Raw genomic sequence first — 347,224 nt, 5'->3', positions numbered from 1 at the left:
CTCCGGTGTCGCCCACTTCGCCTACGACGACGAGGAGACCTGCCTCGAAGAGGTCCGCTACCTCCTCTCGCTCCTCCCGCAGAACAACCGCGAGATGCCACCCCGCGCGGCCACCGACGATCCGGCCGACCGCGCCTGCGAGACGCTGCGCGACATGGTCCCCGCGGACGGGACCCGGCCCTACGACATGCACGAGGTCATCACCGAGATCGTCGACGACGGAGAGCACATGGAGGTGCACGAACGCTGGGCCACCAGTGTCATCTGCACCCTCGCCCGGATCGGCGGCGAGGTGGTGGGCATCGTCGCCAACCAGCCCCAGTCGCTGGCCGGCGTCCTCGACATCCACTCCTCGGAGAAGGCGGCGCGCTTCGTCCAGCTCTGCGACGCCTTCAACATCCCCATCGTGACCCTGGTCGACGTGCCGGGCTTCCTGCCCGGCGTGGACCAGGAGCACGGCGGCATCATCCGGCACGGCGCGAAGCTGCTGTACGCGTACTGCAACGCCACCGTCCCCCGCATCTCCCTGATCCTGCGCAAGGCCTACGGCGGCGCCTACATCGTCATGGACTCCCGCTCCATCGGCGCGGACCTCTCCTTCGCCTGGCCCGCCAACGAGATCGCGGTCATGGGCGCCGAGGGCGCCGCGAACGTCGTCTTCCGACGGCAGATCGCGGCGGCCGACGACCCCGACGCGATGCGCGCCCAGATGGTCAAGGAGTACAAGGCGGAGCTGATGCACCCGTACTACGCGGCCGAACGGGGCCTCGTCGACGACGTCATCGACCCCGCCGACACCCGCTCCCTGCTGATCGGCTCGCTGGCGATGCTGCGCGCGAAGCACGCCTCGCTGCCCGACCGCAAACACGGCAACCCCCCGATGTGAGCCCCCCCATGTGAGCCACCCCCCGATGCCGGACCCGGCTGCCGGCCCCCGCTGTGAGTGCTGTGAGTACGGCCCCCCGACGCGAGAAGCGAGAAGGAGCACCCCTGTGACACAGGAGAAGGCACCGACCGCACTGCGAGGCCCCTTGGGGCCCTCTCTGCTGAAGGTCATCGGCGGAAACCCCACCCAGGAGGAGCTCGCGGCGGTCACCGCCGTCCTCGTCGCGCTGTCCGCGCGCCAGGAGCGTCAGCCGGTCGCGGCGGGCGCACCCGCCGCCGCCCGGTGGCAGCGCGCCGGGGCCCGCGGCCGCCCGCCCGGGGCCCGGGCCGCCCGGAGCTGAGTCCGGCAGCTTCCTGCCACCTTCGTCCCGGGTGGCGGGAGGTTCCCGCCACCCACGAACAGAACAGCACAAGCCCGGCCGCCCGCAGACGCGGCCGCGGCCGACGTCAGGAGGCAGCGTGCTTCAGGTAGTGTTCCGAATCCTGGGGCCGTTGGACATCAGCGTGGACGGCCGCCCCGTCTCCCTTCAGGGCGCCCGCCAGCGCACGATCATGTCGCTGCTGTTGCTCACCCCGAACCACGTGGTGTCCGTCGACACGCTCGCCGACGCCGTCTGGGACGGCCGTCCCCCGGCCACCGCCCGCAACCAGATCGCCATCTGCGTCTCCGCGCTGCGCAAGACCTTCAAGGCGGCCGGCGCCGAGGACCTGCTCGTCACCAGCCACCCGGGATACCTGCTGGCCTCCGGTGAACACCGCATCGACGCCGTCGAGTTCGAGGAACAGGTCGCCAAGGGCCGCGAGGCCGCCCGCAGCGGCCGGCTGGAGGAAGCCAGCGCCCGCTTCGAGGAAGCCCTGGCCATGTGGCGCGGCCCGGCCCTGGAAGGCATCTCGGCCGAGCGCGTCGAGATGGACGCCGCCCGGCTCACGGAGACGCGCCTCGACGTGTACGAGGAGTTCGTGGGACTGCGGCTGGAGCTGGGCCGCCACCAGGACCTGATCGGCGAACTCAGCGCGTTCATCCGGGAGAACCCGCTGCGCGAGCAGTCCATCGCCCACCTCATGCTGGCCCACTACCGCTCGGGCCGGCGCGCCGAGGCCCTGGAGACCTACCGCGAGGGACACCGCATCCTCGCCGACGAACTCGGCATCGCCCCCGGCCCGGTGCTGCGGGAGCTCCACAAGGCCGTGCTCAACGACCTCCCCGAGCTCAACCCGCACCAGGGCGGCGAAGCCCCCGCCACATCGACGGCCGTACCGGAACAGTTCCCGCCGGACGTCGCCTCCTTCACCGGCCGCGAGAAGGAACTCGCCGTCCTCGACCGGCTGCTGGAGCACGGGGACGGCGACGTGCTGCCCGTGGGCTCCATCACCGGCATCGGAGGGGTCGGCAAGACCGCCCTCGCCGTCCACTGGGCCCGCCAGGTCGCGGGCCGCTTCCCGGACGGCCTGTTCTTCGCCGACATGCGCGGATACGACGAGGAGGCACCCCGCCGCCCCGGCGCCGTCCTCGACCATTTGCTGCGGGCCCTCGGCATCAAGGGCCCCCAGATCCCCGCCGACCTGCACGAGCGCACGGCCCTCTTCCGCGGCGTCCTGCAGGGCCGCCGGGCCCTCATCGTGCTGGACAACGCCCGGTCCTTCCAGCAGATCCGGCCGCTGCTGCCCGGCGACGGCCGCTGCTGCGTCCTCGTCACCAGCCGCGATCCCATGGGCGGAGCCCTCGCCGGAGACTACGTCTACGTACCGCTGGTGCTCGGCGCGCTCCCGCAGGACGAGGCCACCGCGCTGCTGTCCAGGGTCGCCGGCGACGACCGGATCGCCGCCGACCCCGTCGGCGCCGCCCGGCTCGGCGAACTGTGCGACCGGCTGCCGCTCGCCCTGCGCATCGCCGCCGCCCGGCTCGCCGCCAAACCCCACTGGTCGGTACGGACCCTGGTGGCCCGGCTCGAGGACCAGCACCGCAGGCTCGACGAACTGAGCCTCGACGAACGCGGAGTACGGGCCGGACTGCGGCTCAGCTACCGCGACCTGTCACCCGCCGCCGCCCGGATGTTCCGGCTGCTCGCCATGGTCGACGCACCGGACTTCGCCGCCTGGGCCGGCGCCGCCCTCCTCGACATCGACCCGCTCGACGCCGAGGACCTGATCGAGCAACTCGTCGACGCCCAGCTGCTGGAGCCGCTCAGCGCCACCCTCGGCCCGGTCCGCTACCGCTTCCAGAACCTCCTGCGGCTCTTCGCCCACGAATGCGCCCTGGCCGAGGAGGACGCACAGGACCGCCGCGAGGCCACCCGCCGGGCCTACGGCGCCTGGCTGGCACTGGCCGTCGAGGCCCACCACCGGCTCTACGGCGGCGACTACACCCTCGTCCACAGCCAGGCGCCGCCGCACCGGCTCCCGGCCCACCTGGTGGGCCATCTGCTGGAGAACCCCATGGAATGGTTCGAGAGCGAACGCGTCCCGATCACCAGGATCGTCGACCAGGCCGCCCAGGACGGCGAAGCCGCGTACGCCTGGGACCTCACGATGACCAGCGTCACCCTCTTCCAGAACCGCAACTACCTGGAGGACTGGCGGCACTGCGGTGAGCGGGCCCTCGCCGCCGTCCGCCGCGCCGGCGACAGGCTGGGGGAGGCGGCGATGCTGCACTCGCTCGGCACCCTGGAGATCATCCAGTGGAAGTACGACGAGGCCTTCACCCGTCTCGGCCTGGCGCTGCGCCTGTTCGAGGAGCAGCACCAGGTCGAGGGGTGCGCCCTGGTGCTCCGGAACCTGGCGCTGTGCGAACGGCACCGAGGTGATCTGGAGCGGGCCAGGGAGCTCGGCCACCAGTCGCTGGCGGGATTCCGCAGCGCCGGTGACCCCTACGCGGAGGCCCACATGCTGGGCCTGATGGCGCAGATCGAGCTGGAGCGGGGCGACGCCCGCACGTGTATCGAGCTCTCGCACGAGGCGATCGCCAGGACCCGCGAACTGGGAAGCGTCAGAGGAGAGGCACAAGGCATGGTCCGGCTCGCCGGGGCCCTCGTCCACCAAGGGGACGGGGCGGGCGCCGAGGAGGTGTGTCGGCGCGCCCTCGAACTCGTGCGGACCAGTGGTGACCGCCGCGGTGAGGCCCACGCGCTGCGCGCGCTGGGCGAGGCACTGTGGTGCCGGGAGCAGTGGGAGGACGCCGAGGCGGTCCTGCGCGACGCCCGGGCGACCGCCGGCAAGATCCAGGACCGGTTCCTCGAAGGCAGGGCGGGTCTCGCCCTCGGATGCCTGCTCGCCCTCCGGTCCGACCGGGCCGGGGCGTCCGGCCTGATCGCCGACGCGGCCCGGCAGTTCACCGAGGTGGGAGCGGTGCCCTGGCAGGAGCGGACCAGCCGCCTGCTGACGGTGCTCGACAGTGGCGAGGAGCTGCTCCCGCGGAAGCTGTTCGCGCTCTTCCAGCACTGACGCCCGGCCGCGCCCCGTGCCCGGCCGCCGTCACACCCACGGGTCGTCCATCGTGACCGCACCCGACGCCGCGACCGTCCGGGCGCCGGCCGTGGGCGCCGCGTCCGCCTTGACCCACGGGTCGTCGCCCTGGGCGGCCACGGCGTCGATCTTGACCCACGGGTCGTCGCCCTGGGCCTGCGCCGCCGCCCCGAAGACACCGAGCGCCGCGAGGGCCATCGTCCCGCCGACCGCCAGCCGGCTGAGCGGAGCGAGGGCGACGGCGGTGTAGGCGGTGCGCTTGGCACGGTTCATGGTGTCCTCCCGGACTTCTCGGGGCCGGGTCGGCGGACATCGTGCCCGGCGCCGGTGCGGCCCGCTTCCTGCGGTATGCCGAGAACATTAGGGACGCCTGCTTTTCGCGCCCTTTCGAATCTGTTTCGCGGCCACGAAATCGACCCGACATCGACCCGATGGAGCCCGGGAAACCGGCCCGCCGGACCGATGCCGGACGACGTCCTGCTACGGTGCCGACCCGGCGCTTTCCGGGCCGCGCGCAACCTGTCCCGTCAAGCGGTCCACGTAGGCGACCAGCAAATCCGACCAAGGGATTCCGGACTGCCGCAGCATCAGTTCCTGATCGGCCGCCGACATGTCCGCGACCCGGTCCAATAAGTCCAGTGGGTCTTCCACCTGGCTGGTTTCCTGCGGATGATTTTTGATGTCTTCCTCCTGCCTTCGGTCCGGGTGTCGTCCAGTTCCGCACAAACAGGCCGAAGAGCGCGGCCATAGGAAAACTTGAACTGCCTTCCACCGCGCCCGTGACCGCGCCGTGGGGCGCTTCCCCGCAGCACGCCGCCCACGCTAGGCGAAGCTCTTTTCAAGGCTCTTTCGTATCGCTTTCCCGGCCGCGAAACCGAGCCGATGCCGGGGGAGAACGCCGGCTCCGTAGCCTTCGCGGCAGACGGCCCGGGGACCGGAGCGGGCCCGCCAACGGGGGAGGACCTCATGGACTTCAAGATCCTCGGCCCGGTGTCGGCCGAGCGGGACGGCCAGCCGGTCGCACTCGACGGCGGCAAGCAGCGCACCGCGCTCGCGACCCTGCTGCTCGCCCACGGCCAGGTCGTCACCGACGAACGGCTGACCACCCTGCTGTGGGGCTGGGACCCGCCGGCCACCAGCACCAACCAGCTCTACACCTACGTATCCAGGCTGCGCACCCGCCTCGGCCCCCGGCACGGCCTTCAGCGCCGCGGCGCCGGCTACCGCATGGACATCGGCGACGCGGGTTTCGACTGGGACGCCTTCCGCTCCCTCGCCGACGAGGGCCGCACCCACCTCCTCGCGGCCCGCTACGCCGACGCCGAGCACCGGCTCGGCCGGGCCCTCGCGCTGTGGTGGGGTCCGGCCCTCACCGACGTCACCGAGCACCTCGCCCGGGCCGAGGGCCCCCGCATGGAAGAGGCCCGGCTGTCCGCACTGGAGAACCACACCGAGGCCGCACTCGCCCTCGGCCGCCACAACGACATGGTCTCCGCCCTGACCCGGCAGGTGACACTGCATCCGGTACGCGAGCGGCTGCGCGGCCAGCTCATGACCGCGCTGTTCCGCTGCGGCCGCCAGGCCGACGCGCTCGCCGTGTACGAGGCCGGGCGCCGGGTCCTCGCCGACGACCTCGGCATAGACCCGGGGCCGGAGCTGCGCGCCCTCCACCAGGACGTCCTGACCGGGACACTGGCCCCGCCACCGGCAGCGGAACGCGAGCGCGTCACACCGGCCGCACCCGCCCGGCCCCCGGCGGCGACGGTCGCCCCCACCCCGCACCCGGAGCCCGCGGCCGGCGGCGGCTGGCAGGGGCTCGTTCCCGCGATGCTGCCCGCCGCCCCCGGCGACTTCACCGGCCGGAGGGCCGAGACCGAGGAGGTGCTGACCGCCCTGCGCGAGCACCAGGACGTCGTGATCACCGGCGCCCCCGGCACCGGGAAGTCCGCACTCGCCCTGTGGGCGGCCGAAGACTGCCGGGCCGACTTCCCCCACGGCGGGCTCTACGCCGATCTGCGGACGGCCGACAACGGGAGGCCGCGCGACCCGGCGGAAGTGCTCGGCTGGTTCCTGCGCGCCCTCGGCACCGCACCGGACCAACTGCCCGCCACCCTCGACGAGCGCGTCCAGCTCTACCGGACGCTGCTGGCCGGGCGTCGCGCGCTCGTCGTCCTCGACAACGCCCACGACGACAGCCAGGTACGGCCCCTGCTGCCGGGCGGCGGCGAGAGCCGGACCGTCGTCACCGGGGTCCGTTCCCCCCTGGCCTCGCTGGAAGGCACCCGGCTGGTGCGGCTCGGCCCCCTGCCACCGGCGGAGGCCGTCGGCCTGCTCACCGCGATCGCGGGACCCGGGGGGTCAGACCGGCCGGCGCCCGCAGCGTATGCGCGCATCGCGGAGCTCTGCGACCGGCTGCCCCTCGCCCTGCGGATCGCGGCGGCCCGGCTGTCGGCGCGCCCGCACTGGTCGGCGGCCCGGTTCGCGGACCGGCTGGCACCCGCCGGACGCCGGCTCGACGAACTGCGCTTCGGCAGCCTCGACATACGGACCGGGCTGAGCGCGGCACTCGCCCAACTGGACCCTGCCGCGCGGGACGGCTTCACGACCCTGGCGGCGGCCGGCATGCGCGGGCTGACCGCGGCCGACGCGGCCGCGCTGCTCGACACCGGCCCCGACGACGCCGAGGAGCTCCTGGAACGGCTGGCCGACGCACGGCTCCTGGAGGTGTGCGGGGCGGACGGCGACGCGTGGCTGCGGTACCGCTTCATGCCGCTGGTCCAGCTGTTCGCCCAGGAGCAACGCGCACCCGCGCTCGTCTCCTGAGCCCTCCTCTTCTTCGTACTTCTTCCCGGGCCTGGTGGGCCGGCCGTCCCGCGGCCGGCCCACCAGGCCGTTCCCGGTCCGTCAGCCGCAGCCGCCCGCGTGCCCCTCGTCCAGGCCGAAGGCGGCCATTCCCGCCCAGGAACTCTCGGGCTCCGACAGCGGCGCCACTTCCTGATTCACCGTTCCCGCCCATTCGATCTCCGCGAGAACCTCCAGAGGGTGCTGGACCTGGGACGGGGAAGTCTGATCGTTCAACACGTCTGCTCCTGTCAGTGAGTCGGGTCCCGCTCAGGCCCCGCACCAACAGATTCGGCCGCACTCGTATGGGAATTCTCCGCGCCGTCCCCGGCCGGCGATCCAGAGGAATACAGACCGGCTACAGGTCGCGTACAGAAAACCCGGTCACGCTGGCCCGTATGGATAGTCACGTCAGGCGCGTCGTTGTCGTGGGCGGAACGGCCTCCGGCTGGATCGCCGCTGCCCGGCTCGCGTCCGCCTTCCACGGCACGGTTTCCGTCGCCGTACTCGAAACGCCGCAGCGAGCCGCCGCGGTATCGGCGACCGGGCAGGTGGGCGCCCTCGCGCCCGAATTGCAGCGCGGCCTGTTCGACCGCATCGGCGTTTCGGAGGAAGAATGGATGCGGGCCTGCTGCGCATCCTTCAGAACAGCTGTCCGCTATGTGAATTGGCGTACCGAAGGCGCGGCCGAAAGCGCGGTGCGGATCACCGGGAACGGCGGCGTGGACCACTTCTACCGCCCCTGCGCGGACATGCCGAGGTGCGCGGAACTCCCCCTGTCGGACTTCTGGCGGCACCGCAGGCACGGCGGCGAGACCGCCGAGGCCTACGACTACGCGTGCTTCCGCGAGCCGCCGCTGATGGACGCGAGGAAGTCACCGCGCTGGCTGGACGGCCGGACGGCCGTCCCGTACGGCTGGCACGCGGACGTCCGCATGTTCACGCAGTACTTGCGGAAGACCGCGATGCGCCGGTTCGGCGTACGGTCCGTCCACGGTGAACTCCTCCACGCCGAACGGGACGAGCGCGGAATGCTGACCGTCCTGCACACCGTGGAGGGCGCCTCCGTCGCCGGTGACCTCTTCCTCGACTGCACCGGGGCCGAGAGCCTCCTGCTGGCCGGTGTCCTCCGGGAGCCCTTCCTCGACGCCCGGGACCGGCTGCTGTGCGACAGCGCGGTCACCGTCACCGTCCCGCACGACGACGCCGCGCACGGCATCGACCCCTTCACCACGGCCACGGCCATGCCCGACGGCTGGGCCTGGCGGATGCCGCTCCCCGACCGGTTCGGGGCGGGGCTCGTCCACGCGCGCGACCGTACGGATCCCCAGGAGGCCGCCGACCGGCTCTGCGCGCTCTGGGGCCTGCGCCCGGGCCACGCGACCGTGCGTCACATCGCCTACCGCACCGGGCGCAGACGCCGTGCCTGGGTGAAGAACTGCGTCGCGCTGGGGTCTGCCGCGTCGTTCGTGGAACCCCTCGCCGACGAGGGCCTCGCGGACGTCCTGCACATGATGGACCGGCTGGTGCGCGACTTCCCGACGCGGGACGACGCGGAGGCACCGGCAACCCGCTTCAACCGCGCCGCACGGACCCGTCACGAACGGTCCCGTGACTTCGCGCAGTTGCTGTACTTCGCGGCGCCCCGCGCGGACACGCCGTTCTGGCGCGCCCAGCGCGAACTGCCGCTGTCGGACACGCTGGCGGAATACCTCGTCGGCCACCGCGCGGGCCTGTCCCCGGACACCGCAGAGGCCCCGTACGACGCCCTGCTGGCTGCGCTCGCCCCCGGCCGGGCCGCCCCGCCCGCCGCCCTCGCCCACCGGCCGGCCGCCCGCCGCGCGGCGGACGCCGAGTTCTCCCGGATCGCACGGCAGCAGCGGATCCTGCTGGAAACCCTGCCGGGAGCCCACGAGTACCTGCACCGGCTGCACACCCGGCCGGTGCCGGCGGTGGCGGTCACGGTCTGAGGCGGCTGAACGGGTCACCCATGCGGTTCGACCGCGACCCGGCGTGATCCACCCGTCACCGAACGCCGTTTCGGTAAATCTCCACATCGCGTGGAGACCGCCGGTAACTCCCGTGTGGCGCCCCTCGATATGCCGGTTATGCCCATGGCGCTTGATGGGCGTGTGTCCATTTATGTTCCGCGAGGACGCCGGGGTGCCCGTATCTGTTACTCGATCCTGTGAAGGACTTGTAATTATTCGGCGAAGGAATCTGAAAGCCTGACGCCTGACGGGGCGTTCCCTGCGCTTGAAGTCGCCAACCGGGTTGGCCGCGTCACCCGTTCACGTGCTTTTATCTGCGCACCGCAGCGGTTCTCAGAACGGCGGTCGATTTCGACCGGGCCGTCGCGGTAGTGGTCGGACCGTTTTGTCGCGGCCCGTCCATGTCATCGATAAACAGCCGGACAAATGAAGGAAGGGTGCGCACATCATGCGTAACAACATCGAGACCCGTGAGATCGCCGACGCCGAGCTGGACGCCGTTTCCGGCGGTGTGGCCATCTCCGGCGGCCTCCTCGGCGCCGTGACCGGCGACGTCACCAACGTGCTCGGCACCGTCACCTCCCTGCAGACGGTCCAGGGCGCCCTTGCCGTGCCCGGCCAGGTCGAGGGCATCGCCGGCGTGCGCGTCGGTGTCGCCGGTCTCTGAGTGCGATAGCTGGCGCCACGAACCCCGGAATTCCGTCATTCCGGGGTTCAGGCCTGTCCGCCGCCCGGGCGGCGGGCTCGGCCGTTGTAATTCAGCACCCGTGTCACGAATGCAGCCGAAGGAATAGTCCGTGCAGTTCCGCCAAAAGGCGCTTTCCAAGCTGCAATCGCCCGAAGAGCTCGATCTGCCCGTACGCTTCGCGCGCCCGCAGGGCCGACTCGTCCTGGCCGTCACGGTCGTCGTCATGGCCGCGGCGAGCTTCTGGGCATTCACCGGATCCGTGTCCTCCAAGCAGAGCGCACCCGGCGTCCTCACCCATGCCGAGGGCAGTTACCTGCTGCAGAGCCCCTACGCGGGACAGGTCACCGCGGTCTTCGCGGAAGAGGGCCGAACGCTGCCCCCGGGCGCCCCTCTGCTCAAGGTCAGTACGGACCGGGGAGACCGCACCGTGCGCGCGGTGGCCGGGGGACGGGTGACGACCCTCGTCGCCAAGACGGGTGCGGTCCTCACGACCGGCGCGGACGTCGCGACCGTGGAACGCGTGAAGGATCCGGACGACCCACTGGTGGCCATGCTGTACGTCTCCGACGGGAGCGCCGGGACGATTCCCGTGGGCGCCCCGGTCGATCTGACCGTCCCCTCCGCCCCCCAGCGGCAGTTCGGTGTGCTGCGCGGCCACGTCAAGGCGGTCGGCCGCGCGCCCCAGACCCAGGCGCAGATCGGCGGCTTCCTCGGCGACAGCCGGCTCGCCGCCGAACTCTCCCGGCAGGGAAAGCCCGTCGCGGTCCTCGTGGAATTGGAGCGCTCCTCCACCACCAGGTCCGGCTACCGCTGGTCCTCCACGGACGGACCCCCGTACGCCGTCGACTCCGCGACACCGGTCACCGGCGCCGTCCACCTCTCCGCACGCCGCCCCGTCGACTGGCTGCTCCCGTGACCGTCTCCCACGGCGCGCGACGCCGCCGCCTCGAACCGGCTCGCGGGAACACCAGGCGCCGCAGGCCCACGCCCGTCCCCCGGGGCAGAACCGCCAAGGCCGTACGCACCCCCACCGTGCTCCAGATGGAGGCGGTGGAGTGCGGCGCCGCCGCGCTGGCCATGGTGCTCGGCCACTACGGCCGTTTCGTCCCCCTCGAAGAGCTGCGCATCGCCTGCGGCGTCTCCCGCGACGGCTCCCGTGCCGGCAACCTCCTCAAGGCCGCCCGCGGTTACGGGCTGAAGGCCAAGGGCATGCAGATGGACCTGGCCGCGCTCGCCGAGGTGAGCCCCCCGGCCATCCTCTTCTGGGAGTTCAACCACTACGTCGTCCACGACGGCATGGGCCGCCACCTCGGGCGCCGGGGCGTGTACGTCAACGACCCGGGCAAGGGCCGCCGGTTCGTCCCCATGGACGAGTTCGACACCAGCTTCACCGGCGTCGTGCTCACCTTCGAGCCCGACGAGGGCTTCCGCCGCGCCGGCCGCAAGCCCGGCGTGATGGGCGCCATGCCCGCCCGGCTGCGCGGCACGTCGGGCACCATGCTCGCCGCCGTGCTCGCCAGCCTCCTGCTGGTGGTCGTCGGCGCGGCGGTGCCCGCACTGAGCCGTACCTACATCGACATGTTCCTGATCGGTGAGCAGACGTCCCTGCTGGGCGTGCTCTTCGCGTCGATGGCGGCCACCCTGGTGCTCACCGCGACGCTCACCGCCCTGCAGCAGGCCAATCTGCTGCGCGGGCGCATCATCTCCTCCACCCTCGGCAGCGCCCGCTTCCTGCGGCATCTGCTCAGGCTTCCGGTCACCTTCTTCTCCCAACGCAACCCGGCCGACCTGGTCCAACGCCTGCAGTCCAACGACGCGGTCGCCGAGACCCTCGCCCGGGACCTGGCCGCCGCGGGCGTGGACGCCGTGGTCGTGGTGCTCTACGCGCTGCTGCTGTGGACGTACGACCCGCAGCTCACCGTCGTCGGCATCGGCATCGCGCTGCTCAACGTCGCGGCCATGCGGATCGTGATCCGGCTGAGGGCCACCGGCACCCAGAAACTGCGCGCCGAGAGCGCCCGGCTCACCAACACCTCCTACAGCGGCCTGACGCTCATCGAGACGATGAAGGCCACCGGCGGCGAGGACGGCTTCTTCCGCCGCTGGGCCGGACAACACGCGATCACCCTCGACGTACAGCAGCGCCTCGGCGTGCCCAGCGCATGGCTGGCCGTCGTCGCACCCACCCTGGCCGCCCTCAACAGCGCGCTGATCCTGATGATCGGCGGCCTGCGGGCGGTGGAGGGGCACCTCTCGGTCGGACTGCTCGTCGCCTTCCAGGCCCTGGTGACCAGCTTCACCGCGCCCATCACCCGCCTCAACGGCGTGGCCGGACGGATCCAGGACTTCGCGGCCGACGTCGCCCGCCTCAAGGACGTCGAGAACTTCCCCGTCGACCCGCTCTACTCACGGCGCGAGCCCGCCGCCGCCACCCGGCGCCTGAAGGGCCATGTGGAGCTGGACCACATCACCTTCGGCTACAGCCCCCTGGACGCCCCGCTGCTGAAGGACTTCTCGCTCACGGTCGGCCCCGGGCAGCAGGTCGCCCTCGTCGGCGGCTCCGGCAGCGGCAAGTCCACCGTCTCCCGGCTGATATCCGGCCTCTACGCCCCCTGGGAGGGCGCCATCCGCATCGACGGGATGCGCCTTGCGGACATCCCGCGCGGCGCGCTGGCCGCCTCCGTCTCCTTCGTCGACCAGGACGTCTTCCTCTTCGAGGGCACCGTCCGCGACAACATCGCGCTGTGGGACCCCTCCATCACCGACGAGGCCGTCGTCGCCGCCCTCGAGGACGCCGCCGTCCACGACGTGGTGGCCCGGCGCCCCGGCGGCATCCACAGCCGCGTCGAGCAGGACGGCCGCAACTTCTCCGGAGGCCAGCGCCAACGCCTGGAGATCGCCCGCGCCTTGGTGCGCCGACCCAGCGTCATGGTCCTCGACGAAGTGACCAGCGCCCTGGACGCGGCGACCGAACGGATCGTCATCGACAACCTGCGCCGCCGCGGCTGCGCCTGCGTCGTCATCGCCCACCGGCTGAGCACGGTGCGCGACAGCGACGAGATCGTCGTCCTCGACCGCGGCACGGTCGTGGAACGCGGACGGCACGAGCACCTGGCGGCCGCGCAGGGCGCGTACGCCGAACTGATCAAGGAGACGTGAGGTGACGACCCCGCACCACGCCACGGTCCCTCATCCCGCCGGCACCCCCGACCCGGTCGTGGCGGCCCTCGGCGGACTCGGCTCGGCGGTGGACTGCACCGGCGTCCGCAGCCTGTCCCTGGAGGGCCCGCTCGTGCTGTGGCTCGTCGTGGACGGCGCGCTGGACCTGTTCGCGGTCGACGCCGCGCAGGCCGGGCACTGGCACTTCCTGGGCCGGCTGGAGGCGGGCACCCTGCTGCTGGGCCCGGCCGAGGGCCCCGAACACACCCTGGTCGGCCGGCCCCTGCAAGGCTGCCTGCTCCGCCGCATCGAGCTGCGCGAGCTGTACCGGCCTGAGTACGCCGACCAGTGGTACGGATACGCCGACGCGCCGCCGAGCCCCCTGGAGGACGCCTTCGCACGCGGCATCGGCCGCGGCCTGCGGGTGCTCTACCAGGCACCGCTGGACGGCCGCGCCACCACCGGACACGGCGGGGCCGACGACGACATCCTGTGGATGCGGATCACCCCGGGCAGCGTGCAGTACGGCGCCGCGTACGCGGCGGAGGCGATCGGTACCCTCCTGGTCGACCCGGCGATGTGGCAGGGCATGGTCGACCAGCAGTACCGGCTGCTGTACGCCCTGGACGACTGGATCGAGCAGCTCGAGCGCGCCCACGAGGACCGCACGGCCGCCGGCATCGAGGCGGGCGAGGCCGCCCGCACCCAGGCGGACCAGGCGCTGCTGGCCTCGATCGACCGCTCCGGCAGGACGACCCGCCGCGGCGGGAGCGACGACGCGACCTTCGCCGTGTGCCGCCTGGTCGCCGACGACGCGGGCATCACCCTGTCCGAACCGGCCGGGACGTCCCTCCCGGCCCAGCGGCTGGACCCCGTCGAACGCATCGCCCTCGCCTCACGTATCCGCACCCGCGCCGTCAAGCTCGACGGGCGCTGGTGGCGGGAGGACAGCGGCCCCCTGGTGGGGCAGCGGGCCGACACCGGGGATCCGGTCGCGCTCCTGTGGCGCCGAGGCGCGTACGAGGCGGTGGACCCCGCCCTCGGCGAGCCGACGAGGATCGGCAAGGCCAACGCGGAGGACTTCGCCCCCCGCGCCGTCATGCTCTACCGCCCGTTGCCCGACGGGAAACCGACCATGCTGAGGCTGCTGCGCTTCAGCGTGCGCGGCACCCGCGGTGAGCTGCGCGGCCTCGTTCTGGGCGGGCTGGTCGCCGTCGGCCTGGGCGCGCTCGTCCCCGTCGCCACCGGCAGGGTGCTCGGCGAGTACGTGCCCAACGCCGAGAACGACCTCATCGTGGCGACCACCCTGGCGCTCATCGCGACCAGCGTCGTCTCCGCCGCGTTCATGCTGCTGCAGAACATGTCCATCCTCCGCATGGAGGGCCGTATCGAGGCCACCCTGCAGCCGGCCGTATGGGACCGGCTGCTGCGGCTGCCGACGAAGTTCTTCGCCGAACGCTCCACGGGCGAACTGGCCGGCGCGGCCATGGGCATCAGCGCCATCCGCCGCGTGCTGTCCGGCATCGGCTCCGTGTCCGTACAAGCGGGCACCGTCGGCACGATGAACCTCGTGCTGCTGCTCGTCTACAGCGTGCCGCTGGCGATGGCAGCGGTCGCCATGCTGCTCGTCATCGCCGCGGTCTTCCTCGGCCTCGGACTGTGGCAGCTGCGCTACCAACGACAGCTGATCAGACTCGGCAACAAGCTCAACAACCAGGCGTTCCAGACCCTGCGCGGACTGCCCAAGCTGCGCGTCGCCGCGGCCGAGAGCTTCGCCTACGCCGCCTGGGCCCGGGAGTTCGCCCGCACCCGCGAACTGCAACAGCGCATCGGCCGGATCAAGAACGTCATCACGGTGCTCAACGCGGTCTATCTGCCGCTGTGCACGCTCGTGATGTTCATGCTGCTGGCCGGCCCGGCCCGGGGCACCATGACCGCCGGCGAGTTCCTCACCTTCAGCACCGCCGTGACGATGATGCTCTCCTCCGTCACCCAGCTCACCGGCGCGCTCCTCTCGGCCGCCGCCGTACAGCCGATGTTCGAGCAGATCAAACCACTCCTCGCGGAAACCCCGGAAGTACGCGCCTCCAGCACCCCACCGGGCGAACTGAGCGGCGCCGTCGAGACCAAGAACGTCTCCTACCGGTACACCGACGACGGCCCGCTGGTCCTCGACGACGTGTCGTTCCAGGTGCGGCCGGGAGAGTTCGTCGCGATCGTCGGCGCCAGCGGCTGCGGCAAGTCGACCCTGCTGCGCCTGCTCATCGGCTTCGACAAGCCCCTCTCCGGCAGCGTGCTCTACGACGGCCAGGACCTGGCGGCCCTCGACCGGTCGGCCGTCCGCCGCCAGTGCGGCGTCGTCCTGCAGAACGCCCAGCCCTTCTCCGGCTCGATCCTCGACTGCATCTGCGGCGCCGAGACGTACCCGCTCGACGAGGCGTGGGAGGCGGCCGCGATGGCGGGCCTGGCCGAGGACATCAAGGCCATGCCCATGGGCATGCACACCATGCTCTCCGACGGCGGCGGCACCGTCTCGGGCGGCCAGCGCCAACGCCTGATGATCGCCCAGGCCCTCATCCGCAAGCCGCGCGTCCTCTTCTTCGACGAGGCCACCAGCGCGCTGGACAACGAAGCCCAGCGCGTCGTCATCGAATCCACCCGCACCCTGCGCGCCACCCGCGTCGTGATAGCCCACCGGCTGTCCACGGTCATGGGCGCGGACCGGGTGATCGCGATGTCGGAAGGCCGAGTCGTCCAACAGGGCCCGCCGGCGGAACTGCTCGCCGATACGGGCGGCCTGTTCCACGAACTGGTGCGGCGCCAGCTGAGCTGACCCCGCCCGGCAGGCAGGCCCGGGGGCGAAGGGGCTGGGTACGATGCGCCGGCACCGCCGTACGAACCGAAGGCCACCGCCATGCCCGCCCCGCACCCGTTTGACCCACCCCGCACCCCGGACGGCGCGTCCCCGCGACGCTGGTGGCGGACGAACCGAGCGCGGGTCGGTTTCGTCGCCGCCGTGCCGGTGCTCGGCCTGGTGGAGCCCCGGCTGGGCGGCGCCGTGCTGATCGTCGCGCTGGTCGTGCTGTGGTGGGGCAACCCCTGGCCGAAGGCCGGGAGGATCGCGGCGACGGTCGCCGCCATGGGCCTGCTGGGCGCGGTCCTGCCCGACCCGCCCAAGGAACCCGCGCGCAACACCGTGGCGGACGCGAAGGCAGCCGACCCGAGACGGTCCCCCGGCGTGAGACCCGACGCGACGGCCACCCCGGCCGCGATGAGACCACCGGCCGCCGACTACCGCAGTCAGAACCTGGACGTGGCGTACGGAAAGGCCAGGAAGGCCGGGTTCCTCGTCACGTCCCACGACGCGTCCGAGAAGGACAAGTTCGTCCGGGGCCGCTCGCTGTGGACGATCTGCTTCCAGGAGACGGGCCGGACTGGCACACGGCCGACGCTCGACTTCGGCGTCGTACCCAAGGGCGCCCCGTGCCCGAAGAAGGACGGCGAGCCCATCCCGTGGCCCACGATGCCCGAGTTGGTGTGGAAGACATGGCGGACGGCTCGCGCGGAGGTCGTCGCCCTGGGCGTGCCCGCCGACCACATCGAGGCGCGGAAGGCGTACCGCAACGACACGCTGCCCGACGAGGGGGAGTACGACGACTGGCGGGTGTGCGCGCACGACCCGGCCAAGGACGAGAAGGTCACGAGCGGCACGAGGGTGACCCTCTACGTGTCGTCCCGCGACAACGGCTGCCCGGAACCGCACCGGGGCACCGGCACCACCGCGGACCTCCCGGACCGGGACGACGACAACGACCCCGACTACCGCGACCCCTTCCCCGACGACCGCGACCGCAACACCACGTTCCCGAACGGGGTTCCGCACTTGGGCGATTCGGGTGCCTCGAGCGGTTCGTCGGGAGGTTCGGGAGGCTCCCACGGCGGCGGCCGGAGCATCTGCCGCCACACCCGCTGGTGCTGAGGGGGGTGGACGGGGTGCCGGTTCGCGCTGAAGAGGGGGGATAAGGCACCTCAGGTGAAGCGTGCCGCCAGCTGACGTCGTGCGGTGGCCCAGACCCTCTCGAACTGCTCGGCTGCCAACGGTTCCGGCACATGGCCCTCCCACTCGGACACGGGCGACTCGGCGGTGATCCCGTACCGCGCATCGGAGTCCGTGTCCCGAGCAGCGGCGACCGGCCGCAGTCCGGCCCCGTGGAGTTCGGCTTGCCGGCTGACCCAGCCGTCGTCGCCGACCTCGAAGTAGAACCAGATGTCCTCCTCGTCCCAGTAGCTGCGGAACCACGATGTCATGCGGTCATGATGACGCGCAGCGCTCCGCTCGCGCCGCTGGCCTGCGGAAAACGGCTGGGGATCCCCCGTGAGCTGCGGCGATCCGTCTTTCCGCACCTTTCGCCGTGCTGCCTGTTCATACGGTCGATCCTCCCCGGGCGCACCTCGACGGCGCTACGACGGCCCCCGATCGCCCGGAGTGCCGATGGGAGCCCGCCGTGCCAGGCTGAAACGGGGTACTCCGCCGGTTTCGGGAGGCCGGAACCGGCTCCGCAACCCATGGAGGCCGACATGGCCAGTGACGCCACCGGACCCCGCGCAAGCCACGAGCACCCGAGCCCCTGGCATGCGTCCACGTCCGGTACCACCAACCTGGCGGCAGCCCTGATGATCTTCGGGGGTGTGATGGCGATCTTCGAAGGGATCTCGGCCGTCGCCAAGGACAACCTGTTCGTCGTGACGCGCCACTACGTGTTCGAGTTCAGCCTGGCGGGCTGGGGCTGGGTGCACCTCATCCTTGGCGTCGTGCTCCTCGTCGCCGGCGGCGCCGTGATCCGCGGAGCCCTGTGGGCGCGCTTCTTGGGGGTCACCGTCGCCGGGCTGGGAGCGGTCGCCAACTTCCTGTGGCTGCCGTACTACCCCTTGTGGGCCCTGGTGCTGATCGCCGTCAACATTCTCGTCATCTGGGCGCTGTGTGCGGGCATGCAACGAGAGGCGGATGCGGGCCGGACCACCTAGGCAAGGATTTCGCCCCGCAGCCTCGGCGGTCGTGCCGTGATCGTGGCCGAGGCCGAGGGAGACGTGTGCCGCGAGGCGGGAACGGCCCCCCGGCGACGACGTACAGGTGCCGCTCTCGGAGGCCCCGGCCTGCCCCAGGGGCTCCGACGACCACTGGAACCGCGGCGGCGGCAGTGGCTCGATATATGCCCCAAATCCTCACACCGGCTATATCCGGCCAAGGCAATGCAACAAGTTCCAGCCAAGAGTTCTAGTGGGTACAGCCCTTCCCCCCTTCCTGATCCTCATCGAGGATCGTGTGGCATCCGGAAGCGCCCCGTCCGCTCATCGTCTCCGCACTCCAATGAGGACTCATGTTGGCTCCATGCGACTCCCATGCCGCTCCCTTGAGGCGAGGATCCGGTGAAGGTCCCGCCCGCTGTGCGCATCGAGGGCGGGGTGCCCGGCGGAAACCGTGTCCAACGGTGGACGGGGGAGTGCTGATCCCTTGAGGTTCCGGTTCGGTCGTCCAAGCAGCACATCCGTGCGCCCGTCTCCGGAGGCCCCGGCGCATGTCCGGGCCGCCGCCCACGCCGGACAGCCTGAGGCCGCCGAAGCGCCTTTGTCGGACCACGAGATAGGCCTCATAAGGACTTCGCTGTCGGTGGTCGAGCCCCTCGCGGGGGAGGTAACGGTCTATTTCTACGCCATCCTCTTCGCCCGGTATCCCGAGGTCCGTCCGATGTTCCCGCAAGGGATGGACGCCCAGCGCGATCGCCTCCTGCGCGCGCTGTTGCGCATCGTGGACCTCGTCGACGACCCGGAAAACCTCGTCCGCTTCTGCGGACACCTCGGCCGCGATCACCGTAAGTTCGGCACCGTCGCCGCGCACTTCCCGGCGGTGGGCGAGTGCCTCCTCGCTTCCCTGGCCCGGTTCGCGGGCCCCGCGTGGACCCCGGAGATCGCCGCCGCCTGGACGAAGGCGTACGGCACCGTCGCCCAGGTCATGATCAGCGCGGCCGAGGAGGACGAGGTGGTACGGCCCGCCGTATGGCCCGCCACCGTGGTGCACCGCGTCCCGCGCGGCAACGGCATCGCCGAGATCACCGTACGTCCCCATATGTCCTACGAGTACGCCGCAGGTCAGTACGTGAGCGTCGAGACTCCTTGGTGGCCGAAGCGGTGGCGCTACTACTCCGTCGCCAACGCACCCCGCCAGGACGGCACGCTCACCTTTCACGTGCGCGCGGTACCCGGCGGCTCCGTCAGCCACGCACTCGTGCACCGAGCAGCGGTGGGCGACGTCATCCAGTTGGGGCCCCCGATGGGCGACATGGTCCTGGACGCGGCCGACCACAGCGAACTGCTCCTCGTGGCCGGCGGCACCGGCCTCGCCCCGGTCCGCGCTCTCATCGAAGAAGTCGCCCGCCGAGGGGGATGTGATCAAGTGGATCTGTTCCTCGGCGCCCGAACGGGAGCCGAACTGTACGGGGTCGACGACATGCTCCGGATGGCTCAACGGCACCACTGGCTGTCCATCAAGGGCGCGGTCTCCCACGAGGACCTCCCCGGAATCCGTGGATCCCTGCCGGAAGTACTCGCCGCGTACGGGCCGTGGCACCAGCACGACGTCTTTCTCAGCGGCCCGGCTCAGATGATCGTCTCCGCCAGGGAAACCCTCACCCTCACGGGCACCCCGCCGAACCGCATCCATCACGACCCGTTCGAGACTCCCGTCCTGTTCACCCCCTGAGCCGCGCCCCTACCCGTTCTGCCAGGAGAACCCCCTCGTGACCTTGCCCCAGCCGCCATTCGGGTCGGCGGGTGAACACCAGCTGCAGCAGCAACTGGGCACCGCCGACCGCGCCGCGCGGTTCTACGACCAACAGGTGCGTCCCCATCTCACGGCTGAGATGCAGGAGTTCATCGGCCGCCAGGCAATGGTCTTCCTGGCCACCGCGGACTCCCATGGAGAATGCGACGCCAGCTTCCGGGCCGGACCGCCGGGGTTCGTCCACGTGATCGACGACCGCACGCTCGCCTACCCCGAGTTCCGCGGGAACGGTGTGCTCGCCAGCGCCGGCAACATGATCGAGAACCCTCATCTCGGCATGCTTTTCGTGGACTTCACCCACCATCACGTGGGACTTCACGTCAACGGCGTGGCCCATCTCTACCGCGACCAGGACCTACGCAGCATCCATCCCGGCCTGCCCACTGACACGGTGCCCGGGCGCAGCCCGGAACTATGGGTCCATCTCACCGTGGAGGAGGCCTACATCCACTGCTCCAAGTACATCCCCCACCTGGTACCGGCCCCCCGCCCCACCGGCCGCGACGCGGCCCGCCCCCAGGACTCGGACTACTTCACCAAGCCCCGTACCGCCCACTGGTAGAGCACCCCGTGAACAGTGGGCAGGGGAAGCGGCTGCCGCGGGCTGCGACCTAAAGCCAGTCCCGCCGCTTGAAGACATGATCGCCATGCCATGCCATCCTCGCTGCGTTGACCTTGCGGAAACTGCCTGGAGGGGGACTCTGACCTGTAGTGATCCGCCTTTCCGGCCTTTTCGCCGTGCTCCCCGTGGCTGCGGACGATCAATGAGACGGCGTCAGGACGTGACCTGGGTGTCGTTGCTCACCGTTGAGGCCAGCATCAGCGGCACGTCGTGTGGCGCGTCGCTTGAACAGTTCAATGCCGCTGAAGTTGGGGGAGGCTGACGATATGCTCGCCTGCACAGGTAGCTCTCTGGAGGTGTAGTGGCCAACGCAGACTTGATGACCGTCACGCTTGAGGGCGCACCTGACAGCGACCTGGTGGAGCTCGACGAACTCACTGTCCAGTTGCGGGAGGAACTGCTCGAACTCGATGTTGACCGTGTAGAGCCGGTGCGCATCGAGGAGACCCCAGTAGGGTCCAAGCCCGGCGACGCGATCGCCCTTGGGGTGCTCGCCGTAACGCTATCGCCCATCGCCTTGCGAGGGGTATTCCGGTTGCTCGAAACGTGGATGACCAACCGTCCCGTTCGCAAGGTACGGGTTGTGTTCGGCGACGACAGTATCGAACTTGAACAGGCATCCGCGGAAGACCAGCGGCGACTTGTCGACGCCTTCATCGGGACTCACGAGCCCGTTTCACCCGTGGAGCGGGAAGGCGAAACGGGTACCTCCGGTGCCTGATGCGGCCTGCTCTGTCCAGGAGAGACACATGGCTGGCGGCTGTGTCTGGTAGCCGCAACGCGCTGCTTATCGCCACAGGCGAATATGAGAACCCCGAGCTGAACCGGCTCCGTTCACCGGCCCGGGATGCCGAAGGGCTTGCGGAAGTGCTTCATGATCCACACATCGGTGCATTCGGCGTCACTCATGTGATCGATCGGCCCCAGCACGAAGTCAATCGCTGCTTGGAGACCTTCTTCCTGGACCGAAGCCGGAACGATGTGCTGCTCCTTCACCTGTCTTGCCACGGCATCAAGGACGACAACGGGCTGCTCTACTTCGCCGCGAAAGACACCGACCGGAGGCTCCTCGCTTCCACGGCGGTATCCGCGGCATTCGTGCATGATCAGATGCGCCGCTGCCGGGCAAAGTCGATTGTCGTGCTCCTCGACTGCTGCTACAGCGGAGCCTTTCTGCCCGGTGTCAAGGGCGACACGGCCGTGCACGTGACGGAAGAACTGGCAGGCCACGGCCGGGCCATTCTCACGGCGACCAACCGCACCGAGTATGCGTGGGAAGGTGATCACCTCACGGAGATGGTGCCCGAATCCTCGCGCTTCACCGGAGCCATCATTGACGGCCTTCGGACCGGCGAGGCGGACCGGGATCAGGATGGAATCGTCAGCGTCCATGATCTTTACGAGTACGTCTACGAACGCATCCTTGCTGCCGGCGTGAAGCAGAGACCGCAGATGTGGACTGCGCTCGAGTATCGGGTAACCATCGCCCGAGCCGCCAACGGCAGATCGCAGCGGGCAGGCGAGCCCACACCCCCTGCCGCTGCGCTGGAGCCTGTGCCCCTCGCTGGTAATCGCGGCAGTACCGACCGGAAGACGAGGACCGCGCAGCCGACGGCCGGTGATGAACAGATAGTCAAAGTCTCACCGCCCCTTCACGTACGGCAACCTGCTGCGGGGCTGGGAACAGGCGTAATGGGGATCGCTGTAGCCGCCGATACGGCCTCCGACTGCACCGCACTGCCCCGCGCGTCCTCCTCGCTGGTCATCACCGGCCCCGTCGAGGCCCCGCTCGGCGAGGCCCGCGACCTGCGGTCGCACACCGAGCAGACAGATCCCTCTGATGCCATCACGTATTCACTGCCTTCGCTGGGCCTCCTCGCGCGAGGAGGCCCAGCGAAGGCACGCAGCGCGGCCAACAACGCAGCGATTGCGGCGCTCACAAAAGTCTTCGCCGACTTCAAGGTCGACGCCGCAGTCACCGGCTTCAGGCTCGGGCCGACGATCACGCGGTACGAGGTCGAACTCGGCCGCTCCGTTCAGGCAGAGCAGATCACTGCGTTGACGAAGAACATCGCGTACGCGGTCGCCAGCCCCGACGTACGGATCACCTTCCCGATACCCGGCAGTATGGTGGTCGGTATCGAAGTCCCGAATACTGAGCGGGAATTGGTCCCCCTCGGGGACGTGCTCCGTCTGGCCGCGGCCGCCGGGGAGGGCAACCCCATGGTGGTCGCGCTGGGCAAAGATGTTGAAGGCGGCTATGCGATGGCCAACCTCGCGAAGTTGCCGCACCTGCTCGTTGCCGGTGCGATGGGGTCGGGTATGACGTCATTGATCGACTGCTTGATCACATCGATCATGATGCGTGCGACACCTGAGGACGTCCGTATGGTGCTTGTCGACCCCCGGCGCGTGGAGTTGATGGCGTACAAAGACATCCCGCACCTGATCACGCCGATCATCACCGATACGAACAGGGCAGTCGAGGCACTCCAGTGGATCGTCCGCGAGATGGATCTTCGCTACGAAGACCTGGCGGCCTATGGCTACCGGCACATCGACGCCTTCAACCGGGCCGTGCGCGATGGGACTGTGACTACGCCTGTGGGCAATCAGCGGCAGATGGAGCCGCACCCGTACCTACTGGTGGTAGTCAACGAGCTCGCCGACCTGATGATGGCCGCACCGAGGGACATCGAGGATGTGATCGTGCCCATCGCACGGCTTGCGCACACGGTGGGTATCCATTTGGTGCTCGCCACGCAGCGGCCGTCGGCCGATGTCGTCACCGGCCTGATCAAGGCGAGCGTTCCCTCGCGACTTGCCTTCGTCACCCCCTCGCTCGCCGACTCGCGGGTCATCCTCGACCAGCCTGGTGCGGAGAAGCTGATCGGCAAGGGGGATGGGCTTTTCCTACCGAAAGGGGCGGACAAGCCGATCCGTCTGCAGGGCGCCTTCGTGACCCAAGGGGAAATTGCCGCTGTAGTTGCTCATTGCACCGCACAGGTCATCCTCGCACGGAGAGCGGCCAGTGCGGCCTCCAGCTGTCCGGAGGGAATCAGCGGCGAGACAGAGCCTTTAGACGGAGCGGTAGGACGAGACGGCGGATCGCAAGGTCGTCCTGCGCATCGGCCCGGGCCAATCACCTTCAAGGGTTACACCTCAACTGTGACGGTCTATGCAGATCGGGTCGATATCAAGCGCAGTTTCATGGGGAAGGTCGGCGGCGCCCGAGACTGCGTGATCCCCTTCGCTGATGTTGTCAGGGTTGACTCCAAAGAGCCCACTCTCCTCACGAACGGGTATGTACAGGTCGCCACCGCGCAGGACCGGGGACCGCTCCGGATCGCGAGCGGTGAGGCGCAGAAGGCCAGGGCGAACAACTCTCGTACCGTTCTTTTTACGCGGAGCCAGCGCGATACATTCGCTGCTTACCTGGCGGAGGTAACCGCCGGAGTCCAAGCGCAGAGTGGCAATTGCTTCGGGTGAGACGCAAGGAAGCTGGTGCCTGAGGGATGCCTTGGCGCCTCCCTGACGCTGCTGACGCTGGCCCATCTCCGCCACTCCCGGGGCGGAGACAGCTTGGGACACCCCACCGGGGGGAGTGTCCCAAGCTTCAGCTTGCTCGGCCCTGGCCGGATACGGGAGCAATACTCACGCGACAATTCGCCCGCCTGGGGCTGGAGGTGAAGGTGTGTACTCGTGGAGGATGGGGTTGCCGTGCGGAGGGTTGCGTAGGCGTGCCCTTGAGGGGCAGAGGCTGGGCATATGAAGGCCGGTGGGTGTGGTCGACGCGGGTGGGGATCACTCGCTTGTGACGCGCGATGCCGGTGCTGTTCGGGGATCTAGCAAGGGCGGTCCATGTTCCGGAGGTGCCCGTTCCCCGGAGGCGTTGGTGTGGGGTCCGGTCCCGCTACGGTCCCCACAGTCAGTGGCTGGGGACGCCCTCCGACGCGGCGAACTGACGGTCCCGGCCCGGTCTGAGGACGTCGGACATGGGGACGGTCCGCGGAGCCCTCACGGAGGAGGTGAGGTGCCAGCGGAAGTCCTCGATGCCGAAGGCCGCCGGGCTTCAATACGAGAAACAGCTGCGGCCTCAAGCGCGGTGAGCTCCTTCTGCTTGGCGCGCACTCGCCGAAGGGAACGTGTCGCCTCCGTCGTTGCCGTTCCTACGGGAAGGAGGGTGATGAAACTGAGTCCAGCTGCAAGTGCCAATAGGCAAAACTCTGCCGTTCTCGGATCCGTCCCGCTGACCTTTCCCGGTCCACCTGCCTCAGACAACCAATTCAGAGCATTGATCGTACATAGAGCCATAGCCATGCCTAGACAAACCCACACCACGTAGAGAGAGATCGCGGGCAGTGCACGCCAACTCTGCTTGTCAACGGCTGCCAAGTCATTGCGAACCCGAGCCAGGCCTGCTGCATCGTCAACGGCAGCCATGGCTATTTGAGCCTCTGCAAGACGTCGGTCCCGTTCATCGCGTATGGCCCATACGCGCTTCAACACCTGATGAACCTCCACGGTTCCGATCGCCCAGATCACGGGCGCTACGGCCGCGACCGTCGTTGCGTAAGACTCGGACATCTCCATCTCGCCATTCTGGAGCACCCGTTGACGTTCCGCTCTGTGATCACCAAGTCGGCCGTTGTCGCCCCTGGCGTGACGGGGCCGCCAAGCCGATTGGGTGCCACGCACTCGGTGCGCCGATCAGCGGCTGTCCTGCACGGCTACATCGCCACGCTCGAAGGCGAGTGTGCACCGCGGTATGCCCGTAAGATCCTCGCCTCCGTCTCGAACATCTTCGAGACGGCCATCGGCGACAAGCGCCTAGTGCGCCACCCGATGGCGCCAAGTCCGCGCGATGGCCCAAGGTGCCGGAGGGCCAGCGGGAGGCGTGGCCGCTGAAGATCGCGCAGCGTGTGCGGGACGAGATCAATACGCGCTACCGCATCGCGGTCGTGGTAGCACTTGGTTGCGGGCTGCGGCAGGGGGAGGTCTTTGGCCTCTCTCCGGAGGACGTCGACAGCCGGAGCGCGAGAAGCACACCTACACCTTGATCATCCTCGAAGCGGGCGAGTCCGTCGTCACCCTGGCCCGATGACTGGGCCACTCCAGCCGGACCATCACCCTCGACCACTACGCCCACTTCATGCCGGGGGCCGGCGTAAGGGGCGTCCGCGGTCGATGCACTGCTCGGCCCGATCCCCGAGTACGTCCCAGAGAACCTGGCCGCGGCCTGAGCGACGGGTGGCACAGCACATGCTGTGCCACCCGTTCGTGCCGTGCGGCTCCGTGGTCGCACGAGTCAGTCGGCGAGGCTCTTGCGGCGTACCCGCAATGAGTACCTCGTTCCTCCTGGGCCGCTGCTGCTGCCCCAGCCGCCGCTCGTCGCTACGGTCCACCCGCGCTGTTCCTGCATGTGGGCGGCGAACGCGCGCAAGTCTTGGATCGAGCAGCCGCAGTTCAGCGTGATGCTGACGCCGATGTACGGGCTCCGGGGGCTGTCCTTGGCGTAGGGGTTCGGCTCCCACCGCACGTCGTGGATGTGCTCCTTGAGGCCGGTTCGCTCCTCGTCGTGCTTGATGCCGTGCGCCTTCGCGTACTCGTCCAGGTCGTCGATCACGAACAAGTGGCTCGACCACTCTCCGGGCCAGACCGCGAAGAGACGGGATTTGCCGGCCACGGCCCGCTCGTAGGCGGCGGGGTCGTTCCCGTGCGTCACCGTGCCGTCCTTGTGGACCTCGATGTAGCACGTCGTACGGGCGGTGTAGGGGAAGTCCTTCCCTGTTGCCGCGGCACTCCTCGGTTCCAACCGGCCCTCCTGGTGTGAGTCTCCTCGCGGCTGCCCAGTCAACACTCTTAGTGATGCCCTGCGGAGGGAAAAGGGCGGAACTGGGGGAGCGAGGCGCGTGGAACGGCTGGTGGCGCGGATCATGCTTCGCTCCCCAACGGTGCGCATTCTCCCACGGGGGTTGGGAGTCGCCCTCGGGTGTCATTCGCGTACGCGAAGTCAATCAAGATGCTCAGCCTTCGTCGCTACAGCCAGTCCCGCCGCTTGAAGACGAAGTACAGGCTCACGCAGACGATCGCCATCAGCGCGATCGCGAACGGATACCCGAACACCCACGTCAGCTCCGGCATGTGCGTGAAGTTCATGCCGTAGATCGTCCCCACCAGCGTCGGTGCGAACAGGATCGCCGCCCACGACGAGATCTTCTTGATCTCCTCGTTCTGCTCGAAGCCCGCCTCCGCCAGCGCCCGCATTTCGGCGTTCTGCTGCTGGGTGACGAGGGTGGCGTTCACCGCGAGGATGTCCGCCAGGGCCGAGCGGAAGCCGTCGACGCGCTCGCTGGTGTGGGTGACGTGGTCGGCGACGTCGCGGAGGTAGCGCTGGAGTTCGTCGTCGGTGCCGTACTTGGCGAAGCCGGCCATCAGGCCGTGGAGCATGCCGACCAGGGGGCGGGTCGCGCGCTGGAACTCCACCATTTCGCGTGCGAGTTCGTAGATGCGGCGGGACACCGCGGGGTCGCCGCCGAAGACCTCGGTCTCGATCTCGTCGATATCGTTCTGCACGCCGGCCACGACCGGGGCGTAGCCGTCGACGACCGCGTCGAGGATCGCGTAGAGCACCGCCTCCGGGCCCAGGGCCAGCAGCTCCGGGGTGGCTTCCATGCGGCGGCGGACCGCCGACAGGTCCGGGGCCGCGCCGTGCCGGACGGTGATCACGAAGTCGGGGCCGACGAAGATGTGCAGCTCGCCGAAGTCGACCTCTTCCGGGGCGTCGAGATAGCGGGCGGCGCGCAGGACGACGAAGAGGGTGTCGCCGTAACGTTCCAGCTTGGGGCGCTGGTGGGCTTCGAGGGCGTCCTCCACCGCGAGCTGGTGCAGATCGAATTCCTCGGCCAGCGAGACCAGCTCGCTCTCCGTCGGCCGGTGCAGCCCGATCCAGGCCATGGCGTCGGGCTGCTCGCGCAGCCGGCGGTAGGTGTCGGCCAGGGACGTCGGGGTGCTGACGCGGTGGCCGTCGCGGTAGACGGCGGCGTGGACGACGCTGCCCTCGCCGGCCGTCGGGCCCGGGGCGTCCGGCGACGGGCGGTTCGCCGGGGGCGTGCCCCCCGGGCGGGCGGTCGTCGGCCGCAGCCAGGAGTGTTTCTTCGGGGTGGGTCGCTGGCGGCGCGGAGGGTTCTCGGGCATGGGGGCTCCCTCTTGCTCAGCACTGGACCGCGAACAGGATATACGGATCAAAATAAACGTCTGGGGCAGGTGTGACCCTTGAGCCGATCCCTGACACCTACAGGCATGCGGACCGTATCTGTCCGCAGTCGCGTCTAGCGTGAACGCATGACGAACGCCGCACCGCCCGTGCTCTCCACCCGCGCCCTCAACCGTGCCTTCCTGGAGCGCCAGCTGCTGCTGCGCCGTGCCCCGATGCCCGTGCTCGACGCCGTGGAGCGCCTCGTCGGCCTCCAGGCCCAGTCTCCGATGGACCCCTATTACACGCTCGCGGCCCGCGTCGAGGGCTTCCGGCCCGAAGCGCTCTCCGACCTGCTCGCCTCCCGCGAGGCCGTCCGGATCTCGCTGATGCGCTCCACGATCCACCTGGTCAGCGCCCGGGACTGCCGCGCGCTGCGGCCGGTGGTCCAGCCCATGCAGGACCGTGCCCTCCAGGGTTCCTTCGCCAAGCGGCTCGTCGGTGTGGACCTGGACCGGCTGGCCGGCCGCGCCCGCGAGCTCGTCGCCGACCGGCCGTACACCTTCCACGACCTCGGCCGGGCGCTGGCCGAGGAGTGGCCCGAGCACGAGCCGCAGGCCCTGGCCATGGCGGCGCGGACGGTGCTGCCGCTCGTCCAGGTCACCCCCCGTGCCCTGTGGGGGCGCAGCGGGCAGGCCGCGCACACGACCGTGGAGACCTGGCTCGGCCGGGGGCTCGACGCCGAGCCCGACCTCGACGGCCTGCTGGAGCGCTACCTCGCGGCGTTCGGGCCCGCCTCGGTCAAGGACATGCAGACGTGGAGCGGGCTGACCCGGCTGCGCGAGGTCGTCGAGCGGCTGCGGCCCCGGCTGCGGACGTTCCGCGACGAGCAGGGCGTGGAGCTGTTCGACCTGCCGGACGCCCCGCTGCCCGACGCGGACACCCCCGCGCCCGTGCGCTTCCTGCCGGAGTTCGACAACCTCCTCCTCTCCCACGCGGACCGCTCGCGCGTCATCGACCCCGCCGACATCCGCCGCCTGTGGCGCACCAACCGCGCCTACCGCTCATTCCTGCTGGACGGATTCGTCGGCGGTCTGTGGCGCCTGGACCGGGCACGCCAGGACGCGACGCTGGTCATCGAGCCGTTCGGGCGGCTGTCGAAGGCGGACCGGGCCGCCCTGGAGACCGAGGCCGCGGGCGTCCTCGCGCTGGCGGCACCCGAAGCGCACCACGAGGTGCGCTTCGGGGACGTCGCCTGAGACACGCACCGGCCCGCGACAGGGGCACTCATTCGCCCACGTCGCGGCTGCGCAGGTCCTCCAGCGTCTCGCGGCGTACGAGCAGCCGCGCCCGCCCGCCGGAGACCGCCGCCACGGGCGGCCGGCCGACGAGGTTGTACGCGGACGCCATCGACAGGTGGTACGCACCGGACGCCGGAACGGCCAGGACGTCGCCGGGGCGGATGTCGCCGGGCAGCTGCACCCCCTCGGCGAGGACGTCTCCCGCCTCGCAGTGCCGTCCCACCACGGTCATCGCGCGGGCCGGCGCGGGCGAGGCGCGGCCCACGAGCCGGACCGTGTAGCGCACGCCGTACAGCGCGGGGCGCGGGTTGTCGCTCATACCGCCGTCCACCGCCACGAACGTCGTGTCGCCCGTGGACTTCACGGCGAGCACCCGGTAGAGCGCCACGCCCGCGGGCCCCGCGATCCAGCGGCCCGGCTCCACGGTCAGCCGGGGTACCGGGAGGTCGAACCGGGCGCACTGCAGCGCGAGTTCCCCGCCGACCCGGTTGGCGTACGCGCGCGGGTCCAGAGCCGGGTCGCCGTCGCGGTAGGCGATGGCGAAGCCGCCGCCGAGGTCGAGCTCCGGGAACGTCACCCCGTGCCGGTCCCGGATCCGGGCGAGCAGCGGGACGAGCCGCTGAACCGCCGTGACGTACGGGCCGAGTTCGGCGATCTGTGACCCGAGGTGGCAGTGCAGCCCCGTCAGTTCGAGCCGGGGCTGGCCGAGGATCCGCGCCACCGCGTCCTCGGCCTCGCCGCCCGCGACCGGCAGTCCGAACTTCTGGCCCTCCACCCCGGTCCGGACGGCCGAGTGCGCCCCGGCCGCCACTCCCGGTACGACCCGCACCAGCACTTTCTGCCGGGTGCCCGGCGGGATGAGGGCGGCGAGCCTCGCGATCTCGCCCGTGCTGTCGATGACGAGGCGGCCCACGCCCAGGCGCAGCGCGGCCCGCAGGTCGTCGGGGCTCTTGGCGTTGCCGTGCAGCACGATGCGCTCGGCGGGGAAGCCGGTGTGCGCGGCCAGCTCCAGCTCACCGGCGGAGCAGACGTCCAGGCACAGGCCCTCCTCCCGGATCCAGCGGATCATGGCGCGGGTGAGGAACGCCTTGCCGGCGTAGGCGACGTCGGCGTGCGGGAGCGCGGTGCGCCAGGCGCGGGCCCGGGTGCGCACCTCGTCCTCGTCGATGACGTAGGAGGGGGTGCCGAAGCGGTCGGCGAGTTCGGCGAGGGCGACCCCGCCGACGGCGAGGTCGCCCGACGGCAGGGTCTGCGTCGACGCGGGCCACACGGGCGCGGGCGTCGGCCCCTCGGGGAGCGGCGGCAGGGATATCGGGGCGAGCGGAAGGGACACGGACGGCCTCCTTCGAGGGAAGAGCGAGAACCGGTGGGCCTGCGGGACCGGCGTCGTCGCCGGTCGCGGCCGTCAGCCGGGGAAGGTCGGGAGAAGGGCGCCGGCGTCCGGGGGAGCGGGCCGTACGGCGGGGGCCGTCAGCAGCGGGTCGACGGAGACCAGCTCGACGCCGAGGGGTGCCGCCAGGGCGCGTACGGCCGGCAGCGCGAGACGGATGGACGGGTGATCCGCGCCCAGAATGTCGGACAGCCGTCGCCGGGTGGTGAAGGCGACGGCTGTGCGGGTGCCCAGGGGGGTGCGGAAGACCCGCAGGGCGTAGCCGCTGGGGCAGAGCCGTACGGGCACGTACAGGGGCGCTGCCTGGCTGCTATGGACTGGTTCGGAAGGCTCTCCGTCGTCGGCCTGCGGGCTGTCGACGGCGGCGACGGCGGCGGCTTCGGCGGGGGTTCGGCTCAGGTGCATGACGATCCTCGTGAGGTGTCGGGAAGTGCGTCGCTCACGCTATGCCCGGCCCACGCCTCACCGAGCGTCTCCTTGACATGCTGTTGACCCCAGGGCGCCGTCCCTTGACGGGTTATTGACGCCGGGTGGCCGACAAGGATCCCCCGCGTCCCCGTATGCCGCGTCTTCCCGTCGGTCACCCCGCCCGTCGGCCTTTCAACTTCATGTTCAACCGCCGATGACGCCTTCGAATCGCGTGCCGATCCCCGGGTGGGCGCCCAGCAGCGAGCGGCCTCGCCCCTCCCGGGTCCCGCGCACCACGAAACCGCCGAGAACCCCGCTTTTCGTAAAGCCCCGTCCCCGAAACGTGTCCGCCCCCGTCCGGGGGTAGTGAGACTCAGGACACCGTCGCACGATGCTCTTGAGGGCACCTCCCAGCGGCAGCTGAGGGAGGGCAGGCGACGCCCGGCGAACTGGAGGACATGTGACGGCGACCAGACCCACCGACGCGACCGCGGAATTCCGGGCCGCCCGCGATTTCCTGCTCGCGCACCGCGAGGACTACCGGGCGGCCTACGACGGCTTCCGCTGGCCCCGCCCGGCGGAGTTCAACTGGGCCTACGACTGGTTCGACCGGATCGCCGAGGGCAACGACCGGACCGCCCTCTGGATCGTCGAGGAGGACGGCGGTGAGACGCGGCTGACCTTCGACGCCCTGCGGCGGCGCTCCCACCAGGTCGCCAACTGGCTGCGCGAGCAGGGCGTACGGGCCGGGGACCGGATCGTCGTCATGCTCGGCAACCAGACCGAGCTGTGGGAGACCGCGCTCGCCGCGATGCGGCTGCGGGCCGTCGTCATCCCCGCCACCCCGCTGCTGGGCCCCGCGGACCTCGCCGACCGCATCGAGCGCGGCCGGGCCCGGCACGTGATCGTCCGTGCCGAGGACACCGGGAAGTTCGACGCCGTACCCGGCGACTACACCCGGATCGCGGTCGGCGCCCCGCCCGGCACCGCCGACGCCCCGCCGTCCCCGCCGTCCCCGGCGGCGCCGCGCACGCGCGAAGGCACCGGCTGGCTCGCCTACGAGGACGCCACCCGCGCCGCCGACAGCTGCGCACCGGACGGCCCCACCCGTGCCGACGAACCCCTGTTGCTCTATTTCACCTCCGGCACCACCGCTCGCCCCAAGCTCGTCGAACACACCCATGTGTCGTATCCCATCGGCCATTTGACGACCATGTACTGGATCGGGCTGCGGCCCGGCGACGTCCACCTCAATATCTCCTCGCCCGGCTGGGCCAAGCACGCCTGGTCCAATCTCTTCGCCCCCTGGAACGCCGAAGCCACCGTCTTCGTCTTCAACTACACCCGCTTCGACGCCGCCCGTCTCATGGCCGAGATGGACCGCTGCGGCGTCACGAGCTTCTGTGCCCCGCCCACCGTGTGGCGGATGCTCATCCAGGCCGACCTGGGCGCGCTGCGCACCCCGCCGCGCGAGGTCGTCGCCGCGGGGGAGCCCCTCAACCCCGAGGTCATCGAGACCGTCCGGCGTGCCTGGGGGGTCGACATCCGCGACGGGTTCGGCCAGACCGAGACCTCCGTGCAGATCGCCAACCCGCCCGGGCAGACCCTCAAGACCGGTTCCATGGGCCGGCCCAGCCCCGGCTTCACCGTCCTCCTCCTCGACCCCGTCACCGGCGAGCCCGCCGACGAGGGCGAGATCGCCCTCGACCTGAGGGACACCGGCCGGCTGCCCGTCGGCCTGATGACGGGCTACGCGGGCGATCCGGAGCGCACGGCCGAGGCCATGGCGGGCGGCTACTACCGCACCGGGGACATCGGTGCGCGCGACGCCGACGGCTACGTGACCTACGTCGGCCGGCAGGACGACGTTTTCAAATCCAGTGACTACAAGGTGTCGCCCTTCGAGCTGGAGAGCGCGCTCCTCGAGCACGAGGCCGTGGCCGAGGCGGCCGTCGTCCCCGCCCCCGACCCGCTGCGGCTGGCCGTGCCCAAGGCGTACGTCGTCCTCGCCGAGGGGTGGGAGCCGGGACCGGAGACGGCGAAGGCCCTCTTCGCCCACTCCCGGGCCACGCTCGCGCCCTACAAGCGCGTCCGCCGGCTGGAGTTCGCCGCACTGCCCAAGACCGTGTCCGGCAAGATCCGCCGCATCGTCCTGCGCGAGCACACCGCGCAGGGCGGCGGCACCGAGTACCGAGAGGAAGACCACCGGTGAGCACACCCTCCTACGCGGCGGGCCCGACGGGGAGCCCGCTGCTCGACGACACCATCGGCGCCGACCTGGCCCGCACGGTCCAGCGCTTCGGCGACCGCGAGGCGCTCGTCGACGTCCCCGGCGGACGCCGCTGGACCTACACCGAGTTCGGGCGGGCCGTCGAGGAGGTGGCCCTCGGGCTGCTCGCCAAGGGCGTGGCGAAGGGCGACCGGGTCGGGATCTGGGCGATCAACTGCCCCGAATGGGTGATGATCCAGTACGCCACCGCCCGCATCGGCGCGATCATGGTCAACATCAACCCGTCCTACCGCGTGCACGAACTGGCCTACGTCCTGCGGCAGGCGGAGATCAGCGTGCTCGTCTCCTCCGTCGAGCACAAGACCAGCGACTACCGGCGCATGGTCGAGCAGGTGCGGGCCACCTGCCCGGCGCTGCGCGACGTCGTCTACATCGCCGACGCGACCTGGACCGGGCTGATCCGGCTGGGGCAGGGCGTCGCGCGCGAGCGGCTCACCGAGCGCGAGTCCCGGCTCGGCTGCGACGACCCGGTCAACATCCAGTACACCTCGGGCACCACGGGCTTCGCGAAGGGCGCCACCCTCTCCCACCGCAACATCCTCAACAACGGCTACTTCGTGGGGGAGACGCTCGGCTACACCGAGAACGACCGGGTCGCGCTGCCCGTGCCCTTCTACCACTGCTTCGGCATGGTGATGGGCAATCTCGCCGCCACCAGCCACGGCGCCTGCGTCGTCATCCCGGCCCCCACCTTCGACCCCGTCGCCACCCTGCACGCCGTCGAGCGCGAGCGCTGTACGTCGCTCTACGGCGTCCCCACCATGTTCATCGCCGAGCTGAACCTCCCCGACTTCGCCACCTACGACCTCTCCTCGCTGCGCACCGGCATCATGGCCGGCTCGCCGTGCCCCGCCGAGGTGATGAAGCGGGTCGTCTCCGAGATGCACATGGCCGAGGTCGCCATCTGCTACGGCATGACCGAGACCTCCCCGGTCTCCACCCAGACCCGGCGCGACGACGACCTCGGCCGCCGCACCGGGACGGTCGGCAGGGTGCTGCCGCACATCGAGGTGAAGGTCACGGACCCGGACACCGGGGCCACCGTCGCCCGTGGTGAGCCGGGCGAGCTGTGCACCCGCGGCTATTCGGTGATGCTCGGCTACTGGAACGATCCGGAGCGCACCGCCGAGGTCGTCGACGACGACCGCTGGATGCACACCGGCGACCTCGCGGTGATGGACGAGGACGGCTACGTACGGATCGTCGGCCGCATCAAGGACATGATCATCAGGGGCGGGGAGAACGTCTACCCGCGCGAGATCGAGGAGTTCCTCTATTCCCACCCCAAGATCGCCGATGTCCAGGTCATCGGGGTGCCCGACGAGAAGTACGGCGAGGAGATCATGGCCTGCGTCATCCTGCGCGACCCCGCCGACACCCTCGGCCGCGACGAGCTGGCCCGCTTCTGCCGGGGGCGGCTCGCCCACTTCAAGGTCCCGCGGCACCTGCGGATCCTCGAATCGTTCCCCATGACGGTCAGCGGCAAGATCCGCAAGGTGGAGCTGCGCGAGCAGGCCGCCGCGGAGCCGGTACCGGGGGGCGCGGCGCAGGCGCGGGCCTGAGGCCGGGCCCGGCCGGGGCGCACGAGTAAGCGGGGAGGGCCGTTTCCCGGCCCGCCCCGCAACCCCCGTGGACGGGCCCGCGATCCCCCGTGTGTCTCTCGCGGGCCCAGAAGAAGTCTCCGCCCGGTGTGACCAACTCGCCATGGTCCGGCGCGAGTTCAGAGGAAGACTTGAGCTTCGGGCGGTGGCCCGTGAGTTACCGGACTCAGCCGGCACCGCGCCGGACCAGCTCGTCCGCGGCGTCGTTGAGTGCCTGCGGGGCGCCCGTGAGATCCACGACGAACAGCGGAAGCCGCAGGTCGTCGGCGCGGGCGCGGGCGCCCTGGGCGTAACCCGCGAGGGAGAAGCAGACACCGGTCGCGGAGTCGAGGAGGCCGTGCAGCCACAGGCACTCGATGTCGCGCAGCGTCGTGGGCAGCGTGGTCGGATCGACCCGCGCGACGGCGCCGGTGGCCCGCAGGTCGACGCCGGTGGCGCTGGGGGCCGCTCCGCACCCGGTGCGGCGCACGTCCGTGAAGCCGAGCCAGCGCAGATACCGCTCGGCCGCCGCGACCGCGTCGCGCTCGGTACGGATCGCCAGCGGGCGGAAGTCGGGCCGCCGCGGCGCCACCGGTTCGGACGCGTCGTCGGCCGCCGGGGCCGGGCCGCGCACCGGCTGCACGGGCAGCCGGACGACCGTGCCGCAGGAGCAGCCGAACTCGGGCCGGGGCCATTGGTCCTGGCGGTCACAGGCCGGGCAGCGCACCGCGACCCAGGAGTCGCGCCAGGTGCGCTGCGCCAATAACTCGGGGGTCGCGCCCGGCAGTACGGGCAGGGTCAGCGGCGCTCCGCACGCGCAGGGAAAGGTCGGCGGGGTGAAGGAGTGCTCCCGGCGGCACGTCGGGCAGTGCACCGGCACGCTCTTGGCCATCATCGGCTCCAGCAACGGGGTCCGTAGGGGTGTGGGTACGGGCCCATCGTCCACGATGCGGGCGCGGCCGGGGAGCGATTCGTGAAGGGTGCGTCCGCCCGGCGCCCACCGGAGGACTCCACGCGCCGGAGCGCGCGCGGCCCGCGACCCGCGCGGCGGTGCGAAGACGGCCCGCTGCGGACCGGGCGAGGACAAGCGGAGGGGGATCCGGACGGCGGCGGCGCCTGGGCGCGACAGGACAGTTGTCGGCGCCACCGCCGCCCGGGGACTGAAGGGTCGCGGGCTCACCCCTGAGGCGCGGGCTCGAACTCCTTGACGGCGTCGATGTCCGGGCCGTGCGGGGTGTTCGCCTCCCGCTCGATCAGGATCTCGACCAGCACCGGCCGTGACGTCGACACGGCCTCCTTGCGGGCCCATTCGATGGCCGGACGGATGTCGGCGGGGTCCACCACCCGGCGGCCGGAACAGCCGTACGCCTCCATGAGCTTGACGTTGTCCGTGCCGGTCTCGTCGTAGTGGATGTCGACCTGGTAGTTCATGTCGTAGCCGATCGAGGCCTGCCGGATGAGGCCCAGGTACTCGTTGTTCAGCATGATCAGCACATACGGCACGTCGTACTGCGCCGCGACCGCCAGTTCCTCGACCATGTACTGGAAGCCGTAGTCGCCGACGATGCCGACGACTTCGGTGTCGCCCCGGCCCATCCCCTCCAGTGCCTTCTTCACCCCGATCGCGGCCGGGACCTCCCAGCCGAGTGGACCGGCCTGGCCGCACACCTGATAGTGACGAGGCTGGTGGGCCTTCTGGTGCTGGCCGCCCCAGATCTGGTAGAGGCCGATGGCGGTGACGAAGTAGGTGTCCTCACCGAAGGCGGCGTTGATCTCCTTGTAGACCCGGGGGGCCTTGACCGGGACCGTGTCGAAGTCCTCGCGCCGGACCAGGGTGCGCTTGAGCTCCCGGCAGCGCTCGACCCACGCGCCGACGTCGGCGCGGACACCTCGGGCCCTGGCGGCCTCCAGCAGGGCCGCGAGGAAGAGCCTCGCGTCCGAGACGATGCCGAGATCCGGCTCGATGACCCGGCCGAGCTGGGTGGGCTCGATGTCGACGTGCACGAACGTCCGGTCGCCCTTGTACGTCGCGAGGTTCGCCCCCGTGTGGCGGTCGCCGAAGCGGGCGCCGACGGCGAGCACGAAGTCCGACTCCAGGAAGGAGGCGTTGGCGTAGCGCTGCGAGGTCTGGATGCCGGTGGTGCCGAGGTTCAGCTCGTGGTCGTCCTCGATGACGCCCTTGCCCATGAGGGTGACCTGGAAGGGCACCCGCAGATGCTCCACCAGCGCGCGCAGCTCGGCCGACGCCTCGGCGAGGATCACCCCGCCGCCGGCGAGGACCAGCGGCCGCTGCGCGGCGAGCAGCAGATCGAGGGCGGCCTCGACGCGGGGCGCGTGCGGCACGACGGCCGGCACCGGCAGCCGGGTGTCGAGGGCGGGGTCGTAGCGGATCTCGCGGCGGGCGATGTCGACGGGGACGTCGATCAGGACCGGCCCCGGGCGGCCCTCCCGGGCGATCCGGAACGCCTCCCGGAAGGCCCACGGGATCTGCGCGGCCTCCTTGATCTGCACGGCCCACTTGGTGACGGGCCGTGCGATCTCCACGATGTCGACCGCCTGGAACGCCTCCTGGTGCAGCTTGGTGGAGACCGCCTGGCCGGTGACGCAGAGCATCGGGACGGAGTCGGCGAGCGCGGTGTACAGGCCGGTGACGAGATTGGTGCCGCCGGGGCCGGAGGTGGCGAGGGCCACGCCGACCCGGCCGTTGGTGCGGGCCCAGCCGTCGGCCATGTGCGTCGCGCCCTCCTCGTGCCGGACGGTGAGGTGCTCGATCCCGCCGACCACCTCCATCGCCTTGTACAGCGGCAGGATCGCGGCGCCGGGACAGCCGAAGGCGATGTCGACGCCCTCGTCCTTCATGATGTGCACCGCCGCCTCCATGGCGGGCATCCGCACGGCGCTCACGACGCGGTCCCCGACAGCCGCTCGACACCGCGCAGCAGCGCCGAGTGGTCGAGGCCGCCGTCGCCCTGCGCGCGTGCCGCGCCGACCAGCCCGGCGACCACCCCGCCGACCGGCAGGGCCGCGCCGACGGCACGGGCCGCGTCGGTGACGATGCCCATGTCCTTGTGGTGCAGCTCGATCCGGAAGCCCGGCACGAAGTCGCGGCCCAGGAAGTTGTGCTTCTTGCGGGTCAGCACGGCCGATCCGGCGAGTCCGCCGTTCAGCACGTCCAGCGCGGCGGCGAGGTCGACCCCGGACTTCTCCAGGAAGACCACGGCCTCGGCGCAGGCCTGGATGTTGACCGCGACGATCAGTTGATTGGCGGCCTTGACGGTCTGTCCGGCGCCGTGCGGCCCGCAGTGCACGACGGTGGTGCCGAGGGCGTCGAGGACGGGCCGGGCGGCGTCGAAGTCGGCCCGGTCGCCACCGACCATGATCGACAGGACGGCCTCGACGGCCCCCGCCTCGCCGCCGGAGACCGGGGCGTCCAGGACCCGCAGGCCCCGGCCGGCCGCGGCGGCCGCCGCGGCCAGCTCCACGGAGGTCCGCGGCGTGATGGACGACATGTCGATCAGCAGCGCCCCGTCCCGGGCGTGGGCGAGGATGCCGTCCTCGCCGTAGGCGACGGCCTCGACCTGGGGGGAGGCGGGAACCATGGTGATGACGACGTCGGCGCCCCGGACGGCCTCGGCGACGGAGGCGGCGGCGGTGCCGCCCGCCGCGGCGAGGCGGTCGAGCTTGTCCTGTTCGAGGGTGAAGCCCGTGACGCGGTAACCGGCCTTGATCAGGTTCTCGGACATGGGCGAGCCCATGATGCCGAGGCCTATCCAGGCGACGGCGGGCAGCGGGGTGTTGCTCATGGCGTCCTCTCGGTGACGTGCGGTGAGGTGCGGCGGGGCCGTGCGCCTTCGGGGTGCGCGCCGCGGCGAGGTCAGCCCGTGCGGGGCAGCCAGCCGAACGCGTCCGCGCTCGGCCCGTCCGGCTTGTACTCGAGGCCGATCCACCCGTCGTAGCCGGCCTTCCCCAGCCGGTCGAGCAGCTCGGTGAAGTCGAGCCCGCCGGTGCCGGGCGCGCCGCGGCCCGGGTCGTCCGCGATCTGTACGTGGCCGGTCCGGTCGGCGTAGCGGTCGATGGCCTCGCGCAGGTCCTCGCCGTTCCTCGACAGGTGGTACAGGTCCATCAGGAACCGGGCGTTGCCGAGCCCGGTGGCCGCGTTGACCCGGTCCACGACCTCGACCGCCGAGGCGGCGGTGACGAGCGGGTACCGCGGGGACTCGGGTGCGTTCAGCGCCTCGATCAGCAGGGTCGCCCCCACCCGGTCGGCGGCGTGGGCCGCGAGCGTCAGGTTCTCCAGCGCGAGGGCGTCCTGCTCCCACGGGTCCGCGCCGTCGACGCGGTTGCCGTACAGGGCGTTGAGCGCCGTGCACCCCACCGACCGGGCGAAGTCGGCCGCGACGTCGACGTTGGCGCGGAAGCGGTCGGATTCCGCGCCCGGTACGGACAGCGCGCCCCGGTCCGGCCCGGGCAGCTCGCCGGCGTAGAGGTTCAGCCCCACCAACTGGGTGCCCGCCCCGCTCAACGCGGCGCGCAGGGCGTCGAGTTCGGCAGGGTCGGGGGTGGGGGTCGTGGGCCAGGGCCACCACAGCTCGACCGCCGTGAAGCCGGCCGCGGCGGCGGCCGCCGGGCGCTCCAGGAGCGGGAGTTCGGTGAAGAGGATCGAGAGGTTCACATCGAAGCGCTGATCGCGGAGGCTCATCGGCCAGGAAATCCTTCCGTATTGCGGAAGTTCACTTCTGCTTGACGGAAGCCTGCCCGCGCTGCGGGAAGGCTGTCAAGAGGGGCCGCGCCGACGACGGACGCGCGCAGTAGGTTGGGCCGCGTGCGATTGAGAGTGGAATTCACGACCGAGCCGTTCGATCTCGACGAGGCCCCGCCCCACGCGGTGGTGGCCCGTGAGGTGGTCCAGGGCGCCCCGCTGGACGCCGTCGACGTCGGCCCGTTCGGCAACACCGCCGAGGGCGGGGCCGAAGCCGTGCTGGCGGCGGTGGACGAGCTGGTGCGCGAGTCGCTCCGGGCGGGCGCCACCCGGGTGTCGCTGCAGATCAACGTGGTTCCGGAGGACGGGTCGTGACGGAGTCGGCGGCGGGTCCCTTCCGCGACGCGGTCAGACCGCTCGTCGAGGCCATGGGCGGGGAGATGGTCGACCCGGACCGGGCCGAGGGCGACGACGTGGTGCTGTCCTGGGAGGGCCGCCCGGTCGTGGCCGTGCGACTGCCCCATCTGTCCGACTCGCTGGACCACATCCTCGCCGAGCTGGAACGCCGCCACGGCATGCCGCTCGCGGAGCTGGACCGCCGGACCAAGCAGTCGGTCGTACGGGTCCTCGAGCAGCGCGGCGCCTTCTCGGTACGGCACGGCGTGGAGACGGTGGCCGGCGCGCTCGGCGTCAGCCGCTTCACCGTCTACAACTACCTGAACAGGGAGAACGCCGCCCGGGGTGGCTCGGGAGGGGACGCGGGATAAGGGCGCGGCGGAGCCGGTCAGATGGAGAACGGCCGCTGCTCGACGAACTCCGGGTCGGGCCGGCCGGCCAGGAAGAGATTGGGGCTCTGGAGGTACTCGCCGCGCAGCTCCTGCTTGATCCCGCGGTGCAGTGCCTGGTAGTCGCCGGAGAATCCCGTCCCGCCGTCCCAGACGCTCAGCAGCGCACCGGTGAACGCGCCGTTGACGGGGCCGTCCATGGAGGTCTGGTCGTCCTGGCAGCCGGAGATCAGCAGGATGCTGGCCCCGATCTCCCGGACGTCCTTGGCGGGCAGCTCCTGCTGGATTCGGTCGTAGAGCGTCTTGTCGCGCTTGTACAGCTTGTTGTTCAGGTAGAGCGGCAGAGCCTTGATCTTCTTCTCCGCCTCCTTCGGCTCCCGGGTGCCGAAGACGCTCTCCAGCGCCTCGGGCGCGAGCATCCCGGTCACCTGCTCGGCGACGCTTCCGCTGTGGCAGCTGTCCGACAGCACGACGATGCGCACACCGTCCTCGAAGGCCCCGTACAGCTCGTACAGTTCGTCGTCGACGAACTGCCGGTCGAAGAGGACCCAGGTCTCGTCCTGCCGGTCCTCCTCGTCGCCGTTGAGGTCGGGGACCTGGCCGCCGTGTCCGGAGTAGGTGAGGAAGAGGATGTCGCCGCTCTTGAGCTCCTTCGCGGCCTTCTTCAGCACCGCGGTGACGTTCTCGACGGTCGCGTCCGCCGTCAGCAGCATCGTCCGGTTCCGGTAGTCCAAGCCCTTGGCGAGCTCGGCCATGTCCCGGGCGTCGTTCTCGCAGGCGTTGAGTTCGCCGTCCCAGCCGTCGTACTTGTCGGGGTCGACTTTGTTCAGACCGATGTGGATCGACAGGCCAGTGGGCATGGTGTTCCCTCCGTGCGGACGGCGCTCGTCCGCGGCATCTCCGTGGTTCGCGGTATGGGTGCCGTGGCCTTCGTCGGCGTAATCATCAATCGGACAAGACGCCTCGATCGGACCATCACCCCCCCTCGGGCATCCGGTATCCGGACGTCGGTTCCCGCGTTCACCCGCCACTCCACGGGAATTTCAACAAAGTGTTGACGCGGTGTTGCCGAGGGCGTTAGCTATGCGCAGCCCGTCCGAGCACAGCACGCAAGCGCCGCGGAGGCTGCCGTGACTTCGAGTCCGACGCCGGGGCTCACCCGGTTCAACGCCGCCGAGGACCGCGCCGCCCGGGCCGCCCTGCGCGAAGTCTGCGCCAGCGCGGCCTGGGGCGACGAGATCCTCGCCCGGCGCCCGTATCCCGACACCGCGTCCCTGCTCGCCGCGGGCGACACCGCCACGGCCCATCTCACGGCGGCGGACCTGGCCGAGGCGATGGCCGGACATCCGCCGATCGGACGCCCGGAGCCGGGCGATCCGGCGTCCGCCCGCGAACAGCGGGGGATGACGGACGCCCCCGACGCGCTCCGGGCCGAGATGCTCGAACTCGGCCTGGCCTACCAGGAGAAGTTCGGGCACGTCTTCCTGATCTGCGCCACCGGACTCACCGGCGAACAGATGCGCGACGCCGTACGTCATCGGATCGACAACGCGCCGGAACACGAACGCGAGATCGTGCGAGGGGAACTGGGCAAGATCAACCGCATCCGGCTGGCCCGGCTCGCGGCAGCACCCGACGGCGAAGGAGCCCCACCATGAGCAGCGAGGAGACCGCCTCGGTGTCCACCCACATCCTGGACACCAGCACCGGCAGCCCCGCCGGGAGCGTCGCCGTCGAGCTGTCCGCCCGCGGCGACAGCGATCAGTACCGCGTGGTCGGCCACGCGAAGACGGACGCGGACGGGCGCTGCAAGGACCTCCCGGCACTGCCGGAGGGCACGACCCACGCACGGCTCACCTTCTCCGTCGAGCCGTATCTCGCACGCAGCCAAGCCGCGGGCGCAGCCTTCTTCCCCGAGGTGACGGTCGCCTTCGCCGTCACACCGGGCGAGCACTACCACCTACCGCTGCTGCTCAACCCGTTCGGCTACTCCGTATACCGAGGGAGCTAGCACGCCCATGCCCATCCTTGGCCAGAACCAGTACGGCAAAGCCGAGAACCGCGTCCTCAAGGTCACCCGCGACGGGGCCGTCCACCACGTCAAGGACCTCAACGTCTCGGTGGCGCTCTCCGGAGACATGGACGAGGTCCACCTCTCCGGATCCAACACCAACGTCCTGACGACCGACGCCACCAAGAACACCGTGTTCGCCTTCGCCAAGGAACACGGCATCGAAACGGCCGAGCAGTTCGGCATCCACCTGGCCCGCCACTTCGTCACCAGCCAGGAGCCGGTCACCGGCGCGCGCATCCGCATCGAGGAGTACGCCTGGGAGCGGATCGCGACCCCCGGCCCGGGCGAGCACTCCTTCGTCCGCGCGAACCAGGAGACGCGCACCGCGCAGATCACCTTCGACGGCTCGGCCTGGCAGATCGTCTCGGGGCTCAAGGACCTCGTGGTGATGAACACCACCGACTCCGAGTTCCGCGGTTACGTCAAGGACCGCTACACCACGCTCCAGGAGACCGGCGACCGGATCCTCGCCACCGAGGTGCACGCCCGCTGGCGACACGCCTGGAGCGACGACGCGCGGCCCGAGCCGGACTGGGACCGCTCCTACGGACAGGCGCGCCGGGACCTGCTGGGCGCCTTCGCGGAGACCTACTCCCTTTCCCTCCAGCAGACCCTCTACGCGATGGGCTCACGGGTCGTCGAGCGGGGCCCGGAGATCGAGGAGATCCGGCTCTCGCTCCCCAACAAGCACCACTTCCTCGCGGACCTCTCGCCGTTCGGCATCAAGAACGACACCGCCGACGGCGCCGTGTACTTCGCCGCCGACCGGCCCTACGGCCTCATCGAGGCGACCGTCCTGCGCGACGGCGCCGAACAGCGCATCCCGGTCGATCTGACGAACCTCTGAGCGCACCCCCGACAGAACGAGGACCACCATGGCAGCATCCCCGGCCCCCGGCGGCGCGCCGACGCGCGTCGTCATCGAGAACTGCGCCGTCGCCACCGTGGACGCGCACGACACCGAGTACGCCTCGGGCCATGTCGTCGTCGCCGGCAACAGAATCGAATCGGTGGGCCCGGGGGCCGCCCCCGAGGGCCTCACCAACGTCGTCCGACGCGTCGACGGCACCGGCCATCTGCTCACCCCCGGACTCGTCAACACCCACCACCACTTCTACCAGTGGCTCACCCGCGGCCTCGCCCAGGACGCCAACCTCTTCGACTGGCTCGTCGCCCTCTACCCCACCTGGTCGCGCATCGACGAGGACATGGTCTACGCGGCGGCCCGGGGCTCCCTCGCCATGATGGTCCGCGGTGGCGTCACCACCGCCATGGACCACCACTACGTCTTCCCCCGCGGTGCGGGCGACCTCCTCGGCGCCGAGATCCGCGCCGCCCGGGAGATGGGCGTACGGTTCAGCCCCACCCGCGGCTCGATGGACCGCGGGAAGTCGGCCGGCGGGCTGCCGCCGGACTTCGCGGTGGAGACCACCGAGGCGGCGCTCCTGGCGACCGAGGAGGCCATCGACACCCACCACGACGCGGGCTTCGACTCGATGCTGCGCGTCGGGGTCGCGCCCTGCTCGCCGTTCTCCGTCTCCACCGAACTCCTGCGGGAGGCCGCCGCGCTGGCCCGGCGCAAGGGCGTGCGGCTGCACACGCACGGCTCGGAGACGGTCGAGGAGGAGCAGTTCTGCAAGGAGCTGTTCGGCATGGGCCCGACCGACTACTTCGAGTCCACCGGCTGGCTCGGCGAGGACGTGTGGATGGCCCACTGCGTCCATATGAACGACACCGACATCGAGGCCTTCGCCCGCACCGGCACCGGCGTGGCCCACTGTCCCTCCTCCAACGCCCGGCTCGCGGCCGGCACCGCCCGCGTCCCCGACATGCTGAAGGCGGGCGTCCCCGTCGGCCTCGGCGTCGACGGCACCGCCTCCAACGAGTCCGGCGAACTGCACACCGAGCTGCGCAACGCCCTCCTCGTCCACCGACTGGCGGGCGGCGAAGGCGCGTTGAACGTCCGGCAGGCCCTGAGGCTGGGCACCCACGGCGGTGCGCGGGTGCTCGGGCGGGCGGACGAAACGGGCTCGCTGGAGCCCGGCAAGCTCGCCGACCTCGTGCTGTGGAAGCTCGACGGCCTCGGCCACTCCACCATCGCCGACCCGGTCGCCGCCCTCGTCCTCGGCGCCGCCGCACCGGTCACCCTCTCCCTGATCAACGGCAAGCCGGTCGTCGAGGCCGGCCGGCTCGTCACCGCCGACGAGGACACCATCGCGCGGGACGCCCGGCGGGAGGCCCGGCGCCTCGCCCGGATCGCCCGAAGACTCGGCTGAGGGGGACGGCCCTCAGCCGGGGCCCGTGGGTCCCGCCGGGACCCACGGGCAGCGGTCAATTCAGCCCGTCCGGCGTTTGAGGACGCGCCCGCAGGGCGCTTGCCGCCGCAGGCGGCACAGACGGCCCGCAGCCGAAGATTCGCCGGCCAGGCGAGAGGCGCCCGGCGCCGCAGGCGGCAGAGCCGGCCCGCAGCCCGAAGATCCGCCGCTGTCGGCAGGACAAACCGCAGCCCGAGGATCCGCCGCCGTCGGCAGGACAAACCGCAGCCCGAAGATCCGCCGGCCAGGCAACCGGTGACACGAAACCCCGACAGGAGGCACCCGTGGCCGCAGCGCCCAGGTTCACCGAGCCAAGCCCCGAACCGGCAGCCGACACCGGCGACGTCCACCCCGTGGACCGGCTGCCCCGCCCGGGCCGGCTGATCGCCACCGGCTTTCAGCACGTCGCCGCCAGCTACGCGGGCGTGGTCGCGCCCCCTCTCGTGCTCGGCGCCTACATCGGGCTCTCCCCGCTGGAGATCACCTTCCTGGTGGGCGCCTCCCTCTTCACGGCGGGCATCGCGACGCTCCTCCAGACGATCGGGTTCTGGAAGGTCGGGGCCAGGATGCCGTTCGTCAACGGCGTCTCCTTCGCGGGCGTCGCCCCGATGCTCGCCATCGCCGACACCCAGACCGACAAGAAGGACGCCCTCCCGATCATCTTCGGGGCCGTCATCGTGGCCGGTGCGCTCGGCTTCCTCCTCGCCCCCTACTTCTGCAAACTCGTCCGTTTCTTCCCGCCCATCGTCAGCGGGACCGTCATCACCCTGATCGGCGTCACCCTGCTGCCGGTCTCCTTCGGCTGGATCCAGGGCGGCCACCCGGAGAAACCCACCTCCCTGACCAACCTCGGCCTGGCCGGGGTCACTTTGCTGATCGTGCTGGTCCTGCGGCGGCTGCTGCGGGGCTTCCTGCAACAGATCGCGATCCTGCTCGGTCTGATCGCCGGCACCCTCGTCGCGATCCCGGCCGGGGTGGTCGACTTCACCGCCACCCGGCACGCCGCCGTCGTCGGCTTCCCCACGCCGTTCCACTTCGGGAGCCCCGTCTTCGAGGCCGCCGCCATCGTCTCCATGTGCATCCTCATGCTGGTCTGCATGACCGAGAGCACCGCCGACATGCTCGCGCTCGGTGAGATCGTCGGCCGTGAGGCGGACGAGAAGGTCATCGCGGGCGGGCTGCGCGCGGACACGCTCGGCACCGCGCTCAGCCCCCTCTTCAACGGCTTCGCCAACAGCGCCTTCGCCCAGAACGTCGGCCTGGTCGCCATCACCAAGGTGCGCAGCCGCTACACCGTCGCCGCCTGCGGCCTGATGTTCGTCCTGCTGGGACTGAGCCCCGTCTTCGCCTCGCTCATCGCCGTCGTGCCGCAGCCGGTCCTCGGCGGCGCGGGCATCGTGCTCTTCGGCACGGTCGCGGCCAGCGGCGTCAACGTCCTGCGCAAGGCGGGCCTGGAGCAGGGCGACAATCTGCTGATCGCCGCCACCTCGCTGGGTATGGGGCTGATCCCGGTGGTCTCCAAGACCTTCTACGACAACACGGCCATCCCCGAGACCCTGAAGATCATCCTGGATTCGGGGGTCAGCGCCGGCTGTCTCACGGCGGTCGTCCTCAACCTCGCCTTCAACCACCTCGGCCGCCGGCGGGCGAGCCCCGCCCCAGTGGCGGGGGTGCCGGAGCAGCCGGTGCCGGTCGTGCGCTGATCCCCCGCCGGGGACGGGCCGGTCCGTGCGTGGCGGCTAGGGAGAGCCGCCGCGTTACGCCACAATCGGGGCAAAGTGACCACCCGTCAGTGCGGAGAGGGGTTCCCGGCGTGGACCACGATGCCGAGGGGGAGCCGGAGGAGAAACGCGGCTTCGTCTTCCCCAGCGCCCTGACCGTCCTCGCGGTCGTGACGGTCGCCGTCTGGATCCTCGCCTTCGTCGTCCCCTCCGGCGTGTACAGGCGCAACGCCGACGGCAACCCGATCCAGGGCACCTACCACCGGGAGTCGGCGCCCGGCGACTTCACCCACCGGCTCGGGGAGCTGTTCCTGTCCCCGGTCAACGGCCTCTACGGCGTGCGCGACGCCGCCACCGGCCAGGTCACCCCGGACGCCTCCGGCGCGCTGTACGGCAGCGCCGGTGTCTTCCTCTTCGTCCTGGCCATCGGCGCGTTCATCACCGTCGTCTTCGCCGCCGGCGCCCTGGACCGGGGCATCGAACGGCTCGCCCACCGGCTGCGCGCCCGCGGCGCCCTGCTCATCGCGGCCGTCATGACCGTCTTCTCGCTGCTGGGCACGGTGGAGGGCTTCGCCGAGGAGACCCTCGGCTTCTACGGGCTGATCGTCCCGCTGATGCTGGCCCTCGGCTACGACCGCATGGTCGCCACCGGCACGATCATCCTCGGCGCGGGCGTCGGCGTGCTCGCCTCCACCGTCAACCCCTTCGCCACCGGGGTGGCCTCCTCCGCCGCCGACGTCTCGCTGGGTGACGGGATCGCGCTGCGCTTCGCGATGTGGGTGGTCCTCACCGCGGTGACCATCGGCTACGTCGTGCGGTACGCGCACCGGGTGCGCGCCGACCCGGGCCGCTCACTGGTCGGCTTCCGCCCGGGCGACCGCGAACTGGCGGCCGCGGCCGTGGAGCCACCCGAGCTCACGGGTCTGCACAAGGCGGTGCTCGCCGTCGTCGTGCTGGTCTTCGCGTTCATGATCTTCTCGGTGATCCCCTGGGCGAGCGCGCTCACGGGCGACGCCGACGCGACGCCGTACGCGTGGGAACTGGGCTGGTCCTTCGCGCAGTTGGCGGCGCTCTTCATCGCGGCGGCGGTGCTGGTCGGGCTCGTCGCCCGGCTGGGCGAGCAGCGGCTCAGTGCGACGATCGTGCAGGGCGCGGCGGACTTCATCGCGCCCGCGCTCGTGATCGTCCTTGCGCGGGGCATCACCGTGATCATGAACAACTCGAAGATCATCGACACGGTTCTGCACTCCATCGAGGGTGCGGTGTCCGGCACCCCGGCGGCACTGTTCGGGGTCATGGTCTACGTCGTGAACCTGCCGCTGGCCTTCCTGATCCCCTCGACATCCGGCCACGCCACCCTCGCGATGCCCATCCTCGCGCCGCTCGCGGACTTCGCCGGCGTCTCACGGGCCGTGGTCGTCACGGCCTGGCAGGCGGCGAGCGGCTGGATGAACCTGTGGGTGCCGACGACCGCCGTCGTCATGGGCGGGGTGGCGCTGGCGAAGGTCGGCTACGACAAGTACCTACGGTTCGTGTGGCCGCTGTTGGCGATCCTGGCCGTCCTCATCTGCGGCTTCGTGGCGCTGGGCGCGGCCGTGACGTGACGGCCGCTCCCAGCGAGGTGCTACCCCAGCAGTTCGTAGGCCGGCAGGGTGAGGAAGTCCGCGTAGTCCTCGTCGAGGGCGACCTTCAGCAGCAGGTCGTGGGCCTCCTCCCAGCGCCCGGCGGCGAAGCCGTCCGGGCCGGTCTCGGCGCGGACGGCGGCGAGTTCCTCGGCCGCGACCTCGCGGACCAGCTCGGCGGTGGCCTTGCGGCCGTTGTCGAAGACGACACCCGCGTTGATCCACTGCCAGATCTGGGAGCGGGAGATCTCGGCGGTGGCCGCGTCCTCCATGAGGTTGAAGATGGCGACGGCGCCCAGGCCGCGCAGCCACGCCTCGATGTAACGGGTGCCCACCTGGACGGCGTTGCGCAGGCCCTCGTAGGTCGGCTTCGCCTCCAGCGAGTCGACGGCGATGAGCTCCTCGGCCCTCACGTGCACGTCCTCGCGCAGTCGGTCCTTCTGGTGCGGCCGGTCGCCGAGGACCGCGTCGAAGGAGGCGCGGGCGACGGGCACGAGGTCGGGGTGGGCGACCCAGGAGCCGTCGAAGCCGTCGTTCGCCTCACGGTCCTTGTCGGCCTTGACCTTCTGGAAGGCGACCTCGTTGACCTCCGGGTCCTTGCGGGAGGGGATGAAGGCCGCCATGCCGCCGATGGCGTGCGCGCCGCGCTTGTGGCACGTGCGCACCAGCAGTTCGGTGTACGCGCGCATGAACGGCGCGGTCATCGTCACGGCGTTGCGGTCGGGGAGGACGAACTTCGCCCCGCCGTCACGGAAGTTCTTGACGATGGAGAAGAGATAGTCCCAGCGCCCGGCGTTCAGCCCCGAGGCGTGCTCGCGCAGCTCGTAGAGGATCTCCTCCATCTCGTACGCCGCCGTGATCGTCTCGATCAGGACGGTCGCACGCACGGACCCCTGGGGGATGCCGAGGTGGTCCTGGGCGAAGACGAAGACGTCGTTCCAGAGGCGGGCCTCCAGGTGCGACTCGGTCTTGGGCAGATAGAAGTACGGGCCCTTGCCGAGGTCGATCAACCGTCGGGCGTTGTGGAAGAAGTAGAGGCCGAAGTCGACCAGGGCGCCGGGGACGGGGCGGCCGTCGACGGTGAGGTGGCGCTCGTCGAGGTGCCAGCCGCGCGGGCGCATGACGACGGTCGCGAGCTCGTCGGCGGGCTTCAGGGCGTACGACTTGCCCTGCTCGCTGGTGAAGTCGATGCGGCGCTCGTAGGCGTCGATCAGATTGAGCTGGCCGCCGACGACGTTCTCCCAGGTGGGGGAGGAGGCGTCCTCGAAGTCGGCGAGCCAGACGCGTGCCCCCGAGTTGAGGGCGTTGATGGTCATCTTCCGGTCCGTCGGCCCGGTGATCTCCACCCGGCGGTCGTTCAGCGCGGCCGGGGCGGGCGCGACGCGCCAGTCGGGGTCCTCGCGGACGGCCGCGGTTCGGGGGAGGAAGTCGAGCGTGCCGGTGCGGGCGATCTCGGCACGGCGTTCGGCGCGGCGGGCGAGCAGCTCGTCCCGGCGGGGGGTGAACCGGCGGTGCAGGGCGGCGATGAACGCCAGCGCCGCGTCGGTCAGGACCTCGTCCTGGCGGGCCGGGGCGTGGGCGGGGTCGGCGACGACGGTGGCCAGCGGGGACGGCGCTGGTGCGGACATGGGCTGTCACTCCTTCAGCGGGCGGACGTCCGGCGGCCGCCGGGGCGCTCGGTCATACGGATCTGCGGTGACGGCACGCGGTGCCAGTGGAGAATAGTTTCCTCATGGTGGAAGTTCAATGGTCTGTCGGCGTCGAGAGATTTTCCGCCACGTCGGTATCCGGAACCCGAGTTGCCCAGGTGGCGCTGGGTGCCACCTCACCCCCTCGCTCGGCCCTCAGTCGAGCAGGGAGAGGTCGTCCGGCGTGTCGATGTCGTCCGGGGCCGCGACGTCCCCGCACTCGACGAGCGTGACCGCCCCGGCGTGTTCCCGTAGATACGCGCGCGCCCCCCGGTCGCCGGCGGCCGAGCGCGCGACGCCCTCCCAGTGCCGCCGCGCGAACAGCACCGGGTGGCCCCGTTCGCCGTCGTACGAGGCGGCCACCAGCCCCGCGCCCGCCCGGTGCGCGGCCAGCACGCGGGCCACCGCGGCCGGTCCGATCCTGGGCTGGTCCACCAGCGTCACCAGCGCCGCCGACGCCCCCGTGCCCGCGAGGGCCGCGAGCCCGGTCCGCAGCGACGAGCCCATGCCCGACGCCCAGTCGGGGTTGTCCACCACGGCCACGTCCGCCCCGGGCGGCCACGTCAGCCCCTCGCGCGCCCGGACCTCCGCCGCCCCCGCCCCCAGCACCACGCACAGCGGTCCGCAGCCTCCCTCGCGCAGCACCCGCGCCGCGTGCTCCACCAACGGACGGCCCCGGTGGGCGAGCAGCGCCTTGGGCCGCCCGCCGAGCCGCCGGCCACCGCCCGCCGCCAGCAGCAATCCGGCGACGAGGACCGGGCCGTCCGTCGCGTCTGTCGCATCTGTCGTCTGTGCCATGGCCCTTGCTTACCGGATGCGTGCCGGAGTCCACACGACCGCGGTCCGATGTGCGGTGGACAGCCGTTTGTCACCCGTACGTGAGCGCGCGGCCTGAATTTCGCTGTGAGTGTGGCGCTCCGCACGGAAAGTGGCGTTAACTGATCCGCGCGAGCGGGTGGGAGGGGGAGAATTGTGGCGGAAGGCGCCGTTGTGGTGGAAGAGGAGCGAGCGGGCCGTACCGGCGACGACCCGAGGGTGAGCGAGCTGCGTGCCGCGGTGTCCCGGCTGCGCCGGGCGCTCGCCGCGCACCCCGCGCAGTTACCCGACCGGGACGCCGCCGAGGACGAGCTGGCCGCCCTGGACGCCATGGCGCGCGCCGGTGAACCGGAAGTGCCCCGGCTGCGCCGCTCGCTGCTGCTGGTGGCGGGCGCGGTGGGCTCGGTCAGCGCCCTCGCCCAGGCCCTCGGCGAGGTCCGCGCGGCGGTCGACAGCTTCGGCGAGCAGCCGGGCACGGTGCCCCGGCAGGCGCGCGCGATGCCGGAGCCGGTGCCGGCGCCGACGACACCGGAACAGCCGCGCGCCACGGCGGAAGTCCCGCGCCCGCGTGAGGCCCCTGACGGGGTGTGACCGAACCGTCTGCGCCGCCTGTGCCGCCAGTGCCGCCTGCGGCGGCGAGCGCCCTGCGGGCGCGTCCTCAATCGCCGGACGGGCTGCACATCCGGCCCGTCCGGCGATTGAGGACACCGCCGCGCAGCGGAGGTGTACACGTCATGGCCTCAGCCGGAGCCCGTCGTGTTGGCGAGGGCCACCGACAGTTCGGCCGCCACCTCCTGGAGGACGGGCACGATCTTCTCCACGGCGGCCTCCGTGACCCGGCCCGCCGGGCCCGAGATGGAGATGGCCGCGGCCGTGGGGGAGTCGGGCACCGGGACCGCGAGACAGCGCACCCCGATCTCCTGCTCGTTGTCGTCGACCGCGTAGCCCGTCTCGCGCACCCGGAACAGGGCCTCCAGGAAGCCCTCGGGCGTCGTGATGGTCTTCTCGGTCGCCGCCGGCATGCCCGTACGGGCGAGCAGCGCGCGGACCTCCTCGTCGGTGGCCTGGGCGAGCAGCGCCTTGCCGACACCCGTGGAGTGAGGCAGCACTCGACGGCCGACCTCGGTGAACATCCGCATCGAGTGCCGCGAGGGCACCTGCGCGACGTAGACGACCTCGTCGCCGTCGAGCAGCGCCATGTTCGCGGTCTCGCCGGTCTCCTCGACCAGCCGGGCGAGGTAGGGGCGCGCCCAGGTGCCGAGCAGCCGGGAGGCGCTCTCGCCGAGCCGGATCAGCCGGGGGCCGAGCGCGTAGCGGCGGTTGGGCTGCTGGCGGACGTATCCGCAGGCGACCAGCGTGCGCATCAGCCGGTGGATCGTGGGCAGCGGCAGTCCGCTGCTCGCGGACAGCTCGCTCAGTCCGACCTCGCCCCCGGCGTCGGCCATCCGCTCGAGCAGGTCGAAGGCGCGCTCCAGCGACTGGACGCCTCCGGTGGGCGAGGCTTTGGGCTCGGCGGACGAGGGCACGGCGCGGTCCTTCCGGAAGTGGGTGGGAGCAGCCTACCGGCAGGCCCCCGGCCGCACTACGCGTCGTTCTGCGTGACGGAAGGATTCTTCCGCGCAACGGAAGGTGTTGCCGGGGTGACTGTCCTCAGGCGAACGCCGGACGGGTCTTGACGGGGGTGTGCGGTGAATGAAGACTGCGTCCACCGAGTTCAACAGAACGTTGAAAGTTCGTGCTCGTCTGAGGCCGGGAATCGAGGAGATGCCGTGTCCGAGGTGGAGTTGGTACTGCGCTCGACACGCGTCGTCACGCCGGAGGGCACCCGCGCCGCCTCCGTCGCCGTCGCCGACGGCCGGATCACGGCCGTCCTGCCGTACCCGGGCGAACCCCCGGCGGGAGCCGTCGCCCTGGACCTCGGCGACGACGCCCTGCTCCCCGGGCTCGTCGACACCCATGTGCATGTGAACGACCCCGGCCGCACCGCGTGGGAGGGGTTCGCCACCGCCACCCGGGCGGCCGCCGCCGGAGGCGTCACCACCCTCGTGGACATGCCGCTCAACAGCGTCCCGCCCACCACCACCGTCGCGAACCTGCGGATCAAACAGGACGTGGCGCGCCCCGCGGCCCATGTCGACGTCGGCTTCTGGGGCGGCGCGCTGCCCGCCAACCTCACCGATCTGCGGCCCCTGCACGACGCCGGCGTCCTCGGCTTCAAGGCCTTCCTCTCGCCCTCCGGGGTCGAGGAGTTCCCCCATCTGAGCCGCGCCGACCTGGCCGCCGTGGCCGAAGAGATCGCCTCCTTCGACGGCCTGCTGATCGTGCACGCCGAGGACCCCGCCCATCTGGAGCGCGCCCCACAGCACGGCGGACCGCGCTACGCCGACTTCCTCGCCTCCCGCCCGCGCGCCGCCGAGAACGACGCGATCGCCGCGCTCGTCGACGTCGCCCGGAGGCTCGACGCACGGGTGCACATCCTGCACCTGTCGTCCGCCGACGCGCTGCCGGTGATCGCCGCCGCCAAGGCGGCGGGCGTACGGATCACCGTCGAGACCTGCCCGCACTTCCTGACCCTCACCGCCGAGGAAGTGCCCGACGGGGCCACCGAGTTCAAGTGCTGCCCGCCCATCCGCGAGGCGGCCAACCAGGACGCCCTGTGGCAGGGCCTCGCCGACGGAACCATCGACTGCGTCGTCTCCGACCACTCGCCCTGCACCACCGACCTCAAGGTCCCCGACTTCGCCAAGGCGTGGGGCGGCATCTCCTCCTTGCAGCTCGGCCTGCCCGCGCTGTGGACCGAGGCCCGCCGACGCGGCCATTCGCTCACCGACGTGGCCCGCTGGACGGCCACCGCACCCGCCGCCCTGGCGGGACTCGCGCACAAGGGCGCCATCGAGGCGGGCCGCGACGCCGACTTCGCCGTCCTCGCCCCCGACGACACCTTCACGGTCGACCCGGCCGGACTCCACCACCGCAACCCCACCACCGCCTACGCCGGGAGGACACTGAGCGGGGTCGTACGGTCGACGTGGCTGCGCGGCCACCGCATCGCCGACCACGGCACGCCCGGCGAACCCACCGGCCGACTTCTGGAGAGGCAGCGCAGCGCATGAGCGGCACCCCCGGTACACCCCCCTCTTCCGCCTTCGCCGGTGACGCGAACCCGTACGCGGGCGGCGACCCCTACGCCGACTACCGTTCGGCCACCTTCGACTTCACCCACCTGCCCGACCTGGCCGACCGCCGGCTGGGCGCGGGCGTGCTCGCCGCCAACGACGAGTTCTTCGCCGAGCGCGAGAACCTGCTGAACCCCGAGGCCGCCCACTTCGACCCGGAGCGCTTCGGCCACAAGGGCAAAATCATGGACGGCTGGGAGACCCGCCGCCGCCGGGGTGCCGCCGCCGACACGCCGCACCCCACGGACGAGGACCACGACTGGGCCCTGATCCGGCTCGGCGCGCCCGGCGTCGTGCGCGGCATCGTCGTCGACACCGCCCACTTCCGCGGCAATTACCCGCAGGCCGTCAGCGTCGAGGCCGCCTCCGTCGCCGGTACGCCCTCCGCCGAGGACCTGCTCGCCGCCGACGTCCGGTGGACCGTCCTCGTCCCGCGCACCCCCGTCGGGGGCCACGCCGCCAACGGCTTCGCGGTCCGCGACCCCCGGCGCTTCACCCACCTCCGGCTCAACCAGCACCCCGACGGCGGCATCGCCCGGCTGCGCGTCCACGGCGAGGTCGTCCCCGACCCCGCGTGGCTCGCGGTCCTCGGCACCTTCGACCTCGTCGCCCTGGAGAACGGCGGCCGGGCCGAGGACGCCTCCGACCGCTTCTACTCCCCGCCCGTCCACACCATCCAGCCCGGCCGGTCCCGCAAGATGGACGACGGCTGGGAGACCCGCCGTCGACGCGACAAGGGTCACGACTGGGTCCGCTACCGCCTCACCGAGCAGTCCGTGCCGCGCGCCGTCGAGATCGACACGGGCTGCTACAAGGGCAACGCGGCGGGCTGGGCCGCCCTGTCCGTACTCGACGCCACCACCGGCGCCGACCCGGCCGACCACACCACCGGCTGGACCGAGATCCTGCCCCGCACCCGCCTCCAGCCCGACACCGTCCACCGCTTCCCGCTGGAGAAGGCCACCACGGCCACGCACCTGCGGATCGACATCTACCCCGACGGCGGCATCGCCCGGCTGCGCGTCCACGGATCGCTCACGGAGGAAGGGGCGCGCCGCCTCACGTCGTGAGCGGACGGCTCATGAACAGGGCCTGCTCGCCCTCCGACGCGGTGCCCGTGTAGAGGGTGACGTCCACGCCGCACAGCGTGAAGCCCATCCGGCGGTACGCCCGCACCGCCGGGGCGTTCACATTGGTGACCTCCAACCACGCGGTGCGCGCGCCCAGTTCCCGGCCGTGGTCGAGGGCGCGGTCCATGAGGCCGCGCCCGACGCCCCGGCCCCGGTGGCCGGGCGCGACCCGGACGTCGGCGATGACGAGACGGCTGTTCCAGGCCGTGAACTCGGTGGTGATCGCGCCGCACAGCGCGCCGTCGCCGTCGAGCGCGACGACGACACGGGTGGTCGAGGTCCCGTCGTCCGGGCCGCCTTCCTCCCCGCCTCCGTCCACCCCGCCGTCCTCCTCGTCTTCCTCGTCGTCGGGGAAGACCTTGCGCAGCGGCGGGTCCACGGCCACCTCGCGGAGCCGGAAGCCGTCGTCCGTGGACGTCACCTCGATGACGGAGTCCGTGGTGAAGGAGTTGTCGAGCGCCAGGGCGGCGTCCGACTCCTCGGCACGGGCCACCCGGTAGACGACGGAGGTGTGTTCGATACTCGTCATGTCGCCACCGTATAGCGGCCCATGACGCCTCGCGGACCGGATCAGGGGCCGGCGAGGGTGTTCCAGAACATCAGCTCGTAGTCCCGCAGCAGACGTCCGTAGCGATGCGCCAGCCGTTCCGAGACCAGCCCGGCCGCGAGGCCCGCCCGGACGGCCGCCGCCGACCGCTCCACGCCCTCCGGCGCGGGCTCGGCGAAGAAGTCGAAGAAGCCGCACGCGGCGTCGTCGAACCCGTAGTGACGGCGCAGCGCCCGGCCGACGGTGGCGCAATAGCCGCCCCACGCCGCGAAGTTGGCGGTCAGTGCCACGACCACGTCGGCGGGTTCGGCGTGCAGCGCCAGCCAGGCCGTGTACGCGGGATACGCCTGGCATCCGGCCAGCGGTTCGTACGCCCGCACCGCCGTCCCGTCCAGCCCGCAGGCGCCCGCCAGGGCGCCGAGCCGGTCCAGCGCGACGTCCTCGCCCCGGACCAGGGACGTGAAGAAGTCGGCCACGGCGGGATGGGTGCCGGCGGCCCGCTCGGCGAGCCGCCGGAAACTGCCCCGGTCGCCGGTGATGATGTGGTGCTGCTCCAGTGCGAAGGCGGCGATGGTCTCCCGTGGCGCCGCGCCCGCCTCGATCAGCGGCACGAGCCTGTTCGCGTCGTCACCCGGCGCCGACCGGCGCACGGCGTCCGCCAGAACGTCCTCAGCCGTACGCGCCATGGCTCCGCCTCCCGGGTGTGGCCGACCGGTACCGACGACCAGGCTCCCAGAAGATCGTGCCGTGCGGCGCGAGGGCCGCGCGTGTCACTCCGCCCCGGCGAGCCAGAAGATCAGGAAGAAGAACGCGACGATGAAGTGGACGGCCACCAGGTAGATGAAGACCCGGATGGTCATGCCCATCGGGGCCCGGTCCTCCTCGTTCCGCTTGCGTTCCGTGGCGCCGCGCGGGCTGTGGGTCGTTGTGTCGTCGGTGGTGGCGCGCGTGAGGTCGGCGTCGCTCATGGCATTCCCCTTCGGGTCGGTGCGGCGTGGCCGAGGCACAGCTCGGCCACACCGCTCTGCATCAGCGTGTGCATGAAGAGCAGGTCCACCCCGCCGTGCGAGGCGGCGGCGATGCGGTGCGGGGTGAGGGAGTCGAAGTGGGCGGAGTCGCCCGGGCCGAGCAGATGCACGGTTTCGCCGAGCGTCAGCCTGAGCCGACCCTTCGTGACGTACAGCCATTCCTCGCCCGCGTGCACCCGCACCAGCTCGTCCTGGCCGCCGACCGCCGGCACGTGCAGCCGGAGCGCCTGCATGGCCCGGCCCGAGCCGCCGGCCCGCCAGTACGTCCAGCCGCCCGCCTCCTGCGGTTCCATCCGGTCCGCCCGCACGATCGGGTCCCGCTCCGCGGGCACCTCGCCCAGCAAGTCGGATACCGTCGTTCCATAGGTGCGGGCCAGCGCCAGCAGCATCGGCAGCGACGGCGTCCGACGGCCGGTCTCCAGCCGCGACAGGTGGGCGGGGGAGAGGCCGACCCGGGCCGCGGCGGCCTCCAGCGTCAGCGCGCTGCGCTTGCGCAGGGCCCGCAGTCGCGGGGCGACGTCGGGCAGCTGGTCGGCGTGGCCGTCGGGCGGCGCGTCGGGCTGGTCGGGCAACTGGCTCATGGCTCCGGTATAGCCCTCTCTTGCCTATGGGGCAAAAGTTTTGCCTCAGGGGTAAATCGCCTGCAATTCCCGCACGGAACGAAAGGCCGCCTTCCGGATGTAGTGAACACCCGGGGGATGCCGTGAACACCTGGGAAACAGTTGATCATCAGCGTTGACGTGACATGTACCCGTCGCGCCATGCTGGCGTCATGAGAACCCCCCACCGCATCGCGCGTACCGCCGCTCTCGCCGTTCTGGCCTCGACGTTCCTGTTCGGCACCGCCGTCGCCGCCCCGGCCGCGACCGCCGCCCCGACGGTCCACTCGACGGTCGCCATGAAGATCGTCGGCGACATCTGTTACTCCGACCTGCCCTCGCAGGCCCACGACACCCTGCGCCTGATCGAGGCCGGGGGCCCCTTCCCGTACCCGAAGGACGGGACCGTCTTCTCCAACCGCGAGAGTGTCCTGCCGAAGCAGTCCAGCGGCTACTACCACGAGTACACGGTGAAGACCCCCGGCTCCCCGGACCGTGGCGCCCGCCGCATCGTCGCCGGGCAGAAGAGCCAGGAGGACTACTACACCGGCGACCACTACGCCACCTTCGACCTGGTCGACCGCACCTGCTGAAAGCGCGGACCCACGGTGGTCCCGTGAACGATCGACACGAGAGTCCCGCCACCGCCCACGGTGGCGGGACTCTCCTGCTTCCCCCCGCTGACCCGTCCCGGCGCCGGCGGCACTCGGGGTCCGATTGTCAGCGCCTCCCGTTAACGTTTTGATAGGGGACGACGTTCGGGGAGGCGCTCGTGGCATCGGTGATGAGGGACCTGGAAGCGATGACTCGCGAGGTCGTGCTCCGCATACCCGCCGGGACCGCCGTCCTCCCCGCTCGGGACGGGAGTTCGGGCGGCACGCGCCGCACAGGCGGCTGACCCCCGGGCGTTCCCGCACCGGCCTCCGCGGGCCGCCGACGGGCCTCGCCGAAGCCCGGAACGGCCCTCGGATCCGTCGAACACCACGTCCGGACCACCCCGTTGGGCCCGATGGGCCGTACCCTGACCCGCTCGGACCCCGCTCGGACCCGTACCTCGCACCCATCGCATCGACACCGTACGCACATCGAGAAGGGCGGCGAACTGCCGTGTACCGCTGGGAGATCACCGGAGCCGCGCTCGCACAGCGCGTCCTCGCCGTCGTCCGCGGCGACAGCTACGACCGGGCCACGGCGACGGCCGGCACCTTGCTCTCCGCCGGAATCACCAGCCTGGAGATATCGCTGGCCACGCCGTTCGCCCTGGAGGTCGTCACCACCCTGGCCCGCGAGGTCGGCGACGAGGCCCTCATCGGGGCGGGCGGCGTGCTGGACGCCCCCTCCGCGCGGATGGCGGTCGAGGCCGGTGCCCGCTTCCTCGTCTCGCCCAGCCTCGACGCCGAGGTCATCCGCACCGGACACCGCTACGGCGTCCCCGTCTTCCCCGGCGTCTCCACCCCCACCGAGATCGTCCGGGCCCTGGAGCTGGGCGCCGACGCCCTCAAGCTCTTCCCCGCCTCCGCCCATCACCCGGGCTGGATCGAGGACATCCGGGCCGCCCTGCCGCAGTCGGCGCTGCTGCCCACCGGCGGCATCACCATCGACAGCGCTCCCGAGTGGATCGCCGCCGGGGCCGTCGCCTGCGCCATGGGCTCCGTGCTCTCCGAAGGCGACCGGGACACCGTCGCCAAGCGCGCCGCCGACCTCCTCGGCCGCCTCGCCGACGCGGCCGATCCCGGCGCCGACCTCGAACACCCCGTCTCCCCCGACCCCTTCGACCCCGACGACACCTTCGGCACCGGCCCCGACGCCCGACCGGAGGCCGCGTATCGACGATGATCCGACGAGGGTGCGCCCGTTAATGTGAGGACCCGGTCAACCGAGGAGGGTCCACCCATGGGTACAAGTACGGGCGACATAGTCGATCTGGCGGGGATGGGCGGGGAGTTCGCCCGCGATCCGTACCGGGTCTACGCGGAGCTGCGCGCGTTAGGGCCGGTGCATCGGGTGCGGATGCCGGAGGGCGCGGACGCCTGGGTCGTCGTCGGCCACGACGAGGTGCGCGCCATGCTCAACGACCCCCGGCTGTCCAAGGAGATCCGGCACGCCTCCGAGAGCTTCTCCCTGCCGTTCGTCGCCGCGGGCCCGCACATGCTGAACCTCGACCCGCCGCACCATTCCCGGCTGCGCAAGCTCGTCACCAAGGAGTTCACCCCGCGGCGGGTCCAGGCGATGGCCCCACGGGTGCAGGAGATGACCGACGAGCTGATCGACGCGATGCTCGTGGCCCCGGACCGCCGTGCCGACCTGGTCGACGCGCTGTCCTTCCCGCTCCCCATGGGCGTCATCTGTGAACTGCTCGGCGTGCCGTCCCTCGACCGGGACGCCTTCCGCGGCTGGTCGAACACGGTGGTGGGCTCCGCACCGCCGCAGGAGAAGCGCGAGGCGGCGGCGGAGGTCGCGGCCTATCTCGCCGAGCTGGTGGCCGCCAAGCGCCAGGAGCCCGGCGACGACCTGATGAGCGCGCTGATCCGCACCACGGACGAGGACGGCGACCGGCTCTCCCCCGAGGAACTCCTCGGCATGGCCTGGATACTGCTCGTCGCCGGCCACGAGACGACCGTCAACCTCATCTCCAACGGTGTCCTCGCGCTGCTCACCCACCCCGACCAGCTGGCGGACCTGCGGGCCGACTTCGGGCTGCTGGACAACGCCGTCGAGGAGATGCTGCGCTACGACGGGCCGGTCGAGACGCCCACGTTCCGCTTCACCACCGAACCCCTGGAGATCGGTGGCACCCTCATCCCCGCCGGTGAACTCGTGCTCCCCGCCCTCGCCGACGCCGACCGGGACCCCGCCCGGTTCCCGGAGCCGGACCGCTTCGACATCCGCCGTGACGCACGCGGTCACGTCGCCTTCGGACACGGCATCCATTACTGCCTGGGGGCGCCGCTGGCCCGCCTGGAGGCCAGGATCGCCGTCCGGTCCCTCCTGGAGCGCTGCCCGGACCTGGCGCTGGACGCCCACCCCGCCGCGCTGACCTGGCGTGAAGGCCTCCTCATCCGCGGCCCGCACCGACTGCCCGTCAGCTTCTGACCTCTGGTGTGCCGTCGGTCCGACGACGGATCCTTCGAGCTCGTCCCGGGCGCGGTCCGGCTGCGCCCGGGCGCGCTCCTCGGTGGAGGAGGCCGCCGCCACCTCTCCGGCCGCCTCGTCACGGCGGGTTTCGCCGCCCTCCGTGCGCCCGCCCCGGTTCTCCCGGACGGCGACGTTCTCCGGCTGCCCCGGGACCCTCACCCGCACGTGTGAGGCCGGCCCGTCGTGATCACCCTGCGTATCGGGCCTCCGTGCATGTCCGGACAACCGGATCTCCGGACTATCCGTCATCCGGTCCTACGGCTACGCTCCCTTCGTGGCGAAGCAGCAACCTCTCCAGTTCACCCTCGACCGCGGCAGCCCGGTCCCGCTCTACTTCCAGCTGTCCCAGCAGCTCGAAGCCGCGATCGAACAGGGCGGGCTGGCCCCCGGCAGCCTCCTCGGCAACGAGATCGAGCTGGCCGCGCGGCTCGGGCTGTCCCGGCCCACCGTCCGGCAGGCGATCCAGACGCTCGTGGACAAGGGCCTGCTCGTGCGCCGCCGCGGCGTGGGCACCCAGGTCGTGCACAGCCAGGTCAAGCGGCCGCTGGAGCTCAGCAGCCTCTACGACGACCTCGAGGCCGCGGGCCAGCAGCCCGCCACCCGGGTGCTGCGCAACTCCGTCGAGCCCGCCACCGCCCGGGTCGCCGCCGCGCTCGGGGTGGCCGAGGGTGCCGACGTCGTGTACATCGAGCGGCTGCGCCTCGCACACGGCGAGCCCATGGCCCATCTGCGCAACCACCTCCCCGTCGGGCTGCTCGACCTCGGCGGTGACGTGCTGGAGGAGACCGGGCTCTACCGCCTGATGCGCTCGGCCGGCATCACGCTGCACAGCGCCCGGCAGACGGTCGGCGCGCGCGCCGCGACCGCCGAGGAGGGTGAGCGGCTCGCCGAGCCGACCGGTGCGCCGCTGCTGACGATGGAGCGGACCACCTTCGATGACACGGGTCGTGCGGTGGAATTCGGCTCACATCTCTACCGTGCCTCGCGCTACGCCTTCGACTTCCAGCTTCTCGTCCGTCCCTAGGGCGTGCCGTGCGGTGCCTTCCGGGCTCCGTCCGTAAAAGCGGAGGTCATGGCTCCGCCGATGGGTCAGTTCGTAAGAATGTTCTGACAAAGTCTTGACGTGGTGTGTCGCCCGCCACTAGAACTCCTGCCACACGCAAACAGCCCCGCGGAGGACCCCGGCGAAGCCCCGGCGGTCAGCGGTGACGGATGGTGACGGATACTTGGGCGGTTGGGCTCGCGGGAACGGGGTCCGGCCGCACCGTGACAGACAGTGAGAAGGGGCAAGTCCTCGTGGCAAGGGTTCGGACAGGCGTACGTGCGGTGAGCGCCGTGCTGGCAGCGGTGCTCGGCGCCACCTTGGCGGGGTGCAGCGCTACGGGCGGCAAGCGCGCGGAGGAGCGGGCCGCCAAGGCCGCCCAGGGGCGCGCCGCGGTCGACACGCCCCGCTGGACCTTCGCGATGGTCACCCACTCGGGTGATGGCGACACCTTCTGGGACATCGTCCAGAACGGTGCCAAGCAGGCGGCGGTCAAGGACAACATCAAGTTCCTCTACTCCCACGACGTGGAGGGGAACAAGCAGGCCCAGAACGTGCAGGCCATGATCGACCAGAAGGTCGACGGCCTGATCGTCACCCTCGCCAAGCCCGACGCCATGAAGGACGTCATCGCGAAGGCGAAGAAGGCCGGCATCCCGGTGATCACCGTGAACTCGGGCTCCGAGAAGTCCAAGGAGTTCGGCGCGCTCACCCACATCGGCCAGGACGAGGTGATCGCGGGCGAGGCCGTCGGCGAGCAGCTCAACGAGCGCGGGAAGAAGAAGGCCGTCTGCGTCCTGCACGAGCAGGGCAACGTCGGCCACGAGCAGCGCTGCGACGGCGTGAAGAAGACCTTCAAGGGCGACCTGCAGAACCTCTACGTCGAGGGCACCAACATGCCCAACGTGCAGTCGTCCATCGAGGCGAAGCTCCAGTCCGACAAGGACATCGACGCGGTCGTCACCCTCGGCGCCCCCTTCGCGCCGACCGCCGTCAAGGCCGCCGAGCAGGCCGGCAGCAAGGCCGAGGTCGACACCTTCGACCTCAACGCCAAGGTCGCCGACGCCCTGCAGTCCGGCAAGCTCGGCTTCGCCGTCGACCAGGACCCCTACCTCCAGGGCTACGAGGCCGTCGACCTGCTCTGGCTCTACCGCTACAACCGCGACATGCTCGGCGGCGGCCGCCCCGTCCTGACCGGTCCGCAGATCGTCACCAAGGACGACGCCAAGACCCTCGCCGAGTACACGAAGCGGGGTACGCGATGAGCGCGCCCGCGACCGCGCCCGTCCAGGACGCGCCCGACGAGCGGCTGGCGCACCGCTCCCACCTGCGCCGGCTGCTCGGCCGCCCCGAGCTCGGCGCGGTCGTCGGCGCGGTGGCCGTCTTCGTCTTCTTCTCGACCGTCGCCGACAGCTTCCTCCAGGCGTCCAGCCTGTCGACGGTGCTGTACGCGTCCTCGACCATCGGCATCATGGCCGTCCCGGTGGCGCTGCTGATGATCGGCGGCGAGTTCGACCTGTCGGCCGGTGTGATGGTGACCAGCGCCGCGCTGGTCTCCTCGATGTTCAGCTACCAGATGACGGCCAACGTCTGGGTCGGCGCCGGTGTCTCGCTGCTCACGATGCTGGCCGTCGGCTTCTTCAACGGCTTCGTGCTCACCCGCACCAAGCTGCCCAGCTTCATCATCACGCTGGCCACGTTCCTGATGCTGACCGGTCTGAACCTGGGCTTCACCAAGCTCATCAGCGGCACCGTCTCCACCAAGACCATCGGTGACATGGAGGGCTTCGACTCCGCCCGCGCGGTCTTCGCCTCGCACCTGACGATCGGCGGCGTCGACCTCCAGGTCACCATCCTCTGGTGGCTCGGTCTGGTGGCCCTGGCCACCTGGGTGCTGCTGCGCACCCGCGTCGGCAACTGGATCTTCGCGGTCGGCGGCAACTCCGAAGCCGCCCGCGCCGTGGGCGTCCCCGTCAAGGGCACCAAGATCGGCCTGTACATGGCCGTCGCCTTCTGCGCCTGGGTCTCCGGTCAGCACCTGCTGATGTCCTACGACGTGGTGCAGTCCGGCGAGGGCGTCGGCAACGAACTCCTCTACATCATCGCGGCCGTCATCGGCGGCTGCCTGATGACCGGCGGCTACGGCTCGGCCATCGGCTCCGCGGTCGGGGCGTTCATCTTCGGCATGACCAGCAAGGGCATCGTCTACGCCCAGTGGGACCCGGACTGGTTCAAGTTCTTCCTGGGCGCGATGCTGCTGCTGGCGACGCTGCTGAACGCGTGGGTCCGTAAGCGGGCGGAGGCGACGAAGTGAGCGACACACAGAGCGCGCTGGTCGAGCTGACGGACGTCAGCAAGTTCTACGGGAACATCCGTGCCCTCGAAGGGGTCTCCCTGGAGGTGCACGCGGGTGAGATCACCTGCGTGCTCGGCGACAACGGCGCAGGCAAGTCCACCCTCATCAAGATCATCGCGGGGCTGCACCAGCACGACGCCGGCACCTTCGAGATCGAGGGCGAGGAGACCCGGCTCGGCTCGCCCCGCGAGGCCCTGGACCGCGGCATCGCCACGGTCTACCAGGACCTCGCGGTCGTGCCCCTGATGCCCGTCTGGCGGAACTTCTTCCTCGGCTCCGAGCCGACGAAGGGCGTCGGCCCCTTCAAGCGCCTCGACGCCGCGCGGATGCGCGAGACCACCCGCGCCGAGCTGCTGCGCATGGGCATCGACCTGCGCGACGTCGACCAGCCCATCGGCACGCTCTCCGGCGGTGAGCGGCAGTGCGTGGCCATCGCCCGCGCCGTCTACTTCGGCGCCAAGGTGCTCGTCCTCGACGAGCCGACGGCGGCGCTCGGCGTCAAGCAGTCCGGTGTGGTCCTCAAGTACGTGGCGGCGGCCCGGGACGCGGGCCTCGGCGTGGTCCTGATCACCCACAACCCGCACCACGCCTACCTCGTCGGCGACCGCTTCGTGCTGCTCAAGCGCGGTGCGATGGCCGGCAGCCACGCCAAGTCCGAGATCGCCCTCGACGAGCTCACCCGCCAGATGGCGGGCGGCAGCGAGCTCGAGCAGCTCAGCCACGAGCTGGAGCGGGCCCCGGGCCCGGACGTGATCGGCGGCAAGCCGGTCGCCTCCGGCGAGGACGGCTGACGACGGGCCCGGCCCCGTACGGGCGGGCCCGCTCGCGCCCCGCACGTGCCGGGTGACGGGCGGGCGGGAGGGAAACGGCCCGCCGCAGCGGCCCCCACGGGCGCGGCCCAGCCGCACGCGATGCGGTAAGGAACGCTCCGGTGAGGCACAATCGCACCGACCGTAATCCACAGAGGCACCCGCCTCTCCGAGACCCCGCAGGGACGACGACTCGTGCGAGCACGCCCCCGTACACCCGCCGGAGGCCACGCCGTGGCGGAGGTACAGCCATGAGCATGTACCGCGACCTCCACCGGGGTACGGCGAGAGCGACCGTGCTCCGCACGGTGGGCACCCGCGAGCGGCGCTCGCACCTGACGGCGCCCCGCGTCCCCACGGTCGGCATCGACATCGGCGGCACCAAGGTGATGGCGGGCGTCGTCGACGCCGACGGCAACATCCTGGAGAAGATCCGCACCGAGACGCCGGACAAGTCCAAGAGCCCCAAGGTCGTCGAGGACACCATCACCGAGCTGGTGCTGGACCTCTCCGACCGGCACGACGTGCACGCCGTGGGCATCGGCGCCGCCGGCTGGGTGGACGCCGACCGCAACCGCGTCCTGTTCGCCCCGCACCTGTCCTGGCGCAACGAACCCCTGCGGGACCGGCTCGCGGGCCGGCTCGCCGTCCCCGTCATGGTGGACAACGACGCCAACACCGCCGCCTGGGCCGAGTGGCGCTTCGGCGCCGGCCGGGGCGAGGACCACCTCGTGATGATCACTCTCGGTACCGGCATCGGCGGGGCGATCCTGGAGGACGGCCAGGTCAAGCGCGGTAAGTACGGGGTCGCGGGCGAGTTCGGCCATATGCAGGTCGTCCCCGGCGGCCACCGCTGCCCGTGCGGCAACCGCGGCTGCTGGGAGCAGTACAGCTCCGGCAACGCCCTCGTCCGCGAGGCCCGTGAGCTGGCCGCCGCCGAGTCCCCCGTCGCGTACGGCATCATCGACCGCGTCGGCGGCAACATCACCGAGATCACCGGCCCGCTCATCACCGAGCTGGCACGCTCCGGCGACGCCATGTGCGTGGAGCTGCTCCAGGACATCGGCCAGTGGCTCGGCGTGGGCATCGCCAATCTCGCCGCCGCCCTCGACCCGTCCTGCTTCGTCATCGGCGGTGGCGTCAGCGCCGCCGACGACCTGCTGATCGGCCCCGCCCGGGACGCCTTCCGCCGCCACCTCACCGGCCGCGGCTACCGCCCGGAGGCCCGGATCGTCAAGGCGCAGCTCGGCCCCGAGGCGGGCATGGTCGGCGCCGCGGACCTGGCCCGGCTCGTCGCCCGTCGCTTCCGGCGCGCCAACCGGCGCCGGGTCGAGCGCTACGAGCGGTACGCCCAGGCGGGCCGCGGGTGATCACGATGGACCCCGAGCGCACGGCGGCGGAGCCGGAGGAGCCGGGCCGGCCCCGCCCCCGGCACCGCTGGCTCAAGCCCGTCATCGTCTTCCTGCTCATCGCCATCCCGGCCGGCTATCTGTACATCTCCGCGATGCAGAGCCGCGGCGGCAACGGCGACAAGCAGGAACAGGCCGCCGCCACCGGGCTGGAGGAGGGCTGGCCGTCCCGGCTGCAGCGCCGGATCTACGGCGTGTGGGTCCCGCCCTACTCCGAGGACGTCTCCCACTTCGAGACCAACGCGTGGAAGTCCAGCTCGCTGTACCTCCAGTTCACCACCACGCGCGAGGGCTTCGAGACCTTCCTCACGAAGGTCGGCTCCAGCCCCGACGCCCTCAAGGACGGCGACGTCACCATCGACGAGGACGACGCGGCCGAGGTCGACTGGAAGTTCGGCGACGGCCACCACTGGACGGGCACGGTCCGCGAGCAGGACAAGCCCCAGCCGACCCTCGACATCACCGCGAATCTGGACGATCCGGAGCGGCCCAAGGTGTACGTCGTCTCGACGACGACCCCCTGAGGCGCCCCCTGGCACAACCGGTCGACCCGGGGCGCGTCCGAGGTCAAGAGCTCGTCGGCCAACCTCGGTGGCCGAGGCGCGGTCAGCGCCCTTGCGGGGACCACTGGGACAGCGCACGGCGGTCCGTCTTGCCGGATTGGTTGACCGGCAGTGCGGTGAGCGGGACGAAACGGGACGGGACCAGATGGGCGGGCAGTACGCGCCGGGCGTGCGCGGCGAGATCGTGCGGTGAGCCGCCGGTGTTCTCCACCGGCTGCCCTTCCCGTGCACCCTCTGTGCCTTCCGGTGCCAGTGAGGTGTGCGCGTCGTGAGCCACGGTGTAGAACGCGGTGAGCACGGGCTCGTCGAGCTGGCTGAAGGTCCGCACGACGACCAGGTCGCGTACCCCGGGCGTACCGCGCAACTGCGCCTCGACCTCGCCCAGTTCGATACGGAAGCCGTTGATCTTCACCTGGTCGTCGGCCCTGCCCGCGTAGCACAGCGTCCCGTCGGACAGCATCCGGGCCAGGTCACCGCTGCGATAGTGGCGCCGCTCACGGCCGTCGGACGCCGGTAGCAGGGGGAAGCGCTCCGCCGTGGCCTGCGGGCGGTCGTGGTAGCCGGTGGCCACGCCCGCGCCCGACACGAGGATCTCGCCCGTCTCGCCCGGCCGGATGTCCGCACCGTCGTCACCGACCACCCGCATCCGCCAGCCGTCCAGTGGTGTTCCGAGGTCGAGGGCGAAGCCCGCCTCGCCCGGCGCGTCGGCTGGGCGGTCCAACTCCTCGTCGGTGAAGGGCCGGGTGGTGACGAAGACGGTGGTCTCGGTGATCCCGTAGGTGTTGACGAACCGGGTCGACCGCCCGTACGCCGACCGCCAGGCGCGCATGTCGCGCACGTCGACCGACTCGCCGCCGAAGACCACGTACCGCAGCGTGAAAGCGGTGTCCGGACGCAGGGCGGCGAGCCGGGCGAGGTAGCGAAACACCGAGGGGACCACGTTGAAGACCGTGACGCGCTCCCGGGCGAGCAGGTCCAGGGTTTCCAGCGGCGAGGACGCGACGTCCTTCGGGACCACGACCAGCGTGCCGCCGGTCAGCAGGGCGCCCCAGATCTCCCAGACGGAGAAGTCGAACGCGTAGGAGTGGAACAGCGTCCACACGTCGTCCCGGTCCAGTGCGAAGCGTCGTCGGCAGGCCCGGACGAGGGCGACCACGTTGCGGTGCGGCACCACCACGCCCTTGGGCACACCGGTCGAGCCCGAGGTGTGGATGATGTACGCGGGCAGGCCGGGGTCGTCCACGGACGCGTGGTCGGCAGGCGTCGGCCCGTCCGCCCACGCGCCGGCATCCACGCGGACGACCTGGATCCCGCGCAGCGCCTCGGGCACGGGCTGGTCGGAGACGACCAGGGACAGATCCGTGTCCCGCGCGGTGAACAGCAGCCGCTCCGCCGGGTAGCCGGGGTCGAGCGGCACGTAGGTGTGCCCGGCGCGCAGCACGGCGAGCATGGCGACGACGACCTCGGTGCCGCGCTCCAGGTGCAGTCCGATCCGCCGGCCGGGGACCGGGCACGCGTGGCGCAGCACCGCTGCCAGCCGGTCCGCCCGGGTGGAGAGCTGGGCATAGGTCAGCTCGCGGTGCGGGTCGCGGACCGCGACCCGCTGGGGACCAGCGGCGCACTGCCGGTCGAAGAGCAGGTGGATGGGCAGGTCCTGGTCGTGGGCGGAGGAGGCGCCGTCCCCGGTGGCCGGGGCGGGGCGGGTGGTCTCGGGCACGGGGGCCGGTCCTTGTCTGTGCGGACGGTCAGTGGGGAGCGGTACGGACGCCCGGCCGGACGGGCGCCCCCGCGCCGGTACGGCGGATGCCCGTGCGGGTCACAGCGCCAGCCGGACCGAACGGGCGCGCAGCCAGGCGTCGAGCTGAAGCACCATCTCGGTGTCCGCCCGGCCCAGCCAGCCGCCGCGGTCGAGCATGCGGGGGTCGTCGGTCACGCGCCGTGCCGCGGCCAGGTCGAGCAAGGGCCGTACGGGTGCGTCCCGGTCGTCGAGGACCCGGCGCAGCCGGTCTGCCAGCGACTGTTTGTAGCCGGGGTGGTAGGTGATCGGGAACGGCACCTTCGGCCGGTCCAGCACGATGGACGGCAGGAGATCACGGGCGACGGCCCGCAACAGGCTCTTGTCGTGACCGTCGAAGGACTTCATGCGCCACGGGACGTTGTACAGGTAGGAGAACAGCCGGTGATCGGAGAAGGGGAAACGGACGTGCAGCCCGGCGGCCGCGGCCAGCCGTTCGGAATGGTTCACGGCCTGTTCGTACAGGCGCGTCATATGGAAGTAGTCGATCTCGCGGGCCCGGCGGTCCTCGGCCGGCGCGCCCGGCAGGTGCGACACCTCGTCCCGCGCCTCCCGGTAGCGCTCGGCGCAGAACCCGGCCAGGTCGATGTCGCGCATCATCCTCTGGTCGAACAGGCCGTTGCCGATGCCGTTCTCCAGGCCGAAGGCCCGGGCGCGCTCGATCCACGGGAACGTCCGGTGCTCGGTGGCGGCGCGCTCGTCCTCGCTGATCAGACCGCCGAAGACGGCATCGGCCGCCTCGCCGCTCAGAGCCACCGGTGTGTGCTGGGCGACGCTGCGGTAGAACAGGTACGGGGTCAGGTTCTTGTCGCCGAACGGGGACGGGAAGTCCTTGGCGTCCAGCGCCGCGCCGAGGGTGACGGGGTCGGTCAGGGACGCCGGATCGACCAGCACGTCCTGATGGTCGCTGCCGAGGTGGTCCACCACCGCCTGCGCGTAGGGCGCGTCGGGTACGGTCGCGGCGCTGCCGAAGGAGACGGTGAAGGTGCGCGGACCCGTGCCCGTGCGGGCCGCCGTCACGGCGCTCAGCGTGCTGGAGTCCAGGCCGCCGGAGAGCAGTACGGAGGGGGTGCCGCCGGCCGGGCCGGTCTGGCGGGCCACGGCTTCCTCGAGCAGCCCGCGCGCCGTCTCGATGGTCGTGGCCAAGTCCTCGGTGTGCGGGCGTGCCTCCAGGCCCCAGTACCGCTGCTCGACCAGGCCGGTGGGGGAGCAGCGCACGAGGTGTCCCGGGCGCACCTCCCGCAGTCCCCGCAGCGCGGCGCGGCCGGGCGGGCGCACCTGGGCGAGCACCGAGCACAGCCCCTCGGCGTCCAGTACCGGATCGGCCAGCGGGTGGCCGGCCAGCGCCGCCACTTCGGAGGAGAACAGCGCGCCGCCTCCCGGCAGCGGGAGGTAACTCAGGGGTTTGACCCCGAACCGGTCCCGGCACAGCACGAGTTCACGGGTCCGCTCGTCCCAGAGGGCGAAGGCGAACAGGCCGTCCAGCCGTCGGGCGACCTCCCCGCCCCAGCGCAGGTAGCCGTGCAGGACGACCTCGGCGTCGGCCCCGCCCGTGGGGCCACCTCGCAGGCCCAGCTCGGACCGCAGCCGGGCGGCGTTGTCGAGCGTCCCGTCGAACACGACGGCGGCCGGCGGGCGGCCGTCGGCCGTGGTGACGGCGGGCTGGGCGCCGGCCCGGTCGAGGGCGTCGGCGCTGTGGCACAGGACGGCCGACGGCACGCTCCAGTGCCGCACCCCGTGGCCGCCCCGGCGGAGCCGCTCCGCCATGGCCGTCACGGCCGCCGTGACCGGCCCTCCTCGGGTCAGGTCGCGGTCACGGTCGATCCATCCGGCGATCCCGGACATGCTGTCGCCTCTCGTCAAAGGGCCCTGGGAGGGTGTTCAGACCGTGCCGTCCGCGGCGGCCAGGGTGGTCGTGGACGGCACCGGCAGCGCCAAGTCGTCGACGGGGGTGTCGAGTCGGCCGGCGAAGTCGTCGAGCAGCGCGGTGAGGAAGCTGCCGAGCAGCCGGACGTCCTCGGACGAGAAGCGGTCCCCGCGGTAGGACAGCCCGGCGCGCAGCAGGTCCCCGTCCTGGATGACGGTGACGGTGAGCCCGAACTTCGTGTCGTAGTCGAAGCGTTCGTCGGAGAGGAACGGGGTCATCACCGCCGGGCCGATCGGCACCGGTGCGGTGGACCGCGAGCTCATGTTGAGCAGGACGTCGGCGAAGGGGGTGGACCCGGAGCTGCGAGGCGGTCGCAGCCGGGCGACGAGCTCCTCCAGCGGGGCGCCCGGATGGTCGTCCAGCAGCAGGACCGACTCCCGCACCGCGTCCAGGAGTTCACCGAGGCTCTGCCCGTCGCGGCACGTGGACCGCACGATGGCGGTGCCCAGGCGCGGACCGATCAGCCCCGGGAGCGTCCCACCGGACAGGTGCGCCACCGGCATGCCGAACGTGATGTCACCGCTGCCGGTGACCCGGTGCAGCGCGGCGGCCAGCGCCGTCGTGACCGTCATGGACCACGAGGTCCCGCGGTCCGTGCGGACGGCCCGTAGCCGGGGCAGCAGGTCGTCCGGCAGGTCCAGGACGACGGCGCCGTCCGGCTCCGGCCGGGGCGGAGCGGGCAGCGGCAGGCGCGCCGGGGCGCCCGCGAGCCGTGTGCTCCAGAAGTCGACGGCGGCCGTGGCCCGGTCCCGTACCTCCGGGAGCTCGCACGCCGCGACGAACTCGCGGTACTGGTGCGGCGGAGCGACGGCCCCGTCCCCAGCCGGGCCGTTCCCGTCCACCGGGTAGGCCGCGGCCAGTTCGGACGCCAGCACGTGGACCGATTCGCCGTCCAGTACCAGGTGGTGGGCACACACCAGCAGGGCCCGCTCCTCGTCGTCCAAAGTGGCGAGGGCGAATCGGATCAGTCGTCCGCCGGCCGGGTCGAACGGGTCCAGGGCGGCGGCGCGCAGCCAGCCCTCGACGGCCTCGGGCCGCGCGGGGGAGGGCAGCCCCGTGAGGTCGAGGAGCTCCGGTTCGGGACGCCAGGGGCCTTCGACGCGCTGTACCAGGCGGCCGTCGTCGTCGAGGAACCGGGTGCGCAGGATCTCGTGCCGTTCGACCAGCACGGCCAGGGACTCGCGCAGTGCCTCCGGGGACAGCGGTCCACGGATCCGCCAGGCCAGCACGACGTTGTACACCGCGCGGTCCGGTGCCGCGCGTTCGGCGAGCCAGATGCGTTCCTGGAACCCCGACGCGGGGAGGGGGCCGGTGGGCGTGGGTATCCCGTCGGACTGCCGTGGCCGCTCGGGTGCGGCACCGCGGCGCTCGTCGACCAGGGCGGCCAGCTCACCCAGCCGGGGGTGGTCGAACACGTCGCGCAAGGTGATGGTGACGTCCAGCTTTTGCCGTACGTGCGCGGTGAGGACGCCGACCAGCAGCGAGTGCCCGCCCAGTTCGAAGAACGACGCGTCGGCGCCGGGGGGATCGATGCGCAGCACCTCGCCCCAGACGCGGCCCATCTCGTCCAGGCAGGCGGCTGCCGCGGGCTGCCGCGCCGCCTCGGCGTGCGGCTCCGCGCCGGCGTTCCCGAGGAGTTCCAGACGGCCTCCGGGCAGCCTCCTGGCCCACGGCCCGGTCCGCTCCGCGTCGGCTTCCGTGGAGCCCGCCGAGAGCCGCCCCGGTACGCCGGTAGCGGCCGGGTTGCCGTCCTGGTCGAGGACCCGGGCCCGGGTGCCCGGGGGAGGGGTGCCGATGACCCGGCCGGTCGCGTCCGGCCGGGGAGCGGGCGCGGTACCGCTCAACTCCTCGATGCTGAAGAGGCGGTCGTCCGGGTGCGGTCGCCCGGGCCGGTCGTGGCCGTCGGCGGCGGGCCCCGTGTGGGCCTCCGCCGTGTCGTCGCCGCCTTGCCCGGCGGCCGGGTCCAGCACCGCGGCCACGTCCTGGATCCGGCGCCCGGGGTGGGCGCAGATGTCCCGGAGCAGCGCGACGTAGTCCGCGGACATCGCGGTGAGCAGCGTCGGGCCCATGGTGCCGTTCGGGTCCTTCCACAGCACGGACACGCCGCCCTTGTCGCCCCGGAGCATCAGCGCCATGCGGTAGTCGGCGGTGCTCTCCAGGTCACGCATGCTCAGGGTGCGGGTCGTGCCGTCCGGGCCGGTCAGCCGCAGGGCGCGCACGTCCACCGTGGAGTGGCGTCCGGCGTCCCACCACTGGAAGAGGGCCTGGTGGGTGCGGGAATGGGCGTCCGGGCCGGTCAGCCCGGCGGCCCGCATGATCGCGGGCAGCGGCAGCGCACCGTGTCGGAGGGTGTCGCGCATGTCGCGGTCCAGGCGGGTGATCACCGTGGCGTACTCGTCGTGCGCCGTGACCGTCTGGACGACCGGCAGGGCGTTGACGAAGTAGCCGACGGTGTGCCGGGTGCCGGGCAGTACGCGCCCGTGGAAGGGGGTGGACGCCAGCAGATGGTCCTGGCCGCCGTATCGGCGCAGCAGCACGAAGAAGGCGGCGAACATGACGGCGAACCGCCGGACGTCCAACTGTCCTGCCAGGTCGTCGATCCGGGCGAGCAAGGCAGGGTCCAGCCGGCTCCCCAGGACCTGGTATCCCGTGGTCTCTACGGCGGGAGGCAGTTCGAAGGACGGCGGTCGCTCGCTGAAGACGCGTTCCCAGTACCGCCGGTGGTCCTCGCCCTGCGGCCCTTCGGCGAGGGCCTGGGTGTGCTCGGCCGAGGCGCCCAGCTCGGCCGCCTCGGAGCCGCTGCCCAGCTCTTCACCCGCCCAGGCCCGCGTCAGCGCCTCCAACACGGTCAGCACGGACGTGCCGTCGCAGATCAGATGGTGGACCGCGATCAGGAGCAGGGTGCCGCCCCGGTGCCTGATGACGTCCGCGCGCAGCAGCGGCCCGCGCTCCAGCTCGAACGGCCGCTGCCAGGCGGTGCGCGCGGCCTGTTCCACCGGCTCGTCGGTGTACGACTCGGTCACGGTGAAGGGCAGTTCGGCCGACCAGTCCAGGGCCGGCAGGCCGTCGGCGTCGACCACGATCCGGCCGCGCAGCTGCGGGTAGCGCCGGTTCAGTGCGCCGAGTGCCGAGCGCAGCTCGTCGGTGTCGAGGTCGCCCTGTACGTCGAAGGCCAGGGGAATGATGTGCGTCCACTGCTGCGGGTTCACCTGCCAGGCGACCCACATGGCCTGCTGCCCGGGCGACAACGGCACGCGGTGGCCGCCGGAGACGATGCCTGCCTCTTCGGTCGTCATGTTCACCTTCCAGCGCGATGGTTTCGACGTGCGAGCGGGTGCCACGGGGAGAGCGGGCACCACGGGGCCACAAAGGGGTGTCCGGGAACCGATACGAACTCCTCCACGGGGGAATGCGGAGGGCCGTTGTCAAGAATGTGCCAAGGGTTCCGGGCAATTCGCGTGACGGGGTGGAGGGGGGTGGGTGGCTGCTGAATCGACTTCCGCATCAGCGGAATGCCGGACCGTTCGCACAGCCATGGAGTCAGTCAAGCGGAACGCCCGGATCCGTTCACTGCCGCTCAACGATGCTGCACATCGATGCTGCTCATCGATGCCGTTGAGCGCCTCGGCGAAAGGATCTTCGTAACTCTCACACGATATGTGAAGCACCGTCAAGAGATGACTGAATGCCAAGATCGCGTGGCTTGACAGGATGTGGGAATCAATAGGATCTTCGAATCGGGACGTGCTGAAGCCGTCTCGAAACGTTCGTTCACCATGCTCGCGGCCGGCCTTCATCGTGCGTGCATCCGATGGAGACCGGCTCCGCCGGCGCACACAACACCCCCACCGCCGGGACTCCACGGACCAGTTGGCCGTGACCCCCGGTACTTCGTCAGTGCGGTAACCGAACCAGGGAAATCACCAGATGCCCGCTGTCCCACTCTCCCTACCCGAGGCGTTGTCCGAGCAGATCCTGCGCACCCCCGACCAGACGGCGATCCGCGATGCCGAGGGCGTGCTGACCTACCGCGAGCTGCACGAGCGGGTCGCCTACGCCGCCGAGTTACTGCGTGCCGCCGGGGTGCGCCCCGGCGACGTGGTGGGACTCCAGGTCTCCCGCAGCACCTCCGCCGTGGTGGCCCTGCTCGGCGTGCTGGAAGCCGGTGCCGCCTACCTCCCGCTGGATCCCGCCGAACCCGCGGGCCGCGCCGCCGGGCTGCTGGCCGACGCCGGTGCCGAACGCGTGATCGTGGAGGGCGAGGCCCCCACCCCGGGCGCCCCCGGCCCGACGCCGCTGCCCCTCGCGGCCCTCCTCGGCCGTCGGTCCGCCGAGGAAGCCGCACCGAGCGGCCCCACGGACCCCAGTCGCGCCGCCTACGTGATGTGCACCTCCGGCACGACCGGGCGGCCCAAGGCGGTGCCCGTCCCGCACGCCGGGGTCGTACGGCTCGTCCGCGACCAGGGATACGCCCGCTTCGGCCCGCACGACACGGTGCTGCTCCACTCCCCGCTGTCCTTCGACGCCTCCGTGTTCGAGATCTTCTCCGCCCTGCTCAACGGCGGTGAGCTCGTCATCGCACCGCCCGGCCGCCTCTCCCCGGCCGAGACGGGCGAGGTCCTGCGCCGGCACGGGGTGACCACGCTCTACCTCACGGCCTCCCTGCTGCGCCTCATCGTGGACGAGACGCCGGACGCGCTGGCCGGCGTACGACTGCTGTTCACCGGAGGCGAGGCCGCCTCCGCCGACCACCTGGAGCGCCTCCGCCGCGAGCTCCCGGACCGCCGGCTGGTCAATCTCTACGGACCCACCGAGAACTCCGTCGCCACCACCATGTTCCCGGTCGACCCGGACCGCCCGGTCCCCTCGCCGGTGCCCATCGGCATGCCGGTCGACGACGACGAGGTCCACGTCATGGACGAGGGCGGACAGCCCGTGCCGGACGGAACCACCGGTGAACTGTGGCTCGGCGGGCCCGGACTGGCCCTCGGCTACCTGGGCAACGCCGGGCTGACGGAGGCCCGGTTCGTGCCCCACCCGGACGGCGTTCCGGGCCACCGCCTCTACCGCAGCGGCGACCTCGGCCACCGCCGCCCCGACGGCGCCCTCGTCTACGAGGGACGCGCCGACGAGCAGATCAAGGTCGAGGGTCACCGCGTCGAGCCCGGCGAGGTGGAACACGCCCTGAGGCGCTGCCCCCCGGTCGTCGACGCCCGAGTACACCTGTGGGCCGGGCCGGACGGCGACCGACGGCTCGTCGCCCACCTGGTGCTCCGGCCGGGCGCCGACAGGCCGGACCCGTCCGTCGTCCGCACCCACCTCGTGGCACTGCTGCCCGGCTACATGATCCCGGCCCAGTACGTCGTGCTCGACCGGCTGCCGCTGAAGGACAACGGCAAGGTGGACCGGGACCTGCTGCCGCCCCCGCCCGGCGCCCCGGTCCGCGCGACACGCCTGACGCCGACCGAACACGCGGTGGGCGAGATCTGGCGGGAACTGCTGTCCCAGGACGCGGTCGGCCCGCAGGACGACTTCTTCATCTGCGGCGGCACCTCGATCGCCGCCTCCCGGCTGGTCTCCCGCATACGCACCCGCATGGGCGTCGAAGTGCCGCTCGCGGTCGTCTTCGACACACCGACCCTGGCCGCCATCGCCATGGCGGCGGACCGCTCGCGCGAGTCCGCGGCCCGCACGGCGACCGGTCCCGCCCGGGGCGACGCCCCTCTCGCCCCCAGCGGTGCGCCAGGCTCCGCGGTCCCGGACGGCGCGCGGCCGGACCCGGCGGGGTCGGATGCGCGGGCGACGGCCACCGACCGCCTCGCCCACTGCCCCGCCGAGGTCCCGGCCCGCCCGGCCGGCCCGCCCGCCACGGCCCACGTCCAGGAGGTTCCCGTACCGCTGTCGCTTCAGCAGCGGGCGCGGCTGAGCACCAACCGGGCCGCCGCCGACGGACGCACCCAGCCCGTGCTCACGATCCACCGGCTGGAGGGCCCGCTGTCCGAGCCGGCCCTGGGACGTGCCCTCGACGCCCTCACGGTCCGGCACGACGTCCTGGCCACCCGCTACCCCGAGGGACCCGAACCGATCGGCCTCGTGGCGCCCGCCGCCGGGCGGCACTGGCCCCTGGAGGTCCGGCGGACGCCGCCGGGCGCCCTGGACGGCGCCGACGCCCTGGACGCCGTAGCCGACTTCGGGCGGCGCCCCCTCGACCTGGACCGGGGGGACGTGGCCCGCGCGCTCCTGGTCACCGACGGCGACCGGGACCACGTGCTGGCATTGATGGTCGACCACCTCGCCTTCGACGAGATGTCGATGGAGGTCGTGCTGGGCGAACTCGCGGCGCTGTACGGCGAATTCGACGGCGGCCCGCCGGCCGGACTCGAACCCGCCGTCCAGTACCAGGACTACGCGCGCATGCAAGCCGAGTGGTACGCGTCCCCGAGCGGCCGGGACGCGGTCGACCGTGCCGTCGAGGAGCTCTACGCCACGGGCTTCCGCCCGCCGCTCCCGCTGCCCGTCTGCCCGGGCCACGACCCCGCGGCCACCGGAGCCACCCGCACGGTCGAGCACGCGCTGCCGCCCGTTCCGCCCGACACGGTCCGCCGGCTCGCCGCGCGGGGCATCACCCCGTACGGCTTCCACCTGTGCGTCATGGCCCGGGCCGTCTCGCGCTTCACCGGCGACCAGCCGTTCGGCTTCCAGATCTCCCAGTCGGGCCGCCACCTGCCCGGCACCGAGGGCACCGTCGGCTGTCTCACCGAACTGGCCTTCGTCCACTTCGACACGGCCGGACAGGCCGACCCGGCCGACCTGTTCGAGAACACCAGACGCGCCCTCGTGCGCCTGGTCACCCAGCCCCCCGCGCTGGCCGCCGCGCTGGGCCGCCTGCGCGCCGACGGCCGCGCCGAGGAGGTGGCGAAGCTGCGTGACCGGCCGTACCTGCTCTTCCACCACATGGAGACCCCCGTGACCCACCTCTCCCCCCACCTACGGCTCACGGCACTGCGTCCGGCACCCCGCCCCGGGGCCCGCCGCGACCCGGTGCTCTGCGCCAGCATCAGGTCCGGCCCCGACGGGGGCACCGTCTTCGTCGAGTACGTCGAAGCGGCCTACCCCGCGGAGTTCGCCGAGGGGCTCGCGCGGGCCGCGGCCGACGCGACGGCCGAGCTGAGCGCATGGGCCGGTGCCCGGTGAGCGCCGCTTCCGGACGGGGCGGCCGCTCCGCCCTCGACACCGTGGGACAGGCCGCGCTCGCCACCGTGGTGGCCTACACGGCGGTCGGCCTGCGCAACATCGCGCGCTCGGCCCGGTGGAAGAGCCTCGCGAGGGCGGACTTCGCCGCCCGGCACACCGGCCGCGAGACCGGCGGGGCGTACATGTTCCTGCTCGTGCCCGCTCTGCGCGAGCAGGGGGTCATCGAGGGCACCCTGGACCACCTGCGCTCCCTCGACTACCCCGACGACCGCTACGAGATCATCGTGGCCGTCGACGAGAAGGAGACGGGCCCGCACACCACCGCACGCGTGGTGGAGGAGTACGCCAAGCACAACCCCGACGGCGCACCGGTCAGCGTGGTCACCCACCGGGGCCCCGAACAGCGCCGCAGCCTCCAGCTCAACGCCGCCCTCGACCACGTGCGCGAGCGTGTGGCCGAGGAGCCGTTCGACGGTCGGGTGGTCGTCGGGGTCTACGACTCCGACTCGCGCCCCGAACCGGAGTCCCTCGCCTATGTCGACTCCCTGCTGCGCGAACAGCCCGACGCGATGGCCTGCCAGCAGACCGTCACCTACCTCGACAACGACCGTGCACTGACCGGGCGTCGAACGGCATACGCCAACGCCGTCTACCAGAGCCTGTGGAACCACGCCTTCGAGATACCCCGGCTGCTCGCCTCGCGGGACCGGATCGCCGCCGGGCGCCCGTTGCCCTACCCGCCGTACTGCATGGGCCACGGCGAGTTCTTCGACCTGTCGGCCCTGGAAGCGGTGGGCGGGTTCCCGCGCACCGGGCCGTGCGACGGCATCCAGATCGGCTTCGCGCTGTCCCGCGCGGGCATCGCCGTCCACCCGGTGCCCTTCGACGACGCCTGCCAGTCGCCCACCACCCGTGCGGAGATCGTCCGCCAGCACACCTTCTGGTTCTCCGGCAACCTCCAGTTCGTGCGCTGGTACACCCCGCGCTCCTCCGACGCACGGAACCTCCTGCCCGTCCTCACCCACACCGCGCTGTCCGCCAAGTGGCTGTGCCGGCCGGTGGTGTTCGCGGCGGCACTGGCCGGGGCGCACCGCCGGTACGGGTGGCGGGGCAGTGTCGCGCTGGTCACGCTGGTCCAGACGTACTACGAGCTCGGGGCCGAGGCGGTGCGCCGCACCAGCCCGCCCCGGACGGCGGCTGCGGCGAACACGGGGCCGGGCGTCCTGCCGTTGGCCGTGGCCTTCAAATCACTCGGCGCCGCCAACGCGGTGGGCCGGATGCTGCTGGGCAAGTCCACGTTCAACAAGGTCGAGCGTTAGAGAAAACTCCCCGCGGAGTGGCCGTGCCCGGCTGGTGACGTGCCGTGGGCGCGTCAGCCCAGTGCGGCCCGGCCGGGCGCCGCGGTGATGTGAGTGACCGCAATCAACCCACCAACAACCTAAGGACACACATGGACGAGAACTGGATCTCCGCTTTCCTCGCTCACGAGGAGATGGAGCCGAACCGTACCGGCCACGCGGCCCTGCCCGCCGGACCGCCGCTGTGGGGCGGCCGGTTCGCTTCCGAGGCCGTCCGCGCGGAGCACCGGCACGAGCTCGGCCTGGGTTGGCTCTACTACGGCCTCGCCCGTGCGCTCCAGCCGCGCACCGTGCTGAGCATCGGCTCCGGCCGCGGCTACGTGCCGATCCTGCTCGCCAAGGCACAGCAGGACCGTGACGCACCGCCGATCACCTTCGTCGACCCGTCGTTCGACGACGACTTCTGGACCGAACCGGACCGCGTGCGCGAGTGGTTCGCCTCGTTCGGGGTGGAGGACCACATCGTCCACCACCAAGTGACCACCGAGGAGTTCTCCGGCACGGCCGCCTGCGCCGAACTCCCGCCCATCGACCTGCTCTTCATCGACGGCGGCCACTTCTACGAGCCGGTGGAGGCCGACTTCCGGCTGATGTCGCCCCGGCTCGCGCCCGGCGGCACCATCGTCTTCCACGACACCGTCAGCCGCAGTGCCAACCCCAAGTGGTCGGGCCCCCGCCGGCTCCTGCTGGAGATCGAGGAGCAGGACCCGCAGTGGCAGATGCTGGACCTGCCCTTCGGCGCGGGCGTCACCGTGGTGCGCCGCCGGGCCGCGGAGTCCCGCCCCGCCTACCTGGAGGGCCTCGGCGCGATCTGGGCCGACTCCGACTCCACCGAGTTCTGAGGATGACGTCCGTGACGACGACCCACCAACGGCTCCGCGACGCCGTTGACGACCGGGTCCGCGACAACCTCGTGGGCCTGATCGAGAGCAAGCAGTGGAACATCTACCGGGGGCGCTTCGTCAACGCCGTCGAATCCCGGGCCGCGGCCCTGGTCGGCGCGCGCTGCCTCACCACCAACGCGGGCACGGCGGCGATCGAACTGGCGCTGCGCGCCCACGGCATCGGCCCGGGCGACGACGTGGTCCTCCCGAGCTCCACCTTCGTGGCGACCGCCCAGGCCGTGCTACTCACCGGGGCCCGCCCGGTGCTGTGCGACGTGGACGACACCACGTACAACCCGGAGCCGCACCACGTCGAGGCGGTCCTCACGCCCGCGACACGGGCGGTGATCTTCGTCCACGCCTTCGGCAACCCCTCGGGCGCGGGCCGCGTCGCCGACTTCTGCGCGCGGCGGGGCCTGACGCTGCTGGAGGACGCCGCCCAGGCGTTCGGCGCGCGGCTGGGCGACCGGCCGGTCGGCTCCCTCGGCAGCGGTACGGCCTTCAGCTTCAACACCTCCAAGCCGCTCAGCTGCGGCGACGGCGGCATGTTCAGCACGACGGACCCGCAGGTCTACGAACGGGCCAAGGCCATTCGGCACGCCGGGCTGCGCGAAGTGCCCGACGGTCGTTTCCTGGCCCACGAAATCGGCGGCAAGACGCTCATGACCGAGTTCCAGGCCGCCGTGCTGGAGCCGCAGCTGGACGTGTTCGGGGAGCTGACCCGGATGCGCGCCGACGCCGCGCTCGCCCTGCGCGCACGACTGGCCGAGCTCTTCCCGCACGGGGCCCTCCAGCACCTCGACGACGATGCCGTCAGCGCCTGGCAGCGGGTCGCGGTCGCCATGGACACCCCCGAACGTGCCGAGACGGCCCTGTCCGAACACCCGTGGATGGAACGCTTCTACATCGCGGCCCTCGTGGACGAGCCGGTGATCGCCCGGCACGCCGTCTTCACCGACGCCATCGCGGACCGCTGCCGGGACCTGTGGCGCCGGGTCGTCGGCGTCACCCTGTGGCCCATGCAGGACTTCGACGAGCTCGTCGAACGGGCGTCCGGTGCGGGGGGCCGCCATGTCTGAACCGAGCGGCCCGCCCACCGGTCCGGCCGGACCGCTGTGGGCAGACGGGACGACGTTGCTGGTGACCGGCGGGGGAGCGGGCATCGGGGCGGCCCTGTGCCGGGCGTTCACCGCGGCGGGCGGCCAGGTGATCAGCCTCGGCCGCACCCCGGCCGCTCTCCCCGGCGGCGACAAAGGCAGCGCGAACGGTGTCCCCACCGTGCGCAGCCATCACGTCGACCTCGGTGACCCGGACGCTCTGGACGCCGTGCTGGACGACCTCGAGTGCTCCGGCACCCCCGTCCGCTACGTCGTCAACAACGCCTCGTTGCGAGCACCCCAGGCGCTCGCGGACGCCGACCGCCACCATTGGCGGGAGACCTTCGAGGTGAACCTCTTCGCACCGATGGAGATCTGCCGCAGGATCGGCGCCCGGCTGCCCGAAGGCGGCGCGATCGTCAACGTCACCTCCGGCGCCGCCCGCCATCTCAGCCCCGGCACCGCCGCGTACGCCGCCTCGCAGGCGGCGCTGGAGGCGGCCTCCGCCGTGCTCGGCAGGGAACTCGCGGCCCGTGGAGTGCGGGTGAACACGCTCGCTCCCGGCCCGACCGGCACACCGGGGCTGCGCAGGGCCGTGGAGCGAGGACACTCCCTGGACGAGGCCGGGCTGGCCGGACGGATCCCCCTCGGGCGCCTGGGGCAGGCGGACGAGATCGCCGCGGCGATCATGTTCCTGCTGTCGCCCGCCGCCGGGTTCGTCACCGGCCAGGTGCTCGCGGCGAACGGGGGACTGTGATGTCCGTGCCCGCGCTGCGGGCCCGCCGGGACGGGCCGCCCCCGCGCGGCCGTCTCCTGCGGGAGGCTGCCGGGGCGCCGTTCGCCGACGACCTGGCCGCCTGGCGGGCCCGCGCGGCCGACGACTGGCGCGAGCTGTGCGGTCCGCCCGGGACCTCACCCGTATCGCCCGTGATCCCCGGATACCTGCTGGACCGCTACGCCTTCCGCGCGTTCATGCGCCGGCGGTACGGGGTGCGCACGGCGGACCGCTTCTCGCGCCCGCTCGCCCCCCGGGCCGTCGACTGGGAGGCACTGACCAGGACCCGGCTCCGCGGCGCCCCCGGCGTGGGCATCCCGCCGGTGCGCCCGGACGACCAGGCCACCGACACACCACTGGTCCACGACCTGCTGTCCCGCTGGCGCGGCCACCTCGCGGACCGGGGAATACGCCACGACAGCGGGCTCTTCCAACCGCCCGCCGGCCGCAGTTGGCTGGACCTCTACCGCGATTCCGTCCTCTACCCCTTCTATCCCCCGGCGATCCTCGGGCCGACGTTCATGGAACGGGTCGGCGCCCGCCAGCGGGAGGAGATCCTGGCCTCTCGCGGGACCCGGGGCATCATGGGCCTGTACGTCTTCCTGCTCACCTCGCACGAGGACACGCACCGCGCCCAGCGCGGCGAGCCACTGCTGTGCGAGTACCTGCTCGCGATGGTGTGGTGCGCCTTCCTCGACGAGCACGACCAGTGGTACTGGCAGCGCAACGACGACACCGGCGCTTCCCTCAACGCCGAGGAACCCTTCCTGCGCAGGGTCCACCTCGACAGTGCCGCGCTGGCCGCGCTCTTCCACGACACGGCCGCCGGCAGCGCGCAAGTGCTCGGGCCGGGCGCGTACGACCAACTCTGCCTGGCCGCATGGCTGTTCGACACGCGCCTCATCGGGTACCGGGACTACCTGGAACTGGCCACCCGGCGCCTGTGCGGCCAGGACACCACCCTGTCGCTGACCGGCCTGCTGGATCAGCTCGACGACCGGCTGACCGCCGTCCCCCACCCCGGACGAGCGGTCGGCACCACCTCTGGCGAAGGACCGAGCCGTTGAATCCTGTCGATCCCGCGGGGCTGGAAGGCACCGCATACCTGTCCCTGCAGAATCCCTGCAACGCGAGCTGCCCGATGTGCCTGAGCTGGCGCGACGACAGCGCCCTCCCGCCGGACGCGGTGCGCGGGACCCTGCGCGCCCTGGCCGACGACGGCTGGCGCCGGGTCATCTTCACCGGAGGGGAGTTCGTCACCTACCCGGACTTCGACGAGCTGCTCGACCTGACCGACCGGCTCGGCCTGGACTTCGGGTTCATCACCAACGGCACGGTGCTCGACCCGGCCCGTGACGACCTGCTCGACTCCCCGCGGCTGACCAAGGTCGTACTCTCCCGCGACTTCGGCGACCCCGAACGGCACGCCCACTGGCGCAAGCTGCCCGTCTTCTCCGACGAGGCCATCGCCGACGCCTTCGCCCGGCTCTCCGCCCGTGGTGTCTTCTGCCAGGTCAACACCGTGCTGATGCCGACCAACGCCGACCTCCTCGACGAGTTCCCCCGCATGCCGTTCTGGCCCAGCATCGACCTGTGGCACCTCATCCCGGTCAAGGGCGCGATGGCGAAGGGCTGGAACGAGGAGCTGCGCGCCCGGTTCGCCGCGCAGGCCGCGGCGCTTGCCGCCGCGCCGCAGCCCGGCCCACGGATCGTCGGCCCGGTCCCCTCGGGCTTCGCCGACGCACCCCTGCTGCATATCCGCAGCTCCCGGCCCACAGAGGATTCGGTGCGCGACCGCACCTGCGCCGTCGAACGGGCACAGCTCTACATCGACGCCTCCGGCCACGTGCTGCCGTGCAACTCCATCGCCTGGGAAGAGCGCCGCACGATCGGTTTCGGAAACCTGCACGAGGATTCGCCGCGCACCGTCCTGGAACGCCGCCGTCAAGCCCTCGCCGCCGACCACAACGCCGAACGCCGGGGCTGCCACGCGTGCGACCCGCTGAACTTCGACACCAACACGGGCGCGGTCGCACCCTTGAGGTAACTCCTTACGCTGTCGGTGGGTTGGTTCCGGTCACTGCCCCGAAGGACCACTGACCGCCACCGACGGAGGCGGCCGGGACCTGGCCGAAATATGTACAGGCGCCGCCTGGTTCGCGCTCTTCTCCGAGCGCGCGCACGCGGAGGGCGGGACCCGGCATGGGGACGAGGGCATCGGTGACCGTCTCCGCCGGGCGCGGCGGCGCGGCCAGGAGGATTGCAGGTAGGATAGGTAGTATGAGTGAGCCTACTGGCAAGTACTCGATCACTATGCCACGCGACATCGCGGAAGCAGCCCGTGCCCGCAGCGGCCCCTCCGGGCTGTCTGCCTACGTCGCTGCCGCCGTCGCCCGCCAGATCGAACGTGACAACCTCAACGAACTCATCGCGGTTGCCGAGGCCGAACACGGACCTATCCCCGATGAGGAGATCCAGGCTCTGCGGGAGCAGCTTCAACAGGTCCGCCGCGAGCAGACGCACAGTGGCGCGGACGCCGCGTGACCCGTTCGTCCGCTGTCCCCGGCGGCACCCTGGTTCTCGACAGCGAGGGGCTGGCCAAGGCCGTCCTGCGCGACCGCACGGTCACCGGCTGGCTCGCCCTGGCCCGCGCCGACGACATGCGCGTGGTCACCTCCGCGGCCACCCTCGTCGAGGTGGTCCACCCCCGGATCAACCGGCCGGCCTTGGAATGGACCCTCTCTCGTCTCGTCGTCGAACCGGTCACGGAGCCGATCGCCCGCCACGCCGCGGCCCTTCTCGGCGACGCCGGCTTGCATGGCCACAAGTACGCCATCGACGCCATACTCAGCGCCACCGCGCTCGCTGCTCCCGGCCCGGTCACCATCCTCACCTCGGATCCCGAAGACCTCACTGCCCTGTGCGGTGGACGCGCAGCTGTGATCAAGATCTGACCCGTCACCCTTCCGTGTGGAGGACCTTCGCCCGGCGGCGGATACCTGGGGAGGTCCGGCAGGTGTCCCCACCCCCGACCGTGACAGCGACGTGAGATGTGGGAGCGTGAGCGGGTGAGCGAGACGACGACCGCAACCCTGCAATACCGCTTTGACGGGCCAGAAGACGCCCCTGTCCTGGTTTTGGGGCCCTCGCTGGGTACCACCTGGCACATGTGGGACCGGCAGGTCCCGGAGCTGACCCGGCACTGGCGGGTGCTGCGCTTCGATCTCCCGGGCCACGGCGGCGCCCCCGCCCGGCCGCTCGGCTCCGTCGGCGATCTGACCGACCGGCTGCTGGCCACCCTCGACGGGCTCGGCATCGAGCGCTTCGGCTTCGCGGGCTGCTCCATCGGCGGCGCGGTGGGCGCCGATCTCGCCCTGCGCCACCCGGGGCGCCTCGCCTCGCTCGCCCTCGTCGGCACCTCCGCCCGGTTCGGCACCGCCGAGTCCTGGCGGCAGCGCGGTGACGTGGTCCGCACGAGCGGACTCGACCCCATCGCCCGGTCCGCGCCCGAGGCGTGGTTCACCCCCGCCTTCCTGGCCGCCCAGCCCGCCATCGTGGAGTGGGCCGTCCAGATGGTCCGCACCACCGACCCGCTCTGCTACATCGCCGCGTGCCAGGCACTGGCCGCCTTCGACATCCGGGACGACCTGGGCCGTACGGGCGTTCCCGCGCTGGTCCTCGTCGGGGCCGAGGACCAGGTCGCCCCGCCCGCCGACGCCCGGGTGCTGGTCGCCGGCATCCACGACGCGCGGCTCGCCGTCGTACCGGCCGCCTCCCACCTCGCGCCGGTCGAGCAGCCCGCGGCCGTCACCGACCTGCTGGTCCGCCACTTCACGACGGCCTGGCAGACCGCCTCCGTCCCCGCCACGGGCAGCGCACCGACCGGTCCCCAGGTGCCCGCGCCGGGCGGGCCGCTCGCGGCGCCGCAACCCGTGGCCGCCACCGAGCCGCGGCCCACGCCGGCCCCCACTCCGGCTCCGGCCCCGGAGGCCGCCTCCCCGGAACCGGCCCGGGGCGCGAGCCCCTTCGCCGCGCCCGTGGCCGCCGCGCCCGCCGTCGCCGCGCCCGCCGTCGCCGCACCCGCCGTCGCCGCACCCGCCGTCTCCGGCCCGCCGTCCGTCCCGGCCCCCGCGGTCGGCCATATGCCGGCCACCGCGGGCGACAATCCGTACGCCACCCCGGCGGACCCCAACCCCTACGCGGCCCCGGTCCCGGTTCCGGCCCCGGCCCCCGCCGTCACCGCCGCCCCGGTCTCCGTCCCCGACCCGGTCTCCGTCCCCGCCGCGGCTTCCGCTCCCGTCCCGGCCGACGACGTGCACGCGACGGGCGTCCGCGTCCGCCGTGAGGTGCTCGGCGAGGAGAACCGGAGGGACCCGGAGGGCTTCGGCGCCGAGTACGACGACTTCGTCACCCGTGTGGCGTGGGGCGGGACCTGGGCGCGCCCCGGGCTCGACCGGCGCACCCGCTTCCTCGTCACCCTGACCGCCCTCACCACGGGCGGCCACCTCGACGAGCTGGCCCTGTACCTGCGGGCCGCGCTGCGCGACGGCGTCACCGTGGCCGAGATCAAGGAAACGTTCCTGCACACCGCCCTCTACTGCGGTCTGCCGGCGGCCAACGCCGCCTTCGCGGTGGCCGAGCGCGTCGTCGCCGAAGCGGGAGCCGGAGCCGGAGCCGAAGCGGGAGCCGAAGAGGGGGAGAAGCCCGGGGAGTCCGGCCCCGAGGCGTAGCGGGGCGGGGCGGTAGGAGCAAGATGGGTTCCATGAAGCTGACCAAGAACAGTCACGCATGCGTTCGGCTGGAGAAGGACGGCCGCACGCTCGTCATCGACCCGGGTGCCTTCAGCGAGGAGGACGCGGCCCTCGGCGCGGACGCGATCCTCATCACCCACGAGCACCCCGACCACTTCGACGAGAACCGGCTGCGGGCGGGCCTGGAGGCCAATCCGGCCGCCGAGCTGTGGACGCTGCGCAGCGTCGCGGACCAGATCTCGGCGGCCTTCCCCGGCCGGGTGCACACCGTCGGCGAGGGGGACGCCTTCACCGCCGCCGGCTTCGACATCGAGGTCCACGGCCAGCTGCACGCCGTGATCCACCCGGACATCCCGCGGATCACCAACGTCGGCTATCTCGTGGACGGTTCGGTCTTCCACCCCGGCGACGCGCTGACCCTGCCCGGCCGGCCGGTGGACACGCTGATGCTGCCGGTCATGGCCCCCTGGAACAAGGTCTCCGAGGTCATCGACTACGTACGGGAGGTCAAGCCGCGGCGCGCGATCGACATCCACGACGCCCTGCTCACCGATCTCGCCCGGCCCGTCTACGACCGGATGCTGGGCCCGGCCGGGCCCGGTGTCGCGGGGACGGACCACTCCCGGCTGGCGCCCGGCGAGACCGTGGAACTCTGAGGCCCGCCGGCCACCACCGCCACCGACCGGTGACTGTCACACCCGGCCGTTAGGGTTGGCCCATGCGCATCGCCACCTGGAACGTGAACTCGATCACCGCCCGTCTCCCGAGGCTGCTGGCCTGGCTGGAGAGCAGCGGCACGGACGTGCTGTGCGTGCAGGAGACCAAGTGCACCGCCGAGCAGTTCCCGGCGGACGAGCTGCGCGAGCTGGGCTACGAGGCGGCGGTCAACGCCACCGGCCGGTGGAACGGGGTCGCCCTGCTGTCGCGCGTGGGCCTGGAGGACGTGGTGACGGGCCTGCCGGGCGGCCCCGACTACGAAGGCGTCCAGGAGCCCCGCGCGATCGCGGCGACCTGCGGGGGCGTCCGTGTCTGGTCGGTCTACGTGCCCAACGGCCGCGAGGTCGGCCACGACCACTACTCCTACAAGCTCCTCTGGCTCGAGGCGCTGCGGAACGCGGTCGCGGCCGACGCGGCGGCGGAGCGGCCGTTCGCCGTGCTCGGTGACTACAACATCGCCCCGACCGACGAGGACGTCTTCGACCCGGCCGTCTTCGAGGGCGCCACGCACGTCACCCCGGCCGAGCGCGCCGCGCTCGCGGCCCTGCGCGACACCGGCCTGTCGGACGTCGTGCCCCGCCCGCTGAAGTACGACCGCCCCTACACCTACTGGGACTACCGCCAGCTGTGCTTCCCGAAGAACAGGGGCATGCGCATCGACCTGGTCTACGGCAACGCCCCGTTCGCGGGCGCCGTCAAGGACTCCTACGTCGACCGTGAGGAGCGCAAGGGCAAGGGCGCCTCGGACCACGCCCCGGTCGTCGTCGACCTGGACGTGTGAGTCCGGGCGCCCTCGCCCCGCGCCCCGCCGGGCCGGACCGTCAGACCAGCGCGCGCAGGTCGACGGAGTCGGCGAACGCCTTCATCCCCGCGTCGTTGGGGTGTAGATGGTCGCCGCTGTCGTAGGCCGCCAGCATCCGGTCCTGCTGCCGCGGGTCGCGGATCGCGGCGTCGAAGTCGAGGACCGCGTCGTAGCCGCCGCCGTTGGACCGCACGTGCGCGTTGATGGCGGCGCGCCGGGCCTCCGCCGCCGGGGTGCAGTCGTGGAAGCCGCCGCAGGGCGCGATGGTCGACACCACCACCCGCATCCCGCGCGCGTGGGCGCGCTGCGCGATGGACCGCAGCCCGGCGATCACCTGATCGGCGGACGTGCCGGCGCGGATGTCGTTGACGCCCTCGAAGACGATGACCGTCCGGGCGGCCGTCTGCGACAGTACGTCGCGCTCCAGCCGGTGCACGGCGCTGACCCCGCTGCTGACGGTGCTGGTCCCGTTGCCCGGGTAGCGGTCGCCCACCACGCGGTTGCCGGAGATGCCGTGGTTGAGCATCCCGAACCGGGGCACCTCCCGCTGCTCCCGGAGCCGTTGCGCGAGCTGGTCGGGCCAGCGCCTGTTGGCGTCCGCCGTGGAGTTGCCGCCGTCGGTGATCGAGTCGCCGAAGGCCACCACCGAGCCCGGTCCGCCGGCGACGTCCACGCCGGTCAGCAGCGGCCAGCCGTTGAGCTTCTGACCGTACGCGCCCGCGCCGCGGTCGCCCGTGCGGTCGCCGCTGCCCTCACCGCTCAGATACGAGACCTGGTTGCTGTAGCTGTGCACGGGCACGGCCCGTACCGTCCCCGGCAGATGGATGCTCACCAGCAGGTTCGTACCCGGCGGCACCCGGAAGCCCAAGGGGTCGCTGAACTGGTGGGCCCCCGCCGGTACTTCGGCCCCCGCCCGGCCCCCGAAGGTCAGCGCCCGCGGCCTGTCGGCCGCTGCCGCGCCGCTGCCTTGGACGGCTACGCTCGCGTGCCCGATCCGCACCGGCGTCGACGCGAAGGTGTTCTCCAGCCGGATCCGGGTCCGGGGCCCGCCCGCGCTGCTGTGCACGATGAGCCGTAGCGTCCGGTCGGTCCACGGCCCCACCGCGATGTACCCGGAGGTGGACGCCGACCAACTGCCGGTCCACCCGTTCGTGGCGGTGCGCAGCGCCGCCGAGAAGACGTGCAGATCGGCGGCGGGCCCGGGGTCCCTCGGCAGGACCACGGAGGTGATCTCCCGGTCGCGGGCGACGGGCACGGTCACCGCGTACAGCCGGGCGGTCTCGGCGCGTTGGCCGCCCGGGGCGTTGACGTGGGGCAGTCCGACGGCCTTGGTGGTGAGCGGGCCGCCGCGCCAGTCCGGCGCGGTGAGCGTGTACGTGCTGCTGGAGCCGTCGCGGTAGCGCACCGTGCCGGTGCCGGTGGTGTCGCCGCCCGGGCCGGCCTTGGCGCTGCCCGCGACGAGGAAGGTGAGGGCGTCGCCCCGGCCGCTCAGCTTCAGGCTCTGCCCGGCGGCCCGTACGTTGTCCGGCCGCCCGGCGGCGGAGGCGGGCCAGCGCAGCCGGGCCGTGTCGATCGTGAGCGCGCGCCCGGGCGTCCACCCGGCGGCGCGCAGGTCCTGGGCGGAGAGGGAGTTGCCCGCCCCGTCGAAGTCCGCCCTGTCCGGGCGGGAGTTGTCGCTGATGGCCGTGTTGTCGAAGAGCCGCTCCAGGGGGAGCGGCTCCCGTGCTTCCCGCGCGGTGTCGGCGAGAGCGGGGGTGGTCGCGGCGGCCACGGCACAGGCCGCTCCCATCGCGACGATCCCGGACATCGTCCACCGTCTGTGCCGGTCGCGCCGTCTGCCGTGTCGATGGCCGCTGCGAACGTCCCCGCCGAGCCGCGATGATCGGAGCATGCGTGTCATGCCTCCCAGCGTTCCCCGCACTGTATGTGGCGGGATGAAGCTAAGGAGACGTATGGGCAACGTCAAGGAGGCCAACCGGCCACGTCGCGCACCGCGCGCCGGTGGTGCGGCCATCCGAACGAATGCGATCCTGGCCGGTATGAACATTCCCTTCTTGGACAGCTGGCGCAAGCGGCACGGGCCCGCGCACGGCGTGGCGCTGTCGGGCGAGGCCGACCGGGACCCGGAGGGGCTGGCCGGGCTGCTGTCGGAGTGCGAACTGCTGCGCGCGCACGCGCAGTCGGCGGGGGTCGCGCTCGACGACGCGCCGTCGTCCCTGGAGGAACTCGACCAGTTGCAGCCGCGTTGGCGCGACGACCCGGAGCTGCTGCCCTGGCTGGGCAATGACGCGGGGCTGTATCTGGGGACGGTCATCGTCCGTACGGTCACGGGCGCGGGGTGGCGGATCTGGCCCAACGGGCAGCCGGTCGTGCGGCTCGCCAACGGCCGGGAGATCGACGTGGTCGAGGCGGGCCAGGCGTGGGCGGCGGACGGCGCGCCGGAGCTCTCGCAGCTCTACGCCGAGCTGTCGGAGCACTGACGCGGCCGCCCGTGCCACGGGGCCCACGGGGCGCCTCTGCTTCAGCTAATGAACGGAATGTCGTACTCCAGCCGCCAGCGGTCGGCGCGCACCACGATGTCGGAGGTCTCCACGGCCCGGTCGTCGCCGTCGAAGTGGGTGCGCTCGACGACGGTGACGCAACTGCCGGCCGCGCAGCCGAGCGCCTCGGCCTCGGGCGTGGTCGCCGGTCGTGAGCCGACGAGCTCCCGCGCCCGGACGACCCGGACGCCGATGGCCGCGAGCCGGCCGCGCACCCCACGCCGCGCGTACGGCCCCCGCTCGGGGTGGGCGACGTCGGTGCCCTCGGTGATGGTGAGGGGCTCCCAGCTGGTGGCGAGCTGGACCGGGTGCCGGTTGGCCAGGTACTCGTACTGGGTGCACAGCACCGGCTCACCCGGCCCGATGCCCAGCCGCTCGGCGATCGGCTCCGGGGCGGCGGTCTCGCTGGAGGAGGCTTCCCAGGTCAGCCAGGTCAGTGCGGTGTCCCGGGCGGTGATGCGGGCGGCGAAGGGCGAGTCGACCGCGCCGGTCGAGCGGAGCAGGGAGCCCAGCGGCGCCCGGTCGGTGACGAACACGCCCCGCCCGAACTGCCCTTCCGCGTACCCGGCGGCCTTCAGCACCCGCACCGCGCGGTCCACGGTCTGATCGCTGGCCGCGTAGGTCCGCTTGAGCTCGGAGCGGGAGGGTATGCGATCGCCCACGGCGAGGGAGCCCTCGTCGATGCGCTGCCGCAGATCGTCCGCGATGCGCTGGTAGACGGGCCTGCTGTCGCCCACACCGGGCTCCTTCCCCCACTGTTCCCCCAGTCGGCCCCCACAGGCTAGGTACCCAGGCTCCATCTGTGTACCTAGGGCAAATGGCGGTTTATGCAGTGTGAATACCCGTATGTGTGCGTGTCTCCAGTGAAGTCCCGTATTGAGATGGATAGTTTGCGTCGACTGCGAGACAGCTGAGAGTGGGTAGGGCTGGGTATGGCCGTCGATCCGTTGATCGAACTGCGTGACGTCAATAAGCACTACGGAAAACTGCATGTCTTGCGGGACATCAACCTCACGGTCGGCCGGGGGGAGGTGGTGGTGGTCATCGGCCCCTCCGGCTCCGGCAAGTCCACGCTGTGCCGCGCCATCAACCGGCTGGAGCCCGTCGAGTCCGGCACCATCCTGCTCGACGGACAGCCGCTGCCCGAGGAGGGGCGGGCGCTCGCCAAGCTCCGCGCCGAGGTCGGCATGGTCTTCCAGTCCTTCAACCTCTTCGCGCACAAGACCGTGCTCGCCAACGTCTCCCTCGCCCCGCTCAAGGTCCGCAAGCGCGGCAAGGACGAGGCCAACAAGCGCTCGCGCGAACTCCTGGAGCGGGTCGGCCTGCTCGACCAGGCCGACAAATACCCCGCCCAGCTCTCCGGCGGTCAGCAGCAGCGCGTGGCGATCGCCCGCGCGCTCGCCATGGACCCCAAGGCGCTCCTCTTCGACGAGCCGACCTCGGCCCTGGACCCGGAGATGATCAACGAGGTGCTGGAGGTCATGCGTCAGCTCGCCCGGGACGGCATGACGATGGTCGTCGTCACCCACGAGATGGGCTTCGCCCGGTCCGCCGCCAACCGGGTCGTCTTCATGGCCGACGGCCGCATCGTGGAGGACCGCACCCCCGAGGAGTTCTTCACGGCCCCCGAGAGCGAGCGGGCCAAGGACTTCCTCTCCAAGATCCTCAAGCACTGAGCGGGGGTACCGTGCTCATGAGACGCAACGACACGCGGCGACGCGACTTCGGGCGCACCCGCCGGTGCGCCGCGGCCCTGGCGCTCGCCGCCCTGGCCCTGCTGGCCACCGCCTGCGGCAAGGAGGGCAGCCCGCCCGTCAAGGGCCCGCAGCCCGACCAGCTCCCCGTCTATCAGGTCGACACCGGCTTCCAGCTGCCCGACTCTCCCACCTGGCGGAAGGCGAAGAACCGCGGACACCTCGTCGTCGGCGTCAAGGAGGACCAGCCCTACCTGGGCGAGAAGGACCCCGCGAGCGGGCTCTACTCCGGCTTCGACATCGAGATCGCCAGGATGATGTCCGCCTCCCTGGGCTTCGACCCCAAGACCATCGTCTTCCGCACGGTCGCCTCGGCCAACCGCGAGACCGCGCTCCAGAACGGCCAGATCGACTACTACGTCGGCACCTACACCATCAACGACCTGCGCAAACGTCAGGTCGGCTTCGCCGGGCCGTACTACATCGCCGGTCAGTCGCTGCTCGTCCGGGCCAAGGACACCGACATCGACGGACCGCAGGACCTGGACGGCAAGAAGGTCTGCTCGGCCGCCGGCTCCACCCCGCTCCAGCGCATCGAGCGCGAGTACCCCAAGGCCGTCGCCGTCGCCTACGACACGTACTCGATCTGCGTGGACAACCTGCTCAGCCTCCAGGTGGACGCCGTCACCACCGACGACACCATCCTCATGGGCTACGCCGCCAAGGTGCCCACCGAGCTCAAGGTCGTCGGAAAGCCGTTCTCCAAGGAGCCCTACGGCATCGGCGTCCCCCGCGGCGACAACGCCCTGCGCTTCGCCCTCGACGACGCACTCGTGGCGCACGAGAAGAACGGCGACTGGAAGAAGGCGTACGACGCGACCCTCGGCCTGTCCGGGGTGCCCGCCCCACCGCCGCCGCCCGTCGACCGCTACCCCGCCGGGTGAGGACTCCTGGATGCAGTACACACGGCTTGCTCGGCACGACACCGGTAGGTCCCCTCGATGAACGTACTCATTGACAACTTCTCCCTCTACGGCGAAGGTCTGCTCGGCACCGTCGAGCTGACCGTCTACGCCTCCCTGCTCGCCCTGGTCCTCGGCTTCGTGATGGCCTCCTTCCGGGTCGCGCCCGTCGGCTCGCTGCGCGTCTTCGGCACGGTATGGGTGGACGTGCTGCGCAACACCCCGCTCACCCTGCTCTTCTTCGCCGTGCTGCTCGGCCTGCCGCGCTTCGGCGTCGTGCTGCCGTTCCAGCTCTTCGCGGTCCTCGCCCTCGGCTGCTACACCTCGGCGTTCATCTGCGAGGCGGTGCGCTCCGGCATCAACACCGTGCCCACCGGACAGGGCGAGGCGGCCCGCAGCCTCGGCATGACCTTCGCGCAGACACTCGGCGACGTCGTCCTGCCGCAGGCCTTCCGGTCCGTCATCCCGCCGATCGGCTCGACGCTGATCGCGCTCGCCAAGAACTCGGCGATCGCCGGTTCGTTCAGCGTCACCGAGCTGCTCGGCGTGTACAAACCGCTCAACGAGATGGGCTACAGCATCATCTGGTCCTTCATCTGGATCGCCGTCGGCTATCTGATCGTGACCCTGACCATCAGCGCGATCTTCAACGTGCTGGAGAAGCGCTACGGAGTGGCCCGATGACCAGTACCGCGTTGTACGACGTCCCCGGCCCCCTGACCCGGCGTCGGCACTTCGTCTACGGCCTGGTCTCGACCGCCGTGATCCTCGCTCTGCTCGGCTGGATCCTCTATCTCCTCTTCGACACCAACCAGTTCACGGCCGCGAAATGGCGGCCCTTCGAGTACGAGGGCATCCAGGAACTGCTGCTGCGCGGTCTCGGGAACACCCTGAAGGCCTTCGCCTACGCCGCGGTGCTCTCCCTCGCCCTCGGCGGGCTGCTCGCCTGCGGCCGGCTCTCGGTCCACCGGCCGCTGCGCTGGGTCGCCACGCTCGTCGTGGAGTTCTTCCGGGCCATGCCGGTGCTGGTGATGATCTTCTTCATCTTCGTCGCGCTCAAGGTCCAGCCGCTGCCCGCCCTCGTCACCGGGCTGACCCTCTACAACGGCTCCGTTCTCGCGGAGGTCTTCCGCACGGGCGTGAACTCCGTCGAGCGCGGCCAGCGGGAGGCGGCGTACTCGCTGGGCATGTACAAGACGCAGGTGATGTCCTACGTCCTGGTGCCCCAGGCCCTGCGCGCGATGCTGCCGACCATCATCAGCCAGCTCGTCGTCGCCCTGAAGGACACCTCGCTCGGCTTCCTCATCACCTACGAGGAGTTCCTGCACGCCGGCAAGCTCATCGCCGGCAACCTCAACTACGACCTGCCGTTCATCCCCGTCGTCATGATCATCTCGCCGATCTACATCGGGATGTGCATGCTGCTGTCCTGGTTCGCCAACTGGATCTCCAAGCGGCAGAAGCGCAACCCCAAGACGGAGGCGGTCGAGGTCGCCGACGCCGAGCCCGGCACGTTGTTGCCTGGCGTCGGCCCGCAGGTCTAATCCTGGCCGCCGGTCTTGGCGGGCGTGTGTTTGGCCCTGCGGGCCGTGTCGTGTGCACCTCCGCTGCGCGGCGGTGTCCTCAATCTCCCCCAGCTACCGCTGGGAGGTGCCCCCAGCGGGCTTCTTCTGCCTGAGGTCGGCCCTACTCCCGGACGGGGATCGACAGCGCCGACGGGTCCTCCTTCGGGGAGGAGAAGCCGAGCCGCGCGCCGGCCGGGTTGTGTTCGATGTAGAGCGGGTCCACCGTGTCGACCACGAGCGCGAGCCGGTGGCCGGCCGGGACGTCGTAGGAGGTCGCGAGCAGCTTCAGATCGACGCCGAAGGGCCGGCCCGGGGTCTTGCCGTGGAAGGTGTAGGGGGCGTGGCTGACCAGCTTGCCCACCCCCAGCGGCCCCACGTCGTAGAGGTAGGCGACCACCGTGCCGCTCTCCTTGTCGCTCGTGAGCGTGGTGTGCAGCCGCGCGCTGCCCCGCACGCGCTGCACCGCGGCGTAGCGGTCGGACTGCCACACGGCGGCGAACGACCGTGGCAGCAGCGGCACCGAGACCATCGGCGGCAGCTTCAGGAACTGGTCGAGGACGTTGGACAGCAGGGCGGTGCCGCCGTTCGCGCCCGAGTCGACGCCCGCACGGATGTTTCTCGCGCCCTCCAGCGGCAGGGTGCGCCGCGTCCGCTCCACGGCCGCCCAGTCGGCATAGGACTCGTAGCCGCCGCCGGTCCGGGACTTCAGCTGTACGGGCTGCTCGCGGTCGATGCCGTTGGCCGCGCCCTTGAGGTGGTGGTCGAACCAGCGGTGGGCGTTGGCCCAGACGTCGTTGGGCAGGCCGAACAGCCCGGTGCCCTCGGCGGTGGCGTGGTCGCCGGGGCGGAGTTCCAGCCGCTTGGGGCCGGTGAGCCGCTCGTAGAACTTCGCGTACTGGTCGGGCGGGAAGACCGTGTCGCCCCAGGCGTTGCCCAGCATGATGGCGGCGCCGTTCGCGTTGATGTCCTTGAGGTAGGTGGCGGGGGAGCGCTTGGCGCCCCACGCGAGCATCTCCTTCTCCTTGGTCAGGTCCGAGCCGAGGAAGTCCTTCAGGATCCCCTGCAACTCCTCGCCCGGCCGCCCGGTCAGCGCGCCCAGGCCGCCGAGCAGTTCGGCGGCCTGACGGTGCTGGGTGCGGTCGCCGTAGATGGACTCGATGAGATCGGCCCAGCCGCTCATCGCGACCACGGCCTTGATCCGCTTGTCGAAGCCGGAGGTCAGCAGGCTGATGCCCGCCCCGTAGGAGATCCCGGCCATGCCGATCCGCGCCGGGTCGGCCGGGGTGTTGGCGAGCGCCCAGTCGATGACCTTGGAGGCATCGGCGATGTCCGGCGGCCCGGCCGTCTCGATCTTCCCGCCCGAGAGCCAGAAGCCGCGCGAGGTGTAACTGACCACGACGTAACCGGAGTCGGCGAGCTGCTTGGCCTGGGCGATGTATTCGAGCTGCGGCATGGCCCAGCTGGTGGGCAGCACGATCACCGGGTAGCGGCGCGAGCCGTCGGCGTCGCGGGGGGTGAAGACGTTGCCCTTGAGGGTGATGCCGCCGGAGCCGGGTATGTCGGTGAACCGGACGCTCGCCGCCGCCGCTTGTCGTGCCACGGCGGCGGGCCCGCGCTGCGGGGCGGCGAGCGCGGGCCCGAGGGACGTGACGGCGAGCAGTGCGGCGCAGGCGGCGCCGACGGCCGTGGTGCGCAGGGCCTGTCGAGGGTGTCGCACGGGCACTCCTGACGTCGGTGCCGTGAGGGGTGGGGTACGGCACGCCGATGCAAAGTGACCCGACGGTAACCTCGTTTGTTTACCCGGGGTAATAGACGGGCGAGTTACGCCTGGGTAACGATTGATCGCCCCGGACTGGCTTGATTGTTGGGGTCCTTGGGGCGGGTGCGGGAGTTCACCCGGCCTCGCCCAGCCACAGGTCGGGGCCGAAGACCTCGTAGTGGATGTCGGCGGCGGCGACGCCCGCCGTCAGCAACTGGGCGCGGGCCGAGCGGAGGAAGGGGAGCGGGCCGCAGAGGTAGCCGGTGGTGCCGGCGGGGATGTCGAGGCGGGAGAAGTCCGCCCGGCCGGTCCGCTCGGCGGGCCAGGAGCCCTCCGGCCGCTCGTACCAGACGTGTGCGACCGCGTTCGGGAGCTTGCCGGTGAGCTGGGCGAGGTCCTCGCGGAAGGCGTGGGTGGCCTCGCTGTGGTCGGCGTGCACGCTGATGACCCGACGGGTCGAGCCGGTGGCGGCGAGGTGGGAGAGCATCCCCGTCATGGGGGTGCAGCCGATGCCCGCGGAGGCGAGCAGTACGGGGGAGTCGCCGTCGGCGAGCGTGACGTCGCCGAAGGGGGCGCTGACGGTCAGGACCGCACCCACGCCGACGTGGTCGTGGAGGTGGTTGGACACCTCGCCGTCCGGGGTGCCGGTGACGCGCTTGACGGAGAAGCTCAGGGCGTCGTCCGGGTGGCCGGAAAGGCTGTACTGGCGGATCTGTCGTGCGCCGTCGGGGAGTTCGACCTGGACGGAGACGTACTGGCCCGGGCGGGCGGCGGGTATCGGGCGCCCGTCCAGCGGGCGGACGAGGAAGGTGGCCACCTCGGCGGTCTCCGTCAGACGGGCGACGACGCGGCAGGGGAACCACACGTCGCCGTCGGGGGTGCCCGCCCGCTCGTACAGCCGGGCCTCGATGGCGATGAGGGCGTTCGCCATCAGCCAGTACACCTCGTCCCAGGCCGCGGCGACCTCGGCGGTGACCGCGTCGCCGAGCACCTCGGCGATGGCGGCGAACAGGTGCTTCTGGACGAGCGGGTACTGCTCGGGCGTGATGCCGAGCGAGGCGTGCTTGTGGGCGATGCGGGAGAGCATCGCGTCGGGGCGGGCCTCGGGGTGCTCGACGAGGGCGGTGGCGAAGGCGGCGATGGCGCCCGCGAGGGCCTGGCGCTGGCTGCCGTTGGCCTGGTTGCCCCGGTTGAACAGGTCGCGCAGCAGCTCGGGATGGGCGGCGAACAGCCTGTCGTAGAAGAGCGGGGTGATCTCGCCGATCGCCCCGCCGACGGCGGGCAGGGTGGCGCGGACGATCTCGGTCGACTTCGGGGACAGCATCGGCGACTCCTGTCGTTCAGGTCCGAGCGCTTAATTGGCATCTCAGACTCGTATTTAAGGATGTGTGGAAGCGCGACGTGACGTGGGTGGGGATCCTCAGCTCTCCGGGCGGGTGCCGAGGCTCAGCAGGACCGGGCCGGTGGGTTCGGCGACCAGGTCCTCGATGGTGATCGGGTCGAGCGCGGCGAAGAACGCCTCCTGCGCCGCGCGCAGGGCGCCGCGCAGCCGGCAGGCGGAACGCAGCGGGCAGGGCGGGTCGTCCTCGCAGCCGACGACGTCGCCGGCCCCCTCCAGCTCGCGCACCAGCCGGCCGACCGAACCCGTGCGTCCGGCGGTGGTCAGGGCGAGTCCGCCGCCCCGGCCGCGGCGGGCCTCGACGACTCCGAGGTGCTGCAGCCTGCTGACCACCTTGGCGGCATGGGTGTACGGCACGCCCACCGCGCCCGCCACCTCGCGGGTGGTCGGTGCGGCCGTGTCCGCGGGGCCCGCGGCGTCTCCCGTCACCGCCAGGCGCATGGCGATGCGCAGGGCGATGTCGGTGCTCTTGGTCAATCGCACGCCTCCACCGTAGCTAATTGGACTTTTAGAATCCAAATTAGGGGTGGGGCCGGACGACAACGGGCCGGCCTCCCCGGTGGGGGAAGCCGGCCCGAGGGCAGGGCGGCGGATCAGCCGACGAGCTGGACCTCTGCGTGCGTACCGGCGGCGTCGACGCCGGTGTACATGCTGAGGTTGCCGTTGGTCCACCGGACGAGGATGTCGTTGAGACGGCTGCCGGGGGAGAAGGACCCCACCGTGAACACCTCGGCCTTGGTCCACGCGGACTTGGCGGGCCTGACCTTGATCTCGCCGTGCAGACCGGCGGCGTCGACGCCGGGGTAGATGGTGCCCTCGCCGTCACCCCAGCGGACCAGCAGGTCGCCGGTGCCCTTGCCGGTGAACTCGCCGGCGCTGATCTGCGTGGCGTTGGGCCACGTCGAGTTCGCGCCGACCAGCTGGGTCTCCTTGCGGATGGCGTTGGTGTCGACGTCGGGGTACATCGTGACCGAGCCGTTGGCCCAGACGACGACCATGTCGTCGCGCAGCGCGTTGGCCGTGTAGCGGCCGGAGGTGATCAGCTTGGCGTTCTTCCAGGCGGCGTTGGGGTCGGCGAGCTTCTTCTCGTCGTGGAAACCGCCGCGGTCCACATGGGTGTACTCGGTGAGCTCACCGTCGGACCAGCGCACGAGGAGGCCGTCGGTGCCGCTGCCGGTGAAGGTACCGGCGCTGATGGTGCGCGCGTACTGCCAGACGCTGCCCGGACCGGCGAGCTTGACCTCGGAGGAGAACGGGTGCTTGGCGTCCTTGGTCTCGGCGCCCTCGAAGAGGCTGGCCGAGCCGTCGGCCCACACCGCGATCAGATCGCCGCGGCCGCTGCCGGTGAAGTCGCCGGCGGCCGTGAACTTGGCCTGCTGCCACTTCTCCGCACCACCGAGGGAGAACGGCAGCTGCGGCTGGCGGTACGGGCCGGGGTCGGAGTGCCGGCCGTGCTCGGCGTCGTCGTACAGCTGGAAGAACCGGTCGCCGTACATCGGGCTGTAGCTGATGCGGTTGTACATCGGGTCGCTGCTCGGCACGGCGGGGCCGCCGCCGTTGTAGCCGCCCACGTTGCCGATGATCTCGCCGGTGCCGGTCGCCCGGTCGATCTTGGAGAACCAGGGGCCGCCGGAGACGCCGCCCCACATGCCCGCGCAGTCGATGCGCATCTGGTTGAAGCCCGGCAGCGCGTCCGTGGGCGTGGTGCACTGGACCGGGAGGTCCTGCGGGTTGTGACCGACCGAGGGGTAGCCGATCACGGTGGTGGTGTTCTCGAAGCCCGGCGTACGGGCCAGGGTGCTGCCGCCCACGACGTCCTGGAGCTTCTTGCCGTCGTTCTCCTTGACGCGCGCGAACGCGAAGTCCAGGTCCGACTCGGGGCCCTTGGCGTTCTTCCCGTAGCTCTTGTCCGCGAACCACTCCTCGACCGGCCAGATGCCGTACGGCTGGTTCTGGAGCGACTTCGTCGGGTCGTACTGCGGGACGAACACCGCCTTGGAGTTCTGGCAGTGGCCCGCCGTCAGCATGAGGCTGCGGGTGCCGCTCTGCACCGCGCTCGCCGAGCAGTAGTGCGCCCGCATGTCCTTGTCGACGGCGAAGAGCATGCCGACGGACTTGATGCCGGGGAAGTGCTCGGAGGTGTCCGGCTTGGCGCCCGCCAGACCCCTGGCCTTCGGCGCGGCCTTGGGCGGGGTGGTCGTCGGGGGCTTCGCGACGCGGCCGGAGGGGTCGGTCGCGGAGGTGATGCGCTGCGGGGTCCAGAACCGCAGGGCGTCCTCCACCGACCACTCGCCGTTGTCGACGGCTGCGGTGTCGGTGCCGGTCCGGGGCTTCGGCGTGGGTTCGGCGCGGGGGGCCGTGGGGCTCGCACCGGGAGTCGCCTTCGGGCCCGTACCGGGGGTCGGCGCCGGGGCGGCCGTCGCGGTGGTGCCACCGACGACGGTGAGGAGGGTGCCGCAGGCCGCCGAGACGGCGAGACGACGGAGGCGTGACGTACGCAAGAGAACAGAACTCCGATCAGGAGGGTGGGGTCATACGGGCCCGAGACGGCGACGCGGCCCTTCCGCCCGGTCCGGGCGGAAGGGCCGCGTCGATCCGCACACCGGGGCCGGCCATGTCGGAAGGGGCGGCCGGCCCGGCGCCGTCAGAGGGGTCAGCCGACGAGACGGACCTCGTTGTGGGTACCGGCGCTGTCGACGCCCGGGTACATGGTGAGGCTGCCGTTGGCCCAGCGGACGATGACGTCGTTGGGGACCTTGTTCGCGTCGAACGCGCCGACGGTGATCACCGTGGCGTCGGTCCAGGCGGACTTGGGGTCACGGATCTTGATCTCGCCGTGCAGGCCCGCGGTGTCGACGCCCGGGTAGATGGTGCCCTCACCGTCGGACCAGCGGACCATCAGGTCGCTGGTCTTCTTGCCGGTGAACTCGCCGGCGCCGATCTGCTCGGCGTGCGTCCAGGTCGAGTTGGCCTTCTGGACCTGGGTGGCCTTGCGGATGCCGTTGGCGTCGATGTCGGAGTACATCGAGATCGAGCCGTCGACCCAGACGACGAACATGTCGTCGCGGAGCGCGTTGGCCGTGTAGCGGCCGGCGGTCACCAGCTTGGCGTTCTTCCAGGCGGCGTTGGGGTCGGCGAGCTTCTTCTCGTCGTGGAAGCCGTTCTGGTCCACGTGGGTGTACTCGGTGAGCTCACCGTCGGACCAGCGGACGATGAGACCGTCCGAGCCGTTCTCGGTGAAGCGGCCGCCCGAGATGGCCCGCGCGTACTTGAAGGTGCTGCCGGCCTCGGCGAGCTTGTACTCCGAGGAGAAGGGGTACTTCGGGTCGTTGAACTCGGCACCCTGGTACAGGGTGACGGAGCCGTCGGTCCAGCGGACGATCATGTCCATGTGGCGCTTGCCACCGGCCGAGCCGCCGGTGAAGTAGCCGGAGGCCAGAAGGTCGGCGTTCTTCCAGTTCGCCTTGTTCAGCAGACCGCGGGAGTAGACCGAGGACACCCAGCCGGCGACGTCGTCGACGCGGGTGTTGACGGCGCCCTTGCGGGTCTCGGCCGCGTCGGTGCCGAAGCAGCCGCCCTGCCAGGAGGCGGTGTTGATCGAGGCCAGCTCGGCGCGACCGGCGTTCTCACGGAAGGCCGGGCCACCGGTGTCGCCCTTGCAGACGACCGCGTCGGCACCCTTGCCGGCGAGGCCGACCGAGGTGTCCTTCACCGAGTCGACGGTGAAGGCGTTGCTGTGCAGACGCTGGGGGATCCACTCGGTCTTGGTGCGGCCGTAGCCGGCGACCCGCACCTCGTCACCCTGCTTGGGGGCGGTGGAGGAGACGGCGACGGGGGCGACGCCGGTGACGGGCTGGGCGAGCTTGACCATGACGAGGTCGCGGTCGTCGCGCGGGACGAGCTCGACGGCCTCGGTCACGACGCCGGCCGTCGAGGAGAGGTTCGTGCGGCCGACCGTCACGGTCGTCTTCAGCTTGGGCGCACCCGCGGCGATCTTGAAGCCCTGGGCGGGGCTGTCGGCGAAGCAGCTGGCCGCGGTGATGACCCAGCCCTGCTCGACGAGCGCGCCGGAGCAGCTGCGCTTGCCGCCGATGTCGAGCTTCGCGGTGAACGCGTAGGTCCCGTCGGCCGGGTTGTCACCCACGACGGCGTTGGCCGGGGTGCCGGTCAGCAGGCCTGCGGAGACGGTGGTGGTGAGAAGAGCGGTGACCCACGCTGCGCGTGAACGTCTGCCGGACATGTTCGGTTCCTTCTGAGATGGCTGGATGTGCGAGAGGGCCGGTGGGGCCGTCACGGCCGGGGGCGCGGGTGTGCGTCCCGGGCCTGGGAGCGCTGACCGGGTGGGTCAGCCGGTGCCCGTCGCGCCGGAGGACCGGCGGGGCGGTGGCGTGGGTCAGCCGGTGACGCGGAGCTCGACGAGCGCGGTGGGCTCGCCGCCGGGGATGCCCTCGCCGACGCCCTTGAGGTCGTTCTTGGGCACGTCGACGGTCTGCGAGGCGCCGTTGGCGGTGACGGTGGCCCGGACCGGGTGGTCCTCGGTCTGGAGGCCGAACACGCGCGGGATCTCCAGCGTGAGGTAGCCCGACTTCTTGTCGCCCGTGAGGCGGAAGCAGTACTTGTCCGCCTTGGTCTGCGGGGTGGGACGCGTCATCACGATGATGTCGCTGTCCGTGGCGCAGTCGCCCAGCAGGATGCGGCCGTCGCCCTTGCGAAGGGTGATGCCGGTCTCCTTGAGGATCTTCGCCGCACCCGGGTACTCGAAGTCCTCGATCGCCGAAGGCGGAGTGGCTTCGTCCGCGGCCGGGGCCGGGGCCGCGAAAGCGAAGGCGGAAGCAGCGGTGACGGCGGAGACGCCACCGATAACGCCGGCAAGCAGCATTCTGCGCGCGCGAGATATCACCAGGGATTCCTTCCGGATGCGTGCAGCACGGCGCATGCCGTTGCACGTAATGGTGGGATAAAGGCGGGTGGCTGGAACCTATCACCTGCTTTGACTTTGCTGGTTCTTGAAGGTTCGTCAGGTGCTATTCGGCCCCACTTCAAAGGCGTACTGCCAGTAACGCGCTGGTTGTGAGCATGACATTATCAACGGGGCGTGGATGGCTTGAACTTGTGCATGAGAAGCGGAATTCTGACCTCCGAATTTGCCGTCAGGTAGGCCGGTCGAGGCGGTTATGCTCGCCGGGTCCTTGAGGCAATGCGGGTAAAGGGAAGGGAGGTTGTCGCGAGCATTTCGGGGGAGGGTCCCGCGGGCGCGTACCGGGACGACGTCCGAGGGGGGAAGGAATCATCAAACGGATTCCGGCAATCCGGCCGGGTGAGAAGAGCCTGTGCGTCGTCTTCGGCCCGGGAGCCGGCAAAAACAATCCGGCCTCTCCACGGGTCGGAGAAGGAGCCCAGATGGACTGGTGCCCCCGATGTGATCAGGGGTGGGTCGTCAGATGTCGCGTGCGCGAGCAGGTCGACGTCATCGAGGTCTGCGAGGAGTGCGACACCGTGTGGCTGGAGGGGCAGTCGGTGAGCATGGACGCGTACACCGATCTCGACCCGTACATGAGTGGCATCGGCAAGGAGCCGCTGTGGTCGAACCTCGAACCGCTCGAGCGCGGCGCTCAGCGCTGACCATGCAGGACACTCGGGGCCGCACGCGAAGGCGTGCGGCCCCGAATTCGTCGGGGGAGGCTCTCCCCGCCCGTGCCCGCCCGGGCGGGTGAGGGCTCACGTTGACAGACAGTCACCACGGAGCGAGTCTGACTCCCGCGCGGTGATCATCGGCGGTCACCCGACACACCTTCGGAGGCAGTAGTGGCAGAGGCTTACGCACGCGGTGGGCGGTACGGGAAGGCGCTGGCGGCGTTCGGCGCGGTGGGGGCGCTGGCGGTCGGCGTCGCCGCTCCCGCGGGGGCCTCCGAGGCCGGCCCGGGCACGGGCGGGGAGCGTTACGTCGCCCTCGGCGACTCGTACACCTCCGCGCCGGGCGTCCCCGAGCAGACGGGCGGCGACTGCGCGCGGTCCAGCGTCAACTACCCCTCGCTCAACGCCAAGTGGCTGCACACGCGGACGTTCAAGGACGTCAGCTGCAGCGGCGCGACCACCGACGACATGTGGCGGACGCAGGGCGCCAACCCGCCCCAGCTGAACGCCCTCGACAAGCGCACCACGCTCGTCACCCTCGGTATCGGCGGCAACGACATCGGCTTCGGCGACATCATCGGCACCTGCGCGCAGCTGTCCGCGACCGACCCGGCCGGCGCGCCCTGCCGCACGAAGTACACCGAGGGCGGCAAGGACCAGCTCACCGACCGGATCGCCGCCGCCGCGCCCAAGGTCGCCCGGGTGCTGAAGGACGTGCACAAGCGCGCCCCGCACGCCCGCGTCGTGATCGTCGGCTACCCCACGATCATGCCGGACAACGGGGTCGGCTGCTTCCCGGCCGTCCCGATCGCCGCCGGTGACGTCGGCTACCTGCGGGACACCGAGAAGCACCTCAACACGATGCTGAAGCAGCAGGCCGCCAAGGCCGGTGTCCGCTACGCCGACACCTACGGCCCGACCGTCGGCCACGACGTCTGCGTGCCCGCCGCCGACCGTTGGGTCGAGGGTGCGAGCCCGGAGAACCCGGCCGCGCCGTTCCACCCCAACGCCAAGGGCGAGGAGGCCATGGCGCGCGCGGTGTCCGGCGTCGCCAAGAAGCGCTGAGGGAGCGGCACCGGGCCTGACGTTCCGGGCGAGGTCACCGTGCGCGGCACCCTGTCTTCCGGCCCGCCCTCCGAGTAGGCTCCGGGGCTCGTTCGCCCCGCTTGGAGGTAAGGATGGCCCGCGCGAGATCGACCGCCCAACGACGTCTGCCCGTACTCGCCGTGACGGCCGCGCTGGTCGCCACGGCCGTCGTGCCCGCCGCCTCGGCGGCGGGCACGACGGAGCGCACGAACGCCGCCCGCACACCCGCGAAGACGCCCGTCGCCGTCGGCTACGGCGGCGCGGTGGCCAGCGTCGACCCCGACGCGTCGGCCGCCGGCATCGAAGTGCTGCGCAAGGGCGGCAACGCCGTCGACGCGGCGGTGGCCACCGCCGCCGCGCTCGGCGTCACCGAGCCCTACTCGGCCGGGGTCGGCGGCGGCGGCTACTTCCTCCACTACGACGCGAAGCGGCACCGGATCTCCATGATCGACGGCCGTGAGCGGGCCCCGCTCAGCGCCACCAAGGCCCTCTTCCTGGAGAACGGCAAGCCCATCCCGTTCGCGGACGCCGTCACCAGCGGCCGCAGCGTCGGCACCCCGGGCACCCCTGCCACCTGGGACACCGCCCTGCGCACCTGGGGCAGCCGGTCGCTCGCCCAGGTACTGCGCCCCGCCCAGCGCATCGCCCGCGAGGGCTTCACCGTCGACGCCACCTTCCGCAAGCAGACCGCCGACAACCAGGCGCGCTTCAAGGACTTCCCGGCCAGCGCCGAACTCTTCCTGCCCGGCGGGCAGCCGCCGGCCGTCGGCACGACCCTGAAGAACCCCGACCTCGCGCGCACCTACGAGCTGCTGGCCGAGGAGGGCGTCGAAGCGGTCTACCGGGGCGAGGTCGGCCGCGACATCGTACGGACCGTACGCAAGCCCCCCGTCGACCCCAAGGCCGAGCGCGTCGTGCGCCCCGGCGACCTGACGGCACGGGACCTGCGCGCGTACGCGGCGAAGAAGCAGGAGCCCACCCGGACGTCCTACCGGGGCCTCGACGTCTACGGCGTCGCCCCCTCGTCCTCCGGCGGCACCACCGTCGCCGAGGCGCTCAACATCCTGGAGCGCGGCGACCTCTCGAAGCTCGACGAGAAGACCTATCTGCACCGCTACATCGAGGCCAGCCGGGTCGCGTTCGCCGACCGCAACCGCTGGGTCGGCGACCCGGCGCACGAGAAGGTGCCCACCAAGGGGCTGACCTCCCAGCGCTTCGCCGACGCGCGCGCGTGCCTGGTCAAGGACGACGCGGTGCTGACCAGCCCGCTCGCCCCGGGCGACCCGCGCCGGCCGGTGCCCTGCGGCACCCACGGCAAGGCCGCTCCCACTCCCTACGAGGGTGAGCACACCACGCACCTGACGACCGCCGACAAGTGGGGCAACGTCGTCGCCTACACCCTGACCATCGAGCAGACCGGCGGCAGCGGCATCACCGTGCCGGGGCGTGGGTTCCTGCTCAACAACGAACTGACCGACTTCTCCTTCGTGCCGGTGAGCCCGGGCGTCCACGACCCGAACCTGCCCGGCCCCGGCAAGCGCCCGCGCTCGTCCGTCTCGCCGACGATCGTCCTCGAGGATGGGCGGCCCGCCTTCGCGCTCGGCTCGCCCGGCGGCGCCACGATCATCACCACGGTCCTGCAGACGCTGCTCAACCACGTGGACCGCGGGATGCCGCTCGTCGACGCGATCGCCGCGCCGCGCGCCAGCCAGCGCAACGCTGCGGCGACCGAGCTGGAGCCGGGCCTGTGGGACAGCCGGCTCAGAGGGCGGCTCGAAGCCCTCGGCCACGTGTTCAAGCAGAACCCGGAGATCGGCGCGGCCACCGGGGTCCAGCGGCTGCCGGACGGCCGCTGGCTGGCGGCCGCCGAACGGGTCAGGCGCGGCGGCGGCTCCGCGATGGTCGTCCACCCGTCCGGCCGGTAGCCGGCCCTCCCGGACGGCGGAACGTCGCGCGTACGCCGCGCTCGCGGGCGGCGGGCCTCCCGGCCCGCCGCCCGTCGCGGTGTCCGGGCGCGCCCGTCGGCCGTACGCGCCCGTCCGCGCGACGGGTTGTCCACAGGAAGCCGGATGGTCTTGCCACGAGTCGGGGCGGGTCATACGGTCGCATCCACACGTGATCTACGTGACGGGCTGGCTGACGCCCCGGCAAAGGAGCAGCTCATGGCCAACGTTGTCCGCGCCGCACTCGTCCAGGCCTCCTGGACCGGTGACACCGAGTCGATGATCGCCAAGCACGAGGAACACGCCCGTGCCGCCGCCGCGCAGGGCGCGAAGGTGATCGGCTTCCAGGAAGTCTTCAACGCCCCCTATTTCTGCCAGGTGCAGGAGAGCGAGCACTACCGCTGGGCCGAGCCGGTCCCGGACGGACCCACGGTGAGCCGCATGCGCGACCTCGCCCGCGAGACCGGCATGGTGATCGTCGTGCCCGTCTTCGAGGTCGAGCAGTCCGGCTTCTACTACAACACCGCCGCCGTCATCGACGCCGACGGCAGCTATCTGGGGAAGTACCGCAAGCACCACATCCCCCAGGTCAAGGGCTTCTGGGAGAAGTACTACTTCAAGCCCGGCAATCTCGGCTGGCCGGTCTTCGACACGGCCGTCGGCAAGGTCGGCGTCTACATCTGCTACGACCGCCACTTCCCCGAGGGCTGGCGCTCGCTGGGCCTCGCCGGAGCCCAGCTGGTCTACAACCCCTCCGCCACCTCGCGCGGACTCTCCGCCCACCTGTGGAAGCTGGAACAGCCCGCGGCGGCCGTCGCCAACGAGTACTTCGTCGCCGCGATCAACCGCGTGGGCCAGGAGGAGTACGGCGACAACGACTTCTACGGCACGTCGTACTTCGTCGACCCGCGCGGCCAGTTCGTCGGTGACGTCGCGAGCGACACCAAGGAGGAGCTGATCGTCCGCGACCTCGACTTCTCCGTGATCGAGGAAGTGCGTCAGCAGTGGGCGTTCTACCGGGATCGCAGGCCCGACGCGTACGACGGGCTGGTCCAGCCGTGAGCGCGGGGGCCCCCGGCGGTGCGACCTCCGTCCCGGCTCCTGCTCCGGCCCCCTCCGGTCTGCGCGACCGGCACCGGGCCGTCATGCCCGAGTGGCTCGCGCTCTACTACCGCGACCCGCTGGAGATCACCCACGGCGAGGGCCGCCACGTGTGGGACGCCGAGGGCAGACGCTACCTCGACTTCTTCGGCGGCATCCTCACCACCATGACCGCCCACGCCCTGCCCGAGGTCACCAAGGCCGTCGGCGACCAGGCCGGGCGCATCCTGCACACCTCCACGCTCTATCTCGACCGGCACATGGTCGAGTTGGCCGAGCGGATCGCCGCCCTCTCCGGCATCCCCGACGCACGGGTCTTCTTCACCACCTCCGGCACCGAGGCCAATGACGCGGCCCTGCTGCTCGCCACCTCCTACCGCCGGTCCAACCAGGTCCTGGCGATGCGCAACAGCTACCACGGCCGGTCCTTCGCCTCCGTCGCCATCACCGGCAACGCCGACTGGTCGCCCACCAGCCTCTCCCCGTTCCAGACGCTGTACGTGCACGGCGGCATCCGCACCCGCGGCCCCTTCGCCCACCTGTCCGACGCGCGGTTCATCGAGGCCTGTGTCGCGGACCTGGAGGACGTGCTCGCCCAGACCCACGGCAACGTCGCCGCGCTGATCGCCGAACCCGTCCAGGGCGTCGGCGGGTTCACCGCACCCCCCGACGGGCTGTACGCGGCCTTCCGCGAGGTCCTCGCCCCGCGCGGCATCCTGTGGATCACCGACGAGGTGCAGACCGGCTGGGGCCGCACCGGCGACCACTTCTGGGGCTGGCAGGCCCACGCCCACAGCGGCCCGCCCGACGTGCTCACCTTCGCCAAGGGCATCGGCAACGGCATGTCGGTGGGCGGCGTCGTCGCCCGGGCCGAGGTCATGAACTGCCTGGGCGCCAACTCCATCTCCACCTTCGGCGGCAGCCCCGTCACCATGGCGGCCGGCCTCGCCAACCTCACCTACCTCCTGGAGCACGACCTCCAGGGCAACGCCCGCCGCGTCGGCGGCCTCCTCATCGAGCGGCTGCGGGCCGTCGCCGCCGGCCTGCCGGTCGTCCGCGAGGTACGCGGCCGCGGCCTGATGATCGGCATGGAGCTGGTCGGGGAGGACGGCTCGCCCTCACCGGAGGCCGCCGCGCTCACCCTCGAAGCCGCCCGGGAGCTCGGTCTGCTCGTCGGCAAGGGCGGCCGCGACGGCAACACCCTGCGCATCGCCCCGCCGATGACGCTCACCATCACCGAGGCCGAGGAGGGTGCCGCGCTCCTCGAAGAGGCGCTGCGCCGGGCCCAGCACGCGATCGCCGGAAAGGAACGGCCATGACCAGGACCGTCATCCGCGGGGGGCTCGTCATCACCGCGGCGGAGGAGGGGTACGCGGACGTCCTCGTCGAGGACGGCAAGGTCGCGGCCCTCGCCACGCCCGACAGCGCGTTCGCCGGGGGCTGGACCGCCGACCGGACGATCGACGCCACGGGCAAGTACGTCATCCCGGGCGGCGTCGACGCCCACACCCACTTCGACCTCCCCTTCGGCGGCACCGCCTCCTCCGACACCTTCGAGACGGGGACCCGCGCCGCGGCGTGGGGCGGCACCACGACCGTCGTCGACTTCGCGGTCCAGTCCCGCGGCCGGGCGCTGCGCGAGGGGCTCGACACCTGGCACGCCAAGTCCCAGGGCACCTGCGCGATCGACTACGCCTTCCACATGATCCTCTCCGATGTGAACGACGCCTCGCTGAAGGAGATGGACCTCCTGGTGGGGGAGGGCGTGACGTCGTTCAAGCTCTTCATGGCCTACCCGGGCGTGTTCTACAGCGACGACGGCCAGATCCTGCGGGCCATGCAGCACGCCGCCGGCAACGGCGGGCTGATCATGATGCACGCCGAGAACGGCATCGCCATCGACGTCCTGGTCGAACAGGCACTCGCCGCCGGCCGGACCGACCCCCGCTACCACGGCGAGGTCCGCAAGGCGCTGCTGGAGGCCGAGGCCACGCACCGCGCCATCCAGCTCGCCCGCGTCGCCGGCAGCCCCCTGTACGTGGTGCACGTCTCGGCCGAGGAGGCCGTCGCCGAGCTGGCCCGGGCCAGGGGCATGGACCTGCCCGTCTTCGGTGAGACGTGTCCGCAGTACCTCTTCCTGTCCACCGACAACCTCGCCGAGCCGGGCTTCGAGGGCGCGAAGTACGTCTGCTCGACACCGCTGCGGCCCCGCGAGCACCAGGCCGCGCTCTGGCGCGGACTGCGCACCGACGACCTCCAGGTCGTTTCCACCGACCACTGCCCCTTCTGCTTCTCCGGCCAGAAGGACCTGGGCCGCGGCGACTTCTCCAAGATCCCCAACGGGCTGCCCGGCGTGGAGAACCGCATGGACCTCCTCCACCAGGCCGTCGTCGACGGGCACATCTCCCGCCGCCGCTGGATCGAGATCGCCTGCGCCGCCCCGGCCCGGATGTTCGGCCTCGCCCCCCACAAGGGCACCATCACCCCCGGGGGTGACGCCGACATCGTCGTCTACGACCCGAACGCGCAGCAGACGCTCTCCGCCGAGACCCACCACATGAACGTCGACTACTCGGCGTACGAGGGAAAGACCGTGTCCGGCCGGGTCGAGACGGTCCTCTCGCGCGGTGAACCCGTCATCGACAAGCGTGAGTTCGTCGGGCGGGCCGGCCACGGCCGTTTCACCCCCCGTTCCACCTGCCAGTACCTGAACTAGGAGATCCCCGCGTGGACTTCGGACTCGTCCTGCAGACCGACCCGCCCGCCACCGCCGTGGTGGACCTCATGCGCCGCGCCGAGCGCTCCGGTTTCCGCTACGGCTGGACCTTCGACTCCGCCGTGCTGTGGCAGGAGCCCTTCGTCATCTACAGCCGCATCCTGGAACACACCGAACGGCTCATCGTCGGGCCCATGGTCACCAACCCCACCACCCGCACCCCGGAGGTCACCGCCTCCACCTTCGCCACGCTCAACGACATGTACGGCAACCGCACCGTCTGCGGTATCGGCCGCGGCGACTCGGCGATGCGGGTCGCCGGGCGCAAGCCCAACACGCTCGCCACGCTCCGCGAATCGATCCACGTCATCCGCGACCTCGCGGAGGGACGCGAGGCCGACGTCGGCGGCACGACGCTGCGCCTGCCCTGGGTGCGGGACGGCAAGCTGCCCGTCTGGATGGGCGCCTACGGGCCGAAGGCCCTCGCCCTCGCCGGGCAGGAGGCCGACGGCTTCATCCTCCAACTCGCCGACCCGACGCTGACCGCGTGGATGGTCCAGGCCGTCCGCACCGCCGCCGCCGAAGCCGGCCGCGACCCGGCGTCCGTCACCATCTGCGTGGCCGCGCCCGCCTACGTGGGGGACGACCTGGCGCACGCGCGGGAGCAGTGCCGCTGGTTCGGCGGCATGGTCGGCAATCACGTCGCCGACCTGGTCGCCCGCTACGGCGAGGGCTCCGGGATGGTGCCCGAGGCCCTCACCGCGTACATCAAGCAGCGCGAGGGCTACGACTACAGCCACCACGGCCGGGCCGGGAACCCCTCCACGGACTTCGTGCCCGACGAGATCGTGGACCGCTTCTGCCTGCTCGGCCCGGTCGCGGCGCACCGCGAGCGGCTGGAGGAGCTACGGGCCCTGGGCGTCGACCAGTTCGCGGTCTACGCCATGCACGACGCGAAGGAGGCCACGATCGACGCGTACGGCTCCGCGATCATCCCCGTACTCACCTGACCGGCCCGGCGGGGCGCCGGGGCGTCGGCTTGCCGCAGTGCCCGGTCCCGCAGGCACGGCCGTCGCCGTTACGGGCAGCGAGGTGAGCGCGGCGCCCCGGCGCCGGGGAACAGCAGGCGCCACTCCGCGGTCACGAGTTCCGTGCCGAGGAGGTCGCACAGGCTGTCGGCGATCCGCTGCTCGTCGAGCTGCCACAGACGTGTGGTGCCGTCGTCTCCGGCGGACGCGAGCGCCCGGCCGTCGGGGCCGAAGTCCACGCTTTTGACGCTCCCGGTGTGGCCGGTCAGGGTGATCGAGGACCGTCGGGCCACGTCCCACACCCTGACCGCGCGGTCCTCCCCTCCGGTCACCAGCGCACGACCGTCGGGACTGAAGTCCATCGCCCAGACCGTGTCGGTGTGGCCCTTCAGTACCGTCACCGGACGGCGGCTTTGTACGTCCCACAGCCACACGGAGCCGCCGAAGCCCGCCGCCGCGAGGTGCCGGCGGTCCGGACTGAAGGCCACCGTCATCACGATGCCGGGGTAGCCGCGCAGCTCGACGGTCCTGCGGCTGTTCCCGCTCAGATCCCAAAGGCGCACGACGCGATCGGCTCCCGCACTGGCCAGTGTTCTGCCGTCGGGACTGAAGGCCAGGCCCCAGACGCTCCCCTCGTGGCCGGAGATGGTGCGCGTCATCCGGCGGCCGCCGAGATCCCACAGCAGGATCCGGCCGTCGTCACAGGCTCCGGCCAGGGTCTTGCCGTCCGGACTGAAGGCCAGCACCCATGGATCGTCGTGGTGGCCGGTCAGCCGGCCGACGAGGGTGCGCCGGCGGACATCCCACAGCAGGATCGCGCGGTCGTGGCCGAGGCCGGCCAGTCTCGTACCGTCCGGAGAGAATCCGGCCCAGACGACAGGGCCCCGGTGCCCCCGCAGCACCCCGAGCGTCCGGCGGTCCTCCATCCCCGACAGCAGGATCCGGCCGTCCTCCCCGCCGGTGGCGAGTGTCGTGCCGTCGGGGCTGACGGCGGCCCAGGAGGGCGTGTCCTGCCGGCTCGAGAGCGTACCGGCGAGGCGGGAGCGATCGGTGTCCCACAGCCGCACGACGCGATGGTCACCGACGGCCAGCACCGCCCCTCGGGGCGCGAAGGCCACGGTGAGGATCTCCTGGCTCGCGGAGAACGACCCGGCCGGGCGGCCGTCGTCCACGTTCCAGAGGCGGACGGCACGGTCCTCGCCCGCGCTGGCCAGTACCTTTCCGTCCGGGCTGAAGGCGACCTCGTGCAGGGTGTCGGTATGCCCTTCCAGTGTCCGCACCGTTTTCCGCGCCGATGCGTCCCACAGGCGCACGGTCCGGTCCTCACCCGCGCTGGCGAGGGTGCGGCCGTCGGGGCTGAACGCCACGCTCCACAGGGCGTCGGTGTGTCCCTTCAGGACGCCGGCGGCGCTGCGGCCGGCCACGTCCCACAGCCGGACCGTGCGGTCCCGGCCCGCGCTGGCCAGCAGCCGTCCGTCCGCCGTGGCCGCCACGGAGTGCACCGCACCCTCGTGTCCTTTCAGCACTCCTTCGGGCCGGCCGGTCGATACGTCCCACAGCCGGACCGCGCCGTCCTCACCGACTGCGGCCACGAGCCTGCCCCGTGCGGTGAATGTCAGGCCGTGCACCGCGTGCGGCCCCCTCCCGAGGGTCGCCGTGTGGCGCAGGCGGCCCGCACGGCTCATGCCGTACAGCCGCACCGTGCCGTCCTCGCCCGCGCTGGCGAGCGTGCGTCCGTCGGGGCTGAAGGCGACGGCGCGGACGACAGCGGTATGCCCGACCAGCGTGGTGAGCACCCGACGGCTTTCGACGTCCCACACCCGCACCCACCGGTCGAGGCCCCCTGTCGCGGCCATGCGGCCGTCGGGGCTGAACGCGACGGCCGTGACGGCGGCGGAGTGACCGGCGTACCGGCTGGCGGAGTACTGGGCGTGGGCACTGATCAGACTGGAGCGGGCCTCGGCCGTGCGGGCTCGCCGCAGGGCCTCCGCCGCGAGCAGCATGGCTGCCTCCGGGCGCCCGGAGGACTGGGCGTCTGCCCGTGCCGCCAGCTCCCGGGAGGACGCCACCCGGCGCTGCTGGCCGGCGACGCCGGCCAGGTGGAAGGCCACGCCGGTCGCCAGCACCGACAACACCAGCAGCAGCGTCAGGCCGACGGTCAGGAACCGCAGCCGCCGGGTGCGGCGCTCCTCGGCCCGCTGTTGGCCGCGTTCGTGGGCGAGGGCGGCCGTCAGGAACTCCGTCGTCCCAAGGTCGAGCGGGTCCCGGTGGTGCGGCCCGGCGAAGTCCCGGGCGGTGGCCAACTGGCTGCCCCGGTAGAGCAGCGAGGGGTCCCGGCCCGCCCGCGACCAGGCTTCGGCGGCCTCCCGCAGCCGCTGGCGGATGAGCAGGCCGGCCCGGTCCTCGTCGATCCAGCCACGCAGCCGGGGCCAGGCCCGCAGCAGCGCCTCGTGGGTGATCTGCGCATGGTCCGTGTCGAAGGTGACCATGCGGGCCCGGGCGAACGCGTCGAGCACGGCAGCCGCTGCGGTCCGGTCCGCCGACTGCTCCAGCAGCCCTTCGCGCTCCACACGGCGCCGGGTGTCCTCGCCGCCCTCGGCCAGGTGCACCATGCGCAGCAGCAGGTGCCGGGCGATGTCCTGGTCCCTTTCGCTCAGGCCCCGGTAGATGTGCTCGGCGCTGGCGGCGACGGCCCCGTGGATGCCGCCGGTGACGCGGTAGTCGGCGACGGTCAGGCTGCCGTGCTGCTGCCAGGTCGCCCGCAGGGCATGGGCCAGCAGCGGGAGTGCGCCGCCGTGTGACCCGCGGGACCCCAGGTCGGCCAGGAGCAGCTCGACGAGCCCGGGCTCCGGCTCCAGGCCGGCTGCCCGGGCCGGTCCGGTGATCGCTTCGTACAGTTCGTCGGAGGACATCGCCCCGACGGGAAAGGCCCCGTCGCGCAGGGCGGACAGCAGCCCGGGATGGTCCAGGCAGTATCCGTAGAAGTCCGCCCTGAGCCCCAGCACCACCAGCACGGACGGGACACGGGCCAGGTCGCACAGGGCATCGACGAACTCCCGTCGCACCTGCTCGTCCACGCAGACGGTGAAGGCCTCCTCGAACTGGTCGACCACCAGGACCAGTCCGCCCGGACCGTCCCGGCGCAGGCCGCGCACCAGACCGGCGGCGTCCTGTGCGCCGTCGGCGAGCGCCGCCGCCAGTTCCTCCGGTGCTCGGCCGGTCAGGGACCGCAGCGCCTCCGCCAGCGCGCGCACGGGGGCGGCGGTCGGGGTGAAGGACACCACCGTCCACCCCCGCGCACTGCCGCCGGGCGAGGCGAGCGCGCCGTGGGTGAGGGCCGGCCGCAACCCGGCGTGCAGCAGTGAGGACTTGCCCGCCCCGGAGGGGCCCACGACCACCAACGGGACCGCTCCGCGCAGGTGTTCGTCGGCGCGGGCGAGGAGCGCCGCCATCAGGCGTTCGCGCCCGAAGAACCACTGGGCCTCGCCCGGCCCGAAGGCGGCGAGCCCCGGGTAGGGGCAGGCCGCCGCGTCGCCCCGGCCGTCGCGGTCCAGGGCCAGTCGCACGAGCACGCCACCGGCGTTCAGCGCGTCGTCGCAGCTGCGGGCCAGTTCCGCCGTGGGGGGTTTCTGCCCGTTCTCCACCTTGCTCAGGTAACCCCTGCTGTAGTGCGCGAGGCGGGACAGCGCCGCCAGCGACATCCCCGCTTCCCCGCGCAGCCGCCTGAGGCACTCCCCGAAGCCCTCCTCCGGCACTGGCTCGCCCTCTGCCGGTACGTGCTGGTCAGCGGGTGTTTCCCGTTTCCCCTCCCGCAAGGCGACAGTCACCTCCTTGGCTCCGCGGCCTCGATGCCCGCACGCTGAGGCCAGGCGACGTGGCCACAAAGCTACGGGCTCACCTTGCCGGTGACGTCCCGTATGCGTGAGACGTCCCTCAAGGAGTGACACGCACTCCGCCGCGAACGTGGTCCACCGTCACCGACGCCCGGACCGGCGGTCGCACCCCATCGGGCCCGGTGCGCGGGTGAAGCCCGGCGCCGGGGCCCGAGACCCCCAAGGAGACTCGCATGCCCGTACGGCATTCGTTGTTCGAGCACGCCCGGGTAGGGCCGAGCCCACGTCCCGCTCACCGGTGGTGAAGGAGATGGTCATGACTTCTGCGATTCCGCGCACGGCGTCGGTACGGGCCCGCGTTCCCCTGACGGCGGTACGGGCGGGGAAGCCGCCGCCCAACGCCGCGCCCGGCCCGGGCGGCGGCCCCGAGCTGGTCAGCTTCCGGCGGTTGCGCGACGGGCGGGATCACACCGCCTACGTGGTGCCGCCCCTGGGCGACGAGCCGCTGGTCCGGATACACAGCGAATGCTTCACGGGAGACGTCCTCGGATCCACCCGGTGCGACTGCGGGTCACAACTCGACGAAGCGCTCCGCCGACTCCTGGACGAGGGCGGCGTCCTGCTCTACCTGCGTCAGGAGGGACGAGGCATCGGGCTCTACAACAAGCTGGACGCCTATCTCCTCCAGGACCGGGACTTCGACACCTACGAAGCCAACCGCATGCTCGGCAGAGGCGCCGACGAGCGTGACTACGAAGTCGCGGCGCAGATGCTGCTCGCCCTGGGGCTGCCACACGTCCGGCTGCTCACCAACAACCCGGACAAGGTCGGCCAGCTCGTCACCCACGGCATCACCGTGACCGCCGTGGAGCCCACGGCGGTTCACCTCACACCCGACAGCGCGCGTTACCTGCGGGCCAAGCGAGAGATCGGTGGCCACATGTTCACCTCCACCACCTCGCCCTTCTCCCTCCCCGCGGAAGCGCCGCTGATGAGCCCGGCCGAGTGACGACCCGTCGCCGGCCGTACCACCGAGCCCGGTAGGAGGTGACCCCCATGTTCGTCAAGCCCGTTCGCCGCAACGTCAAGGCCGGCATCGTCACGCCGGTGTGATCCACCTGGCTGTGAGGGCACCGGCCAGGTGCCCTCACAGCCACCCGGGGCAGGCACCCCGCCGCCCCGCACTGCGCCCTTGGACCACGAACCGAAAGGCGGGCCGACCACCATGCGCAGTATCGATCTCGGCACCCCGGGTGCCGGCCACGCGGCGCCCGTCACCCACGTGGCGTGGCACCGGGAGAACCCCCGGCTCGCCACGGCCTCCTACGACGGGACCGTGGGCGTGTGGGACGTCACCGGCGGCACCGTGCGGCGGATCCGCGCGCTGCGTCACCGACGCCTGGTCAACTGCGCGGCGTGGAATCCACTGCGCCGGGACGTCCTCGCCACCGCCTCCGCCGACAAGACCGTCGCGGTGTGGGACCTGGCCGACGACGGACCGTCCCCGGCCCGGCTGCTCGCCCGGCACACCGATGACGTCAACTCGGTGGCGTGGCTGCCCGACGGGGCGCGTCTGGCCTGTGTGTCGGAGGACGGCAGGGCGACCCTGTGGGACGCCGAGGAGGGACGCTTCCTGGCGACCTTGACGGCACACACCGCCCACTGCATGGCGGTGGACGTGAGCCACCGGGGAACGATCGCCACCGTCGGCGAGGACGGACTGGTCTCGCTGATCACCCCGGACTCGGGCGCGCGGGACGCGCGCAGGCAGTACGAGACGTCCGTCGAGGGCTGCGCGTGGTCCCCCTCGGGGAGCGCGCTCGCCGTCGCCCGGGACGACGGGTATGTGGATGTCCTCGACGAAGCACTGGACGTGGTGCTCTCGGTGCGGGTCTGCGAGTCCGCCACCCGCAGCGTGGCATGGGCCCAGGACGGCGCGGCGCTCGTCGTCGGCGCCTACGACGGACATGTGCACTTCCTGCGCGCCGCCGACGGCGGACGGCTGGGCCGCTACGAGAACGCACGGGCCTGGCCCCGTTCCGTGGCCGTCGGCCATGCGATGGTGGCGGTGGGGTCGTTCTCCGGAGCACCCCTCCTCCTCGACGCCGGCAGCCGACGCGGGCTGGGTGACACCGAGGCCCCCACACACGGCGTCAACGCCCTCGCCGTGACCGGTGAACGGCTGGCCATGGGCTGCGACTCGGGCCTCGTGGTGGACATGGACATCGCCCCCGCCCTGGCCGGTGGCCTGCCCTCGATGCGCACCGTCAGGTACGGCGAAGGGCCGGTGCTGTCCCTCGCGGCACGGCCGGACGGCCTCTGCGCGGGCACGTACTCCGGGCACGTGGTGTGCCGGTCCGGGGAGCGGGTGACCTCCCTCGCCCTGGGCGGGCCGGTGACCTCCCTGGCACCGCACGGCACATCGGTCGTGGCGGGCACCTACAACGGTGACATCGTCGAACTCGACGGCACCCGCGCGGTTCTCGGGCGGCGACGGCGCGCTCACGACGGGTCGGTGAAGTCCCTGGCGCCGCTGGACCCCTCCGCTTTCCTGTCCGCCGCGACCGATCACACCGTCATGGCCGGGACGGTCACCGAACGCACCCGGCTGTGGCGGCACGGCAACCTCGTCAACGCCGTGGCGAGCCTGGACGGAACGGTCGCCGCGAGCGCTTCGCGGGACCACACCGTACGGGTCGGCACCCTCGAACGTCGCGCCGGCGCCTGGCGGGTCCGGCGCTCGTGGACCCTGCTGGGCGCCGACGAGTCCGTCAAGGCCGTCGGCCTGCTGGGACCGGCGTCCGCCCCCGTCGTGCTCGCGGGCTCCTACGACTTCTCGTTGCGCGTGTGGCGACTCGGCCCGGGTGGTGGGGACCTCACCTCCGGTGACGTGCTGCACGAGTTCGACCAGGCCGTCTCGTGCATCACCCGGATCGACCGGGACACCGCGGCGGTGGCCGGATGGGACGGCCGACTGCTGCTGGTGAGCGTGGCCGGGGGGCGGCCCGAGGTGGTGGCGGGCTTCGACATCGCCTCGTCGGTGGGACGGGAGAAGGCAAGGCGGTGGCAGCCATGAGTACCACGGACGACGCCCACTTCACGGTCGAGGCACCGCTCACCACCCTCCCCACGGCCCTGGCCGACGCCGCACGGCAGGACGGCGTCTGCGCCCGGCGCCTGCTGGAAACGGTGGAAGGACCCCGCTCGTCCCTGGAGCAGCGGCTGATCGCGGCGACGCTGCTGGGCGTGGTGGGCGACCCCCGAACGCCGCCCGTCCCGGCCGTTCTCACGGTCCGCGGCGGGCGGACCACCATCGGGCTGGCGGAGGAACGCGTGGCGGCCGTGGCCCGGGCGTGGGCGCATGTCGGTGTCGAGGAACCGTGGATCGCCAAGGAGGCTCCCGAACACCCCGTGACACTGGGGGACTTCGCCATCGGGGCCTACCCCGTCACGAACCACCAGTACCTGTGTTTCCTCCTCGACCGCGGCTACCCGCGCCGCCCGGCCACCTGGCAGCTCGGGGCCTACCCGTGGCAGTCGGGCAACCACCCCGTGTGCGGGGTGACGCCCGAGGACGCGCAAGCGTATCTGTCCTGGCTCGGGGAGATCTCGGGCAGGGCGTTCCGGCTGCCCACCGAGGCCGAGTGGGAATACGCCGCCAAGGGCCCCCAGGGGTGGGAGTACCCCTGGGGGGAGGAGTTCAGGGCGGAGCTGGCCAACACCCGCGAGTCGGGCCCGCACACCACGACACCCGTCGGGGTCTACCCCCGGGGCCGGTCGCCGTTCGGCGTGTGGGACATGGCCGGCAACGTCGAGGAACTCACCTCCGACGACTACGCCCCCTACCCCGGCGGGGTGGTCGTCGACGATCACCTGAGCCGGACGCTCGGCCGCTACCGAGTGACCCGCGGGGGCAGTTTCGCGCGCTTCGGCGATCTGGCCCGCACCCGGCGCCGCCACGGCGCGTTCCCCAGCCCGCTCTACCCCATCGGCTTCCGGGTGGCCCTGACGACCACCGACGACCGGAAAGGACCGTCGGATGCCCAGTGAACTCCCGCCGGACCTGTGGAGGATGCTGACCGGCACGGTCGGCCTGGTCGCCACGGCGAACGGCGAGCGGGGCGTGAACGTGATGGCCGCCGAGTGGGCCTCCTTCGTGAACAAGGCCCCGCTCTACGTGGCTGTCGCACTCGGCCCCGGTGCGGTGACGCGCGAGCTCATCGAGGCGAGCGGCGGATTCTCCCTCACGCTGTGTTCCGAGGAGCAGGCCTCGCTCGCCGACTTCGTCGGCAGCTTCTCCGTCGAGGAGGTGGACAAGACCACGTCGGCTCTCCTCGACCTGGGCCCGCCCGACGTCACCACCGTCCCGTGGGTGCGGGGCGGCGTACTGGCGCTCGAGTGCCGGCTGCGCCGGACGATCGCTCTGCCGGTGCACCGGCTGTTCATCGCCGAGGCCGTCGCGGCGCACCTGCCGCCCGTTCCCCGCCGGCCGTTGGTCAAGCACGGCGAGATGTTCGGCCTCGGCGCGCCCGCACATCGGTGCCGCGTCGTCGTGGCCGTACGGACACTGCCCGGCCGCCTGCTCACGGTGTGCGCCTCCGGGCCGGCCGCCAGGGGGCCGGATCTGTGGCGGGTCACCCTGATGGCACCGGCCGGTGACGTGCCGCTGGGCGACTTCCCCTCCACCCGCTACGGCGATCTGCACGCGCGGATCCCCCTGAACGGGCCGGAGGTGCCCCACCCGCTCGACGGCGCCCGGATCCGGGTCGACCGCGCGGGCGCCGAGCCGGGATTCGCACGGCTCGTTCCCCCCGTCCCTCACCACGGTCACGGCAGTCACGAACTCCAGGAGCACCCCTCATGGAACTGACCAACAGGCTCACCCGCATCCTCCATGTGCCCGGAGCGGGACTCCTGGCCTCGGACACGGCGGGACGTGTCCATCTCCTCGACGACGAGCTCACGCCCGTCCGCTCGTCCCCGGTGCTGCCCCCCTCCGGCCCTGCCTGCGGCCTGCCGGTCTACACGATGGGGGTGTGCGACGGGTGGGTCGTCACCAAGGACAAGTACGGCACCATCACCAGGCTCTCGCTCGACACCCTTGACGTGTCCGATGTCCTCGACGCCCGCACGACGGCGGCCCGCGACCACCTTGTCGAGGGCGAGGAACCGTCACCCGAGATCAGCAGGGGTATCGCGTTCTGGCGCGGTCGGGTGTACGTCAACAACGGCTATCGCCAACTGGTCGTCATCGACCTCGCCTCCTTCCGGGTGGAACAGGTGCTGCCCTCGTTCACCGGGCCGGTGGCCATCGAGTCGGTCTGCACCGACCGGCCCGGTGTCCATGTCGTGGGAGACCGGCTCGGCAACCTCCACTTCGGCTCGTTGGAGGAGCTGAGCTTCCCCACCGTGGTGCGCGTCGACCACGGCAACATCCACCGTCTGCTCTACGACCGTCTGCACGACCGTTTCTGGGCGACCCAGGACGTCGGTACGGGCGACAGCCGGTACCGCGAGCACGGCCTGGCCATCGTCGATCCCCGAGGACGCGTGCGACGGGAGCTGCCGTTCGCCCGCAACGACGTGGAAGCGTTCGCGTTCTCGCCCGACCAGAGCACGGCCTACGTCGGTGGCTTCGACGCCGTGTTGCACGTTCTCGACAACACCACTCCGACACCGCGATACCGGGCGGCCGTCAAGGGGTTCGGTCACCAGGTGAGCGACTGCGCGGTCGGTGACGACGGCTCCCTGTTCGTTCTGACCCAGGACGGCAACGTCGTCAAGGCCGACCCCTTGGACGGCCGGGCACGGGCGAGGGCGCCCTTCCGCCGCCAGTGCGTGTGGGACCTCCAGGCGGACCCGGCCAGCCCGCATGTGCTGTACGCGGCCACGGACGACGGTGTGGCGGTCCTGGAGCTCGACCGCTCCTCCGCCCACCCCCTGCTGCGGACGGTCGGACGCCATGTCACCGGCCACGGCTTCACCCGTCGGCTCCGCGCGATGTCCCACGGCTGGATCGCTGTCACCTGGGACCGCAAGGTGCTGCGCGCCGACCGGGACCACACGGTCCTGTGGACCGCCGACATGCCGGCGATCACCCACACGATCGCCCTCTCACCGGACGCCGGCCGGGCCCTGATCGCCACCGACAGCGGCGGGATCGAGCTGGACACCACGACCGGCGAGGTCATCGCCACGCTCGACGTCGACGGTCTGCCGGTATGGGCGAGCACCTACCTCCCCACGGGCGAAAGGGTCCTGGCGACCCGTACCGGCCTGGTCCGCGCCTTCGGCCCCGACGCCCCACGGCCGTGCTGGAACCTTCGGCTGAGCCTGGGGGAATACGTCAAGCGCATGTGGGCCGACGAGGAGCACCTCTACCTGACCGGGTCCAACGGCCTGAAGGAGGTTCCGCTCCGCACCCCTTACGTCGGACGCAGGTTCGTCGAACTCCTCGACAATACGGTGGAGAACGGAGCGGTGTGCGGTGACACCGTCTGTGCCGTCTCCTACGGCGGGCAGATCGCGGCTTACGACAGGCGTACCGGCGAGCTGACGGGACTGGTCGAGGACCTCCCCGGCGCTGCCAAGGCGGTCACCGTCATGCAGACCGACGACGGCCGTCCGCTGCTGGTGGTGGGCGGACGCGGCGGTTACCTCGACCTGTATCGCCTCGACGGCGGAACCGCCCAAGGCACCCTCGCCCGGGTTCGCCGGCACTTCCTGCCCCGGCAGGCGTCCAGCCCGCCCACCACGCAGCCGTACCTCACCGGCGCCGACAGCGCCCGGCCGGAGGCTCGTGCCGGTACCGGAGTCCGTACCGACGTGCCGCGTACCCACGTGCCGCGTACCGAAGAGAGCCGGACCGTGAAGGGCCGGCCATGACGGTCGGGCAGCACCGGACGGACCCGGTACCGGCCGGGCGGAAGACCGAGGCTTCGCCCTGGAGCGACAGGCGGTTCATCGTCTTCGCCACGGGGAACACCGTCAACAACCTCGGCGAGGGCGTCTACTCCGTCGTGCTCCCCCTGGTCGTCTACGACCGGACCCATTCGCTGACGCTGATGTCCCTCCTCATGGCGATGTTCCCCGCCAACTGGCTGCTGGCTCCGCTGCGGGGCGTCGTCGCCGACCGTCTGGGGCCCGGCAGGCTGGTGATGCCCGGGCTGACCGTGCAGCTCGCAGCCGCGGTCGCCTTGATCGTGATCGCGATGGCCGAGGGCGCGCCGCTGTGGCTCTTCTTCTCCCTCGCCGCCCTGAACCAGCTCGCCGCGGGCTTCTACCAGACGGGCTGGATGACCGGAGTGGCCACCATGTTCCCGCGGGGTCCCGCGCGAGCGCGCGGAACCCTGGGGAGCCTGTTCCTCGTCAGCCAGACGAGCGGACCGCTCCTCGTCGCCGTCTCGGTGGGCCGCCTCGGCTACCTGGGACTGCTGTGGATCAATGCGGCCACCCTGCTCGCACCCATGATCGTCTGGTGGTGCGGCATCCGGCCCGCCCGGCCCGCGCCCCCGTCCCACGACCCGCGCTTCCTCCGGGACCTCGCCGCGGGCTGGCAGGTCCTGCGCGCCACACCCCCGGTCTTCCAGCTGACCTTGATCAGGGTGCCCCTGCTGTTCTCCGCCGGCATCGGGTCCCTGGCACTCTTCCTGCTCAAGGACGACTGGCACCTCTCGGCCCAGCAGGTCGGCACCGCACTCGCCGTGACCCGCACCGGTTCCGTCCTGGGTACCGTCCTGGTCTCCCAACGCCGCGACCCCCGGCTGCGATGGACCGTCACCCTCACCGTGGCGGGCCTGACCGTGAGCCTGTTCTCCATGAGCCTGCCCCTGCTCCCCGTGTTCGTCGTGGCCTGGTGCCTGTTCAACGCGTGCTCCAGCGGCCTGGGGACCGCGGCCCAGATGACGGTCTTCACCTACCTCCCGACCCACGCGCTCGGCCGTGCGAGCGGCATCGTCGCGGCCATGAACGGCGCCCCCGTGCTCGCCGGCCAGCTGCTCGTGCCCGCCCTCGCCCTGGCCGTCGGCGCCCGGGGCGTGTTCCTCGTACTGGGTGGCGCCGCCCTGCTGTCCGTCGCCGGAACGCTCCACGCGAGGAAGGCACCCCGGCCATGCCCATGAACCGGTCCGTACCCCGCCCACCGTTCCCCCTGCCTCCGGCACCACTGTGGATCGCCGTGGTCCAGGCCCGCAGCAGTCCCGGCGACGTGGCAGCCAACGCCCGTACCGCCGCGGCGCACATCACCCGAGCCGCGGAAGGCGGCGCGAGCCTGGTGGTGCTGCCGGAGCTGTTCCTGCCCTCCTACGACCTTCCGGCCATCGCCGCGGCACCCGACCGCCACGTGGTCCCCACGACACCGCGCGGGACGGTCCCGGACGGCAGACTGGACCCGGTGCGCGAAGCGGCGGCAGGCGCCGGGGTTCTCGTGCTGATCGGGGCCGCGGTGGGCCACCCCGGCCGTTCCCCCAAGATCGCGACGCTGGCGGCCGACCCCACGGGTCACACGTCCGTCGTCTACTGCAAACAGCATCTGTGGGGCGAGGAGGCCGCGTTCTTCACCCCGGGCCACCGCGGCGTCAGCCTGGACCTCGACGGATGGATTCTCGGACTGGGGATCTGCTACGACGCCTCGTTCCCCGAACACGGACGTGCCGCCGCCCTGGACGGCGCCCATGCCTATGTCTGCCCCAGCGCGTTCGCCGCCGGACGGCAGACCCGTGCGGAGATCTACCACCGTGCCCGCGCACTGGAGAACACCATGTTCAGCGTCATGGCCAACCCCGTGGGCAGGCACGGCGCCTACGCCTTCACCGGCGGCAGTTCCGTCTACAGTCCCGTCGGCCAGGTCATCACGAAGGCAACCAGGCCGCGGGAGCGGGTCCTCATCGCCTGCCTCGCCCCACAACGACTGGCCGATGCCAGAGCCCATCTGCGCATGCCCTTGGAGTGCGACGTCCCGGCCGGACCGAAGCCGCACAGGATCACCTACCGCCTCGGCACGTCCCCCGCACGGCCGGGGGCGGGAGCACGGCAACGGCCGGGCGCTTCAGGGCAGGCGGCGCCAGAAGCCGAGACGGTGTTCCCTCGCGTAGTCGACGAAGGAGACGCGATGGGGGGCGAGTGATTGCGTGTGCGGTACGCCCCCCGTGGGCGTGAACCTCGGCCAGGGGGGAAGGCCCGGCCCGTTCGGGGAGCCGGTGCGGGCGAAGTTCGCCCAGTAGTCGGTGATGGTGTCGGACAACCGCAGTTGAGCCGGGCTGAAGCGGGGCTGTGCCGCCTCGTCCTCGAAGACGTACGGGGTGTCGGACGCGTGGTAGGCACCGAAGGCGAAGCGGCCCGGCAGCGGCAGGTACATCGGGGCGTCGCGGTCGGCGAACTCATAGGCGTACGTGGGCACGTGCCGGCCCAGCGCCGTGTGCTGTGCGTGGATGCCGCGTGCCCACATCCGGTCGGTGACGACGGTGGCCCAGGCCAGGGCGGGGGAGGGGAAGTCCTTGAGCGGATACGCGGCGCGCACGGTGCCCGCGTTCCTGCCGAAGGCGGTGGTGAGCGCCTGGTCGTACTGCGCGGCGGTGAAGCGCTTGCCGACCGCGTCGTACTGCGCGCCGACGAACAGCCGGTGCTCGTCACGGGTGGCACCCGACAACACCGGCACCCGGTGGAAGCGCCCCTCCCGCAAGGCCTTTTCCGGCAGCTCCGGCAACACCTCGTTGCCGAAGGCGAACGCCTGGAAGGCGTTCATGATGTACGGGACCGCCAGCACCTTCTTGGCCGGCAAGGCCCGCAGACACCGCAGCACACGGGCCCTGTCCTGTCCCTCGCAGCCCAGCGACGACGCCATCGCGACACCGGTCTCCTGCATCTCGCGCGTGGTACGCCAGTTGTAGAACGGGTAGGCGGGCACTCCCGGGCCCATGGCCCCGGCCGGCATGTCCATCATCCCCTCGCCGCTGGAGAGGACGGCCCGGTGGAACAGCCCCCGGGCCCCGGGGGACGTCAGGTGCCCGGTGATGGCCGCAGCACCGAAGGACGAACCGGCGACGGTCACGTTGCCCGGATCGCCGCCGAAGGCCCGGGCGTTGCGCCGCACCCACCGCAGGGCCGCCTGCTGGTCCTGGAGCGCGAACGTTCCCGAGTCCTTCAGGCCGGGCAGAGCGAAACCGCCGAAGACCCCCAGGCGGTAGTTGACGGTGACGACGAGGGTGCCGCGAGCGGCGAGCCGCCGGGCATCGAAGAAGCGGCCCCCGCCCACCGTGCCGTCGCCGTGGATCCAGACCAGCACCGGAGCCCGCCGCGCGGCGGCGGGAGCGGTCACGTTGAGGACCAGACAGTCCTCCTCCACGCTGGTGACCTTCGCATACGCGGAGGCGACCTGCGGGCACAGCGGCCCGGGTCCGACGGCGTCCCGGACACCCTTCCACGGCCGCACCGGCCGTGGAGCCGCCCAGCGGTGCTCCCCCGTGGGGGGAGCCGCGTAAGGGATGGCCCGGAACAGCCGGTGGTCACCCGAGCGGACGCCCCTCACGCTTCCCGCGTCGGTGCGCACCACGTGCCGGGAGTCACCTGCCGCGGCACCGGGGTGGGGCGAGGCCGCACCGGCCAGCAGCACGGCCGCTCCGGTCAGCGCTACGACGGCCGCTGTTCGATTCACTGTCATCCCCGGACTCCTCCCGTACCGTCCGCGCAGCCTCCCCATACGCGCCGGACATGTCCACTATCGCGTAAATGACGGGGTTGCGTATCGCGAATCGCGCGATGCGCCGGGGGTGTCGGCGGGGGTGTCGGCGGGGGTCGTCAGGAGTGACGGCATGTCAGTTGCAGGTGCACGGGGCCCGAGTGGCTCGCCGTCGGGCCCGTGGTCACCGATCCCGGGGTCCGGGGCCGGGCCCCTGTTACGGCACGCGCGCGGTCCACTCGGCCGAGGCGAACTTCGTCGCCGCCAGCTCCTCGGCCCGCGCCATCTCCTCGGGGGTGACCGTGCCCTCCGCCAGCCCGTACCGGCCCCGGAAGGACGCGACCATCTTCTCGATCACGGCGGAGCGTGGCAGCCCGGTCTGCCGGCGCAGCGGGTCGACGCGCTTCTTGGCGCTCCTGGTGCCCTTGTCGGACAGCTTCTCCTTGCCGATGCGCAGCACGTCGAGCATCTTGTCGGCGTCGATGTCGTACGCCATGGTCACGTGGTGCAGCACCGCGCCGTCCGTGCCCACGAGCCGCTTCTGCGCCGCGCCCGCGATCTTGCCGGCGTCGGTGGCGATGTCGTTGAGCGGCTGGTACCACGCCTTGACGCCCATGTCGTTCAGGGCGCCGAGCACCCAGTCGTCGAGATAGGCGTAGCTGTCGGCGAAGGAGAGGCCCTGGACGAGCGCGTCGGGGACGGACAGCGAGTAGGTGATGGTGTTGCCGGGCTCGATGAACATCGCGCCGCCGCCCGAGATCCGGCGCACCACCGTGATGCCGTGCCGCTCGGCCGCCTCCGCGTCGACCTCGTTGCGCAGCGACTGGAAGCTGCCGATGACCACGGCGGGGGAGCCCCACTCCCACACCCGCAGCGTCGGCGGCCGCCGACCGGCCGCGACCTCGGCCGTCAGCACCTCGTCGAGAGCCATGTGCAGGGCCGGGGGCTGCGGACCGACGTGGATGAGCTCCCAGTCGTAGTCCCGCCAGTCGGTGGCGTGCGCCAGCGCCCGGCGCACCGCGATGCCCACGGCCTCCGAGGAGAAGCCGAACATCACCGTGCCCTCGGGGAGCGCCGCGTCGATGCGCGATGCGAGCTGCGGGGCGGGGGTGTCGGCGGGGGCGCCCTCCAGGGCTCGGTCGATGTCGAGGATCGCCTCGTCGGGCTCCAGGAAGAAGTCCCCGGCCACCCGCACGCCGCGCAGCACGTCCCCCTGCGGGGAGGACTCGACCTCCAGGTCCACGACGACGAGCTTGCCGCCCGGCACCTTGTATTCACCGTGCACGGCGCATCCTCCACCTTGTTGTCCACCGGCCGCCCCGGCCGGTACAGCGGAATCAACGGTAACTCCGACACCGGACACCACGTCCGCCACCGCCGTGCCGCAGCGTTCACCCGGACGACACCGCGACGTCGCCGGACCACCACCGATTGTCGGTGCGGCGTGGTTCGATGGACGTATGATCGATGAATTTCTCGCAGGTGACCTGACCGATGTCGAGGAGGCCGTCCGCAAGGCGGCCGCCGCCGAGATCATGCCCCGCTTCCGGCAGCTCGCCGCGGACGAGATCGTCGAGAAGAACGGCCCGCACGACCTGGTGACCGTCGCGGACCGGCTCGCCGAGCGGCACCTGACGGCCTCTCTCACCGCCCTGCTGCCCGGCTCCGTCGTGGTCGGCGAGGAAGCCGTGCACGCCGACCTGACGCTGCTCGAGGCGCTCCGCGGCGAGGACCCCGTCTGGATCGTCGACCCCGTCGACGGCACCCGCCAGTTCGTGCACGGCGACCCCGCCTTCGCCACGCTCGTCTGCCTCGCGCACCACGGCGAGCTGCTCGCCTCGTGGACGTACGCCCCGGCGCTGGACCTGATGGCCGTCGCGCGGCGCGGCGGGGGAGCGCTGCTGGGCGGCTCGCCGCTGCGCTCCGGTTCGCCCGAGCCCGGCCGGGACCTCCAAGTGGCTGTCTCGCACTACGACTTCACCACCGACGAGGAGAAGCACGTCCTCGGGAAGCTGCTCACGGACGGCGTCGTGCCGCGCCCGTGCGGCTCGGCCGGCCTCGAGTACCTGCGGGTGGCGCAGGGTTCCCTCGACGCGGTGGCCTTCTCCTGGGAGAACGCCTGGGACCACGCGGCCGGGCTGCTGCTCGTCGCCGAGGCCGGCGGGGCGAGCGCGACCCTTACCGGGGAGCCGTTCCGGATAGCGGGCGGCAACACCCTTCCCTTCACCGCGGCGAGGGACGCCGCGACGGCCCGGCATATCCTTGATCTGCTGGCGTCCGCCGGCTGATGCGCAGGGGACGAGGGGAGTGGCGTGAGGTGCCCACGATGCTCGACGCGGTCGTCGTAGGGGCCGGGCCCAATGGGCTGACGGCCGCGGTCGAACTGGCCCGGCGGGGCCTGAGGGTCGAGGTGTTCGAAGCGGCCGGCGCGATCGGCGGCGGAGCCCGCACGGAGGAGCTGACCCTCCCCGGCTTCCGCCACGACCCGTGCTCCGCCGTGCACCCGCTCGGCGCGGGCTCGCCCGCCTTCAACGCCATGCCGCTGGGCCGGCACGGACTGGAGTGGCTGCACCCCGAGCTGCCCATGGCGCACCCCTTCCCCGACGGCACGGCCGCGGTCCTCGCCCGCAGCATCGGCGAGAGCGCCCACTCCTTCGGCCCACGCGACGCCGGCACCTACCGCAGGCTCGTCGCGCCGTTCCACGGCAAGTGGGACACGCTGGCCGCGGACTTCCTGCGCACCCAGTGGGACGGTCTGCCGCGCGACCCGGTCGGCTACGCCCGGTTCGGCCTGGTCGGCGCCCAGTCCGCCGCGCTGCTCACCCGCCGCTTCCACGACGAGAAGGCCCGCGGGCTCTTCGCCGGGCTCGCCGCGCACGGCATCGCGCCGCTCAGCGGCCTCGGGACCGGCGGCATGGCGCTGATGTTCGCGCTCGCCGCGCACGCGGGCGGCTGGCCGGTGCCGCGCGGCGGCTCGCAGTCGATCGCCGACGCGCTCGGCTCGTACCTGCGGGCGCTGGGCGGTGCCATCCACACGGACTTCGAGGCCAAGCGGCTCGACGACCTGCCGCCCGCCCGCGCGTACGTCTTCGACACCTCGCCGACGGCCCTGGCCCGGATCGCCGGCCTGGGCGACGCCTACCGCCGCCTCCGCTACGGACCGAGCGTCTTCAAGATCGACTACGCCCTGGACGGGCCGGTGCCGTGGACGGCCGAGGAGGCCCGGCGGGCCGGCACCGTCCACGTCGGCCCGACGTACGGCGAGATCTCCGCCGCCCTGCACGCTGCCCTCGACGGCCACGACCCCGCCGTCCCCTTCCTGATCACCGCCCAGCCCAGCATCGTCGACCCGTCCCGCGCCCCGGAGGGCAAGCACACCTTCTGGGTGTACGGACACGTACCGAACGGCTGGGAGGGCGACGCCACCGAGGTGATCGAGCGTCAGATCGAGCGGTTCGCACCCGGATTCCGCGATCTCGTCCTCGCCCGCGCCACCGCCGGGCCGCCGCAGCTCGCCGCCCGCAACGCCAATTACATCGGCGGCGACATCGCGACCGGCTCCGTCGCGGGTCTGCGCCTGCTGATCCGCCCGAAGCTCGCCCGCGTCCCCTACGCCACGGCCCACCCCGCCGTCTTCCTCTGCTCGTCCGCGACCCCGCCGGGCCCGGGCGTGCACGGGATGTCGGGGCACCACGCAGCGAAGGCCGTGTGGCGGCGCCTCACGGGCGGCTCCGCCGGCTGGCGGCCGGGCGGGCCGGGCCGTGACCGCGGCACCGGACAGGCCTAAGCGGCCGCGTCGAGATCGGCCATGAGGCCGGCGCGCACGGTCTCCGGGTCGGTGCCGAGCCTGCGCAGGACGCCGGCCGTCACGGCGTCCTCCGGGGCGAGGACCCCCAGCAGCACGTGCTCGACGCCGATGTGGTGGTCCTTGCGCGCCAGCGCCTCGCGCAGCGAGCGTTCCAGTGCCTTCTTGGCGCGCGGCGTGAACGGTATGTGCCCCTTGGATCCCTTCGCGCCGCCCTTGTGGCGGCCGAACGGAAACACCCGCCTGGCCTGCGGCTCCTCCTGCCGGGGCCCCAGCGCGCCCGGCCCGAACCTCTCCTCGGCGCGGGCCCGTACCGCGTCGAGGTCGATGCCGAGCGCGCGCAGTGCCTCTGCGTCGCCGCCGTCGAGGGGGCCCGCCGGTGTGAGCGTCGCACGGAGGGCGGCGTGCGTGATGCCCAGCCGCGCCAGAGTGGTGGCCCCGGGAGCCCCGGTCCGGGTCGCGATGGCCAGCAGCAGGTGCTCACTGCCGATCCAGGTGTGGGCCAGGTCGCGCGCCTCCTCCTGTGCCTGGATCACCGCGAACCGGGCCTCTTTGGTGAACCGTTCGAACATGCCTACCTCCTGGCGTGTTTCTTGTGCACTGCCTGCCTGCTGACACCCAGCGCGGCCCCGATCTCCTCCCAGGACCAGCCCTGCCGCCGTGCGCTGTCGACCTGGAGCGCCTCCAGGCGCTCGACCAGCCGCCGCAGCGCGGCGACGGCGCGCAGTCCCACATGGGGATCACCGTCCATGGCGGCCTCGGTGGTGCCGACCGCGTCCTTCGCATCCGTTCCGGCCATGCTGTCAACCTAGGATGACAAGCTCCCGGCCGTCAACCACCGTTGACAAGAGGGAGGGTGGGTGAATGACGACCCCCGTGGTCGCCCCGGCATCCATGTCGGATTTCCGCGAGCCAGAGCGGTCCCGAAGGGCGATCCTTGACTCATGCACACCGACTTCGACCGTTGCGTACGGGCCGTGCGGTCCAAGGACGCCCGCTTCGACGGATGGTTCTACACCGCCGTTCTCACCACCCGGATCTACTGCCGGCCGAGCTGTCCCGCCGTACCGCCGAAGGACCGGAACATGTCCTTCTATCCGAGCGCGGCCGCCGCCCAGCAGGCCGGCTTCCGGGCCTGCAAGCGCTGCGCGCCCGACGCCAGCCCCGGCTCACCGCGCTGGAACGAACGCGCCGACCTCGTCGCCCGCGCCATGCGGCTCATCGGCGACGGCACGGTCGACCGCGAGGGCGTCCCCGGACTCGCCGCCCGCCTCGGCTACAGCACCCGCCAGATCGAACGGCAGTTGCTCGCCGAGCTGGGTGCGGGCCCCCTCGCCCTCGCCCGCGCCCAGCGCGCCCAGACCGCGCGGATCCTCATCGAGACCAGTGAACTGCCCATGGCGGACGTCGCGTTCGCCGCAGGGTTCGCCTCCATCAGGGCCTTCAACGAGACCGTGCGCGAGGTCTTCGCGCTCGCCCCGACCGAGCTGCGCGCCCGCGCCGCCCGGGGCAACCGCCCTGCCACCCCGGGGGTTCTGACGCTCCGTCTGCCCTTCCGGGCGCCCCTGAATCCCGACAACCTCTTCGGCCACCTCGCCGCGACGGCCGTACCCGGCGTCGAGGAGTGGCGCGACGGCGCCTACCACCGCACCCTGCGGCTGCCCTACGGACACGGCACCGTCGCCCTGCGCCCGCGCCCCGACCACATCGACTGCCGGCTCGCCCTCTCCGACCAGCGCGACCTGGCGGGCGCCATCAGCCGCTGCCGTCGGCTCCTCGACCTGGACGCCGACCCCGAGGCCGTCGATACCCTGCTGGGCACCGACCCGATGCTCGCCCCCCTGGTCGACAAGGCGCCGGGGCGGCGGGTGCCCCGCACGGTGGACGCCGAGGAGTTCGCCGTACGGGCCGTGCTCGGCCAGCAGGTGTCGACCGCCGCCGCCCGCACCCTCGCCGCCCGGCTCGTCGTCGCGCACGGCGAGCCCCTCGAAACCCCGCACGGCGGCCTCACCCACCTCTTCCCCACCGCCGAGGCGCTGGCCGGCCTGGACCCCGCCGCCCTCGCCATGCCCACCGGGCGCCGCGCCACCGTCGTCCGCGTCGCCCACGCCCTCGCGAGCGGAGAGCTCGCCCTCGGCGTCGGCAGCGACTGGGAGCGGGCCCGCGCCCACCTCACCGCGCTCCCCGGCATCGGCCCCTGGACGGCGGAGATCATCGCGATGCGGGCCCTCGGCGACCCCGACGCCTTCATCCCCACGGACCTCGGCGTCCGGCGCGCCGCGGCCACCGCGGGCCTGCCCGCCACGCCCGGTGCGCTCACCCGGCACGCCGCCGCGTGGCGCCCCTGGCGCGCGTACGCCGTCCAGTACCTGTGGTCGGCCGACGATCACGCGGCGGCCCGCATGCCGTCGGCCTGAGGAGCCTGCCGGGACCGGCTGACCCGGCATGATCGTCCGGCCGACCGGCGCGCCCCCCGTGACCGCCGCCTCCGACCGCCTCCACCACGTCCCTCGTCCGCCACGACCCGAACGGAAACGCACCTCATGACCCGCGTCCACACCGTCGTCGACAGCCCCTACGGCCCGCTCACGCTCGTCGCGACCGACGGCCTCCTGTCCGGTGTCTATATGACCGACCAACGGCACCTGCCGCCCCTGGAGACCTTCGGCGAGCGGGACGGCACGCCCTTCCCCGAGGTGGTGCGCCAGCTGGAGGCCTACTTCACCGGCGCGTCCACCACCTTCGACCTCCCGCTGCACCTGGACGGCACCCCGTTCCAACGCCGCGTCTGGGAGGGGCTCCAGCGGATCGCCTTCGGCGAGACGCTCTCCTACGGAGAACTCGCGGAGCTCATCGGGGCGGCGCCGGGCGCCTCCCGCGCGGTCGGGCTCGCGAACGGCAAGAACCCCATCAGCATCATCGTTCCCTGTCACCGCGTCATCGGTGCGAACGGCAGCCTCACCGGCTACGGCGGCGGCCTGGACCGCAAGCGCCGGCTGCTGGACTTCGAGCGCGGCGCGGCCGAACCGTCCGTGCAGGACCAGCTGTTCTGAGGCGGCTCAGGTCCGGGGGCCGCCCTCGGTGTCGTCGCGGCCGCGGACGCTCTCCGCGACCCGGCGCAGCCGGGGGTGCCGCGTCGGGCCCTGCTCGGTGATCGCTTCGCCGATCATCGTGCGCATCGCGTCCCGCAGGCCGTGCGCCGCGTGATGGCGGGCGGGACCCGCGCCCGGGTCCGTGCGCAGCTCCGTCAGCAGGGACCAGCACAGCGCCAGCATCACCAGCACGAACGGCAGCGCGACCAGGATCGTCGCCGACTGGAGCGAGCCGAGCCCGCCGGCCACCAGCAGCACGGCGGCCACCGCCGCCATGAGCACCCCCCAGGTCACCACGAGCCAGGTGCGCGGGTGCAGCGCGCCCCGGCTGGAGAGCGAGCCCATCACCAGCGACGCGGAGTCCGCGCTGGTGATGAAGTACGTCATCACCAGCACCATCGCCACCCACGACACCAGCGTGGCCAGCGGCAGGGTGTCCAGCAGCGCGAACATCGACGCCTCCGCGCCCTCCGCGACCGTCCCCGCCATGTCCGCCGCGCCGGTCATGTCCAGGCGCAGCGCGCTGCCGCCCATGACGCAGAACCACACCACCGTCGCGCCGCTGGGCACCAGCAGGACGCCGACGAGGAACTCGCGGATCGTACGGCCGCGCGAGATGCGGGCGATGAACGTACCCACGAACGGGGCCCACGACAGCCACCACGCCCAGTAGAAGATCGTCCACGCGCCGAGCCACTTCGAGTCGGTGAACGCCCCCGTGCGCGTCGCCAGCACCAGCAGGTCGTGCAGATAGCCGCCGGTGGCCGCGGGGATGGTGTTGAGGATGTTGACCGTCGGCCCGAGGAGGAAGACGAAGAGCATCAGGCACGCGGCGAGCAGGATGTTGATCGTGCTCAGCCACTTCACGCCCTTGTGCAGCCCGGAGAAGGCGGACAGCACGAAGGCGCCCGACAGCCCCGCGATGATGATCAGCTCCAGGGTGGTGGAGTCCTCGACGCCGGTCGTGATGTTCAGGCCCTTCGACACCTGGAGCGCGCCCAGGCCCAGGCTGGTCGCCGTCCCGAACACGGTCGCGAAGACGGCCAGCAGGTCGATGGCCCGGCCCGGCCAGCCGTCCGCCCGCCGCTGCCCGATCAGCGGTACGAACGCCGAGCTGAGCCGGTTGCCGCGGCCCTTGCGGAAGCCGGCGTAGGCGAGGGCGAGGCCGGCCATTCCGTAGATGGCCCACGGGTGCAGGGTCCAGTGGAAGAAGGAGTACTCCAGGGCCGTCCGGGCCGCGGCGGGGGTGCCGGCGGGGATGCCGCTGCCGGGCGGCGGGGAGACGAAGTGCTGGAGCGGCTCGCCGACCCCGTAGAACATCAGGCCGATGCCCATCCCGGCGCTGAACATCATCGCGATCCACGCGAGGTTGCCGAATTCGGGCCGGTCGTCGTCCTTGCCCAGCCGGATCCGGCCGAACCGGCTCGCGGCGATGACCACGCACAGCACGAGGAAGACATCGGCCGCGATCACGAACAGCCAGGCGAAGTTCGACAGCACCCAGCCCAGGGCGGACGACGACACGCTGTCGAACGAGCGCTTGCCGAGCGCGGCCCATCCGACCACCGCCAGTACCGCGGCGCCCCCGATGGCGACGACGGCGAAGTCGGGGGGCCCGTCGTGCGGCGGCTCGGAAGGGCCGGACGGCGGGGTCGAGCCGGGCGACTCGGATGCGTCGGTGCTCATGACGCCCCACTATGGCCGGGACAGTCCCAATCGGGCGGCCTGGCACGCCGCCCGAGGGCATGGGCAACGCCATATGCCGCCGGGTAGGGTCGCTGCGGCGCGACTGCCTGTGCGCGAGCAGGCCCGGAGAACAGGGGATGCAAGGTGGCAGACGCTGCGAGGACGACCGGCACGGACGCGAACGACCGGCCGGGACCGACGATGACCGCCTCGGTGGGCCGGCCGGCGGGCACGGATGCCAGGGCGGTGCCCGGCCCGGAGGATGCCGCGGTGAGCGGCGCGGAGGGAGCGCTCCCACGGGTGCTGATCGCCGCGGACAAGTTCAAGGGCTCGCTCACGGCCGTACAGGTCGCCGATCACATCGCGGCCGGACTGCGGCGTGCGGTGCCGGGGCTGACCGTCGAGTCGCTCCCGGTCGCCGACGGCGGGGACGGCACGGTCGAGGCGGCCCTCGCGGCGGGCTTCGAGCGCCGCCAGAAGCACGTCACCGGGCCGCTGGGGGCGCCGGTCGACGCCGCGTACGCGCTGCGCGGTGAGACGGCCGTGGTGGAGATGGCCGAGGCCTCGGGCCTGCGGCACCTGCCGGAAGGCGTTTGGGCCCCGCTCACGGCCACCACGTACGGCACCGGCGAGCTGCTGCGGGCGGCGCTGGACGCGGGCGCCCGGCGCATCGTCCTCGGCGTCGGCGGCTCCGCCACCACGGATGGCGGAGCGGGGATGCTCGCAGCGCTCGGCGCCCGCTTCCTCGCCGCGGACGGGCAGCCGCTCACGCCGGGCGGCGGGCCGCTGGCCGGGCTGGTGACCGCGGACTTCTCCGGGCTGGACCCACGCCTGGCACAGACAGTCGTCACCCTCGCGAGCGACGTCGACAACCCGCTGACGGGTCCGACGGGCGCGGCGGCGGTCTACGCGCCGCAGAAGGGCGCCGACGAGGGCGACGTCGCCGAGCTGGAGACGGCCCTCGCGCACTACGCGTGGATCCTGGAACGGGCCGCCGGCCCCCAGGCGGCCGCGTACGCGCGCGCCCCGGGCGCTGGGGCCGCGGGCGGCCTCGGGTACGGGGCGCTCGTCGGACTCGGCGCGCGCTTCCGGCCGGGCATCGAGGTGATGCTCGAGGTCCTGGGCTTCGCGGCGGCGCTGGACCGGGCGGACCTGGTGATCACGGGGGAGGGGTCGCTGGACGAGCAGACCCTGCACGGCAAGGCCCCGGCGGGCGTGGCGACGGCGGCCCGCGCCCGTGGCCTGGAGGTCATCGCGGTCTGCGGCCGCCTGGCCCTCCCCCCGGAGTCCCTGGGCCGCGCGGGCATCCGCCGCGCCTACGCCCTGACCGACCTGGAACCCGACCCCGCCCGCTGCATGACCGAGGCGGCCCCCCTCCTGGAACGCACGGCCCAGCGCCTGGCCGGCGATTTTCTGACGTAACCCACCGCCACACCGGCCGCTACGCCGACTGTCCGCACCACCGCTGCGCGGCGGTGTCCTCAAGCGCCGGACGGGCTGCTGTGCTGTGTCCTCAAGCGCCGGACGGGCTGGTATGGCTGAGCCCAGCCGGAATCGAGCCCGTCCGGCGATTGAGGACGCGCCCGCAGGGCGCCCGCCGCCGCAGGCGGCAAGACGGGCCGGTAGCCGAAAATACCGCCGGCCAGGCGAGAGGCGCCCGCCGCCGCAGGCGGCAAGACGGGCAGGTAGCCGAGGGAACCCCTACCGCCAACGACAAACGACGTGGGGCCCGGGCGATCACATCGCCCGGGCCCCACGTCGTTGTCCCGTTACTACAGGCGCTACCGCGCCTACCGCGCAGCCGCTCGCGCCTCGCGGCGGTTGTCGCGGAAGGTGTTCACCCGGCGGGCCGTCGCGAAGAGCGGGATGACCGCGCCGAGGACGACCTGGAGGGCACAGCCGGTCTGCAGGAGCAGCTCGCCGCCGGGGGCGTCGAAGGCCCACGCGGCCAGCAGGCCCATGCTGAGCACGATCCAGCTGAGCATCGCCACCGCCAGGCGGCCCCGCGGCTTGGGGTACTCGACCCGGCTCACCATCAGCCACGCCACGCCCACGATCGCGAGCAGCGTCGGGACGAAGGGCAGCTCCAGGAGCACGATCGAGACCACCGTCAGCGCCCCGAAGGGACTCGGCATCCCCTGGAAGATCCCGTCCCGCAGCTGGACGCACGAGAAGCGCGCCAGTCGCAGGACGACCGCGAGCAGCACCACGATCGCCGCCACCGCCGAGACCCGCTGGTGCGCGTCGTCGGCGACCATGCCCCACACGACCACGAAGTACGCGGGCGCCAGCCCGAAGCTGATCAGGTCGGAGAGGTTGTCCAGCTCCGCGCCCATCGCCGAGCTGCGGAGCTTGCGCGCCACGAGCCCGTCGAACAGGTCGAAGACCGATGCGAGGAGCATCAGTATCACCGCGGTGGCCGCGCTGTGGCGGGCCATGCCGCCGTCCTCGTTGCCCGTCAGATGCGGGATGAGGACGCCGGTGGTGGTGAAGTACACCGCCATGAAGCCACAGATCGCGTTACCCAGCGTGAGGGTGTCCGCTATTGACAGCCGGGTCGACAGCGGCATGTCGTCCGTGTCGTCGGCCTCCACCTCGGGCACCCAGGAGGTCTGTGTCTCCGGATCAATCACGGTCAAGGCGTGTCACCCCTGCCGTGGTGGCCTGGCCGACCTCGACCGCGACCTCGACACCCTCCGGGAGGTAGATGTCGACGCGCGAGCCGAAGCGGATCAGGCCGATCCGTTCGCCCTGCTCCACCTTCGTGTCCTGCGGCACGTAGGGGACGATGCGACGGGCGACGGCGCCGGCGATCTGCACCATCTCGATGTCACCGAGCTCGGTGTCGAAGTGCCAGACGACGCGCTCGTTGTTCTCGCTCTCCTTGTTGAACGCCGGGATGAACCCGCCGGGGATGTGCTCCACGGACGTCACCGTGCCGGCCAGCGGCGCGCGGTTGACGTGGACGTTCAGCGGGCTCATGAAGATCGCGACGCGGGTGCGCCCGTCCTTCCACGGCATGATGCTCTGCACCACGCCGTCGGCAGGGGAGATGACTCGCCCGCGCGTGATCTCGCGCTCGGGGTCGCGGAAGAACCACAGCATGCCCGCCGCGAGCGCGGTGGTGGGCACGGCCAGCGCCGCCCAGCGACCGGAGCGCCGGGCGCGGGTGAGGCTGACCGCCGCGGTGGCGACGGTCGGGAGGAGCCACGGCGATGCTCCGCGCGCAAGGCGGACGCGGCCGCGTGGTGCAGAGGAAGAGCTGTGGGGCATGGATGACCTTCGTGGCGGAGGGTGCCGCGTAACGATTGGGGGACGGCGGCTTTCCGGGGATGGTATCGGTTGCGGGCGGCAACTGGGCAAGCGCCAGGGCCAGTCCGTGGCCGAACGCCGATGACAGGGTGTGATCTTCTTCTCTATCAAAACACCCCTAACCGGACATTTATCCCTGGATTCGGTACTCCTCGAGTAGCCGGCGGCCGATGATCATTTTCTGGATCTCAGCGGTACCTTCACCGATCAGCAGCATCGGCGCCTCACGGTAGAGGCGCTCGATCTCGTACTCCTTGGAGAAGCCGTAGCCCCCGTGGATACGGAAGGCGTCCTCGACTACCTCCTTGCAGTACTCGGAGGCCAGGTACTTGGCCATTCCTGCTTCGAGGTCGTTGCGCTGGCCCGAGTCCTTCTTCCGGGCCGCATTCACCATCATCGCATGCGCCGCTTCGACCTTTGTCCCCATTTCGGCCAGTTTGAATTGAATGGCCTGATGTTGGGCGATCGGTTTTCCGAAAGTGTGACGTTGCTGCGCGTACGAGACGCCCAGCTCGAAAGCGCGCTGAGCGACGCCGCAACCACGCGCCGCGACGTTCACCCGCCCCACCTCGACGCCGTCCATCATTTGGTAGAAGCCCCGGCCGGTGGCCCCGCCGAGCACCCGATCGGCCGGAACGCGCAGTCCGTCCATGATCAGCTCGGTGGTGTCGACACCCTTGTAGCCCATCTTGTCGATCTTGCCGGGAATGGTCAGCCCCGGCTTGACCTGGCCGAATCCCGGCTCCTTCTCGATCAGGAAGGTGGTCATCGACTTATGCGGGGCGGTCCCCTCGGGGTGGCCCTCGTCCGTCCGGCACAGCACCGCGACCAGGGTCGAGGAGCCACCGTTGGTGAGCCACATCTTCTGGCCGTTCAGGACGTAGTCGTCCCCGTCGCGCACGCCCTTGGATGTGATGGCGGACACATCCGAGCCCAGGCCCGGCTCCGACATCGAGAAGGCGCCCCGGACGTCACCCGTGGCCATCCGCGGCAGGAAGTACTCCCGCTGCTCCTGGGTCCCGTGCTGCTTGAGCATGTACGCGACGATGAAGTGCGTATTGATGATCCCGGACACACTCATCCAGCCGCGGGCGATCTCCTCGACGCACAACGCGTATGTGAGAAGGGACTCACCGAGGCCGCCGTACTCCTCCGGGATCATCAGACCGAACAGCCCGAGTTCCTTGAGGCCCTCGACTATCCGCGTGGGGTATTCGTCACGGTGCTCCAGCTCGGTCGCGACCGGGATGATCTCTTTGTCGACGAATTCACGGACGGTGGCGAGGATTTCCCGCTGGACGTCCGTCAGCCCGTCGGTCTGCGCGAGGCGGCCCATCTCACTTCTCCCGGACGATCGGCTCGGGGCGGCCGGGCTGTTCCCCGCCGCGCTCCTTGATGTATGTGGCGGTGGGGACCATCACCTTGCGCCGGAAGACGCAGACGACGGTGCCGTCCTGCTTGTAGCCCTTGGTCTCGACGTGGACGATGCCGCGGTCGCTCTTGGACTTCGACGGCGTCTTGTCCAGCACGGTCGTCTCGCCGTAGATCGTGTCGCCGTGGAAGGTCGGCGCGATGTGCTTCAGCGACTCGACCTCCAGATTGGCGATCGCCTTGCCCGAGACATCGGGGACGGACATGCCCAGCAGCAGCGAGTAGATGTAATTGCCCACCACGACGTTCCGGCCGAAATCGGTCGTCTTCTCCGCGTAGTTGGCATCCATGTGCAGCGGGTGATGATTCATCGTGAGCAGACAGAAGAGGTGGTCGTCGTATTCGGTGACCGTCTTGCCGGGCCAGTGCTTGTACACATCGCCGACGGTGAACTCCTCGAAGGTGCGGCCGAACTGCATGGTGCTCACGCCTCCGGGATCTCGAACTTGGAGTGACGGGTCATACCGGCCGCGCGGCCCTTGCCCGCGACGACGAGCGCCATCTTCCGGCTGGCCTCGTCGATCATCTCGTCGCCGAGCATCGCCGAGCCCTTCTTGCCGCCGGCCTCGGACGTGCAGTAGTCGTACGCGTCGAGGATCAGCTCGGCGTGGTCGTAGTCCTCCTGCGAGGGGGAGAAGACCTCGTTGGCCAGCTCGACCTGGCCCGGGTGCAGCACCCACTTGCCGTCGAAGCCCAGCGCCGCCGCGCGCCCGGCGACCTCGCGGTAGCCGTCCTCGTTGCGGATCTGCAGGTACGGGCCGTCGATCGCCTGGAGGTCGTTGGCGCGGGCCGCCATCAGGATCCGCATGAGGATGTAGTGGTAGGCGTCCGCGGAGTAGCCGGGCGGCTGCTCGCCGACGACCAGGGACTTCATGTTGATGGAGGCCATGAAGTCGGCCGGGCCGAAGACGATGGTCTCCAGGCGCGGCGAGGCGGCGGCGATGTCGTCGACGTTCACCAGGCCCTTGGCGTTCTCGATCTGCGCCTCGATGCCGATGCGGCCGACCTCGAAGCCCATGGTCTTCTCGATCTGCGTCAGCAGCAGGTCGAGGGAGACGATCTGCTGGGCGTCCTGCACCTTCGGCAGCATGATGCAGTCGAGGTTCGGCCCGGCCCCCTCGACGACGGTGATGACGTCCCGGTACGTCCAGTGCGTGGTCCAGTCGTTGACCCGGACGACCCTGGTCTTGCCCGTCCAGTCGCCGTTGTTCAGCGCGTCGACGATCGTGTGCCGTGCGCCCTCCTTGGCCAGCGGTGCGCAGGCGTCCTCCAGGTCCAGGAAGACCTGGTCGGCGGGGAGGCCCTGGGCCTTCTCCAGGAAGCGCGGGTTACTGCCGGGGACGGCGAGGCAGGAGCGGCGCGGACGCAGGCGGTTGACGGGGCCGGCGGCAATACCAGTCATGCGGAGACCTCCAGAGGGTCGAGCTTGTTCGCTTTCCGGATCTCGTCGACGATACGGCCGATGATCTCCGTGATTCCGAAGTCCTTGGGTGTGAAGACGGCCGCGACACCGGCCGCCCGCAGGGCGGTGGCGTCGGCCGAGGGGATGATGCCACCGACGATCACGGGCATGTCGTCGGCACCGGTGGCCCGCAGCCGGGTCAGTACGTCCGGTACCAGCTCGGCGTGCGAGCCGGAGAGGATCGACAGGCCGACGCAGTGCACGTCCTCGGCGACGGCCGCCGAGACGATCTGCTCCGGGGTGAGCCGGATGCCCTGGTAGACCACCTCGAAGCCGGCGTCGCGGGCCCGTACGGCGATCTGCTCGGCGCCGTTGGAGTGCCCGTCCAGGCCCGGCTTGCCCACCAGCAGGCGCAGCTTGCCGCTGCCCAGCTCGTCGGCGGTCCGGGCGACCTTCTCGCGGACCACGGCGAGCGGGGTGCCCGCCTCGGCGGTGACCGCCACCGGGGCGCTGCTGACGCCCGTGGGAGCCCGGAACTCGCCGAAGACGTCCCGCAGGGCCCAGGACCACTCCCCGGTCGTCACGCCGGCGCGCACGCACTCCAGCGTGGCCGCCATCAGGTTCTCCGAGCCCGCCGCCGCCTTCTTCAGCGCCGACAGCGACTCCTGGGCCCGGCCCTCGTCGCGGTTGTCGCGCCAGGAGTGCAGAGCCGCCACCACGCGCGCCTCGTTCGCCGGGTCGACCGTCATGATCGCGGCGTCGAGGTCGGCGGTGAGCGGGTTGGGCTCGGTGGACTCGTAGCAGTTGACGCCGACGATCTTCTCCTCGCCGGCCTCGATCCGGGCCCGCCGCTCGGCGTGCGAGGAGACCAGCCGGGACTTCAGATAGCCGGACTCGACGGCCGCCATCGCGCCGCCCATCTCCTCGATCCGCGCCATCTCCGCCAGGCACTCGGTGACCAGCGCCGCGACCTTGGCCTCGATGACGTGCGACCCGGCGAAGATGTCCTCGTACTCCAGCAGGTCGCTCTCGTGCGCGAGGACCTGCTGGATGCGCAGGGACCACTGCTGGTCCCAGGGGCGCGGCAGCCCCAGCGCCTCGTTCCAGGCGGGCAGCTGCACGGCCCGGGCGCGGGCGTCCTTGGAGAGGGTGACGGCCAGCATCTCCAGGACGATGCGCTGGACGTTGTTCTCCGGCTGCGCCTCGGTCAGCCCGAGGGAGTTGACCTGGACGCCGTAGCGGAAGCGGCGCTGCTTGGGGTTCTCGATGCCGTACCGCTCCCGGGTGACCTGGTCCCAGATGCGGCCGAAGGCGCGCATCTTGCACATCTCCTCGACGAACCGGACCCCGGCGTTGACGAAGAAGGAGATCCGGGCGACGACATCGCCCTTGCGCTCCTCGGGCACCTGGCCGGAGGCGAACACCGCGTCGAGCACGGCGATCGCCGTGGACATCGCGTACGAGATCTCCTGGACCGGTGTGGCCCCCGCCTCCTGGAGGTGGTAGCTGCAGATGTTGATCGGGTTCCACTTGGGGATGTTGTTCACCGTGTAGGTGATCATGTCCGTCGTCAGCCGGAGGCTCGGACCCGGCGGGAAGACGTGCGTCCCGCGCGAGAGGTACTCCTTGACGATGTCGTTCTGGGTCGTCCCGGACAGCTGGGTGATGTCGGCGCCCTGCTCCTCCGCGACCACCTGATACATCGCCAGCAGCCACATGGCCGTGGCGTTGATGGTCATGGAGGTGTTCATCTGTTCCAGCGGGATGTCCTGGAACAGCCGCCGCATGTCCCCGAGGTGGGAGACCGGCACCCCGACCCGCCCGACCTCGCCGCGGGCGAGGATGTGGTCGGGGTCGTAACCGGTCTGCGTCGGGAGGTCGAACGCGACCGAGAGGCCGGTCTGGCCCTTGGCGAGGTTGCGTCGGTAGAGCTGATTGGACGCCTCGGCCGTGGAATGCCCGGCGTAGGTCCGCATCAGCCACGGACGATCCTTCTGACGCTCAGTCATGTGGTCTTCGGCTTTCGATGATCAGACGGCGCGGATTCGGATGTGCGGGGGGTCAAACATTCCTGAAGCGGTTGATGGCTTCGATGTGCTGCTCACGCATCTCCGGGTCGCGCACGCCCATCCCCTCCTCGGGGGCCAGCGCGAGCACGCCGACCTTGCCCTGGTGGAGGTTGCGGTGCACGTCGTACGCGGCCTGCCCGGTCTCCGCCAGGGTGTAGGTCTTGGAGAGGGTGGGGTGGATCTTCCCCTTGGCGATGAGGCGGTTGGCCTCCCACGCCTCGCGGTAGTTGGCGAAGTGCGAGCCCACGATCTTCTTCAGCGACATCCACAGATAGCGGTTGTCGTACTCGTGGTTGTAGCCCGACGTCGAGGCGCAGGTGACGATCGTGCCGCCCTTGCGGGTGACGTACACCGACGCGCCGAAGGTCTCGCGGCCCGGGTGCTCGAAGACGATGTCGACGTCCTCGCCGCCGGTCAGCTCGCGGATGCGCTTGCCGAAGCGCTTCCACTCGCGCTGGTCCTGGTGGTGCTCGTCCTTCCAGAACCGGTAGCCCTCGGCGTTGCGGTCGATGACCGCCTCGGCGCCCATCCGCCGGCAGATCTCGGCCTTCTCCGGGCTGGAGACCACACAGATCGGATTGGCCCCGCCGGCCAGCGCGAACTGCGTGGCGTAGCTGCCGAGTCCACCGCTCGCGCCCCAGATCAGGACGTTGTCGCCCTGCTTCATCCCGGCGCCGTTACGGGAGACGAGCTGCCGGTACGCGGTGGAGTTGACCAGCCCGGGGGCCGCGGCCTCCTCCCAGCTGAGGTGGCGGGGCTTCGGCATCAGCTGGTTGGACTTCACGAGCGCGATCTCGGCCAGGCCGCCGAAGTTGGTCTCGAAGCCCCAGATGCGCTGCTCGGGGTCGAGCATCGTGTCGTTGTGCCCGTCGGCGGACTCCAGCTCGACGGACAGACAGTGCGCGACGACCTCGTCCCCGGGCCGCCAGGCGTTGACGCCGGGGCCGGTGCGCAGCACCACGCCCGCCAGGTCGGAGCCGATGACGTGGTACGGCAGATCGTGCCGCTTGGCGAGCGGGGACAGCTTCCCGTAGCGCTCGAGGAAGGCGAAGGTCGAGACGGGCTCGAAGATCGAGGTCCAGACGGAGTTGTAGTTCACCGAGCTGGCCATGACGGCCACCAGGGCCTCGCCGGGGCCCAGTTCGGGCACCGGCACCTCCTCCACGTGCAGGGACTTGCGGGGATCCTTCTCCCGCGTGGAGAGGCCGGCGAACATCTCGGCCTCGTCCTTGTGCACGGTCACCGCGCGGTAGGACTCGGGGAGGGGCAGGGCGGCGAAGTCTTCGGCCGAAACCGCGGCGGAGCCGCTGTCGGGCGCAGTCGACGCGAGAATCGCGTCCAGGATGTGGTTCACGGTGTGGCCTCCGGCGAAGCGCGTTGTGGGAACGGCTTGAGGGAACGTCGGGGGTGGTGCAGAGGCGGTGCCGTCGGTTCGGCGGGTGGTGCTCGGCTGCGCGGGTGAGCGCTTGCGGTATCGCCCAGCGGTGACTGGGGAGCCTGTGACGCAGGCGTCCGGGCGCACAAGGTGCTTGTGGGGACAGCCGACGCGCGACGGTTGTGTCAGACGCGCCGGCCGCCCGGACACCCACAAGGTATGGCACCGCGTGCCACTGGACAAGACACTGGGTGCCAACAATTTCTCTCAGATGTCATCCGCAGGGCACGTATGAGCAACATGACAACCGACAAAGGCCGCCCCGAAGGACGGCCTTTGTGGTGGTTCCGTAGGAAATATGCGCTGTGGGTATCCGGGTGGATGTGCGGGAACGCGCGGTCAGTTCTTCTTGAGCGCCTTCTCGATCGCGCGCATGACCTCGTCGAGCGGGGCGTCCGTACGGGCCACCGTGACCAGCACCTCGCCCTCGGCGCCCGCGGTCCGCGCCGTGGCGGCCGGCCCGCTCGCCGGGGTGCCGGCCGAGGTGGTGCGACCTGCGCCGATGCCCGAGCCGAAGGTGTCCCGCACGATGGCGAAGGCGTGATCGAGCTGGGCCTCCACATCGCCCTCCCCGCCACCGCGCAGCCAGCGCCGCAGCACGTGGTTGTGCGCGGTGACCACGGCCGAGGCGGCGACCTCGGCGAGCAGCGGATCGTCGTCGCCCACGTGGTGGGCGCTCTCGTCGAAATGGCCGAGAAGGTACCGGGTGAACAGCCGCTCGTAGCGGGCCACCGAGGCGATCTCGCGCTCCCGCAGGGCGGGCACCTCGCGCGTCAGGCGGTAGCGCTCGACGGAGACCGCGGGGGAGGCCGCGTACATCCGCATGACCTCCTTGATGCCCCGGCAGACGGTGTCCAGCGGGTTCTCCTGCGGCGGAGCGGCGTCCAGCACCCCGGCGGCCCGGACGAGCGTGTCGTCGTGGTCGGGGAAGATGGCCTCTTCCTTGGAACGGAAGTGGCGGAAGAAGGTGCGGCGGGCGACACCGGCCGCGGCCGCGATCTCGTCGACGGTCGTCGCCTCGTAGCCCTTCGTCGCGAACAACTCCATGGCGGCCGCCGCGAGTTTGCGGCGCATGGTGAGCCGCTGGGCGGCGGCACGGCGGGTGCCGGTGCTCCCGGAGCCTTCCGCGGACTCCTTCTTGGTAGGGCGCGACGGTCTAGCGGGCTTTACGGGCTGGGACATGTGGGGAACGTAACACGCGTCCGTATGGCTGTGCCGGGGCGGACTGCCGACCGGTTCGAGCAGTCCGCCCCACCCCACCCCCTGATCGGGCACGGCCGGATCAGCGCCGGGCGTACTCACGGAAGCCGCGGCCCGTCTTGCGTCCCAGGCAGCCCGCCGCCACCAGGTGCTCCAACAGCGGCGCGGGCGCGAGCCCCGGGTCGCGGAACTCGCGGTGCAGCACCTTCTCGATGGCCAGGGAGACATCGAGGCCCACGACGTCGAGCAGTTCGAAGGGCCCCATCGGATAGCCGCCGCCGAGCTTCATCGCCGCGTCGATGTCGTCCAGCGTCGCGTAGTGCTCCTGCACCATCTTGATCGCGTTGTTGAGGTAGGGGAACAACAGCGCGTTGACGATGAACCCGGCCCGGTCGCCGCAGTCCACCGGGTGCTTGCGGACCGCCGCGCACACCGCGCGGACGGTGGCGTGCGCCTCGTCGGAGGTCAGCACCGTACGGACCACCTCGACCAGCTTCATCGCCGGTGCCGGGTTGAAGAAGTGCATGCCGACGACGTCCTGCGGGCGCGAGGTGGCGCGGGCGCAGGCGATGACGGGCAGGGACGAGGTGGTCGTGGCCAGCACCGCGCCCGGCTTGCAGACCTTGTCGAGCGTGGCGAAGAGCTGCTGCTTGACCGCCAGGTCCTCGGCGACCGCCTCGACCGCCAGATCGACCTCCGCGAACGCGTCGAGCGAGCCCGCCGGGGTGATCGCCGCGAGCGCCGCGTCCCGGGCCTGTGCCGTCAGCCGGCCCTTGTCCACCGAGCGGGCGAGGGACTTCGCGACCCGGGCCTTCGCCGCCTCGGCCTTCTCCGGCGAGCGCGCCGCGAGCACCACCTGGTACCCGGCCTTGGCGAAGACCTCGGCGATGCCGCTCGCCATCGTCCCGGAACCGGCGACGCCGACCGACGTCACCACCTGCGCGCCCGCCGCCTCGTGCCGGGTGCCCGGGGTCTGTGCGTCCGTGACGACGGTGGCCGAGCCGGGCGTCTCGTACGTGTAGAAGCCGCGGCCCGACTTGCGGCCGGTCAGCCCCGCCTCGGCGAGCTGGCCGAGGATCGGCGCGGGGGCGTGCAGCCGGTCGCGGGAGGCGGTGTACATCGCCTCCAGGACGGTGCGGGCGGTGTCGATGCCGATCAGGTCCAGCAGTGCGAGCGGCCCCATCGGCAGGCCGCAGCCCAGCTTCATCGCCGCGTCGATGTCCTCGCGGGTGGCGTACCGCGCCTCGTACATCGCGGCCGCCTGGTTGAGATAGCCGAACAGCAGCCCGTCGGCCACGAATCCGGGCCGGTCGCCGACCGCGACCGGCTCCTTGCCCAGCTCGCGGGCGAGATCGGTGACGGCGGTGACGGCGGCCGGCGCGGTGAGCACCGAGGAGACGATCTCGACCAGCTTCATCGCCGGCGCCGGGTTGAAGAAGTGCAGCCCGAGCACGCGCTCGGGGCGGGCGGAGTCGGCGGCGAGGCGGGTCACCGACAGGGCGTTGGTGCCCGTCGCCAGGATGGTGTCGGGCCGCACGATCGCGTCGAGCGCGGTGAAGACGTCGTGCTTGAGGGCGTAGTCCTCCGGCACGACCTCGATCACCAGATCGGCGTCGGCGGCGGCCGTCAGTTCGCGGGAGGTGCGGAAGCGGGCCAGCGCGGCCCGCCGCTCCGTCTCGGTGATCCGCTCGCGTCGCACCGCGCGGGCGGTGGCGGCGTCGAGGGCGGCCGTGGCCTGCGCGGCGGCGGCTTCGCGGATGTCGATGCCGACGACCTCGCGGCCGGCCAGCACCAGCACCTCGGCGATGCCGGTGCCCATGGTGCCGAGGCCGATCACGGCGACGGTCCCCAGCCCGGGCGCGGGCAGGGGGGAGGAGGGGGACAGAGGGGACGGCTCAGGGCTGGACGTACGGTCCATCGCGAGACTCCAGGATGTGTTCCCGTGCGCAGGGGGATGTCGAAGGAGGGGCCCCTGGCCGGGCTGCGGCGACTGAGGATTTTCCGGGCACGGGTAAGGAACGCCCACGGAAAGGGAGTTGTGCGACCGGCCGGCCCTGTCCCGGGGCCGTGCCGTACTCGAAGCGCCGAACCGACGAACCGCCATCGAGAGTGCTGAACAAGAGTGCTGAAGCCGCTGCGGCGGCTGCGTCACCAGGCCGCCGAGCAGGTGTGCTGCTCTTGTCCGGGAGATTAACTCACCGGTAACCATGAGCGCCAGAGGGCGTGCGCGCCACTTACCATGTGGTCTGGGCCACTCGGGGAGGAGAGCGGTACATGGAAGAGGAATTCCGCGCACTGCTGAGGCGGGTACGGGCCGAACTGGTCTCCCCGGCCGAATTCTCGGCCTACGAGCGGCTGCTCGAACTCGCCGTCGACGGCGCCCCGGTCCCCGGCCCGCCGGCCGCCGAGCGCGCCGACCGGCTCGCCGACATCCTGGTGGCCACCGAACAGCCGCTGTGGGCCCGTGAGATCGCCGCCTTCACCCTCGGTGTCCGGGGCGACCGCCGCGCGTTCGAGACCCTCGTCCTCCTCCTCAACTACCGCGAGCCCGTGCGCTGTGCGACCGCCGCCCACGCCCTCGGCCGGCTCCGCGACCCCCGAACCGCCCGGGCCGCCGCCGCCCTCGCCACCAATCCGCTGCGCACCGCCTACGCCCTGCACCCCGTCCGGCTGCTCACCGAGCTGCGCGCCCCCGAGTCCGTGCCCGCCCTGCTGTCCACCCTGGAGCGGTTGCTGGCCGCCCCGGACCACTGCTGGCCGGTGGCCAGGGCCTGCGTCGAAGGGCTCGGCGTCCTCGGCGACGGCCGCGCCACGCGCGCGCTCCTCGCCGCCCGGGCCCACGATCGGCTGCGGCCCGCGGCCGACGAGGCGCTGGCCCGCCTCCGCGGGGGTGAGGGCTAGGGTGCACCTCCGCTGCGCGGCGGTGTCCTCAATCGCCGGACGGGCTTGATTCGAGTCCGTCCGGCGATTGAGGACGCGCCCGCAGGGCGCCCGCCGCCGCAGGCGGCAAAACGAGCCCGTGCGAGAGCGGCACATACGTTCGCCATCGACGGGCCGCCCCGGATTTGGGCGGGTGTGGCGATGATGGTTGGCTTTGCCGCACAGGCAGGTATGCCAAGCACGACGTCCGGGAGGACAAGCCATGGGCCAGGTCGAGGCCACCACGGAGCGGATCATCGCGGCGGACCCGGAGGAGGTGTTCGACGCGCTGGCGGACTACAGCGGTACCCGCGCCAAGCTGCTGCCCGAGCACTTCAGCGAGTACGAGGTGCGCAAGGGCGGCGACGGCGAGGGCACGCAGGTGCACTGGAAGCTCCAGGCCACCAGCAAGCGCGTGCGCGACTGCCTGCTGGAGGTCACCGAGCCGACCACCGGACAGCTGGTCGAGAAGGACCTCAACTCCTCCATGGTCACCACCTGGACCGTCACCCCGGCCGGCGAGGGCAAGGCCAACGTCGTGGTCAGCACGGTCTGGCAGGGCGCGGGCGGCATCGGCGGCTTCTTCGAGCGGGCCTTCGCGCCCAAGGGGCTCGGCCGCATCTACGACGCCGTCCTCGACAAGCTCGCGGACGAGGTCAAGAAGTAGGCGCAAGGGGGTGCCCGGAGGCGGGCGGTCTGCGGAAATGACCGGACCCCGCCCGGTTCGGGCTCACCGATTCGAGTGGTTTTCATAGCGGCGCCTCAACGTGCCGTACGCCTCCGACCGGCACGAAAGCCGCACAGGCACCCCTCTCGGGCCCTCTCCGGCCAATCGTCGCGCTTGCTCGCCGTTGTCGCGTAATGCGAGAAATGGGCGGCGACGCAGGCGCGACGAGGGGAGAGGTACGTGGGCGTGACCACCTTCGAGACCATCGTGGTGAAGAGCGAGGAACCGCTCGCCCTGCCCGCCGCCGAGCCCGCGCCGCCCGCCTCCGAACCACGCCCCGGCCAGCGGAGGGTCCGCCTCGTCTTCACCGGTCTGATGCTCACGCTGCTGCTCGCGGCGCTCGACCAGACCATCGTGGCCACCGCCCTGCCGAAGATCGTCGGCGAACTGCACGGCCTCGGCAGCATGTCCTGGGCCGTGACGTCCTATCTGCTGGCCTTCACGGTCGTCCTGCCCCTCTACGGCAAGCTCGGCGATCTCCTCGGGCGCAAGAGCGTCTTCCTCTTCGCGATCGTCGTCTTCGTCGTCGGCTCCGCGCTCGCCGGCGCCTCCCGCACGATGGAGCAGCTCATCGCCTTCCGCGCGCTCCAGGGGATCGGCGGCGGCGGGTTGATGATCGGGGCCCAGGCGATCATCGCCGACATCGTCCCGCCCCGCGAGCGCGGCCGCTTCATGGGCGTCATCAGCGCCGCCTACGGAATCGCCGCCGTCGCCGGACCGCTGCTCGGCGGCTACCTCACCGATCACGCCTCCTGGCGCTGGTGCTTCTACGGCAACGTTCCCTTCGGGCTGCTCACGCTCGTGGTCGTGGCGTTCGCGCTCAAGCTGCCCCGGCCGTCGCGCCGGGCACGGTTCGACGCCCTCGGGGCACTGCTGCTCCTGACGTCCTCGACCTGTCTGGTGCTGCTGACCACCTGGGGCGGCACCGAATACGCGTGGACGTCCCGCGTCGTCCTCGGCCTCGGGGCGGGCGCGCTGGGCACCGCGCTGCTCTTCGTCGTGGTCGAGCACTATGTAGCAGAACCGATTATCCCATTGCATCTCTTCCGGGACCGGGTCTTCACCGTCAGCGCGCTCCTCGGCGCGGTCGTCGGCGCCGCCCTCGTGGGCGCCGCCAGCTACCTGCCGACGTTTCTCCAGATGGCCGACGGCGTCGGCGCCACCGCGTCCGGACTGCTGATGCTGCCGCTGATGGGCGGCATCGTCCTCGCCTCGCTGGTGGCGAGCCACCTCGTCAGCCGCACGGGACGCTACAAACCCTTCCCCGTCCTCGGTTGCGCCCTCAGTGCCGCGGGCATGTATCTGCTCTCCCACCTCGACGCCGGCACCGGCCGACCGGCCTACAGCCTCTGGATGGGCGTCCTCGGCCTCGGCATCGGCCTCGTCCTGCCGGTCCTCGTCCTCGCCGTGCAGAACTCCGCGCACCCCGCCGACCTCGGCGCGGCCACCAGCGCCAACAACTACTTCATGCAGATCGGCGGTTCCGTCGGCGCCGCCGTCTTCGGCACCCTCTTCGCCCGCCGGCTCGCCGACCGCCTCGCGGACGAACTACCCCGCGACGCCGCCCTGCCGCCGTCCGACTCCCTCACCCCGCAGCTGGTGCACGCCCTGCCGGCCGTCCTGCGCGACGGCTACGTCCGGGCCTACGCCGAGGCCATGCCGCGGGTCTTCCTCTACCTCGTGCCGGTCCTCATCGTGGGCTTCCTGCTCGCCTTCCTGCTGAAAGAGAAACCACTGGTGTCCCACAACGCCCCCGAGGCCCCCGTCGTCCCGTCCCCCCGAGCTGCCGCCCTGCCCCCGGGCGGCGAAGTGCCGCTCACCGCGGGCATCCCCGTCACCGGGACCGTCCAGCACCCCGACGGCACGACGGTGCCCCGCGCCGCCCTCACCCTCATCGACGTCCAGGGCCGCCAGATCGGCCGCGGCGCGACGGGCGAGGACGGGCGGTACGCGCTGAGCACCCCCGGCACCGGCGCCTACGTCCTCATCGCCGCCGCCGGCGGCCACCAGCCGCAGGCCGTCACGGTCACCGTCGGCGAACGGCCGGTCGAGCTCGACGTCGTCCTCGGCGGAGCCGGGCGGCTGGCCGGCACCGTGCGCACCGGCGACGGCACCCCCGTCCGCGAGGCCATGGTCACCCTGACCAACGTGCACGGCGAGGTCGTCGCCTCCACCCGCACCGGGCGCGAAGGCGGCTACGTCATCAGCGAGTTGGTCTCGGGCGAGTACACCCTCGCCGCCAGCGCCCCGGCCTTCCGCCCCGCCGCGCTGCCGGTCACCGTCCAGTCCGCCCGCGAGACCCGGCAGGACATCGAACTCGCGGGCGGCGCGGTGCTGCGCGGGACCGTACGGGCCGGGGCCGGGCGGCCCGTCGAGGACGCCCGGGTGACCCTCCTCGATGCCGGGGGCAATGTGGTGGACACCGCCACCACCGGCGCGGACGGGGCATTCCGCTTCGTCGACCTCTCCGCGGGCGAGTACACGGTCGTCGCCACCGGCTACCCGCCCGTCGCCACCGTCCTCCAGATCGCCGGTGGCGGGCGGACCGAGCGCGACCTGCAACTCGGCTACGCCGACTAGCCCGTCGGCCGCAGGCCGGGCGCCCGCCGGGGCGCTCGGTCCGCGCGCGGGGGCGCGAACTCGCCCCGGCGCACGGCGGATTCCGGCAATGGACCGCACCCGGACCCGCCCGGGGCCTACCGTGGTAGTGGTGGCGCAGATCTTGCGTACGCGTACGAAGGAGCAACCGCTCATGGACCGTGGCACGTCAGAGCCCGCCCTCGCACAGCGGGAAGCCGTCCTCGGGCGGCTGCCGCTCGCGGTCGTCGTCGTGGACTCCGCGGGGTCGGTGACCCACTGGAGCACCGGCGCCCGCAGGCTGTTCGGACACACCCGTGAGGAGGCCGTCGGCAGCCCCGCCACCGACCTGCTGCCCGTGCACGGCGCCCTGCCCGGCGCCGACGGCTTCCAGGGCTACGCCGCGTACGACACCCTCGACTGGGACGAGGCCCCGTCGGCGGGCGCGGACGCGGCCCCCGGCTACCCGAGGGCCGGGCGGGCCCGCCTCGCCGACCCCGAGCGCGGCCCGCTCGACGTGCTGTGGTGGGCGTACCCCCTGGCCGGACCCGGGCCCGAGCGGCTCCTGGTACTCGCCGCGGACGCCGCACGACTGCCCGGCGGCGAGGAGGACCGGGTGGCCCCCTGCTTCGCCCCGCACACCGACTTCCCCGGCGCGGACGCCCTCGTCGACCGACTGCCGGACATCCTGCCCAACATGGGCCCCACGACGAGCGGCCGCATCGTCGACCAAATGCTCGAACTGGGCTACCCCGCCCTGGAGACGATCCGGTCCGAGCGGGTCCCCCTGACACCCGACTGGGGCACACCCAAGTACGTGGAGCGGCGCGCCCGGCGCCGGCGCGCGTTATCGGCGGCGGCGGACGGCCGGATCCCGGACCCGCGGGCGGGCATGGACCCGGCCGGGGCGAGCGACGACCTCGACGGGGCGGACGGAGCCGACGAGGCCGACGGCTTCGAGGACCTCGAATACGCGGCCGTGCGCGAGCGGCTGGAGTTCCTCAACGAGGTCAGCGGCCGCATCGGCACCTCCCTCGACCTGGAACGCACGATCCGTGAGGTCACCAGCGCCGCCGTGCCGCGCTTCACCGACTTCGCCGGTACCCACCTGCGCGCCGCCGTGCTGGCGGGGGAAGGCTTCCCCGACGGCCCGCCCGACGTCACCACCATCTGGCACCGCGTCTGGGTCGAGCACAACGACGAGCCCGGCCGCTGGGACGACACGGTGCCGGTCGGCGAGGCCATCGCCTTCCCCGAGCACACCCCGTTCTTCCGGTGCATGGTCAGCGGCGAGCCGGTGCTGATCCCCCGCGTCAGCGAGGACATGGGCAACCGCATCTCCGGTCAGTTCGAGAAGCGGGACCTGCGCCCGCTGATCAACGGCCGGTCCATGCTCATCGTGCCCCTCAAGGCCCGCGACGTGGTGCTCGGCTTCATGGTCCTGATGCGCCGCGGCGGGCGCGAGCCCTTCGACGACATGGACCGCGCGACCGGCGCCGAACTCGCCGCCCGCGCCGGGCTCGTCCTCGACAACGCCCGCATGTACACCTACCAGGAGAACGTCGCCGACACCCTCCAGGACAGCATGCTGCCGCGGCTCGACCCGCGCATGGCCGGCTGCGACACCGCCACCCGCTATCTGCCGGGCACCCGCCTCGGCCGGGTCGGCGGCGACTGGTTCGACAGCGTCAAACTGCCCGGCTCCCGCACCGCCCTCGTCGTCGGCGACGTCATGGGCCACGGGCTCAACTCGGCCGCTATGATGGGGCAGTTGCGCACCGCCGTCCAGACCATGGCCGCCCTCGACCTGCCGCCCGAGCAGCTCCTGCGCAACCTGGACGACATCGCGCAACGCCTCGGCGAGCACTACCTCGCCACCTGCCTCTACGCCGTCTACGACCCCATCCGCTCGGAGCTGACCATCGCCAACGCCGGCCACATCCCACCCGTCCTGGTACGGGCCGAGGACGGCCGCAGCGTGCTGCTGGACCTGCCCACGGGCGCCCCCATAGGCGTGGGCGGAGTGCCGTTCGAGGCGGCGACGGTACGGGTGGCGCCCGGCGACCGGCTCGTGCTGTGCACGGACGGCCTGGTGGAGGTGCGCGGCCAGGACATCGGCACCGGCCTCGCGGCCCTGTGCGAGTCCGCCGCCCACCCGGCGGCCTCCATGGACGACGCCTGCGACACCATCATCCGCGCCCTCAACACGGGCGACGGGCGCAAGGACGACGTGGCTCTGCTGATGGCCCGGCTCAACGGCATCCCGCCCGAGCACGTCGCCGAGTGGGAGCTGGAGGCGGACCCGCGCGAGGCGGCCCGGGCCCGGCGGCTCGTCCGGGACCGGCTGACCACGTGGGGGCTGCGGGAAGCCGTCGACACCGCCGAGACCCTCGTCGGCGAGATCGTCGGCAACGCCGTACGGCACGCCCGCACGGACCGGATCGGGCTCCGGCTGGTACGGACCGACGTACTGCTCTGCGAGGTCACCGACGACGACCACACGCTGCCCACGCTGCTGAGCGCGGGCGCCGGCGACGAGTTCGGCCGGGGCCTGCGGGTGGTGGGCGGCCTCGCGCGGGCGTGGGGCGCGAGCCACTCGGGGCGGGGCAAGACGGTCTGGTGCGAGCAGTCGCTGCTGCGCCCGCCACGGCGGACCCCGGCCGGGTGAACGTGGGCGGGGCGGCCTTGCCCGGGGCCCGGCGACGGCGGTAGTCAAGATCGTGACGAGTCGTCGCCCTCGGCATCTGGAGCACCCATGAGCGTGTCGGACCGGTACAGCAAGGCCTGGGAAGGCTTCTGGGAGGAGACCTCCGGCGTCCCGGGTGAGGCGATCTGGGACGCGGACCCCGCTCTGACGGCCGTGCCTCATCTGGCGCTGCTCGAACCGTACCTGGACCCCGCACTGCCGATCGTCGACCTCGGCTGCGGCAACGGCACCCAGACCCGCTTCCTGGCGACCCGCTTCCCCCGCGCGCTCGGTGTGGACCTCTCGCGGGCCGCGGTGGAGCACGCACGGCGCTCGAGCGGGGCCGCCGGGGGCCGGGGCGCCGAGTTCGAGCAGCTCGACCTGGTGGACACAGCGGACGTCCGCGCCCTCCACGGGCGGCTCGGGGACTGCAACGTCTATATGCGCGCCGTGATCCACCAGAGCGACCCGCAGGACCGGGCGGCCGTGGCGGAGGCGGTGGCCGAGCTGGTCGGCACCCGGGGGCGCGGCTTCGTGGTCGAGCTGCGGGGGCGCGCCAAGGAGGTCCTCCAGGAGGTGGCGCGGCAGCCGGGCGGGCCGACGCGCAAACTCCAGCGGGTGTTCGCCCACGGGCTACGGCCCGCGGAGGCCGCCGACGACGAGGTGCGGGAGCTGCTGCGGGCGGCGGGACTGGAGCTGTTCGCCGAGGGCGACATCGATCTGGCGATGGAGGAGTTCCACGCGGACGGCAGGCGCATCGAATTGCCTGCGCGCTGGTTCGTGACCGGGCGTCATTGACCGCCGCCGTCACTTTTTGTCGTCGGTCGGTGTTCGTTCCCTCCCGGAATGCTGCGGCGGGGCCTGAATGCCCTGCCGCACGTCAAGGGTTCGCAAAGGGTGTGAGGTCTCCTTCCCGAGGCTCATGGCCGCTCGGTCGGCGAATATCTCCGTCCGTCGTCCGCACGCGAAGGCCGAGGGGCGCGTCCTGTTCAACTGCTCGTGGCGAGCTGCGGGCCAGTCATGATCGTTTCGTGGGCGCTGCCGCGGGGACTGACCGAGGGTAACCACGCCCTGTGGGGGCAAGGTCGCTCCGGTCGTCCCTTTCCCCGGATTTCATACTTCCGGATCCCGCATTTCCGCTGATGAACGTAAAGTGCGAGCCGAAAAGGCGGTGCCGGATTCCGGGCGTCCCGTCGCATGGCCGCCCACGGGGAGTATCGGGTTCCATATCCCCGGACCGGCGGTGATGTGGATCACGTTGCCGCTGCTTGATCTTCGGCTGTGAGCTGTCCATATAGTGATCCGCGGCACGGGGGGAAGCCGGTCGAGCGGGCGGTCGACGGGAGTTTCCTTTCCCATGTCCGTGCAATGTGCCGGAGGGGGAATTCGCATGGTGTCGGACTCTTTTCCCGGCCCGTCGCTCATGCGCCGACGGGCGTGACCCGAATCGTTGTCCTGTAGATGGAAGTGCCGTTTTTCGCCGGGCGCCGGTATGCGCCCGATCGGCCGGTGACCGCCGCGTACGCAACTCGACGAAGCCTGAGGGAGAGTTCGTGACCGATCACGTCGCGCGGAGCGACCGCGTGTCCATCGCCGTACGCAGCGCAGCGTCGTATCTGCCGGAGCGGGTGGTGCCGGTCGCCGGCTTGGCGGCGCGCGACGAGACCGAGCGGCGCACCCGCGAGGGCCTGGGCATCGACACCGTGCGGGCCGATGACCGGATCGGCGCGGTGGACCTCTGTGAGCGGGCCGCCCGGCAGGCGCTCGACCGGGCCGGGGTGGACGCCCGGGACCTGGGCGCCCTGATCATGGTGGAGTCGCGGGCGCCGGAGACCTTCCTCAGCTCCGAGTCGACGCGGTTGCAGCACCTGCTCGGGGCCGAGGCGGCGACGACCTTCACGGTGGGCGGCCTGGGCTGTGTGTCCGTCACCCCCGCGCTGCTGACGGCCCGGGGGCTGCTGGCGGCGGACCCGGACATGGACAACATCCTGGTCGTCCACGGCAGCAAACCGGCCGCCGCCACGCGATACCGGCACCCGGTGACGGTGAACGGCGACAGCGGGCAGGCGCTGCTGCTCTCCCGTCGCGGTCCGGTCCGGATCCTCGACATCGCGCAGCAGACCAACGGCCGGTACTGGGACCTCTTCCATGTGAAGTACCGGGACCGGCCCACCGCGCAGTGGCGCGAGGAGTGCGCGGATGTCACCGCCTACTCCTTCCGGCTCGCGGTGGAGACGCGCAACAGGATGTCGGCGCTGCTGGACGGGCTGCTGTGGCGCAACGGACTGCGCCGGGAGGACGTGCGCGGCTACGTCAGCCACAACTTGTCGGCGGGCAGCCTGGCCTTCACCGAGGAGGCCCTGGACATCGGCATCCTGCCCGTCTGCCGGGAGAACCTCCGGGTCTACGGCCACCTCGGCCCCAACGACGTCTTCTTGAACCTCTACACAGCCCTGGAGCGCAAGGAACTCGCCACGGGGGACCGCGTCGTGCTGATCAGTGTGAGCCCGGTGGCTGCCTGGAGCCTGCTGCTCGTCGAGATAGGACCACAGGAGGGTGTGGCGTGAACAGCATCACCGAGGAGATCACGGAATTCCTGACCGCGGCGCTCCGGCGGCCGGTCGCTCCGGACGACGACTACTTCGAACTGGGGCTCGCGGACTCGCTCTTCGCGCTGGAGCTGGTGACCTTCGTGGAGGAACGTTTCTCCATCGCGGTGGAGGTGGAGGACCTCGACCTGGACAGCTTCCGCACGGCCGAGCGCATCACGCGGTTCGTCAGCCGCAAGACCGCACCGGCCGGGTTGGCGGAGAGCCGTGACCAGAGTGCCTGACGGAGGGTGGCCGGGGCCGGGCGGACCGGACGAGGGGCCGGACGGATCAGCCTTGGTGCGGGCCGCGGCGGAGCTGGCGGCCGAGGTGCGCGGTGACGCGGCGGGCTGGGACCGGGACGGCGTCCTGCCCGCGTCCGCCCGCAAGGACATGGCCGCGGCCGGCCTGCTCGCCCCGGACCTGCCCCGCCGGTACGGGGGAGCGGACCTCGCCCCGGCCGCGCTCGGGGAGGCGGCCGCGCATGTGGGCGGGGTGTGCAGCGCGCTGCGCGGTCTGCTGACCGTCCAGGGAATGGTCGCGGCGGCACTCTCCCGTTGGGGCACCCGGGAACAGCGCGACGACTGGCTGCCACGGCTGGCGAGCGGTGAGCTCACCGCCGGCTTCGCGGCCACCGAGGAGGCCGCGGGCAGCACCCTCGCGGCCGTACGGACCCGCGTCGAGGAGACCGGCACGGACGTCGTCGTGAGCGGCCGTAAGAAATGGGTCACCTTCGGGGCGGTCGCCGACGTGTTCCTGGTCCTCGGGGAGTGCGGGGGCAAGCCGACCGCCGTGCTGGTGGAGGCGGACCGCGAGGGAGTGGGCCGAGAGCCGGTGAGCGGTCAACTCGGCATGCGCGCGGCACAGATCGCCCATGTCACCTTCGACGGCGTGCGCGTCCCCCGGAGCCATCTCGTCGCCCCGCCGGGGCTGGGGCTCTCCCACGTCGTCGCCACCGCGATCGACCACGGGCGCTTCACCGTCGCGTGGGGGTGCGTCGGCATGGCCGAGGCCTGCGTGGCGGACGCCGCCTCGCACGCCGCGACCCGCGCCCAGGCGGGCGTGCTGCTCGCCGACCACCAGCTGGTCCGGTCCCTGCTGGCCCGCTCCGCCGTGGAGAGCGCCGGCGCCCGTGAACTGGCCCGCCGCGCGGCGGAGTTCCGGGCGAAGGGCCCCGGGCGCGGGGTGAGCGAGACCATCGTCGCCAAATACGCGGCCGCCGCCGCGGCCGCCTCGGCGAGCCGCGACGCCGTGCAGATCCTCGGCTCGGCCGGCTGCGAGCCCGACAGCAGGGCGGGACGGCACTTCCGGGACGCCAAGGTCATGGAGATCATCGAAGGAGCACCGCAAGTGGCCGAACTCCACATAGCCGACCGCCTCTTACGCCGGTACGGCCCGCCACCGGCAGCACGGCAGCCCGGGGAGCCCGGATGACGGCCGCGGCGGGCGCCGCCCCGGTCGTCAAGTGCCTGGTGTGGGACCTGGACGACACGCTGTGGGACGGGGTCGTCCTGGAGAACGACGACCCGGAGCCTTTTCCGGCGGCGCTGGAGACCCTGAACGCCCTGGACGAGCGGGGCGTCCTGCACGCCGCCGCCAGCCGCAGCGAGCCCTCCGTCATCCACCGCCACCTCACCGAGCGCGGCCTCGACGACTGGTTCTGCGCGGTGCAGGTGGGCTGGGGCGACAAGTCCGCCGCGGTGCGCCGGATCGCCGAGACGCTCGGCATCGGCCTGGACACCGTCGCGTTCATCGACAACGACCCGGCGGAGCGGGCGGAGGTCGAGGCCGCGCTGCCCATGGTCCGGTGCTACCCCGCCGAGGAGGTCGACCGGATCCCGGACCGCCCCGAGTTCCAGCCGGAACACGTCACCGAGGTGGCCTCCCGGCGCCGCGAGCTCTACCGCACCGAATGGCAACGCCGCGAAGCGGAAGAGGAGTTCGGAGCCGACCGGCAGGCCTTCCTCGCCTCCCTCGACCTCGTCATGGAGCTGCGCCCGGCGACCGAGGACGACCTGGCCCGGGCCAGTGAGCTGACCATGCGGACCCATCAGCTCAACAGCACCGGGCTGTTCTACGACGCGGACGAACTGCGACGGCTGAGCGCCTCACCGGCCCACCGGGTGCGGGTGGCGCGGCTCCGCGACCGGTTCGGCGACTACGGGATCATCGGCCTGGCCGTCACCGAGCTCGACGGCGGTGACTCGGTGCTCCGGCTGATGCTCATGTCCTGCCGGGTCGCCTCGCGGGGCGTGGGCAGTGTGCTGCTGGGCCATCTGATCCGGGAGGCGCTGGCGGACGGCCTCCGGCCCGTCGCGCACTTCGTCCCCACCGACGTCAACCGGAACATGCTGGTCACGCTCCGGTTCGCCGGCTACGAGCCGGTCGCCACCGAGGGCGACCGCATGGTGCTCAGGGTGAACCCGGACCGTCCGCTTCCGGAGAACCGCAGTCACACCCGCGTGATCAGCGAGTGCGCAGTGAGACCGGAGTGAGAGGGGAGACCATGGCGGTGTACACGGGTGCCCGAAACCACGACGGAACGGACCAGGAGCCGTGGTCGGTCCTGGCCGCCTTCCAGCGGCAGGCCGCCCGCGGACCGGAGACGACCGCCCTGGTCATCGGGGGAGAGACCCTCACCTACCGCGAGCTCGACCGGGCCTCGGCCGGGCTCGCCCGGCTGCTGTGGCGGCTCGGCGCCCGGCCGGGCCGGGTCGTGTGCATCCGCGTCGAGCAGAGCGCCATCGCCGTCGTCGCGGTCCTGGCCGCCCTGCGGACCGGCGCGGCGTGGGCGGCACTCGAACCGGACCTGCCGCCCGCGAGACTGCGACAGTTGCTGCGGGACACCGACTGCGCCGTGATCCTGGGGGACGCGCCCGAGCCGGACCCGGACCACGTCACCGACCCGCCGGCCGTGCTCGACGCCGCCGGACTGACGCTGCGCGAGCTCGTCGAGGCAGGCGCCCGCACCCCGGACGACTGGTTCCCGCCCGTCCCCGAAGACGCCCCCGCCTACCTCGTCTACACCTCCGGATCGACCGGGCTCCCCAAGGGAGTCATGGTCAGCCGCGCCCAGCTCGCGGCGTCCATCGGCTGCCGGGCCGAGGTCTACGGCACCGGACCGTCGACCTTCCTCATGGCCATGCGGCTGTCCTTCGACGGCATGCTCGGCGGCATGTTCTGGTCGTTCTGCAACGGCCACACCCTGCTGCTGCCCGACCTGCGGCAGCTCAGACAGGTGGGGGAACTGGCCCGGTTGGCGGGCGAGCACCACGCGACCCACCTCGTCGTCGTCCCCTCCTACTACCGGGCGTTGCTGGCGCAGAGCCGGCCGCTGCCGGACTCCCTGCGGCTGGTGGTGGTCGCCGGCGAGGAGTGCACCCCGGATCTGGTGCGCACCCACCACGAGCGGTTGCCCGGCGCGTTGCTGGTGAACGAGTACGGCCCCACCGAGACCACCATCTCCTGCGTGGTCCAGCCCGGCCTGGACGCCTCCTGGGACCGGATCCCCATCGGCCGGCCCTGGCCGGGCGTGGCGGCGAGGGTGCTGGACGAGCGGCTGCGCGAGGTGCCCGCCGGGGAACCGGGCGAGTTGTACATCGGGGGCGCGTTCGTGGCCCTCGGATACGCGGGAGCGCCCGGCCGGACGGCCGAGCGGTTCGTCGCGGACCCGTTCGGGCCCCCTGGGGCGCGTCTGTACCGCACCGGCGATCTCGCCCTCGTCGACGAGCGGGGAGCGCTGCACTACCGCGGCAGAACGGATCTCCAGGTGAAGATCCGGGGCACCCGCATCGAACTCGGCGAGATCGAAGGCGTCCTGGAGAACCACCCGGACGTCGGACAGGCCGTGGTGAACTGCGAGAGGGCCGACGGCGACGAGCCGCGACTGATCGCCTTCGTCACCCCCGGGCCCCCCGGGGCCCCGTCACCCGCCGGAGCGGAACTGCGCCGGCACTGCCTCGCCTCCCTCGTGGAACAGGCGGTCCCCGAGCTGTTCGTCCCCGTGGCCCGCATGCCGCTCAACACCAGCGGCAAGGCCGACCGGGCGGCGCTGCGCGACCTCGTCCCCACGGGCGTTCCGTCGGACGCGGACCCGGCGCAGCCGGACTGGACCGGTGACCAGCGCACCCTCGGCAGGATCTGGGCGGCCGTCCTGCGGCACTCCGACATCGGGCTCGACGACAACTTCTTCGCCGTCGGGGGGAGTTCCCTCAAGGTCATCGACCTGCACGCCCGGCTGAACCACGCGTGGCCCGGAGTGCTGCGCATGGGGGAGCTGTTCGACCTGATCACGATCTCCGCCCAGGCGGCCGCGATCCACAGCCGCCTGGGCGTCGACGCCGGGCGCAAGGCCCCCGCACCCCCGACTGCGTACGAGCTGTGAAGGCAGGAAGCATGAACGGAACGGTGAAATGAGCGAGACCGGTACGACGCAGGGCAGGCCGGCCGTCGCGGTGATCGGCATCGCCACCCGGCTTCCCCAGGCGGACACCCTCGAGGAGTTCCGCGAGAACCTGCGCAAGGGCATCGACTCGGTACGCCCGATCCCCCGCGAGCGGGTGGAGTCCACCTGCCTCGACCCCGCCGTGGACTACCCGGAGTTGGGATACCTCGACCGGATCGACCTGTTCGACCACGAGCACTTCGGTCTGTCGCGGCGCGAGGCCGAAGTGACCGACCCCCAGCACCGGCTCGCCCTCCACCTCACCCACGAGGTCCTGGAGAGCGCCGGATACGCCGCCGCCGGCCTGCGGGACAGCCGGACCGCCGTCATCTTCAGCTCGCCCGGCACCGGCTACGCGCCCCTGGTCCGTGAGCAGGGAACCCTCAGCCTGATGGGCAACATCCCCTTCGGGCTGCCCGCCCGGATCTCCCACCTCTTCGGGTTCACGGGCCCCTGCTACGGCGTGGACTCCGGCTGCAACGGCTCGCTCGTGGCCGTCCACCAGGCCTGCCGCGAACTGCGCGACGGCGACGCGGACTACGCCGTGGTCGGCGGCGTCAGCCTCCGCTCGATCGTGGCCCCGGCGCCCAGTGTGGCGGCCTTCCCCGGCATCAGCTCGCCGACGGCCAGGTCCCGGGCGTTCGACCACCGGGCGGACGGCGCCGGCGGTGGCGAGGGAGGCGCCGTCCTGCTGCTCACCACCCTCGACCGGGCCCTGGCCGACGGGGCGTTCGTCCACGCGGTCATCCGCGGCAGCGCCGTGCTGCACAACGGCGCGCACTCGGCGACCATCGCCACCCCCAGCGCCCGGTCCCAGGCCGAGGTGATCCGCAAGGCGTGGCGCGGCGCCGGCCTGGACATCGGAACGGCCGGCTACGTCGAGGCGCACGGCTCCGGCACCCGGCTCGGCGACGCCGTCGAGGCGGAGGGCCTGGCCCTCGCCCGCCCCGGGAACGGCCGGAGCCTCCCGGTCGGTTCGGTGAAGACCAACGTCGGGCACCTGGACCACGCCGCGGGGATCACCGGTCTGGTCAAGACCATCCTCAGTGTGCGCGACGGCGAGCTGTACCCCTCCCTGCACTTCGAACGGGCGGCGGACGAGGTCGATCTCGACGGCGCCCGCCTGGAGGTCGTGACCTCGCTCCGGCCGTGGCGGGACGACGACGTCCGCCGGGCCGGGATCAGCTCGTTCAGCCTCGGCGGCATCAATGCGCACTGCGTGGTGGAACAGGCGCCCCCGACCGCCGTGCGGCCCGGCGAGGACGGCGGTCCCGAGGACGACGCGGCCCGCCTGGTCGGCGTCTCCGCCCGCACCCGGGCGGACCTCGTCGCCCTCTGCGAGCGGCTCTCGCTCGAACTGCGGCACAGCGAGCGGCCGCCGGCCGACGTCGCCCGGACGCTGAACGAGGGGCGGGACCACCACCCGTACCGCGTCGGCGTGGTGGCCCGCCGGACCCCCGAGCTGGCGGTCGCGCTGGCCGCCGAGGCCACCTGGCAGCGGCTCGACACCCGCCGGGAGCCGACGGCCGGGCCCCGGGACGCGGCCCCCCGCGTGGTGTTCCTGCTCTCCGGGGACGCCGAACCGGTCCCGGGGCCGGGCACGGAGGCGCTCCCGGACCGGCTGCCCGTGCCGGCCGACCGCGCCGCGATGGTCCAGGGCCAGCTCGCGGCCCACACCCGGCTCACCCGCGCCGGAGTGGTGCCGGACGGCCTGATCAGCTCCGGCATCTCCCGGTACACCGTCCGCCACCTCGGGGACGGCCTGACGCCCGCCGACACGGCCGCGTTGGAACAGGCGACGAGCGGTGCGGACCCCGCCGTGGCCGGACAGGCCGTCCGGCCGGAGCGCCTGCGCGCCGCGGCGGACGAACAGCTCGCCGCCGGTCCCGTGGTCTTCGTCGAACTCGCCGCCCGGGGAGAGCTCGGCGAACTGCTGAAGGACCACCTCGCCGACCGGCCCGACGCCACCGTGCTCACCCTGGAGTCCGGCACGGACGGGGTGCTCGACGTGCTCGCCCGGCTCTACGAGCTGGGGTGGGACCCCGACTGGTCCGCGCTGGCCGCCGACGCGGGCCCCGGCCGGGGAGCGGGCCGCCGGGTGGCGCTGCCCGGCCACCGGCTCCGCGGCGTCCGCTGCTGGGCCCTGCCGCTCGGCGAGGTCATCTCCTTCGACGGCGTCGAGGGCGCCCGGCAGACGGTGGCGAGCGCGGTGGCACCCCCGCCCACCCGGACCGCCCCGCCTCCGGAGCCCGGGCACGTCCCCGCACCCTTGCCCTTGCCGGTGCCGGTGCCGGCTCCCGTGCCCGGCGCGTCGCCCGAACCGCAGACGGTGCTGAGCTGGCTCCAGGAGTCCCTGACCGAACTGCTCCACGCCGACGACGTCGCGGCCGACGACGACTACTTCGCCATCGGCGGAAACTCCATCATCGGATTGCAATTCGTCGAACGCGCCCGACAGCGTTACGACGTCCACCTGAAACTGGTGGACATTTACGATCACCCTGTCGTCGGTGATCTCGCGGACGCCCTCTCCGCCCGCCTGCCGCAAACCGAAGCTCCGATTCCGGTGCCCGAACCCGTGGCCCTCCCCGCCGCGCCCTCCGACGACGACGGACACCACCTGCCCCCGATCCGCCCCGGCGCGGAACGCGTGCTGTCGTACGGGCAGGAACGCATGTGGTTCCACCACCAGCTCGACCCGACCACCACCCTCTACAACCTCCCCGGCGTCTCCCGGCACCTCGGCCCGCTGGACGTCGAAGCCGTACGGCTCGCCTGGGAGGACCTCGCCGGGCGGCACGAGGTCCTGCGCTCCAACTTCGTCGAGGAGGACGGTCGGCCGCGGCTGGTCATCCGCCCCGAACTGGGCGACTTCTTCCGCTACGAGGACGTCTGTGCCGAACCGGACCCGGTGTCCGCCGCCCGGGCGGCCGCCAAGGCCGCCACCGACCGGGTCCTCGACCTGGCCCGTGACCCGCTGGTCCGCGTCACCGTCGTGCGCTGCGCCCCCGACGACTACCTCATGTGCTGGGTGATGCACCACGCGGTGAACGACGGCTGGGCACCCCAGATCCAGCGGACTGAGCTCCTGGAGTTCTACACCGCCCGCACCGAGGGCCGGGTGCACCGGCCCGCGCCGCTGCCCGTGCAGTACCACGACTACGCCCGCTGGCAGCGGGAGCTGATGGACGGCTCCCGGCTCGACGGCGAACGGGACTACTGGCGCGGGCGGCTGACCGATCCCCCCGCCCTGCAACTCCCCACCGACCGGCCGCGCCCCACCCGCATGGACTTCGCCGGGGCGTCGCACGGATTCACCATCCCCGCCGAACTCGTGCGCGAGCTCCGGGCGGTGGGCGGCCGGGAGACCGCCACGCTGTTCATGGTGCTGCTCACCGGGCTCAAGGTCCTGCTCTCCCGCTGGTCCGGCCAGCGGGACATCGTGATCGGCACCCCGACCATCGGTCGCAGCCGACCCGAACTGTGGGACCTGCTCGGCTTCTTCAACAACACCGTCGCGCTGCGCAGCGACCTCTCCGGCGATCCGACCTTCCGTGAGCTGCTGCGCCAGGTCCGCGGAGTCGTGCTCGGCGCGCTGGACCACCAGGAGATCCCGTTCGACAAGATCGTGCGCGAGGTTGCGACCCACCGCGACCCGGGCCGGAACCCGATCTTCGATGTGATGTACGTCCATCAGACGCTGCCGCCCAACGTCAACTTCGGCGAGAACCTGTTCGGGCCGAGCAGCGACGAGGAGACCGGACCGTACTTCCCCGGACTGCCCCCGGGCACGGCCAAGTTCGACATCACGGTGGTGGTCGCCGAGCGGTCGGGCGAGGACTCCCTCGACGTCGTCGTGGAGTACGCCACGCAGCTCTTCGACGCCCACACGATCGCGGCCATGACCGACTCCCTGCTGGAGCTGCTGCGCGCCGCCGCGGCCGACGCGGACATCCGGTACGGGGAGCTTCCCGCCCGGCCCCCGCGCCGCGTCGTGCCACCCGCCCCGGAGGAGCACGCCCGGCCCACCGGTGACCACCTCGACCACTGGACGAACACCCTGACCGGGCTGCGTGCCTTCGAGCTGCCCGCCGACCGGTCCCGGCCGCTGGGCAGCGGCCCGGGTGGCCCCGGCGCCTGCCACGCGTTCACGCTCCCCGACGACCTCGCCGCCACCCTGATCCGTACCGGTGCGCGGGACCGGCTGCTCGCGGGCATCGCCGCTCTGCTCGGCCGGCGCGCCGAGACGGACGAGGTGGTCATCGGAGTCGACGCGCGGGCCCCGGAGCGGACCGGCCCGGTCACGAGCCGACTGCCGCTGCGGATATCCCTGGCCGACGATCCCTCCTACGACGACCTCACCGAGCGGGTGCGGGAGGGGATCGCCACCGGGGAGAACCATCGCGACGTGCCGCTCGCCGACATCGAGCGGGCCCTGGGGCTGAGCCGTGAGCCGGGCCGGTCCCCGCTGTTCGACGTCACCTACACCCACCACCGGCTGCCGGCGGCGCAGGCCGGTGCCGTGCGGTCGCCGGGGGCCGACGCCGGACGCCTCACGCCGCCCACCGGGCGGACCCTCCACGACCTCGCCTGGTCCGTGGTCGAGGGGCCCGAACCGGCCGGACTGCACGTGTCGGTCACGTACCGCACGGACATGTTCGACGCCGCGACGATCACCGCGCTCGCCGACGACCTGGTCGCGGCGGTACGTGCCGCCGCCCACGATCCCGGGGCGCCGCTCGCCGGGCAGTCGCTCACCACCGCCTCGCACGCCGACTGACGGCACGGACCGAACCGAAGGAGATCCCCCACCGTGGGTGAACACCAGAACACCGCGTCAACCATGGCGGCCGGCGCGACCGTCGGCGTCGTCGGTGCCGGAACCATGGGCATCGGCGTCGCGCAGTGCTTCGCGGAGGCAGGGCACCCGGTGGTGCTCGTCGATCCCGTCCCCGAGGCGCTGGGCGCCGGGCCCGCGCGCCTGCGCGCCGGGATACGGATGGCGCACCTGCTGCGACGGCGCGACGGGCTGCGGGCCCCGGCCGGGGCGGCGCGCCCCGAGGACCGTGTGACGTGGTCCGCCGACCTCGCCGACCTGGCCCCCGCGCTCTTCGTGGTCGAGTGCGCGCGGGAGAAGGAGTCGCTCAAGGAGGAGATCCTGCGGCGGCTGGACGAGGTGTGCGGACCGGACACGGTCTTCGCGTCCTGCACCTCGTGCATCCCCATCACCCGGCTCGGGTCCTTCACCGGGCGCCCCGACCGGGTGATCGGCACCCACTTCATGAACCCGGCGCCCCTCAAGGACGCCGTGGAGGTCGTCCGCGCGCCGAAGACCAGCGACCACACCCTCGAACTGACCACGGCCGTCCTGGCGGGCATCGGGAAGCGGCCCCTCGTCGTCCGGGACGCGCCCGGCTTCGTGACCAACCGCGTGCTGATGCTGACGCTGAACGAGGCCGCGACGGTGCTGGGCGAGGGCACGGCCGACGCCGGCACCGTGGACCGCATCTTCCAGGACTGCTTCGGCCACCCCATGGGCCCGTTGCGCACCGCCGACCTCATCGGTCTCGACACGGTCCTCGACTCGCTGGAGGTGCTGCGCGAGCACACCGGCGACGAGCGCTTCCGGCCGTGCGACCTGCTCGCTCGCCTCGTCGCGGAAGGCAGAACCGGCCGCAAGGCCGGTGGCGGCTTCTACCCCTATGCACAGCACCAGCGCGTCGAGCGAGGAGAGATCCGCCATGGCTGACCAGCAGAGCAGGCACGTCACGATGTCCGCCGCCGGCCTGGAGGCGTGGCGCGAGTCGCGGGACACCCCGGGCGGCCCCGGCCGTTACGTCGCCGAGGTCGTGGAGATCCACGGCCCCCTGGACTCCGCGGTGTTCGAGGACGCGGCGGCCCAGGTCGCCCGGGAGGCCGACGCGCTGCGGCTGCGGTTCGCCGCGAACACCCGGGCGGAGGACCCCCCGGCCCTGGAGACCGCCGACGGCCTTCCGCTGACCGTCGTGGACCTCGGTGCCGAGCCCGACCCCGGGGCGGCGGCCGAGGAGTGGGTACGGGCGGAACTCGCCCGTGCGCCCCGCCCCGAAGGCGCCGCGTCCGCCCAGGCCCTGCTCCGCCTCTCGCCGGACCGCTTCCACTGGTTCCACCGGCACCACAGGGCGGTCGTCGACGGCCACAGCTGCTCGCTGATCACCCGCCGCGTCGCGGAGGTGTACACCGCGCGCGTCGAGGGGCGGTCACCGCAGGAGGGGGCCCTGGCGCCGCCGACCCGGCTGGCGGAGGAGGAGGCCGCGTACCGGGAGTCGGACGCCCACGGCCGGGACCTCGCGTTCTGGCGGGAGCGCTTCGCCGACCGGCCCGAGCCGGTGACACTCGCCCAGGACACCACCGACGCCGTCGACGGGCCCTCCCGGCCGGTCGTCCTCACCGCCGCCGACACCGACCGGGTGCACGCGGCCGCCCGCTACAGCGGCACCCGGCCCGGAGCCGTACTGCTGGCCGCCGTGGCCGCGTACACGCACCGGATGACCGGTGCCACGGACGTGGTGCTGGGCCTGCCCGTGGACGGGCGGCCGAGCGGCGCCGCCCGGCGCGCCCCCGGCGCCGCCGAGGACATCGCGGCCCTGCGGCTGACGGTACGGCCCGGCACCTGCTTCGCGGCCCTCGTGGGGCAGGTGACCGAGGAGAGCCGCCGCGTCCGGAGCCACCAGCGGCTGCGGCACAGCGAGCTGTGCCGGGAACTCGGGCTGCCGGGAGACGGCCCGCGCCTGTACGGGCCGGTCGTCGACGTCCGGGCCCCCGGGCCGCGCATCCGCTTCGGCGCCCTCACGGCCGTCGTCCGCCGGGTCGGACCCGAACCCGTACGGGACCTGCGCATCGTGATCGACGAGGACCCCGCGGACCGTCGCCTGCGCGTCGTCTTCCACGGCGCCCCGGGCCGCTGCAACCCTGCCGAACTCGCGGCACACGGGCGGCGTTTCCGGCGCCTGCTGTCCGCCGCCGTGGCCGCCCCCGGCCGGCCGGTGAGCGCCTTCGAACTCCTGGACCCCGACGAGCTGGCCGCCGTGCGCTCCTGGACGCGGGCCGATGAGCGGACCACCACCGGAACCCTCACGGCGCTGCTCGAGAGCGCCGCGGCCCGCCACCCCGAGGCGGTCGCGGTCAAGGACCGGACGCGGAGCCTCACCTACGGCGAACTCCACGAGCGGGCCAACCGGCTCGCCCATCTGCTGATCGGCCGGGGCGCCGGGCCCGAGCGGACCGTCGGTCTGCTGCTGCCCCGTTCGGCCGACACGATCGTCGCGATGCTCGCGGTCCTCAAGACCGGCGCCGCGTACCTGCCGCTCGACCCCGCCTACCCGGCCGAACGGCTCCGCTACATGATCGACGACGCGCGGCCCGGCTGCGTGCTGACCGACACCGTCGACACGGGCCGGGACCTCGGCGACCTGCCGGCACCGCTGCTCGCGCTGGACGCCCCGGACACCGTCCGGGAGCTGGGCCGGTGCTCCCCGAAGGCCCCCACCGACGCGGACCGCACCGCGGCCCTGCTGCCCGCGCATCCCGCGTACGTCATCTACACCTCCGGCTCCAGCGGGACGCCCAAGGGCGTCGTCGTCCCCCACCACAACGTGGTCCCGCTGATCGCCTGGGCGAGCGCCGAGTTCGGGGCCGAGGCGCTGGCCCACACCTTGGCCGCCACGTCGTTCAGCTTCGACGTGTCGGTGGCCGAGATCTTCCCCGCGCTCGCGACCGGCGGCAGCGTCGAGGTGGTCGGCAATCTGCTCTCGTTGCTGGACGGCGACCCGCCGCGCTGGTCGGGCGGTTTGCTGTGCGCGATCCCCTCGGTCTTCGCGAAGCTCATGGACTTCAGCGACCTCCGGCTGTCCGCCAAGACCCTGTCGATGGCGGGCGAGGCGCTCCCCGCGGCGCTCGCCGCCCGGGTCGGGGAGACCATGCCCGGCACCAGGCTGCTCAACGTCTACGGGCCGACCGAGGCCACGGTGTACGCCACCGCCTGGTCCTCGGACGCCGCCCCGGCCGGGCACACGCCGCCCATCGGCCGCCCGCTGCGGCACGTACGGGCCCATGTGCTCGACGGGTCGCTCCAACCGGTCGCGCCCGGGCGGCGGGGTGAGCTGTACCTGGCGGGCGACGGGCTGGCGCGGGGCTATCTGCGCAGGCCGGGCCTCAGCGCCGAACGCTTCGTGGCCGACCCGTTCGGCCCGCCCGGCAGCCGGATGTACCGGACCGGCGACCTCGTCCGCTGGCGCGAGGACGGACACCTGGAGTTCCTCGGCCGGGTGGACGGGCAGGTCAAGATCAATGGATTCCGCATCGAGCTGGGCGAGCTGGAGACGGTGCTCGCCGGCCACCCGGGGGTTGCCGAGGCCATGGCCTCGGTGGTCAAGGACACGGCCGGTGACGCCCGCCTCGTCGCCTACGCGGTGCCCGCGCCCGGAGCCGCTCCCCTCGCCGTCGAACGGCTGCGGGAGTGGGCGGCCGAGCGGCTGCCGGCGCATCTCGTCCCGGGCGAGGTGAGCTTGGCGCGGTCGCTGCCGCGCACCCCCAGCGGAAAGCTCGACCGCGACACGGTACCGGCCCTCGCGGTCGTCACCGAGCCTGTTGTGACCGGGCCCGCCGTCATCGAGCCCGTCGTCACCGGGCCTGCCGTCATCGAGCCTGCCGTCACCGAACCCGCCGTCACCGAACCCCCGGTCGCGGAGCCCCGGCCGGTCGCCCCTGCCGTGGTCGAGGTGCCCGAGCCGACCCCCGAGCCGACCCCCGAGCCCGAGGTACCCGACACGTCCCCGGCCGCGTCACGCGAGCAGCAGGTCGCGCGGGTCTTCTCGGAGGTGCTGCGCCGGCCCGAGGTCCCCGTGGACGCCAGCTTCTTCGACCTCGGCGGCGACAGCATCATGTCGATCCAACTGGTCAGCAGGCTGCGCCAGGCGGGACTGGTCCTCACCCCGCAGGACATCTTCGAGTACAAGACCGTCCGGGCGCTGGCGGCCGCCGCGCGCGAGACCACGCGCGCGGAGAGCGAGCACACCGTCTCCGGTGTCGGCGAGGTGCCCCTCACCCCGATCATGCACTGGCTCCGTGAACTCGACGGCCCCGTCGACGGTTTCCACCAGGCCGTACTCCTCCAGGTGCCCGGCGGGCTGCGTGAGGAGCTGCTGGTCAAGGCCGTGCAGCAGCTCGTGGACCACCACGACGCCCTCCGGCTGCGCCTCGACCGGTCGTCGGCCGACTGGCGGCTCGAGGTACGGCCGGCCGGCTCCGTGCCCGCCTCCTCCTGCGTCCGGCGGGTCGACGTCCGCGGCCTCGGCGACCTGGGGGAGACCCTCGCGGACGAGGCCCTGCGCGCCAAGGGACAACTGGACGTCCAGGCCGGCACGATGGTGCGCGTCGTCTGGCTGGACGCCGGCCCCGACGCGCCGGGCCGGCTGATGTTCATGGCCCACCACCTCGCCTGCGACGGGGTGTCCTGGCGCATCCTCGTACCCGACCTGGTCGGGGCGTACCAGGACCTGGAGGCCGGCCGCGCTCCGCGCCTGCGCCCGGTGGAGACCCCGCTGCGGCACTGGAGCCGCGCGCTGTCCGAGCAGGCGCGCGAGGAGCGGCGGACGTCCGAACTGCCGCTGTGGACCGACATCCTCGCCACCGCCGGACCGCAGTTGGCGAAGCGGCCCATGGACCCCGCCCGGGACACCACGGCCCACGCGCGCTCCCGCGCGATGACCTACGGGGCGGACCGGGCCCGGCACCTGTTCAGCACCATTCCCGCGGCCTTCCACTGCGAGATCAACGACGTGCTGCTCACCGCGTTGGCACTGGCCGTGCAGCGCACCCTCGGCAGCGAGCGGGACGTGGTGATCGACGTGGAGGGACACGGGCGGGAGCCCGTCGTCCCCGGCGCGGACCTCTCACGCACCGCCGGATGGTTCACCAGCATGTACCCGGTGCGTCTCGCCCCCGGGGTCCCCGGGAGCGACGCACCGGCGAACGGACACGGTTCCCGCCGCGAACTGGGGCGGGCGCTGCGGCGGGTGAAGGAACAGCTACGGGCGATCCCCGACAAGGGCATCGGCTTCGGTCTGCTGCGCTACCTGAACCCGGAGACCTCGGCCACGCTGGCCGCCGCCCCACCGCGGCACATCGGGTTCAACTACTTCGGGCGGTTCCTCCTGCCCGCCGCGTCGGGGGAGCGGGACTGGGGTCCCGCGCCCGAGACGGGCATGAGCGCCGGGGCCGACGCCGGCATGCCCCTGGCCCACCCGCTGGAGATCACCGCACTGACCCAGGACACCGAGCGGGGGCCCGAGCTGGGCGTCAGCCTCACCTGGGCCGACGGGATCCTCGACGAGCGGCTCGTCGACGAACTGGGCACGGCCTGGTTCGAGATCCTGGACGAGCTGGCGGCACACGCCGCGGAGCCCGGCGCGGGCGGCCGCACCCCGTCCGACTTCCCGCTGGCCGAGCTCGGCCAGGAGGACGTCGAGCGGCTGGAGCACGACTACCCCGGCCTGGAGGAGATCCTCCCCCTGTCGCCGCTGCAACAGGGCCTGCTGTACCACGTCCTGGTCAGCGGGCTGAGTGCCGAGCAGGCGGCGCTGGACGGCGAGCACAGCGTCTACACCGTGCAGGTGTGGCTGGAGCTCGTCGGCGACCTGGACCCCGCGCGGCTGCGTGACGCCGGTCAGCGGCTCCTGGAGCGGCACACCAACCTGAGCGCCGCCTTCGTCCACGAAGGACTCGTCGAGCCGGTGCAGGTCTTCGGCTCCCGGGCCGAACTGCCCTGGCGGGAGGAGGACGTGAGCACGCTGTCGGGGGACCGGCAGGAGGAGGAGATCGACCGGCTGCTGTCCCACGAGCGCGGTCGCCGCTTCGAACCCACCAAGCCGCCGATGCTGCGCATGATGCTGGTGGACATGGGCGACGACCGTCGCCGCTTCGTGCTGACGACCCATCACATCATTCTGGACGGCTGGTCGCTGCCCGTCGTGCTGCGGGAGCTGTTCGCGCTCTACGAGGACACCGCGCCCAGCGCGGACGGCGGCGCCACGGCGGCCCTGCCGGCCATCACCCCCTTCCGCGAGTACCTGTCCTGGCTGGACCGGACCGATGGCTCGAAGGCCGAAGCGGCGTGGCGTGACGCGCTGTCCGGGCTGACCACCTCGACCCTGATCGCCCGGGGCGAGGGTGACGGGGAGCCCCTGACGCCGCGGTTCGTGACTGTGGAACTCAGTGCGGAGGCGACCGTGGCCCTGGTGGACATGGCCCGTCGCCACGGGGTGACGGCCAACACCGTGCTCCAGGCGGGCTGGGGCATCCTGCTCGGCCAGGAGACGGGCAACACCGATGTGGTCTTCGGCTCGGTGGTGTCCGGACGGCCCGCCGAACTCGCCGGTGTGGAAACGATGGTGGGTCTCTTCATCAACACCGTGCCGACCCGGGTCCGGCTGGACCCGGCGGAGCGGCTGGGCTCGCTGCTCGTCCGGCTCCAGCGCGAGCAGGCCGCACTGATGCCCTACCACCACATCAGCCTCGGCGAGATCCGTCGGATCACCGACATCGGCAACCCGTTCGACACCGTGATGGCGTTCGAGAACTACCCCCTCGACTCGGACGAACTCGCCGAGCCCGCGACCGGTCTGAAGCTGGCCCGCGCCTACGGCGACGACGCTCCGCACTTCCCGCTGAACCTGGTGGTGTCCGCCCGCGGCGAGCGGCTCCTGCTGCGGTTCGACTACCGCCCGCACCTGATGGAGCGCGAGCGGGTCGAGTCGCTCGCCGACCGGTTCGTCCACCTGCTGACGACGGCGGCCCACGAGCCCACCCGGACCGTCCGCGCGCTGGCGGCCGGTGGCGACGCCACGGACGACACCGCGGAGCGGCCGGTGGACGTGGTGCCCGCCACCCGGAAGCCGCAGGAGAGCGGCATCGGAGTGCTGCTGCCCCTGCGCGAGACGGGCGGCGAGCCGCCGCTGTTCTGCGTGCACCCGGCGGCGGGGATCGCCTGGTCCTACGCCGGGCTCACCGGCCCGCTGGGCACCGACCACCCCGTCTACGGCCTCCAGGCCAGGGGTCTCGACGGCGACGAGGTGCTGCCCGCGTCCGTCCGGGACATGGCGGCGGACTACCTGGAACACGTCCGCTCCGTCCAGCCCACCGGCCCGTACCACCTGCTGGGCTGGTCCTTCGGCGGCATGGTCGCCCAGGAGATGGCGGTGCAGCTCCAGCGGAGCGGGGAGAAGGTCGCCCTGCTGGCCGTCCTCGACGCCTACCCCGCCGGCGAGCCCACCGGCGAGGCGCCGCCGGAATCGTCGGTCGCCGGCCGGGACGTGCTGGCGATGGTGCTGGAGTTCTTCGGCTACGACCGGTCCGCCTGGGAGGACGAGTCGCTGACCTATCCGCGGTTCGTGCAGATCGCCCGTGAACAGAGCGGGCTGCTGGCCTCGTTCGACGAGCAGCGGGTCGCGGCGGTCGCCCGGATCTTCGCCAACAACGCCACCCTCTCCCACGCGCACGAGCCGCGCCCGTTCGCCGGGGACCTGCTGGTCTTCGCCGCACGGGAGACCTCGCCCGACGTCGCGCGGGACCTGTGGCGGCCGTTGATGGCCGACGGCCACGCGGACGTGGTGCCCGTCGACTGCACGCACGGCGAGCTGGGACGCCCCGGCCCGCTCGGTGAGATCGGCCGGGAACTCGTCCGGCGGCTGGGGACGACTCCCGCGGTGCCGGAGGGCGTCGAATGAGGAAGGATCCCGAGCCGGTCCACGGCGGTGTCCGCGGGGTTCCCCTCTCGACCGCGCAACACGGGGTGTGGCTGGGACAGCAGCTCACCCCGGGCTCGGCCCGCTATCACGTGGCGGCGGGCTTCGAGGTCTCCGGCGACCTGGACGAAGGGCTGTTCGAGACGGCCTTCCGGATCGCCGTGGACGAGGCGGAACCGCTCCGGGCCCGGTTCACCGAACCGGACGGGGAGCAGCCGTACCAGCGTCTCGGGCCGCTGCCGGACTGGGGCGTGACCTTCGTGGACCTGCGGCACGAACCGGTACCCCTGGCCGCCGCGGTGGAGTGGATGCGGGCCGATGTGGCGCGCCCCTTCGACCTCGCCGCCGGCCCGCTGTTCCGGACCGCCTTCATCCGGCTGTCGCAGGCCCGGGTCTGCTGGTACCTGGTCTGCCACCACCTGGTCATGGACGGCCTCGGCGGCGCCCTGTTCGCCCGGCGCCTCGGTGAGATCTACGCGGCCCTGGAGCGGGGCGAGGCACCCGAACCCGGCCCGCGGGTCTCGCCGGGCGCACTGCTGGCCGAGGACACCGCCTACCGGTCCTCCCCGGCCTTCGCCGCCGACCGTGCCTTCTGGCTGGACAGGATGGCCGGCCGCCCCGAGCCCACCGGGCGCGGGGCGGCCGCCCCGGCCCCGGACCCCACGAACGGGGTCGCGGCCCGCGGCGCGGCCCGGCTGCCCGCCGCCGGCTTCGCCGCCCTGCGCCCCCTGGCGCGGCGGCTCGAGGTCCAGTGGCCGGTGGTGGCGACGGCCGCGGCGGCCCTGCTGGCCCACGCCCGCTCGGGCACGGGCGGCGACGAGGTGGTGCTGGGGCTGCCGGTCGCCGGGCGCACCGGCGCCGCGACCCGTGCCGTCGCGGGCATGATGTCGAACGTGGTGCCGTTGCGGGTGCCGGTCCGCGCGGACCGGACGGCCGCCGAGCTGGTGCGGGCCGTCGGCGCCGAGGTGACCGCGGCCCTCGCCCACCAGCACTACCGGCAGGAGGACCTGCACCGCGACCTCAAACTGGCGGGCACCGGACAGGGGCTCTACGCGCTGGCCGCGAACGTGATGCCGTTCAGCTTCGGCCGGCGGTTCGCCGGGCGGCCGATGGCGATGCACCACATCGCCGTCGGCCCGGTGGAGGAGCTGTCCGTCACCGTCCACCCCGAGGCACAGCGGTCCGGCCTGCGCGTCGACCTCTACGCGGACCCCGCCCGCTACGGCACCCGCGAAGCCGCCGCCGAGGCCCGTCGCTACGTCCGCCTCCTCGGCCGGCTCGTCGCCGAACCCGACCGGCCCGTCGGGCAGTTCGACCTGCTCTCGGCCGGGGAACGGCGGCGGACGGTCCCACGGGTCACGGGCCCACGGCCCGAGCCGTCCACCACCCTGCCCGCCCTGGTCGAACGCTGGGCCGCACGCACCCCACAGGCACCGGCGGTCACCTGCGGCGAGGACGTCCTGCGCTACGGGGAACTCAACGCCCGCGCCAACCGCCTGGCCAGGGCGCTGATCCGGCGCGGTGCCGGTCCCGGGCGCACCGTCGCCGTCGTGCTGCCCCGCTCCGTCGACCTGGTCACCGCGATCCTCGCCGTCACCAAGACCGGCGCGGCCTATCTGCCCGTCGACCCGCGGTGGCCCGCCGACCGCGTCGACATGGTCCTCGCGGATTCCCGGCCCGTGCACGTGCTCACCCCGGACACCCTGGGCGGGCTCCCCGAGGAGTCCTCCTCCGCCGACCTGACGGACACCGACCGCCCCGGCCCGCTGACCCCCGCCCACGCCGCCTACGTCATCTACACCTCGGGCTCCACCGGCCTGCCCAAGGGAGTGGTGGTCCCGCACCGCAACCTGGTGTCGCTGCTGGACGGCGCGGCGGCCGGGTTCGGGTTCCACAGCGGTGACGTGTGGACGATGTTCCACTCCTGCGCCTTCGACTTCTCCGTCTGGGAGATGTGGGGAGCACTGGCGCACGGCGGGCGGCTGGTCGTCGTCCCCCAGGAGGTGACCCGCTCGCCCCGGGAGTTCCTCGACCTGCTCGTCCGGGAACGGGTGACGGTCCTGAACCAGACGCCGTCCGCCTTCCAGGCGCTGGACCGCGCCGACGCCGAGGAGCCGGAGCGGGGCCGGGGCCTCGCCCTGCGCTGGGTGATCTTCGGCGGGGAGGCGCTGCGGCCCGCCCGGCTGCGCTCCTGGTACCGGCGGCACGGCGACGCCTCACCCACCCTCGTCAACATGTACGGGATCACCGAGACGACGGTCCACACGACCAGGCTCGACCTCGGCGCCGCCCACTGCGAGGACCCCGGCAGCCCGGTGGGGACCCCCCTCCCCGGGACCCGCCTCTACGTCCTCGACGACCGGTTGCGTCCGGTGCCGCCCGGGGTGGCGGGGGAGCTGTACGTCGGCGGACCCGGCGTGGCCGGGCAGTACCTGGGCCGGCCGGGCCTGACCGCACAGCGCTTCGTGGCCGACCCGTTCGGCCCGCCGGGGGCGCGGCTGTACCGCTCGGGCGACCTCGCCCGGTGGCGGAACGACGGCGGCCTGGACCACCTCGGCCGGGCCGACGACCAGATCAAGGTCCGCGGCTTCCGCATCGAGCCCGCCGAGATCGAGGCCGCGCTGCTGACCGCCCCCGGCGTGGCCCAGGCCGCCGTGGCCGCGACGTCGGACGGCGTCCGTGCCGGTGACACCGGGGAACCGCGGCTGGTGGGCTATGTGGTCCCCGCACGCGGGGCCGGGCCGGAGGCGGACGACGACCGCTACGTCGCGCGTCTGCGGGACCATCTGCGGGCCCGCCTGCCCGAGCACCTGGTCCCCGCGCTGTTCGTGCTCCTGGAGACGCTGCCGCTCACCCCCAACGGCAAGCTCGACCGGCGGGCGCTGCCCGCCCCCACCCCACGGACCCCCGCCCGGTCCCGCCCACCGCGCACGCCGCGGGAGCGGCGGCTCGCCGCCCTGTACGCCGAACTCCTCGGCGTCACCACGGTCGGGGCGCACGACGGCTTCTTCGATCTCGGCGGCGACAGCCTCCGCGCGACACGGCTGGTCGGCATGGTGCGCGCCGCCTTCCACACGGAGCTGGACGTACGGGACGTCTTCGAGCACCCCACCGTGGCCGCCCTCGCCGACCGGATCGGCCAGGGGCCGGACCTGCCCGCCGCGCGCCCGTCGCTGACCGGCGCGCGCCCCGAGCAGATCCCGCTCTCCTTCGCCCAGCGACGGTTGTGGTTCCTGCACGCGCTCACCGGGCCGGACAGCGCGTACAACGTGCCCCTGGTGCTGCGGCTCGACGGGGAAGCCGACCAGGAGGCGCTGCGGGCGGCCCTCGCCGACCTGACGGCACGCCACGAAACGCTGCGCACCGTCGTCCGGGAGACGGCCGGCCGGCCGTTCCAACGGATCCTGTCACCGGCCGACGCCCGCCCCCGGCTCACCGTGACGGCGGTCGAACCGGCGAAGCTGGCGGACGCACTCGCCGCGAGCGCCCGGTACGCCTTCCGCCTCGACGCCGAACCGCCCCTGCGGGCCGAGCTGTTCACCGTCGGCCCGAACGAGCAGGTACTGCTCCTGCTCCTGCACCACATCGCCTGCGACCACGCGTCACTCGACCCGCTGGCGGCCGATCTCGGCACGGCCTACGCGGCCCGGCTCCGGGGCACGCCGCCCGACTGGTCACCGCTGCCGGCGCAGTACGCCGACTTCACGCTGTGGCAACGCGAGACGCTCGGTACGGACGACCGGCCCACCGACGTCGCGGAACGCCGTCTCGGCTACTGGACAGCCGCGCTCGACGGACTTCCGGAACGGATCCCGCTGCCCGCCGACCGGACGACGCCGACGGAGGACGGCGGCGACACCGTGACCTTCCGCATCCCCGCCGGAGCCCACGGCCGGCTCGCGGAACTGGCCGCGACCGAGCGGGCGAGCCTGTTCATGGTGGTGCACGCGGGGCTGGCGGCACTGCTCACCCGCCTGGGCGCGGGCACGGACATCCCGGTGGGCACAGCGGTGTCGGACCGCCCCGACGCGCGACTGGACGACATCGTCGGGTTCTTCGTGAACACGCTGGTGCTGCGCACCGACACCTCCGGCGACGTGACCTTCCGGGAGCTGATCGCCCGGGTCCGCGAGGCCGACCTCGCGGCCTTCGCCCACCAGGACCTGCCGTTCGACCTGGTGGTGGAGGCGCTGGGGCCCCACCGCGCGGCGAGCGGCCAGGCGCTGTTCCAGGTGATGCTGGTCGTCACCCCGGCGCCCCCGCACCGCATCGACCTCGCCGGGCTGTCCGCGACGACCGGCACCGTCGCCACCGGCGCCGCCAAGTTCGACCTGACCTTCAGCCTCCACGAGCACCGCCGGCCGGACGGCACGTGCCTCGGCCTGGACGGCGTACTCGAATACCGGACCGGGCTGTTCGGCCGGGCCACGGCCGAGGCGATCGGGGAACGCTTCACGCGCCTGCTGGAGCGGGTGACCGCCGATCCGGACGTCCCCGTCCACCGCGTGGACGTCCTGACGAGCGAGGAGCGTCGGCGCCTGCTCACCACCTCGTCCCCCGCGTCTCCCCTGGCCGATGCCCACGGCACCCTGCCGGGCCGGTTCGCCGAGCAGGTGCGCCGCACACCCGACGCCCCGGCGGTCCGCACTGCCTGCCATGTGCTGACCTACGCGCAACTGGACGCCCGCTCGGACCGGCTGGCCGCACGGCTGGCCGGGTACGGCGTCACCGCCGAGACCCCGGTCGCGGTCCTCATGGACCGGGGCGCGGACTTCGTCGTGACGGTGCTGGCGATCCTCAAATGCGGCGGAGCCTACGTCCCCCTGGACACCCGGGCCCCACAGGCCCGGCAGGCCACGGTGGTGGCCGAGGCGGGAGCCCCGGTACTGGTCGTCGGGGCGGGCGCGTCCCCCGAGTCCTGGTCCCCCGCCGGCCCCCGGGTCGTCGACGTGCGCGACACGGCCCCCGCCGCGCCTTCCCCTTGGCGGCCGCTGCCCGTGGACGACCCGGCCCGCCTCGCCTACGTCACCTATACCTCCGGCTCGACCGGCGTCCCCAAGGGCGTGGCGGTCACCCACGGCGACATCCTCGCCCTCGCCCTCGACGGGTGCTGGCGGAGCGACCGGCCGCAGCGCGTCCTGATGCACTCCCCGTACTCCTTCGACGCCTCGACGATGGAGCTGTGGGTCCCGCTGCTGACCGGCGGGGAGGTCGTGGTGGCACCGCCGGGCGACCTCGACCTCGCGACCCTGGAGTCGCTGGTCACCGGCACGGGCGTCACCACCCTGTGGCTCACCGCCGGTCTCTTCCAGCTCGTCGCCGAGGAGAAGCCCGGCTGTCTGCGCGACCTGGACACGCTGTGGACCGGCGGAGACGTCGTCCCGCCACGCGCCGTGCGCGCCGTGCGGCGGCACTGCCCCACCACACGGATCGTCAACGGCTACGGCCCGTCCGAAGCGACGACGTTCGCCACCCGTCACCTCGTCACGGACACCGACACCGCGGAGACGCGAGATGCGGCGGCCTCGGACGGCCCGCCCGCGGTGCCGATCGGGCGGCCGCTCGACGGCGGCCGCGCCTACGTGCTCGACGCCCACCTCCAGCCCGTTCCCGCGGGGGTGACCGGAGAGCTGTATCTCGCGGGCACGGGCATCGCCCGGGGCTACCTCAACCGGCCGGGGCTCACCGCCGAGCGGTTCGTGGCCGACCCGTTCGGCCCGCCGGGTGCGCGGATGTACCGCACCGGCGACCTGGCCCGGTGGCTGCCGGACGGTGTGCTGACGTTCGTCGGCCGCGCCGACGGCCAGGTGAAGCTGAGGGGCTTCCGCGTCGAGACCGACGAGGTCGCCTCCGCGCTGTCCGGGCACGGCGGAGCGGGCCAGGCCGCGGTGGTCGTCCGGGAGGACCGGCCCGGCGAGCGGAGGCTCGTCGCCTACCTGGTCGCGGAAGCCGGCGCGGCGGTGGACGAGCAGGAGGTGCGGGAGCACGCCGCCGCCGTACTGCCCGCGTACATGGTGCCCAGTGCCTACGTCGTGCTCGACCGGTTGCCGCTGACCGGCAACCACAAGATCGACCGAGCAGCCCTGCCCGTCCCGCCCCGGGCCGTACCGCGCTCGGGGGCGCCGCGGAGCGCGCGCGAACGCCTGCTGTGCGGCATCGTCGCGGACCTGCTCGGGGAGCGGTCGGTCGGTGTCGACGACGGCTTCTTCGCTCTCGGGGGCGACAGCATCACGGCCATCCAACTGGTCAGCCGGGCCCATGACGCGGGGCTGCGGATCAGTGTGCGCGACGTCTTCCGCCACCCCACGACGGCACGACTGGCCGAGGTGGCCGAGTCGGTCGATCCGGCCGGTTCGGCCGCGGGGGCCGCCCACGCGGCCCCGACCGTGGACGGCGAGGCCGTCGGGCCGTTGCCCCTGACGCCGATCATGCACTGGTGGCGGGAACAACACAGCACCGACCGTGCCTCCTTCAGCCAGTGCGTGACCGTCCGCACTCCGCCCGGGCTGACCCGGGAACAGCTGGTCGCCTCGGTCCAGGCGTTGCTCGACCACCACGCGGCGCTGCGCCTGCGCTGCGACGGGCCGTCGCCGGAGTGGACGCCGGAGACCCTGCCGGCCGGGACGTGCCGCGCGGAGGACCACGTCCGTCGCGTCGACGCCGCCGGCAGCCCGGGGCGGCTGCCCGAGCTGCTCCCCGACGCCGTCGCCGCCGCGCGCGGCAGGCTGGACCCCGCCGCGGGCGTGATGCTGGAGGCGGTGTTCCTCGACCCCGGCCCGACCCGGCCGGGACGGCTGGTGCTGGTCGTCCATCACCTGGCCGTCGACGGGGTGTCCTGGCGCGTCCTGCTGCCCGACCTGGCCGCCGCCCACCGGGCCGTCGCCTGCGGCCGGAGGCCCGCCCTGCCCGGTGCGGGGACGTCCTTCAGGGAGTGGGCCCGGTCCCTCGCCGAGCAGGGCCGAAGCGGCGCCCGACAGGCGGAGTCGCCGTACTGGAGGGAGGTGCTGTCCACCGGTGAACCCCTGGTCGACGACGCGGACGCCGTCGCGGGCGGTGCCACCGGGCAGCTGTCGGTGTCGATGCCGCCGGAACGCACCCGGCCCCTCCTGACGGAGGTCGCGGCCGTCTTCCGGTGCGGTGTGGAACCCGTCCTGCTCACCGGGCTGGCACTCGCGATGGAGGAGTGGCGGCGCCGCCGGGGGCGGGCTCCGGGCCCCGGTGGTCTGGTCGTCGAGCTGGAGTCCCACGGCCGCCCCGACGCGCCGGAGGCGGACGTGTCACGCACCGTGGGGTGGTTCACCAGCATGTTCCCGGTCCGGTTGGAGGACACCGGGTGCACCTGGGCGGACGTGTGGACCGCGGGACCGGCGCTGGGCCGGGCGCTGAAGCGGATCAAGGAGCAGCTGCGGGCCGTCCCCGACCGGGGCATCGGCTACGGCGTCCTGCGCCATCTCGACCCGCGGACGGCGCCGGAGCTGCACGCCTGCCGCCCGCCCCAGGTGGGCTTCAACTACCTCGGCCGGATCACCGCGGAGACACAGACCGACTGGGGCATCACCGACGAATTCGCGGCTCTGCCGGGCCCGGATCCCTCCGGGGCGGGTCAGTCCGGGGCGGACCACACGCCCCGGGGGTCACACCTCCTGGGCCTCGACGCGATGACGATCGACGGCCCGGCCGGGCCCCGGCTGCACGCGGCCTGGTCCTGGGCGGACCGGGCGTTCACCGAGGACGGCATCCGGGAGCTCGCGGAACTCTGGTTCACCGTGCTCGACGCCCTGGTGGTGCACGCCCGCACCCCCGGCGCCGGCGGACACAGCCCCTCCGACCTGCCCCTGGTCCCGCTCGCCCAGTCGGAGATCGACCACCTGGAATCGGCCTACCCGGGCCTGGCCGACGTCCTTCCCCTGACCGCCCTGCAACAGGGGCTGCTCTTCCACTCCCTGTACGCCCCGGACAGCCCGGACGTGTACCAGGCCCAGCTCGTCCTGCACCTGCGGGGCGAACTGGACCCCGACGCGCTGCGCGCCGCGGGCGCGGCACTGCTGGAGCGGCACCCCAACCTCCGGGCCGCGTTCGTCCACGACGATGTGCCCCACCCGGTCCAGGTGGTGCCGGGCACGACCGCGCCCACGTGGCGGAACGTCGACCTCACCCCGGTGACCGCCCACCGCCGGGACCGGGTCTTCGACCGGCTCGCCCACGCCGATCTGCACCGCCGCTTCGACCTGGACCGCCCGCCGCTGCTGCGCTTCACCCTGTTCACCCTGGGGGCGGGTGAGCACCGGCTGGTGCTCACCCACCATCACCTGGTGCTGGACGGCTGGTCGATGTCGTTGCTGGCCCGCGAGCTGTTCACGTTGTACGCGCACGGCGGCGATCCGGCCGCGCTGCCCGCGGTGACCCCCTACCGGGAGCACCTGGCGGCACTGGCGGCCCGGGACCACGACGCGGCACGCACGGCCTGGCGGGACGCGCTCGCCGGAGCCGACGCCCCGCCCCGGCTCACCACCGCGGTCATCGGCCGCGGCGCGGAGCCCGCGCGGCACCTGGAGACCGTGCTCACCGCCGGACTGACCCGGTCCCTGCGCGAGGTGAGCGCCGACGGACTCACGCTCAACACCTTGGTGCAGGGCGCGTGGGCGCTGCTGCTGGCCCGGTCCGGCGGAACGCGGGACGTGGTGTTCGGCACGACCGTCTCCGGCCGCCAGCCCGACCTCGCGGGCATGGAGTCGATGATCGGCCTGTTCATCAACACCGTCCCGGTGCGCCTGACGATCGACCCGGCGGAGTCGGTACGGGACCTCCTGCTGCGTTTCCAGGACGAGCAGGCGGGGTTGCTGCCGCACCACCACATGGGCCTGGGGGAGATCCAGCGACTGGTGGGACGGCGCGAGCTGTTCGACACACATCTGGTCTTCGAGAACTACCCCTTGGACCGGACGGCCCTGGAACGAGCCGCTCCGGGCCTGCGGCTGGTACACAGCGAGGGGCGCGACGCCACGCACTATCCCTTGACCCTGGCGGCGTTCGTCGACGACGCCCGACTGGCCCTGCGGCTCGGCTACCGCCCGGACGCGGTGGACCGGACGCGGGCCGGGCGGATCGCCGCCGAGCTGGAGCGGCTGCTGGAGGCGTTTTCGTCCGCCCCGGGGCAACCGGTCGCCGAACTGCTCGGCCACACTCCTGATATCCGATGACCAAGGAAGGAACTCCCATGAGTGACAACCCGTTCGACGACGCCGACGGCACGTTTCACGTCCTGGTCAATGACGAGGGCCAGTACTCCCTGTGGCCCTCCTTCAGCCCGGTACCCGCGGGCTGGACGCCGGCGCTGAGCGACGCGGACCGGCAATCGGCCGTCGCTTTCGTCGAAGAGCACTGGACGGACATGCGGCCCCGCAGCCTGCGGGAGGCGTCGGTCGGCGGCTGACGGACAGCGGGACCACCAGGTCGTCGACCGACGTTGAGCCACCCGGGTCGACCTTCGGTGGTCTGGACCTCCGGAGTTATCCACAGGCCTGGTCCGGGTGTTCGCCGACGCGTAACGTGACGGGGCATGAAGATCCTGATCTCCGCGGACATGGAAGGCGCCACCGGCGTCACGTGGCCCGCCGATGTGCTGCCCGGCACGCCGCAGTGGGAGCGGTGCCGCCATATGTTCACGTCGGATGTGAACGCGGCGATCGCCGGGTTCTTCGACGGCGGCGCCGATGAGGTCCTCGTCAATGAGGCGCACTGGAGCATGCGCAATCTGCTGCTGGAGAAGCTGGACGAGCGGGCGGAGATGCTCACGGGCAAGCACAAGACCCTGAGCATGGTCGAGGGCGTCCAGCACGGTGACGTGGACGGCATCGCCTTCGTCGGGTACCACGCGGCGGCGGGCGCGGAGGGGGTCCTCGCGCACACCTATCTCGCCAACTCCATCACCGGCGTATGGGTGAGCGGCGAGCGCGCCAGCGAGGGTCTGCTGAACTCCCTGGTCGTCGCCGAATACGGTGTTCCCGTGGTGTTGGTGACCGGCGACGACCTCACATGCGAGGACGCCAAGGGTTATGCGCCGCTGGCCCCTTCGGTTGCCGTCAAGGACTACGTCTCGCGGTACGCGGCGGTGTGCCGCACCCCGGCCCGTACGGCCTCGGACATCAGGGCCGCGGCGAGCCGGGGGACGGCGCTCGCGGTGCGGCACGAGCCGGTCAGGGGCGGGCCGTTCACGGTGGAGCTGGAGTTCGACGCCGCGCACCTGGCCGGCGCCGCGACGGCCGTGCCGGGCGTCGAGCATTCGGGCGAGCGCCGGGTCTCCTACACCATGCCGACCATGTACGAGGGCATCCGCTGCTTCAAGGCGGTCACAACCGTCGTGTCGGCCGCGGTGGAGGAGCAATATGGCTGACGTCATGACGGAGCGGGTCGACGGGCAGGCGCTGGAGGAGGCCGTGCGCTTCACTTCGGAGCTGATCCGCATCGACACCACCAATCGCGGTGGCGGCGACTGCCGGGAGCGCCCGGCCGCGGAGTACGTCGCGGAGCGGCTCAGCGAGGTGGGCATCGAGCCGACCCTGCTGGAGAAGGAGCCGGGCCGTACGAACGTGGTCGCCCGGATTCCCGGCAGCGATCCAAGCGCGGACGCGCTCCTGGTCCACGGACATCTCGACGTCGTCCCCGCCGAGCCCGCCGAGTGGAGCGTCCATCCGTTCTCGGGAGAGGTCCGCGACGGGGTGGTGTGGGGCCGGGGCGCGGTCGACATGAAGGACATGGACGCGATGGTCCTGTCCGTGGTCCGGGCCTGGGCCCGGGCCGGGGTCCGCCCGCGGCGGGACATCGTGCTGGCCTTCACCGCCGACGAGGAGGACAGCGCCGCCGTCGGCTCCGGATTCCTCGCCGACGAGCACGCGGAGCTCTTCGAGGGCTGCACGGAGGGCATCAGCGAGTCCGGCGCGTACACCTTCCACGGCGACGGCGGGCTGCGGCTCTACCCCGTGGCGGCGGGGGAGCGCGGCACGTCCTGGCTCAAGCTCACCGCACGGGGCACCGCCGGGCACGGCTCCAAGGTCAACACGGACAACGCGGTCAGCACGCTCGCCGCCGCCGTCACCCGCATCGGCGACCACCGGTGGCCGGTCCGGCTCACCCCGACCGTGCGGGCCGCACTGCGCGAGATCGCCGCGCTGTACGGGATCGAAGCCGATCCGGACGACGCGGACTTCGACGCGGACGGGCTGCTCGGCAAGCTCGGAGCCGCCGCCGCGCTGATCGCCCCGACGATCCGCAACAGCGCCAACCCGACGATGCTCGACGCCGGGTACAAGGTCAACGTCATCCCGGGCACCGCCGTCGGCTTCGTCGACGGGCGGACGGTGCCGGGTGGCGAGGAGGAGTTCCGCGCCACCTTGGACCGGCTCACCGGGCCCGGAGTGGCCTGGGAGTACTACCACCGGGAGAGCGGTCTCCAAGCCCCCGTCGACTCCCCGACGTTCGCGCGGATGCGGGCGGCCATCGAGCGCTTCGATCCACGCGGCCACGTGGTGCCGTTCTGCATGTCCGGCGGCACGGACGCCAAGCAGTTCGCCCGGCTCGGCATCACCGGCTACGGCTTCGCACCGCTCCGGTTGCCCCGGGGATTCGACTATCAGGCGCTCTTCCACGGTGTCGACGAGCGGGTTCCCGTCGAGGCGCTGCACTTCGGTGTGCGGGTGCTCGACCATTTCCTGATGGAAGAGAACACCGAGCGGGAAATCCCCGGGCGCGAAACCCCGGCATACGAAGTGCCCGCACACGAAGTGCCCGCACGTGAAGAATTCCCCATCGAAAGCCCGTTGGGCGAAAAGGATCTGACGGCCGATCACGGCCGCAAGGAGGCGCGGTAATCATGGTGTCCACGGCGCCCTACGGAGCTTGGCCGTCCCCGATCGACGCCGCGCTCGCCGCGTCGCACGACGGCAAACCGGAGTACGTGGGCACGGTCGGCGACGAGGTGTGGTGGGTCGAGCCGCGCCCGGCCGAGAAGGGCCGGCAGACGCTGGTGCGGCGTCGCCCCGACGGCAGCGAGGTCAGCCCGCTGGCCGCCCCGTGGAACGTCCGCAGCCGGTTCCTGGAGTACGGGGGGCAGCCCTGGGCCGCGGTCCCCCGGGAGACCGGCGGGCCCCTGCTGGTCTTCGTCGACTTCGCCGACCAGCGACTGCACGTCTGCGAGCCCGACCGCCCGGCGGGCGGCGGGCCGAGGCCGCTGACGCCGCTCTCGCCGGTCGGCGGCGGGCTGCGCTGGGCGGACCCGGTGCTCCGGCCGGAGCTGGGTGAAGTGTGGTGCGTCCTGGAGGAGTTCACCGGGGACGGGGCGGGCGAGGTGCGGCGGGTGCTCGCCGCCGTTCCCCTGGACGGCTCCGCCGCCGAGGACCGCACGGCGGTGCGCGAGCTGACCGACGACCGGCACCGCTTCGTCACCGGGCCGCGGCTCTCCCCGGACGGCCTGCGGGCCGCGTGGCTCGCCTGGGACCATCCCCGCATGCCCTGGGAGGGCACCGAGCTGAAGCTCGCCGACGTGACGGCGGACGGTCGGCTCACGGGCACCCGCACGGTCATGGGCGGCCCCCGGGAGTCCGTCGCACAGGTGGAGTGGGCCGAGGACGGCTCCCTGCTCGCCGCGACCGATCGCACCGGCTGGTGGAATCTGCACCGCCTCGACCCGGAGACGGGCGAGAGCGTCAATCTGTGCCCGCGCGAGGAGGAGTTCGCGGGCCCGCTGTGGCGGGTGGGCCACCGCTGGTTCCAGCCGCTGACCCACGGTCTGGTCGCCGTGATCCACGGCCGGGGCGCCACCGCCCTCGGCATACTCGACACCGAGACCGGTGAGCTGGTCGACGCGGCCGGGCCGTGGACGGAGTGGGCCCCGACGCTGGCGGTCGCCGGCACCCGTGTCGTCGGCGTCGCCGCGAGCCCCCGCACGGCCTACGAGGTGGTCGAGCTCGACACGTGCACCGGCCGGGCCCGGGCGATAGGCGCCAGACACGCCGACCCCGTGGACCCCGCGTACTACCCGGAGCCGCTGATCCGCACCTTCGTCGGGCCGGACGGCCGGGACATCCACGCCCACATCTATCCGCCGCACAGCCCCGACCACACCGCGCCCGCCGATGAACTCCCCCCGTTCGTGGTGTGGGCGCACGGCGGCCCCACCAGCCGGGCACCGCTCGTGCTGGACCTGGAGATCGCCTATTTCACCTCGCGCGGCATCGGGGTCGCCGAGGTCAACTACGGCGGTTCGACGGGCTACGGGCGTGAGTACCGCGACCGGTTGCGGGAGCGCTGGGGCGTCGTCGACGTGGAGGACTGCGTGGCCGTGGCCGAGGCGCTCGCCGAAGAGGGCAGTGCCGACCGCGCCCGGCTGGCCATCCGGGGCGGCAGCGCGGGCGGCTGGACGACCGCGGCCTCGCTCGTCTCCACCGGTCTCTTCGCCTGCGGCACCATCAGCTATCCGGTGCTGGACCTGCTGACGTGGGCGTCGGGAGGCACCCACGACTTCGAATCGCACTATCTGGAGAGCCTGATCGGGCCGTTGGCCGAGGTGCCCGACCGGTATCGGGACCGCTCGCCGCTGCACCGCGCGGACCGGGTGTCCGGGGCCTTCGTCCTCCTCCAGGGCCTGGACGACCCCATCTGCCCGGCCGCGCAGAGCGCGCGGTTCGTCGAGGCGATGGCCGGGCGGGGTGTGCCGTACGCGTATCTGACCTTCGAGGGGGAGGGGCACGGTTTCCGCCGGGCCGACACGATGATCCGCGCGTTGCACGCGGAACTCTCCCTTTACGCGCAGACCTTCGGTATCGGCGCGCCCGGCATACCCGTTCTGCAACTCGCCGAATGACGGTGCGTCGGGCGGAGGGCGAGGGGCCGGGCGTGGGGTCGGGTCCGGGGGCGCGGCGTGGGGAGGGGCGCCGTGCGACCCTCGGCGAGGGTGAGGTTAGGCTGGCCTAAGCCCCGGTGGGTTCGATGGTGTGACCCCCCGGCACCTTTCTTGACGTTTTCGCATTGCCCGTCGTTTACCGAAACCTGGAGTTCCGCATGTTCACTCGGTGTTCCGCGTGAGCGGCCTCGGTGTCGCGCGGCCGGGTGTGCGGCATTCCGCACGGCAATTCCCTTCGGGCATGTCTGTCATGTAAGGTAAGCCTTACCTAATTCAAATGGAATGGGGGGAACCGTCGTGCAGCAGCCAGAACTCGCCGGCCGTGTCGCGTTGGTCACCGGTGCCGGACAAGGCATAGGCGAGGCCGTGACCCGCGCCCTCGTCGCATGTGGAGCGCGTGTCGCGGCCCTGGACTGGGCCACGGAGGGCGTCAAGGAGCTCGAAGCGGAATTCGGTGCCGACCGGGTCGTCGCCCACAGCGCCGATGTCGCCGACAGCCTCGCCGTCGACGCCGTCGTCGACGAGGTGGAGCGCACCCTCGGCCCGATCGCGATCCTCGTCAACGTCGCCGGAGTGCTGCGCACGTCCCCCGTGGTGGACATCACCGACGAGGTGTGGGACCGCACCTTCGCCGTCAACTCCACCGGCGTCTTCAACGCTTCCCGTGCCGTGGCCCGCAGGATGAGCGAGCGCCGCGACGGATGCATCGTCACCGTCGGCTCCAACGCCGCGGGCGTGCCCCGCACCAGCATGGCCGCGTACGCCGCCTCCAAGGCCGCCGCCACCATGTTCACCAAGTGCCTCGGACTGGAGCTCGCCCGCAGCGGAGTCCGCTGCAACGTGGTCTCGCCCGGCTCCACGGACACCGCCATGCAGCGCGGCCTGTGGGCCGACGAGCAGGCCCCCCAGCGCGTCATCGACGGCGACCCCGCGACCTACCGCGTCGGGATCCCCCTCGGCCGCATCGCCGAACCGGCCGACATCGCCGACGCCGTCACCTTCCTCGTCTCGGACCGGGCCCGGCACATCACCATGCACGACCTGTACGTCGACGGCGGGGCCACCCTGCGCGCCTGACGGCCCGCCCGCCACCGACCGCGCGGCCCGACGGCCTGCCGCCCCTTTCACCGAAAGGCCGTCCCGGCGCCGACACCGCCCGCCGTCGGCCCGCACCGCCCCACGACCGACCCCCACCCGGTCGGCCCGATCGACCCAGGGACCCCGCCCGACCCGGGCGGCTCCCACCGCACCACACCAGCGCCGGGCGAGGCCCGCCCTGCCGGGACCCGGCCAGGCCCGGCCCGCCCGAACCACTTCACGCCACACCGGTGCGACCCACCGGAGGAACGGAGCAGCAGGTGACCACGGTTCACCACGTCGCCGACCGGCCGGGCGAGCCCGCAGCTCGCACGGACGGCCGCCTCACCGCAGTGCCGGGAGGCGTCGGTCAGCGGATCGAACGGCCCGAGGACACCGTCGGCGCCGCGACCTCGCTGCTCGACGCCTACGAGCCCGCCCGGGCCCGTTTCTTCGCCTCGCCCACCCGCACGCTCCTCGCCTACGGGACGCGGGCCGAAGTGCCCCACGGCGGCACCCCCTTGGCGCGCCGCGTCACCGAGACCCTCGACGCCGAGCTGCTCGCGGGCAACCCGGCGCCCATCGTCGTCGGCGCGGTGCCCTTCGACCAGAGCGCCCCCGCCTCCCTCGCCGTGCCGCAGGCCGTCCGCTGGGCGCCGGCGCTGTCCGAGGACCCGCTGATCGCCCTGCCCGCCGCCGCCCCCGCCGCCGCGGACTGGGACATCCGGCCGATACCCGAGCCGGGTGTCTACGGAGCCGCGGTCGCCGAGGCCGTCCGCCGCATGAGACGCGGCGACTTCAGCAAGGTCGTCCTCGCCCGGACCCTGGAGCTGCGCTCCTCCCGCGAACTCGACCTCCCCGCCCTGCTCCAGCGCCTCGCCCGCCGCGACCCGGCCGGATACACCTTCGCCCTGCCGACCGGCCCCGGCCGCACCCTCCTCGGCGCCAGCCCCGAGCTGCTCGTCTCCCGGCGCGGCGGCGTCCTGATCGCCAACCCGCTCGCCGGCTCCACCCCGCGCAGCGCCGACCTCGCCGAGGATGTGCGCCGGGCCGCGGCGCTCCTGGAGTCGGAGAAGGACCTGCACGAGCACGCCGTCGTCGTCGACGCGGTCCGTGCGGCGCTCGCCCCGTACTGCCGGACCCTCGACGTCCCCGCGCGCCCCACGCTCGTCCGGACCGCCGCCATGTGGCACCTGTCCACGACCGTCGTCGGCGAGCCGGCCGACCCCGCCGTCTCCGCCCTGGAACTGGCCTGCGCGCTGCACCCCACCCCGGCCGTCTGCGGTACCCCCACCACCACCGCGCGCGACGTCATCCAGGAGCTGGAGCCCTTCGACCGGGGCAACTTCACCGGCATGGTCGGCTGGGGCGACGCGAGCGGCGACGGCGAATGGGTCGTCACCATCCGCTGCGCCGAGGCCCGGGCCGAGGAGCGCACCCTGCGGCTCTACGCGGGCGCGGGCGTCGTCGCCCAGTCCACCCCGGAAGCCGAGACCGCCGAGACCGGCGCCAAGTTCCGTACATTCCTCGACGCCGTCGGCGCGGACCTCCAGGAGAACGGCCGATGAGCACCCAGCCGACCGACACCACCGACGCCCCGGGCTACCCCGCCGAGTTCGCCGAGCGCTACCGCGCCGCCGGCTGGTGGCGCGGCGAGACCTTCGGGCAGATGCTGCGCGAGCGGGCGCTGAACCACCCCGACCGCGTCGCGATCGTCGACCCCGCGGGTGCGGGGCGGCGCTGGACGTACGGCGAGCTGGACGACCGCGCCGACCGTCTCGCCGCCGGGTTCCTCGAGCGAGGCATCGCGAAGGGCGACCGCGTCGTCGTCCAGCTGCCCAACGTCGCCGAGTTCTTCGAGGTGATCTTCGGCCTCTTCCGCATCGGTGCCCTCCCCGTCTTCGCGCTGCCCGCGCACCGCGAGACGGAGATCCGCTACTTCTGCGAGTTCACCGAGGCGGCCGCCTACGTCATCGCCGACACCAGCGGCGGCTTCGACTACCGCGACCTGGCGACGAAGGTACGGGCCGAGGTGCCCACCCTGCGCCACGTGTTCGTGGTGGGGGAGCCCGGCGAGCACACCGCGCTCGCCGACCTGGAAAGCGAGGCCCGTGAGCCCGTCGCCGTCGCCGACGGCCCGGCCCCCGGTGACCTGGCCTTCCTCCAGCTCTCCGGCGGCTCCACCGGTGTGCCCAAGCTCATCCCGCGCACCCACGACGACTACATCTACTCGCTGTGGGGCTCCAACGAGCACTGCGCGGTCGACGAGAACAGCGTCTACCTCTGCGCGCTGCCCGCCGCCCACAACTTCCCCCTCAGCTCGCCCGGCACCCTCGGCGCGCTCTACGCCGGCGCCCGCGTGGTCCTCGCCCCGCAGCCCAGCCCGGACGTCGCCTTCCCGCTCATCGAGCGCGAGGGCGTGACCATCACCGGTCTCGTGCCGCCGCTCGCCCTGGTGTGGACCGAGGCCGCGCCGAACAGCCCGCACGACCTCGGCACCCTGGAGGTCCTGCTGGTCGGCGGCGCGAAGTTCAGCGAGGAGGCCGCGCGGCGCGTCCGCCCCGCGCTCGGCTGCACCCTCCAGCAGGTCTTCGGCATGGCGGAGGGCCTCGTGAACTACACACGGCTCGACGACCCCGAGGAGACCATCGTCACCACGCAGGGCCGCCCGATCTCCCCGGACGACGAGATCCGCGTCGTGGACGACGAGGACAACGACCTGCCCGTCGGCGCCACCGGCCATCTGCTCACCCGCGGCCCCTACACCATCCGCGGCTACTGGCGGGCCCCCGAGCACAACGCCAAGTCCTTCACCGCCGACGGCTTCTACCGCACCGGCGACGTCGTCCGGGTCACCGGGACCGGCCACCTCGTCGTCGAGGGCCGGGCGAAGGACCAGATCAACCGGGGCGGCGAGAAGGTCGCCGCCGAGGAGATCGAGAACCACATCCTCGCCCACCCCGCCGTGCACGACGTCGCCGTCGTCTCCATGCCCGACGACTACCTGGGCGAGCGCACCTGCGCGTACATCGTGCTGCGCGAGGGCGCCGAGCCGGTCAAGTCGATCGCGGTCAAGAAGTTCGTCCGCGAGCGCGGCCTCGCGGCCTACAAGGTCCCCGACCGGGTGGAGTTCGTCGAGGAGTTCCCGCAGACCGGCATCGGCAAGGTCTCCAAGAAGGACCTCCGCGCGGCGATAGCCGCCCGCCTCGTCACTTCCTGAAGTCACCTCTTGAAGCCACTTCCTGAAGCCACCCCCTGAAGCCCGCCCGTCACCGCGGCCCCGGCTCCCCACACGCTTTCCGAAAGGCCCCTCACCACCATGGCGCTCCCTGCCATCACCCCCTACGCCATGCCCACCGCGGACACCCTCCCGGCGAACAAGGTCGACTGGACCGTCGACCCGGACCGCGCCGTGCTGCTGGTGCACGACCTGCAGAACTACTTCCTCGGCGCCTTCACCCCGGACGCCTCCCCGCTCACCGAGCTCCTCGCCAACACCGCCCGGGTCAAGAGCGCGTGCGAGCGCCTCGGCGTGCCCGTCGTCTACTCCGCCCAGCCCGGTGGCCAGAGCGCCGAGGAGCGCGGCCTCCAGCAGGACTTCTGGGGCCCCGGCCTGCCGGACGACGAGCGGGCCAAGGCCATCGCCGACGCCGTCGCCCCCACCGAGCGTGACACGGTCCTGACGAAGTGGAAGTACAGCGCCTTCGTCCGCACCGACCTCGCCGAGCGGATGGCGGCCCAGGGCCGCGACCAGCTGATCATCGTCGGCGTCTACGCCCACATCGGCGTCCTGATGAGCGCCTGCGACGCATGGATGCGCGATATCCAGCCTTTTCTGGTCGCCGACGCCGTCGCGGACTTCTCCGCGGACGACCATGAGATGGCCCTGCGCTACGCCGCCGCCAAGTGCGCCGTCGTGACGACCACCGACCGCCTCTTCGAAAAGGTCTGAACCCCCCATGGCACTCACCCTGGACCAGATCCGCGCCGACGTCGCCGACGTGCTCGGCGAGGACCCCGCGGACATCCCCGACGACGAGAACCTCGTCGACTACGGCCTCGACTCCGTGCGCATCATGACCCTCGTCGAGCGCTGGCGCCGTGACCACGGCACCGAGGTCACCTTCGTGGACCTCGCCGAGCAGCCGGCCATCGAGCAGTGGGCACCGCTGCTGGGGGTCCGGGCGTGAGAGCCGCGCGCACCCTCGACCGGCCCGCCACCGGCGCACCGCGCCCGGCGGCGCCGGAGGGGCTGCCCCTGACCGCCGCACAGTCGGGCATGTGGTTCGCCCAGGCCCTCGACCCCGGCAGCCCGGCGCTCAACACCGCCGAGTGCATCGAGATCCACGGCGAGGTGGACCCCGTCCGCTTCGCCGAGGCCCTGCACCGCACCGTCGGCGAGGCGGACGCCCTGCGCGTACGGCTGGTGGCCCCCGCCGAAGGCGAGAGCGGCCCCCGCCAACTGCCCATCGCCATCGAGCCGCCCGGCCAGGGCTTCCCGCTGCACACGGCCGACCTGCGCGGCGAGCGCGCCCCCGACGCCACCGCCCGGGCCTGGATGCGCGCCGACCTCACCGTGCCCTTCGACCTGGCCACCGGCCCGCTGTTCGCCCACGCCCTCTTCCACGTCGGCGACCGGCGCTGGCTGTGGTACCAGCGCGTCCACCACGCCGTCATGGACGGGTACGGCTACTCCCTCATCGCCCGCCGCGTCGCCGAGGTCTACACCGCCCTCGCCGCCGGCACCGCCCCCGGCCCGAGCCCCTTCGGACGGCTCGCCGCGCTGGTCGCCGAGGACGCCGCCTACCGCGACTCGGCGACGCACGAACGCGACCGCGCCCACTGGGAGGACCGGTTCCGCGACCGGCCCGCCGTCCCCACCCTCGCCGGCCGCAGCGCCCTGCCCTCCCTCCCCCATGGCCTGAACGGCATGGGAGGCACCCCCATCGCCCTGCGGCACTCCGCGCACCTCGGCCCCGAGGCGACCGAGCGGCTGCGCGAGCTGGCCACGTCGGTCCGGGCCACCTGGCCGGACGTCCTGTTCGCCGCCCAGGCGCTCTACCTCGCGCGCGCCACCCGCAGCGAGGACGTCGTCCTCGGGCTGCCCATGATGGGCCGCATGGGATCCGTGGCGCTGCGCGTCCCCGGCATGGTCATGAACGTCCTGCCGCTGCGCTTCACCGTCACCCCCGACTCCACCTTCGCCGAGCTGACCCGCCAGGCCGACCTCGGCATCCGCGACGCCCGCCGCCACCGCCGCTACCGCTACGCGGACATCCGCCGCGACCTCGGACTGCTCGGCGAGGGCCGGGCGCTCGTCGGCCCGCTCGTCAACGTCATGCCGTTCGACTACGGGCTCACCTTCGCCGGCGCCCGGTCCGACGCGTACAACCTCTCCGCCGGGCCCGTGGACGACCTCACCGTCAACATCTACGACCGCGCCGACGGCACCGGGCTCCACATCGACTACGACGCCAACCCGGCGCTCTACGAGTCCGCCGAGGTCGCCACCCACCAGGAGCGGTTCCTCGACCTCCTGACCCGGATCGCCGACAGCGACCCCCACCAGCCGCTCACCGCACTGTCCCCGGGCACCGAGGAGGAGCGCGAGCGCGTCCTCGTCGAGTTCAACGACACCGCCGTGCCCGTGCCGCCGACCACCCTCATCGGCCCGATCGAGGCCCGCGCCGCCCGCAGGCCCGGCGCGACCGCGCTCGTCGCCGGCGAAGTGACCCTCACCTACGGCGAGCTGAACGCCCGCGCCAACCGGCTCGCCCGCCACCTCGCCGCCCTCGGCGTCCGGCCCGGCGCCCTGGCCGCCGTGGCCGTCCCCCGCTCCGTCGACCTCGTCGTCGCCCTCCTCGCCGTCCTCAAGGCGGGCGGCGCGTATCTGCCGCTGGACCCCGGATACCCCGCCGAGCGGCTCGCCGACATGCTCGGCGACGCGGCGCCCGTCTGCGTCCTGACCGACACCGCCACCCGGCCGTCCCTGCCGGACACCGAGCTGCCCGTCCTCACGCTCGACGACCCCGCGCTGCGCGCCGAGCTGGCCGCGCACCTGCCCACCGACCCGGGCCGCCCGCTCACCCCGCAGCACCCCGCGTACGTCATCTACACCTCCGGCTCCACCGGCCGCCCCAAGGGCGTCGTCGTCCCGCACTCCGCGATCGACAACCGGCTGCGCTGGGCGCAGGGCCAGTACGGACTCACCCCCGACGACCGGGTGCTGCAGAAGACGCCGTCCGGATTCGACGTGTCCGTCTGGGAGTTCTTCTGGCCGCTGCGCGTGGGCGCCACCCTCGTCCTCGCCGAGCCCGGCGCCCATCAGGACCCCGCCGCGCTGGCCCGCACGATCCGCGAACAGGGCGTCACCACGGCCCACTTCGTGCCCTCCATGCTCCGCCTCTTCCTCGACGAGCCGTCCGCCGCGCACTGCACCGGCCTGCGCCGGGTGCTGTGCAGCGGTGAGGTGCTGCCCCGCCAGGCCGCCGAGGCCTTCCACCGCACGCTCCCCGGCGTCCCGCTGCACAATCTGTACGGGCCCACCGAGGCGGCCGTCGACGTCACCCACCACGCCTGCGCACCGGGCGAGGACGGGCCCGTGCCGATCGGCCGGCCCGTCTGGAACACCCGGCTCTACGTCCTCGACCCCGACCGCCGCCCCTGCCCGCCCGGCATCCCCGGCGAGCTGTACGTGGCGGGCGCCCAGCTCGCCACCGGCTACCTCGGACGCCCGGACCTGACGGCCGAGCGCTTCGTCCGCGACCCGTTCGCCGAGGCCGCCGGGCGCCCCGGCGAGCGCATGTACCGCACGGGCGACCTGGCCCGCTGGCGGCAGGACGGTGCCCTCGAATACCTCGGCCGCACCGACCACCAGGTGAAGCTGCGCGGCCTGCGCGTCGAACTCGGCGAGGTGGAGGCGGCCCTGGCCGCCGACCCGCACGTCGCCGCCGCCTGCGCGACGGTCCGCGAGGACCGCCCCGGCGACCGCCGTCTGGTCGCCCATGTGACTCCGGCCTCGGCGGATGCCGCCGCTGAGGCCGGCCCTGCCCCGACGAGGGGACCGGCCCCGCTGGACCCCGACGCCCTGCGCGCACGGCTCGCCACCCGGCTGCCCGACCACATGGTGCCCAGCGCCCTCGTCGTCCTGGACGCCTTCCCGCTCACCCCCAACGGCAAGCTGGACCGCGCGGCGCTCCCCGCCCCGTCGGCCGCGGCCCGCCCCGGCGGCCGTCCGCCGCGCGGGCCCCGCGAGGAGACCCTCGCCCGGCTCTTCGCGGAAGCGCTCGGGCTGCCGCGTGTGGGCGTCGACGACGGGTTCTTCGACCTCGGTGGCGATTCGCTGCTGGCCGCCCGGCTCGTCGCCCGGATCCGGGCCACCCTCGGCGTGGACCTCGCCCTGGGCGCGCTGTTCCGGGCGCCCACCCCCGCCTCGCTCGCCGACCTGCTCCACGGCGACGGCGGGGAGGGCGCGCTCGGCGCCGTGCTGCCCCTGCGCCGCACCGGCGACCGCACACCGCTGTTCGTCCTGCCCCCGGCGGTCGGCCTCAGCTGGTGCTACTCCGGTCTGCTCGAAGGGCTGAGCCCCGACCAGCCGGTGTACGGGCTCCAGGCGCGCGGCCTGAACCCCGGGGAGACACTGCCCGCCACGATGGAGGAGCTGGCCCAGGACTGGCTGGCCCGCGTCCGCGAGATCCAGCCGCACGGCCCCTACCGCCTGCTCGGCTGGTCCGTCGGCGGCGTCGCCGCCCACACCCTCGCCGTGCTCCTCCAGGAGGCGGGCGAGAAGGTGGAGCTGCTCGCCGTCATGGACGCCTACCCCGCCGACCAATGGCGCGAGACACCCACCCCCGGCGAGGCCGACGCCCTCGCCGCTCTGCTGCGGATGGCCGTGGACGACCGGCCGGACGGACAGGCCGGCCCGGACGGGCCGGAAGGCGAACCGCTCACCCGCGAGCGGGTCACCGCCCGGCTGCGCGCCGAAGGCAGCGCGCTCGCCGCACTCGACGACGACACGCTCGCCGCCGTCCTCGACGTCGTCGTCAACAACGTCACCCTCATGCGTACCCACCGGCACCGCGTCTTCGACGGCGACGTCCTCTTCTTCACCGCCGCCGCACCCCGCGCCGAGCACTGGCTGTCGCGGGACGCGTGGCGCCCGTACGTCACCGGTAGCCTGATCAACCGCGATATCGACTGTCTGCACCCGCAGATGACCCGGCCGGGGCCGATCGCGGAGGTCGCCGAGGCGGTGGCCGGCTACCTGGGGGAGGGCTGATGTCCGTGGACGGCGGTGAGCGGGCCCATGGGACGCGGCCCCTGGTCCTCGGCCGCGACCCGCTGCCCGGCGCGTGGACCCCGGGCAGGCCGCACGTCTGGCTGCTGCGGGTCCCCGACCACGCCCCGCAGCGGCCCGCCGCGTACGAGCGGATCCTCGACGCCCGGGAACGGGACCGCGCCGCCGCGTTCGTCCGGGACCTGCACCGGGAGCGCTACGCCGCGGCCCACGTCGGGCTGCGGCGGCTCCTCGGCGCCTATCTGGACCTGGACCCGGCGGCGGTGGAGCTGACGCGCGAGCCGTGCCCCGGCTGCGGCGGCCCGCACGGCCGGCCGGCCGTCGCCGGGGCACCCCTGCACTTCAACCTCTCGCACGCGGGCGACCTGGCCCTGTTCGCCTTCGCCGGCACCCCGGTCGGCGTGGACGTCGAGGAGCGACAACCCGCCGCCGTCGTCACCGAGGTGGTGCCCTCGCTGCACCCCACGGAGACCGCCGAGCTGACCGCGCTCCCGGAAGCGGCGCGCCTCGGAGCCTTCGCCCGCTGCTGGACCCGCAAGGAGGCCTACCTCAAGGGCATCGGCACGGGACTCTCCGAGGACCCCTCGGTCACCTATGTCGGCTCCGGCCCGGCCCCGACGTCCCCCACGGGCTGGTCGCTGACCGACGTCGCCGTGGACCCCGGCTACGCGGCGGCACTGGCGGTCGCCGACACCATCGGGTGAACGGCCGGGCCTCACCGGTGGCACCTCACCGCGTGGTGGGCTGTGCCGGCGCTCGCCGCAATGCTCGTGATCGGCCGGCTGCTCGCCCGCTCCATGCACCGCCGGCGGACCTGACGCCCGTTCACCGCACGGGAGTTGGTGCCAGACGGCCGTCGAAAGCCCGCCTCGCCGAGCGCAGGGCGCCCCGAGTTTGTTAGCGTCACCCGAATGAACAAGATCCACAAGGTGCGCCTGATGGCAGCGACCGCCTGCGCGGCGGCGCTGATCGGCGTCACCGCCTGCGGCAGCGAGAGCGGCGGCAAGGGCGGCGGCAAGAGCGGGCTGGACGCGATGTCCGCCCAGCAGATATCGGACAAGGCGATGCAGGCGCTGCGCGACGCGAAGTCGCTGCGCTTCAAGCAGGACGGCTTCACCCAGGGCCAGCCCGTCAAGATGAACCTCATCCTGGACCGCCAGGGCTCCTGCGCCGGTCAGGCCGGCGGTGCGAAGGGCGGCTCCACCGACGTCATCAAGCTCGGTGACAAGGTCTGGATGAAGCCCGACCACGCGACGTGGGAGGAGCAGATCGGCGCCACGAAGGCGGCGACCATCGAGGGCGTCACCAAGGGCCGCTACATCCACGGCCCGACGAGCGACCCGCTGCTGGCCGGCATGGCCAACACCTGCGACCTCACGAAGTTCCAGGCCGCGATCAAGGGCGCCGACTCGTCCGGCGACGACATGACCAAGGGCAAGCCGACCACGGTCGAGGGCAAGAAGGTCGTTCCGCTGGAGGGCAAGAGCGGCAAGGGCGACGCGACGACGGTGTACGTCGCCTCCGAGGGCACGCCTTACCCGGTGAAGGTCGTCCAGGTCGAGGGTGGCAAGACCACCACGACGATCATCACCGACTACGACAAGCCCGTGCCGACGACGACGCCTTCCCCGGCCGAGTCGATCGACATCGCGGAACTGCGGAAGCAGCTCCAGGGCGCGTGAACCGGCTCCCCGGATCCCGGCTCCCCCTCCGCCGGGAACGGTGACGTTCCGCAGACGCAGCGACGGGCGGCGCGCTCTCCACTTCCACTCGGAGAGCGCGCCGCCTTCGGTACGTACGGACAGAGCTCCAGGGCCTGTCCGGGACTGAATCCCTGCCGCAGAGGACGCGCACGATCAGTCGGCGATCTCGGGACGGTCGATGATGCGCAGCCAGGTGCCGTCCACCTGCCGCCGGGCGACCTGGACGCGACCGCCGGTACCGTCGGCGGGCCGCGTCGAGGTGACGGCCAGGTCGCCGTTGCGCACGGTCGGCAGCGGCTCCTCCACCTCGAAGCGCGGCGCCTGCGCCATCATCTGCCGGTACAGGGCGAGGATCGCCGCCCGGCCGACCGTCTGTGACCCCGGCGGGTAGGCGACGACGGCGTCCTCCTCGTAGAGCTCGGCGAGCCCTTCGGCATCACCGGCGTTGGCGCGCTCCACGAACATCCGGGCCAGGTCCTCGGGTTCGGTGGCGCGGGTGCGGGGGGTGGGGCTCATGGCGGCTCAGCTCCTCGTGGTCCTTGTGCGGGCCCGGTTCCTCGGGGCCCGGGCCCGGCCTCTGACGGCCTGTCCTGTGCCTCCAGCCTGGCGGCGCACGATCTAGAAGTCCAAGAGCTGGTTGTATTGGCAACTAGAACCAATCGTTATGGCCCTCGCCTGCTCGCCCATCTCGTCACCGTGGTGATGGGGCAACCCCTCATGTAGGGCTCTACTTCTGTGCGGGTGTCACTCAGCGCAGCAGGAGCACGCTCCTGACCCCGGCGTGGTCGGAGGGCCACAGGCCTGACGGAGTGCGGTCGGCCTGCGTGTCGCCGACCCGGTCGCTCGCCAGTGCGGTGACGCCGTTGCCGCGGAAGAGTACGTAGTCGATGCGCTGGGTGAGGCTGGACGTGGGGTTGATCAGGTGGGCGGCCTGGCAGCAGGTGAAGCCGGGGTTGCGGGGGCGGGTGGCGGTCCAGGCGTCGGTGAAGCCGGCGGCCAGCAGGTGGTTGTAGGTCTGGGTGGCGGTCCCCGGTGTTGCGCCGACTCCGCCGGCGGCCGAGTTGAGGTCGCCGAGCAGCACGGTGGGAAGAGTGGTGTTCAGCGGGCCGGCGAGCAGCTCGTCGGCCTGTGCTTCCTGGACGGGGGGAGAGACGGGCTCCAGATGGGTGGTGACCACCCGGGCGGTGTGACCGCGCACGGTGGCGTCGGCAGCGACCCAGCCGCGCTCGACCTTGATGGGGACGTTACCGGGTGGCACGCAGCCGAACGTCGGGCGGCAGATGGGCACGTGGGCCTGGAACCGGGCCGCCTGAGGGTTCGCCACGGAGAAGACGCGCGCGGGCAGGTCGGTACGGGCCAGGAGCACGTCGCGGTCGGTGAGCCGGATGTCCTGCAGGCCACCGCCGGGCAGGGAGCGCGGGGCCTCGAAGTCGCTGCCGACGGTGACGCTGGCCACGACCGCGTAGTGCCTGCCCCGGGAGGCAAGCTTGTCGAGCAGGATCTGCAGGAAGTCGTACTCGACGTGGGTGGCACTGCCCGGCCCGGCTGGGGTCTGGCTGCGCCACAGCACGGCTTCCTGGAGGCCCACGAGGTGAGGGTCGCTGTCGGCGATCTCGTCGGCCAATGCCTTGGCGCGCTCGGGAAAGTTCGTCACCTGGACGTTCGCGTATACCGCGGTCACCGCGGCGACGAGCGCTTGGGGGTTACCGGCGGCGAGGACGGGTGCGAGGTCGGCACCCAGGTAGAGGTTGCGGGTTATGACCCGCAAAGGGGCGTGGCCCTCGGCGGCCGATGTCGCAGTGAGTGACCCGGGTGTGAGGAGCAGGAGCGCTCCCAGGGCGGCGGTGACCCAACGGCGAACCATGCGAGGAGACCTTTCGGTGCATAGGTGGGCGAAAGTTCCCATCTTCGGCAACAGCTAAGGCGGCCGGACGCGATGTGTCGATCCAGGTGTAGGCCGGGTAGCCGAAGCTCTCCTCAGTGGTCGCTGCGACGATCGCGTGACACGACACGGGAGGAATCGTCACCAGGGGCACCTGGGGCATCGGCCCCCGGGGAGGGGATCTGGGACGTTCATGGAGCGGGCCCAGGAGATGTCAGAGCGCCTGGAGGAGGTCAAGGACGGCCCGGTGATAGACGGCATAGACCTGCGGCAGCTCGGCGAGGCGGGCCCGCTCGTCGAAGCCGTGCAGCCCCTCATATGCCGGGCCGAACCCGGCGGTGGCCGGGATGCCTTCGCCGGCCAGCAGGTTGCCGATGTTCGACGGGCCCGCCGTCTTCGCCCGCACCGCCAGGCCCTCGGCGGCAGCGGCGTTCAGCACAGCGGCAGCCGGCTGCTCATGTGGCGCCAGCTGAAACGGTGGCCAGCTGGCCACCGGGGTGATCCCGGTCGGCCGGGGAGCGGGCAGCTCCGCGTCCAGCTCGGCCACCGCCTTGCGCACCAACGTCTCCGCATCGTGCGCATCGAAGCCGGGCGTCGTACGGACGTCGACGTTCAGCTCGCACAGATCAGGCGTCACTGAGAAGCCCTGGCCGCTGTGGAAGGCGGTCACTGGAGGGTTGGCTGACACCGGCCCAGCAACACACCGCAGTCGAACCCCTCCGCCCACGGCCGCTACGTCGACACCGACGTGCCGCATCCACCGACGGCCCGCATAGCCCAGTACGTGATCGCCTTGCTGGAGCAATGGCCCGACCTTACGGAAGACGAGGACGATATCTCTCCGTGGTCGACCGGGCCATTGATCGTCGAGGCGAGAGGCCCGCTGATCTACCTCCCCATGCGCTACATCATGGCCGATGAAGCCTCAGCTCGCGCCACAGCTGTCGCCGCAGCGATGGGGCTCGTCTGCTACGCCCCTCAGACCCAGCAGGTCAGGAAGTAGAGCCCTGCCGAGCTGGCGTATATCGACATCGCGGTGCTGCGGAAGCAGCTTCGGGAAGCGAGAATGGTCAACCGGATTTCGAGCCGGCTGGAAGTTTACTCAAGATGTCAGCCCTGACATCCTTGGGGCCGACGACAATGAACGAATTATCACTCTTCCGTGAATTCGCTACCGTGACGGATCCGCGCGGCGCCGATGGGCGCTCCGAGGCTTTAGGGGCATATTCGACGATCATTGCGTTCTTGCCGCAGGACAGCGAGGCCCAGGGGTCGGATGCGGAGGAGCCGGAAGCCGAGGAGCTGCGGTAAGGGCCCGCAGGGAGGCGTGAACTTCCCTGATCGGCGTTTTGCGGCCACTCAGCCTTCAAGCTGATCGGCGTGCCCTTCGCTGAATTGATGACCAGGAGTCCGCATTTGCGTCCTTCGGCATAGGCGATGATGCGGTGCGATCCCATATGTATCTCTCCGACGGGCTGTCGCTTCTCGGGTGTCGGCCCGGAATCCATATCGGACAGGGGGTCGCCCTCAAGGGTGATCTCCTCAAGCCTCTGCAGCGGGGCGTCTTGTGGCGAAGGCGGGGGAGATGCGTCGCTTTCGCCCTCCCCTGCCGCGCAGGCGGCACATCCTAACGAGAGGGTGATGCCAATGATCAATGATCGGATAGTGCGCGTCATCGGCAAAAACCTCCACTCGGCCGCCAGGCCGGATCATGCGTTAGCCGAGCCACTGGTTGAAGCGCGCACAGATTTCCCTGGCCGCTCGTCTGCTGAATGACATTCGTGCCGCACTGCTGGCCCTGGTATTTCTTGTCCGTGACCTTGGGGCCTATAGCGTTCGCAGTAGCGTCGGCAACCGTCTCATCGGCAGGTGCTCTGTCAACAGGGACGCTGCGCTTCACGATCATGCCTGGGGCCGGGTCGATGAATCCGGCGGGAGCGACTGTACCGGAAACAGGATCCTGTCCGCCAAGATTTACTGTAGGGGCCGCTGCGGCAGTTCCAACGGCCAGCGCGCTGAAAACAGCAGCGCCAGCGAGCACGGTGAACATGCGATTCAAGGAATTCCCCCCCTGGGAATTAGCTTGCTCTGCGATGATCGGCACTCAACGTATCCTGCCTCCCATCCATGATCAACGCTATTCATGCCTATTCCAGTCGGCGGCGAGATGTATGGCTTAATTCGATGCGGAGTATGCAGGTGGTAACCCCTGCATCGCGCCAACCATGGGCCAGATATTCCTCCGGCCACCCATCCGCATCGGCCCGCCGAACGACAGACGGTGCAGGATCACGAGCGCCTATCAAGCCCTGCCCGCGCGGCGGACGGGATCGAGGCCTCCCGCGAGGCCCTCCATCGCGGCCCGCAGCGCGACGCGGGCCAGATCGACGCCGGACATCGCGCCGCCGCTCATGCCGGCCCCCAGGTGTCATCGATGTCGGTGGGCTCCGGCCCCGGGGCGGGGGCGACGGCGGCCGGGCGGGGCGTGGGCAGCACGACCGGGGCCACCGGCGTGGCCGGGACGTCGTTGGCCGACTGCGCGGACGCGGCTTCGGCGTGGTGGGTCTTGGTGGCGGTCTGACGGGCGCCGTTCGCCTCGCAGGGTCTTCCCCCTTTTCCCGAGCGCGGCAAAACATCGCCGGCATCCAAGGGCGGGCTCGCCCATAAGGCAGGCGGGCATCGGGAGCGCAACTAGCGATATGCGGAACGGCGGAATGCAGATGCGCCATACGGTCAGCCGTCATGGATTCAGTCGTAGGGCCATGGCTTCGCCAAGTAAGTCAAGACTTACCTTTAGGGATCTTTGACCGTATGGTGTGGCTCGAATCGAAGGAGCCCCCTGTTGTCAAAAGTGAATGATCCTGCTGTGCGTGCGGTTGACTCGGAGCGGGATTATGTGTCCTCCTTGTATGAGTTGCTCACCGAGCGGCTTTCCGAGGCGCGAGTGCACCGAGCGAGTGTGCTGAAGGCCCCGGCGGAAAGCGCCGGTGAGGCATACGAGAGAGAAATCGCCGCCGAGCGTCTGGCCAAGGAAATCGGCCGGCTGGAGGGCGCCGAAAAGGGGCTGGTCTTCGGGCGCATCGACTGGACGGATGGCACGGCCCTGCGCATCGGGCGGATCGGACTGCATACGGAGGAGGATGACCTGCCTCTGCTCGTGGACTGGCGCGCGAACGCGGCGCGGCCCTTCTACGAGGCGACACCGGTCCACCCGATGGGCCTGCGGAGGCGCCGGCACCTGCGCCTCGATGAGCGCACGGTCATCTCGGTGAGCGACGAACTGCTGGACGGGACCGCCCCGACCGACGAGGACGTCGTGGGGGACGGCCCGTTGACCGAGGCTCTGTCGGCACGGCGTACGGGCAGGATGCACGCGGCCGTCGCGACGCTGCAGGCCGAGCAGGACGAGATCGTCCGCTCCGCCCACCGCGGGGTGACCGTGGTGCAGGGCGGGCCCGGCACCGGCAAGACGGTGGTCGCCCTGCACCGGGCGGCCTATGTCCTGTACGCGTTCCCGCGCGCCGCGGAGGAGGGTGTCCTGGTGGTGGGCCCGAACGCCCGCTTCATCGACTACATCTCCCAGGTCCTTCCCTCGCTCGGAGAGAACGACGTCGTTCTGGCGACCTGCCGGGAACTGGCCGGAGTGTCCACGGACACGGTGGACCCGTTCGATACGGCGCGTCTCAAGGGCAGCTCCGACCTCGCCGACGCCTTGGCCGGCCTGCTGCGCGCCCACCAAGCCCCCGCCGGTGACTTCACCGTGCGGGTCGGACAGGAACTGGTTCACCTCTCCGGCGAGGAAGTCGCCACGGCACGCGACGCCGCCGTGGCAGCCGCACAGGGGCACAACCCCGCGCGCCAGGTGTTCAAAGAGCTCTTGGTCGACGCCGCCACCGACGCGATGCAACGAGACATGGGCGACCTCCTGGAGCAGATCGACGCCGATGCCGAAAAGATGACGGGCATCAACCTCGACCGGTTCACGGGAGTCGCCCAGCGCCGTGCCGAAGGCGCGGCCGACTCAGGTCCGGTCCACGAGCTGGACCTGGACGCCATCCGAGCCGATCTCCTCGACGACGCCGGCGTCGACCGAGCGGTCGAGGTGTTGTGGCCGCGGCTGGTACCCGGTGACCTCGTGAAGGCGCTCCTGACGAACGCCGGCGCTCTCGCCGAGCACCTGCCCCGCCTGACCGCGCAGGAGCGGTCCCTCCTGCTGCGCGGTCCGGACGACCCGTGGACCGATGCCGATGTGCCGTTGCTGGACGAGGCGGCGAGCCTGGTCGACGGTCCCCCCGAGCGGACGTACGGGCACGTCGTCGTCGACGAGGCGCAGGAACTGACCGCCATGCAGTGGCGGATGATCGTCCGCCGCTGCCCGTCAAGGGCGATGACGCTGGTGGGTGACTTCGCCCAGGCAGGCCCGGTCGCGACAGCACGCGACTGGAAGGAAGCACTGAGCCCCCACGTCGGACCGCGGTTCAAACTGCACAACCTGACCGTCAGCTACCGCACCACGCAGGAGATCCTGGAGAGCGTCCGGGACCTGCTCATGCGGATCGCTCCGGACCAGAAGCCCACACGGTCACTGCGAAGCGGTGAGAGCCCTCGCACCGTGACCACACCTCCGGACGGGTTGGTCACCGCCGTCGTTCAGGAACTCCGCGCCCAGAGCACCGCGCACCCGGGCGAGCTTCTGGGTGTGATCTGCGCGGACACCAGGGTGAGCGAGCTGACGGCCCAGGGCATCGCTCACCACGCACGCATCGTGCCGGCGTCCGAAGCGCGCGGCCTGGAATTCGACGGGGTCGTCGTCATGAACCCCGGGGAAATCATCACGACCCGCCCCGGTGGGGAAAGGGACTTGTACGTAGCCCTGACCCGGGCCACCAAGCGCCTCTGCACAATCACCGCCCAGCCCGCCTGACGACTCGGCGCCCGCGTCGTCGCCGCGGGCGCACCCGGCGCGGTACAGACACCGGCCCGCGCGCACGGGGCTGCTCGCCGCCTCACCGCTCGTGGCCGCACCCGGCATCACGCGGCCTGGTCCAAGCCGACGACGCTTTCGCGGACGGAGACGGCCACCCGCATCAGGTGCCGGAACTGGGACCCGATCAGTGCGGACGGTCGAGGCCATCGCGTCCAGGGTGGAGAACGCCGGCAACTCCAGCCCGGCCCCAGACGACAAGCCCAACATCACGCCAACGAGGGAGAGTCGAACAGGTGACGGGTTGCGGTCTCAAGAAACCAAGATCATCCCGTGGCCTCTTTCGGGCTTACCTTGGCGATCCCTCAGTAGGACTGGAGCTCGATGAGCGTGCCGTCGGGGGCACGGAGATGAGCGGCTCGTGACAGTCCCCACTCCGGGCGGGCCTGGGGCTCGGCCACGACCGTCGCGCCGTGCGCGCCGAGCCGGGCGGTCGCGTGGTCCACGTCCGTGACGCGCAGGGCGAGCATCGAGGTGTCCTGCGACGCCGAGGCCGACGGGAGCCCGTCCGTGCCGACGGCCTCGGCGATGGCGGTACGGGAGAACAACGCGAGGAGCGTCTGCCCGTCGAAGTCCCAGCTGGCGTACCCCGCTTGGGGGATGAGCCGGGCGGGCTCGATTCCCAACAGATCACGCAAGGCGGCCTGCCAGAAGTCGGCGGCGGTGGCGAAGTCCTCCACGAGGAGGCGTGGGTAGAGCGCATCCATGATCGTCAGCGTACGCGTTCCGGTGCGGTTCGCCACCTCACCGGGTACGGATGCCGAACCCCGGGCCCCGCTGGTTCCGTCGGCGTCCGGCGCCGATCGTCGCTGTCTCGGCGCACCGGGAGCCCGGGCAACGGTGGCTTGATCGGTTCCTTGTATGTGGATCTGTCGCTTCATAGCGTCGTTGTCGCACCTGTACGGCTATCGCACCGCAAACGCCCCACCCGCGGAGCGCGCATCGCGCTGTCCGCATGTCGCAAGGAGGCAGTTGCATGACCGACGCCACGGACCCCACCGAACCCGTCGAGCCGTCCCCGTCCGTCGTGGACGCGAACCGCGGGATCATCAACACCGTCCCGCCCAACACGGAGGACTACCAGGACGCCCAGCGCGGGCTGCTGGCCCTGCCGGGCTCTCCGGCGATCCCGTCGCGTGACGGCAAGAGTCTGGTGTGGAACTTCGCGGGATACGACTTCCTCCTGGCGGGCGAGGAGGAGGCCCCGCCGTCCGTCAACGCCAGTCTGTGGCGGCAGGGCCAGCTCACTGCCATGGCGGGCCTGTTCCAGGTCGTGGCGGGCCCCCGCCGTGCCATCCACCAGGTCCGCGGCTACGACCTGTCCAACATGACGATCGCCTCCGGCGACACCGGCCTCGTCGTCATCGACCCGCTGGCCTCCTACGAGACCGCGCAGCACGCTCTGAAGCTGTACCGCGACACGACCGGGGACAGCCGGCCGATCAGCGCCGTGATCTACACCCACAGCCACGTCGACCACTTCGGCGGCTCGCGCGGGCTGTTCCACGAGACCGGCGACGTGATACCCGAAGGTCTCGCGGTGTACGCGCCCGAGGGGTTCCTCGAGCACGCCATCAGCGAGAACGTCTACGCGGGCCCGGCCATGGCCCGGCGCGCGGAGTACATGTACGCCGCGAAGCTGGACAAGAGCCCCTACGGGCAGGTCGGCTCCGGCCTCGGCCTGACGATCTCGACGGGCGAGGTGACGCTCGTCCCGCCGACCCACTACATCGGCGGACCGCGGATTCAGCCCACCCCGGAGAAGGATTGGCTTTCCTCCAGCGTCATCCCCTGGCGGCCGGGTCTGTACCAGCACTCCGTCGACGGCATCCCCATGGTCTTCCAGCTCACCCCGGGCACCGAGTGCCCGGCGGAGATGAACTTCTACTTCCCCGAGCTGCGAACCCTGTGCATGGCGGAGAACTCCACCCACACCCTGCACAACATCCTGAGCCTGCGCGGCGCCCAGGTCCGTGACGCGCACGCCTGGTCGAAGTACCTCACCGAGGCGATCCGTACGTTCGGCGAGCACACCGAGGTCGAATTCGCGTCCCACCACTGGCCGCGCTGGGGTCAGGACAGCATCATCGAATTCCTCAGCAACCAGCGGGACATGTACGCCTACCTCAACAACCAGACCCTGCGGCTGATCGACCAGGGCTTCACCGGCATCGAGATAGCGGAGAAGCTCCAGCACCTGCCGCCGGGCCTCGCCGAGCACTGGTACAACCAGGGCTACTACGGATCGCTCAGCCACAACTTCAAGGCCGTCTACCAGCGCTACATCGGCTGGTTCGACGGCAACCCCGCCCACCTCTGGAACCTCCCGCCGGCCCAGGCCGGGGCGAAGTACGTCCGTGCGATGGGTGGCCCGGCCGAAGTCGTCCGCATCGCGCAGCAGGCGTACGACGCCGAGCCCCCGGAGTACCGCTGGGTCGTCGAGCTCCTCAACCACGTCATCTTCGCCACCGGCGCCGCCAGCGATGCCTTCGACGTCCCGGCCGACGTCCTACAGAGCGCCAAGAAGCTCCAGGCCAAGGCCATGACCCAGCTCGGCTACGGCTCCGAGAACGGCACCTGGCGCAACTTCTACCTCACCGGCGCCGAGGAACTGCGCACCGGCCCGCAGAAGCCGGCGTCCCACGGCGCCTCGGACCTGGTGAAGAGCATGTCGTTGGAGCAGTTCTTCACCGCCATGGCCAAGAGCATCGACGGCCCCAAGGCCGCGACGGAACAACGCTCACCCATCGTGCTGCGCTGGGTCCTCACGGGCACCGGCCAGGAGTGCACCACGACACTCCGTAACGGTGTGCTGATCTACGTCGAGGGCCAGGACGCCCTTGCCGGAAAGCCGCAGGCGACCATCAGTCTGACGCGCGCCGCACTGGATCAACTGGCTCTGGCCGGAATCCAGTTCAAGAAGAACTTCGACGCGGCGGTGGCCAACGGTGACATCCAGGTCGACGACCAGGCGGCCGCCGACACGGTCTTCGGCTACCTGACCTTCCCGGACCCGGTGTTCCCCATCGTCACCCCGCGCCCTGTGGTCTCCGACCAGGAGCCGGGGCCTGTGACGAACTGATCAGTGGCTGTGGAACGCCCTGGGCCGTGCCGGTCCGGGGCGTCTACGCGTGTCCTGCCGGCAGCGTGGCGATGAACCTCGTCCATGCGGTGGCGGGGAATACGAGCACCGGGCCTTGAGGGTTCTTGCTGTCCCGAACGGGGACGGCGTCGGGGATGCCGTCAGCGACCTCGACGCATTCGCCTCCGTTGTTGCCGCTGTAGCTGGACTTGCGCCACGCGGAACCCGGTATGTGTGCTCGGTTGGTCATGAGTAGCTTTCCTTCAAGATTGAGTTGATCAGGGGAGCCGAGTCATTCGGCGGTAGCGCCGTCGCGATGAGCAGATCGTAGGCGCGGGTCGCCGAAGCCACGTCATCCTGCTCGGCCAGGAAGTAGCCCCTTGGGAAGCCGTCGACATGCACCACGTCCGCGCCTTCGTTGAACGACAGGAGAGCGAAGGAACCGCTCCATCCGTGATAGGGCTTCCCGTTCTCCGGGATGATTTGCACAACGTGTGGTGCCGTATCCGCCAGGTCTCGGAGCCGTTCCAACTGCCCCTTCATGACCCCGACCCCGCCAACCGTTCGCCGGAGTACACCCTCGTCCAGGATGACCCAGAGCTTGGGCGGTTCCTCGCGAGCCAGGATGCGCTGACGCTCCATCCGCGCGGTCACCAGGTCGTCAAGATTGGGCAACCGGCCCGTCTCCATGATGGCCCGGGCGTATTCCTCCGTCTGCACCAACCCCGGCACGAGCTGGCACTGGAACATCCGGATGTGGGTAGCGACGCCTTCGAGCTCGACGTACTTGCGGAACCACGGCGGGAAGGCGGACCTCAGCACGAGCTGCCAGAGCCGAACGAACCTTCCGTTGGCGTGCGGAAACACCTGATCGCAGGCTTCTGCGAATTCGAGCCGCGGGACGCGCTCCCCGCCTTCGACCTTCGCGACCAGCGAGTAGCCGCAGTGGGCCTTCTTGCCCAACTCCTCACGTGACAGGCGCAGCCGCTCACGTTCCAGCCGCACCTCGCGCCCGAAGTGCGCCAGCGGCGTCACCGGTAGGTCGGCATCGGCCGTTTCGTTCTCCACGCTCACAGGAACTCCCCGGACTGGGCTGGACAGTTGCGCCTGTCCAAGTGGCCTACCTGTTCACCGTACGAGCGGAGCGCAACGCTGGTGACACGGTCAGTGAACATCGCTCCGAACGAGCGAACGGAACGCAAGAGGTAGCCGCATGCCCCATACCCCCGAACAACCGCGCGAAGCCTTGACAGTCACGGGCACCCCGTCCACCTACGCACCCGCCACCGGGGACCTCGTCTGGGACACCACCACCAAGCGCGTGGGCGAGGTCATGGACACCCGGTGGATGCGCTACCAACTGCGTCCGCCCGGCGGCGGGATCGAGTGGCACGCGGCCGCCGAGAACCTGCTGCCCGTGACCCAGCCGCACTGCATGGAGTGCGATCGGATCAAGGCCGGGCACCGGGACGCCACGGCAGGGGGAAACCGCCGACTCGCCGAGGAATGGACCATGGCCATGGGCCGTCACCAACGGACCGCCCACTCATGACGCCGGCCACCACCACCCGCTGCCCTCACCCCACGTGGACCACCACGAACGGCGCGGCGGCCTGCGACCGTTGCGGACTGCGCCGGTTCCCGGACTACACGGCCCTCGCCCAGGCCGCCCGGGACCGGCCCCAGGGCCGCACTCAGCCGACGGTCTCCGTGAGAGGCGTTTCGCGGCTGCGCATGGCGCAGTCGGTCACGATGCCGTGCTCGTGCAGGGCGGGCCTCTAGGCCCGCCCTGCACGACGGGTCAGCCGGCCAGCTCGCGGGCGGCCAGGGACGTGCCCTCGATCCGGGCGCGGATCTTGGCGAAGGCCGTGTCGCGGGAGGTGGAGGTGTCGTCGGCGAAGGGGGAGAATCCGCAGTCGTCGCACGTGCCCAGGCGGTCCAGGGGCAGGTAGCGGGCGGCCGTCAGGACCCGGTCGCGGACCTGTTCGGGGGTCTCGACGCGCGGGTCGATCGGATCGGTGACGCCGATGAACACGCGGGCGTGGCCGGGCAGATGGTCCGCGAGGACACCGAGGACCTTGTCCGGTTCCTGCTCGCTGGCCAACTGGACGTAGAAGGCGCCCGCCTTGAGCCGCAGCAGCCCCGGCAGCAGGGCGACGTAGTCCACGTCGAGGCTGTGGGTGGAGTCCTGGTCGCCGCCGGGGCAGGTGTGCACGCCGATCCTGGCCTGTTCGGCGGCGGAGAAGCGTTCCAGGACACGGTTGTTGAGCGTGATGAACTGCTCCAACAGCCCACCGCTCGGGTCCAGCTTCAACGAGAGACGGGCCTCGGTGAAGTCCAGTTGGACGACGTGGGCGCCGGCATCCAGACAGCCGCGGATGTCGGCCTCGGCTTCGGCGGTCAGATCGTCGAGGAAGGCCTCGCGGGGATAGCCGTCGATGCCGTCCGCCGGGTAGAGCAGGCTGAGCGCCGAGGGAGCGATGACGGCCTGTTTGACGGGGACGGTCGCGTGCCGCCGGGCTGCTCGCAGGTAGCGGTCGGCGTGCACGCCGTAGCGCAGCGGTCCGGCTGTCAGACGGGGCAGCTGCCGCTGGTGTCCGTCGGCGAAGGGGATGACGGCGCCGTCGGGTGCCAGGTGGTCCAGCCCGGCGAGGGGATACGTGGCGAAGCTGGGCTTGGACTGTTCGCCGTCGGTGACGACCGGCGAGCCGATCTCCTCCAGACGGCGGACGGTGTCGCGGACCGCGTCGTCCTGGGCGGTGGCGAGTTCGTCGTCGCCGATCCGGCCGTCGGCGTGGGCCGCCATGGCTGAGAGCAGCTCGGCGGGCCGGGGAATGCTGCCGATGGGTTCGGTGGGGATCCCCACGAAGGATTCGGTCATGGCCGGATCTCCAGCTGCGCCTGGCCACTGTTCCCCTGGAGACCGGAGGAGAGACATTCCGTGGGCAGCTCACGGGGCAGTGCGAGGAGCACGTCCCGCTGCGCCGACTGTCCCTTGCCGCGCCCCTCGGTGACCCGGCCCGACAGATGGACATCGAGAACGCCGACGGTACGGAGCGTTGTGCCGCTGTCGTAGACGATCAGTGACCGTTCGCCGTCGGCATACCGCACGATTTCCGTGATGCGGGGGCTGGTCAAACCGTTGCAGGAAGCCGACGGTGACACCCCGTCCAGAGAACCGGTGGCCGGAACGGTCCGGCCGGGGGCGACGGTGCACGTGTACCGGGCCTCGGTGTGGACGCGGGTCGCGCGTGACTCGAGGGTCAGGGGCGGGGCGTACACGCTGGTGCTGGGGCCCGTGCACACCACGCCCCCCGGGCCTCTGTGTCTGCCCTCGTCGGCCTGACCGGCCGGAGCCCCCGCCCACGACGAGCCCACCAGGGCCAGGGAACTCAACGCCACCGCCGCACGACGCCCGCCGATCATGCATCCTCCAGGGATTCCGGATCCGGTACCGGCCCCTGGCTACCCCGGGTCGCATCAGCCACCCCTGGCTGTCGGCAGCACTCAACCGCGCGCGCCCCGCCCCGTGCGCGGTGCACACGCCCCGTGCACCACGTCACCGCAACGCGAGCTGCCCGGGCCGCCTTGAACCGCCGGGGCGCCGGGTAGAGACAGGCGAACAGGAACACAGCTCTCATATACGAACAGACACGACAGGTGGGACTTCAATGGACGACATCACCGCGAAGCGGCTCGTCTTCACCATGCTGGACGCGGACGGGGACGGGGTCATCTCGAAGGACGAGTACGCGGCGCGGGCCGACCGTGTGGCACGGGTCTCGGGGCGCACCGAGGACGACCCCCTGGTCGTCACCGCGCGCACGGCCGGTGCGCGGGCGTGGGCGGCGATGGACGCGGACGGCGACGGAGGGGTGACCTTCGAGGAGTACGCGGCCTGGGCCGGTGCCGAGGCGTTCGACACCATCTGCGAGCCCGTGCTCGGCGCACTGTTCGACCTCGTCGACGCCGACGGGGACGCTGCCCTGAACCTGCCGGAGTTCACGAAGCTGCGCACGGCACTGGGGAACCCGGTCGACAACATCGAGTCGGCCTTTGTCGCCCTGGACGGCGACGGCGACGGGCTCGTCGGCCGTGACGACTATCTGGCCTCGGTCCGCGCGCACGTCAGTGGGGAGGACTCTCCCGTGGGTGAGGCTCTGTACAGCATCGGGAAGGTGGAGGCGGCGGACGGAAGGTGAGGGGCGCCCGTCGCTCCCGCCAGGGCCGACGGGGCCCAAGCCGTCGGCCACTCGGGGGAATCGCGGTGCGGGTCCCGTTCAGGGAAGGCTGACGTCAAGGGGATCGAGTCCGAGGACGCCGGCGACGGTGCGGGCCGTGAGCAGCTCGTCGTGCTCGACCTGGCCGGCCAGCGCGATCACGGTCCCTTCCAGTGCGCCGACGAAAGCGAGCGCGACGGCTCGGGCCGGGGGGCCGGGCGGGATGGTTTCCGCCGTGCGCCCGGCTTCGATCAGGCCCGTGCAGTGCGTGACGAGTGCTTCGTAGCCGTCCTCGATCGAGCGTCCCACCGGATGGTCCTGCCCGGAGAACTCGAGCCGTAGCGCGATCGCCACCCGTGCGATGTCGCGTCGGCAGAAGACGGCGTGACCGCGGGCAAGGGTGAGCAGCGCTGCTACGGGATCCGGCTCCTGCTCGACGAACCGGCCCACTTCCCGGTCCCAGGTCTCCTGGATCCACTCGGTGACGGCCTGGGTCAGGTCCTGCTTGTCCTTGAACTGGTGGTAGAGGGCACCGCGCGTGTACCCGGCCTCCTTGGCCACCTGTGCGAGCACGAGGTTGCCGTAGCCGTAGCGGGACAGTCCCCGCGCGGCCGATTCGAGCAGCGCGGTACGGGTGCGCAGGCTGCGATCGGCCTGGGTCGGCCTCTCCCGTGTCTCGTCAGGCAACTCCCGCTCCGATCAGTCGGTTCAGTCGTTCGAAATCTTGCTCGTGATCAGCTTCCGTGCCACCCGCCGGTGACCGATGCCGACGACCGCCCAGACGATTCGGGCGAGCACCGGCCGCCGGAAGTGGAGAACGGTGGTGAACGTTCGGCGGGTCGGCTCGGTCCGGCGCCCCACGAGGACGACGCGCATCAGCGGCAGGGACGTCTCGAGATGGATCATCTCGGGGCTCGACTCGACGACCCGCAAACCACCTATCCGGTCTGCCGATTCCGTGGGCGCCCTGCGCATTCCCAGCAGTCCCACGATGCGCTCCGCCCACTTCGGGGTGGAGTCCATCCCGGCCCGGACCCAGGCCTCGGGCCGGTGCGGGTCGGGTTCGGGCAGACGGAGTTCGAAGGCATCGGCGTAGTCGTACCGCTGAGCCGTGGCGATCGGGTCGGTCGCTTCGATCTGACGTACCTGTGGGGCCGGTTGGGTCTTCATCGTGCATGCCTCCCTTGGGTGGTCCACGCATGAGCAGCGTACATACATGCATGCACGTATGTAAGTGTGGGCGTGGGGAGAATCAGAGGGCCGGCGGTTCCGGGGCGTCCGTCCGGGCGGCATTCGTGTCTGACCGGAACGGCGCTCTGGCATCCCCCGGCCGGGCTCCCGCATAACTGGGGCATGTCAACGACAAGCGAGCAGACCACCGACCGACGTCCCCTGCACGAGCGCGTCGCCGCGGACCTGCGGGACGAGATCCTGTCAGGAGCCGTCCTTCCGGGCGCCGTCCTGCCCACAGCGGAACTTCAGCAGCGGTTCGCCACGTCGAGCGCGACCGTGGAACAGGCGCTGGACGTACTGCGCGAGGAAGGTCTGGTCACCAGGTGCGCCGACACGGCGGAGGCAGTGCCGGACTCCGTCGTCCTGGAGCACCGGCAGCGGACCATGCGGCCCTCACGGAGCCTCGCTCCCGCCGATCCGGGCCAGCCCTTCCGTTGGGTCACCGAGGCACGCAAGCGCGGGGTACGCGCCAACTGCGCGTTGCTGGAGGTCAAGCAGGTACCCAGGCCTCCGGCCCATGTGGCTCGGGCACTCGGGCTGGACGCGGCCGCCCCCGTCCTCCTGCGGTCCCAGATCCTGACGTTCGACGACGAGCCGGCCGGGCTGGTCAAGGCCTACTTCCCCCTGGACATCGTCCGCGGCACCGCGATGACGGAACACCGAAAGGTCCGCGGAGGCACCTCGACCCTCCTGGCCCGGCTGGGCTATCCGCCGCTCCGGTGCGTGGACTCCGTGTCCGCCCGGATCCCCACCCAGGAACAGCACGCCCTCCTGAAACTTCCACCCAACGTGCCGGTCCTGCGCACCTTCCGCGTGGTCTACAGCGACCACGACCGCCCTGTCGAAGTCCACGACACGGTCGAGTCCGGGCACCTCTACGAGTTGCAGTACGAGTTCACCCAGGCGTTGTAGGGGTACCCGGTCGGCGGCGGCCCTGTTCGACGGGTCGGTGACGGGCCCCGCCCCCGGCGAACCGCCACCGCGGCCCGGGTACAGTCGGCCCCGGAGCAGGCGCGGCACGGGGGCCGCCCCCGGGTCGCCAGGGACGTACGTACGCATGACAGCAGTTGACCGGCTCGCCGGACGCGAGAGCGAACTCGCGGCGATCGACGATTTCCTGACCGGCGTGCGGTCCGGTACCGGGCGGGCGCTCGCGCTGCGGGGCGAGCCGGGAGCCGGGAAGACCGCGCTGCTGCTGCGCGCCGCCGAGCGGGCCGCTCCCGCCCGCGTGCTGCGGGCGACGGGGGCCGAGCCGGAGTCCCAGATGGCGTTCGCCGCGCTGCATCAACTGCTCCGGCCCGTCAGCGGCCTGGTGGACGCGCTGCCCGAGGCGCAGCGCGAGGCCGTGCGGGGCGCGCTGGGGCTGGCCGCGCCGCCGGGCGGCCAGGACCGGTTCCTGGTGTCGGCCGGGGTGCTGTCACTCCTCGCGGAAGCGGCTGTTCCGGATGGCTTGGTCTGTGTCGTCGACGACTTCCAGTGGGTCGACCGGGCGTCCGCGGACGCCCTGCTGTTCGCGGCGCGGCGGCTCGGGGCGGACGGGGTGGGGTTGCTGTTCGCCGCGCGGGACACGGCGGAGGCCCGGCACGCGCTCAAGGACGTACCGGGCCTGACCGTCGCGGGGTTGGCCGCGGCGGACGCCGCGCGCGTGCTGGCCGCGAGGTCGGCCGTGCCGCCCGTACCGGACGTCGCCGCGCTCGTCGCGGCCGCCACCGGCGGCAACCCGCTCGCCCTGCGGGAGACGGCGGGGCTGCTGACGCCCGAGCAGCTGACCGGCCGGGCCCCGCTGCCCGACCCGCTGCCGGTCGGTGACGGCATCGGCGCGGTCTACGGCGAGCAGATCGCGCGACTGCCCGCGGACACCCGGCTCGTCCTGCTCGTCGCCGCGCTGGAGGGCCTGGGCGACCTGCGGTTGGTGCTCCGCGCCGCCGCGCGTCTCGGGGCGGCGGCGGACGCGCTGGAGAGCGCCGAGGCCGCGGGGCTCCTTGACGTGGAGCCGACGGGCATCCGGTTCCGGCATCCGCTGATCCGGTCGGCCGTCCACGCGGGGGCGAATGCCGCCGACCGGCGGGCGGTCCACCGGGCGCTCGCGGCGGAGTCGGAGGAGGCGGGCGACACCGGCCGCCGGGCCCGGCACCGGGCGGAAGCGGCGCTGGGGCCGGACGAGGACATCGCCGCGGAACTGGCGGCCGCCGCCGACCTCGACCGTGCCCGTGGCGGCTACGCGGACGCCGCACGGACGCTCGTACGGGCGGCGGACCTGACGCCGGACCGGCGGACGCGGTCCCGCAGGTTGAAGGACGCGGCCGTCGCGGCCTGGCTCGGCGGCCGGCCGGGGCAGGCACGGAGCTCGCTGGCCGCGGCCCGGGAGGCCGCGGGGGACGGCGGGCCATCGGCGGACATCACCCAGCTGGGCGGCCGCTTCGAGCTCCACTCGGGTGATGCGGCGGAGGCGTTGCGAACGTTCCTGACCGCAGCGGAACAAGCGGCGGAACAGATAGCGGAACAGACGGCGGGACAGATAGCGGAACAGACAGCGGAACAGACAGCGGAAGCGATCCTGCCGATCCTGGCGGACGCCGCCGAGGCCGCCTCCTACGTCGGGGACACCGACGCCGCCGTCCTCATCGGCCGACGCGCCGAGGCGCTGCCCGACCCCGGCGACCCGGCCGACGCGTTCCTCCGCGACGTCCTGATCGGGACGGGCGCCCTCCAAGGAGGCGACAGCCGTGGCGGAGCGCGGCGGCTGCGCCGCGCGCTCGACGCCGTTCCGGACGACGGCTTCGACGCCGTACACCTCCTGTGGGCGGCGGCGGCCGCGAGCCTGCTCGGCGAGGGCGACGCCGCGGCCCGCTTCGGTGCCCGCGCGGGCCGGGTCGCCCGGGTCTCCGGCATGGTCGGCACGCTTCCCGTCGTCCTGGAGAGCACCGCCACCGCCGAGCGCATGAACAGCGCCTTCGCGCTCAGCGCCGCACTGTCCGAGGAGGGCCTGGCGCTGGCGCGGGAGACCGGCATCGCCAACTCCGCCGCCGCGCACCTGGCGAACCTCGCCGTCTGCGCCGCCGTGCGCGGCGACGAGACCGACGCGCGGGCGTACGCGCACGAGGCGCTGGCCATCGCCATTCCGCACCGCCTCGGCCTGCGCGTGGGCGTCGCCTCGTACGCGCTGGGGCTGCTGGACCTCGGCCTCGGCCGGTTCGAGCAGGCACACGAACGGCTCACCGCGCTGACCACCGCCGGCCCGGGTGCCGGGCACCCCGCCGCCGTGTGGGGGTCGACGGCGGACCGGGTGGAGGCCGCCGTCGGCGCCGGGGACCTCGACGCCGCCCGCGCCGCCGTCGGCTTCCTGGAGCGCTGGTCGGCCAACGCGACGTCACCGCGGTCGCAAGCGCTGCTCGCCCGCTGCCGGGCCCTCGTGGCGGCGGACGGCGCCGCCCCGGACCTGCTCCGGCAGTCGCTCGACCTCCTGGCCACCGACTCCGCCGCCGCGTACGACCGGGCCCGTACCGCCCTCCTGCTCGGCGAGCGGCTGCGCCGGGAACGCCGCGTCGGGGAGGCCCGCCCGCATCTGCGGCACGCCGCGGAGGCGTTCGGCCGTTTGGGGGCCGTGCCGTGGGAGCGGCGGGCCCTGGGCGAACTGCGCGCGGCGGGCGAGGCGGGCGACCGGGCCGAGCCGGCCGCCCTCGCCACCCTGACCTCGCAGGAACTGCGGATCGCCCGGCTCGTCGCCGAGGGACTGCCCAACCGGGACGTCGCGGCCCGGCTGTTCCTCAGCACGCGCACCGTCGAGTACCACCTGTACAAGGTGTATCCGAAGCTCGGCGTCACCTCGCGGACCGAGCTGGCCCGACTGCTCACGCAGCCGCCTACGTAGTGGCACCAGTAGTCCTACGGATGGCCCCCGTAGCCGCCGCGCGGCAGAGTCCTCCCTTGTCAGCAGGACACCACACCACCAGCGCAGGAGAACGGCACCACATGACCGCAGCAGCACAGCTCATCCGCGTCGGCGACATCGAGCTCTGGACGGAGCAGTTCGGCGACCCGGCCCACCCGGCCGTCCTGCTCATCATGGGCTCGATGTCGCAGGCGCCCCTGTGGCCCGACGAGTTCGTCGGCCGCCTCGCGGCCTCCGGCCACCGGGTCATCCGCTACGACCACCGGGACGTCGGCCGCTCGACGGCCCGGGACTTCGAAGCCCACCCGTACACCTGCGCCGCCCTCAAGGACGACGCCGTGGGGCTGCTCGACGCCCTGGGCATCGAGCGGGCGCACCTCGTCGGCCACTCGGCGGGCGGTCTGCTCGCCCAGTGGATCGCGGCGGACCTCCCCGACCGGGTCGAGACCCTCACCGTGATCGGCTCCTCGCCGCTCGGCGGCCGGGAGGGGCAGGTCCTCATGCGGACCCTGATGGGGGAGCCGCAGCCGGAGGGCAGCCTTCCCGAGCCGCTCCCGGCGTTCGTCGAGCTGTTCCGGCGGGCGGCCGTGAGCCCGCCGCCCGCCACCCGCGCCGAGGTGATCGACTTCCAGATCGAGGTAGCCCGGATGCTGGGCGGCGCGGAACTCCCCTTCGACGAGGACGCCCAGCGGCTGCTGGAGGAACGGCTCTTCGACCGCGCCCGCGACCCGCGGACGGTGGCGAACCACCAGCTCGCCTGGGGGGCCGACCCGGAGTTCGAGCCGGTCGGCGCGCTGGCGCGGGTCAAGGCTCCGACTCTCGTCGTGGAAGGCACCGGCGAACCGGTCAAGCCGGGGCACGGCAGGCTCATCGCGCGGGAGATTCCCTCCGCGCAGATGCTCATGGTGCCGGGGATGGGCCACATGATCACGCCCCCGGTCGTCGAGCCCCTCGCGGAGGCGCTCGTCGCGCACCTCGCCTCGACCGCCACCCGTGCCTGACCGCCGGCGGCTCCCGCCCGTCTCCGGCCCGCGTCGTCGGACGGGCAAGCGGGCAGGAGCCGCACTCGTCGGGGAGCCTGGTGTTCGAGAGGGGCCGACGCTCAATGCGGTGCAGGGGAGGGGAAGCACGTGGCGTGTCCGTCGATGCGGTCCGGGCGCCGGGGCCCGGGGAGTCCCCGCGGCGCCCCTCGGCGCGGCAGCTCCTGGCACCGGCGGAAAACGACGCCCGGCTGTACGGCCGAATGCGTGAACGGCAAACCGGCGGCAGCGGCGGCGCTCAGTACGCGTGGCGCTCAGTACGCGTGCCGGTCCGGCTTGTTCGTCCAGGCGTCGTACGCGCGGGCGCCGATCTCGGGGTGGATCTGCTTGATCTCGATCCTGCGTTCCTCGAGCGGCTTCCCGAAGTCCTCGTACTGGAAGGAGTCGTCGAAGCCGATGGCACGGGTGTCCTCCAGGCTGCGGCTGAAGTACACCGCGCCGATCCGGGACCAGTAGATGGCGCTCATGCACATCGGGCACGGGGCGCCGCTGATGTAGATGGAGCAGCCCTGGAGCATCCGGGCGCGTTCGGCGACCGGGTCCGGCGATCCCTCCGGGCGGGGGACGTATTTCAGGTGGCTCTCGTTCTGGTGTTCTTCGGCAATCGACGGCGCCTCGGGGTTGATGACCTGCACGGCCTTGCGGATGGTCTCGATTTCGGCGTGGGCGGTGGGGTCGCCGGTCAGCAGAACACGGTTCTGCCCGCGCGCGACGATTTCCCCGTCCCGGGTGATCACCGCGCCGAACGGGCCGCCCCAGCCGTTCTCGACGGATTCGGTGGCCAGGCGGACCGCCTCGGTCATGAGTTCCTTGTGGTCCATCGCGGAATCTCCGATCGGCATCGGCTCCCTCTGTGAGGGGGCGTGGAGCGGGCAACCGGTGTCCCGTTTGCCCTATAAGTACTGTATGTAATAGGCTACTCAACGTGAGTCCACGTGCAAGCCGTGACTCTGCGGCCGAGAACGCCACCGTTGTGACCTCGCAGAAAGTACGCGCGGGGCGCGTCGACGAGTATCAGCGCTGGCAGACCAGGACGAACGAGGCGGCCCGCGAATTCGAGGGGTTCGAGGGCTCCGAGGTGTACCCGCCCGGCGCCGATGCCGAGAACGAATGGGTTGCGGTCTTCCGCTTCTCCGGGATCGGCTATCTGACCGCCTGGCTGGAATCGGACCGCCGACGGGAACTGCTCGCCGAAGCGCAGGGGCTCTTCGAGGAGCCTCCGACCCAAGAGGTGCTCCGGGGCGGTGCCCCGGCCGAGCAGGCCCCCGAGACCGTCACCGCCGTCATCTCCCATGTGGTGAAGCCCGGGCGCGAAGAGGGCTTTCTGCGGTGGCAGGAGAAGGTCCTCAAGGCGCAGGAGGCCTCGCCCGGCTTCATGGGAACCGAGATGTTCAAGCCGGTCGAGGGCGTCCAGGAGCACTGGGTCGTCGTCTTCCGCTTCGACTCCCGCGAACACCTCGAAGACTGGCTGGAGTCGGACGCCCGCCGTGACCTCCTCGAAGAGGGGCGCGCCTACTTCGAGTCCTACGACGTCCGCAAGGTCGGTTCCGCGTTCAGCGGCTGGTTCCGCTTCGACAAGGGCGCGCAGGACGGCGCTCCGCCGAACTGGAAGCAGGCCATGTCCGTCGTCCTGGCGCTCTATCCCACCGTCATGGTCCTGAACCTGACCGTGGGCTTCGAGCTGGACGAGCTCGGCGTGCCCGGCTACATCGGCCTGTTCATCGGGAACGTGCTGAGCGTCAGCGCGCTGACTTGGCTGCTGATGCCCCTGGTGAACAAGGCGTTCGCCTTCTGGCTCGTGCCCAGCCGTGCGCGAAGTCGCCGCGTCCACGTGGCGGGTGCCGCCCTGGTGGTGCTCTGCTATCTGCTCTTCATCGTGATCTTCGGCTTGACGGCCCACTGACTTCACCCGACGTCACCCAACGAGGAGTTCGTGATGCCCGGACGGACGCCGGAAGCACGCTTCGAAGGGACCGTCGTCCGGCGCGGCGACCGCGCGTACGATGCCGCCAGGGCCGAGGCGGTGTGGAACGGGCTCAAGCCGGAGCGCTTCCCCGACGTCGTCGTGCGGGCCGCGTCCGAGCGGGACGTCCCCGAAGCCCTCGCCTGTGCGCGCGCCGAGGGGCTCCGCGTCTCCATCCGCTCCGGTGGTCACAACTGGTCCGGCTCCCCGCTCCGCGACGGAAGTCTGCTGCTCGACCTCTCACGCCTTCGGCAGTGCGACGTCGATCCCGCGTCGGCGGCGGCCACCGTCGGGCCCGCCGCCACCGGAGGGGACCTGGTCGCGGCACTCACCCCGCACACACTCGCGTTTCCCGTGGGCCATTGCCCATCCGTCGCGGTGGGCGGCTACCTGCTGAGCGGCGGGCTCGGCTGGAACTCGGGCGCGTGGGGACCGGCCTGTGCGAACGTCCAGGAGATCCGAGCCGTCACCGCCGACGGCCAGACCGTCGTGTGCAGCGAGACGGAGAACCCCGAGCTGTTCTGGGCCGCCCGGGGCGCGGGGCCCGGGTTCTTCGCCGTCGTCACCCGCTTCCGGCTCGCCCTCCACCCCCACCCGGGGGCCGTCGTGACCACCGGCCTCACCTTCCCGCTGGCCGAAGCCGGGCGCGTGGCGGCCTGGGCGGAGGCGACCGTGCGCGAACTCCCGGCGAACGTCGAGACGGCTCTCGTCCTCACCGCCTCCGGCGAACCCACCCCCCACGCCCCGCCGGGCCCGCGCATCACGGTCGGCATGACCGCGTTCGCCACCACCCGCGAGGAGGCACTCGCCGCCCTCGCACCGGCGGACGCCTGCCCCCTCGCCGACAGCGCCGTCTCCCGGAAGCCGCCCACGCCGACCTCCTTCGCCGACCTGCACGCGGGCGCCGGCTCGGCGTGGCCGCCGCAGCACCGGTACGCGGCGGACACCCTGTGGTCACCGGAGTCGTACGAGACGCAACTGGGCCGCATCGCCGACGCCGTGGCCCGCGCCCCCTCCGCCGAGTCCCTCGTCCTCGCGCCGGTACGGCCCGTCTCCGAAGACCCCGCCCTGCTGCGGAACATGGCCTTCTCCCCGCTCGGCGCCTCCTACCTCGTCTGTTACGCGATCTGGGACGACCCGGCCGGGGACGCGGCCAACCAGCGATGGCTGCGGGACGCGATGGCCGCGGTGAATCCGTCGGGGCTCGGCGGCCACTACATCGCCGAAACGGACCTGGAAGCCGACGCCTCCCGGGCCCGGCGGGCGTACGCACCCGCCGACTGGGACCGGCTGCAGGAACTCAAGGCCGCCTGGGACCCGGACAACCTCTTCCAGCCCTACCTCGCGCCATGACCGCGTGCCTGCCGCAGGCCGCCGCCCTCACCGCACCCCGTCGCACAGCTCCAGCACCAGATCCGCCACCGCGTCCGGTTCGCGCAGCGTCGGCAGATGGTCGGACCCCGGCAGCCGTACCAGGCGGCAGCCCGGGATGCTCGCGGCCATGTCCTCGTTGCAGCGCACGACCTCCGGCTGGTCCTGTTCGCCCAGCGCCAGCGCGCACGGCACGGCCATTTCCCCCAACCTGCCGAACGTGGGCGGGTCCTGCATCTGATACGGCTGGTTGCTGAACCAGGCCGGGATCGACGCCCGGATCCGGGCCGCGGCCTCCGCGTCGTCGCCCACGCCGGCCGCCGCCCAGGTGCGCATGGCCAGGGCGAGGATGCCGTCCATGTCGCCCGCCTCGGCCCGCGCCTCCAACTCCGCCATGAACTCCGCGGTGGTGAGCATTCCGGGATACCCCGTGACGCCCGGGCACAGCAGGGCGAGCGCGGCGATCCGCCCGGGGTCGTCGAGGGCGAGGTTCACCGCCGGGACGCCACCCATGCTGCTGCCGACCAACGCCACCCGCCGCAGCCCGAAGTGGTCGAGGACCGCCACCAAGTCCTCGACCAGGGAGTACTTCGCCGTCGCCGCCGGTGAACGACCGAACCCCCGCACGTCGTAGCGGATCACCCGATGGCGCTCCGTCAGGCGCGGCATGACCGTGTCCCAGATAGTGGAGTCACCGATCCCGGGGTGCAGCAGGACCAGGGGCAGACCGTCGCCGCCCGAATCGTCCGCCCAGAGCTCGCCGTCCTTGACCGACACCATGAGTTCCATGGCCCAAGTCTGCTCGGGGCGCCCCCGGACCACCAGAGCACGTCAACTCCTGGCGGAGGCATGGCACTGAGTGCCAGACTGGGCAGGTGATCAAGCGAGCGACCGACGCGACGGATCAGGCCTGGGCGGCCCTCGGCGGGGACCCCGCCCTCCCCGCGGGCATCGACTGCACCGGCCCCGCCGACACGCTCGCGGCCGCGCTCCCCGTACGGGAACTGGCACGGGCGACCGTCGCCGTCTGCGCCCTGGCCGCCGCCGAGCTGCGGACCGCGTGCGACGGCGGAGGACGGCTGCCGGCCGTACGGGTGGACGACGGGGCCGTGGCGACCGCGTTCGTCAGTGAACGGCACCTGCGCGTGGACGGCCGCGCCGCGTCGACCTTCGCGCCGCTGTCGCGGTTCTGGCGGTCCGCCGACGGCTGGGTGCGCACGCACGCGAACTACCCCCACCACCGTGCCCGCCTCCTCGCCGCGCTGGACGTGCGGGACGTCCATGAGGGCGCCGACGAATCCGACGTCGAGGCGCGCGTCGCCGCCGCACTCGCCGAACTCCCCTCCGAGCGGGCCGAGGAGGAGATCTACGCGGCGGGCGGCCTCGCCGTCGCCGTCCGTACCCCACGGGAGTGGGCGGCCCACCCGCAAGGCGCGGCCGCCGCACGACGGCCGCTGCTGAGCGTGGAGCGGATCGCGGGCGGACCGGTGCGCGCCCTGAGCGGCATCGACCGCCTGCGGGTCCTCGATCTGACCCGTGTCATCGCCGGGCCCGTCGCCGGCCGTACCCTCGCGCTGCTCGGCGCGGACGTGCTGCGGGTCGATCCGCCACAACTGCCGGAGAGCCAGGACGCGCACGCCGACACCGGGTTCGGGAAGCGGTCGACGACGCTCGACCTCGCCCGCACGGCGGACCGGGCCACGTTCGAGGCGCTGCTGGCCGACGCCGACGTCGTCCTGAGCGGCTACCGGCCGGGGACGCTGGACCGCTACGGGCTCGCGCCGAAGGCGCTGGCCGAGCGGCGGCCGGGGCTGGTGATCGGGCAGTTGAGCGCCTGGGGCGGGTACGGGCCGTGGGGCGGGCGGCGCGGATTCGACAGCCTCGTGCAGGCCGCCTGCGGCATCGCCGTCACCGAGGCGGGCCCCGACGGGCGGCCCGGGGCGCTGCCCGCCCAGGCGCTGGACCACGGCACCGGCTATCTCCTCGCGGCGGCCGTCCTGCGCGCCGTCACCGAGCAGCGCACCGCGGGCGGCACCCACTTGGCGCGCCTCGCCCTCACGCAGACGGCGGCGTGGCTGACGGGCGGAACGATCACCCGGGACGGGGGCGGGGCCACCCGGACGTATGAGACGGGGGAGTGGCTGAGCGAGAGGGACAGCCCGCTGGGTCGGCTGCGGTACGCGCTGCCGCCCGTGTCCTTCGACGGCGGCCCACGGGACTGGGCACGCCCGCCCGGGCGTTGGGGGACGGACGTCCCGCGCTGGAGCTGACGCGCGGCGGACGAGCGGCGCAGCCGGAAAGGCCCTGTTCGGCCGGGTCCCGCGCGCTCTAAGGTCATGAAGATCACGGGCGCGCCGGGCGTACGGCGATCCCCGGAAGGGAACGAGGTTGGCGTGGCCACGATCATCCGACGAGCTGTCCTGTCCCTTCCCGCCGCGTCACCGGGTCCCGAGAACCCGCTGCCCGCGCTGCGGCCCCTCGACGAGGTCCACCGCGTCGACAGCCGGCAGCGCGCCGGGTTCCCCGCCGACATGGCCCGGCAGCTCGGCCACGCGCCCTTGCGCACGGTCCTGCCCGTGCGGATGCGTGACGGCTACACCCGCAAGCGGGTCCCCACCGACCTCGACGCCGTCGTCATCGAGAACGACCGGCTGCGCGTCACCGTCCTCCCCGGCCTCGGCGGCCGCGTGCACTCCATCGAGCACAAGCCGACCGGCCGTCACCTTCTCTACCGCAACCCCGTCCTCCAGCCCGCCGACTTCGCCCTCAACGGCGCCTGGTTCTCCGGCGGCATCGAGTGGAACATCGGCGCGACCGGGCACACGACGCTCTCCGTCGCCCCGCTGCACGCCGCCCGCGTGCCCGCCCCCGGCGGCGGCGAGATGCTGCGCCTGTGGGAATGGGAGCGACTGCGGGACCTGCCCTTCCAGGTGGACCTGTGGCTGCCCGACGGCTCCGACTTCCTCTACGTGGGGGTGCGGATCCGCAACCCCCACGACCGCCCCGCGCCGGTCTACTGGTGGTCCAACATCGCCGTGCCGGAAGCGGCGGGCACCCGCGTCCTCGCCCCGGCCGACGAGGCGTGGCACTTCGGCTACGAGCGCGCGCTGTGCCGCGTCTCCGTGCCCAGCCGGGACGGCGTCGACCGCACCTACCCGCTGAACAGCGAGTTCCCCGCCGACTACTTCTACGAGGTGCCCGAGGGGTCCCGCCGCTGGATCGCCTCGCTGGACGGCGACGGGCGCGGGCTCGTCCAGACCTCGACCGATCTGCTGCGCGGCCGCAAGCTGTTCCTGTGGGGCTCGGGCGCGGGCGGCCGCCGCTGGCAGCGGTGGCTCACCGAGCCCGCCACCGGTGGCTACGCCGAGATCCAGGCGGGGCTGGCCCGCACCCAGCTGGAGCACGTACGGCTGGAGGCGGGCGGGGAGTTCGCCTGGCTGGAGGCGTACGGGCCGCTCGCCGCCGACCCCGGCCGGGTCCACGGCACCGACTGGGCCGCCGCGCGCGGCGAGGTCGAGACCCGGCTGGAGGAGGCCCTGCCGCGCGCGGACGTGGACGCCGCGTACGCCGCGTGGCGGCCGTACGCCGACCACGAGCCCAAGGAGCGGCTGGCCACCGGCTCCGGCTGGGGCGCGCTGGAAGTCGAGCGCGGCGGCTACGGACTGCCCGGCACGCCGTTCGACCCCACGACCCTGGGGGAGGAACAAGCGCCGTGGCTGGAGCTGTTGCGGACCGGCACCTTCCCGCAGGCCCCGGGGACACGGCCGCCCGGCCCTTCGCTCGTCTCCGCGCAGTGGCGCGACCATCTGGAGGTCGCGGAACCGGATCCGGTCGTCTGCTACCACCTGGGGGTCGCCCAATGGCACGCGGGCGACCGCTCGCAGGCGGTCCGCAGCTGGGAGCGCGTCGCGGCCGGCCACTGGCCTTCCCTGCGCTGCCTCGCGGTCGCCGACCAGGAGTCCGGCCACCGCGAACGCGCGGCCGACCGCTTCCTCGACGCCTTCCGGCAGGCCGGCGCGGCCTGCGGCACGGGCACCGAAGGGGCCGCCGCGGTGGCCGCGCTCGGCCGCGAGGCGATCACCGCGCTGCTCGCCGCCGACCGCGCGGACGACGCCGCCGACGTGCTGGCGGGGTTGCGCCCCGCCGTCCGCGAGCGCGGCCGCTTCATCCTGCTGAGAGCCCGGATCCTGCTCGCCCGGGGCGACGCCCCCGCGGCGCGGGCACTCTTCGACGACGGCTTCGAAGTGGCCGACCTGCGGGAGGGCGACGAGACGCTGGGCGACACCTGGTACGCCATCGCCGAACGCCTCGTCGCGGGCGACGGCCCCGTCACCGACGCCGTACGGGCGACGGCCCGCGCCCGGCATCCGCTGCCGGAGCGGTACGAGTACCGGATGCGTCCGTCGTGAGACGAGCCCCCGGGGCGGTGAGACCGGTCCCGGTCACCGCTCACGGACCCGGTACGACCGCCTCGCCGCCCTGGCGTACGGCCTCCAGGACCCCGGCGTGCAGGGCTTCCAGGCCGTCCGGTGGTACGGCGACGGGCCCGCCGGTGAGGGTGTACCACTCCTCCGCGCCGGTGTACTGGACGCGCACCGTCGCCCGGTCGTCGGGCAGGCGGGTGGTGACGACGGTGAGGTCGCCGGTGACGACGCCCACCTCGTCGGTCATCGCCCCGCCGGGGCCGGCGGTGACCTCGTCCGCGTACCGCTGAGCCTCCTCGCTCATCAGGCGCAGGTGTCCAGCATCGAGTTGAGCTTGTCCTTCTCCGGCTGTGTCACCGACAGCCGGTACAGGTGCTTGACGTCCGTCCAGGCCCGGGCGTACGTGCACCAGTAGGCGCTGCTCGGCGGGCTCCACTGGTCGGGGGACTGGTCGCCCTTGCTCCGGTTGGAGGCCGCGGACACGGCGATCAGCTGGGAGTGCTCCAGGTCGTTGGCGAACGTCTTGCGCCGGTCCGTCGTCCAGCCGTCGGCCCCGGACCGCCAGGCGTTGGCCAGCGGCACCATGTGGTCGATGTCCACCTGTGACGCCGCCGTCAGGGTCTTGTCGTCGTAGAGGCTCTTCCAGGTCCCGGAGACCGCCCGGCACTCGTCGTCCTGGGTGACGCCCTCGCCGTCACGCCGCAGCACGACCTCCCGGGTGTCGCACTTGTTGCCCTGCTGGGCCCAGTGCGGGAACTTCGCGCGCGAGTAGCCGTCCATCGAGTGCGGCGCCTCGACGGTCAGTTTCGCGAGCTCGTCGCGGGCGACGGCCACCGAGGGCGGCTCGGGCATGCCGGTGGGTGCGGCGGCGGCCGGAGAGACCGTGCCCGGGCCGAGGACGGCGGCCAGCGCGAGGGCGACGACGGCAACCGGGCGCTGTGCGCGCGTGGTGATCATGTGTCAGGAGTACCGGACGGTGCCGAGGGGACAGGGCACGTCACCCGGTTGGTTGCGTGTCACCACCGGCCGAGACCCCTCCGTGCGGCCGGGGCGCGTCGGAGGGGCCGCGTCCGGGGCGGGATCAGGCGGACTTGCGGTCGACGTACTCGAAGACCGAGCCGTCCGGGTGGCGGGCCACGAGGTTGCGGCCGATCGGTGTCGCCACCGGCCCCGCGATGATCTCCGCACCCACGCTTCGGAGGTCGGTGTGCGCCTCGTCGACGTCCGTGACGGCGATGGTGGCCGTGATCTTCCGCAGGATCGACAGTTCTCTCTCCGGGCCGCTCATCAGGAAGAAGCAGCCGACCGCCGCGACGTCGACCCCGCCGCGCCGGAAGCGCAGCGCCTCGGCGCCGGTCAGACGTTCGTAGACACCGATCGCCGCGTCGAGATCACCGACGCAGACCCGTAGCGAAGTCCCCAGAATGTTCATGGAACAAGGCTAGTTGGAGCGAGGAGATCACGGGGGAGGGCGACCGCTTCGCCCTCCCCCGCCTGACCGACACCTCATACCCTGCACAGGAGTTCGCCGTTCAGGACGGCGAACCACGCGTCCTCCCGCCGTCCCCACTCCCGCCAGGCCGCCGCTATGTCCGCGAGCCCCGCCTCGTCCGTGTGACCGCCGTCCACCGCCAGCCGCGCGTACGTGGAGGCGACCGTGCGGTCGGCCCACATCTCGCTCCACCAGGCACGCTCGTCCTCGCCGGCGTAACACCAGGCGCTCGCGGTGGCGGTGACGTCGGTGAGGCCCGCCCGCCGCGCCCAGGACAGCAGCAGGCGCCCGGCGTCGGGTTCGCCGCCGCCCGCGCGGGCGACGCGCTGGTACAGGTCCTGCCAGTCGTCCAGACCCGGCACGCGCGGGTGCCACGTCATGGCCGCGTAGTCCGCGTCCCGGACGGCGACGATCCCGCCGGGGCGGCAGACGCGGCGCATCTCACGCAGCGCGGCCACCGGGTCGCCGACGTGCTGGAGCACCTGGTGGGCGTGGACGACGTCGAAGGAGTCGTCCGGGAAGTCCAGCGCGTGGACGTCACCGGTCGTGAAGCGGACGTTGTCCAGGCCACGCTCGCGGGCGACGGCGCGCGCCCGCTCCAGCACGTCCGCGGCCGCGTCCAGAGCGGTCACACCGCCCCGCGGCACCCGCTCGGCCAGATCGGCCGTGATGGTGCCCGGACCGCAGCCGATGTCCAGGACCGCCATGTCCGGCCGCAGTTCGGGGAGCAGATAGGCGGCGGAGTTCGCCGCGGTGCGCCAGCTGTGCGAACGCAGGACGGACTCGTGGTGCCCGTGGGTGTAGACGGCGGTCTCGTGCGGCATGGCGACTCCCTCGGTGTCCGTGGTCCCGTCCCGCCACCGTAAACGGTCGTCTCGGATCGCGAGAGTGCCGTCTCGTCATTCGAGCAGCAGTCGGTAGACGACCAGTCCTTCGTTCTCCTTCGCCATGGTCAACGCGTGGGGTGCCGGGGCGATTTCGCCGTCGTACGCCAGGTGCGTACCGGACCGGATGCCGCTGATGCGCAATTGCCGCGCCCGGGCCGTTCCGAGCACCGGCGAGTGCTTGAGCGCGCCCGTCAGCGCGGCCACGAGCAGTCGGGTGCGGGCCAGCCGGCCGCCGTAGACCAAGCGGACGTCCAGGACCCCGTCGGCGAGGTCGTGGCGCCGCACGGGGGCCAGGCCCACGCCCCGGTACGTGCAGTTGCCGACGAAGAGCATCCACAGCTGCCGCTCCCGGCCGTCGACCCACACCCGCACCGGCTTCGCCGAGTTCAGCACGTGCACCGCCGCCAGCACCCCGGCCGGCCAGGCCCCGATCCGGCGGGCCCACCGCTCGCGCACCCGCACGAGCTCCGGGTAGGCGCCGATGCTGAAGGTGTTGAGGAAATACTTCGTCGTGTCCGCGTCCGCGCCGTCGTCCGTCGGCCGGAACCGCACCAGGTCGACCGCCACGGCCTCCCCGGTCTCCACGGCCCGGCAGGCGTCGGCCACGGACTCGATGCCCAGGTCGTACGCGAAGTGGTTGTAGGTACCGCCCGGCAGCACCGCCAGCGGCAGCCCGTACCGCCGGGCGACGACCGCCGCCGCGTTGACGGTGCCGTCACCGCCGAAGACACCGAGCGCCCCGCCGAGTTCCGCCGCGCGGCCGGCCGCCGCCTTCAGCACCTCCTCCAGCGGCTCGTCGTCGTCCTCCGACCCGCACTCGACCACCTCCGCGAGCGGGAGCACGGCGCGCACCTGCTCCGCCACGTCCGTCCGCACCGCCGCCCGCTGCCCGGAGCCCGCGTTCGCGACCACGACGAGGCCCTCGCCGCCGGGCAGCGCCGGGGCGCTCGCCCGCGGCCGGGCCGGGGGCGCGAGCTGCGCCCGCGTGGGCACCAGCCCGCGCACCGCGAACGCCGCGCCCGCGCCCAGCAGCGCGCCCGCCAGGACGTCCCCCGGATAGTGCACACCGGTGTAGACGCGGGAGAAGCACACCGACGCGGCGATCGGCGCCAGGGCCAGGCCCCACGCGGGCCTCTCCAGCGCGACCCCGGTCGCGAAGGCCACCGCGGAGGCGGAGTGCCCGGAGGGGAAAGAGGTCGTGAACGGCTGCCGGGCCAGCTGCCGTATCACCGGCACGGCGTCCAGCAGCGGCCGGTGACGGCGCACGGACGCCTTGGCGACCGTGTTGACCGTCGCGGACGCGACCGCCAGCGACGCCACCCCGCGCAGCGCCGCCCGCCGCACGGGCCGCCCGCCCACCACCGCGGCCCCTGCCGCCAGCCCGAGCCACAACGCCCCGTGATCGGCGCTGCGCGACAGCTTCGGCAACACCCGGTCACCCCCGGGCCAATGCCGCACGGCAACCATCCTGAACGCCGACCGGTCCCACGTACTCAACACACGTCGCATGCGCAAACGTGTACCCGGTAGTTCGTTTCCGATACCGGGTGACTGCGCGTCGCGTTCCGTTTCCGCTGCGCGGGGCGGTGTCCGCTGCGCGGGGCTGTTCAGGTGCGGTGTCGGGCCTCCGCGGGTGGGAGGAAACCCTCTGTGGTCCCGGGTGTCTGTCGGGTGCGGGGCGCCCACTGGTTTTTTCTTCCCCCACCGGCAGGAGGGGGCGGGTCGGAGGGGGCCTTGTGTGGGGCGTATAGCGAAGCAGCCCCACACAAGGCCCCCGGAGGCCCGGCACCGACCTGTCACAGCCCCGCGCAGCGGCAACAGCCCCGCGCAGCGGGAACAGCCCCGCGCAGCGGGAAACGGCGCCGCATCCAGCCGAGGTCAAAGCCCGCCGCGCAGCGGCACCGGCGGGGCACCCGTGAAGCGACGGGGGGATCTGCGAAGGTGGAGGTCGGGTACGGGCAACCGGCGGAGGTCCAGATGCAGGCGAGCTTTCCGCCGCTCCCCGCTCTCACCGCGCCGGAGCGCGGGCTGCCCGTGCTGGCGGAGCTCGCCGCGCGGGTCGCGGAGGCGGCCGGGCGGACCGGGCCCGAGGCGGTCGGGGGCGGGAGCGAGCTGCGCGCCGCCGCCTGTGGGTACTGGGCGCGGCGCGGACTGCCCACCGAGCCCGGTGACGTCATCGCGGCCCCGGGCGCCGAGCCCCTGCTGCTCGCGCTGCTCGCGGCGGCGGGCGGGGACGTGCTGCTGACCCGGCCGTGCGCCGCCGGGTACGGGCCGCTCGCCCGACTCGCCGGGCGGTCCGCGTACCACGTGCCCGTACCGGCCGAGAGCGGTGGCGTCCCCGACCCGTTCGCGCTGCTGGAGACCGTGCGGCGGATCCGTGCCGAGGGCGGCAGGCCCCGGGTGCTGCTGCTGTCCGTCGCCGACGACCCCACCGGCACCGTCGCCCCGCCCGAGATCCTGCACGAGGTCTGCGAGGCCGCCGTCGCCGAGGAACTGACCGTCATCAGCGACGAGACGTGGCGCGACACCCGGCACGACCCGCACGGCACCGTCTTCGTCGGGCCGGCCGAGATGATCCCCGGTCACGTCGTGGTCCTCACCGACCTCGCGGGCTCCCTCACCCCCACCGCCTGGCCCGCCGCCGTGGCCCGCTTCCCCTCGGAGGGGCGCGGGCCGATCCTGCGGGCCAGGGTCACCTCCGCCCTCACCGCCGTACGGGCCGAGTTGCCGCCCCCCATCGCCGCCGCCGCGGCCTACGCACTGGGCGAGCCCCAGCCCATCCGCACCCGGTCCGCCGCCCTGTCCCACCTCTACGGCTCCCTCGCCGCCGCCGCCCGGGAGCGGCTCACCGCCGCCGGGGTGCTCTGCCGCCCCCCGCAGACCGGCCCCTACCTCTACGCCGACCTGGGCGAACTGCGCGCGTCCCTCGCCGCCCGCGCCATCACCGACTCCGTCGACCTGGAAACCCATCTCAGCGCGCGGCTCGGCCGCCCCGTCCCCGGCGGCCACCGCTTCGGCGACAGCCCCGACGCCCTGCGGGTCCGGCTGTCCACACCGCCGCTGCTGGGCGCCACCGACGAACAGCGGCAGCGGGCCTTCGACGCGCGCGATCCGCTGGAAGTGCCGGAGGTGCGGGAGGCGTTGAGTGTCCTGGGCTCGGCCTTCAACGAACTCGCAGGCGGCTGACGTCCCGCTGTGGGCTGGCTGTGCCGCCTGCGGTGGTGAGCGCCCTGCGGGCGCGTCCTCAATCGCCGGACGGGCTGCTGTGCCTTGTCCTCAGGCGCCGGACGGGCTGCTGTGCCTTGTCCTCAATCGCCGGACGGGCTGCTGTGCCTTGTCCTCAAGCGCCGGACGGGCTGAGATCCGCCCGTCCGGAGATTGAGGACACCGCCGCGCAGCGGAGGCGCACCCGCCACGGCCTAGCCGGCGGAGCCGCGACGCAGCCGGCGCCACACCGTGGGAGCCGTGCCGACGGCCACCGTCAGGGCGACGGCGGCGACCACGCCCTGCCACGGCTGGGCGAACAGCGAGCCGCCCAGGACGCCGATGAGCTGGTACGTGGCCGCCCACGCCAGAGCCGCGGGGAACGCGCCCCGGGCGAACCGGCGGGCGGGTACCCGCGCGAGCAGACAGGCCAGCATCACCGGGATCCGCCCGGCCGGCATCAGCCGGGACAGGACGAGCACCGTCACCCCGTGCTCGTCCAGCCCCGCCCGTGCCTGCGCCAGCCGCTCGGGCGCGGCCCGCTCGCGCAGCCGCGCCAGCCAGCGCGAGCCGCCCCGCGAGGCGACCCCGCGCAGCCCGAGCCCGTACAGCGTCATGTCGCCGAGGAAGGCCGCGCAGGCCGCGACCAGGAAGACCCACAGCAGGGAGAACGGGGAACTCTGGTGGAACGCCACCACCGCCGCCGAACTCACCACCGCACCTGTCGGCACCACCGGCACCAACGCACCCAGCACCACCAGCAGGAACAGCGACGGATAGCCGACCGCCTGCTGCGTCGACTCCGGCGGCACGGCCCGCGCCACCGCCTCGGCCAGCGACCCGATCACACCGCCTCCGTCGGCCGCACCGACTCGCCGTGGGCCAGCCGGTGCACCGCCGCCTTCGGCGCGAGCTGCGCCGCGAGCCGGACGAACTCCTCGCCGGGCGCGTGGAATTCATGCGGCCGCACCGCGTCCATGCCGATCGGCCAGTACGTGCCGTAGTGCACCGGCACCGCGCTCGCGGCGTCGAGCAGGGCCAGCGCCCGCGCCGCGCGGCCGGCGTCCAGATGCCCGTGGCCGAGGAACGGACCCCAGCCGCCGACCGGCAGCAGCGCCACGTCCACCGGCCCCACCTCGTCGGCCATCGTCTCGAACAGCCCCGTGTCACCGGCGAAGTACGTCGTGGCCTCGCCGCGCACCACGTAGCCGAGCGCGGGTGCCCGGTGCGGCCCGTACGGGCGCCGCCGGCCGTCGTGCTCGGCGTGCACCGCCCGCACCCGCAGCGCCCCGACGGTCAGCTCGTCCCCGGGGGAGGCCTCGCTGACCAGCAGGCCCCGGGCGGTGGCCACCTTGCGCAGCCCGGGCACCGCGGCGGGCGCGCCCCGGGGCACCACCAGACGGGTGCCGGGGGCGAGCCGGACCAGCGAGCCCAGGTGCAGATGGTCGGCGTGCAGATGGGAGACGAGCACGACGTCCGCCACGGCCGCCGCCGCGGGCGGCGGCGCGCCCCGGCGGCGGCGCAGATGCCCGAGCCGCCGGGCGAAGAGCGGGTCGGTCAGCACCCGCACCCCGGAGTCCTCCACCGTCGCGGTGGCATGCCCCCACCAGGTGATCTCCACCGGCACCCGGGCACCTCCCCGTATCGCTTCCCGCGTCACTTCCGTCACGCGCGTACGCGTCCCGAGCGTAGTTCAGTCACCCCCGCACGGGTCTTCAGGAGCGCGCCTCGATGACGTGGACGCACAGCGGGAGCCCGTACGCGGGGTGCGTCGTCTCCCGCTCGCGGCGCATGCCGAGCTTGCGCATGATCTGCTCGGATGCGTCATTGCCCACGGTGTGGACACTGACGACGCGGGCCAGACCGCGATCGCGCAACGCGAAGTGCAAAGCCGCGCGCGCCGCTTCGGTGGCCAGGCCGCTGCCCCAGAAGGAACGGCCGAGCCGCCAGCCCAACTCCACCGCCGGCAGGATCTCCGGCAGGAAGCGCGGCACCGACAGGCCCACGAAACCGGCCAGTTGGCGACTCTGGCGCACCTCGACGGCGAACAGTCCGAGCCCCAGCTCCTCCCACTCCCGCTCCCACGCGGCGATCGCGTCGGCCGTCTCGGCCCGGTCCCGCACCGAACCGTCCCCGATCCAGCGCATCACCTCCGGGTCGGCGTTGATGGCTGCCATCGCGTCGAGATCGTCCTCGCGCCAGCGGCGCAACGTCAGTCGGGGGGTGCGAAGGGAGGTCATGCCGCCATCCTGCCCAGCGACGGGACCGATGCCACGTGAGAAGGGAATGATCTGTGAAGTACGGGGCTTGGGGAATTGCGAGGGGCAGAGGTGACACGGCCGTCCCGGGCCGCCCCTGCGCCCCGGCCGCCCGCACCACCGCTGTGCCACGCTGGAGGAAAGCCCGTTGAAGGCGCCGAAGTCCGGATCCCCCCGGCGCGGGCGGCGATCGTGAGGTGAAACGCGTTGCGCAGGCCCCGATGGCGGACCGTGGGCGGAGCCCTGATCAGGGTCGTCGCCGTGTGGGCGGTCAGCACCCTCACGATGCTGCTCCTCGCGGGTGTCCTGCCCGACTTCCGGCTCCAGTCCGCCGACGGCGAGAGCACCACCCGCGTCGCGATCGCCGCCGCCCTCGGGGCCGGGGCGTTCGGCCTGCTCAGCGCGCTGGTCTGGCCCGTGCTCGTACGGGCCCTGCTGCTCGTGCCCGCCTTCGTGCTCGGACTGCTGGTGTTCTTCCTCAACGGCTCCCTGCTGCTGATAGCCCTGCGCCTGGTGCCCGTCGGCAACGGCGCGGCCGAGCCGGAGACCGCCGTCGTGGTCGCCGCCGCGATGTCCGCGGCCTCCTCCGCCACCAGCACCTTCCTCGCCGTGCGCGACGACGGCGCCTACCGGCGGCGCCTCGCCCGCCTCGCCGACCGCAGAAGACGCCGCCGGGGCGCGGAGGGCGGCCCCCGGACCACGCCCGGCACGGTCTTCCTCCAGCTCGACGGCGTCGGCCACGACGTGCTGCGCGAGGCCCTGCGGCCGCGCACCGGGGCGGGCGGCCGCCGCAGGCCGCCGCTGATGGAGACCGTCGCCGGGTGGGCGGCCGAAAGCCACCGTCTCACCCCGTGGCGCACCGACTGGTCCAGCCAGACCGGTGCCAGCCAGCTCGGCATCCTGCACGGCTCGAACGAGGACGTGCCCGCCTTCCGCTGGTACGAGAAGGAGACCGGCGAGGTGCTGGTCAGCGGGCGGCCCGCCGGCGCGGCCGAGCTCCAGCGCCGGGCGGTGGCCCGTACCCGGGACGGCGGGCTGCTGAGCGCCGACGGTGCCAGCCGCGGCAACCTCTTCAGCGGCGGTGCCGACCAGCTCGCCCTCGTGCTGTCCGTCGCCGCCCGCCGTGGCAGACACAACCGCTCCCGCTCCGGCTACTTCGCCTACTTCTCCGACCCCGCCAACGCCACCCGCACCGCCGTCTCCTACCTCGCCGAGGTCTTCCGGGAGATCGGCCAGTCCACCCGTGCCAAGCTCCGCCGCGAGCACCCGCGCCTCGGCCGCGGCGGCCTCTACCCCTTCGTCCGCGCCTTCGCGACCGTCGTCGAGCGCGACGTGGTCGTCGCCGCCGTCATCGGCGACATCCTCTCCGGGCGCACCGCCGTCTACGCCGACCTCGTCGGCTACGACGAGGTCGCCCACCACTCCGGACCGCGCGGCCGCGACACCCACCAGGTGCTGCGCGGCCTGGACCGCGCGATCAAGCTGATCGCCAAGGTCACCGAGCACGCACCGCGCCCGTACCGCCTGGTGCTCCTCTCCGATCACGGTCAGAGCCCCGGCGAGACCTTCGCGGCCCGCTACGGCCTGACCCTGGAGGAGCTGGTGCGGACCGGCCGCGCGCCGGGCGCCGGGCGGGAGCCGGTCGTGCTGGCGTCGGGCAACCTCGGCCTGGTGTCCTTCCCCGACCTGCCCGGCCGGGCGAGCCGGGAGCTGATCGAGGAGCGGCACCCCGGGCTGCTGGGCACGCTCGCCGACCATCCGGGGATCGGCTTCCTGCTCGTGCGGTCCGAGCGGCACGGGCCCGTCGTCCTCGGCCCCGGCGGGGCCGAGCACCGGCTGGACACCGGCGAGGGCGCCGCGGACAGCCCGCTGCGGGCGCTCGGCCCGGGCGCGGAGGAGGCCGTGCGGCGCACGGCGGGCTTCCCGCACACGGCGGACATCATGGTCAATTCCGCCTACGACCCGGCGACCGGCGCGGTGCACGCCTTCGAGGAGCAGATCGGCTCGCACGGCGGGCTGGGCGGCGAGCAGGGCCGGCCGTTCCTGCTGTGGCCGAAGGAGCTGAGCGCGCCCGTGGGGGAGGGCGAGGAGCTGGTCGGCGCGGAGCGGGTGCACCGGGTGCTGCGGCGCTGGCTGCGGGAGGCCGGCGGACCGCAGGTACCGGTGGGTCGGATTCCGGTTCATCGGGGGGTGGTGGACGAATCGCTGCCGATGGGCGATTTGCCTGCACCTTTTGCGGTCGGCGACCCGGGAATGCTTGACAAAACTCAGTGATTTGGCGGAGTGTCGCGCCTCGTTGAACCATGTGTTGTCGCACGACCGGCGATTTCGCCAGCAGGACGAGAGGCGCACCACCCCATGCACGAAACCGACGGCAAGACACGCCGTTTCGGCCTTCCCACCGCCACTGCTCTGGTCATGGGGAACATCATCGGCGGCGGCATTTTCCTGCTTCCCGCCTCGGTCGCCCCGTTCGGGACGGTCAGCCTGCTCGCCTTCGGCGTCCTCACGGTCGGTGCGATCGCGCTCGCGCTCGTCTTCGGGCGGCTCACCGAGCGCTTCCCGCGCACCGGCGGCCCGTACGTCTACGCGCGTGAGGCGTTCGGCGACTTCGCCGGATTCCTCTCCGCCTGGTCGTACTGGACGATGACCTGGGTCAGCAACGCCGCGCTGGCGGTCGCGGGCGTCGGCTACGTCCACGTGCTGACCGGCGGCGACGGCTCCAAGGCCGGGGACCTGGCGCTGGCGCTGGCCATGATCTGGCTGCCCGCGCTGGCGAACCTCGCCGGCACCCGCTGGGTGGGCGCGGTCCAAATGATCTCCACGGTGCTGAAGTTCGTGCCGCTGCTGTTCGTCGCCGTCATCGGGCTGTTCTTCTTCGACCCGGACAACCTCGGCTCCTTCAACACGGGCGACGGCAACTGGACCGGCGGCCTCACCGCGTCGGCCGCGATCCTGCTCTACAGCTACGTCGGCGTCGAGTCCGCCGCGATGAGCGCGGGCGAGGTCCGTGATCCGGAGCGCAACGTGGGGCGCGCCAGCGTCCTCGGCACCATCGGTGCCGCCGTGGTCTACCTGCTGGGCACGCTCGCCGTCTTCGGCAGCGTCCCGCACGACAAGCTGGTCGCCTCCACCGCCCCGTTCTCCGACGCGGTCAACGCGATGTTCGGCGGCGAGTGGGGCGGCACGGCGATCGCGGTCTGCGCCGTGATCTCCATCGTCGGCGCGCTCAACGGCTGGACGCTGATGAGCGCCCAGGCGCCGTACGCGGCGGCCAAGGACGGGCTGTTCCCCGCCGTGTTCGCGAAGAAGCGGCGCGGGGTGCCCACGGCGGGCGTGCTGGCCGCCGCGGTCCTGGCCTCGCTGCTCACCGTCATCAACTACACGTCGGGCGTGGCCGGGGTCTTCGAGATCCTGGTGCTGATCACGACGTTCTCCGCGACGGTCCCGTATCTGCTGGCCGCGGCCGCGCAGGTGTACTTCCTGCTGACCGGGCAGCGCGAGAAGGTCCGCCCGGCCCGCTTCACGCGGGACATGGTGCTCGCCCTCGGCGCGTTCGCCTTCTCCTTCTGGCTGGTCGCGGGCGCCGGATACGCGGCGGTGTACCAGGGCGTGCTCTTCCTCTTCGCCGGCATCCTCGTCTACGTGTGGATGGTGGCCCGCCGCCCTGCCGCCTCCGGCGCGGTCGCCGTGTCGGAGGAGCCCGCGCTTGCCGCCTGCGGCGGCGGGCGCCCTGAGGACGCGTCCTCGAGCTCCCCCAGCTGACGTCCGGAGGTGCCCCCAGCGGGCTCGACCGGGCTGGGCCCGGCAAAACCGGCCCGTCCGGCGCTTGTGTGCACCGCCGCGCAGCGGTGGTGCACACGCCACGGTCCACATGGGCCGGCGCACACCGGCGAAGGTCCGCCGGACAGGCGCTACGCCGTGACGCCGCCGTCGAGGACGAGCTCGGCGCCGACCGTGTACCCGGCCTCCTCCCCGGCCAGGTAGAGCACGGCGGCGGCGACCTCCTCGGGGGTGCCCGCCCGGCCGACGGGCACCTCGCGGCTCATCCGCTCGGCCTTGTCCGGCGCGGACTCGCCCGGGCGGGAGGACATCGGGGTCTCGATGGGGCCGGGGCTGATCGCGTTGATCCGCACCCCGTCGCCGATGTGGTCCAGGGCGGCGTTGCGGGTCAGTGCCGAGACGGCCGCCTTGCTGGTCGCGTACGCGGCCAGGCTCGCCTTGCGCATATGGGCGCCGAGGTTGGAAGAGACGTTCACGACGGCGCCGCCGCCGTGGGCGCGCATGTGCCCCACCTCGTACTTCATCGACAGATAGACGCCGGTGAGGTTGGTGGCGATGACGGACTGCCAGTCCTCCTCGGGGATGTCGGCGAGCTTGGCGGGCGGGACGAACAGCCCCACGTTGTTGACGGCCACGTCGAGGCCGCCGAAGCGCTCCACGGTCCGCCGGACGAGGGCCTGGACGTCCTCGGAGCGGGTGACGTCGGCGGTGATCGCCGCGGCCTCGCCGCCCTCGGCCTCGATGAGGGAGACGGTCTCCTCCAAGGGCTCCGCCCGACGGCCCGCGACGACGACCCGGGCACCCTCACGGGCGAAGGCGAGGGCGATGGCCCGGCCGATTCCCGTGCCGCCGCCGGTGACGAGGGCGGTCTTTCCGGTGAAGCGTGCGGTCATGACGACGACTCCTTGCGTGGAATGAAGTTGCGTGGAACGAAGCGCTGAATAAAGAACGATCGGTCTTGAATCAAGGTGTGACAAGTCGCCCGACGGCAGGTGGGCGCCTCCGGGTGTCCCCGTGTGTGGAAGTGGCTCAGTGGAAGTGGCTCAGTCCAGCAGGGACAGCGCCTGGGCGGCGGCGTCCCGCAGCAGGCCGGCGCCGGCGTCGACCTTGCCGACCACCCGCATGCCCTGCATGAGGACCAACAGCATCCGCGCGAGCGCGACCGGGTCCCGGTCGGCGGGCAGTTCCCCCTGCGCCCGGGCCCGCATCAGCGCCGACGTCAGCGCCGCCTCCACGCTGTGCCAGCTCTGCTCGACCCGCCGGGCCGCGTCCGGATCGTGCGATCCGAGCTCCACGGCCGTATTGGTGACGAAACAGCCGCGCCGCAGCTCGTCGTGGGCGGCTTCCTCCGCGAAACGGTCGATCAGCGCCCGCACGGCCGGCAGGGCCGGCCCCGGCTGGGACAGCTCCTCGAGGATGCGGGGGCTGTGCTGCTCCGCGTAGCGGTCCATGGCCTTCGTGTAGAGCTCGCGCTTGCTGCCGAAGGTGGCGTACAGGCTCGCCCGGGCGATGCCGAGGTGTGCCACGAGGTCCGCCATCGACGTCGCTTCGTAGCCGCGCTGCCAGAACAGCTCCACGGCTGACTGCAGGGCGGCGTCCGGATCGAATTCCTTGGTCCTTGCCACGGGAGTGACCCTAGGGGAATCAAGAACGATCAGTCAAGAAAATAGGGGCGGCCCGTCGAGTACGCCTCGCACTCGGCGGGCCGCCGTGTCGTACGTACGGTGGACCGCCGTGATCTTCAGTGGGCGTCCAGGCTGACCGCGGGGGAGGCGGTGTCGATGACGGCGCGGCCGTGGGCGACCAGGACCGTGCGCAGCTTGTCCCAGCCCTCCTCGTCGTCCGGGGCCAGCCCGGTCATCAGCCGGCGCTGCTGCTCCACGACGAAAGGCCAGGACGCGATGCCGATGAGGGTCATCAGCAGGGTCCCGGCCTTCCGTGCGGAGCCGATCTGAAGCGTTTCGCTCAGGATCTCGCTCTTGAGCGTGTAGTACGCCTCCCGCTCGGCCTCGCCGGGGATCTCCTTGTTGCCGTAGTGCAGGCCCTCCCAGGCCAGCAGGCGGATGAGGCTGTTGTCGCGCCGGTGGTAGTCGAAGACGTGGCCCACGTACTCCTCGATCCCCTCCCTCGTGGTCGGCACCGGCACCTGCTCGCTCAGGTCCCGGTAGGCCTGGGCGAGCACGGCGGCGAAGAGCTGGTCCTTGTTGCCGAAGTAGGCGTAGATGCGCTGCTTGTTGGCCGCCGCCTGTTCGGCGATGCGGTCCACCCGGGCTCCGGAGATGCCGTACTGGGCGAACTCCGCGCGGGCGGCCTCCAGTAGACGGGTGGGTGTGTCAGGGGTCGTTTCCTTGCTCATGCGGCCACTCTAGAGGAACTCCAACCAACCGTATAGTTGTCGGCAACCAACTAGATGGTTAGCGAAAACCAACTAGATGGTTGCGTGGCCCCCGGACATGTCCTAGTGTCTTCGACATCGGCCCGGCTGACCCGCCGGTAGCACTGCAGAAACACCGCACGACGAAGCACGGGGGGCGTGCCGCGACCTTCGCGGTCCCATGCCGCCGTAGCCGTTCTTCGCGCTTTTCGCACCTCTTAGCGCACCTCTCACTTCCACGTCATCGCCTTGGCGCAGCCATGCCTCAGGGCGGTACCCACCGAGGAGTTCGTCATGAGCCAGACCCTTCACAGCGTCGTCCTGGTAGGGGACCGTTTCATCGGTTTCGCCGTGCAGGAGAACGTGTTCACCGTCTCCCAGTTACTCGACCGCATCCGCGGCGGCTTCTACGCCCCCCAGGGGGTGCCGGTCCTGATCGAGAGCGCCCAGGGTGTGGCCGAGTCGGACGTCGTCATGATCGTCGAGGAGCTGCGCCACCAGGGCCTTCAGGAGCGGGTGCAGATCAGGCTTCAGCCATCGACCCTCAGTGGGGCCGGCGAGGTGCACAAACGCGTGGTGGCCAACGCGCTGATAGCGGACCTCTACCAGGTCAACGACGTGCTCTACGGTGCCGGGCTGCGGCTGCACAACGACAACGAGCTGCTGCTCGACCACCAGACCGGCCAGCACGTGCAGGGCATGGTCGCCGTCGAGGCGTCCCGGCAGATGTTCCTGGCCGTCACCGAGCGCTATTACGCGGCCCAGTGGCCGCAGCGCCGCTACTACTACGTCATCGAATCCATGAACACGGACTTCGAGAACTTCCTCTTCCCGCTCTGCTCCACCATCGAATACCGCGTCACCAAGGCGCAGGTCCAGGACCCCGCGCGGCTGTCCTTCGCCGCCGACATCGCCATCCACCAGGCGGGCCGCCGGGCCTCCCTCACGCAGGTGGCGTTCACCGCCTTCGACGCCGAGCTCATCGAGGCCAAGGAAGACCGCCGGGCGCGCCAGGCCGTCGAGCACATGCTCCGGTCCCCGATGGCGGCCCTCAGCGGCGTCTGACCGCCCCGGCCGTCCCGCCGGCCCCGCAGGTCACCCATCGACTTTCCTTCCTTTCCCGTTCGTTCACCCCTTTGTTCACCATGAGGAGCACCACCATGTCCGCATCGCTGATCACCGCCGTCGAGCTGTCCGTCAAGCCCGACCGGATCGACGCCGCCGCCGAGGCCTGGAAGGCCCACCACGCCGCCTCGGCCGTCACCGGCCGCGCCCTCTTCCGCAGCCTGGAGGGCTCGACCCTGCTCGAGCTCGCCCCGGTCGCCGGCTGGGAGGAGTTCCCCGCCCTGCGCGAGGACTGGGCGAAGCTCTGGGACACCGTCGGCCCGCTGGCCGAGGGCGACTTCCGCCGCCAGGTGCTGGGCATCGTCGACGCGCCCAAGGACATCGACACCCCGCTGCCGCTGACGCCCTACGTGCAGATGCGCCACATCGAGGTGCCGCCCGGCGTCTACACCGCGTACCGCGCCTGGCGCGAGGAGACCATCTACGACGTGGTCCGCACCTCCGACGAGGTCGAGGCGTTCGTCGCCTACCACTCCGTCGTGAGCACCGAGCCCGGCGTCATGTTCGTCTCCGGATTCAGCTGCGACCCCGCCGAGTACAACGCGGTCTTCACCTCGCCCCGCTACCAGGAGATCGTCCGCCAGGCCGGCGACCGCTACATCGCGGGCGGCGAGCGCGGTCTCTACACCGAGATCTACGCCCGCGTCTCCTGACCACTGTCCTGACACCTCTCCTGGAAACCGAGAAGGAGAAGACGGTGACCCAGTCACGCACCTTCCAACTGAGTCTCACCACCCAGGGACCGGCCTACCCGCCCAGCGAAGTGATGGACGGAAACGGTGACTTCGTCGTCATCGGCCGTATCAATCGCGACAACGGCGCGGGCGGGGTCTCCCAGACCTGGGGATCGGCGATCGTCTCCGCCGACAGCCCGCTGCCGAAGTTCGGCGAGCACCAGCCGTACGAGATCGTTCGGGAACTCCCCGACCACCCGGCGCAGTTCAGCCCGGCGGACAACGAGATCGTGCTGCACACGCTGCCGCTCCCGCTGCCCTGCAACAACTACCCCATGGTGTTCGCCCCCGAGCAGTGCCCGGACGCGCACCTGGTCAACCGCCCCAGCTACCCCTTCCACGAGGTCGCCGTGCCGGACCTGCGGGCCCAGGACGGCCCCAAGGTCACCGAGCCGGTCACCCTGGGCAAGTGGGCGGAGGCCCGCGGGGAGCTGGAGGTGCGGCTGGTGGACGGCGGCACGGCCGCGGAGTTCACCTGCGACTTCTCCGGAATGCTGCCCAACAGCCTGTACACGGTGATGTCCCTGCGGGAGCACGACCTCGACCCCGACGGGCCCACCCGGCCCGGCCCGCTGGGCGTGCCCAACGCCTTCGTCACCGACCAGGACGGCAAGGGCCGCTACCGGGCCGTACTGCCGGACCCCTTCCCGGCGCCCGGCACCGGCGGCAACCGCATCGTGAACGTCATCGTGCTGTGGATGAGCTACCAGCAGAACTACGGCGGCGCCATCGGCTGGTTCGGCCTCGGCGGGGACATCCACGCCCAACTGAAGCTCCAGGGGCCGAGCTTCATGGAATTCGTCACCACCGCCAAGTGACCACCACCGCCAAGTGACCACCACGGCCGAGTGGCAACCACCCACCCATCGAGAGGAACCACCATGCCCATCGTCTCCGTGACGACCTGGCCGACCGACAACGACGAGCAGTGCCGCGAGCTGATGGAGGAGCTGACCGCGACCGTGCACCGGATCACCGGCGCCCCCCTCGACAAGATCACGGTTTATGTCCGGGAGGTCCCGCGCGAGCGCTGGTCCGAAGGCGGCGTGCTGGGGTCGAACCCGGAATTCGCCAAGCTCAGCCGGCGCACCGGCTGACCGGGCCGTGAACGGGGCCACGGGGCCGGGCCGAGCGCCCGGCCCCCGCCCCCCCGCACCCCCCCTGAACCCACACCCCCTGAACCCGTACCACCGAAGCCCCGAACTCCGACACCGAAAGTTGACGGCCATGTCCACGAACTCCACAGGCCCCGCCGCAGACGACCGCATGGAGCGCGGTCTGGAGACGATCCGCCGCATCGAGCGCGCCGAACGGCCCGGAGTCCTCGACGGATTCAGCGACGTGGCCCCCGGCTTCGGCGAGATCATCGTCGGCTACGCCTTCGGCGACATCTGCTCCCGGCCCGGCCTGGAGACGCCCACCCGTCAGCTCGTCACCGTCGCCGCGCTGACGACCCTGGGCAACGCCGCCCCACAGCTCTCCTTCCACGTGCGGGGGGCGCGCAATGTCGGCTGCACCCGGCAGGACATCGTCGAGACGGTCATGCACCTCTGCCCGTACGCCGGGTTCCCCGCGACCGTCGAGGCCCTGAAGGTCGTCGCCGCTGTCTTCGAAGCCGAACCCGAGCAGGCCGGCGACGAGACCACCGGATCCGCCGCGGCCGACGACAGCTACGAGCGGGGTCTGCAGATGCTGAAGGCCCTCGACGGCCTCACGGCCGCGGAGCCTGCCGGCTCCCAGGGGTCGGTCACCGACCTCGCCCGCTGCCTCATCGAGTTCGCCCTCGGCGACATCTCCGGGCGCGGCGGCCTCGACGCCCGCACCCGGGAGATCGTCTCCATCGCCGCCTGCACCGCCCTGGGCACCCCGCTGCGACCGCGGCTGGAGACGCACCTGCGCGCCCTGCTCGAAGCCGGCGGCACCGAGGAAGAAGCCATCGAGACGGTCCTCCAGATGGCCGTGTACGCCGGCATCCCGACCGCGGTCAACGGCCTCAACGCCGTCCGCGACGTCTACCGGACGGCCGCCCGGCAGCCTGCCTGACCCGCTGCCCGACCGTCCACCGCCACTCCGCAGGCGTCACCGCCGTTCACCGCCACCCGGAAGGAGAGCCCCATGGCTTCTCGTCCCTACCTCGTCTTCGCCGACGTGGACGAGACCCTCATCAACTGCAAGAGCATGTTCGACTTCTTGCGGTACCAACTGACCATCCGGTACGGCGCCGACGGTGTCGCCGACTACGAACGGCTCCACGAGGGGTTCCAGCGGGCCGCCCGCGAGGGCGCCGCCCGCGAGGACATCAACCGCGCCTACTACGCGGCCTACGAGGGCGACTCGGCGGCCACCATCGCCGCCCTGGGCGAGCGCTGGTTCACCGACCGGGACACGGCCGGGCTCTTCATCGAGGAGACCCGCCTGGCGCTGGCGGACCACCGCGCGGAAGGCGCCGAGATCGTCCTGGTCTCCGGGTCGTTCCCCGCGTGCCTCGACCCCATCGCCCGGACGGTCGGCGCCGCCCACGTGCTGTGCACCCGCCCCCTCGTCGAACGGGGCCGCTACACGGGCCGGATCGGGACGCCGATGATCGGCGCGCACAAGGCGGACGCCGTACGGGACCTGCTCGCCACCCGGCCGGACATCGACCCGCGCGACTGCTACGCGTACGGCGACCACCCGTCCGACCTGCCGATGCTCGACTCCGTCGGCCACCCCGTCGCGGTCGGCGACGACCCGGTCGTCCAAGCCCACCTCGACGACCGGGCCCGCATGAGCCACCAGAACTTTTTCACCCCCCTGGAGCCACAGCGATGACCGTCTACTCACCCGCCACCACCGCCACCGGGATCACCGGCACCGGCTCGTACCTCCCCGCAGAGATCGTGCCCAACGCCGTGGTGGCCGACCGGGCCGGCGTCACCGCGGACTGGATCGTCCAGAAGACCGGCATCCTCGAACGGCGCCACGCCGCACCCCACGAGGCCACCTCCGACCTGGCCTACGCCGCGGCCCGGGCCGCGATGGACGACGCCGGCATCACCGAACGGGACATCGCCTGGGTGATCGTGGCCACGTCCACCCCCGATCACCCCCAGCCCGCCACCGCCTGCCTGGTACAGGACCGGCTCGGCGCCACCCAGGCCGCGGCCTTCGACATCAACGCCGTCTGCGCGGGCTTCGTCTTCGCGCTCCAGACCGGCGCCCAGCTGCTGGCCGGCGTCGGCGAGCGGACCACGGCCAAATACGCGCTCGTCATCGGCGCGGACGTCTACTCCCGCATCCTCGACCACACCGACCGCCGCACCGCGGTGCTCTTCGGCGACGGCGCCGGAGCCGTCGTCCTCGGCCCGGCCCGCCCCGGCTACGGCATCCTCGGCACCGGCACCAGCACCGACGGCAGCCTGCACGGTCTGATCGGCGTGCAGGCGGGCGGCAGCCGCCACCCCGCCTCGGCCGGCACCCTCGCCGACGGTCAGCACTTCTTCAAGATGCGGGGCCGGGAGGTCCGCGCATTCGTCAACGAGCGGCTGCCGCTCGCCGTCCAGGGCGTCCTCGACGCCCACGGCGTCGACCCCGCCCAGGTCAAGCACTTCATCCCGCACCAGGCCAACGGCGTCATGGTCGGCGAGGTCATCCCCCGGCTCGGGCTGCCCAACGCGCACGCCCACCTGCCCGTCGACCTGCACGCCAACACCGGCGCCGCCTCCATACCGCTCGCCCTCGACCACGCCCGCCGCGCCGGGGCCCTGGCGGACGGCGAGCTGATGCTCCTCGCCGGCTTCGGCGGCGGCATGGGCGTCGGCACGGCCCTGCTCCGCTGGGACGCCGAACCGCCCTGCCGTCACGCGCGGCACGCGGCGCGGGAACTCGCCGGGAGCGTGGCCCGATGACCGCACTCGCGACCGCCCCGGCACACCTCGCCCCGGACCATCTCGCTCCGGACCACTTCCCCGACCACGGCTACCCCGGCTACCCGGTGTACGCCCGCCGCCGGCCCGCCCCCGCGACCGCCGACCTCTGCGCGGTCCCCGGCTGCGCCGTGGCCTGCTGGTCGATGGGGCTCGACGCCCCGGACACCACCCCTTGCCCGCACGGCTGGGCCTCGCGCCCCGCGGCCGTCGCCTCCACCCCCGTCCCGTCCCTGGGAGACCACCAGTCATGACTCAGTCCACCCTCTCGCACGCACCGGAAACGGACTCGGGCGTCAAGCGCGCGGCGAGCGTCGCCACCGACCCCGTCGGCTACTCGCCGCTGCGCGCCTGGCTGGCGGTCTTCGCCCTGGCCCTGGGCACCTTCTCCTTCGTCACCACCGAGACCCTGCCGATCGGCCTGCTGCCGTCCATCGGCGCCGGCGTCGACGTCTCCGTCGGCACCGCGGGCTTCCTCGTCACCGGCTTCGCCGCCGTCGCCGCCATCACCGCGGCACCGCTGACCACCCTGTGCGGACGCGTCGACCGCAAGTGGCTGCTGGCCGCGCTGCTCGTCGCCTACGTCATCGGCAACCTGCTGGCCACCGTCGCCTCCAGCTACGCCATGCTGCTCGTCGCCCGCATCGTGGTCGCCCTCGCCCACGGTGTCTTCTGGTCCATCGCCGCCGCCATCGCCGTCCGGCTCGTCCCCGAGCGGCACGCCGTCCGGTCCACCGCCATCGTCCTCGGCGGCATCTCCCTCGCCTCGGTGCTCGGTGTCCCGCTGGGCACGATGATCGGCCAGCACTCCGGCTGGCACACCGCGTTCGCCGCCGTCGCCGCCGTCGGCTTCGTCGTCCTGGTCGCCGTGCTGTTCCTGCTGCCGGGCCTGCCCGCCCAGGGCAGCGGAAGCCTCGCCGCGCTGCCCCGCGTGCTCCGCAACGGCCGTCTGCGCACCGCCGTCGCCGTCACCGCGCTCGTCATGATCGGCCACTTCCTCGCCTTCACCTACATCGCCCCCTACCTGGAGGACATCACCGGCATCAGCGAGGGCATGGTCGGCGTCCTGCTGCTCGTCTTCGGCGTCGCCGGATTCGCCGGGAACTTCATCGCCGGCGCCGTCGTCGGCCGCTCGGTGCGGGCCACCCTGCTCGGCGCGCTCGCCGTGATGACCGCCTCCCTCGTCCTGCTGTGGGCCTTCGGCGACAGCAAGGCCGCGGCGGTCACCCTGCTCATCGTGTGGGGCCTCGCCTTCGCCGCCCTGCCGGTCGGCCTCCAGACCTGGGTGCTGGAGCTGGCCAAGGAGGAGTCCGACGCCGCGTCGTCCCTCTACGTGGCGGCCTTCAACGGCGCCATCGCCATCGGCTCCCTGGTCGGCGGCCTGATCGTCGACTCCTCCGCCGGCCCCCGCGCCGTCACGGCCATCGGCGCCGCCCTGGCCGCCTGCGCCCTGCTCACCCTGGTCCTCGCCGGCCGCGGTACCCGCAGCACCGAGAACGCCTGACACCCGCCGCCCCCGGCACCACCGATACGACCGGTAACACCGACCAGCATCAACAAGCATCGACAAGGACAGGAATTCATGTACCAGCGCACCCTCGGCGCCTCTGGCCCTCAGGTCTCCGCGATCGGCCTCGGCTGCATGGGAATGTCGGTCTACTACGGCGCGAGCGACGAGGCGGCCTCCGTCGCCACCATCCACCACGCCCTCGACATCGGCGTGAACTTCCTCGACACCGCCGACTGCTACGGCAACGGTCACAACGAGGAGTTGGTCGGCCGGGCCCTCAAGGGCCGCCGCGACGAGGCCTTCCTGGCCACGAAGTTCGGCATCCGGGGCGTCGGGCCCGGGGGCACCTCCGGCGGGGCGACCATCGACTCCCGCCCCGAGTACGCCAAGGAGGCCTGCGACGCCTCGCTCGCCCGCCTCGGCGTCGACCACATCGACCTGTACTACCTGCACCGCCGCAACCCCGAGGTCCCCATCGAGGAGACCGTCGGCGCCATGGCCGAACTCGTCGCCGCGGGCAAGGTCCGCCACCTCGGACTCTCCGAGGTGAGCGCCGACACCCTGCGCCGCGCCCACGCCGTCCACCCCATCACCGCCCTGCAGAGCGAGTACTCGCTGTGGGAGCGGGACCTGGAGGACGACATCGCGCCCACGGCCGCGGAGCTGGGCATCGGCCTCGTCCCGTACTCGCCGGTCGGCCGGGGCTTCCTCACCGGGGCCGTCACCTCGCTCGACCAGCTCGACAAGGACGACTACCGTCGCACCACCGACCCCCGCTTCCAGGGCGAGAACCTCACCCGCAACCTGGCCCTGGTCGAGCGGGTCCGCGCCCTCGCCACCGAGATCGGCTGCACCCCCGTCCAGCTGGCCCTGGCCTGGCTGCTCTCCCGCGGTGAGCACGTCGCCCCGATCCCCGGCACCCGGCGCGTCACCTACCTGGAGGAGAACGCCAAGGCCGCCGACCTGGCCCTCACCGAGGACCAGTTGCGTGCCCTGGAAGCGGCGCTGCCCGCCACCGAGGTGTCCGGCGGCCGGTACCCCGAGGCCGGTCTGCGCCTGCTGAACACCTGATTCCCGGATCGACGTCGTCGGCCGCCCCCGTCCGTACGGGGGGGCCGACGACGTCTACGGCAGCCGCCGGTGCCACTCCTGAAGGTGCGCGGCCGTCTCCCGGTCGGCGGGCAGGAACGTCTCCATCGCCAGCTCGGAGACGGTCACGTCCATGGGGGTGTTGAACGTCGCGATCGTCGAGATGAACGACAGCACCCGCCCTTCGTGCTCGATCACCATCGGCAGCGCGAACGGCACCCCGCCCTCCCCGGACGCCGCGCGCTCCGTGCCGCCCTCCGGCAGGGGATACCCGCTGACCTCGTCGTAGAGGGCGCGCAGCGGCGCCGACCGCATCAAGGCCAGCTGCCGTTCCATCTGGTGCAGCAGATGGCCGCGCCACTCGCGGTAGTTGCGGATGCGCGGTGCCAGACCGCCCGGGTGCATGGTGATCCGCATGGCGTTCAGCGGCGGGGCCAGCAGCGGCTCCGCGACGCCCGCCAGCAGCATCGCGATGCCGCGGTTGGCGGCCAGCACCTGATACGTGCCGTCCACCACCAGCGCCGGGAACGGCTCGTACGAGCGCAGCAGCCGTTCCATCCCCTCCCGCAGCCCCGCGAGCGCCGGGTCGTCCAAGGGCCGTTCGGGGAAGTACGGGGCGTAACCGGCCGCGACCAACAGGGCGTTCCGCTCCCGGACGGGCACTTCCAGATGGTCCGCGAGGCGCAGCACCATCTCCTGGCTCGGCCGGGCACGGCCCGTCTCGATGAAGCTGATGTGGCGCGCCGAGGAGCCCGCGCGCAGCGCCAGGTCCAGCTGGCTGATCCGCCGCCGGTCCCGCCACTCGCGCAGCAGCGCGCCCACCCCCGTGGTCTCTGCGACAGTCGTCATGGCCCGACCGTAACCGGTGCCCGCCCGCCCCCGGCGGCTACCCCAGGTCGAGGGCGTTGCGCAGCCCCAGGCGGTAGCGCACCTCGTCCTGCGCCTTGAGGAGCTCCAGCTCCGGTGCCCGGTACAGCGGCGTGATCGAACACCGCTCGGCCTTCGATCCCACCTCCTCCAGCAGGGCGTTGACGGCGGCACGGGCCGCGGCGTTGGCGCCCTCCATGGTCGCCAGATCGATGTCGGTGGCCACGTAGTCGCCGCAGAGGAAGAGATTGGGGATCGCCGTCCGGGCGTCCGGGCGGTTGTACCAGGTGCCGGTGGGGTGGATGAGGAGCTGCTCGTCGTTGGTCGGCCGGGGGCCGCCGATCTCCACGGCCGGGTCGAGGAACCACGAGTGGAGCTTGGCGTCGCTGAGGACCGTGCGCCCGGTGTCGTTCAGCCCCGCCTTCATCTGCGCCCACACCTCGCGGGCGACCTCCTCGCGGCTGCACTGCTTGGCCGTCCTGCCGTAGAGGATGCCGGGCTTGTCCCACTCGGAGACGTCCACCGACAGACAGTCCACGGCCGCTCCGTCGCCGTAGTCGGCCCCGAAGTCCCGCCCGGACCAGTACTGCGCCTGCCCCACGGAGGTGATCGACCAGGGGGAGTCGATGTGGTTGACGTGACCGTGGACGACGGGCGTCGGCTCGGTCAGATAGAACTGAATGCCCGTCATCCAGTCCGTCCGGAGCTCGTCGCAGCGTGCCAGCTTCGGGTCGGCGGCCCGCACCGCCGCGTTCCAGGTGGCACGAGCGTGCTCGACCGGCATCGCCGAGACGAAGTGGTCGGCGGTCACCGACTGCCGGGCGCCGGACGGGTCCTGGACGACGGCCTCGGTGATCCGGCCGCCGGCGATGCGCAGGTCCCGGACCGACCAGCCGACGCGGAAGGTCACGCCCAGCGACCGCAGATGCCTCACCCACGGGTCGATCCAGGCCTCGTTGGTGGGCGCGTCGAGGACCCGGTCCGGCTGGCCGTCCGCGCCGCGGCCCAGCGCGTTGAAGAGGAACGCCTCCATGCAGGTCGAGACCGTCTTGGTGCTGGCCACCTCCGCCTTCGTCGCCACGATGTTGCGGGTGATGCCGATGGCCAGCAGCCGCTGGTAGTTGGGCGACATCCGGGCGGCCCGGATGAACTCCCACCACGGCACCTTCTCCCAGGCGCCGACCCGCCGCCGGTCGCAGCTGGTGAACCAGACGAGCAGCCGGCCGACGAAGTACAGCACCTCCTGCGGCGGGATGTTCCCGAAGGCGTCGAAGAAACCGGTCAGCGCGCGGCGCAGGGCGTCCGGGGTGAGCAGCGGGGGAGGGGTGCCGAGCACGCCGAACGGTATGCGGACGTCCTCGTGGCCGATCCGGGCCAGCATCACCTCGCTGGAGGCCACGAGGTTGCCGTGACAGCCGTTCGCGTTGCCGGGGAAGGGAATGCGCCGCATGGTGTCGGGGAGGTTCTGGTAGAAGCCGGGAAAGAACCGGAAGCCGTGCTCGCCGGGCAGCGGCTTGCGGCCGCCCTTCGCACTGCCCGGCACGTCCATGCTGCGCGCCTTGCCGCCGGGGGCCTTCTTCTCGTACACGGTCACCTGGAAGCCCCGCTCGGCGAGTTCGTGCGCGGCCGTCAGCCCGGCCACGCCGCCGCCCAGCACGGCGACGCTCCGCCCGCCGGCCGCGCGCCCCGGCCCGCGCCGTGGGGCGGCCACCGCGCGGGTGCCCAGCGCGGCCGGACCGGCGCCCGCGGCAACGGCCGCCGCCCCGCCGATGAAGCCTCTGCGTGTGCTGCCCCTACCGCCCATGCCCCTACCCCCTACCGCCGGTAACGTGTCCCGTCCGGCGCAGGAGCATAGAAGCGCCACCCCCCTCCCGGAAGGGCACATCCGACTCGCCGTACGCCGCCCGGCACATTGACGCGAAAGCGCCCCCGTCGCGTGGGACGCTTGGACCACCGGTACTCGCGATGAAGGGGATGCGCCCATGGCAGTCGAACCGCTCTCGCAGAAGGACGTGGAGGACCGCCTCCAGGAGCTGCCCGGCTGGACCACCGACGGCGATCGGATCAGCCGTACGTACTCCTTCGAGGGGCACTTCGCGGCGGCGGCGATGGTCATTCACATCGCCCAGATCCAGGAGGAGTTGGGTCATCACTCCGATCTGACGCTCGGCTACAACACGGTCTCCCTGACGGTGAACACACACAGCGCGGGAGGCAAGGTCACCGGCCTCGACGTCGAACTGGCCCGCCGCGTCGAGGCGGTGGCCCCGCTCCACGGGGCCCGCTGACGCGGGGTCGCTCGGTCCTTACCTTCGCCTCGCGGGCGGCGCGCGGTCGCTGCCGCTGACCGCGACCGGTGCCGAACGGGCCGCCGGGCCCGTCTCGCCCGGCGAGGCCGTGTCGACCGTCGACGGCTGACGGGGCGCCCCGGGTGGCGCCCCGACCGTCGGCCCGAGGCGGGGCGGGCCGGCTGACCGTCAGTCGACACCCCGCGCCCGGCGGAAGCGGGCCAGGCCGTCGTCGAGGTCGACGATCGGCTCGGGGTAGGCGTACCGGGCCCGCTCCGCGGCGCGCAGGCGCCAGGGGTGGTGGACCGCCGCGCCTTCCAGCCCTGCCAGCTCCGGCACCCAGCGCCGTACGTACTCCCCGGTCGGGTCGAACCGCTTCGCCTGGGCCAGGGGGTTGAGGACCCGGTTGGGGCGGGTGTCGCTGCCGGTGCCCGCCACCCACTGCCAGTTCAGCTGGTTGTTCGCGATGTCCCCGTCCACCAGCAGGTCCAGGAAGTGCCGGGCACCCGCCCGCCAGTCGAGGTACAGCGTCTTGGTGAGGAAGCTCGCCGACAGCAGCCTGGCCCTGTTGTGCATCCAGCCCTCGTGCGCGAGCTGCCGCATCGCCGCGTCGACCACCGGGTACCCCGTACGGCCCTCCCGCCACGCGGCCAGCTCCTCGGCGTCCTGGCGCCAGTGGTCGTGCCGGGTGCGGTAGTCGTGCCGGGCGGCGTCGGGGCGGGCCGCGAGCAACTGGTGGTGGAAGTCCCGCCACGCCAGCTGGCGTACGAACGCCTCGGCGCCCGCTCCACCCGCCTGCCGGGCCCGGGTGACCAGCTCGACCGGCGACAGACAGCCGAAGTGCAGATAGGGGGAGAGCCGCGAGGTCGCGTCCCCGGGCAGGTCGTCGTGCCGGTCGGCGTAGTCCGTCAGACCGGTGCGCCGCCACGCGTCGAGGCGGCGGCGCCCCGCCCGCTCGCCACCCTCCGGCAGCGCCGGGGACGGCTCGCCCCGGGCGAGCGACGCGGCCCGGGGCAAGGGCTCCGAGCGCACCTCGGGCACCGGGACCGCGCGCGGCGCGGCGACCACGTCCCGCAGTGCCTCGGCCGACCAGCGCCGGAAGTACGGGGTGAACACCGCGTAGTGGTCCCGGCCCGTCGGCAGCACCGCGCCCGGCGGCACCGCCGTGACCACCGCGTCGTGCACCCGCAGCCCGCGCCCGTCCGCCGTCAGCGCCGCCCGCAGCCGCTCCTCGCGGCGCAGCGCGAAGCCACTGGCACCACCCGCGAGATGGACCTCCCCGGCGCCCGTCTCCGCGGCCACCCGGCAGGTCTCCTCGACCACGTCGCCCCGGCGGACCACCAGCCGGCCATCGCGTTCGCGCAGCGCCTCGTCCAGATCGGCGAGGCAGTCCGCCAGGAAGGCGGCCCGGTTGGGCACGGCGAAGCCCGCGGCCGCGACGCCGGAGTCGACGACGAACAACGGCACCACAGCGCGCGCCGCGCGCAGCGCCCCGGCGAGCACGGGGTTGTCACGCAGCCGTAGGTCCGAGGTGAACAGGGCGACGGAGACGTCCATCCCCCGATTGTGGGCGCCGCGCGCCCCGCCGTCCGGCAGGGCGCGCGGCGCCGTCACCACCCTCGATCAGCTGAAGTCGAACTCGTCCGGGTCCGGGCCGAGGCGCGTGCCGTTGTCGAGCCCGGCGATCGCGGTGAGGTCCTCGTCGTCCAGCTCGAAGCCGAAGACGTCGAAGTTCTCCCGGATGCGGGACGGGGTCACCGACTTGGGAATGGCCACGTTGCCGGTCTGGACGTGCCAGCGCAGCACGACCTGCGCGGCCGTCCTGCCGTGCTTGGCGGCGATCCGGCCGATGGTCGGGTCGGCGAGGAGGTCCTTGCCCTGGCCGAGCGGCGACCAGGCCTCGGTGGCGATGCCGTGCCGGGCGTGGAGGGCGCGCAGCTCCGCCTGCTGGAAGTTGGGGTGCAGCTCGATCTGGTTGACCGCGGGGACGACGGACGTCTCGGCGATCACCCGCTCGAGGTGCGCGGGCTGGAAGTTCGAGACGCCGACGGCCTTCGCACGCCCGCTCTCGGCGATCTCCGCGAAGGTGCGGACGATCGTCAGGTAGTCCTCGCGCACGGCCCGCGGCCAGTGGATGAGGTAGAGGTCCACGTAGTCCAGGCCGAGCTTCGCCAGCGAGGCGTCGAACTCGCGCAGAACACTCTCGCGCGTCCACGTCTCGGACGCGCTGTTCCACAGCTTGGTCGTGACGAACAGCTCGTCACGCGCGATGCCCGAGGCGGCGAGTGCCTTTCCCGTACCCACCTCGTTCTCGTAGATCGCGGCGGTGTCGATGCTGCGGTAGCCGGCGGCCAGGGCCTCGGAGACGGCGGCGGTGGCCTCGTCGTCGGGGACCTGCCACACGCCGAAGCCCAGCTGGGGCATCTCGACGCCGTTGTTGAGGGTGATGGAAGGGACCTTGCTCACGAGCAATCGATCCTTACGTCGGGGGTGCTTACCTCATGGTCAACCGGCACCTGCCCGATCGCATTCCCATTACACCCATTTCATTCCGCCCGTCCTTCCCCTTCTTCGTCAGGCGCGGTACAGCGCCTCGACCTCCTGTGCGTAGGCCTTTTCGATGGCCTTCCGTTTGAGCTTCAGCGACGGTGTCAGCAGCCCGCGCTCCTCGGTGAACCGGGCCCCCAGTATCCGGAACGTACGGATCGACTCGGACTGCGAGACCAGGGTGTTGGCGGCCACCACCGCCCGCCGGACCTCGGCCTCCAGCTCCGGGTCGCGCACCAGGTCGCCCGGCGGCGGGGCCGGCTTCCCGCGGATGGCCAGCCAGTGCGCCACCGCGTCCGGATCGAGGGTGACGAGAGCGGCGAGATAGGGGCGGTCGTTGCCGACGACCACGCACCGGTCGACCAGCGGGTGCGACCGTACCCGCTCCTCCAGTGGCAGCGGCGACACGCTGCGCCCACTGGACGTCACCAGGATCTCCTTCTTCCGCCCGGTGATGGTCAGATAGCCGTCCGCGTCCAGCTCGCCCACGTCACCGGTGGCGAGCCAGCCGCCGCGCAGCACGGCGTCGGTGGCCTTGCGGTCACTCAGATAGCCGGAGAAGACCTGCCCGCCGCGCAGCCAGATCTCCCCGTCCTCCGCGATGTGCACGGTCGTCCCCGGCACCGGCCGGCCCACGGTCCCGAACCGGGTCCGCTCGGGCGGGTTGGCCGTCGCGGCCCCGGTCGTCTCGGTCAGCCCGTACCCCTCGAAGACCGTGATCCCCGCGCCCGCGAAGAACAGCCCCAGCCGCCGCTCCATTGCTGAGCCGCCCGACATGGCGTGCCGCACCCTGCCGCCCAGCGCGTCGCGCACCTTGGCGTAGACGAGCCGGTCGTAGAGCTGGTGCTGTACGCGCAGCCCGGCGGACGGCCCCGGACCGGTGCCGAACGCCTTGTGCTCCAGCGCCTCCGCGTACCGCACCGCCACGTCGACGGCCTTGTCGAACGGCACGGCCTTGCCGTCGTTCTCCGCGGCGCGCCGGGCGGCGGCGAAGACGTTCTCGAAGACGTACGGCACGGCGAGGACGAACGTCGGGCGGAAGGCCCGCAGATCGGGCAGCAGCGCGGCGGCCGTCGCCTGGGGCTGGTGGCCCAGCTTGACCCGGCCGCGCACCGCCGCGACCTGCACCATCCGCCCGAAGACATGGGCGAGCGGCAGGAACAGCAGCGTGGCCGCCTCGTCGCCCGGCCGGGAGTGGAAGACCCGCTCGTAGCGCCGGACGATGTTGTCGGACTCGGCCATGAAGTTGGCGTGGGTGAGGACACAGCCCTTCGGCCGCCCGGTGGTGCCCGAGGTGTAGATGACCGTCGCCGGTGTGGCGGGGGTCAGCGCCATGCGGTGCCGGTGCACCACCTCGTCGTCGACCCGCTCCCCGGCCGCGCCGAGCTCCTCGACCGCCCCCGCGTCCAGCTGCCACAGCCGGGTGAGGTGCGGAAGCCGGTCGACGACCGAGCCGACGGTCATCGCGTGGTCCTCGTGCTCGACGACGCAGGCGGTGACGCCCGCGTCGTGCAGCATCCAGAAGACCTGCTCGGCGGAGGAGGAGGCGTACAGCGGAACGGGCTGGGCGCCGATCGTCCACAGCGCGAAGTCGAAGAGGGTCCACTCGTACCGCGTGCGGGACATGATGGCGACCCGGTCGCCGAACCGGACCCCGCGCGCGAGCAGCCCCTTCGCCAGCGCCATGACCTCGTCGCGGAAGGCGGCCGCGGTCACGTCGTGCCACCGGCCGTCCGACTTGCGGCCGAGGGCGACCCGCTCCGGGTCCTCCTCGGCGTGGGAGAACACGACGTCCGCCAGTCCTCCGACGTGGGGCGTCGTCGCCAGCGGTGGGACGGTGAACTCGCGCAACTACTCGCTCCTTGTGACGCTCCGCACAGCGCCGTGACCGTACCCGGTCGGGTACCGGCCCGAACCCCTTTCGTACCGCTTGATGTGCGGGGCCCGGGCGGATCCGCACGGAATCTCCGCGACGGGCGCACCGGCGCTCCTTGTGCTCACGTCAGGCCTGGACCACACCCGGTGGCAGGCCTGGACCAGGCCTGCCACCGGGGCCGGGGCCCACGGCTTCACGCCGGGCCCGGGGTGAAGCCGTCCGGGCCGTGCAGCCGGTCACCGCCCGCGAGGATCGCCTCCGCGAGCGCCTCCGCGGGCTCCCGCGCCGCACCGCGCGCGGTGCCGTGCAGCAGCACCATGTCGACGGCGCCCAGCTCCGGCAGCCCCGCCCGGGCCGGGATCCGCACCAGCCCCGGCGGGATCATGCCCCGCGCGTACGGCATCACCCCCAGCCCGGCGCGGGCCGCCGCGACCAGGCCGTTGAGGCTGCGGCTCGTGCACGTCACCCGCCAGGCGCGGCCGCCCTGCTCCAGCACCGTCAGGGCCCGCGCCCGGGTCAGGGCGGGCGGCGGGTAGACCACCAGCGGCAGCGGCCGGCCGGGGTCCAGGCGCAGCCGGTCGCTGCCGATCCACACCAGCTTGTCCCGCCACACCAGCCGCCCCCGCGTCCCGTCCGCACCGCGCTTGGCGAGCACGAGGTCGAGCCGCCCGGCCGCGAGCAGCTCGTGCAGCGTGGCGGACAGCTCCACCGTCAGCTCCAGATCGACTTCCGGGTGCTCGCGGCGGAAGCCTTCCAGGATCTCCGGCAGCCGGGTCGACACGAAGTCCTCCGAGGCCCCGAACCGCAGCCGCCCGCGCAGCCGGGTCCCCGTGAACCAGCTCGCGGCCCGCTCGTTCGCCTCCAGGATCGTGCCCGCGAAGCCGAGCATCGCCTCGCCGTCCTCGGTCAGCCGCACGCTGTGCGTGTCACGGACGAACAGCTGCCGCCCGGCCGTGTCCTCCAGCCGGCGGATCTGCTGACTGACCGTCGACTGCCGCAGACCGAGGCGGTCGGCGGCCTGCGTGAAGCTCAGTGTCTGGGCGACGGTCAGGAAGGTGCGCAACTGCGTCGGATCGAACATGGACCGAGGCTATCGCCGATCGTGATAACAGTCAGTGCGGTGAACGGGGTTCCCGATGAGCCGGGCCCGGGGCAGGCTGGACGTCATGCGACGCCCCGCCTTCCTCTCCCGCATCCCCGTGGACCCGTACATCGCGGCCCTGCTCGGCACGGTCGCGCTCGCCGCGCTGCTGCCCGCCCGGGGCCCCGCCGCGGGCGTCGCCGACGGCGCGGCCACGGGCGCGGTCGCCCTGCTGTTCTTCCTCTACGGAGCCCGGCTCTCCACCCGCGAGGCGATGGACGGCATGCGGCACTGGCGACTGCACCTGACGGTCCTCACCGCCACGTTCGTCCTCTTCCCGCTGCTCGGCCTGGCCTCCCGGGGCCTCGTGCCGTCCGTACTGACGCCGGAACTCCAGGCCGGGCTGCTCTTCCTGTGCCTGGTGCCCTCCACCATCCAGTCCTCGATCGCCTTCACCTCCCTCGCGCGCGGCAATGTGGCGGCCGCGGTCTGCGCGGGCTCGTTCTCCAGCGTCGTCGGCATCGTCCTCACCCCGCTGCTGGCGGCCCTGCTGCTGGGCGGCAGCGGCGGCGGGTTCTCGCCGCGCTCGCTGGTGTCGATCGTGGGCCAGTTGCTCGTCCCGTTCCTGGCGGGGCAACTGCTGCGGCGCCGGGTGGGCGGCTTCCTCACCCGCCACGGCAAGGCGCTGGGCCAGGTCGACCGCGGTTCGATCCTCCTCGTCGTCTACGCGGCGTTCAGCGCGGGGATGGTGCGGGGGGTGTGGCAGCAGGTGACCCCCCTGCGGCTGCTCGCGCTCGTCGGGGTGGAGGCCGTGCTGCTGGCCGTGATGCTCACCCTTACCGGCTACGGCTCACGGTGGCTCGGCTTCGGTCGCGAGGACCGGATAGCGATCGTGTTCTGCGGCTCGAAGAAGGGCCTCGTCTGCGGGCTCCCGATGGCCGGTGTCCTCTTCGGCGCCCACGCGAGCCTCGCGGTCCTGCCGCTGATGCTCTTCCACCAGATGCAACTGATGGTCTGCGCGGTCCTGGCGAAGCACTATGCGAAGTCCAGCGGCAGCCGCAGAACCGCGTCACCGAGCGCCGCGTCCGTCTTGTCCAGCACCGTGAGCTCCCCGTCGGACAGCGCCCGCCGATAGACCCGTACCTCGTCCAGATCCCCGGTCAGATGCGACCGGCTGTCGGGCTTCTGCCCCAGATGCACCCCGAAGGTCGATGTCCGGCTGACCGTCCCCGGCACATCGGGTGCGGACGTCTCGACGCCGTCGACGGTGAGCGTGAGGAGTCCGTCCGCGCGGCGCAGCGCCGCGTGGTGCCACTGTCCGTCGTTGTACGCGCCGGCCGACCGGACCGTGGCCGTCCTGGACGGGCCCTTGCCGACGATGCCGGTGATCTGCCCGGTGATCCGCCGCGCGCCCGGCTCCCCGCGCAGCGCCACCTGCGGGGCCCCGCCGACCCCGCCCATCCACAGCAGCGGCTGCTCGCCCCGGGTGGCGGTGTAGCGGAACCACAGCGAGGCCGTGAAGTCCCCCTCGCCCAGCGGCAGGGAGGCCCGGTGGGGGAGCCGCACCGCGTCGTCCGTGCCGTCGAAGGCGAGCGCCCCGCCGAACCGGCCGCCGACCGGCCGGGCCCCGCCGAGCACATACGCCCCCCGCGCGCCCGGGGCGTGGTCGGGGGTCGTCGGACCGGGGCCGCGGTGCGGGCCGAGCCAGTCCTCGGTGAAGCGGGTGAAGCGCATCTCGTCGCGGGCGTCGGCCTTGCCCGCCTCGTAGAGCAGCCCGGCGTCGGCGCGGCCGACGACCGTCATGTCGGAGTAGCCGGACCAGTCGGCGGTGACCGCCCTGCCGCGGTCGACGCCTTCCCAGGTGCGGCCCTGGTCGTACGAGGAGCGGATGGTCATCGTGCGGCGGCGGTCGGGGTCGGCGGGCGCGGAGAGCAGCCAGCGGCCGGACGGCAGCGGCAGGACGGACCCCTGGACCATGGGGGTGTACAGGTCGGGGACGGCCCGGAAGGGCGCGGCGAAGTGCCCGCCCCCGTCACGGCTGACGGCGTGGTCGCGGTTGCCGAGGTCCGTGCCGTCCTGTTCGCGCCCGCCCACGTACACGGTGCCGCCGGAGCCGGAGCCGGAGCCGGAGCCGGAGCCGTCGTCGGTCCGGTCGTCGGTCCGTTCGGCGAGGGTCAGTTCGGAGGGCTTCTGCCGGTACGTGCCGTCGGTGCCGATCCGGTGGGTGTCCACCGCGCCGAGCCGCCAGTGGGCACCGGAGTCGTCGCTGTAGGCGAGCGCCGCGTGGTTCGCGGTGGGCCGCGTCCCGTCGTGGCTCTCGGCGTTGATCCCGACGATCAGCCGGCCCCGGTGCCGCCCGTGCGCGAGCTGGATGCCGTGCCCCGGCCCGGTCGCGTACCAGGAGTTCCAGCCGCGCGGCCGGAGCGTCGTGCTCAGGTCGCGCGGCCGTGACCAGGTCAGACCGTCGTCGTCGCTGTGCTGGAGGTGGGGGGTGCGCTCGCAGGGCGTGTCGCAGTTCCCGGCGTCCGGGCGGCCCTTGTTGTACGTGGTGGCCAGCACGATCCGGCCGGTGCGCCGGTCGACGACGGGCGCCGGGTTGCCGTGCGTGTCGCCGTGCCCGGCGTCGACGACGAGCAGCGGGCCCCAGGTGCGGCCGCCGTCGGTGGAGCGCTTGAGGACGACGTCGATGTCGGTGGCGTCCCCGCAGTTGTGCTTGCGGCCCTCGGCGAAGGCGAGGAGCGTGCCGCGAACGGTGGTGACGAGCGCGGGAATGCGGTAACAGGCGTAGCCGGGGTCCTGCGCGGCCTTGAACAGCACACGCTCCTCGAAACCGGAACGAGCCACGGCGGCGGGGTCCACCGCCGCCGTGGCCCGCGGTGGCTGGGGGAGGAGGGCGAGTACGGCGCCCGCGAGCGCGGCGGCCGTGACACGCCGTACGGCGGTGCGCCCGAAGGCCCGGCGGACGGCCTGCCGGGGGACCGGTCTGAGGGTGCGCGGGGGCTGTGCCGGAGGAAGCGGCGCCATGGCCCGTCCCTTTCGCGTCGAGGCACGTCATGACATGTCGTGACACGGTGGACCGGACGTCCCACACATCCCATGTCCGGTGGGCCGAACGTACGTGGCGGTTCCTCACCCCACAAGCGCCATGAGCCGAATGCGCTCACACGGGTCGCAGGACCACCTTGCCCCGGTTGGCGCGGGACTCGATGATCGCGTGCGCCGTGGCCGCCTCCTCCAGCGGCAGTTCGACGTGGACGTGTGGCCGCAGCCGCCCGGCGGTGAACAGTCCCCACAGCTCCTGCCGCCACTGTTCCATCAGCGCGGGGCGGTGGCGGGCGACGATCGCCATCTGGAAGCCGATGGCGGACTTGGCGCCCACCAGCAGGTCGTACGCCTCGATGGTCCCGCCGCCCGAGCTGTACGCCACCAGCCGGCCGCCCGGTGCGAGCGAGGTGACGGCGGGGGAGAGCAGTTCGCCGCCGACCGCGTCCAAGGCGATGTCCACGGGCTCGAAGGGGGTCGCGGACGCTCCGGACTCACCGCGGGCCGGGAGCCGGTCGTAGGTCACGACCTCGTCCGCCCCCAGCGACCGTACGAAGTCCGCCTTGGCGGCCGAGCCGACGGCGGCCACGACCCGCCCCGCGCCGCGCGCCTTGGCGAGCTGCACGGCGAGGTGCCCGGCACCGCTCGCGGCCGCCGTCACGAGCACCGACTCGCCCTCGGCCGGGCGGGCGGCCTCGTAGGCGCCGAGGGCGACCAGCCCGCAGCGCACGAGCGCGACCGCGTCGGTGGCGCTCGCGCCCTCGGGGACGGGTGAGGCCATCGAGGAGTGGAGGAGGGAGTAGTCGGCGTAGCCGTCGCCGAAGCACAGGCCCGTGACGCGCTCGCCGACCGCGAACCCGGTCACGTCCGGGCCGACGGCGACGATCTCCCCGGCGACCTCGCCGCCCAGGCTCGCGGGGAGCGGCAGGCCACCGCCGCGGACCTTGCGGACCACCGGCAGGGTGACGCCGATCGCCTCGGTGCGCAGCAGCAGTTCGCCGGGGCCCGGCCGCGGGACGTCGGTCTCCTCGACGCGCAGGACCTCGGGGCCGCCGTTCTCGTGATACCGGACGCGACGCATGTGTTTCCTCTACCTCCACGGATGTCGTTGGCGACCCCAACGATACAAGAATTCATGGGTGAGGCCAATGGTTTTTCGTGGGGGGTTCCAACGATTCTGTGGATAGGGTGCCGCCATGACAGAGAACGAGCCCGCCCTCACCCGGATCCGCTCCCTGCCCAGCTGGCTGCTGGGCCGCGCCTCCGCACGAGGCCGCCGCCTCGTGGGCGAGGCGCTGGCCCGCGAGGGCATGCGCATGCCGCACCACGCGGTGCTGTCCGCCGTCGCCGACCTCGGGCCGGTGGCCCAGGCCGAACTCGGCCGCACCACCGGCTTCGACCCCAAGGACATGGTCGGCATCCTCAACGACCTCCAGGCCGGCGACCTCGTCACCCGCACTCCCGACCCGGGCGACCGCCGTAAGAACGCCATCACCATCACCCCCGAGGGCCGCAGACGTCTCACCCGGCTCGCGAAACTGGGCGACGAGGCGAACGAGACACTGCTCGCCCCGCTCACCCCCGCCGAGCGGGAACAGTTCCTCACCCTGCTGACCCGGGTGGTGGAGGCCGAGGACCCGGCCTGACCTTCCTCGTCCTCCCGCCCCCCTTTCCTCGAAAGCGCGGGCGAGAGCCCCCGGGATCTGGTGGGATGTCACTTCGCACGGAACGGGGCGCGGGCACGGGGGCGAGAGAAAAAAATGGGTCGGGACTTCGGGGATCTCCTCGGGCTGCCACAAGCCCTGCCGGGCATGCCGCTCTCCCCGCTCGTCCCCGGCTGGGCCGAACTCCGCGCCGCCGAACGGGCTGCGGGCTTCCGGCACGCCGCCGACGCGCTGCTGCCGCCCGGCGGCACACCCGGCGGGTACTTCCTGGTCCTGGACGGGCTGCGCGTCCCCGGCCGCGGCGGACGCCGCAGACACGTCGACCGCGCCCTGCTGGCCGAGGTCCGCGACGCGCGGCTGCGCGCCGGCGCCCCGGAACCGGTGCGCTCCCTCTTCGCCCGCTACGACGCCGCCCTCGCCGAGCACCCCATGGCGCTGCGCCGGGTCGTCCTGTACCAACTCCTCCAACTGCTGCGCGACGCCCCGCGCGGCCCCGGCCCCGACGCGGCGACCGCCCTGGGCGTCGACCCCGCGGAAGCCGCGGCCCTCGCCCACGCCGCCCGCCGCGCGGCGCGGACCACGCCCGCCGCCCGCGCGGCGGCCGAGACCCTGGTCGACGTCTGGCGTGCCGGCAACACCCGGCGGGCCCACACCCTCACCCGGCAGTTACCGGCCCCGGCGGGCGATCAGCGCCTCGCCCACCTCGTGGCCCGCATCGACTCCCGGGCCCGCCGCACCGACGCCCTCCTCCGGGAAGCCCACGCCCTGGAACGCCGCATGGCCACGGACGCGGCGGCCGACCACTACCTGCGCGCCGTGCGCACCGCCGAGGACGACACCGACGCCCTCCACGGCCTCCTCCGCACCTGCCGCCCCACCGGCCTGCGCACCGAGGTCCGGCAGGACGGCGTACGGCTGCGATGGCCCGCCGACCCCGTGGGCCCCGCCGACCCTGCGAGCCCCGACGGTGCGGCGGACCGCACCTGGCGGCTCCTGCGCGGCACGGTCGGGCGGGACGAGTGGACGGAAGTCACCGCCACCCCCACGCCCACCAGCGGCGGCGATGTCGTCGACGCTGCCGCGCCGCTCGGCGAGCGCTTACGCTACGCCGCCCTCCCGCTCGACGGTGACCGCGTCGCGGGCAGACCGCTCGTCAGCGCCGAAGTCCTCGCCGCACCCGAGGTGTCGGACGTGACGCTGACCGACGGCAGGGCCCGCGTCGACGCCCGGTGGCGGACCCCGCCGGGCGCCCGACGGGTCACCGTCGTACGGACCGGCCCGGCCCCCGCGGCCACCGACGTGCCCGCCGGCCCGCACGGGTTCACCGACCAGGGCCTGCCGCCCGGCGAGCACCGCTACCGGATCCATTGCGTCTACCGCACGGCCGCGGGCCGGGAGGTCCGCTCCCCTGGGGTGACCGCCCACCGCACCGTCCACCCGTGGCCCGACCCCGTGACCGGCCTGACCGTACGCCAGGGCGGAACCCCCGGCGTCCTGAGCGTCGACTGGACCGGCGGAGCCCGTGGACAGGTGCGGCTCCTCGACTGGCCCGGTACGCCGCCCACGCCCGGCGAGGACCTGCGCACCCCCGCCGCCGACCTGCCGGCCGAGCTGGCCTGGCCCCCTTGCGGAGCGCCCCGGGCCGGGGGCGCCGAGTACCGCCCGCCGACCGGTGCCACCACCCGTGTCACCGCCGTCACCGTCCTCGGCGACCGGGCCGTCGCGGGCCCCAGCGTGCGCGTCGACGTGCCCGAAGGCGTGCCGGAGCTCACGGCCCGCCGCGTGGAACCCACCCGCGCCCGGCTGACCTTCGACTGGCCGCGCGCCACGGACCGCGTACGCGTCCGCTGGTGGCAGGCGGACGGGACGCACGAGCGGCGGCTGACCCGCAGCACCTACCTCCGCGAGGGCCTCCACCTCGACATCACCCGCGCGGCCGCACACTTTCGCGTCGAACCCCTCGCGGTCGCCGACGCGGACGTCGTTCTCCCGCCCGCCTCCGCCGAGACCGGGCTCCCCGCCGACGTGGCCGTCAGCTACGCGGTCGACCGCCCCGGGTTCCTCACCGGCCGGCGCCGCCGCGTCACCGTACGCGCCGCCACCCCCGAACCCGTCGGTGAATCCCACGAAGGTGCCCTGGAAATGCCCGAGTTCGTGCTCGTCGCCCGCGCGGGAGACGCCCCCCGCCGGGCACCGGACCCGCCGCGCACCGTGCGGGACGGCATACCCGTACTGCGCCTGAGCGGTGCGGAGTTGCTCGCCGGCCCCGTACGCCGCGACATCGACGCCGCCGTGGCCGACGCGGGGGTCCGCCGCCCGTATACCCTGCGAGCCTTCCTGACAGGGCCGCACGCCCACGCCGTACGACTCGAAGAACCCCCGCACAAGGACCTGGTGGTGCGCTGACATGACGACCGTCATCTGCCCCTACTGCTTCGCCCGCGGCCAGTCCGGCCGGCTCGGCTACCGCTGCCTGATGTCCGCCTCCGGCATCCGCGGCGGCACCAAGTGCGACCCCGAACGGGACGACGTCTGGGCCCAGTTCAAAGGCACCTCCGTCGCCCCCCAGGCCCGGATGCGCGGCCCCGTCTTCGACCCGCCGCGATCCTTCCGCATCGGCGGAAAGCGGGCCGACTGCCCGGGCTGCGGCGTCGCCACCCCCGTACGGGTCTGCCGGCAGTGCCACAGCGACCTGCCCAGCGACTACTGCGACCAGGACAGCCGCATCATCGCCCTGGTGGGCGCCAAGGCCACCGGGAAGAGCACCTACGTCGCCGTGCTCGTCAACGAGTTGAGACACCGCGTCGGCGGCGCCTACCGGGCGTCGCTGGCCGCGATGGGAAGCGACACCCAGCGCCGCGACCGGGACATGGCCGCCGAACTCTACGAACGGCTCCAGCTCCCCGAAGCCACCAGACCCGCCGCGCTGGGCTTCAACGACCCGCTGCTGTACCGGCTGAGCGTGCCCCACCGGGGCCGGTTCGGCGAAGGCAGCCGGCACACCGCCCTCGTCTTCTTCGACGCCGCCGGCGAGGACCTGCGCAACGCCGAGGCCATGGACCGCTACACCGCCTACCTCGCCGCCGCCGACGGCATCATCCTGCTGGTCGACCCCCTCCAGATGGCGCCCGTCAGGGAAGAGCTGGGCGGCACCGGCGGGCCGCCCCTGCCGTCGGTGGAGACCGCGCCCCAGCAGATCGCCGCCGACGTGGCCGCCCAACTGCGCGGCCACGGCCGCTCCGGCTCCCGCGGCCGCCTGTCCACCCCCATCGCCGTGGCGCTCACCAAGACGGACATGCTGCGCCCGCTGCTCTCCCCCCGGTCGCCGCTGCACCACAACGCCCCGCACCACGGCGGCGCCCTGGACGACGCCGAGCGCCCCGTCGTCCACGAGGAGGTGCGCTCGCTGCTGGAGGGCTGGGACGGCGGCGCGCTGTGCCGACAGCTCGACAGCGACTTCTCCGACGTCGCCCTGTTCGGCCTCTCCGCGCTCGGCGCCCCGCCACCGGCCGACGCCCCCGCCGACGCCCCCAAATCGGGCCCCCAGCCCACCCGCGTGGAGGACCCCCTGCTGTGGTTGCTGGCCCGCCGCGGCCTGCTGCCCGTCCGCAAGGCCAAGAAGGGAGCCGCGTGAACCTGCCGCAGCTGCACTACACCTCCGCCGCCCCCGGCCCGGACGGCTCCGGCTTCCGCTTCACCGCCGTCAGCGCCGCCCTCCCCGCGGCGCTGCTGGGGGAGGTCGAGCAACTGGTGGGGTACGAACCCCCGCGCGACGCCCCCGGCCGCCCGACCCGCGACGAACTCGCCGTGTTCCCCGTCGCGTTAAGCCACAACACGCTCTCCGACGGCAGCCGGCTGCTGTGCCGGACGGTCTACACCGGCACCGACTACAGCGGCCGCTACGGAAACTTCCACGCCCACGCCGTCCGCCTGCCCGAGGACGGCGCCCTGCCCGGCGGCCTGCTGCCCATCGAGGCGTGGGAGTCACCGTCGTGGACCGACCGCACCCCCGAGGAGCGCCACCCCGGCCCGCTCACCAACCTGACCCCTGCCAGGCGGGTCGACCGCGCCGGCCTGATCCGCTTCTGCCGCGCCCGCGCCGACCGGCTCGAACCCTTCCTCGCCGACGTACGGGCCCTCCTGCGCAGCCCCGACGCGCCCCAACTCCTCGTCGTCGAACGCGACAGCGCCGACACCGCGCACTGGATCGCCGTCGCCAGCGCCGTCCTGCCCCGCGACCGGGCGGACCGGCTCACCTTCACCACCTACACCCGGCGGCCCCAGCTCGCCCGCCAGCAGATCGTCGGCACCCTCCCGGACGCCGACTTCGACCTCGCAGGGGCCGCCGCCGACCACCGCTACCGCGTCCACGACTGCGCCGGAGGCAACTCCAGCCCCGCCCGCCGGGAGCCGGACCCCTGGGCGGCCGTCGCCGCCCGCGTCTGGCTGGCCGACCGGCCCGAGCTCTTCGCCGAGGCGGCCCGCCCCGGTCACGACGCAGGTCACGACGCAGGCCACGACACGGGCCCGGAGGCCGGGCGGCTGGCCGTCCTCGCGGCCCGCGAGGGCATCGCCCTCGACGCCGCCGGGCGAACCGCCGCGGCCCGTGCGGCCCATGAGCACGCCGGGGCCGACGACTGGCCGGCGCTGCTCGCCACCCTCGCCGCCGGCGGCACGGACCGCACCCCCGAGGAATGGACGGCACTCGCCGGGCTCGCCGGGGAATTCTCCCGGCTGGCCGACGACACGGCCACCGCACCCCTCGAGCGCGACCTGCACACCGCACTCGACCGCGCGGCGGCCGACCCCGACGGCCCCCTCGGCCCGCTCCTCGCCCTGCTCGGCCTCGCCGACGCGCTCCGCGCCGACCGCGACATCGCCTACGGGGGCGCCGGGCCCGCACTCACCGCCCGCCTCACCGCCGTCCTGCTGGACGGCACCCCCGAGGACCGCCGGACCGTGCGCACCGCCCTCGCCCCGCACGGCACCCTCACCGCCACCGTGCTCGACGCACTCGACGAGCACGCCGCGACCGGAGACCCGGGCCGCGTCGCCCACGCCCTCGCCGAGCTGCCCGACGCGGATCTCACCGGTCACCCCCACCTCAGGACGGCCCGCGAGTTCGGCGTCCTGACGGCCGACGGCCGGCTGCGACCCGACCGGCCCGCGCTGCTCGACGCGCTCATGAAAGCCGCCGGCGCCGAGCACCGGGCCGAACCGTCCGTCCTGCGCGCCGCCTTCCGCCTCGTCCAGGGCGAGCGCCCCCTGCGCCCCGTCGAGGCGGGCACCCTGCTCGCGCAGCTCCCCGTGGCCTGGCACCGCGCCGCGGGCCTCGACGAGGTGTTCGTCCGGGCCGCCCTGGACAGCGCCCCCGACGACCGGGAGGCACCCGACCTCGCCAAGGCCCTGCTCGCCCGCTGCGCGACCGACCTCGCCCCCAGGCAGCGGGCCGCGCTGCTCCTCCTCGAACTGGCCGGAGAGCTGACCACCGGCGAGGCCCAACCGGGCTTCACCGAACGGGCGCTCGCCGTACGACCCCAGGCGACCCCGCTCGAATCCGGCATCGAGGAACGCCTCGGCAAGGCCCTCGCCGACCGGCTGCTCGCCGAACACCAGCCCCCCGGCGAACTGCGGGCCCTCATCCACTCCGGCGACGAGACCCTGCTGCGCGCCTACGCCGAGCGAGCCCGCGGCGACGGCGTCGGCAGCGCGCTGCGCCGCTCCCCCTCGTACGCGGCCGCCTGCTTCGTCGCCTGGCACACCGCCTCCGGAGCCGATCCGCTCTGGGAGCGGACCCGCACCGAACTGCTGGCCTCCGTGCTGAAGCCCGTGGTGCGCCGCATGCCCGCCGAAGACGTCGACGCCCTCCTGGAGAGCCTGCGGCGGCGAGGCGGCGGCTGGGCCGAGGCGTTCGGGGACTGGCACCGGCCCGGCGTGCTCGGCAGGCTCGGCGGCCGCTGGCGCGGCCGGGGCGGCCGGACACCCGGACCCGCCTACGGACCGGGAGACATCGAACGCCCCGGAGAGGAGCACGGCCGATGACCTACTTACTGGGCGGACCGTTCCAACTGTGCGTCCTCGCCGTCTTCCTGCGCACGGCACCGGAGTTCCTCTGGCGCGCCCTCAGCACGACCGGCCGCTGTCTGGGGCCGTGGCAGCCCGGCGCCCCCGACCCGCGCGTCGAGCGGCCCGGCACCGCGGGCGAGCCGGCCCACTTCTCGTACTGGTTCCGCCAGGTGTGGAAGGACATCGGCTCCGCCGCGCGCAACGGAGCCCACGCCGTCGAACACACCCTGACCAAGGAGTGGTTCGGCCGGATCACACGCAATCTGCTGCGCGGCCGCCGCCCGAGCGGCTCCCGGGGCGTGAACGGCTTCACCCGCTGCGTCCTGTGGCTGACCGGCCTGGGCGTCGCCGTGGGAGCGGCCCTGGCCGCCGTCTGCACCGCCGGACTGTTCGCGGTCATACTGCTGACGCTCGCCCTGCTGGTCGCCGTGGTGTGCGCGGCCCTCGCCGCGACCGCCCTCGCCGTGCGGGCGGTGGAACGCGCCGGGCTGCTCGCCCGCGGCGTCCGCATGAAGTGCCCCTACCCCGGCTGCTACCGGCCGATCCCCCTGCCGGTCTACCACTGCCCGGACTGCGGTGCCTCGCACCGGCGCCTGCGCCCGGGCCGCTTCGGCGCGCTGTGGCGGATCTGCGCCTGCGGCCGGAAACTCGCCACCAGCCTTCCGGCCGGCCGCGACGCGCTGACCGGGCACTGCCCGCACTGCGACGAGCGGCTGCCCCGGAAGCTGGCGGCCGCGCGGATCGTCCACGTGCCCCTCGTCGGCGGCACCTCGTCGGGCAAGACGATGCTGCTGGCGGCCATGGTCGCCGGGCTGCGTTCCTGGGACCGGCGCGGGTCGCTGGAGGTGGAGTTCGCGACCGTCGAGGACGCGCGCGAGCTCGACGCGCTCGACCGGCAGTTGGACGGCGACGGCTTCGCCCACGCCACCACCGCCCGGCAGCCGCGGGCCTTCATGCTGCGGGTCTCCCGCGGACGGCGCCGCCGGCTCCTGTATCTGTACGACCCGATGGGCGAGACCCTGCGGGACGCGAAGACGGTCCGCGAACAGCAGTACCTCGCGCACGCCAACGGGGTCGTCATGGTCGTGGACGCGCTGGCCGAACCCGATGTGCGCGCCCGGCTGGGCGGCGAGGACGCGCCACGGGCGGTCTCCGCCCGCCCCTCCCCGGAGGGCCCCACCGCCACCTACGACCGGCTGGCGGGGGAGATGCAGGCACTGACCGGCCGGCGTCGGCGCACCCCCGTCGCCACGGTGGTGACCAAGCGGGACGTCCTCGACCAACTGGTCTCCCTGCCCGTGCCCGGCCCGCGGATCGACTCCTGGCTGGAGAGCGTCGGCCTGGGCAATCTGGTGCGCGGGCTCGACCACAGCTTCGGCCGCACCCGCTACTGGGCGGTCAGTGCCCATGCCGCCACGGGGGAGGACGCGCAGAGCGGCGAACAGCGCCGGGCGGCCGAACCGGTCCTCTGGCTGCTGTCACAAACGGGACTTCCCGTAAGGAAGTTGCTCGCGGCCGAGGTCGCCGAGGCGCGTGGCACGGGAAAACGCTGACGTGCCCCACAGACCCGGTTAGGGTCGACGCTGTCCCGAACGACGAGGGAGACCACCCCAGGTGACACCCGCATCCACCCACGCACCCACCGGGGTGCCCACCCATACGGCGCGACAACGCCGCGTCGTACTGGGCTTGTTCGTCGCCGCGTCCGCAATGGTGGGTGGCGCGGCCGTGGTTATCGTCCTGCTCATGCTGAACGGAGGGTGATGTCGACGTGAGCGACATTCCCGGAGGCCCGATGGAGAACCGCCCGGTTCACTTCATCTGGATCCTCGACTGCTCGTACTCCATGTCCGGGGAGAAGATCGGGCAGCTCAACTACGCGATCCGGGAAGCGATCCCGGAGATGCGGTCGGTGGCACACGACAACGCGGCGGCCCAGCTGCTGGTGCGGGTCATGACCTTCTCCACCACGGCGCAGTGGCACACGCCCACCCCCGTCTCCATCGACGACTTCACCTGGCAGGACGTCCAGGTCGACGGCGGCACCAACCTGGGCGCGGCGCTCAGCCTCGCCGCCCGCGAGCTGGAGACGCCGCCCATGCCGCAGCGGGCGCTCAAGCCCGTGCTGGCCCTGGTGTCGGACGGCCAGCCCCTCGACGAGTGGCGGACCGGTCTCAAGGCCATCGACGCGACGCCCTGGGGCAAGAAGGCCGTACGCGTCGCCATCGCCATCGGCCAGGACGCCGACCGGGGCGTCCTGCAGGAATTCCTCGGCAACCCCGAGCTGCCCGTTCTCGACGCGAACAGCCCCAAGCAGCTGGCGGCGGCGATCCGCTGGGCCTCGACCGCCGCCGTGAAGGCGGCCTCGCAGCCCGTCGCCGGCGGCCTCACCAAAGCGCCCGGACCCGCGTTCGCGCCGCCCACGCTCGACGACGATGACGACACCGTGTGGTGAGCGTGCCGCACTGGGAAATCCTTGGGGACAGCGTCCAGGGCCCCGCCAAGGTCCGCAACCAGGACTGGTACGAGACCGACGCCCCGGCTGACGACGTCCTCGTCCTCGCCGTCGCCGACGGACACGGCTCGGCCGCCTACACCCGCAGCCACCTCGGCGCGCGGTTCGCCGTCGACGTCTTCATGCGGTGCGGCCGGGCGTTCGCCGAGCGTGCGCGGGCACCGGAGGACCTCCGCCGGCTGCGGCACGCGGCCGGCCACTGGCTGCCCCGGGAGATCGTGCGCGACTGGCAGGAAGAGGTCCGCCGGCACCTGCGCGACCACCCACTGGGCGACGGGTCCGACGACGCCGCGGCCTTCAGCCCGTACGGCACGACGCTGCTGGGTGCCGTCCTCGTGCCCGGCCTCTTCGCAGCCTGGCAGCTCGGGGACGGCGACCTCATGGTCGTCGAGGCCGACGGCTCGGTCGGCGCGCCGCTCGCCCCGGCCGAGCCGGAGCTCGGGGACGAGACGGAGTCGCTCTGCGCGCCCCGGGCGTGGGAGCTGATGCGGGTCCACTGGGCGCCCGTCGCGGACCCCGACCGGATGCCGCGCTGTGTCTCACTCTCCACCGACGGGCTGTCGAAGAGCTTCGCGGCACAGGAGGGGTTCATCCAGTTCGTCCGCGAGCTCAACGAACGGCTGGACACCGTGGGGGCCGACGGGATCCGCGAGGCCCTGCCGGGCTGGCTCGCCCACGCCGGCACGTACTCGGGCGACGACACCACCGCCGTCGCCGCCTGGCGGCGCCCGGCGGGCAGCGAGGACGACAGCGGGGACCCGCGCGAGCGGCTCCGGCGGGACCCGGCGCACCCCCAGGCCGTACCGCCGGAGAACACGCATCCGCAGGACGCACCGCACCCTCACGAAACGGAGAATTGATGTCCGGCATGCTCGACAACGGCGCCCGGCTCACCATCGACGACGGCCACGAAGCCGTGGTGACCGGGATGCTGGGCGCCGGCGGCCAGGGCGAGGTCTACCGCGTCTCGACCGATCAGGGCGAGAAGGCGCTCAAGTGGTACTACCCGGCCTGCGCCACCGCGGAACAGCGCAAGATCGTCGAGGAGCTCGTCGGCCGGGACTTCGACGACGACCGCTTCCTGTGGCCCCATGCGTTCGTCACAGGCCGGGGCGACGGTTTCGGCTACCTCATGGACGTACGCCCCGACCGCTTCAAGGGCCTGCCCGCGCTCTTCCGCCGCCGGCTGCGCACCACCCCCCAGGCACTCGTCACCGCCGGGCTGCACATGGTCGAGGCGTACCAGGCGCTGCACTCCCGGGGCATCGCCTACCGCGACATCTCCTGGGGCAACATCTTCTTCGACCCGGCCACCGGCGACGTCCTCGTCTGCGACAACGACAACGCGGTGGTCGAGGGCGAGGCGAGCGGCATCACCGGCACGATGGAGTTCATGGCCCCCGAACTGGTCCGCGGCGACGTCGGAGCCATCCCCGGCACCCAGACGGACCTGCACTCCCTGTCCGTCCTGCTCTTCATGCTGCTGATGAACCACCACCCGCTCAAGGGCAGGGCGGAGCTCGCCATCCGCTGCCTGGACGAGGCCGCCGAGCGCAAGCTCTACGGCAAGAGCCCGCTGTTCATCTTCGACCCCGACGACAGCCGCAACGCCCCCGACCCCACCGAGCAGGGCACCGTCCTCGCCACCTGGGCCACCGCACCCCCGGCCCTGCGGAAGCTCTTCATCCAGAACTTCACCGAGGGCCTGCGCGACGCCTCCCGGCGGGTCCGCGAGTCCCAGTGGCGGGACGCCCTGAGCGAGGTGCGCGACACGATCGTCGTCTGCGCGTCCTGCGGCCGCCAGAACATGACCGAGCCGCGCTCGGCCACCGCCCGCGCCTGCTGGTCCTGCGGACGGACCCTCCTGCTGCCGCCGCGGCTGGTCATCACCACGCCGCCACCGCGCACCGAACGGCACGTCCGCCTCGGCCACGCCGCCCGGCTCCACGCCCACCATGTGCGGGCCGAGCCGCCCCGGCACGACTACACCGACGCGACGCTGGTGGCCGAGTTGGTCGAACACCCCAAGAAGCCGGGGAAGTTCGGGCTGGCGAACCGTTCGGACGCGGCGTGGACCGCACGCCGCTCCGACGGCACCTCGCAGACGGTCGCCCCCGGCCAGACCCTCCCTCTGCGCTCCGGCCTCGCGGTGAACCTCGCGGGCGCGGAGGCGGTCGTACGGGCCGACTAGGGCGGGGCCGGCGGGCCTTCGCCGGACGGGCTCATTTCAGCCCGTCCGGCGACCTGAGGACGCGCCCGCAGGGCGCTCGCCGCCGCAGGCGGCAAGAAGGCCCGCCGTCGGCAGGACAAACCGCGAGAGTCACATCCCCAGGGCGCGGCCCAGCTCCTGGGCCAGGGCGAACGAGCCGCTCCCGGCCGCGGCCCCCACCGTGATCAGCTCCAGCCACTGCCGCAGCCGCCCCCGGTCGGCGGGCCGCCCCTCCTCGTCCGCCCGCACCAGCTCGCCCCGCAGCAGTTCCGCCTCACCGGCCAGCGCCGGGCTCTCGGTGCGCAGCCGCAGCACCAACTCACCGGCCAGCCGCAGGGCATCGGCGGGCGACTGGCCGTGGTGCACCTCGATCTTCCCGTTGTCCCCGTAGTTGCCCGGCCCCGAGATGTTGCCGTGGAAGTTGTACGTACTCATCGGTTCCCTCCGAATGGTCGTCCGAGCGGTCATCGAGGCGGTCAGGGGTGCGAGCCGCCGCCCTGCTGATGGCCCGCGCCCTGCTGCTGCCCGTACGCGTTGATCTGACCGTTGTTGCCGAAATTGCTGGGGCCCGTGATGTCGCCCGAGATGTTGTACGTCTGGGTGGTGATGACCTGCTGGGCGCGGTCGAAGTCACCGGTGTCGACGTTGTGGTCGCGAAGGAAGCGCTCCGTGGCGATCAGCACGCCCTGCTGGAGCCGCTGGAAGATGTCCTGCGCGTCCGTGCGCTCCGAGTGACCCATGGCGTCCCAGTCCGAGGTCCGCTCCCGCAGGCTGTCGAACGCCCCGTAGTCGTAGGCGGCGTGGTACTTGGTGATCTGCCGGCGCGCCTTCTCCAGGGCCCGTTCGTGCTGGTGCCGGGTCATCCGCCGGTGCCGCGCCCGGCCGGGGGCGCCCCACATGGCGCGCAACGGGTTGGAGGACGGCTGCCGCACGACGACCCACCACTGCTCGAAGCCGCCCAGCGGCAGATACGCCACCGCGTGGAACCGGTGCTTCGTCGGCGGCAGCACATACGCGGCCACCTCCCACGACAGCCTCGGGTCCAGCAGCCGCGCCCGCAGATGCATCGACACCACCACGTTGCCGCCCTCGCCCACCATCTCCAGGCTCAGATACGCGCGCATCCCCGCCCCGGACCGCACCACGGCGGACTGCACCAGCGCCGGAGGGATGCGGGGGAGGGGGCGCTTGAGGGGATCGGGCAGCAGATCCGCACCGAGGTGCGGGACGTTCAACCCACGGATGTAGAGCCGGTTCTGGGCGCGCAACCGCTCCAGACCGACGATGTTCGCCATCTCCTTCGCCACGTACGTGTGGAGGCTGACGGCGTCGAACGGCTTGATGGTCAGCTTCCCGCCCGTGGGCGAATCGGCGGGCCGTCCCACGTCGATCGGCGCCCACACCACCTCTTTGATCTTCCGGCCACTGCCGACGAAGGGATTGGCCGACTCGGCCTCCGCGTCGTACGGCACGACGTTGGCCCGGCGCAGCGCCTTGAGATAGGCCTCCGTCTCCGGCGGCGCGGGCGGCGCCAGCTTCTCCGGCTCGGCGGTGCCGCGGTACACGTCCAACGCGGCGCGCCGCGCCTGGAAGACGGCCCGGCACGCCACCACCCACGCGGCCACCACGACCGCGAACAGGGCGAGGAGGAAACCCACGGCGGCCGCCGTGGAGCCGTTGCCCAGCGAGACGGACGTCCCCACGACCGAGACCCCCGCCCCGGCCAGCAGCAGCGACAGCGTGCGGTCCCGGGCCGCGGCCCGCCCACGGGCCGCCAGCGCGTGCCGTACGAGGGCGACGAGGTTGATGCCCAGCGGCAGCCCCACGGCCTTGAGCCGGTCCGCCGTGAACTCGAACAACACCTCGTCGGTGAAGTCCTCGTCGATATGGGTCGTGGCGCACATCCGACGCGTCACCGCGTCCACGCGGTACTGCGGCAACGGCGGTAACTGCCGTGCTGCCATGTGTCATTCCCCCCGATCCGGCCCCTTGCGTCAGGCGGGTTTCACCCTAGGGCAACGCGCTGCTCCCCGGCGTAGACATTCATCGAGGAGCCGCGGAGAAAGCCGACCAGGGTCATGCCGGTCTCCGCCGCCAGGTCGACGGCGAGCGAGGACGGCGCCGACACGGCGGCGAGAACGGGGATCCCTGCCATGGCGGCCTTCTGGACCAGTTCGAAGGAGGCCCGGCCGGAGACGAGGAGGATCACGCCGGAGAGCGGCAGCAGCCCCTGCTGGAGGGCGCGGCCGACGAGCTTGTCGACCGCGTTGTGCCGGCCCACGTCCTCACGGACGTCCAGGAGTTCGCCGTCCGGGGAGAAGAGCGCCGCGGCGTGCAGCCCGCCGGTGCGGTCGAAGACCCGCTGCGCCTCCCGCAGCCGGTCGGGGAGGACCGACAGGAGGGAGGGCTCGAGGCGGATCGGCGTCGGCCCGTCGGTGATGCTCCAGCGGGCGGTGGTCCGTACGGCGTCCAGGCTGGCCTTGCCGCACAGGCCGCAGGAGGACGTGGTGTAGACGTTCCGTTCCAGGGTGATGTCGGGGACGGGCACACCGGGCGCGAGCCGGACGTCCACGACGTTGTAGGTGTTCGAACCGTCCTCCGTCGCGCCGGCGCAGTAGACGATGTTCGCCAGCTCCTCGGCGCTGCCGAGGACGCCCTCGCTGACCAGGAAGCCCGCGGCGAGCGCGAAGTCGTCGCCGGGGGTGCGCATGGTGATCGCGAGCGGCTTGCCGTTCAGCCGGATCTCCAGCGGCTCCTCGGCCACGAGGGTGTCGGGCCGGGTGCTGACGGCCCCCTCGCGGATGCGGATGACGCGGCGTCGTTCGGTGACCCGTCCCATGTCGATCAGTCCCGGTGCTGGTGGCGGCGGTGGACGGCTCATTGTCCCCGGTCGCCCCGGCCCGGGTGGGCCGAGCCCCGGCCGGCTGCCGGGGGAGTGACGTGGGCCTCATCCTCGGCGGGCGCCCGGCGGACGGCCCGCCACGTGGCTACCGTTCGGTAATGCCCGGTTACGGCAAGGAGAACCGCCCGTAGTACGGCACGACCGCGCCACTTCCCCGCCCCGCACTCCCCTTGCCTCCGGCAGGGGAGCCCCCGTGCACCGAGAGCGGAGACACCGATGGCAGTCATCTCTGGCACCTCCCCCGAAACCCCCGGGGGAGACGGCCGCCGCCCCCTCCGGTTGAAGCCCGGCACCGAATGGGCCACCGCCTGGCAGCGCTGCCTGGCGCTCGCCCCGGAGGCGTTCCGCGGTGAGCGCGTCCTGAACCTGTGGAACGGCACCTGGCAGGCGGACGGCCGCCCGCTCCCCGCCACGACCCCCGTCGACGGCACCCCCGTCGCCGGCCCGCCCCGCCTCGACCGGGACACCGCCCGGCACGCCGTACGGGCCTCCCTCGACCAGCACCGCGCCTGGCGCGAGGTGCCGCTCGCCGAGCGCAAGGCCCGGGTGGCCGCCACCCTCGACGCGCTCACCGAGCACCGTGACCTCCTCGCCCTCCTCCTCGTCTGGGAGATCGGCAAGCCGTGGCGGCTGGCCCGGGCCGACGTGGACCGGGCCATCGACGGCGTCCGCTGGTACGTGGACGGCATCGACCCCATGGTCGCCGGCCGGGTGCCGCTGCCCGGCCCGGTCAGCAACATCGCCAGCTGGAACTACCCGATGAGCGTGCTCGTCCACGCCATGCTCGTCCAGGCCCTCGCGGGCAACGCGGTCATCGCGAAGACCCCGACGGACGGCGGGCTGGCCTGTCTGACCCTCGCCTGTGCCCTCGCGGCCCGCGAAGGACTTCCGGTGACCCTGGTCAGCGGCAGCGGCGCCGAGCTGTCGGAGGCGCTGGTGCGGTCGCCGGAGATCGGCTGCGTCTCGTTCGTGGGCGGCCGCGACACCGGCGCGCGGGTCGCCACGGCGGTCGCGGACCTGGGCAAGCGCCACATCCTGGAGCAGGAGGGCCTCAACACCTGGGGCGTCTGGAACTTCACCGGCTGGGACGCGCTGGCCCCGCAGATCCGCAAGACCTTCGACTACGCCAAGCAGCGCTGCACGGCGTACCCGCGCTTCGTGGTCCAGCGGTCGGCGTTCGCGGACTTCCTCGCGGTGTACCTCCCGGCGGTGCGGTCGGTCACCCCCGGCCATCCGCTGGCGGTCGCCGACCCCGCGGACGACCTGCCGGAGCTGGACTTCGGCCCCCTCATCAACGCCGCCAAGGCCAAGGAACTGACCGACCACGTGGCGGAGGCCATCGACCGGGGCGCGATACCCCTGCACCGGGGCGACCTGGCCGACGGCCACTTCCTGCCCGGCCAGGACCTCTCCGCCTACGTGGCCCCCGTGACCCTCCTCAACCCGCCCCCGTCCTCGCCCCTGCACCACGCCGAGCCGTTCGGCCCGGTCGACACGATCGTCCTCGTGGACACCGAGGCCGAGCTCCTCGCCGCCATGAACGCCAGCAACGGCGCCCTCGTCGCCTCGCTCTCGACGGACGACGCGGCGGCGTACGAGCGGCTGGCCCCGCAGATCCGCGCCTTCAAGGTCGGCCGGGGCAAGCCGCGCTCGCGCGGCGACCGCGACGAGCTGTTCGGCGGCTTCGGGGCCTCGTGGCGCGGGGCGTTCGTGGGCGGCGAACTGCTGGTCCGGGCGGTGACGGACGGCCCGCGCGCGGCGGAGGAGCGGCTGCCGGGGAACTTCCCGGAGTACCACCTGATGCCGACGTGACGCCGGCCCGGTGGGCGGACGGGCAGGGTCACCCGATGCCCTGACGGTCCGGCAGCAGTGAGAATTCCCGGTCGGCGGCCTCCGGGACCGTGCGCTCCACGGCCTGTTCCAGGAGCGCGCGGTGCCGCTCGAGCGGCGGCCGCCGCTCCTCGGGGGCCAGCCACCACAGATCGTCCAGCGCGGCCATCAGCCTTCGGGTGACCTGCGGATCGCCGATCGCGCAGCCGCGGATCTCGGTGAAGCCGAGGTCGACGAGGCCCGTCCAGTCGGGCAGGTCCTGCACGAGCCGTACGACCCCCTTGCCGTCACCGTGGTGCAGCGCCCCCAGCGGCCGGCCCGCCAGCGCGGCCAGGAACTGGGTGATCCGGTCCAGGCACTGCACGGCGGTCGTCGGATCGTTGACCGCGGAGGACAGGGCCCGTAGCGCGATGTCCGACAGCTGTCGAAGCCCGAACGCCGGATCCTGGTGGAAGGTCCGCTCGACCCCGACGGAGACGCTGTACCGCAGCAGCCGCTGCGGGGGCGCCCCGGTCCCGCCGTGCACGGCCAGCAAGGGTGTGCCCGGCACCACGAAGTCCCCGATCCGCGGGATCAGCCGCAACACCACCCCGTGCCGTCGCGCCACCCGCACCAGGCGGGCGATGTTCACGTCCCGCAGCACCCCCGCCCGCCCCAGATACGCGATCTCGGCCGTGACCTCCGGCAGCGCGACGGCCCCGGTGTCCACCGTCCCGAGCCGGGCCAGCACCCGGAACGACTCCCGGGTGATCCGGTCGACGACATGGCTGACCTGCATCAGCCGCAGCGTGGAGTTCACGTACGCGATGAACAAGCCCAGGCTCACCAGCACCATGCATACGCAGGCGAGGCTGGAGATGATCGGCACCGTCTGCACCGCGCGGGGATCGGTTTCCCCCTCGTACGACGTCTGCACCAGCAGCGCGAACAGGAACGTCGCCAGGAACACCGCGAACGTGCTCTTGGTGATCCTGCTGCGGACGTACAGCCGCACGACGCGCGGTGAGAACTGCCCGCTGGCCATCTGGAGCGCGACCAGTGAGATCGAGAACACGACACCGATGAAGGTCAGCATCGCCGAGCCCACCGTCGTGACGATCGTCTTGGTGTCGTCGGCGATGCCGATCAGCGATTCGACGGTGTCGTAGTCCTGCTCCTCCTGGAGGACCTCGATCAGCAGCCGGTCCAGCTCCAGCACCCCGAAGGCCAGCAGCCCCGCCGCCACCAGTCCCACGGTCGGCGTGAACCAGAACGTGTCCCGCAGGTGCTCCCGCAACGGAGACAGGGCCCGCGGCCGCCGCGGGGCCCTCCTCGGCGAGGCGAAGTGTCCCTCTTTGCCCATAAAAGGACCTTATGCCCCTCGCGAATACCCAGGTGAAAGGCACTCCGAAACCTTGGTATTGTTATCCATGTCGCCGCGGGGAACACCTGCGGGACGCACACCCGGTCCGGGTGGCGGAATGGCAGACGCGCTAGCTTGAGGTGCTAGTGCCCTTTATCGGGCGTGGGGGTTCAAGTCCCCCCTCGGACACCAGTGGAAACCCCAGCTTTTGCTGGGGTTTTTCTGTGTTTGGGAGGCGGTGTGACCCGAGGCGTGCCCGAGGGTCGGCCGGCAGCCCAGAGATATTGCCGTTCGACCGGACGCGGTGCCCAAGGCCCCGCCCCGGCAGCAGCCGCCGTGCTGCGCTCCCAGAGATCCCCGAGGCATGAACGTTTCCCTCACTGACCGCATCACCGACGATCAGCCCACCGGTTCGGCGGGCGGGCGCTCCACCCGGGTGGCCGTACTGGTCACCGCGCTCCTCACGGCCTGCATCGCCTTCCAGCTCAACGCGAGCATGCTCAGCCCCGCGCTGAAGAGCATCGAGGACAGCCTCGGTGCCAGCTCCGCGGAGATCGGGCTCACCCAGACGGCGTTCTTCACCTCCGCCGCCCTGTTCTCGCTCTTCCTGCCGCGCCTCGGCGACGTCATCGGCCGCCGCAAGGTCCTGGCCGGAATGCTGGTGCTCATGGCGGTCGGCTGCGTGGTCGCCGCGCTGGCGACGAGCGTGCCGATGCTCTTCGTCGGCCGCGTCATCCAGGGCGTGTCCGGCCCGACCGTCCCGCTCTGCCTGATCATGCTGCGGGTCGAGATCACCGAGCCGAAGCGGTACGGCACCCTGCTGGGCGTGATCACCGCGGTCAACGGCGGCATCGCCGGCGTCGACTCCCTGGCGGGCGGCTTCCTCGCCGACAACCACGGCTTCGAGGCGGTCTTCTGGTCGATGGCCGTCGTGGCGGTCGTCGCCACCGTCCTCGTCGCCACCCTGACCCCCGAGTCCAAGGTGCCCGCCGCGAGCCGGATGGACTGGCCGGGCGTCGCACTCCTCGTCGTCTCCGTCGGCTCGCTGCTCATCGCCCTGAACGAGGCCGGCAAGCTCGGCGCCGCGAACTGGCTCCTGGTCGGCGCGCTCGTGGCCGTCGCCGCCGTCGCCTTCGCCCTGTTCTGGCGGACCGAGGACCGCACGAGCCACCCGCTGGTCGCCACCGGGCACCTGCGCCGGCGCGCCACCTGGGCGACCCTGCTGACCACCGTGCTCACCATGACGGGTGTGTTCGCCGTCATGAACGGGCTGATCCCGTCGTTCGCCCAGGACGCCGAGGCCGGCCTCGGCATGACCGCCGAGCAGTCCGCGTGGTGGACCCTGACGCCCTACGCCCTCGCGGGCCTGGCCATGGGCCCGATCGCCGGCCGCCTCGCCGCCACCTTCGGCTACGGCCGCGTCCTGCGCCTCGGCCTCGTCGGCGCCGCGGCCTCCGTCGTCCTGATGATCCTCACGATCCCGGCCCACTCGCGCGTCCTGCTGCTGGCCGCCTCGATCCTCGTGGGCATCACCTACGCGGGCGTGGCGAACATCGTCCTCAACGGCCTCGGCATCGTCCACTCCCCGACCGACAACCCGGGCTTCCTGCCGGGCCTCAACGCGGGCGCGTTCAACCTCGGCGCGGGCCTCAGCTTCGCCCTCCTCTACGCGGTCAAGACGGCGGCCATGCCCGCGGACGCGACCTCGTCCACGGGCTACACGTCCGGCATGATCGCGGGCGTCGCCATCCTGGGCGCCGCCCTCGCGACGTCGTTCCTGATCCCGAAGCCGGTGTCGGCGGAAGCGCAGGACTGAGTAGAGGGTGGGCCGTCCCGAGGCATCGACTCCTCGGGGCGGCCCGCCCCCCCTTCACCTGCTGAAAGGCACTCCGAAACCTTGGTATTGTTAGCCGTGCCGCTGCGGGGGAAACACCTCGCGGAGACAACACCTGGTCCGGGTGGCGGAATGGCAGACGCGCTAGCTTGAGGTGCTAGTGCCCTTTATCGGGCGTGGGGGTTCAAGTCCCCCCTCGGACACCGGTTAGATCAGAAGAAACCCCAGCTCAGCTGGGGTTTTTCTGTTTTCCCGCTCCTCTGAGTGACCAGTAGGATCGGGACTTTCTGTGACCGGCGGCGTGACCAACCACGTGACCGACCGGGCAGGGATCTTGCTTCAGGCAGCCACTCGGGGCGAGGTCGATCCGGCTAGCTGTCGAGGAAGCCAACCGCTTGGCGTTGTCTGCACGCTGCTTGCCGTAGTGCTTCATGTGCACGCAGGGGCTTTCGGGCGGTGGATCTTCGAGGGGGGGTAATTCGCAGACCGTCGAGGTCCCCCGCCCTCACCGGCTCGACAAATAACAATCCAGCTTGATGGCCCGCTTTGGCGGGATTTTTCATGCTCAAGATAAGGAGAGCGCTCCTACGTAACCATTCCCGAGGAAGCTGCCTTGGTCCTGGTGGCCAGGAATGGAGCAGTTGTTGCAAGCTCTTGAGCAGTGCTGGACGAATGTGTGATGGGTGCAAAAAGGTTCGATATCGCGAAGTGTTTCGCGGTGGCTGGACGGGAGTCTGTCGCGGGAGGCGTTTTCGGCTACGCGATGCCGGGCACATCAGGTTAGACCATGTGGGTGATCGCATCTGATGCGTAGGGGCCGATGGCTCGATGGCGCAACTGCCATTCGTGAGGGTGCGTCATGTGCGTGCGAACTAAGGAAGGACTGCCATGGGCAATGGCACGGGGGGCAATGCGGGCACGCCGGACCCTGGCCCCACCCCAGATCCCGGACCGCCACCTGAGCCACCGTGGTACCGGAAGCCGGTGATCATGTGGCCGATCGTCTTGGCAGCGCTAGGCATTTTGGTGCCCATTGTGGGTTACGCAGTGCCGGCGTGGCTTAAGAGCGGCTACGTACAGGAGGCGGACGAAGCCTGTAGTCGCTACGTTCCGCAGCTACAGGCTTTGGGGAAGCAGCCCCCACCGGAGCAGCGCGCGGCCTATCACGCGTACGAGAAGGGGCTGAGCGCCATTATGGACGCAGCTCTGGAGGAGTGGCGAAAGGTGGATGTCCCCCCGATTGTCGGGGGTGAAATCCGAGAGACATTCGCCGCCGCCCAATCGGCAGCCCAATATTTCCGCACAGGGGTCTCCTGGGCGGAAAAGGGAGACACGGACACGGCGAACAAATATTTGGACGAGTTCAACGGTAAGGCAGACGTGGCTGTAGAGAAGGCTCGCGCCCTAGGGCTTAATGTCTGCCCCGTCGGTTTCTAGGGCACGTTGGCTGGAGCGGCGCCGGACGCGGCGCGCGCCGAGCGGGTCCTGCTCAACGTCCACCCGGACAGCAAGGCGGCCGTGGCCGCGTACCGGGCATGGGGATACCGGAAGGTCGGCGACGCGCGCCCTTGGGTCGGCGCGGACCTGCACGACGTGATGCTGCTCGACCTGCGCTGACCTGCCTCCCGCGCGCCGCACCTCGGTCCGCCTGTTTGTACGCGCTGTTTGTACGCGGAGCGTCCCCACCGATTCGGTTCGGAACGACCGCCCCCCCGAATGCGCCCCGTTGAGGCCCGGGTCCGCTTCCCGCCACGATGAGTGGACAGCGGCGTGGCCGCCGCGCCACAGGCGGAACGAGGGGGAGACGTCAGTGAGCGAGTTCCGGGATGTCGTCGTCGTCGGAGCCGGGCCCACCGGGCTCGCGCTCGCCATCGCCCTGCGTCAGTACGGGATCGACGTCGTCGTCGTCGAGAAGGAGGCGCGGGGGAAGCGGGAGGCCCGGGCGGGGGTGGTGTGGCAGCGGGCGCTCGAGGTGCTGCGGGATCTGGGGTGCGCGGAAGCGTTCTTGGCCGAGGGGCTGGCGTTGCGGCGGGTCGAGGTGGTCGCCGAGGGGCGGGAGGTCGGGGGGATCGACCTCGGGGCCGGTGAGACCGCGTATCCGCGGCCGTTGTCGATCGAGCAGGACGCCGTGGAGCGGTTGCTCGGGGAGCGGCTGCGGGAGGTGGGCGGGGAGGTCCGGTGGTCGACGGAGGCGGTCGGCGTACGGACCTCCGACGACGGGGCCGTCGTCGAAGTGCGGGGGGCCGACGGGCTCGGCACGAGCCTCCGGTGTCGTTGGGTCGTCGGGTGCGAGGGGTCGCACAGCGTGGTGCGCAAGGCGCTCGGCATACCGTTCGAGGGCGCGCGCCGGCCGAATCTGCAGTGCGTGCAGATCAACGCCGAGGCCGACTGGAAGCACCCCTACGCCCCCGACCGCAGCTACTTCTTCCTCGTGCGCGGCGCTTCCCTCGGGGTCTCGCCCCGGCCCGGCGGCGGCTACCGCTTCTTCTGCTTCAGCGCCGACCCCGACCCCACGATCGACCACGCCCCGACCGTCGAGGAGATGCGCGCACTCGTCGCCGACGCCGCCCACGACCCCGGCACCACCCTCGTGCCGACCGATCCGCCGTGGGCCAACCGGGCCCGCTTCCAGGACCGGTTCGCGGGGTCGCTGCGGGTCGGGCGGGCACTGCTCGCGGGGGACAGCGCGCATCTGTGGGCGCCCATCGGCGGGCACGGGCTCAACACCGGGCTGCGCGGCGCGCACAACCTCGGGTGGAAGCTCGCCGCCGTCCACCGGGGCTGGGCGGTCGACGCGCTGCTCGACACGTACGCCACCGAGCAGCGGCTCACGGCCCGGAAGGTGATGCGCGAGATGCGGCACGACGTCCTGGAGCTGCCGCCCACCCGGCTCACCCTGCTCGGCATGCGCCTCGCCGGGCCGCACCTCATGCGCGGGGAGTGGTTCGCCGGGCGGATCCGGACGGTCCTCAGCGACCTGGCCATGCATCATCGGGAGAGTCGGCTCTCCCAAGGCGGCCAGGACGACCAGAGCAACAACCGGAGCCGGTACGGGTCCCTTCGCGCCGGGGACCGGCTGCCCGACCTCCCCGTCCTCCTCGACGGGCGTCGGTGCCGCCTCCACGAGCTGCTCTCCTACGAGCGCTGGACCCTGCTGACCGCCCCCGGTGCCCGCGGCGCCCCCTTCGATGAAGCCCGTCTGCGGCGGCTCACCGACGGCTACGCCATGCCGGTCGAGCACGTCCGCCCGTACCCGGCGCGGAGCGCGCGGCGACGGCTGGCCGGGGCCGGGTCGCTGATCCTCGTGCGGCCCGACCGGCACATCGGGATCTCCACCGACACGGTGGAGGGGCTGGAGGCCTATCTCCGGCGGTGGTTCACGCGCCGCGGGTAGGCCGCCCGTCCGCGCGCACCATCATGCGCGCCGGGCCGTGGAAGACCAGGTCGTCCGCCCACCGCACCGGCTCGTCCGCCAGGGCGAGCCCCGGCAGGCCGTCCAGCAGCGCGGTGAGCCCGATCTCGGCCTCGGCCCGGGCCAGCGGGGCGCCGACGCAGTAGTGGATGCCGAGGCCGAATCCGGTGTGGCGGCGCGCGTCGCGGTGGATGTCCAGCCGGTCGGGGTCGGGGAAGCGTTCGGGGTCGCGGTTGGCCGAGCCGAGGACGAGGGTGACCTTGTCGCCCCGCCGGACGACGCGCCCGCCGACCCGGTCGTCCTCCTGGGCCCACCGGCTGATCATCTGGACGGGGGAGTCGTAGCGGAGCAGCTCCTCCACCGCGCCCGGCAGCAAACCCGGCCGGGCACGCAGCCGGTTCGACTGCGCGGGGTGGGCGAGCAGCGCCAGGAGGCCCTTGGCGAGCAGGTTCGTCGTCGTCTCGTGCCCCGCCGTGAGGAGGTGCACGCAGGTGGCCGCCAGCAGGTCCTCGTCGAGCCCGGTCCGCTCCGGCTCCGCCAGCATCGCCCCGATCAGATCCGTCCCGGCACCCGCCTTCTCCGCGCGGCGCCGCGCGAACTCGGCACGGAAGTACGCCCCGAACTCCCGCGCCGCCGACTCCGCCACCGCGAACGCGTCGGGCCCGCGGGTGACGCGCGCGCTGGTCGCCTGCTGGAGGTCCACCGCGCGGGCGCGGAACCACGGCCGGTCCTCCTTCGGCACGCCCAGCAGCTCGCTGATGACGAGAAGAGGGAAGGGCGCCGCGAAGCCGTCCATCAGGTCGGCCTCCCCCTCCGAGGCCACCCTGTCGCCCAACTCCGCGACCAGACCGGCCGCGAGCTCACCGATGCGCGGGCGCAGCCCCTCCACGATCCGCGCCGTGAAGGCCTTCGCCACCAGCGCCCGCACGTGGGTGTGACGCGGCGGGTCCATGAAGACCATCCAGTTCGCGACGGTCCTGCGCAGATGAGGGCAGGCCTCGGGAAGGTGGGCGGGCGGCGCGCCCCGGCCGTAGCGGCGGCTCGACAGCACCCGCGCCACATCGGCGTGACGGAAGAGGTACCACCCGCCCTCCCCCCGATGGACCGGGTCCTCCTCCCGGTAGCGGCGGTAGCAGGGGTACGGGTCCGCGACGTCGACGTCGGCCGTACGGAACGGGCCCGGCGCGGGCCCGGTCATCGCGCACCCCGAACGGTGTCCGCGACCCGCACCACGTCCCTCGGCAGTGTCGCGCCGCGCCAGGCGACATGGCCGTCCGGGCGCACCAGGACGAACGCGCTGCGGTAGAGCCCCGCCACCGACGCGTCGTGGCACCGCGTCGCCCTCAACGGGACACCCCGGTGCGCGAAGGCCGCCTCGAACGCGGCCAGCCGGTCGGAGTCGGCGAAGCACAGCAGCCGGAAGCCGCGGCCGAACAGGTCCAGCGTCGAGGTGTCCGCCCCCAGCCACGCGTGCGGGGCACGGGCCCCGGGCAGGGCGTCGGTGCGCCAGTCCCGCTCCCTCCTGCCGTCGCCGATCACGACGGGGGACACGTACCGGAAGCCGAAGTGCACGTCCGGCGACTCGAATTCGCGCCGCACCCCGCTCCGTTCCATCCCCTCCGACAGCTTCGCCCGTGCGCGGGCGCCCTCGGTGGAGTCGAGCAGGATCTCCTTGGGCAGCTCGCGGCGCATCGTCCGCAGCAGATGGGCGTTGGCCTCCTCCAGGCTGCGCTCGGCGACCGGGCGGCGCTCGGTGTCGTAGGAGTCGAGCAGCTTGGGGCCGGCCCAGCCCGCCAGCTCCGCGGCGAGCTTCCACCCCAGGTCGGCGGCGTCGCAGATGCCGGTGTTCATGCCGAAACCACCGGACGGCGAGAGGGTGTGCGCGGCGTCGCCCGCGAGCAGGACACGGCCGTGGCGGTAGCGCTCGGCGACGCGGTGGGTCAGATGCCAGACGTTCTCGGAGAGGACCTCCAGCGGGGTGTCGTAGCGGATGGCGTCGCGGACCGTCGTCAGGGCGTCCTGCCCGGCCGCCTCCGGCTCGGGGCCGACCGGGCCGGGGCCGCCCACCGTCAGCCGGTACAGGTCCCGGCCGTCCATCGACCGCAGCGGATAGCGCAACGTCGGCGGCTGGGTGAGGAAGTACACCAGGGCGCCGCGCGCACCGAGCCGCTCGCGCAGCCCCGGCGCGCGGAAGAGGATGTTGCGGAAGACCCGTGTCTCGTAGCGGGCCGGTGCCGCGATGCCCGCGGCCTTGCGGACCGGCGACGCCGCCCCGTCGCAGCCGACGAGATAACGCGCGCGGATCGTCAGCCGCGAGCCGTCGTCGAGGTCGGTGGCCGTCGCGACGACCTGGTCGTCGTAGCGGGTGAAGCGGTCGAGGCGGCAGCGCCGCCGCAGCGGGCCGTCGGGGTGCACGCCCACTTCCCGCGCGAGCAGCGGGCCGAGCCAGTGCTGCGGGCACACCTGCTCCGGTTCGGGGGTGTACGCCAGCGGCGGGCGGTTGTCGGCCGTACCGAAGTCCAGGCGGTGGATCTCGTGGCCGCCGACCGCCGTGACCCACGCGATGTCCAGCGGGTGGTCCCCGGGCCAGCCCGTGGCCCGGATCCGGTCGGCGACGCCCCAGCGCCGGAACAGCTCCATCGACCGGGGGCCGACCGTGCCCACCCTCGGGTGCGAGAGCGTGCCGTCGGAGGACTCCAGCACCATGAAGCGGACGCCCCGGTACTTCAGGTCCAGCGCCAGCGCCAGACCCACCGGGCCGCCGCCGACGATCAATACGTCCGTCGTGCAAGGGATTCGACTCATGACCTTCCCTCCCTCCTGCGGAAGAAGTCGGCGTAGAACGCCATCATTTCGGGGACCTGCGTCGGCACCGACGCGCACTTGAGGGCCGCGGCCGACAGGTGCTCGAAGCGCAGCGCGAGCGCACGGCGCGCCACGTCGGGCCGGGGGCCCGCGACGGGCGCGACGTCGAGTTCGAACGTCGGGCCCGCCGTCCGGCCGCGCCGCCCCGACTCCATGGTGACCAGCAGCTCCGCCAGCGGGCGCATCATGCCGGTCATGACGTCGATGGACGTGTTCATCAGCTTCGAGCGGCGCAGGCTCTCGTCGGGGCTCTCCCCGAAGTGCTGCGCCATGAGTTGGAGCATCAGGTAGTAGGAGCGGTTGAACAGCCGCGCCACGGTGCGCGCTTCCGGGTCGGTGATCGGGTCCTTCGCGCCGTCGCCCGGCTCCACCGTCGGATTGCGCAGCACCGGGTAGGCCGGGTTCCACGGTGCCAGCCGCCCGTACGGGCCCTCGACCCGCTCGGTCGTCAGCGCCTCGCCGATCCGCAGGAACGTCTGGAAGTGCGACACGTCCGAGGGCCGGCCGGGGCCGTGGCCGAGGGCCCCGCCCTCGCCCTGTTCGGTGATGAAGTCCACCGCGAACAGCGCGCTCGACAGGTCGTCGACCTCCAACTGGTAGTCGGGGTGCGTGGCGTTGAGCGACTCCCGCATGAACAGGTGGTGCTCGCCGCCGCCCCGGCCCTGCTCCACCAGGAACAGGTCGGGCACCCGCTGAAGCCCCTCCCGGATCCCCGCGTACAGCTCGCTCACCGAGCCCCACGCGAAGGCCCGCCGCCGCTCCGGAGAGCCGTCCGCCTCCGGGCGTGCGGCACCCTCCCGACGGATCTCCGGGACGAGCCCGGCGGGCTGCTCGATCGCGATGAACCGCTGCACGCTGCCGACGCTCAAGGGCTCCAGCGCGAAGTCCAGCGGGACCGGCAGCACGGAGTTGATGGTGGCGAAGTCGACGGCCGGGACGTGGAACGGTTCGCCGATGGCCATGATGATGTTGTTGACCACCAGGAAATGGATCATCTCCTCACGGGCCACGTTCAGCAGCGCCCCGCGCATCCCGTCGTCCGTCGTGGCACCGCCCTGGCCGCACGCGAGCTCCAACTGCCCGGGCGTCCACAGCCCGCGCCGTACGTACTGGCTCCCGGCCCCGTGGGTCGGCAGCGAGAAGGCCGCGTACAGGTACTGCAGCATCACCGCCAGCTCCAGTGCGGCCGCCTGCTTCAGCGCGGTCCACAACTGGCCGCGCGTGGTGATGCCCGGCTCCGTGCCGAGCGCGGCGGGCGCCGGGACGGGCGGCCGCACCCGCGCCTGCTGGTTGCGCAGATACGCCAGCAGCAGCCGCGCCTTGGGATCCGTCAGATCGCGGGTGGGCGGCATGTAGTACGTCTTGGCCTTGTTGCCCGGGTCGCACATCTGCCAGGCCAGCTCCGCGTACGTCTCCACCTTGCACCGGTCGGCGAGGCTGAACACCTCCGACGTCATGAAGGAGGAGACCTGCTCGTAGTAGGCGAACACCTCCCGGTGCAACAGCGCGAAGTCCACGTCCTGGCGGGGCACGTCGTCCAGGTGCCAGTCGTCGGGCAGGACCCGTACGGCCAGTGCGCCGGCCCCCGCCCAGAAGCCGAGCGCGTCCTCGTCGTCGTAGGCCGCCCAGGCCGATCCCGGTGCGCCGGGGGCCGTGTCCGGCAGGTCGCCGGGGCCGGTGGACAGCAGGATCCGGCAGGTGCCCGCCCGTTCGCCGCGCAGGGTGAGCAGGCCGTGGCCGTGCTCGTCCGTCTCGACGACGCACTCGGGGGCGTAGTCGCCGGGCCCCTCCGGCGGGCCCGCGCGCAGCCCCAGCAGCACCGCGTCGCCGCAGCGGGCGCCGGGTGTCCCGGCCGGCCGGTGGCCGGGCAGCGCGCGGGGGTTGAAGTACTGCCGCACGGACACCGGGCCCGCGCTCGCGGGGCGGCCGCGCACGTAGCTGCGCAGCGGCACCGCCACGGCGTGGTCGCGGCCGTGGGCGAGGTCGCGGTGGTGCAGGGCCGTCAGCGCCTCGTCGCTCTGGACGACCGTCTCCCGCTCGGTCAGCAGCGTCGCCCGCCGGCCGCCGGGCAGGACGCCGGTCAGATACAGCGCCGCGTCCCCGGCCGCTTCCCAGCCGGGTTCGGCGGGCGTGGTGACGATGCCCGAGGTGAGGCCGTCGCGGTAGGCCGCCGACGGCAGCCGGGCGACGAGCCGGTCGGTACCGGCCGTCCGCAGCTCCAGGTCGCCGAGGTCCAGCGGCGGGCCGAGCCGGTGCAGCGGGCCGGGGCCCGCCTGTTCGGCCCGGCCGGTGAGCGGGACGGCGGAGACCATGTTGAACGCGGCCCGCCCGTCCGCGACCTCGACCGTGAGGTGGTGCAAGGCCGTCCTGCCCGCGTTCGGGGGGCCGGGCACGAGCAGCCGCCCCGCCGGGTAGGTGCGCAACTCGTCTGCGTGCCACGGCGCGATCGTCCCCCGGACCCGCCAGTGACTCGGCGCGTCCGGGGCCACGGGCGACGACATGCCGTCCAGCGCGAACTGCACGACGAGACCGTCCGCACCGCTCTCGACGGCCTCGCGCAGCGCACCCACCACGGGGGAGGAGCCGGCGTCGGGGAGCCAGTCGGCGTCCCCGTCGTCCGCCACCACGAACTGGTGCACCGCGCAGTAGCGCAACTGCGGGGCCAGCACGTGCTCGCCGACGTCCAGGACGTGGCCGAAGTCGACCCAGCGCGGCGGCTGGAGACCGCTCACCCCACCGGTGAACAGATAGCCCTGGTCGTGCGAGCGGCCGACGCGGCCGAAGCCGAACCGGCCCACCATCAGGGCCGTGGTCCACCGTGACGCGGGGTCGAGGTCGAAGACGCGGGCCCGGTTGACGGTGGTGCGCAGATAGTCGTTGTAGTGGCCCCAGACGTCCACGTTGCGGCCGACCACCGGGTCGGCGACGTCCAGAACCCCGTCCGCGCCCTCGGCGGCGACGATGCGGGAGTCCATCAGGAAGTGGCCGTTGCCGTCGAAGTTCCAGCCCTTGGCCAGGCTGAACTCCCCGCGCGGCGCGGGCCGCCCGTCCCGGTCGAAGCGCGGGCCGCGCTCGTCGAGATAGGCGTGGAAGTCGCGCGCGGGCCGGTCGGCGGGGAAGGGCCCCTCGTCGGTCAGCACCCGGTTCGCGGACAGGTCGACGCGTCCGCAGCGCGGCCCGGTCGGCAGTTTCGTCGTCGCGACTCCGGCGAAGTGCAGCCTCGGCAGGTCGAAGACGCTCATCACCACGCTCCCGCGGGGTCGTGGATCCCCAAGGCGGCGGCGGGACGGCGGCTCGGCGCGTACCCGTCGATCTCCTCGACGGCCCGCAGCGCCGATTCGACGGCCCCCTCGATCCACGCCGGGGTCGTCGAGGTGTGCTCGCCCGCGAAGAACAGCCGGTGCACCGGGCGGGCCGCGCGGACCCGCTCCTCCTCGACCTCGGCCGCGTCCTTGCCCCAGCGCATCGCACAGCCCACGGTCCACGGCGTGTGCCCCCACGCCGTGCTCACCGCCTCCAGGACCATGCCGGGCCGCAGCAGTTCGGGATGGACCGCGCTCAGCTCCTCCAGGACGAGACGGTGCCGGCGGCGGGGCGACATCCGCCCGAGCCGCTCGGCCTCGCGGCCGATCGTGTAGCTGGCCAGCAGCGCCGCCCCACGCCCCCGGCCGCCGTCCGCGGGCGGGTAGTACGTCTGGCGGATGCTGCCGCCCGTGAACGAGGCCCCGCCGTCGATGCCGTCCGCCTGCCAGAAGGGCTCCCGGCAATGGAAGGCCACCTTGGTGGCCGGGCAGTAGTCCACCTCGCGCAGCACGGCCAGCTTGTCGGCGTCCAGGCCGGTCAGCCGCATGCGCCGGAGCGCCGGGAAGGGCGCCGCGCAGACGACGAAGTCGCTGGGCTCGACGACCGTGCGGGCGGCCGTGCGGGAGTGGACCAGCACGTCGTGCTCCCGCACCTCCACGCCCACCACCTTGCGGCCGCACGACACCGGGCCCCGCAGCCGCTCGGCGAGCCGGCGGGGCAGCTGGTCCATACCGCCCTCGATCCGCAGCAGCGCGGGGCTGGTCTCGGTGAGGATGTCGTCGAGGAAGCCGTTGAGCCGGCCGCTGCAACCGGCCCGGATCCCCGGGTGCGCCGCGAAGAGCGCGTGGAGGTCCACCCGGCCCCCGGCCGCCCCGGTCAGGTACGGGGCCGGATCGATACGGGCGACCAGGTCGAGCAGTTGTCGGCGCAGGTCCGCGCGCAGCGCGTCCCGCAGGTCCGGCGGGGCGATGGCCCCGACGACGGCCGTGAGCCAGGCGCCGAAGGCGACGGTGGCGTCGTCGTACGAGCCGGGGTGGCGGTCCCGCGCGAGCTCGCGCCGGAAGCTGCGGTGCAGCGGACCGGACGCGTCCCGTATCCGCACGAACCCGTCGGCCGTGTGCAGGAATGCGTTCTCGTCCGACAGGAGGGTCCTGAATTCCCGAACATTCTCACCGAGGCGCAAATGTTCGATGTATTCCAGGGTGCGTCGGTGATGGGTCGGAATGCGCATGGCTCCGAGTTCCACGGACGGTGCGCCGGGGTCGGGGCCGAACCGGTGGGTGTGGATGCGACCGCCGATGCGGGTGTTGCCTTCCAGTATCCGGACCCGGTAATTCAGCCGCTCCAGCTCGTAGGCCGCCACCAGTCCGGCAATCCCGGCACCGATGACCGTGACGCGGCGGCCCTTTTGCCCCCCGGCTTCCCCGACGGCAGGGGCATGCCAAATTCGTGAAGTGCTGCACATGGTGGTTCCCCCCGTGATGTACAACCAATTCCCGTGCGGGCGCTCGCGTCGAGTCCATATGTCCGAGGTGAGGATTGGCAATGAGTTTTCCGGACACCCTCGGCCCCGGCGCCGCCCCCGCCGGTGGAAATTCATGAAGAGCAGACGGCGTACGTATGACGTCGATTCCGGATATTCCGGTTGAGGGGATGGGGAGAATTGGCCACCGTGACCACCCGTGCCGGACGCCCTCGAGGAGGGTGACGGCGTCACTCTCCGTACTCCCCCCGTACTCCATCGGTGGTAGGACCAAGCCCGTACTCAGGTACGACGACGGCGGCTCCCCGCGCGAGGCATTGTTGAGGGTATGAACCGCGATGGAACGGACAGGCGAGGCGTGGCGTGAGTTCACTCATGGTGTCGGTGCTGCTGTGCCTGATATCCGCCGCCGCCTACGCGGCCGCGGCCATCGCACAGGAGCGCGTCGCGGCCACCAGCGACGGCGTCACCTACGCGCCCCTGCGCCGCCCGGGCTGGTGGGGCGCCGTCGCGCTCACCGGCGTGGGCGCGACGCTGCACGTGGTGGCCCTGGCGTTCGGACCGCTGAGCCTGGTGCAGCCGCTGGGCGCGCTGACCTTGGTGTTCGCCCTGCCGATGGCCGCCCTGCTCGTGCACCGGCCGGTCGGGGCCGCGGGGTGGCGCGGGGCCATCCTCGCGACCGTCGGCCTCGCGGGGCTGCTCTCACTGACCGGGACCCCGCACCCCGAGACCCTCGGGGGCGCCGAGCGGCCGGTGCTCGCGGCGGTCGTCCTGGGCGCCGTGGCCGCGCTCGTGCTCGCCGCGCACCGGATGCGGCGGCCCGTCGTACGGGGCGTGATGCTGGCGTCCGCGGCGGGTGCCGCCTTCGGAATGGCGTCCGTCTTCACCAAGGCGGCGGCCGAGGACTGGACCGACCGCGCGACGGGCTCGCTGCTGCCCACCCTCGGCGTCATCGCGGTCCTCGCCACGGCGGGCCTGCTGCTGTCGCAGGCCGCCTACCGCGGGGCGGGGCTCGCGGCACCGCTCGCGACGGTGACCGTCGTCAACCCCGTCGTCGCGGCGGCGGTCGGCATCACCGTCCTCGGCGAGGGCTTCCGCTACGGGGTGACCGGCGGGGTGCTGGCCTTCGTGGCGGGCGCGGTCGCCACGACCGGGGTGGTCATGCTGACGGTGCGGGACGTGGACCGCGGGGCCCCTGCGGTGCCTCGTGCCGAGGGCGGTGCTGCTTCCGGTCCGGTGCCGACTGCCGAGTCCGGCCGGCCGCGCCGGGCGGTGTCTCCTGCCGAGGGCTGTACTTCTGGGCCCGTGCCGACTGCCGGGCCCGCCGGCCCGCGGCGGGCCGCGTCGGCTTCGGCGCCCGGGGCCGAGCCGGCACCCGAGCCCCGGCTCCCCGGCGCGCGGCCGGACGGCCGCTGCCTCGTTCCGGCGCGCTCCGCGCCGGAGGACGACTGAGCCGTCTGCTGCCGTCTGCTGCCGTCCTAGGCCGGTCGCCGTGGTCACCCGCGGCCCCGTGCCGCAACCGCCCTGCGCGTCCCGGCGCCTCCCGTCGCAGGAGGACGGTGCCGCCGCCACGGCGCGCCCTGCGGCCGGGCCGCAGGCGCCACGCCGACCGGCCCCGCGCAGGGGCGAGGCGCGTACCGAGCGGCAACCTCCGGGCGCGGGCCCGCGGACGGAAACGGCGGTCGGCCGCGGGTCCCCGGACACGGCGAGCCGCGCGCCGACGCCCGGCCATCGCGCCGGGCCGACAGGCGGGCCGCGCCCCGCAGCCGGTGGCGCAGGCGCAACGCCGCCCCCCGCGCAGGGGCGAGGCTCACGGAGCGGCAAGCTCCAGGCACGGGGCCGCGGACGGAAACGGCGGTCGGCCTCGGAACCCCCGGACACGGCGAGCCGCGCGCCGACGCCCGGCCATCGCGCCGGGCCGACAGGCGGGCCGCGCCCCGCAGCCGGTGGCGCAGGCGCAACGCCGACCGGTCCCGCACTGGGGCGACGCGCACGGGGCGTCACGCTCGCGGACGGAAACGGCGGTCGGCCGCGGGTCCCCGGACGCGGCGAGCCGCGCGCCGACGCCCGGCCATCGCGCCGGGCCGACAGGCGGGCCGCGCCCGCGGCCGGTGGCGCAGGCGCAACGCCGCCCCCCGCGCAGGGGCGAGGCTCACGGGGCGCCGAGCTCCGAAACGAACCCGTAGCGCCACCGCGCCATGGTGCCCCACGGGCAGACCGCGCCACCATGGTGCTCCGACACCTACCGAGGAGCATCCGTGGACTTCGACGTCATCGTGGAGATCCCGCAAGGCAGCCGGAACAAGTACGAGATGGACCACGAGTGGGGGCGTATCCGGCTGGACCGGCTGCTGTTCACCTCGACGCGCTATCCCGCGGACTACGGATACATCGAAGGGACCCTGGGCGCCGACGGGGACCCGCTGGACGCGCTGGTCCTCGCGGGCGAGCCCACCTTCCCCGGTGTCGTCATCCGCTGTCGCGCGATCGGGATGTTCCGGATGCGCGACGAACAGGGCGAGGACGACAAGGTCCTGTGCGTGCCCGCCCGGGACCCCCGGCACGAGCACCTGCGGGACCTGCGGCACCTGTCGGAGTTCGACCGGCTGGAGATCCAGCACTTCTTCGAGGTCTACAAGGAGCTCGAACCCGGCAAGTCCGTCGACGGCGCCTGCTGGGCCGACCGCACCGCCGCCGAGGCCGAGATCGCCGCCTCCCGGCTCAGAGCCGAACGGTCCTGACACCGCCCCGCCGTACGAACGGGCCGCCACCGGGCGTGGATGGGGTAGAAGAGGACCATGGCCACCACCGAGCGGGTCACCGAGCCCGTCCCCATCCGGCCGGTCCGCCCGGTCCGCCGCGATCCGCGCCTGGCGGCCGTCGCGCTCGGCTACGCGGTGCTGCAACTGTGCTACGCCGTGGCGCACATGGAGCTCGGCTGGGACGAGAGCGTCTACCTCTCGCAGGTCGACCCCCACAACCCGGCCGCCTACTTCAGCGCCCCACGCTCACGCGGCGTCAGCTTCCTCGTCGCGCCCGTCCTCGTCGTCACCTCCTCCACCCTCGCCCTGCGCCTGGTGCTGGTGCTGCTCTCCTCGGCCACGCTGTACGCGGCGTTCAAGCTGTGGGAGCCGCTGCTCGGGCGGGGACGGCCGGCGCTCGCGGCGCTGCTCTTCGCCGGGTTGTGGATCACCGTGCTCAGCGGCCCGGAGGTCATGCCGAACCTCTGGGTCGCGCTCGCGGCCGTCGCCGCCGTGGGCTGGTTCCTGCGCGCCCACCACGGCGTCACCGACCGGGGCACCGCCCTGGCCGGCGTCGTCGTCACCCTCGCCGCTGCCACCCTCTTCCGCGCCCACGACGGGGTCTGGCTGGCCCTGCCCCTGCTGGCCGGCTGCGCGGCCGTACGGGCCTGGCGCCGGCCGGGCACCGTGGCCGCCGTCCTCGGCGGGCTCGCGCTCGGCGGTGCGCAGTGGGCCGTCGAGGCGTACGTACGCTTCGGCGGCATCGCGCACCGGCTGGCCCTGTCCAGCGACACCGAAGGGGGCATGGGCGCGCACCTCGGCGCCGGATTCCGGGCCGCCCACCGCGCTCTCAACGGCCCCCAGCTGTGCCGGCCCTGCCGGATCGCGGGACCGCCGCTCACCCACTCGCTGTGGTGGCTGCTGCTCCCCGCCGTCACCGCCACCGCCTGCGCGCTCGCTCTGCGGGCCCGCCGCCGCTCAGGGGAGGGGGCGGCCGTCACCCTGTTGCCCGTCGCCTGCGCGCTCGGCCTCGCCGCGCCCTATCTGCTGCTCCTCGACTACTCCGCCCCCCGCTTCCTGCTCCCCGCCTACGCCCTGCTCGCCCTGCCCGTGGCCGGTCTCGCGGCCCGGGCCGTGCGATCCGTCCGCACCGCGGGGCGGCGGCACGCCGTGACCGCCTTGCTGTGCGCGGTGCTCGTCGCCCATCTCTCCGTGCAACTGGAGGAGTTGCGGGTGAACACGGCCGACGCCCGCGACACCGCCGTCCGTTACCGTCGCGCGGCCGAGGCGCTGCGCCGCCTCGGCATCGAACCGCCCTGCCTCGTGACCGGCCCGCGCGCGCAGCCCATCGCCTACGCGGCGGGGTGCGCCTCCGCCCAGACCGCGGGCAACAACCGCTCGGCCACCACCGCCGACATCGTGCGCACCTCGGGGTACGAGCCGACGGCCGTCCTCTTCGATCCCCGCGACGGTTACCTGCCGTCCTACGCCCGCGACTGGCTGCCGCGGCCGCTGCCGGGCACCGACTGGGTCGCGTACGTCCCGTGGGCGCCGCCGGGACCGCCCGGTCAGGCCTCCCGCAGCAGCGCGGCGAGGTCGCTGTCCACGTCGAGATGACCCGCCTCGGTGCCCGCGGGCACCAGTTCGTACGAGCGCCCCAGGAACCGGCGGAGTTCGGCGGTGTCGAGCTGGACCATGGCCACCCCCTCCCGCGCGTGGAACTCCAGCACCGTGCGGTCCGCCCCGCACGGCCACACCTGTACGTCCCCGCAGCCCGTCGACGTGTTGAGGCCGGTCGCCAGCAGCTCGCGGGCGAAGGTCCACTCGACCTCCGCGCCGTCGAGGGAGGCGGCGGGCGGGAACGCGATGTGCACGGCGAAGGGATCGGAGCGCTCGTAACGCAGCCGCGCGGGAACGGCGCGGGCCGGCGGGGCCGAGACGATGAGCCGGGCCTGGACGGCCTGGTCGATGAGAGTGGACAACGCCTGCTCCCTTGCGCTTGATTCCGGGTGGTGCGGGTCCTTGCCTCTTCGGCTGGAGAGACGGGTTATCGATCGCCCTCGTGCACATGAATCGAGCGTGAGCTGCGTCACTGCCCTTGGATGGGGGAGACATTTGCCATCTACGCTTGCGAACTCTAAGTAATGCCTCCAAGGGCGGGCGGACCTGCCGAGAAGCCCGCCGCCCGCGGCGAGGCACCGACAGGAGTGCGCACCACGATGACCGACCGTTCGACAGCGCCGGGAGCGGCCGACTACACGCGGCTCTACGAGCGCGAACACCCGCGGCTCGTGGCGTACGCGCGCACCCTCACCGCGGACTCCTGGGCCGCCGAGGACCTCGTGGCCGAGGCCCACTTCCGGGTCTGGCGCCGACTGCGGGACGGGCACGACATCGACAACGTGTCCGCCTACCTCACCACCACCGTGCGGAACCTCGCCACCACCGTGGGGCGGGCGACGCGGGAGATCCCGCAGGACCCGGTGGACGGGCCCGCCTGGCCGGACGTCCCGGCCACGACCGGCTCCGACCCCTTCCAGCGCGTCGCCTACGTCGAACTGCTCGCGAATGTCCTCGGGCAGCTGCCCCGCCGCTGGGTCACCGCGCTCTGGCTGGCGGAGGCCGAGGGGCAGCCGCTCGAGGCGGTCGGCCGGCGCATCGGCACCGGGCGCGGCGCCACGGCCGTCCTGCTGCACCGGGCCCGCGAGGGCATGCGCCAGGCGTTCCTGCGCGCCCTGCCGGGCGCCCCGGCACGGGCGGCGTGCGGGAGGCACTGGGAGCGCATGCCGGCGCGCGTGCGGGGCGTGGCCTCGGCCCGGCAGTCCGACGGGCTCGACGCGCACGTCGCCGACTGCCCCGACTGCCGGGCCCGGATGGCCCTGCTCACCCAGGCCAACCACCGCCTGCCCGCCCTCGTCGGCCCGGCGCTGCTGGTGCTGTTCGCCGGGGGCGCGGGGAAGTTCCTGATCCCGGTGCTGGGCGCGGCGGGTGCGACCGGTGCCGCACACGGCGGTTCGGGCGGCGCGGGATCGGGCGCGCTCACGTCCGTGGGGCGGCTGCTGCGCGGCGGAAGCGGGCAGGCCGGCCCGGTCGCGGCGGGCGCGGCCGGTGTGGGCGTGCTGGCGGTGGCGGGCGCGGTCGCCGCGGGTTTCGCGCTGGCCGCAGGGAACGGATCCGGGCCGCGGCAGGAGGCCGCGGCCCCGGGGGTGACGGCGCCGGCCCGTACCGGTTCGCCGGCGCCGAAGGATTCCGCGGAGGCGACGGGGCCGGCGGGTTCGGAGGGGTCGGCAGCGCCGACGGGGCCGGGTGCACCGGCTCCCGGGGCGACGGGCCGACAGACGCGGGGTGTTCCCGCGCCCTCCGCCACGGACAAGGCCGACGGCTCGCCGACGGCCGGGCCGCGTCCGGGTGCGGTGGCGACCCCGCCCACCGCCACGACGGCGCCCTCGCCCGTCCGGCCGCCCGCCCCGTCCCCCACGGCCACGTCCGCGCCCACGACCTCGGCCCCGGCGCCCACCCGGCCCCCGGCCCCGACGTCCGTCCCGTCGACCACCCCGCCGCCGATCCCGAGCCCCACCCGGGTGCCCACCCCGTCGGCGACGCCCACCCGCCACTGCCTGGAGTGGGGCGCCGGGCACTGGACGATCTGCTGGTACGGCTGAGCCGCTCGTGCGGGCCGTGCCGGGTGCACCTCCGCTGCGCGGCGGTGTCCTCGATCGCCACCCGAGCCCGTCCGGCGTTTGAGGACGCGCCCGCAGGGCGCTCGCCGCCGCAGGCGGCAAGACGGCCCCGCGGTCGGCAGGACACACCGCCCTACGGGCGTACGGGCAGCGCGGCCAGGACCTCCCAGCCACCGCCCGGAACCGGCCCCGCCGTCAACGTGCCGCCGATCGCGTCGGCCCGCTCGGTGAGGCCGACGAGGCCGAGGCCGCCGCTGTCCTCGGGCGTGCGGTGCGGCTGCTGCCGCGGGGCGGCGCCGTCGTCGTGCACGGACACGAAGAGGCGGTGGCCGGCCCGGCGGAGCGTGACGCGGACGGCCGAGGCGTCGGGGCTGTGCTTGGCCACGTTCGCCAGGGCCTCGCCGACGATGCGGTGCACGGACGCCGCCAGTTCGGGGGCGAGGCCCGCGTCGAAGCAGGGGTCGACGTGCAGGGTGACCCGCGGGGCGCCCGGGTTCGTCCGGTGGAAGCCGTCGACCAGCTCCGTGAGTCCGCCCACTCCCGGCAGCGGCTCGCGGTGGGGCTGGTCCTGGTGCAGGACGCGCAGCAGCCGCCTGGCCGATGTCATCGCCTCGTCGCCGGCCTCCTCGATGTCACGCAGGGACGCGGCGACGCGCTCGTCCTTCGCCAGCGAGCCGGTGGCGCGCGCCAGCAGGGTCATCGCGGCGACGTGATGGGAGACGAAGTCGTGCAACTCGCCGGCCAGCTCCAGTCGTTCGGCGTCGCGCGCGGCGGCCACCGCCTTGGCACGCTCGGCGTCCCGGTAGCGCAGACACAGGCCCAGCGCGGTGACCCCGGCCACGACGAGGGCGTAGGCGACGACGGTGGTGCTGAGCACGTCCGAGTCCCGCACGGGCGCGGCGAGCACCCCGGCGGCCAGCGCGACGCCCAGCGGCACGGCGGCTCGTACCGGAGCGCGCCAGGCGACGAGTGCCAGCAGCGTCAGCAGCGCCGCGCTCTCGGTGAACCCCCAGACCGGCACGTGCACCCCGACGGCCAGCAGATAGCCGGTCGCCGACCACGACACCCCGGCGGCCGCCAGGGCCCGTACGGGGAGCTCCGCCCACGGCAGCACGCACAAGGCGACCAGCAGCCCCGCGGCCCACACCACCAGGTGCGCGTGGTGCACGCCCGGACAGTCCGCGGCCTCCCGGCTCAGCAGTCGCCCCTCGATCAGCCACAGGCCGCACAGGGCCGCCGCCGGCCACCGCAGCCGTCGACGCGGGGGCCCGGAGGGAGTGCCGAAGGAGGACGGCAAGGGGATGGGGGTCATGCGTTTCACGCTAGGTGCGCCCGCCGGGCCCTCGGATCACCCGTACAGCCACATCCGATCGGTCAAAAGGATGAAACTTGGACTGTTTCTTCGCCGACGGCACCATGGACGGGCCGCCCCCGGTCGGCTAGCTTCCCGCCCTATGAGGCGGATGGGGAAGTCGTTACGAGGATTACTCGCCGGGATCTGTGGGGTGGCGCTCGCCGTCGTGGGCACCGCGCCCGCCCGGGGCGCCGCACCCGCCCCGCACGGCGACGGACCACGGCAGCCGGCCTGGGAGACGAAGACCAGCGGTTCCGACGCGCGGTTCCGCGGGCTCGCGGCCGTGAGCCGGAGCACCGCGTGGGTGGCGGGCACCAAGGGGACCGTGCTGCTCACCCGTGACGGGGGACGCCGCTGGCGCGACGTGTCGCCGCCCGGCGCGGGCGGGCTGGAGTTCCGGGACGTGGAGGCCTTCGACGCGCGCCGCGCGGTCGTCCTGGTGATCGGCGAGGGCGAGGCTTCGCGGGTCTTCCGCACGGACGACGGCGGAACCACCTGGACGGAGAGCTTCCGCAACACCGACCCGAAGGCCTTCTACGACTGCCTCACGTTCTTCGACACCCGCCACGGCATCGCCCTCGGGGACCCCGTGGACGGGAAGTTCCGGATCCTCGCGACCGGCGACGGCGGGCGCAGCTGGCGGGTGCTGCCCACGGCCGGCATGCCCGCGGCGCTCCCCGGCGAGGCGGCGTTCGCCGCGAGCGGCCAGTGCGTGGTCGGCGCGGACGCGCGCGCCGGATCCCACGCGTGGTTCGCCACCGGCGGAGGCGCGACGTCCCGCGTCTTCCACTCGGCCGACCGCGGCCGCACCTGGACGGTCACCGAGGCGCCCGTACCGGCCGGCGACCCGGCCCGCGGCGTCTTCGGGCTCGCCTTCCGCGACCGCGCGCACGGGCTGGCCGTCGGCGGCGACTACCGCGCCGGGCAGCCGTCGGCACGCGCCGCGGCCGTCAGCGGCGACGGCGGCACCACCTGGGCACCCTCGGGCCGGCCACCGGCCGCCTACCGCTCCGGCGTGGCCTGGCTGCCGCACAGCCGGTCCGCCGCCCTCGCCGTCGGACCGACCGGCAGCGAGTTCAGCGCGGACGCGGGCCGCACCTGGCGCGCCTTCGACGCCGGCTCGTACGACACGGTCGACTGCGCACCCGACCGCGGCTGCTGGGCGGCCGGGGAGAAGGGACGGATCGCCCGCCTCGCCCGGCCGGGCCGGTGACCGGGACCGGCGGGGCTCAGGAAGGCAGTTCCTGCCGGTAGTGCTCCAGCGGCGGGGACGTCTTCGTCGCGACGAACTCCGTGACCGAGTACTCGCACACCCCCGCCACGCTGAACGGGTCGCTCTCCACGATCTCCTCGATCTTCGACCGGTCGTCGCCGATGGCGATGATGATCCCGCCGTCGCGCGGCACCTTGCGGCCGGAGGCGATGAAGACACCGGACGCGTAGTGCGCGTCCAGCCAGGCGATGTGCTCGGCGAGGGCGGCCTCGACGCGCTCGACGGGGGCGATGTAGGTCAGCTCCAGTACAAACATGATCAACAGGCTACGCGCCCGGGGCGGCCGGGGCCCGCCCCGGGAGTCCGGCGCGCCCGCCCCTCGATTAACGTGAGCCGCACTATGACCACTGCGCACCTTGACCACGGCGGCCGCGAGAACCTGCCGGGCGACTGGCCGACGACGGAGGCGGAAGCGATCGCCGTCCAGGACGAGTTGCGCGGGCGGGTCGTGACGGACGAGGCGGGGCCGCCGCCCGGCGAGCCGCTCGTGGTCGTCGGTGTGGACGTGGCCTACGACGACGAGCGGGACGTCGTCGCGGCGGCGGCCGTCGCGCTCGACGCGCAGACGTTCGACGTCGTCGAGGAGGCCACGGCGGTCGGCCGCGTGGCCTTCCCCTACGTCCCGGGCCTGCTGGCCTTCCGCGAGATCCCCACCGTGCTCGCTGCCCTCGGCGCTCTCACCGTCACCCCCGGCCTGATCGTCTGCGACGGCTACGGACTCGCCCACCCCCGCCGCTTCGGCCTCGCGGCCCACCTCGGCGTCCTCACCGGCCTGCCCACGATCGGCGTCGCCAAGAACCCCTTCACCTTCACCTACGCCCCACCCGGGCCGCGGCGCGGCGACACCTCCCCGCTCCTGGACGGCGACGAGGAGGTGGGCCGCGCCCTGCGCACCCAGGACGGCGTCAAGCCCGTCTTCGTCTCCGTCGGCCACCGCGTGAGCCTCGACCACGCCTGCGCCCACGCCCTGCGCCTGGCCCGCGACTTCCGCCTCCCCGAAACCACCCGCGCGGCGGATTCCCTCTGCCGCCGGGCGCTGTCGAACGCGGCGGCGGGGGCGTAGCCCCGCGAACCGCGGGTGGCGGAGTCGGGCCGGTCCCGGGGGAGTGGCCGAACTCCCCGGCCGGTGGAACGGATCCGGGCCACGGCCCCGGGGTGACGGCCGCCGACGCGTACCGGTGCGCCGGCGCCGGCGGAGGCGACGGGGTCGGGCGCCCGGCGCCCGGAGGTTGGCGCCCGGTCCCCGGGGGCGGGTGGTCTGCCGGGTGCGGCGTCTTCGGTGCTCGGCGCAGGGCTGACGCGGGTGGTGAGTTCGGTCGGTCCCAGGGGGAGCGGTGCGGGCGGTCTGCCGGGCGCGGTGTCCTCGGTGCTCGGCACAGGGCTTCGCCTGCGGGTGGGCGCAGGGCTGACGCGGGCGGCCGAGTCCGGCCGGTCCGAGGGTGAGCGGAGCGGCGCGGGCGGCCGACGCGCGGACGGGATCCGGGCAGCGGCCTCGCCGAGGTGCATCGTGACGACCCGCCGTCAGGCGGCACGGCTTCCGGCCCGGCCGCGCGCAGCGCCACCGCGGTCTTGACACCCACCGGGCGCTGGGCCAGATTCGGCCGCGGGCGCGGAAGCGGATCTACCGTGTCCGGATCGCTCGCCCGTTCCCCTCCTGCCGAAGGCCGGTCCCGCGATGGCTCTGCCCAGCCCCCTCTCCGGCGTCGTCCCTCCGCTGTGCACTCCGCTCACTCCATCGGGCGACATCGACACCCGCTCCCTCGCCGCGCTCGTCGAACACGTCCTCACCGCCGGCGCCACCGCCGTCTTCGCGCTCGGTTCCAGCGGGGAGACCGCCTATCTGAGTGACGCGCAGCGCCGCACCGCGCTGCGGGCCACCGTCGACACCGTCGCCGGCCGGGTCCCCGTGCTGGCCGGGGTCATCGACATGACCACCGCGCGCGTGCTCGACCAGGCCCGCGCCGCCGCGGCACTCGGCGCGGACGCCCTCGTCGCCACCGTGCCCTTCTACTCGCACCCCCACCCGACCGAGGCCGCCACCCACTTCCGCCGCGTCCGCGACGGGGTGGACCTGCCGCTCCTCGCCTACGACATCCCGTCCGCCGTCCACACCAAGCTCGCCGCCGCCACGGTCCTGGCGCTCGCCGAGGACGGCACGCTCGCCGGGCTCAAGGACAGCAGCGGCGACGGCGGGGCGCTGCGCCGTCTGCTGGTCGCCCTGCGCGGCCGCGGCCTCGCCGACACGTTCTCCGTGCTGACCGGCTCCGAACTCACCGTCGACGCCGCCCTGCTGGCGGGCGCCCACGGCGTCGTCCCCGGCCTCGGCAACGTGGACCCGGCCGCCTACGTACGGCTGTACGGACACGCGCGCGCGGGCCGCTGGACCGAAGCGGCCGCCGAACAGGACCGGCTCGCCGCGCTGTTCGCGCTCACCGAGACGGGCGATCCGGCGGCCATGGGCGGCAGCTCCTCCGCACTCGGCGGCTTCAAGGCCGCCCTCCACCTGCTCGGCGTCATCGACTGCCCCGCCACCGCCGCCCCCCAGACCCCGCTGCCCGACTCCGCCGTGCGGTCCGTACGCCGCTACCTGGAGGAGGGCGGCCTTCTGTGAGCGCGGGCCCGGTGGTGCCGGTGCGGACACCCACGCCCGCACACACCGGACGCGCCACCGACGAACGTGCCGCGCCGTCGCCCGCGCACTAGCGTGTGACGGGCAGCGGCGCGTGCCGCGACGCGTACGGACAGCTCCCGACCGGAGGACCCCATGCCGGCATCCCCAGCTCCCCTCACCGCGCGGGCGAAGGTCCGTGACTTCGCGCTCGGACTCCCCGGGACCGTTGAGGAGTTCCCGTGGGAGGACGACGCCGTCATCAAGGTCAACAAGAAGATCTTCGTCTTCCTGGGGGCGGAGGGGAACGTCGAGAGCCCCGGCATCAGCGTCAAGCTCAAGGACGAGGAGACCCACGGGCACGCCCTCGCCGTGCCCGGAGCCGCGCCCACCGGGTACGGGCTGGGGCGGTCGGGCTGGGTGTCCGTGCCGCTGACCGGCGGGACGCCGGTCGACCTGCTCTGCGACTGGGTGGAGGAGAGCTACCGGACGATCGCCCCCAAGAGACTCGTCGCCCGGCTCGACGCGGACTGAGCCCGCGCCCCGCCCCCGCCCGATCCCGCCGACGCCCTGGCCAAGTGCCGCCGCGGCAGCGGGATTTTGCCGTCCCCGGAACACCCCCGGGGGCTTGTGGAAAGTGGAACACGTTCTTAACATCGCGAGTGTTACAGCAGTTGTGTCACAAGAGGTCGTCACGGGACTGGGGTCTGGATGGCAGCGTCGGGGAACGGCCCGCTCACCGGGGTGCGCGTCGTCGAGCTCGCGGGGATCGGGCCGGGTCCGTTCGCGGCCATGCTCCTCGCCGACCTCGGCGCCGACGTCGTCCGCGTCGACCGCCCCGGCGGTCCGGGACTCGCCATCGACCCCGACCACGACATCGCCAACCGCAACAAACGCTCCGTCGTCGTCGACCTCAAGGCGGAGCACGGCCCGGCGACGGTGCTCGACCTCGTCGAACGGGCCGACGTGCTGCTGGAGGGCTACCGCCCCGGCGTCGCCGAGCGGCTCGGCGTCGGCCCCGACACCTGCCTCGCCCGCAATCCCCGGCTCGTCTACGGACGGATGACCGGCTGGGGCCAGGAGGGCCCGCTCGCACACACGGCCGGGCACGACATCGGCTACATCGCCGTCACCGGCGCCCTGGGCATGACCGGCCCGGCCGACGGCCCGCCGTACCCGCCCGCCAACCTCCTCGGCGACTACGCGGGCGGCTCCCTCTACCTCGTCATCGGCGTCCTCGCCGCCCTCCAGCACGCCCGGGCCACCGGCACCGGACAGGTCGTCGACGCCGCCATCGTCGACGGCACCGCGCACCTCACCGCCATGATCCACGGCATGCTGGCGGCCGGCGGCTGGCAGGACCGGCGCGGGGTCAACCTCCTCGACGGGGGCGCGCCCTTCTACGGCACGTACGAGACGGCCGACGGCGGCCACATGGCGGTCGGCGCGCTGGAGCCCCGCTTCTACGCCGAATTCGTCCGTCTGCTCGGCATCGAGCAGACCGCGCCCGCCCGCGACGACCTGGCCCGCTGGGGCGAGCTGCGCACCGCCATCGCCGACCGCTTCCGGCAGCGCACCCGCGCCGAGTGGACGGCCGTCTTCGAGGACTCCGATGCCTGCGTCGCGCCGGTGCTGTCGCTGCGCGAAGCCCCCGAGCACCCGCACCTCGCCGCGCGCGGCACGTTCGTCGAACACGGCGGCCTCGTCCAGCCTGCCCCCGCCCCGCGCTTCTCCGCCACCCCCGGATCCGTCCGCAGACCGCCCGCGCGGCCCGGCGCCGACACCGCCGAGGTCGCCCGCGACTGGGACGTCCGCGGCCTCGACAAGCCCCAGGAGGGACCGTGACGATGCAGCGCCGGATCTTCACCGCCGACCACGAGGCGTTCCGCGAGACCGTGCGGACGTTCCTCGCCAAGGAAGTGACGCCGCACCACGCGCGGTGGGAGGAGGACGGCGTCGTCTCCCGCGACGCCTGGCTCGCGGCCGGGCGGCAGGGGCTGCTCGGCCTCGCGGTGCCCGAGGAGTACGGCGGCGGGGGAGCGACCGACTTCCGCTACAGCGCCGTGCTCACCGAGGAGTTCACCCGCGCGGGCGCCTCCGGGCTGGCGATCGGGCTGCACAACGACATCATCGGCCCGTATCTGACCTCGCTGGCCACGGACGAGCAGAAGCGCCGCTGGCTGCCCGGCTTCTGCACGGGCGAGACCATCACGGCCATCGCCATGACCGAGCCGGGGGCCGGCTCCGACCTCCAGGGCATCCGCACCGCGGCCGAGGACCGGGGCGACCACTGGGTGCTGAACGGCTCCAAGACCTTCATCTCCAACGGCATCCTCGCCGACCTCGTCATCGTCGTCGCGAAGACCACGCCCGAGGGCGGGGCGAAGGGCCTCAGTCTGTTCGTCGTCGAGCGCGGGGCCGAGGGCTTCGAGCGCGGCCGCAACCTCGACAAGATCGGCCAGAAGGCCCAGGACACCGCCGAGCTGTTCTTCCGCGACGTCCGCGTCCCCAAGGAGAACCTCCTCGGCGAACTCCACGGCGCGTTCGGGCATCTGATGACCAACCTGGCCCAGGAGCGGATGAACATAGCCGTCGCCGGGATCGCGGCGGCCGAGCACCTGCTGGAGATCACCACGGCGTACGTCAAGGAGCGCGAGGCGTTCGGCCGTCCGCTGGCCAAGCTCCAGCACATCCGCTTCGAGATCGCCGAGATGGCCACCGAGTGCGCCGTCACCCGCACGTTCCTGGACCGCTGCATCGAGGACCACGCCCGGGGCGAGCTCGACGCCGTGCACGCCTCGATGGCCAAATGGTGGGCGACCGAGCTGCAGAAGCGGGTCGCCGACCGCTGTCTGCAACTGCACGGGGGATACGGCTACATGACCGAGTACCGGGTCGCCAAGGCCTTCACCGACGGCAGGATCCAGACGATCTACGGCGGGACCACCGAGATCATGAAGGAGATCATCGGCCGGTCCCTGCTCTCCTGATCCGCCCTCGCCCCACAGCTCTCCACCGCCCCCCTTTTTTCCCCGAAAGGCTGCCGACCTTGAGCACCGAAGCGTTTGTGTACGACGCGATCCGCACCCCGCGCGGCCGCGGCAAGGCCAATGGGTCGCTGCACGGCACCAAGCCGATCGACCTCGTCGTCGGCCTGATCCACGAGATGCGCCGTCGCTTCCCGGACCTGGACCCCGCCGCCGTCGACGACATCGTGCTCGGCGTCGTCAGCCCCGTCGGCGACCAGGGCTCCGACATCGCCAAGGTCGCGGCCATCGCCGCCGGGCTCCCCGACACCGTCGCCGGCGTCCAGGAGAACCGCTTCTGCGCCTCGGGTCTGGAGGCCGTCAACCTCGCCGCGGCCAAGGTCCGCTCCGGCTGGGAGGACCTGGTCCTCGCGGGCGGCGTCGAGTCGATGTCCCGCGTCCCCATGGCCTCCGACGGGGGCGCCTGGTTCGCCGACCCGATGACGAACTTCGACGTCAACTTCGTGCCCCAGGGCATCGGCGCCGACCTCATCGCCACCCTCGGCGGGTTCACCCGCCGCGACGTCGACACCTTCGCCGCCCGCTCCCAGGAGCGCGCCGCCGAGGCCTGGAAGGCCGGCCGCTTCGACCGCTCCGTCGTCCCCGTACGGGACCGCAACGGCCTCGTCGTCCTCGACCGGGACGAACACCTGCGCCCCGGCACCACCGCCGACTCCCTGAGCGCCCTCAAGCCCTCCTTCGCGGGCATCGGCGAAGCGGGCGGCTTCGACGCGGTGGCGCTCCAGAAGTACCACTGGGTGGAGAAGATCGACCACGTCCACCACGCGGGCAACTCCTCCGGCATCGTGGACGGCGCGGCCCTCGTCGCCATCGGCAACCGCGAGGTCGGCGAGCGCTACGGCATGGCACCCCGCGCCCGCATCGTCTCCGCCGCCGTCTCCGGCGCCGACCCCACCATCATGCTCACCGGACCCGCCCCCGCCACCCGCAAGGCCCTCGCCAAGGCGGGCCTGACCATCGACGACATCGATCTGATCGAGATCAACGAGGCGTTCGCCGCCGTGGTGCTGCGCTTCGCCCGGGACATGGGCATCGGCCTGGAGAAGATCAACGTCAACGGCGGCGCCATCGCCCTCGGTCACCCCCTCGGCGCGACCGGCGCGATGCTTCTCGGCACGGTCGTCGACGAGCTGGAGCGACAGGACAAGCGCTACGGCCTGATCACCCTCTGCGTCGGCGGCGGCATGGGCAGCGCGACCGTCGTCGAGCGCCTCTAGCCTCCGGCGGACCTCCACCCGTGCTGCGGCGCGGTGTGGCACCGTCGGTCCGCCAACGGCGAGGCACCGCCACGGGCCCCGGGCCGGCCCCCTTCCTTCTGTCCGGCGATCGAGGACAATTCCCCATGGAGAGCACCGACATGAGCGAGCGCAACACCATCCGCTGGGAGCGGAGCGACGACGGCATCGTCACCCTCGTCCTGGACGACCCCGACCAGTCCGCCAACACCATGAACAACGCCTTCAAGGCGTCCCTCACGGCGGTCGCCGACCGCCTGGAGGCGGAGCGCCGGGCGGAGCCGGGGTCGGTCCGCGGCGTCGTCCTCACCTCCGCGAAGAAGACCTTCTTCGCCGGCGGCGACCTGCGCGAGCTCATCGCCGCGACCCCCGCCGACGCCGGGTCCGTCCTCGACGCGAGCATGACGGTCAAGCGCGACCTGCGCCGGATCGAGACCCTCGGCGTCCCCGTCGTCGCCGCCGTCAACGGCGCGGCCCTCGGCGGCGGCTACGAGATCGCGCTCGCCTGCCACCACCGCATCGCCCTCGACGCCCCCGGCTCGAAGATCGGCCTCCCCGAGGTCACCCTCGGCCTGCTGCCCGGAGGCGGCGGCGTCACCCGCACCGTACGGCTCCTCGGCATCACCGACGCCCTGCTGAAGGTGCTGCTGCAGGGCAAGCAGTACGATCCGCGCCGGGCCCTGGAAGCCGGACTCGTCCACGAGCTGGCCGCCGACCGCGACGAGCTCCTCTCCAAGGCACGGGCGTTCATCGACGCGCACCCCGAGTCCCGGCAGCCCTGGGACGTCAAGGGCTACAGGATCCCCGGCGGCACCCCCGCGAACCCCCGCTTCGCCGCCGACCTGCCCGCCTTCCCGGCGAGCCTGAAGAAGCAGCTCGCGGGCGCCCCCTACCCCGCCCCGCGCAACATCCTGGCCGCCGCCGTCGAGGGCTCCCAGGTCGACTTCGAGACCGCCCAGCTCATCGAGGCCCGCTACTTCACGGAGCTGGTCACCGGGCAGATCTCCAAGAACATGATCCAGGCCTTCTTCTTCGACCTCCAGGCCGTCAACGCGGGCCGCAGCCGCCCGCAGGGCACAGCAGCCCCCCGCAAGGTCCGCAAGGTCGCCGTCCTCGGCGCCGGGATGATGGGCGCGGGCATCGCGTACTCCTGCGCCCGGGCCGGCATCGACGTGGTCCTCAAGGACGTCTCGCCCGAGGCGGCCGCCAAGGGCAAGGCCTACTCCGAGGGCCTGCTCGCCAAGGCGCTCTCCCGCGGCCGCACCACCGAGGCCGAGCGCGACGAACTGCTCGCCCGGATCACCCCGACCGCCGACCCGCAGGACCTCGCCGGCTGTGACGCCGTCATCGAGGCGGTCTTCGAGGACCCGGCCCTCAAGCACAAGGTCTTCCAGGAGATCCAGCACATCGTCGAGCCCGACGCGCTGCTGTGCTCCAACACCTCCACCCTGCCCATCACCGTCCTGGCCGAAGGCGTCGAGCGCCCGATGGACTTCGTGGGCCTGCACTTCTTCTCGCCCGTCGACAAGATGCCCCTGGTGGAGATCATCAAGGGCGCGCGGACCGGCGACGAGGCCCTCGCCCGCGCCTTCGACCTCGTCCGGCAGATCCGCAAGACGCCCATCGTGGTCAACGACTCGCGCGGCTTCTTCACCTCACGGGTCATCGGCCGGTTCATCAACGAGGGCGTGGCCATGGTCGGGGAGGGCGTCGACCCCGTCTCCGTCGAGCAGGCCGCCGCCCAGGCCGGTTACCCCGCCAAGGTGCTCTCCCTGATGGACGAGCTGACCCTCACCCTGCCGCGCCGGATCCGCGACGAGACGCGGCGCGCGGTCGAAGCCGCGGGCGGCGTCTGGGCGCCGCACCCCGCCGACGCCGTCATCGACCGGATGGTCGACGAGTTCGGCCGCACGGGCCGCTCCGGCGGCGCCGGCTTCTACGACTACGCCGACGGCAAGCGGACCGGTCTGTGGGCGGGCCTGCGCGAGCACTTCGGCCGGGATGGCGAGCAGGGTGCCGCGGTCCCGCCCGTGCCCTTCGAGGACATGAAGGACCGGATGCTCTTCTCCGAGGCGCTGGACACCGTCCGCTGCCTGGAGGAGAACGTCCTCACCTCCGTCGCCGACGCCAACATCGGCTCCCTGCTGGGCATCGGCTTCCCCGGCTGGACGGGCGGGGTGCTCCAGTTCATCAACGGCTACGAGGGCGGGCTGCCCGGCTTCGTAGCCCGTGCCCGGGAGCTCCAGGCCGCTTACGGCGACCGCTTCGAGCCGCCCGCGCTGCTCGTGGAGAAGGCGGAGCAGGGCGGCACGTTCCGCTAGAGCCTCTCCGGCGGATCATGGGCGCGCACCACCGCTGCGCGGCGGTGTCCTCAAACGCCGGACGGACCGCTATTGGCTGGGCTCAGCTGATATCAGCCCGTCCGGCGTTCGAGGACGCGCCCGCAGGGCGCTCGCCGCCGCAGGCGGCAACGACGGCCCGCAGCCGAAGATCTGCCGGCCGGGGGCCACCCCGGGTCCCCTGCCGGGGCACCGCGCCCGGCAGGCCGTGCGGCGGCGACATCCGGCCATCCGGGGCCGGCTGCCGGCGCGGTCCCGGGTCCGCGCCGGGCCACCGCTCATCCGGCCGGAGGGGCCCTAACCCGTACGGCCCGGCTCCCCGGCGGCGTACATCGCCCGCAGCTCCTGCTTGAGCGACCGCTGGAACGCCGTCACCAGGGCCTGGACCACCAGCGGCTGCATATGGGCCGACAGCGACTTCATCGCCTCGATGTTCTCCGGGTCCACCTCGCCCTGGAAGAGCCGCGTCAGCTCCCTGGCCGTGGAGCGGGCGTGCTCCAGCAGCACCGTGCGGGCCGCGAGGATCGTCTCCAGCGCGATCGGCACGTCCAGCAGCCGCACCCCCAGCTGCAGCAGCCCCGGGTCCACCCGGAACGTGTCCTCGTCGCCGCTGCCACCTTCACGCGCGGCCGGACGCTCCAGGACGTTCAGCGCGGTCAGCCGGTCGATGTCCTCCTCGGCCAGCGCCCGCCCGGCCCGTCGCTCCAGCTGGGCGCGGGTGGCCTCCTCCGCCTTGTCCGGCAGCCAGGACGCCACCAGCGCCCGGTGGATGGCCAGGTCGTGCGCGCTCAGGTCCGGCGGGAGCTGCCGCACGTAGCGTTCGATGGCGGCGAGCGTCAGCCCCTGGTGCTGCAACTCCTCGATCAGCGCCAGCCGGGACAGATGGTCCGGGCCGTAGTGCCCGACCCGGCGGGGCCCGATCTCCGGCGGGGGCAGCAGACCGCGGGTGCTGTAGAAGCGGACCGTCCGGACGGTGACCCCGGCGCGGGCGGCCAACTCGTCGACGGTGAGGGTGGGATCCCCGGTATCCGTGGCCATCGGCGGCGCCTCGCTCTCTCTTCCGGCTCTGATGCGGTATCCGTCCGGCTCAATCGAGTTCAACAGTATTGCTGTGCCACCACCACTGTGAAACCTTCCCTCTCGACCGGTCGTCAGCCCAAGGCCCACGGACACCTTCACCTGGAGGCCGCATTGACCACGCCCCCGCGCCGTCGACTCCCCGCCGCACCGGACGAACTCACCCTCCCCGCGCTGCTGCTGCGCAACGCCACGGACTACCCCGAACTCCCCGCCCTGACCTGGCGCGATCCCGGCGGTGCCGAACCGCGCACGCTCACCTGGGCCCGCGCCCGCGCCCAGGTCGCCGACCTCGCCGCGGGCTACGCCGCGCTCGGCGTCGGGCGCGGCGACCATGTGCTGATGATGATGGGCAACCGGCCCGAACACTGGCTCAGCGACCTCGCCCTCGTCCACCTCGGCGCCGTCCCCGTCTCGGTCTACGGCACCTCCTCGCCCGAGCAGATCGCCCATATCGCCCGGCACAGCCGGGCCCGGCTGGCCGTGCTCGAAGGGGCGGGCGAGCTGGCCCGCTGGGAGCCGCTGACCGACGACGACACGGTCCCCTTGGAGAAGCTGCTGGTCGTCGACCCCACGGCGGTCGGGCGGCACACCCCGTACGCGACGCTCACCGCGCGGCAGGCGGCGCCGCACGACGGCGCGGCCTTCGACAAGGCCTGGCGGGAGGTGCGCCCCACCGACCCGGTGACCGTCGTCTACACCTCGGGGACCACCGGCGACCCCAAGGGCGTGGTGATCACCCATCGCGGTGTCCTGCTCGACTGCGTCGGCATCGACCGCGCGGTCGACCTCCCCGAGCACGTCGAGCACCTCTGCTACCTGCCCTTCGCGCACATCGCCGAACGGGTGCTCGGCATCTACCTCCCCCTCCTGCGGGCCGGGCACGTCCACCTCTGCGACGACCCGGCCACCGTCGCCGCCCGGGCGCGCGAGCTGCGCCCGGCGGAGTTCTTCGGGGTGCCACGGGTGTGGGAGAAGCTGACCGCGTCCGTACGGGCCGCGCTGGAGAGCCTGCCGGAGGAGCGGCGGCGGGTGATCGAGGCGGCGGGCGGGACGGCCCGCGCGTACGTCGCGCACCGGGCGCGGGGCGAGGAGCCGCCGGCCGCGCTGGCGGCCGCGTACGAGGCGGCCCGGCAGCAGGTGATCGTTCCGCTGCTGGCCCTGGCGGGCCTGGACCGGCTGGTGTGGGCCGGCAGCGCCACCGCGCCGATGCCCGGGGAAGTCGTCGACTTCTGGACCGGGTTCGGCATCGTGATCATGGACGGGTGGGGGCTGACCGAGACCTCGGGCGTGGTGACTCTCAACGCGCCGACGCGCTTCCGCCTCGGTTCCGTGGGCCGCCCGCTCGACGGGGTGGAGGTGCGGACGGCCGCCGACGGCGAGCTCGAGGTGCGCGGCGAGATCGTCTGCGCCGGATATCTGCGGGCGGACGGGTCGGTGGAGAGCGCGACCGACGCCGAGGGATGGTTCGCCACCGGCGACATCGGGCGGATCGACGAGGACGGCTACGTCTGGGTCGTCGACCGCAAGAAGGAGATCATCGTGACCTCGACGGGCAAGAACGTCTCGCCCGCGCTCGTCGAGAACGCCCTCAAGGAACACCCGCTCGTCGGCCAGGCGTTCGTCCACGGCGACGGGCGGTCCTACCTCGTCGCCCTGCTCGTCCTCGACGCCGAGCTGACCCCCTCCTGGGCCGCCCGGCACGGCATCGACGCCGACCCGGCCGCGCTGGCCGGCCACCCGGCCGTACGGGCGGAGATCGACCGGGCCGTGGCGGCGGCCAACGCGCGGCTGAACCGCACCGAGCAGATCAAGCGCTACCGGCTGCTCACCCGCGAGTGGGGCCCGGAGACGGGCGAGCTGACGCCCTCGCTCAAGCTGCGGCGGCGGGTCGTGCGGGAGAAGTACGCCGAGGAGATCGAGGAGCTGTACGCCCCGTGAGCGCGACGGCGGCCCGTCACCCCGCACCCGCGGGGTGACGGGCCGCCCATCGGCAACCGACCGGTGGATCAGTGCTTGTGCGCGCTCTGCGCGGACTGGATCTTCTTCCACGACTTGGGCTCGGCGACCTTGCCGGACCGGTCGGCCGACACGCCCTTGCCGGCCTTGCCCGTGGCGGCGGCCTTGCCGATGCCCGCCTTCGCGGCGCTCGCCTGCGAGGGCTTCGACGTGGTGAACAGCCAGGTGTCGAAGAGCTTCTGGAGCGGCTTGCCCGACGCCTTCTCCGCGAACTTCACGAAGTCCTGGACCGAGGCGTTGCCGAACTTGTTCGCCGTCGGCCAGTCCTTGAGGATCGCGAAGAACGCCTTGTCGCCCACCGTGTTGCGCAGCGCCTGGAGGGCGACCGCACCACGGTTGTAGACGGCGGTGTGGAACTGGTTCTCCGCACCCGGGTCGCCCGGCTTGACCTTCCAGAAGGCGTTGTCGGCCGGGATCGACGTGTAGATGTAGTCGGCCAGCTCCTGGGCGGTGCCCTCGCCCTCCTTCTCCGACCACAGCCACTGCGAGTACGTCGCGAAGCCCTCGTTGACCCAGATGTCGCGCCAGTTCTTCACCGAGACGCTGTCACCGAACCACTGGTGCGCCAGCTCGTGCACGACCACCGAGGTGTTCGCGCCGTTCGCGAACTGCTTGGGGCTGTAGAACGGCCGGGTCTGGGTCTCCAGCGCGTATCCCGTCTGCACGTTCGGCACATAGCCGCCGGCCGCGTTGAACGGGTACGGGCCGAAGACCTTGCTCTCCCAGTCGAGGACCTCGGTGGTGCGCTCGACGCTGGCCTTCGCCGACGCCGCGTTGTCGCCCAGGTCCTTGCTGTAGGCGTTCACGACCGGCAGACCATTGGTCGTGGTGTCCGTCGTGATGTCGAACTTGCCGACCGCGAGGGTGGTCAGATACGTGGCCTGCGGCTTGGTGGCGCGCCAGTTGTAGCGCGTCCATCCGAGCTTCGAACTCTTCGACGCGAGGACGCCGTTGCTGATCGCCTGGACGTCGTCCGGCACCGACACGGAGATGTCGTACGTGGCCTTGTCCGTCGGGTGGTCGTTGCTGGGGAACCACCAGACGGAGCCCTCCGGCTCGCCCGCGATGGCCGCGCCGTCCGGCGTGCGCAGCCAGGCCGTGGATCCGTCGACCTTCACCTGGGACGGCACGCCGCTGTAGCGGACGACCACGCTGATCTGCTTGTCCTTCTCCAGCGGGGCGGCGGGGGTGACCTCCACCTCGTGGGAGCCGGACTTGGCGAACGCGGCCTTCTTGCCGTTGACCAGCACCTCGCTCACATCGAGCGCGAAGTCGAGGTTGAAGCGGGACAGCGTCTGGGTGGGGGTGGCGATCAGCGTCGCCGTGCCCTCCAGCTTGTCCGTCTTCGGCTGGTACTTCAGCCGCAGGTCGTAGTGGGAGACGTCGTAGCCGCCGTTGCCGGAGGCCGGGTAATAGGAGTCTCCGACGCCCGGCGCCCCCGGCGTGGCATCGGCTGCCGACGCCGGGATCGCCAGCAGCAGGCAGGCGGCGGCCGCGCTCGGAACGATGAGTCTGTGACGCACGAATCCTCCAACTCGTAAGGGAGAACGATCAATCACTCGCACCCTATGTACTCACTGTGGATGAGGCCATGTCCATGGCTTATCCCGACATGTGATCGACACGCGGCTGTCATCAGTGCGATCCCGGCCACCTCGTGAGTCCCGGTCCGAGCGCTCCCGCCCCTTCTGTACGGGAGTTGACTCACGCTACGGTCCGGCCGTGCCCAAACGCGCGCGGGACACCCGCATACCTTTGACAACGTTCGTCGTCGCGGCCCTGGCCGCCCTGCTCGCCGTACTCGTCCCGCTGCCGACGGCCGCGCACGCCGCGCCCGTGCCGGAGAGCGGACCCCGGGGCGGACAGAGCAGACCCGTCTACTCCTACGACCGCGCGGTGCGCGAGTCCGTGTGGGTCGACATCGGCCTCGACGGCGACGGGGACGGTCGCACCGACCGGGTCGCCGTCGACGTCATCCGCCCCGGCGAAGCCGCCGAGCGCGGCCGCCGGGTGCCGGTGATCATGGACGCCAGTCCCTACTACTCCTGCTGCGGCCGCGGCAACGAGAGCCAGAAGAAGACCTACGACGCCCAGGGGAGGCCCGTCGGGTTCCCGCTGTACTACGACAACTACTTCGTGCCGCGCGGCTACGCCGTCGCCCTCGTCGACCTCGCCGGAACCAACCGTTCCGAGGGCTGTGTCGACATCGGCGGCCGCTCCGACGTCCAGTCCGCCAAGGCCGTCGTCGACTGGCTGGGCGGCCGTGCGCACGGCTACCGCACCCGCACCGGCAACGACGCCGTCGACGCCGACTGGACCACCGGCGCCGTCGGCATGATCGGCAAGAGCTACGACGGCACGATCGCCAACGGCGTCGCCGCCACCGGCGTCGAGGGCCTGGAGACGATCGTCCCGATCGGCGCCATCAGCTCCTGGTACGACTACTACTTCGCCAAGGGCGCCGCGCTCTTCGGCAGCGGCCCCGACGGGCTCGCGAACGGCGTCGAGAGCCCCGAGGCACGCGGCCGCTGCCAGGCCGTCCAGCGCAAGCTCGTCGAGGGCGCACCGCGCAACGGCGACTGGACGCCGCTGTGGAGCGAGCGCGACTACGTCCCCGACGCGCACAAGGTCCGGGCCAGCGTCCTCGCCGTCCACGGCATGCAGGACCTCAACGTCCGCACCAAGCACTTCGGCCAGTGGTGGGACGCCCTCGCCGCCAACGGCGTCGAACGCAAACTCTGGCTCTCCCAGGCCGGACACGTCGACCCGTTCGACTTCCGCCGCGAGGCCTGGGTCTCCACCCTGCACCGCTGGTTCGACCACTACCTCCTCGGCTACGACAACGGCGTCGAGCGCGAGCCGATGGCCGACATCGAGGACGCCCCCGACCAGTGGCGCACCGACCGCGTCTGGCCGCCGCGCGCCACGGCCACGACCACGCTGCACCCCGCCCCCGGAACCACCCCGGGCGTCGGCACCCTCGGCCTCGCACCGGCGCCGCGCGGCGCCATCGCGGAATTCACGGACGACCCCGCGAAGAGCGAGCGCGACTGGTCGGCCCACATCGACACCGCCACACCCGACAAGGCCGGGTTCATCACGAAACCGCTCACCCGCGATCTGCGACTGTCCGGTTCCTCCCGGGTGAGCCTCACGGTCACCCCGTCCACCACCTCCGCCCACCTCTCGGCCGTCCTCGTCGACCTGGGCCCGGCCACCGTCCGCGACTACGCGGCCGCCGGGGAGGGCATCCGCACCCTCACCGACCGCACCTGCTGGGGCAGCACCGGCACGGGCGACAGCGCCTGCTACAAGCGGACGGAGGCCAATACGGCGCAGGTCGGCCACACGGTCTTCAGCCGCGGCTGGGCCGACCTCGGCCACCACGCGGACCTCACCCAGGGCAGCCCGCTGACCCCCGGCAAGCCGTACACCATCACCCTCGACCTGGCCGCGAGCGACCACGTCGTCCCGGCGGGCCACCGCCTGGCGCTGATCGTCGCGGGCACGGACCGGGGCCTCCTCCAACCCGCCTCCACCACCCCGCGGCTGACGGTGGACCTGCGCCGCACCACCGCCCGGCTCCCGCTCGTCGGCGGCTACGCGGCCTTCGCCCGGGCGACGGCGGGGTCAAACGACCGTCGGCCGCCGATGCCGATCGCCCCGGCACGCGGCCTGGGCATCCCGGCCCTCGACCACCTGCCGTAGGCCTGGCCGGCCGGTCTTGGCGTGTGGTGTCCGCAACCCCCGGACGGGCTTGGTCTTGGCTGAGCTCAGCCGCCAAGCCCGTCCGGCGTTGAGGACACAGCACAGCAGCCCGTCCGGCGTTTGAGGACGTGCCCGCAGGGCGCCCGCCGCCGCAGGCGGCAAGACGGCCCGCAGTCGGGGACCCGGCGCGTCAAACGGCACGGTCAGCCCTCGGAGAGCTCCGCCGCCGCCAGGGCGCAGCCCCAGGAGACGGTGACCCCGGCCCCGCCGTGGCCGTAGTTGTGGATCAGCCGCGCCCCGCCCGGCAGCCGGGCGGCCTCCAGCCGCACCCGGGACCGGGCCGGGCGCAGCCCCACCTTGTGCGCCAGGACGGGCGCGTGCGCGAGAGCGGGGTACACCCGGGCACAGCGGGCGACGATCGCCTCGGCGACGGCGGGCGTGGGCGTACGGTCCCAGACGTGGTCCAGGGCGGTGCCGCCGAGCACCACGCCGTAGGGCTGGGGGAGGACGTAGAGGATGTCGGCGGCGTCGTGGGCGGCGGCCGCGAACCACTCGGTCACCCCCGGATTCCCGACGACGACGATCTGCCCCCGCACGGGGTGCACGTCCGGGTCGGGCACCAGATCGCGGGCGCCGAGCCCGGTGCAGTTCACGACGGTCCCCGCCGCGCGGCCCGCCTCCGCGAGGGAGGCGACCGTACAGGCGGTGACCGTGCCGCCCGCGGCGGCCAACCGCCGGTGCAGATAGCCGAGATGGGTCGGCATGTCCAGCAACGGGATACGGGCGCGCAGCCCGTGCCCGTACCCCGCGGGCAACTCGCCCGCACCGGCCGCCCGCAGCCCCGGCACCCGCGCCGCCCACGGGCCGAGATCCGCCGGACCGATCTCCGCATGGGTGCCGGCGACCATGCGCACCCCGGTGTCCGCGGGCCGCGCGGCCAGCTCGGACATCTCCCGCAGCGACTGCAGCGCCCACTCCCCGGCCGCGGCCTCGGGCTCGATGCGGTACGGCCACCACAGCCCCCCGGCCACCGCCGACGTGGTGTCGACGGCCGGTTCCCGGCTCCACACCTCGACCCGCCGCCCGCGCTCAGCCAGCACGACCGCGCTGGTCAGACCTATGACCCCGGCACCGATCACGATCACGTCACTCGCCATGCGGCGACGGTACCCGCGAAATCCCCGGCGGCGGGCTCGAAGCGGCACACGCGGGGGAATACTGCGGGCATGGCGGAGTACGCGACCTTCGGGCTGGCGCCGGCGACGCGCGCCGGCGGTGTGCTGCCGGACGGCGGGTACCAGGCGCACCGGGACTTCCTGGACTTCATCGTCGACGGCCGGGCCCTGCTGGCCCGCCTCGCCGACCTCGACGCGGTCTCCCCGCTCGCCGCCGACCTCGGCCCGTCGATCTTCACCGCACACGTCCGCCGACTGCTGCTGGACGCCGAACCCCCGCTCGCCGACGGGCGGTACGTGCTCTACGGCTGCCCCGAGTGCGAGGGCCTGGCATGCGGCGCGGTCACCGCCGTGATCGAGCGGGACGGCCCCGACATCGTCTGGCGGGACTTCGCCTGGCAGACCGACGAGACCCCCGACCTCGCCCGCGACGGCTACCACGGCGTAGGCCCCTTCCGCTTCCGCGCCGGCGAGTACCGCGCCACGCTGGAACGGCTGCTCGCCGACGGCATCCCCGAGACGGCCGCCCGCCGGGTCCTGCTGGTCGGCGGCCGCGTCGCCGTGCTCGCCCGGCTCGCGGCGGCCCTGCGGTCCATCGGCGTCGGCGCGGAGATCACCCGTGACGCGGCGGGCGCGGCCGGCGAGGAGCTGCGCACGTACGCGGCGGTGGCCTTCGACCCGACGGTCGGCGAGGACGAGCGGGCCGCCGTCCGCGCCGCGTTCGCGGCCGCGGGATCCGACGCCGTCGTCGTCGAGCCCCTCGCGCCCATCGTCCCGCTCCTCGTCGCCCGTATCGAAGAGGCCCTCCAGCGCACCCCCGACGACCGGCGCCCGCTGACCGCCCTGACCGCCACCACGGCCGAGGCCCATGTCGAGGTGTCCGCCGCCTGCCGGGTCCGCCTGACCGGCTACCGCCTGGACCGCCTGCACCGGGTCCGCGCCCACGACCTCCTCGACGCCCGCCTGGAACCGGGCCGGCACACGGTGCCGCTCGACGGACGCCTGGGGAAGCGAGGGAGGGGCGGGACATTCGTGGTGGCGCGCACCTTCGGGGACGTGCGGGTGGCAAGGGTGGGCGGGTGAGCGGCGGGGCCCCGGGAAATCCGGTTCGGGAGGGACCGGCTCAGCGGCTAAAGTCGAAGGTCTTATGAGTGCCACTCTCGTCGCCAAGGACCTCGCCGCCGGACACGGCGACCGCACCCTCTTCTCCGGGCTCGACCTCGTCGTCGCGCCCGGCGACGTCATCGGTCTCGTCGGGGCCAACGGCGCCGGGAAGTCGACGCTGCTGCGCCTGCTCGCGGGCCTCGACACCCCCGAGGCGGGCGGCCTGCGGCTCAGCCCGCCGACCGCGAACGTCGGCCACCTGCCGCAGGAGCCCGAGCGACGGGACGGCGAGACGGTACGGGCCTTCCTCGCCCGCCGCACCGGGGTCGCCGAGGCCCAGGCCACGCTCGACGCCGCCACCCAGGCACTCGTCGACGGCGCACCGGGCGCGGACGACGCGTACGCCGTGGGCCTGGACCGCTGGCTCGACCTCGGCGGCGCGGACCTGGACGAGCGCGCGGCGGAGATCGCGGGCTCCCTCGGCCTCACGGTCGATCTGGACCGGCCCATGACCAGCCTCTCCGGCGGCCAGGCGGCCCGCGCCGGGCTCGCCTCGCTGCTGCTCAGCCGCTACGACGTCTTCCTCCTCGACGAGCCCACCAACGACCTCGACCTGGACGGCCTGGCCCGCCTGGAGAACTTCGTCACCGGGCTGCGCGCCGGCACGGTCCTGGTCAGCCACGACCGCGAGTTCCTCTCCCGCACGGTGAACAAGGTCCTCGAACTCGACCTCGCCCAGCAGCAGGTCACCCTCTACGGCGGCGGCTACACCGCGTACCTGGAGGAGCGCGAGACGGCCCGCCGGCACGCCCGCGAGGCGTACGAGGAGTACGCCGACACCCGCGCCGGGCTGGAGGACCGCGCCCGCACCCAGCGGAACTGGATGGAGAAGGGCGTCCGCAACGCCCGGCGCAAGTCCACCGACAACGACAAGTTCGGGCGCAAGCTCCGCGCCGAGTCGACGGAGAAGCAGGCCGCCAAGGCCCGGCAGACCGAGCGGCTCATCGAGCGGCTCGACGTGGTCGAGGAGCCGCGCAAGGAGTGGGAGCTGCGGATGGAGATCGCCGCCGCGCCCCGCTCGGGCGCGGTCGTGGCCACCCTGCGCGGCGCCGAGGTACGACGCGGCTCCTTCACCTTCGGCCCCGCCGACCTCCAGATCGACTGGGCGGACCGGGTCGCCATCACCGGCGCCAACGGCTCCGGCAAGTCCACGCTGCTCGCGGCGCTGCTCGGCCGGCTGCCGCTGGACGCGGGCGGCGCTACGCTGGGCCCGGGCGTGGTGGTGGGCGAGGTGGACCAGGCGCGCGCCCTGTTCTTCGGCGACGAGGCACTGCTGGCCGCGTTCGAAGCCGCCGTACCGGAGCTGGAGCCGGCCGACGTCCGCACCCTGCTCGCCAAGTTCGGCCTCAAGGCCGCGCATGTGCTCCGCCCGGCCGCGACGCTCTCCCCGGGCGAGCGCACCCGCGCCGCGCTGGCGCTCCTCCAGGCCCGCGGAGTCAACCTCCTCGTCCTCGACGAGCCCACCAACCACCTCGACCTGCCGGCCATCGAGCAGTTGGAGTCCGCGCTCGCCTCGTACAACGGCACGCTGCTCCTGGTCACCCACGACCGCCGCATGCTCGAAGCGGTCCACACGACGCGCCGCATCGAGGTAACGGCGGGCCGCATCGCGGAGCGCTGACGCGCTCAGCGCGGCCCGTCCCGAAGCGGCCGCCCGGCGGGCCCGCGTCGGAGCCCGAACGCCGGCCCCCGGCCCGGGAAGGCCCCGCCGGTCTCCACCGCCGGGGCCGGACGCCGTCGCGGCGGGAAGTTCTTGCCCCCGCCACACCATGGGGCCGGCTGACCACCAGCGTCGTGGTGATCGTTTCCGCCGCGGTGGTGAGGACCTCCACGTTGTGTTTCGGCGGTGCCGAACCCAGCCGTGGTGGCTGTGCGCCGTCGCGGCGGCAGGTTCTCGCCCCGCCGGGACAGGGGGCCGGCTGACCACCAGCGTCGTGGTGATTGTTTCCGCCGCGGCGAGGACCCCCACGGTGCGGCCCGGCGGTGCCGATCCGGCCGGGGCGGGTGCGCACCGTCGGTGTCTGCCGCTGTCGCGGCGGGAAGTTCTCGCCCCGCCGGGGCCGGCTGAACACCAGCGCCGAGGCGATCGTGTGGGGGTTCTCGCCGCTGCGCCGGAAACGGTGCGGCCCGGCGGATCGCCTACCGCCGCGACAGCGGGCGCCGTGGCTCCGCCCGGCCGGGACGGCGGGCGGCACCGTCGATGTCCGCCCGCCCGGCCAGGGCTACCGCTTCGGGTTCAACAGCCCCGCGCGGCGCAGTGCGTCCGCCATCGCGTCGTTCGCCGGGGCCGCCGCCTCGCGGGGTGTCGTGCCGCCGCGGCGCTGCTGCGGGGCGGCACGGCGGTCGCCGCTCCGGGCGCCACCGCGGGCGCCGCGCGGCTCGCGGGCGGCCGAGCCACCCGCACCCCCGCCGGACGGCGACTCGTCGTCCAACCTGAGCGTCAGCGAAATCCGCTTGCGCGGAATGTCGACGTCCATGACCTTCACCCGCACGATGTCGCCCGGCTTGACCACATCCCGCGGGTCCTTCACGAACGTCTTCGACATGGCCGACACGTGCACCAGACCGTCCTGGTGCACACCCACGTCCACGAAGGCACCGAACGCGGCCACATTGGTGACGACGCCCTCCAGCAGCATCCCCGGCGTCAGATCACCGATCTTTTCGACGCCGTCCTTGAACGTCGCCGTCTTGAACGCCGGACGCGGGTCCCGGCCCGGCTTCTCCAGCTCCCGCAGGATGTCCGTGACCGTCGGCAGGCCGAAGGAGTCGCTCACGAAGTCCGCCGGGCGCAGCGAGCGCAGCGTCGTCGTGTTGCCGATGAGGGAGGCGACCTCGCCACCCGTCGACTTGATCATCGCCCGCACCACGGGGTACGCCTCGGGGTGCACGCTGGACGCGTCCAGCGGGTCGTCGCCGCCGCGGATGCGGAGGAAGCCGGCGCACTGCTCGTACGCCTTCGGGCCGAGCCGGGCCACGTCCTTCAGCGCCCGACGGGACCGGAAGGGGCCGTTGGAGTCGCGGTGGGCGACGATGTTCTCCGCGAGGCCCGCGCTGATGCCGGAGACGCGCGAGAGCAGCGGCGCGGAGGCGGTGTTGACGTCGACGCCCACACCGTTGACGCAGTCCTCGACGACCGCGTCGAGGGAGCGGGAGAGCTTCACCTCGGACAGATCGTGCTGGTACTGCCCGACGCCGATCGACTTGGGGTCGATCTTGACCAGCTCGGCCAGCGGGTCCTGCAGCCGCCGGGCGATCGACACCGCGCCGCGCAGCGACACGTCCAGGTCCGGCAGCTCCTGCGAGGCGAAGGCCGACGCGGAGTACACCGACGCGCCCGCCTCCGACACCATCACCTTCGTCAGCTTCAACTCCGGCTGCCGGGCGATGAGATCCGTCGCGAGCTTGTCGGTCTCGCGCGACGCCGTGCCGTTGCCGATCGCGATCAGCTCCACGTCGTGCTCGCGGGCGAGCCGGGCCAGCGTCGCCAGCGACGCGTCCCACTTCTGCTGCGGGACGTGCGGGTAGATCGTCTCGGTCGCGGCGACCTTGCCGGTGGCGTCCACGACGGCGACCTTCACGCCCGTACGGAAACCGGGGTCGAGCCCCATCGTGGCGCGGGTGCCCGCGGGCGCGGCGAGCAGCAGGTCCCGCAGGTTCGCCGCGAAGACCCGGACCGCCTCGTCCTCGGCGGCCTGCCGCAGCCGCAGCCGCAGATCGATGCCGAGGTGGACCAGGACACGGGTGCGCCAGGCCCAGCGCACGGTGTCGGCCAGCCACTTGTCCCCGGGCCGGGCCCGGTCGGCGATGCCGAACCGCCGTGAGATCGCCTGCTCGTACGAGCTCGGGCCGCCGTCCTCGCGCGGCTCCTCCGGCTCCAGGTTGAGGTCGAGGACCTCCTCCTTCTCACCCCGCAGCATCGCCAGCACCCGGTGCGAGGGCAGCTCGGTGAAGGGCTCGGCGAAGTCGAAGTAGTCGGCGAACTTCGCGCCCGCCTCCTCCTTGCCGGCCCGCACCTTCGCCGCCACGCGCCCGCGCGACCACATGCGCTCGCGCAGCTCGCCGATGAGGTCCGCGTCCTCCCCGAACCGCTCGGTCAGGACGGCCCGCGCGCCCTCCAGCGCGGTGGCCGCGTCGGCCACGCCCTTGTCGGGGTCCACGAAGGCCGCGGCCGCCGCGAGCGGTTCGACGCCGGGGTCCCGCAGCAGTCCGTCCGCCAGCGGCTCCAGCCCGGCCTCCCGCGCGATCTGCGCCTTGGTGCGCCGCTTGGGCTTGAAGGGCAGATAGATGTCCTCCAGCCGCGCCTTGGAGTCCGCCTCGCGGATCCGCGCCTCCAGCGACTCGTCCAGCTTGCCCTGCGACCGCACGGACTCCAGGACCGCCGTCCGCCGGTCCTCCAGCTCCCGCAGGTACCGCAGCCGCTCCTCGAGGGCGCGCAGCTGCGCGTCGTCGAGCATCTCGGTCGCTTCCTTGCGGTAACGGGCGATGAACGGCACGGTCGACCCGCCGTCGAGCAAGTCGACGGCCGCCTTCACCTGCCGCTCCCGCACGCCGAGCTCCTCGGCGATCCTGCCTGCGATCCTGCCTTCGGTCGACGTACCAGCTGCCGTCACGATCACGCTCCGCTTTCTCTTCGAGCTGCGATCTGCATTGTGGCAGGTACCGCCGACAGCGCCGCCCGCCGCCGCGCGTTCCTTCGCGCGCGGCGGCGGGCGGCGGCCTCCGGGCCTTGCGAAGACCCGGAGCCTCAGCCGCGCAGGTCCGGCGGGAACGCGCCCGCCTTCACGACGGCCGTCTCGAAGACCGTCCCCAACTCGGTGAGCCGCTCCACGCCCGCCGCGCCCAGGTGCTCGTACGGCCCCGCGTCCAGCCGGTCCGTCTCGTCCTCCAGGTCCTCGCGGTGCTTGACGCCCGCCTCCGTCAACTTCCCGTCCGCGTCCAGCAGTCCGCGCTCCCGCAGCCGCTCCCGCCCCGCGGCCAGCTCCTCCTTGCTCCAGCCGCGCGTGGTGAGCAGCCACTTCTCGGACATGCCCTTGCCGCTCGCGGCGTGGCTGACGATCGCCTCCACCGGTCCGACGCCCGCCGCGGCCAGCGCCATCAGATGCCCGTCGCCGCGGTGCTCGCGCAGCAGCGTGGCGGCGTGCCAGTAGGCGAGGTGCGGGGCGTCCGGCACCGGCAGGTCGGCGTGCGCGGAGTACAGCGGGCGGGCCGAGCGGCTGCAGCCCTCCGTGGCGCGCAGCGCGAGTTCGGCCGCCTCGGCCATCTCCGGGGAGGCGACGACGTCGTCGCCGAGCAGCCGCCGCATCATGGAGTCACAGGCCCGCAGCCGCGCCTGGAGGACGTCCTGCGGCGAGGCGACGTCCCACAGCCGCGGGATGAACCCGGCCACCATGTCGTGCTTGAAGTTGTAGAAGGTCGCCGTGATCGTGCCCGCCCCGACCCGGCCGAGGGCGGCGCCCCGTCCGGCGAAGTAGGCGCCCTCCTGGAGACCGAGCCGGCCCAGCTCCTCCCGCAGGTCCGGCGAGAAGTACAGGGCGGAGTGCACGGTGTTGACAACGTTGTGGCAGCGCCGACCGGCGCGCTCGGGCAGAGTGGTCATGTCCCGCACGTTACCTACTAGTTGGTAGGGGTGGTAGGGCGGGGTGACCCTCCGCGAGACCCCTTCCCGAGGAGCTGCCGTGCAGATCGCCATCCTGCTCTATCCGGGCTTCACCGCCCTCGACGCCGTCGGCCCGTACGACACCCTGAGCCGTATCGCCGGCGCCGAGACCGTCTTCGTCGCGGAGCGCCCCGGGCCCCTGCCCAACGAGAGCGGCAACCTCACGCTCCGCGCCGACGCGGGCCTCGCCGAGGTGACCTCCCCCGACGTCGTGGTCGTCCCCGGCGGACCGCCCGTCCGCACCGAGCCGCACCGACGCCCCGGCCCGGTGCGGGACTGGCTGACCGCCGTGGACCGGGGGACGACGTGGACGACGTCGGTGTGCACCGGATCGCTGATCCTGGGCGCCGCCGGGCTGCTGAGGGGCCGGCGCGCCACCTCGCACTGGCTCATGCTGGAGCAACTGGCCGCCTACGGTGCCGAGCCGGCGGGCGAGCGGGTCGTCCTGGACGGCAAGTACGTCACCGCCGCCGGGGTCTCCGCCGGCATCGACATGGGGCTCACACTCGTGGGCCGCATCGCGGGCGACCGCGCCGCGCAGACCGTCCAGCTGTTCATCGAGTACGACCCGCGGCCGCCCTACGACGCGGGCTCGCCGCTGACGGCCCCCGCCGACGTCGTCGCCGCGGCGCGCGCCGCGGCCGGGACCCTGCGGTAGGGCCTGTGCGGTGGATCTTCGTGGATCGGGGCCTTTGGTGCGCGGGTCGGCAAGGCGGAGTCCCGCCCTTGCGCCGGGCCTCCTCGGGCGGGCCCGACCAACGCGGCGAGTCCCCCGGTTGCCGCTGGGAGGTGGCCCCGGTGCCAGGCGTCGGGAGCCCGCGAGGATCCGCCGGGCAGGCCCTAGCTGGGCCGTCCCACGGTCCATCCGAACCGCGGTGCCCTGCGCTCCAGGAAGGCGGCGACCCCCTCGGCGGTGTCGCCGCTGCCGCGCGCCTGCTCCGTCCAGTACGCGAGCCGCTCGGCGTTCGCCGGCCCCGCCGCGAACTCCTTCGCCGCCGCCTGGGTCAGTTGTGACCGCGAGGCCAGCACCCGGGCGAACTCCGCCACCCGCTTGTCCAGCGCGTCCCGCGGCCACACCTCGTCCACCAGACCGGTACGCAGCGCGCGCTCGGTGTCGATCAGCTCGGCGGAGAAGAGCAGGTACTTCGCCGTCGCCGGGCCGACCAGCTCCACCAGCCGCCGGGTGGAGGACGCCGCGTAGACGATCCCCAGCCGCGCCGGGGTGATGCCGAAGCTCGCCCCCTCCGCCGCGAACCGCAGGTCGCAGGCGGCCGCGAGCTGGCAGCCGCCGCCCACGCAGTGGCCGCGCACGGCCGCGACCGTCGGCTTGGGGAACGCGGCGAGGGCCTCCTCGGCCGCGACCGCCAGATCCCGCGACGCCTCGGCGCCCTCGGTCAGCGTGGAGATGTCCGCGCCCGCGCAGAAGGTGTCCCCCTCGCCGGTCAGGACGAGGACGCGGACGGCCGGGTCGGCCGCGCACCCCGCCAGCAGCCCGGGCAGCGCCCGCCACATGTCCGTGGTCATGGCGTTCCGCTTGGCGGGGTTGGCGATGCGGACGGTCGCGATGCCGTCTTCGGTGTCCAGATGCAGTGCGGGCTCCATGCGCCGGATGCTATCCGGGCGTGATCATGCGATCCGACCTATGATCCGGACAGGGGGCGCTACGAGGAGGCGCTGATGCCCGGAGCCCGCAGGCGCAAGGACGGGCGGCCCGGCCCCCACGGCGAGCTGAGCCGCAGCTTCGGCCGGCTCGCGCTGCTGGGCGCGGTGCTCGTCGTCGCCGGGCTGGTGGGCCTGTGCTACGTCGGATTCGCGACCCTCACCACCATGATCCTCTTCGGCTGGCTGCTGCTCGTGGGCGGTGTGGTCGGGCTGCTGCACGCCTTCCAGTCGCGGCAGAGCAACTTCTTCTGGCTGGCCGTGGTGGTCGCCGCGCTGAACCTCGCCGCGGGCGTGGTGGTGCTCCGGCGGCCCGAGGGCGCCGCCGAGACCCTGACGATGTTCGCGGCGCTGCTCTTCCTGGCCGGCGGGGTGTTCCGGCTGGCGGGTGGTCTGGTGGTGCGCGGCCCCCAGTTCGGCTGGACGCTGGTGCAGGGCGCGTTCGGTGTGCTGCTGGGCGTTCTGGTGCTCGCCGACTGGCCGCACAGCAGCCTCTATGTGATCGGCACCTTCTTCTCCCTCGCGCTGCTCTTCGACGGGCTCGGGCTGATCGCGATCGGGGTGGGCGGGCGCCGCGTGGTGAGCCTGGTGGAAGAAGAGGGGCAAGGGAGAGGACAGGGAGGAGGGGGAGCGGGCCCGGCGGCCACTACGCCCCCGGCCTGACTCGGGGAGTCTGATATTCCGCATCGTTCATGGAACGCGGAACACGGCGACCGGAATCGGTCACCTGGGCACCCAATTGCCGCGTCCCCGATCAAATGCTGTCGATAAGTGCCGATTTCTACACAGTCCGCAGGTGCGGACCTTTACATTCCCCAACACTCGTGGGTGCGGCACAGCCACGGTGAGGGGTTGGTATCGGACATGGAAATCCTCGGGAGCGTCCCGCCCGAACCGGGGCAGGTCGCCCCGCTCCGGAGACCGATGGAGTACGACGGCACCTGGCGGTTCACCGCCCCCGCGCTCGATTCCTCCGTGCCCCAGGCCAGACACGCGGTCCGCGATCTGCTCCGGCACCAGGGCGTACGGCTCCCGGGCGACCTGCTGCACGGACTGCTGCTGATCGTCTCCGAGCTGGTCACCAACGCCGTACAGCACGCGGCGCTGCTCTCCCCGGAGGTGGCCGTGGAGGTCTCCCTCGGCCCCGACTGGGTGCGGGTGGCCGTCGAGGACAACCACCCCTACCGGCCCAAACCCCTGGAGGCGGACGACCGCCGCACCGGCGGCCGGGGGCTGCTGCTGGTCAAGGCCATCTCGGAGGAGGCGGGCGGCCGGTGCGACGTCGAGCACACCGCGAGCGGCGGCAAGGTGGTCTGGGCCGCCCTGCCGCTCCTCGCGACGGCTACCAGCCCGCCGCGTCCCCGGTGATCTCCCGCACCACCGGCCGGGCGGCGTCCAGCACGGTCATGAACCACGCGGAGAAGGGACCCTCCGCCATCAGCGCGGCCAGCTCGGCCGGGGTGACGAACGCCGTCTCGCCGATCTCCTCCGGATCCGGGTCCGGCTCGGCGGTCACGGTCCCGACGAAGAGGTGGTTGTACTCCTGCTCGACCAGGCCCGAGGCCGGGTCGGGGTGGTTGTAGCGCACGGTGCCGGCCTCCCGCATCAGCGAGGGGGCGAGACCCAGCTCCTCGCCGGTACGGCGGGCGGCGGCGACGAACGGAGGCTCGTCGGGATACGGGTGGCCGCAGCAGGTGTTCGACCAGACACCGGGGGAGTGGTACTTCCCCAGCGCCCGGCGCTGCAGCAGCAGCCGGCCGCGGTCGTCGAAGAGGAAGACCGAGAACGCGCGGTGCAGTCTGCCGGGCGCGACATGGGCGGAGAGCTTCTCGGCGGTGCCGATGGTTCTGCCGTCCTCGTCGACCAGCTCCAGCATGATCGGTTCAGCGGTGGATGCGGAGTCGGCGGAGCCCTCGGCTGATGTGATCGGCATTGACCATCCTCGTTGTCGGTCTTCGGTTCACAAGTCTGCCGTACGCGCCCCCGCCGTCAGTGACAGAGTTTGGCTTCGTGCTCGGCATGTCCGCTGGGCTCCAGCTGGAACGTGCAGTGCTCCACGTCGAAGTGCTCGCCGAGGCAGCCCTGCAGGTCGTGCAGCATCTTCTCGTGACCACCGGCCTCCAGCGCCGACTGGTCCACCACCACGTGCGCCGAGAGCACCGGCATTCCGGATGTGATCGTCCACACATGGAGGTCGTGCAGGTCCATCACCCCCGGCAGCCCCATGATGTGCGCCCGGACCTCGTCCATGTCGACGTCCTTCGGCGCGGCCTCCAGCAGGATGTCCAAGGCCTCGCGCAGCAGCTTGAGCGTGCGCGGCACGATCATCAGACCGATGACCAGCGAGGCGATCGGGTCCGCCTGCGTCCAGCCGGTGGCCATGATCACCAGGGCCGAGACGACCACGGCCAGCGACCCCAGGGCATCCGAGAGCACCTCCAGGAACGCCCCGCGGACGTTGAGGCTCTCCTTCTGGCCGCGCATCAGCAGCGCCAGCGAGATCACATTGGCGACCATGCCGATGAGGCCGAAGACGACCGTCATGCCGCCCGGCACGTCCGTCGGGTTGATCAGCCGGTCCACGGCCTCGAAGAGGATGTAGCCGCCCACGCCCAGCAGCAGCAGACAGTTCAGCAGCGCCGCGAGGATCTCGGCGCGGGCGTAGCCGTAGGTGCGGCGCGCGCTGGCCGGCCGGTTGGCGAAGTGGATCGCCACCAGCGCCATCGAGACGCCCACCGCGTCCGTCGCCATGTGCCCGGCGTCCGCGAGCAGCGCCAGCGAACCGGTCAGGGCACTACCGATGATCTCCGCGACGAGCACCGTGAGCGTGATGCCGAGCGCGATCCGCAGCCGCCCCCGGTACGCGGCGGCCGCGGTGCCGCTCGTACCCGGCGGCGGTGCTCCGTGCGAGTGGCCGTGGTCGTGCCCTGCGCCCATGAATGCCGCCTCCCGAAACCGTCGCACGCACGGCCGACGGACATCGGCCGAGCCCTCAGTGAACTACGGGAGGGGGGTATTGGCAACGCGGCACTGAACACCGTTGTCATTGCCTCTGACCTGCGGCGATGCTCCAAACGGCTGATCAGCGAAGACGTGCCTCCGGGTGGTGCAGACACCACCCTTCCCAGGCCGAGGCGACCATGGCGCGCACGTCGTGCGCGGCGCTCCAGCCGAGCTCCTTCGCGATCCGCTCGCCCGAGGCCACGACACGCGCCGGATCACCCGGACGGCGAGGCTCGACGACGGGCGCGGGCTCGGCGTAGCCGGTGACCTCGGCGATCAGATCGGCCATCTCGCGCACCGACACCCCCTGCCCGGTGCCGACGTTCAGCGTCAGATCGCCCGCGCCCGGCCGCTCGGCGAGCCTGCGGGCCGCGGCCAGGTGGGCCGTGGCGAGGTCCTCGATGTGGATGTAGTCACGGACACACGTGCCGTCGGGGGTGTCGTAGTCGTCACCGAAGATCCGGGGGCTCTCGCCCCGGGTGATCCGGTCGAACATCATCGGAATGATGTTGTAGACCCCCGTGTCGGCGAGTTCCGGCTCGGCCGCGCCCGCGACGTTGAAGTACCGCAGACAGGCCGTGGAGATCCCGTGCGCCGCGCCGGTGGCCCGTACAAGCCACTCGCCGGCCAGCTTCGTCTCCCCGTACGGGTTCATCGGCAGACAGGGCGTCTCCTCCGTGACGAGGTCCACGTCCGGCATGCCGTAGACGGCCGCGGAGGAGGAGAAGACGAAGCTGGCGACCTGTGCGTCGACCGCGGCCTCCAGCAGCCGGGTCAGGCCGTGCACGTTCTCGCGGTAGTACAGCAGCGGCTTCTCGACCGACTCCCCGACCTGTTTCTTCGCCGCGAGGTGCACCACCCCCGTCACGTCCAGGTCCCCGAACGCCTGGTCCAGCGCCGCGCGGTCCAGGACCGACCCCCGGATCAGCGTGCACTCCTCCGGCAACCGGGTGGCCACGCCGCTGGACAGGTCGTCCAGCACGGCCACCTTCTCTCCGGCCTCCACCATCGCCCGCGCAACGTGCGCCCCGATATATCCGGCTCCGCCTGTGATCAGCCACGTCATGACGGGCACCCTAGGCCGTGTCCGGCGGGTCATGCGAGCCGGCCTCGCGGCCTGTGTCGTTCGCACCACCGCTGCGCGGCGGTCGTCCTCAAGCGCCGGACGGGCTGGTTGTGGCTGAGGCCGGCCCCATCAAGCCTGTCCGGCGTTTGAGGACGCGCCCGCAGGGCGCTCGCCGCCGCGGGCGGCGCAACGGGCCGTCAGTCGAGGATTCGCCGGCCAGGCGAACGGCGGTGAACGACCGCCTCCGGTGATCCGATAGCCTCTGCCGACGTGCCGCACGCCGCCCCCGACGGGGCCCTGGCGCGCCACACCGCTGCTCGGCCGCCCCCGCGGACGCAAAGAGCGGCCACGTCCGTTTCCAAGGAGTGAGTTCGTCTGTCGACCGCCATCCTCACCGGTTTGCCGCCCGTCGGCTCCTCCCTCGAGGACGACCTGCGGTCCCTGGGCTTCGATGTGCGCGCGGCGGCCGACGCCGCCGGCACCGCGGCGGCGCTGGCCGCCGTCCCGGCGGCCGAGCGGGTCGCCCTCGTCGACGCCCGCTTCGTCGGCCACCTCCACGCCCTGCGCCTGGCCCTGACCGACCCGCGCTTCCCCGCGGCGGCGGTGGAGGGCGCGCTCACCGCGCAGCCCGAGGCACGCGGCGCCCTCACCCGCGCGCTCGCCACGGTCACGGACGCGGACCCGGGGGAGGGACTGCCCGACGTCCTCGCGCCCCGGCTGGAAGCCGACGGCGTCGGCGTGCACCGCCCCGACCTCGGGGTGCTCGTCGCCACCGTCCCCGCCGACGCCGACGTCCGTGCGAAGGCCGAGGGGGACGTCGCCGCGGTTGACGACGAGGCCGTACGGCTGCGCGCCGCCGTGAAGTCCCGGGACGGGTTCTTCACCACCTACTGCGTCAGCCCGTACTCCCGCTACCTCGCCCGCTGGTGCGCCCGGCGCGGACTCACCCCCAACCAGGTGACGACCGCCTCACTGCTCACCGCGCTCATCGCGGCCGGCTGCGCGGCGACCGGCACCCGGCCCGGCTTCGTCGCCGCCGGCGTGCTGCTGATCCTCTCGTTCGTGCTCGACTGCACCGACGGCCAGCTCGCCCGCTACTCCCTGCAGTACTCCACGCTCGGCGCCTGGCTCGACGCGACCTTCGACCGCGCCAAGGAATACGCCTACTACGCGGGTCTCGCCGTCGGCGCGGCCCACGGCGGCGGCAGCGACGACGTCTGGGCCCTCGCGCTCGGCGCCATGGTCCTGCAGACCTGCCGGCACGTCGTCGACTTCTCCTTCAACGAGGCGAACCACGACGCCACGGCCAATACGAGCCCCACCGCCGCCCTCTCCGACAAGCTCGACAGCGTCGGCTGGACGGTCTGGGCGCGCCGCATGATCGTGCTGCCCATCGGTGAGCGCTGGGCCCTGATCGCGGTCCTGACCGCGCTCACCACGCCCCGTATCGTCTTCTCCGTGCTGCTCGTCGGCTGCGCGCTGGCCGCCTGCTACACCACGGCCGGCCGGGTACTGCGCTCGCTGACCCGCAAGGCGCACCGCACGGACCGCGCGGCCCGGGCGCTGGCCGACCTCGCCGACTCCGGCCCGATCGCGGAGCTGGCCGCCAAGGCGGCTGCCCGCCGGCCCGGCGGCGGGGCCACGGCCCCGGTCCTCGCGCTCGCCGGTGCCGGGCTGCTCCTGGTCCAGCTGTGGTGGCACCCCGAGCCGGGCTGGTGGCCGGTCCTCGGCGCGGGCCTCTACGCCCTCTTCGCGGGCGCGGCCGTCGCGAGGCCCCTCAAGGGCCCCCTGGACTGGCTGGTCCCCCCCGTCTTCCGCGCCGCGGAGTACCTGACGATCCTGGTGCTGGCCGCCCACTCGGGCGGGAGCGGTGCGCTGCCCGCGGCTTTCGGCCTGGTGGCCGCGGTCGCCTACCATCACTACGACACGGTGTACCGCATCCGTGGCGGCAGTGGCGCGCCCCCGCACTGGCTGGTGCGGGCGATCGGCGGTCACGAGGGACGCGTCCTGGCGGTTACGATCGCCGCCGCCCTGTGGCACAACCAAGGTTTCACCATCGCGCTGACGGCCCTCGCGGTCGCCCTCGCGCTCGCGGTGCTCAGCGAGAGCATCCGTTTCTGGGTGTCCTCCGGGGCCCCCGCAGTACACGACGAAACAGGAGAACCCGCATGATCGGCCTCGTGCTGGCAGCCGGCGCTGGACGGCGTCTGCGCCCCTACACCGACACCCTGCCCAAGGCTCTGGTGCCGGTCGGCCCCGAGGGGGAAGAGGAGTCGATCACCGTCCTCGACCTCACCCTCGGCAACTTCGCCGAGGTCGGCCTGACCGAGGTCGCGATCGTCGTCGGCTACCGCAAGGAGGCCGTGTACGCGCGCAAGGAGGCGCTGGAGGCGAAGTACAACCTCAAGCTCACCCTGATCGACAACGACAAGGCCGAGGAGTGGAACAACGCCTACTCCCTGTGGTGCGCGCGTGAGGTCCTGGGCCGCGGTGTGATCCTCGCCAACGGCGACACCGTCCACCCCGTCTCCGTCGAGAAGACCCTGCTCGCCGCCCGCGGCCAGGGCCAGAAGATCATCCTCGCCCTCGACACGGTGAAGCAGCTCGCCGACGAGGAGATGAAGGTCGTCGTGGACCCCGAGAAGGGCGTTCAGAAGATCACCAAGCTCATGGAGCCCACCGAGGCCACCGGTGAGTACATCGGTGTCACCCTCATCGAGGCCGAGGCCGGCGCCGAGCTCGCCGCCGCGCTGAAGACCACCTTCGAGCGCGACCCCGACCTCTACTACGAGGACGGCTACCAGGAGCTCGTCAACGGCGGCTTCAAGATCGACATCGCGCCGATCGGCGACGTCAAGTGGGTCGAGATCGACAACCACGAGGACCTCGCCAAGGGCCGGGAGATCGCGTGCCAGTACTGACGAGGCTCATCCCCTCGCCGGTCGTCGTCGACATCCGTGCCGGAGCGCTGGACGATCTGGCGAAGATCCTCGCCGATCAGCGGATCTCCAGCTCCGGCAAGCTGGCCATCGCCATCAGCGGTGGCTCCGGGGCGAAGCTGCGCGAGCGGCTCGCCCCGGCGCTGCCCGGCGCCTCCTGGTACGAGGTCGGCGGCGGCACGCTCGACGACGCCATCAAGCTCGGCGACGCGATGAAGTCCGGGCGCTACGACGCGGTCGTGGGCCTCGGCGGCGGAAAGATCATCGACTGCGCGAAGTACGCCGCGGCGCGGATCGGCCTGCCGCTGGTCGCCGTCGCGACGAACCTCTCGCACGACGGTCTCTGCTCGCCCGTCGCGACCCTCGACAACGACGCGGGCCGCGGCTCCTACGGGGTGCCGAACCCGATCGCCGTCGTCATCGACCTTGACGTCATCCGTGAGGCCCCGGTCCGCTTCGTGCGCTCCGGCATCGGTGACGCGATCTCCAACATCTCCGCCGTCGCGGACTGGGAGCTCGCCCACCGCGAGCGCGGCGAGGACATCGACGGCCTGGCCGCCGCCATCGCCCGGCAGGCCGGCGAGGCCGTGCTCCGCCACCCCGGCGGCGTCGGCGACGACGGCTTCCTCCAGGTGCTCGCCGAGGGCCTGGTGCTCACCGGCATCTCGATGTCGGTCGCGGGCGACAGCCGCCCGGCCTCCGGTGCCTGCCACGAGATCAACCACGCCTTCGACCTGCTCTTCCCCAAGCGCGCCGCCAGCCACGGCGAGCAGTGCGGCCTCGGTGCGGCCTTCGCCATGCACCTGCGCGGTGCCCGCGAGGAGTCCGCGCTGATGGTCCAGGTGCTGCGCAGGCACGGGCTGCCGGTCACGCCCCAGGAGATCGGCTTCACCACGGAGGAGTTCGTCCAGGCCGTCGAGTACGCCCCGCAGACCCGCCCCGGGCGCTACACGATCCTGGAACACCTCGACCTCTCCACCGACCAGATCAGGGACGCATACGCCGACTATGCAAAAACCGTCAGTCGCTGAACTCCGCCCGGTCGTCCACCCCGAAGGGGTCAAGGACCGGCGCAGCGGTGAGCACTGGGCCGGTCGCCTGTACATGCGAGAGATCTCGCTGCGCTGCGACCGGCATCTGGTGAACACCAGGATCACGCCCAACCAGCTCACCTACCTGATGACCGTCTTCGGCGTCCTCGCCGCTCCGGCCCTGCTGGTGCCGGGGATCGCGGGCGCCGTGCTCGGCGTGCTGATGGTCCAGCTCTACCTGCTGCTCGACTGCGTCGACGGCGAGGTCGCCCGCTGGAAGAAGCAGTTCTCGCTCGGCGGCGTGTACCTGGACCGGGTCGGCGCCTACCTGTGCGACGCCGCGGTCCTGGTCGGCTTCGGTCTGCGCGCCGCCGATCTGTGGGGCTCCGGCCGGATCGACTGGCTGTGGGCCTTCCTCGGGACCCTCGCCGCCCTCGGCGCCATCCTGATCAAGGCCGAGACCGACCTCGTCGGCGTCGCCCGGCACCAGGGCGGGCTGCCGCCGGTCAAGGAGGCGGCGTCCGAGCCGCGGTCGTCCGGCATGGCGCTGGCCCGCAAGGCCGCCGCCGCGCTGAAGTTCCACCGCCTGATCCTCGGGATCGAGGCGTCCCTGCTGATCCTGGTCCTCGCGGTCCTGGACACGGTCCGGGGCGACCTGTTCTTCTCGCGGCTCGGCGTGGCCGTCCTCGCGGGCATCGCGATCGTGCAGACCGTGCTCCACCTCGTGTCCATCCTCGCTTCGAGCAGGCTCAAGTGAGTGCCCCGGCGAAGCTCGGCGCGGTCGTCCTGACCATGGGCAACCGCCCCGAGGAACTGCGCGCGCTGCTCGACTCCGTCGCCAAGCAGCAGGGCGAGGCCATCGAGGTCGTCGTCGTCGGCAACGGCTCCCCGCTGCCGGAGCTGTCCGTGCCGGGGCTGACCGTACGGACCGTCGAGCTGCCCGAGAACGTGGGCATCCCGGCGGGCCGCAACGTCGGCATCGAGGCGTTCGGGCCCGGCGGCCGCGAGGTCGACGTCCTGCTCTTCCTCGACGACGACGGGCACCTGCCCGGCCAGGACACCGCCGAGCTGTGCCGCGAGGCGTTCGCCGCCGATCCGAAGCTGGGCATCATCAGCTTCCGGATCGCCGACCCCGACACCGGGGTCACCGCCCGCCGCCACGTACCGCGGCTGCGGGCGGCCGACCCGATGCGGTCCTCGCGGGTGACGACCTTCCTCGGCGGCGCCAACGCGGTCCGCACGAAGGTCTTCGCCGAGGTCGGCGGTCTGCCGGACGACTTCTTCTACGCGCACGAGGAGACCGACCTCGCGTGGCGGGCCCTGGACGCGGGCTGGATGATCGACTACCGGTCGGACATGGTGCTGCACCACCCGACCACGGCCCCCAGCCGGCATGCGGTCTACCACCGCATGGTGGCCCGCAACCGGGTCTGGCTGGCCCGGCGCAACCTCCCGGCCCCCCTCGTCCCCGTCTACCTCGGGGTGTGGCTGCTGCTGACGCTGGCCCGGCGGCCGTCGCCGCCCGCGCTGCGCGCCTGGCTCGGCGGCTTCAAGGAGGGGTGGACGACGCCCTGCGGTCCACGGCGCCCCATGAAGTGGCGTACCGTTTGGCGCCTGACCCGACTGGGTCGCCCTCCCGTGATCTGACAAGCTCGTGTCTGAGAGCATCGGGCGCTGCCCGGGGCACCGCCCCGGCAGCGCACCTTGAGGACGAAAGTGTCAACTGTGAGCGAGACAACGCACGACAGTGCGGTCGCCCTGAGTGCCCCCCCGTCACCCGACGACGGACTCCCCGCCGCCGAGCTGGCCAAGAAGTACGGCCTGGCGGTCAGCGGTGCCCGCCCCGGGCTGGGGGAGTACGCGCGGCAGCTGTGGGACCGGCGTCACTTCATCGTGGCGTTCTCCCGGGCGAAGCTGACGGCGCAGTACAGCAAGGCGAAGCTCGGACAGGTCTGGCAGGTGGCCACGCCCCTGCTCAACGCGTTCGTGTACTTCCTCATCTTCGGCGTGCTGATGGACGCCAAGCGGGACATGGGCCCGGACACCTACATCCCCTTCCTGGTCACGGGTGTCTTCGTCTTCACCTTCACCCAGACCTCGGCGATGGCGGGGGTCCGTGCGATCTCGGGGAACCTGGGCCTGGTGCGGGCCCTGCACTTCCCGCGGGCGGCGCTGCCGATCTCCTTCGCGCTGCAGCAGCTCCAGCAGCTGCTCTACTCGATGGGTGTGCTGATCGTCATCCTGGTCGGCTTCGGACACTTCCCGAAGCTCTCCTGGCTGTTGATCTTCCCGACGCTGGTGCTGCAGTTCGCGTTCAACACGGGCCTGGCGCTGATCATGGCCCGTGCGGGCAGCAAGACGCCGGACCTGGCGCAGCTGCTGCCGTTCATCACCCGTACGTGGATGTACGCGTCCGGCGTGATGTACAGCATGACCGACCAGCTCAAGCGGGCCCATGCCCCGGAGTGGGTGATCGACGTCCTCGGGGCCAACCCGGCGGCCGTCTACATCGACCTCATGCGCTTCGCGCTGATCGACGGCTACGGCGCGGACAAGCTGCCGCCGCACGTCTGGGCGCTGGCGCTCGGCTGGGCGCTGCTGCTCGGTCTCGGGGGCTTCGTGTACTTCTGGAAGGCTGAGGAGCAGTACGGCCGTGGCTGATCAGAACAGCGTCGACAAGACGGCGGCGTCGAGCCGCGTCCCCACCGTGATCGCGGACGACGTCCACATCGTCTATCGCGTCTACGGGGGCAACACCGGCCGGGGCAGCGCGACCGCCGCCCTGAACCGGATCATCAAGCGCAAGCCGGACGCCGGTGTCCGTGAGGTGCACGCCGTCAAGGGCGTCAGCTTCACCGCCTACCGGGGCCAGGCCATCGGCCTCATCGGCTCCAACGGCTCCGGCAAGTCCACCCTGCTCAAGGCCATCGCGGGGCTGCTGCCCGCCGAGCGGGGCAAGGTCTACACCGACGGCCAGCCCTCGCTGCTGGGCGTCAACGCCGCGCTGATGAACGACCTCACGGGCGAGAAGAACGTGATGCTCGGCGGGCTGGCGATGGGCATGACCCGGGAGCAGATCCGCGAGCGCTACCAGTCCATCGTCGACTTCTCGGGCATCAACGAGAAGGGCGACTTCATCACGCTGCCCATGCGGACGTACTCCTCCGGCATGGCGGCCCGGCTGCGCTTCTCCATCGCCGCGGCCAAGGACCACGACGTGCTGATGATCGACGAGGCGCTGGCCACCGGCGACCGTTCCTTCCAGAAGCGCTCCGAGGCCCGCATCCGCGAGCTGCGCAAGGAAGCCGGCACCGTCTTCCTCGTCAGCCACAACAACAAGTCCATCCGCGACACCTGTGACCGGGTGCTGTGGCTGGAGCGCGGCGAGCTGCTGATGGACGGGCCGACCGACGAGGTCGTCCGGGCGTACGAGAAGGAGACGGCCCGCTAGCCGTCACCGGTCGGCCGGGTCCGCCCGCCGCCGTCCGGCGGGCGGACTTGACCGACCTGTAACGATCAACTCGCTTATTGGCAGGGTTGATTCACGTCCTGCGTGGCATTGTATGGATCAAGCACATACCCCGGCGCGCGTCGGACATTTGTGCGGCGTACGCTGTACCGTGCTGATTTGTGCCGAAGCGTGACGTTACCTGGGTATCCCCGGCGCCAGGGGGCGGGTCAGAGGTGGGTCAAGGGTGGGGGGACCTGCGGCGTGTCCGAAATAGGATGTTCTGGGATTGCAGTGTAGAACGGGAGATGTGACGGCAATGGCTACGGGAACTCTCCAGCTCCGCGGCGCGCACGCCGTCCCCGGTCCTGGCAGCCCGCGATGACCGCAGGGACGGACGCGCACGCGCGCGCCGTGCTCGACAAGGCCGCGCACGAGAACTTCCCCGTGGCTCCCTTCTTCGTGCCCCGCTCCTGGCGCGCCGACCTCATGGCGGTCTACGGCTACGCCCGTCTCGTCGACGACATCGGCGACGGCGACCTGGCCCCCGGCGGCCGGGACGCCGAGCTGCTCGGCCTCGACCGCGAGCAGAGTGACGACCGGCTCGCCATGCTCGACGCCCTCGAGGCCGACCTGCTGCGTGTTTTCGATGTGTCCGCGCGCTCCGGCACCGGCCCGCGCCACCCCCTGCTGCTCCGCCTCCGGCCGACCGTCCGCCGGTGCGGTCTGACCCCCGAGCCCTTCCTCGGGCTGATCGAGGCCAACCGCCAGGACCAGCGGGTGCGCCGCTACGCCACCTACGAGGACCTGCTCGCCTACTGCGAGCTGTCCGCCAACCCCGTCGGCCACCTGGTACTCGGTATCACCGGCACTCTGAGCCCCGAGCGGATCCGCCGCTCGGACGCGATCTGCACGGCTCTGCAGATCGTCGAACATCTCCAGGACGTCGCCGAGGACCTCGCGCGCGACCGCATCTACCTGCCCGCCGAGGACATGAAACGCTTCCGCGTGAGCGAGAGCGATCTCGCCCTTGCGACCAGTGGCGCGTCGATGCGCGCACTGGTCGCGTACGAGGCGGAACGCGCCGGGGACCTGCTGAATGAAGGCACCCCCCTGGTGGGTAGCGTCCACGGCAGGCTGAAGCTGTTGCTCGCGGGGTTCGTGGGCGGCGGGAAGGCCGCACTCAAGGCGGTCGCCGCCGCGGGCCACGACGTACTCCCCGGACCGCCCAAGCCCACCAAGCTCAGCCTGCTGCGCGAGGTGGGGGCGACACTGCGAAGAGAGGGGTGAGCGGGACCGTGAACGGAACGCCGACCGCGTCCGCACCGGTGCTCGCCGCGTACAGCTACTGCGAGGCCGTCACCGCACAGCAGGCAGGTAACTTCAGCTACGGCATCAGACTGCTCCCGACCGCGAAGCGCCGGGCCATGTCCGCGTTGTACGCCTTCTCGCGGCGGGTCGACGACATCGGCGACGGCACTCTGGACGCGGCGTCCAAGACGCTGCGGCTGGAGGAGACGCGCGCGCTGCTCGACCGGATCAGAGAAGGCACCGTCGACGAGGACGACACCGACCCGGTGGCCGTCGCGCTGACGCACGCCGCCCGCCGCTTCCCCATCCCCCTCGGCGGCCTCGACGAGCTCATCGACGGCGTTCAGATGGACGTGCGCGGCGAGACCTACGAGACCTGGGACGACCTGGCCCTGTACTGCCGCTGCGTCGCCGGCGCCATCGGCAGGCTCTCGCTCGGCGTGTTCGGCACCGTCCCCGGCGCCCGGGACGCCGCGCGCGCCTCGGAGTACGCCGATACGCTCGGCCTCGCCCTGCAGCTCACCAACATCCTGCGCGACGTCCGCGAGGACGCGGCCAACGGCCGTACGTACCTCCCCGCCGAGGACCTCGCCAAGTTCGGCTGCTCCGCGGGCTTCCACTCCGCCACGCCCCCGCCCGGCGCCGACTTCACCGGCCTCGTGCAGTACGAGGTCCGGCGCGCCCGCGCGCTGTTCGCCGAGGGTATGAAGCTGCTGCCCATGCTGGACCGGCGCAGCGGCGCCTGCGTCGCCGCCATGTCCGGCATCTACCGCAGACTCCTGGACCGCATCGCCCAGGACCCGCGGGCCGTGCTGCGCGGCCGGGTCTCCCTGCCCGGGCGCGAGAAGGCCTATGTCGCCGTGCGCGGCCTGTCCGGCTTCGACGCCCGCAGCGTCCACCGGCAGACCGTCAAGGGGCGCGCTTGATGGCCCGAACTCACACCGAGGATCGGTGTGCAACCCTCCGCCCCGCGGACGCGTCCCTGACAGCAGCCGAGGGAGAGGGCGCATGACAGCACGGACGACGACCCGGCCCGACCGGCATCGCGCGCAGGAGGCAGGCCGCCCCGTCGGGGCGGCCGCGGTGGTGATCGGGGGCGGCCTCGCAGGCACCACGGCGGCGCTCGAACTCGCCGACGCGGGGCTGCGCGTCACCCTGGTCGAGGGGCGGCCCCGGCTGGGCGGGCTGGCCTTCTCCTTCCGCCGCGGCGAGCTGACCGTCGACAACGGCCAGCACGTCTACCTGCGCTGCTGCACCGCCTACCAGTGGTTCCTCGACCGGGTCGACGCCCTGGCGCTCGCCCCGCTGCAGAGCCGGCTGGACGTCCCCGTCCTCGACGTCGGCCACCCCTCGGGGCGGCCCGTCCTGGGCCGGCTGCGCCGCACCGCGCTGCCCGTACCGCTGCACCTGGCGGCCAGCCTCGCCACCTACCCGCACCTCTCGCTCGCCGAGCGGGCCAAGGTCGGCCGCGCCGCGCTGGCGCTGCGCGGCCTCGACCCCATGGATCCGGCGCTGGACGGGGAGGACTTCGCGAGCTGGCTGCACCGCCACGGCCAGTCCCCCCGCGCGGTCGAGGCGCTGTGGGACCTCGTCGGCGTCGCCACCCTCAACGCCACCGCCGACCAGGCCTCCCTGGGCCTGGCCGCCATGGTCTTCAAGACCGGCCTGCTCTCGGAGCCCGGCGCCGCCGACATCGGCTGGGCGCGCGCCCCGCTGGGCGAGCTGCACGACGTCCGCGCCCGCGCGGCCCTCGACGCGGCGGGCGTCCGCACCTGCCTGCGCACCCGCGCCACCGGCCTCACACGGGGCACCGACGGCACCTGGCACGTGGACATCGAGTCCGGGCCGGGCTCGGCCGAGCGGCTGGACGCGGGCACCGTCGTGCTCGCCGTCCCGCAGCGCGAGACCCACGCCCTGCTGCCCGAGGGCGCCCTGGACGACGCCGACCGGCTGCTCGGCATCGACACCGCCCCGATCCTCAACGTCCACGTCGTCTACGACCGCAAGGTCCTGCGACAGCCGTTCTTCGCGGCCCTCGGTTCCCCCGTGCAGTGGGTCTTCGACCGCACGGACTCCTCCGGCCTCGCCGGCGGCGGCCAGTACCTGGCCGTCTCCCAGTCGGCCGTGCAGGACGAGATCGACCTGCCGGTCGCCGAGCTGCGCGAGCGCTATCTTCCCGAGCTGGAGCGGCTGCTGCCCGCGGCACGCGGCGCCGGCGTCCGGGACTTCTTCGTGACCCGGGAGCGGACAGCGACGTTCGCCCCCACCCCGGGCGTCGGCCGGCTCCGGCCGCACGCCCCCACGAACGCGCCCGGCCTGTACCTGGCCGGCGCGTGGACCGCCACCGGCTGGCCCGCGACCATGGAGGGCGCGGTGCGCAGCGGTCTGTCCGCCGCCGGCGCGGCACTCTCCGAGCTCGGGCGTCCGCATCAGAGCCCCCTCCGGGAGCCGGCATGAACGAGCGAGCCACCCAAGGCGTGCACCCCCGGCACGGGGGACGCATGAGCATGAACACCAGAGGAGAGACCGTGACTTCGGCGATCCCAGCTGTCGACACCGCAGGCGTGACCGCCCTGCTGGAGCGCGGACGGACGCTTGCCACGCCGGTGCTGCGTGCCGCCGTGGACCGGCTCGCGCCGCCCATGGACACCGTCGCCGCCTACCACTTCGGCTGGATCGACGCCGAGGGCCGGCCCTCGCACGGCGACAGTGGCAAGGCGATCCGCCCCGCCCTCGCCCTGCTCTCGGCCGAGGCGGCCGGGGTCGCCCCCGAGGTGGGCATCCCCGGCGCGGTGGCCGTGGAGCTCGTGCACAACTTCTCGCTGCTCCACGACGACCTGATGGACGGCGACGAGCAGCGCCGCCACCGCGACACGGTGTGGAAGGTGCACGGCCCGGCCCAGGCCATCCTGGTCGGCGACGCCCTCTTCGCCCTCGCCAACGAGGTCCTGCTGGAGCTCGGCACGGTCGAGGCCGGCCGCGCCACCCGGCGGCTGACCACCGCCACCCGCAAGCTCATCGACGGCCAGGCCCAGGACATCTCCTACGAGCACCGCGAGCGCGTGACCGTCGAGGAGTGCCTGGAGATGGAGGGCAACAAGACGGGCGCCCTGCTCGCCTGTGCCGTCTCCATCGGCGCGGTCCTCGGCGGTGCCGACGACCGTACGGCCGACACCCTGGAGGCCTACGGCTACCACCTCGGCCTCGCCTTCCAGGCCGTCGACGACCTGCTCGGCATCTGGGGCGACCCGGAGGCCACCGGCAAGCAGACCTGGAGCGACCTGCGCCAGCGCAAGAAGTCCCTCCCCGTCGTCGCCGCCCTCGCCGCCGGCGGCCCCGCCTCCGAGCGGCTCGCCCGGATCCTCGCCGCCGACGCCAAGCTCAGCGACGCCCAGGCCGCCGACTTCGACGAGGAGGAGTTCGCCAGCCGCGCGGCGCTGATCGAGGAGGCGGGCGGCCGGGAGTGGACCTCCCAGGAGGCCCGCCGCCAGCACGCCACCGCGATCGAGGCGCTGGACGGCGTCGACATGCCCGCAGAGGTCCGAGCGCAGCTCGTCGCGCTCGCCGACTTCGTCGTCGTACGAAAGAGATGATTCCCATTCACCCGATCTAGACCTCGCAGTCGCCGGTAGGCGCCCCTCGCTCGGGGCGCCGCCGACGGAACCCCCAAGTACGGCAGTACGGCAGAGAAGAAACTCACTGCAAAAGGGGAAGCCATGACAGCGACGACCGACGGAGGCACCGGGGCGGGCTCGCCCCCTGCGGCCGCGGCCAACGAGAGCACCACCGTCCTGCCCCCGGCCGCGCGCGCCGGGCAGGCGGAGCCGCACGCGGCCGCGGAGCGGGCCACCGCCCGCGCGGTCGAGCACCTGCTCGCCCGGCAGGACACGGCGGGATGGTGGAAGGGCGACCTGGAGACCAACGTCACCATGGACGCCGAGGACCTGATGCTCCGCCAGTTCCTCGGCATCCAGGACGAGCGGACCACCCGGGCGGCGGCCCTCTTCATCCGCACCGAGCAGCGCCCGGACGGCACCTGGTCCACCTTCCACGGCGGGCCCGCCGAGCTCTCCGCCACCATCGAGGCCTATGTCGCGCTGCGGCTCGCCGGGGACGCCCCCGAAGCCCCGCACATGGCCGCCGCGGCGCTCTGGATCCGCGAGCAGGGCGGCATCGCCGCCGCCCGGGTCTTCACCCGGATCTGGCTGGCCCTCTTCGGCTGGTGGAAGTGGGACGACCTCCCCGAACTGCCGCCCGAGATCATGTACTTGCCGAAGTGGTTCCCGCTCAACATCTACGACTTCGGCTGCTGGGCCCGGCAGACCATCGTGCCGCTGACCGTCGTCTCCGCCGAGCGCCCGGTACGGCCCGCGCCGTTCCCCCTCGACGAGCTGCACACCGACCCGCGGCGCCCCAACCCCCCGCGCCCGGCGGCCCCGGCCGCCAGCTGGGACGGCCTCTTCCAGCGCCTGGACAAGGCGCTGCACGTCTACCGCAGGTTCGCGCTCGCCCCGCTGCGCCGCACCGCGCTCAGGGCGGCCGAGCGCTGGATCATCGAGCGCCAGGAGAACGACGGCTGCTGGGGCGGCATCCAGCCCCCCGCCGTCTACTCCGTCATCGCCCTCCACCTCCTCGGCTACGACCTCCGGCACCCGGTGCTGCGCGCGGGGCTCGAGTCGCTGGACCGTTTCGCCGTCTGGCGCGAGGACGGCGCTCGCATGATCGAGGCGTGCCAGTCGCCCGTCTGGGACACCTGCCTCGCCGTCATCGCGCTCGCCGACGCGGGCGTCGCCGCCGACCACCCGGCACTCGTCAAGGCCGCCGACTGGATGCTGGACGAGCAGATCACCCGGCCCGGCGACTGGACCGTCCGCCGGCCCGATCTGCCCCCGGGCGGCTGGGCGTTCGAGTTCCACAACGACAACTACCCCGACATCGACGACACCGCCGAAGTCGTCCTCGCCCTCGAGCGGGTACGCCACCCCGACCCCGGGCGCGTCGAGACGGCCGTCCGGCGGGCCACCCGCTGGAACCTGGGCATGCAGTCCAGGAACGGCGCCTGGGGAGCCTTCGACGCCGACAACACCAGCCCCTTCCCCAACCGGCTGCCGTTCTGCGACTTCGGCGAGGTCATCGACCCGCCGTCCGCCGACGTCACCGCGCACGTGGTCGAGATGCTGGCGGTCCTCGGCAGGCAGCACGACCCGCGCACCCGGCGCGGCATCGACTGGCTGCTCGCCGAACAGGAGCCGTCCGGAGCCTGGTTCGGCCGCTGGGGCACCAACTACGTCTACGGCACCGGGTCGGTGCTGCCCGCCCTCGTCGCCGCCGGGCTGCCCGTCTCGCACCCGGCCGTCCGCCGGGCCGTGGCCTGGCTGGAAAGCGTGCAGAACGCCGACGGCGGCTGGGGCGAGGACCAGCGCTCCTACCGCGACCCCGAGTGGATCGGGCGCGGTGCGACGACCCCCTCGCAGACCGCCTGGGCGCTGATGGCGCTGCTGGCCGCGGGGGAGCGGGAGAGCAAGGCCGTCGAGCGCGGCGTGGCCTGGCTGGTGGAGAACCAGCGCCCGGACGGCTCCTGGGACGAGCCGCACTTCACCGGGACCGGCTTCCCCTGGGACTTCTCCATCAACTACCACCTGTACCGGCAGGTCTTCCCCGTCACGGCCCTCGGCCGCTATCTGCACGGCGAGCCCTTCACCCCCGACCGGCGGGAGGGCTGATGACCCCCGGCACGGGCACCCCCGGCTCCGCACCGCTGCTGATCGCCTGCGCGCTCGGCATCGAGCGGCTGGCCCTGGGCGGCGGCTTCGGTGGAGCCGCCGGGCCCGTGACCGTACTGCGCACCGGCATGGGACCGCAGGCCGCGGACCGCGCCGTGGCCCTCGCGCTCGGGGACGACCCGGCGCTGTGCGACGCCGCCGTGATCGCCACCGGCTTCTGCGCCGGCCTCGCCCCGGGGATGCACCCCGGGGACCTGGTCGTCGCCGACGAGACCCGTGACGACGCCGGGCGCACCGAGTGCGTCGGCGTGGAGCTGCTGGCCAAGGAGCTGGCCCGGGCCGTGCCCCGGCGTGTCATCCACACCGGCCCGCTGGTCGGCTCGGACCACGTCGTGCGCGGCGCCGAACGGACGGCCCTGCACGCCGCGGGGGCACTCGCGGTGGACATGGAGTCCGCCGCCACGCTGCGAAGCGCGGTGCGCGCCGGCGCGCGCCCGGTTGCGGCCGTCCGGGTGGTCGTGGACGCTCCAGAACACGAACTCGTCCGAATCGGGACCTTGCGGGGTGGAATATCAGCCTTCCGCGTACTACGCACTGTTCTTCCGGCTTTTTTCGAATGGCACCGTTCTTTGCTGCTCCCCAGGAGGTGAGCTAGATGGCCATGCCGCTCCGCCAGACCATCCGGGTCGGGACGTACCTTTTTGAACAGAAGCTCCGGAAGCGGGAGAAGTTTCCACTGATCGTGGAACTCGAGCCGCTTTTCGCCTGCAACCTCAAGTGCGAGGGCTGTGGGAAGATCCAGCATCCGGCCGGGGTGCTCAAGCAGCGTATGCCGGTCGCCCAGGCCGTGGGTGCGGTGCTGGAGTCCGGTGCGCCCATGGTGTCCATCGCGGGCGGCGAGCCCCTGATGCACCCGCAGATCCACGAAATCGTGCGGCAGCTGGTGGAGCGGAGGAAATACGTTTTCCTCTGCACCAACGCCATGCTGATGCGCAAGAAGATGGAGAACTTCACGCCCTCGCCGTATTTCGCGTTCGCGGTGCACATCGACGGGCTGCGCGAGCGGCACGACGAGTCCGTCGCGAAGGAAGGCGTCTTCGACGAGGCGGTGGAGGCGATCAAGGAGGCCAAGCGCCGCGGCTTCCGCGTCACCACCAATTCGACCTTCTTCAACACCGACACCCCCCAGACCATCATCGAGGTGCTCAACTACCTCAACGACGACCTCCAGGTCGACGAGATGATGATCTCGCCCGCCTACGCCTACGAGAAGGCCCCCGACCAGGAGCACTTCCTCGGCGTCGAGCAGACCCGCGAGCTGTTCAAGAAGGCCTTCTCGGGCGGCAACCGGCGCCGCTGGCGGCTCAACCACAGCCCGCTCTTCCTCGACTTCCTGGAGGGCAAGGCGGACTTCCCGTGCACCGCGTGGGCCATCCCCAACTACTCCCTCTTCGGCTGGCAGCGCCCCTGCTATCTGATGAGCGACGGGTACGTGCCCACCTACCGGGAGCTGATCGAGGACACCGACTGGGACAAGTACGGGCGGGGCAAGGACCCGCGGTGCGCCAACTGCATGGCGCACTGCGGCTACGAACCCACGGCCGTGCTGGCCACCATGGGCTCCTTGAAGGAGTCGCTGCGCGCCGCCCGCGAGACCATCGCCTCGAACCGGGGCTGAGTCCTGTGGCCCCGGCGCAACGGGTACCGCTCGGGCTCCCCGGCGTGCCGGCCCGGCCGCTCGCGACCCGCCGCCCCTCGCGGCGGGTCCAGGTCGGGTCGGTGGCTGTCGGTGGTGATGCGCCGGTGTCGGTCCAGTCGATGACGACGACGCGGACGTCGGACATCGGTGCGACGCTTCAG

The 347,224-nt window shown here is 72.5% G+C and carries 271 protein-coding genes, 2 tRNA genes and 4 pseudogenes; 179 read left to right on the top strand and 98 right to left on the bottom strand.

Going from position 1 to position 347,224, the window contains the following annotated elements:
- The 3 genes from FHS38_RS22515 to FHS38_RS22505 form a co-directional block, all read left to right on the top strand.
- Positions 1-886, top strand: an 886-nt coding sequence (locus FHS38_RS22515) for an acyl-CoA carboxylase subunit beta (RefSeq protein WP_311775281.1), incomplete at its 5' end; no start/stop codon positions are given.
- Positions 887-992: 106 nt separating this feature from the next.
- A complete protein-coding gene (locus tag FHS38_RS22510) occupies positions 993-1,226 on the top strand; it encodes an acyl-CoA carboxylase subunit epsilon (protein ID WP_221495225.1) in 234 nt (77 codons plus the stop codon).
- Between the two features lie 118 nt (positions 1,227-1,344).
- Complete coding sequence (locus FHS38_RS22505; RefSeq protein ID WP_184736119.1) at positions 1,345-4,326, top strand: AfsR/SARP family transcriptional regulator; 2,982 nt, start codon at positions 1,345-1,347, stop codon at positions 4,324-4,326.
- Positions 4,327-4,356: 30 nt separating this feature from the next.
- On the opposite strand, the gene FHS38_RS22500 is transcribed toward FHS38_RS22505, so the two are convergent.
- Entirely contained in the window at positions 4,357-4,620 is a 264-nt protein-coding gene (locus FHS38_RS22500) for a hypothetical protein (RefSeq protein WP_184736117.1), read from the bottom strand.
- A gap of 207 nt (positions 4,621-4,827) precedes the next feature.
- Positions 4,828-4,998, bottom strand: coding sequence for a DUF6269 family protein (locus FHS38_RS22495; protein ID WP_184736115.1), 171 nt, complete (start codon positions 4,996-4,998; stop codon positions 4,828-4,830).
- A 315-nt stretch (positions 4,999-5,313) separates the two neighbouring features.
- Here FHS38_RS22495 and FHS38_RS22490 point away from each other — a divergent pair, with 315 nt between their 5' ends.
- Positions 5,314-7,170, top strand: a complete 1,857-nt coding sequence (locus tag FHS38_RS22490) for an AfsR/SARP family transcriptional regulator (protein ID WP_184736113.1) — start codon at positions 5,314-5,316, stop codon at positions 7,168-7,170.
- 81 nt (positions 7,171-7,251) lie between these two features.
- Here the strand turns inward: FHS38_RS22490 and FHS38_RS22485 are convergent, their stop codons facing one another.
- Positions 7,252-7,425, bottom strand: coding sequence for a DUF6269 family protein (locus FHS38_RS22485; RefSeq protein WP_184736111.1), 174 nt, complete (start codon positions 7,423-7,425; stop codon positions 7,252-7,254).
- Positions 7,426-7,586: 161 nt separating this feature from the next.
- On the opposite strand from FHS38_RS22485, the gene FHS38_RS22480 reads away from it, so the two are divergent.
- From FHS38_RS22480 to FHS38_RS36150, 6 genes are all read left to right on the top strand, one after another.
- Positions 7,587-9,158, top strand: a complete 1,572-nt coding sequence (locus tag FHS38_RS22480) for a tryptophan halogenase family protein (RefSeq protein ID WP_184736110.1) — start codon at positions 7,587-7,589, stop codon at positions 9,156-9,158.
- Positions 9,159-9,627: 469 nt separating this feature from the next.
- Positions 9,628-9,846, top strand: a complete 219-nt coding sequence (locus FHS38_RS22475; RefSeq protein WP_184736109.1) for a hypothetical protein — start codon at positions 9,628-9,630, stop codon at positions 9,844-9,846.
- 130 nt (positions 9,847-9,976) lie between these two features.
- On the top strand, positions 9,977-10,783 hold the full coding sequence (locus FHS38_RS22470) for an HlyD family efflux transporter periplasmic adaptor subunit (RefSeq protein ID WP_184736108.1): 807 nt from the start codon (positions 9,977-9,979) through the stop codon (positions 10,781-10,783).
- Between the two features lie 125 nt (positions 10,784-10,908).
- Positions 10,909-13,026 carry an NHLP family bacteriocin export ABC transporter peptidase/permease/ATPase subunit gene (locus FHS38_RS22465; RefSeq protein ID WP_229822602.1) on the top strand — a complete coding sequence of 706 codons (2,118 nt, stop codon included), beginning with the start codon at positions 10,909-10,911 and terminating at the stop codon, positions 13,024-13,026.
- 1 nt (position 13,027) lies between these two features.
- Positions 13,028-15,859, top strand: a complete 2,832-nt coding sequence (locus tag FHS38_RS22460; protein ID WP_184736106.1) for an NHLP bacteriocin export ABC transporter permease/ATPase subunit — start codon at positions 13,028-13,030, stop codon at positions 15,857-15,859.
- A gap of 183 nt (positions 15,860-16,042) precedes the next feature.
- On the top strand, positions 16,043-17,005 hold the full coding sequence (locus FHS38_RS36150) for a PASTA domain-containing protein (protein ID WP_184736105.1): 963 nt from the start codon (positions 16,043-16,045) through the stop codon (positions 17,003-17,005).
- Between the two features lie 50 nt (positions 17,006-17,055).
- Here the strand turns inward: FHS38_RS36150 and FHS38_RS22450 are convergent, their stop codons facing one another.
- Complete coding sequence (locus tag FHS38_RS22450; RefSeq protein WP_184736104.1) at positions 17,056-17,334, bottom strand: hypothetical protein; 279 nt, start codon at positions 17,332-17,334, stop codon at positions 17,056-17,058.
- A gap of 270 nt (positions 17,335-17,604) precedes the next feature.
- Between FHS38_RS22450 and FHS38_RS22440 the strand changes: the two genes are divergently transcribed.
- The 5 genes from FHS38_RS22440 (at position 17,605) to FHS38_RS22420 (ending at position 23,975) form a co-directional block, all read left to right on the top strand.
- Entirely contained in the window at positions 17,605-18,051 is a 447-nt protein-coding gene (locus tag FHS38_RS22440; RefSeq protein ID WP_184736102.1) for a DUF7144 family membrane protein, read from the top strand.
- Between the two features lie 643 nt (positions 18,052-18,694).
- The gene (locus FHS38_RS22435) at positions 18,695-19,783 is read left to right on the top strand and encodes a globin domain-containing protein (RefSeq protein WP_229822582.1); all 1,089 of its coding nucleotides are present in this window, start codon (positions 18,695-18,697) and stop codon (positions 19,781-19,783) included.
- Between the two features lie 37 nt (positions 19,784-19,820).
- Complete coding sequence (locus FHS38_RS22430; protein WP_184736100.1) at positions 19,821-20,426, top strand: pyridoxamine 5'-phosphate oxidase family protein; 606 nt, start codon at positions 19,821-19,823, stop codon at positions 20,424-20,426.
- Positions 20,427-20,787: 361 nt separating this feature from the next.
- Positions 20,788-21,207: a hypothetical protein gene (locus FHS38_RS22425; protein ID WP_184736099.1), complete on the top strand. Its 420-nt coding sequence runs from the start codon at positions 20,788-20,790 to the stop codon at positions 21,205-21,207.
- Between the two features lie 41 nt (positions 21,208-21,248).
- Complete coding sequence (locus FHS38_RS22420) at positions 21,249-23,975, top strand: caspase, EACC1-associated type (protein WP_221495224.1); 2,727 nt, start codon at positions 21,249-21,251, stop codon at positions 23,973-23,975.
- Between the two features lie 1,819 nt (positions 23,976-25,794).
- Here FHS38_RS22420 and FHS38_RS22415 read toward each other — a convergent pair.
- Together FHS38_RS22415 and FHS38_RS22410 are read right to left on the bottom strand one after the other, a co-directional pair.
- Complete coding sequence (locus tag FHS38_RS22415) at positions 25,795-26,301, bottom strand: hypothetical protein (protein ID WP_184736098.1); 507 nt, start codon at positions 26,299-26,301, stop codon at positions 25,795-25,797.
- Positions 26,302-26,525: 224 nt separating this feature from the next.
- Complete coding sequence (locus FHS38_RS22410) at positions 26,526-27,683, bottom strand: magnesium and cobalt transport protein CorA (RefSeq protein WP_184736097.1); 1,158 nt, start codon at positions 27,681-27,683, stop codon at positions 26,526-26,528.
- A gap of 147 nt (positions 27,684-27,830) precedes the next feature.
- On the opposite strand from FHS38_RS22410, the gene FHS38_RS22405 reads away from it, so the two are divergent.
- Positions 27,831-28,940 (top strand): winged helix DNA-binding domain-containing protein, encoded by a 1,110-nt coding sequence (locus tag FHS38_RS22405; protein ID WP_184736096.1) that lies wholly within the window; start codon positions 27,831-27,833, stop codon positions 28,938-28,940.
- 28 nt (positions 28,941-28,968) lie between these two features.
- Here FHS38_RS22405 and lysA read toward each other — a convergent pair whose 3' ends face one another.
- The gene (lysA, locus tag FHS38_RS22400; RefSeq protein ID WP_373301826.1) at positions 28,969-30,315 is read right to left on the bottom strand and encodes a diaminopimelate decarboxylase; all 1,347 of its coding nucleotides are present in this window, start codon (positions 30,313-30,315) and stop codon (positions 28,969-28,971) included.
- A gap of 72 nt (positions 30,316-30,387) precedes the next feature.
- Complete coding sequence (locus FHS38_RS22395; protein ID WP_229822584.1) at positions 30,388-30,777, bottom strand: SAV_915 family protein; 390 nt, start codon at positions 30,775-30,777, stop codon at positions 30,388-30,390.
- A gap of 463 nt (positions 30,778-31,240) precedes the next feature.
- On the opposite strand from FHS38_RS22395, the gene FHS38_RS22390 reads away from it, so the two are divergent.
- Together FHS38_RS22390 and FHS38_RS22385 are read left to right on the top strand one after the other, a co-directional pair.
- Complete coding sequence (locus FHS38_RS22390; protein WP_184736095.1) at positions 31,241-32,992, top strand: AMP-binding protein; 1,752 nt, start codon at positions 31,241-31,243, stop codon at positions 32,990-32,992.
- Positions 32,989-34,632 (top strand): AMP-binding protein, encoded by a 1,644-nt coding sequence (locus FHS38_RS22385; RefSeq protein ID WP_184736094.1) that lies wholly within the window; start codon positions 32,989-32,991, stop codon positions 34,630-34,632. The genes FHS38_RS22390 and FHS38_RS22385 overlap by 4 nt, the downstream gene beginning before the upstream one ends.
- Positions 34,633-34,837: 205 nt before the next feature.
- On the opposite strand, the gene FHS38_RS22380 is transcribed toward FHS38_RS22385, so the two are convergent.
- The 4 genes from FHS38_RS22380 to FHS38_RS22365 form a co-directional block, all read right to left on the bottom strand.
- Entirely contained in the window at positions 34,838-35,542 is a 705-nt protein-coding gene (locus tag FHS38_RS22380; RefSeq protein WP_184736093.1) for a hypothetical protein, read from the bottom strand.
- A 284-nt stretch (positions 35,543-35,826) separates the two neighbouring features.
- Complete coding sequence (gcl, locus tag FHS38_RS22375; RefSeq protein ID WP_373301829.1) at positions 35,827-37,539, bottom strand: glyoxylate carboligase; 1,713 nt, start codon at positions 37,537-37,539, stop codon at positions 35,827-35,829.
- A gap of 11 nt (positions 37,540-37,550) precedes the next feature.
- Positions 37,551-38,453: a 2-hydroxy-3-oxopropionate reductase gene (locus tag FHS38_RS22370; RefSeq protein ID WP_184736092.1), complete on the bottom strand. Its 903-nt coding sequence runs from the start codon at positions 38,451-38,453 to the stop codon at positions 37,551-37,553.
- Between the two features lie 71 nt (positions 38,454-38,524).
- Positions 38,525-39,349 carry a TIM barrel protein gene (locus FHS38_RS22365; protein ID WP_184736091.1) on the bottom strand — a complete coding sequence of 275 codons (825 nt, stop codon included), beginning with the start codon at positions 39,347-39,349 and terminating at the stop codon, positions 38,525-38,527.
- 123 nt (positions 39,350-39,472) lie between these two features.
- Here FHS38_RS22365 and FHS38_RS22360 point away from each other — a divergent pair, with 123 nt between their 5' ends.
- Both FHS38_RS22360 and FHS38_RS22355 read left to right on the top strand, forming a co-directional pair.
- Entirely contained in the window at positions 39,473-39,724 is a 252-nt protein-coding gene (locus FHS38_RS22360; RefSeq protein ID WP_184736090.1) for a YkoF family thiamine-binding protein, read from the top strand.
- Positions 39,721-40,116: a helix-turn-helix domain-containing protein gene (locus FHS38_RS22355; RefSeq protein WP_229822585.1), complete on the top strand. Its 396-nt coding sequence runs from the start codon at positions 39,721-39,723 to the stop codon at positions 40,114-40,116. Before FHS38_RS22360 ends, FHS38_RS22355 begins: the two co-directional genes overlap by 4 nt.
- Positions 40,117-40,133: 17 nt before the next feature.
- Here FHS38_RS22355 and FHS38_RS22350 read toward each other — a convergent pair whose 3' ends face one another.
- Positions 40,134-40,994 (bottom strand): caspase family protein, encoded by an 861-nt coding sequence (locus FHS38_RS22350; protein WP_184736089.1) that lies wholly within the window; start codon positions 40,992-40,994, stop codon positions 40,134-40,136.
- Between the two features lie 270 nt (positions 40,995-41,264).
- Here FHS38_RS22350 and uraD point away from each other — a divergent pair, with 270 nt between their 5' ends.
- From uraD to FHS38_RS22320, 6 genes are all read left to right on the top strand, one after another.
- Positions 41,265-41,792 (top strand): 2-oxo-4-hydroxy-4-carboxy-5-ureidoimidazoline decarboxylase, encoded by a 528-nt coding sequence (gene uraD / locus FHS38_RS22345; RefSeq protein ID WP_184736088.1) that lies wholly within the window; start codon positions 41,265-41,267, stop codon positions 41,790-41,792.
- Positions 41,789-42,145, top strand: a complete 357-nt coding sequence (uraH, locus tag FHS38_RS22340; RefSeq protein WP_184736087.1) for a hydroxyisourate hydrolase — start codon at positions 41,789-41,791, stop codon at positions 42,143-42,145. Before uraD ends, uraH begins: the two co-directional genes overlap by 4 nt.
- Before the next feature lie 7 nt (positions 42,146-42,152).
- Positions 42,153-43,055, top strand: coding sequence for a factor-independent urate hydroxylase (gene pucL / locus FHS38_RS22335; RefSeq protein ID WP_184736086.1), 903 nt, complete (start codon positions 42,153-42,155; stop codon positions 43,053-43,055).
- Between the two features lie 28 nt (positions 43,056-43,083).
- Positions 43,084-44,484 (top strand): 8-oxoguanine deaminase, encoded by a 1,401-nt coding sequence (locus tag FHS38_RS22330; protein ID WP_184736084.1) that lies wholly within the window; start codon positions 43,084-43,086, stop codon positions 44,482-44,484.
- A gap of 323 nt (positions 44,485-44,807) precedes the next feature.
- A complete protein-coding gene (locus tag FHS38_RS22325) occupies positions 44,808-46,226 on the top strand; it encodes a nucleobase:cation symporter-2 family protein (RefSeq protein WP_184736082.1) in 1,419 nt (472 codons plus the stop codon).
- Between the two features lie 110 nt (positions 46,227-46,336).
- A complete protein-coding gene (locus FHS38_RS22320; RefSeq protein WP_184736080.1) occupies positions 46,337-47,848 on the top strand; it encodes a YfcC family protein in 1,512 nt (503 codons plus the stop codon).
- A 20-nt stretch (positions 47,849-47,868) separates the two neighbouring features.
- Here FHS38_RS22320 and aceB read toward each other — a convergent pair whose 3' ends face one another.
- Positions 47,869-49,494 (bottom strand): malate synthase A, encoded by a 1,626-nt coding sequence (gene aceB / locus FHS38_RS22315; RefSeq protein ID WP_184736078.1) that lies wholly within the window; start codon positions 49,492-49,494, stop codon positions 47,869-47,871.
- Between the two features lie 216 nt (positions 49,495-49,710).
- Complete coding sequence (locus tag FHS38_RS22310) at positions 49,711-50,352, bottom strand: nucleotidyltransferase family protein (RefSeq protein ID WP_184736077.1); 642 nt, start codon at positions 50,350-50,352, stop codon at positions 49,711-49,713.
- A gap of 195 nt (positions 50,353-50,547) precedes the next feature.
- On the opposite strand from FHS38_RS22310, the gene FHS38_RS22305 reads away from it, so the two are divergent.
- On the top strand, positions 50,548-50,961 hold the full coding sequence (locus tag FHS38_RS22305; RefSeq protein ID WP_229822586.1) for a DUF5955 family protein: 414 nt from the start codon (positions 50,548-50,550) through the stop codon (positions 50,959-50,961).
- A gap of 149 nt (positions 50,962-51,110) precedes the next feature.
- Here FHS38_RS22305 and FHS38_RS22300 read toward each other — a convergent pair whose 3' ends face one another.
- Positions 51,111-51,896: an IclR family transcriptional regulator gene (locus tag FHS38_RS22300; protein ID WP_184736074.1), complete on the bottom strand. Its 786-nt coding sequence runs from the start codon at positions 51,894-51,896 to the stop codon at positions 51,111-51,113.
- 243 nt (positions 51,897-52,139) lie between these two features.
- Between FHS38_RS22300 and allB the strand changes: the two genes are divergently transcribed.
- Together allB and alc are read left to right on the top strand one after the other, a co-directional pair.
- On the top strand, positions 52,140-53,483 hold the full coding sequence (allB, locus tag FHS38_RS22295; protein ID WP_184736073.1) for an allantoinase AllB: 1,344 nt from the start codon (positions 52,140-52,142) through the stop codon (positions 53,481-53,483).
- Positions 53,480-54,616 (top strand): allantoicase, encoded by a 1,137-nt coding sequence (alc, locus tag FHS38_RS22290; protein WP_184736071.1) that lies wholly within the window; start codon positions 53,480-53,482, stop codon positions 54,614-54,616. The genes allB and alc overlap by 4 nt, the downstream gene beginning before the upstream one ends.
- On the opposite strand, the gene FHS38_RS22285 is transcribed toward alc, so the two are convergent.
- The 4 genes from FHS38_RS22285 to FHS38_RS22270 form a co-directional block, all read right to left on the bottom strand.
- Complete coding sequence (locus FHS38_RS22285) at positions 54,606-55,205, bottom strand: GNAT family N-acetyltransferase (protein ID WP_184736069.1); 600 nt, start codon at positions 55,203-55,205, stop codon at positions 54,606-54,608. The genes alc and FHS38_RS22285 overlap by 11 nt on opposite strands.
- Positions 55,206-55,246: 41 nt before the next feature.
- Complete coding sequence (locus tag FHS38_RS22280; RefSeq protein ID WP_184736067.1) at positions 55,247-55,909, bottom strand: transcriptional regulator; 663 nt, start codon at positions 55,907-55,909, stop codon at positions 55,247-55,249.
- A gap of 84 nt (positions 55,910-55,993) precedes the next feature.
- On the bottom strand, positions 55,994-56,191 hold the full coding sequence (locus FHS38_RS22275; RefSeq protein WP_184736065.1) for a DUF6126 family protein: 198 nt from the start codon (positions 56,189-56,191) through the stop codon (positions 55,994-55,996).
- Positions 56,188-56,832 (bottom strand): helix-turn-helix domain-containing protein, encoded by a 645-nt coding sequence (locus tag FHS38_RS22270; RefSeq protein ID WP_184736063.1) that lies wholly within the window; start codon positions 56,830-56,832, stop codon positions 56,188-56,190. Before FHS38_RS22270 ends, FHS38_RS22275 begins: the two co-directional genes overlap by 4 nt.
- 191 nt (positions 56,833-57,023) lie before the next feature.
- Between FHS38_RS22270 and FHS38_RS22265 the strand changes: the two genes are divergently transcribed.
- The 9 genes from FHS38_RS22265 to FHS38_RS22225 all read left to right on the top strand — a co-directional run bounded on the left by FHS38_RS22265 (position 57,024) and on the right by FHS38_RS22225 (position 66,125).
- Complete coding sequence (locus FHS38_RS22265; RefSeq protein ID WP_184736061.1) at positions 57,024-57,443, top strand: ribonuclease; 420 nt, start codon at positions 57,024-57,026, stop codon at positions 57,441-57,443.
- A 514-nt stretch (positions 57,444-57,957) separates the two neighbouring features.
- Positions 57,958-58,686 carry a bifunctional 4-hydroxy-2-oxoglutarate aldolase/2-dehydro-3-deoxy-phosphogluconate aldolase gene (locus tag FHS38_RS22260; protein ID WP_184736059.1) on the top strand — a complete coding sequence of 243 codons (729 nt, stop codon included), beginning with the start codon at positions 57,958-57,960 and terminating at the stop codon, positions 58,684-58,686.
- 57 nt (positions 58,687-58,743) lie between these two features.
- Positions 58,744-59,943 (top strand): cytochrome P450 family protein, encoded by a 1,200-nt coding sequence (locus tag FHS38_RS22255; RefSeq protein ID WP_184736057.1) that lies wholly within the window; start codon positions 58,744-58,746, stop codon positions 59,941-59,943.
- Positions 59,944-60,259: 316 nt separating this feature from the next.
- Entirely contained in the window at positions 60,260-61,009 is a 750-nt protein-coding gene (locus tag FHS38_RS22250; protein WP_184736055.1) for a GntR family transcriptional regulator, read from the top strand.
- Between the two features lie 272 nt (positions 61,010-61,281).
- A complete protein-coding gene (locus FHS38_RS22245; RefSeq protein ID WP_444545773.1) occupies positions 61,282-62,292 on the top strand; it encodes a sugar ABC transporter substrate-binding protein in 1,011 nt (336 codons plus the stop codon).
- On the top strand, positions 62,289-63,341 hold the full coding sequence (locus FHS38_RS22240) for an ABC transporter permease (RefSeq protein WP_184736052.1): 1,053 nt from the start codon (positions 62,289-62,291) through the stop codon (positions 63,339-63,341). Before FHS38_RS22245 ends, FHS38_RS22240 begins: the two co-directional genes overlap by 4 nt.
- Positions 63,338-64,174 carry an ATP-binding cassette domain-containing protein gene (locus tag FHS38_RS22235; protein WP_184736050.1) on the top strand — a complete coding sequence of 279 codons (837 nt, stop codon included), beginning with the start codon at positions 63,338-63,340 and terminating at the stop codon, positions 64,172-64,174. Before FHS38_RS22240 ends, FHS38_RS22235 begins: the two co-directional genes overlap by 4 nt.
- Positions 64,175-64,443: 269 nt before the next feature.
- Complete coding sequence (locus FHS38_RS22230; RefSeq protein ID WP_184736048.1) at positions 64,444-65,562, top strand: ROK family glucokinase; 1,119 nt, start codon at positions 64,444-64,446, stop codon at positions 65,560-65,562.
- A gap of 5 nt (positions 65,563-65,567) precedes the next feature.
- Positions 65,568-66,125, top strand: coding sequence for a hypothetical protein (locus FHS38_RS22225; RefSeq protein ID WP_184736158.1), 558 nt, complete (start codon positions 65,568-65,570; stop codon positions 66,123-66,125).
- An 82-nt stretch (positions 66,126-66,207) separates the two neighbouring features.
- Here the strand turns inward: FHS38_RS22225 and FHS38_RS22220 are convergent, their stop codons facing one another.
- The 3 genes from FHS38_RS22220 to FHS38_RS22210 all read right to left on the bottom strand — a co-directional run bounded on the left by FHS38_RS22220 (position 66,208) and on the right by FHS38_RS22210 (position 73,182).
- Positions 66,208-67,881 carry an amino acid adenylation domain-containing protein gene (locus tag FHS38_RS22220; protein WP_184736046.1) on the bottom strand — a complete coding sequence of 558 codons (1,674 nt, stop codon included), beginning with the start codon at positions 67,879-67,881 and terminating at the stop codon, positions 66,208-66,210.
- A gap of 99 nt (positions 67,882-67,980) precedes the next feature.
- Positions 67,981-69,804: an asparagine synthase (glutamine-hydrolyzing) gene (asnB, locus tag FHS38_RS22215; protein WP_184736044.1), complete on the bottom strand. Its 1,824-nt coding sequence runs from the start codon at positions 69,802-69,804 to the stop codon at positions 67,981-67,983.
- 36 nt (positions 69,805-69,840) lie between these two features.
- On the bottom strand, positions 69,841-73,182 hold the full coding sequence (locus FHS38_RS22210; RefSeq protein WP_184736042.1) for a condensation domain-containing protein: 3,342 nt from the start codon (positions 73,180-73,182) through the stop codon (positions 69,841-69,843).
- 631 nt (positions 73,183-73,813) lie between these two features.
- Here FHS38_RS22210 and FHS38_RS22205 point away from each other — a divergent pair.
- The 13 genes and pseudogenes from FHS38_RS22205 (at position 73,814) to FHS38_RS22150 (ending at position 87,443) form a co-directional block, all read left to right on the top strand.
- A complete protein-coding gene (locus FHS38_RS22205) occupies positions 73,814-77,080 on the top strand; it encodes a non-ribosomal peptide synthetase (protein ID WP_184736040.1) in 3,267 nt (1,088 codons plus the stop codon).
- Positions 77,077-78,399, top strand: coding sequence for a glycosyltransferase family 2 protein (locus FHS38_RS22200; RefSeq protein WP_184736039.1), 1,323 nt, complete (start codon positions 77,077-77,079; stop codon positions 78,397-78,399). Before FHS38_RS22205 ends, FHS38_RS22200 begins: the two co-directional genes overlap by 4 nt.
- 131 nt (positions 78,400-78,530) lie before the next feature.
- A complete protein-coding gene (locus FHS38_RS22195) occupies positions 78,531-79,280 on the top strand; it encodes a class I SAM-dependent methyltransferase (protein ID WP_184736037.1) in 750 nt (249 codons plus the stop codon).
- An 11-nt stretch (positions 79,281-79,291) separates the two neighbouring features.
- Complete coding sequence (locus tag FHS38_RS22190) at positions 79,292-80,401, top strand: DegT/DnrJ/EryC1/StrS family aminotransferase (protein WP_184736035.1); 1,110 nt, start codon at positions 79,292-79,294, stop codon at positions 80,399-80,401.
- Positions 80,394-81,176: an SDR family NAD(P)-dependent oxidoreductase gene (locus FHS38_RS22185; RefSeq protein WP_184736034.1), complete on the top strand. Its 783-nt coding sequence runs from the start codon at positions 80,394-80,396 to the stop codon at positions 81,174-81,176. Before FHS38_RS22190 ends, FHS38_RS22185 begins: the two co-directional genes overlap by 8 nt.
- A complete protein-coding gene (locus tag FHS38_RS22180; RefSeq protein ID WP_184736032.1) occupies positions 81,176-82,261 on the top strand; it encodes a hypothetical protein in 1,086 nt (361 codons plus the stop codon). The genes FHS38_RS22185 and FHS38_RS22180 overlap by 1 nt, the downstream gene beginning before the upstream one ends.
- Positions 82,258-83,241 (top strand): radical SAM protein, encoded by a 984-nt coding sequence (locus FHS38_RS22175; protein ID WP_184736029.1) that lies wholly within the window; start codon positions 82,258-82,260, stop codon positions 83,239-83,241. The genes FHS38_RS22180 and FHS38_RS22175 overlap by 4 nt, the downstream gene beginning before the upstream one ends.
- Positions 83,242-83,474: 233 nt before the next feature.
- Complete coding sequence (locus tag FHS38_RS22170; RefSeq protein WP_184736027.1) at positions 83,475-83,738, top strand: CopG family transcriptional regulator; 264 nt, start codon at positions 83,475-83,477, stop codon at positions 83,736-83,738.
- On the top strand, positions 83,735-84,148 hold the full coding sequence (locus FHS38_RS22165) for a PIN domain-containing protein (protein WP_184736025.1): 414 nt from the start codon (positions 83,735-83,737) through the stop codon (positions 84,146-84,148). The genes FHS38_RS22170 and FHS38_RS22165 overlap by 4 nt, the downstream gene beginning before the upstream one ends.
- A 114-nt stretch (positions 84,149-84,262) precedes the next feature.
- A pseudogene (locus tag FHS38_RS36550) lies at positions 84,263-85,201 on the top strand (alpha/beta fold hydrolase); the annotation flags it as partial.
- A 135-nt stretch (positions 85,202-85,336) separates the two neighbouring features.
- Positions 85,337-85,924, top strand: a complete 588-nt coding sequence (locus tag FHS38_RS36545; protein ID WP_446556998.1) for a carboxymuconolactone decarboxylase family protein — start codon at positions 85,337-85,339, stop codon at positions 85,922-85,924.
- Positions 85,925-85,956: 32 nt separating this feature from the next.
- The gene (locus FHS38_RS22155) at positions 85,957-86,601 is read left to right on the top strand and encodes an MBL fold metallo-hydrolase (RefSeq protein WP_184736021.1); all 645 of its coding nucleotides are present in this window, start codon (positions 85,957-85,959) and stop codon (positions 86,599-86,601) included.
- A gap of 62 nt (positions 86,602-86,663) precedes the next feature.
- Entirely contained in the window at positions 86,664-87,443 is a 780-nt protein-coding gene (locus FHS38_RS22150) for an exodeoxyribonuclease III (protein WP_184736019.1), read from the top strand.
- Positions 87,444-87,483: 40 nt separating this feature from the next.
- Here FHS38_RS22150 and FHS38_RS22145 read toward each other — a convergent pair whose 3' ends face one another.
- On the bottom strand, positions 87,484-89,271 hold the full coding sequence (locus FHS38_RS22145; RefSeq protein ID WP_184736018.1) for an SGNH/GDSL hydrolase family protein: 1,788 nt from the start codon (positions 89,269-89,271) through the stop codon (positions 87,484-87,486).
- A 232-nt stretch (positions 89,272-89,503) separates the two neighbouring features.
- Here FHS38_RS22145 and FHS38_RS22140 point away from each other — a divergent pair, with 232 nt between their 5' ends.
- Complete coding sequence (locus tag FHS38_RS22140) at positions 89,504-89,944, top strand: DUF6278 family protein (RefSeq protein ID WP_184736016.1); 441 nt, start codon at positions 89,504-89,506, stop codon at positions 89,942-89,944.
- Positions 89,945-89,985: 41 nt separating this feature from the next.
- Here the strand turns inward: FHS38_RS22140 and FHS38_RS22135 are convergent, their stop codons facing one another.
- Positions 89,986-90,741: a GntR family transcriptional regulator gene (locus FHS38_RS22135; RefSeq protein WP_184736014.1), complete on the bottom strand. Its 756-nt coding sequence runs from the start codon at positions 90,739-90,741 to the stop codon at positions 89,986-89,988.
- A gap of 195 nt (positions 90,742-90,936) precedes the next feature.
- On the opposite strand from FHS38_RS22135, the gene FHS38_RS22130 reads away from it, so the two are divergent.
- The 4 genes from FHS38_RS22130 to FHS38_RS22115 are packed head-to-tail and all read left to right on the top strand — an operon-like array spanning position 90,937 to position 94,204.
- Positions 90,937-91,680, top strand: coding sequence for an amino acid ABC transporter ATP-binding protein (locus FHS38_RS22130; RefSeq protein WP_184736012.1), 744 nt, complete (start codon positions 90,937-90,939; stop codon positions 91,678-91,680).
- Positions 91,681-91,697: 17 nt separating this feature from the next.
- Complete coding sequence (locus FHS38_RS22125; protein WP_184736010.1) at positions 91,698-92,642, top strand: glutamate ABC transporter substrate-binding protein; 945 nt, start codon at positions 91,698-91,700, stop codon at positions 92,640-92,642.
- A gap of 57 nt (positions 92,643-92,699) precedes the next feature.
- Positions 92,700-93,344 carry an amino acid ABC transporter permease gene (locus FHS38_RS22120; protein ID WP_184736008.1) on the top strand — a complete coding sequence of 215 codons (645 nt, stop codon included), beginning with the start codon at positions 92,700-92,702 and terminating at the stop codon, positions 93,342-93,344.
- Positions 93,341-94,204 (top strand): amino acid ABC transporter permease, encoded by an 864-nt coding sequence (locus FHS38_RS22115; RefSeq protein ID WP_184736007.1) that lies wholly within the window; start codon positions 93,341-93,343, stop codon positions 94,202-94,204. Before FHS38_RS22120 ends, FHS38_RS22115 begins: the two co-directional genes overlap by 4 nt.
- A gap of 142 nt (positions 94,205-94,346) precedes the next feature.
- Here the strand turns inward: FHS38_RS22115 and FHS38_RS22110 are convergent, their stop codons facing one another.
- The 6 genes from FHS38_RS22110 to FHS38_RS22085 all read right to left on the bottom strand — a co-directional run bounded on the left by FHS38_RS22110 (position 94,347) and on the right by FHS38_RS22085 (position 102,283).
- Positions 94,347-95,942, bottom strand: coding sequence for a CocE/NonD family hydrolase (locus FHS38_RS22110; protein WP_184736005.1), 1,596 nt, complete (start codon positions 95,940-95,942; stop codon positions 94,347-94,349).
- 175 nt (positions 95,943-96,117) lie between these two features.
- Positions 96,118-97,308 carry a globin domain-containing protein gene (locus tag FHS38_RS22105; protein ID WP_184736002.1) on the bottom strand — a complete coding sequence of 397 codons (1,191 nt, stop codon included), beginning with the start codon at positions 97,306-97,308 and terminating at the stop codon, positions 96,118-96,120.
- Positions 97,309-97,404: 96 nt separating this feature from the next.
- A complete protein-coding gene (locus FHS38_RS22100) occupies positions 97,405-97,866 on the bottom strand; it encodes an RrF2 family transcriptional regulator (protein WP_184736001.1) in 462 nt (153 codons plus the stop codon).
- Between the two features lie 110 nt (positions 97,867-97,976).
- The gene (locus FHS38_RS22095) at positions 97,977-99,884 is read right to left on the bottom strand and encodes a trypsin-like serine peptidase (RefSeq protein ID WP_184735999.1); all 1,908 of its coding nucleotides are present in this window, start codon (positions 99,882-99,884) and stop codon (positions 97,977-97,979) included.
- 152 nt (positions 99,885-100,036) lie between these two features.
- The gene (locus tag FHS38_RS22090) at positions 100,037-101,623 is read right to left on the bottom strand and encodes a S1 family peptidase (protein ID WP_184735997.1); all 1,587 of its coding nucleotides are present in this window, start codon (positions 101,621-101,623) and stop codon (positions 100,037-100,039) included.
- A gap of 153 nt (positions 101,624-101,776) precedes the next feature.
- A complete protein-coding gene (locus FHS38_RS22085; protein WP_221495222.1) occupies positions 101,777-102,283 on the bottom strand; it encodes a hypothetical protein in 507 nt (168 codons plus the stop codon).
- 548 nt (positions 102,284-102,831) lie between these two features.
- Here FHS38_RS22085 and FHS38_RS22080 point away from each other — a divergent pair.
- The 7 genes from FHS38_RS22080 to FHS38_RS22050 all read left to right on the top strand — a co-directional run bounded on the left by FHS38_RS22080 (position 102,832) and on the right by FHS38_RS22050 (position 110,873).
- Positions 102,832-103,005 (top strand): hypothetical protein, encoded by a 174-nt coding sequence (locus FHS38_RS22080; RefSeq protein WP_184735995.1) that lies wholly within the window; start codon positions 102,832-102,834, stop codon positions 103,003-103,005.
- Positions 103,006-103,188: 183 nt separating this feature from the next.
- The gene (locus FHS38_RS22075; protein ID WP_184735993.1) at positions 103,189-104,082 is read left to right on the top strand and encodes an SGNH/GDSL hydrolase family protein; all 894 of its coding nucleotides are present in this window, start codon (positions 103,189-103,191) and stop codon (positions 104,080-104,082) included.
- A gap of 113 nt (positions 104,083-104,195) precedes the next feature.
- Positions 104,196-106,028, top strand: coding sequence for a gamma-glutamyltransferase (gene ggt, locus FHS38_RS22070; RefSeq protein ID WP_184735991.1), 1,833 nt, complete (start codon positions 104,196-104,198; stop codon positions 106,026-106,028).
- A gap of 237 nt (positions 106,029-106,265) precedes the next feature.
- Positions 106,266-107,108 carry a nitrilase-related carbon-nitrogen hydrolase gene (locus FHS38_RS22065; protein WP_184735990.1) on the top strand — a complete coding sequence of 281 codons (843 nt, stop codon included), beginning with the start codon at positions 106,266-106,268 and terminating at the stop codon, positions 107,106-107,108.
- 83 nt (positions 107,109-107,191) lie between these two features.
- Positions 107,192-108,466, top strand: a complete 1,275-nt coding sequence (locus FHS38_RS22060; protein ID WP_184736155.1) for an aspartate aminotransferase family protein — start codon at positions 107,192-107,194, stop codon at positions 108,464-108,466.
- Positions 108,463-109,863 (top strand): dihydropyrimidinase, encoded by a 1,401-nt coding sequence (gene hydA, locus FHS38_RS22055; RefSeq protein WP_184735988.1) that lies wholly within the window; start codon positions 108,463-108,465, stop codon positions 109,861-109,863. Before FHS38_RS22060 ends, hydA begins: the two co-directional genes overlap by 4 nt.
- An 11-nt stretch (positions 109,864-109,874) precedes the next feature.
- A complete protein-coding gene (locus tag FHS38_RS22050; protein WP_184735986.1) occupies positions 109,875-110,873 on the top strand; it encodes a TIGR03842 family LLM class F420-dependent oxidoreductase in 999 nt (332 codons plus the stop codon).
- A 68-nt stretch (positions 110,874-110,941) separates the two neighbouring features.
- Here FHS38_RS22050 and FHS38_RS22045 read toward each other — a convergent pair whose 3' ends face one another.
- A complete protein-coding gene (locus FHS38_RS22045) occupies positions 110,942-114,646 on the bottom strand; it encodes an nSTAND1 domain-containing NTPase (protein ID WP_268246202.1) in 3,705 nt (1,234 codons plus the stop codon).
- A gap of 394 nt (positions 114,647-115,040) precedes the next feature.
- Here FHS38_RS22045 and FHS38_RS22040 point away from each other — a divergent pair, with 394 nt between their 5' ends.
- The 7 genes from FHS38_RS22040 (at position 115,041) to FHS38_RS22010 (ending at position 123,848) form a co-directional block, all read left to right on the top strand.
- On the top strand, positions 115,041-115,733 hold the full coding sequence (locus tag FHS38_RS22040) for a GTP cyclohydrolase II (RefSeq protein ID WP_184735983.1): 693 nt from the start codon (positions 115,041-115,043) through the stop codon (positions 115,731-115,733).
- Between the two features lie 216 nt (positions 115,734-115,949).
- Positions 115,950-117,800, top strand: coding sequence for a WD40 repeat domain-containing protein (locus FHS38_RS22035; RefSeq protein ID WP_184735981.1), 1,851 nt, complete (start codon positions 115,950-115,952; stop codon positions 117,798-117,800).
- The gene (locus FHS38_RS22030; protein ID WP_184735979.1) at positions 117,797-118,774 is read left to right on the top strand and encodes a formylglycine-generating enzyme family protein; all 978 of its coding nucleotides are present in this window, start codon (positions 117,797-117,799) and stop codon (positions 118,772-118,774) included. The genes FHS38_RS22035 and FHS38_RS22030 overlap by 4 nt, the downstream gene beginning before the upstream one ends.
- Positions 118,764-119,594, top strand: a complete 831-nt coding sequence (locus FHS38_RS22025) for a flavin reductase family protein (RefSeq protein WP_184735970.1) — start codon at positions 118,764-118,766, stop codon at positions 119,592-119,594. The genes FHS38_RS22030 and FHS38_RS22025 overlap by 11 nt, the downstream gene beginning before the upstream one ends.
- Positions 119,585-121,609 (top strand): PQQ-binding-like beta-propeller repeat protein, encoded by a 2,025-nt coding sequence (locus FHS38_RS22020; protein ID WP_184735968.1) that lies wholly within the window; start codon positions 119,585-119,587, stop codon positions 121,607-121,609. Before FHS38_RS22025 ends, FHS38_RS22020 begins: the two co-directional genes overlap by 10 nt.
- Positions 121,606-122,844, top strand: a complete 1,239-nt coding sequence (locus FHS38_RS22015) for an MFS transporter (RefSeq protein ID WP_184735966.1) — start codon at positions 121,606-121,608, stop codon at positions 122,842-122,844. Before FHS38_RS22020 ends, FHS38_RS22015 begins: the two co-directional genes overlap by 4 nt.
- A complete protein-coding gene (locus FHS38_RS22010) occupies positions 122,835-123,848 on the top strand; it encodes a carbon-nitrogen hydrolase family protein (RefSeq protein WP_184735965.1) in 1,014 nt (337 codons plus the stop codon). Before FHS38_RS22015 ends, FHS38_RS22010 begins: the two co-directional genes overlap by 10 nt.
- Here the strand turns inward: FHS38_RS22010 and FHS38_RS22005 are convergent.
- Positions 123,771-125,381, bottom strand: a complete 1,611-nt coding sequence (locus tag FHS38_RS22005) for a carboxylesterase/lipase family protein (protein WP_184735963.1) — start codon at positions 125,379-125,381, stop codon at positions 123,771-123,773. The two genes, FHS38_RS22010 and FHS38_RS22005, sit on opposite strands and share 78 nt — an antisense overlap.
- 235 nt (positions 125,382-125,616) lie before the next feature.
- Positions 125,617-126,684 carry a lipoate-protein ligase LplAB gene (gene lplAB, locus FHS38_RS22000; RefSeq protein WP_184735961.1) on the bottom strand — a complete coding sequence of 356 codons (1,068 nt, stop codon included), beginning with the start codon at positions 126,682-126,684 and terminating at the stop codon, positions 125,617-125,619.
- Positions 126,685-126,859: 175 nt separating this feature from the next.
- Here lplAB and FHS38_RS21995 point away from each other — a divergent pair, with 175 nt between their 5' ends.
- Both FHS38_RS21995 and FHS38_RS21990 read left to right on the top strand, forming a co-directional pair.
- Positions 126,860-127,687, top strand: a complete 828-nt coding sequence (locus FHS38_RS21995) for an inositol monophosphatase family protein (RefSeq protein WP_184735959.1) — start codon at positions 126,860-126,862, stop codon at positions 127,685-127,687.
- Positions 127,687-129,186, top strand: coding sequence for a phytoene desaturase family protein (locus FHS38_RS21990; RefSeq protein WP_184735957.1), 1,500 nt, complete (start codon positions 127,687-127,689; stop codon positions 129,184-129,186). The genes FHS38_RS21995 and FHS38_RS21990 overlap by 1 nt, the downstream gene beginning before the upstream one ends.
- Here the strand turns inward: FHS38_RS21990 and FHS38_RS21985 are convergent.
- Positions 129,183-129,776 (bottom strand): Clp protease N-terminal domain-containing protein, encoded by a 594-nt coding sequence (locus tag FHS38_RS21985; RefSeq protein WP_184735955.1) that lies wholly within the window; start codon positions 129,774-129,776, stop codon positions 129,183-129,185. The two genes, FHS38_RS21990 and FHS38_RS21985, sit on opposite strands and share 4 nt — an antisense overlap.
- A 2-nt stretch (positions 129,777-129,778) precedes the next feature.
- On the bottom strand, positions 129,779-130,003 hold the full coding sequence (locus tag FHS38_RS21980; RefSeq protein ID WP_184735953.1) for a helix-turn-helix domain-containing protein: 225 nt from the start codon (positions 130,001-130,003) through the stop codon (positions 129,779-129,781).
- 145 nt (positions 130,004-130,148) lie between these two features.
- On the opposite strand from FHS38_RS21980, the gene FHS38_RS21975 reads away from it, so the two are divergent.
- Positions 130,149-131,621: an AlkA N-terminal domain-containing protein gene (locus tag FHS38_RS21975; RefSeq protein WP_184735952.1), complete on the top strand. Its 1,473-nt coding sequence runs from the start codon at positions 130,149-130,151 to the stop codon at positions 131,619-131,621.
- Between the two features lie 126 nt (positions 131,622-131,747).
- A complete protein-coding gene (locus FHS38_RS21970) occupies positions 131,748-132,257 on the top strand; it encodes a methylated-DNA--[protein]-cysteine S-methyltransferase (protein ID WP_184735950.1) in 510 nt (169 codons plus the stop codon).
- A 6-nt stretch (positions 132,258-132,263) separates the two neighbouring features.
- Here FHS38_RS21970 and FHS38_RS21965 read toward each other — a convergent pair whose 3' ends face one another.
- Positions 132,264-133,982 (bottom strand): BCCT family transporter, encoded by a 1,719-nt coding sequence (locus FHS38_RS21965; RefSeq protein WP_184735948.1) that lies wholly within the window; start codon positions 133,980-133,982, stop codon positions 132,264-132,266.
- A 144-nt stretch (positions 133,983-134,126) separates the two neighbouring features.
- On the opposite strand from FHS38_RS21965, the gene FHS38_RS21960 reads away from it, so the two are divergent.
- Positions 134,127-135,404: a glycerate kinase gene (locus FHS38_RS21960; protein ID WP_229822588.1), complete on the top strand. Its 1,278-nt coding sequence runs from the start codon at positions 134,127-134,129 to the stop codon at positions 135,402-135,404.
- Between the two features lie 368 nt (positions 135,405-135,772).
- Here FHS38_RS21960 and pssA read toward each other — a convergent pair whose 3' ends face one another.
- From pssA to FHS38_RS21915, 9 genes are all read right to left on the bottom strand, one after another.
- Positions 135,773-136,621, bottom strand: coding sequence for a CDP-diacylglycerol--serine O-phosphatidyltransferase (pssA, locus tag FHS38_RS21955; protein WP_184735946.1), 849 nt, complete (start codon positions 136,619-136,621; stop codon positions 135,773-135,775).
- Positions 136,608-137,255, bottom strand: coding sequence for a phosphatidylserine decarboxylase (locus FHS38_RS21950; protein ID WP_130881506.1), 648 nt, complete (start codon positions 137,253-137,255; stop codon positions 136,608-136,610). The genes pssA and FHS38_RS21950 overlap by 14 nt, the downstream gene beginning before the upstream one ends.
- Positions 137,256-137,424: 169 nt before the next feature.
- The gene (locus FHS38_RS21945; RefSeq protein ID WP_184735944.1) at positions 137,425-138,630 is read right to left on the bottom strand and encodes an acyl-CoA dehydrogenase family protein; all 1,206 of its coding nucleotides are present in this window, start codon (positions 138,628-138,630) and stop codon (positions 137,425-137,427) included.
- A 1-nt stretch (position 138,631) separates the two neighbouring features.
- Positions 138,632-139,144 (bottom strand): MaoC family dehydratase, encoded by a 513-nt coding sequence (locus FHS38_RS21940; protein WP_130881945.1) that lies wholly within the window; start codon positions 139,142-139,144, stop codon positions 138,632-138,634.
- A gap of 5 nt (positions 139,145-139,149) precedes the next feature.
- The gene (locus FHS38_RS21935; protein WP_130881504.1) at positions 139,150-140,127 is read right to left on the bottom strand and encodes an HpcH/HpaI aldolase/citrate lyase family protein; all 978 of its coding nucleotides are present in this window, start codon (positions 140,125-140,127) and stop codon (positions 139,150-139,152) included.
- Positions 140,124-142,136 carry an ethylmalonyl-CoA mutase gene (locus FHS38_RS21930; RefSeq protein ID WP_184735942.1) on the bottom strand — a complete coding sequence of 671 codons (2,013 nt, stop codon included), beginning with the start codon at positions 142,134-142,136 and terminating at the stop codon, positions 140,124-140,126. The genes FHS38_RS21935 and FHS38_RS21930 overlap by 4 nt, the downstream gene beginning before the upstream one ends.
- 52 nt (positions 142,137-142,188) lie before the next feature.
- Positions 142,189-143,550 (bottom strand): crotonyl-CoA carboxylase/reductase, encoded by a 1,362-nt coding sequence (gene ccrA, locus FHS38_RS21925; RefSeq protein WP_373301827.1) that lies wholly within the window; start codon positions 143,548-143,550, stop codon positions 142,189-142,191.
- 420 nt (positions 143,551-143,970) lie between these two features.
- Complete coding sequence (locus FHS38_RS21920; protein WP_184735940.1) at positions 143,971-144,813, bottom strand: TetR family transcriptional regulator; 843 nt, start codon at positions 144,811-144,813, stop codon at positions 143,971-143,973.
- Positions 144,814-144,913: 100 nt separating this feature from the next.
- Complete coding sequence (locus FHS38_RS21915; protein WP_184735939.1) at positions 144,914-146,749, bottom strand: 3-hydroxyacyl-CoA dehydrogenase family protein; 1,836 nt, start codon at positions 146,747-146,749, stop codon at positions 144,914-144,916.
- A 356-nt stretch (positions 146,750-147,105) separates the two neighbouring features.
- Here FHS38_RS21915 and FHS38_RS21910 point away from each other — a divergent pair, with 356 nt between their 5' ends.
- The 26 genes and pseudogenes from FHS38_RS21910 to FHS38_RS21785 all read left to right on the top strand — a co-directional run bounded on the left by FHS38_RS21910 (position 147,106) and on the right by FHS38_RS21785 (position 198,506).
- Positions 147,106-147,732, top strand: a complete 627-nt coding sequence (locus FHS38_RS21910; RefSeq protein ID WP_184735937.1) for a HEAT repeat domain-containing protein — start codon at positions 147,106-147,108, stop codon at positions 147,730-147,732.
- A 241-nt stretch (positions 147,733-147,973) separates the two neighbouring features.
- The gene (locus FHS38_RS21905) at positions 147,974-148,417 is read left to right on the top strand and encodes an SRPBCC family protein (protein ID WP_184735935.1); all 444 of its coding nucleotides are present in this window, start codon (positions 147,974-147,976) and stop codon (positions 148,415-148,417) included.
- Between the two features lie 246 nt (positions 148,418-148,663).
- Positions 148,664-151,057 (top strand): MFS transporter, encoded by a 2,394-nt coding sequence (locus FHS38_RS21900; RefSeq protein ID WP_184735933.1) that lies wholly within the window; start codon positions 148,664-148,666, stop codon positions 151,055-151,057.
- A gap of 172 nt (positions 151,058-151,229) precedes the next feature.
- A complete protein-coding gene (locus tag FHS38_RS21895) occupies positions 151,230-153,722 on the top strand; it encodes an ATP-binding SpoIIE family protein phosphatase (protein WP_184735931.1) in 2,493 nt (830 codons plus the stop codon).
- An 87-nt stretch (positions 153,723-153,809) separates the two neighbouring features.
- Positions 153,810-154,538: a class I SAM-dependent methyltransferase gene (locus FHS38_RS21890; RefSeq protein ID WP_184735930.1), complete on the top strand. Its 729-nt coding sequence runs from the start codon at positions 153,810-153,812 to the stop codon at positions 154,536-154,538.
- An 830-nt stretch (positions 154,539-155,368) separates the two neighbouring features.
- Positions 155,369-156,307: a ketoacyl-ACP synthase III family protein gene (locus FHS38_RS21885; RefSeq protein ID WP_184736149.1), complete on the top strand. Its 939-nt coding sequence runs from the start codon at positions 155,369-155,371 to the stop codon at positions 156,305-156,307.
- Positions 156,304-156,573 carry an acyl carrier protein gene (locus FHS38_RS21880; protein ID WP_184735928.1) on the top strand — a complete coding sequence of 90 codons (270 nt, stop codon included), beginning with the start codon at positions 156,304-156,306 and terminating at the stop codon, positions 156,571-156,573. The genes FHS38_RS21885 and FHS38_RS21880 overlap by 4 nt, the downstream gene beginning before the upstream one ends.
- Positions 156,574-156,628: 55 nt before the next feature.
- Complete coding sequence (locus tag FHS38_RS21875; RefSeq protein WP_229822607.1) at positions 156,629-157,762, top strand: acyl-CoA dehydrogenase family protein; 1,134 nt, start codon at positions 156,629-156,631, stop codon at positions 157,760-157,762.
- Positions 157,759-158,823: an HAD-IIIC family phosphatase gene (locus FHS38_RS21870; RefSeq protein ID WP_184735924.1), complete on the top strand. Its 1,065-nt coding sequence runs from the start codon at positions 157,759-157,761 to the stop codon at positions 158,821-158,823. The genes FHS38_RS21875 and FHS38_RS21870 overlap by 4 nt, the downstream gene beginning before the upstream one ends.
- An 11-nt stretch (positions 158,824-158,834) precedes the next feature.
- On the top strand, positions 158,835-160,712 hold the full coding sequence (locus FHS38_RS21865; RefSeq protein WP_184735922.1) for a non-ribosomal peptide synthetase: 1,878 nt from the start codon (positions 158,835-158,837) through the stop codon (positions 160,710-160,712).
- Positions 160,713-160,740: 28 nt separating this feature from the next.
- Complete coding sequence (locus FHS38_RS21860) at positions 160,741-165,552, top strand: condensation domain-containing protein (protein ID WP_184735920.1); 4,812 nt, start codon at positions 160,741-160,743, stop codon at positions 165,550-165,552.
- Positions 165,553-165,585: 33 nt separating this feature from the next.
- Positions 165,586-166,521 carry a 3-hydroxyacyl-CoA dehydrogenase family protein gene (locus tag FHS38_RS21855; protein WP_308433548.1) on the top strand — a complete coding sequence of 312 codons (936 nt, stop codon included), beginning with the start codon at positions 165,586-165,588 and terminating at the stop codon, positions 166,519-166,521.
- Entirely contained in the window at positions 166,514-173,536 is a 7,023-nt protein-coding gene (locus tag FHS38_RS21850) for a non-ribosomal peptide synthetase (protein ID WP_184735918.1), read from the top strand. The genes FHS38_RS21855 and FHS38_RS21850 overlap by 8 nt, the downstream gene beginning before the upstream one ends.
- On the top strand, positions 173,533-182,754 hold the full coding sequence (locus tag FHS38_RS21845) for a non-ribosomal peptide synthetase (RefSeq protein WP_184735916.1): 9,222 nt from the start codon (positions 173,533-173,535) through the stop codon (positions 182,752-182,754). Before FHS38_RS21850 ends, FHS38_RS21845 begins: the two co-directional genes overlap by 4 nt.
- Positions 182,755-182,771: 17 nt before the next feature.
- Positions 182,772-182,987 (top strand): MbtH family protein, encoded by a 216-nt coding sequence (locus FHS38_RS21840; RefSeq protein WP_184735914.1) that lies wholly within the window; start codon positions 182,772-182,774, stop codon positions 182,985-182,987.
- A gap of 126 nt (positions 182,988-183,113) precedes the next feature.
- On the top strand, positions 183,114-183,947 hold the full coding sequence (locus FHS38_RS21835; protein ID WP_184735912.1) for a M55 family metallopeptidase: 834 nt from the start codon (positions 183,114-183,116) through the stop codon (positions 183,945-183,947).
- Positions 183,940-185,265, top strand: a pseudogene (locus tag FHS38_RS21830) (M20/M25/M40 family metallo-hydrolase); the annotation flags it as partial. The gene FHS38_RS21835 and the pseudogene FHS38_RS21830, both read left to right, overlap by 8 nt.
- Before the next feature lie 158 nt (positions 185,266-185,423).
- Positions 185,424-187,412, top strand: coding sequence for a prolyl oligopeptidase family serine peptidase (locus tag FHS38_RS21825; protein ID WP_184735908.1), 1,989 nt, complete (start codon positions 185,424-185,426; stop codon positions 187,410-187,412).
- A 321-nt stretch (positions 187,413-187,733) separates the two neighbouring features.
- Complete coding sequence (locus FHS38_RS21820) at positions 187,734-188,528, top strand: 2,3-dihydro-2,3-dihydroxybenzoate dehydrogenase (protein WP_184735906.1); 795 nt, start codon at positions 187,734-187,736, stop codon at positions 188,526-188,528.
- A 353-nt stretch (positions 188,529-188,881) separates the two neighbouring features.
- Entirely contained in the window at positions 188,882-190,096 is a 1,215-nt protein-coding gene (gene dhbC, locus FHS38_RS21815) for an isochorismate synthase DhbC (RefSeq protein ID WP_184736145.1), read from the top strand.
- The gene (locus tag FHS38_RS21810; RefSeq protein ID WP_184735905.1) at positions 190,093-191,748 is read left to right on the top strand and encodes a (2,3-dihydroxybenzoyl)adenylate synthase; all 1,656 of its coding nucleotides are present in this window, start codon (positions 190,093-190,095) and stop codon (positions 191,746-191,748) included. Before dhbC ends, FHS38_RS21810 begins: the two co-directional genes overlap by 4 nt.
- Before the next feature lie 99 nt (positions 191,749-191,847).
- Positions 191,848-192,480 carry an isochorismatase family protein gene (locus tag FHS38_RS21805; protein WP_184735903.1) on the top strand — a complete coding sequence of 211 codons (633 nt, stop codon included), beginning with the start codon at positions 191,848-191,850 and terminating at the stop codon, positions 192,478-192,480.
- Between the two features lie 7 nt (positions 192,481-192,487).
- Positions 192,488-192,718: a phosphopantetheine-binding protein gene (locus FHS38_RS21800; protein ID WP_184735902.1), complete on the top strand. Its 231-nt coding sequence runs from the start codon at positions 192,488-192,490 to the stop codon at positions 192,716-192,718.
- Positions 192,715-196,806, top strand: a complete 4,092-nt coding sequence (locus FHS38_RS21795) for a non-ribosomal peptide synthetase (RefSeq protein WP_444545774.1) — start codon at positions 192,715-192,717, stop codon at positions 196,804-196,806. Before FHS38_RS21800 ends, FHS38_RS21795 begins: the two co-directional genes overlap by 4 nt.
- On the top strand, positions 196,806-197,528 hold the full coding sequence (locus FHS38_RS21790) for a 4'-phosphopantetheinyl transferase family protein (protein WP_184735900.1): 723 nt from the start codon (positions 196,806-196,808) through the stop codon (positions 197,526-197,528). Before FHS38_RS21795 ends, FHS38_RS21790 begins: the two co-directional genes overlap by 1 nt.
- 207 nt (positions 197,529-197,735) lie before the next feature.
- Positions 197,736-198,506 carry a hypothetical protein gene (locus FHS38_RS21785; protein ID WP_184735898.1) on the top strand — a complete coding sequence of 257 codons (771 nt, stop codon included), beginning with the start codon at positions 197,736-197,738 and terminating at the stop codon, positions 198,504-198,506.
- 174 nt (positions 198,507-198,680) lie between these two features.
- Here FHS38_RS21785 and FHS38_RS21780 read toward each other — a convergent pair whose 3' ends face one another.
- The 3 genes and pseudogenes from FHS38_RS21780 to FHS38_RS21770 all read right to left on the bottom strand — a co-directional run.
- Positions 198,681-199,043 (bottom strand): YybH family protein, encoded by a 363-nt coding sequence (locus FHS38_RS21780; protein WP_184735897.1) that lies wholly within the window; start codon positions 199,041-199,043, stop codon positions 198,681-198,683.
- A 232-nt stretch (positions 199,044-199,275) separates the two neighbouring features.
- Complete coding sequence (locus FHS38_RS21775; protein WP_184735895.1) at positions 199,276-200,391, bottom strand: endonuclease/exonuclease/phosphatase family protein; 1,116 nt, start codon at positions 200,389-200,391, stop codon at positions 199,276-199,278.
- 232 nt (positions 200,392-200,623) lie between these two features.
- A pseudogene (locus FHS38_RS21770) lies at positions 200,624-201,082 on the bottom strand (peptidase dimerization domain-containing protein); the annotation flags it as partial.
- A gap of 111 nt (positions 201,083-201,193) precedes the next feature.
- Between FHS38_RS21770 and FHS38_RS21765 the strand changes: the two are divergent.
- Positions 201,194-201,412 (top strand): hypothetical protein, encoded by a 219-nt coding sequence (locus FHS38_RS21765; protein ID WP_184735893.1) that lies wholly within the window; start codon positions 201,194-201,196, stop codon positions 201,410-201,412.
- Positions 201,413-201,479: 67 nt separating this feature from the next.
- On the opposite strand, the gene FHS38_RS21760 is transcribed toward FHS38_RS21765, so the two are convergent.
- Positions 201,480-202,064, bottom strand: a complete 585-nt coding sequence (locus tag FHS38_RS21760) for a hypothetical protein (protein ID WP_184735891.1) — start codon at positions 202,062-202,064, stop codon at positions 201,480-201,482.
- Between the two features lie 779 nt (positions 202,065-202,843).
- Between FHS38_RS21760 and FHS38_RS21755 the strand changes: the two genes are divergently transcribed.
- Positions 202,844-202,990 (top strand): hypothetical protein, encoded by a 147-nt coding sequence (locus tag FHS38_RS21755; RefSeq protein WP_184735889.1) that lies wholly within the window; start codon positions 202,844-202,846, stop codon positions 202,988-202,990.
- Positions 202,991-203,305: 315 nt separating this feature from the next.
- Entirely contained in the window at positions 203,306-205,333 is a 2,028-nt protein-coding gene (locus FHS38_RS21750) for a HelD family protein (protein WP_184735888.1), read from the top strand.
- Positions 205,334-205,698: 365 nt separating this feature from the next.
- Here FHS38_RS21750 and FHS38_RS21745 read toward each other — a convergent pair whose 3' ends face one another.
- Complete coding sequence (locus FHS38_RS21745) at positions 205,699-206,100, bottom strand: VOC family protein (protein WP_184735886.1); 402 nt, start codon at positions 206,098-206,100, stop codon at positions 205,699-205,701.
- A gap of 269 nt (positions 206,101-206,369) precedes the next feature.
- On the opposite strand from FHS38_RS21745, the gene FHS38_RS21740 reads away from it, so the two are divergent.
- Complete coding sequence (locus FHS38_RS21740; RefSeq protein ID WP_184735884.1) at positions 206,370-208,475, top strand: alkyl/aryl-sulfatase; 2,106 nt, start codon at positions 206,370-206,372, stop codon at positions 208,473-208,475.
- A 43-nt stretch (positions 208,476-208,518) separates the two neighbouring features.
- Here FHS38_RS21740 and FHS38_RS21735 read toward each other — a convergent pair whose 3' ends face one another.
- On the bottom strand, positions 208,519-208,725 hold the full coding sequence (locus FHS38_RS21735) for a DUF397 domain-containing protein (protein ID WP_184735883.1): 207 nt from the start codon (positions 208,723-208,725) through the stop codon (positions 208,519-208,521).
- Positions 208,722-209,549 (bottom strand): helix-turn-helix domain-containing protein, encoded by an 828-nt coding sequence (locus FHS38_RS21730; RefSeq protein ID WP_184735881.1) that lies wholly within the window; start codon positions 209,547-209,549, stop codon positions 208,722-208,724. Before FHS38_RS21730 ends, FHS38_RS21735 begins: the two co-directional genes overlap by 4 nt.
- A 139-nt stretch (positions 209,550-209,688) precedes the next feature.
- Here FHS38_RS21730 and FHS38_RS21725 point away from each other — a divergent pair, with 139 nt between their 5' ends.
- Both FHS38_RS21725 and FHS38_RS21720 read left to right on the top strand, forming a co-directional pair.
- Positions 209,689-210,027, top strand: a complete 339-nt coding sequence (locus FHS38_RS21725) for a hypothetical protein (protein ID WP_184735879.1) — start codon at positions 209,689-209,691, stop codon at positions 210,025-210,027.
- Positions 210,024-210,257 (top strand): DUF6255 family natural product biosynthesis protein, encoded by a 234-nt coding sequence (locus FHS38_RS21720; RefSeq protein WP_184735877.1) that lies wholly within the window; start codon positions 210,024-210,026, stop codon positions 210,255-210,257. Before FHS38_RS21725 ends, FHS38_RS21720 begins: the two co-directional genes overlap by 4 nt.
- A 19-nt stretch (positions 210,258-210,276) precedes the next feature.
- On the opposite strand, the gene FHS38_RS21715 is transcribed toward FHS38_RS21720, so the two are convergent.
- On the bottom strand, positions 210,277-211,356 hold the full coding sequence (locus FHS38_RS21715) for a cobalamin-independent methionine synthase II family protein (protein ID WP_221495219.1): 1,080 nt from the start codon (positions 211,354-211,356) through the stop codon (positions 210,277-210,279).
- Positions 211,353-211,901, bottom strand: coding sequence for a hypothetical protein (locus FHS38_RS21710; protein ID WP_184735875.1), 549 nt, complete (start codon positions 211,899-211,901; stop codon positions 211,353-211,355). Before FHS38_RS21710 ends, FHS38_RS21715 begins: the two co-directional genes overlap by 4 nt.
- A 245-nt stretch (positions 211,902-212,146) precedes the next feature.
- On the opposite strand from FHS38_RS21710, the gene FHS38_RS21705 reads away from it, so the two are divergent.
- On the top strand, positions 212,147-212,677 hold the full coding sequence (locus tag FHS38_RS21705; protein WP_184735873.1) for an EF-hand domain-containing protein: 531 nt from the start codon (positions 212,147-212,149) through the stop codon (positions 212,675-212,677).
- Between the two features lie 78 nt (positions 212,678-212,755).
- Here FHS38_RS21705 and FHS38_RS21700 read toward each other — a convergent pair whose 3' ends face one another.
- Positions 212,756-213,382 carry a TetR/AcrR family transcriptional regulator gene (locus FHS38_RS21700; RefSeq protein WP_184735872.1) on the bottom strand — a complete coding sequence of 209 codons (627 nt, stop codon included), beginning with the start codon at positions 213,380-213,382 and terminating at the stop codon, positions 212,756-212,758.
- Between the two features lie 21 nt (positions 213,383-213,403).
- Positions 213,404-213,865, bottom strand: a complete 462-nt coding sequence (locus FHS38_RS21695; protein WP_184735870.1) for a DUF2867 domain-containing protein — start codon at positions 213,863-213,865, stop codon at positions 213,404-213,406.
- Between the two features lie 183 nt (positions 213,866-214,048).
- Between FHS38_RS21695 and FHS38_RS21690 the strand changes: the two genes are divergently transcribed.
- The 3 genes from FHS38_RS21690 to FHS38_RS21680 all read left to right on the top strand — a co-directional run bounded on the left by FHS38_RS21690 (position 214,049) and on the right by FHS38_RS21680 (position 218,821).
- Positions 214,049-214,840, top strand: coding sequence for a GntR family transcriptional regulator (locus FHS38_RS21690; RefSeq protein WP_184735868.1), 792 nt, complete (start codon positions 214,049-214,051; stop codon positions 214,838-214,840).
- Between the two features lie 145 nt (positions 214,841-214,985).
- The gene (locus FHS38_RS21685; protein WP_184735867.1) at positions 214,986-217,799 is read left to right on the top strand and encodes a helix-turn-helix transcriptional regulator; all 2,814 of its coding nucleotides are present in this window, start codon (positions 214,986-214,988) and stop codon (positions 217,797-217,799) included.
- 101 nt (positions 217,800-217,900) lie between these two features.
- Entirely contained in the window at positions 217,901-218,821 is a 921-nt protein-coding gene (locus FHS38_RS21680; RefSeq protein ID WP_184735865.1) for an alpha/beta fold hydrolase, read from the top strand.
- A 293-nt stretch (positions 218,822-219,114) separates the two neighbouring features.
- On the opposite strand, the gene FHS38_RS21675 is transcribed toward FHS38_RS21680, so the two are convergent.
- On the bottom strand, positions 219,115-219,702 hold the full coding sequence (locus FHS38_RS21675) for a nucleoside deaminase (protein WP_229822590.1): 588 nt from the start codon (positions 219,700-219,702) through the stop codon (positions 219,115-219,117).
- Positions 219,703-219,785: 83 nt separating this feature from the next.
- Here FHS38_RS21675 and FHS38_RS21670 point away from each other — a divergent pair, with 83 nt between their 5' ends.
- Both FHS38_RS21670 and FHS38_RS21665 read left to right on the top strand, forming a co-directional pair.
- Positions 219,786-220,763: an antibiotic biosynthesis monooxygenase gene (locus FHS38_RS21670; RefSeq protein ID WP_229822592.1), complete on the top strand. Its 978-nt coding sequence runs from the start codon at positions 219,786-219,788 to the stop codon at positions 220,761-220,763.
- Positions 220,764-220,796: 33 nt separating this feature from the next.
- A complete protein-coding gene (locus FHS38_RS21665) occupies positions 220,797-222,176 on the top strand; it encodes an FAD-binding oxidoreductase (RefSeq protein ID WP_184735863.1) in 1,380 nt (459 codons plus the stop codon).
- Between the two features lie 27 nt (positions 222,177-222,203).
- Here the strand turns inward: FHS38_RS21665 and FHS38_RS21660 are convergent, their stop codons facing one another.
- Entirely contained in the window at positions 222,204-222,983 is a 780-nt protein-coding gene (locus FHS38_RS21660) for an alpha/beta fold hydrolase (RefSeq protein ID WP_184735861.1), read from the bottom strand.
- Positions 222,984-223,069: 86 nt separating this feature from the next.
- Between FHS38_RS21660 and FHS38_RS21655 the strand changes: the two genes are divergently transcribed.
- Positions 223,070-224,464, top strand: a complete 1,395-nt coding sequence (locus FHS38_RS21655; RefSeq protein WP_184735859.1) for a CoA transferase — start codon at positions 223,070-223,072, stop codon at positions 224,462-224,464.
- Positions 224,465-224,587: 123 nt separating this feature from the next.
- Positions 224,588-226,603 carry a DUF5107 domain-containing protein gene (locus tag FHS38_RS21650; RefSeq protein ID WP_184735857.1) on the top strand — a complete coding sequence of 672 codons (2,016 nt, stop codon included), beginning with the start codon at positions 224,588-224,590 and terminating at the stop codon, positions 226,601-226,603.
- A 40-nt stretch (positions 226,604-226,643) separates the two neighbouring features.
- Here the strand turns inward: FHS38_RS21650 and FHS38_RS21645 are convergent, their stop codons facing one another.
- The 5 genes from FHS38_RS21645 to FHS38_RS21625 form a co-directional block, all read right to left on the bottom strand.
- Complete coding sequence (locus FHS38_RS21645; protein ID WP_184735855.1) at positions 226,644-226,922, bottom strand: hypothetical protein; 279 nt, start codon at positions 226,920-226,922, stop codon at positions 226,644-226,646.
- The gene (locus FHS38_RS21640; RefSeq protein WP_184735853.1) at positions 226,922-227,575 is read right to left on the bottom strand and encodes an HNH endonuclease family protein; all 654 of its coding nucleotides are present in this window, start codon (positions 227,573-227,575) and stop codon (positions 226,922-226,924) included. Before FHS38_RS21640 ends, FHS38_RS21645 begins: the two co-directional genes overlap by 1 nt.
- Before the next feature lie 124 nt (positions 227,576-227,699).
- On the bottom strand, positions 227,700-228,050 hold the full coding sequence (locus FHS38_RS21635; protein ID WP_184735851.1) for a VOC family protein: 351 nt from the start codon (positions 228,048-228,050) through the stop codon (positions 227,700-227,702).
- A 74-nt stretch (positions 228,051-228,124) separates the two neighbouring features.
- Positions 228,125-228,934 (bottom strand): class I SAM-dependent methyltransferase, encoded by an 810-nt coding sequence (locus tag FHS38_RS21630; RefSeq protein WP_184735849.1) that lies wholly within the window; start codon positions 228,932-228,934, stop codon positions 228,125-228,127.
- Positions 228,935-229,009: 75 nt separating this feature from the next.
- Positions 229,010-230,506, bottom strand: coding sequence for a bifunctional phosphatase PAP2/diacylglycerol kinase family protein (locus tag FHS38_RS21625; RefSeq protein WP_184735847.1), 1,497 nt, complete (start codon positions 230,504-230,506; stop codon positions 229,010-229,012).
- A 468-nt stretch (positions 230,507-230,974) separates the two neighbouring features.
- Between FHS38_RS21625 and FHS38_RS21620 the strand changes: the two genes are divergently transcribed.
- A complete protein-coding gene (locus FHS38_RS21620) occupies positions 230,975-232,183 on the top strand; it encodes an aminotransferase class I/II-fold pyridoxal phosphate-dependent enzyme (RefSeq protein WP_184735845.1) in 1,209 nt (402 codons plus the stop codon).
- A gap of 233 nt (positions 232,184-232,416) precedes the next feature.
- On the opposite strand, the gene FHS38_RS21615 is transcribed toward FHS38_RS21620, so the two are convergent.
- The 3 genes from FHS38_RS21615 to FHS38_RS21605 form a co-directional block, all read right to left on the bottom strand.
- Positions 232,417-233,049: a DedA family protein gene (locus FHS38_RS21615; RefSeq protein WP_229822593.1), complete on the bottom strand. Its 633-nt coding sequence runs from the start codon at positions 233,047-233,049 to the stop codon at positions 232,417-232,419.
- The gene (locus FHS38_RS21610; protein WP_184735843.1) at positions 233,046-233,828 is read right to left on the bottom strand and encodes an MBL fold metallo-hydrolase; all 783 of its coding nucleotides are present in this window, start codon (positions 233,826-233,828) and stop codon (positions 233,046-233,048) included. The genes FHS38_RS21615 and FHS38_RS21610 overlap by 4 nt, the downstream gene beginning before the upstream one ends.
- A gap of 88 nt (positions 233,829-233,916) precedes the next feature.
- Positions 233,917-234,441, bottom strand: coding sequence for a GNAT family N-acetyltransferase (locus FHS38_RS21605; protein WP_184735842.1), 525 nt, complete (start codon positions 234,439-234,441; stop codon positions 233,917-233,919).
- A 225-nt stretch (positions 234,442-234,666) separates the two neighbouring features.
- Here FHS38_RS21605 and FHS38_RS21600 point away from each other — a divergent pair, with 225 nt between their 5' ends.
- Together FHS38_RS21600 and FHS38_RS21595 are read left to right on the top strand one after the other, a co-directional pair.
- Positions 234,667-236,733: a phage holin family protein gene (locus FHS38_RS21600; protein ID WP_184735840.1), complete on the top strand. Its 2,067-nt coding sequence runs from the start codon at positions 234,667-234,669 to the stop codon at positions 236,731-236,733.
- Between the two features lie 84 nt (positions 236,734-236,817).
- On the top strand, positions 236,818-238,224 hold the full coding sequence (locus tag FHS38_RS21595) for an amino acid permease (RefSeq protein WP_184735838.1): 1,407 nt from the start codon (positions 236,818-236,820) through the stop codon (positions 238,222-238,224).
- Between the two features lie 149 nt (positions 238,225-238,373).
- On the opposite strand, the gene FHS38_RS21590 is transcribed toward FHS38_RS21595, so the two are convergent.
- The 3 genes from FHS38_RS21590 to FHS38_RS21580 all read right to left on the bottom strand — a co-directional run bounded on the left by FHS38_RS21590 (position 238,374) and on the right by FHS38_RS21580 (position 240,598).
- On the bottom strand, positions 238,374-239,135 hold the full coding sequence (locus FHS38_RS21590) for an SDR family NAD(P)-dependent oxidoreductase (protein ID WP_184735837.1): 762 nt from the start codon (positions 239,133-239,135) through the stop codon (positions 238,374-238,376).
- Between the two features lie 150 nt (positions 239,136-239,285).
- The gene (locus FHS38_RS21585; RefSeq protein ID WP_184735835.1) at positions 239,286-239,867 is read right to left on the bottom strand and encodes a TetR/AcrR family transcriptional regulator; all 582 of its coding nucleotides are present in this window, start codon (positions 239,865-239,867) and stop codon (positions 239,286-239,288) included.
- Between the two features lie 116 nt (positions 239,868-239,983).
- Positions 239,984-240,598, bottom strand: coding sequence for a TetR/AcrR family transcriptional regulator (locus FHS38_RS21580; RefSeq protein WP_184735833.1), 615 nt, complete (start codon positions 240,596-240,598; stop codon positions 239,984-239,986).
- A 312-nt stretch (positions 240,599-240,910) separates the two neighbouring features.
- On the opposite strand from FHS38_RS21580, the gene FHS38_RS21575 reads away from it, so the two are divergent.
- The 10 genes from FHS38_RS21575 to FHS38_RS21530 all read left to right on the top strand — a co-directional run bounded on the left by FHS38_RS21575 (position 240,911) and on the right by FHS38_RS21530 (position 248,961).
- Positions 240,911-241,681, top strand: coding sequence for an AfsA-related hotdog domain-containing protein (locus FHS38_RS21575; RefSeq protein WP_184735831.1), 771 nt, complete (start codon positions 240,911-240,913; stop codon positions 241,679-241,681).
- Between the two features lie 95 nt (positions 241,682-241,776).
- Positions 241,777-242,394 (top strand): hypothetical protein, encoded by a 618-nt coding sequence (locus tag FHS38_RS21570; RefSeq protein ID WP_229822594.1) that lies wholly within the window; start codon positions 241,777-241,779, stop codon positions 242,392-242,394.
- Positions 242,395-242,438: 44 nt separating this feature from the next.
- The gene (locus tag FHS38_RS21565) at positions 242,439-243,293 is read left to right on the top strand and encodes a hypothetical protein (RefSeq protein WP_229822595.1); all 855 of its coding nucleotides are present in this window, start codon (positions 242,439-242,441) and stop codon (positions 243,291-243,293) included.
- A 63-nt stretch (positions 243,294-243,356) separates the two neighbouring features.
- Positions 243,357-243,572 (top strand): tautomerase family protein, encoded by a 216-nt coding sequence (locus tag FHS38_RS21560; protein ID WP_130881449.1) that lies wholly within the window; start codon positions 243,357-243,359, stop codon positions 243,570-243,572.
- A gap of 130 nt (positions 243,573-243,702) precedes the next feature.
- Positions 243,703-244,518, top strand: a complete 816-nt coding sequence (locus tag FHS38_RS21555; protein WP_184735827.1) for a carboxymuconolactone decarboxylase family protein — start codon at positions 243,703-243,705, stop codon at positions 244,516-244,518.
- 72 nt (positions 244,519-244,590) lie between these two features.
- Entirely contained in the window at positions 244,591-245,286 is a 696-nt protein-coding gene (locus FHS38_RS21550) for an HAD family hydrolase (protein ID WP_184735825.1), read from the top strand.
- Positions 245,283-246,362, top strand: coding sequence for a 3-oxoacyl-ACP synthase III family protein (locus FHS38_RS21545; RefSeq protein ID WP_184735823.1), 1,080 nt, complete (start codon positions 245,283-245,285; stop codon positions 246,360-246,362). The genes FHS38_RS21550 and FHS38_RS21545 overlap by 4 nt, the downstream gene beginning before the upstream one ends.
- A complete protein-coding gene (locus FHS38_RS21540; RefSeq protein ID WP_184735821.1) occupies positions 246,359-246,634 on the top strand; it encodes a hypothetical protein in 276 nt (91 codons plus the stop codon). The genes FHS38_RS21545 and FHS38_RS21540 overlap by 4 nt, the downstream gene beginning before the upstream one ends.
- Positions 246,631-247,884 carry an MFS transporter gene (locus tag FHS38_RS21535; RefSeq protein WP_184735820.1) on the top strand — a complete coding sequence of 418 codons (1,254 nt, stop codon included), beginning with the start codon at positions 246,631-246,633 and terminating at the stop codon, positions 247,882-247,884. The genes FHS38_RS21540 and FHS38_RS21535 overlap by 4 nt, the downstream gene beginning before the upstream one ends.
- A 78-nt stretch (positions 247,885-247,962) precedes the next feature.
- Entirely contained in the window at positions 247,963-248,961 is a 999-nt protein-coding gene (locus FHS38_RS21530) for an aldo/keto reductase (RefSeq protein WP_184735818.1), read from the top strand.
- Positions 248,962-249,015: 54 nt separating this feature from the next.
- On the opposite strand, the gene FHS38_RS21525 is transcribed toward FHS38_RS21530, so the two are convergent.
- Both FHS38_RS21525 and FHS38_RS21520 read right to left on the bottom strand, forming a co-directional pair.
- A complete protein-coding gene (locus FHS38_RS21525; protein WP_184735816.1) occupies positions 249,016-249,828 on the bottom strand; it encodes a helix-turn-helix domain-containing protein in 813 nt (270 codons plus the stop codon).
- 37 nt (positions 249,829-249,865) lie between these two features.
- On the bottom strand, positions 249,866-251,650 hold the full coding sequence (locus FHS38_RS21520) for a hydroxysqualene dehydroxylase (RefSeq protein ID WP_184735814.1): 1,785 nt from the start codon (positions 251,648-251,650) through the stop codon (positions 249,866-249,868).
- Between the two features lie 178 nt (positions 251,651-251,828).
- Here FHS38_RS21520 and FHS38_RS21515 point away from each other — a divergent pair, with 178 nt between their 5' ends.
- Positions 251,829-252,134, top strand: a complete 306-nt coding sequence (locus FHS38_RS21515) for a 4a-hydroxytetrahydrobiopterin dehydratase (protein ID WP_184735812.1) — start codon at positions 251,829-251,831, stop codon at positions 252,132-252,134.
- A 189-nt stretch (positions 252,135-252,323) separates the two neighbouring features.
- Here the strand turns inward: FHS38_RS21515 and FHS38_RS21510 are convergent, their stop codons facing one another.
- The 4 genes from FHS38_RS21510 to FHS38_RS21495 all read right to left on the bottom strand — a co-directional run bounded on the left by FHS38_RS21510 (position 252,324) and on the right by FHS38_RS21495 (position 257,638).
- Positions 252,324-253,691: a cryptochrome/photolyase family protein gene (locus FHS38_RS21510; protein ID WP_184735811.1), complete on the bottom strand. Its 1,368-nt coding sequence runs from the start codon at positions 253,689-253,691 to the stop codon at positions 252,324-252,326.
- Positions 253,692-253,757: 66 nt separating this feature from the next.
- Positions 253,758-254,600 carry an aldo/keto reductase gene (locus FHS38_RS21505; RefSeq protein ID WP_184735809.1) on the bottom strand — a complete coding sequence of 281 codons (843 nt, stop codon included), beginning with the start codon at positions 254,598-254,600 and terminating at the stop codon, positions 253,758-253,760.
- A gap of 108 nt (positions 254,601-254,708) precedes the next feature.
- Positions 254,709-256,532 (bottom strand): AMP-dependent synthetase/ligase, encoded by a 1,824-nt coding sequence (locus FHS38_RS21500; RefSeq protein ID WP_184735807.1) that lies wholly within the window; start codon positions 256,530-256,532, stop codon positions 254,709-254,711.
- A 218-nt stretch (positions 256,533-256,750) separates the two neighbouring features.
- A complete protein-coding gene (locus FHS38_RS21495) occupies positions 256,751-257,638 on the bottom strand; it encodes a LysR family transcriptional regulator (protein ID WP_184735805.1) in 888 nt (295 codons plus the stop codon).
- A gap of 85 nt (positions 257,639-257,723) precedes the next feature.
- Here FHS38_RS21495 and FHS38_RS21490 point away from each other — a divergent pair, with 85 nt between their 5' ends.
- The gene (locus FHS38_RS21490; RefSeq protein ID WP_184735803.1) at positions 257,724-258,773 is read left to right on the top strand and encodes a bile acid:sodium symporter family protein; all 1,050 of its coding nucleotides are present in this window, start codon (positions 257,724-257,726) and stop codon (positions 258,771-258,773) included.
- Here FHS38_RS21490 and FHS38_RS21485 read toward each other — a convergent pair.
- A complete protein-coding gene (locus tag FHS38_RS21485; protein WP_184735801.1) occupies positions 258,674-260,662 on the bottom strand; it encodes a sialidase family protein in 1,989 nt (662 codons plus the stop codon). The genes FHS38_RS21490 and FHS38_RS21485 overlap by 100 nt on opposite strands.
- Positions 260,663-260,798: 136 nt before the next feature.
- Positions 260,799-261,761, bottom strand: coding sequence for a quinone oxidoreductase family protein (locus FHS38_RS21480; RefSeq protein WP_184735799.1), 963 nt, complete (start codon positions 261,759-261,761; stop codon positions 260,799-260,801).
- 115 nt (positions 261,762-261,876) lie between these two features.
- Here FHS38_RS21480 and FHS38_RS21475 point away from each other — a divergent pair, with 115 nt between their 5' ends.
- The 8 genes from FHS38_RS21475 (at position 261,877) to FHS38_RS21440 (ending at position 273,116) form a co-directional block, all read left to right on the top strand.
- A complete protein-coding gene (locus FHS38_RS21475; RefSeq protein WP_184735797.1) occupies positions 261,877-262,326 on the top strand; it encodes a MarR family winged helix-turn-helix transcriptional regulator in 450 nt (149 codons plus the stop codon).
- A 114-nt stretch (positions 262,327-262,440) separates the two neighbouring features.
- Positions 262,441-264,750: a SaeA-related protein gene (locus tag FHS38_RS21470; protein ID WP_184735796.1), complete on the top strand. Its 2,310-nt coding sequence runs from the start codon at positions 262,441-262,443 to the stop codon at positions 264,748-264,750.
- A 1-nt stretch (position 264,751) separates the two neighbouring features.
- Positions 264,752-265,978 (top strand): TRAFAC clade GTPase domain-containing protein, encoded by a 1,227-nt coding sequence (locus tag FHS38_RS21465; RefSeq protein ID WP_184735794.1) that lies wholly within the window; start codon positions 264,752-264,754, stop codon positions 265,976-265,978.
- Positions 265,975-268,386, top strand: a complete 2,412-nt coding sequence (locus FHS38_RS21460; protein WP_184735792.1) for a GTPase-associated protein 1-related protein — start codon at positions 265,975-265,977, stop codon at positions 268,384-268,386. The genes FHS38_RS21465 and FHS38_RS21460 overlap by 4 nt, the downstream gene beginning before the upstream one ends.
- Positions 268,383-269,963: a TRAFAC clade GTPase domain-containing protein gene (locus FHS38_RS21455; protein ID WP_184735790.1), complete on the top strand. Its 1,581-nt coding sequence runs from the start codon at positions 268,383-268,385 to the stop codon at positions 269,961-269,963. Before FHS38_RS21460 ends, FHS38_RS21455 begins: the two co-directional genes overlap by 4 nt.
- A 242-nt stretch (positions 269,964-270,205) precedes the next feature.
- Positions 270,206-270,865: a vWA domain-containing protein gene (locus tag FHS38_RS21450; protein WP_184736131.1), complete on the top strand. Its 660-nt coding sequence runs from the start codon at positions 270,206-270,208 to the stop codon at positions 270,863-270,865.
- Positions 270,866-270,867: 2 nt separating this feature from the next.
- Positions 270,868-271,785: a PP2C family serine/threonine-protein phosphatase gene (locus tag FHS38_RS21445; protein WP_229822596.1), complete on the top strand. Its 918-nt coding sequence runs from the start codon at positions 270,868-270,870 to the stop codon at positions 271,783-271,785.
- Positions 271,785-273,116, top strand: a complete 1,332-nt coding sequence (locus FHS38_RS21440; RefSeq protein WP_184735787.1) for a serine/threonine protein kinase — start codon at positions 271,785-271,787, stop codon at positions 273,114-273,116. The genes FHS38_RS21445 and FHS38_RS21440 overlap by 1 nt, the downstream gene beginning before the upstream one ends.
- Before the next feature lie 129 nt (positions 273,117-273,245).
- On the opposite strand, the gene FHS38_RS21435 is transcribed toward FHS38_RS21440, so the two are convergent.
- The 3 genes from FHS38_RS21435 to fdhD are packed head-to-tail and all read right to left on the bottom strand — an operon-like array spanning position 273,246 to position 275,973.
- On the bottom strand, positions 273,246-273,569 hold the full coding sequence (locus FHS38_RS21435; RefSeq protein ID WP_184735785.1) for a hypothetical protein: 324 nt from the start codon (positions 273,567-273,569) through the stop codon (positions 273,246-273,248).
- A gap of 41 nt (positions 273,570-273,610) precedes the next feature.
- Complete coding sequence (locus FHS38_RS21430; protein WP_184735783.1) at positions 273,611-275,098, bottom strand: AbeC-like domain-containing protein; 1,488 nt, start codon at positions 275,096-275,098, stop codon at positions 273,611-273,613.
- A gap of 41 nt (positions 275,099-275,139) precedes the next feature.
- Complete coding sequence (gene fdhD / locus FHS38_RS21425; RefSeq protein ID WP_184735781.1) at positions 275,140-275,973, bottom strand: formate dehydrogenase accessory sulfurtransferase FdhD; 834 nt, start codon at positions 275,971-275,973, stop codon at positions 275,140-275,142.
- 279 nt (positions 275,974-276,252) lie between these two features.
- Here fdhD and FHS38_RS21420 point away from each other — a divergent pair, with 279 nt between their 5' ends.
- Positions 276,253-277,848, top strand: coding sequence for an aldehyde dehydrogenase family protein (locus FHS38_RS21420; RefSeq protein WP_184735779.1), 1,596 nt, complete (start codon positions 276,253-276,255; stop codon positions 277,846-277,848).
- A gap of 28 nt (positions 277,849-277,876) precedes the next feature.
- Here FHS38_RS21420 and FHS38_RS21415 read toward each other — a convergent pair whose 3' ends face one another.
- The gene (locus FHS38_RS21415) at positions 277,877-279,208 is read right to left on the bottom strand and encodes a DUF2254 domain-containing protein (RefSeq protein WP_184735777.1); all 1,332 of its coding nucleotides are present in this window, start codon (positions 279,206-279,208) and stop codon (positions 277,877-277,879) included.
- Positions 279,209-279,312: 104 nt separating this feature from the next.
- On the opposite strand from FHS38_RS21415, the gene FHS38_RS21410 reads away from it, so the two are divergent.
- The 6 genes and pseudogenes from FHS38_RS21410 to FHS38_RS21385 all read left to right on the top strand — a co-directional run bounded on the left by FHS38_RS21410 (position 279,313) and on the right by FHS38_RS21385 (position 284,436).
- Positions 279,313-279,400 (top strand) — tRNA-Leu (locus tag FHS38_RS21410).
- A gap of 172 nt (positions 279,401-279,572) precedes the next feature.
- Positions 279,573-281,024 (top strand): uridine transporter UriT, encoded by a 1,452-nt coding sequence (gene uriT / locus FHS38_RS21405; RefSeq protein WP_184735775.1) that lies wholly within the window; start codon positions 279,573-279,575, stop codon positions 281,022-281,024.
- A 136-nt stretch (positions 281,025-281,160) separates the two neighbouring features.
- Positions 281,161-281,245: transfer RNA gene (locus FHS38_RS21400), tRNA-Leu, on the top strand.
- A 685-nt stretch (positions 281,246-281,930) separates the two neighbouring features.
- The gene (locus FHS38_RS21395) at positions 281,931-282,479 is read left to right on the top strand and encodes a hypothetical protein (RefSeq protein WP_184735773.1); all 549 of its coding nucleotides are present in this window, start codon (positions 281,931-281,933) and stop codon (positions 282,477-282,479) included.
- 24 nt (positions 282,480-282,503) lie between these two features.
- Positions 282,504-282,659 (top strand): annotated as a pseudogene (locus FHS38_RS21390) (N-acetyltransferase); the annotation flags it as partial.
- Positions 282,660-282,852: 193 nt separating this feature from the next.
- Positions 282,853-284,436 carry an FAD-dependent oxidoreductase gene (locus FHS38_RS21385; RefSeq protein WP_184735771.1) on the top strand — a complete coding sequence of 528 codons (1,584 nt, stop codon included), beginning with the start codon at positions 282,853-282,855 and terminating at the stop codon, positions 284,434-284,436.
- Here the strand turns inward: FHS38_RS21385 and FHS38_RS21380 are convergent.
- Genes FHS38_RS21380 through FHS38_RS21365 form a run of 4 tightly spaced genes read right to left on the bottom strand, consistent with a single transcriptional unit; the run spans position 284,420 to position 292,087 of the window.
- On the bottom strand, positions 284,420-285,652 hold the full coding sequence (locus FHS38_RS21380) for a cytochrome P450 (RefSeq protein WP_184735770.1): 1,233 nt from the start codon (positions 285,650-285,652) through the stop codon (positions 284,420-284,422). The genes FHS38_RS21385 and FHS38_RS21380 overlap by 17 nt on opposite strands.
- Complete coding sequence (locus FHS38_RS21375) at positions 285,649-287,259, bottom strand: FAD-dependent monooxygenase (RefSeq protein WP_184735768.1); 1,611 nt, start codon at positions 287,257-287,259, stop codon at positions 285,649-285,651. The genes FHS38_RS21380 and FHS38_RS21375 overlap by 4 nt, the downstream gene beginning before the upstream one ends.
- The gene (locus tag FHS38_RS21370; RefSeq protein ID WP_184735766.1) at positions 287,256-290,561 is read right to left on the bottom strand and encodes a ferritin-like domain-containing protein; all 3,306 of its coding nucleotides are present in this window, start codon (positions 290,559-290,561) and stop codon (positions 287,256-287,258) included. The genes FHS38_RS21375 and FHS38_RS21370 overlap by 4 nt, the downstream gene beginning before the upstream one ends.
- Positions 290,561-292,087 (bottom strand): flavin monoamine oxidase family protein, encoded by a 1,527-nt coding sequence (locus FHS38_RS21365; protein WP_184735764.1) that lies wholly within the window; start codon positions 292,085-292,087, stop codon positions 290,561-290,563. The genes FHS38_RS21370 and FHS38_RS21365 overlap by 1 nt, the downstream gene beginning before the upstream one ends.
- 381 nt (positions 292,088-292,468) lie before the next feature.
- Here FHS38_RS21365 and FHS38_RS21360 point away from each other — a divergent pair, with 381 nt between their 5' ends.
- From FHS38_RS21360 to FHS38_RS21350, 3 genes are all read left to right on the top strand, one after another.
- Complete coding sequence (locus FHS38_RS21360; RefSeq protein ID WP_184735762.1) at positions 292,469-293,557, top strand: DMT family transporter; 1,089 nt, start codon at positions 292,469-292,471, stop codon at positions 293,555-293,557.
- Between the two features lie 806 nt (positions 293,558-294,363).
- Positions 294,364-294,846 (top strand): inorganic diphosphatase, encoded by a 483-nt coding sequence (locus FHS38_RS21355; protein WP_184735760.1) that lies wholly within the window; start codon positions 294,364-294,366, stop codon positions 294,844-294,846.
- 57 nt (positions 294,847-294,903) lie between these two features.
- Positions 294,904-296,463 carry a hypothetical protein gene (locus FHS38_RS21350; RefSeq protein WP_184735758.1) on the top strand — a complete coding sequence of 520 codons (1,560 nt, stop codon included), beginning with the start codon at positions 294,904-294,906 and terminating at the stop codon, positions 296,461-296,463.
- Here the strand turns inward: FHS38_RS21350 and ssgD are convergent.
- Positions 296,415-296,828, bottom strand: a complete 414-nt coding sequence (gene ssgD, locus FHS38_RS21345) for a spore wall synthesis regulator SsgD (RefSeq protein ID WP_184735756.1) — start codon at positions 296,826-296,828, stop codon at positions 296,415-296,417. The genes FHS38_RS21350 and ssgD overlap by 49 nt on opposite strands.
- A 237-nt stretch (positions 296,829-297,065) precedes the next feature.
- Here ssgD and FHS38_RS35550 point away from each other — a divergent pair, with 237 nt between their 5' ends.
- Complete coding sequence (locus FHS38_RS35550) at positions 297,066-298,508, top strand: sigma-70 family RNA polymerase sigma factor (protein WP_229822598.1); 1,443 nt, start codon at positions 297,066-297,068, stop codon at positions 298,506-298,508.
- Positions 298,509-298,659: 151 nt separating this feature from the next.
- Here the strand turns inward: FHS38_RS35550 and FHS38_RS21335 are convergent, their stop codons facing one another.
- On the bottom strand, positions 298,660-299,838 hold the full coding sequence (locus FHS38_RS21335; RefSeq protein ID WP_184735754.1) for a sensor histidine kinase: 1,179 nt from the start codon (positions 299,836-299,838) through the stop codon (positions 298,660-298,662).
- A gap of 151 nt (positions 299,839-299,989) precedes the next feature.
- Here FHS38_RS21335 and FHS38_RS21330 point away from each other — a divergent pair, with 151 nt between their 5' ends.
- Positions 299,990-301,093: a WD40/YVTN/BNR-like repeat-containing protein gene (locus tag FHS38_RS21330; protein ID WP_184735752.1), complete on the top strand. Its 1,104-nt coding sequence runs from the start codon at positions 299,990-299,992 to the stop codon at positions 301,091-301,093.
- A gap of 16 nt (positions 301,094-301,109) precedes the next feature.
- Here the strand turns inward: FHS38_RS21330 and FHS38_RS21325 are convergent, their stop codons facing one another.
- Positions 301,110-301,409 (bottom strand): YciI family protein, encoded by a 300-nt coding sequence (locus FHS38_RS21325; RefSeq protein ID WP_184735750.1) that lies wholly within the window; start codon positions 301,407-301,409, stop codon positions 301,110-301,112.
- A gap of 84 nt (positions 301,410-301,493) precedes the next feature.
- Between FHS38_RS21325 and FHS38_RS21320 the strand changes: the two genes are divergently transcribed.
- The 7 genes from FHS38_RS21320 to FHS38_RS21290 all read left to right on the top strand — a co-directional run bounded on the left by FHS38_RS21320 (position 301,494) and on the right by FHS38_RS21290 (position 310,364).
- On the top strand, positions 301,494-302,216 hold the full coding sequence (locus tag FHS38_RS21320; protein ID WP_184735748.1) for an endonuclease V: 723 nt from the start codon (positions 301,494-301,496) through the stop codon (positions 302,214-302,216).
- A 612-nt stretch (positions 302,217-302,828) separates the two neighbouring features.
- Positions 302,829-303,764, top strand: a complete 936-nt coding sequence (locus FHS38_RS21315) for a dihydrodipicolinate synthase family protein (RefSeq protein WP_184735746.1) — start codon at positions 302,829-302,831, stop codon at positions 303,762-303,764.
- Between the two features lie 153 nt (positions 303,765-303,917).
- Positions 303,918-304,295: an MmcQ/YjbR family DNA-binding protein gene (locus tag FHS38_RS21310; RefSeq protein ID WP_184735744.1), complete on the top strand. Its 378-nt coding sequence runs from the start codon at positions 303,918-303,920 to the stop codon at positions 304,293-304,295.
- A gap of 177 nt (positions 304,296-304,472) precedes the next feature.
- A complete protein-coding gene (locus FHS38_RS21305) occupies positions 304,473-305,606 on the top strand; it encodes a CaiB/BaiF CoA transferase family protein (RefSeq protein ID WP_184735742.1) in 1,134 nt (377 codons plus the stop codon).
- A 2-nt stretch (positions 305,607-305,608) separates the two neighbouring features.
- Entirely contained in the window at positions 305,609-306,751 is a 1,143-nt protein-coding gene (locus FHS38_RS21300) for an acyl-CoA dehydrogenase family protein (RefSeq protein ID WP_184736129.1), read from the top strand.
- 59 nt (positions 306,752-306,810) lie between these two features.
- Complete coding sequence (locus tag FHS38_RS21295) at positions 306,811-308,025, top strand: acetyl-CoA C-acetyltransferase (RefSeq protein WP_184735740.1); 1,215 nt, start codon at positions 306,811-306,813, stop codon at positions 308,023-308,025.
- Positions 308,026-308,165: 140 nt separating this feature from the next.
- Positions 308,166-310,364, top strand: coding sequence for a 3-hydroxyacyl-CoA dehydrogenase NAD-binding domain-containing protein (locus FHS38_RS21290; protein WP_184736127.1), 2,199 nt, complete (start codon positions 308,166-308,168; stop codon positions 310,362-310,364).
- Between the two features lie 315 nt (positions 310,365-310,679).
- Here FHS38_RS21290 and FHS38_RS21285 read toward each other — a convergent pair whose 3' ends face one another.
- Positions 310,680-311,420 (bottom strand): MerR family transcriptional regulator, encoded by a 741-nt coding sequence (locus FHS38_RS21285; RefSeq protein ID WP_184735739.1) that lies wholly within the window; start codon positions 311,418-311,420, stop codon positions 310,680-310,682.
- Between the two features lie 153 nt (positions 311,421-311,573).
- On the opposite strand from FHS38_RS21285, the gene FHS38_RS21280 reads away from it, so the two are divergent.
- Positions 311,574-313,400, top strand: coding sequence for an AMP-dependent synthetase/ligase (locus FHS38_RS21280; protein ID WP_184735737.1), 1,827 nt, complete (start codon positions 311,574-311,576; stop codon positions 313,398-313,400).
- A 68-nt stretch (positions 313,401-313,468) separates the two neighbouring features.
- Here the strand turns inward: FHS38_RS21280 and FHS38_RS21275 are convergent, their stop codons facing one another.
- Positions 313,469-315,001 carry a M1 family metallopeptidase gene (locus FHS38_RS21275; protein WP_184735735.1) on the bottom strand — a complete coding sequence of 511 codons (1,533 nt, stop codon included), beginning with the start codon at positions 314,999-315,001 and terminating at the stop codon, positions 313,469-313,471.
- A 199-nt stretch (positions 315,002-315,200) separates the two neighbouring features.
- Between FHS38_RS21275 and FHS38_RS21270 the strand changes: the two genes are divergently transcribed.
- Positions 315,201-317,186 carry a Xaa-Pro dipeptidyl-peptidase gene (locus tag FHS38_RS21270; RefSeq protein ID WP_184735734.1) on the top strand — a complete coding sequence of 662 codons (1,986 nt, stop codon included), beginning with the start codon at positions 315,201-315,203 and terminating at the stop codon, positions 317,184-317,186.
- Between the two features lie 203 nt (positions 317,187-317,389).
- Here FHS38_RS21270 and FHS38_RS21265 read toward each other — a convergent pair whose 3' ends face one another.
- Positions 317,390-318,343 (bottom strand): FAD-dependent oxidoreductase, encoded by a 954-nt coding sequence (locus FHS38_RS21265; protein WP_184735732.1) that lies wholly within the window; start codon positions 318,341-318,343, stop codon positions 317,390-317,392.
- Positions 318,344-318,412: 69 nt separating this feature from the next.
- Here FHS38_RS21265 and FHS38_RS21260 point away from each other — a divergent pair, with 69 nt between their 5' ends.
- On the top strand, positions 318,413-319,444 hold the full coding sequence (locus tag FHS38_RS21260) for an oxidoreductase (RefSeq protein WP_184735730.1): 1,032 nt from the start codon (positions 318,413-318,415) through the stop codon (positions 319,442-319,444).
- A 64-nt stretch (positions 319,445-319,508) separates the two neighbouring features.
- Positions 319,509-321,146: an ABC-F family ATP-binding cassette domain-containing protein gene (locus FHS38_RS21255; protein ID WP_184735728.1), complete on the top strand. Its 1,638-nt coding sequence runs from the start codon at positions 319,509-319,511 to the stop codon at positions 321,144-321,146.
- A 601-nt stretch (positions 321,147-321,747) separates the two neighbouring features.
- Here FHS38_RS21255 and FHS38_RS21250 read toward each other — a convergent pair.
- Positions 321,748-324,138 (bottom strand): Tex family protein, encoded by a 2,391-nt coding sequence (locus tag FHS38_RS21250; protein ID WP_229822600.1) that lies wholly within the window; start codon positions 324,136-324,138, stop codon positions 321,748-321,750.
- Between the two features lie 134 nt (positions 324,139-324,272).
- Positions 324,273-325,124: an SCO6745 family protein gene (locus FHS38_RS21245; protein ID WP_184735725.1), complete on the bottom strand. Its 852-nt coding sequence runs from the start codon at positions 325,122-325,124 to the stop codon at positions 324,273-324,275.
- Between the two features lie 79 nt (positions 325,125-325,203).
- On the opposite strand from FHS38_RS21245, the gene FHS38_RS21240 reads away from it, so the two are divergent.
- Positions 325,204-325,842 carry a DJ-1/PfpI family protein gene (locus FHS38_RS21240; RefSeq protein ID WP_184735723.1) on the top strand — a complete coding sequence of 213 codons (639 nt, stop codon included), beginning with the start codon at positions 325,204-325,206 and terminating at the stop codon, positions 325,840-325,842.
- 182 nt (positions 325,843-326,024) lie between these two features.
- On the opposite strand, the gene FHS38_RS21235 is transcribed toward FHS38_RS21240, so the two are convergent.
- Positions 326,025-326,786, bottom strand: a complete 762-nt coding sequence (locus FHS38_RS21235) for an enoyl-CoA hydratase/isomerase family protein (protein ID WP_184735721.1) — start codon at positions 326,784-326,786, stop codon at positions 326,025-326,027.
- A gap of 75 nt (positions 326,787-326,861) precedes the next feature.
- Here FHS38_RS21235 and FHS38_RS21230 point away from each other — a divergent pair, with 75 nt between their 5' ends.
- Both FHS38_RS21230 and FHS38_RS21225 read left to right on the top strand, forming a co-directional pair.
- A complete protein-coding gene (locus FHS38_RS21230; RefSeq protein ID WP_184735719.1) occupies positions 326,862-327,506 on the top strand; it encodes an HdeD family acid-resistance protein in 645 nt (214 codons plus the stop codon).
- Between the two features lie 201 nt (positions 327,507-327,707).
- Positions 327,708-328,211, top strand: coding sequence for an ATP-binding protein (locus FHS38_RS21225; protein ID WP_184735718.1), 504 nt, complete (start codon positions 327,708-327,710; stop codon positions 328,209-328,211).
- On the opposite strand, the gene idi is transcribed toward FHS38_RS21225, so the two are convergent.
- From idi to galE, 3 genes are all read right to left on the bottom strand, one after another.
- A complete protein-coding gene (gene idi / locus FHS38_RS21220) occupies positions 328,186-328,776 on the bottom strand; it encodes an isopentenyl-diphosphate Delta-isomerase (protein ID WP_184735716.1) in 591 nt (196 codons plus the stop codon). The two genes, FHS38_RS21225 and idi, sit on opposite strands and share 26 nt — an antisense overlap.
- 56 nt (positions 328,777-328,832) lie before the next feature.
- Positions 328,833-329,780 carry a cation diffusion facilitator family transporter gene (locus tag FHS38_RS21215; protein WP_184735714.1) on the bottom strand — a complete coding sequence of 316 codons (948 nt, stop codon included), beginning with the start codon at positions 329,778-329,780 and terminating at the stop codon, positions 328,833-328,835.
- Positions 329,781-329,925: 145 nt separating this feature from the next.
- Entirely contained in the window at positions 329,926-330,912 is a 987-nt protein-coding gene (gene galE, locus FHS38_RS21210; RefSeq protein ID WP_184735712.1) for a UDP-glucose 4-epimerase GalE, read from the bottom strand.
- Positions 330,913-331,287: 375 nt separating this feature from the next.
- Here galE and FHS38_RS21205 point away from each other — a divergent pair, with 375 nt between their 5' ends.
- The 15 genes from FHS38_RS21205 to FHS38_RS21135 all read left to right on the top strand — a co-directional run.
- Positions 331,288-333,084, top strand: coding sequence for a DUF5941 domain-containing protein (locus FHS38_RS21205; RefSeq protein WP_184736125.1), 1,797 nt, complete (start codon positions 331,288-331,290; stop codon positions 333,082-333,084).
- Positions 333,081-333,833 (top strand): phosphocholine cytidylyltransferase family protein, encoded by a 753-nt coding sequence (locus FHS38_RS21200; RefSeq protein WP_184735710.1) that lies wholly within the window; start codon positions 333,081-333,083, stop codon positions 333,831-333,833. Before FHS38_RS21205 ends, FHS38_RS21200 begins: the two co-directional genes overlap by 4 nt.
- Positions 333,821-334,882, top strand: a complete 1,062-nt coding sequence (locus tag FHS38_RS21195) for an iron-containing alcohol dehydrogenase family protein (RefSeq protein ID WP_184735708.1) — start codon at positions 333,821-333,823, stop codon at positions 334,880-334,882. The genes FHS38_RS21200 and FHS38_RS21195 overlap by 13 nt, the downstream gene beginning before the upstream one ends.
- The gene (locus tag FHS38_RS21190; RefSeq protein WP_184735706.1) at positions 334,860-335,639 is read left to right on the top strand and encodes a CDP-alcohol phosphatidyltransferase family protein; all 780 of its coding nucleotides are present in this window, start codon (positions 334,860-334,862) and stop codon (positions 335,637-335,639) included. The genes FHS38_RS21195 and FHS38_RS21190 overlap by 23 nt, the downstream gene beginning before the upstream one ends.
- Before the next feature lie 35 nt (positions 335,640-335,674).
- Positions 335,675-336,529 carry a glycosyltransferase family 2 protein gene (locus FHS38_RS21185; protein WP_184736123.1) on the top strand — a complete coding sequence of 285 codons (855 nt, stop codon included), beginning with the start codon at positions 335,675-335,677 and terminating at the stop codon, positions 336,527-336,529.
- Positions 336,530-336,607: 78 nt separating this feature from the next.
- Positions 336,608-337,543, top strand: coding sequence for an ABC transporter permease (locus tag FHS38_RS21180; protein ID WP_184735704.1), 936 nt, complete (start codon positions 336,608-336,610; stop codon positions 337,541-337,543).
- Entirely contained in the window at positions 337,536-338,333 is a 798-nt protein-coding gene (locus FHS38_RS21175; RefSeq protein WP_184735702.1) for an ABC transporter ATP-binding protein, read from the top strand. Before FHS38_RS21180 ends, FHS38_RS21175 begins: the two co-directional genes overlap by 8 nt.
- 378 nt (positions 338,334-338,711) lie before the next feature.
- Positions 338,712-339,620 (top strand): squalene synthase HpnC, encoded by a 909-nt coding sequence (gene hpnC / locus FHS38_RS21170; RefSeq protein WP_184735700.1) that lies wholly within the window; start codon positions 338,712-338,714, stop codon positions 339,618-339,620.
- Entirely contained in the window at positions 339,617-340,567 is a 951-nt protein-coding gene (hpnD, locus tag FHS38_RS21165) for a presqualene diphosphate synthase HpnD (RefSeq protein WP_184735698.1), read from the top strand. Before hpnC ends, hpnD begins: the two co-directional genes overlap by 4 nt.
- 82 nt (positions 340,568-340,649) lie before the next feature.
- Positions 340,650-342,098, top strand: coding sequence for a hydroxysqualene dehydroxylase HpnE (hpnE, locus tag FHS38_RS21160; RefSeq protein WP_184735696.1), 1,449 nt, complete (start codon positions 340,650-340,652; stop codon positions 342,096-342,098).
- A 44-nt stretch (positions 342,099-342,142) separates the two neighbouring features.
- A complete protein-coding gene (locus FHS38_RS21155) occupies positions 342,143-343,234 on the top strand; it encodes a polyprenyl synthetase family protein (RefSeq protein ID WP_373301831.1) in 1,092 nt (363 codons plus the stop codon).
- A 123-nt stretch (positions 343,235-343,357) separates the two neighbouring features.
- Positions 343,358-345,364 (top strand): squalene--hopene cyclase, encoded by a 2,007-nt coding sequence (shc, locus tag FHS38_RS21150; protein WP_184735693.1) that lies wholly within the window; start codon positions 343,358-343,360, stop codon positions 345,362-345,364.
- Entirely contained in the window at positions 345,364-346,014 is a 651-nt protein-coding gene (locus tag FHS38_RS21145) for a phosphorylase family protein (RefSeq protein ID WP_184735691.1), read from the top strand. Before shc ends, FHS38_RS21145 begins: the two co-directional genes overlap by 1 nt.
- Before the next feature lie 5 nt (positions 346,015-346,019).
- Positions 346,020-347,042 (top strand): adenosyl-hopene transferase HpnH, encoded by a 1,023-nt coding sequence (hpnH, locus tag FHS38_RS21140; RefSeq protein ID WP_184735690.1) that lies wholly within the window; start codon positions 346,020-346,022, stop codon positions 347,040-347,042.
- A gap of 5 nt (positions 347,043-347,047) precedes the next feature.
- Positions 347,048-347,224: flavodoxin-dependent (E)-4-hydroxy-3-methylbut-2-enyl-diphosphate synthase (locus tag FHS38_RS21135; protein ID WP_376700059.1), on the top strand; the 177-nt coding region annotated here is incomplete at its 3' end.

This window comes from Streptomyces netropsis (assembly GCF_014203545.1).
In the GTDB taxonomy this organism is placed as follows: Bacteria; Actinomycetota; Actinomycetes; order Streptomycetales; family Streptomycetaceae; genus Streptomyces; species Streptomyces netropsis.
The sequence above is the reverse complement of the archived record's forward strand: the minus strand, read 5'-3'. Positions and strand labels throughout refer to the sequence as shown.

What these genes read in the sequence shown, in the direction of transcription:
- FHS38_RS21450 (WP_184736131.1), top strand. Translation starts at nt 270,206, where the DNA reads ATGGAGAACCGCCCGGTTCACTTCATCTGGATCCTCGACTGCTCGTAC.
- FHS38_RS22350 (WP_184736089.1), bottom strand. Translation starts at nt 40,994, where the DNA reads ATGCCCACTGGCCTGTCGATCCACATCGGTCTGAACAAAGTCGACCCC.
- FHS38_RS22270 (WP_184736063.1), bottom strand. Translation starts at nt 56,832, where the DNA reads ATGAGCCAGTTGCCCGACCAGCCCGACGCGCCGCCCGACGGCCACGCC.
- FHS38_RS22105 (WP_184736002.1), bottom strand. Translation starts at nt 97,308, where the DNA reads ATGCTGTCCCCGAAGTCGACCGAGATCGTCCGCGCCACCCTGCCCGCC.
- FHS38_RS22155 (WP_184736021.1), top strand. Translation starts at nt 85,957, where the DNA reads ATGAAGCTGACCAAGAACAGTCACGCATGCGTTCGGCTGGAGAAGGAC.
- FHS38_RS21825 (WP_184735908.1), top strand. Translation starts at nt 185,424, where the DNA reads ATGGTGTCCACGGCGCCCTACGGAGCTTGGCCGTCCCCGATCGACGCC.
- FHS38_RS22015 (WP_184735966.1), top strand. Translation starts at nt 121,606, where the DNA reads ATGACGGTCGGGCAGCACCGGACGGACCCGGTACCGGCCGGGCGGAAG.
- hpnC (WP_184735700.1), top strand. Translation starts at nt 338,712, where the DNA reads ATGACCGCAGGGACGGACGCGCACGCGCGCGCCGTGCTCGACAAGGCC.
- FHS38_RS21685 (WP_184735867.1), top strand. Translation starts at nt 214,986, where the DNA reads ATGACAGCAGTTGACCGGCTCGCCGGACGCGAGAGCGAACTCGCGGCG.
- FHS38_RS35550 (WP_229822598.1), top strand. Translation starts at nt 297,066, where the DNA reads ATGACCGACCGTTCGACAGCGCCGGGAGCGGCCGACTACACGCGGCTC.
- FHS38_RS21540 (WP_184735821.1), top strand. Translation starts at nt 246,359, where the DNA reads ATGACCGCACTCGCGACCGCCCCGGCACACCTCGCCCCGGACCATCTC.
- FHS38_RS21850 (WP_184735918.1), top strand. Translation starts at nt 166,514, where the DNA reads ATGGCTGACCAGCAGAGCAGGCACGTCACGATGTCCGCCGCCGGCCTG.
- FHS38_RS21470 (WP_184735796.1), top strand. Translation starts at nt 262,441, where the DNA reads ATGGGTCGGGACTTCGGGGATCTCCTCGGGCTGCCACAAGCCCTGCCG.
- FHS38_RS21145 (WP_184735691.1), top strand. Translation starts at nt 345,364, where the DNA reads ATGACCCCCGGCACGGGCACCCCCGGCTCCGCACCGCTGCTGATCGCC.
- FHS38_RS21315 (WP_184735746.1), top strand. Translation starts at nt 302,829, where the DNA reads ATGGCTCTGCCCAGCCCCCTCTCCGGCGTCGTCCCTCCGCTGTGCACT.
- FHS38_RS21305 (WP_184735742.1), top strand. Translation starts at nt 304,473, where the DNA reads ATGGCAGCGTCGGGGAACGGCCCGCTCACCGGGGTGCGCGTCGTCGAG.
- FHS38_RS22035 (WP_184735981.1), top strand. Translation starts at nt 115,950, where the DNA reads ATGCGCAGTATCGATCTCGGCACCCCGGGTGCCGGCCACGCGGCGCCC.
- FHS38_RS21755 (WP_184735889.1), top strand. Translation starts at nt 202,844, where the DNA reads ATGTCGGTGGGCTCCGGCCCCGGGGCGGGGGCGACGGCGGCCGGGCGG.
- FHS38_RS21625 (WP_184735847.1), bottom strand. Translation starts at nt 230,506, where the DNA reads ATGCGACGTGTGTTGAGTACGTGGGACCGGTCGGCGTTCAGGATGGTT.
- FHS38_RS21545 (WP_184735823.1), top strand. Translation starts at nt 245,283, where the DNA reads ATGACCGTCTACTCACCCGCCACCACCGCCACCGGGATCACCGGCACC.
- FHS38_RS22120 (WP_184736008.1), top strand. Translation starts at nt 92,700, where the DNA reads ATGAACGTACTCATTGACAACTTCTCCCTCTACGGCGAAGGTCTGCTC.
- FHS38_RS21350 (WP_184735758.1), top strand. Translation starts at nt 294,904, where the DNA reads ATGGCCACCACCGAGCGGGTCACCGAGCCCGTCCCCATCCGGCCGGTC.
- FHS38_RS21185 (WP_184736123.1), top strand. Translation starts at nt 335,675, where the DNA reads ATGGGCAACCGCCCCGAGGAACTGCGCGCGCTGCTCGACTCCGTCGCC.
- FHS38_RS22130 (WP_184736012.1), top strand. Translation starts at nt 90,937, where the DNA reads ATGGCCGTCGATCCGTTGATCGAACTGCGTGACGTCAATAAGCACTAC.
- FHS38_RS22255 (WP_184736057.1), top strand. Translation starts at nt 58,744, where the DNA reads ATGGGTACAAGTACGGGCGACATAGTCGATCTGGCGGGGATGGGCGGG.
- FHS38_RS21940 (WP_130881945.1), bottom strand. Translation starts at nt 139,144, where the DNA reads ATGCAGTTCGGCCGCACCTTCGAGGAGTTCACCGTCGGCGATGTGTAC.
- FHS38_RS22240 (WP_184736052.1), top strand. Translation starts at nt 62,289, where the DNA reads ATGAGCGCGCCCGCGACCGCGCCCGTCCAGGACGCGCCCGACGAGCGG.
- FHS38_RS22465 (WP_229822602.1), top strand. Translation starts at nt 10,909, where the DNA reads ATGGAGGCGGTGGAGTGCGGCGCCGCCGCGCTGGCCATGGTGCTCGGC.
- FHS38_RS21605 (WP_184735842.1), bottom strand. Translation starts at nt 234,441, where the DNA reads ATGACCTCCCTTCGCACCCCCCGACTGACGTTGCGCCGCTGGCGCGAG.
- FHS38_RS22170 (WP_184736027.1), top strand. Translation starts at nt 83,475, where the DNA reads ATGAGTGAGCCTACTGGCAAGTACTCGATCACTATGCCACGCGACATC.
- FHS38_RS21395 (WP_184735773.1), top strand. Translation starts at nt 281,931, where the DNA reads ATGGGCAATGGCACGGGGGGCAATGCGGGCACGCCGGACCCTGGCCCC.
- FHS38_RS21530 (WP_184735818.1), top strand. Translation starts at nt 247,963, where the DNA reads ATGTACCAGCGCACCCTCGGCGCCTCTGGCCCTCAGGTCTCCGCGATC.
- FHS38_RS21840 (WP_184735914.1), top strand. Translation starts at nt 182,772, where the DNA reads ATGAGTGACAACCCGTTCGACGACGCCGACGGCACGTTTCACGTCCTG.
- FHS38_RS21735 (WP_184735883.1), bottom strand. Translation starts at nt 208,725, where the DNA reads ATGACCAACCGAGCACACATACCGGGTTCCGCGTGGCGCAAGTCCAGC.
- FHS38_RS22185 (WP_184736034.1), top strand. Translation starts at nt 80,394, where the DNA reads ATGTCTGAACCGAGCGGCCCGCCCACCGGTCCGGCCGGACCGCTGTGG.
- FHS38_RS21905 (WP_184735935.1), top strand. Translation starts at nt 147,974, where the DNA reads ATGGGCCAGGTCGAGGCCACCACGGAGCGGATCATCGCGGCGGACCCG.
- FHS38_RS21200 (WP_184735710.1), top strand. Translation starts at nt 333,081, where the DNA reads ATGATCGGCCTCGTGCTGGCAGCCGGCGCTGGACGGCGTCTGCGCCCC.
- FHS38_RS21690 (WP_184735868.1), top strand. Translation starts at nt 214,049, where the DNA reads ATGTCAACGACAAGCGAGCAGACCACCGACCGACGTCCCCTGCACGAG.
- aceB (WP_184736078.1), bottom strand. Translation starts at nt 49,494, where the DNA reads ATGTCCGCACCAGCGCCGTCCCCGCTGGCCACCGTCGTCGCCGACCCC.
- FHS38_RS21420 (WP_184735779.1), top strand. Translation starts at nt 276,253, where the DNA reads ATGGCAGTCATCTCTGGCACCTCCCCCGAAACCCCCGGGGGAGACGGC.
- hpnE (WP_184735696.1), top strand. Translation starts at nt 340,650, where the DNA reads ATGACAGCACGGACGACGACCCGGCCCGACCGGCATCGCGCGCAGGAG.
- FHS38_RS21725 (WP_184735879.1), top strand. Translation starts at nt 209,689, where the DNA reads ATGCCCCATACCCCCGAACAACCGCGCGAAGCCTTGACAGTCACGGGC.
- FHS38_RS21225 (WP_184735718.1), top strand. Translation starts at nt 327,708, where the DNA reads ATGGAAATCCTCGGGAGCGTCCCGCCCGAACCGGGGCAGGTCGCCCCG.
- FHS38_RS22395 (WP_229822584.1), bottom strand. Translation starts at nt 30,777, where the DNA reads ATGCACCTGAGCCGAACCCCCGCCGAAGCCGCCGCCGTCGCCGCCGTC.
- FHS38_RS21635 (WP_184735851.1), bottom strand. Translation starts at nt 228,050, where the DNA reads ATGAACATTCTGGGGACTTCGCTACGGGTCTGCGTCGGTGATCTCGAC.
- FHS38_RS22115 (WP_184736007.1), top strand. Translation starts at nt 93,341, where the DNA reads ATGACCAGTACCGCGTTGTACGACGTCCCCGGCCCCCTGACCCGGCGT.
- FHS38_RS21640 (WP_184735853.1), bottom strand. Translation starts at nt 227,575, where the DNA reads ATGATCACCACGCGCGCACAGCGCCCGGTTGCCGTCGTCGCCCTCGCG.
- FHS38_RS22150 (WP_184736019.1), top strand. Translation starts at nt 86,664, where the DNA reads ATGCGCATCGCCACCTGGAACGTGAACTCGATCACCGCCCGTCTCCCG.
- FHS38_RS22140 (WP_184736016.1), top strand. Translation starts at nt 89,504, where the DNA reads ATGAACATTCCCTTCTTGGACAGCTGGCGCAAGCGGCACGGGCCCGCG.
- FHS38_RS21330 (WP_184735752.1), top strand. Translation starts at nt 299,990, where the DNA reads ATGGGGAAGTCGTTACGAGGATTACTCGCCGGGATCTGTGGGGTGGCG.
- FHS38_RS21865 (WP_184735922.1), top strand. Translation starts at nt 158,835, where the DNA reads ATGGCGGTGTACACGGGTGCCCGAAACCACGACGGAACGGACCAGGAG.
- FHS38_RS21320 (WP_184735748.1), top strand. Translation starts at nt 301,494, where the DNA reads ATGACCACTGCGCACCTTGACCACGGCGGCCGCGAGAACCTGCCGGGC.
- FHS38_RS21970 (WP_184735950.1), top strand. Translation starts at nt 131,748, where the DNA reads ATGACCCGCGTCCACACCGTCGTCGACAGCCCCTACGGCCCGCTCACG.
- FHS38_RS22450 (WP_184736104.1), bottom strand. Translation starts at nt 17,334, where the DNA reads ATGACATCGTGGTTCCGCAGCTACTGGGACGAGGAGGACATCTGGTTC.
- FHS38_RS21800 (WP_184735902.1), top strand. Translation starts at nt 192,488, where the DNA reads ATGGCACTCACCCTGGACCAGATCCGCGCCGACGTCGCCGACGTGCTC.
- FHS38_RS22180 (WP_184736032.1), top strand. Translation starts at nt 81,176, where the DNA reads ATGTCCGTGCCCGCGCTGCGGGCCCGCCGGGACGGGCCGCCCCCGCGC.
- FHS38_RS22205 (WP_184736040.1), top strand. Translation starts at nt 73,814, where the DNA reads ATGCCCGCTGTCCCACTCTCCCTACCCGAGGCGTTGTCCGAGCAGATC.
- FHS38_RS22145 (WP_184736018.1), bottom strand. Translation starts at nt 89,271, where the DNA reads ATGTCCGGGATCGTCGCGATGGGAGCGGCCTGTGCCGTGGCCGCCGCG.
- FHS38_RS21980 (WP_184735953.1), bottom strand. Translation starts at nt 130,003, where the DNA reads ATGGCCGGAACGGATGCGAAGGACGCGGTCGGCACCACCGAGGCCGCC.
- FHS38_RS22405 (WP_184736096.1), top strand. Translation starts at nt 27,831, where the DNA reads ATGACGAACGCCGCACCGCCCGTGCTCTCCACCCGCGCCCTCAACCGT.
- FHS38_RS21790 (WP_184735900.1), top strand. Translation starts at nt 196,806, where the DNA reads ATGTCCGTGGACGGCGGTGAGCGGGCCCATGGGACGCGGCCCCTGGTC.
- FHS38_RS21325 (WP_184735750.1), bottom strand. Translation starts at nt 301,409, where the DNA reads ATGTTTGTACTGGAGCTGACCTACATCGCCCCCGTCGAGCGCGTCGAG.
- FHS38_RS21710 (WP_184735875.1), bottom strand. Translation starts at nt 211,901, where the DNA reads ATGATCGGCGGGCGTCGTGCGGCGGTGGCGTTGAGTTCCCTGGCCCTG.
- FHS38_RS21930 (WP_184735942.1), bottom strand. Translation starts at nt 142,136, where the DNA reads ATGACTGAGCGTCAGAAGGATCGTCCGTGGCTGATGCGGACCTACGCC.
- FHS38_RS21995 (WP_184735959.1), top strand. Translation starts at nt 126,860, where the DNA reads ATGATCGATGAATTTCTCGCAGGTGACCTGACCGATGTCGAGGAGGCC.
- FHS38_RS22010 (WP_184735965.1), top strand. Translation starts at nt 122,835, where the DNA reads ATGCCCATGAACCGGTCCGTACCCCGCCCACCGTTCCCCCTGCCTCCG.
- uriT (WP_184735775.1), top strand. Translation starts at nt 279,573, where the DNA reads ATGAACGTTTCCCTCACTGACCGCATCACCGACGATCAGCCCACCGGT.
- alc (WP_184736071.1), top strand. Translation starts at nt 53,480, where the DNA reads ATGAGCGGCACCCCCGGTACACCCCCCTCTTCCGCCTTCGCCGGTGAC.
- hydA (WP_184735988.1), top strand. Translation starts at nt 108,463, where the DNA reads ATGACCAGGACCGTCATCCGCGGGGGGCTCGTCATCACCGCGGCGGAG.
- FHS38_RS21255 (WP_184735728.1), top strand. Translation starts at nt 319,509, where the DNA reads ATGAGTGCCACTCTCGTCGCCAAGGACCTCGCCGCCGGACACGGCGAC.
- FHS38_RS22210 (WP_184736042.1), bottom strand. Translation starts at nt 73,182, where the DNA reads ATGACGACCGAAGAGGCAGGCATCGTCTCCGGCGGCCACCGCGTGCCG.
- FHS38_RS22090 (WP_184735997.1), bottom strand. Translation starts at nt 101,623, where the DNA reads ATGTCCGGCAGACGTTCACGCGCAGCGTGGGTCACCGCTCTTCTCACC.
- FHS38_RS21455 (WP_184735790.1), top strand. Translation starts at nt 268,383, where the DNA reads ATGACCTACTTACTGGGCGGACCGTTCCAACTGTGCGTCCTCGCCGTC.
- FHS38_RS21370 (WP_184735766.1), bottom strand. Translation starts at nt 290,561, where the DNA reads ATGAGCGTCTTCGACCTGCCGAGGCTGCACTTCGCCGGAGTCGCGACG.
- FHS38_RS21535 (WP_184735820.1), top strand. Translation starts at nt 246,631, where the DNA reads ATGACTCAGTCCACCCTCTCGCACGCACCGGAAACGGACTCGGGCGTC.
- FHS38_RS21510 (WP_184735811.1), bottom strand. Translation starts at nt 253,691, where the DNA reads ATGGACGTCTCCGTCGCCCTGTTCACCTCGGACCTACGGCTGCGTGAC.
- FHS38_RS22285 (WP_184736069.1), bottom strand. Translation starts at nt 55,205, where the DNA reads ATGACGAGTATCGAACACACCTCCGTCGTCTACCGGGTGGCCCGTGCC.
- gcl (WP_373301829.1), bottom strand. Translation starts at nt 37,539, where the DNA reads ATGCCCGCCATGGAGGCGGCGGTGCACATCATGAAGGACGAGGGCGTC.
- FHS38_RS21985 (WP_184735955.1), bottom strand. Translation starts at nt 129,776, where the DNA reads ATGTTCGAACGGTTCACCAAAGAGGCCCGGTTCGCGGTGATCCAGGCA.
- FHS38_RS21660 (WP_184735861.1), bottom strand. Translation starts at nt 222,983, where the DNA reads ATGGAACTCATGGTGTCGGTCAAGGACGGCGAGCTCTGGGCGGACGAT.
- fdhD (WP_184735781.1), bottom strand. Translation starts at nt 275,973, where the DNA reads ATGGGACGGGTCACCGAACGACGCCGCGTCATCCGCATCCGCGAGGGG.
- FHS38_RS21260 (WP_184735730.1), top strand. Translation starts at nt 318,413, where the DNA reads ATGGCGGAGTACGCGACCTTCGGGCTGGCGCCGGCGACGCGCGCCGGC.
- pucL (WP_184736086.1), top strand. Translation starts at nt 42,153, where the DNA reads ATGCCCATCCTTGGCCAGAACCAGTACGGCAAAGCCGAGAACCGCGTC.
- FHS38_RS21570 (WP_229822594.1), top strand. Translation starts at nt 241,777, where the DNA reads ATGTCCGCATCGCTGATCACCGCCGTCGAGCTGTCCGTCAAGCCCGAC.
- FHS38_RS21645 (WP_184735855.1), bottom strand. Translation starts at nt 226,922, where the DNA reads ATGAGCGAGGAGGCTCAGCGGTACGCGGACGAGGTCACCGCCGGCCCC.
- FHS38_RS22040 (WP_184735983.1), top strand. Translation starts at nt 115,041, where the DNA reads ATGACTTCTGCGATTCCGCGCACGGCGTCGGTACGGGCCCGCGTTCCC.
- asnB (WP_184736044.1), bottom strand. Translation starts at nt 69,804, where the DNA reads ATGTCCGGGATCGCCGGATGGATCGACCGTGACCGCGACCTGACCCGA.
- FHS38_RS22410 (WP_184736097.1), bottom strand. Translation starts at nt 27,683, where the DNA reads ATGCCCGAGAACCCTCCGCGCCGCCAGCGACCCACCCCGAAGAAACAC.
- FHS38_RS21630 (WP_184735849.1), bottom strand. Translation starts at nt 228,934, where the DNA reads ATGCCGCACGAGACCGCCGTCTACACCCACGGGCACCACGAGTCCGTC.
- FHS38_RS21715 (WP_221495219.1), bottom strand. Translation starts at nt 211,356, where the DNA reads ATGACCGAATCCTTCGTGGGGATCCCCACCGAACCCATCGGCAGCATT.
- FHS38_RS22230 (WP_184736048.1), top strand. Translation starts at nt 64,444, where the DNA reads ATGAGCATGTACCGCGACCTCCACCGGGGTACGGCGAGAGCGACCGTG.
- FHS38_RS22060 (WP_184736155.1), top strand. Translation starts at nt 107,192, where the DNA reads ATGCCCGAGTGGCTCGCGCTCTACTACCGCGACCCGCTGGAGATCACC.
- FHS38_RS21945 (WP_184735944.1), bottom strand. Translation starts at nt 138,630, where the DNA reads ATGGGCCGCCTCGCGCAGACCGACGGGCTGACGGACGTCCAGCGGGAA.
- FHS38_RS22480 (WP_184736110.1), top strand. Translation starts at nt 7,587, where the DNA reads ATGGATAGTCACGTCAGGCGCGTCGTTGTCGTGGGCGGAACGGCCTCC.
- FHS38_RS22020 (WP_184735968.1), top strand. Translation starts at nt 119,585, where the DNA reads ATGGAACTGACCAACAGGCTCACCCGCATCCTCCATGTGCCCGGAGCG.
- idi (WP_184735716.1), bottom strand. Translation starts at nt 328,776, where the DNA reads ATGCCGATCACATCAGCCGAGGGCTCCGCCGACTCCGCATCCACCGCT.
- FHS38_RS21490 (WP_184735803.1), top strand. Translation starts at nt 257,724, where the DNA reads ATGCGACGCCCCGCCTTCCTCTCCCGCATCCCCGTGGACCCGTACATC.
- FHS38_RS21805 (WP_184735903.1), top strand. Translation starts at nt 191,848, where the DNA reads ATGGCGCTCCCTGCCATCACCCCCTACGCCATGCCCACCGCGGACACC.
- FHS38_RS21870 (WP_184735924.1), top strand. Translation starts at nt 157,759, where the DNA reads ATGACGGCCGCGGCGGGCGCCGCCCCGGTCGTCAAGTGCCTGGTGTGG.
- FHS38_RS21520 (WP_184735814.1), bottom strand. Translation starts at nt 251,650, where the DNA reads ATGGGCGGTAGGGGCAGCACACGCAGAGGCTTCATCGGCGGGGCGGCG.
- FHS38_RS21550 (WP_184735825.1), top strand. Translation starts at nt 244,591, where the DNA reads ATGGCTTCTCGTCCCTACCTCGTCTTCGCCGACGTGGACGAGACCCTC.
- FHS38_RS21465 (WP_184735794.1), top strand. Translation starts at nt 264,752, where the DNA reads ATGACGACCGTCATCTGCCCCTACTGCTTCGCCCGCGGCCAGTCCGGC.
- FHS38_RS21915 (WP_184735939.1), bottom strand. Translation starts at nt 146,749, where the DNA reads ATGGACCGTACGTCCAGCCCTGAGCCGTCCCCTCTGTCCCCCTCCTCC.
- FHS38_RS22330 (WP_184736084.1), top strand. Translation starts at nt 43,084, where the DNA reads ATGGCAGCATCCCCGGCCCCCGGCGGCGCGCCGACGCGCGTCGTCATC.
- FHS38_RS21365 (WP_184735764.1), bottom strand. Translation starts at nt 292,087, where the DNA reads ATGTGCAGCACTTCACGAATTTGGCATGCCCCTGCCGTCGGGGAAGCC.
- FHS38_RS21590 (WP_184735837.1), bottom strand. Translation starts at nt 239,135, where the DNA reads ATGACCGCACGCTTCACCGGAAAGACCGCCCTCGTCACCGGCGGCGGC.
- FHS38_RS22125 (WP_184736010.1), top strand. Translation starts at nt 91,698, where the DNA reads ATGAGACGCAACGACACGCGGCGACGCGACTTCGGGCGCACCCGCCGG.
- FHS38_RS22265 (WP_184736061.1), top strand. Translation starts at nt 57,024, where the DNA reads ATGAGAACCCCCCACCGCATCGCGCGTACCGCCGCTCTCGCCGTTCTG.
- FHS38_RS21215 (WP_184735714.1), bottom strand. Translation starts at nt 329,780, where the DNA reads ATGGGCGCAGGGCACGACCACGGCCACTCGCACGGAGCACCGCCGCCG.
- FHS38_RS21560 (WP_130881449.1), top strand. Translation starts at nt 243,357, where the DNA reads ATGCCCATCGTCTCCGTGACGACCTGGCCGACCGACAACGACGAGCAG.
- FHS38_RS21950 (WP_130881506.1), bottom strand. Translation starts at nt 137,255, where the DNA reads ATGCCCCACAGCTCTTCCTCTGCACCACGCGGCCGCGTCCGCCTTGCG.
- FHS38_RS21230 (WP_184735719.1), top strand. Translation starts at nt 326,862, where the DNA reads ATGCCCGGAGCCCGCAGGCGCAAGGACGGGCGGCCCGGCCCCCACGGC.
- FHS38_RS21380 (WP_184735770.1), bottom strand. Translation starts at nt 285,652, where the DNA reads ATGACCGGGCCCGCGCCGGGCCCGTTCCGTACGGCCGACGTCGACGTC.
- FHS38_RS21235 (WP_184735721.1), bottom strand. Translation starts at nt 326,786, where the DNA reads ATGGAGCCCGCACTGCATCTGGACACCGAAGACGGCATCGCGACCGTC.
- FHS38_RS22005 (WP_184735963.1), bottom strand. Translation starts at nt 125,381, where the DNA reads ATGACAGTGAATCGAACAGCGGCCGTCGTAGCGCTGACCGGAGCGGCC.
- FHS38_RS21310 (WP_184735744.1), top strand. Translation starts at nt 303,918, where the DNA reads ATGCCGGCATCCCCAGCTCCCCTCACCGCGCGGGCGAAGGTCCGTGAC.
- FHS38_RS21910 (WP_184735937.1), top strand. Translation starts at nt 147,106, where the DNA reads ATGGAAGAGGAATTCCGCGCACTGCTGAGGCGGGTACGGGCCGAACTG.
- FHS38_RS36545 (WP_446556998.1), top strand. Translation starts at nt 85,337, where the DNA reads ATGCCGGCCACCGCGGGCGACAATCCGTACGCCACCCCGGCGGACCCC.
- galE (WP_184735712.1), bottom strand. Translation starts at nt 330,912, where the DNA reads ATGACGTGGCTGATCACAGGCGGAGCCGGATATATCGGGGCGCACGTT.
- FHS38_RS21300 (WP_184736129.1), top strand. Translation starts at nt 305,609, where the DNA reads ATGCAGCGCCGGATCTTCACCGCCGACCACGAGGCGTTCCGCGAGACC.
- uraH (WP_184736087.1), top strand. Translation starts at nt 41,789, where the DNA reads ATGAGCAGCGAGGAGACCGCCTCGGTGTCCACCCACATCCTGGACACC.
- FHS38_RS21440 (WP_184735787.1), top strand. Translation starts at nt 271,785, where the DNA reads ATGTCCGGCATGCTCGACAACGGCGCCCGGCTCACCATCGACGACGGC.
- FHS38_RS22195 (WP_184736037.1), top strand. Translation starts at nt 78,531, where the DNA reads ATGGACGAGAACTGGATCTCCGCTTTCCTCGCTCACGAGGAGATGGAG.
- FHS38_RS21820 (WP_184735906.1), top strand. Translation starts at nt 187,734, where the DNA reads ATGGGGGGAACCGTCGTGCAGCAGCCAGAACTCGCCGGCCGTGTCGCG.
- FHS38_RS21680 (WP_184735865.1), top strand. Translation starts at nt 217,901, where the DNA reads ATGACCGCAGCAGCACAGCTCATCCGCGTCGGCGACATCGAGCTCTGG.
- FHS38_RS21595 (WP_184735838.1), top strand. Translation starts at nt 236,818, where the DNA reads ATGCACGAAACCGACGGCAAGACACGCCGTTTCGGCCTTCCCACCGCC.
- FHS38_RS21775 (WP_184735895.1), bottom strand. Translation starts at nt 200,391, where the DNA reads ATGGTTCGCCGTTGGGTCACCGCCGCCCTGGGAGCGCTCCTGCTCCTC.
- FHS38_RS22065 (WP_184735990.1), top strand. Translation starts at nt 106,266, where the DNA reads ATGGCCAACGTTGTCCGCGCCGCACTCGTCCAGGCCTCCTGGACCGGT.
- FHS38_RS21435 (WP_184735785.1), bottom strand. Translation starts at nt 273,569, where the DNA reads ATGAGTACGTACAACTTCCACGGCAACATCTCGGGGCCGGGCAACTAC.
- FHS38_RS21895 (WP_184735931.1), top strand. Translation starts at nt 151,230, where the DNA reads ATGGACCGTGGCACGTCAGAGCCCGCCCTCGCACAGCGGGAAGCCGTC.
- FHS38_RS21845 (WP_184735916.1), top strand. Translation starts at nt 173,533, where the DNA reads ATGAGGAAGGATCCCGAGCCGGTCCACGGCGGTGTCCGCGGGGTTCCC.
- FHS38_RS22475 (WP_184736109.1), top strand. Translation starts at nt 9,628, where the DNA reads ATGCGTAACAACATCGAGACCCGTGAGATCGCCGACGCCGAGCTGGAC.
- FHS38_RS21265 (WP_184735732.1), bottom strand. Translation starts at nt 318,343, where the DNA reads ATGGCGAGTGACGTGATCGTGATCGGTGCCGGGGTCATAGGTCTGACC.
- FHS38_RS22370 (WP_184736092.1), bottom strand. Translation starts at nt 38,453, where the DNA reads ATGAGCAACACCCCGCTGCCCGCCGTCGCCTGGATAGGCCTCGGCATC.
- FHS38_RS21705 (WP_184735873.1), top strand. Translation starts at nt 212,147, where the DNA reads ATGGACGACATCACCGCGAAGCGGCTCGTCTTCACCATGCTGGACGCG.
- FHS38_RS21695 (WP_184735870.1), bottom strand. Translation starts at nt 213,865, where the DNA reads ATGAAGACCCAACCGGCCCCACAGGTACGTCAGATCGAAGCGACCGAC.
- FHS38_RS21375 (WP_184735768.1), bottom strand. Translation starts at nt 287,259, where the DNA reads ATGAGTCGAATCCCTTGCACGACGGACGTATTGATCGTCGGCGGCGGC.
- FHS38_RS21480 (WP_184735799.1), bottom strand. Translation starts at nt 261,761, where the DNA reads ATGCGTCGCGTCCGGTATCACGAGAACGGCGGCCCCGAGGTCCTGCGC.
- FHS38_RS21665 (WP_184735863.1), top strand. Translation starts at nt 220,797, where the DNA reads ATGCCCGGACGGACGCCGGAAGCACGCTTCGAAGGGACCGTCGTCCGG.
- FHS38_RS21475 (WP_184735797.1), top strand. Translation starts at nt 261,877, where the DNA reads ATGACAGAGAACGAGCCCGCCCTCACCCGGATCCGCTCCCTGCCCAGC.
- FHS38_RS22500 (WP_184736117.1), bottom strand. Translation starts at nt 4,620, where the DNA reads ATGAACCGTGCCAAGCGCACCGCCTACACCGCCGTCGCCCTCGCTCCG.
- FHS38_RS22275 (WP_184736065.1), bottom strand. Translation starts at nt 56,191, where the DNA reads ATGAGCGACGCCGACCTCACGCGCGCCACCACCGACGACACAACGACC.
- FHS38_RS21990 (WP_184735957.1), top strand. Translation starts at nt 127,687, where the DNA reads ATGCGCAGGGGACGAGGGGAGTGGCGTGAGGTGCCCACGATGCTCGAC.
- FHS38_RS21580 (WP_184735833.1), bottom strand. Translation starts at nt 240,598, where the DNA reads ATGAGCAAGGAAACGACCCCTGACACACCCACCCGTCTACTGGAGGCC.
- FHS38_RS22280 (WP_184736067.1), bottom strand. Translation starts at nt 55,909, where the DNA reads ATGGCGCGTACGGCTGAGGACGTTCTGGCGGACGCCGTGCGCCGGTCG.
- FHS38_RS21835 (WP_184735912.1), top strand. Translation starts at nt 183,114, where the DNA reads ATGAAGATCCTGATCTCCGCGGACATGGAAGGCGCCACCGGCGTCACG.
- FHS38_RS21415 (WP_184735777.1), bottom strand. Translation starts at nt 279,208, where the DNA reads ATGGGCAAAGAGGGACACTTCGCCTCGCCGAGGAGGGCCCCGCGGCGG.
- FHS38_RS21620 (WP_184735845.1), top strand. Translation starts at nt 230,975, where the DNA reads ATGCAGGCGAGCTTTCCGCCGCTCCCCGCTCTCACCGCGCCGGAGCGC.
- FHS38_RS21515 (WP_184735812.1), top strand. Translation starts at nt 251,829, where the DNA reads ATGGCAGTCGAACCGCTCTCGCAGAAGGACGTGGAGGACCGCCTCCAG.
- FHS38_RS21495 (WP_184735805.1), bottom strand. Translation starts at nt 257,638, where the DNA reads ATGTTCGATCCGACGCAGTTGCGCACCTTCCTGACCGTCGCCCAGACA.
- FHS38_RS21920 (WP_184735940.1), bottom strand. Translation starts at nt 144,813, where the DNA reads ATGTCCCAGCCCGTAAAGCCCGCTAGACCGTCGCGCCCTACCAAGAAG.
- hpnH (WP_184735690.1), top strand. Translation starts at nt 346,020, where the DNA reads ATGGCCATGCCGCTCCGCCAGACCATCCGGGTCGGGACGTACCTTTTT.
- FHS38_RS21190 (WP_184735706.1), top strand. Translation starts at nt 334,860, where the DNA reads ATGCAAAAACCGTCAGTCGCTGAACTCCGCCCGGTCGTCCACCCCGAA.
- FHS38_RS22030 (WP_184735979.1), top strand. Translation starts at nt 117,797, where the DNA reads ATGAGTACCACGGACGACGCCCACTTCACGGTCGAGGCACCGCTCACC.
- FHS38_RS21675 (WP_229822590.1), bottom strand. Translation starts at nt 219,702, where the DNA reads ATGCCGATCGGAGATTCCGCGATGGACCACAAGGAACTCATGACCGAG.
- FHS38_RS22365 (WP_184736091.1), bottom strand. Translation starts at nt 39,349, where the DNA reads ATGAGCCTCCGCGATCAGCGCTTCGATGTGAACCTCTCGATCCTCTTC.
- FHS38_RS21485 (WP_184735801.1), bottom strand. Translation starts at nt 260,662, where the DNA reads ATGGCGCCGCTTCCTCCGGCACAGCCCCCGCGCACCCTCAGACCGGTC.
- FHS38_RS21430 (WP_184735783.1), bottom strand. Translation starts at nt 275,098, where the DNA reads ATGGCAGCACGGCAGTTACCGCCGTTGCCGCAGTACCGCGTGGACGCG.
- FHS38_RS21575 (WP_184735831.1), top strand. Translation starts at nt 240,911, where the DNA reads ATGAGCCAGACCCTTCACAGCGTCGTCCTGGTAGGGGACCGTTTCATC.
- FHS38_RS21785 (WP_184735898.1), top strand. Translation starts at nt 197,736, where the DNA reads ATGAACAAGATCCACAAGGTGCGCCTGATGGCAGCGACCGCCTGCGCG.
- FHS38_RS22380 (WP_184736093.1), bottom strand. Translation starts at nt 35,542, where the DNA reads ATGGCCAAGAGCGTGCCGGTGCACTGCCCGACGTGCCGCCGGGAGCAC.
- FHS38_RS21890 (WP_184735930.1), top strand. Translation starts at nt 153,810, where the DNA reads ATGAGCGTGTCGGACCGGTACAGCAAGGCCTGGGAAGGCTTCTGGGAG.
- FHS38_RS21745 (WP_184735886.1), bottom strand. Translation starts at nt 206,100, where the DNA reads ATGGATGCGCTCTACCCACGCCTCCTCGTGGAGGACTTCGCCACCGCC.
- FHS38_RS21965 (WP_184735948.1), bottom strand. Translation starts at nt 133,982, where the DNA reads ATGAGCACCGACGCATCCGAGTCGCCCGGCTCGACCCCGCCGTCCGGC.
- FHS38_RS22440 (WP_184736102.1), top strand. Translation starts at nt 17,605, where the DNA reads ATGGCCAGTGACGCCACCGGACCCCGCGCAAGCCACGAGCACCCGAGC.
- FHS38_RS21780 (WP_184735897.1), bottom strand. Translation starts at nt 199,043, where the DNA reads ATGAGCCCCACCCCCCGCACCCGCGCCACCGAACCCGAGGACCTGGCC.
- FHS38_RS21740 (WP_184735884.1), top strand. Translation starts at nt 206,370, where the DNA reads ATGACCGACGCCACGGACCCCACCGAACCCGTCGAGCCGTCCCCGTCC.
- FHS38_RS21720 (WP_184735877.1), top strand. Translation starts at nt 210,024, where the DNA reads ATGACGCCGGCCACCACCACCCGCTGCCCTCACCCCACGTGGACCACC.
- FHS38_RS21860 (WP_184735920.1), top strand. Translation starts at nt 160,741, where the DNA reads ATGAGCGAGACCGGTACGACGCAGGGCAGGCCGGCCGTCGCGGTGATC.
- FHS38_RS21935 (WP_130881504.1), bottom strand. Translation starts at nt 140,127, where the DNA reads ATGACTGGTATTGCCGCCGGCCCCGTCAACCGCCTGCGTCCGCGCCGC.
- FHS38_RS21335 (WP_184735754.1), bottom strand. Translation starts at nt 299,838, where the DNA reads ATGACCCCCATCCCCTTGCCGTCCTCCTTCGGCACTCCCTCCGGGCCC.
- FHS38_RS22310 (WP_184736077.1), bottom strand. Translation starts at nt 50,352, where the DNA reads ATGGCACAGACGACAGATGCGACAGACGCGACGGACGGCCCGGTCCTC.
- FHS38_RS22225 (WP_184736158.1), top strand. Translation starts at nt 65,568, where the DNA reads ATGGACCCCGAGCGCACGGCGGCGGAGCCGGAGGAGCCGGGCCGGCCC.
- FHS38_RS21290 (WP_184736127.1), top strand. Translation starts at nt 308,166, where the DNA reads ATGAGCGAGCGCAACACCATCCGCTGGGAGCGGAGCGACGACGGCATC.
- FHS38_RS21155 (WP_373301831.1), top strand. Translation starts at nt 342,143, where the DNA reads ATGAGCATGAACACCAGAGGAGAGACCGTGACTTCGGCGATCCCAGCT.
- shc (WP_184735693.1), top strand. Translation starts at nt 343,358, where the DNA reads ATGACAGCGACGACCGACGGAGGCACCGGGGCGGGCTCGCCCCCTGCG.
- FHS38_RS21525 (WP_184735816.1), bottom strand. Translation starts at nt 249,828, where the DNA reads ATGACGACTGTCGCAGAGACCACGGGGGTGGGCGCGCTGCTGCGCGAG.
- FHS38_RS22025 (WP_184735970.1), top strand. Translation starts at nt 118,764, where the DNA reads ATGCCCAGTGAACTCCCGCCGGACCTGTGGAGGATGCTGACCGGCACG.
- ggt (WP_184735991.1), top strand. Translation starts at nt 104,196, where the DNA reads ATGGCCCGCGCGAGATCGACCGCCCAACGACGTCTGCCCGTACTCGCC.
- FHS38_RS21285 (WP_184735739.1), bottom strand. Translation starts at nt 311,420, where the DNA reads ATGGCCACGGATACCGGGGATCCCACCCTCACCGTCGACGAGTTGGCC.
- FHS38_RS22490 (WP_184736113.1), top strand. Translation starts at nt 5,314, where the DNA reads ATGGACTTCAAGATCCTCGGCCCGGTGTCGGCCGAGCGGGACGGCCAG.
- FHS38_RS21245 (WP_184735725.1), bottom strand. Translation starts at nt 325,124, where the DNA reads ATGACCACTCTGCCCGAGCGCGCCGGTCGGCGCTGCCACAACGTTGTC.
- FHS38_RS21975 (WP_184735952.1), top strand. Translation starts at nt 130,149, where the DNA reads ATGCACACCGACTTCGACCGTTGCGTACGGGCCGTGCGGTCCAAGGAC.
- FHS38_RS21555 (WP_184735827.1), top strand. Translation starts at nt 243,703, where the DNA reads ATGTCCACGAACTCCACAGGCCCCGCCGCAGACGACCGCATGGAGCGC.
- FHS38_RS21810 (WP_184735905.1), top strand. Translation starts at nt 190,093, where the DNA reads ATGAGCACCCAGCCGACCGACACCACCGACGCCCCGGGCTACCCCGCC.